Raw genomic sequence first — 389,516 nt, 5'->3', positions numbered from 1 at the left:
CAGCCGGTAGAGGTCGAAGTCCGCTCCGGAGTTCCCAGCCATCTGCTTGTCCCCTTGCGATAGTTACCGCTCAGTAATGCGTGCGGGCCCATCCTAGGCTCGGCGGGTTCGTCAGTCGACGTTGTCGCCGAGGGTGTCGGTGCTGGTGCGGTGCTGGGCGAGGTACTCGTCCATCCGGTCGCCGCGCATCGCGTCCCAGAGCAGGCCGGCCGCGCCGCCGTCCATCAGCACGACGGACTGGCCGTCGATGGAGTCGAAGCCGCCGAAGGGGGCGTTCATGAAGTGGACGCCGTCGGGGCGGACGCCGCGCAGGCTCCAGGCGAGGTCGTAGAGGTCGGTGTTGCTGAGCCGGTCGTCGACGGAGACCACGTCGCCGACGGTGCCGAGCAGGCCGGTGAGCTTGGCGGGGCTGGAGAGGGTGCCGGAGTTCATGGTGCGGAGCATCAGCGCGCGCAGGAAGTTCTGCTGGCGCTTGGTGCGGTCGAGGTCGCCGTTGGGCAGGCCGTGGCGTTCGCGGACGTAGAGCAGGGCCTCGGCGCCGTCCATGTGGTGGGTGCCGGCCAGCCATTCGCGGGCGTCGCCCTTGGCCTCGATGGTGCGGGGGATGGTGATGTCGACGCCGCCGACGGCGTCGGTGAGGGCGCGGAAGCCGTTCCAGTCGATCACCGCGACGTGGTCGATCCGGATGTGCGTGAGGTCCTGGACGGTCTGCACCATCAGCGCGGGCCCGCCCCAGGAGTACGCCGCGTTGATCTTCGCGCTGCCGTGCCCGGGGACGGGCACCCAGGTGTCGCGCGGGATGGACACCACGGAGACGGACTTCCGGTCGGCGGAGATGTGCATCAGCATCATGGTGTCGCTGCGCTGCGCGCCGAGCTGCCAGGCCGGGGCCTTCGCGGCCTGCCCGGTGGTGGGCCGGTCGGCGCGGGCGTCCAGGCCGACCAGCAGGAAGGTCTGGCCGGTGTGCGGGACGGCGGTGGGCTGGGCGGCGCCGCCGGTCGGGAAGGCGTTCGGGATCCGGGCCACCGAGGACGCGTAGTGGTCGGCGGTCCACACCAGGGCGCCGAAGCCGCCGCCGAACAGCACCAGCAGCACGGCGAGGGTCCAGAACAGCAGCCGGCGGCCCCGGCGGCGGCGCGGTGCGGGGTCGGGGTCCTCGGCCGAGGAGTCGTCGTCGCGGTCGAAGATGCTGAGTGGTGCCCGGTCCTCGTCGGCCTCGTCGGGCCGGTCCTCGGCAGTCATGCGCGCATTGTGAACCTTCCGTACAGACTTTCGGGGGGAAACCGTGAAATCTGCCGATCCCGCAGGTGATAGCGGTACCGATACCATCTGTGCGTGCGGCCGTCGCACTGCCTGTACGGCCCGAACGGAAGGGAATGCCAGTGGCTCCGCGGATCACCGTGATCGGTACCGGCTACTTGGGCGCCACCCATGCCGCGTGCATGGCCGAGCTCGGGTTCGAGGTCCTCGGGCTGGACATCGACCGGGACAAGCTGGCGGCGCTGGCCGCCGGCCGGGTGCCGATGTTCGAGCCGGGGTTGTCGGAGCTGCTGCTCAAGCACGTGGAGGGCCACGAGGGCTCGACCGGGCGGCTGCGGTTCACCGACTCCTGGGAGGAGGTCGCGGCCTTCGGCGACGTGCACTTCATCTGCGTGAACACCCCGCAGCGCAAGGGCGAGTTCGCGGCCGACATGAGCTACGTGGACGCCGCGGTCGACTCGCTCGCCCCGCACCTGGACCGCCCGGTGCTGGTGGTCGGCAAGTCCACCGTGCCGGTGGGCTCGGCGAACCGGCTGGCCGCCAAGCTGGCGGCGCTGGCCCCGGCCGGCGAGCAGGTCGAGCTGGCCTGGAACCCGGAGTTCCTGCGCGAGGGCTACGCGGTCGGCGACACCCTGCACCCGGACCGCCTGGTGGTCGGCGTGCGCGGCGAGCGCGCCGAGCCGGTGCTGCGCGAGGTGTACGCGGGCCCGATCGCGGACGGCGTGCCGTTCGTGGTGACGGACTTCGCGACCGCGGAGCTGGTGAAGGCCGCCGCGAACTCCTTCCTGGCCACCAAGATCTCGTTCATCAACGCGATGGCCGAGGTCTGCGAGAGCGCCGGCGCGGACGTCGTGCAGCTGTCGAAGGCGCTGTCCTACGACGAGCGGATCGGCGGCAAGTTCCTGAACGCCGGCCTGGGCTTCGGCGGCGGCTGCCTGCCCAAGGACATCCGGGCGTTCATGGCCCGGGCCGGGGAGCTGGGCGCCGACCAGGCGCTGACCTTCCTGCGCGAGGTCGACTCGATCAACATGCGGCGCCGCTCCCGGATGGTGGAGCTGGCCCGCGAGCAGTGCGGCGGCGGCTTCCTGGGCCGCCGGGTCGCGGTGCTGGGCGCGGCCTTCAAGCCGAACTCGGACGACATCCGGGACTCCCCCGCGCTGAACGTGGCCGGGCAGATCCAGCTGCAGGGCGCGCAGGTCACGGTGTACGACCCGAAGGCGATGGACAACGCCCGCAAGATGTTCCCCAGCCTGTCCTACGCGTCCTCCGCCCTGGAGGCCGTGCAGGGTGCGCACGTGGTGCTGCACCTGACGGAGTGGCAGGAGTTCCGCGAGCTGGACCCGGCGGAGGTCGGCGCGCTGGTCGCCGAGCGCCGCCTGCTGGACGGCCGCAACGTACTGAACGGCGAGGCCTGGCGGGCCGCCGGCTGGACGTACCGGGCAATGGGCCGACCGTTCGCGGAATGACCGCGCGGGCCGGCTCGTTCTCACCGGCATGAGCTACGGAGACGACGCCACCGTCCGGAAGATCCTCACCTCCTCCGGCGACACCTGGGCCGTGGTCGGCCTGTCCACCAACACCGCGCGCGCCGCGTACGGGGTGGCCCGGGTGCTGCAGCGGGCCGGCAAGCGGATCGTGCCGGTGCACCCGAAGGCCGAGACGGTGCTCGGCGAGCAGGGCTACGCCTCGCTCGCCGAGATCCCGTTCCCGGTCGACGTGGTGGACGTGTTCGTCAACTCCGAGCTGGCCGGCGAGGTCGCCGACCAGGCGGTCGCCAAGGGCGCGAAGGCCGTCTGGTTCCAGCTCGGAGTGGTCGACGAGGCCGCCTTCGACCGCACCCGGGCCGCCGGGCCGGACATGGTGATGGACCGCTGCCCGGCGATCGAGCTGCCCCTGCTGTAGGGCGTCAGGCCCCGACGGGGAAGGCGATGTCGCAGACCTCGTCGGCGGGGGCGGCGCTCGCCCAGTCGGCGAAGTACACCTCGCGGCCCGGGCCGGTACGCCGGGTGCCCGCCTGCTCCATCCAGGCGCAGACCGCGTCGTAGGCGGACAGGATCTGCGGGTACTCCACCTGCGCCTTGGTGATGGTGGTGTACGCCTCCCGGTGGGCGGGCTCGGTCCGGTGCGCGGCGGTCAGGCCCTCCGCGCGGGCCGGGTCGATCGGCACGCAGACCTCGACCGGGCCGTCGTTGTCCTCATTGACCTCGCCGTGGTAGATCACGAACGGTGCGGCCGCGACCCCGCCGTGCCCGGCGGCGATCGCCTCCAGCCGGGCGGTGGCGGCCGGGATCCACTCGTCCAGGTCCTGGGGCTTGGCCCGGCGCTGCTCGGTGAGCACCAGCTGCTCGGGGACCTCGCGCTGTTCGATGCGGTACATCTCGTCGATTCCTTCCAGTCCGCTGAGTTGGACGCGGAGGTGTTCGGCCAGCGCCCGCTGCGAGACGGTGCGCCGTTCCACGGCCGCCCAGTACGCGGCGACCCGCTCGGCCGCCGCGGGGCCCGGCAGGGCGAGCACCTCGGCGACCGTGGCGAGCGGCATGTCCAGGCCGCGCAGCCGGGCGATCAGCCGCGCGGTGGCCAGCCGGCCCGCCCGGTAGTACCGGTAGCCGGTGGCCGGGTCGACCAGGTCCGGCGGCAGCAGGCCCTGCCGGTCGTACAACCGCAGCGCCTTCGGCGACAGCAGGCCCCGGCGGGCGAACTCGCCGGTGGTGAGCAGCCGTTCTTCCTCCACGCCGGTCAGCGTGGGGCCTGCCCCAGGGGCAGGGTCAACCAGGTCGTTCACGCGCCGTCCAGCTGCTCCCGGGTGGCGATCGACGGCCCGCGTTCGGCCTGCAGCCGGCGGGCCGCCGTCTCGGCGTCGCGCAGCACCCGGACGGCGTTGTGCCAGGTCAGCTTGGAGAGGTCGGTCTCGGACCAGCCGCGGCCGAGGAGTTCGGCGATCAGCGCCGGGTAGCCGGACACGTCGTCCAGGCCGGCCGGGGTGAACGGGGTGCCGTCGAAGTCGCCGCCGATGCCGAGGTGGTCGATGCCGGCGACCTCGCGCATGTGGTCGAGGTGGTCGGCGACGTCGGAGACGGTGGGGACCGGGCGCGGGCGGGCCTCCGCGAAGGCGCGCTGCACGGCCTGCCCCTCCGGGGAGGTGTCGAACGGGCTGAAGCCGTGCGCGGTCATGTTGGCGTCGGCGGCGTACGTCCACTCGATGGCGTCGGCCCGCACGAACATCGGCACGAAGGTGACCATCGCGACGCCGCCGTTGCCGGGCAGCGCGGCCAGCACGTCGTCGGGGATGTTGCGCGGGTGGTCGCAGACGGCGCGCGAGGAGGAGTGCGAGAACAGCACGGGCGCCTCGGCGACCCGCAGCGCGTCGCGCATGGTGTCGGCGGAGACGTGCGAGAGGTCGACCAGCATGCCGAGCCGGTTCATCTCCCGGACCACCTCCTCGCCGAACGCGGTGAGGCCGTTGTGCACGGGCTTGTCGGTGGCCGCATCGGCCCACGGCACATTGGAGTTGTGGGTGAGCGTCAGGTACCGCACGCCGAGCGCGTACAGCGCCCGCAGGGTGGCCAACGAGGAGTTGACGGAGTGCCCGCCCTCGGCGCCCATCAGCGAGGCGATCCGGCCCTCGGCGCGGGCGCTCTCCACGTCGTCGGCGGTCAGCGCGAGCCGCAGGTGCTCGGGGTGGCGCTCGGTCATCGCCCGGACGAAGTCGATCTGCTCCAGGGTGGCGCTGACCGCGCTGTCGCCGGACAGGTCGGCCGGCACGAACACCGACCAGAACTGCGCACCGACCCCGCCCGCCCGCAGGCGGTCGAAGTCGGTGTGCAGCCGGTGGCTCTGATCGGCCGCCAGGTCGACGGCGTCCAGGTCGTACCCGGCGATGGCGCGCATCGCCCACGGCAGGTCGTTGTGGCCGTCCACCACGGGGGCGGTGCGGAGGACGGCCCTGGCACGCTCGATCAGTTCGGGAGTCATCCTCCCGTTCTACTACGTGCGCCTACTTCCCGAAGCCGAACGATTCGCTTCCCGCCACCTTGGCCCGCAGCTTGCGGCCCTTCTCGGTCGCCTGGTTGTTCAGCTCGGCCTGGAACTCGACCATCTTCTCGGCGAGTTCGGCGTCGAACGCGGCCAGCATCCGCACCGCGAGCAGCCCCGCGTTGCGCGCCCCGGCCACCGAGACGGTCGCCACCGGCACCCCGGCCGGCATCTGCACGATCGACAGCAGGCTGTCCATCCCGTCCAGGTACCGCAGCGGCACCGGCACCCCGATCACCGGCAGCGGCGTCACCGACGCCAGCATCCCGGGCAGGTGCGCCGCCCCGCCGGCCCCGGCGATGATCGCCTTCAACCCGCGCCCGTGCGCCTGCTCCCCGTACGCGACCATTTCCCGGGGCATCCGGTGCGCGGACACCACATCGACCTCGTACGGAATCTCGAACTCGTCGAGCGCCTGCGCGGCGGCCTCCATCACGGGCCAGTCGGAGTCCGAGCCCATCACGATGCCGACAAGAGGGGACTGCGTCATTCGGTGATCGTTCCTCGCAGGTAGGCGGCCGCGTGGCGGGCGCGCTCGCGGACGTCTTCGAGGTCGTCCCCGAAGACGTTGACGTGGCCGACCTTGCGGCCGGGCTTCACGTCCTTTCCGTACATGTGGATCTTGAGGCCGGGGTCACGGGCCATGCAGTGCAGGAAGGCGTGGTACATGTCGGGGTAGTCGCCGCCGAGGACGTTGACCATGACGGTCCACTTGGCGCGGGGTCGGGGGTCGCCGAGGGGGAGGTCGAGGACGGCCCGGAGGTGGTTCTCGAACTGGGAGGTGACCGCGCCGTCCTGGGTCCAGTGGCCGGAGTTGTGCGGGCGCATGGCGAGTTCGTTGACCAGGATGCGGCCGTCGCGGGTCTGGAAGAGCTCCACGGCGAGGTGGCCGGTGATGTCGAGGTCGCCGGCGATGCGCAGGGCGAGCTGCTGGGCCTCGTCGGAGAGGGCCGGGTCGAGGTCGGGCGCGGGGGCGGTGACCTCGGCGCAGATGCCGTTCTCCTGGACGGATTCCACGACCGGGTAGGCGACGGCCTGGCCGCTGGGCGAACGGACCACGTTGGCGGCCAGCTCGCGGACGAAGTCGACCTTCTCCTCGGCGAGGACGTCCACGCCGGCGAGGAAGGGGGCGGCGGCCTCGGCCTCGTCCTTGACGACCCAGACGCCCTTGCCGTCGTAGCCGCCGCGCACGGTCTTCAGGACGACGGGGTAGCCGTCGCCTTCGCGCGCGAAGGCCGTGACGTCGGCCGGGTCGGCGACGATCCGGTGCCGGGGGCAGGGGACGCCGATGGAGTCGAGCTTGGCCCGCATGACGCCCTTGTCCTGGGCGTTGACGAGCGCCTCGGGGCCGGGCCGGACGGCGACGCCCTCGGCCTGGAGGGCGCGCAGGTGCTCGGTGGGCACGTGCTCGTGGTCGAAGGTGATGACGTCGCAGTCGGCGGCGAAGGCCCGCAGCACGTCGAGGTCGCGGTAGTCGCCGTACTCGGTGGTGCCGACCACCTGCGCGGCCGACTCCTGGGGAGTGTCGGCGAGGAGTTTGAAGCGGATGCCCAGCGGAATGCCCGCCTGGTGCATCATGCGGGCGAGCTGCCCACCGCCGATGACTCCGACCACTGGAAAGTTCGCATTGCCCGCTACAGTCACGCGCTCCAGGATATCGGGGCCGGTCAAAGGCCCGACACCGGCGTGCGCGGGGGGCGTACGCACCGGGCGTGGCACGGAGCACACAGAATGTGCGGGTAGCCTGGTGCGCCGGATCGCACGACACCACCTAATCCGATCATGTGAAGCATACGGAGCAGCCCGCATGACGAGCACCACAGAATCGCGCCCCTCGTTGACCCGGCGACTGCGCGGCCTGTCCATGGAAGCCGTCGGCTTCGCCGTGATCGGCGCCTCCGGTGTGGTCGTCAATTTCGCCCTGTTCTGGATCCTCACCAACGGCTTCGGCCTGGCCTCGCTGCGCTCCAACATCGCAGCCACCCTGGTCGCCATCGCCACCAACTACCTGGGCTACCGGTACTGGCTGTACAAGGACCGCGACGCCGCCTCCCGCAAGCGCGAGATCACGCTGTTCCTGCTGTTCAGCGGCATCGGCATGCTGATCGAGACCGGCACCCTGGGCTTCACCCAGTACGTGCTGGGCCTGGACACCCCGTTCGAGAAGCTGGGCGGCAAGTTCCTCGGCCTGGCGATCGCCACCGTGTTCCGCTTCATCTCCTACCGCACCTGGGTGTTCAAGGCGATGCCGGAGCTGGAGGACCCCGAGGTGGTGCAGGAGGCCGAGCTGCTGCTGGCCGCCGAGGACAGCCGCTCGGTGAGCAACTGACCTTTCCCGTACGTCAGTCGCCCGCGTGGGCGAGGAACAGTGCGAACACCGGCGGCCGCAGCGACAGCAGTTCGAGGCGGCCGCCGTCGGCTTCCGCGAGGTCGCGGGCGACGGCGAGGCCGATGCCGGTGGAGTTGCGGCCGCTGACGGCCCGCTCGAAGACCCGGTTGCCGAGTTCCCGGGGGACGCCCGGCCCCTCGTCCTGGACCTCGGCGACCACCGAGCTGCCGGAGCGGCGGGCCCGCAGGGTGATGGTGCCGGCGCCGTGCATCAGCGAGTTCTCGATCAGCGTGGCCAGCACCTGGGAGACGGTGCCGGGGGTGCCGATCACCCGGACGTCGCGCAGGCCCTCGACGACCAGTTGGCGCCGGCTGTCGCGGAGCGTCGGGGCCCACTCCTCGACCTGCTGCTTGAGGACGTCGTCCAGGCAGAAGCTGACCGCGGTGGGGCTGTTGGGGTCGCGCTGGTTGGTGAGCAGCCGCTGCACCACGTCGGTGAGCCGTTCGACCTGCTGGAGGCCGATGGTGGCCTCCTCGCGGACGGTGTTGGGGTCCTCGGCGAGCGCGGTGATCTCCTCCAGCCGCATGGAGAGCGCGGTGAGCGGGGTGCGCAGCTGGTGCGAGGCGTCGGCGGCGAGCCGGCGTTCGGCGGTGAGCATCCGCGCGATGCGTTCCGCGCTGGTGTCCAGCACCTCGGCGATCCGGTCGAGTTCGGGCACGCCGTAGCGGCGTCCCTGCGGGCGGGGGTCGCCGGAGCCGAGCCGTTCGGCGGTCTCGGCGAGGTCGGTGAGCGGGCGGGCCAGCCGCTTGGCCTGCCAGACGGCGAGCGCCACGGCGGCCTGCACGGCCAGCAGTGCGACCACGCCGAGCAGCAGCAGCATGTTGCCGATCTCGTGGTCGAGCGCGGTACGGGACTGGGCCACGGTCACGGTCTCGCCGCTGGCCCCGGATTCGGTGGCGGTCAGCGCGGGCCCGTCGACCGGGCGGCCGAGGACGATCTGCGGCTGCCCGGGGATGTCGACGGTGACGTAGAAGTTCTCCGTCACCACGGCGGCGAACTTCTCGCCGCTGACCGGCTCGCCCGCGGCGAGCCGGCTCTCCACCAGTCCGAGCACCCGGACCGCCACCGCGTCCACCCGGTCGTTGGCCGCGTTCGTGATGGACTGCTTCTCGATCAGGGCCAGCGGCACGCAGAACACCGCGACCACCACCAGGACGACGCCCAGCAGTGAGTTGATCATCCTGCGCTTCACGCCGGGTGGACCTTCAGCTCTTCTCGAAGCGGAAGCCCACGCCGCGCACGGTGGCGATGTAGCGCGGGTTGGCGGCGTCGTCGCCGAGCTTCTTCCGCAGCCAGGAGATGTGCATGTCCAGGGTCTTGGTGGAGGTCCACCAGGTGGTGTCCCAGACCTGGCGCATGATCTCCTCGCGGGTGACCACCCGGCCGGCGTCCCGGACCAGCACCCGCAGCAGCTCGAACTCCTTGGCGGAGAGGGTGAGTTCCTCCTCGCCGAGCCAGGCGCGGTGCGACTCGATGTCGATCTTCACGCCGTGCGCGCCGGTGGTCAGCTGGTCGACGTTGCCGCGACGCAGCAGGGCGCGGACCCGGGCGAGCAGCTCGGCCAGCCGGAACGGCTTGGTGACGTAGTCGTCGGCGCCGGCGTCCAGGCCGACGACGGTGTCCACCTCGTCGGCGCGGGCGGTGAGCACCAGGACCGGGAAGCTCTTGCCGTCGGCGCGCAGCCGCCGGCACACCTCCAGGCCGTCCATCTCGGGGAGCCCGAGGTCCAGCACGATCAGGTCGACGTCCTCGCTGAGGCCGGCGCCCAGGGCGGCCGGTCCGTCCTCGCGGACGAGTACCTCGTAGCCCTCGCGGCGCAGGGCGCGGGCCAGCGGTTCGGAGATTGCCGGGTCGTCCTCGGCCAGCAGCACACAGGTCATAGGGGCGATGGTAGACCGCTCGGGGACGCCCGATCAGGGGGTAATCACAGCTTTCGCCGCGCCCGGGCCGGGCACTGTGAACACTGTCACAGGCCGTGATCGAGTTGCATTCCCGGGCATCTTTGGTAGCAACTGCGCTTACATGGACATTCTTCGCACGAGCCTTGCCATCGCAGGCAATTCTCTCGCTCAGGCATCGAAAGGCACAGTGCAGCGGCACCCAGCTTTACCTTCCGAATACCATTCACGCTCCGCAGTCGGCCGAACTCGCGACTTACAGTGGTGGAGAACCCGAGCAAGACAGGCAAGGAATCAGCATGGCTTCGAGCACCCTGGAGTCCGAGGTAGGGTCCTCCCCCTCCACCGGTCGGACCTTCTTCGGCCATCCCCGCGGCCTCGCGACCCTCTTCATGACGGAGACCTGGGAGCGCTTCAGCTTCTACGGCATGAAGGCCCTGCTGTTCGTCTACATGACCGCCAAGGCGGCCGACGGCGGCCTGGAGCTGAACATCGCCACGGCGGCCGCGGTGGTCTCGGTCTACACCGCGATGGTCTACCTGCTGGCGCTGCCCGGCGGCTGGCTCGCCGACCGCGTCCTCGGCGCCCGGCGCACCGTCCTGCTCGGCGGCCTGACCGTCATCCTCGGGCACTTCATGCTCGCGGTGCCCGGCAAGCCCATGTTCTTCCTCGGACTGGTGCCGATCGCGATCGGCTCCGGACTGATCAAGTCCAACATCTCGACCATGGTCGGCCACCTCTACGACGGGCCCAACGACCCGCGCCGGGACGGCGGCTTCACGATCTTCTACATGGGCATCAACCTCGGCTCGTTCTTCGCGCCGCTGGTGATCGGCACCGTGGGCCAGAAGGTCAACTGGCACCTGGGCTTCGCGCTGGCCGGCGTCGGCATGGCCCTCGGCCTGATCCAGTACATGCTGGGCAGCCGGCACCTCAGCCCGCGCTCGAGCGTGGTCTGCGCCCCGCTCGGCGCCGCCGAGCGCCGCACGCTGCTGCGCCGGGCCGGGATCTGGCTGGCCGCCGCCGCGCTCTTCTACGGCACCCTGGTGGGCACCGGGCACTTCTCCTCCGGCTGGCTGATCTGGCCGCTGTCGCTGGCCGGCATCGCCATCCCCGTCGTGGTGTTCGCCCGGATCCGCCGGGACAAGGAGCTGACCGGCGCGGAGCGCTCCCGGATCAACGGCTACGTGTGGTTCTTCGTCGCCGCCGCGATCTTCTGGATGATCTACGACCAGTCCGCTTCGACGCTCACCCTGTTCGCCGAGCAGCACACCGACAAGAACCTGTTCGGCTTCTCGTTCCCGTCCAGCTGGTTCCAGTCGCTGAACCCGCTGTACATCATGGCGCTGGCCCCGGTCTTCGCCTGGCTGTGGAACGTCGCCGCCCGCCGCAACCGCAACCCCTCCACCACCGCCAAGTTCGCCTTCGGCCTGCTGATGATCGGCGCGTCGTTCCTGGTGATGATGCTGGCGATGGCCGCCGCGAGCGGCGACACCAGTGTCACCCCGATGTGGCTGGCCGTGGTCTACCTGATCCAGACCGTCGGCGAGCTGACCCTCTCCCCGGTCGGCCTGTCCGTCACCACCAAGCTGGCGCCGGCCAAGTACGCCAGCCAGATGATGGGCATCTGGTTCCTCGCCGTCACCGCGGGCGACTGCGTGGCCGCGATCGCCCAGCTGCTCCTGGGCGACCAGGTGGTCGGCTCCACCTGGTACTTCGCCGTCCAGGGCCTCCTCGCCGTCGCCGCCGGCTTCGGCCTGTTCTCCGTCCGCGGCCGGGTCGGCAGGCTGATGGGCGACGTGCACTAGCCAGGGGCTGCCCTCGAACCCCTAGACCGTCCGGACCCCGCCCTTCCGCGCCCCGCCCTGCCAGACGGCGGCGGTCAGCGGGACGCCCGGGCGGTAGGCCAGGTGGACGTGCGAGGGCGCGTCCAGCAGCTGGAGGTCCGCCCGGGCCCCCGGGGTGATCCGTCCGACGTCGGTGCGGCGCAGCGCCTGCGCCCCGCCCGCAGTGGCGGCGTGCACGGCCTCGTCGGGGGTCATGCCCATCTCGCGCACCGCGACGGCGATGCAGAACGGCATCGAGCTGGTGAAGCTGGAGCCGGGGTTGCAGTCCGTGGACAGCGCGACCCGCGCCCCGGCGTCCACCAGTCGCCGGGCGTCCGGGTAGGGCGCCCGGGTGGAGAACTCGGCGCCGGGCAGCAGGGTGGCCACCGTGTCGCCGTCGGCCAGCGCCGCCACGTCCTGGTCGGTCAGGTGCGTGCAGTGGTCGGCGGACGCGGCGCCGAGTTCCACGGCGAGTTGCACGCCCGGGCCGAAGCTCAGCTGGTTGGCGTGCACCCGGGGCGCCAGGCCCTTCGCCATTCCGGCGGTCAGCACCGCCCGCGCCTGGTCGCCGTCGAACGCCCCGCGCTCGCAGAACACGTCCACCCACTTCGCGAACGGGGCGCACGCCTCCAGCATCTCCCCGGTGACCAGGTCCACGTAGCCCGCCGGGTCCTCCGCGAACTCGGGGCCGACCACGTGCGCCCCGAGGTAGGTGGTCTCCTCGGTGTGCCCGGCCGCGATCCGCAGCGACCGCGCCTCGTCGGCGGTGCTCAGCCCGTACCCGGACTTCACCTCGACCGTCGTGGTCCCCTGCCGCAGCATCTCCGCCAGGTACCGGGTGAGGTTCGCGTTCAGCTCGGCGTCGGAGGCCGCCCGGGTCGCCGCCACGGTGGTCCGGATGCCGCCGGCCGAGTACGCCCGTCCCGACATCCGTGCGTTGAACTCGGCGGTGCGGTCGCCGGCGAACACCAGGTGCGAGTGGCTGTCCACGAACCCGGGCAGCAACGCCCGGCCGGCGGCGTCGACGGTCTCGTCGGCGGCGGGGGCGTCCCCGGCCCGGCCCACCCACGCCACCCGGTCGCCCTCGACGACCACGGCGGCGTCGGACAGCAGCCCGAGCGGGCCTTCCCCGAGCGCGGGGTCGTTGGTGACCAGCGATCCAACATTGCTGATGAGCAGGCTCATGAACGTCTCTGTCCTTGACCGGTCGTAGTCCACTGAACCCCCGCGCCCCGGCCGGGGCGCGGGGAACGCCTTACCGCAGTGCGCCCACCGCATCGGCCGTCGCCCGCGCGACGTCCGGCACGAGCTGGTGCACCCCGTCCTTGACGACGTGCCGCCCGCCCACCACGACGTGCCGCACGTCCGCCGCGCTCGCCGCGAACACCGCGATCTCCGCTCCCAGCTCCGGCGGCGGCCCGGCGGTCCGCACGCTGTCGAGCGCGATCACGCAGAAGTCGGCCAGGAACCCGGCCTCGATGCGTCCCGCCTCGTCCCAGCCCAGCGACGCGTGCCCGTCCTCGGTGCCCGCCCGGAGCAGCGCGTTCGCCGTCCAGTGCCCCCGGGTGCGGGTCCGCAGCCGCTCGTCGAGTTCCAGCGCCCGGGCTTCCTCGAACGGGTCGATCACGGCGTGGCTGTCGCTGCCGAGGGTGATCGGGCAGCCCGCGGCGGCCAGCCGCCTGGCGGGTCCGATGCCGTCGGCGAGGTCCCGTTCGGTCGTCGGGCACATGCAGACCGCGGTCGTGCTGTCGGACAGCAGCCGTACGTCCTCGTCGGTGAGGTGCGTCGCGTGGACGACCGAGGTGCGCGGCCCGAGCACGCCGTGGTCGGCGAGGAGGCGGGTCGGGGTGACGCCGTGCGCGGTGAGGCAGGCGTCGTTCTCGGCGGTCTGTTCGGAGAGGTGGACGTGCAGCGGGGCCTTCCGCATCGCGGCCCAGTGCGCGACGGTGCCCAACTGCTCGGCGGGGACGGCCCGCACGGAGTGCACCGCGGCGCCGATCCGGGCGTGCTCGGCCTCCGGCAGCGCGGAGGCCCGCTCGGCCCAGGCCTCGGCGTCCCCGTCGGAGAAGCGCAGCTGTTCCCGGGTGGGCTCCGCGCCGAACCCGGAGGACAGGTAGCAGGTGTCCAGCAGCGTGATCCGGATTCCGGCCCGGGACGCCGCCTCGATCAGTGCCTCGCCCATCACGTTCGGGTTGGCGTACCGGACGCCGCCGGGCGCGTGGTGCAGGTAGTGGAACTCGCCGACGGCGGTGATGCCGGCCAGCGCCATCTCGGCGTACACGGCGGTGGCGAGCGCCAGGTAGCTGTCGGGGTCGAGGGCGGAGGCGACCTTGTACATGGTGTCGCGCCAGGTCCAGAACGTCCCGGAGCCGACCTGGACGGTGCCGCGCAGCGCCCGGTGGAAGGCGTGCGAGTGCGCGTTGGCCTGCCCGGGCAGGGCCAGCCCGGCGAGCCGGACGGCCCCGGCGGGGCAGGGCCCGCTGTCGGGGGTGACCTTGGCGATCAGGCCGCCGGGGCCGACGGCGATCAGGACGTCGCGCCGGACGGCGGGGCCGTCGGCGCCCGGCAGCCAGGCGTGTTCGGCCCAGTACGTCACGACGGGCGACATGCGAGGTCCTCCAGTACGTCGGCGAGGGCGGTGACTCCGGCGTGGCAGTCGGCCTGCTCGGCATACTCGGCCGGGGAGTGCGAGACGCCGCTGGGGTTCCGCACGAACAGCATGGCGGTCGGGACGGCGGACGCCAGGATTCCGGCGTCGTGTCCCGCGCCGGTGGGCAGGACGGGTGCGCCGAGCAGTCCCGCGAGGCGGTCGCGCAGCGGGCCGTCGAAGTCGACCACCGGCGTGTACGACTCGCGGACCAGCTCCACCCGCACGCCGTCGCGCTCGCCCCGTTCGACCGCCGACTGCTCGATGGCGTCGACCAGTTCGCGCAGCGTCCGTTCGTCGGCGGCCCGCGAGTCGAGCCAGCCGCGGACCAGCGAGGCGATCGCGTTGGTGCCGTTGGGTTCGACGGCGACCTTGCCGAAGGTGGCGAGCGCCCCGGCGAGGCGGGCCTTCTTGCGGGCGGCGAGCACCGTGGTGGCGTAGGTGAGCATCGGGTCGCGGCGGTCGACGAGCCGGGTGGTGCCGGCGTGGTTGGCCTCGCCGTGGAAGTCGAACCGCCAACGGCCGTGCGGCCAGATCGCGCCGGCCACGCCGACCGGCTGCCCCTCCTCGAGGTGACGCCCCTGCTCGACGTGGAGTTCGACGAACGCGCCGATCCGGCCGAGGAGTTCGGGGTCGGCCCCGATCAGCCCCGGGTCGTGCCCGGCGCGTTCCATGGCGTCGGGCAGCCGTACGCCGTCGGCGTCGCGCAGCGCGTACGCGGCGTCCCGGTCGAGCACGCCGGTGGCCAGCCGGGAGCCGACGCAGGCGACGCCGAACCGGGCGCCCTCCTCGTCCCCGAAGTTGACGATCGCCAGCGGACGGGTGAACTCAACTCCGCGCGACCGGAGTTCGTCGAGGGCGGCGAAGGAGGAGACCACGCCGAGCGGGCCGTCGTAGGCGCCGCCGTCGGGCACCGAGTCCAGGTGCGAGCCGGTGACGACCGCGTCGCCGGCGGCCGGGTCGCCGAGCCAGGCCCACTGGTTGCCGTTGCGGTCGGTCTCGAAGGCCAGCCCGCGGGCCCGGGCCTGCTCCTCGAACCAGGCCCGGCACTCGGCGTCGGCGGAGTTCCAGGCGTGCCGCCGGTAGCCGCCGGTGGAGGCGGAGCGGCCCACGGGGAGCAGCTCCGCCCACATCGCGTCGAAGCCCTCGGTCACAGCTCGGCCATGGGGCTGTGCTCATTCATGGGAACGCGGACGCCCCGCTCGTCGGCGACCTCGGAGGCCCGGTCGTAGCCGGCGTCCACGTGCCGGATGACGCCCATGCCGGGGTCGTTGGTGAGGACCCGGCGGATCTTCTCACCGGCCAGCGGGGTGCCGTCGGCGACGGTGACCTGCCCGGCGTGGATGGAGCGGCCGATGCCGACGCCGCCGCCGTGGTGGATGGACACCCAGGACGCGCCGGAGGCGACGTTGACCATGGCGTTGAGCAGCGGCCAGTCGGCGATCGCGTCGGAGCCGTCGAGCATCGCCTCGGTCTCCCGGTAGGGGGAGGCGACGGAGCCGCAGTCCAGGTGGTCGCGGCCGATCACGATCGGCGCGGACAGCTCGCCGGACGCCACCATGTCGTTGAACCGCTCGCCGGCCTTGTCGCGCTCGCCGTAGCCGAGCCAGCAGATCCGGGCGGGCAGGCCCTGGAAGTGCACCTTCTCCTGGGCCATCCTGATCCAGCGGTGCAGCGACTCGTTCTCCGGGAACAGGTCGAGGACGGCCTTGTCGGTCTTGTGGATGTCCTTCGGGTCGCCGGACAGCGCCGCCCAGCGGAACGGACCCCGGCCTTCGCAGAACAGCGGCCGGATGTACGCGGGAACGAAGCCGGGGAAGGCGAATGCCCGGTCGTATCCGGCGAGTTGGGCTTCGCCGCGGATCGAGTTGCCGTAGTCGAAGACCTCCGCGCCGCGGTCCTGGAAGCCGACCATGGCCTCCACGTGGCGGGCCATCGACTCGCGGGCGCGCTGGGTGAACTCGGCGGGCTTCTCGGCCGCGTAGGTCGCCATGTCGTCGAAGGCGACGCCGGTCGGCAGGTAGGCCAGCGGGTCGTGGGCGCTGGTCTGGTCGGTGACGATGTCGATCGGGGCGTCCATCGCGAGCAGCTGCGGGAGCAGGTCGGCGGCGTTGCCGAGCAGGCCGATGGAGAGCGGCTGCCGCTTGTCGCGGGCCTCGGTGGCGAGTTGCAGCGCGTGGTCGAGGCTCGTGGCTTCGACGTCGAGGTAGCGGTGCTCGATCCGGCGGGCGATCCGGGACGGGTCGCAGTCGATGCAGATCGCCACGCCGCCGTTCATGGTGACGGCCAGCGGCTGGGCGCCGCCCATGCCGCCGAGGCCGGCGGTGAGGGTGATGGTGCCTTCCAGCGTCCCGTTGAAGCGCTTGTCGGCGACGGCCGCGAAGGTCTCGTAGGTGCCCTGGAGGATGCCCTGGGTGCCGATGTAGATCCACGAACCGGCGGTCATCTGGCCGTACATGGTGAGGCCGAGCGACTCCAGGCGGCGGAACTCCTCCCAGTTCGCCCAGTCGCCGACCAGGTTGGAGTTGGCGATCAGCACGCGGGGCGCCCACTCGTGGGTCTGCATCACGCCGACCGGCCGGCCCGACTGCACGAGCATGGTCTCGTCCTGCTTGAGGCCCTGGAGGGTCCTCACCATGGCGTCGAAGGAACGCCAGTCGCGGGCGGCCTTGCCGGTGCCGCCGTAGACCACCAGCTTGGACGGGTGCTCGGCGACCTCCGGGTCGAGGTTGTTCATCAGCATCCGCAGGGCGGCCTCCTGCTGCCAGCCCTGCGTGCTCAGCCCGGTGCCCCGTGCCGCGCGCACCTCACGCGGGCCGCTCGCCTGCTCTGCCATGGACCAGCCTCCTTGCGGATGGATTCATTCACGATCAAGCAGAGTGAATATATCCAAACAGCATCGGGCTGACCAGAGTTTCGGGCACCCGCGTCGGCGCCCCTTCGTCAGCTCTTCCCCGGATCCCCCGGCCCACTCGATCCACTCGATCCACTCGACCCACCCGGCGGACTGCCGCCGCCGTGCTCGCCGCGCAACGCCGCCAGCCGGTGCCGGTACTCGTCGACGTCGATCTCGCCCCGGGCCAGCCGCTCGGCCAACAGCCGCTCCGCCTCCGGGGCACGGCCCTGCGGCGGGTTCCCCCACCGCGGCCCGCCCGCCGACGTCCCGCCCCTCCGCTCGGCCGAGAACATCCGCCAGAGCGCGGCCAGCACGACGATCACCAGCAGCACGAACAGCATGAACGTGATTCCGGGCAGCACCCACGACCAGCCGCCGTGGTACCCGTGATGCCAATACATCCCGATCACCCGCCACCGCGCACCCGTACGGTGCGCCGCTTCCAGTCTGCTCCTCGCCCTGCGACGGCGGTGCTCGGCGGGCTCGGAGCGCGGCGGTGGCGACCGGTACGGGCGCGCCGCCGGACAGGTCGAAGGTCCGGGTGTCGATCACGCGTCCCCCCGTTCCGGCGCACACCGCAGCGCTCGCGGCCGGCCGTCAGGCGGCCGCGTCGCCGTCCCAGTCGATGCCGATCTCGGCGAGCCAGCGGCGGTCCTCCGCGTCGGGCTGCGGGGTCGGTTCTCCGGGCCGGGCGGGCGGGCGCGGGATGTGTTGGACGGGGCCGACGCCGTAGCGGGCGGCGGCCTCCTCGGCGGCGGGGTCACCGGGTTCCAGGACGCCGATGTGCACGGCGTTCTCGTCGCCCGGGTCGAGCACGATCAGTTCGGGGTGCGGCGGGCGGCGCAGCGCGATGCGGCGGCCGCAGAGCGGGCAGGACCATTCGTCGGCGCCGGAGCCGAGCCGGCCGGTGAGGCGCATCTGATGGATCGGTGGTGGCATTGGACTTCCCCCGTCCAAGGCTGTCGTCGTCCCTACCCAGGAAGATGCCCGCCCACGGCCGGTCGTCAACCCGGCGGAGAGGTGTCATTGGGGGAACAACGGGTGTCAGTCCAGGAAAAGTTGACGTGCCGTCGCGGACTGCTCGATGGCTTCCAGGCGGGCTTCGGCGTCGGGGATCTCGTCGCACATCGCCTGCAGCAGCACCCGGCCGAGGACCATCGGGGCGCAGGCGGTGTCGAAGACCAGGCCGGTGCCGACGGCGGCGGGGAGCATCACGTCGGAGAGCTTGGCGACCGGGGCGAAGGTGGAGTCGGCGACGGTGAGGACGGTCAGTCCGCAGTCGCGGGCGACGGTGAGGGCGTCCATGAGTTCGCGCGGGTAGCGGGGCAGCGCGAAGCAGAGCAGGGCGGTGGCGCCGGCGGCGACGGCCTGTTCGAGGCGGTCGGCGAGCATCGAGCCGCCCTCGTCGAGCAGCCGAATGTCGGGGTGGACCTTGGCGGCGAAGTAGGAGAAGCCGCGGGCCTGGGCGGACGCGGCGCGCAGGCCGAGCACGGGCAGCGGGCGGGACGCGGCGAGGATCCGGGCCGCGCGGACGATCGGCGCGGGGTCGGCGAGCAGTTCGGCGAGGTGCCGCAGGTGTTCGATCTCGGCGAGGACGGCCTGCTGGTGCTGGTTGCGGACCACGTCGTGGTGGCTCTCGGGCGCGGTGGCCTCGCCGACGCCGAGTTCCCGCAGCTGCTTGCGCAGCGCCGGGTAGCCGTCGTAGCCGAGGGCGACGGCGAAGCGGGTGACGGACGGCTGGCTGACGCCGGCGAGTTCGGCGACCTCGACGCTGGAGAGGAACGGCGCCTCGGTGGCGTGCCGGACCAGCGAGTGGGCGATCCGCCGCTGGGTGGGCGTCAGCCGGTGGCCCTCGAAGAGCTGGAGCAGCCGGGCGGAGGGTCCGGCGGTCGTTCCGGTCTCGTCCAGGGCGGTCATCTCGGGTACCTCCACGCTCGGTTGGGCGGTCGCCGGTGGCTTCGGCGGTGGGACGACTGTGGCGCAGTCCCGACTGGTGGGCAACGGCATTCCGCCAGCCGGGACGGGCGCGTTCGGACAGTAGTCCGGCGCGCCCGTCCTGCGACACATCGTCACATCGTCAGGCCAGCGGGCCGGTGACCTGCTGAACCGCCTCGACCAGGGCGCCGGAGGCGACCAGCGCGGCGGCGGCCTCCAGGTCCGGGGAGAGGTAGCGGTCGCGGCCGGGCCCGCCGACCCCGGCGGCCCGGGCGGCGGCGACGGCGGCGGCGGTCGCCGGAGCGAGCACGCCGGTCTCCTCGGCGGCCTGCTCCCGGATCTCCAACGCCCGTGCGGAGGCGACGAGTTCGACGGCCAGCACGCGGCCGAGGTTGGCCACCGACTGGCGCAGCTTGCGGGCCGCGGACCAGCCCATCGAGACGTGGTCCTCCTGCATCGCCGAGGACGGGATGGAGTCCACCGAGGCGGGCACCGCGAGCCGCTTGTTCTCGCTGACCAGCGCGGCCTGGGTGTACTGGGCGATCATCAGACCGGAGTCGACGCCCGGGTCGTCCGCGAGGAACGCGGGCAGGCCGTGCGAGCGGGCCTTGTCGAGCAGCCGGTCGGTGCGGCGCTCGGAGATCGAGGCCAGGTCGGCGGCGGCGATCGCCAGGAAGTCCAGCACGTAGGCGACGGGCGCGCCGTGGAAGTTGCCGTTGGACTCGACCCGGCCGTCGGGCAGCACCACCGGGTTGTCCACGGACGCGGCCAGCTCCCGGTCGGCGACCAGGGCGGCGTGCGCCAGGGTGTCGCGGCCGGCGCCGGCCACCTGCGGGGCGCAGCGGATCGAGTAGGCGTCCTGGACCCGCGGCGCGTCGTCCTGGTGGTGGCCGGTGAGGCCGGAACCGCGCAGGACGGCCAGCATGTTGGCGGCGGCGGCGGCCTGCCCGGGGTGCGGGCGGATCGGGGCGTGCAGCTCGGGGGCGAGCACCTTGTCGGTGCCGAGCAGCGCCTCCAGCGTCATCGCGGCGGTGATGTCGGCGGTGGTGTAGAGCCGGCGCAGGTCGGCGAGGGCCATCACCAGCATGCCGAGCATGCCGTCGGTGCCGTTGATGAGGGCCAGGCCCTCCTTCTCCAGCAGTTCGACGGGCGCGATGCCGGCGGCGGCGAGCAGCTCGGCGGCGTCCTTCTCGACGCCGTCGGGGCCGAACGCGGTGCCCTCGCCCATCAGCACGAGTGCGCAGTGCGACAGCGGGGCGAGGTCGCCGGAGCAGCCGAGCGAGCCGAACTCCCGCACCACGGGGGTGATTCCGGCGTTCAGCAGGGCGGCCATGGTCTCGGCGACCAGCGGGCGGACGCCGGTGCGGCCGGAGGCGAGTGTCTTCATCCGCAGGAAGACCAGCGCCCGGACCACCTCGGTCTCCACCACCGGGCCCATGCCGGCGGCGTGCGAACGTACCAGCGAACGCTGGAGCTGGGCCCGCAGTTCGGGGCTGATGTGGCGCACCGCCAGCGCGCCGAAGCCGGTGGAGACCCCGTACACGGGCCGGGGCTCGGCGGCGAGGGCGTCGATCCGGGCCCGGGCGGCAGCCATCTCGGCGAGCGCGTCCGGCCCGATCTCCACCCTGGCCCCGCCCCGGGCGACGGCGAGGACATCCTCGGCGCTGACGTCGGCCTTGCCGACCTGGACGACGACACTGTGCATATCCATATGCACATTCTCACCAGGTGAATGAAGATCTGACAAGCATTGTCGGCCGACCGGTCCGGCAGCCCGGGCGCCGTGCCCGGGCTGCGCGCCGCCGAGCTCTGGTTGACTGGCCCGCGGAGGTGCGACACGGATGGCGCGGGCAACGGTACGGCGGCGGGTGGTGCGGCTGCGGGGGGCGGAGCGGGGGGCTCGGCCGGACAGTCTGGCGGCGGAGGAGCCGTTGGAGATCCGGATCGGCGGCGAGGCGCTGACCGTCACCATGCGCACCCCGGGGCACGACTTCGACCTGGTGGCGGGCTTCCTGGTCGGCGAGGGCCTGGTCGGCGCCACCGAGGAGCTCGCCGCGCTGCGCTACTGCGCGGGCGCCGACGAGGACGGCGCCAACAGCTACAACGTGGTCGACGCGACCGTCCGCGGCGCCCGCCCCGCGCTGTCCGCGCACCGCAACCTGCTCACCACCAGCGCCTGCGGCCTGTGCGGACGCGACACCGTGGACGCGGTGCGCACCCGCAGCCGCTGGGACGTCTCCGCCGACCCGCTGACGCTCGACCCGGAGGTGCTGTACGCCCTGCCGGAGCGGCTGCGCGCCGCCCAGCGCACCTTCGAGAGCACCGGCGGCCTGCACGCGGCCGCGCTGTTCACCGCCGACGGCGCCCTGCTGTGCGCCCGCGAGGACGTCGGCCGGCACAACGCGGTCGACAAGGTGGTCGGCTGGGCGCTGCGCGAGGGCCTGCTGCCGCTGCGCGGGCACGTCCTGCTGGTCTCCGGCCGGGCGTCCTTCGAGCTCACCCAGAAGGCCGCACTGGCCGGCCTGCCGCTGCTGGCGGCGGTCTCCGCGCCGTCCTCGCTCGCCGTCGACCTGGCCGAGGAGCTCGGCCTGACCCTGGTCGGCTTCCTGCGCGAACGCACCGCGAACGTCTACACCCGTGCGGACCGGATCGTCGCCGACCCGCACGGGTGAAATCCTCAGCGCGGCCAGAGGCTGGTGCGCCAGGCGTGCGGCCCGGGCGCGGGGACGGGACGGGGAGTGCGGCTGGTCCACGCGGTGGCCGGGCCGCTCGCGGAGGCCTGCCGGGCCCCGGCGGCGGCCCGGGCTTGGACCACCGCCAGGACGGTGGCCAGCTCCTCGGGGGTCGGCTGCCCGTGCAGCACCTGAATCGGAGTCATGCGGGGTGAACCCTTCTGCTACAGCGGGATGTTGCCGTGCTTCTTCGGCGGCAGCGCCTCCCGCTTGCCGCGCAGCGCCCGCAGCCCGCGGACGATGTGCCGGCGGGTCTCGCTGGGCGCGATGACCGCGTCGACGTAGCCGCGCTCGGCGGCCAGGTACGGGTTGAGCAGGGTTTCCTCGTACGAGGCGAGCAGCTCGGCCCGGCGCTCCTCGCCGCGGCCCTCGGCCTCGGCGGCGGCGATCTCCCGGCGGTGCAGGATGTTGACCGCGCCCTGCGCGCCCATCACCGCGATCTGCGCGGTCGGCCAGGCCAGGTTGATGTCCGCGCCCAGGTGCTTGGAGCCCATCACGTCGTACGCGCCGCCGAACGCCTTGCGGGTGATCACGGTGATCAGCGGGACGGTGGCCTCCGCGTAGGCGAAGATCAGCTTCGCGCCGCGGCGGATGATGCCGTCCCACTCCTGGCCGGTGCCGGGCAGGAAGCCGGGCACGTCGACGAAGGTCAGCACCGGGATGTTGAACGCGTCGCAGGTGCGCACGAAGCGGGCGGCCTTCTCGCTGGCCGCGATGTCCAGGCAGCCCGCCAGGTCCATCGGCTGGTTGCCGACCACGCCCACCGGGTGGCCCTCGACCCGGCCGAAGCCGACCACGATGTTGCCCGCGTACAGCGGCTGGACCTCCAGGAAGTCCCCGTCGTCCAGCACGTGCTCGACCACCCGGCGGATGTCGTACGGCTGGTTCGCCGAGTCCGGCACGATGCCGTCGAGTTCGAGGTCCTCGTCGGTGATCGACAGGTCCGCCTGCTCGGGGTAGACCGGCGGGTCGGAGAGGTTGTTCGACGGCAGGTACGACAGCAGGCTCTTGACGTACTCGATGGCCTCCTTCTCGTCGGCGGCCAGGTAGTGCGCGTTGCCGGACTTCGTGTTGTGGGTGCGGGCGCCGCCCAGCTCCTCCATGTCCACGGTCTCGCCGGTGACGGTCTTGATCACGTCGGGGCCGGTGATGAACATGTGCGAGGTCTTGTCGGCCATCACCACGAAGTCGGTGACCGCCGGCGAGTACACCGCGCCGCCCGCGCACGGGCCCATGATCAGCGAGATCTGCGGGATCACGCCCGAGGCGTGCACGTTGCGGCGGAAGATCTCGCCGTACAGGCCGAGCGAGACCACGCCCTCCTGGATCCGCGCGCCGCCGGAGTCGTTGATGCCGATCATCGGGCAGCCGGTCTTCAGCGCGAAGTCCATCACCTTGACGATCTTCTCGCCGAACACCTCGCCCAGCGAACCGCCGAACACCGTGAAGTCCTGCGCGAACACCGCGATCTGGCGGCCGTCCACGGTGCCGTAGCCGGTGATCACGCCGTCGCCGTAGGGCCGGTTCTTCTCCTGGCCGAAGTTGGTCGAGCGGTGCCGGGCGAACTCGTCGAACTCCACGAACGAGTCCTCGTCCAGCAGTTCCAGGATCCGCTCACGGGCGGTCAGCTTGCCCTTGGCGTGCTGCTTCTCGACCGCGGCGGCGGAACCGGAGTGCACCGCCTCGTCGATCCGCCGGCGCAGGTCGGCGAGCTTTCCGGCGGTGGTGTGCGGGTCGTGCGGTGCCTCGGCCATTGCGGTGGCTCTCCCTGCGTCCTCGGCCGCCGGCCCGGGGCGTTGGAGGGTTGCGGGCAGGGCGGCGCTGCGGTCTACCGTTGCGTAGCGTAGCCAGCGCGGAGGCGTCCGCGGCTATGGCCATCGACACATCGTGCCACTGCCCGGTTTGCGGGACGATGATGCGGCGTGCGGCTGTTGCCCTCGCCATAGGGTGGGCCGGGTGAGCACACCCGAGAGCCCCCGCCCCCGCCGCTCCGGACTGCGCGGCTTCGGCCACGACGGCCCGTCCCCCTGGACCGACCTGGACCGGCCGCCGCTCGACGAGGCGGCCCTGCGGCTCGACCTGCTGCGCCCCGGCGCCCTGTGGACCTCACTCGATGTGGTGAGCGAGACCGGCTCCACCAACTCCGACCTGGCCGCCCGCGCCAAGGACGGCGCACCCGAGGGCGCCGTCCTGGTCGCCGAGTCGCAGAACGCCGCCCGCGGCCGGCTCGACCGCCGCTGGAACGCGCCGCCCCGCTCCGGGCTCTTCCTGTCCGTGCTGCTGCGCCCGCAGGGCGTGCCGATGGAACGCTACGGCTGGCTGCCGATCCTGATCGGCACCGCCGTCTCCGCCACCCTCGACCGGATCGCCGGCGTCCGCACCGGCCTGAAGTGGCCCAACGACCTCCAGGCCGAGGTCGACGGCCAGGAACGCAAGCTCGGCGGCATCCTCACCGAACTCTCCGGCGGCGCCGTGATCGCCGGCCTCGGCCTCAACGTCTCCCTCCGGCAGGCCGAACTGCCCGTCCCCACCGCCACCTCGCTCGCCCTGGCCGGCGCCGAGACCACCGACCGGGCCACCCTGCTGCGCGCCCTGCTGCGCGAGTTCGCCGAACTGTACGGCGAGTGGACGGCCGCCGCCGGCGACCCGCACGCCAGCGGCCTGCTGCCCGCGTACACCGCCCGATGCACCACCCTGAACCGGCCCGTCAAGGTCCAACTCCCGGGCGACCGCGAACTGCGGGGCGAAGCGGTGGCCGTCGACGGCGACGGCCGGCTGGTGGTCCGCACCCCCGACGGCACCCGGCACGCCGTCGCCGCCGGCGACGTGGTGCACGTCCGCCCGCAGAACTGACGGGCCGGTCTCACCCACCGGAACCCTCGGACCGGCTGTCGGGCGGATGCCCCGGATTACGCGATTCCGTGCGAACATTCCACCTGGCAGCGGTGTGAGGCTCGCCACTACCCCCTGCGGTGGTCGCGTACCCGAACCCCGAGGACGGCAAGACACAAGTGCTCGAACGCACGGGGACGGACCGGTGACAGACAACGGCGGCGCCACGACGGGCTCCGGCAACGACGGCACTCCCGCCGACGCGCTCGAAGCGACGGACGAGACCACCGTCGCCACCGACCTTGAGCGGCTCATCCTCGACGCGCCGCGCAAGTACACCCCGTACCAGGCCGCGCGCGCCGCCGAGGTCCCGATGGACCTCGCCACCCGCTTCTGGCGCGCCATGGGCTTCCCCGACATCGGCCAGTCCCGGGCCCTCAACGACAACGACGTGATCGCGCTGCGCCGCCTGGCCGGCCTGATCGAGTCCGGGCTGCTCAGCGAACCCATGGCGATCCAGGTCGCCCGCTCCACCGGCCAGACCACCGCGCGACTCGCCGGCTGGCAGATGGACACCTTCCTCGACAACCTCACCCAGGCCGTCGAACCCGGCCTGACCCGCTCCGACGTCGCCTACCCGCTGGTCGAACTGCTCCTCCCCGAGCTCGAACAGTTCCTCGTCTACGTCTGGCGCCGCCAACTCGCCGCCGTCACCGGCCGCGTGGTCCAGGCCGCCGAGGACCACGAGACCACCTCCGGCCGCCTCGCCGTCGCCTTCGCCGACCTGGTCGGCTTCACCCGGCTCTCCCGCCGCCTGGAGGAAGAGGAACTCGGCGAACTCGTCGAAGGCTTCGAGAACACCTGCTCCGACCTGATCGCCGGCCAGGGCGGACGCGTCGTCAAGACGCTCGGCGACGAGATCCTCTTCGTCTCCGAGGACCCGGCCACCGTCGCCGAGATCGCCCTCTCCCTGGTCGAGACGCTCGCCAAGGAGGACAACATGCCCGCCCTCCGCGTCGGCATGGCCTTCGGCACCGTCACCTCCCGCATGGGCGACGTCTTCGGCACCACCGTCAACCTCGCCTCCCGCCTCACCTCCATCGCCCCGAAGGACGCCGTCCTGGTCGACGGCGAACTCGCCACGGCCCTCGAACACAACGGCACCGCGACTCTTCCCGAGGGGCCCCCTGCACCCGGCCACCGCTTCCACCTCCAGCCCATGTGGCGCCGCCCGGTCCGCGGCCTCGGCCTGGTCGAACCGTGGCTCCTCACCCGCACCCCCACCGCCACCGGCTGAGCACCACCAGGGGCGCGTGGGGGTTCTCCCCCAGCCCTAGCGGGCTGGGAGGTACCCCCACGCGCCCCTGGTGGTGCCACCACAAATCACCCAAACCGACCTAGGCTGGATGAAACGGCCCGCGGGAGGGAATGTGGCGACGATGACTGACCAGGCGGCGGCGCCGGACTCGCGGTTGCAGGCGGTGGTGGAGCTCGCGCAGGCGATGGCCGGGGCGCCGACCCCGCTGGAAGCAGTTCGCGCGGCGGCCTCGCGGGCGACGTCCGCACTGGGGGCGACGATGGCGGCGGTCTCGGTGTGGGACCGCGAGTCGGGCCGCCTGCGGGTGCTGGTGAACCACGGAGACCTCGCGCCGGGCGAGGAGGAGCTTCCGGAGGACGAGTCGTACCCGGTCGCGGACTTCCCGGAGATCGTGACGTACCTGGAGGAGCACTGGACCACCGGCCGTCTCCCCCGGGCGTGGGTGCAGACGGCGGAGGATCTCGGCCCGCACGCCGGTCATCCGCTCCCGGCCTCCGGCGCGTTCTGCCGCTCGCGCGCCGCAGGCCTGCGGCGGCGCGGCCGCGGCTGCTGCCTGGTCGCCCCGATCGTGCTGCACGGCCAGGCGTGGGGCGAGCTGTATCTGGCGCGCGGCATCGGCATGCCGGTGTTCACGGACGCCGACGCCGAGTACGCGACGCTGCTGGCGGCGCAGATCTCGGCCGGCCTCGCCCAGACCGAACGGGTCGCCGACCTGCGCAGGCTGGCGTTCACCGACGCGCTGACCGGCCTGGCGAACCGTCGCGCGGTGGACGCCCGGCTGGAGGAGGCGTTGAAGGCGCACACCCGGGACGGCGTGGTGGTCTCGCTGGTGGTGTGCGACGTGAACGGGTTGAAGCGGGTCAACGACCAGCTGGGCCACGAGATGGGCGACCGGCTGCTGGAGCGGTTCGCGCACCAGTTGTCGCTGGCCGCGGCGAAGCTGCCGGACAGCCTCGCGGCGCGGCTCGGCGGCGACGAGTTCTGTCTGCTCGCGGAGGGCCGGTCCGCGGACGAGGTGGTCGCGGTGGCGGAGGAACTGTGCACCCGCGCACTGGAGTTGACGGACGGCGAGGGCGTCGCCTGCGGAATCGCGTCGACCGGGGACTCGATCGGCCCGGTGACCACGGCGGACCGGCTGTTCCGGCTGGCGGACGCCGCGCAGTACCGGGCGAAGGCGGCCCGGGCGGCGCACCCGGTGGTGGCGGGGCGGGGCCACGGTCCGGGGTTCGCGCCGGATCCGGTGGTGCAGCTCGCGGACAGCCGGCGGTCGCCGGGCGGCCGGCCGAACGGCGACCGGCGGCGGTTCCGGGGTTCGGCGCACAGCGCCGATCCGGGCCAGTTGCTGGCGGCGGTGCTGGCGGCGCTGGACCAGGGCGGGGTGCAGGGCGTGGTGACGCACCCGGCGGACACCCTGGGACGGCTGTCGGTGGTCGCGGAGACCGCGTCGCGGCTGCTGAACGCGGTGGGCTGGTGGGTGTCGTACGTGCCGCCGGGTTCGCCGCTGATGCGCACCTCGCGGCACGCGGTGTACCGGATGACGGGCGGCCCGGCGTCGGCGCGGGCGCAGACCCAGCGGGCGCAGATCGAGGCCCCGGACGCGGTGTTCGACCTGCGGCACTATCCGTTGACCGGCCGGGCGGTGACCGGCGGGGCGTTCGCGCTGCGGGCCGGCGCGGCGGGCAACGACGCCGCGGAGGAGGCGGTGATGGTGGTGTCCGGGTACCGGGCGATGGTCGCGGCGGGCGGCGCCAACCCGGCGGGCGGCTGGCTGGTGGAGCTGTTCGCCGACGATTCCACGCTGCCGCTCGGCCAGGTCACGTCGGCGCTGCGGGCACTGGTGGCGGTGGCCCTGTCGGGGCCGTGCTCCCCGCCGCCGTCCTGACGCCGGGCAAGCGGGCGGGTGCGCCCCTGTCCTCGCACCCGCCTGCGTGTCGCGCCTGCCCGCTCAGCGGGCGAGGCGGCTGCCGAGTGCAAAGCTGCCGGGGCCCACGGCGGCGATGAGCAGGAACGCCCAGCAGAACAGCACGGCGGGCTCGCCGCCGTTCTGCAGCGGGAACAGCGCGGTCTGCTGGTGGACGCTGAAGTAGGCGTAGGCCATCGAGCCGGAGGCGGCCAGCGCGGCGGTCCGGGTGCCGATGCCGAACAGGACGAGCAGGCCGCAGACGAGCTGGATGACGGCGGCGTACCAGCCGGGCCAGCTGCCGGCCGGGACGGTGCCGCCGCCGTGCGCCCCGCCGAGGACGCCGAACAGCGAGGCGGCGCCGTGGCAGGCGAAGAGCAGGCCGGTGATGACCCGGTAGAGCGCGACGAGGTGCGGGCGGGCCGCGTCGGTGGCGGCCCTTGCGGTGGTGACGAGGTCGGACATGGATCTCCTCAGCCGGAACCAGTGGGGTGGTCTGCCGTACGTGCCCTGACCGTTGACGTGTCGTCGGTTCGCGGGGGAGATCGGCGCCCCGCACGGCACCGATCATGAACCGGACAAGTCAGTGGGTCCATTGGAGGGGCACGGGGGCACGGCGTCAAGCAGGCACCGGAACTATCGCCCGTGCCGGGACTGAGTACGGATACTCAGGCGCCGCACCCGGTCCGCGTTGCAGGCTGATCGAATGCTCTGGTCAGACCCCCGTGACGAGCCGTCGCCCGAGGCCCGCGAGGTGCAGCGCAGGCTGCATCGCACAGCGGTGGTGATGGCGGTGCTGGCCATGATCGCGACGGCGCTGGTGCTGGCGTAGCGCGGCCAGTGCCGCGGCAGGCGGCCTTTGCGCGACGGGGCGGAGGCTGCCTGCCGCGGCACTAGGCTGAGGGCATGACCGCTCGCCGCCCGCTCGTTCTCGCGTCCGCCTCCCCCGCCCGGCTGGGCCTGCTGCGGCAGGCGGGCCTGGACCCGCTGGTCCGGGTGAGCGGGGTCGACGAGGACGCGCTGTCCGCGCCGACGCCCGGCGAACTGGCGCTGGTGCTGGCCGTGGCGAAGGCCGAGAAGATCGCCGCCGAACTGTCCGGCGAGCCCGGCGAGCCGCCGCTGGTGATCGGCTGCGACTCGGTGCTGGAGCTGGACGGCGAGGCGCTCGGCAAGCCCGCCGACGCCGACGAGGCGGTGCGGCGCTGGCAGTCGATGCGCGGCCGTGCGGGCGTGCTGCGCACCGGCCACTGCGTGATCGACACCGCCACCGGCCGGCAGGCGAAGGCCACCGCCTCCACCACCGTCCGGTTCGGCACCCCGGACGACGCCGAGGTCGCCGCCTACGTCGCCTCCGGCGAACCGCTGCACGTGGCCGGGGCGTTCACCCTGGACGGCCGCTCCGCACCGTTCGTGGAGGGGATCGACGGCGACCCCGGCAACGTCATCGGCCTGTCCCTGCCGCTGCTGCGCCGCCTGCTCGCCGAGCTCGACGTCCGCATCACCGACCTCTGGGCCTGATCCCCGGGTCAGCCCGCCGCGGGGGCGTGCTTGGCCAGGTAGGCCTTGACGTCGGGCAGCGCGCCGTCCTTGAGCAGCAGGGAGCCGTGGTTGACGCCGGGGTAGATCTTCAGCTGCTTGTCCTCGGCCGCCGAGGCCTCGTACAGCGCCTTGGCGTTGGCGTTGAACGGCGCGTCCTTCTCCTCCGCGGCGAAGTAGGTCGGGATCTTCACCGACTTGACCGCTACCGCCGCGTTGTACAGCGGGAACACGTCGGGCGCGCTGAGCGAGACCACGGCCTTGACCGGCAGCGGGTTCTGCTGGTTGGCGGCGACCAGCGAGGCGGTGCCGCCCTTGGAGGCGCCGATCAGCGCGAGCCCGGTGACGCCCTTCTCCTTGAGCTTTCCGGCGGCGGCCTTGATGCCCTCGGTGACGTCGTTCTCGGAGGTGAAGGCCAGCACCGCGTACCCGGACTTGGTGAAGTCGGCGAAGTACGGCGCCCATTCGCACAGCGATCCGCTCAGCTGGTGCGAGAAGATCACCGCCGTCTTCGCCCCGCCGGCGTCCGAGTCGCGGTAGTAGGCCTTCAGGCTGCTGCCGCCGGCCGTGCCCGCGTCGAGGGTGAACGCGCCCTTGGACTGCTCTTGGGTGAGGCACCCGTAGATCGTGGCGCTGGGCGTCGGCGCGGGCGTCGACGCGGGCGCCGCTTTGGTCGAACTCCCGCTGCTGGAGCAGGCGGTGAGCACCAGGGCGATGGCGGCGAGCGCGCCGGGCAGCATGGATCGCTTCACGATTCCCCCGTGAATTCTGCGGATTGTGGTGGTGGCTGCGACGCTATGGACGGCCGCGATCCGGGTCAATGGTCTGAACCATTCTGTTATGTCGGCCCCCGAAAAGGGTGACGCGATTCCGGTTCGCAAGGTGCGGAATCGGACAGAACAGGGGCCGCACATCTGTCGCACAGTTCCACCTCCCGGGCCGGTGGCCGCCATTAGGCTGGCGAGCCGGACCGGAAAGGGGCGACGGGAAGCGGAAGATGACCGATGGTGTGCTGAACGTCGTGCTGGGCCTGGTCGCTTCGGCGATCAGCGCCGGGCTGGGCTGGCTGGCGCAGACGCTGCGCCGGCGGCGGCGCCTGGAGCGGGAGCGGGCGTTCTTCGGACTGCCGGCCGACGGCGAGGCGCTGCTGGTCGCCAACCGGCACGCGGGCACGACCGATCCGAAGAGCGTGGCCCGTGACGACGTGTACGCGCTGATGGAACTGGCCGCGCTGGTCCGCGAGTGCGGCGCCCGGGCGGTGCTGACCTCGCACGACGAGGTGCGCCAAGGCCTCGGCGACAAGACCGAGTTCTGCGTCGGAGGCCCGGACAGCAACGAGCGGACGGCCGCCCACCTGGCGTCCTGGCTGCCCGGCGCGGCGTTCGTCGCCCCGCCGGACACCGCCGGGCACCCGGTGCGCACGCTGCTGGTCGGGGACCGCGAGTTCGCGTTCCGGACGTCCGCCGAGCAACCGGGCGGGACGGCGTACGCGCTGCTGGCCCGGGTGCACCTGCGGCCGGGCAGCCGGCCGGTGTTCCTGATCGCCGGCCAGACGGCGGTCTCCAACCACGCGGCGGTGCGGTACCTGGCCGCCCATCACCGGTCACTGGCCCGCCGGCACGGCCCGGAAGGGGCGTTCGCGGTGGTGCTGCGGGTGGTCAACGCCCGGGCGTACGGCCCGGACGTCGTCGAGTTCGAGGCGGACGTGACCGCCGAGGCGACCACCCGGCCGCAGCCGGCGGACGCTTGACCCGATGCCCCGGTGTGGCGAAGGCCACCCCGCCCGCCCGGCTCACCGGGCACCCCCACGCGGCTCGCCGCGCGCCCGCGGCCTGCGGCGCGTCGCCAACCGCCGCCACCCGTACGGAAGTCGGAACACCGAGCGTGTGAGCACGCTCACCACCAGGGACTACTCGCCGGTAGCACCCTCCAATCCATAGACTCGACGAGGTTCGAGAAGGGAGCCACAGTGCGCAAGGTGCTCATCGCCAATCGCGGCGAAATCGCTGTCCGCGTTGCCCGGGCGTGCCGGGATGCCGGTATCGCGAGTGTCGCCGTGTACGCCGAGCCGGACCGGGACGCGCTGCACGTGCGAGCCGCCGACGAGGCGTACGCGCTGGGCGGCGACACCCCCGCGAGCAGCTACCTGGACATCGCGAAGGTCCTGAAGGCGGCCGCCGACTCGGGAGCGGACGCGATCCACCCCGGCTACGGCTTCCTGTCCGAGAACGCCGACTTCGCGCAGGCCGTGCTCGACGCCGGCCTGACCTGGATCGGCCCGCCGCCGCAGGCGATCCGCGACCTGGGCGACAAGGTCACCGCCCGGCACGTGGCGCAGCGCGCGGGCGCCCCGCTGGTCGCGGGCACCGCCGACCCGGTGTCCGGGGCCGACGAGGTGGTCGCGTTCGCGTCCGAGCACGGCCTGCCGGTCGCCATCAAGGCGGCGTTCGGCGGCGGCGGCCGCGGTCTGAAGGTCGCCCGCACGCTGGAGGAGATCCCGGAGCTGTACGAGTCCGCGGTGCGCGAGGCGGTGGCCGCGTTCGGCCGCGGCGAGTGCTTCGTCGAGCAGTACCTGGACAAGCCGCGGCACGTGGAGACCCAGTGCCTGGCCGACCGGCACGGCAACGTGGTGGTCGTCTCCACCCGTGACTGCTCGCTGCAGCGCCGCCACCAGAAGCTGGTCGAGGAGGCCCCCGCGCCGTTCCTGACCGCCGAGCAGAACGCCGAGCTGTACCGGGCGTCCAAGGCGATCCTGCGCGAGGCGGGCTACGTCGGCGCCGGCACCTGCGAGTTCCTGGTCTCCCAGGACGGCCTGATCTCCTTCCTGGAGGTCAACACCCGCCTGCAGGTCGAGCACCCGGTCTCCGAGGAGGTCACCGGCCTCGACCTGGTCCGCGAGATGTTCCGGATCGCCGACGGCGAGGAGCTCGGCTACGACGACCCGGAGATCCGCGGTCACTCGTTCGAGTTCCGGATCAACGGCGAGGACCCGGGCCGCAACTTCCTGCCCGCGCCCGGCACCGTGACGCTGTTCGCCCCGCCGTCCGGCCCGGGTGTCCGGCTGGACGCCGGCGTGGAGTCCGGCTCGGTGATCGGCCCCGCCTGGGACTCGCTGCTCGCCAAGCTGATCGTCACCGGCACCGACCGCAAGCAGGCCCTGCAGCGCGCCAAGCGCGCCCTGGAGGAGTTCAAGGTGGAGGGCATGGCCACCGCCATCCCGTTCCACCAGGCCGTGGTCACCGACCCGGCGTTCGCCCCCGAGGTGCACGGCTCCGAGGGCCCGTTCCAGATCTTCACCCGCTGGATCGAGACCGAGTTCGACAACACCATCCCGGCGTTCGTCGGTGCGGGCGGCGACGGCGACGAGCCCGAGGGCCGCGAGACCGTGGTGGTCGAGGTCGGCGGCAAGCGCATCGAGGTGTCGCTGCCGTCCTCGCTGGGCGTCGCCCCGGCCCCGGCCGCGGGCGCGTCGGCGGGCAAGGCGAAGCGCCGGGTGGGCGCCAAGAAGGCCGCGTCCGCGGTCTCCGGCGACACCCTGGCCTCGCCGATGCAGGGCACCATCGTCAAGGTCGCCGTCGAGGAGGGCCAGGTCGTCGCCGAGGGCGAGCTGATCGTGGTCCTGGAGGCGATGAAGATGGAGCAGCCGCTGAACGCCCACAAGGCGGGCACCGTCGTCGGCCTGAAGGCCGAGGTCGGCCAGTCGGTCTCCAGCGGCGCCGCGCTCTGCGAGATCAAGGACGTCTGAGTCCTCGCCAGTACCGCTACGGGCGGCGGGAGTCCATGGACTCCCGCCGCCCGTCGGCGTCCACGGAGGCCTCGGCGGCTTCGGGGGCTTCGGAGGCTTCGGAGGCTTCGGGGGCTTCGGCGGCTTCCAGCACCAACTGCTCGACGCCGCACAGGAACCGGGCCATCCGCGCCCGGTCCAGCAGCGCGCCGTCGGCGACCATCAGCAGCTCGATCGCGCCCGGGACGGCCACCACGTCCACCGCGACGGACACCCCGAGCCGGGCCGGGAAGGTGTCGGGGAAGCTCAACTCCCGTTCCACCGCCGGGGCTTCGCCGGTGCCGTCGGGCATCGAAGCGGCCAGCGGGTCCCGGGTGTCGTTCCAGATCACCGAGTGGTCGGCCAACTCCGCGCCGCCGGCCCGCAGCGCCGCCAGCTCGGCGTCCAACCGCGGCTTGTGGTAGCCGGAGTGGCGGTAGGCGGCCAGCGCCGGGCCCTGGCAGCGGCGGACGGTCTCGGCGAACTCCTCGGCCAGCTCGGGGAGATGGAACAGCCCTTCCTGGGCGAGCGTGGTGACGGCCTCCGCGGCCTGCCCGGTGAACCGGTTGCCCACCACCACCTGGAACAGCAGCTCGCGCTGCCCGCCGAGCCGCCCCAGCTCGGTGGCGGCGGCGGCCAGCAGCACCGTGGCGTCGCCGGTCCGCAGCCGGGCCGCGGCCGCCGGCAGCGCGGCGGCCAGCTCCGGCGAGCGCAGCACCGCGAGCGGGAAGCGCCGCTCCGGGTCCGGTTCGCCGTCCGGGCGCGGCAGTTGGACGCGCGGGCCGGAGCCCAGCTTGTCCCGCCAGTGCCGGCGGGCGGCGGCGTCCCGGCGGCGGCCGCGCGGCGAGTCCTGCTCGGCGGCCTCCTCCAGCGGCTGTGCGAAGGCCCGTTCGGCGCGCAGGTCGTCGGCGCTCCGCCCGGCGGCCAGCAGCGTCAGGTCGCGGGCCGCGCGGCGCATCCCCCAGCCGTCCGAGGCGGTGTGCGACAGCACCAGCACCACCTGCCGGACCAGGCCGTCCACCAGCACCAGGCCCAGCCGCACCGGCCACTCGCCCGGCAGGTCGAACGGGCGGGCGGCGAACCGGGCGAGCAGCTCCGCCGCGGCCCCGGCGGCGAGTTCGGCGCTCGCGCGGTGCAGCACGGCGACCGGCAGCACCCCGTCCGCGTCCACCTCCTGGACCAGGTCGCCGTCCTCCTCGACCAGCCGGGTGCGCAACGCGTCGTGCAGGTGCAGCAGTTCGGCGAACGCGCGGAGCGCCGTCTGCGGCGGCAGGCCCGGCTCGACGGGCGCCGCCGTCCGCAGGTTGTACCGGGGCGCGTCGGGGCCCAGCGCGACCAGCGCGGCGTGGACGGCCCGCTGCCCCCAGGTCGCGGGGCCGCGCCCGCCGCGCGCCGCACGCACCGTCAATTCCGTTGTGCCGTCCGGCTGTTCGCTCGATGCGTTCATGGGGCCAGACGGTACAAGCGGGCCGAGCGGGGCGGCCAGAGGGCGGCGGCCGCCCGGCCGGAAGCGGTCAGCGGATCCGTTCGGGGAGCCGCGGGACGACCGGCAGCGCACCGTGCGGGGCGGGCCGCCGCTGGCCGGGCAGCGGGGCGCCGGGGGCCGCTCCGGCGGGCGGGACAGGGCGGCGCGGCGCGGCCGCGGACGGCTGCGGGTGCGCCGCCGGGGCCTCGACGGGCAGGCCGAGCGGGGCGACGGAGACCTGCACCCCGCCGTCGGCGAGCGCGTCGAGCTCGTGCGCCGTCGGCTCCTCGGCCGCGGCGTGCTCGTCGGTGACCAGCCGGGTGATCGCGTCGGTGGCGACGGTCTGGAACATGCTGTCCGCGCCGAGCTTGGTGTGGTCGGCGAGGACGATCACCTCGTTGGCGGACTGCACCAGCGCCCGGTCGACGCTGGCGGACAGCATGTTGGCGGTGGACAGGCCGCGCGCGGCGGTCAGCCCGCTGCCGGAGATGAAGGCCTTGGTGACCCGCAGCCCGGCCAGCGACTGCTCGGCGCCGCTGCCGACCAGCCCGTAGTTGGAGCCGCGCAGGGTGCCGCCCGTCATCACCACCTCGACCCGGTTGGCGTGCGCCAGCGCCTGGGCCACCAGCAGCGAGTTGGTGACCACCGTCAGCCCGGGCACCCGGGCGAGCCGGCGGGCCAGCTCCTGGGTGGTCGTCCCGGCGCCGACCACGATGGCGTCGCCCTCCTCGACCATGCTCGCGGCGAGATCGGCGATGGCGCTCTTCTCGGCGGCGGCGAGGTGGGTCTTCTGCGGATAGCCGGGCTCCCGGCTGAAGCCGCCGGGGAGCACCGCGCCGCCGTGCCGGCGGTCGAGCAGCCCTTCGGCCTCCAGGGCCCGCACGTCCCGGCGGACGGTGACTTCGGAGGTCTGGACGACGCGGGCCAGCTCTCGGAGCGACACGGCTCCGTTGGCGCGCACCATCTCGAGAATCAACTGGCGACGTTCTGCAGCAAACACAGAACCGACGGTAACCCGAGTGACCGTCTGCTTTCAGGCGTTTGCACCTGGTAACTGGATTTGCTCACCCAAGAGCGGCGCACGACCGTACAATGCGCGCTCCGCCGGGCGGGTGAGCCGGACGGCGTGCGCCCGGCTCACCCCCGGCGATCAGGAACCCGCGCCCTCGCGCTTGCGAATGTGCAGCTGGCGGGCGGCCTCGGCGGTGGAACCGGACAGCGACGGGTAGACGGTGAAGGTGTTGGCCACCTGTTCGACCGTCAGGTTGTTGTCCACCGCGAGCGAGAGGGCGTGGATCAGTTCCGAGGCGCGCGGCGCGACCACCACGCCGCCGACCACGATGCCGGTGCCGGGGCGGGCGAACAGCTTCACGAAGCCGTCCCGGATGCCCTGCATCTTGGCCCGCGGGTTGCCGCGCAGCGGGAGCTTGATCTCGACCGCGTCCATCTTTCCGCAGGACACGTCGGCGTGGGTGTAGCCGACGGTGGCGATCTCCGGGTCGGTGAACACGTTGGACGCCACGGTCTTCAGGTTCAGCGGCTGCACCGCGTCGCCGAGCGCGTGGTACATCGCGATCCGGCCCTGCATGGCGGCCACCGAGGCCAGCATGAACACGCCGGTGCAGTCGCCGGCCGCGTACACGCCGGGGGCGGAGGTGCGGGAGACCCGGTCCACCTTGATCTGGCCCCAGTCGTTGACCGCGACGCCGGCCTCCTCCAGGCCCAGGTCCGTGGTGTTGGGGATGGAGCCGACCGCCATCAGACAGTGCGTGCCGGTGATCACCTTGCCGTCGGCCAGCGCCACCTCGACCCGGTCGCCGACACCTCCCTCCTTGCCCGCCTTCGGCGAGGAGGGTCCCTCTGCCACCTCTGTCCGTGCCGAAATCCTCTTCACCGTTACGGCGCGGCTGCGGCTCATCACGTTCATGCCGCGGCGGCGGAACACGTCCTCCAGCACCTCGGCGGCGTCCGGGTCCTCGCCGGGCAGCACCCGGTCGCGCGAGGAGACCAGCGTGACGTTCGAGCCGAGCGCCTGGTACGCGCCGGCGAACTCGGCGCCGGTGACGCCGGAGCCGACCACGATCAGCTCGCGCGGCAGCTCCTCCAGGTCGTACACCTGCGTCCAGGTCAGGATCCGCTCGCCGTCCGGCTGGGCGTCGGGGAGTTCGCGCGGGCGCACGCCGGTGGAGATCAGCACCGCGTCGGCCCGCAGCGACTCCACCCGGCCGTCGGTGTGGTCGACCAGCACCTCGCGGGAGCCGTCCAGGCCCTGGCCGCCCGCGCCGAGCCGGCCGCGGCCGCGCAGCACCGTCACGCCCGCCCGGGTGACGGCCTGGGTGATGTCGTGCGACTGGGCGATCGCCAGCCGCTTCACCCGTCGGTTCACCTTGCCGAGGTCCACCCCGACCACCCGGGCCGGGTCGGCGGCGTCCGGCGTGCCGTCCGCGACCAGGATGCCGAGTTCCTCGTACGAGCTGTCGAAGGTAGTCATCACCTCGGCGGTGGCGATCAGCGTCTTGGACGGCACGCAGTCCGTCAGCACCGCCGATCCGCCCAGACCGTCGCGATCGACGACGGTCACCTCCGCGCCGAGCTGGGCGGCCACGAGGGCCGCCTCGTATCCGCCTGGTCCGCCACCGATGATCACGATCCGAGTCACGTGCTCCATTGTCCCGCATGCCGGAACGGATTCCACGCCGGGGGCGTTGTTACCGACCCTTGTCCCCTGCCCGCGCGCACGCGTAGGGCCGGGGGGCCTCGGGCCGGGCTCGGACCGGGGCCTCGGGCAGGGGCCTCCGTCGGGCCGCTCCCGTAGGCTGACGGTCATGTCGCTCTATGCCGCCTACGCCACCAACCTCGACGCCCGGCAGATGAGCCGCCGCGCCCCGCACTCCCCGCTGCGCGGCTCCGGCTGGCTGCCCGGCTGGCGGCTCACCTTCGGCGGCGAGCAGCTGGGCTGGGAGGGCTCGCTGGCCACCGTGGTGGAGGACGAGAAGGACCAGGTCTTCGTCTCGCTCTACGACGTCGCCCCGATGGACGAGGACGGCCTCGACCGCTGGGAGGGCGTGCAGCTCGGCATCTACCGCAAGGTCAAGCTGCGCGCGCAGACCCTGGACGGTGAAGTCCCGGTGTGGACGTACGTGCTGAACGACTACGAGGGCGGTCTGCCCGCCGCCCGCTACCTCGGCCTGATCGCCGACGCCGCGGAGAGCGCCGGCGCCCCCGACGACTACGTCCTGGACCTGCGCCACCGCCCCTGCTGACCGGACCTCCGCCCTTGCGCCGGACGGGAGTTCGGCCGTCGCCCGACCGGCCCGCCGGGGACGAACCCTGACGATTGCCGTCGTTCCCTCACATTCCGGGTAACGATCCGGCATGGCTCGGCCCAGTTGTCTACGCGCGTAGGCATATTTGACCTATCCTCGACCATGTGAACGCATCTCCTCAGACGGTCGTCTCCGCCGACCCCTACGCCGCCGCCCGGGAAGCCGCCGCCCGGCTGCGCGAACTCACCGGCGCCGAGCGCCACGACGTCGCCCTGGTGATGGGCTCCGGCTGGGTGCCGGCCGCCGATGCACTCGGCGAGACGCTCTCCGAGTTCCCGGTCACCGAACTGCCCGGCTTCCCCGCCCCCGCGGTGGCCGGCCACGCGGGCACCATCCGCTCGATCCGGATGCCCGGCGACGACGAGCGCCGGGCGCTGGTCTTCCTCGGCCGCAACCACTACTACGAGGGCCACGGCGTGGCCACCGTGGTGCACGGCGTGCGCACCGCCGCCGCCGCGGGCTGCCGCACCATCGTGCTCACCAACGGCTGCGGCGGCCTCCGCCAGGGCTGGGTCCCCGGCCAGCCGGTGCTGATCAGCGACCACATCAACCTGACCGCGGACTCCCCGATCGTCGGCGCCAACTTCGTCGACCTCACCGACCTGTACTCCAAGCGCCTGCGCGCGCTCTGCCGCGAGGTCGACCCGTCGCTGGACGAGGCCGTGTACGTGCAGTTCCGCGGCCCGCACTACGAGACCCCGGCCGAGGTCAACATGGCCCGGGTGATCGGCGGCGAGCTGGTCGGCATGTCCACCAGCCTGGAGGCCATCGCGGCCCGCGAGGCCGGCGCCGAGGTGCTCGGCATCTCGCTGGTCACCAACCTGGCCGCGGGCATGACCGGCGAGCCGCTCAACCACGCCGAGGTGCTGGAGGCCGGCAAGGCCTCCGCCGAGCGGATGGGCGCGCTGCTGGCGAAGGTGCTGGAGAAGATCTGACACCCCGTTCGGGAGGCGACTCCCGGGCAGCGCAGTAGCTCTGACAGAGAATCGGCGCAGGACGGCGGCCATCGGCGGGTTCGGTGGCCGCCGTCGCTCCGTTCGCCGCACTCACCTCCTTCAACCCACGCACAGGGAGCGGGACGCATGCCGAAGGCACCCACCACCGACCTCCTCGACCGGGCCCGCGCCTGGCTGGCCGAGGACCCCGACCCGCAGACCCACGATGAGCTGGCCGCCCTGCTGGCCGCCGCCGAGGGCCCGGAGGCCGAGTCCGAGGAGCGGATCGCCTGGTCGCGGCTGGCCGAACGGTTCGACGGGCGGCTCCAGTTCGGCACCGCCGGCCTGCGCGGCGAACTCGGCGCCGGCCCGATGCGGATGAACCGCGCCGTGGTGATCCGCGCCGCCGCCGGCCTCGCCGCGTACGTCCGCGACAACCCCTCGCTCGGCGACCTCGTCGTGATCGGCTACGACGCCCGCCACAAGTCGCACGACTTCGCCCTGGACACCGCCGCCGTCGTGGTCGGCGCCGGCCTGCGCGCCGCGATCCTGCCCCGGCCGATGCCCACGCCCGTCCTCGCCTACGCCATCCGCCACCTGGGCGCGGCCGCCGGCGTGGTCGTGACGGCCAGTCACAACCCGCCGCAGGACAACGGCTACAAGGTCTACCTCGGCGACGGCTCGCAGATCGTCCCGCCCGCCGACGCCGACATCGCCGCCGAGATCGACGCGCTGGGCGCGCTCGCCGACATCCCGCGCGCCGCCGAAGGTTGGACCGTCCTCGGCGAGGACGTCCTGGACGCCTACCTGACCCGCGCCGCCTCCGTCCTGGACGCCTCCGGACCGCGCGAGCTCACCACCGTCTACACCCCGCTGCACGGCGTCGGCCGCGACGTCCTGCTCGCCGCGTTCGAACGGGCCGGCTTCCCCGCGCCCACCGTGGTCGCCGAACAGGCCGACCCCGACCCGGACTTCCCCACCGTCGCCTTCCCCAACCCGGAAGAGCCCGGCGCGATGGACCTCGCCTTCGCCGCCGCCCGCGCGGCCCGCCCCGACCTGGTCATCGCCAACGACCCGGACGCCGACCGCTGCGCCGTCGCCGTCCCCACCCACGACGGCGACTGGCGGATGCTCCGCGGCGACGAGGTCGGCGTCCTGCTCGGCGCGGCCCTCGCCGCCAAGGGCGCGACCGGCGTCTTCGCCACCACGATCGTCTCCTCCACCCTGCTCGGCAAGATCGCCGCCGACGCCGGCCTCGGCTACGCGGAGACCCTCACCGGCTTCAAGTGGATCTCCCGCGCCGACGGCATCCGCTACGGCTACGAGGAGGCCCTCGGCTACTGCGTCGACCCGGACGGCGTCCGCGACAAGGACGGCATCACCGCCGCCCTGCAGATCGCCGAACTCGCCGCCGACCTCAAGCGCCACGGCCGCACCCTCACCGACCTCCTCGACGACCTCGCGCTCACCCACGGCCTGCACGCCACCGACCAGCTCTCGGTCCGCGTCGACGACCTCGCCGTCATCACCGACGCCATGGCCGCGCTCCGCGACAAGCCCCCCGTCGAGCTCGCCGGCCTCACCGTCACCCACACCGACGACCTCACCGCCGGCACCCCCGACCTCCCCCCCACCGACGGCCTCCGGTACTACCTCACCGGCCCCACCGTCACCTCCGCCCGCATCGTCGTCCGCCCCTCCGGCACCGAGCCCAAGCTCAAGTGCTACATCGAGGCGGTCCTCCCGGTGGCCGCCCACGCCGCCCTCCCCGCCACCCACGAACAGGCCCACGCCCTCCTCACCACCCTCAAGCACGACCTGGCAGCAGCCGCCGGCCTCGCCTGACCGTCCGCCGACGCAAAAAGGGCCCCGGGGTGTCCCCGGGGCCCTTCGGACGCGGCGGCTCAGGTCGCGGCGACGACCGAGATCAGGGCGACCAGGCCCGCCAGCGTCGGGGCGATGACCCACCAGCACCAGGTGGCCCGGATCGCGCCGGCCGCGTCGGGGTCGGTGCGGTGACGGTCGGCCTGGTCCTGGAGGGCGGTGACGACGGCGTCGGACCAGGCGCGGGTGGGGTCGAGCTGGTCGTGGCGCGGCTGCTGCTTGCTGCGGGACGGCGGCAGGTGCGGGTCACCGGCGGCAGCGGCCTTGCCGGCGCGCCGGGTGGCCTTCTTGCGCTGGCGCAGCGAGACGGGGATCGCCCAGACCTGGAACTTGCGTCCGCCGGCGTGGAGTTCGACCGAGTACCCGGCCTTGAGCCCCTCCACGGTCGCCCACGGCGCGACGACGGTGCGCAGCGGGTTGCGGACCAGCAGCCGCTGGTCGTTGGACTTCACCACGGGCCGCAGCGTGTACGCGGCCACCGGGAAGCCGAAGACGGGCGCGGCGGCGGCCGCGACCCACGGGGTGGCGCCGGTGCCGGAGATGATCGCGTCGATGATCAGCCAGCCGGCGACTCCGAGCAGCATGACGCCCGCGATGACGCCGGGAACGGAGCGGTAGACGCGGTCGGCGTACTTGGGCCCGTTGGCGGCGGACCCCTGGTCGGGTGTCCGGTCGGATTCGGTCATGGCGTCGATTCTGCCCCAGGGGCACGGCCGTCCCCAATGGCGGCGGGGCCACGGGTCGGTCACGAATGATCCGTCCCGTGACCTGGGGCGTTCCCGCCGTACGGCCGCACGGGTCGAACACGTGAGCTGCGTCACGCACGTCAACCGGAGTGCCCCGCCGTTCGTAGCGACAGGTAAGGAATCGAAAATCTGCGAGGAGCCGACGATGACCGAGGAGGAGTTCACCGAGTTCTACAGCCACTCGGTCCGCCGGCTCACCGGCCAGCTGTACGTCGTCACCGGCGATCTGCACGAGGCGCAGGACGTGGTCCAGGAGGCTTTCGTCCGCGCCTGGGGCCACCGCCGGTCGCTGGACCGCGACCACGCGCCCGAGGCGTGGGTGCGGACGGTGGCGGGCCGGCTGGCGATCAGCCGTTGGCGGCGGGCCCGGACGGCCGCCCGGGCGTGGCGGCGGCACGGCGAGCCCGGCGACGTGGACGGGCCGGACCCGGCGTCCGTGGACCTGGCCGCGGCACTGCGCCGGCTGTCGGAGCGCCAGCGGCTGTGCGCGGCGCTGTTCTACGTCTGCGACCTGCCGCTGGACCGGATCGCCGCCGAGACCGGCATGGCCCCGGGCACCGTCAAGGCCCACCTGTCCCGGGCCCGGGCCGCCCTCGCACTCCACCTCGACACACCCTCCGAGGCCGAGGAGAACCACCCATGAGCTCCCTTGACACGCGGCTGTCCGGCGCGCTGCGCACGGCCGCCGACGCCGCCTCCGCCCGCGCCGCGGCCCCACCGGCCCGGCAGGTCGTCGCCCGCGGGCGCCGGCGCCGCCGGGTCCGGGTCGGCGCGACGGTGACGGTGACCGCCTGCCTGGCGATCGCGGTGGGCGTCGCGTTCGACCCCGGTCGCCGGCCGCGTCCGGTCGGCCCGGCCGACGCGCCGACGCTCACCGGGACGACCCGGCAGTCCGCCGCGCCCGGTCCGGGCGCTTCGGCCACCCCGGGTCCGGCCGCCTCGCGGACGCCGCCCACGACGGCCACCATCACCGATCCGCCCGTGCCCAGCAACACTCCCGCTCGGCCCTGAGCCCCGACCGACCAGGACCTCCGATGCCCAGTACCCCGCTGACCGACCACCCGCCGACCGGCCACTCCCCGGCCACCGACCTGCCGGCCCCGCGCACCCCGGCCGACGACGACTCCGCCCGCCCGGATCTGCCGTCCCGGCTGTGGCACGCCGCCGGCCCGGCCGTCGCGGTGTACGCCGGTGCGCTGGTGCTGCACCTGGTACTGCTGTCCGCGATGATCACCCGGCCCGGCACCACGCTGACCGACCGGCTGACCTCCTGGGACGGGCGGCACTTCCTGGAGATAGCCTCCGGCGGCTATCCGGACAGCTACACCTACACCCCGCAGGGCGAGCTGACCGGCAACAACCTGGCCTTCTTCCCGCTGTTCCCGTGGCTGGTCCGTCTGGTGCACGCGGTGACCGGCCTGAGCTGGTCGGTGGCCGGCATCGTCGCGGCCCAGCTGGCGCTGCTGGCGGCCCTGGTGCTGATCCACCAACTGGTCGCCCGCCTCTACTCCCGGCGGACGGCGACGATCGTGCTGGTGCTGCTGGCCGCCGCGCAGCCGATGTCGCTGGTGTTCTTCATGTCGTACAGCGAGTCGCTGCTGCTGGCCACCGCCGCCGCGACGCTGCTCGCCGCGCACCGCCGCGCCTGGATCACGGCCGGCGTGTTCGCCTTCCTGGCCGGCCTGACCCGCCCGGCGGGCATCGCGGTGATCGCCGCGCTGGGCGTCGCCGCCCTGATCGAGATGGTCCGCGAGCGCCGCGTGTCGGCCCGCCCGCTGGTCGCCACCGCGCTGGCCTGCACCAGCACGCCCCTGTACCTGTGGTGGGTCGCCGACCGGCTGGGCTCGATGGACGCCTGGTTCACCGTGCAGCGGGCCGGCTGGGACACCCACTGGGACTGGGGCGCCTCGCTCTGGGACTTCCTGGTCCACACCCTGCAGACCGGCGAGGGCTGGGTCCCGGTCTCCATCGCCGTCCTGGTGATCGCCCACCTGCTCGGCACCGCCCTGACCGTCCGCCGCACCACCTGGCCGCCGCTGCTGGTCTACGGCGGGACGGTGATCGTGCTGACGCTCGCGCAGAGCAACTACTACCACTGCAAGCCCCGCCTGCTGGCCCCCGCGCTGATCTTCCTGCTCCCCGTCGCGGGCGCCCTCGCCCGGGCCCGCCGCTCCACGCAGATCGCCGTCCTGGCGGGCGCGGCCCTGTTCGGCTGCTGGTACGGCGCCTACATGGTCACCGCCTGGCCCTACGCGATCTGATCCCGTGTCAGGCGGTCCCGTCCCGGGGCTTGACAGCCCGCCGATAAGCGGTACGGCGGCACCGGGCCGGTTCGGTACGATTGCGGCGGCCGGGCGGCTGCCCACAGGGCGTCGCGGACCGGCCCTGACACCCGCCCGCGGGCACCGACAGGTGCCCGCCGGAGAGCATCGGAGTTCCCCAGGATGACTCGGCAGTTGATCACCAGCGCGCTTCCCTACATCAACGGGATCAAGCACCTGGGCAACATGGTCGGGTCGATGCTCCCGGCGGACGTGTACTCCCGCTACCTGCGCCAGCGCGGCCACGAGGTGCTGTACATCTGCGCCACCGACGAGCACGGCACCCCGGCCGAGCTGGCCGCCCAGGAGGCCGGGCTGCCGGTCGCCGAGTTCTGCGCCCGCGCGCACGACCAGCAGAAGGCCATCTACGACGGCTTCCAGCTGTCCTTCGACTGGTTCGGCCGCTCGTCCTCGCCGCAGAACCGGGAGATCACCCAGGAGATCGCCCGCGAGCTGCACGCCAACGGCTTCATCGAGGAGCGGGCGATCCGCCAGGTCTACTCGGTCGCGGACGGCCGCTTCCTGCCCGACCGCTACATCGTCGGCACCTGCCCGCACTGCGGCTACGACAAGGCCCGCGGCGACCAGTGCGAGAACTGCACCCGCGTCCTCGACCCGACCGACCTGCTGAACCCGCGCTCGGCGATCAGCGGCAGCTCCGAGCTGGAGGTCCGGGAGACCAAGCACCTGTTCCTGCTGCAGTCCAAGCTGACCGACGAGGTCGAGGCCTGGATCGCCGAGAACGGCGACAACTGGCCGGTGCTGGCCTCCTCGATCGCCCGCAAGTGGCTCACCGAGGGCCTCCAGGACCGCGCCATCACCCGTGACCTGGAGTGGGGCGTCCCCGTCCCCGCCGACACCTGGCCGGAGCTGGCCGCCGCGGGCAAGGTCTTCTACGTCTGGTTCGACGCCCCGATCGAGTACATCGGCGCCACCAAGGAGTGGGCCGACGCGACCGGCGGCGACTGGCGCTCCTGGTGGTACGAGGCCGACGACTCCGTCCGCTACACCGAGTTCATGGCCAAGGACAACGTCCCGTTCCACACGGTGATGTTCCCCGCCACCATCCTCGGCTCGCGCCAGCCCTGGAAGAAGGTCGACTACGTCAAGGCCTTCAACTGGCTGACGTACTACGGCGGCAAGTTCTCCACCAGCCAGAAGCTCGGCATCTTCACCGACGTCGCGCTCGAACTGCTCCCCGCCGACTACTGGCGCTACTACCTGATGGCGAACGCCCCCGAGTCCGACGACTCCAGCTTCACCTGGGACCTGTTCGCGTCCACCGTCAACAAGGACCTCGCCGACACCCTCGGCAACTTCGTCAACCGCGTGCTGTCCTTCAGCCGCAAGCGCTTCGGCGACGAGGTCCCGGCCGGCGCCGAGAACGGCGAGACCGAGATCGCGCTGGGCGCGCAGATCGCCGACCTGCTCGCCGAGTACGAGGCGCAGCTCGACGCGCTCAACTTCCGCAAGGCCGCGCAGGCGCTGCGCGCGCTCTGGTCGGCGGGCAACGCGTACCTCGACGTCACCGCGCCCTGGACGCAGATCAAGACCGACCCGGAGGCCGCGGCCCGCACCCTGCGCACCGCGATCAACCTGATCCACCTGTACTCGGTGGTCTCCGAGCCGTTCATCCCGACCGCGGCCCGCACCATCCGCGAGTCCTTCACCCTGGCCGACGACACCCGCACCTGGATCACCCCGGACGAGGCCCGCGCCCTCGCCCAGGTCCCGGCCGGCACCGCGTTCACCGTCCCGCCGGTCCTCTTCGCCAAGATCACCGACGAGGACCTCGCCACCTGGACCGAGCGCTTCGGCGGCGGCGCACAGTAAGGGCGCCGACAGCGGCCCGGGGTTTCGGCGATGCCTATCCCCGGGCCGCGCTGTTTTCTTCCCCCCTGCCTATCCAACCGACTACGCGCGTAGATATGCTGCTCTGGTGACTATGTCCACTCTTGCAGCCAACGCCCCCGGCGCCACGGGCGGCGGCCTCGCGGACGTCGCGGCGTCCGAGGCCACCTTGCGCCGTTTCCTGCACGGCCTGCCCGGGGTCGACCAGGTGGGCCTGGAGTCGCGGGCAGCGACTCTCGGCACCCGGTCGATCAAGACCACCGCGAAGGCCTTCGCCATCGATCTCGCCATCTCGATGATCGACCTGACCACGCTGGAGGGCGCGGACACGGTCGGCAAGGTCCGCTCGCTGTGCGCGAAGGGCCTGAGCCCCGACCCGACCGACCGCACCGCCCCGCACGTCGCGGCGATCTGCGTGTACCCGGACATGGTCGCCACCGCCAAGGACGCACTGCGCGGCAGTGACATCCAGGTGGCGTCCGTCGCCACCGCGTTCCCGTCCGGTCGCGCCGGGATGCCGGTGAAGCTGGCGGACACCGCCGAGGCGGTCGCCGCGGGCGCCGACGAGATCGACATGGTGATCGACCGGGGCGCGTTCCTCTCCGGCCGCTACCTGGAGGTCTTCGAGGAGATCCGCGCCGTCAAGGAGGCGTGCAGGCGCGCCGACGGCAGCTCCGCCCACCTGAAGGTGATCTTCGAGACCGGCGAGCTGCAGACGTACGACAACGTCCGCCGCGCGTCCTGGCTCGCGATGATCGCGGGCGCGGACTTCATCAAGACGTCCACCGGCAAGGTCGCGGTGAACGCCACTCCCCCGGTGACGCTGCTGATGCTGGAGGCGGTGCGGGACTTCCGCGCGGCCACCGGCACCCAGGTCGGCGTGAAGCCGGCCGGCGGCATCCGCACCACCAAGGACGCGATGAAGTACCTGGTGATGGTGAACGAGACGCTGGGCGACGACTGGCTGAGCCCGCACTGGTTCCGCTTCGGCGCGTCCAGCCTGCTGAACGACCTGCTGATGCAGCGCCAGAAGCTCCGCACCGGCCGGTACTCCGGTCCCGACTATGTGACGGTGGACTGACCACGATGGCGAAGACCGACAAGAAGACCGCACAGCCCGTACAGCCCGCGAAGGCCTCCGGCCTGTTCGAGTACGCCCCCGCGCCGGAGTCCCCGGCCGCCGCGGGCGAGATCGCGACGTCCTACGGCCACTTCATCGGCGGCCGGTTCGTCGACTCCTCCGGCTCGGAGGCGCTGAAGACCGTCAACCCGGCGACCGAGCAGGTGCTCGCGGAGTTCGCGCAGGGCACCGAGGAGGACGTAGACCGTGCGGTGAAGGCCGCCCGGAAGGCGTTCGCCGACTGGTCGTCGCTGCCGGGCAGCGAGCGCGCCAAGTACCTGTTCCGGATCGCCCGGATCGTCCAGGAGCGCAGCCGTGAGCTGGCCGTCCTGGAGTCGATCGACAACGGCAAGCCGATCCGGGAGACCCGCGACGTCGACCTCCCGCTGGTCGCCGCGCACTTCTTCTACTACGCGGGCTGGGCCGACAAGCTGGACTTCGCCGGCTTCGGGCCGAACCCGCGTCCGCTGGGCGTCGCCGCGCAGGTGATCCCGTGGAACTTCCCGCTGCTGATGCTGGCGTGGAAGGTCGCCCCGGCGCTGGCCACCGGCAACACGGTGGTGCTGAAGCCCGCCGAGACCACCCCGCTGACGGCTCTGCGGTTCGCCGACATCTGCCGCCAGGCGGGCCTGCCGGACGGCGTGGTGAACATCGTCACCGGCGACGGCCGCACCGGCGCCGCGCTGACCGCGCACCCGGACGTCAACAAGGTGGCGTTCACCGGCTCGACCCCGGTCGGCCGGGCGATCGCCAAGCAGATCGCCGGCACCCGCAAGAAGCTCTCGCTGGAGCTCGGCGGCAAGGCCGCGAACATCGTCTTCGACGACGCGCCGCTCGACCAGGCCGTCGAGGGCATCGTCAACGGCATCTTCTTCAACCAGGGCCACGTGTGCTGCGCGGGCAGCCGCCTGCTGGTGCAGGAGTCGATCCAGGACGAGCTGCTGGACGCGCTGAAGCGCCGGATGGGCACGCTGCGGGTCGGCGACCCGCTGGACAAGAACACCGACATCGGCGCGATCAACTCGGCCGCGCAGCTGGCCCGGATCACCGAGCTGGCCGCCGCGGGCGAGCAGGAGGGCGCCGAGCGCTGGGCGCCGGAGTGCGAACTGCCGGGCGCGGGCTACTGGTTCCGTCCGACGCTGTTCACCGGCGTCTCGCAGGCGCACCGGATCGCCCGCGAGGAGATCTTCGGGCCGGTGCTGTCGGTGCTGACCTTCCGCACCCCCGCCGAGGCGGTGGAGAAGGCCAACAACACCCCGTTCGGCCTGTCCGCGGGCATCTGGACGGAGAAGGGCTCGCGCATCCTGTGGACGGCGAACCGCCTCCGTGCAGGCGTGGTGTGGGCGAACACCTTCAACAAGTTCGACCCGACCTCGCCGTTCGGCGGGTACAAGGAGTCCGGTTACGGCCGCGAGGGCGGTCGCCACGGTCTGGAGCCCTACCTGAATGTCGAGGCCCTCGATGTCTGAGACTGCCATGCGGATCGAGGTCTTCAAGACCTACAAGCTGTACGTCGGCGGGAAGTTCCCGCGCTCGGAGAGCGGGCGGGTGTACGAGGTGACTGACGCGAAGGGCCAGTGGCTGGCCAACGCCCCGCTGGGCACCCGCAAGGACGCCCGGGACGCCGTGGTCGCGGCCCGCGCGGCCGTGAAGGGCTGGTCGGGCACCACCGCGTACAACCGCGGCCAGGTGCTGTACCGGGTGGCGGAGATGTTGCAGGGCCGCCGCGAGCAGTTCACCGCCGAGGTGGCGGCCGCCGAGGGCCTGGGCGCCAAGAAGGCGGCGGCGCTGGTGGACGCGGCGATCGACCGCTGGGTCTGGTACGCGGGCTGGACCGACAAGGTCGCGCAGATCGCGGGCGGCGCCAACCCGGTGGCCGGTCCGTTCTTCAACCTGTCCACCCCGGAGCCGACCGGCGTGGTCGGCGTGGTCGCGCCGCGGGCGGGGCACGGCTTCTCGCTGCTCGGCCTGGTGTCGGTGATCGCCCCGGCGATCGCCACCGGCAACACCGTGGTGGTGGCGGCCGCCGAGCAGGCTCCGCTGCCGGCCCTGTCGCTGGGCGAGGTGCTCGCCACCTCCGACGTGCCGGGCGGTGTGGTCAACCTGATCTCCGGCCGGACCGCGGACATCGCCCCCACGCTGGCCTCCCACCAGGACGTCAACGCCCTCGACCTGGCGGGCGCGATCGACCCGGAGGGCCCCGGCGCGGCGGCCGCCCTGGAGGCGGCGGCGGCGGATACATTGAAGCGAGTGGTCCGACCGGCCGCCGACCCGTCCGCCGCGGACTGGACGGCCTCCCCCGGCACCGGGCGACTGCTCTCCTTCCTGGAGACCAAGACGGTCTGGCACCCGATGGGCATCTAGCCCGGCCCGACCGGCCAACTCCACACAGACCGGCCGCCCTCAGCGCCCCTACCCCCCCCGGGGGCCCGGGCGGCCGCGACGGGCCCGCACTTCTCCCCCCCTGGTGCGGGCCCGTCCTCATGCCCTCCCGCCCGAATCCGGGCCGACCGGCGGGTTACGACCAGCCCGCCGGATGCGTCAGACTGGTATCTCGTGAGTGACTCCCCGCTGAACCGCCGACCGATATCCCGCGTCATCCTGCTGTCGGGCCCCTCGGGGTCGGGGAAGTCCTCGCTGGCCGAGCGCAGCGGCCTGCCGGTGCTGCAACTCGACGACTTCTACAAGGACGGCGACGACCCGACGCTGCCCCAACTCCCGGACGACGGCGGCCCGGACTGGGACTCCCCGGACGCCTGGCACGGCGAGCAGGCCCTCGCGGCGATCCGGGAGCTGGCCTTCGACGGGGAGGCCGAGGTCCCGGTGTACTCGATCCCCGCCAACGGCCGCTCCGGCAGCCACACCCTCGTCCTGGACGGCGCGGCGGCCTTCGTCGCCGAGGGCATCTTCGCCGCCGAACTCGTCCGCCGCTGCCAGTCCGAGGGCCTGCTCGGCGACGCCCTCTGCCTGCGCAACAAGCCCTCCACCACGGCCTGGCGGCGCTTCCGCCGCGACGTCCGCGAGGGCCGCAAGTCCATCCCCTACCTGCTCCGCCGCGGCTGGCGCCTGATGCGCTCCGAACGCGGCATCGTCGCCCGCCAGGTCGAACTCGGCTCCTACGCCTGCTCGGGCGTGGAAGCCGGCCGCCGGATCGCCGCGGTGGCCCGCCAACTGCCTGCCGAACTGGTCTGAGGGACGACGGGGATTCGACCGTGGACGAGCGCTGGCTGGTGGCGGGGCTGGGCAATCCGACCCGCCGGTACGCGGGGACGCGGCACAACGCGGGCTTCCTGGTGGCGGACCGGCTGGCCGAGCGCCACGGCGCCCGCTGGCGCGGGCTGACCACCCGCACCGCCTCGTTCGAACTGGACGGCCGCACCGTGCTGCTGGCCGAGCCGCAGTGGTCGATCAACCTGTCGGGCCGCCCGGTCGCGGCCCTGCTGCGCCGCCGGCAGGTGCCGCTGGAACGGCTGTTGGTGGTCCAGGACGACCTGGACTTCCGGTTCGGCACGGCCCGGATGAAGCGCGGCGGCGGCCCGGGCGGCCACAACGGCGCCCGCTCGGTGCACAAGGCGCTGGGCACCGCCGACTACGCGCGGCTGCGGGTGGGCGTGGGCCGGCCGCCGAAGGGCACCCGGGTCGATCAGTGGGTGGTGGACCGCTTCTCGTCCGACGAGCAGGAACTGATGCCCGAACTGCTGGACCGCTGCGCGGACGCCGTGGAGGCGTTCGTCCTGCGCGGCCTGAACCGCGCCCAGGACGTGCTGCACACCGCCGACCCGCACTGACCGCGCCGGTCAGTCCTGGTCCGGGAGGCGGCGGCGGACGGCCCAGGGGAGGACGAACCAGAGGCCGGTGAAGAGCAGCGCGATCACGGCGGCGATCGGCACCGCGGCGGGGAACCCGAGGACCACGGAGAGGACCAGCAGGACGGCGCCGGTGAGGGCCATCGCCAGCAGGATCAGGCCGAGTTGGGCGATCCGGCGGGAGACCTTCACGATCCGGGCCCGGTCGGGGTGGTGGTAGAGGCCGCGGTGCAGGGCGACGGGGGTGGCGAACACGCCGGCGGCGACCACCGACAGCAGCAGCACCACGACGTACAGGTCCTGCCGCACGTGGTCGAGGGTGGTGAAGCGCGGGGTGAAGGCGACGCCGAGCAGGAACGCGAAGACGATCTGCACGCCGGTCTGCAGCACCCGCAGTTCCTGGAGCATCTCCACCAGCCGCCGGTCGGCGCGGGCCTGCGAGGATTCCTCGTGAGGGTCGTTCATCCGGTCATTGTCACGGGCGGCGGGGTGGGAAACGGCGGAGGCGGGGCCCGGTGCCGTGTCTCCCCCGCACCGGGGTCCCGCCTTCGTCTGCGGTGCCGGACGGCCCCCGGCGGGCGCTCCCCCTGAGCGGTCCGCCGACGTCCGGCACCTTTTCCCCACCACCCGTCCCCCCCGACGGGATTCCAGTGGCTCAGGCGACCAGCTCGCCGAAGGCGTGCACGGTGTCGCCGGAGCGGTTGAGCTGCTCGTCGTCGCGCATCCGGCGCAGCGCGCGCCAGATGGAGCTCTTCACGGTGCCGACCGAGATGCCGAGGATGTCGGCGATCTCCGGGTCGGTGCGGCCCTCGTAGTAGCGCAGGACCAGCATGGTGCGCTGGTTCTCGGGCAGCTTGGCCAGCGCCTGCCAGAGGACGGTGCGCAGTTCGGTGCCGCCCATGGCGTCGGTGTCGCCGGCGTGCTCGGGGAGTTCCTCGGTCGGGTACTCGTTGACCTTGCGGCGGCGCCAGGCGGAGATGTGCAGGTTGGTCATGGTGCGGCGGAGGTAGCCGCCGACCGCGGCCTTGTCGGTGATCCGGCCCCACGCACGGTAGGTGGAGAACAGTGCGGACTGCAGCAGGTCCTCGGCCTCGTAGCGGTCGCCGGTCAGGTGGTAGGCGGTGGCGTACAGGGAGGCGCGGCGCTCGCGCACGTACGCGGTGAACTCGGCGATGTCGCGTGCCTCGTCCTTCTCGGCGGCCGGGTGCTCCCCCTGCGCGCTTCCCTGGTCGGCCTGTTCCCCCCGGAACGTCTGCGGCGCGAGCCGCAGCATCCGCCCCCCGGCCGGGCCGGTGGCCCGGCCGCGGGTGGTGTCGCCGCCCCTGGTCCCCACAACCGGGCGGCGGGTTCCGGCGCTGTGTGCGCACCCCCGTACGAGTACGGCGCCGGCGTTCTCCTCCTCGTGGCGCGGCCGGTTGGTGCCCAGCACGGCTGCACGCGGCCCGGCGTTTCGGGTCGTCAGCGTTGCGGTCATCGGGCACCCCCATGGTCGGTACGAGCGGTTCCTTGCTTGTCGCCGCACCCGGGCCTGGGCCCGGGTCTTCCTCGCGGCGACATGGAAAATCCTGCCGGTCGCTCGTCATGGGGGTGTCCGGCGACTGTCACAGGGCTGTCACAAGCGGGCCCGTTCGGAAGCAGTCGTCGGCTCCGAGATGGCTGACGCCGGAGCGGCCCGGTCCGGTTCCCCCGTGCACGAGGATCACCCGGGTGGGTGCTTCCCGCGTCGGGGTGGGACACAATGACCTCCGTGTCTTACCTGCTTCTGATCGAGGACGACGACGCCATCCGCACCGGCCTCGAACTCGCCCTCACCCGCCAGGGTCACCGGGTCGCCTCCGCCGCGTCCGGCGAGGACGGTCTGCGCCTGTTCAAGGAGCAGCGTCCGGATCTGATCGTGCTCGACGTGATGCTGCCCGGTATCGACGGTTTCGAGGTGTGCCGGCGGATCCGGCGCACCGACCAGCTGCCGATCATCCTGTTGACGGCGCGCTCGGACGACATCGACGTCGTGGTCGGCCTGGAGTCCGGGGCCGACGACTACGTGGTGAAGCCGGTGCAGCCGCGGGTGCTGGACGCCCGGATCCGGGCCGTGCTGCGGCGCGGTGAGCGGGAGAGTTCGGACTCGGCGGCGTACGGCGGTCTGGTGATCGACCGTTCGGCGATGACCGTGACCAAGGACGGCCAGGACCTCCAGCTGACCCCGACCGAGTTGCGGCTGCTGCTGGAGCTGAGCCGCCGCCCGGGGCAGGCGCTGTCCCGCCAGCAGCTGCTGCGGCTGGTGTGGGAGCACGACTACCTGGGCGACTCCCGTCTGGTGGACGCGTGCGTGCAGCGGCTGCGGGCGAAGGTCGAGGACGTGCCGTCCGCGCCGACCCTGATCCGTACCGTCCGCGGCGTCGGCTACCGTCTGGACCCGCCCGCGTGACGTCCTCCTTCTGTCTGGTGAGCCTTTTTTGACCGAGCATCAGTCCGTGCCGCGCCGTGCCCGTTCGGTGTCCTGGCGTCGGCTCAGTTCGTTGCGGGTCCGGCTGATCGCGGTGTTCGCCGCGGTCGCGCTGGTCACCGCCGTGTCCGCGTCCGGGATCGCCTACTGGCTGAACCGGGACGCGGTGCTGAAGCGCGCCCAGAACGCCTCGCTGAACGACTTCCGGGGTGCGCTGACCCGCACCGTGTCGCAGTTGCCCCTGCATCCGACCTGCCAGGACCTGTCGGCGCTGGCGGTGCAGGTGGCGAGTTCCGGTCTGGCGTACGACGTGGTGGTGGTCGACGAGTCGCTGCCGGACTGCGTCGCGTCCTCCGACCCGATCGCGTTCACCGTCAAGCAGGTGCCCCCGGCGCTGGTCGCGGCGGTCAACAAGCCGCGCGAGACCGGCCCGGGCAACCCGTACGCGTACCACCTGTACTGGCAGCGGGTGAACCTGGCCGGGCCGTACGTGGTCGGCGGGACGAAGGTGGCGCCGGACGGGCCGACGGCGTACATGTTCAAGTCGCTGCAGAACGAGCGCGCCGACCTGAACACCCTCGGCTGGTCGCTGGCGATCGCGACGCTGCTGGCACTGGTCGGCTCGGCGCTGCTCGCGCAGGGCGCCTCGGCGACGGTGCTGAAGCCGGTGCGCCGGCTCGGCGACGCCGCGCGGCGGCTCGGCGAGGGCAAGCTCGACACCCGGCTGGACGTCGAGGGCAATGACGAACTCGCCGATCTGGCACGGACGTTCAACCGCACTGCGGAGTCGCTGTCGGAGCAGGTCGCGGAGTTGAGCGCGCGCGAGGCGCAGTCCCGGCGGTTCGTCGCCGACATGTCGCACGAGCTGCGCACCCCGCTGACCGCGATGACCGCCGTGACCGACATCCTGGAGGACGAGGCCGACTCGCTCGACCCGATGATCGAGCCGGCGGTGCGGATCGTGGTCTCGGAGACCCGGCGGCTGTCCGACCTGGTGGAGAACCTGATGGAGGTGACCCGGTTCGACGCGGGCACCGCCAAGCTGGTCGCCGACGAGGTCGACATGGCCGACCTGATCATGTCCTGCATCGACGGCCGGGCCTGGTACGACGCGGTCGAACTGGACGCCCCGCGCGGCATCCTGGCCGTCGTCGACCCGCGCCGGCTGGACGTGGTGTTCGCCAACCTGATCGGCAACGCGCTGAAGCACGGCGGCTCCCCGGTGAAGGTCAAGGTCCGCCAGGACGACGACGCCGGCACCGTGGTGGTGCAGGTCTCCGACGGCGGCCCGGGCATCCCGGAGGACGTGCTGCCGCACGTCTTCGACCGCTTCTACAAGGCCGACAAGGGCCGGGCCCGGTCCGAGGGCAGCGGCCTGGGCCTGTCCATCGCCGAGGCCAACGCCCTGATCCACGGCGGCGCCATCACCGCCGCCAACCACCCGGAGGGCGGTGCCGTGTTCACCCTCACCCTGCCGCTCGTCCAACCGCCCGCCCCCGGCCCGGAAGAAGCACGATGACCTCCCGCCGCCGCCTCCGCGCCGTCGCCCTGCTGGCCGGCTCGACGGCCCTGCTCACCGGCTGCGGCATCCGCCCCACCGCGGTGCCGGTCGACGCCGGCGCGCCCGCCAGCCGTACCGCCTGCCCGACGTCGGTGCTGATGCCGGTGGCCCCGGCCACCGCGTCGGTCGCCCCCACTCCGCCGGCCGCGCCGACGGCGTCCGGGAAGGCCAAGGTCCCGGCCTCGCCGAGTCCGTCGCCGTCGGCCGCGCCGTCCGAGGCGGCCTCGGCGCCCGGGGTGTTCGGCGCGCCGTCGGCGAGCCACTGCCCCTGATCTCACCTGCCCGGCGGAACCGCCCCCGGTACGGCGCGCGTCCCTCGGAATGTGCACATCACTGCGCGAACCGACGACCCGACGGCGCCGTACCGGCAACGGACGACAGCCCGGGTGCTGCTGACCCTCCACCTGCTGGCCCTCGGCTGGCTGGCGCTCCGCCCGGTCAGCGCCCCCTGGACCGGGCCGCCCAACCTCACCCCGTTCGCCACCGTGCACCAGGACCTGGCCGTCGGCGGTCTCACCGCCGCCCGCCGGCTCGCCGCGGGCCTGCTCCCGCTGGCCCCCGTCGGCATCCTGCTCCCGCTCGCCGTCGGCACTCCGCGCCGGGCGTGGTGGCTGTCCTTCCTGCGCACCACCGGCGCGGTCGCACTGCTCGCCACCGCCCTGGAGTTCCTGGAGGGCTGGGCCCCGGGCAACGTCCTCAATGTGGACGACATCCTGCTCGGCACCGTCGGCGCGACCGCCACCCACCTGCTGCTGATGCCCCCGCTGCGCGCCCTCGCGACCCGCCGGCCGGCCGGGGCGCCGCGTGCCGCGACGCCGCCGCGCCAGGAGAACCCCAAGGAGCGGACCCAGGCGCCCGCGCGGCCGGCTCCGGCGCCCATCCTGGGCAGCGGCCGGGTCCAGCCCTTCCGGTAGGCACTGTCGTCGGCCGCCCGGGAGTCGGGCGGCGCGGTCGCCGTCCCGCGCGTCCGGCGGCGCGGGTCACCTGCCCCCGCACCGCCGCCGTTCTGCTGCCGCGCGCCGTTACTCCGGGGTCAGTGGAGGATCGGGGAGCCGTCGATGACCCCCGACGTCGGCGGCACCGGCTCCACCGGGCGGTCGAAGTCGCTGTAGGTCATGTCGACCTTGGTCGGCGTGCTGCTCGTGGTCGACAGCAGGTAGGCCGGGCCCTCGGAGGCGACGACGAACTCGGTGCCGTCGGCCGCCTTGAACGCCTGGCCCTTCACGCCCTTGACATCCTTGGCGCCGCCCGGGGTGGCGGTCACCTCCGCACCGGCGTTGGACAGGCCGCCGGTGGCCAGGATCTGGAGACCGGTCTCGCAGAAGCCGGTGAGCTGCTTGGCCGTCGTGTTGTCGGCCGCGATCTTCATCGTCTTGCCGCCGAGCTTCTGCACGCTCTTGCCGAACTCGCCGTCCGGCGTCAGCCAGGTCGTGCCGCCCTTGCGGACGAACTCGATCCTGTCCTCGTCGCCGGGGTGTATCCACCCGATGCAGTTGCCGTCCCGGTCCTCGAACGCCTCGCCGGTCATCGGCTTGCCGTCGACGTCCACCGTGAAGGCGACCCGGACCGACTTGACCTTGGTCGCGGCCTCCCGGGACTGCTTCAGCAGCTCCTTCGGCTCCGGCGTCGGCGACGAAGAGGTGGAGGCCGAGGCGGGGGCAGCGGGGGCGGACCCGGCCGCCTTGTCCTTCGCGTCGTCCTTCGGCCCGCAGGCCACCATGCCGGAGCCCAGCAGCACCGACAGTGCGGCCGCAGCGGCCGCCCGCCGTCCGTTGTTCATCAAGTCCCTGTACCTATCCATGTGCTCACCGCCGGTCGCGCGAATGCGCGGCCTGCGGAGAATTTATTCGAAATGACCATGTCATTATCGGGGCGTCAGCTTCGGGCACGACCCTCGGTCGTCGTCGCGCTGCGGCACGGCCCCCCTCCCCCGAGAGCCGCCGGTGCGCGGGTACGAGAAATCCCCCTGCTCCCCCGAACAATCAATCGCTTGATTGTTTCATTTTACCAACCCTGACGACCAGTCAATTCCATGAGCACGCGTCACCTTCGCCCCTGTCACCGCCCCTTCATCAGCGGCTTGGGTCCTCCGAACAGCGGGCCGCCGTCGACGACTTCGGAGGGCGGCGGCACCACGACCTGGAACGGGCGGTCGAAGTCGCCGAACTTCACCTCGACGCGGGCCGGCCTGGTGGCCGACATCGCCAGCAGGTACGGCCGGCCCTCGGCGGCGACGAGATGTTCGGCGTCCGTGGTGACGCCGACGGACTTGAAGGCCACGGCCTTCACTCCGTCGACCTCCCGGCCGCCCTCCGGGCTGCCGAGGATCTCGGCGCCCAGGTCGGACAGGCCGGCGGAGGCCAGGCTGTTCCAGGCCTCGTCGCAGAAGCCGGTCAGGTCCCGGGCCGTCTCGTTGTCGGCCGAGAGCTTCATCGTCCGTCCGCCGAGCCGGTCCATCCGGTCCGCCAAGGACTCGTCCGGCGTCAGCCACACCGTGCCGCCCCGGCGGACGAAGTCCATCCGGGCGCCGCCCTCCCTGGTCCAGCCGACGCAGTTGCCGGCCCGGTCCGTGGAGGCCTCGCCGGTCAGCTCGCCGCCGTCGGCCCGGTCCATCCGGAACGTGGCCCGGACCGAGCGGACCTCGGCCGCCGCTGCCCGGGACTCCCGCAGCAGGTCCGAACCCCGGGCGCTCGCGGACACCACGGGTGCCACGGACGCCACCGCCCGTTCGTCCGCGCCGTGGACCTGGCCGCAGCCCGCCGGCGCGGCGCTCAGCAGCACCGACAGTGCGACCGCGGCGGCCGCCCGATTCCTGCGAATCGACAAATCCCTACAACCATCTATTCGCTTACGATCGACTGCCCCGGTGCGCGGCCGCCGAATTCCGCTCCGGAGCCGCGCACGCCACCGACCAGGGGTCAGCCCTCGAAGTCGCCGCCCGCGTCCTCGCTGTCGGCCGGATCGTCGCCGAGGTCCTGGACCTGGTCGGCGGGCGGCGGGGTGACCGTCACCGGGGCGCCGTAGTCACGGAAGAGAATGGTGGCCTTGTCGCCGCGGACGGTCAGTTCCGCGCGCAGCAGGTACGGCTCGCCCTCGGTGGCGACGGCGATCCGCATCGCCGAGCCGGTGTCGGCCTCGGGGACCAGGGCGAGTTCGTCGGCGGGGTCACCGGCGACGAAGCGCAGGATCACCGCCGGGACGCCGTTGATCCGGGTGCTGCCCTCGCTGATCCACTCGCCGGTCCGGTTGGCGCCCGCCATGTCGCCGAGCGTCTGCGGCATCGTGAGGGCCAGCTCGCAGTAGCTGTTCATCTGGTCCGCCGACCTGCCCCGGCCGGTCATCCACTTGTCGGCCGCCCCGCCGGTGCTGCGGGAGCTCTCCATCTTCATCCAGGACTGCTCGCCCTTGCGCACGATGTGGATCTGCTGGAGCTGGCCGCTCGCGCCCTCCTCGACCGGGTCGCCCCCGGCGATCTCCGTGGCGCAGTCGCCGCTCCGGGCGACGGAGGCGGTGATGAGGTCGGTGCTCCCGCCCTGCTCCATCCGGAAGGTCATCCGCACGGAGGGCGCCTTGTCCCCAGCCGCCTTGGTCTTGGCAAGGATCTCCTGGCCGGAGAGCCCGGCCAGGCCGTTCTGCGCGTTCGAGCCCGAGTGGTCGTCCGACCCGCAGGCGGTCATTCCCGCCATGGCGAGGACGGTCAGGGCTATGGCGGCCGGGAGCCGGTTCGCACGCATAGGAACTCCCCCATGTTCAGCGGAAGAAAATCAAATCGCGTGAGTGTGTCATTGCTTCGACCCCGACCACCAGTCAGTTCTGCCCCTTCACCACGCCTTTGCCCGCGTTTGCCCGGAAGAAGAAGGGTGTGACGGTGCCCGGCGTCCGCTCAGCGCGGCGGGTCGAGGACGATCCGGCGGCCGCTCGCGTCGGCGGACGCGTCGGCGGGCGGCGGGGCGACGTCCACCGGCTCGCCGAAGGCGTCGAAGCGCATCGCGACGGCGCTGTCGCCGGTCTCGTCCACCGACAGCAGGTGCGGCGGCCCGTCGGCGGCGATCGCCACCGTCCCGAACCGGGCGTGCTCGCCCCCGCCGCCGGACCGGAAGGCGAGGAACACCGCCGGGGCCCCGCTCACCGGCCGGACGCCCGTCGTGGTCCACTCGGTGGCCTCGTCGGCCGGCTTGAGCGGTCCGCCGGCGGTCGCCGTCCCGAACACCAGGTCGCAGTAGCCGCCGTAGCGCCGGCCGAGCTCGCCGGTACCGGCCAGCCACTTGTCGGCGAGGTCGGGCCCGGCGTCCGGCAGCAGCTGCGGGAGCATCGCGGCGGACGGCTTCACCCACACCGTGCCGCCCTGGCGCAGCACCTCCGCCTCGACGCCGCCCTCGGACACCGTCCCGGTGCAGTCGCCGTTCCGGGCGACGGAGAGCGAGTACTCCAGGGTTCCGGACTCCTGCTTCGTCCGGACGGTGCCGCGTAGCGAGGCCACGTCGGCGCCCGCCCCGCGGGCCTTGTCCAGGATCTCTTCGGCCGTCAGTGCCTCCAGCCCGTTGTCCGTCGCGGCCGCCGGGTCGTTCTCGCCGGCCCGGTCCGGTTCGCAGGACGCCACCGAGACCACCCCGGCCATCCCCAGCACGACCAGCCCCGCCAGCACGGCCCTGGCCGGCCACTGTCGCCTCGTCCGCATCGCTCTCGCCCCTCGCTCGTTCCCCCGTGAACCCGGTGGCGCGAGTGTCCCAGCCGATCGCGCGGCGACTCGAAACGGGTCGCTACCCGGCTTTCCGGCAGCCAACCTCGGGGTCCGCCCCGGAGTCGACCCCGAGATCCGGATCCGCCCGGACGGGGAGCGCCTCCGGGTCCGAATCCGCATCGCGACGGACGGAAAACCGCTGGTCCCGGCGCGAGGATGGAGTCAGCCCGGTCGGACCGCCCGACCCGGGAGCACTCCCTCGGAGGAGAAGATGAGCGCCCTTGCCCGTCCCCGTCACAACCGCGTCATCGGCGGCGTCTGCGCCGGTATCGCCCAGCGCTTCGGCCTGACCCCGTGGACGGTCCGGGCCATCTTCCTGGCCTCCTGCCTGCTGCCCGGCCCGCAGTTCCTGATCTACCTGGCGCTCTGGGTGCTGCTCCCCCAGGAGCCGTGACCGGCCCGCGTCGCCCCCGACGCCCGCCGCCGCCCATGACGAAGGGGCCGCCCCGCAGTGCGGGACGGCCCCTCGGCCGTGTGCGGGCCGCGTCAGCCGACGGGCAGGGCCGGCAGGCCCGGGGCCGCTCCGCTGGTCGGGGAGAGGCTGGTCAGCGTGCTGAGCACGCCGCCGACCGGGGTCTTGGCCAGGCCCGCGCCGCCGGGAACGGCGTCCAGCCCGCCGATCCGGTGGGCGGCCTCGGGAGCGACGCCCTGCGCGTCGACACCGGCCGGGCCGACCTGCTCGGCGACCGGGCCGGCCTGCTCCGTGCCCCGGGCCGGGGCAGCGGCCTGCGCCGGGGTGCCGGCGGCCGGGTTGAGCGCGCCGGTCACGGTGCCGAGCTGGTCGGCGCCGGGCAGCTTGCTCACGGCGCCGGTGGCGGCACCCGTCACGCCCGGGTTGGTGAGCGCGCCGGTCGGCAGCCCGAGGCCGCCGGGGGCGACCGGCGCGGCCGAGGCGGTGCCTGCGGCGACGACGGCGGCGACGACGCCGAGCACGGCGGTGCCGGCGGCCTTCAGAGTGGCCTGCTTCATGTGTGCGTCCTCAGTCCTGGTCGGGCCGGTGCGGGGTCGGACGCCAGGGGGATTCAGGGCGCGGCCGTCACACCGAGTCAGCAGTGACCGGCCCACCGTAGTGAGAACGAGGCGCACGGTTCAAAACTGGGCCACTCCCCCGAGTGATAAGTCCGACCATCTCCACGGACATTGACGGCGTGTCGTCGTGCCAGCGCGTGCCGACATGTGTCAGTCGCGCGGGCCGAACAGCCACTCGGCCTTGAGCTCCGCGTACCCGGGCTTGATCACGTCGCTGATCATCGCCAGCCGCTCGTCGAACGGCAGGAACGCCGACTTCATGGCGTTGACGGTGAACCACTCCAGGTCGCCCAGCGTGTAGCCGAACGCCTCCACCAGGTGCCCGAACTCGCGGCTCATGCTGGTGCCGCTCATCAGCCGGTTGTCGGTGTTGACGGTGACCCGGAACTTCAGCTCCGCCAGCAGCCCGATCGGGTGCTCGGCGTACGACGCCGCCGCGCCGGTCTGCAGGTTCGAGGTCGGGCACATCTCCAGCGGCACCCGCTTGTCGCGCACGTACGCGGCCAGCCGACCCAGCTCCACCCGGCCGTCCTCGCGGACCGTGATGTCGTCCACGATCCGCACGCCGTGACCGAGCCGGTCGGCGCCGCAGCACTGCACCGCCTCCCAGATCGACGGCAGACCGAAGGCCTCGCCGGCGTGGATGGTGAAGTGGTTGTTCTCGCCCTTCAGGTAGTCGAACGCCGCCTGGTGCCGGGTGGGCGGGTAGCCCGCCTCCGCACCCGCGATGTCGAACCCGACGACCCCGGCGTCCCGGTGACGGTTCGCCAGCTCGGCGATCTCCAGCGAGCGGGCCGCGTGCCGCATCGCGGTCAGCAGCGTCCCCACCCGGATCCGGTGGCCGCGCGCCCGGGCGTTCGCCTCGCCCAGCCGGAAGCCCTCGTTGACGGCCTCCACCACCTCGTCCAGCGTCAGCCCCGCCTCCAGGTGCTGCTCCGGCGCGTACCGCACCTCGGCGTACACCACGCCGTCCGCCGCCAGGTCCTCCGCACAGTCCGCGGCCACCCGGACCAGCGCGTCCCGGGTCTGCATCACCGCGCACGTGTGCGCGAACGTCTCCAGGTACCGCACCAGCGACCCGGAGTCCGCCGCCTCCCGGAACCACACCCCGAGCTGCTTCGGGTCCGTGGTCGGCAGGCCCTCGTACCCGCAGTCGGCGGCCAGTTCGACGATGGTCTCCGGCCGCAACCCACCGTCCAGGTGGTCGTGCAGCAGGACCTTGGGGGCGCGGGCGATCTGCTCCGCCGTGGGAATGCGCGGGGCCGTGGTGCCCGCGAGAGTGATCTGCTTCTCCATTGCCGGAGCATAGCGCCTACGCGCGTAGATCGCCTACCGCCACACGCTGCGCCAACCCGAACGAGCAACTCGCCCACCGCACCCGACCGGTGGCCCGCCCAACCCCACCGGCCCGGGCACCCGCACGCGGACAGAACAGCGCCACCAAGGCCCGCCGGGCCGGGCCGAAGGCCCGCCAACCGCGAAGCGAAACCCCCGCAGCCGAACGCCCACCCCGACACGTGGGCGAGGCTGCCGCCCGGCGCGACAGCGCAAACGACGGCAACAAGGACGCGCCGCCCGATGGCGAGCTCCCCCGCCCTCCGCGGCGAAGCAGAACCCAGCCGGCCGAACGCTCAACTCCGCCGGCCCCCAATTCGAAGCGGGAACCTCCGCCCAGCCGTGGGCGAGCATGCCGCCCCGGCGCGACAGGCGACAGCAAAGACGCGCCGCGCACCAGCGCAGCCCCGATGACCCACTCCCCCACCCTCTGCCGCGAAGCGGAACCCACGCGACCGAAGGCCCACCCCGGCACCCCTGTGCCGCGAAGCCGACCCCGCCCAGCCGCGGGCCAGGATGCCGCCCCGGCGCAAACGGCGACAGCAAGGACGCGCCGGGCGAAGCCCGATGGCGTGTTCCCCCGCTCTCCGCCGCGAAGCGGACCTCCGCTCAGTCGTGGGCCAGGATGCTGCCCCGGCGCGACAGCACGAAGTCACGGAAGGCGGCGGACGGCGGTGTCAGAGGACGTGTCGCGTGCCAGGCGAGGCCGATGGCGCGGCGGGTGCGGGGGGCGGTGACTTCGAGTTCGACGACGCCCGGGCGGGGGACGAGGGCGGGTGGGAGGAGGGCGACGCCGAGGCCGGCGGCGACCAGGCCGCGGAGGGTTTCGACCTCCTCGCCCTCGAAGGCGATCCGCGGGGTGAAGCCGGCCTCCGCGCAGAAGCCCTCCATGATGTGGCGCAGTCCGTAGCCTTCCTCGACGGTCACCCAGGGTTCGTCGGCGACCTCGGCGAGCCGGATGCGGCGGCGGGCGGCCAGCCGGTGATCGGCGGGGACGGTCAGGTAGAGGCGCTGTTCGTCGAGCGGACGGGCCGTCAGGTCCGGTGCGTCGGGCAGCGGGGAGACCAGGCAGAGGTCCAACTCCCCGGCGCGCAGCCGTTCCAGCATCGCCGCGACGTAGTCCTGCACCAGTTGGAAGCGGACCTGTGGGTGCCCGGCCCGGAACCCCCGGAGCAGGGCGGGCACCGCGTCCGTCCCCATGGTGTGGAGGAAGCCGAAGGCGACCCGCCCCGCCGCCGGGTCGGCCTCCGCCCGCGCCGCCTCCGCGCCGCGTTCGACCTCGGTGAGCGCGCGTTCGACGGCGTCCAGCAGCAGCCGTCCGGCCCGGGTGAGGCGGACGGTGCGGCCCTGGCGGGCGAGCAGGTCGACGCCGAGCTGTGCCTCCAGGCGGGCGACGGCGCGGGAGAGGGTGGGTTGCGGCATGCCGAGGAGCTGTGCGGCCCGGGTGACGTGTTCGAGTCGGGCGACCGCCGCGAACTCCGCCAACTGCGGTGCGAGGCGCGTCACATCGGTGTCCGGACCGAGTTCGGCGAGGCGGACCGGCGCGGAGCTGCTCTCATGCGTCACGGCATGGATCATCCCGCATTCATGCATTGGACGCATCAGACCGCGCCGCCCTAGCGTCATTGCCATGCAGCCTGCCAGTACCGAGGCGTCCGCGCCCGCCCCTGCCCCCGAAGCCGTTTCCGACCTGCGCCTGCGCCCCGGAAGCCGGGACTTCCGCCGCGCCAACCTCGCCCTGTTCGCGGCGGGTGTCGCCACCTTCGTCCTGCTGTACTCCACGCAGGGCCTGCTGCCGGTGCTCTCCGCCGACCTCGACCTGACGCCCGGTCGGGCCAGCTGGACGGCCTCCGCGTCCACGCTGGGTCTGGCGCTCGCCCTGCTGCCCGCCAGCGCCCTCTCCGACCGGTACGGGCGCACTGCCGTGATGACGGCGTCCACGCTGGCCGCCGCGCTGCTCGCCCTCGCGCTGCCGTTCGCCCCGGACCTCACCACGCTGGTGGTCCTGCGGGCCGTCCAGGGCGCGGCGCTGGCGGGGCTCCCGGCCACCGCGATGGCGTATCTCGCGGAGGAGGTGCACCCGGCGGCGCTGGCCTCCGCGATGGGCCTGTACGTGGCCGGCAACTCGATCGGCGGGATGGGCGGACGCCTGGTCTCGGGCTGGGCCGCGGCCGCGTGGGGCTGGCGCGCGGGGCTGGCCGTCTCGGCGGTCCTCGCACTGCTGGCGGTGCTCGCGTTCCGGCTGCTGATCCCCCGGGCCAAGCACTTCCGGCGGACGCCGGTGAACGCCCGGGAGCTGGCGGCGACCGTCGCCGGGCACCTGCGCAACCCGCTGCTGGTGCGGCTGTACGCGCTCGGCATGCTGTTCATGGCGGTCTTCGGCGCGGTCTACAACACCGTCGGGTACCGGCTGGTCTCGGCGCCGTTCCACCTGCCGGAGTCGGTCGCGGCGTCGATCTTCGTGGTCTACCTGGTCGGCACGGCGTCCTCCGCCTCGGCCGGCCGGCTGACCGCCCGCTGGGGCCGGCGCGGCACCCTCTACCTGGCGATCTCCACCACCACGGCAGGTCTGCTGTTCTCCCTCGCGAACTCGCTGTTCTGCGCGATCCTCGGCCTGGTCCTGATCACCGCGGGCTTCTTCGCCGGCCACGCGACGGCGTCCTCCTCGGTCGGCCGCACCGCCACCACCGGCCGCGCCCAGGCCTCCGCGCTCTACCTGATCGCCTACTACCTCGGCAACAGCCTGGGCGGCACGATCGGCGCCGACGCCTACCACTCCACCGGCTGGTCGGGCACCGCCACCGTCGCCCTCACCGCCATGGCCTGCGCGGCCGGCGTGACGCTGTACGCCACCCACCGCGCCACGGCCGCCCGGCGGGCGGTGGCCGTCGATACGCTCCGGGCATGAGCGTCGACCCTGCCGTGTTCGCCAGGCTCCGCGAGATCGCCGACCAGCTTCCGCAGGTGCCGGGCACAGGAAAGATCGAGATCGCGGACGGCCAGATCGTCGTGACGATGTCGCCGGTGAGCCGCCACGAGCTCGCCGTCATCCGCATCGCCCGCCAGCTCAACGACCAGCTTCCGCAAACCCACCCCGGCCACCTCGCCCACGGCGGCGCGGACCTGGTGGATCCCGTCCGAGGCCGACTCCGCAACCCCGACATCATGGTCTTCCCCGAGGAGGCCCTGAACGACGAGGAAGCCGCGCTGCTCCCTCATCAGGTCCTCCTGGTCGTGGAGATCGTCTCGGCGTCCAACCCGGAGAACGACTACCTGATCAAGGTCCGCGACTACTCGGCCATGGGTATCCCGACCTATCTGCTCGTCGACCCCCGAAAGGGCACCGGCATCGTCCATGACGAGCCCGAGTACGCCGGCCGCGAGCACTTCGTGTTCGGCGACACCATCACCGTCGGCCCCTGGACCCTCGACACCGGCGTCCTGCGCACCTACTCCTGACAGAGCGGGCACGCAGGACGCCACGGCGAAACCGTCAGGCGATCCGGTCGAGGACGATCGGGGCCGGGGTGAAGGCGGTGCCGGTGGGGGCGACGGTGAGGGCGTCGGTGAGGGCTTCCAGGGCGTAGGGGAAGCGCTCGGGGGTGTCGGTGTGGAGGGTGAGGAGGGGCTGGCCGGCGGTGACGGTGTCGCCGGGCTTGGCGTGGAGTTCGACGCCGGCGCCGGCCTGGACGGGGTCCTCCTTGCGGGCGCGGCCGGCGCCGAGGCGCCAGGCGGCGACGCCGACGGCGTAGGCGTCGAGGGTGGTGAGGACGCCGGTGGCGGGGGCGGGGACGACGTGGGTCTCGCGGGCGACCGGGAGGGGGGCGTCGACGTCGCCGCCCTGGGCGGTGATCATGCGGCGCCAGTGGTCCATCGCGGAGCCGTCGCGCAGCGCGTCGGCCGGGTCCTTGCCGTGGACGCCCGCGGCGGCGAGCATCTCGCGGGCGAGGGCGAGGGTGAGTTCGACGACGTCGGCGGGGCCGCCGCCGGCCAGCACCTCCAGCGACTCGCGGACTTCGAGCGCGTTGCCGGCGGTGAGGCCGAGCGGGGTGGACATGTCGGTCAGCAGGGCGACCGTGGCGACGCCGGCGGAGCGGCCCAACCCGACCATGGTGCGGGCGAGTTCGCGGGCGTCGTCGAGGTTCTTCATGAACGCGCCGGAGCCGACCTTGACGTCCAGGACGAGGGCGCCGGTGCCTTCGGCGATCTTCTTGGACATGATCGAGGAGGCGATCAGCGGGATGGCCTCGACGGTGCCGGTGACATCGCGCAGGGCATAGAGCTTCTTGTCGGCGGGGGCGAGGCCGTCGCCGGCGGCGCAGATCACGGCGCCGCAGCCGTGCAGCACGGAGAGCATCTCGTCGTTGGAGAGCAGGGCGCGCCAGCCGGGGATGGATTCGAGCTTGTCGAGGGTGCCGCCGGTGTGGCCGAGGCCGCGGCCGGAGAGCTGCGGGACGGCGGCGCCGCAGGCGGCGACCAGGGGCGCGAGCGGGAGGGTGATCTTGTCGCCGACGCCGCCGGTGGAGTGCTTGTCGGCGGTGGGGACGCCGAGCGAGGAGAAGTCCATGCGCTCGCCGGAGCGGATCATGGCGTCGGTCCAGCGGCTGATCTCCCGGGCCGTCATGCCGTTGAGCAGGATGGCCATGGCCAGGGCGGACATCTGCTCGTCGGCGACCTCGCCGCGGGTGTAGGCGTCGATGACCCAGTCGATCTGGGGGTCGGTCAGCTCGCCCCGGTCGCGCTTGGCCCGGATGACGGAGATGGCGTCCATGCAGGTGCTCCAGAGAGGTGTGAAATGCGAAGAGTGCCGCGGGATGTCCTCCCGCGACACTCTACGCGCGTAACAATGTGATCAGCCAGCAGAAACTACAGCTTGTCCGGGCCGAACGCGTCCGGCAGGACCTCGCTCATCGGCCGTACCCCGGAAGGCAGTTCGACCAGCAGGTCCGGTCCGCCGTGCTCGAAGAGCAGCTGGCGGCAGCGCCCGCACGGCATCAGCAGCTCGCCGGCCCCGTCCACGCAGGTGAAGGCGACCAGTCGGCCGCCGCCGGTGGCGTGCAGCGCGGAGACCAGGCCGCACTCGGCGCACAGACCGAGGCCGTAGGAGGCGTTCTCCACGTTGCAGCCGGTGACGGTGCGGCCGTCGTCGACCAGCGCGGCCGCGCCGACCGGGTACTTGCTGTAGGGGGCGTACGCGTGGCGCATCGCCTCGCGGGCCGCGACGCGCAGCGCCTCCCAGTCCACGGTCGTCACTTGGCCTGTCCCTTGCGGTAGATCTGGCCGTCGGCCTTGGGCATCCGCAGCCGCTGGGCGGCCAGCGCGAGCACCACCAGGGTGATCACGTACGGGGTGGCGACGATCAGCGGGCGCTGGACGGCGTCGGTGGTGGCGTACCAGAGGGCGACGCCGCCGGCCACCACGATGCTGATCGCGCCGGCGGTGAACTTGCGGCGGTAGAACTGCCAGAGCGCGAGCAGCGCCATCGCGATGGCGACCACCAGCAGCAGCACGTGCACCGAGTCGGCGTCGCGCAGCTGGAGGCTGTCGGTGAAGCCGAACAGGCCCGCGCCGGCGGCCAGGCCGCCCGGCATCCAGTTGCCGAAGATCATCGCGGCGAGGCCGATGAAGCCGCGGCCCTGGGTCTGGCCGTCCCGGTAGAAGTGCGCGGCGACCAGCGAGAGGTACGCGCCGCCGAGGCCCGCGAAGGCGCCGGAGGAGATCACCGCGAGGTACTTGTACTTGTAGACGTTGACGCCCAGCGACTCGGCGGCGGTCGGGTTCTCGCCGCAGGAGCGCAGCCGCAGGCCGAACACGGTGCGCCAGAGCACGAAGTAGCTGGCGACCAGGAACGCGCCCGCGATCAGGGTGACCACGGAGAGCTCGGTGGTCAGGCCGCGGAGGATGCCGGCCACGTCGGAGACCAGGAACCAGTGGTGCTGCTCGATGTCGCCCAGCCAGCCCGACAGGCCGGGGACGGTGAAGGTGGGCAGCGAATCGGCGGGCGGCGACTGGTTCGCACCGGCGCCGTCGGCCACGTAGTCCTTGTAGTAGATCCGGTTGACGTACGCGCAGATTCCGGGCACCAGCAGGTTGATGCCGACGCCGGAGACGATGTGGTCGACGCCGAAGGTGACGGTGATCAGCGCGTGCAGCAGGCCCCCGAGCGCGCCGCCCGCCATGCCGGCCAGCAGGCCGACCCACGGGTTGACCAGGAAGCCGGCCCAGGCGCCGCAGAAGGTGCCGGCCACCATCATGCCTTCGAGGCCGATGTTGACCACGCCCGCGCGCTCGGCCCACAGGCCGCCGAGGCCGGCCATCGCGATCGGGACGGCGGAGGACAGCGCGGCGCCGATCTGGCCCGAGGAGGTCAGTCCGTGGTTGCCGGTGATCGCGCCGACGGCCGCGAACAGCACCAGGGCGCCCGCGATCAGCAGCAGCACCACCGGCCAGGTCAGCTTGGACTTCTTCTTGGCCGGCGCGGCGGGCGACTTCGGCTTCGGCTTCGCGACAGCGGTGGTCATGCCGCCACCTCCTTCTGGTCCTTCGGAGCGGCGGCCGCGGCAGCCTGCGCGGCGAGCTCGGCGCCGACCTTCTGCTGCTGGCGCTTGAGGCCGAAGCGGCGCACCAGTTCGTAGGCCACGACGACGCAGATGACGATGGTGCCCTGGATCACCGGGATGATCTCGGCCGGGAAGTCGCCCCGGGTGGGCAGCTGGGCGCCGGAGGCGTCCAGGAAGGCGAACAGCAGCGCGGAGAACGCGATGCCGATCGGGGAGTTGCGGCCGAGCAGCGCCACCGAGATGCCGATGAAGCCGAGGCCGGTCTGCACGTTCTGCCCGAAGTACGGGGTGTTCTGCATCAGTTCGGGCAGGCCGACCAGGCCGGCCAGCGCGCCGGACACCACGATCGAGGTGATCACCATGCGCTTGACGTTGACGCCGGACGCCTTGGCGGCGCTCTCCGAGCGACCGGTGGCGCGCAGGTCGAAGCCGAACCGGGTGCGGTTCAGGGTGAAGTGGAAGACCACGCCGACCAGCGCCGCGATCACGATGAAGCCCCACAGGGTGCCGCCCTGGGTCTCGATCGCGAAGAAGTGGCTGGACTCGGAGATCTTCGCGGTCTGGATCGAGTTGGTGACGCCGCTGGTCTTCGGCGCGAGGATGCCGGGCACCAGCAGCACGCCGATCACGGCGGTGGCGATGGCGTTCAGCATGATGGTCGAGATGACCTCGCTGACGCCCCGGTAGACCTTCAGCAGACCGGCGATCGACGCCCACAGGCCGCCGACGAACATCGCGACGATCAGCATCAGCGGGATCTGCAGGAAGGCCGGCAGGTCGATCTGGGTGCCGACGAACGCCGCGAACATCATGGCCAGCTTGTACTGGCCCTCGATGCCGATGTTGAAGAGGTTCATCCGGAACCCGAACGCGGCGGCGGCCGCGGCCAGGTAGTACACGGTCGCCTTGTTCAGGACGGCGACCTGGCCGTCCGACGCGGTGCCGTAGTCCCACATGATCTTGAAGGCGCTGAACGGGTCACGGCCGGAGGTCGCCAGCAGCGTGCCGGCGATGATCACCGACAGCAGCACGGCCAGCACGGGGGCGGCCAGGCCGAGGCCGATCCGCTCCAGGTCGAACCGCTGCGAACGCGGCCGGCCGGCCGTTCCCGCAGCCGGGGGGTTGGGACTGGTCATGTGGCTACTCCCCCGCCTGGACGTGGTCGGCGGTGTCGGTGGACGGAACCCGGTCGGAGACGATGTTGCCGGTCGTGGCACCCGTCATCGCGGTGCCGAGGTCCTCGGCGGTGACGGTGGCCGGGTCGGCGTCGGCGACCAGCGCGCCGCGGTAGATCACCCGGATGGTGTCGGACAGGCCGATCAGCTCGTCCAGGTCGGCGGAGATCAGCAGCACCGCCAGGCCCTCGCGCTGCGCGGAGCGGATCTGCGCCCAGATCTGCGCCTGCGCGCCGACGTCCACACCGCGGGTCGGGTGGGCGGCGATCAGCAGCTTCGGCCGGTGGCTCATCTCGCGGCCGATGATCAGCTTCTGCTGGTTGCCGCCGGACAGCGACGCCGCGGTGACCTCGATGCCGGGGGTGCGGACGTCGTACTCCTCGACGATCCGCTGGGTGTCGGCGCGGGCGCCGGCCGGGTCGAGCAGCGCGCCCTTGGAGTTGGGACGCTCGGTGACGTGGCCGAGGATCCGGTTCTCCCAGAGCGGGGCCTCCAGCAGCAGGCCGTGCCGGTGCCGGTCCTCCGGGATGTAGCCGATGCCGGCCTCCCGGCGGGCCCGGGTCCGGGCGCCGGTCAGGTCGACGCCGTCCAGCGTGACGGCGCCGCCGTCCGGCGACAGCATGCCCATGATGGCCTCGACCAGTTCGGCCTGGCCGTTGCCCTCGACACCGGCGATGCCGAGGATCTCGCCCTTGTGGATGCGCAGCGAGATGTCGTCCAGCACCACGCGCTCGACGCCCTCGGCGTCCGGCTTGGCGATCCGCAGGCCCTCGACGCGGAGCATCTCCACGTCGGTGACGGTGGAGTCGCGGCTCTCCGGGGAGGGCAGTTCGGCGCCGACCATCAGCTCGGCCAGCTGGCGGGCGGTGACGGCCTTCGGGTCGGCGTCGCCGACCGTGGTGCCGCGGCGGATCACGCTGATCGCGTCGGCCACCGACAGCACCTCGTGCAGCTTGTGCGAGATGAAGATGACGGTGACGCCCTCGGCCTTGAGCTCGCGCAGGTTGTCGAACAGCGCGTCGACCTCCTGCGGGACCAGGACCGCGGTCGGCTCGTCCAGGATCAGGATCCGGGCGCCGCGGTACAGCACCTTGAGGATCTCCACACGCTGCCGGTCGGCCACGCCGAGGTCCTCGACCAGCGCGTCCGGCTTCACGCCGAGGCCGTACTGGTCGGAGATCTCGCGGATCTTCGCCTTCGCCTTCGCGCCGATGCCGTACAGCTTCTCGCTGCCCAGGACGATGTTCTCCCAGACGGTGAGGTTGTCGGCCAGCATGAAGTGCTGGTGCACCATGCCGATGCCGCGGGCGATCGCGTCACCCGGGGTGGCGAAGGACACCTGCTCGCCGTTGATGGCGATGGTGCCCTCGTCCGGCTTCTGCATCCCGTAGAGGATCTTCATCAGGGTGGACTTGCCGGCGCCGTTCTCGCCCATCAGGGCGTGCACGGTGCCGCGTCGCACGGTGATGTCGATGTCGTGGTTGGCCACCACGCCGGGGAAGCGCTTGGTGATGCCGCGCAGTTCGACGGCCGGTGTCGCCGTCCCCGCGCTGGGGGTGCCGCCGGGAGAGGCGGAGTCGGAGGGGGTGATGGCGATCTCCTGCTGATCGTCGGGCGCTTCGTTGCGCTGGAGGCTCAGGGGGCCGGCTGGAGGTTCTGGGGGCCGGGCGTGGTGCGACCGCCGGACGGACACCGGGGTGCGGCATGGGCAGGGGCCCGGGGGATGCGCCTGGCGCAGCCCGTCCGAGCCCCTTCCGTGAGATGTGTCAGACCGCTGCGCCGCCCGACTGGCGGGCGGCGCGGGTGGCAGGGGGTCAGCCCTGCGGCGGGGTGGTCGGAACCTTGGTGGCGCCGCCGGTGATCTGCTGGGTGGCGGCGTCCAGCTTGGCCTTGATGTCGTCGATGAAGCCACCGGTGACGGCCAGCGACACGCCGCCGTCCTTCAGGTCGAAGTTCTTCACGCCGCCCTGGTCGGTGCCGTCCTTGGTGGACTTGACGTAGCTGAACACGGCGGTGTTCACGTTCTTCACCATCGAGGTGAGGATGTGGTCCTTGTACTTCGACAGGGCCGGCAGGTTGGCCTGGTCGGAGTCGACGCCGATGGCCCACTTGTTGCCCGGGGCGGTGGCGACGGCCTCGATGGCGCCGGAGCCGGAGGAGCCGGCGGCGGAGTAGATGACGTCCGCGCCCTTGTCGAGCTGGCCCTGAGCGGCCTGCTTGCCCTTGCCCGGGTCGGCGAAGCCGGTGTTGTCCGGCGGGGTGGAGAGGTAGGTGACCTCGACCGCGATGTTCGAGTCGACGGACTTGGCGCCCGCGACGTAGCCGGCCTCGAACTTCTTGATCAGCTCGGACTGGACGCCGCCGATGAAGCCGACGTGCTTGGTCTTCGACTTGTTGGCCGCGGCCACGCCCGCCAGGTAGGAGCCCTGCTCCTCGGAGAAGGTCAGCGAGGTGACGTTCTTCGGCTGCTCCGGCGAGAAGGAGTCGATGATCGCGAACTTGACGTTCGGGTTGTCCTTCGCGACCTTGTTGACCGCGTCCTGGTAGATGAAGCCGACCGCGATGACCGGGTTGAAGCCACCGGTGACCAGCGACTTCAGGCGCTGCTCCTTGTCGCCCTCGGACTCACCGGACTTGGCCTCGGCCTCGTTGATGGTGGCGCCCAGCTCGGACTTGGCCTGGTCCAGACCACGCGCGGCCGAGTCGTTGAAGGACTGGTCGCCACGGCCGCCGATGTCGTAGGCCATGCCGACCTTGAGACCGGAGCCGCCACCGGCGCCGGCGGAGGTGGTGTTGTCGGTGCTCTTTGCGCCGCAGGCGGCGAGCGAGGCGATGCCCAGGGAACCCGAGAGCACGGCCGCGGCGAGCTTGAGTGAACGGCGCAAGGGAGTTTCTCCTTCTCACACACCCGTATGGCGTGGTCGAGCGCCACCGTAACGCGCGTAGAACACGGTTGTGTTACGGCCTGCACGGCCCTCGGGGTTGTTATCAAAATGTGGTCGTACGCCCGGGCAAATCCGGACATAGCCGCACACTTGTTCAACTCCCGTTCCGCTACTGGCTGGTAGCGCGCCACCACGGTACGCCTCCGGGCCGGAGCCCGGAAGGTGCCGCGCCGCACCCCGGCAAGGGGGCCCGAAGCCCCCCTTCGCGATCAGATCCGGGCGTGCTCCAGCGCCAGTGAGGCGAACAGTTCGACGCCGATGGCGATCGCCCGCTCGTCCGCGTCGAAGTCGCCCTGGTGGAGGTCCCGGACGCCCTTCTCGTCGGGGCCGCGCACGCCGAGGCGGGCCAGTGCGCCCGGCGCGTGCTCCAGGTACCAGGAGAAGTCCTCGCCGCCCAGGCTCTGCTCGGTCGGCTCCACCACCGGGCCGCGGCCCTCGGCGAACCGGTCGGTCATCGCACGCTCCAACTGCTCGATCGAGTCGGCCTCGTTGACCACCGGCGGGACGCCCCGGTGGTAGTCCAGCGTCCACTTGGCGCGGTACGTCTCGGCGAGGTGCGCCACCAGGTCCTCCAGCACCTCGGGAGCCTGCCGCCAGCCCGCCAGCTCCAAGCAGCGGACGGTGCCCTCCAACTCGGCGTGCTGCGGGATGACGTTCGGCGCGGAGCCGGCCGCGATCCGCCCCCACACCAGCGAGACGCCCCAGCGCGGGTCCATCCGGCGGGCCAGCCCGGACGGCGTCTCGGCGGCCAGCTTGGCGACCGCGGTGACCAGGTCGGTGGTCAGGTGCGGACGGGCGGTGTGCCCGCCCGGGCCGTCCACGCTGATCATCACCTTGTCGCAGGCCGAGGTGATCGCCCCGACCTTCAGCCCGATCCGGCCGACCTGCACCTTGGGGTCGCAGTGCACCGCGAAGATCCGCCCGACGCCCTCCATGCCGCCGGCCGCGATGACGTCCAGCGCGCCGCCGGGCATCATCTCCTCGGCCGGCTGGAAGATCAGCCGCACCGGCCGGGACAGCTGCCCGGCCTCCATCGCCTCGGCCAGCACCAGCCCGGTGCCCAGCACCACCGCGGTGTGCACGTCGTGCCCGCAGGCGTGCGCCCGGCCGGGCAGCGTGGAGCGGTACGGGACGTCCGTCTTGGCGTCGTCGATCGGCAGCGCGTCGATGTCGGCGCGGAACGCCAGCAGCGGGGTGCCCGGCACCGTGCCCGGCGGGACGAGGTCCACCAGCAGACCGGTGCCGCCCGGGAGCACGCGCGGCTCCAGCCCGGCGGCGACCAGTCGTTCACGCAGCAGCCGGGTGGTGCGGAACTCCTGCCGACCGAGCTCCGGGTGCCGGTGGAGGTCACGGCGCAGGTCGATCAACTCGGCCTGGTGGGCCGCTACTCGGGCGCGGAGGCCGGCGAGCGGGCGGACGGCGGTGACGGTGGCCGCGGCTGCGGGCTGAGGATCGTTCACCAGGCCAAGAGTAGGCCGGTAAGAGGCTTTTGGCCCCTCTTCCGCGAAAGTTTTCACCGTTTGGATGCATACCTCAAAACCCTGGTGGGTATGGCTCCCTGATTCGGCTCGCCCCTGTGCACGGCTCCCTTCGTATGCAACGACCCGCACCGGCCGCCGGACACGCCGCAGGCCCGCCGCCGGGCCCCCGGCCAACCCTTCCCCCCGATCGGGTCATGGCCCAGTAAAGCTTTCGGACGCGCTCTTGAGCGGCCCACATCAGTCCGAATAGACAGCTTTCGCACAGTCAACTCCGGTGCCGCAGTGGGGTGGGACCGTCCGCCTGCGGCGCGCCTCGTCACGCCCTCACGAAGGGCCGTTGACGCTCCATCGAACCGAGAAGGGGGGACCGACGTGCCCATCGCGCGCAATCGGCTCGCCAAGAGCATCGCGCCCGCCACCGTCGCGGCCGCACTGATCCTCACCACCCTCGGCGCGGCCGTTCCGGCCATCGCCGCCACCCCCGTGGGCGACACCGCCCGCACCCTGCCGGGCACCCACCCGGAGTGGGCCACCCCGCAGGCCGACGCGGGCGCGGCCGACGCCGCCGCCCCGGCGACCGTCCGGATCTACCTGGCCGGCCGCGACGCGAGCGGCCTCGCCGCCCTCGCCCAGGCCGTCTCCGACCCCAACTCGGCCTCCTACGGCCAGTTCCTGTCGTCCGCGCAGGCCCAGGCGAAGTTCGGCGCCACCCCCGAGCAGGTCAAGGCCGTCACCGACTGGGTGTCCGGCGCGGGCCTCACGGTCTCCGCAAGCAACGCCCACTACGTGCAGGTCGCCGGCTCCACCGCCGCGATGGCCAAGGCCTTCGGCATCGGCTTCCACAACTACCGCACCGCGGACGGCACCCACCGGGCGCCGACCAGCGACGCCAAGCTTCCGGCCTCCGTCTCGGGCGCCGTCCTCGCGGTCTCCGGCCTGGCCGACGCGATCCACAAGAACAGCTCCTCCGCCACCTCCGTCCGCGAGGCCGAGAAGAGCGCCAACGCCAAGCTGGCCGGCCCCGACAAGAAGGACCCGGCGACCCTGCCGACCGTCCCGACCTGCTCCGAGGACGGCTACGGCTCGAAGATCGCCAAGGGCGCGCCCGAGGGCTACGAGAAGAACGATCCGTTCGCCCCCTGCTCCTACATCCCGTCCCAGCTCCGCAAGGCCTACGGCGTCACCGACGCCAAGGTCGGCGGCAAGGGCGCCCGCGTCGCCATCATCGACGCGTACGGCCTGTCCACCATGGAGCAGGACGCCAACCACTTCTCCGCCCTGCACGGCGACCAGCCGTTCAAGACCGGCCAGTACACCGAGTACGTCACCCCGGACAAGTGGACCCACCAGGACGAGTGCGGCGGCCCCGCCGGCTGGGCCGGCGAGGAAGCCCTCGACGTCGAGATGGTGCACGGCCTCGCGCCGGACGCCAACGTCGTCTACGTCGGCGGCAACTCCTGCTACGACGAGGACCTCTACGACGCCATGGCCAAGGTCGTGGACGGGCACCTCGCCGACATCGTCTCCAACTCGTGGGGCGAGATCATGCACGGCAAGTCCGGCGACATCGACCCCGCCGTGGTGGCCGCCGACAACCAGATCTTCCAGCTGGGCGCCCTCACCGGCATCGGCTTCACCTTCTCCTCCGGCGACTGCGGCGACGATTCCCCGGGTGCGGCCGCCACCGGCGTCAACTGCGAGGCCGACACCAACCAGGCCCAGGCCCAGTGGCCGTCCTCCTCCCCGTGGGTCACCTCGGTCGGCGGCACCGCCCTCGAACTCGGCGACAAGTCCGGCAAGTACGGCCACGAGGTCTCCATGGGCGACCTGCGCTCGGTGCTCTCCGCCGACCAGAAGTCCTGGAGCCCGATGCCGGGCGGCTTCTACTTCGGCGGCGGCGGCGGTGTCTCCAAGGACTTCGCGCAGCCGTGGTACCAGCAGGGCGTCGTCCCGGACAGCATCAGCAAGACCGCTGCCGACGGCACCAAGTCCAAGACCCCGCTGCGCGCCACCCCGGACATCGCGATGAGCGGTGACCTGGTCGCCGCCACCCTGGTCGGCTTCACCGCCGCCGGCGGCTACAGCGAGGGCGGCTACGGCGGCACCTCGGTCTCCGCCCCGGAGACCGCGGCCATGTTCGCCAACGCCATCGAGACCCGCGGCGGCCGCGCCCTCGGCTTCGCCAACCCGGCCCTGTACGACCGCGCCGACACCAACGCCTTCCACGACGTGGACGACAACGCCGTCAACACCAAGCGCGGCAACGTCGTCGACCTCGGCGTCGTCTCCGGCTCCCTCCGCGTCCGCCTCTACAAGATAGGCGCCGACTACGGCCTCTCGGCCTCCAGCGGCTACGACACGGCGACCGGCCTGGGCTCCCCGGGCAAGGGCTTCTTCAAGTCCTTCGCCATCAAGAAGAAGTAACCGGCCCACAGCAGTTGAGGGGCTGTCGGGAGTTCTCCCCGGCAGCCCCTCTCGCTGTTCTCGCAGTTCCCCGCGCCCCGTCAGGGGCGCGGGGCTGCACTCAGAAGCGGTCCACCGGCGTGTAGGTGCCCCACACGCCGCGCAGCGCGTCGCACACCTCGCCCACGGTGGCCCGGGCGGCCAGCGCCTCCTTCATCGGGTACAGCACGTTGTCCGTCCCCTCCGCCGACTTGCGCAGCGAGGTGAGCGCACGGTCGACGGCGGACGAGTCCCGGTCGGAGCGCAGGCGCTTGAGCCGTTCCGCCTGCTGCGCCTCGATCGCCGGGTCGACCCGGAGCGGCTCGTACGGCTCCTCCTCGGCGAGTTGGAAGCGGTTGACGCCGACCACGGTCCGGGTGCCGGAGTCCTGCTCCTGCTGGATGCGGTACGCGGTGCGCTCGATCTCGCTCTTCTGGTAGCCCTGCTCGATCGCCGCGACCGCGCCGCCCATGTCCTCGATCTTGGCCATCAACTCCAGAGCGGCGTCCTCCAGTTCGTCCGTCATCGCCTCGACCACGTAGGAGCCCGCGAACGGGTCGACGGTCGCGGTGATGTCGGTCTCGAAGGCCAGCACCTGCTGGGTGCGCAGCGCGAGCCGCGCGGACTTCTCGGTCGGGAGTGCGATCGCCTCGTCGAAGGAGTTGGTGTGCAGCGACTGCGTCCCGCCGAAGACGGCGGCCAGCGCCTGCACCGAGACCCGGACCAGGTTGACCTCGGGCTGCTGGGCGGTGAGCTGGACGCCCGCGGTCTGGGTGTGGAAGCGCAGCATCTGCGACTTCGGGTTCTTCGCGCCGAACTCCTCCTTCATCACCCGGGCCCAGATCCGGCGCGCGGCACGGAACTTGGCGACCTCCTCCAGCAGCGTGGTCCGGGAGACGAAGAAGAACGAGAGCCGCGGCGCGAAGTCGTCGACGTCCATGCCGGCAGCGACCGCGGTGCGCACGTACTCGATGCCGTTGGCGAGGGTGAAGGCGATCTCCTGCGCGGGGTTCGCCCCGGCCTCGGCCATGTGGTAGCCGGAGATGGAGATGGTGTTCCACTTGGGGATCTCGGCCCGGCAGTACTGGAAGACGTCGGCGATCAGCCGCAGCGAGGGCTTGGGCGGGAAGATGTAGGTGCCGCGGGCGATGTACTCCTTGAGCACGTCGTTCTGGATGGTGCCGGTGAGCTTGTTCGACGGCACGCCCTGGGCCTCGCCGACCAACTGGTAGAGCAGCAGCAGCAGCGAGCCGGGCGCGTTGATGGTCATCGAGGTGGAGACCTCGCCGAGCGGGATGCCGCCGAACAGGACGCTCATGTCCTCGACGCTGTCGACGGCGACGCCGACCTTGCCGACCTCGCCGGAGGAGATCGCGGCGTCGGAGTCGTATCCCATCTGGGTGGGCAGGTCGAACGCGACGGACAGGCCCATGGTGCCGTTGGCGATGAGCTGCTTGTAGCGGGCGTTGGACTCGGCGGCGGTGCCGAAGCCGGCGTACTGGCGCATCGTCCACGGCTTGCCGGTGTACATGGTCGGATAGACGCCGCGGGTGAAGGGGTACTGGCCGGGGGTGCCGAGTCGGCTCGCGGCGTCGAAGCCGGCCAGGGTCTCGGGGCCGTACACCGGCTCGATCGGCAGGCCCGACTCGGTGCGGCGGGGCTCGGCTGCCATGGATGTCCTCCGCGGAAGGTGGTGAGGGGTCGACGCCGGCTGACGGCACGGCTGGATACGCAATGTAGCCGCGCCCCTCACGGGCAGACAGATGCCACGGCTGGGAGCTTGCTCACAACACCCGCGAACCGTTCCTTGGGATGATCCGGGATGATCCCCCTGCACCGAACACCAGGCCGAGACAAGAGGAGTGGGACATGAGCGAGCAGAAGGTGGCGGTGGTCACCGGCGCCAGCAGCGGCATCGGGGCGGCCACCGCCCGCCGGCTGGCGGCGGACGGCTTCCAGGTGGTGCTGACGGCCCGCCGCACCGAGCGGATCGAGGAGCTGGCGAAGGAGCTCGGCGGCCGCGCCTACACCCTGGACGTCACCGACCGGGCCGCGGTGGACGCGTTCGCCGCCGAGGTCGGCCGGGTGGACGTGCTGGTGAACAACGCGGGCGGCGCGCTCGGCGCGGAGAGCGTCGAGGCCGGCGACCCCGAGGACTGGCGCACCATGTTCGAGGTCAACGTGCTGGGCGTGCTGCACCTGACCCAGGCGCTGCTGCCGGCGCTGCGCGCCACCGGCGACGGCACCGTGCTGATCATGTCCTCGACGGCGGCGCTGGCCGCGTACGAGGGCGGCGGCGGGTACGTGGCGGCCAAGCACGCCGTCCACTCGGTGGCGCAGACCCTCCGCCTCGAACTCGTGGGCGAGCCGATCCGGGTGATCGAGATCGCCCCCGGCATGGTGAAGTCCGAGGGCTTCGCGCTGACCCGTTTCCGCGGCGACCGGGCGAAGGCGGACGCGGTGTACGCGGGCGTCGACGAGCCGCTCACCTCCGAGGACATCGCCGACACGGTGTCCTGGGCGGTGACCCGTCCGGCGCACGTCAACATCGATCTGCTGGTCGTCCGGCCGCGGGCGCAGGCCGCCAACCACAAGGTGCACCGCACCAACTGACCGGTTCCGCGTGAACGGGGACGGCGGCGGGTCACAACTTGATAGCTCGATCGGATGAAATCGGCTCGCCGCCTCCCCAACTGATGAACCCTCAACTACCGTGGAGGCGCTGCCCCGCCGAGCCGTACCGGCTCCGCGCGGGGGCGCCGCCACACCCTCTCTGTCTCTGCAGCATCCCCCCTTCCCGCCCTCACGAGGAGGATCCGCTGGCCAGCGACATCCCGCCGCAGCGTCTGGACGTGCGGACGGATCCGTCCCTCCTGGGACTCCACCGGTTCAACGAGGCCGACTCCGGCGCGGTCGAGGAGGCGCTGCTCGCCTGCTGCGGCAGCCACCGCTGGGCCCTGCGCCTGACCGCCCACCGCCCCTACCCCGACATCGGCTCGCTGCTGGCGGCCGCCAGCGAGGCCAGCTACGACCTGCGCCCGGCGGACCTCGCGGAGGCGCTGGCCGACGAGAGCTGGATGCCGCAGCCGCTGGTCGGCATGCGCGCGCCCGGCAGCCAGGCCGCGCACACCGCACTGCGGGCCGCGCACGCCGCGTACGAGGCGCGTTTCGGCCATGTCTTCGTGGTCTGCCTGGAAGGCGTGGACCACGAGGAGATGCTGGACGCGGTGCTGACCTCGATCCGCACCCGGCTGGCCAACGACCCGGACGAGGAACGCCTCATCTCCGCCGAGGAGTTGCGTCGCATCGCACTGACCCGCCTGGAACACCTGGTGGCCGTTCGGAGCTGAGCTCCGGGCGGCCGCCCCGCAGTGTGATCGGATGTTCGCGAAGCACGGGAGTTCCCGTTCCGATTAGCCCGTGCGTGCCTGATTGATCACAGCAGGGCCCCCGGAGGACGGAGGGGCCCGGCGCGTCGATAGGATGCTCGCGGCCGGTGGACCGTATCCGGCCGGGCTGACCGACACGAAGCCGGCCGAGCCCCCGATCCGCTTCCGGAGGGTTTTCCGTGCCGGCTGGAACGCTGTACCGCGGCCGGGAAGGCATGTGGAGCTGGGTGGCTCACCGAGTCACCGGCGTCCTGATCTTCTTCTTCCTGTTCGCACATGTCCTGGACACCGCCCTGGTGCGGGTGTCGCCCGAGGCGTACGACTCGGTGATCGCCACCTACAAGTTCTGGCTGGTGAACCTGATGGAGTACGGCCTCGTGGCCGCCATCCTGTTCCACGCCCTGAACGGCCTGCGCGTCGTGGCGGTGGACTTCTGGGCCAAGGGCCCGAAGTACCAGAAGCAGATGCTGTGGACTGTCGTCGGCATCTGGGTCGTCCTGATGGGCGGCGCCTTCTACCCCGTTCTGCAGCACACCCTTCGCACCTGGTTCGGGGGCTGATCCGGCATGTCCACTGAGATCAAGGACCTGGTGGTCCCCTCGCTGCAGGCCCACACGGGCCAGGGCCTGGGCACCGGCAACCCCGCCGACGCCTTCGTCGTGGAGCCCGCCCGGGCCCGCACGAAGAAGACCCCGCGCCGCACCCGCACCAACTTCGAGATGCTCGCCTGGCTGTTCATGCGCCTGTCGGGTGTCGTCCTGGTGGTGCTGGTCCTCGGCCACCTGCTGATCAACCTGATGCTGGACGGCGGCGTCTCGAAGATCAGCTTCGCCTTCGTGGCGGGCCGCTGGGCCTCCCCGTTCTGGCAGATGTGGGACCTGCTGATGCTGTGGCTGGCGATGCTGCACGGCTCGAACGGCATGCGCACCGTCATCAACGACTACGCGGAGAAGGACGCCACTCGCATGTGGCTGAAGGGTCTCCTGGCTGTCGCGACCATCTTCACGGTGGTCCTCGGCACCCTGGTGATCTTCACCTTCGACCCGAACATCTGACGAGCCACCAGAGGCGACTGACCCCATGCAGATTCACCAGTACGACACCGTCATCGTCGGCGCCGGCGGCGCCGGCATGCGCGCGGCCATCGAGTCGACGCAGCGCAGCCGCACCGCGGTTCTGACCAAGCTCTACCCGACCCGGTCGCACACCGGCGCGGCGCAGGGCGGCATGTGTGCCGCGCTCGCCAACGTCGAGGAGGACAACTGGGAGTGGCACACCTTCGACACGGTCAAGGGTGGTGACTACCTGGTCGACCAGGACGCCGCCGAGATCATGTGCAAGGAGGCCATCGACGCGGTCCTCGACCTGGAGAAGATGGGCCTCCCCTTCTCCCGCACCGACCAGGGCCGGATCGACCAGCGCCGCTTCGGCGGCCACTCCCGCAACCACGGCGAGGCGCCGGTCCGCCGGTCCTGCTACGCCGCGGACCGCACCGGCCACATGATCCTGCAGACGCTGTTCCAGAACTGCGTCAAGCACGGTGTCGAGTTCTTCAACGAGTTCTACGTCCTCGACCTGCTGATCAACGACGGCAAGACCGCCGGCGTGGTGGCGTACGAGCTCGCCACCGGCGAGATCCACGTCTTCCAGGCCAAGGCCGTGGTGTTCGCCTCCGGCGGCACCGGCAAGATGTTCAAGGTCACCTCGAACGCGCACACCCTGACCGGTGACGGCCAGGCCGTGGCGCTGCGCCGCGGCCTGCCGCTGGAGGACATGGAGTTCTTCCAGTTCCACCCGACGGGCATCTGGCGGATGGGCATCCTGCTCACCGAGGGCGCCCGCGGCGAGGGCGGCATCCTGCGCAACAAGGACGGCGAGCGCTTCATGGAGCGCTACGCCCCCGTCATGAAGGACCTCGCGTCCCGTGACGTCTGCTCCCGCGCGATCTACTCGGAGATCCGGGCCGGCCGCGGCTGCGGCCCCGAGGGCGACCACGTCTACCTGGACCTGACGCACCTCCCGCCGGAGCAGCTGGACGCCAAGCTGCCGGACATCACCGAGTTCGCGCGCACCTACCTCGGCATCGAGCCCTACACGGACCCGATCCCGATCCAGCCCACCGCGCACTACGCGATGGGCGGCATCCCGACCAACGTCGAGGGTGAGGTCCTGAGCAACAACACCGACATCGTCCCGGGCCTGTACGCCGCGGGCGAGGTCGCGTGCGTGTCGGTGCACGGCGCCAACCGTCTGGGCACCAACTCGCTGCTGGACATCAACGTGTTCGGCCGCCGCGCGGGCATCGCCGCCGCCGCGTACGCCGACAAGCACGACTTCGTCGAGCTGCCGGAGAACCCGGGCGCGCTGGTCGAGGCGCTGGTCGAGGGTCTGCGGGAGTCCACCGGCACCGAGTCGGTCGCGGCGATCCGCAGGGAGCTGCAGGAATCGATGGACACCAACGTGTCCGTCTACCGCACCGGCAAGACCCTGCAGCAGGCCGTCGAGGACGTCCAGGCGCTCAAGGAGCGCTTCAAGAACGTCTCGATCCAGGACAAGGGCTCGCGCTACAACACCGACCTGCTGGAGGCCGTCGAGCTGGGCAACCTGCTCGACCTGGCCGAGGTGCTGGTCGTCTCCGCGCTGGCCCGCGAGGAGTCCCGCGGCGGTCACTACCGCGAGGACTTCCCGACCCGCGACGACGTGAAGTTCATGCAGCACACGATGGCGTACCGCGAGGTGGCCGAGGACGGCTCCACCTCCATCCGCCTCGACTACAAGCCGGTCGTGCAGACCCGCTACCAGCCGATGGAGCGTAAGTACTGATGTCCACTCCGACCGTCGAGACGCACTCGGCCGCGCTGGACGCGGTCGAGGCTGGCAGCACCAAGCTGATCAACGTCACCTTCCGGATCCGCCGGTTCAACCCGGAGGAGCACCCGGACCCGGTGTGGGTGGACTACCAGCTCGAAATGGACCCGAAGGAGCGCATCCTGGACGCGCTCAACAAGATCAAGTGGGAGCAGGACGGCACCCTCACGTACCGTCGCTCCTGCGCGCACGGCATCTGCGGTTCGGACGCCATGCGGATCAACGGGCGCAACCGGCTGGCGTGCAAGACCCTGGTCAAGGACGTCGACCCGGCGAAGCCGATCACGATCGAGGCCATCAAGGGCCTCGCGGTCCTCAAGGACCTGATCGTGGACATGGACCCGTTCTTCCAGGCGTACAAGGACGTCATGCCGTTCCTGATCACCTCGGGGAACGAGCCGACCCGCGAGCGTCTGCAGTCGCAGGCCGACCGCGAGCGCTTCGACGACACCACCAAGTGCATCCTGTGCGCCGCGTGCACCTCCTCGTGCCCGGTGTTCTGGAACGACGGCCAGTACTTCGGCCCGGCGGCGATCGTCAACGCGCACCGCTTCATCTTCGACTCCCGCGACGAGGGCGCCGAGCAGCGCCTGGAGGTCCTCAACGACCGTGAGGGCGTGTGGCGTTGCCGCACCACCTTCAACTGCTCGGAGGCCTGCCCGCGTGGCATCGAGGTCACCAAGGCGATCCAGGAGGTGAAGCGCGCGCTCGTCACGCGTCGCTTCTAGTCCTGAGCCCCGAAGGGCCCGTCCGGAGTTCGCTCCGGGCGGGCCCTTCGGCTTCTGCTCAGGGGGCGGGTGCGCGTCTGACGGTGGCCAGGGTGAGCAGCAGCGGGCCGAGGAACAGCGCCACCGCCATGGTCCGGTAGTCCTGGCCGGCGGCGGACGCGGTCAGCGCCAGCTGGGTGCCGAGGACGGCCGCGCCGGCCACCGGGACGAGCGCGGGCAGCCGGTGCCGCCAGGCGTACAGCAGGGCCGCCGCGAGGCCGAGGTACGCCCACAGGGCGCCGCGCCACAGCAGCCAGTCCAGCTGCGGGGCGCGCAGCAGGGTGCGGCTCCAGGCGGCGGCGGAGTGCAGGGGCCGCAGCAGGCCGTGCGAGGCCGCGGACGGCTCCGGTACCTCGGTGGCGGCGTGCGGGCCGCCGGTGCCCGCCCACACCGCCCAGGCGAGGCGGCTCCGGCAGAGCCGGGCGTCCAGCACCCGGTCCGGGTGGTCGCGCAGCAACTGCCGCCACGCGGCGGCGAGTTCGTCCTGTGCGCGGCGGGCGGCGGCGGCGTCCCAGCGCTCGGTGAGGGCGGCGGTCGCCGAGCAGTCCGTGCCGGCCGCGTCCCATTCGGCGGCCGGGGCGAGGACCGTCAGCGCCGGGTCCGGGCGGGTCGGGTCGCGGTGCTGGGCGAGCGCCAGGTCGGCGGCGCGCAGAGTGTGCAGGTCGCCGGTGCGGGCCGCGGGGTGGCCGAGCACGGCGAGGGCGATCGGCACGGCCAGCGCGAGGGCGGTGAGCAGCGCGAGTCGGCCCCGCACCCGAGGCAGGGCGGGCAGCAGCACCAGGGCCGCGATCAGCGCGGTGCCCGCGCCTCGGGGGCCGGTCAGCGCGAGCAGCGCGATGGCCGAGAACAGTACGGCCAGATCCAGCCGTTGCGCGGGCCCGCCCCGGTGCAGCGTCCCGTCGACGCGCCGGGCGAGCAGCCGCAGGCCCGCCGCGGTGAGCAGCAACGCGCCTACGGTGGAGGGCACTTCGGGGCTGAGTGAGACCACCAGGCTGCCGGTCGGCGGCAGCGCGGCCAGCGCGACGGCCACCGGCCCCGACCACCGCCCGCGCACCCCGAACCGGGCCAGCGCCGCCACCAGGTGCCCGAGCGCGAACGCCACCAGCACGCTCTGCGCCAGCGTCGCCCCCGCCGGGTGCAGGATCCGCACGGCGGCGTCGTACAGCGGCGCACCGCTCCGCGCGCTGCCGGTGAACGCCGGGTACCCGGCCGCCCACCACAGCAGCAGCACGGCCTGGCAGGCCGCGGCCACCGCGAACGGCAGCCGCAGCCTGGACTTGGCGCGCCGGTGCCGCCGCTCCCGTTCGTGGCGCTGCGCCCACTCGGGGCGGGCGTCGCCGAGGGTGGTGCTGGTGCTCATCGCGGAGCCTCCCCCATCCCCTGCTCCCCGGCCCGGCGCCGGTCCCTCGCCGCCGGCCGCCCGGGAGTCGTGCCGGGCAGGCTAGCAGCAGGATTCAGCCACCTCCAGAGGTCCGACCACGGACATTCCTGATGCCGGATCAGGCCAGCGGGCCGAGGTCCTTCGGGTGCGCGACGCCCTTGAAGGTGATCAGGTGCCGGCCCGCGGTGACGGCGTACAGGTCGGCCTGCCCGTCCCCGTCGAGGTCGCCGGAGCTGCCCAGGGTCGGGTAGTCGGCGACCGGGAAGCTGCCGATCACGGTGCCGTCCGCCGGGTCGGCGAGCGCGGAGAAGTCGAAGCTGCCGTTGGCGAGCTTGGGCACGGCGTAGGAGCGCAGAACACCGGTGGCCTGCTCACGGGCCCACAGCGCGAGGTTGCCGCCGGCGTCGGGGCCGGGGGCGATCAGGTCGTAGCCGTTCCACAGGCCGGTGGAGGTCAGCTGGGTGGACTTGGTGAAACGCGACGGGTCGCGCTGGAGCCACAGGTTGCCCTGCTCGACGTCCAACAGGTTGAGACCGTACGGGTTGATCGCGTCCACCGAGCCGAACGCCACCAGTTGCTGAACGCCGGCGTAGCTCGTGCTGTGGTCGGCCGGGCAGGCCACCGGGGACTTGACCAGGTTGGTGCAGGAGGTGGCGTGGCGCACGTACGGCGGGATGGTCGAGTCGATCGAGAACTCGCCGCGGTTCAGGTACTGGTACAGGTACTCGCCGTCGGGCTCGTGGACGTAGACGGTGTCGGCGGCCACGGACGAGGCCGCGCCCCAGCCCCTGTGCACCACCTGCAGGCCACTCCAGCCGGTGCCGGTGGGCGACCACTGGGCGGGCACCACGGCACTCGGGGTGGTGCTGCCGGCATCGCCGCTGATCACCAGCAGGTTGCCCTGCGAGTCAGGCAGCAGGATGTCCGGGACGCCGTCGTTGTCGACGTCGCCGAGGACCTTCGTCGGGTTCGACGGGGCGTAGAACGAGTAGGACAGCGGCTGGGAGGCGTTGCCCGCCCCGTCGATCGCCTGCACGTACAGGTTGTGGGTGCCCCAGGTGGCCGGCTTGAGGGTGACGCTCACCGTGCCGTCCGCCCCGGGCAGGACGACGCCCGGCGCAGGCTCGCATCCTCCGACGCTCGGCGTGTCGTCCAGCACGTACCGGAAGCACACCAGGCCGGAGCCGCCGTCGGCGCCGGAGAAGGTGAAGACGCCCGGCTGCCCGGCGTACTTGGAGGGGCCGGCGGTGCCGGACGGCGGAAAGTCGACGGAGTTCACGCCGACGGTCGGCTGGGTGCGGTCGATGCCGAACCGGCAGGTGGCGGAGGGCGCGCCGGAGCCCGACGGGTACTCGGGCCGGACCTGCCAGGTGTATCCGGGGCCCTCGGCCAGATCGCCGATGAACGCCCGGACGTTGCCGAGGCCATCGGCCGCAGCGGTGGTGTCGAGGATCTTCGTGCCGGTCGCGTCCCACAACTCGAAGGTGGCGGCGGTCGCGGTGGTCCTCGCGTACAGCTCCGGGCCCGGGAAGCTGTTGGTGACCCAGCCGGGCATGCCAGTGGCGTTGCAGCCGTCGGTGCGCTCGCCGTCCAGCGAGGTGCCCGGCAGAACGGTCGGGCCGGTGATCCAGGGGTCGGACACCGCCTGCGCGGCGGGGGCGGCGAACAGGCCGGCCGCGAGGGCGGTGGTGGCGCAGGCGGCGAGCAGCCGCGCGGAGGTGGTGCGGGACATCGGGATTCCCCCCAGGAAACGATGCGCGGACGATCGATCGACCGCCCAGCCGCGCATCCTGGCAGCCCCGGAATCCGGCCGCAAGGGTGCGCCGGGGCTACTCCGCGACGGCCGCCCGGCGCAAGGCTCGCAGGCCGCGGACGCCGATCCAGCCGATGGCGAGGCCGAGCAGCAGGGAGGTGACGGCGAGCAGCAGGTGGACCCAGAAGAAGGCGGTGGGCTGCCCGTGGTCGCCGTTGACGAACGCCTGGCCGCCGGAGTCCTTCCAGAGGTTCTTCGCGAACGTCGTCCAGATGAAGATCGACCAGACGCCGAAGGCGGTGAGGAACCAGGAGACCGGGCGGCTGAGCTTCATGGCGGGGTCCTTCGGGGCAGACGGGTGGCCCGTCCAGTATGCGCGGCCCGCCGTTCGGAGCAGCGGGCGGTACTCGTTCGTGCGGCGGGCGGCGGCTCGGGCCGTGCGGGCGGCGGGGGCGGGTTAGCTTCCCTGAATGCAGACTGTCCGCCGGATCGTCCACGGTTCGTCCGCTGCCGCGCTGGTGCTGTTCCCGGTCGGCCTGCCGGTCGCCGTCGCGGCGGTGCCCGGTGATGCGCCGCCGCCCGCCGTGGTGGGCGGGGAACGGCTGGGTGCGCCGGGTGTGCAGGTCGCGCCGGGGCCGGGGGCGCCGCCGTTGCCGTCGAACCTGACCGGGAAGTCCTGGGTGGTGGCGGACGCGGGCAGCGGCGAGGTGCTGGCGGCGTTCAACGCGCATGCGCAGCTGCCGCCCGCGTCCACGTTGAAGATGCTGTTCGCGGACACCGTGCTGCCGCGTTTCCCGGCCGACGAGGTGCACAGGGTGGGCTGGTCGGAGCTGCAGGGGATGGGGGCGGGCAGCAGTCTGGTCGGCATCAAGGAGGACCTGGACTACAAGGTCGAGGACCTGTGGCGCGGGGTGTTCCTGTCGTCCGGCAACGACGCGGTGCACGTGCTGGCGACCATGAACGGCGGGGTGGCGAAGACCGTCGCCGACATGCAGGCCCGGGCGGACCAGTTGCAGGCCCGGGACACCCACGTGGTCAGCCCGGACGGGTACGACATGGACGGGCAGGTCACCTCGGCGTACGACCTGACGCTGTTCGCCCGGGCGGGGCTGCGCAACGAGGAGTTCCGCGGGTACTGCGGGACGCGGTGGGCGCAGTTCCCGGGCGCGGTCGACAAGAACGGGCAGCGGGGCAGTTTCGGCATCGCCAACACCGACCGGCTGCTCGGCAAGTACCCGGGCCTGATCGGCGTGAAGAACGGTTACACCACCAACGCGGGGGCGACGTACACGGGTGCGGCGGTGCGCGGCGGCCGGACCCTGCTGGTGACGGTGATGCACCCGGCGAGCAGTCCGAAGGTGTACGACGAGGCGGCGGCGCTGCTGGACTGGGGCTTCGCCGCGACGGGGAAGGTCACCCCGGTGGGGGCGCTGGCCGAGGACAAGGCGCCCCCGGCCGAACCCACCGCGGGCCCGGCCGAGCCGGTCGCCGAGACGCCGTCGGCCGCGCAGCCCGCCGCGCCGTCCGCCGGCGCCTCGCCGACGAAGCGGCCGACGGTCGCGGCGGACCCGGTGCGGGCCGCGCACGCGGTGGCGGACGGCCCGGGCACGGCGACCTGGTCGGCGGTCGGGCTGTGCGCGGCGGTGGCGGCGGTCGGGATGCTGCGGCTGCGCGCGCTGCGCCGCCGGGCCGCCCTGCGGGAGGCCCGGGCGGGCAGACCGGACAAGTCCTAGGAACTCAGGAGGACTTGCGGGCACGCCCGGCGTTGAGCGCGCGACGGACCGCGCGGGTGGCGACCGGGGGCATCACGTCGATGGCGACCCGGCGGGCCAGCGAGCGCTGCTGGTGGGGGCGTGCGGCCCCGGCGGAGCCGCCGGACTGGGCGCGGACCGCGGCCTCGGGGAGGCCGGTGGGCTCGTCCCAGGCGAGGCGGTGGCAGGTCTGCCCGGCGAGGTGTTCCTCGTCGAGGCGGAAGCCCTCGGCGCGCCAGTCCCGGGCGAGCAGGTCGGCGCGGACCGCCTCGGCGTCGCCCCAGGTGCCGTAGAACTTCTCGGGGGTGAGCAGCACCGGCTTCAGGCCGAGGGTGAAGACGGCCTCCCAGACGGCGGCGTGCACGCCGGGGGTGTGCGGGGCGCGGTAGTCGTCGAGGGAGACGACGCCGTTGCCGGCCAGCGCGTCGCGGGCCACCAGGATGTCTCCCGCGACGTGCTCGTACAGGTGGGAGGCGTCGATGTGGATGAAGCGGCAGCTGTCGGCGGCGATCCGGCCGTCGGCGAGGACCGAGGTCGGGGCCTGGATGATCGTCGGCAGTTCGGCGTGGAACGCCTGGTAGTTGGTCTCGAAGGCGCGCCGGGTGAGGGTGGAGCGGTAGGACATCGTCATCTCGGCGGAGTTGTCGTCGTCCGGGGCGTCCATGTCGAACAGGTCGCAGACGGTGAAGGCCTCGCCGGGCCGCAGGTGGTCGCCGAGCAGGATCGCGGAGCGGCCCAGGTAGGCGCCCATCTCCAGCAGGTCGCCGGTGACGCCGGCGGCGCTCTGGCGGTCGAGCAGCCATGCGAAGACCTCGCGGTCGACGCGGAAGAACCATCCCGGGACGTCGTCGGGGGTGGCTGGTACGGGCGGCGCGGCGGTGGTGTCGGTGACGGACACGCGGCCTCCAGAGATGCTGGCCGGCGCTGGGGGCGCCGGCGAGACGGTCGGCCGAGGGACAGCCGAGCAATGAGTTGTGACCGGGATCATAGTCAGTCGTCCGAATGCCGGACAGGGGGTGGCTGCGCGGATTCGACGGCGGTCGCGAGCGCGGCCTCGGCCTGCCGGACGGCCCTCCGGCGGGCCGCCTCGGGGTCGGCGAGGGCCGTCCAGGCCGCGCTGTACATGAGCAGTCTGGCCACGAAGTTGATCCACAGCAGCAGCGCGACGGGCACCCCGAAGGCCCCGTAGACGCTGCGTCCGGCGACCGAACCCAGGTACGAGGAGAGTGCGATCTTCAACACTTCGAAGCCGACCGCGCCGATCAACGCGCCCTGCAGCAGGGCGCGTCGGTGCTGACCGCGGATCCGCGGGAACGGGCCGAGCAGGTACCAGAACAGCAGCAGGTCGGCGCAGACCGCGATCAGGAAGCCGAGGCCGGACAGCAGCCAGCGGGCGCCACCGCCGTCCAGGCCGAGCCGGTCGGCCAGCCGGTGCGCGAGCGTGGTGGCCAGCGCGGACGCGGCCAGCGAGGCGAGGCAGACCAGGCCGAGCCCGAACAGCACCGCGCAGTCCCGGAGTTTCACCTGAACGGGGTTGCCGGCGTCGTCGGGCAGCCGCCAGACCGTGCGCACCGCGCCGCGCATGGTGTCCACCCAGCCGAGGCCGGAGACCAGCAGCAGGGCGCCGGAGACCAGGCCGACGGTACCGGCGTTGGCGACCATCGCGTTCAGGTCGAGCGAGTCGGCGAGGCCGGGCAGCTGCTCGGCGATCTGCTCCTGGAGGTGGTGCACCCGGGAGTCGGAGAGCGTGGCCAGGGCGATCGCCAGGGCCACGGTGAGCAGCGGGAACAGCGCCAGGAACCCGAAGAAGGTGACCGCCCCGGCCAGCCGGTTGCCCTGGACCTCGGCGAAGAGCCGGTACACCAGGTAGGGGCGGCTGCGCAGCACCCGGGCCAGCAGCGGTCCGATCAGCGGCAGCCGGGCGAGGAAGTCCATCCGCCCCTGTATACCGGGCGGGCGGTGCTGCGTCCGGGTGACGCGCCGCCCGCCCGAATGCTCAGCGGCGGACGGCGCGGCGGGCCCTGGCGAGCACCCGCAGGCTCTGGAAGCCGAGGTAGCTGCCGCGGCCGAGCAGTTCGCCGCGGACGCCCTCGGGGCCGGCCGGCGGCCGGTAGCCGTCGGGGCGGTGCCGGGTGCAGTGTTCGGCGGCGCGGCGGAAGAACTCGCGGCGGTCGGCGGCGGGGACGCGTCCGGGCTTGGTGACCACGGTGGCGAGGTGGCCGAGCATCATCCGGTAGATCACCGGCCGCCAGCGGTCCAGGTCGGGGCGGGCGTCGAGGAACGCGAACACCCGGTCGTACTGCTCGAAGACGTCGAAGTGCTTGCGGGAGGCGGTGGCGAGGATGTTGCCGCCCTCGCGGCGCTGCCGGTAGTGCACGCCGACCTGGTCGAGCAGGGTGATCGACTCGGCGGCGAGCAGCGCCGGGTACGTCCAGGGGGTGTCCTCGTAGTAGCCGGGCGGGAAGGTCAGGCCCTGCTGCTCGACGAACGCGCGCCGGTAGGCCTTGTTCCACACCACCTGGAGCAGGTCGAGCAGGTCGCGGCGCTCGTCCAGGGTGAAGGTGTCGGCGCCGGGCTTGGCGAACACGGGGGCGGAGGCGGAGCGCACCACGCGGCCGTCCCAGTAGCTGCGGGCGTAGTCGTACACCAGCAGGTCGGGGTCGCCGGTGGCGCGCAGCCGGGCGTCGGTGGCGGCGAGCAGGTCGGGGGTGAGGGTGTCGTCGCTGTCCAGGAAGATCAGGTAGTCGCCGGTGGCGAGTTCCAGTCCGGCGTTGCGGGCGAGGCCCAGGCCGACGTTCTCCTCGAGGTGACGGACCGTCACCCGGCTGTCCCTGGCGGCCACTTCGTCGAGGATCGCGCCGCAGTTGTCGGGCGAGCGGTCGTCGACGGCGATCAGCTCGAAGTCGGTGAAGGTCTGTTCCAGGACGGAGCCCAGACAGGCGGGGAGGTACTCCTCCACGGCGTGGACGGGCACGATCACGCTGAACCGCGGCATCTCTTCACTCTCCTGACCTGGCCTGGCCAGGCGCAGACTAGCAAGCCCGGAGAGGTAGGATCGCGGCCGGTGCCGGTCCGGGTTCGACACATCTGCCGGGCCCACCCGGCCGCACTCCCTGAGGAAAGGCTCTGCGCTCCCGATGGCCCCCCGTCTGTCCGTCGTCGTCCCGATCTACAACGTCGAGCGCTATCTCGAGGAGTGCCTCGACTCGATCGCCGCCCAGACCTTCGACGACTTCGAATGCGTCATGGTCGACGACGGCTCCAAGGACTCCAGCGCCGACATCGCCAAGGCCTACGCCGCGAAGGACTCTCGCTTCCGGCTGGTCCAGCAGGTGAACAAGGGCCTCGGCGCGGCGCGAAACACCGGCTACCGCCACATCTCCGAGGGCACCGAGTTCCTCGCGTTCGTCGACAGCGACGACACCATGCCGCCGTCCGCGTACGAGCTGATGATCGGCACTCTGGACGAGACCGGCTCGGACTTCTGCACCGGCAACGTGCTGCGATTCCGCGCCGTCGGCCACTACCAGTCGGGCGGTCACCGCAAGCCGTTCGCGGCGACCCGGCTGCGCACCCACATCACCGAGGTCCCGGCGCTGGTCACCGACCGCACCGCGTGGAACAAGGTGTACCGCCGCTCGTTCTTCGACCAGGCGGGCGTGCTCTACCCCGAGGGCATCCTGTACGAGGACGCCCCGGTCAGCGTGCCGCACCACTACCTGGCCCGCCGGGTCGACGTGCTCGCCGAGCCGATCTACCACTGGCGCGAGCGGGAGGTCGGCGAGATGTCGATCACCCAGATGAAGACCAACCCGAAGGGCGTCATCGACCGGGTCAAGTCGATGGAGCTGGTCCGCGACTGGCTGGGCAAGCAGAGCGACCCGAAGTTCCGCAAGTACCTGCACGCCTACGACGAGAACAACCTCGTCGAGGAGATCCCGATGTTCTTCGGCTCGGTGCTGGAGGGCGACCCGGAGTACAACGCGGCCTACCTGGAGTCGGCCGGCCGCCTGCTGCGCGCGATCGGCCCGGAGCAGGTCCGCAAGCTGCGCGCCCCGCTGCGCCTGAAGTACCACCTGACCCTGCAGGGCCGGCTCGACGAGCTGATCGAGCAGCTGCGCTTCGAGAAGGAGAGCAACGGCGCCGCCCCGGCCCGCGGTCTGCTCCGCCCGTACGCGGACTACCCGTTCCTGCGCGGCGGCCGCAAGAGCGTCCCCGCGGACGTGCTGCGGCTGAACAACGCCCTGGTGATGCGCTCCCGGGTGTACGAGGCCCGCTGGGCCGGCGACAAGCTGCAGCTGACCGGGCACGCCTTCCCGGAGCACCTGGGCGCCGAGAACAAGCACGACATGGTCAAGGCGCTGGTCCTGCGCGAGGCCAAGGGCCGTCGCGTGGTGGCCGTGCAGACCAAGGCCGAGTTCAGCCCGGAGGCCACCGCCAGCTCCCCGCACGACCTGTACAGCTGCGACTGGGCGGGTTTCTCCGCCACCATCGACCCGGCGCGGCTCAAGCACCGCGGCGAGTGGAAGGACGGCTCCTGGCGGGTGCTGGTGGCCGGCGCCGGCAAGGGCGGCGTCTTCAAGGGCCGGGTGTCGGTCGGCTGGCACGACCGCGCCGAGTACGCGCCCGTGCACTGGGTCGAGGACGACGTCCGGGTCGTGCCGTGGTCGCGTGACGGCCACCTGCTGCTGCGGGTGGAGCGGGTGCGTGCCCGGGCCCTCGCGGTGAGCGCCGAGAACGGCACCGTCGAGCTGCGCGGCCTGGTCCGTTCCGGCGCCGACCTGGCCGGTGCGGAGCTGCGGCTGAAGCACGTCGAGTCCGAGCGCGACGTGTTCGTGCCGCTGGAGCTGGGCGTCCCGTCCGGCCGCGACCTGCCGTTCACCGCGCGGCTCCGGGTCTCCGAGCTGACCGCCGTCCGGGAGGCGTGGAACGCCCTCGACCCGACGGCCGAGAAGCGCACCCGCGACCGCTGGGACCTCGAACTCAAGCTCGCCGACGGCACCGCGCTGGCCCTCGTCCTGGACGACCGCCGCGCGCCCGTCGAGCTGCACCTGCCGCTCGACGACGGCGCCCGCACGCTGTACGCCAAGCCCTCCCCCAGCGGCTACCTGCAGCTGTGCGACCAGGTCGTGCAGCCGGTCGTCGAGGAGGTCGCCCGGGCCAAGGACGGCGAGGGCTTCGTGCTCAGCGGCTCGTTCCCGCTGCCCGGCGCCCACCGCTACGAACTGGTGATCCAGCACGGCAAGCGCCGCGAGGAGCACGCCTACCCGGTGGAGATCGCCGACGGCCGCTTCCGGGCCGCGCTGCCCGCGCTGCCGACCGCGTCCTTCGCCGGCCTGGTCCCGCTGCACAAGGGCACCTGGACGGTGCTGTTCCGCCCGCTCGGCGCCCCCGTCGACAGCGAGTGGCCGTCCGCGGCGCTCGCCGCGTCCACGTTCGACGCGCTGCCGATGGAGGTGACGGCCCGCGGCAAGCGGGTCGTGCTGGAGCGCCGCGCCTTCGACAGCCTGTCGCTGGAGGCCCACGACCCGCTGTCGCCGGCCGAGCGCAGCGGCTACCGGCAGCGCCTGCTGCGGGACGCCTACAAGAAGGGCCAGTACGGTCCGCTCACCGACGCCGTGCTGTACCACACCGTCCGCGAGGACTGGTGGGCCGCCGACGGCGGCCTGTACGCGGACTCGCCGCGCGCCGTGCACGAGGAGCTGGTCCGCCGCGGCCTGCCGCTGCGCCACCTGTGGACCTCCGTCGACCTGCAGGCCGAGCTGCCGCAGACCGCCGAGTGCATCCGGCACCGCTCCCCCGAGTGGTTCGAGGCGCTGGCCACCGCCAAGTACATCGTCACCTCCACCCACCTGCCGACGTACTTCCGCCGCCGCCCCGGCCAGGTCGTCCTGCAGACCTGGCAGGGCAGCCCGCTGAAGCGGATCGGCACCGACTTCGAGAAGGTCTGGTTCACCGACTCGGGCTACCTGGAGCACCTCAAGGAGGAGGTGCCGCAGTGGAGCCTGATGGTGGCGGGCAGCCGCTGGGCCGCGCCCGTGCTGCGCCGTGCCTTCGACTTCAAGGGCCAGGTGCTGGAGAGCGGCTACCCGCGCAACGACCTGCTGTTCGCCGCCGACCGGGAGAAGACCGCCGAGCGGGTCCGCGAGCAGCTGGGCCTGCCCGAGGGCAAGCAGGTGGTGCTCTACGCGCCGACCTTCCGCGAGGACCGTCGACTGCCCGACGGCGGCTACCAGCTGAACCTGCAGCTCGACCTGGAGGCGGCCCGCGCCGCCCTCGGCGACGACCAGGTGCTGCTGGTGCGCGCCCACGAGGTGGTCCGCGGCCGACTCCCCGAGGCCGGCAACGGCTACGTCTGGGACGTCAGCACCTACCCCGACATGGCGGAGCTGCTGCTGATCGCGGACGTTCTGGTCACCGACTACTCGTCCTCGGTGTTCGATTTCATGAACACCGGCCGCCCGGTGCTGTTCTTCACCTACGACCTGGAGCACTACCGCGACAACCTGCGCGGTTTCAGCCTCGATCTGGAGAACCGGGCCCCCGGCCCGCTGCTGTCCACCTCCGCCGAGGTGGTCGCCGCGCTCGGCGACCTGTCGCAGGTCACCGCCGAGTACGCCGACAAGTACGCGGCATTCCGCGAGGCGTACTGCGACCTCGACGACGGCGGTGCGGCCGGTCGGGTGACGGACGCACTGCTGGCAGAAGGCAAATGAGCGAGCGGCACAGCCCCAATAAAAGCGAATATAATATGTGAATAAATCAATTCCCCCCCTTTTTTGACAAAGGGGGGGAATTGACTTTCCCCCCCTTTGTGCACTGGGATATCGGGAATGTCCCCCCTTGTACGGCGCCTCGCCGTCGCCCGGCCTGCACGTCCCACCGAACCGGCTGCCGCCGCAATGCTGCGCCGCGCCGACTGGGAGAGCGGCGAACTCGTCCTGACCGGCGAGGGCAGGCTCCTCGACGCACCCGGCGAACGCCCCGGACAGACCCGCATCGTCCTGGAACTGCATGCCACCGACGGCAACCACCGCCCGCTGCGGCTGCGCACCGTCCCGCGCTACCTTCCGGAGGCCACCGACGAGAGCGCGCAGACCCGGCACAACCTCGACTGGACCGGCTTCACCGCCCACCTCGACCCGGCGCTGCTGGACACCCCCGCGATGCGCGAGGTCACCGGTTGGCGGGTGGAGGCGGCGGTCAGCTGCGGCCCGCACCGGGCCCGCGCCCCGCTGGCCGCGTACTGGTGCGGCAGCGGCGAGTACCCGCCCACCGGATGGATCGGCCGCGGGCTCCAACTGGTGCCGGTCGTCGAGGGTGGCTCACTGCACCTGACAGTGCGTCCGGCCCGCGCTGTGGTCGACTCCTGCCGTGCCCACCCCGACGGCTTCGAGCTGCGTGGCACCGCCACCGCCACGGGTGGCGCCCTGGTGCTGCGGCACCGCGACACCGGCGCCGTCGTACAGAGCCTGGTGCACTGGCAGGGCCACGGGTTCACTGCCGTGGCCGGCACCGTTCCGCGTCTCGCCGAGGGCCACTGGGAACCCTCGCTGACGCTGCCCGACGGCGACGCTCCGCTCGTCCTGCGCAACCCGCCCACCGGTGCCTGTCAGCTGCCGGAGCCCGCAGGCAGGGTGCTGTACGCCAAACAACTCGCCGACGACCGACTGCAGTTCTGCGTCCAGTCGGCCGAGCCGCTGATCGACCTGATCACTCCCGCCGACAGCGGCTTCGACCTCGCCGGCGAATTCGCCGGGTCCTTGGACACCCCGCTGGAGCTGGTGCTGCGGCACTGCGGCGACGGCCGCGAACGGCGCACTCCGGTCCACCTGTCCGGGGACGGCCGGTTCACCGCCCGGCTGCCGCTCGCCCCCGACGGGCCCGACGGCGCACCCCGCCCGCTCGGCAAGGGCATCTGGGCAGCCGCGCTGTGTCCCACCGGCCAGGACGGGCACCCGGGCCACCCGCTGCGGCTGCACCCGGCGACCCTGCCGCTGCTCCCGGCCCGCGCCCGAGTCGGCACCAAGTCCTTCCTGCTACAACGCCGTTGGCACGACACCCTGATCGTGGACAGCCTCCCGGTACTTGCCGCCCTGGAGCGCAGCGCCCTGCGCCAGCACCGGCTGCGTACCGAGAGCTACCCGTCCGCCCGCCGCCGCCCGCTGCGCGACGCGGTGCTGTACGACGTCTTCGGGGGCCGCGGCTACTCCTGCAACCCGCGCGCCGTGCATGCCGAACTCGCCCGCCGGCAGCTTCCGTTGGAGCACCTGTGGGTGATCGAGGATGGCCAGGAGCAACCGCCCGGGCCGGTCCGGGCGGTCCGCCAGTGGAGCCCCGAGTGGTACGAAGCACTCGCCACCTGCCGCTACTTGGTCGGCAACACGCACTTCCCGGACTTCCTGCGGCGCCGCGACGGCCAGGTGGTGGTGCAGCTGTGGCACGGGACCCCGCTGAAGCGGATCGGCCATCGGATGCCTCAGGGCTGCGCCACCGCCGACGGCTACCTGGAGCGGTTGGACCGGGAGGTACCGCAGTGGAGCCTGTTGCTGTCGCCCAGCCCGTTCGCCACCCCGGAGTTGATCGCCGCATTCGGCCACCGCGGCGAGGTACTGGAGGGCGGCTACCCGCGCAACGACCGGCTGGTCCGGCCCGACCCGGACGAGGTGGCCGCTGTCCGCCGCCGCCTGCGCGTGCCGCCCGGCCACCGGGTGGTGCTGTACGCGCCGACCTGGCGGGACGACCGGCGCGGCGCCGGCGACCGATTCGAGGTCGACCTGCACCTCGACCTGACCGCCGCCCGGGCCGCCCTCGGCCACGACCATGTGCTGCTGCTGCGCCCGCATGTGCACTGCGGCGGCGCGCTGCCGGACGACGACTTCGTCCGCGACGTCGCCGACTACCCGGACGTCCAGGACCTACTGCTGATCGCCGACGTGCTGGTCACCGACTACTCCTCGGTGATGTTCGACTTCGCGGTGACCGGCCGCCCGATGCTGTTCTTCACCTACGACCTGGAGCACTACCGCGACCGCCTGCGCGGCTTCACCTTCGACTTCGAGAAGCACGCCCCGGGCCCGCTGCTGGCCGGTTCCGAGCAGGTGGTGGCCGCGCTGCGCGACCTCGACCCGGCGCGGTACGGGGAGCGCTACCGCGCGTTCCGCGACCGGTTCTGCCCGCTCGACGACGGCGGGGCCGCTGCCCGACTGGTCGACCGGATGCTTGCTCTCGGCACGACCGGCTGAACGAGCCGCCCGGCGCTCGTACGGGCCGGGCACCGGGAAATACGCGGCCAGGAAGCCGGCCATCGCCAGGTCCTGTTCCTCCGCCGGGCTTCCGTCGCCTGTCCCGTCGGCCAGGCAGAACGCCTGCAGGTTGCGCTCGTCGAGCAACCGGGTCATCCGGGCCCGGCCCTCGGCGCAGTCCACTGCCAGGTATCCGTGGGAGAGCGTGCCGTCGACCGCGGCGCCGCGCAGGTGCGCGTGGTAGAGCGCGAGGGTGACCGGGGCAACGTCGGTGGAGGAGCGGAACTCCGAGCGGCCGGTCGCCTCCAGCTCGGGCCGCCAGTGCCCTTCGGCGTCCTCCAGCAGGCTGCGCCGCAGCGGGTGCGGGACGTGCGCGAGGACCCGGGTGAAGGACCGGCCGTGCTCGCCTTCCAGCAGCCGCCGGGTGGTCTGCTGGGCAACGGTGTAGACGTCGGCGGAGCCGGCCGCGGCGGACGGCGGGACAATCCGGGTGTCGCGGAAGACCTTCGGCTGTCCGCTGCCGAGGAAGAAGTCCTCGGGGCGGACCGGGGCGCCGAGGAGTACGTCGTCGTTGAAGTACAGGAAGTGCTCGGCCAGGCCCGGAATCCGGTGCAGCCCGGTCTCGATCGCGTGCGAGTTGAACACCGCTCCGCGGTCCAGCAGTTCGCGGTGCGAGACCAGGGTCAGCCCGGGTACGGAGGTGTCCAGCCACGGCGGCGTCTGGTCGTCGGTGATCAGGAAGATCCGCCGGATCCAGGGGGCGTACATGGCCATCGAGCGCAGGCAGTGGCGCAGTTCGTCACGGCTGCGGTAGCGGTGGTCGCCGTCGTCACGGTCCGTGTCGTCGGCGGCCGGCGCGGCATCGCCGAACAACCGGGTGCGGGCGGCGTCGCGGCGTTCGCGCCAGTCGGGGTCCTGGTCGTCGACCCAGGTGATCACGGCGTCCACCGGGAAGCGGACGTCCTCGGGCAGGACACGAAGGAACGGCTCGGCGACGGGGTAGTCACGCTCGCCGACCCGGACGGTGCCGGCCGCCTCGAGCGAGGGCAGCCACCAGCCGAACGGGGTCTGGTCGATCGAGGCGACGGCGCCGCGCGCGGATCCGTCGCTGTCCCAGAACTCCAGGTCGCAGCCGTGGTCCTCGCCGTAGTAGAGAGTGCGGGTGCCGGTCACCACCGGGCGGTACAGGCGTATGCCCTTGACCGGTTCGGGCAACTCCACAGGCTCCTCCGGCTCCGCGGAGTCCTCGGCCGGCTCGGACCTGCCCTCCGCCGGCTCGATCTCGGCCTCCACCGCATCGGCGGCGGCCTCCACCAGCGGCAGCTCGTGCTCCGCGACGGCCTGCGGAAGCTCCTCGGCGAGCACGGTGCGGTGCACACTGCCGTGGCCGAGCAGCTCGGCGTACACCGGCGCACCGCGGAAGGCGTCGGCGACGACCTCCAGCACCCGGTCCCGGCCGCCGGGGGGAATCGCCAGCCGGTGGCGGGCACCGCGGTCGGGGATCAGCAGGTAGCGCACGCCGGCGGCATCCAGCGCCTCGGCAGCGGCGGTCAGGTTGGCCTGCCGGGCCTCCGGGGCGAGCAGGTCGTCGCGGAGCTCGGCCAGCCGGTCGTGGTGCCGCACCAGGCGGGGTTCGGCAGCCGCCAGTTCGTCCTCGCGGACCCGCTGCGGGTCCGGTGCCGGAGGAGCCTGGGGCGCGGGACGAACAGGGGTGGGCAGGATGCCCAGCCGACGGAGCACCCGGCCCGCGAATCGCCGCGCCAGTTTCGGTACCGACCGCCCACCAGACATGCTTCTCCCGCTCCACGCCGACCCCTTTCGACCGTAACAACGGCGAAAGCCGAAGCGAAGGAAAGGCAAAGGACTCCCAGACAACTCCAGGAATCCGCAGGCAGAACGCTCAGGCTCGCCCGAACGCGTAACCGCGCCACGGCCGCCACACCCCGTCGCCACCGAACGTCGACAGCACGAATTCGGTGACGTCGAACACCGCGCGGAAACTCCGGGCCTGTTCGTACGCCTCGTCCAGGACGGCGTCCGGCAGGCCGTGGGCGACGGTGACGTGCGGGTGGTAGGGGAAGGCGAGTTCGCGGGCGAGCGGGCCGGAGCGCACCTCGGCCTCCAGCTCGCGGCACTCCTGGGCGCCCTCCTCGACCCGGACGAAGACCACCGGGGAGACCGGGCGGAAGGTGCCGCTGCCCTGGAGCAGCATCCGGAACGGGCGCTGCGCCGAGGCCACCGCCCGCAGGTGCTGCTCGATTCCGGGCAGGTGCTCGGCCCGGGTCTCGGTGGGCGGCAGCAGCGTGACGTGGGTGGGTATCGCCCGGGCCTGCGGGTCGCCGTGGCCGGCCCGGGCGTCCTGCACCTGGCTGCCGTACGGCTCCGGGACGTGTATGGACACCCCGATGGTGACGGTCTCTGGGAGACCGTCACCATCGGGGGCGGCAGCCGTCGGCATCAGCGCTTCGGCGCCAGGAAGCCGACCCGGTCGTACACCTCGGCGAGCGTCTCGGACGCCACCGCGCGGGCCTTCTCGGCGCCGAGCGCCAGCACCCGGTCGAGCTCGGCCGGGTCGTCCAGGTAGCTCTGGACGCGGGTCTGGAACGGGGTCACCCAGTCGGTGAACAGCTCGGCCAGCTCGGTCTTCAGGGCGCCGTACATCTTGCCGTCGAAGTGCGCGACCAGTTGCTCGATGCTCATCCCGCTGAGCGCGGAGTGGATCCGCAGCAGGTTGGAGACGCCGGGCTTGTTCGCCTCGTCGTAGGTGACCACGGTGTCGGTGTCGGTGACGGCGCTCTTGAACTTCTTGGCGCTGGTCTTCGGCGGGTCGAGCAGGCTGATCAGGCCCTTGTCGCTGGCCGCGGACTTGCTCATCTTCGCCGCCGGGTCCTGCAGGTCCTGGATCTTGGCGGTGGCCTTCAGGATGTACGGCTCGGGGACGGTGAAGGTCTTGCCGTAGCGGGTGTTGAACCGCTCCGCGAGGTCGCGGGTGAGCTCCAGGTGCTGGCGCTGGTCCTCGCCGACCGGGACGGTCTGGGTCTGGTAGAGCAGGACGTCGGCGACCATCAGCACGGGGTAGGTGAACAGGCCGACGGTGGTGCGGTCGGCGCCCTGCTTCTGCGACTTGTCCTTGAACTGCGTCATCCGGGAGGCCTCGCCGAAGCCGGTGAAGCAGTTCATCACCCAGGCCAGCTGCGCGTGCTCGGGCACCTGGGACTGCACGAACAGGGTGCAGCGCTCCGGGTCCAGGCCGGCGCCGAGCAGCTGCGCGACGGAGACCCGGGTGTTCTGCCGCAGCGTCGCCGGGTCCTGCTCGACGGTGATCGCGTGCAGGTCGACGACCATGTAGAAGGCGTCGTTCGCCTCCTGCATGTCGACCCACTGGCGCACCGCGCCGAGATAGTTGCCCAGGTGGAAGGAGCCTGAGGTGGGCTGGATGCCGGAGAGCACCCGGGGACGGTCCTTCACCGGACCGGTGACCGCTGCGTTGACCATGCGCCCATTCTTCCAGTTCCCCCGACCGCTCAGGAAACGTCCTGCGCACCCGGGTTCGGCAGTGTGACGGCACTCACCCGCAGCCGCTCGATCCGCCGCCCGTCCAGGCGGGCCACGGTGAGCCGGGCCCCGGACTCGGTGAGCACCTGGTCGCCCTTCTCCGGCAGCCGGCCGAGCTCGCGCACCACGAACCCGGCGACCGTCTCGTACGGGCCCTCGGGCAGTGTGAAGCCGGTCTCCTCGGCGAAGTCGGCGAGGTTGAGCAGGCCGTCGAGTTCGACGCCGCCGCCGGCCAGCCGCCGGGTCGCGGTGGTGTCCTGGGCGTCGTACTCGTCGCGGATCTCGCCGATCACCTCCTCGACCAGGTCCTCCAGGGTGACGATGCCCGCGGTGCCGCCGTACTCGTCGACCACGATGGCCAGGTGGTGGCCCTCGCGGCGCATCTCGCTCATCGCCTCCAGCACCCGCTTGGTGGCGGGCAGCAGCTTGACGGGCCGGGCCAGGTCGCGGACCCGGGCGGCCTGCTCGCCGCGCACCCCGTACAGGTCGCGGACGTGCACGAAACCGGTGACGGCGTCGTAGGAGCCCTCCACCACCGGGTAGCGGGAGTGCGGCGAGGAGTCCGTCTCGGCGCGGACCTCGCGCACCAGCCGGTCGCCGTCCAGGAAGGTCACCTCGGTGCGCGGCACCATCACCTCGCGCAGCTGGCGCTCCCCCGCCGCGAACACCTCGTTGATCAACTCGCGTTCGTCCGAACCGAGTTCGGTGTTGGACGCGACCAGGCCGCGGAGCTCCTCCGGGCTCATCGCGCCCCGCCCGGCGGTCGGGTCGCCGCCCAGCAGCCGCACCATCAGGTCGGTCGAGTGCCCGAGCAGCCAGATCGCCGGGCGCAGCACCACCGACATCACGTCCACCACCGGCGCGGCCAGCAGGGCGATCGAGTCGGCCCGCTGCAGGCCGATCCGCTTGGGCGTCAACTCGCCCAGCACCAGCGACGCGTAGGAGATCACCAGGGTCAGGCCGACCAGCGCGACCGCGTCCGCGACGCCGTCCGAGAGCCCGGCCTTCACGAACACCGGCGCGAGCTTGCCGGCCAGCGTGTCGGCGCCGAACGCCGCCGACAGGAAGCCCATGCACGTCACCCCGACCTGCACGGCGGCCAGGAACCGGTTCGGGTCGGCCGCCAGATGCGCCGCCCGGGCGGCGCGGCGGGAGCCCGCCGACTCCAGGGCGCGGATCTGTCCCTCGCGCAGCGAGATCAGCGCGATCTCCGCGACGTTGAACAACCCGCCCAGCATGATGAACACCAGGACGAGCGCGGCGTCCTGCAGGGTTTCGCTCACGGCCCGAGTGTAGGAGAACGGCCGGGCGCCCCGTGGGCACCCGGCCGTTCACACGCGGCGGAGCGGCACTCAGATGAGGCCGAGCTCCTGCACCGCGTCGCGCTCCTCGGCGAGCTCCTTGACGGAGGCGTCGATCCGCTTGCGGTCGAACTCGGAGAGGTCCAGGCCCTGGACGATCTCGAACTTGCCGTCCTTGGTGGTGACCGGGAACGAGGAGATCAGGCCCTCCGGCACGCCGTACGAGCCGTCGGAGACGATGCCCATCGAGGTCCAGTCGCCGGCCGGGGTGCCGTTGACCCAGGTGTGGACGTGGTCGATGGCGGCGTTCGCGGCCGAGGCGGCCGAGGACGCGCCGCGGACCTCGATGATCTCGGCGCCGCGCTTGGCGACCTTCGGGATGAAGAAGTTCTCGACCCACTCCTGGTCGGCGCCGACGGCGTCGAACGCGGACTTGCCGGAGATCTCCGCGTGGAACAGGTCGGGGTACTGGGAGGCGGAGTGGTTGCCCCAGATGGTGACCTTCTTGACGTCCTCGACCGTCACGCCGGCCTTCTTCGCCAGCTGGGCGACGGCACGGTTGTGGTCCAGACGGGTCATCGCGGTGAAGCGCTCGGCCGGAACGTCCGGGGCGTTGCGCTGCGCGATCAGGGCGTTGGTGTTGGCCGGGTTGCCGACCACCAGGACCTTGATGTCGTCCGCGGCGTGGGCGTTGATCGCCTTGCCCTGCGGACCGAAGATGCCGCCGTTGGCGGCCAGCAGGTCGCCGCGCTCCATGCCGGCGGTGCGCGGACGCGCGCCGACCAGCAGCGCGACGTTGGCGCCGTCGAACGCCACGTTCGCCTGGTCGGTGATGGTGATGTCACGCAGCAGCGGGAACGCGCAGTCGTCCAGCTCCATCGCGACACCCTCGGCGGCCTTCACGCCCTGCGGGATCTCCAGCAGACGCAGGTTCACCGGCACGTCGGCACCCAGCAGGTGACCGGAGGCGATGCGGAAGAGCAGCGCGTAGCCGATCTGGCCGGCCGCTCCGGTAACGGTGACGTTGACGGGGGTGCGAGTCATATCTACCTTCTCCAGCTGTCGCCAGGCGCCCCAGGCACATCGGCGCGCTGGAGCCGAGATGATCTCTCGATGTCGAGAGACCCGAGACAGGCTATCGCAGCAGCACGGAGGGGCGCGAAGGCAGGTGGGCGCGCAGACAGGGGCGCGGCAGACTGCGCGAAGCGGAAGGCCCGTCCGCAGGATCGCGACGCAGGACAATGACCTGCACGTGATCGCGACCTTGCGGACGGGCCTTGCGCTTGTCGCGCGGTTCTTCTCAGTGCACCGGGTGCCCGATGAGGCGTCCGATGTTGTCGAGCATGGGGATGTTCAGCCACGGGTTGGGCTGCGCCACCAGGGTGAGCAGCACGATCACCCCGCCGAGGACGAACATCAGGGTGACGTCCGTGAACCGGCTGCGGACGGCGAGCAGGCCGACGTCCGGGAGGCCGAGTCGGAGGAGCGCGCCGAGCAGGGGGGCGACTCCGACGGCGAGCAGGCCGAGGCGGAAGTTCCCGGCCCAGGTGATCAGCAGGCCGAGGGTGGCGACGGCGAGCACCAGGGTGATCGGCCACTGCCGCAGCGGAAGGGTGTGGCCGCGGCCGAGTGCCGCCCGCGAGCCTTCCGGCGGCAGGGTGCCTTCGGTGGTGACGGGGCGGCGGCGGGCGCGCTTCATGACGCCGGGCACCGGTCTCAGACGCCGGCGCGGCGCTCGGCCGCCTCGACGATGTTGTTGAGCAGCATCGCGCGGGTCATCGGGCCGACGCCGCCGGGGTTGGGGGAGATCCACGCGGCGACCTCGGCGACGCCGGGGTGCACGTCGCCGACGATCTTGCCCTCGCTGCGGGAGACGCCGACGTCGAGCACGGCCGCGCCGAGCTTGACGTCCTCGGGCTTGACCAGGTGCGGGACGCCCGCGGCGGCGACCACGATGTCGGCCTTGCGCAGGTGGGAGGCGAGGTCGCGGGTGCCGGTGTGGCACAGGGTGACGGTGGCGTTCTCGCTGCGGCGGGTGAGCAGCAGGCCGATGGAGCGGCCGACGGTGATGCCGCGGCCGACGACCACGACCTCGGCGCCGTCGATGGCGACGTCGTGGCGGCGCAGCAGTTCGACGATGCCGAGCGGGGTGCAGGGCAGCGGGCCGTCGATGCCGAGGACGAGGCGGCCGAGCGAGGTCGGGTGCAGGCCGTCGGCGTCCTTGTCGGGGTCCATCAGTTCGAGGACGCGGTTCTGGTCCAGGCCCTTGGGGAGCGGCAGCTGGACGATGTAGCCGGTGCAGGACGGGTCGGCGTTGAGCTCGCGGACGACGTTCTCGACGTCCTCCTGGGTGGCGGTGGCAGGCAGTTCGCGCTGGATGGAGGAGATGCCGATCTCCGCGCAGTCGCGGTGCTTGCCGTTGACGTACCACCGGCTGCCCGGGTCGTCGCCGACCAGGACGGTGCCGAGGCCGGGGACGATGCCCCGTTCCTTGAGGGCCGCCACGCGGACGGCGAGTTCGGACTTGATCGCGGCCGCGGTGGCCTTGCCATCGAGAATCTGGGCAGTCATGTCTCCATTCTTCCGGATGCGGGGCGGGTGTCGGTGCCGGGGCGGGTGTCGACGCCGGGACGGTCCTGCACGGAGCGTCCCGGCGGCGGCCACGGAGCGTGCCGGGGGATTGCAGTTGTGCCACGTTCGTGCGTGTGGCCTGCATGTGGCTGGACATCGCGCCGCGCCAAAGCTCACGATGACGGGGCAAGTGCCGCCGCCCGTGTCCCGGTGACGGATCGTCCGGCGGCGGGGGACGAAAAAGTCGGGGGAATCGACACGTGAGCAATCCGTACCAGCCGGACCCGTACGGCGGTTACGGCCAGGCCGGCGGCCAGCCCGGGCCGCCGCCGCCGCAGCCGTACGGCTATCCCCAGGCGCCGCCGGCGCAGCCGCAGCCTCCTTACGGCTACGGCTATCCGCAGCAGCCGCCGCACACCTCTCACCCGTACCCGCCCGGTGTGCCGATGGCGGTGAACAATTCGCTGGCCACGGCCTCGGTGGTGGTCGGTTTCCTGGCGATCCTGCTGTCCTGCTGGTTCGTCGGCCTGGCGGGCGTGGTGGGTGTGGGCCTCGGCGTCTCGGGGTTGAAGAGGTCCGCGCAGCTGGGCGGGACGGGGCGTACCGCCGCGATCGGCGGCATCGCGCTGAACTCGCTGGCGCTGCTGATCAGCATCGCGATCGTGGTCCTCTACTTCGCCGTTCCGGACGCATGAGCCCGGCGACGCCCGCGCCGCCCGCCCCGGTGACGGACCGTCCGCTGCCGGTGTCCGGCGCTGCGGCGACGGGCCGTTGGCGGCGGTGGGCCGACACGGTGCTGCGGCTGGCCGCGGTGGCCGGTGCGGCGCTGGCGGTGGCGGCGGTGCACGACGCCCACGACCCGGGCGTGCTCTGCCCGTTGCGGTTGGCGACCGGTGTGCCGTGCCCGTTGTGCGGCAGCACCACGGTGTTCATCGAGGCCGGCCACGCGCACTGGGGGGCCGCGTTGGCGGCGAACCCGGTGACGGTGGCGGCGGTGGCGGCGCTGGTGTTCGCGCCGCTGGGCCCGGCCCGTTGGTGGGGCGCGTTGTCGTACAGCCGGCGGAACCTGCTGCTGGGCGTGGCCGCGATCGTGGCCTGGGCCTGGGAGTTGGTCCGCCTCGGTGTTCTCACGCTCTGAACGGAGGTCCGGCTGATGGCTGTTGATCCCCTCACCGTCGGACTCGTCCGCTACTCTCCGACCCGGTCGGCGTTTCCCCTGCCCGTCCGTCCCCAGGTTTTCACTGTTCCGTCCACGCTCCTTCCTGCCCGGAGGCATCGATGAGCTACCCGCCCGACCCCAACAACCCCTACGGCCAGCAGCCGCCGCCGCAGCAGCAGCCGGGTTACGGCTACCCGCAGCAGCCGCCGCAGCAGCCCGGCTACGGCTACCCGCAGGGCCAGGTGCCGCCGCAGCCCGGCTACGGCTACGGCTACCCGCAGGCGCCCGGCACGATCCAGGCCAACAACGGCTACATCAACATCGCCAACCTCGGCATGGTGCGGGTCGCCACCATGGGCCAGCGTTTCCTGGCCCGTCTGCTGGACGGTCTGATCAGCGGCGTGGTGGTCGGCATCGCGTTTGCGCTGGGCCTGGCCGGCATGGTCGGTCTGTCGAACGACCTCAAGGACTGCTCGGGCTACGACTACGGCACCGTGTCGTACAGCAACTGCGTGAACGAGCAGGCCTCGGCGTCCGGCGGCACCATCGCCGCGTTCTTCGGCATGATCGCCGTGATCGGCGTCTTCAACCTGCTCTACGAGTGGCTGATGGTCGGCCTGGTGGGCGCCACCCTGGGCAAGATGGCCCTGGGCCTGCGCGTGGTCAAGGAGGCCGACGGCCAGAACCCGGGCGTGGGCGGCGGTTTCATCCGCTTCATCATCCCGCAGGTCGGCGCGTTCGTGTGCGGTCTCGGTCAGATCTTGGTCTGGCTGTCGCCGTTCTTCGACAACTCCGGCAAGCTGCAGGGCTGGCACGACCGTGCCGCCGGCACCGTCGTGATCAAGCGATAGCGCCGTAGACGCCCGAGGGCCCCGCACTCCGGACGGAGTGCGGGGCCCTCGGCGTTCCGGGGCGCGGCGTCAGTGGAAGAAGTGCCGGGTCCCGGAGAAGTACATGGTCACGCCGGCCTTCTCGGCGGCGGCGACGACCTCTTCGTCGCGGATCGAACCGCCGGGCTGGACCACGGCCTTGACGCCCGCGGCGAGCAGGATCTCCAGGCCGTCGGCGAACGGGAAGAACGCGTCGGAGGCGGCGTAGGCGCCGACCGACCGCTCGCCGGCCCGGGTGACGGCCAGCTTGCAGGAGTCGACCCGGTTGACCTGGCCCATGCCGACGCCGACCGAGGCGCCGTCCTTGGCGAGCAGGATCGCGTTGGACTTGACGGCCCGGCAGGCCCGCCAGGCGAAGGCGAGTTCGGCGAGCTCGTCGGCGGACAGCGCCTCGCCGGTGGCCAGCGTCCAGGTGGCCGGGTCGTCGCCCGCGGCGTCGACGCGGTCGACCTGCTGGAGCAGCACGCCGCCGGAGATCCGGCGGGACTCCAGCTTGTCGGCGGGGGCCTCGGGGGCGAGCAGCACCCGCAGGTTCTTCTTCTTGGTCAGCACCTCGAGGGCGCCGTCCTCGTAGCCGGGGGCGACGACGACCTCGGTGAAGATCGGGGCGATCTGCTCGGCCAGTTCGACGGTGACCGGGCGGTTGACGGCGATCACGCCGCCGTACGCGGAGACCGGGTCGCAGGCGTGGGCCTTGCGGTGGGCCTCGGCGACGTCCGCGCCGGTGGCGATGCCGCACGGGTTGGCGTGCTTGATGATCGCGACGGCGGGGCCGGCGTGGTCGTAGGCGGCGCGGCGGGCGGCGTCGGTGTCCACGTAGTTGTTGTAGGACATCTCCTTGCCGTGCAGCTGCCGGGCGCCCGCGAGGCCGCCCGTGCCGTCGGTGTAGAGCGCGGCCTGCTGGTGCGGGTTCTCGCCGTAGCGCAGGACGTTGCCGAGCTCCCAGGTGTCGCCCAGGAAGGACGGGAACGCCGCGTCCGACTCGGTGTAGCCGGACTGCTCGAACCAGGAGGCGACGGCGACGTCGTACGCGGCGGTGTGCGCGAACGCGGCGGCGGCCAGCCGCTTGCGGGTCAGCAGGTCGAAGCCGCCGCCCCGGACGGCGGTCAGCACGTCCGCGTAGCGGGCCGGGTCGACCACGACGGCCACCGAGGGGTGGTTCTTGGCGGCGGCGCGGACCATCGACGGGCCGCCGATGTCGATCTGCTCGACGCACTCGTCGGGGGTGGCGCCGGAGGCGACGGTGGCGGTGAACGGGTACAGGTTCACCACGACCAGGTCGAACGGCTCGACGCCGAGCTCCGCGAGCTGCGCGCGGTGCGACTCCAGGCGCAGGTCGGCGAGGACGCCGGCGTGCACCCGCGGGTGCAGGGTCTTGACCCGGCCGTCCAGGCACTCGGGGAAGCCGGTCAGCTCGGAGACCTCGGTGACCGGGACGCCGGCGGCGGCGATCCGGCCGGCGGTGGAGCCGGTGGAGACGATGGCGACCCCGGCGGCGTGCAGCCCCTGGGCCAACTCCTCCAGACCGGTCTTGTCGTACACGCTGATCAGCGCGCGCCGGATCGGGCGTACGTTCTCGGAGACGGGGGTGTTGGCGGAGGAAGCGGCGCTCATGCCGGAATCCATACCTTTCGGTCTTCGATGCGGTGTCCTTCGCGGGCCAGCCGGCCCACGACCTCGACGAGCAGCTTGCGCTCGACAGTCTTGATGCGCTCGTGCAGCGCGTCGCCGTCGTCGGCGTGGTCGGCGTCCTCGACCTCCACCACGCCCTGGGCGATGATCGGCCCGGTGTCCACGCCCGCGTCCACCAGGTGCACGGTGCAGCCGGTGACCTTCACGCCGTATGCCAGGGCGTCGGTGACGCCGTGCGCCCCGGGGAACGCGGGCAGCAGCGCGGGGTGGGTGTTGACGGTGCGTCCGGCGAAGGCGCCGAGGAACGCGGGGCCGAGGATCTTCATGAAGCCGGCGCTGATCACCAGGTCGGGCCGGTGGGCGGCGACGGCGGCGGTCAGCGCGGCGTCCCAGGAGGCGCGGTCGGCGTGGTCCTTGACCCGCTCGACGAACACCGGGATGCCGACCCGCTGCGCCCGGTCGATGCCGGCGATGTGGTCGCGGTCCGCGCCCACCGCGACGATCTCCACGCCGTATGCGGGGTCGGCGGCGGCGTCGATCAGCGCCTGGAGGTTGGTGCCGGAGCCGGAGACGAGCACCACCAGGCGGGCCGGTCCGGGGGTACGGGGCGGGAACACCTGGGCGTCAGCGGCAGCCACGGCAGCGATTCTCCGTAGGTCGTGTCGCCCGCTGGTACGTCCACCGTCGGTGGGGCCATTACGGGCGGCGGCAGGTCGGGAACCGTCGACGGGCACGGACGGCCGCGGCGCTGCGGGGCCCTGGGAACCGTCGGGAGCTGCCGACCGTCACCACGATAACGGCTGGTGGGAGGCCACCCGTAACCACCCGGCAACGCTACGCGCGTAGTTGAGACGGGGATCTCCCGGCCGTCCGACCCCGGACGTACGGGGTACCGTACAGCCGCGATGCGCGTGAGGGATCATTGACCGACCGCCCACTCCCCCACCGCCGGGCGGACCGACGACGAGCAGAAACGGCCGACACCATGAGCAGCGGCGAGGACAGCGGCGAGCGCAACCCCTTCGCGCCCCCTCCGCCCGGCGCCCCGGACCAGCCCTGGCGTCCCCGCGTCCCGCAGTCGCCCTCCGGTGAGCGGCCGGACGGATCGCCGGAGGGCGACGGCCCGCAGCCGCCGCAGTGGGGCCCGCGCCCCGAGCCCGGCCCGCAGGGCCCCCGCCTCGACCTGGCCGACCCGACCCACCGCACCGCCCGCAACGCCCTGCTGTCGGGCTTCGGCGCGCTGCTGACCACGCTGTTCGGCCTGTTCTGGATCGGCTTCCCGCTGTCCCTGCTGGCCGTCTGGTACGCCGTCGCCGTGCTGCGCGTACCCGCCGAGCCGGTCACCGACCCGTTCGCGTCGCGCCCGGTCCGCCCGCAGGTCCCGGCGGCGCTCTCCGCGCTGCTCACCGGCGGCCTGGCGCTGGCGATGTCGCTGGCGACCTTCGCCCTGCAGTTCACCTACCACGACTACCTGGACTGCGTGAACTCCGCGATCACCAAGGAGGGCGTGCAGAGCTGCGGCACCGACGTCCCCAAGTGGGTGACCACCATCTACGAGGGCCCCGCGGAGTGACCTGCGGCCGGGCCGCCCCGGCGGTCAGGCCTCCTCGGCGGACGGGGTGACGAAGCCCGACTCGTAGGCGGCGATCACCGCCTGGGTGCGGTCGCGCGCGCCGAGTTTGCCGAGCAGGCTGCTGACGTGCGTCTTGACGGTCTGCACGCCCAGGTGCAGCCGGTCGCCGATCTCCGCGTTGGACAGTCCGCGCGCCATCAGCCGCAGCACCTGCCCCTCGCGTTCGGTCAGGCCGGCCCGGGCCACCGCCCCGCCGTCCGCGGCCCGTTCGGCGCGGGCCGCGGCGAGCCGGCGGATCGACGCCGGGAACAGCAGCGACTCGCCGGCCGCGACCAGCCGCACCGCCTGGACGATCTCCGCCGGGCGGGAGCGCTTGAGCAGGAAGCCGTCCGCGCCGGCCCGCAGCGCCTCGTACACGTAGTCGTCGGCCTCGAAGGTGGTGACGACCAGGATCTTCGGCGGCTCGTCGGCGGCGCGCAGGATCGCCCGGGTCGCGGCCAGCCCGTCGACGCCGGGCATCCGGACGTCCATCAGCACCACGTCGGGGCGCAGCGAGCGGACCAGGCCGAGGGCCTGGGCGCCGTCCTCGGCCTCGCCGACCACGCCGATGCCGTCCTGGGCGTCCAGGACGGCGCGCAGGCCGGCCCGGATCAGCTCCTCGTCGTCGACCAGCAGCACCTTGATCATCGTCATCGGCCCAACCGTAGTGGCAGCCGGACCCGCAGCAGCCAGTCCGTTCCGTCCGGGCCGGCCTCGCACTCGCCGCCGAGCAGCACGGCGCGTTCGCGGATGCCGCGCAGGCCCTTGCCGCCGCCCTTGCGGCTGCCGGCGCCGCCGCCGGTGCGCGGGGTGCGGCAGTCCAGGGCGAGGACGCCGTCGGCGACGGCGCCGCGGATGCCGATGGGTGCGCCGGGGGCGTGCCGCAGCGCGTTGGTGACGCCCTCCTGGACGATCCGGTACGCCTCGCGGGACAGCACGCCCGGCAACTCGCCGACGCGGACGTCCAGTCGGACGTCGACGGGGCTGCCGGCGGCGCGGGCGGCGGCGAACAGTTCCTCGGCGCGGTCCAGGCCGGGCTGTTCGGTGGCGGCGGTCTCGGGGGCCTCGCGGAGCAGGACGAGCATCCGTTCCAGGTCGTCCAGGGCGCGCCGGCCGGTGGTCTCGATCGCCTCCAGCGCCCGGTCGCGGAACGCCGGGTCGGCGACCTCGCGGGCCGCGCCGGCCTGGAGGACGGTCACGGTCAGGGCGTGGCCGATCGAGTCGTGCAGTTCGCGGGCCAGCCGGTTGCGTTCCAGCAGGCGCTCCGCGCGCAGTTCCGCGGCGGCCAGCCGCTCGGCCGCCGAAGGCCCCAACAGCCTTACGGCCAGGGCGAGTTGAAGCCTTCCGGCGAGCACCACCAGCCACAGCAGGGCGAACAGCACGAGCGGGGCGAGCAGCACCTGCGGGCCGAACGGCGGCCCGGCCGCACGGGCGGCCGCGCCGAGCGCCCCGACGGTCAGCGCGCCCGCCGCGGTACCGAGCGCCACCCGGGCGACCAGCCAGAGCGCCGTCCGCCCGCGATCGGCCCAACTCGCCGACGGCGCGACGCCGATGGACTCCTCGCGCTCCGGCGCCAGCAGCAGCCGAGCCTGCACGCCCTCGGCCCGCCGCACCGCCGGCACCAGCGCGACCAGGCACAGCAGCGGCACGTCGACCGCGCTGCCGACCAGCAGCGCCCGCCCGGTGGAGACGCCCTCCGTCCCCGGGTAGACCAGCAGCACGATCCCGGCGAACACCAGGCCGATCAGCAGGTGCAGCCAGCGGGCGTAGGTGACGGGGCGCAGCAGCGGAGCGATCAGCGGTGCGGGCATCGCGCCATCCTCCCGCACCGGCCCCCCGCCGCATCCTCCCTCCCGAGAGGGAGACGGACCACTCCCCGGCGGGATCTCCCGTGCGCGGCACGCCGGTTGACTTGCTGTCACAGGCCGAAGGGCACCGACGGAGGGAGCCGGCGTGATCGAGATTCGTGACCTGACCAAGGCGTACGGGGAGCGCCGGGTCGTCGACGGCCTCACCTTCCGGGTGGCGGCGGGCCGGGTGACCGGCTTCCTCGGGCCGAACGGCGCGGGCAAGTCCACCACCCTGCGGATGGCGCTCGGCCTGGACCGGCCGACCTCCGGCACGGCCCTGGTCGACGGCCTGCCCTACGCCCGGCTGACCGAGCCGCTGCGCCGGGTCGGCGCCCTGCTGGACGCACAGGCCGTGCACGGCGGCCGCACCGCCGCCGGCCACCTGAGCTGGATCGCCGCCTCGCACCGGCTTCCCGCCCGCCGGGTGGACGAGGTGCTGGCCCTGGTCGGCCTCTCGGACGCCGCCGGCCGCCGGATCCGCACCTTCTCGCTCGGCATGCGCCAGCGCCTGGGCATCGCCGCCGCCCTGCTCGGCGACCCGGCCGCGCTGCTGCTGGACGAGCCGGTCAACGGCCTGGACGCGGAGGGCATCCGGTGGATCCGGACGCTGCTGCGCCGGCTCGCCGACGAGGGCCGCGCGGTGCTGGTCTCCTCGCACCTGATGGCGGAGATGGCCCGGACCGCCGACCACCTGGTGGTGATCGGCCGGGGCCGGCTGCTGGCCGACACCTCCACCGCCGACTTCCTGGCGGAGAACGGCCGCCGCCGGGTCCGCGTCCGGGCCGTCGACCCGGCCGGGCTGGCCGCGCTGCTCGCCGAGGCCCACCCGGAGGCGGTGCCGCTCGGCGACGGCGCGTGGGACGTCCCCGACGCCGACCCGGGCGAGCTGGGCGCGCTGGCCGCGTCCCGCCGGGTGGTGCTGATCGAACTGTCCGTCACCCACGATTCCCTGGAGGAAGCATTCATGCGGATGACCGCGGACGCCGTCGAGTACCGGGCGGTGACGGCATGAGCGCCACCACGTTCCCGCTGCGCGCCGAGTGGGCCAAGTTCACCACGCTGCGTTCGCTGTGGACGACGCCGCTGCTGGCGGTCGCGCTGAGCGCGGGCATCACCGCCGTCGTGCAGTTCTCCTACGGGAAGACCGACACCTCGCTCACCGAGGACCCGATGGAGGGCGTGTTCTACGGTCTGAACTTCGGCCAGGTCGCGGTGGTCTGCCTGGGCATCCTGCTGGTCGGCCAGGAGTACGCCTCCGGCACCCTGGCCACCTCGCTGGCGGCCGTCCCCGACCGGGTGCGGTTCTTCCGCGGCAAGCTGCTGCTCGGCGCGGGCCTGGGCCTGGCCGTCGGGGTGCTCTCGGTGGCGGGCCAGCTCGCCGCCACCGAGGCCTCGGTGGGCCTCGACCTGTCCGCCCCGGGCACCGCGCGGGCGCTGGCTGCGGGCATGCTCTACCACCCGCTGCTGCTGGTGCTGTGCCTGTCGCTGACCACCGTGCTGCGCAACCAGACCGCCGCACTGGGCCTGCTCTCCCCGATGGTCTTCCTCGGCACCACCGCACTGTCCGCGATCCCCGGAGTCCGTGACGTCGCCCAGTTCCTCCCGGACCGGGCCGGCCTGTACGCGATGCGCCTGCACGACGCCCCGGACGTCCACTACGGCCACACCACCGGCCTGCTGCTGGCAGCCGCGTGGACGGCCCTCGCAGTGGCGGCAGGCCTGCGCACCCTGCGCCGCCGCGACGCGTGACGCGCTCTCAGGCGGCCAGTCGGCACACCGGCCGGTAGACGCCGGCCCGGACCCGCACCACCGGGCCGGGCCCGCCGCGGGTGCGCCACCAGCGCGCCGGCACCGCCGCAGCCCGCAGCCCGCAGCCCGGCACTCTGCACCAAGCCGAACTGTCAAGGCGGCGGCCTGCTGCTGACGGCCATGTGGACTGCCCTCGCCGTCACGACGGACCCACACCCTTCACCACCGTGCCGCCTCTGACGCCTCTGACGCGTGTCGCTCTCAGGCGGCCAGTCGGCACACCAGCCGGTAGGCGCCGGCCCGGACCCGCACCACCGGGCCGGGCCCGCCGCGGGTGTGCCACCAGCGGGCCAGCACCGCGCCCGGAACCGCCACGGCCAGCAGCCAGGCGCTCTGCGCCAGGCCGAACTGCCATGGCACCGGCCCGAGTTCGGACATCCGCCGGACCCCGAGCGCACCCCCGCAGGACCAGCCGGCCAGCATCCCGAGCGGGGCGGCGGCCAGCGCGGTGACGGCCGCGACCACGGCGGTCTGCGAGATGCTCCAGCGGGTCGCGGCGCGGCCCAGCAGCAGCGCGGCGACGACCGCGGCGGCGGCGGGCGCCACGCCGACCAGCAGGTGCCAGTCCGCGCCGCGCCGTTCGGGCAGCACCGCCAGCAGCGGGAAGTCCGGGACGGCGCCCAGCCGGGTGCCGAGCGGCCCGGCGTGGCTGCCCGCGCCGACCGTGAAGCCCGGGCCGAGCGCGTAGCCCGCCGACCACAGCAGCGCGTTGGGCACCAGCGTCAGGCAGGCCAGCAGCATCCCGAGCCATCCGGCGGTGTCGCCGCCGAGCCGCTGCGCGCTCTGCCCTGCCGAGCCGAGCAGCACCGCCGCCAGGAACACCGCCCCGCCGCCGGCCAGCAGCGCGGCCCCCCACCCGGCCAGCGCCCGCAGCGCCACCGGCTCCGCGCCGTCCGACGGCCACAGCGCCTCGGGCAGCGGCAGCCGCGGCAGCTGCCCGGGCCGGCCGAGCCCGACCCACAGCCCGTAGCCGAGCGTCCCGGCGGTCAGCGCCGCGACCGCCAGCAGGTCCGGCACCGCCCGCGAGCACAGCGCGGCCTCCGGGTCGGCGCACTGCGCGACGGCGGCAGCCGCGACCAGCTGGTACCCGGCGTACATCGCCAGCGGGGAGCGCCAGCGGACGAACCCGCGCCCCCGGGCGCGCCGGGCCAGCCGGCGACCGGCCCGGACCAGCAGCACCGAGATGACGACCGTGAGCAGCAGCGGAGTGATCGTCACCGGCGCGGCCTCGGGCCCTCGGGCGAGCGGCGCGCCGTGGCCGAGCAGCCAGAGCCCGAACGCCGTCCCGGCCGCTCCCTGCGCCGAGTCGTCGCCGTACGGGGCCAGCACCCACAGGCCGAACACCGGGACGGCGACCACGGACAGGGTGAGCAGCGCGGTACGGACCCCGGCGAGCAGATCGGCGAGGGGGGAACGACTGTCGAGTTCGCTCGGCAGGCCGAGAATCGGACGGCCCATCAGCTGCGTCATGGGCCACATGCTGCCAAGGCCGCGCGTTACGGGGTGTCAACGCGCAAACCTTCGCCGTGTCCCGGATTATCAGTACATGTGCCTATCGCCGGGACGGATTCACAGCGGAGGATTGCGGTGACTTCACCTTCTACCGCCGAACCCGAGCGCACCACCGGAGACTCGCCCTCCGACAACGCCCAACGCCTGCTGCGCCGCCTCACCCCGCGCGAGGCCCAGGCACTGGCCAGGCTCGCCGCCGGCGACGACCTGCGCACCCTGGCCCGCCGGCTCGGCATCGCCCCCGGCGCCGCCCGCGCCCACCTCAACCGCGCCATGCGCAAACTCGGGGCCGCCAGCCACGAGGAGGCCGCCGCCCTCGCCGCCGCCCTGGCCCGGCCACCCGGGCCGCCGGCCGCCGCCCGCCCGAAGAAGCGCCGGAAGGCTTCACCCGATCCGGCGACGGACGACACGCCGTCCACCGCCCCCGCCCCGCCCCGGCCGCCGGTGCCCGAGACCGCGCCCGAGACCGTCGAGGCCGCACCTCCTGACGCACCGTCCGACCCGTCGGCCCCCGAGCCCGCAGCCGAAGCCGAGGCCGAAGCCGAGTCGGAGGCCGAGTCGGAGGCCGAGCCGGAGGCCGTCCCGGTCGACTTCGCCGAGTTCGCCGCGCTGGTGCACACCCGGCTGGTGCAGCAGACCTTCCTGCTGACCGGCCACCGGCACCGCGCCCTGCACTGCGTGCACCTGGCGCTGGGCGCGGCGGGCCGCCGGTGGGAGGAGGTGTCGGCGACGGCGGACCCGGAGGGCCGGGTGCGGTCGGCGGCGTTCGACCTGGCGCTGTCGCCGTGGCACCGGGGCGGCCCGCGTCGGGCGCGGGTGCTGCGGGCGCGCCGCCGGATCAAGGTCGCCGAGCCGGTCGTCCCGGAGCCGCCGACCCGGCTGACGCCTCGGGACCGGGCGCTGCTGAAGGCGTTGCAGCGGTTGTCCCGGCCGCGCCGCCGGGCGCTGGTGCTGCACGACACGCTGGGGCTGTCGGTGGAGCAGTTGGCGCTGGACGGGGAGTCCAGCACGGCCGCGGCGGAGGCCCGGGTGCGTTCGGCGCGCGCCTCGCTGGCCCGGGAGGTCCCGGCGCTGGTCGGCGCGGACCCGGACGACCCGGAGTTCGCGGAGCGCCTCGCCGAGTTGCTGCACCGGGCGGCGGTGCACGGCTGCCCGGGCCCGCGGCTGCCCTCGCCGGCCCTGCTGGTCGCGGACAGCCGCCTGCACACCGGCCTGCTGACGGGCGCGGCCGCCGCGCTGACGGTGGTGGTCGGCACGGCCGTGGCGACCACCCTGCTGGGCGTGGGCCCGGCCGACCTGCTGCGACCGGTCCTGCCGGCGGCGACGGCCTGCACGGCGGCGGGCTCGGGCAGCGCGGGGCCGGCGGCGGCGGAGGGCGCGCCGGGCCTGCGGACGCCCTGGTGCGGCGCGTCGCCGGGGTCTCCGACCCGGCTGATCGGCCCGCCGGCCCGGGTGCTGCCCTCGGTGCAGCCGTCCGACGACGCCGACGAGGACGCGGACAGTGCGGATGCCCTGCCGGTGCCCTCGGCGTTCGGGGTGCACCGCTCGCTGCCGGTCCCGCTGCCGGGCCGCCGCCCGCTGCCGCCGCCGCTGGCGAACGCGTGCGTCCCGTTGGCGCACTGCCGCACGCCCGGCGTCTGAGCACGCCCCCGCGGAACGCCGAAGGCGCCGCCCACCGGAAGGTGGGCGGCGCCTTCGTGCCGAAGCGGTGTCGCCTTACTTGGCGGCGGCGATCAGCTCGCGGGCCAGGCGGGCGGTCTCGGACGGCGTCTTGCCGACCTTGACGCCGGCGGCCTCAAGGGCCTCCTTCTTCGCCTGGGCGGTGCCGGAGGAGCCGGAGACGATGGCGCCGGCGTGGCCCATGGTCTTGCCCTCGGGCGCGGTGAAGCCCGCGACGTAGCCGACGACCGGCTTGGTGACGTGCTCGGCGATGTAGGCCGCGGCACGCTCCTCGGCGTCGCCGCCGATCTCGCCGATCATGACGATCAGCTCGGTCTCCGGGTCCTCCTGGAACGCCTTGAGGGCGTCGATGTGGGTGGTGCCGATGACCGGGTCACCGCCGATGCCCACCGCGGAGGAGAAGCCGAGGTCGCGCAGCTCGTACATGAGCTGGTAGGTCAGGGTGCCGGACTTCGACACCAGACCGATCTTGCCCGGGCCGGTGATGTTGGCCGGGATGATGCCCGCGTTGGACTGTCCGGGGCTGATCAGGCCGGGGCAGTTCGGGCCGATGATGCGGGTCTTGTTGCCCTTGGCGCCGGCGTGGGCCCAGAACGCGGCGGTGTCGTGCACCGGCACGCCCTCGGTGATGACGACGGCCAGGCCGATCTCGGCGTCGATGGCCTCGACGACGGCGGACTTGGTGAACGCCGGCGGGACGAAGATGACGGTGACGTCGGCACCGGTCTTCTCGATCGCCTCGACGACGGTGCCGAACACCGGAACCTCGGTGCCGTCCACGTCCACGGTGGTGCCGGCCTTGCGCGGGTTCACGCCGCCGACGATCTGGGTGCCGGAGGCGAGCATGCGGCGGGTGTGCTTCATGCCCTCGGAGCCGGTCATGCCCTGGACGATGACCTTGCTGTCCTTGGTAAGGAAGATAGCCATGGTGTTAAGTCCCCTTCCTTACTTGTTGGCCAGCTCGGCGGCGCGGTCAGCAGCGCCGTCCATGGTGTCCACCTGCTGCACCAGCGGGTGGTTGGCGTCGGTCAGGATCTGACGACCCAGCTCGGCGTTGTTGCCGTCCAGGCGGACGACCAGCGGCTTGGTGACGGCCTCGCCCTTGCTCTCCAGGAGCGCGAGGGCCTGCACGATGCCGTTGGCGACCGCGTCGCACGCGGTGATGCCGCCGAAGACGTTGACGAAGACCGACTTGACGTCGGTGTCGCCCAGGATGATCTCCAGGCCGTTCGCCATCACCTCGGCGGACGCGCCGCCACCGATGTCGAGGAAGTTGGCCGGCTTCACGCCGCCGTGGTTCTCACCGGCGTACGCGACGACGTCCAGGGTGCTCATGACGAGGCCCGCGCCGTTGCCGATGATGCCGACCTGGCCGTCGAGCTTGACGTAGTTCAGGCCCTTCGCCTTGGCCGCGGCCTCCAGCGGGTTGGCGGCGGCCTTGTCCTCGAGCGCCTCGTGCTCCGGCTGGCGGAACTCGGCGTTCTCGTCGAGGGAGACCTTGCCGTCCAGGGCGATGATCTTGCCGTCGCCGGACTTGATCAGCGGGTTGACCTCGACCAGGAGGGCGTCCTCCTTGATGAAGACGACCCAGAGCTTCTGCAGGACGTCGGCGACCTGGTCGGCGATCTCGGCCGGGAACTTCGCCGCGGCGACGATCTCGGCGGCCTTCTCCGCGGTCACGCCCTCGTTGGCGTCCACCGGGATCTTGGCGAGCGCGTCGGGGTTCTCCTCGGCGACGACCTCGATCTCCACGCCGCCCTCGACGCTGGCCATCGCCAGGAAGGTGCGGTTGGTGCGGTCGAGCAGGAAGGAGACGTAGTACTCCTCCTTGATGTCCGCGGTCTGCGCCAGCATCACCTTGTGGACGGTGTGGCCCTTGATGTCCATGCCGAGGATGGCCTCGGCCTTGGCCACGGCGTCCTGGGGGTCGGACGCGAGCTTCACGCCACCGGCCTTGCCTCGGCCACCCACCTTCACCTGAGCCTTGACGACGGCTCGGCCGCCGAAGCGCTCCGCGATGGCGGCAGCGTCTGCGGCGGTCTCGATGACATCGCCGTCAAGCACGGGTACACCGTGCTTGGCGAAGAGGTCCCTCGCCTGGTACTCGAACAGGTCCACGTGTTTGTCCTTGTTCGTGGTCGCGGAATGTGTCTCTACGAGCGTGCCACGGCAGGATCTTCGCTGCGGGTCGTCGGCGCTGAGCGGGTACGCAGATGTACGGCCTTGCGGCCCACCAAGTTGCCGGGCGCATCGTCAATCAACACGCGCGTCACGTCCGCATGGCAGGTTATCCCCGGACGGCGGGCAGGTTTCGCCCGGGACCGGCTCGACCTTCGTGAGAACCGTCACAGCGGCCCCGGCCAGGCGTGTCGCCGGGCCCCTCACCAGCCCGGGGCGCGCGACGGGCGACCGCACCACAGGACCACCCGCACGGGTGGCGGCGGCCGCCATTGACCCGTCACTGGCGGTCCGGCACCGGCAGCGGACGCTTCTCGATCGCGGCCGCCATGATGTCCGGGAACGCGTCCGGGGTGCAGGCGAACGCCGGAGCCCCCAGCGCCGCCAGCGCCTGCGCATGCGCGTGGTCGTAGGCCGGCGCGCCCTCGTCCGACAGCGCCAGCAGCGCGATGAACTGCACCCCCGACGCCTTCATCGACGCCACCCGCTTCAGCATCTCGTCCCGGATGCCGCCCTCGTACAGGTCGCTGATCAGCACCACGATGGTCTCCGACGGCCGGGTGATCTTCGACTGGCAGTACGCCAGCGCCCGGTTGATGTCGGTGCCGCCGCCCAGCTGCGTCGCGAACAGCACGTCCACCGGGTCGCTCAACTGTTCGGTCAGGTCCACCACCGAGGTGTCGAACACCACCAGCCGGGTGTCCAGGCTGTGCATCGACGCCAGCACCGCGCCGAACACCGCCGAGTGCACCACCGAGGGCGCCATCGACCCGGACTGGTCGATGCAGAGGATCACGTCCTTCTTCACCGCCCGCTGCGCCCGGGCGTAGCCGACCAGCCGCTCCGGCACCACCGTCCGGTACTCCGGCAGGTACTTCGACAGGTTGGCCCGGATCGTGCGGTCCCAGTCGATGTCCCGGTGCTTGGGCCGGTTCACCTTCGCGCTGCGGTCCAACGCCCCGCCCAGTGTGGACCGGGTCCTGTCGGCCAGCCGGCGCTCCAGCTCCGCGACCACCTTGCCGACCACCGCCCGCGCCGTCTCCCGGGTGGTCTCCGGCAGCGCGTGCTTCAACGACAGCAGGGTTCCCACCAGGTGGACGTCCGGCTCGACCGCCGCCAGCATCTCCGGCTCCAGCAGCAGCCGGTCCAGCCCCAGCCGCGAGATCGCGTCCTGCTGCATCAGCTGCACCACGCTGGTCGGGAAGTACTCCCGGATGTCGCCCAGCCACCGGGCCACCTGCGGAGCCGACCCCCCGAGCCCCGCCGACCGCTTCCCGTCCTCCCGGTAGAGCGCCCCCAACGCCCCGTCCATCCCCGCGTCCCGCCGCGACAGCCGCACCCCGGTCCCGTCCCCCTCGGCCCCGAGCACCAGCCGCCACCGCCGCATCCGCTCATCATCCTGACGGACAGTCACTTGAATCACTCCTTAACCCCCGTGCCCCGTCGGGGGCGCGGGGAACTGCGCGAAGCGGAACGAAGAAAGGGAGAGATCGGGGCAACGCGGCAGGTGCGTCCCGAGGACCGCCCACGCGATCGGGACAGCACCGATCCTGCCGCCCGGCTACGGCACGTCAGCCCGCACGGCGGTCCGACTGACGCGGAATGACCGGCCGCCGCACACCGAGGAGCAGCGCCAGCACCGGCGTCGTCGCGTCCGCCCGCTCGGCGTCCAACTCGGCGTCAGGGCCCTTCTCCAGCACGGACGTGTTCAGCGGACCCGCCGCCACCCGGGAGCCGATGGTGTGGCGGACGCCCGTCTCCAGCGAGGAGAAGGTGCGGCGCAGGATCGGCAGCAGGTCGGTGAAGGTCTCGGCGGGGACGCCGCACAGCCAGGTGTCGAGCAGGCCGAGCAGCGCCGGGTCGTGCAGCAGCATCGCGCCGCCGCCGGAGACCAGGCCCTCGACCCAGCCGGCGGCGTCCAGCGGCCCGGAGGCGATCGAGAGGACCAGGCCGAGCCGCCGGCCGGCCTCCGCGGTGTCGATCCGGCCGTCGTCGAGCAGCAGTCGGACGGCCCGGCCGCGGAGCAGACCGGGGACGCCGGTGGCCGGACCGCCGTGCGGTTCGCGGGCGGCGAGCGCGGCCAGGGTGCCGGCCCACCGTTCGCCGATGGCGGTGTCGGCGAGCAGCGCGATCGCCTGGTGGACGGCGTCGATCTCGGTGCGGCGGGCACTCGCCCCGTCCGCGTCCAGCCCCGTGCAGGCCGCCGGCAGCGCGACGCAGAGCCGCTCGGCGAGGCCGACCGCGACGGCCGTGAGAGCGCTGGTGTCGGTGGCCCGGACGTCGCCGTAGCGCAGGGTGCGGACCAGCGCGGGCAGCGCGGTGGCGAGGTGCCCGGCGTCGGTGTCGAGCGCGGCCCGGTCGGCGAGCCGCCGCATCACCTCGGGCAGCGCGTCGGGCAGCGCCGCCAGCAGGCAGTGCTCCGCGAGTTCGGTGAGCGCGGTGAGTTCGGCCGTCGCCGCGTCGGAGACCGCCTTCCCGGTCGCCGCGCCCAGCACGGTGGTGCCCCACTGTCCGGCCTCGACCAGGCGGACGGAGTACTCGGGCTCCCACTCCAGCCGCCAGGTCTCCCGGAAGGTGCCGGTGGACTGCACGCTGTCGCGGACCGGCCGCCCCCAGTGCAGGCCGAGCAGCCGCAGCCGGTGGAGCAGGCGGGAGCGTTCGGCGTCGAGGTCCTTGCGCAGGTCGAGGACGAGTTCCCGGCTCGTCGCCTCGGGCTTGAGCCGCAGCGCCCGCTGAAGGCGCGTCAGGTCGCGCTGCAACGGCACCGCGGGCGCGCCGTCGGGGACTTCGCCGAGCGCGTCGCCGACCACCAGCCGCTCGTGGACCAGCGCGAGCGCGATGTCCGAGCCGTCGCACATGACGGCGCGCACCGCGTCCAGGGTCTCGGTGAGGCCGGGCAGCGGGCGGCCGCGCATGACGGCGAGGGCGTCGGCGAGCCGGATCGCTTCGATGACGTGCGCGGAGGAGACCGGGTGGTCCTCGGCGCGCAGCAGTTCGGCGACCTTGGTCATCCAGCGGGCGATCGGCTGCTCGGGCGTGGTGTACAGGTGGTGGTACCAGCCCGGCGAGTCGATGCCGGCGCCGTAGCCGGTGTGCTGGGACAGCCGGCGGTGGGTCCACGGCACCCAGGTGAGTTCGGTCCTGAGCTTCTTGGGGAGTTCGGCGAGCAGCGCCCGGTCGTGGGCGACGGTCGGCATCACGGCCAGCGCGGGGACGTGCCAGGCGCCGCAGACCACGGCGATGGTGCGGTGTCCGGCGCGGCGGGCGGCGCGGATCTGCTGCCGCATGGCGGCCTCACGGATCTCGTCGCGCCGCTCGACCGGGTGGTGCTCGCGCAGTACGGCCATCGCCTCGGCGAGGGCGGCGAACGGGGCGAGCGGGTCGTCGCCGGGGGCGCGGTGCTCGATCACGTCCTCCCACCACGCCTCCGGGTCGGGATGCCCGGCGGCGGCGGCGAGTTCGGCGATCGGGTCGACCGGGGCGGGGGCGGGCCCGGAAGTGCCCCCCGGCACTCCCGACCCCTCCTCCTGCTCTTCTGACGCTCCGTCGGCCCCGAACGTCGCACCCGAATCCGAACCAGTTTCCGAACCCGGGTCCGACTCCGCGTCCGACTCCGCGTCCGACTCCGCGTCCGGATCGGCGTCCGACTCCGCCCCGCGCCGCCCGAGCGCGAGGCTCTGCCCCGCCGGCAGGTCGATGAAGCGGACCGGCACCCCGGCTGCCGCGGCGTGCCGCAGCGCCACCCACTCGGGCGAGAACTCGGCGAACGGCCAGAACGCGGCCCGCGCCGGGTCGTCGCTGACGTGGGCGAGCAGGGCGACCGGCGGGACCATGTCCTTCTCGGCGGCCAGCGCGGTCAGTTCGTCGGCCTCCGGCGGGCCCTCGACCAGCACGACGTCGGGTTGCAGGGCGGCCAGCGCGGCGGCGACCGCGCGGGCCGAGCCGGGGCCGTGGTGGCGCACCCCGAGCAGCGTCACCTGGGCGGCAGTCACGCGGAGACCTCCCGGGCGGCCCGGTAGAAGTCCTTCCAGCCGTCGCGGTCGCGGACCACGCCCTCCACGTACTCGCGCCACACCTGCCGGTCGGCGACCGGGTCGCGGACGACCGCGCCGACGATGCCGTCCGCGACGTCGCCGGCCCGCAGCACGCCGTCGCCGAAGTGGGTGGCGAGGGCGAGGCCGTTGGTGACGACCGAGATCGCCTCGGCGGTGGACAGCGTGCCGCTGGGCGTCTTGACCTTGGTCCGGCCGTCGGCGGTCAGACCGGCCCGCAGCTCGCGGAAGACGGTGACCACGCGACGGATCTCCTCGGCGCCGCCCGGCAGTTCGGGCAGGTCGAGGGAGCGGCCGAGCTGGCCGACCCGGCGGGTGACGATCTCGACCTCCTCTTCGAGGGTGGCGGGCAGCGGCAGCACCACGGTGTTGAAGCGGCGGCGCAGCGCGGAGGAGAGTTCGTTGACGCCGCGGTCGCGGTCGTTGGCGGTGGCGATCACGTTGAAGCCGCGCACCGCCTGGACCTCGCTGCCGAGTTCGGGCACCGGCAGGGTCTTCTCGGACAGGATGGTGATCAGGCTGTCCTGCACGTCGGCGGGGATGCGGGTGAGCTCCTCGACGCGGGCGATCTGCCCGTCCCGCATGGCGCGCATCAGCGGGGACGGCACCAGGGCGTCCTCGCTGGGCCCGTGGGCGAGCAGTTGGGCGTAGTTCCAGCCGTAGCGGACGGCCTCCTCGGGCGTACCGGCGGTGCCCTGGACGAGCAGCGTCGAGTCGCCGGAGATGGCGGCGGCGAGGTGTTCGGACACCCAGGTCTTGGCGGTGCCGGGCACGCCGAGCAGCAGCAGCGCCCGGTCGGTGGCGAGCGTCGTGACGGCGACCTCGATCACCCGGCGCGGGCCGATGTACTTGGGCGTGATGACGGTGCCGTCGGCGAGTTCGCCGCCCAGCAGATAGGTGGCGACCGCCCACGGCGAGAGCCGCCAGCGCTCCGGCCGGACCCGGTCGTCGTGCCGGGCGAGGGCGGCCAGCTCCTCGGCGAACGCGTCCTCGGCGTGCTGCCGCAGGACCTCGCTGGTCGTCTCGGTGGTCATCGACTGCTCCGATCTCACGGGACGTCAGAACACTGCGCGGAAAAGGGCGCGAAGAGCGAAAGACACGACGCTGACCTGGGAAGACCTACTCCCGTTCGGGCCGTGTGACACCTACTCTGCACCCCGCCACCGACAATTCCGCCGGCCCTCGACCGCCGTCCGGCCGACGCGCCACGGCCACAGTTGGGCCGCGCCGAAGGCCACCTCGACGGCCAGGAAGCCCCACAGCAGTCCGGTCGCGCCGTGCGCCAGCGCCCAGGCCTGCCAGCAGGCGAACAGCGCCCTGGCCGCGCCGTCGTACAGGCCGTGCACGGGCAGCGGGCGGAGCAGCCGCAGCAGCGCCCACACCACCACCAGCGAGCCCATCAGGTTGGCGAACAGTGTCAACGTCGGTTCCGGCGGCGGGAGTTCGCCCACGCCGAGGGCCCGTCCGGCGGCGGACAGCGCGCGGTGCGCGAGGGCGAACGTCCAGGGGGTGGCGAACGGGGCGGTGACCAGCAGGTCGTACCAGGCGCTGGCGCGGATCGTGCGGAGGGACGTCATCGGGCGGGCTCCTTCGGCCTCGGCGGCGGGACCGGTCCAGGCTCGACCCTGGAGTACTGTCCAAGGTCAAGTCGCGGACGGAGGCAGGGACATGAGGATCGGGGAGCTCGCCGGGCTGACCGGGCTGAGTCGCGACACCGTCCGGTTCTACGAGCGCACGGGCCTGCTGACGGCCCGCCGGCTGTCGAACGGCTACCGCGACTTCCCGCCGGAGGCGGTGCCCTGGCTGCGGTACGTCCGCACCGCGCAGGCGCTCGGCTTCTCGCTCGCGGAGATCGCCCGCACCGGCGCGGAGCTGGACGGCGCCCCGGACGCCGCCGAGCAGCTGTCCGCGCTGCTGCGGGAGAAGATCGCCCTGATCGACGCCCGCACCGCCGAACTCGCCGAGCTCCGCGCCGACCTGGTCGAACGGGTCGGCTCCGGCTGCCCGCTGGCCCCGGCTCCCTGACCCCTCGGACCTGGGACTCGCTCCACCGGGGCCTTGAGGCGCGCCGGCCGACGTCGGGTCCGAACCTCCTCCGCCGGCGCCTGCCGCAGGCCGCCGGCTGACCCCGGCTCAACTGTCAGTGGTGCCGCCTAATGTGGTGGTCATGGAGGAACGCTGGAGCACCGAACACGTCCTTTCCCTGGCCCCCGACCCGGCGTCCCAGAAAGCCGCGGGCAAGCTGTCCGGGCCCGCCCCGTGGAGCTCCGCCGGCACCGGTCGGGGCGCGCTGTGGGGCCTGTGCAAGGGCAGCGGCAGCACGCCGTACCGGACGGCGGTGGAGCTCGGCACCCCCGCCTACAAGTGCAGTTGTCCGAGCCGCAAGTTCCCGTGCAAGCACGCCGTGGGCCTGTTGCTGCTGTGGGCGTCCGGTCCGGAGGCGGTCGCCCCGGCCGCCGAGCCGCCGGACTGGGTCTCGGAGTGGCTGAACGGCCGCAGCCAGGCCGCCGCCGACAAGGCCGTGAAGCAGCAGGCGAAGGCCGCCGACGCGGATCCGGAGGCGTCCCGGAAGCGGGCCGCGAAGCGTTCCGCGCGGGTCGCCGCCGGTGCGCTGGACCTGCGGCTGCGGCTGGCCGACGGCGTCCGCCGGGGCCTTGCCGACCCGCTGCCGGCAGGCGCGTGGGACGAGGTGGCGGCCCGCATGGTCGACGCCCAGGCCCCGGGCCTGGCCGCCCGCGTCCGGGCGCTGGCCGACACCCCGCAGGACGCGCTGTTGGAGGAGTTCGCGATGCTGCACCTGCTGGCCGGCGCGTACGGCCGGATCGACACGCTGCCGGAGGAGCTCGCCGCGACGGTCCGCACCCGGGTCGGTTTCACCACCGACGCGGCCGAACTGCTCGCCGGGCCGACCGTCCGGGACCGCTGGCAGGTCCTGGGCAGCCGGGACACCGCCGACGAGCGGCTGACCACCCGCCGGGTGTGGCTGCGCGGCGCGAAGACCGGCCGTGACGCGCTGCTGCTGGCGTTCGGCCGTCCCGGCCAGGCCCCGGACCTCGCGCTGCCGACCGGCCGTCTGCTGGAGGCCGACCTGGCCTTCCACCCGGGCGCCCGCCCGCTGCGTGCCGTCCTCGGCACCCGCTACGGCAGCCCGGAGCCGGCCCCGGTGGCGGTGCCCGCCGGCCTGTCGCCCGCCGAGGCGCTGGCCGGGTACGGCACCGCCGTCGCCGAGGACCCGTGGCTGGACAGCTGGCCGGCCGTCCTCGCCGACGTCGTCCCCGTCCTCACGCCGGACGGCTGGCAGCTCACCGACGGCCGCGGCACCCTGCCGGTGCGCCGCGGGGCGCTGGCCGACGCCGCGCTGTGGCGGCTGGCCTCGGTCTCCGCCGGGCATCCCGTCACGCTGTTCGGCGAGTGCGGCCACGCCGGTTTCACGCCGGTCACCGCCTGGGACGCCGAGCACCGCCCCGTCGGCCTCGGCTGACCCGGAACCCTCACCCCGCGCAACACCCTCACCCCGCGCACCGCCCTGACGCCACGTCACGGCTCCGGCCTGCCCGGAAACGCCCGAAAGCGCCACGGAAACGCCCGAGAAGCGCCGACCGCGCCCCGCACGTGCGCGGAGACCCGCACCAAGAGCCCCACCACACCCGACCGACCGGCCCGGGCGCTCCCCGGCGCATCCCGACGGCCCGTCAACCGGAGGAACCACATGTCCTGCATCCGCACCCGCCAGCGCGCCGCCGTCCGACGCATCTGCCTGCACCACGCCGCCCGCCGCGCCGCCACCGCCAGCGGTTGGGGCCGCCGCCACCGCACCACCGCCCGTCCGATCGGAGGCCGCGCATGACCCCCGTCACCGGCGACCAGTGGGCCGACCTGCAGGGCGCGGCCCTGCTCGGCACCGACCGCCGCCCGCTGCCCGAGCCCGGTTCGCCGCTCGCCGCGTCCGTGGACCGCACCGAGCCGGCCACCGCGCTGCTCGACCTGGCCGCCCTCGCGGCGGTCCGCCGCCGGGCGGGCGCGCTGCCCGCGCCCGCCGTGGACACCCCCGCGCCCGCCCCGGACGACACCCGCCCGGCGCTGCCCGAACTCGCCGCCCGCCGGCTCGCCGTACTGCTCGGCACCCGCGGCGGCCACGGCTCCACCGCCAACCTGGCCGAACTGCTCCCGCAGTGGCTGGCGGTGGCCCGCGCGCACGGCTACCGGCTGCCGCCGGCGCTCGTCCCGGCGCTGCTGGACGCCGCCCGGGCCCGCTCCGAACTGCGCGCCGACGCCGTCGCGCTGGCCGGCCCGCTCGGCCGCTGGCTGGCCCCGCAGAACCCCGACTGGCGGTACGTCACCCGGACCGCCACCGACCCGGACGGCCTCGACCGCCCCGGTGAACTCCTCTGGCAGGAGGGCCTGTTCGCGGAGCGCGTCACCCACCTGACCGGGTTGCGCCGGACCGACCCGGCGGCCGGCCTGGCGCTGCTCGCCTCCACCTGGGCGACCGAGCGGGCCGAGGACCGGGTGCTGTTCCTGGACGCGCTGCAGGACGGACTCTCCGGCGCCGACGAGGAGTTCCTGGAGGCCGCGCTCGGCGACCGCTCCAAGAACGTCCGCGCGACCGCCGCCGAACTGCTGTCCACGCTGCCGGGTTCGGCGCTCGCCGCCCGGATGGCCGACCGCGCCCGCGCGGTCGTCCGCCACGACGGCGGCCGGCTGCACATCACCCCGCCGACCGCCTGCGACGCCGCGATGCAGCGCGACGGCATACCCGTCAAGTCGCCCACCGGGCGCGGCGAACGGGCCTGGTGGTTCGGCGAGGTCGCGGCCGCCGCACCGCTCACGGTGTGGACCGCCGACACCGGCCTGACGCCCGAGCAGCTGCTCGCCGTGCCCACCGTGGACGCGGACGGGGACGGCGGCGGCGCGGAGTGGGCCGAGGACCTGCGCGAGGCGTGGGCCCGCGCCGCCGTCCGCCAGCAGAACGCCGACTGGGCGCGGGCGCTGCTCGGCGCCCCGCCCCGCCCGGGCCGCGAGAGCCGCACCCCGGGCGCGCCCGCGAAGCTGCTGGCCGTCCTGTCGCCCGCCGAACGCGCCTCCTGGACGGCCGCGTTCGTGCAGACCCACGGCCTCGGTGACGCCTTCCAGCTGCTCGGCGCGTGCGCGACGCCGTGGACGCCGCCGCTGTCCACGGCGGTGGTCGCCGCGCTCAAGCGGGCCGCGGAGCTCGGCTCGTACCCGTGGTCCCACAGCGGTGTCCTCGGCATGACCGAGCGGGCCCTCGCCCCGGAGACCGCCCCGGCGGTCGAGGCGCTGGCCGCCGACACGTCGCCGGACACCGCCTGGGCCGACACCTTCACCCGGCTCGCCGGCACCCTGCGCTTCCGGCAGGCGATGCTCGGCGAACTCACCGCCGGGTAGCGGACACACGGCGGCCCCGGGCGAGTTGTCGCCCGGGGCCGCCGCGGCACGGGTTCAGCCGGCCGCGCGCAGGTTCGCCTCGACCCAGCTCACCACGGCCTGGGTGGAGGTGCCGGGGGTGAAGATGTCGGCGACGCCGAGCGCCTTCAGCTCGGTGATGTCGGCGTCCGGGATGATCCCGCCGCAGAACACCTTGATGTCGGCCGCGTCGCGCTCCTTGAGCAGCTCGATGACCTTGGCGCAGAGCGTCATGTGCGCGCCGGACAGGATGGACAGGCCGATGCCGTCCGCGTCCTCCTGGATCGCCGTGTCGACGATCTGCTCGGGGGTCTGGTGGAGGCCGGTGTAGATGACCTCCATGCCGGCGTCGCGCAGCGCCCGCGCGATGACCTTGGCGCCCCGGTCGTGCCCGTCGAGACCGGGCTTGGCGACCACCACTCGAATCGGCCCTGACACAACCATCACTGCCTCCTGGACCACGTCGTCCACCACCCGGCCGACCTCGTCGCGGGGGCGTGTTAACCACTTTTAACAGATCTGAGGGGAGGGTAGCGGCCCGGCGGGGCCGCCGTCCTTTCCCGCCGGTCAAGAGGAGGGGAAAATCACAGCCCACCCGCCCTGTCGGCCCCGACCGGCGGGCGCGCCACGCCCGCTGAAATGCGCTCTTTGTCCGCTCTGTCACGACACCGCTACAGTCTCGACGGTTCTTCCCGTACGTCCCCGAGCCGCCGCGAGGTGACAGCCGTGGTCCCCAGCAGCCGTGCCGCTGCCCGTGCCCATCGCCGGGCGCGGGCCCGCCGTGCCACCAGGACGGCGGTGCTCGCGGTCGCCCTGCCCTCGGTGGCGGCGCTGGGCGTGTTCGCGGCCGCCGCGGTCGCCGTGCAGCCCGCGCACCGCCCGGCCGGCGCGACCCACCGCCCCGCCGAACCGGACCGGCAGACCGTCGCCCGCCCCACCCCGGAGCACGCCGACCGGGCGGACCGCCCGACCTCGAACGAGATCGCCGAACTGGCCGCCCGCCAGGCCGAGGAACGCGAACAGGCCGAGCAGGAAGCCGAGTTGGCGCGACACTTCGCGCTGCCGGTGGCGCTGCGCGGCCTGAGCGCGGTGTTCGGCGAGCCCGGCACGCACTGGGCTGCCCGGCACACCGGCATCGACTTCCCGGTGCCCACCGGCACGCCGGTGCTGGCGGTCACCGACGGCACGGTCAGCACCCACTGGCACCCGGCGTACGGCCGGATGGCGACCGTCACCGCCCCCGACGGCACCCGCACCCTGTACGGGCACCTGCGCTCGTTCCGGATCACCCGCGGCCAGGTCCGGGCCGGCGAGGTGATCGGCTGGTCCGGCAGCACCGGCAACAGCACCGGGCCGCACCTCCACTTCGAGGTACGGCCCGACGGCGAGACGCCCGTGGATCCGGTGCCGTGGCTGCTCGCCCACCACCTGGACCCGCGCTGAGCCCATAGGGTCTGTCCGGCCGATCTTGCCGGACAGACCCTGGCTAGAGCTTCTCCACCGGCGCGTAGCGCAGCAGCAGTTCCTTGCGCCCGGCGGTGCCGAAGTCGACGGTGGCCCGGGCCTTGTCGCCGATGCCCTGGGTGGCGACCACGGTGCCCAGCCCGAAGCTGTCGTGGCTGACCCGGTCGCCGACGGTGAGCGCCACCACGTCCCGGTCCACCACGGTGCGCGCCGACTTGCCCCAGCCGGCCTTCGGCGAGGCGCCCGCCGAGAAGCCGCCGCGGGACGAACCGGACGAGCCCGAGGAGCCCGAGGACGAGGAGAACCGGGAGGCGGGCACGGCCGCCGCGCCGGTGCGCTTCCACTCGATCAGGTTGTCCGGGATCTCCTCCAGGAACCGGGACGCCGGGTTGTACGACGGCTGCCCCCAGGCGCTGCGCAGCACCGACCTGGTCAGGTAGAGCCGCTGCCGGGCCCGGGTGAGGCCGACGTAGGCGAGCCGCCGCTCCTCCTCCAGCTCCTTGACCTGGTTCAGCGCCCGCATGTGCGGGAAGATCCCGTCCTCCATGCCGGTGAGGAACACCACCGGGAACTCCAGGCCCTTGGCGGTGTGCAGGGTCATCATCGTGATGACGCCCGCGCCGTCCTCGTCGTCGGGGATCTGGTCGGAGTCCGCGACCAGCGCGACCCGCTCCAGGAAGTCGGCGAGCGAGCCGACCGGCGGGCCCTCGTCGCCCTCCGGCCGCTCCCCCGGGTCCTTCTCGTACTCGAGGGCGACCGAGGCGAGCTCCTGGAGGTTCTCCACCCGGGTCTCGTCCTGCGGGTCGGTGGAGGACTGGAGTTCGGCCAGGTACCCGGTCTCCTCCAGCACGGCCTCCAGCACGGCGGCCGGGCCGGCCCCGGACTCGACGACCTGTCGCAGCCCGGACATCAGCTCGTTGAACTTCTTCACGGCGTTGGCGGAGCGCGCCGCCATGCCGTACGCCTCGTCGACCCGGCGCAGCGCGGCGGCGAAGGAGATCCGCTCGCGGGAGGAGAGCGCGTCGATCATCGCCTCGGCGCGTTCGCCGATGCCGCGCTTGGGCACGTTGAGGATCCGGCGCAGCGGCACAGTGTCCTCCGGGTTGGACAGCACCCGCAGGTACGCGAGGACGTCCTTGACCTCCTTGCGCTCGTAGAAGCGCACGCCGCCGACCACCTTGTACGGCAGGCCGACCCGGATGAACACCTCCTCGAACACCCGGGACTGCGCGTTGGTGCGGTAGAAGATCGCCACGTCGCCGGGGCGGGCGTGGCCGGCGTCGGTGAGCCGGTCGATCTCGTCGGCGATGAACTGGGCCTCGCCGTGCTCGTCGTCGGCGACGTAGCCGACCACCTGCTCGCCCTGGTCGCCGGCCGTCCACAGGTTCTTCTTGCGGCGGTTGGTGTTGCGTTCGATGACCGAGTTCGCGGCGGTCAGGATGGTCTGCGTGGAGCGGTAGTTCTGCTCCAGCAGGATCGTCGTCGCGTTCGGGTAGTCCTCCTCGAACTGGAGGATGTTGCGGATCGTCGCGCCGCGGAAGGCGTAGATCGACTGGTCGGCGTCGCCGACCACACACAGTTCGGCGGGCGCGATCTGCGCGAGGCGGGCCTCGGCCGGGTCGACGAAGTCGCCGTCCACGGTCTTGCGCGGGGCGTGCGCGGCGGAGCCGCCGGACAGCTCCCGCACCAGGGTGTACTGGGCGTGGTTGGTGTCCTGGTACTCGTCGACCAGGATGTGCCGGAACCTGCGCCGGTAGTGCTCGGCGACGTCGGGGAACGCCTGCAGCAGGTTGACGGTGGCCATGATGATGTCGTCGAAGTCCAGCGCGTTGGCCTCGCGCAGGCGGCGCTGGTAGAGGAAGTACGCCTCGGCGAGCTTCTTCTCCATCGGGTTGGCCGCCTGGTCGGCGTACGTCTCCTCGTCGATCAGCTCGTTCTTGAGGTTGCTGACCTTCGCGGTGAACGACTTCGGCGGGAACTGCTTCGGGTCGAGGTCCAGGTCGCGGCAGACCAGGGCCATCAGGCGCTGCGAGTCCGCCGAGTCGTAGATGGAGAAGCTGGAGCTCATGTTCAGCAGCTTCGCCTCGCGGCGCAGGATGCGGACGCACGCGCTGTGGAACGTCGACACCCACATCGCCTTGGCGCGCGGGCCGACCAGCGCCTCGACGCGTTCGCGCATCTCGCCGGCGGCCTTGTTGGTGAAGGTGATCGCCAGGATCTCGCCGGGCTGCACGCCGCGCGCGGCCAGCAGGTACGCGATCCGGTGGGTCAGCACCCGGGTCTTGCCGGAGCCCGCGCCGGCCACGATCAGCAGCGGCGAGCCGTGGTGCAGCACGGCCTCGCGCTGCGGGTCGTTCATGCCCTCCAGCAGCTGGGCCGGGTCGACGACGGTGCGGGCCGCGCCGTTGCGGTGCCAGGCGTCGCGCGCGCTCTCGGCGGCGTGGTCGGTGGCGAACAGCCCGTCCGGGATGTTCTCCTCCGCGCCGTACCCGGGGTCGTACGGCGGCTCGTCGTACGGCTCGTCCGCGGGCGGCGCCTCCTCGTCCGACCACAGCGTCAGGGGCGGTTGCTGCGCCGCCTCGGGGCGGCGGCTCGACCCGACGGCAGGACGCTCGAAGCCGGGGAGCGGGAGGTCATCGAAGAGGCTAGTCATGGCCCTTCGAGTCTATGGCCCCCCGCCGACAACCCCGGCGGGGCCGAAGAAACCAGGGCCTGTCCTATGGGGCGTCCGGATAGATGTAGACCAGGAACCCGCCGTACGCGGCCGAGCCGAGCGCCGCGCCGGCGATCAGCAGCACCAGCGTCGCCTTGGTGCGCACCCGGGCCAGCGCGGCGGCGGCCGGCATCAGCAGGCCGATCGCGGGCAGCAGGAACCGGGCCCGGGAGGTGAAGTAGGACGCGTCGCCCAGCGCCAGCACCAGCGTGAACGCGCTGAACAGCACCAGGACGAGCGGCTGCCGCTGGATCACCGAGATCCCGAACAGCAGCACCGCGCAGCCCAGCACCACCGCCACCACGACCTGCGGCAGCCACACGGTGTCGCTCCGGCCGAGCAGCCGGATGAACGACTTCATGGTGCTGTGGCCGAAGTCGAACTTCGACTGCCACGCCTCCTGGACCTTGAAGTAGCCGTCCCAGCTGCCCTTCACGTACCCGACCCAGGAGATGTAGCCGACGAACCCGAGCGGGGCGATGAGCCCGCCGAGCACCGGCCGCCACCAGGCGGGGGCGTCCGGGCCCCGGCGGGTGATCAGCTCCCACAGGGCGGCGCAGCCGATCGCGGCCGCCACCGCGACGCCGGTGGGGCGGCACAGGCCTGCCAGCAGCGACAGCGTTCCGGCGACGACCCAGCTTCGGGTCATCGCCGCGTACACCGCCCAGACGGCGAAGGCGGTGAACATCAGCTCGGAGTAGGCCATGCTCTCGACCACGGCGACCGGCAGCACGCCCCACAGCACGGCCGCCAGCACGCCGACCCTGCGGCCGTAGAGCCGGTCGGCGATCGCGAAGATCCCCCAGGCGGCGACGACCGACGAGAGCCAGGCGATCGCCAGCCCGGCCTGGCTGTGCGTCAGCGGGGTCAGCCAGGAGACGGCGCGGATCGTCGCCGGGTAGCCGGGGAAGAACGCGTAGGCCTCGTAGGGGCCGTGCGGGCCGGGCACCGGGGCGACGCCGTCGTACCAGTGCTCGGCGATCTGCTGGTAGAACAGCGCGTCCCAGAGTTCACTCAGTCGGCCCAGTGCGTCCACCCCGCGGCGCGCCCCCCAGGCGACCAGTACGAGGACGCCGACGGCCCGTACCGCGATGTAGGCGAGCAGCGCGGGCGCCGCGCGCCGCAGCCCGGCCCGCCACCGTGCCCCCTGTCCGCGCCGCCCCCGCAGCGGTGTCCGCTTCCCTGCCGCGCGGGATAGGTCTGTACTCACCGAAGGATCCCCCCGGGACCGGTCAGAGGTAGGCCGAGGAAACAAGCCACATGGGCCGATCCTCCCCGCTCCCGGGGCGATTCAACAAACCCGCCGATGGCGGGCCCGCGGCGTCAGTGCGCGGCGCCCGAACGGGCCAGCAGCGTCACCGTCAGGCCCTGCACGTGCTTCGTCTGCTGCACCTTGTAGTCGGACTTCAACACCTTCGCCTCGGCCTCGGACAGGCCCTTGAAGGGGTCCTCGGGGGTGCTGTAGGTGACCACCCAGATCCGCTGGACGTCCGCGGCGCAGGCCGCCGGTTCGGGGCAGTCGACCGCGTACAGGTCGTCGTTCTGCAGCGGGGTCTTCGCCGCGAACACGTCCTTCGGCTGCACCCGGTCGGGCAGGTAGTAGCCGAGCGCGAAGTCGAGCATCATGTACGCCTCTTCGCCGCGCACCGGGACCATGCCGTCGCCGGGCTGGTAGCCGTCCGCGACGATCTTCGCGGCGCCCTTCTCGTCGGCCCACTCGTGCGAGGTGCGGTTGCGCAGCGCCTGCTGGTCCTGGATGCCGAGCAGCGCGGCGGCGATCAGGCCGACGGCGACCATCGCCCGCGGCCGCAGCGCGGTCAGGCCGGCGGCGGCCAGCACCGCCCAGGCGGGGACGGTGAACAGCAGGTAGCGGTCTATGAAGTACGCGGTCTGCCCCTGCGAGACGATCCAGACCGCGGCCAGCGGCAGCGCCGCCACCAGGCCGATCTCGAACGCCGGACGGCGCCCGGCCGACCAGGCCGCGGGGAGCGCCGCCATCGCCAGCACGCACAGGCTGACCAGCGACGACTGGAACAGGCCGTGCCACACGGTGGCGACGTCCTGCAGCGTGGGCGAGTGCAGCCAGGAGATCTGCCGGCCGACCTGGCGGCGGCCGAGTATCACCAGCGGCGCCACAGGAGCCAGCGCGACCAGCACCGCCACCGGGAACCCGATCAGCAGGCCGCGGCTGCGCCCGCGCCACCAGCGCATGGCCACCAGCACGGCGTGCGGGGCGAGCACGCACAGCGCGACCATGTGGAACAGTCCGGCGAGGGCGACGCTCACCGCGTACGGCAGCCAGCGCAGCACGGTGGGCCGCTCCAGGGCCCGCAGCAGCAGCCAGGTCGCCGCGGCGACGGCGAGCACCGCGAACGCGTAGGAGCGGGCCTCCTGGGAGAACCGCGACACGCTGGGCAGGACGGCGAACAGCAGGCCGGCGACCAGACCGGTCGCCGTGCCGAACTGCTTGCGGCCGGTCAGCGCGACGAAGACCGCCGCGCCGGCCATGGCCAGCGCCGACGGCAGCCGGAACACGGTCGGGGAGTCGCCGAACGCCGACACCCAGAAGTGCATCAGCAGGTAGTACATGCCGGAGACCGCGTCGACGTGGTTCAGCAGGTCGAGCAGGTCGCCGGTGCTGCGGGTGGCGGCGCTCCAGGTGGCGAGTTCGTCGCGCCACAGTTCCGGCCGCCAGCTGCCGCGGACGCCCAGCCCGAGGGTGAGCAGCGCCGGCCAGAGCCAGAATGTGCGGGCGAGCAGCACCGCCCCGATGCCATCACGCCGGCGGGACGACCCTTGGCGCGCCCCCCCGGACACCGCCGGGGCACCTTGTGCCACCGCGCTACTCCCCATGTGTCTGTCCTCGGATCCCGCCGGAAGTGCACCTCCGGCAAACGGCCACGCCAGCCACACACCCTAGTTCACGGGCCGACGCGCACCGCAGCCCCGGTGGGCTCCGCCGACTCCTCCGGCGCGGGGCTCCGGGCGCCGGTCCGGGCGCGTTCCTTCACCGGCGGGTCGGCCTTCGGCAGCGACAGCGAGGGCGCGTCGATCAGCCGCCGGAGCAGCTTGGACAGCGGCCGCTCGCAGTACCGGTGCACCACCCAGGCCAGGCAGAGCATGAAGGCCAGGCAGATCCCGAGCATCGGCACGGGGGCAATGCCGTTCTGGCGTCCGAGCGAGATCGCCGCCCAGCCGATCTCCTGGTGCAGCAGGTACAGCGGGTAGGTGAGGGCGCCGGCGACGGTCAGCCACTTCCACCGCACCCAGTTGAAGGCGCCCATGGAGACCGCGAGCATGATCAGGAACAGTGCGCCCGAGACCTCGGCCATGATCGGCCAGGAGAGCTTGTGGTGGACCTCGTACTCGTAGGCGCCGACGATGACGCGGAGCCGGTTCTGCGCGATCAGCCACTCGAACACCACGATGCCGAGCAGCAGTGGCGAGGCCCCGAACCGGTAGATCAGGTACATCGCGATGCCGGCGATGAAGAACGGCGCGTCCTCGGGCTGGACGATGTACGTCAGCAGGTCCGAGTTCACGGCCGGGGCGATCACCGCGACGGTGGCCCAGATCATGCAGAACGCCAGCACCCGGCGGTACGTCAGGCCGATCACGGCCATGATCGCGAAGAGCAGGTAGAAGCGGAGCTCGATCCAGAGCGTCCAGTAGACGCCGTCCGCCTCCTGCGCGCCGAGCGGCCGCTGCAGCATGGTGAAGTTGGCCATCACGTCGCTGAAGCTCATGTTCCTGCGGTCGGCCCGGGAGAACGGGACGTAGTTCACCACGATGGTGGTGAGCACGATGCCGACCCAGTACGCCGGGTAGAGCCGCACCACCCGCGAGGTGAAGTACTCGCGGGGCGTCTTCCCCCAGCAGGACATGCAGATGACGAAGCCGCTGATCAGGAAGAACAGCTGGACTCCGAGCCACCCGTAGGCGCCCCAGGCGTGCCAGCCGGGCATCAGCAGCTCGGGGCTCGCACCCCAGACGCTCTTGTGGATGTCGACGCCCGTCCAGTGGAAGGCCACCACGCCGAGCGAGGCGATCAGCCGCAACCCGTCCAGGACGTAGAGGCGGGGTCTGGCAGCGGGCTGCTTGGCCGGGGGGGGTCCGGCTCCGGTCGAGGGAGCCTCGGCCGGCTTGGTCAGCGGTGGAGCAGAAGTCATCGAAGACCCTCGACGCGGGGGGACGTGTACGGGTGTCGGAACGGCGGACGGCCGGACGGACTCAAAGACCTTAGCGTGCGTTTTGTCGCTTCTAAGCAAGGGGCGAGTAAAGACAATTGGGTCGTACAGGGCCGAATCAGTGCCCGACCCTCGTCTTGACCTGCACATATCCACGTTCTGGCAGGTCAGCGCCAAATCCGGTCGGCCGGACACCGCCGGGGCCTCCGGCGACCGGACGCGCCACCCGGCGGAGCAGCAGCGCCGCGACGGTGAGGTTGACCGCGGCGACCGAGTACGCCCAGTGCTCCACCGCGTCGACCCACAGCAGCTCGAAGCCGGCCATCCGCGGAATCAGCGCGATCCACAGCCACGGCGAGCGGGCCACCGAGCCGGCCCGGACCACCGAGGCGGCCAGCACCGGCAGCAGCACCAGCAGGTAGTGGTCGAACGCGGGCCGCCCGGCGAGGCAGGCCGCCGCCATCAGCATCGCGGCGGTCTCGGCGAGCCGCAGGCCCTCGTCGCCGCCGGCCCGCCAACGCCGCCACGCCCCGACCAGCAGGGCCAGCGCCAGCAGCCCGGCCACCGCGAGCGCGAGCCGTTCCGGCACGCCGACGCGCGGCAGCAGGGTGGTGAGCGAGGCGTCGTAGGGCTTGGCGAACGAGTCCTGGCCGCGCAGCAGGAACGGCAGCGTCCGGGTGACGAACAGGCCGGGCTCGGGCATCAGCGCGGCCGCCGCGCCGGCGGTCGCCAGCGGGACGGCGGCCGCCGCCAGGAAGGCCTTCGGGCGGCGGGCGAACAGGAACAGCAGGGTCAGCGGCAGCAGCATCGGCTTCACGGCCAGCGCCACGCCGACCACCAGGCCCGCCCGCACCCACCGGCCCCGGGAGGCCGGCACCAGGGCCGCGGGCAGCGCCGCCACCGAGCAGGCCGTCCAGTTGCCCAGCTGCACGAGGTTCCGGAACGGCCCGAAGAAGCAGAGGAACAGCACCCCGAGCACGCCCAGCCGGCTCAGGCACGGCACCCGGAACAGCCGCAGGGCGAGGAACCAGCCCGCCACCACCAGGGCCGCGGTGCCCGCCGGCACCAGCCAGAACCGCGCCTCCTCGGAGAGCAGGGTCGGCGGGACGGCGAACAGCACGGAGCTCGGCAGGTACAGGAAGCGTCGGTCGGCGTACGGGGACCCGCCGTCCAGGAAGGTCTGCGCGGCCTTCACCACGAAGGCGTTGTCCATCGTGTTGATGCCGCTGCGGTGCGCGTCGAAGACGACGACACCGAGCATGACCGCAGCCGCCGCCACCGCCGGGGCCGAGGCCCGGGCCCGCAGCCACGGGCCCGGGTCCGGTACGGAAGCCCGCCTGATGCTCACCCTGCTCCCCGGTTCCCATGCCTCCCGACATAACCGGACAACTATCACATGGCGGGCACCCGGGCGGGCGGAGGCCGGGGGCCGACCGGACGACCGGCCCCCGGGCGGCGACTCAGACCAGGCGGCGGGCGGTGGCCCAGCGGGTCAGCTCGTGCCGGTTGGACAGCTGGAGCTTGCGCAGCACCGCGGAGACGTGGCTCTCCACCGTCTTCACCGAGATGAACAGCTGCTTGGCGATCTCCTTGTAGGCGTAGCCGCGGGCGATCAGCCGCAGCACCTCGCGCTCGCGCTGGGTGAGCCGGTCGAGGTCCTCGTCGACCGGCGGGGTGTCGGTGGCGGCGAACGCGTCGAGCACGAAGCCGGCCAGCCGCGGCGAGAACACCGCGTCGCCGTCGGAGATCCGGAAGATCGCATTGACCAGGTCGGTGCCGGTGATGGTCTTGGTGACGTAGCCGCGGGCGCCGCCGCGGATCACGCCGATGACGTCGTCGGCGGCGTCGGAGACCGACAGCGCGAGGAAGCGCACCCCCTCCACGCCCACCGAGCGGCGCAGCACCTCGACGCCGCCGCCGCCGGGCAGGTGGACGTCCAGCAGCACCACGTCGGGCCGGGTCTCGGCGACCACCCGGACCGCGGACTCCACGTCGTCGGCCTCGCCGACCACGTCGATGCCGGTCTCCTCGGTGCGCCCGATCTCGGCGCGCACACCGGTGCGGAACATCCGGTGGTCGTCCACCAGAACCACCCGGGCACGCCTCTCGGGTGCCGCTGCGTCAGTCATCTGCCGCCCTCTCCATCTCCAGCTCGACCTCGGTCCCGCCGTCCGGCGCGGGCCGCACCCGCGCGGTGCCCCCGTTGCGCCGCATCCGGCCGATGATCGATTCGCGTACGCCCATGCGGTCCTCGGGGAGGTCGTCGGGGTCGAAGCCGGGGCCGTGGTCGCGGACGAACACCGACACCGTCCTCCCCTCCACCTCCGCGAAGACCTGGACCGGTCCCCCGCCACCGTACTTGGCGGCGTTCACCATGGCTTCCCTGGCCGCCTGCATCTGCGAGGCGATCTTCTCGTCCATCGGGCAGTCGCCGACGCAGACCAGCTCGATGGGCACGCCGTGCCGGTCCTCGACCTCGGCGACGATCTCCCGCAGGTGCTCGGCGAGGGTGTCGGGCGCGGCCTCGGCGGCGGCCTCGGGGCGGTACAGCCACAGGCGCAGTTCGCGTTCCTGGGCGCGGGCCAGGCGCAGCACCTCCTTGGGGTCCTCGGCGCGGCGCTGGATCAGGGTCAGGGTGTGCAGCACCGAGTCGTGGATGTGCGCGGCGATCTCGGCGCGCTCCTGGGCGCGGATGCGGGCGGTGCGCTCGGCGCCGAGGTCCTGCCACATCCGCAGCATGGACGGGCCGCCGAGCACCAGCACGCCGGCCACCACGGCCAGCGAGGACTCGATGACCAGGGCGATCGGCGAGGCGACGCCCTGCATCAGGAAGTAGCCGATGATGCCGGCCACCACCAGCAGCACGCCGGCGGCGACCCGCAGGTAGGCGCCCTTGCGGCTGCCGGGCTCCAGGCCGAACCAGTTCTGCCAGCGCGAGTCGTCGGCCTGCCGCCACACCAGGGCGACGCCGACGCCGACCGCGAGCAGCGGCCACACGTACGGCTTGGCGGTCTGGATGCCGAGCGCGGACAGCAGCGCCATGACGCCGATGACCAGGCCGATCAGCGCGAACAGCTGGCCGAGGCTGCCGCCGCGCTGCCCGGCCCCGGCGGCGGGGCCGGTCTGCGGGCGGGCCTCCGGGTCGGCGGCGAAGGCACCGGGGGCGCCCGGGGCGCCGTCCTCGCCGTGGAAGGTGCGTTCCAGCAGTTCGCGCAGCCGCCCGAAGCGGCCGCCGACCTGCGCGGCGCCGGGGGCCCGGCCGGGGGCGGCCTCGCCGATGCCGAGCGGGACCACCACCCAGAACGCCGCGTAGAGCAGGGTGCCGATGCCCTGCGAGAAGAACAGCACGATGAACGCCAGCCGCACCCAGGTGACGGGCACGCCGAGGTGTACCGACAGGCCTTGGCAGACGCCGCCGAGGATCCGGCCGTGCGGGCTGCGGTAGAGCCGCCGGTAGGGCGGCGCCCCGGCCGGTGTGTCGGTCGGGGCGGTCTCGGTGCTTCGGGTCTCGGGAACGGCCACGGCACCGATGGTCGCAGGTGGCCGGTCGGCGGCGCATCAGGGTTCGGCCCGGAGCCCGCCTCAGGGACAGTTCAGGGTCGGTCCGGGGCCCGGGACGGTTGGGCGGGGCCCTGCGGCCCGGAAGGATGGATGCCATGACGGACGACCAGATCCCGGGAGACGCACCGGACGCCCCCGCCGAACCGCGACCGGCGCTGACCCGCTCCTCCCGGCACCGGGTGGTGGCGGGCGTGTGCGGCGGGCTCGGCCGCTACCTGGACATCGACCCGGTGGTGTTCCGGGTGGTGATCGCGGTGCTCGGCCTGACCGGCGGGCTCGGGTTGTTCCTGTACGGCCTGGCCTGGCTGGTGGTGCCGCGCGAGGCCGCCGACGGCGAGGGCGGCCGCACCGAGCTCCAGCGCGTGCTGACCGGCCGGGTGGACGGCCAGTCGGTCGGCGCGGTGCTGCTGACGGTGATCGGCACCGGGGTGTTCTTCTCCTCGATGAACGACGGCGACCAGCTCTTCCCGCTGCTGCTGCTGGCCGCGCTGGTGTTCCTGGCGCTGCGCTACGACCCGGAGCGCCGGCGCCGCTTCGCCGGCGCCGAGCCGGGCCCGAAGAGCGCCGGCGGCCCCTACGACCGCCTCGACGCGTCCGGCGCGTTCGCGGACTGGAAGACGTGGGGCGAGGCGATGGGCCGGGACCTGCGCGGCGAGTGGCAGGCCCGCACCACCGACCTGCAGGAGCGGATCGCCGCCCGGCACGAGGAGCGGCCCGCGGACACGCCCCCGACCGGCCAGTCCGGCTACCTGTGGGACCCGCGGCACCCGGAGCGCAACCCGTACGGCGCGACGCCGCCGCCCGGCGCGCCCGCCCAGCCGTGGTGGCAGCGCACCGACCTGCCGGACGGCGACCCGCTGCGCAAGGAGACCGCCGACCCGAACAGCCACCAGGAGCGGATGGCGCAGTACCGGGAGCGCGCCGACGAGCGCCGCCGGGCGCACCGGGAGGCGATGGAGCAGCACCGGGAGAGCATGCAGCGCCACCGCGAGTGGAAGGCCGAGCGGCGGCGGCAGCGCGGACGTTCGGGGCTGGGCGCGTGGGCGGTGCTGGTGTCGGTCGGCGCGGCCTGGGCGGTCGCTGCGACCGACCACGGCGACCACCGCTGGTCGACGGTGCTGGCGGTGGCGCTGCTGCCGCTGGGCCTGGCGATGATGCTGAGCGCCCGCTGGGGCCGCACCCGCGGGCTGACCTTCCTGGCGCTGCTGGTGACGGCGGGCCTGGTGGCCGCGTCGTCCACCTCGGCGACGGTCGCGGACTCGATCGGCGACCGCCACTGGACGGCCGCCCCGGACAACCTGCACTCGCAGTACACGGCGGGCATCGGCGACGCCCGGCTCGACCTGTCGGCGCTGGACCCGAAGGGCGGCACCCTCGGCACCGAGCTGCGGGTGGGCATCGGCACCGCGGTGGTGCAGGTGCCGACCGGCGTGGAGCTGCGGCTGAAGCTGCGCGACGGGGTGGGCTCGGTGAGCCTGCCGGACGGCCAGGAGTACGGCGGCCCGGTCGTCAACGAGGACGTGGTGATCGAGGTCCCGGCGGGGCAGCCGTCCAAGGGCGTGCTGGACCTGACGGTGACGATGGGCATCGGTGACATCAGGGTGGAGCGGTGATGAGGAAGCATCAGTTCGATCTGTACGCGCTGGTCGCGGGCGGCCTGTTCACGGTCCTGGCCCTGCTGTACCTGGTGGCGTCGCTGAACGACCGGTCGGTGAACAGCCGTTTCGTGCTCCCGCTGGCGCTGATCGTGCTCGGCGCGGGCGGCCTCGGCGGCGCGCTGGTGGCGGTCTCCAGGCGCGGCCGGGGCGGGGCCCGCGACGACGATCACACGCTGGACGGCTAGGCCTGGGCCTGCTGCGGTCCGAGTTCGAGCTGCTCGCCGTTCTTGGTGACGGCGTAGCCGGGCAGCGGTTTGACGGCCGGGCCGGTGATCACGGCGCCGGTGGCGGCGTCGAACGTGGAGCCGTGGCAGGGGCAGTACAGCCGGCCGTCCTTGGGCGGGTTGACCGCGCACCCGGAGTGGGTGCAGACCGAGGACAGGCCGGCGTACTTCCCGGCGGACGGCTGGACGATGTACACGGCGTCCCCGCTGGCGGGGTCCTTGACGGTGGCGGAGCCGCCGACCGGGACCTGCGCGGCGGGGACGCTCGGCGCGTTGCCGGCCGGCCGGGGGGCGGCGGGGCCGGGCGCGGCGGCGGCGGGCGGGAGGTCCTCGCGGCCGAAGGCGGCGGTGAGCGAGCCGGACAGCAGGCCGGCGCCGCCGAGCGCGACGGCCGCGATGCCGCCGTCCAGCAGGGCGCGGCGGCGCACCGCGTCCTCGGCGAGGCCGCGGGCGCGGTCCCGGGCGGCCCGGGCGGCGAGGTAGCCGTCCACCGACAGGTAGGGGGTGCCGGCCAGCAGCAGCGGCGTCCAGGCCAGCAGGTAGGCGAGGTCGTTGCCCAGGTAGTACGGGGTGGTGTGGAAGCTGACGGTCAGCCAGAGGGTGGCGCTGAGCAGTGCGCCGCCGAGGGCGGCGACCCGGCCCCACAGGCCGAACAGGGTGCCGAGGCCGACGGCGAGCTCGCCGAAGGCGATCAGCAGGCCGAAGAAGGTGGGGGCGTGCAGCGCCGGGGCGAGCGCCCGGCCGACCGGGCTGCCGGCCTCGGCGGCCTGCGTCTGCGCGTAGAAGGACGCGGCGTCGCCGGCGCCGGCCAGGTAGTGCGGGTCGGAGAGCTTGTCGAAGGCGGCGTAGACGAAGGTCGCCCCGAGGAACAGCCGCAGCGGCAGCAGGGCGAGCCGCGAGGCCGTCGCCTTCCACCGCCCGATCCGGGCTGCCGTGCCGCGGCGGTCCTCCTGCGGGCTCGTCGCCGTCCCTGTCGCCATGTTGCCGCCCCTTCTGTCTCGCGCCGCCTGCCGACCGCCGACAGGACCGGGTCCGATTGTGCCGGGTGCCGCCCGCACATGACGGCGCCGCCACTCCCCTGCTGTCGGGGAGCGGCGGCGTGGTCACACGGTTGCCGGTGGGACTACTCCCACTCGATGGTGCCCGGCGGCTTGGAGGTGCAGTCCAGCACGACGCGGTTGACGTCCTTGACCTCGTTGGTGATCCGGGTGGAGATCTTCGCCAGCACCTCGTAGGGCAGGCGCGACCAGTCGGCGGTCATGGCGTCCTCGGACGAGACCGGGCGCAGCACGATCGGGTGACCGTAGGTGCGGCCGTCGCCCTGCACGCCGACCGAGCGGACGTCGGCCAGCAGCACCACGGGGCACTGCCAGATCTCGCGGTCCAGGCCGGCCGCGGTCAGCTCCTCGCGGGCGATGGCGTCGGCCTCGCGGAGCAGGTCCAGGCGCTCCTTGGTGACCTCGCCGACGATGCGGATGCCCAGGCCGGGGCCGGGGAACGGCTGACGCTGGACGATCTCGGCGGGCAGCCCGAGCTCCTGGCCGACCATCCGGACCTCGTCCTTGAACAGCTTGCGCAGCGGCTCGACGAGCTGGAACTCCAGGTCTTCGGGGAGGCCGCCCACGTTGTGGTGCGACTTGATGTTGGCGGTGCCGGTGCCGCCGCCGGACTCCACCACGTCCGGGTACAGGGTGCCCTGGACCAGGAACTCCACGGCGGGGCCCTCGTCGGCGATGATGTCGGCCTGGGCCTGCTCGAAGACGCGGATGAACTCGCGACCGATGATCTTGCGCTTCTGCTCGGGGTCGGAGACGCCCTTCAGCGCGTCCAGGAAGCGCTCCTCGGCGTCGACCACGACCAGCTTGACGCCGGTGGCCGCGACGAAGTCCTTCTCGACCTGCGCGGTCTCGTCCTTGCGCATCAGACCGTGGTCGACGTAGACGCAGGTCAGCCGGTCGCCGATGGCGCGCTGCACCAGGGCGGCGGCGACGGCGGAGTCCACGCCGCCGGACAGGCCGCAGATGGCGCGCTTGTCGCCGACCTGCTCGCGGATCAGCGCGACCTGCTCCTCGACCACGTTGGTGGTGGTCCAGTTCGGTTCGATGCCCGCGCCGCGGTACAGGAAGTGCTCCAGCACCTGCTGGCCGTGCTCGGAGTGCAGGACCTCGGGGTGGTACTGCACGCCGTACAGCTTGCGCTCGTCGTTCTCGAACGCGGCGACCGGCACGACGTCGGTGGAGGCGGTGACGGTGAAGCCCTCGGGCGCGGCCGAGCAGGCGTCGCCGTGCGACATCCACACCGAGTGCTTGTCCGGGACGCCCTCGAACAGCGTCGAGCCGGAGCGCGAGACGGCCAGCTGGGTGCGGCCGTACTCACGGGCGCCGCTGTTGTCGACGGTGCCGCCGAGGACGGTGGCCATCAGCTGGAAGCCGTAGCACATGCCGAACACCGGAACCCCGGCCTCGAAGATCGCACGGTCGAGCTGCGGAGCGCCCTCCTCGTACACCGACGACGGACCGCCGGAGAGGATGATCGCCCTGGGGTTCTTGGCGAGCATCTCGGCGACCGGCATGGAGCTCGGCACGATCTCGCTGTAGACCCGCGCCTCACGCACCCGACGGGCGATGAGCTGGGCGTACTGGGCGCCGAAGTCGACGACCAGGACGGTGTCGTTCTCCGGCGGGGACTGGGGGTGTACAGAGGACACGGACGGCCTTCCGGCGGCGGTACAAAAGGGGTGTCGACACCGAGTCTACCGGGAGCGTTTCACCCGACTGCCCGCCGCGCTGCCCGTGACCGTGCCGGGAGGCGAATCGTTGCACCGGGAGCCGCACGAGACGCCGGCACCCTCCAGGTGCGGGCGGCGCGGGCGGCGGACCACGCGTGGATCTTCTCCGGTCCATCGGGTGCGCGTGGCGGGCACGGGCCCGCCGTGGGACCGCGCCCCGGTGCTGCGGTCGGGTCAGCAGGGGACAGCGACCCCGTCCGCGACCGGGCGGACCCGAAGTGTGGCGGCCGGTACCGGTGCCGGCCGCCACACATCGGCTGCCGTCCGCTCCGGCGTACGCCCCGGTACGCCCCGCAAGCCACTATGACGGACAGTGACCACTCCGGCCGGTCGGATCCGGCGCTCCCCCGCGCCGTGTCCGGTTCCGGCCTCACCCGAATTTGCGTCGAATCGGTTGCACGGCACGGCCCTCGTCCAGGACGATGACTGCGAGACGGGGGGCACCACACGCTCCCTCCCCGCGCTCGGGCCGTTTGCGCGAACGGCCCGTCTCTCACGCTCCGTGATGCCCATCGGCCTCCGGGGTGCTCCGAGCCATTTTCCCGACGGCGCCCATCCCCCCGGCGTCGTCACTCAGCACCGGCGCGGCCCTGACGCCGAGTGCTGACCGACAAAGGGCCCCGTTCCCCCGCGGGGCCCTTTGCCCTGTCCGGGCTCAGCCGGCGTCGGGCCGCCGGTAGGCGGCGTGCGAGTCCAGCAGGTCGACGTGTCCGACCGCCGACCGCTCCTCCTCGACCGGTTCGACCAGGCCGATCGGTCCCGCCGCGGCGTCCGGCCCGTCCGTCGGCTGCGCGGGCAGCGGCGCGGACACCGGCACGGGGGTGCGGCGGACGGCGTCGAGCACGGCCGGCACCACCAGCGCGCCGAACACCGCCCAGGCCGCGGCGGCGAGCAGCACCGTGGGCAGCGACCAGCCGAGCAGGTCGATCCGGGTGTCCCGGACCTCGCCCTTCATGATGGTGTGGTCGTTCCCCCAGATCGAGGTGCCGAGCACCAGCGCCGAGGTCAGCGCCGCGTACAGCACGGCCAGCCGGGCCCGGTCCAGCTGCGGCAGCCGCCCGCGGTGCGCGGACCAGCCGAGCGCCAGCGCCGCCAGCAGCACCGGCACCACCGCCAGCCACCACTGGCCGCCGTGCTCGCCGAGGTCGTACAGCGCGAACGAGTCGGCCGCGCCGCCGCGCACGCCGCGCGCCACGACCCGGGCGCCGCTGCCGACACCGAACAGGTAGCCGCCGCCGTTGACCGTCAGCGCCCGGAACGCGGACTGCGGGAACGGCCGGTCGACCAGCACCTGCATCACCACCGACACCACGGTGAGCAGCACCAGCAGCCCGCCGACCACCCGCGCCGCGTGCTGCCACGCCAGCAGCCAGCCGCCCAGCCACCGGCGCCGCGCGGCCTCGGCGCGCAGCACGCCCTGTCCGTCCACGGCGAGCACCACGACGGCGGCGGCCAGGAACGCGGACACCCCGAGCGGCGCCATCGCCGGGCCGGCGGTGATGTGCATGTCGAGGCTGAGCGTCTCCTTGTGCGTGCTGCCGGTGGAGATCCACCCCAGCACGAGCGCCGCAGTCGCGGACAGCGCGCCGGTGCGGAGCGCCTGTGCGCCGGCCGCGCCCGCGGTCGGCGCGTCGGCGCGGGCCCGGGTCGCGATCCGCTGGCCGCACCAGAGCAGCGCCAGCCAGCCGAGGGCCACCAGGTACGGCAGGACGTGAATGCCGACGACGATGGTGCCGTAGCTGCTGGTGTTGCTGTTGCGCATGGGCGTGCCGAACGCCGTCAGCGTCAGCTGCAGCCACATCTGGAAGGTCTGGGTGGTCCAGCGCACCCCGGGGTCGTCGTCCACCCCGGCCACGTCGCGGCCGCCGACGGTGCTGCCGAGCGCGGCCAGCAGCACCAGCAGCACGGTCGGGGCGAGCAGCACCCGGCCGGCGGTGAGCCAGCCCCGGGACGGCGTCGGCCACTGCCGGTCCTGGTGGATCCGCCCGGCGCCCCACGGCGACGCGGTGCCGTCCACCACCACTTCACCGATCGCGGGCGGGGGCGCCGCGAGGGCCTTTCCGCAGTTCGCGCAGGTCGCCACGGCGCCGGCGACGGCCGCGCCGCAGGACTGGCAGATGGGCATGACGGTCCCCCCAGGGATGTCCGGTGATCGGGTGCCCGTTTATCCCATCGGCCGTCAGAGAATGTCAATCGGCTTCAGTCGGCCTTCCGCGGCACCTTCGGCACGGCCAGCAGCGGCAGTCGCAGCGCCCCGAACGCCCCTTCCGGCACCGCCGGCCGACGGGGCGTCACCGCCCGGACGGCCCGGTAGGCGTCGCCCTGCGCGGGCCGCGGGTCGGCCTCGCCGCGGTTGGGCCACATCGACATGGCACGCTCGGCCTGCGCGGTGATCGTCAGCGACGGGTTGACGCCGAGGTTGGCGGAGATCGCGGAGCCGTCGACCACGCTGATCCCCGGGTAGCCGTACAGCCGGTGGTACGGGTCGACGACGCCGGTGTCGGCGCTGTCGCCGATCGGGCAGCCGCCGAGGAAGTGCGCGGTCAGCGGGATGTCGAAGATCTCGCCGACGGTCGAGCCGGGGAAGCCGTTGATGGACGCGGCCAGCGCCCGGGCCCCCTCCTCCGCCGCCGGGATGAAGTTCGGGTTGGGTGCGCCGTGGCCCTGGCGGGAGGTCAGCTTCCCGTTCTTCAGGGAGACCGTCAGCGAGTTGTCCAGCGACTGCATGACCAGTCCGATGATGGTCTTCTCCGACCAACGGTGCTGGTTCATCGACTGCGCGAAGATCCACGGGTGGCGGGCGGCCGTCCCGAGGTAGCGCAGCCAGCGCGGCCCGCGCCCGGCCCCGCCGACCTGCTGGATCGACAGCGCGCCCATCGCGTTCGAGCCGCGGCCGTAGCGGACCGGCTCGATGTGGGTGTTCTCGTCGGGGTGCACGGACGAGGTGATGGCCACGCCGCGGGTGAAGTCGACCCGCTCCCCGTAGCGCCGGTCGGAGGTCTGCGCGCCCACCAGCGCCTCGGAGTTGGTGCGGGTCAGGTGGCCGAGCCTGCCGGAGATCCGGGGCAGCAGCCCGCCCTCGCGCATCCGGTGCAGCAGCGTCTGGGTGCCGTAGGTGCCGGCCGCGACCACCACCCGCTCGGCGGCGATCGTGCGGGCGCCGGCCTTCTTCGCCCGCCGGGTGCGGGCGTCGGTGGGCAGCACGTCCACCGCGTAGCCGTCGCCGTACGGGCGCAGCCGCTTCACGGTGGTCAGCGGCAGGATCTCGGCGCCGGCCCGCTCCGCCAGGTACAGGTAGTTCTCGGTGAGCATGTTCTTCGCGCCGTGCCGGCAGCCCGTCATGCACTCGCCGCACTCGGTGCACGCCCTGCGCTTCGGGCCGGCCCCGCCGAAGTACGGGTCGTCGACCTCGGCGCCGGGCGCGGCCTTGGCGTCGCCCGTGCCGTCCCGGCCGTCGCCGAAGAACACCCCGACGGGGGCCAGGTGGAAGGTGTCGCCGCAGCCCATCGCCTCGGCGGCGGCCTTCAGGTGCACGTCGGAGGGCGTCATGGTCGGGTTGAGCCGGACGCCGAGCATCCGCTGCGCCTGGTCGTAGAACGGGGCGAGTTCGGACTGCCAGTCGGTGATGTGCTTCCACTGCCGGTCCTCGAAGAACGGCTTCGGCGGCACGTACAGCGTGTTGGCGTAGTTCAGCGAGCCGCCGCCGACGCCCGCCCCGGCCAGGATCAGCACGTTGCGCAGCAGGTGGATGCGCTGGATGCCGTACAGGCCGACGGCCGGGGCCCACAGGTAGTCGCGGGTGTCCCAGGACGTGCTGGGCAGCTCGTCCCGGCCGAACCTGCGCCCGGCCTCCAGGACGGCGACCCGGTAGCCCTTCTCGGTCAGCCGGAGCGCGGCGACGGAACCGCCGAAGCCCGAACCGATCACCACGACGTCGTAGTCGAACGACACTGCCCCTCCTTGAGCAACTGCCCTGCTACTTCAGGCGGAACGCCTTCATGACCTTGAGACCGGTGGTGAAGAACTCGGCGAACTTCCGGTCGTCCAGACCCATCGACGGCCCGATCGGCAGCAGCCGCTGCACGGCGATGGTCTGCGCCTCGGTGTAGCGCAGGATGCCCTCCGCGCCGTGCCGCCGGCCCAGCCCGGAGTCGCCCATGCCGCCCATCGGCGACGCCACCGACCCGTACGCGGCGGCGTACGCCTCGTTCACGTTGACGGTGCCGGTGCGCAGCCGCGCCGCGACCTTGCGGCCCCGGCCGGTGTCCCTCGTCCACACGCTGGAGTTCAGGCCGTACGGGGTGGCGTTGGCGGCGGCGACCGCCTCGTCCTCGGTGTCGAACCGGTAGATCGACACCACCGGTCCGAAGGTCTCCTCCGCGCACACCGCCATGTCGGGGGTGACGCCGTCCAGGATGGTCGGCTCGAAGAACAGCGGCCCGAGCTCCGGCCGGGCCTGCCCGCCGGCCACCACCGTCGCCCCGGCCTTCACCGCCTCCTCGACGTGCCGGGTCACCGTCTCCAGCTGACGGCCCGACACCAGCGAGCCCATGTCCGCGCCGTAGGCGAGACCGCCGCCGAGGCGCAGCGCGGACGTCTTCTCGGCGAACTTCGCCAGGAACGCGTCCGCCACCGACCGGTGCACGTACAGCCGCTCGATCGAGATGCACAGCTGCCCGGCGGAGGAGAAGCAGGCCCGCACCGCGCCCGCCGCCGCCTTGTCGAGGTCGGCGTCGGAGAGCACCAGCATCGCGTTCTTGCCGCCCAGCTCCAGCGAGGCGCCGACCAGCCGCTCGGCGGCCCGCCGGGCCACGTCCCGGCCGGTGCGGGTCGAGCCGGTGAACGCCACGTAGTCGGCGCGCTCCACCACCTCCGGGCCCACCACCGGGCCCTCGCCCAGCACGATCTGCCACACCTGCGGCGGCAGCCCCGCCTCGACGAACAACTCCCGCGCCCACAGCGCCGTCAGCGCCGTCTGGGTGTCCGGCTTGTTCACCACCGCGTTGCCCGCGACCAGCGCCGGCAGCGCGTCGCCGACCGACAGCTCCAGCGGGTAGTTCCACGGCGAGATCTGCCCGACCACGCCCTTCGGCCGCCGCGCCTCCACCGCACTGGTCAGCCCGGGCACCGCACCGCCACGCCGTCGGTCCTTCAGGTACGAGGACGCCGTGCGGCCGTAGTGCCGGGCGGCCGACGCGACCGCCATGACCTCCTCGAACGCGTGCAGCCGGGCCTTCCCGGTCTCCGCCTGGATGAGGTCCAGCACCTCGTCCTGCCGCCGCAGCAGCAGATCGTGGAACCGCAGCAGCACCCCCGCCCGGTGCCGCACCGACAACGCCGCCCACGTCGGCTGCGCCTTCCGCGCCGCCGCGAACGCCCGCTCCACGTCGGCCGTCCCGGACACCGGCAGCGTCGCCAGCACCTCGCCGGTCAGCGGCGCGAAAGTCTTCACGACCTCCTCCCCGGACGCCGTGACCCCCTTCGCCAACCGCGCCACCACCGCCGCCGGCACCGCCGCGGCAACCGTACGCGCCGCACCCTTGGCCGCAGGATTGCGCCGAACCTGGCTCGTGCTCTCCGTCATGCGGGCAGCCTAGGCGCTCCACGCCCGCTTGTGTACCCGCCGGTAACACCCTTTCGCGGACGCGGCCGGGCCCCGGCGCCGGATCACCTCGTCGGCACGAAGTTGTTGAGCACCGTGGTGAAGCGCCGCAGGCTCTGCGTCCAGTCCTTCTCCGGCCCCGACACGTACACCGCGTACGAGGTCCCGTCACTGCGCCGGAACTCGACCTCCTTCGCGTGCCGCCGCCCGCCCGTCGTCCCGGTGAAGCTGAACTCCCAGACCGCGCCCTCCTGGTCGTTGATCTTCGCGGCGGCCAGCGAGCTGGTCCTGAAGTCCTTGAGGCTCCTGCTGAGCGAGGCCTCCATCTGCAGCAGGTGCTCCTGCGGCGCGAGCGGCTGCCCGACCGTCACCGCGAACTGCAGGTAGTGGTCGCGGTCGTCGGGCGAGTAGTAGATCTGCGCGTTGGTCTCGCTGCGCACCCAGGCGCCGTCGGTGGGCAGCAGGAAGCGGAACCCGGCCGGGTCGTCCTGCCAGGTGTAGCCGTCGGGCGCGGGCCCCTGCCCGGGATCGGGGTCGACGGCGATCGCGTTGCTCTGGTGCCGGTGGCTCACGTAGTACCCGGCCCCGCCCGCCGCGATCAGCACCAGCACGGCGGTCAGCACCATCAGCACCCGCCGCTTGCCCCCGCGCCGGACCGGCGCCGCCGGCGTCGTGTCCTCCGACGCCTCGCGCGGCTCGGGCGCCTGAGCCGGCGTCACCGCCTCCGCCTCGTCGCCCTCCGGAGTCTCGACCCGGTCGACCACCGGCACCACCTGGGTGGGCAGCCGTGCCTCCCCGGCCTGTTGCGGGACGCGGATGCTGACGGTGTGTCCGTCGGCGACCTCGCGGAGCATCCGCGCGGCCTCGTCGGCGCCGGGCCGCTCCGCCGGGTCCTTGGCCATCAGGGCGGCCAGTATCGGCCCGAGCCCGGCCGCCCGGCGGGACTCCGGCAGCGGCTCGTCGACGACGGCGGCGAGGGTGCCCAGCGGGCTGTCGCGGCGGAACGGCGACTGGCCCTCGACGGCGTGGAACAGCGTCGCGCCGAGCGCCCACAGGTCGGAGGCGGGCCCGGGCCGCTGGCCCTGGGCCCGCTCGGGGGCCAGGTAGTCGGGCGAGCCGACGAGGTCGCCGGGGCGGGTGATGTCCATCGCGCCCTCGAACTTGGCGATGCCGAAGTCGAGCAGCACGACCCGCCCGGTGCCGTGTTCGAGCAGCACGTTGGCGGGCTTGACGTCCCGGTGCAGCACGCCGAGCTGGTGGCCGCGGTGCAGGGCGGCGAGCACCTGGAGGCCGACGTCGGCAGCCTCACGGGGCGTCAGGGTGCCGTCCTGGCTGATCACGTCGGACAGCGCGCGGCCGTCGACGAGTTCCATCACGATCCACGGCCGGCCGTCCTGTTCGAGCACGTCGTGGATGGTGATGACACCCGGGTGCTTGATCCGGGCGGCGGCCCGGGCCTCGCGCTTCATCCGGGACTGGAGTATCTCCAGGTCCTCCTCCGAGAGGTGACTGACCGTCAATTCCTTGACGGCGACCTCCCGGTCCAGCATTTCGTCCCTGGCCCGCCAGACGGTCCCCATCCCGCCGCGGCCCAGGCGCTCGCCGAGCGCGTACCGCCCGGCCAGCAGACGGCCTGTCGACTGGTCCTGTGCGCCCATGACCGTCCCCCCCTTCAGTGACCCCCCACCGCCGGTCGGACGAGGTCGTGGCACACCGCGTGCCTGCTCGCACCGGCGGTTCGAAGGCAAGCCTAGGCTGCGCGGAGCCGCGCGGGAATCACACCCCGGACAGCGAATCGCACCGTGACCGGCCGCTTTCAGCCTGCGACGAGAACGATCCCGGCAACCGCGGCGACCATCAGCACCAGGACCGCCACCAGCACCAGCGGGCCGAACATCCGCGGCGGAATCCGGGGCTGCCGCCCGGCGGGCGCGGCACCCTGACGGGCCGTCGGCGGCCGCTTCCGCGGGCGGGCGCCGCGCGGCCGCACCGCCGGCGGTGCGGCCTCGGTCCGGGGCTCGGGCAGCGGCCGTTCGGGCCTCCCGTCCGGGTACGGCTCGGGCGCGAACACCAGCAGCTCGTGCAACTCCCGCTGGACGGCGGCCGCGTCGGGCCGGGCCGCGGCGTCCGGGCTCAGCAGCCGCTCGACCAGGGGCCGCAGCGGACCGCACCGGTCGGCGGGGTGGTGGCGGCCGTCGCGGACCGCGGCCAGCAGCGTCGGCAGGTCGTGCTCGGGGTACGGGCCGTAGCCGGAGAGCAGACGGTAGAGCAGCACCCCGAGGGACCAGGTGTCGGCGGGGGCACCCGGGTCGATCGCCCAGCGCTCGGCGAGCGGTCCGAGCATGAGGGCGCGCGTCTCGTACACCCGGCGCGGCACTTCACCGCCGAGCGCGGCGCAGAGTTCCTCCTCGGCGGCGCCGAGCAGCAGGCCGCCGAGCATCGCCGCGCCGTCCTCGCAGACCAGCACGGTGCGGGCGGTGACGTTGCCGTGGGTGAGCCCGGTGTCGTGCACGGCCCGCAGCGCCCCGGCCAGGTCGGCGCCGATCTCCGCGACCCGGTACGGCGACAGCGGCCCGCCGGCCATCAGCCCTTCCAGCGCGACGCCGCTCACCGACTCCTCGGCGACCCACAGCAGGTCGCCCTCGGGACCGGCGGCGAGTCCGCGCAGCAGCCGCGGGTGGGCGGACGCGGCGGCCGCGACCTGCGCGACCCGGGCGGTCAGCCGCTGGCCGTACCCGGGCGCGGTCCCGTCCGAGTCGAAGCCGGGCGCCACCGGTTCGGGCAGCTCCAGGGCGAACAGCCGCACCCGGGCACCGCTGTGCCCGTCCACCGCAGGCACGCCGACGTCGTCGTCCGGACGGTCCGTCACCCGGTACCGCCCGGCCACCACCTGTCCCGGGGCCGTTCGCATGCCTGTTCCTCACGCCGTAGTGCCGCCAGCCTACGGCCCAGGGCCGCCCCCGCGACCTCCCGGTGCGGCCTTTCAACTCCGTTGCCCCGCCCGGCCGAACGCGCCGGTGTGCCGGGGCGGGCCCTAGGGAGCGGGCTGGAAGCTCTCGAAGGAGATCCGGCGGGCCAGCGAGCCGTCCGGCGCGGACCACACCGACTCCGGCATCGTCCAGTAGATCGCGTAGCCGTACTTGCCGTTGCCGGTGACGAAGCCCCGGTTCAGCGAGTGCAGGACGGTGCCGCTCTTGCCGGAGTACGTCCACTCCCAGTCGGCGGCATTGCTCCAGTCCCGGTAGGCCACCGTCTCGACGCGGATCCGGCGGTAGTTGGACATCTTCGCGGAGCGGTCGGCCGCCTGCCAGTCCTTGAGCGCGCTGTCCCCGGCGGGCGACTGCCAGTCGACCACCAGCCGCAGGCCGTTGCCCTCGAAGCGCCGGCTGGTGGAGCGGTAGTCCGGGCCCTGGTCGGACATCCACTCGGGCAGCGTGATGCTGAACCCGGACGGGTCCTTGTACACCCGGTACCCGTCGGGCGCCTGACCGGGCGTCAGCGAGGGCCCGGGCGACTCGGACGGCGCCGTCGACGCACTGGCGCTCTGGCTCGCACTCGGGCTGCCGCTCCCGGGCGGCGAGGCGCTGGTCGTCGGCTCCCCTGCCGTCGCGATCCGGTCGCCGGCGTTCGCCACGCCGTTGCCCTTCTCGGCGGGCCACAGCACCACCAGCGCGGCGACCAGCGCCAGCACCGCGACCACCGCGGCCAGCATCAGCAGCCTGCGCTTCCGGGCCAGCCCGGCCCGCTGGATCACGGCGGTGTCCGCGCGGGCGGCGGGGTCGGCGGGCAGCGCCCGGGTCGCGGTCTCGGCGGCGACCGGCTCGACCGGCTTCGCGGCGACGGCCGGCTCCGGTACGGGCAGCGCCTTCCCGTCGACGATCAGCTGCAGCATCTCGCGGGCCGCTTCGGCGTCCATCCGCTTGGCGGGGTCCTTCTCCAGCAGCCCCTGGATGACCGGCAGCAGCGGCCCGGCGTGGGCGGCCGGCGGCAGTTCCTCGGTCATCACGGCGGTCAGCGTGGCCAGCGCGGAGCCCCGGTCGTACGGCGGGACGCCCTCGACCATCGCGTACAGGGTGCCGCCGAGCGACCACAGGTCGGACGGCGGGCCGGGCCGCTGCCCGCGGGCCCGCTCGGGCGCGATGTACGAGGGCGCGCCGACCAGCATGCCGGTGGAGGTGATCGAGGTGTCGCCCTCGACGCTGGCGATGCCGAAGTCGGTGAGCACGGTCCGCCCGTCCTCGCCGATCAGCACGTTGGACGGCTTCACGTCGCGGTGCAGCACGCCCTGGTTGTGCGCGGCGCCGAGCACCCCGAGCAGGTCCAGCCCGATCGCGGCGGCCCGCTCGGGCGTCAGCGGGCCGTCCTCACGGACCACGTCGGCCAGCGAGCGGCCGTCGACGAGTTCCATGACGATCCACGGGCGCTCGTCCTCCTCGACCACGTCGAAGACGGTGACGGCGGCGGTGTGCCGGATCCGGGCGGTGGCCTTGGCCTCGCGCAGGGTGCGGACGATCAGCCGGTGCTTCTCGGCCTCGTCGACGGCCCCGGTCATCCGGAGCTCCTTCACCGCGACGACCCGGCCGAGCATCTCGTCCTCGGCCCGCCACACGGTGCCCATCCCGCCACGGCCGAGCACCTCGCCCAGCCGGTAGCGGTCCGCCAGCAGTCGGCCGGTCGGTTCCTGCGGCTGCGTCATCGGTGCGCTCTCCCCATGGTGTTGCGGCCTCGCCGGGCGCCCGGCCGGGACCTGACAGCGTGTCGGACCACCGCGGGCGGCGGTCGCACGCCGGGGCACCATCATCCCCTGCCGCGCCCCCGCCCGGCCACCCGCCCCCACCCGGCCCGCGCCCCGTGCGCCCCTCGTGTCCCGTCCGCACCACCCCCGCGTCCGAAAACGACCGCTCCGGACCGGCGCGCCGCGTGCGAAAACCTTCTGTCGCACTGTCCCTGTGCGCTGCTAGCCTCTGGGCGCTCTTCACATCATCACCACGGGGGAAGCCCACATGACCACGCCCGAACCAGCCGACCCGTTCACCCCGCCGCCCGGTCCCCCGAGCGCCCCGGCCTCGCCGCTGGCCCCCGGCGTCCCGCTGGCCGGCGCCGGCGCCGGCCCCAAGAACCTGCCGGGCGCGGTGCTGGCCGGTCTCGGCGTCGCACTGGTCTCCGGCCTGCTGTACGGCTTCATCGCCAAGGCCACCGACTACGAGATCACCTGGATGGCGATCGGCATCGCCGCCGCCGTCGGCGTCACCGTCGGCCGGATCGGCGGCAAGCACCCGGTCCTGCCGCCGGTCGGTGCGCTGCTCTCCGTGCTCGGCCTGTTCTTCGGCCAGCTGTTCGGCATCGCGCTGTATGTCCAGGAGGCCGCCGGCATCTCGGTGCCGACCATGTTCACCGAGCACTCCTCCATCCTGCTCGACGGCTGGAAGGAAGCCTTCAGTTTCTACTGGGCCCTGTTCATCGTGGTCGGCGCGGTCGCGGGCTTCAACATCACCCGGAAGTTCGGCGAGTCCTGACGACCCGTCGGAAAAGGGCCCCTGCCGCGTGCGGCAGGGGCCCTCTCCGTCGGACCGGCGGAACCGGGATCAGTGGCCGGAGTTGACCGTGACCTCGACCCGCTGGAACTCCTTCAGCTCGGTGTAGCCGGTGGTGGCCATCGCCCGCCGCAGCGCACCGAACATGTTCATGGTGCCGTCGGGGGTGTGCGACGGACCGGTCAGGATCTGCTCGGTCGAGCCGACGGTGCCCAGGTGCACCCGCTTGCCGCGCGGCAGCTCCTCGTGGACGGCCTCCATGCCCCAGTGGTAGCCCTGGCCGGGCGCGTCGGTGGCACGGGCCAGCGCGGCGCCGATCATCACCGCGTCCGCGCCGCAGGCGACGGCCTTCGGGATGTCGCCGCTGTAGCCGACGCCGCCGTCCGCGATCACGTGCACGTAGCGGCCGCCGGACTCGTCCATGTAGTCCCGGCGGGCCGCCGCGACGTCCGCCACCGCGGTCGCCATCGGCACCTGGATGCCCAGCACGTTGCGGGTGGTGTGCGCGGCGCCGCCGCCGAAGCCGACCAGCACGCCGGCCGCGCCGGTGCGCATCAGGTGCAGCGCGGCGGTGTAGGTGGCGCAGCCGCCGACGATCACCGGGACGTCCAGCTCGTAGATGAACTGCTTCAGGTTCAGCGGCTCGGCCGCGCCCGACACGTGCTCGGCGGAGACCGTGGTGCCGCGGATCACGAACACGTCGACGCCGGCGTCCACGACGGCCTTGGAGAACTCGGCGGTGCGCTGCGGCGAGAGCGCCGCGGCGGTGACCACACCCGAGTCACGGACCTCCTTGATCCGCTCCTTGATCAGCTCGGCCTTGATCGGCGCGGAGTACACCTCCTGCAGGCGACGCGTCGCGTCCGCCTCGTCGGTGAGCGACGCGATCTCCTCCAGCAGCGGCTGCGGGTCCTCGTACCGCGTCCACAGGCCTTCCAGGTTCAGCACGCCGAGGCCGCCCAGCTGCCCGATCGCGATCGCCTGCTGCGGCGAGACCACGCTGTCCATCGGAGCCGCCAGGAACGGCAGTTCGAACCGGTAGGCGTCGATCTGCCAAGCGATCGAGACCTCCTTCGGGTCACGCGTACGGCGGCTGGGGACGACGGCGATGTCGTCGAAGGAATACGCCCGACGGCCGCGCTTGCCTCGCCCGATCTCGATCTCAGTCACTTCGAGCCCTTCTGCTGCTTTCCATCTGCCGACCGGGTCACCCCGGCCGCACCCAAGTATCTCGTACGACCCCTTTGCGCCCCGACAGGGGCGCACCGAACAGCAGGAACCGCCCGGGTCCCGCAGTCACCTGCGGTCCGGGCGGCTCCTGTGGAAAAGCGTCAGCGCGCGTTGTAGTTCGGCGCCTCGACCGTCATCTGGATGTCGTGCGGGTGGCTCTCCTTGAGGCCCGCCGAGGTGATCCGGACGAACCGGCCCTTGGTCTGCATCTCCTCGACCGCCGCCGCACCGACGTAGCCCATGGTCTGGCGCAGGCCGCCGACCAGCTGGAACAGCACCGCGGACAGCGGGCCGCGGTACGGCACCTGGCCCTCGATGCCCTCGGCGATCAGCTTCTCGTCCGAGGAGACCTCGGCCTGGAAGTAGCGGTCCTTGGAGAAGGACTTCGCCTGGCCGCGGGTCTGCATCGCACCCAGCGAGCCCATGCCGCGGTAGGACTTGAACTGCTTGCCGTTGATGAACAGCAGCTCGCCCGGCGACTCCTCGCAGCCGGCCAGCAGCGAGCCCAGCATCACGGTGTCGGCGCCGGCGCACAGCGCCTTGCCGATGTCGCCGGAGTACTGCAGGCCGCCGTCGCCGATGATCGGGACGCCCGCGTTCTGGCAGGCCTGCGCGGCCTCGTAGATCGCGGTGACCTGCGGGACGCCGACGCCGGCGACCACGCGGGTGGTGCAGATCGAGCCGGGGCCGACGCCGACCTTCACGCCGTCGACGCCCGCGTCGATCAGCGCCTGCGCGCCGTCCCGGGTGGCGACGTTGCCGCCGACCACGTCGACCGACACCGCGGACTTGATCTTCGAGATCCAGGACAGCGCGTTGTGCGAGTGACCGTGCGAGGTGTCCACCACGAGGAAGTCCACGCCCGCGCCGACCAGCGCCTGGGCCCGGTCGAACGCCTCCGCGGAGGCGCCGACCGCGGCGCCGACCAGCAGCCGACCCTCGGCGTCCTTCGCGGCGTTCGGGTACTTCTCCGCCTTGACGAAGTCCTTGACGGTGATCAGGCCCTTGATCCGGCCCTCGTCGTCGACCAGCGGCAGCTTCTCGATCTTGTGGCGGCGCAGCAGCGCGATCGCGTCCTCGCCGGAGATGCCGACCTTGCCGGTGATCAGCGGCATCGGCGTCATGATCTCGGCGACCTTGCGGCTGCGGTCGGTCTCGAAGGCCATGTCACGGTTGGTGACGATGCCCAGCAGCTTGCCGTCCGGGCTCGCCACCGGCACGCCGGAGATCCGGAACCGGGCGCACAGCGCGTCGGCCTCGGCCAGGGTGGCCTCCGGGCCGACGGTGATCGGGTCGGTCACCATGCCGGACTCGGAGCGCTTCACCAGGTCGACCTGGTTGACCTGGTCCTCGATCGACAGGTTGCGGTGCAGGACGCCGACGCCGCCCTGCCGGGCCATCGCGATCGCCATGCGCGACTCGGTGACCTTGTCCATCGCCGCGGACAGCAGCGGGATGTTGACCCGCACGTTCCGGGAGATCCGCGAGGAGGTGTCGACCTGGTTGGGCAGCACCTCGGAAGCCCCGGGCAGCAGCAGGACGTCGTCGTACGTGAGTCCGAGCATCGCGAACTTCTCGGGTACGCCGGCGGCGTTGTAAGACATGGGGAACCTTCCGTGGCGGGCCGTCGTTCTGCGCACGGGCGCCCGGGGTCTCTATCGGCCGCCAAGGACGCCCGGCGTCCGGACGATCCTCCAACCGAGGACCGCGCACACCGGAGAAGCTTTGGCGACCCGACCAGGCGCCGATACCCCATGGTACTGGTGACGCGGGGTATGTCGTCGCGCCCTCTTGACAACGCGCACGCCCCCCGGCTTCTTCCACCCGCCGGAGGTCCGGCTAGCCGGACTCCTCCGCCAGCGCCCGCAGCCGCGACAGCGCCCGGTGCTGGGCCACCCGCACCGCGCCCGGCGACATGCCGAGCACCTCGCCGGTCTCCTCCGCCGACAGCCCGTCCGCCACCCGCAGCAGCACCAGCTCGCGCTGCCGGGCCGGCAGGTTGGACAGCAGCTCCTTGATCCACGCGGCGTCGCTGGACAGCAGCGCCCGCTCCTCGGGGCCGAGCGAGTCGTCCGGCGTCTCCGGCAGGTCGTCCGGCGGGATCACCGTCGAACCGGGCCCGCGCATCGCGGCCCGCTGCAGATCGGCGATCTTGTGCGCGGCGATCCCGTACACGAAGGCCTCGAACGGACGGCCGGTGTCCCGGTACCGGGGCAGCGCGCACAGCACGGCGACGCACACCTCCTGCGCCACGTCGTCCACATGGTGCCGGGCCCCACCGGGCAGCCGGAGCAACCGGCCCCGGCAGTACCGCAGCGCCAGCGGCAGCACGTAGCCGAGCAGCGCCTCGATCGCCGGGCCGTCCCCGCGCACCGCGGCCGCGACCAGCGCCGCCTCCTCGGGCGACGTCACGCCCGGGCCCTGCGGACGGCCGCCCGCATCCGACGCACCGTCGGATTCCGCCGATCCACCCTCCGGCGCCGACGACGAATCGGCAGCCGCGCCCCCGTGGGCGGGCTGCGCCGGATCGGTCCCGGCCGCCTCCTCGTCGTCACGCATCGGTCCATGGTGCCTGGTCGGACCGGAAAACGCGGCACCGCGTCCGGACTTGTGCATCGGAACGTTATGCGTCGCCGGGTGCACCGTGCCGCCTCCCCTGCCTGTCCGCTGGTCCCCGAGGTGCTCCACTACTCCATGGTGCAGCCTCGGGACCACAACGTCACACGTCCGAGCGAGCGCAGTTGTCGCCGCACCCGCTCAGCGGACCAGACCCCAACGGAAGCCCAGCGCCACCGCGTGCGCGCGGTCCGAGGCGCCGAGCTTCTTGAACAGCCGCCTGGCGTGCGTCTTCACGGTGTCCTCGGACAGGAACAGCTCGCGGCCGATCTCCGCGTTGCTGCGGCCGTGGCTCATCCCCTCCAGCACCTGGATCTCACGGGCCGTCAACGTCGGTGCGGCGCCCATGTCCGGGCTGCGCAGCCGGCGCGGCGCCAGGCGCCAGGTCGGGTCGGCCAGCGCCTGGGTGACGGTGGCCCGCAGCTCGGCGCGCGAGGCGTCCTTGTGCAGGTAGCCGCGGGCCCCGGCGGCGACCGCGAGGGCCACGCCGTCCAGGTCCTCGGCCACGGTGAGCATGATGATCCGGGCGCCCGGGTCGGCCGAGAGCAGTCGGCGGACCGTCTCCACCCCGCCCAGTCCGGGCATCCGGACGTCCATCAGAACGAGATCGGAACGGTCGGCCACCCAGCGGCGGAGGACCTCCTCACCGTTCGTCGCAGTGGTCACCCGGTCCACGCCGGGTACGGTCGCCACCGCACGCCGCAGCGCCTCCCGGGCGAGCGGGGAATCGTCGCAGACGAGTACGGATGTCATGACCGTCGTCCTCCGCAGCTGATCCGCGTCACGTTGAGCCTCCTGGCTGGTACGAACCTCTCCGACACGGCCGCTCGGGACGGACCCCGTTCCGATCGCCTCGCTCCGCGACCGATCCCGATGCCCTGCGCCCGCCGACCGCCTCCGTACATCCAACGACCGTCACTCGAATGAGTTACGGCTTCAGGTCCATCTCCACCACTGTACGTGGCCAACCCATCACACAAGAGCTACCTCGCGGTGCACACGCCGCACTTTTGTGCAGCTCGCGCGCGGTGCCCGCGCCGCGCACGCCTTTCGACCGCGGCCCGCGCCCCACCGGACACCCGATCGGACAGCGGCACGACTCAAAACCTATTGCACCGTTTGTCCGTTTTTATAGCTTCCGTCAGGTCATTGACTGTTGTGTCGGTGTGTGGGTGACTTGTCCGTGTAGTTGGGTGTAAGTCATATTTCCAGGTGTCCGTATCGGTCCCGCGCAGCCTCGCCGGAGCAATACCGTCCGGGCCGCCGGGTCCCGCACCCTCGAAGGGAATGAGCCATGGCAGATTTCTCCCGCCTCCCCGGCCCCAACGCAGACCTCTGGGACTGGCAGCTCTCCGCCGCCTGCCGCGGTGTCGACAGCTCGCTGTTCTTCCACCCCGAAGGCGAACGCGGCGCGGCCCGGACCTCCCGCGAGGCGAGCGCCAAGGAGGTCTGCATGCGCTGCCCGGTACGCGCCCAGTGCGCGGCCCACGCCCTGGCCGTCCGCGAGCCCTACGGGGTCTGGGGCGGTATGACGGAGGACGAGCGCGAGGAGCTCCTCGGCCGCTCCCGCAACCGGCTGGTCCAGGTCCCGCTGGCCATGCCGCAGACCGTCCGCCCCTGAGCCCCCGATGACGCCGCAGGTGTTCTCGGACGCGGCGTAGGTGTTCACCTGGCTGGAAAAACGTTTCTCCGCCTGCGCTGCGCCGTCCGTCCCCGGGTCGGCGCGGACGCCTCAGCGGGCGGCGGCCGCCGCCGCGAGCTGCTCCAGCATCAGCTCCACCGCCGGAACCCCCGCCAGGTCCGGCAGGGTCAGCGCCACCACCTCGCGCCGCGCAGGCTCCCCCGACGCCACCCGCACCGGCACCGCCGCCACCCCCGGGTGCCGCACCGACTCCAGTGCCAGCCCCGGCAGCACCGCCACCCCCAGGCCCGCGCCCACCAGGCCCACCACCGCCGGATAGTCGTCGGTGGCGAACTCGATCGCCGGCGCGAAGCCCGCGTCCGTGCACAGCTCCACCAGGTGCCCCCGGCACTGCGGGCAGCCGGCGATCCACTGCTCCTGCGCCAGCTCCACCAGATCCACCGGCTCGCCCTCGCCCCGGCCCGCCAGCGGATGCCCGGCCGGCACCAGCCCCACCAGCGGATCGTCCAGCAGCGGCCGCACCACCAGCTCCGACCAGTCGTTCGCCGCGGCCGTCGCCGCCGCCTCCAACGTCGCCTCCGCCCGCGCCTCGCGCAGCGTCGCGTGCGGCGACGGCAGGCTCAGCCCGCCCTGCGAGTCCGGGTACCGGAACGCCAGCGCCACCTCGCACTCCCCGCCGCGCAGCATCGCCAGCGCCTGCGGGGGCTCCGCCTCCACCAACGACACCCGCACGCCCGGGTGCACCGCCCGCACCTGCGCCACCGACCGCGGCACCAGCGTCGAGCTCGCCGTCGGGAACGACACCAGCCGCACCCGCCCCGCCCGCAGCCCCGCGATCGCCGCGACCTCCTCCTCCGCGGCCGACAGCCCCGCGAGGATCCCGTTCGCGTGCTTCAACAGCACCCGCCCGGCCTCGCTCAGCTGCATCTCCCGCCCCGACCGCACCACCAGCGGGGTGTCCACCGCCTTCTCCAGCGCCTTCATCTGCTGGCTCACCGCAGGCTGCGTACACCCCAGCTCCCGCGCCGCAGCAGAGAAGGACCCGGTCCGGGCGACGGCATGCAGAACACGGAGATGGCGGGCTTCAATCACGCCATCAACCTTAGGGGAGGCGCGAAACCAAGCAGAGCACCCACCCGCCCACGCGAAAGGGCGCGAGGCCCTGCACGCTCCGGCCTCGCACTACGGGAGTGCATGGCCGGTCGCGCAGTTCCTCGCGCCCCTTCAGTGGCTAGTGCCTAGCGGCCGGCGCTTCAGTGGCTGTGGCCGTGCCCGCCGTGCGAGTGGCCGTGGCCCGCGCCCTCTTCCTCTTCCTTCTTCTCGACCACCAGGGTCTCGGTGGTGAGGAGCAGCGAGGCGATGGAGGCGGCGTTCTCCAGGGCGGAGCGGGTGACCTTGACCGGGTCGATGACGCCGGCCTTGACCAGGTCGCCGTACTCGCCGGTGGCGGCGTTGTAGCCCTGGCCGGCCTCCAGCTCGGAGACCTTGGAGGTGATGACGTAGCCCTCGAGGCCGGCGTTCTGGGCGATCCAGCGCAGCGGCTCGACCAGCGCGCGGCGGACCACGGCGACACCGGTGGCCTCGTCGCCGGACAGGCCGAGGCCGTCCTCCAGGACCTTCGCGGCGTGGACCAGCGAGGCGCCACCACCGGCGACGATGCCCTCCTCGACCGCGGCGCGGGTCGCGGAGATGGCGTCCTCCAGGCGGTGCTTGCGCTCCTTGAGCTCGACCTCGGTGGCCGCGCCGACCTTGATCACGCAGACGCCGCCGGCCAGCTTGGCGAGGCGCTCCTGGAGCTTCTCGCGGTCCCAGTCGGAGTCGGTGTTGGCGATCTCGGCCTTGATCTGGGCGACCCGGCCGGCGACCTCGGAGGAGTCACCGGCGCCGTCGACGACGATGGTCTCGTCCTTGGTGACGGTGATGCGGCGGGCGGAGCCCAGCACGTCCAGGCCGACCTGGTCGAGCTTGAGGCCGACCTCCTCGGAGATGACCTGGCCGCCGGTCAGGGTGGCGATGTCGCCGAGGATGGCCTTGCGGCGGTCGCCGAAGCCGGGGGCCTTGACGGCGACCGCGTTGAAGGTGCCGCGGATCTTGTTGACCACCAGGGTGGACAGCGCCTCGCCGTCGACGTCCTCGGCGATGATCAGCAGCGGGCGGGAGCCGCCGGCCTGCAGGACCTTCTCCAGCAGCGGCAGGAGCTCCTGGATGCTGGAGATCTTGCCCTGGTTGATCAGGACGTACGGGTCCTCCAGGACGGCTTCCTGGCGCTCCGCGTCGGTGACGAAGTACGGCGACAGGTAGCCCTTGTCGAACTGCATGCCCTCGGTGAACTCGAGCTCGACGCCGAAGGTGTTCGACTCCTCGACGGTGATGACACCGTCCTTGCCGACCTTGTCGATCGCCTCGGCGATCAGCTCGCCGACCTGGGTGTCCTGGGCGGACAGCGACGCGACGGCGGCGATGTCGTCCTTGCCCTCGATCTCGCGGGCGACCGACAGCAGGTGCTCGGAGACGGCGGCGACGGCCTTGTCGATGCCCTTCTTCAGGGCGGCCGGGCCGGCGCCGGCGGCGACGTTGCGCAGGCCCTCGTTGACCAGGGCCTGGGCCAGCACGGTGGCGGTGGTGGTGCCGTCACCCGCGACGTCGTTGGTCTTGGTGGCGACCTCCTTGACCAGCTGCGCGCCGAGGTTCTCGTACGGGTCGTCGAGCTCGACCTCGCGGGCGATGGTCACACCGTCGTTGGTGATGGTGGGGGCGCCGAACTTCTTGTCGATGACGACGTTGCGGCCCTTGGGGCCGATGGTCACCTTGACGGTGTCGGCCAGCTTGTTGACGCCGCGCTCAAGCGAACGGCGGGCATCCTCGTTGAACTGCAGGGTCTTCGCCATGATCCCGTTTCCTCAGGGTGTGGTCTGCGTACGTGGAGCAACAACCGCGCCCCGGGCCCCTGTCAGTGCTGACACGGATCCGGGGCGGGGCTGGGACGTCTTACTTCTCGATGATGGCGAGAACGTCGCGAGCCGAGAGGACGAGGTACTCCTCGCCCTGGTACTTCACCTCGGTGCCGCCGTACTTCGAGTACAGGACGATGTCACCCACGGCGACGTCGAGCGGCAGACGCTGGCCGTCCTCGAAGCGACCCGGGCCGACCGCCAGGACGACGCCCTCCTGGGGCTTTTCCTTGGCAGTGTCCGGGATCACCAGGCCGGAGGCGGTGGTGGTCTCGGCGTCGAGCGGCTGGACCACAATGCGGTCCTCGAGCGGCTTGATGGCAACCTTGCTGCTGGTGGTCACGTCCGAGCTCCCCTTCGGAGATTACGGGGTTGTCTAACAGGTAGGTGGCGATGGTGCGCAACTGCCGTCGCGGGGGTCAGACACGCATCTTCGCGTTAGCACTCCCCCTGGGGGGAGTGCCAGGAACGACCTTAGGACGCCGTTAGCACTCAGTCAACCAGAGTGCCAACGACGTCGTGTCGGATTTGGGTACGGCAACCCCGGTATTGAGGGCCGGTACTCAGGCATCGGCGCCAACTCCCGCGCCAGGATAGGCACATGACGAAGACCAGGCCCTCGGGCCGGCGGGATGTGTTTCATGCGCTCCGGTTGACGGCGCCGGAGGCTCCGCTGCTGTGCGCCGCGCCGTACGCGTTCGCGCTGCCGGCGGCGGTCCTGTCCTCGGCGCTCGGTGGGTGACGTCGCGGGCAGGCCGAGTACGGATACTCAGGCGCACCCGGGCGGCCGGGGCCGAGACTGGCAGGCATGTCGCGCCGCCGCCTGCTGATCATCGACGTTCTGGCCATGCTCGCGCTGCTGTGCGCGACCGCGGCCGTCGGCACCTGGCTGTTCCTGTACGTGGGACTCTCCGCCTGGGCTTCGGGCGGCAGGGAGACGGTCGACGGGCTGACCGTGCTGTTCTGCTTCGCCGCGCTGCCGGCGGCGGTCGCGGCGCTGGCCGGGTGGCGGCGGTACTGGGTGACCGCCGTGGTGCACGCGCTGCTGGCGCTCGCGGTGCTGGTGCCGGCCGTCGCCGGGTACGCCTACGACCACCGGCACGACGGGGACTACCGGCCGGAGCCGCTGCCGAGCGACTACCGGCCCTGCTTCAGCGGGTCGGACTGCTCGGCGACCGGCGGGTGAGCGGGCAGCGAGAATGAGGGGGTGGAGATCGAATCGTTCCGGGCGCTGCTGACCGAGCAGGGGCAGGCGCTGCTGGCCGAGTTGCGGGAGTTCACCGCGGAGCAGGAGCTGGCGCTGGCGACCCGGCTGCGGCGGGAGTACCCGTCCGAGCTGGTGCGGGCGGCGTTCGAGCAGGCGCGGTTGCGGCAGCGGGCGGAGGCGAAGTTTGGGGCGGACGCCCGGTCGATGTACTTCACCCAGAACGGGGTGGAGCAGGCGACGCGGCGCAGCGTCGCCGAGTGGCGGGCGGGCCGGTTCGCGGCGCTCGGGGTGAAGCGGCTGGCGGACCTGTGCTGCGGGATCGGCGGGGACGCGATCGCGCTGGCCCGGGCCGGGATCGCGGTGCTGGCGGTGGACCGGGACGAGCTGACCTGCGAGGTGGCGCGGGCGAACGCGGCGGCGCTGGGCGTGGCGGAGCTGGTGGAGGTGCGCTGCGCGGACGTCGCGGACGTCGACACGGACGGTTTCGACGCGGTGTTCACCGACCCGGCACGGCGCACCTCGCGCGGCCGGGTGTTCGACCCGGAGGCGTATTCGCCGCCGCTGTCCTGGGCGGTGGAGGCGGCCCGGCGCACCCCGTTCGGGGCGTTGAAGGTGGCGCCGGGGATCCCGCACGAGCTGGTGCCGGAGGGCGCCGAGGCGGAGTGGGTGTCGGACCGGGGCGAGGTGAAGGAGGCGGTGCTGTGGTTCGGCACCGGCGCTGCCGAGCCGTACCGGGCGACGCTCCTGCCGGGCCCGCACTCGCTGGCCGGCGGTGCGCTGCCGGACCCGCCGGTGGGCCCGGTGGGCCGGTATCTGTACGAGCCGGACGGCGCGGTGATCCGGGGCCGGATGGTCGCCGAGGTCGTCGGGGCGACGAACGGCCGGCTGCTCGACCCGATGATCGCGTACGTCACTTCGGACGAGCTGCACCCGACGCCGTACGCGCACGCCTACGAGCTGACCGACGTACTGCCGTACAACGTGAAGAAGTTGAAGGCGCTGGTGAAGGAGCGCCGGATCGGCACCGTGGTGATCAAGAAGCGCGGGGCGTCGGTGGTGCCGGAGGAGTTGCGGCGGCAGCTGAAGCCGTCCGGGCCGAACGCGGTGACGGTGATCGTCGCGCGTACTGCGGCCGGCCCAGTGATGATGCTGGGTCAGCCGGTGGGCTTGGCGATGTAGTCGTCGAGGCGGGCGACCGCGAAGCCCTGCTCCTGGATGCGGGCGAGCATCTCGCCGAACATCGAGGTCATGCTCTCGCCCTTGAGCTCGGACGGGCCGCGGAAGTGGGCGAGGATGATGTCGCCGTTCTTCAGCTTCTTGTCGGCGGACTGGTACTGCATGTCGTGGATCTGCATGGATTCCCGCCACAGCACGATGGCGCGCGGCCCGCACTCCTGCACCGAGGTGTTCAGGGTGGGGGTGTTGGCTCCGTCGCCGAAGGGCGGGCGGAACAGGTACGGGGCGGTGCCGTACTGCTCGGTGAGGGCGGTCTGGTCGTCGCAGATCTCGGACTTCTGCTTGGCGGCCGGGATCTTGCTCATCACCGGGTGGTCGACGGTGTGGTTCTGGATGGTGTTGCCGAGCGCCTGCAGCGGCTTGAAGTAGGCGTAGTCGTTCTTGACGATGTCCTTGGTCAGGAACATCGTGATGGGCACCTTCAGGTCGGTGAGCATCTGGACGAACTTGGGGTCCTTCTCGGCCCCGTCGTCGATGGTGATGAAGACGACCTTGTCCTGGGTGGGGACTTCGCTGAACACCGGCACGGTGCCGGACTTGGTCAGCTTGATCGGCTTGTCGGCGGGCGGCGGGGGCGTCTTGGCCAGCGGCTTGAGGCCCCACTTCGCCCATGCGGCGTCACCGGCCGCGTCCTGGGCGGGGGTCGACGCCGCGCCGGACGGCGCACCGGTGCCGGAGGAGGAGGCGGCGGCGGGCTGCGCGGGGGCGGCCGACTTCGTGGCGGGCGCGGAGCTGCCGCACCCGCTCGCGGCCAGCAGCACGGCGAGTGCGCCCATCCCGTATCCGATCCGGGCCCTGTTCATCACCGGTGTCCCCCACTCTCCAAGCTCTACAGGCGTGTCGATGTACTGGACGAACGCTACCGGCTCCGCGGTTGCCTACCCGGCATCCGTACGGGTGAAGGTCCAGTGGTGCACCGGGCGCGCCAGCAGCTCCGCCGGGGGCTGCGGCACCGGCTGCGGCTCGCCCGCCCAGAGCGCGATCATCAGCACCCGCTCGCCGGGCGCGGTGAACAGCTCGACCCGCTCCAGCCCGGCCGCCCCGCGCACCGCCGGAAGCGCGAACTCCCGCGCCCAGGCGTGCAGTTCACTCCCTCGGCCGTCCGTCGCCCGGGCCTCCCACATCGCCGCCAGGGTCACTTCAGCGCCTCGTGGGCGTGCGCGTGGAAGTCTCCGTGCCGCGCCGGGACGTGCGTCTCGGTGACGGGCAGCGAGGAGTCCGCCGACAGGTCGAAGGAGGACGCGGCGCGGTTGCGCCAGACCATCTCGGCGCCGAGCGCCGCCACCATCGCACCGTTGTCGGTGCACAGGCCCGGGCGCGGCACCCGCAGCACGATGCCCGCCTTGTCGCAGCGCTGCTGCGCCATCTCGCGCAGCCGGGAGTTCGCGGCGACGCCGCCGCCGATCATCAGGTGGTCGACGTCGTTGTCCTTGCACGCGCGCACGGCCTTGCGGGTGAGCACGTCGGTGACGGCCTCCTGGAAGGACGCGGCGACGTCGGCGACCGGCACGGTCTCGCCGGCCCGCCGCTTGGCCTCGACCCAGCGCGCCACGGCGGTCTTCAGTCCGGAGAACGAGAAGTCGTACGCCGGGTCGCTCGCGCTGCTCAGGCCGCGCGGGAAGGCGATCGCCCTGCCGTCGCCCTCGCGGGCCATCCGGTCCACCACCGGGCCGCCGGGGAAGCCCAGGCCGAGCACCCGCGCGACCTTGTCGAACGCCTCGCCGGCCGCGTCGTCGATGGTCGCGCCGAGCGGCCGCACGTCGCTGGTGATGTCGCCGGAGAGCAGCAGCGAGGAGTGCCCGCCGGAGACCAGCAGCGCCATGGTCGGCTCGGGCAGCCGGCCGTGCTCCAACTGGTCGACGCAGATGTGCGAGGCCAGGTGGTTGACGCCGTACAGCGGCTTGTCCAGCGCCCAGGCGTACGCCTTGGCGGCGCTCACGCCGACCAGCAGCGCACCGGCCAGGCCGGGCCCGGCGGTGACGGCGATGCCGTCCAGGTCGCTCGCCTTGACGCCGGCGGTGTCCAGCGCGCGCTGGATGGTGGGGACCATCGCCTCCAGGTGCGCCCGGCTGGCGATCTCCGGGACGACGCCGCCGAACCGGGCGTGGTCGTTCACCGAGGAGGCGACCGCGTCGGCGAGCAGCGTGGTGCCGCGGACGATGCCGACGCCGGTCTCGTCGCAGGAGGTCTCGATACCGAGGACGAGCGGTTCGTCAGCCATTGTGATGATCCTTCAGATCGCTTGCATCGCTTGCCAGGTGGTCCAGACGCATCACCAGTGCGTCCACGTTGGCGGGCTGGTAGTAGCCCCGCCGGATGCCGACCGGCTCGAACCCGAACCGCTCGTACAGCCGCTGCGCACGCAGGTTGTCCACCCGCACCTCCAGCAGCAGCTCGGCGCAGCCGCGCCGGACCGACTCCTCGACCAGTTCGGTCAGCAGCATCGCCCCGAGGCCGGCCCCCTGGTGCCCGGCCTCCACCGCGATGGTCTGCACGTCGCCGTCCACCCCGACGGACATCAGCCCGGCGTAGCCGACCACCGCGTCGGCCCGGTCCACCGCCACCACGTAGTGCCGGCTGCCGCCCGGGTACGCCTCGGCCAGCTCGGACCAGTACATCCCGCGCGACCAGGCGTCCTCGGGGAACAGCAGGTGCTCCAGCGCCATCACGGGCTCGATGTCCCACCAGCGCATGGGGCGCAGGGAGTACTCAGCCACGGCCGGCGAGTCCCGTCCGCGTCACGCCGGAAGCACCGCCTTGTAGCCCGCGGGCACCTGTGCGTCCGGGCGCCGCAGGTACAGCGGCACGTTCGGCAGCAGCTCGCGGCCGGCGGCCAGCTCATGGACCGCGAAGTCGGCGAGCGCGCCCGCCGACACGTGCTCGGGGCCGCTCGCCGCCGGCAGGCCGTACAGCACCGCGCCCGCGCCGACCGTCCGCTCGCCGGGCTCGATCTCGGCCGGACGGTCCACCGAGGGGCCGGAGATCCGGGTGCCGGACGCGTCGTAGGAGGCCCAGTAGACCTCCTTGCGGCGGGCGTCGGTGGCGACCGTGAACGCGCCGTCCAGGCCCTCGGTGCGGGCCTGGTGGGCGATCGCGTCGAGGGTGCAGACGCCGTGCACGGGCAGGCCGAGCGCGTCGCCGAGCGCGGCGGCGGTCACCAGGCCGACCCGCAGGCCGGTGTACGGGCCGGGGCCGACGCCGACCGCGAGGTCGGTGAGCTGTCGCTTGTCCACGCCCGCGGTGCGCAGCACGGCGTCGATGGTGGGCAGCAGCAGTTCGCCGTGCCGGCGGGCGTCGACCTCGTAGGACTCGGCGAGCACGCGTTCGCCGTCGTGGACGGCGGCCGTGACGGCGGGGGTGGCGGTGTCGAAGGCGAGGAGGAGCACGCGTTCAAGGTTAGAGGGTCCGGCGCGAGTGCCCGCACCGGCCGGGAACACACGATCGGAAGAGGCCGAAGCGGCGGCGCGGACCTGGCACGATGGGCCTCGAACAGGACACCCGGAGCGTTGAGGAGCGGACGTGGCGAAGCTGGGCCCTGGTGTGGTGGTCGGCGGACTGACCCTGGGCGCCATGGCGGTGATCGGGCTGCTGGCGTTCCAGGCGAACGGCGCCGCGTCCCGCGCGGTGGCGGCCACCCCGGCCTCGGCGAGCGCCCCGGCCGCGGCGGTCTCGCCGTCGGCGAGCGAGAAGCCGACCGCTCCCCCGCTGCCGGCGGACTCCGGGGCGGGCCTGCGGGTGGTGTTCTCGCTCAAGGACCGGCAGGTGTGGCTGGTCGACCCGAAGAAGCCCGAGCAGGTGGTCGGCTCGTTCAAGGTGACCCCGGGCAACGCGCTGCCGAACCCGGGCGCCTACACGGTGTACAGCCGCACCGCGGCGGGCACCGGCACGGACGGCCGGCAGATCGAGCACGTGGTGCGCTTCGCCCAGCAGCAGGGCGCGGTGTTCGGTTTCAGCGCGCTGGTGGACGAGAACGCGCCCGCGCCGTCGCTGGACCCGAAGACGAAGACCGGCGGCATCCGGGCGTCCCGTCCGGACGGCCAGTCGCTGTGGGACTTCGCGCCGAACGGCACCCGGGTGGTCGTGGTCGCCTGACCAGCCCGCCGCGGCTACGCGGCGTGGCGCTCCGGCGGGGTGGAGACCGCCTTCGCGGCCCGGCAGGACGCCAGCAGCGCCCGCATCGGCACGGGGTTCTCCGCCGCGTCGGTGCGCGGCCGCTCGGCGTCGGCCCGCGCCGCGTCGACGGCGGCGTCGGCCGGTTCGGGACGGGCGTCGGTCCGGGGGGTGGTGCTCGCCATGGGGCGCCTCCCTAGTTAGGCACACCTAACCTGCTGACACCATCCCATCACGCCCACCGGCCGGGCCGCAACAGTTTCCCGACACGCTGTCGGAAACCGGGTTCAGCAGTCACCCAATACGGTGAGGTCGACGTCGTCCCAGCGACCGCCCAGCCCGGTCACCGTGACCCGCCGCCCGTCCGCCTCGTCCACGACGTCCGCCTCCGCACCGCCGAGCGTCCGCTCGATCCGGACCTCCAGCCGGTCCTCGGAGAGCTGCTCGACCTTGCCCTCGCCCCACTCCACGACGATCACCGACTCCGGCAGCGACACGTCCAGGTCGAGGTCCTCCATCTCGTCCAGCCCGCCGCCCAGCCGGTACGCGTCCACGTGCACCAGCGCGGGGCCGCCGGTCAGCGACGGGTGCACCCGGGCGATCACGAACGTCGGCGAGGTCACCGCGCCGCGCACCCCCAGGCCCTCCCCCAGACCGCGGGTCAGCGTGGTCTTGCCCGCGCCCAGCTCCCCCGACAGCAGCACCAGGTCACCGGGGCGCAGCAGGGCGGCGAGCCGCCGGCCCAGGCCGGTCATCCGCTCCGCGGTGGCGACGGTCAGAGTGGTCTGCGAACCCATGGCGTCCTTCTTCGTTCGTTGCGGCCACCCCTACGGTGCCACACCGCGCGCGGACGCCCGCTCAGCCCTCCTGCTGCTCCCCGCCCCACGCCCGCAGCGCGGGAGGCAGCGGGCCGGTGCCGGCCCGCTCGGCGGCCCGCTCCAGCAGGGCGACCAGCTCCCGGTCGACCAGGTCGGCGCGTTCCAGCATCACCAGGTGCCCGGCGTCCTCCACCAGCACCAGCCGGGATCCGGGCAGCGCCGCGGCGATCGCCTCCGAGTACTCGGGCGGGGTCAGCAGGTCCTTGGTGCCGGCCAGCACCAGGCTGGGCACGCCGCCCAGCGCGGCCAGCGCCGCCTGCTTGTCGTACAGCGAGAACGCCGGGTAGAACTCGGCGACCACGTCGATCGGGGTGGCGTCCAACAGCTGCTCGGCGAACCGGACCACCGCCGGGTCCACGTCCTTCCCGCCGAACGAGAACCGCCGGTAGAACACCGCCGCCAGGTCCGACCCCCAGCGCCGGGTCGCCTCCACCAGCTCCACCTGCCGGCCCAGCAGCCGCACCACGCCGGGCGCGACCCGCTTCACCATCTTCGCCCCGGCCGCGGGCAGCCCCAGCGTCACCGAGTCCCAGCCGCCGGCGAGCGTCCCGATCAGCGCCACCCCGGCCACCCGGCCGTCCGGCCCGAACAGCTCGGGATGCTGGGCGGCCAGCGCCAGCACCGTCATCCCGCCCATCGAATGCCCGACCAGCACGATCGGGCCCTCCGGCACCACCGCGTCCAGCACCGCCCGCAGGTCCCCGCCGAGCTGGTCGATCGACGCCGGTTCCCCCTTCAGGTACGAGCGGGACCGCTCGGAGCGGCCGTGGCTGCGCTGGTCCCAGAACACCTCGCGCAGCGCGCCGCGCAGCGCCGCCCGCTGGAAGTGCCAGCTGTCCTGGTTCAGGCAGTACCCGTGACAGAACACCACCGTCGGCCCGGGCCCCTCGGCGGCGTCCACCTCCACGTACAGCTCGGTCCCGTCGTCCGCCCGTACCCGCTGCGGCACCCCCCGCAACGACCCGAACGGCGCCGCCGCGTCCAGCTCGTCCCGCGCCCGCCGCCGCATCGCCCGCCCCACCGTCAGCCGCTCCACCGCGACCCCGGCGGCGGCCCCGGCAGCCAGCACCCCGAGCGATATCCCGATCAGCCCGGCCCTGGAGACCCCCGACGACTCAGCCATTACTGGCGAACCCACGGGCGCGGAGGGGTGCGAGAACAGGGGCGCGGGGAACTGCGCGAAGCGTAAGGATCACGTCAGCCGGATCGCGGAACCGACAGCCGGTTGAACGTGAGCGCGCCCCAGCGTCAACAGCCACTACTGCACCCCTCCCACATACCGCCGAGGCACCCGCCCCCCGATCCGAGTGATGATCTCGTACGCGATCGTCCCGCACGCCCGCGCCCAGTCCTCCGCCGTCGGCTCCCCCCGCTCGCCGGAGCCGAACAGCATGGCTTCTTCGCCGACCTCGGGCACGTCCCCACCGAGGTCGACCACGAACTGGTCCATCGCGACCCGGCCGGCCACCCGGTAGCGGCCGGAGCCGATCTGCACCGGCCCGGTGTTGCTCGCGTGGCGCGGAATGCCGTCCGCGTAGCCGAGCGGGATCAGGCCGAGGGTGGTGGGCCCGGGCGTGACGTAGTGGTGCCCGTAGGAGACGCCGTGGCCGCCGGGGACGCGCTTGACCAGGGCGAGCCTGGCGGTCAGCGACATGACCGGCCGCAGGCCGAACTCGGCGGGCGTGCCGAAGTCCGGCACCGGCGACAGGCCGTACATGGCGAGGCCGGGCCGGACCAGGTCGTAGTGGGACTGCGGGAGCAGCAGGGTGGCCGGCGAGTTCGCCAGGTGCCGCACCTCGGGGTCGAGTCCGGACCGTTCGGCGAACGCCAGGGCCTGCGCGAACGAGTCCAGCTGCACCTGGATGGACGGGTGCCCGGGCTCGTCGGCGGCGGCGAAGTGCGACCACACGCCGACCACCCGCAGCATGCCGTCGGCCTGCGCCTTCGCGGCGTTGTCGACCAGGTCGGGCCAGTCGTGCGGCTGGCAGCCGTTGCGGCCGAGGCCGGTGTCGGCCTTGAGGTGGACCCGGGCCGGGATGCCGGTGGCGCGGACGGCGGCGAGGAGTTCGTCCAGCGCCCACTGGCCGCCGATCGAGATGTCGACGGACTCCCGCAGCGCCTGTTCCCAGGGGCCGCCGGGCGTCCACAGCCAGCACAGGATCCGGGCCTGCTCGGGGCCGATGCCGGCCGCACGCAGCGCGAGCGCCTCCTGCGGCGTGGCGGTGCCGAGCCAGCCGGCCCCGGCGGCGATCGCCTCCCGGGCGCACTGCAGTGCGCCGTGGCCGTAGGCGTCGGCCTTGACCACGGCCATCAACTCGGGGCCGTTGGTGCGGGCGCGCAGGGCGGCCAGGTTCTCGCGCAGGGCGGCCAGGTCGACGGTCGCCTCGGCGCGGACCCCCTCCGTCAGTGCGGGTGTCCCGGTGGTGTTCGCAGTCGTCATCGCGTATCAGTCTCCCAGACCCCCGCCGGTCCCCCCATCAGGGGCGCGGCCGACCGGCGGTGCCGTGTCACCCGTCCACCTGTACGCCTGCCCCTTCCGCTGTCTCCACGCGGTGGACGGCGTTCCGGTTCCGCCGGCGGCTCGTCACTCCGCCAGCGACTGCCATACGGGATGCAGTGCGTCCGCGATGTCCAGTGCGGTGATCGGGGCGCCCGGGCCGGCGGCGTGACGGCCGGCGAGGCCGTGGAGGTAGGCGGCGGCGGAGGCGGCGTCGAGGGGGGTGAGGCCGGTGGCGAGGAGAGAGCCGGTGAGGCCGGAGAGGACGTCGCCGCTGCCGGCGGTGCCGAGCCAGCCGGTGCCGGTGGGGTTGACGCGGGCGGTGCCGTCAGGGTCGGCGACGACGGTGGTGGAGCCCTTGAGCAGGACCGTCGCGCCGTAGCGGGCGGCGATCAGGCGGGCGGACCGGAGGCGGCGGGCGGCGACGGTGTCGGCGTCGGTGTGCTCGTCGACGCCGGCCAGCAGGCGGGCGGCCTCACCGGCGTGCGGGGTGAGCAGGGTGGGGGCGGGCCGGCCGGCCAGCAGGTCGGGGCCGAGTCGGGCGAGTTCGGTGAGCGCGTCGGCGTCGGCGAGCACCGGCACGTCGGTGTCGAGGGCCTCCCGCAGGGAGCGTTCCGCGCCGTCGCCGCCGCCCGGCCCGACCACCCACGCCTGGACCCGTCCCGCGCGGGCCGGGCCGGCGTCGGTGACCAGCGTCTCCGGGTGGCGGCGCACCACCTCCTCGGCGGCGTGCCCGGTGTAGCGCACCGCGCCCGCACCGCCGCGCAGCGCCCCGGCGACGGCGAGCAGCGCCGCGCCCGGGTAGCGGGCGGAGCCGGCGGCGATGCCGACCACGCCGCGCCGGTACTTGTCGCTCTCCACGCCGGGGACGGGCAGCAGCGCGGTCACGTCGGCGTGCTGGAGGGCCTGGACGGGAGCGGGCGGCAGGTCGAGTCCGATCTCCACCAGGTGGACCACGCCCGCGTACTCCGCGCCGGGGTCGATCAGCAGGCCGGGCTTGTGGGTGCCGAAGCAGACCGTGACGTCGGCACGCAGCGCGGGGCCCGTCACCTCGCCGGTGTCGGGGTCGACGCCGGACGGCACGTCGACGGCGACCACCGGCCCGCGACGTTCCATGGTCGCGAAGGGAGCGGCGGCGGGGCGCAGCGGACCGCGACCGCCGATGCCGACGATGCCGTCCAGCACGAGGTCGGCGCGGCCGAACGCGGTCGGGTCGTCGGTGACCCGGCCCCCGGCGGCCAGCAGCGCGGCGAGACCCTCGGCGTGCGCCTTGGCCGGGTCGAGCAGCAGGGCTTCGGCGCGGGCCCCGCGACGGGCGAGACGCGCGGCGGCGTACAGCGCGTCACCGCCGTTGTCGCCGGAGCCTGCCAGCACCAGGACGCGACTGCCGTAGACCCGGGGCAGCAGCCCGGCGCAGGTCGCGGCGAGACCGGCTGCGGCGCGCTGCATCAGCGTGCCTTCGGGGAGGGCTGCCATCAACGTGGCTTCGGCGGCGCGGACTTGCTCTACGCGATGGGCGTGGCGCATGTGGCTTCTCCTTCGGGGCGCGAGCACATGCACGTCATTGTCCGCAGCGCGCTCTCACGGACGGGTGACTTCCGCCTCGCGCCACCGTTTTCGCCCCCTCGCTCTCACCCTTCGGCGATCACGACCGCCGAGGCGACGCCCGCGTCGTGGCTGAGCGAGACGTGCCAGCCCGTCACTCCCAGCACTGCGGCGCGGGCCTCGACGGTGCCGGTGACGTGGAGGACGGGGCGGCCGGAGGGTTCGACGCGGACTTCGGCGTCCTCCCAGCGGAGGCCGGGGGGTGCGCCGAGGGCCTTGGCGAGAGCCTCTTTCGCGGCGAACCGGGCGGCGAGCGAGGCGGTGCCCCGGCGTTGTCCGGACGGGAGGGTCAACTCGCTTGCGGTGAAGAGGCGTTCGGCGAGGCCGGGGGTACGTTCCAGGGACTCCCCGAACCGTCCGATGTCCGCCACGTCGATGCCGACCCCGATGATCACGCCCGTCTCCCTCGTCCATGCCTGCGCAGCTCCGCGCACGCAGGCATGGACGATACGCGGGCTACTCGACGGTGACGGACTTGGCGAGGTTGCGCGGCTGGTCGACCTCGTGGCCCTTGGCGGTGGCCAGTTCGCAGGCGAAGACCTGGAGCGGGACGGTGGAGACCAGGGGCTGGAGCAGGGTCGGGGTGGCGGGGATGCGGATCAGGTGGTCGGCGTAGGGGACGACGGCTTCGTCGCCCTCCTCGGCGATCACGATGGTCCTGGCGCCGCGGGCCCGGATCTCCTGGATGTTGGAGACGATCTTGTCGTGCAGGACGGAGCGGCCGCGCGGCGAGGGCACCACCACGACGACCGGCAGGCCCTCCTCGATGAGCGCGATCGGGCCGTGCTTGAGCTCGCCGGCGGCGAAGCCCTCGGCGTGCATGTAGGCGAGCTCCTTGAGCTTGAGCGCGCCTTCGAGGGCCACCGGGTGGCCGACGTGGCGGCCGAGGAAGAGCACCGCGGGGGCGTCGGCCAGCGAACGGGCGAGCGCGCGGACGGGCTCCATGGTGCCGAGCACCTGCTCGACCTGCCGGGGGGCGTCGCCGAGTTCGCGGATGACGGAGGAGATCTCGTCGCCCCACTTGGTGCCGCGCACCTGGCCGAGGTAGAGCGCGACCAGGTAGCAGGCGACCAGCTGGGTGAGGAAGGCCTTGGTGGAGGCGACGGCGACCTCGGGGCCGGCGTGGGTGTAGAGCACGGCGTCGGACTCGCGCGGAATGGTCGAGCCGTTGGTGTTGCAGATCGCCAGGACCTTGGCACCCTGCTCGCGGGCGTGCCGCAGCGCCATCAGGGTGTCCATGGTCTCGCCGGACTGCGAGATGGCGATGACCAGGGTGCGGTCGTCCATGATCGGGTCGCGGTAGCGGAACTCGCTGGCGACCTCGACCTCGCAGGGGATGCGGGTCCAGTGCTCGATCGCGTACTTGGCGATCATGCCGGCGTGGAAGGCGGTGCCGCAGGCGACGATGACGACCTTGTCGACCTCGCGCAACACCTGGTCGGGGATGCGCAGTTCGTCGAGGGTGAGCCGGCCGTCGGCGCCGATCCGGCCGAGCAGGGTGTCGGCGACGGCCTTGGGCTGCTCGGCGATCTCCTTGAGCATGAAGTAGTCGTAGCCGCCCTTCTCGGCGGCGGAGGCGTCCCAGTCGACGTGGTACTCGCGGACCTCGGCGGGCGTGCCGTCGAAGTTGGTCACGGTGACGCCGTCGCGGCGGAGTTCGACGACCTGGTCCTGGCCGAGCTCGATCGCCTCGCGGGTGTGCGCGATGAATGCGGCGACGTCGGAGGCGAGGAAGTTCTCGCCGTCGCCGACGCCGACCACCAGCGGCGAGTTGCGGCGGGCGCCGACCACCACGTCGGGCGCGTCGGCGTGCACCGCGACCAGGGTGAACGCGCCGTCCAGCTGGCGGCAGACGGTGCGCATGGCCTCGGCGAGGTCGCCGTCGTAGGCCTCGGAGAGCAGGTGGGCGACGACCTCGGTGTCGGTCTCGGAGCGCAGCGTGTGGCCGCGGTCGGCGAGTTCGGCGCGCAGCACGGCGAAGTTCTCGATGATGCCGTTGTGGACGACCGCGACCTTGCGGTGGTCGTCCAGGTGGGGGTGGGCGTTGGCGTCGTTGGGCGCGCCGTGGGTGGCCCAACGGGTGTGGCCGATGCCCGTGGTGCCGGCCGGCAGAGGGGTTTCGGCCAGCGACTTCTCCAGGTTGACGAGCTTTCCGGCCCGCTTGTCGGTTGCCAGGAGCCGCTGCCCGTCGGCTCCTTCGGTCTGCACCGCGACACCGGCCGAGTCGTAGCCCCGGTATTCCAGCCGCCGCAGACCGGCGATCACTACGTCGAGGGCCGCTTGCGGGCCCGTATATCCAACAATTCCGCACATATGCGCCAGCATAGGTGTCGCTGTTCGAGGCCCGTCGGGTCGGATGACCACACCGGGTGACCGACACCACAGCACCCGACGGCCCGGACACGGCCCACAATGGATGCTGTGCTGACCGAACTCTGTACGAGGGGCGTACCCGCCGCGCCCACCCCCTCCCCGTACGTGGATCTGGACCGCGCCGAGTGGAGCGCGCTGCGCGAACGCACCCCGTTGCCGCTCACCGCCGACGAGGTCGAACGGCTGCGCGGCCTCGGTACCGCGCTGGACCTGGACGAGGTCCGCGACGTCTACCTGCCGCTGTCGCGCCTGCTGAACCTGTACATCCACGCCACGCACGAGCTGCGCGGCGCGCTGGGCACCTTCCTCGACACGCCCGACACCGAACGGGTGCGGACCCCGTTCATCATCGGCGTGGCCGGGTCGGTGGCGGTCGGCAAGTCCACCACGGCCCGGCTGCTGAAGGCGCTGCTCGCCCGCTGGCCGGAGCACCCGCGGGTGGAGCTGGTCACCACCGACGGCTTCCTGCTGCCCAACGCGGAGCTGCGCCGGCGCGGCCTGATGGCCCGCAAGGGCTTCCCGGAGTCGTACGACCGGCGGGCGCTGATGCGTTTCGTCGCGGACGTGAAGGCCGGCAAGGAGCGGGTCACCGCGCCGGTCTACTCGCACCTGGTGTACGACATCGTGCCGGACGAGCAGTTGGTGGTGGAGCGCCCCGACATCCTGATCGTGGAGGGCCTGAACGTGCTTCAGCCGGCCCTGCCCGGCACGGACGGGCGGACCAGGATGGCGGTCGCCGACTACTTCGACTTCTCGATCTACGTCGACGCCCGCACCGACGACATCGAGGCCTGGTACCTGGACCGGTTCCGCAAGCTGCGCGAGACCGCCTTCCAGGACCCGAACTCCTACTTCCGGCGCTTCACCGAGGTGCCCGAGGAGGAGGCGATGGACTACGGCCGTCAGGTCTGGCGGACCATCAATCGGCCCAATCTGCTGGAGAATGTGCTGCCCACCCGAGGCCGGGCCACGCTCATCCTCCAGAAGGGCGCGGACCACAAGGTACGACGGGCTCTGCTCCGTAAGCTCTGACACCCGTTCGGCGTCACGAACCGGTTGCGATTGGAGTGACGCCGGTCTCAGACGCGACCGGTGTGCCCTTTTTCGTCGTGAATAACACCTTGCCGGGCCGTCTATCATCAGGACGGCCTGGTTCAAGTGTGCTCACTTGGCTACGTCCGCACGCACGCGACACGAGACGGTTTCGGGGGCCATGCTCGCTTTCCTGCTCCAGCTCCGCCAATGGTGGACTGTCGGCGCCGTCTACCCGTTCGCCGTCTTCATGAGCGGCGTGTGGATCCTCTGGTTCGTCCGACTCGCCCTGGCCCGCCGCTACCGGCCGTGGAAGCGCCCGTACTCCGGCACCACCTCCGTGATCATCCCGGTGGTGGACGAGCCGGCGGACCTCTTCCACTCGGTGCTCGACCGGATCATCGACCAGCAGCCCACCGAGATGGTGGTGGTCATCAACGGCAAGCGCAACGAGACGCTGGAGCAGGTCTGCGACCAGCTCGGCGTCTACTGGCTGTGGACCGAGACCCCGGGCAAGCGCAACGCCCTGAAGGTCGGTCTGGAGGCCTGCACCGGCGACATCACGGTGCTGGTCGACTCCGACACCGTGTGGACGCCCTCCACACTGTCCGAGCTGGTCAAGCCGTTCCGCGACGAGACGGTCGGCGGTGTGACGACCCGCCAGCGCATCCTGGAGCCCGGCCGGTCGGTGCTCACCCGCTGGGCGGACTGGCTGGAGAGCGTCCGCTGCCAGTACTCGCTGCCCGCGATGAGCGTCCTCGGCACGGTCGGCTGCCTGCCCGGCCGGACCATCGCGTTCCGCCGGAAGATCCTGCTGGAGTGCATGGAGGACTTCCTGTCGGAGAAGTTCCTCGGGGTCTTCCTGGAGGTCAGCGACGACCGCACGCTGACCAACTACACGCTCAAGCAGGGCTATCGGACGGTCTACCAGTCCACGTCGCTGGTCTACACGGACGCCCCGCTGAAGCTGGGCAAGCTGACCAAGCAGCAGTACCGCTGGGCCCGCGGCTCGCAGTACAACACGCTGCGGATGCTGCCGTGGATGCTGCGCCGGGCGAAGATGCTCGCGCTGTTCTACCTGGTGGACATCCTGGTGCCGTTCGTCCTGCTGGGCTCCTTCGCCTCCTGGGGCAGGGCGCTGTGGCGGCACACCGGCCCCAGCCTGTACATGGAGCTGCCGCTGCCGGCCGTCCACTGGAAGGCCATCAGCACGATCCTGGTGCTCGCCGCGGTGATGTCGGTACTGTCGCTGGCAGTCCGGTTCGGGCGTCACTTCGCCTACCGGGCGCAGGACTTGGTGTTCCTTCCGGTGTTCATGGTCATCAACACGTTCATCCTGCTGCCGGTCCGGCTGCTGGGGTTCTTCCGGATGGGCCACAACGCCTCCTGGGGCACCCGCAAGGACAGTTTCGCGGGCGAGAAGGTCCGCAGTGCCAAGGTGGTCATTCCCTATCTGCTGGGCAGCGCCATGTTGATCGGGTCGGTGATGATGAGTGTCTGAGACGGCGTCCGAGACGAGATCCAAGGCGGTCCCCAAGCAGGCCGGGCCGCCCGAGGCCGAGCCGAAGGCCGCCCGCCGCCGCAAGAAGATGCACTGGTGGTCGCGCGGCAGCGGCATCCGGCTGCGGGTCTGGATGACCGTCAACGTGCTGCTGCTGGGCGTCCTCTGCTGGGGTGTCATGGCGGCGCTCAACCTGGACAGCAAGGGCCCCCGGTACGCGGGCCTGGGGCATCCGGTCGGCGCGCCCGGGATCAAGCAGCTGATCAACCCCGCGCCGCCGGCCGTGCCGGACAAGTCGATCTTCGACACCCCGAACGGCAAGTACTTCGGCGTGGCGACGCCCGAGGCGCCGTGGTCCTCCGGCGAGCTCGACTCGATCGCCGACAAGACCGGTGTCCGGCCCACCATGACCGAGTACTTCGTGCGCTGGACCTCCGAGTTCGACCCCAAGGCGGTCTCCCGCGCGTACGCGCACGGCACCCTGCCGGTGCTGTCCTGGGAGCCCTGGGACGGCGAGGACGCCGGGCACACCGACCAGCCGACCTTCGCGCTGTCGACCATCATCTCGGGCGCCCACGACGACTACATCCGGCGTTTCGCCCACGGCGTGGCCGCCCAGAAGTGGCCGGTGGCGATCCGCTTCGCGCACGAGATGAACGGCGTCTGGTACCCCTGGTCGGAGGGCGTGAACGGCAACCAGAAGGGCGAGTACGTCCAGGCCTGGAAGCACATCCACGACCTCTTCAAGGAGGCCGGGGCGGACAATGCGATCTGGATATGGAGCGCCAACATCGTCCGCCCGGTGCCAAAGGTCGAGCTGCCGCCGCTCTACCCCGGTGACGACTACGTGGACTGGGTCGGCCTGACCGGCTACGGCACCAAGAACGAGGCCACGGCCGCCGACACCTTCGGGCCGACCCTCGACATCGTCCGCCGGATGACCAAGAAGCCGATACTCATCACCGAGACCGGCCGCGAGCCCAACTCGACGCTCAAGGTGAAGTGGACCACCGACTTCTTCGACTGGCTCAACCAGCAGTCGGACCTGCTCGGCTTCATCTGGTTCGAACGCGACACCGACCACGGCGCCCAGACGGACTGGCGGTTCGAGGAGACCCCGGAGTCGCTGCAGGCGTTCTCCAAGGGCATCGCCACCGTCAAACTCGCCGACGGACTGCCGCACTGACGCAGCAACGCCGAACGGGCCCGGAGGACATCGCCTCCGGGCCCGTTCGCGTACCGCCGCCTGCTACTTCCAGGTGAGCCTGTTGCGCTCGAACTCCCGCTTCAGCTGGTCCTGGAGGGCCGGGACCAGGGTCTTCACGTAGGTCGCGGTGATGTGCGAGCCGTCGCGGTAGACCAGGGCCGAGCCGATCACCGCCGGGCACTTGCCGCCCGGGCAGATCATCGGGTTGAGGTCGATGACGCCCAGGTTGAGCTTCTTGGCCAGTTCGGTCTGCAGGTCCGCGGTCTCGTAGTTCGAGTCGAACGCGCACTTGGAGAGCTTCGACCTGTTCTTGGCCACGCACTCGTAGACCGGCGAGGGCACGCCGTTGACGTTGTTCAGCACCACCGTCACCGGGATGCCGGCCTTCTGCAGCGTGGTCCAGTGGCGCTCCAGGCCGTCCCGCATCGGCGGGATCTCGCCCTCGCCGGCGCCCGCCGGGTCGGACAGCGCGCGGGCCGAGTTCTGCGAGGTCAGCACCATCGCCGGGTGCAGCTCCAGAATCTTGGCCATCGCGTTCTTGTTCCAGTCCGCGCAGCTCTTGTACGCGCGGTCGTTCAGCACCGTGACGCTGTCGGAGAACGCGCAGCTGGACTTGGTCACGGTGACGATGTGGATGCCGTGTTCCTTGCCGATGGCGTCGAGGGCCGGCTCCCACTGCAGCATCTTCGAGTCGCCGGCCATCACGACCACCGTCGGGGCCGAGGTGTCGCCGAAGTCGCAGCTCGCCACGTTGGGGGTGTCCTGGTTGGCCTGGCACTTCTTCGGATAGGCCTCCGGGATGTCCGCGAGCGCCTTCAGCGGGTCGGGCCGGACGGTCGGGTACCGGTTGGTCTTCCACAGGTCGCCCTGCTGCTGGGAGTTCATCCCGTTCAGCATCGCGGCGCCGGCCACCGGGCCGCCCTTGTCGTCGGAGCCCGCGCCGATGAAGGCCAGCAGCACGCCGCAGGCGACGGCGACCGCGGTGAACGGCAGACCGACCGCCCAGGCCGCCTTGAACGGCCGGGCGAACGCCGTGGAGAACCGGATCGGGTTCTCGACCAGCTTGTGCGACAGCCACGCCGGGAGGACGGACACCGCCACCGCGGCGACGCCGACCTTCGTCCCGGTGCCCCACTCGGCCTGCGCGGCGACCAGCAGCGGCCAGTGCCACAGGTACAGCGAGTAGCTGATCCCGCCGACCCACACCAGCGGCTTGAGGGCCAGCAGCCGCCCGGCGCCGGCCGGACCGCCGACCCCGCCGGCCAGCACGGCGGCCGCGCCCAGCGTCGGCAGCAGCGCCCAGTACCCGGGCCAGGCGAAGGTGCCGTCGATGAAGTACCCGCCGCCCAGGATCATCAGCACGCCGAGCGTGCTGATCACCGCGCGGGTGCCGCCCAGGAACACGTCCAGGTGCGGCAGGGCCAGCGCGACGATCGCGCCGACGGCCAGCTCCCAGAAGCGGGTCGGGGTGACGAAGAACGCCGCCTCCGGCGAGTTCGCGGTGTGGACCACCGAGTAGAACAGCGAGACCGCCGCCACCAGCGAGATCACGACGGCCAGCAGCCGGGGCAGCGCGACCCGGATCTTCGGGGCGATCCACAGCGCCAGCACGATCAGCACCGGCCAGACCAGGTAGAACTGCTCCTCCACCGCCAGCGACCAGAAGTGCTGGACGGGCGAGGGCATGACGTCCGCGGCCAGATAGTCGACCGAACGGTCCGCCAGCCGCCAGTTCACGAAGTACAGCGCCGCGGCCAGGATGTCGCCGCCGAAGACGGAGCGCTGCGTGATCGGCAGGAAGACGTAGGTGAGCCCCGCCGCCGCCAGCAGGGTGAGGCAGGCGGCGGGCAGCAGCCGCTTCGCCCGGCGGGCGTAGAACCCGGCCAGCGAGAGGCGCCCGTTCTTGTTTATCTCGTGCACCAGCAGCGAGGTGATGAGGAATCCGGAGATGACGAAGAAAACGTCGACTCCGACAAAACCGCCCGGCAGCAGCTTCGGCGCCGCGTGGAAAGCCAGCACCAGGAGAACCGCAATGGCCCGCAGACCCTCGATGTCCGGGCGGAACGCGCTGCTCCCGCGTTCCTTGCGCCTGGACGCTCTTCGCCCCCCGCCCGGGGCCGGTGCCTCCCGTGTCGCCGTCGCGAGGTCCCCACGGCCGGGCTGGTGGTGACTGCTCATGAACCCTCTTTCTTTCCCCCGGTTCTCGAACGAAGCACTTCGCCGAGCCGCCGAAAGCACTCCACTGACGACCGATTGGGTCCAGATCATATGGGTGCGCCGTGCACGATGCGTATCCCGGCCCCAGCACGACCCGTCAGCGCATCGGCCCCGGAACCAGTTGGAGCGAGGACAGGCCCTGGCGGAAGGCCTGCTGCGCGTCCGCCGAGGTGGTGAACCGCCAGTCGTAGCGGGAGCCGTCGGTGTCGGAGAACTGGAACCAGACGAACCCGATGACCCGCGGGTGCGCCGACACCCAGGAGAAGAAGTCCTTGATCAGCGTCGCCTTGACGCCCGACGGCCGCACCCCGGCCTCGCCGATGAACAGCGGCTTGTCCGACAGCGCCGTCAACTCCCGGTAGGTGGGGCCCAGCAGCTGTTCGGCGGTGGTCTCGCCGCCCGTGCTGTACGCCTCCGTCCCGATCCAGTCGACGTAGTCGTCACCCGGGAAGTAGCGCGACAGCGGGGACTTGTCGGGGCTCTGCAGGTCCGGGCACCAGAACCAGATCACATTGGTGACCTCCTGCCACTCGAACACGTCGTGGACGTGCCGCCAGGCCGCGATGTAGTCGCCCCGCCGATTGCCGTTGCGGTCCTCCGACCAGGTGTACCAGGGCTCGTTCATCTCGTGCGCGAAGCGAAGCACCACCGGGCGGCCGGTCTTCTTCACGGCCTTGGCGAAGCGCTTGATGTAGTCGTCGAGCTCCCCCGAGGCGATCTTCCGCAACGCGAACTGCGGCTGGTCGACCGCCTTGTCACCGCCGGCCCACGGCTCCCAGGTGAGCAGCGGCACCCCGCCGAGCCGGTACGCCTCGTCGAACGCGGCCTGGTCGAACTCCTGGTTCCACTTCAGGAAGTACTCCTGGACGGTCGGCCGCACCCCCACCGTCTGCGCCAGGTCCGCGGCCTCTTCGGCATCCGGCGCGCTCGGCGTGGCTATCCCGAACAACTTCCCCTGCGGGCTGAGCAGTTGATCCCGCCGAGCCCGGGTGCCGGGCTGCTCCGACGGCACGTCGGAGGACTCCTGGGACGGCGTGCCCGCGCTGCCCGGGCCGGTCGGGTCGGCGGACGCGGTGGTCGACGCGGACGCCCCGCCCGGCGAGCCGTTGTTCAGCAGCAGCGCGGTGCAGCCCAGCACCAGGACGACCGCCAGGGCCACCCGGCCCAGCGGCGGGAAGTTCCGCCACAGCCGGGCTATCAGAAACGCATGCAGCCGCGCCGGCCACGGCCGGTGCGGCAGCATGCGGTCACTCCCCGGACGGCTACCCGGCATTCGTCAGGGCGGCCTGGCCACGGGCCTTCAGGTCGTCCAACGCCTGCTTCGACACACCCGCCGCGGCCGACTTGGTCGCGGGAGTGCCGTCGGTCACCGGGGTCATGTCGGCGTTGCCCGCCGTGGTGAAGACCATGTACCGGCCGAAGGCCTTGTTCGAGAACGAGCACTGGCTCAGGTCCGGGCAGAACCGCGGACCCTTGTCGGACCGCAGCGGCTTGATGTTGCCGACCACCTTGGCCTGCGCCGTGTCGGCCGCGTTCTTCGAGTCGAACACCACGACGCCGACCGTCACCGCCGCCTTGTCGGACTGGTAGGTCGCCAGGTAGATGTCCTTGCAGTTCTGCGCTTCCAGCACCTTGCCCAGGCCGTTGACGGTGCCGGACGCGCACTGGTCGCCGTGCTCGGTCGCGACCTTGGTCAGCACCTGGCCGTCGACGGTCAGGGTGTTGTTCGGGAACAGCGAGTCCAGCGAGATCGGCGCCTTGTCGGTGGAGCCCTTGCTGAGCGCGCCCTCGGCCGTCGTCGGCTTCCCGCCGTTGGCCGAGGAGGAGCTCGACGCCGACGGCGACGCCGACCCCGAGGTGCTCGCGGACGGGCCGGCCACGATCGGGTCGGCCGGCTTGTCCTGCGAAGTGAGCAGCACCGCGCCGGCGACGATGCCGCCGACCACCAGCAGGCCGCCCACCGCGCTGAGCACCACCATGTTGCGCTTGCGCTTGCGCCGCTCGTCATCGTGCTGGCTGGCCATCGCCGACCAGTCCGGCGCCTCCGCGTCACCCTGGAACGTCGAGGCGCCGTAGCGGCCTTCGTACGGCTGCTGGCCGGGCATCTGGTGGCCCTGGCCGTACGCCTGCGGCGACGGCGGCGGGTAGGCGTACCCGCCGCCCTGCGGCGGCGGGTAGCCCGGCCCCGGCTGCTGCGGGTAACCCGGCGGCGGCGCCTGCTGCGGGTAACCCGGCGGCGGCGCCTGCTGCGGCTGCGGGTAACCGGGCGGCGGCGCCTGCTGCGGGTAGCCGTACGCGGGCTGCGGCGCGCCCTGCGCTCCCGGCATGCCCTGCTGCGGCGGGACCCCCGGCCCCGATGCCGGCGGCTGCGGCTGCTGCTGGTCCTCGGACATCAACGCCCCCTCCACGCTTCGATCACAGTCCCGCATGCTATCGGTAGTGCTCCGTGCCTCGACAGCCTGTCCGGGGCACGGGTAAAGCGTTGTTGATCCGACATCAAAGCCGGAGCCGACGAACCGTCAGCCCAGGTGCAGGCGAACCGATTCGGCAAGGCGCTCGCAGACCTCCTGGGCCTGCTCGTGGCCGACCGCCTCGACCATCACCCTGACCAGCGGCTCGGTGCCCGACTTGCGCAGCAGCACCCGCCCGGTGGTGCCGAGTTCGGCCTCCGCCCCGGCGACCGCGGCCTGCAGTTCGGCGCAGGACTCGACCCGGTCCTTGTCGACGCCCTTGACGTTGATCAGCACCTGCGGCAGCCGGGTCATCACGGTGGCGAGGTCTGCCAGCGGCTGCTTGGTGGCGGCCAGCCGGGCGCCGAGCATCAGACCGGTCAGGGTGCCGTCGCCGGTGGTGGCGTGGTCGAGCAGGATCACGTGGCCGGACTGCTCGCCGCCGAGCGCGAAGCCGTGCTGCTTCATCTCCTCCAGCACGTACCGGTCGCCGACCGCGGTCTGCACCAGCTCGATGCCCTCGCGCTCCATCGCCAGCTTGAAGCCCAGGTTCGACATCACGGTCGCCACCGCGGTGTTGCGGCGCAGCGTGCCCGCTTCCTTCATGGCCACCGCGAGGATCGCCAGGATCTGGTCGCCGTCGACCTCGTTGCCCTCGGCGTCGGCGGCCAGGCAGCGGTCCGCGTCGCCGTCCAGGGCGATGCCCAGGTCGGCCTTGTGCTCCTGCATCGCGACGCGCAGCTTGTCCAGGTGGGTGGAGCCGACGCCGTCGTTGATGTTCAGGCCGGTCGGCTCGGTGCCCAGGGTGTACACCACCTCGGCGCCGGCCCGGGCGAACGCCTCCGGGGCGACCCGGGCGGCCGCGCCGTGCGCGCCGTCGATGACGACCTTCACGCCGTCCAGCCGGTTCGGCAGCACCGCGACCAGGTGCGCCACGTACCGGTCGAAGCCCTCGTTGTAGCTGCGGACCCGGCCCACCGCGGCGCCGGTCGGCCGCGCCCAGGTCTCGTCGCCGACGCCGTAGCGGCGGTAGTGCGCCTCGATCGCGTCCTCGATCGCGTCGTCCAGCTTGTGGCCGCCGCGGGCGAGGAACTTGATGCCGTTGTCCGGCATCGCGTTGTGGCTGGCGGACAGCATCACGCCGAAGTCCGCGCCGAGCGCGCCGGTCAGGTACGCCACCGCCGGGGTGGGCAGCACGCCGACCCGCAGCACGTCCACGCCGGCGCTGGCCAGGCCGGCGATCACCGCGGCCTCCAGGAACTCTCCGGACGCGCGGGGGTCACGGCCGACCACGGCGACCGGCCGGTGCCCCTCGAACGCGTTCGCGTCCCCGAGCACATGGGCGGCGGCCACTGACAGGCCGAGCGCCAGTTCCGCAGTGAGGCCCACATTGGCCACCCCGCGCACCCCGTCCGTACCGAAGAGTCGTGCCATGTTCGCGTTCGTCCCGTCCTGTCAGCGCCTGTCGGCTCGGTTGGTACCAGCCCCCGCGGACCCCGCACGAGTCCGGGAGGCACAACGCCCCGGAGCACGAAGTGTGCTCCGGGGCGAGGATCGCATGCAGGGTGCGATTAGCGCTTGCTGTACTGCGGCGCCTTGCGGGCCTTCTTCAGACCGGCCTTCTTGCGCTCGACGGCGCGGGCGTCACGGGTCAGGAAGCCGGCCTTCTTCAGCGGGCCGCGGTTGTTGTCCACGTCCGCCTCGTTCAGCGCACGGGCAACGCCGAGGCGCAGCGCGTAGGCCTGACCGGAGACGCCGCCACCCGAGATGCGGGCGATGACGTCGTAACGGCCGTCCAGCTCCAGGAGCTTGAAGGGCTCGTTCACGGTCTGCTGGTGCACCTTGTTGGGGAAGTAGTTCTCCAGGGTGCGACCGTTGATCTTCCACACGCCGGTGCCGGGGACGATGCGCACGCGGGCGATCGCCTCCTTGCGGCGGCCGAGGCCGGCGCCGGGGACGGCTTCGCCGAAGCGGCCGGCCAGCGACTCGGTGGTGTACTCGGACTCGGAGGTGTACTCGTCGACGTTCTCGTCGTCGAATTCGACCTCGAGGGTGCTCTCGATGGCAGTCTCGGCCACGGTGTTCCTCAGCTCTTCTACGTCAGTTGGGGTGTGGGTGGCCGGAATTACTGCGCGACCTGGGAGATCTCGAACGGCACCGGCTGCTGCGCAGCGTGCGGGTGCTGGTCGCCCGAGTAGACCTTCAGCTTCGAGAGCATCTGGCGGCCGAGGGTGTTCTTCGGGACCATGCCCTTGATGGCCTTCTCGACGGCCTTCTCCGGGTTGTTCGCCAGCAGGTCGTCGTAACGGACCGAGCGGAGACCGCCCGGGAAGCCGCTGTGACGGTAGGCGAGCTTCTGGGTCTTCTTGTTGCCCGAGAGGTGCACCTTGTCGGCGTTGATGATGATGACGAAGTCACCAGTGTCAACGTGCGGCGCGTAGATCGCCTTGTGCTTGCCCCGCAGGAGGTTGGCGGCCTGGGAGGCCAGGCGGCCGAGCACGACGTCGGTCGCGTCGATGACGTGCCACTGACGCTGGACGTCGCCGGGCTTGGGGCTGTACGTACGCACGGTCGTAGCCTTCGCTTTTCAGTGAGTGGGTCCTGACAGGAGCACACAGACCTGGGGCCTCCAGCCGACCGTCCCGGACGCAATTCGGGCGTTGGCCGCTGGAGTTCGGCCTGTGGTGTCTCCGGCGTACCGACCTCTCACGTGAGATAGAGCGAGCCAATACGCACAACAGCAGCCAACAATACCGGGCCGGGGGCGCTGACTCCAAACCGGCCCGGCGAGCTCAGCGGTCGCGGGCCACCCGGGCCTCGTCCCAGACCGGCTCCGGCGACTCGTACACCCGGCCGTCCGAGCCGAACACCAGGAAGCGGTCGAAGGTCCGCGCGAACCAGCGGTCGTGCGTCACGCACAGCACCGTGCCGTCGAACGCCTCCAGGCCCTGCTGCAGCGCCTCCGCGCTCTCCAGGTCCAGGTTGTCGGTCGGCTCGTCCAGCAGCAGCGCCGTCACACCGGACAGCTCCAGCTTGAGGATCATCAGCCGGGCCTGCTGCCCGCCGGACAGCGACTCGAACTTCTGCTCCTCCTGCCGGTCCAGCTCGTACCGGCGCAGCGCCGACATCGCGGCGCCCCGGGACAGCGCGTGCTCCTCCTCGACGATCGACCGCACCGTCCGGCCCAGCAGCTCCGGATGGGCGTGGGTCTGCCGGAAGTGCCCCGGCACCACCCGGGCGCCGAGCTTCCACGTGCCGCCGTGCTGCACCGACTCGTCGCCGGCCAGCAGCCGCAGGAAGTGCGACTTGCCGGAGCCGTTCGAGCCCAGCACCCCGACCCGCTCGCCGTAGAAGACCTCCAGGTCGAACGGCTTCATCAGGCCCTTGAGCTCCAGGCCCTGCATGGTGAACGCCCGCACGCCGGTACGCCCGCCCTTCAGCCGCATGCTGATCGACTGCTCGCGCGGCGGGGCCTCCGGCGGGCCGGCGTCCTCGAACTTCTTCAGCCTGGTCTGCGCGGCCGCGTACCGGGACGCCATCTCGTGGCTGACCGCCGCCGCCTGCCGCAGCGTGAGCACCAGCTTCTTCAGCTTGGCGTGCTCCTCGTCCCAGCGACGGCGCAGCTCCTCGAAGCGCTCGAAGCGGGCCTTGCGCGCCTCGTGGAAGGTGTCGAAGCCGCCACCGTGCACCCAGACGCTGGAGCCGGCCGCGCCGGACTCCACCGCGATGATCTTCTCGGCGGTACGGGAGAGCAGCTCACGGTCGTGCGAGATGTACAGCACCGTCTTGCCGGTGGCCCGGATGGCCTCCTCCAGCCAGCGCTTGCCCGGCACGTCCAGGTAGTTGTCCGGCTCGTCCAGCAGCAGCACCTCGTCCGGACCGCGCAGCAGCGCCTCCAGCACCAGCCGCTTCTGCTCGCCGCCGGACAGCGTGTTCAGGCCCCGCCACTGCGCCCGCTCGAACGGCATGCCGAGCGCCGCCGTCGTGCAGACGTCCCAGTCGGCCTCGTACTCGTAGCCGCCGGCGTCCGCCCAGTCGGAGAGCGCCTGCGCGTACGCCATCTGCGACTTCTCGTCGTCCTGCGCGATCATCGCCAGCTCGGCGGCGTCCACCGTGCGCGCGGCGTCGGCGATCCGCTTCGGCGCGACGGAGACCAGCAGGTCCCGTACCGAGGCGTCGGCGGCCAGCGCGCCCGGGGTGCCCTTCGCGTCCTCCCGGCCCGTGGTGCCGACGAACTGGCGCATCACGCCCAGCCCGCCGCTCACCGTCACCGAACCGCCGTGCGGCTGCACGTCCCCCGCGATCATGCGCAGCAGCGTGGTCTTCCCCGCGCCGTTCGCGCCGACCAGCGCGACGGCCGCGCCCTCACCGACGCGGAAGGACGCGTCGTCGAACAGCACCCGCCCGTCCGGCAGGTAGTACTCCAGGTGCGAGATCTCGACATGTCCCATGCTTCTGGATTGTGCCAAGGGCTCGCCGACCGACAAAACGGATTACCCTCCGCCCCCGCCCACCCGCCCGAGCACCCCCGGCGAACCGGCGGGAGGCCCCCTCAGTCGGATCCGCCCGGCGCAGAGCCGGCGGCCCCCTCGGCGGCACCGTCCCCCAACGTCCGCAGCCGCCGCGAGACCCGGTTCCGCTCCGCGAGCAGCGCGTCCTCCGGGTAGCCGACCTCTTCCAGCGTCAGCCCGTGCGGCCGGATCACGTTGACCGCCGAGTTCCGCACGCCGCCGGCCAGCACCTCGCCCGGGAACTCCACCGGCCGGTGCCCGTCGCCGACCAGCAGCATCGCGCCGACCAGCGACCGCACCATGTTGTGGCAGAACGCGTCCGCCCGCACCGTCGCCACCGCCAGCGAGCCCTCCTGGGCCGCGTACGGGTCGATCGGCACCCGGTCCCAGTGCACCTCCAGCAGGGTGCGGATGGTGGTCGCGCCCTCGCGCTTCTTGCAGTACGCGGCGAAGTCGTGCTCCCCCACCAGCAGCTTCGCGGCGGCGTTCATCCTCTCCAGGTCGAGCGGCCGGTCGTGCCACAGCACGTGCCCGCGCAACATCGGGTCGACGCCGCCCTGGTGGTCGGCGACCCGGTACGCGTAGCGCCGCCAGATCGCCGCGAACCGCGCGTCGAACCCGTGCGGCGCCTCGGCCACCCGGTACACCCGGACGTCCGCGGGCAGTCGTCCGGCCAGCCGGCGCAGCAGCTTCTCGCCGTGCTGCGCCCACAGTTCGTCCGGCAGGTCGACGTGCGCGACCTGCCCGCGCGCGTGCACGCCGGCGTCGGTGCGGCCGGCCACCGTCAGCGGGAAGTTCTCCTCGCTCCGGGTCACGATCCGCAGCGCGTCCTCCAGCTCGCCCTGCACGGTGCGCCGCCCACGCTGCCGGGCCCACCCGGAGAACTCCGCGCCGTGGTACGCCAGATCCAGCCTGATCCGGGTGTGCCCGTCGGCCGGGCCGTCCTTCACCGGCGGCCGCTCCGCGCAGTCGTTCACCACTCCAACTCCCCTGTCTCCCAGCTGAGATGCGAACGGGCCCGCTCTCCCGAGGGACGGGAGGGCGGGCCCGGTCACGGACCTACGAGGCTCAGGCCTCGGTGGTCTCGGCCTCGTCGGCCTTGGTCTCGGCGGCCTGCTCGGCCTCCTTGACGGCGCGCTTGGCAGCGGCCTCGGCCTCGGCGACGGTCGCCTTGGTGGCGATCTCGCCCTCGACCAGCTCGATCACGGCCATCGGGGCGTTGTCGCCACGGCGGCCGCCGATCTTGGTGATGCGGGTGTAACCGCCGGGGCGGTTCTCGAACCGCGGGGCGATCTCGGTGAAGAGGGTGTGCAGCACCGACACGTCGGTGATGGTCTTGCGCACCAGGCGACGGTTGTGGATGTCGCCCTTCTTCGCCTTGGTGATCAGCTTCTCCGCCAGCGGGCGCAGGCGACGAGCCTTGGCCTCGGTGGTGGTGATGCGGCCGTACTGGAACAGCTCGCGGGCCAGACCGGCCAGCAGCAGCGGCTCGTGGGACGGACCGCCGCCGAGGCGGGCACCCTTGGTGGGACGGGGCATGGTTACTCCTCGAATCTCCGACTACGGCCGTACCAGGTACCGCAGCGGGCGTACGGACACAGTGTCCGTACGACTTTCATGGTGCCGGGGGCGGTCCGCTCGGGACCGCCCCCGGTGCCAAAACTCAGTACTGCTCGGTCTCCGCGTAGCCCTGGTCGTCCAGGTCGTCGGCGCCGAAGGCGTCGGCGGCAGCGGTCGGGTCGAATCCGGGCGGGCTGTCCTTGAGGGCCAGGCCCATGCCGGCCAGCTTCGCCTTGACCTCGTCGATCGACTTCGCACCGAAGTTGCGGATGTCGAGCAGGTCGGCCTCGGAGCGGGCAACGAGCTCACCCACGGTGTGGATGCCCTCGCGCTTGAGGCAGTTGTAGGAGCGGACGGTGAGCTCCAGCTCCTCGATCGGCAGCGCCAGATCGGCGGCCAGCGCGGCGTCCGTCGGGGACGGGCCCATGTCGATGCCCTCGGCGTCGACGTTGAGCTCGCGCGCCAGGCCGAACAGCTCGACCAGGGTCTTGCCGGCCGAGGCCATCGCGTCACGGGGACGCATGGCGGGCTTGGTCTCGACGTCGACGATCAGCTTGTCGAAGTCGGTCCGCTGCTCGACACGGGTGGCCTCGACCTTGTAGGTGACCTTCAGCACGGGGCTGTAGATCGAGTCGACCGGGATGCGGCCGATCTCCTGGCCGGAAGCCTTGTTCTGCACGGCGGAGACGTAGCCGCGACCGCGCTCGACGGTCAGCTCCATCTCCAGCTTGCCCTTGCCGTTCAGGGTGGCGAGGACCAGCTCGGGGTTGTGCACCTCGACACCGGCCGGCGGCGCGATGTCGGCGGCGGTGACCACACCCGGGCCCTGCTTGCGCAGGTACATCACGACCGGCTCGTCGTGCTCCGAGGAGACGACCAGCTGCTTGATGTTCAGGATGAGGTCGGTGACGTCCTCCTTGACGCCCGGCACGGTGGTGAACTCGTGCAGGACACCGTCGACGCGGATGCTGGTGACAGCGGCACCCGGGATCGAGGAGAGGAGCGTACGGCGGAGCGAGTTGCCGAGGGTGTAGCCGAAGCCCGGCTCCAGCGGCTCGATCACGAACCGCGAGCGGAACTCGTCGACGACCTCTTCGGTCAGCGACGGACGCTGAGCGATAAGCATGGGGGAAATCCTCCAGTTGTCTTCGGCACCCACTATTTGATGCCGACAGGACCAAGCGTACGGGCTCCCGCGCAAAACGAGAGCCCGTACGAGGTTTAAAGCGGGTGGTTACCGCGAGCCCGAAGGCGCCACATCAAACGCGGCGGCGCTTCGGCGGACGGCAGCCGTTGTGCGGGGTGGGGGTGACGTCCTGGATCGAGCCGACCTCCAGGCCGGTGGCCTGGAGCGAACGGATCGCGGTCTCGCGGCCGGAGCCCGGACCCTTGACGAAGACGTCGACCTTGCGCATGCCGTGCTCCTGCGCGCGACGGGCAGCGGCCTCGGCGGCCATCTGCGCGGCGAACGGGGTGGACTTGCGCGAGCCCTTGAAACCGACGTGGCCGGCGGAGGCCCAGGAGATCACGTTGCCCGCGGGGTCGGTGATCGAAACGATGGTGTTGTTGAACGTGCTCTTGATGTGGGCGTGCCCGTGAGCGACGTTCTTCTTCTCCTTGCGGCGGATCTTCTTCGCGCCGGCAGCCTGACGACCCTTGGGGGGCATAAGTCTGTTCTCCTACTGAGGTGGTCGGTCCGCTATCCCGCGGGCCGGAGGGATGTCCGGTTGACGGGACGGACTACTTCTTGCCCGGCTTCTTCTTACCGGCGATCGCGCGACGCGGGCCCTTGCGGGTACGCGCGTTGGTGTGGGTGCGCTGACCGCGGACCGGCAGGCCACGGCGGTGACGCAGGCCCTCGTAGCAGCCGATCTCGACCTTGCGGCGGATGTCGGCGGCGACGGCGCGGCGGAGGTCACCCTCGACCTCGAAGTTCACGTCGATGAACTTCTGCAGCTTGACCAGGTCGTCCTCGGTGATGTCGCGGACGCGAACGTCCGGGCTCACACCGGTCTCGGCCAGGGTCAGCTGGGCGCGGGTACGGCCGATGCCGTAGACGTACGTGAGGGCGATCTCGATCCGCTTTTCGCGGGGGAGATCAACGCCGGCGAGGCGTGCCATTCATGGCTCCTGTGGTTCTTCAGAGGTCTGACGTGCCGCCTACTCGCTGTCTCTCGACAGGGAGCCCCGGCCTCTGACCGGGGGTGGCAGTCCGTCCAGCTGGACGGATCGGGCGGCCCGCGTATGACGTTGATGCGCGTCGCGCGAAGGTACTACGAGAAATGCTGGGGGGTGACTCAGCCCTGGCGCTGCTTGTGGCGCAGGTTGTCGCAGATCACCATGACCCGGCCGTGACGGCGGATCACCTTGCACTTGTCGCAGATCTTCTTGACGCTCGGCTTGACCTTCATGACTCAGGTTCTCCGGGGTCTAGATCTGACGTTTGTTACTTGTAGCGGTAGACGATCCGGCCGCGGGTCAGGTCGTAGGGGCTCAGCTCCACCACGACCCGGTCATCCGGAAGGATGCGGATGTAGTGCATGCGCATCTTGCCGCTGATGTGTGCGAGGACCTTGTGACCGTTCTGCAGCTCGACCTTGAACATCGCGTTCGGAAGAGACTCGATCACGGTGCCCTCGATCTCAATGGCGCCTTGCTTCTTAGCCATGAACTGCGAGATCCACCCTTCGGGTCCGGCTACCGTATGCGGAACGCTCGTGCGAACCAGGCTTCACCTCGGCCCGGGAGTACTCCCCTGGGCTGAGGGCGTGCCGAAACACGCTACGAGAGAGCCGACGCACCATCGTAAACCAAGCACCACGCCGGAGCGAAATCTCAGCCCTTGGCCATCACCTGGATGGGGAGCACGGGCTCCACCACCGCGGTGCAGGCGGAGCAGCGGCGGGCCGCCTCGGGGATGTCGGTCAGGCACTCGGGGCAGGGCCGCTTGGGGGTGGCGGGCTTCTTCGGCAGGTAGCGGGCGGTGGCCTTGGAGACCGGGAGCACCACGCAGAAGTACAGCACCGCGGCGGTCAGGAAGAACGCGATCAGCACGTTCAGGAACTGGCCGTACGGGAAGGTCACGCCGGCGACGTCGAACTTGTAGGCGCCGAAGTCGCCGGCCGCGCCGACCACCACGCCGAGCACCGGGGTGAGGAACGCGGTCACGAAGCCGGTCACGACTCCGGTGAAGGCGGCACCGATGACCACACCGACGGCCATGTCGATGACGTTGCCGCGCATCATGAAGTCGCGGAAGCCCTTGAACACTGTCTCTCCTGGAGGGGGGGTCGAAGCTGCGGGTGTCAGCTGACGAAAATAGGACAGAAGGCCTGGAGGTCAAAACCCCCCAGGCCCTCATCTGCCGCTTTGAGACATGTCCCTCAGATCATCGGCCGTCCCGCGCGCCGCCCCTGCGGGGTCAGGCCAGCGGGTCCGGCGCCGCGGTGACGCCCAGCTTCGCCAGCTCCGCCTTGCCGCCGTCGAAGGCGGTCAGCACCAGCGGGCCCTGCTCGGTGACGGCCACCGAGTGCTCCCAGTGCGAGGCCCAGGTGCCGTCGGTGGTGACGACCGTCCAGTCGTCGTCCAGGATCGCGGTGTGCGGGGTGCCGAGCGAGACCATCGGCTCGATCGCCAGCACGGTGCCGGGCACCAGCTTCGGGCCCTTGCCGCGGCCGGCCACGTAGTTCAGCACGTGCGGCTCCATGTGCATGGCGGTGCCGATGCCGTGGCCGCCGTAGCCCTCGGTGATGCCCCACTTGCCCTTCGGGGGCAGCGGCTGGCGGCGGATGAAGCCCTCGATCGCCCGGGAGACGTCGACCAGGCGGTTGCCCTTCTTCATCTGGGCGATGCCGGCCCACATCGAGCCCTCGGTGACCTTCGACAGCATCACGTTCTCGTCGGCGGTCCCGCCGACCGCGACGGTGATGGCCGCGTCGCCGTGCCAGCCGTCCAGGATCGCGCCGCAGTCGATCGAGATCAGGTCGCCGGCCTTCAGCACCTTGTCGCCGGGGATGCCGTGCACGACCTCCTCGTTCACCGAGGCGCAGATCACGCCCGGGAACCAGAGGCCGCCGTGGTCGGCGCGGAAGTTGGACGTGGCGCCGTGCTTGGTGATGACCTGGTCGGCGATCTCGTTCAGCTCACCGGTGGTCACCCCCGGGGCGACCGCCTCGCGGCACGCCTTCAGGGCCTCGGCGACGACCAGCCCGGCCGCCCGCATCTTGGCGATCTGCTCGGGGGTCTTGATCTCCATCTGGTCCACGCCTTCCACGTTCTGTTCTCGGACTGCCTTCCACCGTACGACGCCGAGACGGCCGGGCCGCCCGCTTCGGGGCGACCCGGCCGTCTCACTGCCGCATGGGTCAGGCGTTCTTGTTCTGCTCCAGGGCGGCGACTGCGCGCTCGGTCACTTCGTCCACCTTGCCGAGGGCGGAGATGGTGACCAGCAGGCCCTGCTCCTGGTAGTAGCCGATGATCGGCTCGGTCTTGGAGTGGTACTCCTCCAACCGGACCCGGACGGCTTCCTCGGTGTCGTCCGAGCGCTGGTACAGCTCGCCGCCGCACTCGTCGCAGACGCCCTCGGTGGTCGGCCGGTTGTACACCACGTGGAAGACGTGGGCGCCGTTCTTGCGGCACAGCCGACGACCGGCGATCCGCTTGACGACCTCGTCCTCGGAGACCTCCAGGTCCAGCACGCCGTCCAGCGCGATGCCCTGCTCGGTCAGGAAGGCGTCCAGCGCCTCGGCCTGGCCCAGGTTGCGCGGGAAACCGTCCAGCAGGAAGCCGTTGGCGGCGTCCTCCTGGAGCATGCGGTCCTTGGCCATCCCGATGGTGACCTCGTCGGGCACAAGGCGCCCGGCGTCCATGTAAGCCTTCGCCTCGACACCCAGCGGGGTGCCCTGGCTGATGTTGGCACGGAACAGGTCGCCGGTGGAGATGTGGGGAATGGACAGGGTCTTGGCCAGAACGTGCGCCTGAGTACCCTTCCCGGCCCCCGGGGGTCCGACGAGGACGATACGCATCAGCGGAGGAACCCTTCGTAATTGCGCTGCTGGAGCTGGCTCTCGATCTGCTTCACAGTTTCGAGTCCGACGCCGACGACGATGAGCACGGAGGTGCCGCCGAACGGGAAGTTGGTCTGCTGCCCGAATGCGACGAGGGCGACCATCGGGATCAACGCGATCAGGCCCAGGTACAGCGAACCCGGCCACGTGATGCGGGTGAGCACGTAGTTCAGGTACTCGGCCGTCGGTCGGCCGGCCCGGATGCCCGGGATGAACCCACCATACTTCTTCATATTGTCGGCAACTTCTTCGGGGTTGAAGGAGATGGCGACGTAGAAGAACGCGAAGAACACGATCAGCACGAAGTAGGTGGCCATGTAGACCGGGTGGTCACCCTTGATGAAGTGGTTCTTGATCCAAATCGCCCACCCCGCCTGCGAGTTGGTCAACTGCACCACCAGCGCCGGGATGTACAGCAGCGAGGAGGCGAAGATGACCGGGATCACACCGGCCTGGTTGACCTTCAGCGGGATGTAGGTCGAGGTGCCGCCGAACGCACGGCGGCCGATCATCCGCTTCGCGTACTGCACCGGGATCCGGCGCTGGGCCTGCTCGACGAAGATGACCAGGCAGACCACGATGATGCCGACCAGGATGACGGCGGAGAACTCGCCCCAGCCGCCCAGCAGCGTGCCGGAGCCCTTGATGGCCCACATCGAGCCGGGGAAGCCGGCCGCGATGGAGGTGAAGATCAGGATCGACATGCCGTTGCCGATGCCGCGGTCGGTGATCAGCTCACCCAGCCACATGATCACGGTGGTGCCGGCGGTCATGATGATGACCATGGTGGCGATCCGGAAGATCGACGTGTCCGGCACGATGTTCTGACCCTGCGGGCAGCTGGAGAACAGCGCGCCGCTGGACGCGGTCGCGAGGATGCCGGTGCCCTGCAGCACCGCGAGCGCGATGGTCAGGTAACGGGTGTACTGGGTGATCTTCGTCTGGCCGGACTGCCCTTCCTTCTTCAGGGCCTCCAGCCGCGGAATGACCACGGTGAGCAACTGCAGGATGATGCTGGCCGTGATGTACGGCATGATGCCGAGCGCGAAGATGGTCAGCTGTAGCAGCGCGTTGCCGCTGAACAGGTTGACCAGCCCGAACAGGCCCTCCTTCTGACCGCTCACGCACGCATGCACGGCCTCGAAGTTGATCCCGGGCATCGGAATGTGGGCGCCCAGCCGGAACAGCACCATGATGCCCAGCGTGAACAGCAGCTTCTTGCGCAGGTCGGGCGTCTGGAACGCCCGCGCGAACGCACTGAGCACGGTGCCTCCTGCGCCTCCCGCGCGTCGTCGGCGGAAGGGTCGGTCCTGATGTGGGGAAAGGGAACTTCACGGACTCTAACAGTGCCCGGCCGCTCGACAGAAGCGCACACAGCCGCTCCCCCACGCATGGGGTACGGCTTGCCCGGGTTTGACACACAAATCCTGCACGCCTGTTCAAGTCGGAAACGCAGCCGGGCCCCGCGCTCTCTTTCTCAAGAGAGGCGCGGGGCCCGGTTTCTGTCCGTGCGTCAGATCAGCGACGTCACAGCAGCTCGGTGACCGAGCCGCCCGCGGCGGTGATCTTCTCGGCGGCGGAGCCGGAGACGGCGTCGACCGTCACCTGCAGCGCAACCGCGATGTCGCCCTGGCCGAGAACCTTGACGAGCTCGTTCTTGCGAACGGCGCCCTTCGCGATCAGGTCGGCAACGGTGACCTCGCCACCGTTCGGGTAGAGCTCGGCCAGGCGGTCCAGGTTCACGACCTGGAACTGCTTGTGGGCCGGGTTCTTGAAGCCCTTCAGCTTCGGCAGGCGCATGTGGAGGGGCATCTGGCCACCCTCGAAGCGCTGCGGAACCTGGTAGCGGGCCTTGGTGCCCTTGGTACCACGACCTGCGGTCTTACCCTTGGAGCCCTCACCACGACCGACGCGGATCTTGTCGGTCTTGGCGCCGGGCGCCGGACGCAGGTTGTGGATCTTGATGGGGGAGTTGTCCGCCATTTCAGTCCACCTCCTCGACCGTGACGAGGTGGCGAACGGTGTGGACCATGCCGCGGATCTCCGGGCGGTCCTCCTTCACCACGGTGTCGTTCAGCCGCTTCAGGCCGAGCGAACGCAGGGTGTCACGGTGGTTCTGCTTGCTACCGATGTACGACTTGGTCTGGGTGACCTTCAGGCGAGCCATCAGGCACTCACCCCAGCCGCACGGGCCCGGAGCAGCGCGGCCGGGGCCACGTCCTCCAGGGGCAGGCCACGACGGGCGGCGATCTCCTCGGGGCGCACGAGGCCCTTCAGAGCAGCCACGGTGGCGTGCACGATGTTGATCGCGTTGTCGGAGCCGAGCGACTTCGACAGGATGTCGTGAACGCCGGCGCACTCCAGGACGGCACGCACCGGGCCACCGGCGATAACGCCGGTACCGGGGGACGCCGGCTTCAGCAGCACGACGCCGGCGGCCTTCTCACCCTGGATGGGGTGCGGGATGGTGCCCTGGATACGGGGGACCTTGAAGAAGTTCTTCTTGGCCTCCTCAACGCCCTTGGCGATGGCGGCCGGAACCTCCTTCGCCTTGCCGTAACCGACACCCACGGTGCCGTCACCGTCGCCCACCACGACCAGCGCGGTGAAGCTGAAGCGACGACCACCCTTGACAACCTTGGCGACACGGTTGATCGCGACGACGCGCTCGACGTAAGCAGTCTTCTCGGCGACCGGGGCGCCGCCCCGCTCGTCACGCTTACGGTCGCGCCGCTCGCCACCCGTGCCGCGACCGGCGCCGCCTTCGCGGCGCTGGGGTCCAGCCATTGGAATTACCTCTCTCGTTTACGTCCGCCGACGGAGTCGACGAGCGGCTTAGAAGTCGAGCCCGGCCTCGCGAGCCGCGTCCGCCAGGGCGGCGATGCGGCCGGCGTACCGGTTGCCCGCGCGGTCGAAGACGACCGACTCGACGCCGGCGGCCTTGGCGCGCTCGGCGACCAGGCTTCCGACCTTCTTGGCCAGCTCGGTCTTGTCGCCCTCGGCGCCCTTGATGGACACGTCGAGGGTGGACGCCGACGCCAGGGTGTGACCCTTGGCGTCGTCGATGACCTGGGCGACCATGTGGCGGTTCGAACGCGTCACGACGAGGCGCGGACGCACCTCGGTGCCGACGACGCGCTTACGAACGCGAATGGCGCGGCGCTTGCGGGCGGCGTTCTTGTAGGCGTTGCCCTTGCCGATCTTGACAGAGACGCTCATCGCTTACTTACCACTCTTTCCGACCTTGCGGCGGATGACCTCGCCCGCGTACTTGACGCCCTTGGCCTTGTACGGGTCGGGCTTGCGCAGCTTGCGGATCTTCGCGGCGACCTCGCCGACCTTCTGCTTGTCGGTGCCGTCCACGTGGAACTTGGTGGGCGACTCGACGACGAAGGAGATGCCCTCCGGCGCCTCGACCAGAATCGGGTGGCTGTAGCCCAGCGCGAACTCCATGTTGGAGCCCTTCGCCGTGACTCGGTAACCGACACCGCTGATCTCCAGCGACTTGCGGTAGCCCGCGGTCACGCCGGTGATCATGTTCGCCACCAGCGTGCGCGACAGGCCGTGCAGGGCCTTCGACTGACGCTCGTCGTTCGGGCGGGAGACGACCAGAGTGCCGTCCTCGCCCTTGCCGATCTCGATCGGCGCGGCGACGACGTGGGTGAGCGAACCCTTGGGGCCCTTCACCGAGACCGTCTGGCCGTCGATGGTGACGTCCACACCAGCGGGAACCTGGATGGGCAGCCGTCCAATGCGCGACATTGCTGTACCTCCGTTTCCCGAATTACCAGACGTAGGCGAGAACTTCTCCGCCTACGCCCTTCTTGGCGGCCTGCTTGTCGGTCAGGAGGCCGGAGGACGTGGAGATGATCGCCACGCCCAGGCCGCCGAGAACCTTCGGCAGGTTGGTGGACTTTGCGTAAACACGCAGACCCGGCTTGCTGATGCGCTTGATGCCGGCGATGGAGCGCTCACGGTTCGGACCGAACTTGAGCTCGATGGTCAGCTTCTTGCCAACCTCGTTCTCGGTGGGGTCCTCAACCTTGTAGGAGGAGATGTAACCCTCCTGCTGCAGGATCTCGGCGACGTGCGCCTTGATCTTGCTCGACGGCATCACGACGGAGTCGTGGTACGCCGAGTTGGCGTTACGCAGACGAGTGAGCATGTCTGCGATCGGGTCGGTCATGGTCATGGTGGCCTCAGGCCTCTCTCGCCGTGGTTTCTCCGCACCAGGTCCCCCTCCGCGCACTCGCGAAAGAGTGCGAAAGGGGCACAAGCGCAGGGGACCTACGTCGTAGTAAGACTGGGTTGCGCGAGCCCTCATTCAGAGAGCCACGGAACGTCCGGAAAAGACGCCGCGGCAGGGGCCCGACCCCACTACCTTACGGGATCCCTCTCGGGACTCCAAAAGCCGGGGGTCGGGCACACTGCTTCGCTGTTCAGAACAGCTGGTAAGGGACTACCAGGAGCTCTTGGTCACGCCCGGCAGCTCGCCGCGGTGGGCCATCTCACGGAGGCACACACGGCACAGGCCGAACTTGCGGTACACCGAGTGCGGACGGCCGCAGCGCTGGCACCGGGTGTACGCCCGGACGCCGAACTTCGGCTTGCGCTCGGACTTAGCGATCAGGGCCTTCTTCGCCATGGCTCACGCCTCCTTGAACGGGAAGCCCAGAGCGCGCAGGAGCGCCCGGCCCTCATCGTCGGTCTGAGCGGTGGTCACGACGGTGATGTCCATACCGCGCTGACGGTCGACCTTGTCCTGGTCGATCTCGTGGAACATGACCTGCTCGGTCAGACCGAAGGTGTAGTTGCCACGGCCGTCGAACTGCTTCGGAGAGAGGCCGCGGAAGTCACGGATACGCGGCAGAGCCAGCGACACCAGACGGTCCACGAACTCCCACATGCGGTCACCACGGAGGGTGACGTGGGCGCCGATCGGCTGACCCTCGCGCAGCTTGAACTGCGCGATGGACTTGCGGGCCTTGGTAACGGCCGGCTTCTGACCGGTGATCGCGGTCAGGTCCTTGATGGCACCCTCGATCAGCTTGCTGTCACGGGCAGCCTCGCCGACACCCATGTTGACCACGACCTTGACCAGGCCGGGGATCAGCATGACGTTCTCGTACGAGAACTCCTCGTGCAGCTGGCCCTTGACCTCGGAGAGGTACTTCTCCTTGAGGCGGGGGGCCACCTTCTCAACAGTCGTCTCAGACATCAGATGTCCTCACCCGTCCGCTTGGCAACGCGGATCTTGTTGCCCTGGTCGTCGAAGCGGTAGCCGACGCGGGTAACGACCTTCTTGCCGTCCTTCTCCACGACCAGCTGGACGTTGGAGACGTGCACCGGGGCCTCGACGGTCACGATGCCACCCTGGGTACCGGGACCCGGCTTGGTGTGCTTCTTGACCCGGTTGACACCCTCGACGAGGACCTTGTTGTCAGCGGGCATGGCCTGAATGACCTTGCCCTGCTTGCCCTTGTCCTTGCCGGTGATGACCTGGACCAGGTCACCCTTCTTGATCTTCATGCTGTTCGCCATGGGTTAGAGCACCTCCGGCGCCAGCGAGATGATCTTCATGAACTTCTTGTCGCGCAGCTCGCGGCCCACCGGGCCGAAGATGCGGGTACCGCGGGGGTCGCCATCGGTGTTCTTGAGAACGACAGCGGCGTTCTCGTCGAAACGGATGTACGAGCCGTCCGGACGGCGGCGCTCCTTGACGGTGCGAACGACGACGCACTTCACGACGTCGCCCTTCTTCACCGAACCGCCGGGGATCGCGTCCTTGACGGTGGCGACGATGACGTCGCCGATACCGGCGTAGCGGCGACCGGAGCCACCGAGAACGCGGATGCAGAGAATTTCCTTCGCACCCGTGTTGTCGGCGACGCGCAGTCGCGACTCCTGCTGGATCACAGCTTTCTCCTGATCGTCAACAAGTGTTGACGGGCCGGCCGCTGCTCACACCTGCACCCTTGCGGGCCTGATGCACATACGGCCGTACCGCGAACAACCTTGTTACTTGGCCTTCTCGAGGATCTCGACGACGCGCCAGCGCTTCGTCGCGGACAGCGGCCGGGTCTCCATCAGGAGGACACGGTCGCCGACACCGCACGCGTTCTGCTCGTCGTGCGCCTTCAGCTTGTTGGTACGGCGGATGACCTTGCCGTACAGCGCGTGCTTGACGCGGTCCTCGACGGCGACGACGACGGTCTTGTCCATCTTGTCGCTGACGACGAGACCCTCACGGGTCTTGCGGAAGCCGCGCGTCTCGTTGGTGTTCTCAGTCATCAGGCGTTCTCCACCGTCTCGATGCCCAGCTCGCGCTCGCGCATCAGGGTGTAGATCCGCGCGATGTCCTTACGGACCAGCCGGAGCCGTCCGTGGTTGTCGAGCTGCCCGGTCGCCGCCTGGAAGCGGAGGTTGAACAGCTCCTCCTTGGCCTCACGGAGCTTGGCAACGAGGCCCTCGTTGTCCAGCTCGCGAAGCTCAGCAGCCTTGGTAGCGGCCGACATCAGCTCTCACCGTCCTCGCGCCGAACGATCCGGCACTTCATCGGAAGCTTGTGCGCGGCGCGCGTCAGCGCCTCGCGGGCAATCTTCTCGTTCGGGTACGACAGTTCGAACATGACCCGACCCGGGTGCACGTTCGCGATCCACCACTCCGGCGAACCCTTACCGGAACCCATGCGGGTTTCGGCCGGCTTCTTGGTGAGCGGACGGTCCGGGTAGATGTTGATCCAGACCTTGCCGCCACGACGGATGTGACGGGTGATCGCGATACGAGCGGACTCGATCTGACGGTTCGTCACGTAGGCCGGGGTCACGGCCTGGATGCCGAACTGGCCGAACGCCAGCTCGGTGCCACCCTTGGCAGCGCCACGGCGCTTCGGGTGGTGCTGCTTACGGTGCTTGACCCGACGGGGGATCAGCATGACGGTCAGGCCTCCGTTCCGGTGTTCTCAGCAGCCGGAGCCTCGACCGCGGCAGCCGGGGCCTGAGCCTCGGCACCAGCGGCGGGACGACGGCCGCGGCCACCGCGCTCGCCACCGCGACGCTCGCCACCGCGGGCGGGACGACCACCCTCGGGACGGGCCGGGCGGTTGCCGGAGCGGGCAGCGGCGTTCTCAGCGCGGACCTCGGCGATGTTCTTGACGTCGCCCTTGTAGATCCAGACCTTCACGCCGATGCGGCCGAAGGTCGTCTTGGCCTCGAAGAAGCCGTAGTCGACGTTCGCGCGCAGGGTGTGCAGCGGCACACGGCCTTCGCGGTAGAACTCCGAACGGCTCATCTCGGCGCCGCCGAGACGACCGGAGCACTGGACCTTGATGCCCTTGGCGCCGGCCTTCATGGTCGACTGCATGCTCTTACGCATGGCGCGACGGAAGGAGACGCGGGAGGACAGCTGCTCCGCAACGCCCTGCGCAACGAGCTGGGCGTCCATCTCGGGGTTCTTGACCTCGAGGATGTTCAGCTGGACCTGCTTGCCGGTCAGCTTCTCCAGCTTGCCGCGGATCTTGTCGGCCTCCGTGCCACGGCGGCCGATCACGATGCCCGGGCGGGCGGTGTGGATGTCCACGCGGACACGGTCACGGGTGCGCTCGATCTCAACCTTCGAGATGCCGGCGCGCTCCATGCCCTGCGTCATGAGACGCCGGATGGCGACGTCTTCCTTGACGTAGTCCTTGTACAGCTTGTCGGCGTACCAGCGGGACTTGAAGTCCGTGCTGATGCCGAGGCGGAACCCGTGCGGGTTAACCTTCTGGCCCATTACCGGGTCCCTTCCTTGCTGCTGACGACCACGGTGATGTGGCTGGTCCGCTTGCGGATCCGGTAGGCACGGCCCTGGGCACGCGGACGGAACCGCTTCAGGGTCGGACCCTCGTCAACGTACGCCTCGGAGATGTAGAGGTCGTCCACGTTGGAGTGGTTGTAGTTGTGCGCGGCGTTGGCAATGGCGCTGTTGAGCACCTTGCCGACCGGCACGGTGGCAGCCTGCGGAGCGAAACGCAGGACCGCCTGGGCCTCCGTGGCCTGCAGGCCACGGATGAGGTCCACCACGCGGCGGGCCTTCATGGGCGTGACGCGGATGTACCGCGCCTGGGCCCTGGCTTCCATGGTTGTCCCCTTAATGGAGTAAGTCACTTTGTCGTTCTGGCGCTACAGCTCGGAAGCGATTAGCGACGCTTCGACTTGCGGTCTTCCTTCACGTGCCCCTTGAAGGTGCGCGTGGGAGCGAACTCGCCGAGCTTGTGGCCGACCATCGACTCGGTGACGAACACCGGGACGTGCTTGCGGCCATCGTGAACCGCGATCGTGTGGCCGAGCATGGCCGGGGAGATCACGGAACGACGGGACCAGGTCTTGATGACGTTCTGCGTGCCCGCCTCGTTCTGCACGTCCACCTTCTTCTGAAGGTGGTCGTCGATGAAGGGGCCCTTCTTGAGACTGCGCGGCATCTGACCTGCTCCTAGCGCTTCTTGTTGGTCTTGCGGCGGCGCACGATGAGCTTGTCCGACGCCTTGTTCGGGCGACGGGTGCGGCCCTCGGGCTTGCCCCACGGCGAGACCGGGTGGCGACCACCGGAGGTCTTACCCTCACCACCACCGTGCGGGTGGTCGATCGGGTTCATGGCCACACCACGCACGGTCGGGCGGACGCCCTTCCAGCGCATACGGCCGGCCTTGCCCCAGTTGATGTTCGACTGCTCGGCGTTGCCGACCTCGCCGACGGTCGCGCGGCAGCGCGCGTCCACCAGGCGGATCTCACCGGAGGGCATGCGCAGGTGCGCCATGCGACCCTCACGGGCGAGCAGCTGAATGCCGGAACCCGCGGAACGGGCCAGCTTGGCGCCACCGCCGGGACGGAGCTCCACCGCGTGGATGGTGGTACCGACCGGGATGTTGCGCAGCGGCAGGTTGTTGCCCGGCTTGATGTCGGCGCCAGCGCCGTTCTCGATCCGGTCACCCTGCGCGACGCCGCGGGGGGCGATGATGTAGCGCTTCTCGCCGTCCGCGTAGTGCAGGAGCGCGATGCGCGCGGTGCGGTTGGGGTCGTACTCGATGTGAGCGACCTTGGCCGGCACGCCGTCCTTGTCGTGACGACGGAAGTCGATCAGACGGTAGGCGCGCTTGTGACCGCCACCCTGGTGGCGAGCGGTGATACGACCGGCGTTGTTACGGCCGCCCTTGCTGTGCAGCGGGCGAACCAGCGACTTCTCCGGCGTGGACCGCGTGATTTCGACGAAGTCGGCCACGCTGGAGCCGCGGCGGCCCGGCGTAGTCGGCTTGTACTTGCGGATACCCATTTCTGTCCTCGTCCTTTACGACGATCCCAGTCCCTGACGAAGCGTCAGGAAACCGGACCACCGAAGATGTCGATGCGGTTGCCCTCGGCCAGCGTCACGATCGCGCGCTTGGTGTCCTTGCGCTTACCGAAACCCGTCTTGGAGCGCTTGCGCTTGCCCTGACGGTTCAGCGTGTTCACGGCCTCGACCTTGACCGAGAAGACCGCCTCGACGGCCTGCTTGATCTGGGTCTTGTTGGCACCGGGCGCCACGACGAACGTGTACTTGTTCTCGTCGAGGAGCGAGTAGCTCTTCTCCGAGATGACCGGCTTGATCAGGACGTCACGGGGGTCCGTGTACGTCTTGGAGGTGATCTCGCTCATCAGGCGGCAGTCCCTTCGAGCTCGCCCTCAGCAGCAACGGCCTTGGCGGACGCGGCCGGACCGGCCACGAAACGCTCGAAGGCGGCCTGGGTGAAGACCACATCGTCGGAGACGAGCACGTCGTAGGTGTTCAGCTGGCCGGCGTCCAGGATGTGCACGTTCGCCAGGTTGCGAGCGGACAGGATGCCCAGCTCGTCCTCGCGCTCGACCACCAGGAGGAGGTTCTTGCGCTCGGAGATCTTGCCGAACAGGACCTTGGCGGCCTTGGTCGACGGAGCCTCGGTCGCGGTCACGCCGGTGACGACGTGGATGCGCTCGTGGCGGGCCCGGTCGGTGAGCGCGCTGCGCAGGGCGGCGGCGATCATCTTCTTCGGGGTCCGCTGCGAGTAGTCACGCGGCACGGGACCGTGCACGACGCCACCACCGGTGAACTGCGGCGCGCGGGTCGAGCCCTGACGGGCGCGGCCGGTGCCCTTCTGGCGGTACGGCTTCCGACCGCCACCACGGACCTCGCCACGACGCTTGGTCTTGTGGGTGCCCTGACGGGCCGCAGCGAGCTGCGCCACGACGACCTGGTGCATCAGCGGGACGCTGACCTTGGCGTCGAAGATCTCGGCGGGCAGCTCCAGGCTGCCGGCCTTGTCGCCGGCCGGCGACAGAATGTCAATGGTGCTCATATCCTTCACAGCCCCTTCGCCGCGGTGCGGACGAGGACGAGGCCGCCGTTCGGACCCGGGATCGCGCCCTTGATGAGCAGCAGACCCTTCTCCGCGTCGACCGCGTGCACGGTCAGGTTCTGGGTGGTCACACGCTCGTGGCCCATCCGACCCGCCATGCGCATGCCCTTGAACACACGGCCCGGGGTGGCGCAGCCACCGATGGAACCGGGCGAGCGGTGCTTGCGCTGGGTGCCGTGACCGGCGCCGAGGCCCTTGAAGTTGTGACGCTTCATGACACCGGCGAAGCCCTTGCCCTTGGAGGTGCCGGTCACGTCGACCTTGACACCCGCCTCGAACAGCTCGGCGGTGATCTCCTGGCCCAGGGTGTACTCGGACGCGTCCGAGGTACGCAGCTCGACCAGGTGGCGGCGGGGGGTGACACCGGCCTTGGCGAAGTGGCCCTGGAGGGGCTTGTTCACCTTGCGGGGGTCGATCTCGCCGAAGCCGATCTGGACGGCGTCGTAGCCGGCCGGGCTGCCGGCGGTGTGGACCTGGGTCACGACATTCGGCCCAGCCTTGACGACGGTCACCGGAACGATCCGGTTGTTCTCGTCCCAGACCTGGGTCATGCCGAGCTTCTCGCCCAGGATGCCCTTAATCTGCTTAGCCATCTTCGGTGCGCCTCTCAGAGCTTGATCTCGATGTCGACGCCAGCCGGCAGGTCGAGACGCATCAGCGAGTCAACCGTCTTCGGCGTGGGGTCGAGGATGTCGATCAGACGCTTGTGAGTGCGCATCTCGAAGTGCTCGCGCGAGTCCTTGTACTTGTGCGGCGAGCGGATGACGCAGTAAACGTTCTTCTCAGTGGGCAGCGGCACCGGGCCCGCGACCTGCGCACCAGTCCTGATCACCGTCTCGACGATCTTCTTCGCCGAGGAGTCGATGACCTCGTGGTCGTAGGCCTTGAGCCGGATGCGGATCTTCTGTCCCGCCATGGCTACTCCGTAGTCCTTTGAGTCGTACGTCGCCACTCGACCCTCCTCCGACCCCCGCGCTCGGGCGTGTCGCACTCGCGCTTGCAAAAAACCGGCGAACAGGTCCGTCGGTCTCGAACTGCTGGGAGAGGTGAGCCGGGTTGATACCCCGCATACGCTTCCCGGAAGATTCCCGTACTTTCGCCCCGCAGCTGCCGTGGTGTCGCTTACACACCACTGCACCCACACACAGCACGTGGGCACATGGACGGCCATTCACGGGAACGACGAGTACATGGGACTCGCTTCCGGTCCTCCCGACGGGAGGCGCGCAGCATCGGTACTCAACCGAGCAACTTGGACATCCTGCCACAGAATGCGGGCGATGCGCCAATCGGGCCCACCCGCAGCAGTGCACGTCACACCGGGTGCGGGCCGCCGGCGTCCGGACATGCCGAGGGCCCGGCCCCCTCCCTCGCGGGACGGGGCCGGGCCCTGCAGTTGACCAGAGGTCAGATCGCCAATTACTTGATGATCTTGGTGACCTGGCCGGCGCCGACGGTGCGGCCACCCTCACGGATGGCGAACTTCAGGCCCTCCTCCATGGCGATCGGCTGGATCAGCGCGACCGTCATGGCGGTGTTGTCGCCCGGCATGACCATCTCGGTGCCCTCGGGGAGGGTCACGACGCCGGTCACGTCCGTGGTACGGAAGTAGAACTGCGGGCGGTAGTTGTTGAAGAACGGGGTGTGACGGCCACCCTCGTCCTTCGACAGGATGTAGGCCTGGGCCTCGAAGTCGGTGTGCGGGGTGACCGAACCCGGCTTGATGATGACCTGGCCGCGCTCGACGTCCTCGCGCTTGATGCCACGGAGCAGCAGACCGACGTTCTCACCGGCCTGGCCCTCGTCGAGCAGCTTGCGGAACATCTCGATACCGGTGACCGTGGTGGTGGTCTTGGTGGTCTTGATGCCGATGATGTCGACGGTCTCGTTGACCTTGAGGATGCCACGCTCGATGCGGCCGGTGACGACGGTGCCACGACCGGTGATCGTGAAGACGTCCTCGATCGGCATCAGGAACGGCTGGTCGGTGAGGCGAGCCGGGGTCGGGATGGCCTCGTCGACCGCGTGCATCAGGCCGAGGAGCTTCTCGCCCCACTCCTTGTCGCCCTCCAGCGCCTTCAGCGCGGAGACGCGGACGACCGGCAGGTCGTCGCCCGGGAACTCGTACTCGGAGAGGAGCTCACGGACCTCGAGCTCGACGAGCTCCAGGATCTCCTCGTCGTCCACCATGTCGGCCTTGTTCAGGGCGACAACGATGTAGGGGACGCCGACCTGGCGGGCCAGGAGGACGTGCTCCTTGGTCTGCGGCATCGGGCCGTCGGTGGCGGCGACGACGAGGATCGCACCGTCCATCTGGGCCGCACCGGTGATCATGTTCTTGATGTAGTCCGCGTGACCCGGGCAGTCGACGTGGGCGTAGTGACGCGCCTCGGTCTGGTACTCGACGTGCGCGATCGAGATGGTGATACCGCGCTGACGCTCCTCCGGCGCCTTGTCGATCTGGTCGAACGGCGTGAAGGGGTTGATGTCCGGGTACGCGTCGTGCAGCACCTTGGTGATGGCCGCGGTCAGCGTGGTCTTACCGTGGTCGATGTGACCAATGGTGCCGATGTTGACGTGGGGCTTCGTCCGCTCGAACTTCGCCTTCGCCACTGCAGTCCTCCTGAGGACAGTTCTGTACGCCGTACGACGTCAGTTGGTCTGGATCGGGTTATTGGAACGGGGCGCTGGTCGCGCCCCATTGCCGTCCCGCGGGTGGGGGTGCCGGAGGGCTCCCGGGCGGAACCCGGACGGGTGAACGCCCGGGTGCCCTCCTTCTAGCCTAAAGGGTCTGATTCATCCCGATTACCGGGACGTCACTCGCCCTTGGCCTTGGCGATGATGTCGTCCGCCACGTTCCGCGGAACCTCGGCGTACGAGTCGAACTGCATCGAGTAGCTTGCGCGACCAGAGGTCTTGCTGCGCAGGTCACCGACGTAGCCGAACATTTCGGAGAGCGGCACCAGCGCCTTGACGACGCGAGCGCCGTGACGCTCCTCCATGGCCCGGATCTGGCCACGGCGGGAGTTGATGTCGCCGATCACGTCGCCCATGTAGTCCTCGGGGGTGGTGACCTCGACGGCCATCATCGGCTCGAGCAGAGCCGGCGACGCCTTCCTGGCACCTTCCTTGAACGCCATGGAACCGGCGATCTTGAACGCGAGCTCGGACGAGTCGACGTCGTGCGACGCACCGTCGAGCAGGCTCACGCGGACGCCCTGGAGCGGGTAGCCGGCGAGAACGCCGAACTCCATGGCTTCCTGGCAACCGGCGTCGACCGACGGGATGTACTCGCGCGGGACGCGGCCACCGGTGACCTTGTTGACGAACTCGTAGCCCTCGCCGGACTCGAGCGGCTCGATCGCGATCTGGATCTTCGCGAACTGGCCGGAGCCACCGGTCTGCTTCTTGTGCGTGTAGTCGATGCGCTCGACGGCCTTGCGGATCGTCTCGCGGTACGCGACCTGCGGCTTGCCGACGTTGGCCTCGACCTTGAACTCACGGCGCATACGGTCGACCAGCACCTCGAGGTGCAGCTCGCCCATACCCGCGATGATGGTCTGGCCGGTCTCTTCGTCCGTGTTGACCTGGAAGGACGGGTCCTCCTCGGCCAGGCGCTGGATGGCGACACCCAGCTTCTCCTGGTCGCCCTTGGACTTGGGCTCGATCGCGACGCGGATGACCGGGGCCGGGAAGTCCATGGACTCCAGGATGACCGGCTGCTTCTCGTCGGACAGCGTCTCACCGGTGGTGGTCTGCTTCAGGCCCATCACGGCGATGATGTCGCCGGCGCCCACCGAGTCGATCTCCTCACGCTTGTTCGCGTGCATGCGGTAGATCTTGCCGATGCGCTCCTTCTTGCCCTTGACGGAGTTCAGCACCGAGGTGCCGGACTCCAGGCGGCCGGAGTACACGCGGACGAAGGTGAGCTTGCCCAGGTGCGGGTCAGACATGATCTTGAACGCGAGGGCGGCGAGCGGCTCGTCGTCAGAGGCCTGACGGACGATCTTCTCCTCGTCGTTGCCCGGCTTCGTACCCTCGATGCCCTCGATGTCGAGCGGCGACGGCAGGTACTTCACGACCGCGTCGAGCAGGGGCTGAACGCCCTTGTTCTTGAACGCGGAGCCGCAGAAGATCGGGGTGAAGGACGAGTCCAGGGTGCCCTTGCGGATCGCGGCGATCAGCAGCTCCTCGGGGATGTCCTCGCCCTCCAGGGCGAGCTCCATCACCTCGTCGCTGATGTTCGACACGGTGTCGAGCAGGGCCTCGCGGTACTCCGCGGCCTGCTCGACCAGGTCGGCCGGGATGTCGACAGTGTCGTACATCTCGCCCTTGGGCGCGTCGGCCGAGTAGACCAGGGCCTTCATCTTCACCAGGTCGACGACACCGGTGAAGTCACCCTCGGCGCCGATCGGCAGCTGCATGACCAGCGGGGTGGCGCCGAGGCGGTCCACGATGGTCTGCACGCAGAAGAAGAAGTTGGCGCCCGTGCGGTCCAGCTTGTTGATGAAGCAGATGCGCGGGACACCGTAGCGGTCAGCCTGCCGCCACACGGTCTCGGACTGGGGCTCGACACCGGCGACGCCGTCGAACACGGTCACGCCACCGTCGAGGACGCGCAGCGAACGCTCCACCTCGACGGTGAAGTCGACGTGGCCCGGGGTGTCGATGATGTTGATCGTGTTCTCGACACCGTCGAGGGTCCAGTGGCAGGTCGTCGCGGCAGACGTGATGGTGATGCCGCGCTCCTGCTCCTGCTCCATCCAGTCCATGGTGGCAGCGCCATCGTGGACCTCACCGATCTTGTACGAGACACCGGTGTAGAACAGGATCCGCTCGGTGGTGGTGGTCTTGCCCGCGTCGATGTGCGCCATGATCCCGATGTTGCGGACCTTGGCGAGGTCAAGGGAGGTTGCAGCCATGGTGGCTCGTTCTCTCTCTGTCTAGTGACGGGGTTGGGACTACCAGCGGTAGTGCGCGAAGGCCTTGTTGGACTCGGCCATCTTGTGGGTGTCCTCGCGACGCTTCACGGAAGCGCCCAGACCGTTGCTGGCGTCGAGGATCTCGTTGAGCAGACGCTCGGTCATGGTCTTCTCGCGACGGGCGCGGGAGTAGCCGACCAGCCAGCGCAGCGCCAGGGTGTTGGCGCGGCCCGGGCGGACCTCGACCGGCACCTGGTAGGTGGCGCCGCCGACGCGGCGGGACTTGACCTCGAGGGTCGGCTTGACGTTCTCCAGCGCGCGCTTCAGCGCGACAACCGGGTCGGCGCCGGTCTTCTCACGGACACCCTCAAGGGCGCCGTAGACGATCCGCTCGGCGGTGGAGCGCTTGCCGTGCAGCAGGATCTTGTTGACCAGCGAGGTCACCAGCGGGGAGCCGTAGACCGGGTCGATGATGACCGGGCGCTTCGGGGCGGGGCCCTTACGAGGCATTCTTACTTCTCCTTCTTGGCGCCGTAGCGGCTGCGAGCCTGCTTGCGGTTCTTGACACCCTGGGTGTCGAGCGAGCCGCGGATGATCTTGTAGCGGACACCAGGAAGGTCCTTCACACGGCCACCGCGGACCAGCACGATGGAGTGCTCCTGCAGGTTGTGGCCCTCGCCCGGAATGTAAGCGGTGACCTCGATCCCGCTGGTGAGGCGCACACGGGCGACCTTGCGGAGAGCCGAGTTCGGCTTCTTCGGGGTGGTCGTGTACACACGCGTGCAGACGCCGCGACGCTGGGGCGAACCCTTCAGTGCGGGCGTCTTGTTCTTCTCGACCTTGTCCTGCCGGCCCTTTCGGACCAGCTGCTGGATCGTAGGCACCGTTTCTCCGTTTTCTGTGTGCCAAGGCTTGGTGGAACTAACCTGCGGTATGGCCCCCACCCACCGACCCACGCGGTCGGGCGTGTTGGCCTTCTTCGGGGGAAGAATCGCGGAATCCCATGAGCTGCGCTGCGGCTACGGCACACACCGAGCGGGTGGAGTCTCCGCTGCGGCGGCCGATCTGCTGGCACGCACAAGGACCCGGGCACACCCCAGGCACAAGGTCAGAGCGTACCTAGCGCACAGGCGGCGGTCAAAACAAATGGGGCGCGCCGGAGCGGTCACCGCCCGTACCACGCCCGACCGGCGGGATCTCCGCTCAGTGCGGACCGCCGCTGCTCGCCACCATGACCAGCAGGAGGAAGAACAACGCCCATCCGGCGACCGACAGCCAGCCGAACACCAGCCCGAGGATCGCCAGACCGTCGCCGTCCTCCTTGGTGCGGCGGATCTGCGAGCGGGCCATGTGGCCGGTGATCACGGCCGGCACGGCGGTGATGCCGCCGGTGACCACGCACAGGCCGCCGAGGATCGCCGAGGCCACCGCCAGGCTGTTGTTGGGGCGCGGGGCGGGCAGCGGGGGCGGCAGCGGCATGAAGGTCGGCGGGACGGGCGCGCCGAACGGGGCGACCATCGGCCCGGACGGCAGGTCGACGACCAGCGCGGACAACTGCCCGTAGGTGGCAGCCTGGTGGGCCGAACTCATCCGCTGCTCGTACTCGGCGGCGGTGAGCCGGCCCTCGGCGTAGGCAGCCTTCAGCACGTCCACGGTGCGCTCGCGGTCGGCATGCGCGGCCCGCATCCCGCCCTGCGGTGTCGCCACCGGCTGCCAGGGCTGCTGCCCGTACGGCGCCGGTGTTCCCCACTGACCGGCCATCGCGGCCACCTCCCGTTCCCCGCACCGACCGTGCGCCTCTCAGCATGCAGGACGAACGGCGGGTCCGGGTAGTTGCCGGATCGCCGGGGGTGACCGGTCGACTGCCGGTCCGCGCAACGGCAATACCGCCACATGGGGGATGGAAAGGTAAAGAAATGATCATAAGGTCGAGTCGTTCCGCCCGGCCCGACCCGACGAGGAGACCACCCGCCATGGAGGCGACCACCCCGCCGCCCGCCGTCTCGATCCGCGACCTGTGGAAGCGCTTCGGTGCGCAGACCGCCGTCGCAGGACTGAACCTCGACCTGCCCGCCGGTTCGTTCATCGGACTGGTCGGCCCGAACGGCGCCGGCAAGACCACCACGCTGTCCATGGTCACCGGCCTGCTGCGGCCCGATCGGGGCATCGTGCTGGTGCACGGCGCCGACGTCTGGCAGGACCCGGTCGCGGTCAAGTCCCGGATCGGCATCCTGCCCGAGGGCCTGCGCATGTTCGAGCGGCTCAGCGGGCGCGAACTGCTCCAGTACAACGGCCGGTTGCGCGGCCTGCCCGGCGCCGAGACCGACCGGCGCGCGGAGGAACTGCTGGCCGTGCTCGACCTGACCGGCTCCGCCGACAAGCTGGTCGCCGACTACTCCACCGGCATGCGCAAGAAGATCGGCCTGGCCGCGGCGCTGCTGCACAACCCCGATGTGCTGTTCCTGGACGAACCGTTCGAGGGCGTCGACCCGGTGTCCGCACAGACCATCCGCGGCGTCCTCACCCGGTACGCCGCCTCCGGCTCCACCGTGGTGTTCTCCAGCCACGTGATGGAGCTCGTCGAGTCGCTGTGCGACTGGGTCGCCGTGGTCAACGCCGGCCAGGTGGTCGCCGCCGGGCCGCTCGACCAGGTGCGCGGCGAGACCTCGCTGCACCAGGCGTTCCTCGGGCTGGTCGGCGTCCGCGAGGACGACGGGCAGGCGCTCGGATGGCTCGGCGGGGGCCACCGGTGAGCGCTGCCGTCACCTCCGCGGACGACCGGGCCGTCGTCCGCACGCTGGTCTCGCTGAAGGTCCGGCTGCTGCGCAACGGGCTGCGGCGCAGCCCCGGTCGGGCCGCCGGCTACCTGGTCGGCACCTGCCTCGGGCTGCTGTTCGGCGTGTCTGCGGCCGCCGGGCTGGTGGTGCTGCACGGGCACGACGGCGCCGCCGACGCCGCCGTGGTGCTCACCGCCGGGCTGGCGGTCTGCTGGACCGCCATGCCGCTGTTCTTCTTCGCCGGTGACGAGAGCGCCGACCCGACCCGGCTCACCATGCTGCCGCTGCGCCCGCAGGCCCTGCTGCGCGGCACCCTGTTCGGCAGCCTGGTCGGCCCGGGCCCGCTGATCGGCCTGCTGATGCTGGCCGGCGCCGCCGTCGCGGCCGGGCGGGGCGCGGCCTCCGCGGTCGTCGCGGTGCTCGCCGTGCCGCTGACCCTGCTGCTGCTGATCGCCCTGACCCGTTCGGTGGCCGCCGCCAACGCCCGGCTGCTGTCCAGCCGGCGCGGCAAGGACTTCGCGATCTTCGGCGGCCTGCTGTTCGCGGTGCTGGTGCAGCTCGGCAACCTGGGCATGCAGAGCGCCGTCCGCAGCCCCGACCAGAGCCTCGATCTGTCGGTGCTGCACCCGTACGCGGCGGTGGTGCGCTGGATACCGCCGGTCTCCGCGATCGACGCGGTGCGCTCGGCCGGGGACGGCGACTACCTGGTCGCGGCGCTGCAACTCGCGCTGGCGGGCGGCCTGTTGGCCGTCCTGCTGCGCTGGTGGCTGCGCAGCCTGCAGAGCCTGATGGTCTCCGGCGACGCCTCCACGCTGGTGGAGACCTCCTCGGTGCACCACGGCCGGGCCGCCCGCGGCTGGCGGCTGCTGCCCGCCGGCCGGGTCGGCACCGTCGCCCAGCGGCACCTGCGGTACGCCTGGCGGGAGCCCCGCGCCAAGGCGGCGATCTTCACCGGCGTCGGCATGACCGGCGTGATCTCGGCGCTGTCGGTGGTGCAGGGCTGGGGCTCGGTGTACGTGATCGGGATCGGCGGGCTGATGCTCGGCCTGCAGGCCGGCAACCTGTTCGGCATGGACGGCTCCGGGTTCTGGATGGTCGCGGCCGGCCTGAGCACCCGTCAGGACGCCCGCGACGAGCTGCGCGGCCGGGTGTTCGCCGTGCTCTCCTACAGCATCGTCGTCCTGCTGGTGGTCGGCCCGGTGCTGGCCGCCGTCACCGGGCGGTGGGCGGAGCTCGCGCCCGCGCTCGGCGTGGCGTTCGCCGCCCTCGGCACCAGCCTCGGCCTGGGCAGCGTGATCAGCGTCTACGCCCCGTTCGCGCTGCCCGCCGACGGCAACCCGATGCGCAGCGCCGCGCCCGGTCAGAACGGCGTGGTGATGCTCAACGCCTTCGGGTCGATGTTCGGCGTCTCGCTGGGCTGCGCGCCGGTCGGCATCCTCCTCGGTGTCCTGCTGATCTCGCACTCGCCGGCCTGGCCGGTGCTGCCGATCGGCGTGCTGTACGGCGCGGCGATGGCCCTGCTGGGCATCCGGGTGGCGTCGGCCGGGCTGATCAAGCGGCTGCCGGAGATCCTCGCCCGGGTGATCGAGCGCTGACCCGCGCCGGGCCCGGGGCGCGCCGCTATCATGCGTGCGCGCCCGGGGCCGACCCCCGCGGGCTCGGGGGGAGAACGCACCATGGGGACCGGCATCGCCGCCGCGGACCACGCGCAGCACTACGGCTGGACGGACAACCCGTTCTGGACGCACACCGTGCTGCCGATGCTCGGGGTGCTGCTGGTGCTGCGGCTGGTCACGGCCTCCTCGCTCGGCCGCAGCCAGCACGGCTACCGGGCCCGGCTGCTGTCCCGGGGCCGGCGCGCGCAGATCCGCACCCTGCTGACCGGGGACGCCTCGCGCCGGCAGGCCGAGCTGCGGGCGCTGCGGTCCGCGTACCCGCCGCGGTGGATCGCCTCCGCGCTGGAGCTGGTGCTGCCGGTGGTGGTGGCGGGCGGGCTCGCGGTGCTGCTGTGGATCGGCATGCACACGCAGTTCACCGACCGGAACGACCTCCTGGACCAGGAGGCGGTGCGGACCAGCCCGCCGTGGCTGGCCTCGCGCGCGCTGCTCGCGCTGTTCGGCGGCGAGGGCGGGTTCGGCGCGGCACTGACCGGCCTGGTGCTGACCGTGCTCTGGCAGCTGCTGTGGGCCCGCACCCGGTTCCTGGTGCTGTGCACCCGGATGCCGTCCGGCACCTGGGAGCACTCCCGGCTGCGCCGCTACCTGGTGCCGGTGCTCGCCGCCCAGTTCGTACTGCTGCCGCTGGCGCTGCCGAACGGCGCGCTGATCGGGTTGGTGCTGTGGCAGCTGTGCTCGCTGTGGACCACCCGCCGCCTGAACCTGCTGCCGACGGCCGCGCCCGCCCCGCCGTTGACGGGTGTCTCCACGGCCGCGGAGGCGCCCGCCGGGGCCGTCCGGGAGACCGTCGACACGCTCGGCGCGGCCGCCTCCGCGCGCCTCCGGTCGATCCGCGAGGCCCGCGCGGCGCAGCACACCCGCCGTGCCCGGGAGGCCGCCGCGCGGGCCGCCGCCGCGCAGAACGAGGCGGAGATCGCCGCCCGGGACGCCGAGATCGCCCGGCAGGTGCGCGCCGAGTCGGAGGCGCTGCGGGCCGCCCGCGAGGCCGAACGGGTCGGGGCGGCGGCCCGGTTCGCGGCCGAGCCCACGGTGGCCGGCCCGCCGGCCGCGGCTCCTCCGGCTCCCGCGGCAACGGTGCTCGACACCGGCGGGCTGCCGAAGGTCGACGCCAAGCCGCTGCCGAACGGCGCGCCGGCCTCGATCGGCGGGTACCGGCTGCTCGGGCTGATCGGCTCGGGCGGCTTCGGGACCGTCTACCTGGCGCGCCGCCAGGGTTCCGCCACCGTCGTCGCGCTGAAGACCCTGCACGCCGACGACGAGCACGACGAGGACCTGCGCCGCCGGTTCGCGAACGAGGCGAAGGTGCTGGCCCAGGCGCCGGCCGCGCACACCGCGCGGGTGCTGGACACCGGCGTCGCCGACGGCACCCCGTTCATCGCCATGGAGCTGCTCGACGGCCGCCCGCTGCAGGCGTTCCTGCGCGAGCGCGGCACGCTCGCCGACCCGGTGGCGCTGCGGTCACTGGCGGTGGCGCTGGCCGTCTCGCTGGACGCCCTGCACCGCGGCGGGCTGGTGCACCGGGACCTGAAGCCGTCCAACATCATGATGACCAGCGACGGCCCCAAGCTGCTGGACTTCGGCATCTCGCTGATGGCCGACCACACCCGGCTGACCCGGACCGGCGGCCTGGTCGGCACCCCGGTCTTCATGGCCCCGGAGCAGCTGGGCGAGGGGCCGGTGGGCCCGGCCGCCGACGTCTGGGCGTGGGCGTGCTGCCTGGTGTGCGCGGCGCACGGCGAGAGCCCGTTCGCGACCGCCAACCAGTTCGTCGTCTACCACCGGGTGCGGAACGAGGAGCCCGACCCGGCGGGGATCGCCGCCGTGCGGGCGCTCGACCCGGAGCTGGCCGGCGTCGTGGAGCGGGCCCTCGCCAAGGACCTCGCGGTCCGTCCGGCCGACGGGGCGGCGCTGCTGGCGCTGCTCACCGCGGACGGGACGCCCGCGGAGCGGCAGATCGCGCGCGGTTGGGACGCCCTGGGCGGCTGACCGGTCCGGCGGGGTGGGGCGCTCCGGCATCATGGGAGGCGTCCCTCCCCCGTCGCCCCAGGAAGCAGGACCACTGTGACCAGCACCGATCAGTCCGTCGACGAGCTGTTGGCGGAGGCGGTGGGCCGGGTGGTGGGCGCGCCGGCCGACGGGGTGGAGTTCGTGGTGGACGGCGCGGCGTCGGTGCTGGCGGCGTCGGCGGACCAATGGCCGGCGGTGAGCCGGGCGCTGCTGGGTTTCGCGGAGCGGTCGGTGGGCCGGTGCTGGGCGGCGGGCTGGCGGCCGGCCGATCTGGTGCGGGTGGTGCGGCGCGAGCTGGCCCCGGTGCAGGTGGCGCTGGCGGTGGACCTGATCGCGGCGGAGGGCCGCCGGCATCCGGCGGCCTCGCTGGACCGGCGTTGGCTGGACCAGCTGCGGGAGTTGGAGGCGGAGCCGTGGTGGCCGTCCGACGAGGCGTACCTCCAGGCGTTCGCGGAGCGGCACCGGCTGGACCGGTTCGCGCTGGCGACGGCGGCGCTGGAGCTGCTGCGGATATGGGCGCTGCTGCCGCCCGTCCAGCCGGTGGGTCCGGTGCCGGGGCAGTCCGCGCCGCGGGCGAGCGGGCCGCGGGCCGGCGAGCCGCGGATGCTGGGGCGGATCCGGGCGCTGCTGGCGAAGGCCGAGTCGACGGGGTTCCCGGACGAGGCCGAGGCGTTGACCGCGAAGGCGCAGGAGTTGATGGCGCGGCACTCGATCGACGAGGCGCTGCTGTCGGCGGGCGGCCCGTCGGCGGACGAGCCGGCGGCGCTGCGGATCGGCGTGGACAACCCGTACGAGGGCCCGAAGACGATGCTGCTGGACGCGGTGGCGGCGGCGAACCGGTGCCGGGTGGTGTGGGCGAAGGAGTTCGGGTTCTGCACGGTGATCGGGTTCGACGCCGACCTGGACGGCGTGGAGCTGCTGTACACCTCGCTGCTGGTGCAGGCGACGGCGGCGATGCATCGGGCGGGCAGCCGCAAGCACAAGGACGGGGCGGCGCGGACGAAGGCGTTCCGGCAGTCGTTCCTGGTGGCGTACGCGGCGCGGATCCGGGAGCGGCTGGCGGACGCCACCGAGCGGGCCACCGAGGACGCGGCGGCCGGTCGCCCGGCCGGGGAGGCGGCGGCCGGTCGCCCGGCCGGGCCCGGCGACCCGGCGGCCGACGGCGACGGGTCGCTGCCGGTGGCGGCGCCGGCCGGCGGGCTGCTGCCGGTGCTGGCCGCGCGGGCGGAGGCGGTGGACGACGCGGTGGGCCGGATGTTCCCGAAGCTGGTGTCGCAGCGGGTGCGGGTGAGCGACGGCGAGGGCTGGGTCGAGGGACGGGCCGCCGCCGACCGGGCTACGCTGCACCGTGGTTCGGGCCGGATCGCGCGCTGACGAAGCGTCGGCCCGACGGACGCGAGGGGGATCGGAGTGGAGTTCTCGGAGCGGGTGCGCGGGTCGCTGCTGGGCGGTGCGCTGGGTGACGCGCTGGGGTGGTCGGTGGAGTTCCTGCACCTGGACAACATCCGGCGGCAGTACGGCAGTTCGGGCCTGACCGAGCTGGCGGACGGCGACCGCGACGGCCACATCACCGACGACACCCAGATGACGCTGTTCACCGCGGAGGGCCTGCTGCGCGGCGGCCGCCGCCGGGACCTGCACGCCGCGTACCGGCGCTGGCTGGAGACGCAGCGGCAGAAGCGTCCGATCCTCCCGGACGGCTGGCTGGCCGCGCAGCCGTTCCTGTACGCCTCCCGGGCGCCGGGCAACGCCTGCATGTCGGGCGTGGTGCTGGACTACCGGGAGGCCGCGCCGTTCGGCCAGGAGGGCCCGGTGAACCCGCAGTCGAAGGGCTGCGGGACGGTGATGCGCTCGGCGCCGTTCGGCCTGGTCGGGCAGGGCCCGGACGAGGCGTTCGGGCGGGCCGCGCTGGCGGCGCAGCTGACGCACGGCCATCCGACGGGCTACCTGGCGGCGGGCGCGTTCGCCGCGCTGATCGCGCGGGTGGCGGCCGGGATGCCGCTGCGGGAGGCGGTGTCGGCGACGCTGGAGCAGCTGGCGGCGTTGCCGTTGCACGCGGAGACGGTGCAGGCGCTGCGCCGGGCGGTGCGGGTGGCCGACGAGGGCCCGGGTTCGCCGGAGTCGGTGGAGCGGGTCGGCCTGGGCTGGATCGCCGAGGAGTGCCTGGCGATCGCGGTGTACGCGGCGCTGGTCACCGCGAACCCCCGGGACGCGCTGGTGCTGTCGGTGAACCACTCGGGCGACAGCGACTCGACGGGCGCGGTCTGCGGCAACCTGGTGGGCGCGATGTACGGCGTCTCCGCGCTGCCCGCCGACTGGTGCGCGCTGGTGGAGGGCCGGGACGTGCTGCTGCAGGTCGCCGACGACCTGGTCGCCCACGTCCGCGGCGACCGCGCGGTGCTGGACGGGCGATACCCGCTGCCGGAGCGGTGATCCGGTGGGCCTGAGTCTGGAGAAGGTGTCGGCTGCCGCGCCCGGCCTGGTCGACCTGTACAAGTCCGCGCGGGTGAGCCTCACCGCGCGCGGGCTGCAGGACGTCCGGGCCGCCGTCTACCTGGTGCTCGACCGTTCCGGCTCGATGCGTCCGCACTACCGGTCCGGCGCCGTCCAGCACTTCGCCGAGCAGGTACTGGCGCTCTCGGTGCACCTGGACGACGACGGGCGGGTGCCGGCGGTGTTCTTCTCCACCGGCGTGGACGGCGTCGCCGAGATCTCGCTCGACGACCACCTGGGCCGGATCGACCGCCTGCACGCCTCGTACGGGCACATGGGCCGCACCGACTACCACCTGGCGATGAAGGCCGTGATCCGGCACTACCAGCTCTGCGGCGCCACCGACCCGGCGCTGGTGGTGTTCCAGACCGACGGCGGGCCGAGCTCGCGGGCGGCGGCCCGGGACATGCTCTGCCTGGCCGCCGAACTGCCGCTCTACTGGCAGTTCGTGGGCTTCGGCGATCCGGCCGACCAGGAGTTCGCGTTCCTGCGCCGGCTGGACGAGCTGCCCGTGCCCGCCGAGCGGCCGGTCGACAACGCGGGCTTCTTCCCGGCCGGCCGCGACCCGCGCGCCCTCACCGACGCCGAGCTGTACGACCGGCTGCTGACCGGCTTCCCGGAGTGGCTCGCGGCCGTCCGGACGGGCTGAGGTCAGTCCCAGAGCGCGCCGAACGCGAGCAGTTCGTCGCGGTGCTCGATCCGCTCGATCCAGTCCTGCGGCCACGCGCCCTCGCCGTGCCGGGCGCCCGCGAACGCGCCGGCCAGGCAGGCCAGCGAGTCGGAGTCGCCGGCGGAGACGGCGGCCCGGCGGACGGCGGCGACCGGGTCGTCGGGGAGCAGCAGGAAGCAGAGCAGCGCGGTGGCGAAGGCTTCCTCGGCGACCCGGCCCTCGCCGGTCCGCTCGCAGGGATCGGCGTCGACCTCACCGGCGGCGAGGGCGGCGTCGAGGCGGTCCAGGGCGCGGAGGCACTCGTCCCAGCCGCGTGCGATGAAGGCCTCGGGCGAGTCGAAGTGGTCCCGGGAGGCGAGGTCGCCGAGCCAGAACTCGTCGTACTGGGTGCGCTGTTGGTGGGCGTGGGCGCGCAGCTTGGCGGGCAGTTCGGCCGGCTCGACGCCCTGGGCGAGCCATCGGACGGTGAACGCGGTGAGCTCGCTGGCGGCCAGCGCCGTGGGGTGGCCGTGGGTGAGCCCGGACTGCAGCTGGGACGCGCCGGAGACCTGCCGGTCCGTCAACGTGAGGACCAGCCCGAGCGGGGCGACCCGCATGTTCGCGCCGCAGCCCTTGGAGCCGACGTCGGACGCGTCCTGCCAGGGCCGGCCGGTGGAGAGCCGGAAGCAGGACCGCAGGCAGGTCATGCCGGGGGCCCGGTTGTTGGCCGGGGAGCGCCACCACTCCACGAACTCCTCGCGCAGCGGCAGTTCGAGGCGCAGCGGGACGAGCGGGCCCTCGGCGAGGCCGGTGCGCAGGGCGCGGGCGAGCGCCAGGGTCATCTGGGTGTCGTCGGTGACCTGGGCCTTCTTCGGGAGCGGGAGCTGCCGCCAGTCGGGGCTGAGCAGGCCGATCTCGTGCAGGTTCAGGAACTCGGTGCGCTTGCCGAGGGCGTCGCCGATCGCCAGCCCCAGCATCGATCCCGTCGCCCGCCCCATGACCCGTGCCCCTCTCAGACCTCGACCAGCAGTTCCTTCAGTCCGCGGATCACGTAGCCGGGGTTCCACTCGGGCTCGCGCACCAGCGTCAGCCCGGGGGCCTTGCGGAGCAACGCGCCGTAGGACTCGGTGAGTTCAAGTCTGGCAAGGGGCGCGCCGAGACAGAAATGAATTCCGGCGCCGAAGGTGATGTGCGGGTTGTCGGCGCGGCCGAGGTCGAGCCGGTCGGGGTCGGTGAAGCGCTCGGGGTCGCGGTTGGCGGAGCCGAACAGCAGGGCGACCTCGGCGCCGCGCGGGATCGTCACGCCGCCGACCTCGATGTCCTCCAGCACCCAGCGTTCGAACATCTGCAGCGGGGTGTCGTAGCGCATCAGCTCTTCGACGGCGGTGGGCAGCAGTTCGTCCACCGCGCCGCGCAGCCGGGCGAGTTCGCCGGGGTTGCGGAGCAACGCCCACCAGCCGTTGCCGGTGGTGTTGACGGTCGCCTCGTGACCGGCGTTCAGCAGCAGCACGCAGGTGGAGATCATCTCCTGCTCGCTGAGCACCTGCCCGTCCTCGGCGGCCTGCGCCAGCGCGCTGATCAGGTCGGTGCCCGGCTCCTCGCGCCGGCGGCGGATCAACTCCCGCAGATAGGCGGAGAATTCGAGGCTGGCGGTGACGGCACGCCGGGCGGTGTCCTCGTCCGGGTTGAGTTCGAACATGCCGGTGATGTCGGCCGACCAGGGCCGCAGCAGGTGCCGATCCGGCTCGGGGACGCCGAGCATCTCGGCGATCACGGCGACCGGCAGCGGCTCGGCGACCTTCGCGATCAGGTCGCCGCCGCCGTCGGCGAGCAGGTCGTCGACCAGTTCGCCGGCCAGCCGCCGCACGGTCGGGCGCAGCGACTCGACCATGCGCGGGGTGAACGCCTTCGCCACCAGCCGCCGGATCCGGGTGTGGTCGGGGCCCTCCAGGTCGAGCAGGCCGTGGTCGTTGAGGGTGTGGAACGGCTCGTGCGCCGGGTTCGGCGCGGGCTGCCCGAACTCCTCGTGGCTGAAGCGGTGGGTGTAGGTGCGCCCCAACCGCCGGTCCCGCAGCAGCGCGTTGACGTCCGCGTACCGGGACACCAGCCACTGGTCGCTCGGCCCGTAGTGGACGACCGGCGACTGCTCGCGCAGCGCGGCGTAGGCCGGGTACGGGTGGGCCACGAACTCGGCCGACCACGGGTCGAAGACGTCGATCGCCACGGTGCGCTCTCCCTGCTCGTCGGACTGCCATCGTATGCCGTCCGACCTGCGGGTTTTCGATCAGCCCTGGGCGAGGTCGCCGCCGACCAGCCGTCGGACCAGCTTCGGCAGCGCCTCCGAGATCGGCTCCCGGACGACCTCTGACGCCGCGTCGTCGTACGGGGTCGGCTCGCCGTTCACCACGATCAGCTTCGCGCCGTGCTCCAGCGCGATCCGCGGCAGCAGCGCCGCCGGCATCACCTGCAGCGAACTGCCCACCGCCAGGAAGACCTGGCAGGCCTTGGCGACCGCGTCCGCCTGCTGCAGCGTCCGCTCGTCCAGCGCCTCGCCGAACATCACGGTGCGCGGCCGCAGCACCGCCCCGCACTCCGCGCACGCCGGGTCGTCCTCGCCCGCCGCGACGCGTTCCAGTGCCGCCGCCATCGGAGAGACCACCCGGCACCGGACGCACTGCACCTCGGCGGCGGTGCCGTGCAGCTCGACCACCTTCCGGGCCGGCAGGCCCGCCGCCCGGTGCAGGCCGTCCACGTTCTGCGTCAGGACCCGCATCGGCACCCCGGCCCGTTCCAGGTCCACCAGCGCCCGGTGGCCCGCGTTCGGCCTCGCGTCCACCGCCCCGGCGTCCCGCCGCATCAGCCAGGACCGCCGCCGCACCTCGGCACTCGCCAGGTACGGCCCGATCGTCACCAGCTCCTGCGCACTCGGATCCCGCTGCCACAGCCCCTGCGGTCCCCGGTAGTCGGGAATCCCCGAATCCGTCGAGATTCCCGCCCCCGTCAACACCGCCACCAGCGGCCGCTTCTCCGTCATGCCCGGGACGGTACGGCCCGCAGCCCGTTCCGGCCACCGGTTATCACCGGCCAGAACGCCGCCAGGTAGCACACCGCGCCGACCGCCAGGAAGTCCAGCGACGCCCCCATCAGCAGCGTGCCCACCAGAACAAGCACCGGGCTCCACCAGCGCACCGCCCTGCGCACCGTCAGACGCACCAGCAGCGCCAGCAGCCCGACGTACAGCAGCATCGGCACCACCGTGTACACCAGCGGCATCACCCCCGGCACCGACTGCACCCGGTCGAACAGCTCCGACCGCGCCGCGTAGTCCGCGGAGACCGCGTTCGCGTACAGATCCACGGCGCTCTGCGCGAGACCCGCCAGCACCCCCGCGAGACCCGCCCCCAGCCAGACCCGGCCCCACACCCCACGCTCGCCGCCCAACCGCCACAGCTCCACCAGCCCGAACCCCAGCAGCGCCAACCCCACGAACAACGCCAGGTGCCCGACCGTCCAGCCGACCCCCACCCCGCGCGACCCCGGCACCAACCGCACCACCCCGTACACCGCGAGCAGCCCCGCCGAGAACCCCAACGCCCGACGCCCCGTGACCATCGCCAACCCCTTTGCGAGAGTGCCTCTTTCGACACCCGCAACCCTCCCGCAACGGCCTGCGGCGCAACTCCCCCGCAACGGTGAACCCCCCACCTCCCCCTCCGGAGGGAGAAGAGCGCGAAGCCAGGAAGAGCACCACCAGGGGCGCGGGGAACTGCGCGAGTCGGAAGGCACCTCACCGCAAGATCGCGACGCAGGACAACGACCTGCACGTGATCGCGACGTCACGGACGTGGCGTGCGCTTGTCGCGCAGTTCCCCGCGCCCCCGGTGGTGCACCCTGTGCTGTCTCGCCCCCTCTCACTCCCCCGCCGTGACCGTCCCCGCCTCGTACGCGAAGACCACCGCGTGCACCCGGTCCCGCAGCCCCAGCTTCTGCAGCAGGTTGCTGACGTGCGTCTTGACGGTGTGCTCGCTCACCACCAGCTCCCCCGCGATCTCCGCATTGGACATCCCCCGGGCGACCAGCCGCAACGTCTCCAGCTCCCGCGCCGTCAGGGATTCCAGCAGCCGCCTCAGCGGCCGCGACACCGCCGGCGCACCGCCGGCCTTCCGCGCCGTGACCTCGCCGATGACCCGCCGTGTGACGGACGGAGCCAGCAGCGCCTCCCCGGAGTTCACGACCCGGACCGCATGCGCGAGGTCGTCCCGTCGGACGTCCTTGAGCAGGAACCCGCTCGCCCCGGCGTACAGCGCGTCGAAGACGTAGTCGTCGACGTCGAAGGTCGTCAGCATGATGACCTTGCAGCGCGGCAGCTCCGCGCACACCCGCCGCGCCGCCTCCAGCCCGTCCATCACCGGCATGCGGACGTCCAGCAGCAGGACGTCGGGGTCGTGGGCGCGTACGGCGTCGATCGCCTGTTGCCCGTCCCCCGCCTCCGCCACGACCTCGATGTCGGGCTGGGCGTCGAGGATCATCCCGAACCCGGCGCGCACCAGTTCCTGGTCGTCCGCGATCACCACTCGTATGGTCAACTCGTCACCCCTTCTCAGATGTTGAGCGGCAGCACGGCCGCCACCAGATATCCGGGCCCGTCAGTCCGCGGCCCGGCCTCGGCACTGCCGCCACAGGCCGCGGCCCGCTCGCGGATCGAGAGCAGGCCGCGCCCGCCCGACCGTCCGTCGACACCCCCGCCGACCAGGACGGCGCCGGCCCCGACCCCGTCGTCCGCGATCTCCACCTCCAGCGAGCCGCCCCGGACCGCGACGCGCACCACGACCCGCCCGGCCCGGGCGTGCTTGACCACGTTGGTGAGCGCTTCCTGGACGATCCGGTACGCCGCGGCCTGTACCTCCGCGGGTCCGCCCTCCTCGATGCGGGCGTCGACGTCGACGCCCGATTCGCGGACGCGGTCGAGCACCCCGGCGAGCTCGGCCAGTCGCGGCTGGGGGGCGAGCGCGGGCGCCGCCCCATCCTCCTTCAATACGCCCAGCACCCGCCGGAGTTGGACCATCGCGTCGCGCCCGGAGTCGGCGATCGCGTCGAACGCGCGGATCGCCCGGTCGGGGTTGTTGCGCACCACGAGCGGCCCGGCCTCGGCCTGGACGACCATCAGCGAGACGGCGTGGGCGAGGATGTCGTGCATCTCGCGGGCGATCCGGGCGCGTTCCTCGGCGACGGCCCGGGCGGCGTCGCTGGCGGCGCGCAGCCCGGCCTGCCGGGCGCGTTCGGCCTCGACGCCGGCGAGGCGGCGCAACTCCCGTACCAGTGAGCCGAAGACGAAGCTGCCGACGGACACCACCAGGCTGAACATCATGCCGCTGATGGAGCGGGTGCCGACCACGTTGCCGACCACGCTGAGGGTGAGCAGCAGCAGGCGCTGCCAGTCCTTGCCGCGGTCGGCGACGGTGTAGATCGCGACGGCCATGCCGACCTGGATCTGCGGCATCGCGAAGTGCGCCAGCGCGGACAGCGCCGTGGTGGGCAGGGTGCAGATCAGCAGCACCAGCCAGGGGTTGCGACGTCGCCACCACAGCGGCACCGATCCGACCAGGGCCAGCGCGTACTCCCACCAGGTGCCGCCGGGGTGCTCCGGGTCGGAGTACACCCCGGACACCGCGACCCCGACGGCGAGTGCGACCAGCGGCGCGTCCACCGCCCACGGCCGGGCCCTCCCCCAGGCCAGCAGGCCTTCCGTCCATCTCCCCATCCGCATCCGCGCATCCTCTCGCATCGTCGTCCGGCCGCCGCCCGCCCCCGGCCCTCGGAAGCCGGCCGGAACGCCCAGGGGCGCCCCCGACCCTCGGAAGCCGACCGGAACGCCGAGGGGCGCCCCCGGCCGGGAGCGCCCCTGACGATGCCTCACCGAGGAGGCGTCACAGCAGCCGCTTGATCTCTCCGCGCGTCCGGTAGAACCCGCCGGACGCGGACTCCCGGACCTCGGCGACCAGGTAGCGCGCGCCGGCGACCCGGACGTCCTTCGGGAACTGCACCCGCCAGGCCGGGTCGAAGCCGGGCGACACGACCCGCACCCGCAGCCGGCTGCCGTCGGCGACGCACTCCACCTCGACGCCGCTGCCGGCGGCCGCGGTGACGCTGACGGTCTCCAGCACCGCCGACGGCACGACCCGCTCGATGGAGCCGCCGGTCACCTCGGCGGTGGCCGGCAGGGTGCCCTGCTCGGCGGCCTGCACGGCGCCGGGCGTGGCGTCCAGGCAGGCCAGCGAGCCGTCGGTGGTGACGACGTACAGGCGGCCGTCGCGGTACTGCATGCTGTACGCCGAGCCGCAGCCGGTGCCGAGCTTCCACAGCCGGGTGCCGTCGGCGGCGAAGCAGTAGACGGACGAGTGGTTGTCGCCCGCGAACACGTACTCGCCGTCCGGGGAGGCCGCGCAGGAGAACACCGGGGCGTCGCACTTGTACGCGGCGGCCTCGACGCCGTCGGCCTTGCGGAGCCGGTGCACCCAGCCCTGCGTGGTGCCGGCGAACACCTCGTCCTTCTCCTGCCAGCCGAACAGCACCGCGCCCTTGGTGCGGGTGTGCCACTGCTGGTCGCCGCCGCGCTTGGCGTACCGGGCGACGCCCGCCGACCAGCCGTGGTAGACGGAGTCGGCGTCGCAGCGCACCATCCAGCCGGAGCTGCCCTGGGCGTTGCACCGCCACTGGAACTCGTCCTCGTGGTCGACGGTGGTCAGCCCGCCGTTCGCGTCGGCGACGCCGAGCACGCCGTCGTGGATGTCCAGCCAGTAGATGTCGACGTCCTGGGCGATCTCGTACGCCACCCGCGGCACCTTGCCGCCGAGGTCGTACACCTTGCCGTCGTCGCAGCCCGCGTAGATCCACCAGTCGTCGGCGACGATGCACTTGACGCCGTCGGGCAGGCCGAACCGGCCGGTGACCCGGCCGTCCATGGTCAGCGTGTAGACGTCGCCGCTCTCGTTGCCGACCCAGGCGTGCTCCTCGCCGACGTACACCCCGAACGCGGGCGAGCCGGAGCGGAAGCGCCACAGCATCGGCGCCTGGCGGGCGGTGGAGCGGGTCGAGGTGATCTGCCGGCGGGTCACGGACCGGCGCTGGCGCGCCCCCTGGACGGCCGGCGCGTAGCCCTTGCGGACCTTCTCGCCGATCTTCTTGGCGGCCGTGGCGGCGGCCTTCTCGGCGCTCGGGCAGACCGTGGTCTTCGTCGTGCCCGGCTCACCGATCCGCCCGTACCGGATCGTCAACTCCGCGCCCTTGACCGTGACTTCGTAGAACTTGTGGGCGCTGCCCTGGTCCTCGGAGAGTTCCAGGTAGGTCACCTGCGGGTCTGCGGAAACGGTGGCGGACATGGCCGACGCCCCTTTCGGGCACAGAGTTCGGGGGGTGTCGGCGGGGCTCTCGCCGCCTGCCGACACACCTCAATCTAGGCCCCGCCACCGACAGCCACGGCGGCCGGATCAGCCGTTGGACACCTGTACGCCGCCGCTCACCGCGCGGGCGATCAGGACGTGCGGCGCCCCGACGACCGAGGGCACCTTGACGTCGGTGCCGCCGCTGTCGGCGTGCGCCTCCACCTGGTACTGCTCCCCCGCCGGCACCTTCACCATCAGGCCACCGGAGTCGGTGGACATCTCCGCCCGGGTCGGCGCCTCGGCGAACCGGGCCTCCACCCCGCCGGAGACCACCGACAGCTTCACGTTCTTCGACTTCAGCCCGAAGGTGTTGATCCCCCCGGAGGTCACCTTGGCGTCCACGTCGCCCGCCACGTCGTGCAGTTGGATGCCGCCGCTGGTCTGGGTGAGCTTCAGCTTGGTGCCGGCCGGGACGCGCACCTCGTAGCCGATCCCGCAGTTGGAGCAGGAGTACGTCAGCTTCAGTACCCCGTCCTTGAGTTCGTGGCTGCCCTGCGGCTCCTGGTCCCGCCAGGCGCGCTTCTCCAGCACCTGCACCGGGCCGTCGCCGACCTTGACGTCGATCCCGCCGCTGGTCCCGTCGACGACCAACTGGTCGACCTGCCCGGGCACTTCGTACGACACCGTCTTGCGCTGCTGCTCCCCCCAGGGCCCGCAGCCCACCGCCCCGACCACCAGCAGTCCCACGACCGCCGCCGCCCCCATGATCCGCTTCACCGCGGCCTCCTTTCGACAGCCCCAAGTCTTCCGTCCGCGGGGCCCGCGCGCCTCCCTCCACGGAGTGGTTCCGCCGCCTCCGTCGCCAGGGGGATCCCCTAGGTGAAACCGAGGGAATCCCCGGGAACGCCGCAGGGCGGCCACCCCGAGTGGGGTGACCGCCCTGCGGTTCGACCGAAGGATCAGCCGGTGTACGGACCGTAGTCGTAGTCGTCCAGCGGGACGGCCTGACCGGAGCCCGCGCCGAACGGCGACAGGTCGTAGTCGTCGTAGCCGACGGCGGAGTACATCGCGGCCTTGGCCTCTTCGGTCGGCTCGACCCGGATGTTGCGGTAGCGGGGCAGACCCGTACCGGCCGGGATGAGCTTACCGAGGATGACGTTCTCCTTGAGGCCCAGCAGCGGGTCCGACTTGGCGTGGATCGCCGCGTCGGTGAGGACCCGGGTCGTCTCCTGGAAGGAGGCGGCCGACAGCCAGGACTCGGTGGCCAGCGAGGCCTTGGTGATACCCATCAGCTGCGGACGGCCGGAGGCGGGGTGGCCGCCCTCGGACACCACGCGACGGTTCTCCTGCTCGAAGCGGCCGCGCTCGACCAGCTCGCCCGGCAGCAGCTCGGCGTCGCCCGACTCGATGATCGTCACGCGGCGGAGCATCTGCCGGATGATGATCTCGATGTGCTTGTCGTGGATCGACACACCCTGCGAGTTGTAGACCTTCTGGACTTCGGCGACCAGGTGGATCTGGACGGCACGCTGGCCCATGATCCGCAGCACGTCGTGCGGGTTGGTGGCGCCGACGGTCAGCTTCTGGCCGACCTCGACCGCCTCGCCCTCGCTGACGAGCAGCTTGACGCGCTTGGAGACCGGGTAGGCGATCTCGTCCGAGCCGTCGTCGGGGGTGACGACGACCTTGCGGGTCTTCTCGGTGTCCTCGATGCGGACCCGGCCCTGCGCCTCCGAGATCGGGGCGACACCCTTCGGGGTACGCGCCTCGAAGAGCTCGACGACACGCGGCAGACCCTGGGTGATGTCGTCACCGGCCACACCACCGGTGTGGAAGGTACGCATGGTCAGCTGGGTACCGGGCTCACCGATGGACTGGGCGGCGATGATGCCGACCGCCTCACCGATGTCGACCAGCTTGCCGGTGGCCAGCGAGCGGCCGTAGCAGAAGGCACAGGTGCCGACCGCCGACTCACAGGTCAGGATCGAGCGGACCTTGACCGAGCTGACGCCGTTCCGGATCAGCTCGTCCATCAGGACGTCGCCGAGGTCGGTGTTGGCGGTCGCGATCAGCTTGCCGTCGACAGTGATGTCCTCGGCGAGCATGCGGGCGTACACGCTGGTCTCGACGTCGTCGGCCTTGCGCAGCACGCCGTCCGCGCCGACCGAGCCGATCGTCAGCTTGAGGCCGCGCTCGGTGCCGCAGTCCTCCTCGCGGATGATCACGTCCTGCGAGACGTCCACCAGACGACGGGTCAGGTAACCCGAGTCGGCGGTACGCAGCGCGGTGTCGGCCAGACCCTTACGGGCACCGTGGGTGGAGATGAAGTACTCCAGCACGGACAGGCCCTCACGGAACGAGGCCTTGATCGGACGGGCGATGGTCTCGTTCTTCGCGTTCGACACCAGACCACGCATACCGGCGATCTGACGCATCTGCATCATGTTTCCGCGCGCGCCCGAGTCGACCATCATGAAGATGGGGTTCGTCTTCGGGAAGTTCGCGGCCATCGCGTCGGCGACCTCGTTGGTCGCACGGGTCCAGATGCCGATGAGCTCGGACTTGCGCTCGTTGTCGGTGATCAGACCGCGCTCGTACTGGCGCTGGACCTTCTCCGCCTGCGCCTCGTAGCCCTCCAGGATGGCGGGCTTGCTCGGCGGGACGATGACGTCCGAGATCGAGACGGTGACACCGGAACGGGTCGACCAGTGGAAGCCGGACGCCTTCAGGTTGTCGAGCGTCGCGGCGACGACGACCTTCGGGTAGCGCTCGGCGAGGTCGTTGACGATCGCCGACAGCTGCTTCTTGCCGACCTCGTAGTCGACGAACGGGTAGTCCTCGGGCAGCAGCTCGTTGAAGAGCGCGCGGCCCAGGGTGGTGGTGATCCGGAACGGCTCGCCGTCGGTCCACGTCGGCTGACCGTCCTCGTCCACCGGCACGGCCCAGCCGCGCGGCGGCACGGTGCCGGCCGGCATCCGCAGGTCGATCGGGGCCTGGACGTCCAGCTCGCGGGCGTCGAAGGCCATGATCGCCTCGGCGGTCGAGGAGAAGGAACGGCCCTTGCCCTTGACCTCCTCGCGGTCCGAGGTGAGGAAGAACAGGCCCAGCACCATGTCCTGGGTCGGCATGGTGACGGGGCGACCGTCGGCCGGCTTCAGGATGTTGTTCGAGGACAGCATCAGGATGCGGGCCTCGGCCTGCGCCTCCGCGGACAGCGGCAGGTGCACGGCCATCTGGTCGCCGTCGAAGTCCGCGTTGAACGCGGTGCAGACGAGCGGGTGGATCTGGATGGCCTTGCCCTCGACCAGCTGCGGCTCGAAGGCCTGGATGCCGAGGCGGTGCAGGGTGGGCGCACGGTTCAGCAGAACCGGGTGCTCGGCGATGACCTCTTCGAGGACGTCCCACACGACCGGGCGGGCGCGCTCGACCATGCGCTTGGCCGACTTGATGTTCTGCGCGTGGTTCAGGTCGACCAGGCGCTTCATCACGAACGGCTTGAAGAGCTCCAGCGCCATGGCCTTCGGCAGACCGCACTGGTGCAGCTTGAGCTGCGGGCCGACGACGATGACCGAACGGGCCGAGTAGTCGACTCGCTTGCCGAGCAGGTTCTGACGGAAACGACCCTGCTTGCCCTTCAGCATGTCGCTGAGGGACTTCAGCGGGCGGTTGCCCGGGCCGGTGACCGGACGGCCGCGACGGCCGTTGTCGAACAGCGCGTCGACCGCTTCCTGCAGCATGCGCTTCTCGTTGTTCACGATGATCTCGGGCGCGCCGAGGTCGAGAAGCCGCTTCAGGCGGTTGTTGCGGTTGATGACGCGGCGGTACAGGTCGTTCAGGTCGGAGGTGGCGAAGCGGCCACCGTCGAGCTGGACCATCGGACGCAGGTCCGGCGGGATCACCGGGACGCAGTCGAGCACCATGCCCTTGGGCTTGTTGCTGGTCTGCAGGAAGGCGGAGACGACCTTGAGGCGCTTGAGCGCACGGGTCTTCTTCTGGCCCTTGCCGGTACGGATGATCTCGCGGAGGCGCTCGGCCTCCTCGCCCAGGTCGAAGGACTCCAGGCGGTCCTTGAGGGCCGCCGCGCCCATCGAGCCGGAGAAGTAGGTGCCGAAGCGGTCGCGCAGCTCGCGGTAGAGCAGCTCGTCGCCCTCGAGGTCCTGGACCTTGAGGTTCTTGAAGCGGGCCCACACCTCGTCCAGGCGGTCGATCTCGCGCTGGGTGCGGTCGCGGAGCTGCTTCATCTCGCGCTCGGCGCCCTCGCGGACCTTGCGGCGGACGTCCGCCTTGGCGCCCTCGGCCTCGAGCTCGGCCAGGTCGGACTCGGCCTTCTTGGCCCGGGCCTCGAGGTCGGAGTCGCGGCGGTTCTCGATCTGCTGGCGCTCGACCGAGACGTGCGCCTCCAGGGAGGGGAGGTCGCGCTGACGGCGCTCGTCGTCCACCCAGGTGATCATGTAGGCGGCGAAGTAGATGACCTTCTCGAGGTCCTTCGGCGCCAGGTCGAGCAGGTAGCCCAGACGCGACGGGACACCCTTGAAGTACCAGATGTGGGTGACCGGGGCGGCGAGCTCGATGTGGCCCATCCGCTCACGGCGCACCTTGGCGCGGGTCACCTCGACGCCGCAGCGCTCACAGATGATGCCCTTGAAGCGGACGCGCTTGTACTTACCGCAGTAGCACTCCCAGTCCCGGGTGGGACCGAAGATCTTCTCGCAGAAAAGGCCATCCTTTTCCGGCTTCAGCGTGCGGTAGTTGATGGTCTCCGGCTTCTTCACCTCGCCGTGCGACCACTGGCGGATGTCGTCGGCGGTGGCCAGTCCGATGCGGAGCTCGTCGAAGAAGTTGACGTCAAGCACTGGTCGTCAAGCCCTCTTTCGTGATTCGAGAGTCTGTCTGTTGGTCTGAGGGGGGCCTGGGGGCGGACCGACCGGGCTGCGCTTGTTCAGGCAGCCCGGCCGGCCCGACCTCCGTCAGACCTCTTCGACGCTGCTCGGCTCGCGCCGGGACAGGTCAATGCCGAGCTCCTCGGCGGCGCGGAACACGTCCTCGTCGCTGTCGCGCATCTCGATGGACTGGCCGTCCGAGGACAGCACCTCCACGTTGAGGCAGAGCGACTGCATTTCCTTGATGAGGACCTTGAAGGACTCGGGAATGCCGGGCTCGGGGATGTTCTCGCCCTTGACGATGGCCTCGTAGACCTTCACACGGCCGAGGACGTCGTCGGACTTGATGGTGAGCAGCTCCTGCAGCGCGTACGCGGCGCCGTATGCCTCAAGGGCCCACACCTCCATCTCACCGAAGCGCTGACCACCGAACTGCGCCTTACCACCGAGCGGCTGCTGGGTGATCATCGAGTACGGGCCGGTCGAACGGGCGTGCAGCTTGTCGTCGACCAGGTGGTGCAGCTTGAGGATGTACATGTAGCCGACCGAGACCGGCATCGGGAACGGCTCGCCGGAGCGGCCGTCGAACAGCCGGGCCTTGCCGGTGGAGTTCACCAGGCGCTCACCGTCACGGGTGAGGGTGGTGTTGTCCAGCAGGCCGGTGATCTCGTCCTCGCGGGCGCCGTCGAACACCGGGGTGGCGAGGTTGGTGCCGCCCTCGACGGTGTCCGCGCCGATCACCTGCAGGCGCTTGGCCCACTCGTCGGCGAGGCCGGAGACGTCCCAGCCCTGCTTGGCGAGCCAGCCCAGGTGAATCTCCAGGACCTGTCCCGGGTTCATTCGGGACGGGACACCCAGCGGGTTCAGGATGATGTCGACCGGGGTGCCGTCCTCCAGGAACGGCATGTCCTCGACCGGCAGGATCTTGGAGATGACACCCTTGTTGCCGTGACGGCCGGCCAGCTTGTCACCGTTGGTGATCTTGCGCTTCTGGGCGACGTAGACGCGGACCAGCTGGTTCACGCCCGGGGGAAGCTCGTCCCCCTCCTCGCGGTCGAAGACGCGGACGCCGATGACCTTGCCGGACTCGCCGTGCGGCACCTTCAGCGAGGTGTCGCGGACCTCACGAGCCTTCTCACCGAAGATCGCGCGGAGCAGGCGCTCCTCCGGGGTCAGCTCGGTCTCACCCTTCGGGGTGACCTTGCCGACCAGGATGTCGCCGGTGACGACGTCGGCGCCGATCCGGATGATGCCGCGCTCGTCGAGGTCGGCGAGGACCTCCTCGGAGACGTTCGGGATGTCCCGGGTGATCTCCTCGGGGCCCAGCTTGGTGTCACGGGCGTCGACCTCGTGCTCCTCGATGTGGATCGAGGAGAGGACGTCGTCCTGCACGAGGCGCTGCGACAGGATGATCGCGTCCTCGTAGTTGTGACCCTCCCAGGACATGAACGCGACCAGGAGGTTCTTGCCGAGGGCCATCTCGCCCTCGTCGGTGCACGGGCCGTCGGCCAGCACCTGGTTGACCTCGACCCGGGCGCCCTCGTCCACGAGCACCTTCTGGTTGAAGGAGGTGCCCTGGTTGGAGCGGGTGAACTTGGCGGCACGGTACGTGTTGTAGGTGCCGTCGTCGTTCGCCACGGTGACGTAGTCGGCGGAGACCTCCTGGACCACGCCGGCCTTCTCGGCGGTGATCACGTCGGCGGCGTCGACCGCACAGCGGTACTCCATGCCGGTGCCGACCAGCGGGGCCTCGCTCTTCAGCAGCGGCACCGCCTGGCGCATCATGTTCGAGCCCATGAGCGCGCGGTTGGCGTCGTCGTGCTCGAGGAACGGGATCATGGCGGTCGCGACCGACACCATCTGGCGCGGCGAGACGTCCATGTAGTCGATCTCGGTGCCGGGGATGTAGTCGATCTCGCCGCCACGGCGGCGGACCAGGACACGCGGCTCGGCGAAGGTCAGCTCCGCGGTCAGCGGGGCGTTGGCCTGCGCGATGACGTAGCGGTCCTCCTCGTCGGCGGTCAGGTAGTCCACGGCCTCGGTGACGACACCGTCGACGACCTTGCGGTACGGGGTCTCGATGAAACCGAACGCGTTGACCCGGCCGTACGAGGCCAGCGAGCCGATCAGACCGATGTTCGGGCCTTCAGGAGTCTCGATCGGACACATGCGGCCGTAGTGCGAGGGGTGCACGTCTCGGACCTCGAAGCCGGCCCGCTCACGGGACAGACCACCGGGGCCGAGCGCGGACAGACGACGCTTGTGGGTCAGGCCCGACAGCGGGTTCGTCTGGTCCATGAACTGCGACAGCTGGCTGGTGCCGAAGAACTCCTTGATGGAGGCGACGACCGGCCGGATGTTGATCAGGGTCTGCGGCGTGATCGCCTCGACGTCCTGGGTGGTCATGCGCTCGCGGACCACTCGCTCCATGCGGGCGAGGCCGGTGCGGACCTGGTTCTGGATCAGCTCGCCGACGTTGCGGAGGCGACGGTTGCCGAAGTGGTCGATGTCGTCGACCTCGATGACAATGTCGCGGCCTTCGCCGTCACGCCACTCGGTCTCGCCGGCGTGCAGCTTCACCAGGTACTTGATCGTCCCGATGATGTCCGGCTCGGTGAGCACACCGGAGTCGAGCGACTCGGCGTTGCCCAGCTTGCGGTTCACCTTGTAGCGGCCGACCTTCGCCAGGTCGTAGCGCTTCGGGTTGAAGTACAGGTTCTCCAGCAGCGTCTGCGCGGCCTCACGCGTGGGCGGTTCGCCCGGGCGCAGCTTGCGGTAGATGTCCAGGAGCGCGTCGTCCTGGCCCTGGGTGTGGTCCTTCTCCAGGGTGGCGCGCATCGACTCGTACTCGCCGAACTCCTCGAGAATCATCTCGTTGGTCCAGCCGAGAGCCTTCAGCAGCACGGTGACCGACTGCTTGCGCTTGCGGTCGATGCGGACACCGACCATGTCGCGCTTGTCGATCTCCATCTCCAGCCAGGCACCGCGGGAGGGGATGATCTTGGCGGAGAAGATGTCCTTGTCGGAGACCTTGTCCAGGGTGGAGTCGAAGTAGACACCGGGGGAACGCACCAGCTGGGACACGACGACACGCTCGGTGCCGTTGATGATGAACGTGCCCTTGTTGGTCATGAGCGGGAAATCGCCCATGAACACGGTCTGGGACTTGATCTCACCGGTCTCGTTGTTGGTGAACTCCGCGGTGACGAAGAGCGGGGCCGCGAAGGTGAAGTCGCGGTCCTTGCACTCATCGATGGAGTTCTTCGGCGGCTCGAAACGGTGGTCCCGGAAGGTCAGGGACATCGACCCGCTGAAGTCCTCGATCGGGGAGATCTCCTCGAAGATCTCCTCCAGACCGGACTTCGTGGGGACGTCCTGACCACTCTCCAGGGCAGCCTCGACCCGGGACTTCCAGGCCGCATTGCCGAGCAGCCAGTCAAAGCTCTCGGTCTGCAGGGCCAGGAGGTTCGGGACCTCGAGGGGCTCCTTGATCTTCGCGAACGAGACGCGGAGCGGGGCGGTGGATGCGGAATTGTTCGAGGCGTTGCGCGGCGCGGCCAAGAGGGGGGTCCTTCCGAGGGCTCGGAGCTCACTACGCGCGTACCGTCCGGGCCTTGGCCGAGGCGGAAAACCCCAGGTCAGGACAGGGGCCACTCCGGGCGACGAGTCACGGAGCAGCTAATAGGCAGCGCAAAGGGACAGTGTAGCCAATGGCGACACTGCTAGCAAGCCCTGATTCGGAGACCGAATCGGACGCTCCTCCCGTACAACCGACAACCCGGGCAGTGATCCCTCACCGGCCGGGCCGTCTCACCCACTCCTGCGTCACCGGGGAACCTTCCCAGTGCCGCCGCCGAATATGCATCGGAGGCGGTTCCGCTTGGACACGCGCCTTGAGAATCGCGCGCCGCGTGCTGTTCGTCAAGGCCCCCACCAGGGTGTGGACCTCGTACTGCTCATCGTCCCAACCACTCACGGCGTTACACACGGCCTGTGACGGGGTCGCGACGACAGCGATCACCCTACCTCCGGACACCGACAGGATCCGAGTCCGCTGCGGGCCGAACGAAGGCAGAAAAAAGCAGGCCGGGCCGGCCACCCCGAAGGGTGGCCGGCCCGGCCGGAAGAGCACCTCTCAGAGAGAGGGGAAAGTCACTTGACGGTGACCTTGGCGCCAGCGCCCTCGAGCTGAGCCTTCGCCTTCTCGGCGACGTCCTTGGCAACCTTCTCCAGGACCTTGGCACCAGCGGTGTCAACGAGGTCCTTGGCCTCCTTCAGGCCGAGGGAGGTCAGGGCGCGCACCTCCTTGATGACCTGGATCTTCTTGTCGCCGGCACCCTCGAGGATGACGTCGAACTCGTCCTGCTCCTCAACGGCCTCGGCGGCGGCAGCGCCACCGGCGGCGGCTGCAATGGCGACCGGGGCGGCGGCGGTGACGTCGAACTTGTCCTCGAACGCCTTGACGAACTCGGAGAGCTCGATCAGGGTCATGCCCTCGAACTCGGCAAGCAGTTCGTCGGTGCTGAGCTTCGCCATGATTGGCGTCCTTCCACTAATTCGGCAGGTGCCGGATGTACGGGTTGGCGGGCGTACTGACGGGCCCGCTGGGACGGGGAGTGGTTACTCCGCGTCCTCGGCGGGAGCCGGAGTACCGGCACCGCCCTGCTCGACCTTCTCGCGCAGCGCTTCCACGGTGCGAACGAGCTTGGACGGGAGCGCCTGGAAGACCGCAGCAGCCTGGGACGGCTTGGCCTTCATCGCACCCGCCAGCTTGGCGAGCAGCACCTCGCGGGACTCGAGGTCCGCGAGCTTCTTGATCTCATCGGCGGACAGCGCCTTACCGTCAAGGACACCGCCCTTGATGATGAGAGCAGGGTTCTCCTTGGCGAAGTCACGCAGAGCCTTCGCCGACTCCACCGGGTCACCGGTGACGAAGGCGACAGCCGTCGGGCCGGCGAACAGGTCGTCCAGCTCGGAGATCCCGGCCTCGTTGGCCGCGATCTTGGTCAGCGTGTTCTTCACCACGGCGTAATCGGCGTTGCCGGTGAGCGAGCGACGCAGCGTCTTGAGCTGCTTCACCGTGAGACCGCGGTACTCGGTCAGAACGGCGGCGCTGGAAGCACGGAACTTGTCCGTGATCTCGGCGACGTCGGCAGCCTTGTCGGGCCTGGCCATAGGCTTACGCCTCCTTCCGTGATGTCGAAGTCGGGCCGACCTTCGAAAAGTCGACCATTCAACGCCGCGGACCCCCGGAAGCTGAAAAAAGCCCCGGCGCGCAGGCGCACGGGGCTTGCATGACCTCGACGAACCGGAAACGGCTCGGAGATCCTGTCTGCTCCACAACCTGCGCGGGCGACCCGCACGAGGCGGATCCTTCGGCACCACCCACCCTCTCGGGCACATGGCGACAACCAGCGGTCTTTGGCTCGGCCAGCCTATCGGTCCGTGCCGATTTCCCCAAATCGGCTCCGGGCAAACGCTACGGGAAGGGCGGCGCGGTGGCACCGGACTCCGGCACGGTGTCCGCCTCGGCGGGGGCCTGCACCGAGATCGCGGAGCTGCCGAACTCGCTGTAGCCGATGGTGTCCACCTCGGCGGCGGCCCGCCGCAGCTGGACCAGCTGGTCGCGGTCGTTGAGCCACAGATCGAGCACCACGTCGCCGGGACCGAGCGCGGCCTCCAGGGCCTGCCGCCGCCCCTGGTCGAGCTGGGTCTGCGCGGCGGCGTACCGGTCGGCGGTCAGGGTGACCCGGTAGTGCTGGACGGTGACGTCCAGCAGCTTCTCCTCGCCGACCAGCACCGGGTCGTCGGCGGCGGCCGCGGCCGCGGTGGCGATCACCGGGCTGATCCGGTCGATCAGCGCCGAGTAGGGGCTGCGGCTCCCGGTGTACTTCTCCCAGTGCAGGCCGCCGAGCCGGGCGGCCGTCCCCGGGTCGCCGCCCACATAGGCGGAGGTGTCCATCACCATCAGCCGCCGGGTGTCGGCGTCGCCCCGGTACTGCAGCACCGTCTTGGGCGCCCAGAACAGCGCGCCCTTGGCCCGATCCTCCCCCAGGGTGGCCCGGAACTCGGACCGCCTGGCCTCGTGCAGCGCCAGCTGGGCGGAGAGCAGCACCCCGTGCGGGGAGCGGTCGGTGGGCGTGGCCTGCACGCCGGACGGAGACGGGGTGGCCGGCCGGGCGCTGTCGCCGTCCGCCCCGGAGCCGGTGCAGCCGCTCGCCGCAGCCAGCAGCAGGGTGGCCGCCAGCAGGGCCGCCGCCGTACGTACGCGTGCCGCCATCGGTCCCTCCTTCCGGCCGTCCGTTCCGCTCCCCCACCTTGTCACGCGTCCCGTCCGGCCCGGCAGCTGCCCCGGGCCGGACGGGACCGGGATCACTGCTTCAGCAGATCGGCCAGCGAGAAGACCTCGGAGTCGGCCGGGGCCTTGGTCGGCTGGACGGAGCCGAGGGAGCCGTAGAGGATCTTGGCGGCGCCGGTCGACAGGCCGGTGCTGGACTGCTGGACGACCTCGCCCTTGGCGTTGATCCAGAACTCGGTGGTGACGGTCGAGCCCTTCTTCTTCAGCTCGGCCAGCACCTGGGTCTTCAGCTCCGCGGCCAGCTGCATCTTCTCGACCAGCGCGTCCACCGGGACGTCGCTGCGGTAGTGCGTGGTGCTCTGGCCCGCCACCGACTCGGTGCCGGCCTCGGTCGCGGTCGGCGCGGCGACGGCCAGCTGCACGGCAGGGTCCATCAGCTCCATGGTGGTCGCGAAGCCGCCCGCGTCGCTGCCGCCCGGGGCGCCCTGGGCGGCGGCCTTCGGGTCGATCTTCATCCAGGTCTTGCCGCCAGCCGCCTCGGCCATGTCGGCGCCGACGCCGACGTACATCACGTCGCCGACGAAGAGGACCTTGGCGTCCTCGCCGTCGGACTTGGTGTTGAGCAGGAAGGACTTCGGGGCCTTCCAGACGAACTCGCCGGTGCCCTCGGTACCGCCGCTGACGGTGAGCTTGGCGCTGCCGGCCTTCTCCATCACGGCGGCCGAGGCGAGCAGCGCCTCCTTGGCGCCGAGCTTGGCACCGCCCTTGCTGCCCGAGCCGTCCGTACTGGCCGCGCCGGACGCGGCGGCGGAGGCGCCGGTGCTCGGCTTGCCGTCCGCGGTGGTGCTGCTCGATCCGGAGCTGCTGCAGGCGGTCAACAGGCCGGCCGCCAGGCAGGCCACGGCAACGGTACGCAGTGCACGCACGAGAGTCCCCCTCTTATCCGATTCTCATGTCGAAAGGCCATCGGACTCTATCCGATGGCCTTTCGGCACGCGCCGGACAAAAGGCACCGGGCCCGCACCCCAAGAGGGGTGCGGGCCCGGCGAGTTGACCGCGTGGGGAACTGACCTGGGGTCAGACCGCCGCCGGGTCCTCCTCGACGAGGAGGTTGCGGGTGCGGTTCGGGTCCACCTGGATGCCGGGGCCCATGGTGGTGGAGAAGGCGATCTTCTTCAGGTAACGGCCCTTGGCGGCGGCCGGCTTGGCCCGCAGGATCTCGTCCAGCGCCGCGGCGTAGTTCTCGACCAGCTGCTCGTCCGAGAACGAGGCCTTGCCGATGATCAGGTGCAGGTTCGAGTGCTTGTCGACGCGGAACTCGATCTTGCCGCCCTTGATCTCGTTGACGGCCTTGGCGACGTCCGGGGTCACGGTGCCGGTCTTCGGGTTCGGCATCAGGCCACGGGGACCGAGCACGCGGCCCAGGCGGCCGACCTTGCCCATGAGGTCCGGGGTGGCGACGACGGCGTCGAAGTCCAGGCGACCCTTGGCGACCTCGTCGATCAGCTCGTCCGAGCCGACGATGTCGGCACCCGCAGCACGCGCGGCCTCGGCACGCTCACCGTTCGCGAAGACCAGGACCCGGGCGGTCTTACCGGTGCCGTGCGGGAGGATGACGGTGCTGCGGACCATCTGGTCGGCCTTGCGCGGGTCGACGCCCAGACGCATGGCGACCTCGACGGTGCCGTCGAACTTGGTGACGGAGGTCGCCTTGGCGAGGCGGACGGCCTCGAGGGGGGCGTAGATCCGGGCGCGGTCGACCTGGGCGTCCGCGGCCTTGAGGGCCTTGCTGCGCTTCACTGCTGCTCCTAGTAACTAATGGAGTTCGTGGTATTCACGGGCCGCGCTGGCCCTACCACGGTGGACGTACGGGCTGGTCAGCCCTCGACGGTGATGCCCATCGACCGGGCGGTGCCGGCGATGATCTTCTCCGCGGCGTCCAGGTCGTTGGCGTTCAGGTCGGGCATCTTGGTGGTGGCGATGTCGCGCACCTGGGCCGAGGTCAGCTTGGCGACCTTGGTCTTGTGCGGCTCGCTGGAGCCCTTGTCGATGCCCGCGGCCTTCAGGATGAGGCGCGCAGCCGGCGGGGTCTTCGTGACGAAGGTGAAGGAACGGTCGTCGTAGACCGTGATCTCCACCGGCACGATCATGCCGCGCTGCGACTCGGTGGCCGCGTTGTACGCCTTGCAGAATTCCATGATGTTGACGCCGTGCTGGCCGAGCGCGGGGCCGACCGGCGGGGCCGGGTTGGCCGCACCGGCGTTGATCTGGAGCTTGATAAGCCCCGTGACCTTCTTCTTCTTGGGAGGCATGTCTCTCCGGGTCCTTCCGAGAGGTGGTTACTGAGCTACCCGGCGCCGGGGCGAAACCCGACTGCCAGGACAGACATCGGACCAGGCTAACCGCTGATGCGGTGCTGGACCAAAACGGTGCCGGGGCGAAGGCTCTCGCCCCGCCCCGGCACCGGAGACCTGTGGGTCAGTTCTTCTGGATCTGGTCGAAGGAGAGCTCGACCGGGGTCTCCCGGCCGAAGATCTCCACCAGGCCCTTGACCTTCTTCGAGTCGGGGTTGATCTCGTTGATGGTCGCCTGCAGGGTGGCGAACGGACCGTCGGTGACGGTGACGGAGTCGCCGACCTCGAAGTCCAGCACCTGCACCTCGACCGGGCGCACCGGCGAGGCCTTGCCGGCCTCCTTGGCGGCAGCGCGCTCGACGTCGGGGGCGAGCATCTTGACGACCTCGTCCAGGGTCAGCGGGTACGGGTCGTAGGCGTTGCCGACGAAGCCGGTGACACCGGGGGTGTTGCGCACGACGCCCCAGGACTCCGGGGTGAGGTCCATGCGGACCAGCACGTAGCCGGGGAGCTTGTTCTGCCGGATGGTCTTGCGGTCGCCGTTCTTGATCTGGACGACCTCCTCCTGCGGAACCTGGGACTCGAAGATGTAGTCCTCGACGTTCAGCGAGACGGAGCGCTGCTCCAGGTTCTGCTTCACGCGGTTCTCGTAGCCGGCGTAGGTGTGGATGACGTACCACTCGCCGGGGGCGCGACGGAGCTGCTCGCGGAACTCGGCGACGGGGTCGGACTCGACCTCCTCGACCTCGGCGGCCTCTTCGGCGACCTCGACGGTCTCGTCGGCGGTCTCTTCGGCGGTCTCGTCGTCCACCTCGTGCACGGCCTCGACCTCGGCCGACTCGCCCGCCTCGACCTCGTCGGCGACCTCGACCTCGTCCTCGTCGCTGTCCGCGCCGGTGACGATCTCCTCGGCGGACTCGGCTTCGGCAGCCTCGGCCGCGTCCAGCTCGGCGGCGACATCCGCCTCGCGGACGGTCTCGTCGGCGTCGTACAGGGGGGACTCAGACACGGTCGCTGCTTCTTTCCTGGTTGTGGAACGGATACCTCAACAGTACCGACTCAACGGTAGTCGCCCACGGCCGTTCGCGCCGACAGCTCGACCCGGGCCGAGGAGTTCGGCCCGGGTCGGGGTGGAGTATCGGTGCGGGTTCCGCGGGGATCCCGGTTTCGGTCGGACTGATCGGGCGTCAGCCGAAGAGCCAGAAGGCTCCCTTGGCGAAGACCCAGTCGAGACCGGCGACCAGCAGCATCAGCACGATCACGAAGACCACCACGACGGTGGTGTACTGGATCAGCTGACTGCGGGTGGGCCAGACGACCTTGCGCAGTTCGGCGATGATCTGGCGGTAGAAGATGCCCATGCGGGCGAACGGGCCCTTCTTGGCCCGCTTGCCGGACTTCTTGCCACCCTCGTCGCCGGACGCCTTGTTGGCACGCCGACGCTCACGCCGGGACAGCTTGCCGTCCGCGGTGGTCTCGTCCGCCGCGTCGGCCCCCTCGGGGTTGCCGCTCTCAGGCGTTGCGGTGGAGCCCGTGGTCTCCGTCACTCGTCCTCACCTGAATCCGGGTCCTGCGGAGCTACCGTGCCTGGTGCACGGGCGATCCGGCGAAAGCAGTGCTGGGCGGGGCCCTCTCCGCATCAAGCCCGCTCGCTCTTCGGAGCGAACGGGCTTGGAACGAATCGAGCTGCAGGGCACGAGGGACTCGAACCCCCAACCGCCGGTTTTGGAGACCGGTGCTCTACCAATTGAGCTAGTGCCCTTCGGAACCTTGCGGCTCCGTCGTTGGCCCCAACCTACCGTATCCACCCGGCCGTGTGGTGTACCCGGCCGAAGGATCCGCACTTGGGAGCCATCGAGCAGTGAGTGTACGGGTTCTTCGCCGATTGGTCGAACCTCATTCACCGCGATCCGCCCGACGGGCTCACCCGGCCGGCGGCGGGAGCTCACCCGTTCGGCCGCGGCGTACGGATGATGGAACGCGCCGGTACGCATGGTGGAACCGCGATGCCCGCCGCCTGTGCGGTCTGGGACCATGCAAGACATGAGCGCACCCACCCCCGAGAACGTCTCCCCCGCGAACCGCCGGGTCTCCGCCCGGGTCGGCGCCATCGCCGAGTCGGCCACCCTCGCGGTCGACGCCAAGGCCAAGGCCCTCAAGGCGGCCGGCCGTCCGGTGATCGGCTTCGGCGCCGGCGAGCCCGACTTCCCGACCCCCGGCTACATCGTCGACGCGGCCGTCGCCGCCTGCCAGGACCCGGCGAACCACCGCTACACCCCGGCCGGCGGCCTGCCGGAGCTGAAGGCCGCGATCGCCGCCAAGACGCTGCGCGACTCCGGCTACCAGGTGGACGCCTCGCAGGTGCTGGTGACCAACGGCGGCAAGCAGGCGATCTACAACGCCTTCGCCGCGATCCTCGACCCGAACGACGAGGTGATCATCCCGGCCCCGTACTGGACCACCTACCCGGAGGCCGTGAAGCTCGCCGGCGGCACCCCGGTCGAGGTCGTCGCGGACGAGACCAGCGGCTACAAGGTCTCGGTGGAGCAGCTGGAGGCCGCGCGCACCGAGAACACCAAGGTGGTGCTGTTCGTCTCGCCGTCCAACCCGACCGGCGCGGTGTACACCGAGGCCGAGGCCGAGGCGATCGGCCGCTGGGCGCTGGAGCACAACCTGTGGGTGCTCACCGACGAGATCTATGAGCACCTGGTCTACGGCGACACGACCTTCACCTCGCTGCCGGCCCTGCTGCCCGAGCTGGCCGACAAGTGCATCGTGGTCAACGGCGTGGCGAAGACCTACGCCATGACCGGCTGGCGGGTGGGCTGGATGATCGGCCCGAAGGACGTGGTGGCCGCCGCCGCCAACCTGCAGTCGCACGCCACCTCGAACGTCTCCAACGTGGCGCAGCGCGCCGCGCTGGCGGCGGTGGCCGGCGACCTGTCCGCGGTGGACGAGATGAAGACCGCGTTCGACCGTCGCCGCCGCACCGTCGTGGCGATGCTGAACGAGATCGAGGGCGTGTACTGTCCCGAGCCGCAGGGCGCGTTCTACGCCTACCCGTCCGTCAAGTCGCTGCTGGGCAAGGAGATCCGCGGCAAGCGCCCGCAGACCTCCGCCGAGCTGGCCGCGCTGATCCTGGACGAGGCCGAGGTCGCGGTCGTCCCCGGCGAGGCCTTCGGCACCCCGGGCTACCTGCGGCTGTCGTACGCGCTGGGCGACGCCGATCTGGTCGAGGGCGTCAGCCGGATGCAGAAGCTGCTGGGCGAGGCCCGCGCCTGACCTTCCGGGCTCCTGCCGCCCCTCGCACCTCACCCGTTCGGGCGAGGTACGGGGGGCGGTTCCGGTTTCGGGCGGTTATGCGGCAGGATCGGTGAATGGATCGCCTGCGTGATGTCCGGAGCCTCCCGAAGGCCCACCTCCACCTGCACTTCACCGGTTCGATGCGCCCCGCGACGCTGCTCGAACTCGCCGACAAGAACGGCATCCGGCTGCCGGAGGCGCTGAGCTCGGGCCATCCGCCGAAACTGCGGGCGACCGACGAACGCGGCTGGTTCCGGTTCCAGCGGCTGTACGACACCGCGCGGTCCTGCCTGCGCGACGAGTCCGACATCCGCCGGCTGGTCCTGGAGACCGCCGAGGACGAGCGCGCCGACGGCTCCCGCTGGCTGGAGATCCAGGTCGACCCGACCTCGTACGCGCCGCTGCTGGGCGGGCTGACCCCCACCCTGGAACTGATCCTGGACGCCGTCCGGGAGGCCTCCGAGGCCACCGGGGTGGGCATCCGGGTGCTGGTCGCCGCGAACCGGATGAGGTCGCCGATGGATGCCCGCACGCTGGCCCGGCTGGCCGTCCGCTACACCGATCAGGGCGTCATCGGCTTCGGCCTGTCGAACGACGAACGGCGGGGCCTGGCACGGGACTTCGACCGGGCGTTCGCGATCGCGCGGGCCGGCGGACTGCTGGCCGCGCCGCACGGCGGGGAGCTGGCCGGGCCGGGTTCGGTGCGCGACTGCCTGGACGACCTGGGCGCCGGGCGGATCGGCCACGGCGTGCGGGCCGCCGAGGACCCGCGACTGCTGCAGCGGCTCGCCGACCGGCAGGTGACCTGCGAGGTCTGCCCGGCCTCGAACGTCGCACTCGGTGTCTACGAGCGGCCCGAGGACGTCCCGCTGCGCGCCCTGTTCGAGGCCGGGGTGCCGCTGGCGCTGGGCGCCGACGACCCGCTGCTGTTCGGCTCCCGGCTGGCCGACCAGTACGCGCTGGCCCGCGAGTCGCACGCCTTCACCGACGCCGAACTGGCCGAGCTGGCACGGCAGTCGGTGCGCTCCTCGCGGGCGCCGGAGCACGTCGTCAAGGACCTGCTGGCGGACATCGACGCCTGGCTGGTGAACGAGCCCGCACCGGCGCTTTCGGGCCGGCGCGAGGCGGTTTCGCTCTAGAGACTGACGCCGACCATCACCGGCTCGTTGACGAGGTCCACCCCGAAGGCCGCCCGTACGCCGTCCCGCACCTCGCGGGCCAGTGCGAGCAGGTCCTCGGTGGTGGCGGAGCCGCGGTTGGTGAGGGCCAGGGTGTGCTTGGTGGAGAGCGTGGCGGGGCCGGCGCCGTGGCCCTTGCGGAAGCCCGCGTTGTCGATCAGCCAGGCCGCGGAGGTCTTGGTGCGACCCTCGCCGGCCGGGTAGCCGGGGGCCTTGAGTTCGCCCAACGTGGCGGTGAAGTCGGCGAATTGAGCGTCCGTCAGGACAGGGTTGGTGAAGAACGAGCCCGCCGACCAGGTGTCGTGGTCGGCCGGGTCGAGCACCATGCCCTTGCCGGCCCGCAGCCGCAGCACCTCGGCGTGCGCCTCGGCGAGCTTCACCCGCTGCTCGGCCTCGACGCCGAGCGAGCGGGCCACCTCGGCGTACTTCACCGGGGAGGACAGGCCGCCCTCGTCGGCGAGCCGGAAGCGGACCCGCAGCACCACGTAGCGGTCCGGGTCGGCCTTGAAGCGGCTGTGCCGGTAGGAGAAGGCGCAGTCGGCGCCCGCCAGCGTCACCGTCTCGTCGAGCAGGCGGTCGAAGGCGACGACCTCGGTGATGGTCTCGGCGACCTCCTGGCCGTACGCGCCGACGTTCTGTACGGGCGTCGCGCCGGCCGAGCCCGGGATGCCGGCCAGGAACTCGATGCCCGCGAGGCCCGCGTCTACGGTGCGGGCCACCGCGTCCGACCAGACCTCGCCGGCGGCGAGCTCCAGCAGGGTGCCGTCCAGGGTGAAGCCGGTGGTGGCGATCCGCAGGACGGTGCCGGGGAAGCCGGCGTCGGAGATCACCAGGTTGGAGCCGCCGCCGATCACCAGCAGCGGCTCGCCGGCCCGGTCGGCGGCGCGGATGGCGGCGACCACCTCGGCGTCCGTCTCGGCCGTCACCAGTCGGCGGGCGGGGCCGCCGAGGCGCAGCGTCGTCAACGGGGCCAGCGGTGCGTCCATCTGCTCAATCACCGCCCCAGCGTAACCGCCCGCCGGAACCCGGCGGGCGGTCGCTGCGGCGGGCCGGTTCAGGAGCGGGCGACCTCGGCGGCGGCCGGGACGGGGTGGTCGGCGACCTTCACCGGGACCCGCATGCCGTGCCGGCTCGGGACGAGCGCCGCGACTACGGATCCGGCCGCGACCACGGCGGCGCCGACCACCAGCGCGGGGACGATGCCGTCGGTGAAGGCGGTGGCACTGTCGTAGCCGCCCTGTGCGGAGAAGACGGCGGACAGCACGGCCACCCCGAGCGCCCCGCCGACCTCGCGCATCGCATTGTTGGCGCCGGAGGCGATGCCCTGCTCCGCGGGCCGGACGCTGGCCAGCACCAGGTTGGCGGTGGGCGCGAAGTACAGCGACATGCCGATGCCGCAGACCATCAGGATCGGCACCTGCTGCCCGTACCCGGCGGAGTGGTCGATCAGCAGGGCGTATCCGGCGAGCCCGAGGGCCTGCAGGGCGAGGCCGGCGACGACCAGGGGCCGACCGCCGATCCGGTCGGCGAGCAGTCCGGCGAGCGGGGCGACCAGCAGCGGCATGCCCGTCCACGGGAGCATCCGCAGGCCTGCCTGTTCGGGGCTGTAGCCGCCGACGCCCTGGAACCACTGGCTGATCAGGAAGGTCGAGCCGAACATGCCGAGGTACATCAGCAGGCTGGCCGAGTTGACGGCGCTGAACGCCCGGTTGCGGAACAGTCGCATCGGCAGCATCGGCCGCTGCGCCCAGCGCAGCTCGTACCCGACGAAGGCAAGCAGCAGCAGGACGCCGCCGATCAGCGAGGTGAGCACGAGCGGGTCGGTCCAGCCGTCGGGGTTGCCGCGGATCAGGCCGAGGACGATGCCGAACAGGCCGACGCTGACCAGCAGGGTGCCGGGGACGTCCAGCCGGGGGTTCTCGCCGCGGCTCTCGGCCAGCTTGGCGCGGGCGATCGGCAGCAGGGCCAGGCCGACGGGGACGTTCACCCAGAAGATCCACTGCCAGGAGAAGTGCTCGGTGAGGCTGCCGCCGATCAGCGGCCCGACCGAGACCGCAAGTCCGCCGACGGCGGACCAGATGCCGATCGCGGCACCGCGCCTGGCGGCGGGCACGGCGGCGGCCAGCAGGGTCAGGGTGAGCGGCATGGTGATCGCCGCGCCGGCACCCTGGACGGCGCGGGCGGCGATCAGCGCGCCGATGTTCGGGGCGAGCGCGGCGGCGGCCGAGCCGGAGGTGAAGACGGTCAGGCCGATCAGGAACATCCGGCGGCGGCCGAACCGGTCGCCGAGGGCCGCGCCGAGCATCAGCAGGACCGCGAAGGTCAGGGTGTAGGCGCTCACCGTCCACTCCAGGTCGGCGAGGCCGCCGCCCAGGTCGGCGCGGATCGCGGGCAGTGCGGTGGTGACCACCAGGTTGTCCAGCCCCGCCATGAAGCTGGCCGTGCTGACGACCACCAGGGTCCAGACGGCTTGCCTGTTCACGATGGATTTCCCCCTAGGTTGTGATTGATCAATAACTTTCGTGGGCCGAAAAAAGGGCGCGCCGCCACCCGGGCGGAGCGCCTCAGCAGCCCCCGGCCTGCTTGCCGTACCCCTCGAACTCGGCCCAGATCCGATGATCCTTCGGGTACCCCAGTCCTACCAGGGTGTTGATCAGCATGCCGTAGGCCATGAACTGGGTGGCCTCCTTGCGGCTGCCACCGATCCGCTCCTCGATCCGCTCGAACAGCCGCAGCCAGGCCGCCCGGGCCGTCTCGCCGACCTGGACGTCGCCGGTCGACTCCGCCGCGAACACCGACACGTACATCTGCATCTGCATCATGACCTGCTCGCGGTCCTCGATCAGATCCACGTACGCGCGCGACATCGCGTCCTGCGCCGCCTCCCCCGTCAGCCCCTCCGACGCGCGGTCGAAGACCCGCCAGGTCTCCTCGATGCAGTACTCGCAGGCCGCCTCGAAGATCGCCTGCTTGTTCGGGAAGAGCCGGAACAGGTACGGCTGCGAGACACCCACCCGACGGGCGATCGCCTCGGTGGAGGTGCCCCGGTACCCGCCCCGGGCGAACTCCACCATGGCCGCGCGGACGACGCTCTCGCGCCGCTCCTCGGCGGACATCCGGATACTGTTCCTGGCCATGCGGAAGAGATTAGTGATTGGCCAATAACTTTGGCAAGCGGCCGGAACCCCGGGCGCCCGGCAGGGCCCCGGGGGTACGTGCTCTCAGCCCAGCTGCACGACGGCCCGGGACATGCCCAGGACCTTCTGGCCGGCGCTGGTCGCCACCAGGTCCACCCGCACCCGGTTGTCGTCGAGCAGCGCGGCGACCTTGCCGGTGACCTCGATCACCGCGCCGACGCCGTCGTTCGGGACGACCACGGGCTTGGTGAAGCGGACGCCGTACTCGACCACCGCGGCCGGGTCGCCGACCCAGTCGGTGACCACCCGGGCGGCCTCGGCCATGGTGAACATGCCGTGCGCGATCACGTCCGGCAGGCCGACCTCAAGGGCGAACTTCTCGTTCCAGTGGATCGGGTTGAAGTCCCCCGACGCTCCCGCGTACTGGACCAGCGCGGCCCGGGTCACCGGGAACGACTGGGCCGGCAGCTCGGTGCCGACCTGGACCTCGTCAAAGCGGACCGCCACGGTCACTCCTCCCCGGCTTCGTCGGCGGCGCGCGCCACCAGCGTCATGATCGACGTCACCACGTGCTCGCCGCTGGTGTCGTGCACCTCGCCACGGACCGTCAGCACGTCGTTGCCGGCCAGCGACTTGATCGCGTCGATCGAGATCGTCACCGAGAGCCGGTCACCGGCCCGCGCCGGGCGGGAGTAGACGAACTTCTGGTCGCCGTGCACCACCCGGCTGTAGTCCAGCCCCAGCTCCGGGTCGTTCACCACCTGCGCCGCCGCCTGGAAGGACAGCATGAACGGGAAGGTCGGCGGGGCGATCACGTCCGGGTGGCCGAGCGACTTGGCCGCCTCGGCATCGGTGTACGCCGGGTTCGCGTCACCGATCGCGGCCGCGAACTCGCGGATCTTCTCCCGGCCGACCTCGTACGGCGCGGTGGGCGGGTAGGTCCGCCCGATGAACGAAGGGTCGAGCGGCATGGGCAACTCCTCCGGTGGTTCGACCTCGGCCGGTCCGGTCCGTCCGGCCCGTCCGGTCCGTCATGCAGAAATGACTCCAGGCCGCGCCCCGAGGTGGGGTGCGGCCTGGAGTCGAGGCAAAGTCAGCGGGTCTCGCGGTGCGCCGTGTGAGAGTTGCAACGCGGGCAGTGCTTCTTCATCTCAAGACGGTCCGGGTCGTTACGCCGGTTCTTCTTGGTGATGTAGTTCCGCTCCTTGCACTCCACGCAGGCCAGCGTGATCTTCGGGCGGACGTCGGTGGCAGCCACGGGAGTGCCTTCCTGGGACAACGAATAAGAACACAGACAAGAGTAGCCGATCGGGAGTTGCATCCCCCGATCGACTACGCGGAGTAGCGGTGACCGGACTTGAACCGGTGACACAGCGATTATGAGCCGCTTGCTCTACCAACTGAGCTACACCGCTTTGATGAGCGGAACCCCACCGAGGCGAGGAACCTTTCACCAGAGCCCCCATGCGGAATCGAACCGCAGACCTTCTCCTTACCATGGAGACGCTCTACCGACTGAGCTATAGGGGCGAACGAGGAAGAGATTACACGGTTCCGGGCCAGAGGTGAAATCCGTATCCGCGGCCGATCTCCGCAGGTCGGCGGGGCCGCACTGACGGCCCGTCGCCCGACACCCGTTCGAGCCTCGCCGCAACCGCAACGCCCTCCGCGAAGCCCCCTCGGGCCACGGACTCCACCGACACCGGGCGACGGCCCGGGGGCCGAGCGTCCCGGCCGGGCTCCCCCTCGGGCCTGTCCGGCCGATCTTGCCGGGCGCGCGAAGCCGGATCGTCCGCTCCCGGCCCTGGCGGGCCGGGAGGTGCCCCCCACGGGCGCGCCGCCGAACGTCCAAGTACACCCAGTACGAGGACGGTTCGCCGGCACGCCCAGCCGGGCGCCCGCCGCCGCGCGCTGATCCGACAGGATCGGCCGGACAGGCCCTAGGCTCGACCGTCACTGACCTCTCGCGGATGCGCCGCAGACCGGCCTCCGCAACCCGGCCCCAGGGCCGCCGGGCGGTCAACGGGACTGGAGGAAAACGGGCCGATGAGCGAACGCAGCGAGGGCGACCGCCCGCCGGCCCCCAACCCCCTCGGGCACGGGCCGGTCCTGCTGCTCACCGGAGCCCGGCTGGTCGACGGCCAGGTCGTGGACGTCCGGATCAGCGGCGACCGGATCCAGGCCGTCGGCACCGTCGGCAGCCTCGGCCCGCTGCCCGCGATGCCCGGCCAGCCCACCGTCACCACCGGCGCCCGCATCGACCTCTCCGGCTACCTGCTGCTGCCCGCCCCCGCCGAGCCGCACGCGCACTACGACAACGCGTTCTCCGCCGCCCTGCCCGGCCCTTCCCCGGACGGGCCCGCCGACCTGGTCCGCCGGGTCACCGAGGCCGCGCTCACCTCGCTCGGCTACGGGGCCACCGCCCAGCGCACCCACGTCCGGATCGGCGACGTGCACGGACTCGGGCGGCTGGAGGCCGTCCTCACGGCCCGTCAGTCGCTGCGCGGGCTCGCCGAACTCCAGACCGTCGCGATGCCCCGACTGCTCACCGGCCTGGCCGGCGCGGACGGCCGGGCCCAACTGCGCGACGCGCTCAAACTCGGCGCGGACGCGGCCGGCGGCTGCCCCGACCTCGACCCCGACCCGGTCGGCTACGTCCAGGTCCTGCTGTCCGCCGCCGCCGACGCCGACTGCCCCGTCGACCTGCACACCGACGCCGCCGACCCGACCCAGCTCGCCCGTCTGGTCGCCGCACTCGCCCCGCACCGGCCGCGGGTCACCCTCGGACCGTGCAGCGCGCTGCCGCCCGGCGGATCCACCGTCCTCGCCAACTCCGGGGTGCGGGTGGCCTGCCTCCCGCAGAACGGCGGCTGCACCGGCCTCGAAGGCCCGCCCATCGGGCTGCGCCCGTCCCTGGTCCGCGAGTTGGCGCACGCCCGGGTCGCCCTCACGGCCGGCGCGGGCAGCCTCCGCGACGCCGCCAATCCGGTCGGCCGGGCCGACCCCCTCGACACCGCCCGGCTGCTCGCCGCCGGCGGCGCGCTCTCCCCCGAAGCCGCCTACGACGCCGTCTCCACCCAGGCCCGCGCCGCCCTCGGCCTGCCCCCCGTCCGCGTCGACGCCGGCTTCCCCGCCGAACTCCTCGCCGTCCGCGGCGACAGCCTCGTCGGCGCCTTCGCCGGCGGCCACTCCCGCCTGGTCGTCCACTGCGGCCGCATCGTCTCCCGCACCAGCGCCGTCCGCGAGTTCGCCGACACCGTCGCCCTCGCCCTCCCCCGCCAGAACCACCCGGGCTGATCCCTCCGGACCGGCACACGAAACAGCCCCCGGTCTGCGTTTCCGCAGCTCGGGGGCTGTTTCACTATCCAGTGGCTGGTGCAGGGTTCGAACCTGCGTAGCTTGCGCGGCAGATTTACAGTCTGCTCCCTTTGGCCGCTCGGGCAACCAGCCAGGGATGGTGTCTCGCGGGGCACTGCCCCGTTCGACGTCGTAAACGATACCCGATGTTGGGGGGTGGTCCGCCACTCGTTTCATCACGTGATGATCAAGGTCGGGGCGCGAGCTGTTGCGGGCGGGCGTGCGGGGGGCTGGATAGGCTGGGGCGTCGCCCGCCGGAGGCGGGTGGCGCAGACCGTGCAGCCAGTAGTTCAAGGAGACCAACACCCATGGCCGACTCCAGTTTCGACATCGTCTCGAAGGTCGAGTGGCAGGAGGTCGACAACGCGATCAACCAGACCTCCCGCGAGATCGCCACCCGCTTCGACTTCAAGAACGTGGGCGCCGAGATCAAGCGGACCGGCGAGAAGATCGAGATGAAGGCCAACGGCGAGGAGCGCGTCCGGGCGATCCTGGACGTGCTGCAGACCAAGTTCGTGAAGCGCGGGCTGTCGCTGAAGGCGCTGGACGCGGCGGAGCCGCACCTGTCCGGCAAGGAGTACAAGATCTTCGCCGACATCAAGGAGGGCATCACCACCGAGGATGCCAAGAAGGTGGCGAAGATCATCCGCGACGAGGGCCCCAAGGGCGTCAAGGCCCAGGTCCAGGGCGACGAGCTGCGGGTCACCTCGAAGTCCCGCGACGACCTCCAGGCGGTCCAGAACCTGCTGAAGGGCAAGGACCTGGAGTTCGCCCTGCAGTACGTCAACTACCGCTGACGCAACGGCAGTAGCACCACCGGCCGGGCCGGCACGGGAGGGCGCACCGGAGAACCGGTGCGCCCTCCCGGCGTTCGCGGGCCCATCTGCCGTGCCAGGGTGGGGAGATGACACACGGCCTGCCCCTTCCCGACGGATGGCTCGCGCCGGCCGCTCTGGCGCCGCTCGACGGGAGCGAGGTCTTCCGGGGCGGCGACGCCGGTTCGGTGCTGGACTTCTGGCGGTACGCGATGCCCGACCTGCGGACCAACACCACCCGCGGGCTGCTCGCGGAGTTCCTGGTGCACCGGGCGGTCGGCGCGACCACCCGCAACCAGGAGTGGGAGAGCTTCGACGTGCCGGCCCCGGGCGGGCTCCGGATCGAGGTCAAGACCAGCGCCTATCTGCAGGTCTGGGGCCAGCGGGCGCTGTCGCGGATCCAGTTCTCCCGGCTGCGTGGACGCGTCTGGACTCCCGAGGAGGGCACTGCGGCGGAGCCCTCGTACAACGCCGACGTCTACGTGTTCGCCCTGCACACCGCTCTCAGCCACGCCGACTACGACCCGCTGGACGTCGCACAGTGGAGCTTCTACGTGACCTCCCGCGCGGACGTCGCGAACGGGCGGGACAGCGCCGGCCTCGCCACCGTGCGGCGGCTGTGCGGCGACCCGGTCGGGTACCGGGAGCTCGCCGGGCGGATCTCCGCGGTCTGATCCGGCGCGGCTCTCCGCAGTCCGACCCGGCCGGGCACCCTGCCAGCGGAATGCCAGCGGTCCGGCAGCGGGGTGCGGAAACGTCCGGGGTGCCGGGCGGGACGCTGCGACCGAGGGGCGCGGGCGACCGGCCGGCCGTTGGAGGGAGGGCGTTTCGGATGGCTCGTCGTGGGCGTGTTGCGTGGCGGTTGGGGGCGGGGGTCGCCGTGGCCGCGCTGCTGGGGGCGACGGCTCCGGCCGGGGCGGTGGCACAGACCGTGGCCCGGTTGGCGTGGACGGCGTGCGCGGAGGGCTTCCAGTGCGCGAGCGTCCGGGTGCCGGTGGACTACAGCGAGCCGCGCGGGGCCGGGCTCGATCTGGCGGTCGTCCGGCATCCGGCGGGTGATCCGGCGCACCGGATCGGGTCGCTGTTCTACAACCCGGGCGGTCCGGCCGTGCCGGGGACGGCGGCGCTGCCGCTGATGCTCGACCGGTTCCCGCAGGAGGTCCGGGACCGCTTCGACATCGTGAGCTTCGATCCGCGCGGCACCGGTGGCAGCGCTCCCGTCCAGTGCTTCGACGACCCGGCGGACGAGCAGGCCCTGCTGGCGGGCACCCCGGCCGGCTTCCCGGCGGGCGCGGCGCAGCAGCAGTCCTGGACGGACGCGTACCGCCGGCTGGGCCGGCAGTGCGCGACCCGGCCACTGGTGGCGCACCTGTCCACCGCGAACGTGGCCCGGGACCTGGACCTGCTCCGGCAGGCCGTCGGCGACCGGGACCTCACCTACCTGGGCTCCTCGTACGGCAGCTACCTCGGCGCGACCTACGCCAACCTGTTCCCGGGCCGGGTGCGGGCCATGGTGCTGGACAGCGCCCCGGACCCGGCGGCCTGGTCGACCGGGCGGGACGCAGACGCCGGCCTCGGGCCGCTGCTGCGCAACCGCAGCGACGTCGCCGCCGGGCGGGTGCTGGACGCCTTCCTCGACGCCTGCGGCCAGGCCGGCCCCGCCGGGTGCGCGTTCTCCGCCGGGACGCCCGCAGCCACCCGGGCCCGGTACGACGAGCTGCTGTCCCAACTGCGGGACCGGCCGGTGGTGCTCGGCGGCACCGCGTTCACGGAGGGCGCGACGGTGGAGGCGACGATCGTCTCGCTCTACGCCGCGGCTCCCGTCCCCGGCGTCCCCGGCACCGGTTGGGCGCAACTCGGCGCGCTGTTGCAGTCCCTGTGGACGGCGGGCGACGCACCCGACGCACCCCTGCCGCCGGTCGCCCACCCGTCGCCGGACCAGGCGCTGGCGGTGGTGTGCTCGGACAGCGCCCCGCCACCGGCCGACGCGCGGGCCGCGTCGGCACTCGCCCGGGCCCGCGCGGGCGCGGTCGGCCCCTGGTTCGCCTGGGCCGACGAGCGCTGCGCCGACTGGCCGGCCCGCGACGGCGACCGGTACGACGGCCCGTGGAACCACCGGACCGCCCGGCCGGTCCTGGTGGTCGCCAACACCGGCGACCCCGCGATGCCGTACGAGGGTTCGCAGGCGATGGCCCGTTCCCTGGGCCGGGCCGGGCTGCTGACGGTTGACGGTTTCGGCCACACCGTCCTGGCCAACCCGAGCGACTGCGCGGCCCGTTACGAGGCCCGCTACCTGCTGAACGGCGCCCTGCCCCGCCCGGGCACGGTCTGCATGCCGAACCAGCGGCCGTTCGACCGGAGCTGACGGCCGGCGGAACGGGCGGGGCTGAGGAACGCGGGACGACATCCCGCGACCGTTCAAGTCGCCGCCCGGAGCCAGGCCCGTGCAGTACGCCCGCCCGCGCGGCGGCCGCGCACTCCGAACGGAGGCCGGCCCCGGAGTCCCCGTCAGTCCGTCAGTCCGTCAGTCCGTCTCCTGCGCGAAGCCCTCCGGATCGGTCAGTGCCAGCCCGGAATCCCACGCGGCCCGGAACGCGGCGTCCCCGAGGGTGGCGGCGCAGGTGTTCAGGGCGGTGCGGAGCTCCGGGTCGCCGGCGTCGTGGCCGCCGCGCAGGGCGTAGGCGGCGGCCAGCGCGGTGGTGGCACGGGCGGGGTCGTCGAGGGCGAGGCGGTGTTCTGCCCAGGCCTCCAGGACGTCGGCGCGGACCGGGCGGTCCTGGCTGGTGGCGGCCAACTGGAGGGCGCTGCGGTGCAGTTCGGCGGCGGTGGCCCGGTCGTCGAGCTGCCGGTGGGTGCGGGCGAGGCCGGTGTGCGTCAGGGCGAGCAGGTGGAGGCGGGTGGGGGCGGTGGGACCGGCCGCGGGGAGTTGTTCGAGGCGGTGCAGGGTGTGCCGATGGGCGGCCAGCGCGGCGGTCGGGTCGCCGCTGCGGCGGGCGAGTTCGGCGAGTGCGTAGTGGGCGGCGGCCTGGAGGTGCGGGTCGTGGGCGCGTTCTGCGGTGGTGCGGGCGCGTTCGAGGTCGGCCCGGGCGGCGGCGAAGTCTCCGTTCCGGGTGTGGAGGCGCCCGGACAGCAGCAGCGCCACGGGTGCTTCGCCGGTGCCGCCCGTCCCGGTGTCGAGGAGGGCGGCTTCGTCGAGCGCGGCGAGCGCCTCCTCGGCCGCGCCGGTGACGGACAGCAGCGCGGCGAGCGTGACCAGGGCGAGGGCCAGCCCCCAGCGGTCGCCCAGGGCACGGAAGCCGTCCACCGCGGTGCGCACGCACGCTTCGGCGGGGGCGACCCGTCCCTCGCTCAACTCGACCCGCCCGAGCACGAGTTGAGCGGCGGAGCGGACCCACGGGTCGGTGTGCGCGCAGTACTGCCGCGCGGTCACGCCCGGCGGTCCGCCGGCGGCCAGCAGCAGGGCGGCGGCGAGGGCGACCGGGTGGTCGGCGTCCCGGGCGGCGGCGAGAGCCGGGCCGAGCGCCTCGGGCGGCAGGGCGGGGCCGGCGTCGCGGAGCGGTGCGGTGAGCAGGTCGAGGATCACGCACCGGGCGTGGTCCTGTTCGAGGCCGGGCGGCGGCGGGGTGGCGCCGTGCGCGGCGAGGGCGGCGGCGGCCTGTTCGCCGGCCTCGTGGGCGCGGCCGCGCATCAGCCAGGGCCAGGTGCGGGCGGCGGCCAGCCGCAGGGCGTGGTCGGGCGGTCCGGCGGTGACGGCGCGGTGGAGTGCGGCGTCGAGGTTGTCCTGTTCGGCGTCGAGGCGGGCGAGTTCGGCGGTCTGCCGGTCGGTCCGCAGCAGGGGTTCGGCGTGTTCGGCGAGGTCGAGGAAGCAGCGCAGGTGGGCGGCGGCGGTGCGGTCGTGCTCGCCGGCCTCGGCGAGCCGTTCGGCGGCGTGCGCGCGGACGGTCTCCAGCAGCCGGTAGCGGACCGGGCCCGCTCCCCAACCGGCCGTCACCAGCAGGGACTTGTCGGCGAGCCCGGACAGCAGGTCCTCGACGGCGGCGGAGTCGGGGGCCGGTCCGGTGGGCCAGTGGGCGGCGCAGACGGTGTGCGCGTCGCCGAGGGTGGCGCCGCCCGCGAAGACGGAGAGCCGGCGCAGCAGGACGCGTTCGTCCCGGTCGAGCAGGTCCCAGCTCCAGTCGATGACGGCGCGCAGCGTGCGGTGCCGGTCGGGTGCGGTGCGCGGGCCCCGGTCGAGCAGGCGGAGGCGGTCGTGCAGGCGGGCGGCGATCCGGTCGGGGGTGAGGGTGCGCAGCCGGGCGGCGGCGAGTTCGAGGGCGAGCGGGAGGCCGTCGAGGGCGCGGCAGATCCGGACGACGGGTTCGGCGGTGTCGTCGTTCAGCGTGAAGTCGGGGCGGGCGGCGGCGGCCCGTTCGACGAAGAGGGCGACGGCGGGGTGCGCGAGGGCCTGCTGCGGGGTGCTGCCGGGTTCGGGGACTGCGAGCGGCCGGACCGGCCAGAGCGTCTCGCCGGGGACGCCGAGCGGTTCGCGGCTGGTGGCGAGCACGGTGAGTCGGGGCGCGGCGGCGAGCAGGCGGTGGGCGAGCCGGGCGGCGTCCGCGATCAGGTGTTCGCAGTTGTCGAGGACGAGCAGGACGTCGCGGCCCTCCAGCGCGCGGACGATTCGCCCGGTGGTGTCGCCGGGCGGTTCGCCGGTGGGCAGGCCGCCGGTGAGCGCCCCGGTGTCGGCGGGGCGGCACAGTGCGCTCAGCACGGCCCGGGCCGGCCCGTCGGGGCCGTCGGCGCCCGCGAGTTCGACGAGTCGGACGTCCGCGGGGGCGGGGGCGGGGTCGGCGGCGGCGGCCAGGGCGAGGCGGGTCTTGCCGACGCCGCCGGGCCCGGTGAGCGTCACCAGCCGGGAGCGGCGCAGGCGGTCCCGGACGGCCGTCAGGTCGGCGTCCCGGCCGATCAGCCCGGAGAGCTGGGCGGGCAGCCCGGAGAACGGCACGGGCAGCGCGGCGCTCTCGACCGGGGCGGAGACCGGCGCGGCGAGCAACACGGCGAGCGGCGCGGCGAGCGGCGCAGCGGCCGGGGCGGACGTGCCGCCCAGGACGTGCAGGTGGGCGTCGCGCAGTTCGGCGGAGGGGTCCGCGCCGAGCTGCTCGGCCAGCGTCTGCCGGGTGCGGTCGAACACCTCCAGCGCGGCGGCGCTCTGGCCGTTGGCGTGCAGGGCGCGGATCAGGCGGGCGGCGGTCCGTTCGCGCAGGGGGTGGTCGACGCGGAGTCCGGTGAGCTCGGCGACCAGGCGGGGCGGCGCGTCCGGGTGGCCGAGCGCGAGCAGCGCGTCGGCGCGGTCCTCGACGGCGGCGAGGCGCAGTTCGGCGAGTCGGGCGGCGGGGGCGGCGGCGAATTCGGCGGCTGCGGCGTCGGCGAACGGTGCTCCGCGCCAGAGGTTCAGGGCCGCGTCCAACTCGGCTGCGGCGCGGGCGTGTTCGCCGGCCGCGAGGGCGGCCCGTCCGGTGGCGGCGCGCTGTTCGAACTCCCAGGCGTCGACGTGCCGGCGGGGCAGGTCGAGCAGGTAGCCGGCGGGGTGCGAGCCGATCGCGGTGCGGTCCTCGCCGAGTGTGCGGCGCAGCCGGGACACCAGCGACTGCACGGCGCCGACGGGTTCGTCGGGCGGGGTGTCGCCCCAGAGGTCGTCGATCAGCCGTTCGCGGGTGACCACCCGTCCCGGGTCGAGGGCGAGCCGGATCAGCAGCAGCCGCAGCCGGGCGCCGCCGGGCCCGTCGGCCGGCCCGTGGTCGTGCACCAGTTGCAGCGGCCCCAGAACGTTGATCCGCACCGTGTCCGCCCCCGTTCGCCCGCCCGACGGTGATCATTCTCGCGCGTCCGGCGGGGGCATCCACGGCCGGTCCCGGTCAGTCCTCCGGCGGGGCGGTGCGGTGGGCGTCCAGCGCGGCGGTGACGTCGGGCAGGGCCGTGGCGGGGATGTCGAGGGCGTGCAGGATCCGGGCGAGCGGCGCGCCGTCGGCGGGGGTGAGCGGGCCGAGGGTGATGTGGCCGTCGTACCAGAGGGCGGCGCGCCGACCGGTGGGGTGTTCGGCGTCGATCTCGGCGAAGGCGATCGGTGCGGCCTTGGACCAGCCGGCGATCCGCCGGGCGAATCCGGAGGGAAATCGTTTGAAGTCGTAGTCGGGCGCGTTGGACGGCTGTTGCAGCGCGTCGTGGAGTGCGTCCGTCATTGGGACCATTGCCAGCCCGTGGGGCAGGCGGGTGATCCGCGCGATCGGAAGTTCGGCCGCCACGACGGTGATCAGCTCATCGGTGGCGATCAGGGCGTTCAGTTCGTATGGCACCACCCCATTCTCCGTCCCAAAAGTCATCAGGTCTGGAAAACAATCGAACTGGCTATCCATCCGATATACCGGGCATGAACGTATCAAGTACGCGCGCCCGCCGACGCGGTGCGGCAGAGTGGTCCGGGTGACCCGCACTCCCCGGCCCCGCCCGACCCCCGAACAGCTCGCCGCCGCCCAGGACACCACCATCCCGGACGTGTCCGGGCCGGGCCTCACGGTGCTGTTCTGCGGCATCAACCCCGGCCTGTGGTCGGGCGCCACCGGCCACCACTTCGCCCGCCCGGGCAACCGCTTCTGGCCGGCCCTGCACCGATCCGGCTTCACGCCACGGCAGTTGGGGCCCGAGGAGCAGGACGAGCTGCTCGCGCTGGGGCTGGGCATCACCAACGTGGTCGCCCGGACCACCGCGAAGGCCGCCGAACTGACCGCCGAGGAGTACCGGGCCGGCGGCGAGGCACTGGCCGCCCGGGTGCGGCGGCTGCGGCCGCGCGCCCTCGCGGTGCTCGGCATCGGCGCGTACCGGGCCGCGTTCGGCCGTCCGAAGGCGGCGGTCGGCCGGCAGCCGGAGGGCATCGGCGACACCGAGGTCTGGCTGCTGCCGAACCCGAGCGGGCTGAACGCGCACTACACGCTGGACGGGATCGCCGCCGAGTTCCGCACCCTGCGCGAGCACCTGGCGGCGTCAGCCGTCGAGTAGCGCCCGCTCGAAGCGGTCGCGCTCGCGCAGCACGTACGCGGCGTCGGACAGGTACATCAGGTGGTGCCCGTCGGCCAGGTGCGAGGCGAACGCGGCGCTGCCGGCGGCGGCTTCGGCCCGCATGTGGTCGACCAGCGCGTGCAGCCGGGCCGCGATCGCGTCCACCAGCCCGGCCCGCCCGGCCGCGTCGAGCCCGTACGCGTCGCAGAACTCCCGTGCGCGGGCGGCCTGTTCGTCCGGGGTGCCGAAGCCGTCGGCGTTCCCGGGGGCGGTGGTGGGCGTCCAGCGGTAGACCGCGTACGCGACGTCCCACAGCCGGGGGCCGGGGTGGACGGTGTCGAAGTCGATGACGCCGACCACCTGTTCGCCGTCCAGCACGCAGTTGTGCGGGGCGTAGTCGCCGTGGCAGACCACCTCGACGGGTTCGCGGACGGGCAGCATCCAGCCCTCGGCCGTGTATCCGGCGGTGGCGTCGTGCAGGGCCCGCAGCACCCGGGCCGCGCTCAGCAACGCGGTGCGGGAGGCGGCGGCGGGGGTGGCCGGGTAGTCGGAGACCTCGCCGGGCAGGAAGTCGAGGATCTCCCGCCCGTCCGCGGTCAGGCCGTGGAACGCCGGCGCGGCGGTGAACCCGTTCGCCCGCAGGTGCCCGAGCAGCCCGTGCACGGCCGGAGACCAGGGCCCGGTCGGCCGCAGCACGCGATCACCGACCCGCTCCACCCGGTTGACGCCGCCGACCAGGATCTCGCGCTCCGCCATGCACCCGCTCCTCCGCCGCCACAGCCTTCCCGGACCGGACGGTTCTACCCCGGCCCCGAGCGGCTGCCAACCGCTTTTCCGATCAGCGGGCGCCGAAGCCCTCGTCGGAGCTGACCACCTCGCGGCCGAGCGGGGTGAGCGAGATCGGCACCATCTTCAGGTTCGCCCAGCCGAACGGGATGCCGATGATCGACAGGAACAGCGGGATGGACGTGACGATGTGACCGATCGCCAGCCACCACCCGGCGAACACCAGCCAGATCACGTTCCCCACGCAGGACGGCGCCCCGGCGTCCGCCCGCACCACGGTGGTCCGGCCGAACGGCCACAGCATGAACCCGGCCAGCCGGAACGACGCGATGCCGAACGGGATCGTCACGATCAGCACGAAGCAGATGATCCCGGCGAGGGCGTACCCGATCGCCATCCACAGGCCGCAGAACAGCAGCCAGATGACGTTGAGCAGGAAGTTGATCAGCTTCATGCCTCCAGCGTCCCACGGTCGGCCCGCACCGGTCGACCCCTCGCGACGCCGCATCACGCAGTTGATTCGATCAGGCTCTGATAACAAGTGTTCAAATATTGCCGCGATTCACTCCATCAGGGAATGGCGCGCCCCGATTCCGACAGTGAATGATTTCGTCTCGCCCGAGCCGCGCAATTTCGCGCGGGATTGCGCAGGGCCACCCACCGGAGCCCCTCCGGACACTCGGAGGGGCTCCGTCGGCGCGGCCCCCATCAACAGGAGGTGCCTGGTATGAGCGAGTACACCAACGGCATGGCGGCGGACCTGATCGAGGCGAAGACGCCCTGGGTGAAGGCCCGGCGCAGCTCGAACGTCGGCCAGTGCGTGGAGATGCGCAAGATGGACGACGGCCGGGTCGCCGTCCGGCACAGCCTGGACCCGTCGGGGCCGGCGCTGATCTTCAGCATCCAGGAGATCGCCGCATACCTCGACGGAGCACGTAACGGCGAATTCGATCACATGGCCATCTAATCGCACTAGCTGACGACTTTCCATTTCATGGGCTTGTCGCCACGTCCCCCTTGGATCAGCTATTCTCTCCTTCCCAAAAAGGTTGGAATAATTGGCTCAGGGGGGATTTCATGTCCGCAACCGGACGTGATGGGGACAGCGGGAACATCGTTCCGTTCCGGCGACCGCAGCCCGAAGTGACCGAGGGCGATTCCTGGCCGCTGCCGGCCCTGCTGCTCGGCGCACGGCTGAAGACGCTCCGCGGCCGCCGACCGCAGAACTCGCTGGCCAAGAAGACCGGCTACTCCCCCACGCTCTACTCCCGGATCGAGGCGGGCGCGGTCCGGATCGACAAGCCCGAGGCGATCGCGCTGATCCTCAAGGAGCTGGGGGTGCCGGCCGGGCCGGAGTTCGACCAGCTGATGAGCCTGGCGCGGGACGCCTCCGTCCCCGGCTGGGCGTCCTCGTTCCGCACCGCCTACCGGGACGCGGTGCCCGAGTCGATGGTGCGGCTGAGCGAGCTGGAGAGCCGGGCCACCAGCCTCTACTCGGTGGAGACCGCTTTCGTCCCGGGCCTGCTGCAGAGCGACGCCTACCGCACGGCGGTCACCGAATGGACCCTGCTGCCCAGCCAGCGACGCCTGGCGGAGCGGGTGGTCGAACTCCGCACCGAGCGGACCCGCCGGTTCTTGGCCGCGAAGCCGCCGAGCTCGGTGTTCTTCCTCCGGGAGAGCGTGCTGCGCCAGGTGATCGGCTCGCGCGAGCTGATGGTGGAGCAACTGGAGCTGCTGCTCACCTACGCCGAGACGTCCCGGATCGGCGTGCGCATCATCCCGATGGATCTGCCGCTCGCCCTGCAGGTGTCCTCGGTGACGCGGCTGGACTTCGAGGACCAGCTCTTCGCGGTGCCGTCGGTGATCTACAACGAGTGGGCCGGGCGCGGCGACTACTACCGGGGCCCGCTCGACGGCGAAACCTCCTCCGACGAGTTCCGGGACTTCCGGTTTGTGATCGACACGGCCGCGCGCCTGGCACCGGGCCGCGAGGACAGCCGCCGCCTCATCACCGAGGCTCTGAAGGCCCACCGCTCACACCTGTAGCCCGCCCGCTCACTCCACGGTGGCCAGCCCGCCGAACTCGACCCAGTCATCGTCGACCCGGCGGATCTGCGGCACGTCCTCGGGCATCCACCGCGCGACGTCCAGCAGCCCCGGCTCCTGGACGGTCAGCCGGTCGACGTCGAAGAAGCGCCGGACCTCCTCCTCCGTCCGCACCCGCCCCCACCGTCCCCCGGTCCGCTCGGCCATCAGGCCGGTCACCTGCCGGCGGATCCGGGCGCTCCCACTGACCAGCTGGCAGGCCACCACCACGCTGCCCGCCGCCAGTTGACGCACCGTGCGCTCGATGACCGCGCGCGGGTCCTTGCTGTCCGGGAGGCAGTGCAGGACGGAGACGAACAGCGCGGCGACCGGCAGCGAGAAGTCGATCCGGCCCTGCACGCCCGCCCGGATGTCCTCGGTCTCCACCAGGTCGGCGGGCAGGATCGTCACGTTCGGGTTCTCGTCCAGCAGGGCGCGCCCGTAGGACAGCACCATCGGGTCGTTGTCGATGTAGACGACCTTGCAATCCCTGTGCACGGCCTGGGCGACCTGGTGCACGTTCTGCCGGGTCGGCAGGCCCGAGCCGTGGTCGAGGAACTGCCGGATGCCGTACCGGGTGGCGATGTGCCCGACTGCCCGGACCAGGAACGCCCGGTTGCTCCGGGCCAGTTCGCGGGCGCTCGGCGCGATCCGCAGCAGTTCCTCGCCGGCCAACCGGTCGGAGTCGTAGTTGTTCCGGCCGCCGAGCAGCCAGTCGTGCATCCGCGCCGTACTGGGCCGGTCCGGGTCGAACTGCGGAAACGCTCCTGCGCTCTCGGTCACGCCACTGACCCCCATGCTCGAACTCCGCTCCGCCGCAGCAATTCTGATGGAACGTCACATCTTTGACGGCACGCGGCATGCGAAAGTACTCGCAAGGGTGAAACAACCCTTGCGAGTATGGCGAAGCATGGCGAATGCAGCCCCGTCATGCGCTACGGAGCCGCGCGCCATGCGCCCGGTTCAGGCCTCGGCACCCTCCGTCCCGCCATCGGCCAGCAGCCTCCTCGCCGCCATCAACTGGACGTGCAGCTGCGGCTCGTGGAGCCCCATCAGCCCGGCCGCCTCGCGCGGCGCCATACCGAGCCGCTGGTGCAGCAGCGCGGCGTCGGCGACCCGGTCGGGCAGCGCCCGGTGCAGCCGGTCCAGCCGGAGGTCGCCGGTCTGCCGGCCGGCGAGCGTGACGCTGTCGCACAGCACCCGCCAGGTGAACGCGGCCGGGTCGTCGTGCAGCGCCTGCGTCCAGCTCAACTCGGCGCGGCGCAGCACCTGTTCGACCACCCGACAGGCCAGCACGCCGTCGCCGAGCCGGGCCCGGGCGTACGCCTGGTAGCTGTGGCGGTGGAGTTGGACGAACGCGGCGTAGCCGGAGTCGGCTGTCGCCGGTGTGCGCGAACGGGACACCCGGGGCTCCTTCGACATCGGCCCAGTTCGGGCGCGGGCGCGGCGGGGTGGGGTGGGGTGGATCAAGCCGTGGCTCAAGCTGTGGCTCAAGCGGCGGATCGAGCAGTGGGTCAAGCAGTGGGTCAAGCAGTGGATCGAGCGGGTGGCGCACGCCGGGACGTGCGCCACCGGGTCAGCGCAGGTCGACCCAGGACCACTCGACGTAGGCGTCCCGGCAGAGCCGCAGCAGGCCGAGCACCAGCGCGGCGCGCTCCCACTCGATCGGGCCTGCGGCGGAGACCGCCCAGACCAGCACCGGGACCACCAACAGGGCCCGCAACCGGGCCGCACCACGGACGGCGCGAAGTCTGCGCAATCCCACGCCCGGGCCGTCGGCCCTGCTAGCGTGGGCAACTTCGGGAAGCGTCGAGCATTCCCGGGAGGGTCGGTCATTCACAGGTGTGCTACCTCCTCTGATCGGCCCGCACCGCCTCGTCCGGTGTGCCAGCACCGGGCGGGGCAGCCCCGCTCCCGGGGGTGGCCTTGCAGCAGAATCTACCGGCCGCGAGCGGCCGATCTGCCGTCAATTGAGCTGCGCAATCCCCCCGGTTGAGCGTTCGACGATCACCGCCCCGAAACGGTCGAACTGTGCTCGAATTCGGCCGATCCGCCCCTCTGCCGGGCAGGCCGAAAGGCCCGCCCCGGCCGGGGCGGGCCGCTCGAACGCGCTCAGGTGAGGAGCTTGTCCTTGGCGCGCCGGTACTCCTCGTCGGTGAGCGCGCCGCTGTTGCGGAGCTCGGCCAGCCTGGCGAGGTCGTCCACGTGCCCGGTGGCGGCCGGCGGCTTGTCGCCGCCCTCGGCGGGCGCGGTGCCGGCGGCCTTGCGGATGTAGGCCTGGAAGGCGGCGTCGGCCTGTCTGGCCTGGTCGACGTCGCGTTCGTGCATGGAGCCGCCGCGGACGATCAGATAGACCAGGACGCCGATGAAGGGCAGCAGGATCACCAGGATCGTCCAGCCCGCCTTGGCGCCGCCGCCCATGTCCTGGCTCCGGAAGATGTCCGTGATGATCTTGAACAGCAGGAAGAACCAGAGGATCCAGAGGAACAGCTCCAGCATCGTCCAGAAAATGTTGAGCAACGGATAGTCCATGACGCTCCGATCCCGCGCACAGTCAGCCGGAACGCCCCTGCGCCTCGTGCGGCACAGGGACGAAACGATTCGTATCACCGTGAAACGGGCATCGCATGTCGGGCGTCAGGGGACCCGGTCCGGGTTGTTCTGCAGCCGGTCGAACTCGGCGAAGTCGGGGTGGTGCAGGTCGAACGCCGGGGATTCGGAGCGCACCCGCGGCAGGGTGACGAAGTTGTGGCGGGGCGGCGGGCAGGAGGTCGCCCACTCCAGCGAGCGGCCGTAGCCCCACGGGTCGTCGACGGTCACCCGCGGCGCGTGGCCGGCGGTCTTCCACACGTTGTAGAGGAACGGCAGGGTGGACAGGCCCAGCACGAACGAGCCGACGGTGGAGACGGTGTTCAGCGTGGTGAACCCGTCCGAGGCCAGGTAGTCGGCGTACCGGCGCGGCATGCCCTCGGCGCCGAGCCAGTGCTGGACCAGGAAGGTGGTGTGGAAGCCGACGAACAGCGTCCAGAAGTGGATCTTCCCGAGCCGTTCGTCCAGCATCCGGCCGGTCATCTTCGGCCACCAGAAGTAGAAGCCCGCGAACATCGCGAACACCACCGTGCCGAACACCACGTAGTGGAAGTGCGCCACCACGAAGTAGCTGTCGGAGACGTGGAAGTCGATCGGCGGGGACGCCAGCAGCACACCCGTCAGGCCGCCGAACAGGAAGGTCACCAGGAAGCCGACCGACCAGAGCATCGGCGTCTCGAAGGACAGCGAGCCGCGCCACATGGTGCCGATCCAGTTGAAGAACTTCACCCCGGTCGGAACGGCGATCAGCAGCGTCATGAAGGAGAAGAACGGCAGCAGCACCTGCCCGGTCACGAACATGTGGTGCGCCCAGACGGTGATCGACAGGCCGGCGATGGCGATGGTGGCGGCGATCAGGCCGGAGTAGCCGAACATCGGCTTGCGGCTGAACACCGGAATGATCTCCGAGACGATGCCGAAGAACGGCAGCGCGATGATGTACACCTCGGGGTGGCCGAAGAACCAGAACAGGTGCTGCCAGAGGATCGCCCCGCCGTTCATCGGGTCGAAGACGTGCGCGCCGAACTTGCGGTCGGCCTCCAGGCAGAGCAGCGCGGCGGCCAGCACCGGGAAGGCCATCAGCACCAGCACGGCGGTCAGCAGCACGTTCCACACCAGGATCGGCATCCGGAACATGGTCATTCCCGGGGCCCGCAGGCAGATGATCGTGGCGACGAAGTTGACCGAGCCGAGGATGGTGCCGAAGCCGGAGAACGCCAGACCCATGATCCACATGTCGGCGCCGACGCCCGGCGAGTGCACGGCGTCGTTCAGCGGCGCGTAGGCGAACCACCCGAAGTCCGCCGCCCCCTGCGGGGTGACGAACCCGGCGACCACGATCAGCGAGCCGAACAGGTAGAGCCAGTACGCGAAGGCGTTCAGCCGGGGGAAGGCCACGTCGGGCGCGCCGATCTGCAGCGGCATGAACCAGTTCGCGAAGCCCGCGAACAGCGGGGTGGCGAACATCAGCAGCATGATCGTGCCGTGGATGGTGAACAGCTGGTTGAACTGCTCGTTGGAGAGGAACTGCGTCCCCGGGCGGGCCAGTTCGGCCCGCATCAGCAGCGCCATCACCCCGCCGACCAGGAAGAACGCGAACGAGGTGACCAGGTACAGGGTGCCGATCTGCTTGTGGTCGGTGGTGGTCAGCCACGTCACCAGCACACGGCCCCGGCGGGGGCGGTTGGCGCGGCCGAAGCGGCGTCGCGGCGCCGGGGGGACGGTTGGACCGGTCAGGCCCAGTTCGGCATCGCTCGGCAGTATCGTCACCGCACCGCACCTCCGGCCTCGGGTCTGGCAGTGCGTCCAGCACTACCAGCGGGACCCGAGGCCCGGGCGGACGCTCGCCGGGCCCTCCCCCGAAGGGCTCATCGGCCGGCCGGAGGGCTCAGCGGCCCGCCATCCGCTCCAGGCGGTCGATCCGCTCGCGCATCGGCGGGTGGGTGGAGAACAGCTTCGCGCCGACCTCGCCGGGCCGGAACGGGTTGGCGATCATCATGTGGCTGGCGGTCTGCAGCTGCGGCTCGGGCGGCAGCGGGAGGCGCTGGGTGCCGGCGTCCAGCTTGCGCAGGGCGCTGGCCAGGGCCAGCGGGTCGCCGGTGATCCGGGCCCCGTCGGCGTCCGCCTGGTACTCGCGGGAGCGGCTGACGGCCAGTTGGATCAGGCTCGCCGCGATCGGCCCCAGGATCATGATCAGCAGCATGCCGAACAGGCCCGGGCCCTCGTCGTCGTCGGAGCGGCCGAACGGGATCAGCCAGGCGAAGTTCACCAGGAACATCACCACCGAGGCCAGCGCGCCGGCCACCGAGGAGATCAGGATGTCCCGGTTGTAGACGTGGCTGAGCTCGTGGCCGAGCACCCCGCGCAGCTCCCGCTCGTCCAGCAGCTGCAGGATGCCGTCGGTGCAGCAGACCGCGGCGTTGCGCGGGTTGCGGCCGGTGGCGAAAGCATTCGGCGCGGGGGTGGGCGAGATGTACAGCCGGGGCATCGGCTGTCGGGCGGCGGTGGAGAGCTCGCGGACGATGCGGTACAGCTGCGGTGCCTCGATCTCGCTGACCGGGCGGGCCCGCATCGCGCGCAGCGCCAACTTGTCGCTGTTCCAGTACGCGTAGGCGTTGGTGCCGAGCGCGATCAGCAGCGCCACCAGCAGACCGGTACGGCCGAAGAAGCTGCCGATCACCAGGATCAGCGCGGACAGACCGCCGAGCAGAACGGCCGTCCGCAATCCGTTGTGGTGGCGGTGCACTGCGGGCCCTCCTGTGGTGCCGGGGAGGCCGGTGGAGCAGCCTCCTTCTGCCGGGATCAACGCGCCGAGCTGGCCCGATCGTTCCCTCCGGCATTCGACCACAGGTCAGAACAGGCTGCCCGACACCACCTGCAGCACCAGTTGCGGAGCCACCGACAGCACCACCGCGCCGCTCGCCGCGAGGCCGAGCGCGGCGGTCAGCGAGGCCGGAACGCGCGGCACGGCGACGTCTGCGGAGGTGGACGGCGCGAACAGCAGGGCGGTCCACTTCAGGTAGTAGGCGAGCGCGATCACCACGTTCACCGCCATCACCACGGCCAGCCAGCCCAGGCCGGCGTCGACGGCCGCCCGGAACACCACGACCTTGCCGAACAGCCCGACCACGCCCGGCGGCAGGCCGGCCAGGCAGAGCAGGAAGAACGCCAGCGCGAACGCCGCCCAGCGGTTGCGCGAGGCCAGCCCGCGGAACGACTCCAGCCGGCCGGTGCCGCCGACCAGCGCGACCACGCCGAACGCGCCCAGGTTCACCAGGCCGTAGATCAGCGCGTACGCCACCGTCGCGCCCAGCGGGTCGGCGGAGTCGGCGTACCCGGCGGCGGCCAGCGGCACCAGCAGGTAGCCGGCCTGGCCGACCGAGGACCAGGCGAGCAGCCGCACCGCGCCGTACGGGGTGTCGGCGCGCTGGCGCAGCGCCGCCGCGTTGCCGACCGTCATGGTCAGCGCGGCCAGCACCGCCAGCACCAGGCCCCAGGTGTGGCCGTACGGGCGGAAGGCGACGGTGGTGACCAGCGCCAGGCCGGACAGGCCCGCGGCCTTGCCGACCACCGACAGGTAGCCCGCCACCGGCAGCGGCGCGCCGACGTAGGTGTCGGGCACCCAGAAGTGGAAGGGGACGGCGGCGGTCTTGAACGCGAAGCCGACCAGGGTGAGCACCGCGCCGGCCTCGGCCAGCGGCTTCAGCTGCCCGGGGGCGTGCGCGAGGCCGTCGGCGATGCCCTGAAGCTGGATCGTTCCGGCGGCGGCGTAGACGAAGCTGACGCCGAGCAGCATCACGGCGGTCGCGGTGACGGAGGAGAGGAAGAACTTCAGCGCGCTCTCCGCGCCCCGGCCGTCCCGGCGCAGCGCGACCAGGGCGAACGCGGGCAGGGTGGCGACTTCCAGGGCGATCACCAGGGTGGCGAGGTCGCGCGCGGCGGGCAGCAGGGCGGCGCCGCAGGCGGAGGAGAGCAGCAGGAACCAGTACTCGCCGCCCGGCAACTTCTCGTCCTCGACGGTGTGCAGGGAGAGCAGCACGGTCAGCAGCGCGCCGCCGAGGGCGAGCAGCTGGAAGGCGAGCGCGAAGTGGTCGGCGGTGTAGGAGCAGCCGCCGCTCTTGAAGCAGAACGTGGAACGGGTGTCGCCGAGCACCAACGGCAGCAGCATGGCCAGCGCGGCGAGCAGGCCCGCGGCGCTCAGCCACCCGAGCAGGCGCTTGCGGGCCTCGGGCAGGAACAGGTCGGCGACCAGCACGGCGAGGGCGGCGAGCGCGGCGATCAGCGGCGGGGCGATGGCCACCCAGTCGACGGACTGGATCAGGCCGCCCGGGTCGGCGACGGCGAGCGGAGTCATGAGGGGCTGCCCCAGGTCGTGAGTGGTGGTCATCAGCCGCTCCCGAGGAGGTGCTTGACGGCCGGGTCGGAGAGGCCGAGCAGCAGCGCCGGCCACAGGCCGGCCACCAGGGTGAGCGCGGCGAGCGGCGTCCAGCTGGCGGCCTCGTAGCCCTGCAGGTCGGCCACGTCGGCGACCGGGGCGGGCTGCTTCGGGTCGCCCATGCAGACCCGCCGGACGACGACCAGCAGGTAGGCGGCGGTCAGCAGGGTGCCGAGACCGGCCAGCACCATGTAGGTGACGAACGCGGGCCGGGACAGGCCGTCGGCCGGGTCGAACGCGCCGTACATGGCGAGCAGCTCGCCCCAGAAGCCGGCCAGGCCGGGCAGGCCGAGGCTGGCGACGGCGGCGAACGCGAGCAGCGCGCCGATCCGCGGGGCGCGGCCGTACAGCGCGGCGCCGGTGGCCCCGGCGAGGGTGTCCAGGTCGGCGGTGCCGTAGCGGTCCTTGACGGCGCCGACCACGAAGAACAGCAGGCCGGTGATCAGGCCGTGCGCGATGTTGGCGAACAGCGCGCCGTTCAGGCCGGTCGGGGTGAGCGAGGCGATGCCGAGCAGCACGAAGCCCATGTGGCCGACCGAGGAGTACGCGATCAGCCGCTTCAGGTCGCCCTTGGCGCCGGTCCGGGCGAGGGCGAGGCAGGCCAGCGAGCCGTAGACGATGCCGACGGCGGCGAACGCGCCCAGGTAGGGCGCGTAGGTGGCGGTGCCGTCGGGGACGATCGGCAGCAGCACCCGGACCAGGCCGTAGGTGCCCATCTTGAGCATCACGCCGGCCAGCAGCACCGATCCGACGGTCGGCGCGGCGGTGTGCGCGTCGGGCAGCCAGGAGTGCAGCGGCCAGGCGGGGGCCTTGACGGCCAGGCCGACCAGGATGGCCAGCGCGGCGATCAGCTGGGTGGTGTGCGAGAGCCCGGAGCCGTGCGCGTCGGCGAGCTTCACCATGTCGAAGGTGCCGGCCTTGACGCCGATCAGCAGGAAGCCGAGCAGCATCACGGCGGAGCCGAGCAGGGTGTACAGGATGAACCGGTTGGCCGCGGCGACCTTCTGCCCGCTGCCCCAGCGGGAGATCAGGAAGTACATCGGGATCAGCACGATCTCGAAGGCCAGGAAGAACAGCACCAGGTCGAGCACCGCGAAGGTGGCCAGCATGCCGGTCTCCAGCAGGAGCAGCAGGCCGGTGAAGGCGCGGCCGCCGGGGCCCGCCGGAAGCTTCTTCAACGAGTACACGGCGCACAGGAAGGTGAGCAGCGCGGTGAGCACCAGCAGCGGCAGCGAGATGCCGTCCACGCCGAGGTGCAGGCGCACGTCCAGCGCGGGGATCCAGGACACGTCGGTGACGGCCTGCATCCGGCTCGGCGCGCCGTGGTCGAACCCGGCGGCGAGGGCGATCGCCAGCAGCAGGGTGCCGCCGGTGACGGTGGTGCCCAGGCGCAGCGCCCGCCGGTCGCCGATCGGGGCGAGCATCAGGGCGGCGCCGAGCAGCGGCAGGGCCAGGAGGGCGATGAGGACCGCGTTCATCGGTGGCTCCTAGGAAATGCCGGAACGGGGAACTGGGGGTGCGTCACGATCCCACCGCCACCAGGACGACGAGCAGGACGGCTCCGGCGAGCAGCGCGTTCAGGTAGCCCTGGGCGTTGCCGGTCTGCGCGAAGCGGACGGCGCGGCCGAGCCAGCCGGGTGCCGCGCCGGCGCCGCGGACGTAGGTCTCCACGACGGCGCGGTCCAGGAACCGGACCAGCCCGGCGGCGGCCTCGGTGGGCCGGACGAACAGCGTGCTGTACAGCCGGTCGACGCCGAAGCCGTGCTGGGCGGGCCGGTACAGCGGGCCGAGCAGCAGCCGGGCCGGGTCGGCGGCGGGCCGTCCGGCGGCGGCCCGGGCGTTGACGGTGCGCCAGGCGGCGTACCCGATCAGCAGGCCGGCGACGGCGACGCCGGTGCCGATCACGCCGGTGGCGACGGACACCCGCAGCGACTCGCCGTCGAGCAGTGCGGGCAGCCAGTCGGTGCGCAGTCCGGCCACGCCGAAGGCCAGCGCGGGGACGGCCAGCACCCACAGGATCAGGCGCATCGCGGCCGGTTCGGCGTGCGCCGGGTCGGCCTCGTCGAGCTCCGGGGAGTACGGGGCGCCGGGCTGCGGGGCGAGGTCCTCGCCGTTGCGGGACCGGCCGTAGAAGACGGACAGCCACAGCCGGGCGGCGTAGGCGGCGGTGAGCAGCGCGGTGAGCAGGCCGGCCACCAGCACCGTCCAGCCGACGGCCTGCGGCACGGCGGAGGCCGGGCCGAGGGCGCCGGTCAGGGCCTCGCCGTGGGCGGCGTGCTCGGCGGCGCCGAGCACGGACTCCTTGGAGAAGAAGCCGGAGAACGGGAAGACGCCGGCCAGCGCGAGCAGGCCGATGGTCATCGTCCACCAGGCGTCGGGGATGCGGTGGCGCAGGCCGTCCATCCGGGCCATCGCGCTGATCGAGTTGGTGTGCGCGGCGTGGATGACGACACCGGCGCCGAGGAACAGCAGGGCCTTGAACGCACCGTGCGAGACCAGGTGGAACACCGCGGCCTGCCGGTCGCCGGCGGCCAGCGCGCCGGCCATGTAGCCGAGCTGGCCGACCGTCGAGTAGGCGAGGACGCGTTTCAGGTCGTCCTGGGCGAGCGCGCACAGCGCGGAGCCGATCATGGTGACGGCGGCCATCACGGCCAGCACCACCAGCGCGGCGGAGGACTGCAGGAACACCGGCAGCAGCCGGGCGACCAGGTAGATGCCGGCCGCGACCATGGTGGCGGCGTGGATCAGCGCGGACACCGGCGTCGGGCCGGCCATCGCGTCCGGCAGCCAGGTGTGCAGCGGGAACTGGGCGCTCTTGCCGGCCACACCGGCGAGCAGCAGCAGGGCGATCAGCGTGGGGTGGTGGAGGTCGCCCGCGGCGGCGACCCGCAGCACCTCGCCGATCCGGAACGTCCCGGCGTCCGCGCCGAGCAGGAACAGGCCGAACAGGAACGGCACGTCGCCGAGCTTGGTGACCAGGAACGCCTTCAGCGAGGCGGCCCGGGCGTCGGCGGTCTCCCAGTGGTGGCCGATCAGGAAGTACGAGCAGATGCCCATCACTTCCCAGCCGACCAGCAGCACGATCAGGTCGCCGGAGTAGACGACCAGGAACATCGCGGCGGTGAACAGCGAGACCAGCGCCGCGTACGACGGGTAGCGCGGGTCGTCCTTCAGGTACGCGGTGGAGTAGATCTGCACGCAGGTGGCGACCAGGCCGACCAGCACCGAGATCAGCGAGGTGAAGCCGTCCAGGTGCAGGGCGAGCGAGATCTCCGGGCCGCCGGTGGGGGCGAGCCGGGTGGCGGCGTCCAGGGTGGTGCCGGTGCCCAGCTGGAGGGCCGTCACCAGGGCGAGGACGGCGGACACCGCGACCGGCAGCACCGCGAGCGGGCGGGCCAGCGCGGGGTACCGGCGTCCGGTGGCCAGCCCGGCGGCGGCGCCGAGCGCGGGCAGGACGGGGACGAGGATCGGCAGCGCGAGGTTCATGCGGCGGCCTGCTCCTTCTCCTCGGCCGCATCGGCCGGGTCGTCCGCCTCGTGCCGGTCGCCGAGCGCGGTGACCCGGTCGACGGCGGCGGTGCGGCGGGTGCGGTACACCAGCAGCACGATGGCCAGGCCGAGGCCGATCTCGGCGGCGGCGACGGTGATGGTGAACAGGGTGAGCGCCTGGCCGGCGTGCAGGGTGTCGCGCAGCCAGACGTCGAAGGCGACCAGGTTGAGGTTGACGGCGTTGAGCATCAGCTCGACCGACATCAGCACCAGGATCACGTTGCGCCGGGCGAGCACGCCGTACACGCCGACGCTGAACAGCAGCACGGCGAGGACCGCGGGGTAGGCGAGGTGCACGCTCAGCGCTCCTTCGTCTTCGTCAGGACGGTGCGCAGGTTCCCGGGCCGCGGCTTCGTCCCGTCGCCCTTGGCACGGGACAGCACGATCGCGCCGACCAGCGCGGCCAGCAGCAGCACCGACAGCGCCTCGAACGGCAGCACCCAGTGCGAGAACAGGAACTCGCCGGTCAGCCGGGTGGTGCCGGCCGGGCCGGACAGGTCGATCCAGGACGAGCGGAACGCGTCCACCACCAGCGTCACCAGGGTCGCGGCGGAGGCCGCGCCGACGGCCAGCGCCGCCGGGCGGTTGCCGGAGTCGGCGTCCGGGGAGCGGCCGATCGGGGCGCGGGTCAGCATCAGGCCGAACAGCACCAGCACGACCACCGAGCCCAGGTACACCAGCACCTGCACCCAGGCCACGAACTCGGCAGTCAGCAGCAGGAACTCGACCGCCAGCCCGCCCAGCGCAACCACCAGCCACAGCGCGGCGTGCACCAGCTGCCGGGTGGTCACCGAGACGACGGCCGCGCCAAGCACCAGCACACCGACCAGCAGGAAGACGATCTCCTGCCCGGTCGGCGAGAGGTACGAGCGCGCGGCGGGCTCCAGCGAGCCCGCCGCGGCCAGCAGGGTGCTCAACTCTGCTCACCCTCCTCGGCGGCGGCAGCGGCCGCGGCGGCGGCGGCGGCGGCCAGCTTGTCGGCGGCCTTGCGGGCCATGGCGATCTCCTTGGGCTCCTCCGCCGCGGCGTCGTGCGCGGGCGGCGGCGGGACGGTCCACATCCACTCGCGCAACCGGTCGCGCTCGTGGGTGAGCTCGCGGATGTCGGTCTCCGCGTACTCGAACTCCGGCGACCAGAACAGCGCGTCGAACGGACACACCTCGATGCAGATCCCGCAGTACATGCAGAGCGAGAAGTCGATGGCGAAGCGGTCCAGCACATTGCGGGTGCGGGCGCGGGCGTTCGGGTCGGCGGCGGGCAGCGTCTCCTTGTGGGAGTCGATGTAGATGCACCAGTCCGGGCACTCGCGGGCGCACAGCATGCAGACCGTGCAGTTCTCCTCCAGCAGCGCGATGACGCCGCGCGAACGCGGCGGCAGGTCGGGCTGCACGTCCGGGTACTGCGCGGTGACGGTCTTCCGCGTCATCGTCCGCATGGTGACGGCCAGGCCCTTGGCCAGGCCGGATCCGGGGAACTTCATCAGGAGATCGCCACCTTGACGATGCCGGTGAGGGCGAGCTGGGCCAGGGCGAGCGGGATCAGCACCGTCCACGCGAAACGCATCAGCTGGTCCTCGCGCAGCCGTGGGAAGGTGACCCGCAGCCAGAGCACCACGAACGCCAGCGCGAACGTCTTCACCAGCGTCCACAGCCAGCCCAGGCTGTCGGAGAACGGGCCGTGCCAGCCGCCCAGGAACAGCACCGTGGTCAGGCCGCAGAGCACCACGATGCCCGCGTACTCGGCCAGCAGGAACAGCGCGAACCGCAGACCGGTGTACTCGGTGTACGCGCCGAAGATGATCTCCGAGTCGGCGATCGGCATGTCGAACGGCGGCCGCTGGAGCTCCGCCAGACCCGCCGTGAAGAAGACGAACCCGCCGATCAGCTGCCACGGCACCCACCACCAGTGGAACGCGTCCACCACCCCCGGCAGCGAGACGGTGCCCGCGGCCATCGCCACCGACGCCGCCGCGAGCAACATCGGCAGCTCGTACGACATCAGCTGCGCGGCCGTGCGCAGCCCGCCCAGCAACGAGAACTTGTTCGCCGACGCCCAACCGGCCATCAGCGAGCCCAGCACGCCGATGCCCATCACCGCCAGCACGAAGAAGATGCCCGCGTCCACCGCCTGCCCGACCAGCCCGTTCGGACCGACCGGGATCACCAGCAGCACCAACAGGTACGGCAGCAGCGCGACCGCCGGCGCCAACCGGAAGATCCGCCGGTCCGCCCCCGCCGGGACGATGTCCTCCTTCTGCGCGAACTTCACCCCGTCGGCGACCAACTGCGCCCACCCGTGGAACCCACCCGCGTACATCGGGCCGAGCCGCCCCTGCATGTGCGCCATCACCTTGTGCTCGGCCTGACCGACCACCAACGGCAACACCAGGAACACCGCCAGCGTGCCGACACAACGCAACAGCGTGTCGAGAAGGTTCACGCGCTGTCTCCGTTCTGCTCGGCCTGCTGATCGCTGTCGGACTCTCCACGCCGCACAGCCCCACCCTCACCGGGCTCACCCTGCACGACCCCAGGTTTCACAACCCCGGGTTTCCCACCGCCCCCGGCCCCGGCCCCGGCCTCCGCAGCCTCGGGCTTCACGGGCTCGGGCTTCACGGCCCCGGCCTCCGCAGGCTCGGGCTCCGCACGCTCGGCCTCCACAGGCTCGGGCTTTACGGGCTCGGGCTTTACGGGCTCGGGCTTTACGGGCTCGGGCTTTACGGGCTCGGGCTTTACGGGCTCGGGCTTTACGGGCTCGACCTCCGCAGACTCGGGCTTCACAGGCTCGGGCTTCACGGGCTCGGGCTTCACGGCCCCGGCCTCCGCAGCCTCGGGCTCCGCACGCTCGGGCTTTACGGCCCCGGCCTCCGCAGCCTCGGGCTTCACAGGCTCGGGCTTCACGGCCCCGGCCTTCACGGCCTCGGCCTCCGCAGACTCGGGCTTCACAGGCTCAGGCTTTACGGGCTCGGCCTCCGCAGGCTCGGGCTTCACAGGCTCAGGCTTCGCGGCCGCAGGCTCGCGCCGCTCGGCCTCGACCGGCCCATCGGCAGGCTTCGCCACCCCGACCCGCGTGCCCTCCGACTCTCCCGCCTCGGGCACCGCAGGCTCGGACGGCACAACCGCAGGCTTCGCGGCCGCAGGCTCGCGCCGCCCGTCGGCAGGCTTCGCCACCCCGGCCCGCGTGCCCTCGGACGTTTCCGCCTCGGGCACCGCAGGCTCGGACGGCACGGGCTCGCCCTGCGCGCCGGCAGGCTCCGCCGCCATAGGCACCGCAGGTTCGGACTGAACCCCCGCGAGCGCGGGCCCTGCTGCCTCGGGCTCCGCAGGTTCAGGCTGCGCGCCCCCGGCCTGCGTACCCTCGGACTTCTCCGCCCCAGGCACCGCAGGCTTCGCCACCTCGGGCTCCACAACCGCAGGCCTCGCAGGCTCCGGCTGCACGGCCTCCGGCTGCACGGCGTCCGCCGCCGCAGGCGCGTCCTTCGCCGGCCCACCGGTCGAGGCCGCCGACTCAGCAGCCCCGGACTCTTCTGCCCCGGGCCCCACAGGCTCGGGCTGCGCGGCCTTCGACTCCACGGCGTCAGCCGCCGCAGGCCCGGACTTCTCTGCCTCGGGCTGCGTCTCCGCGGACTTCTCGTGGGCCGGGACGGGGGCGTGCCACGGGGCGTCGGACGACTGGGTCCGGGCGGTACGGCGCGGGGGTTCCGGTGTTTCGGGGGCGGCCTGGCTGACGGAGCCCTCGCCGACGCTGCGACTGCGGCGCGGGCGGTCGGCACGGACCGGCGGCGCATCGGCGGCGGTGCCGGCGGCGGGGGCCGGGGGGGTCTGGCTCGCAGAGCCCTCGCCGACGCTGCGGGCGCGGCGCGGGCGGTCGACGCCGGCCGCCGCTCCGGCGCGGGCCGCGCGGGCGGGGCGTTCGGCGACCGGGGGGAGGGTGCCCTTGAGGGGGCCCCACTCGTTCGGGTCGGGGACGCCGGGGGGCAGCATCTTGCGTCGGGCCGGGCCGCCGCCGTGGTCGGACTCGCCGGGCTCCTTGGCGCCGGGCCAGTCCTTGGCGACTCGCGCGGCGAGCACGAAGTCCTTGCGCAGCGGGTGGCCCTCGAAGCCGTCCGGCAGCAGCAGGGTGGCCGGGAAGGGGTGGCCGGGGAATTCGATGCCGAACATCTCGCGGGTCTCCCGCTCGTGCCAGGCGGCGCCGGCGTACACCCCGACGGCGGTCGGCAGCACGGCCTTGTCGCGCGGCACCCGGGTGCGCAGCAGCAGTCGGCGCACCCGGCCGGGCTCGCCGACGGCGGCCAGGTGGGCGCAGACCGCGAAGCCTTCGGCGAGTTCGTCGACGGCGCTGAGCCAGTCGAGGAACGCGAGGCCGAGGCCGTCGCGGGCGGCGGTGAGCGCCTCGATCCAGTGCTCGGCGGGAACGGTGACGGTGAGCAGGTCGTACGCCTCGACGGCGGTCGCCCACGGCCCGATCGCGGCGGCGGCCCGCTCGGCGGCAGACGGAACAGCGGCGGACGGAACGTCAGGGGTCTCGGTCACCGTTCGCCCTCCTCGGCAGCGGGGGCGGGGGCGGGCGCGGCCTGCAGCGGCCGGCGCAGCGCGGCGGCGGGTGCGGCGTAGCGCTGCGGCACGTCCTCGGCGGCGATCTTCTCCTGGAGCTTGAGGATGCCCTGGAGCAGTGCCTCGGGCCGGGGCGGGCAGCCGGGCACGTAGACGTCGACCGGGATGATCTGGTCGACGCCCTTGGTGACGGAGTAGGAGTCCCAGTAGGGGCCGCCGGAGTTGGCGCAGGCGCCGAAGGAGATGACGTACTTCGGTTCGGGCATCTGCTCGTACAGGCGCTTGACGGCGGGGGCCATCTTGTCGGTGACGGTGCCCGAGACGATCATCAGGTCGGCCTGGCGGGGGCCGGGCGCGAACGGGATGACACCCATCCGAATGAAGTCGTGCTTGGCCATGGACGCGGCGATGAACTCGATCGCGCAGCAGGCGAGTCCGAAGTTGAAGCACCAGAGGCTGTAGCGGCGGCCCCAGTTGAGCACCACCTTGACCGGGTCCGGGGCGAGCCGGGCCAGCGGGCCGAGGCGGCGCTGCTCGACGGCGGCGCCGGGGTTGGCCGGGTCGGGGATGCCGAGCGGGACCGGGCCCTGACCGGGCGTCCCGTGGGAGTGCGTCACGTCCATTCCAGAACGCCCTTCTTCCAGGCGTAGAGCAGTCCGACCGCGAGGAAGCCGATGAAGACGAACATCTCCACCAGCGTGGCCGCCCCGAAGCCGGCGGCGGCGAACACCGTGGCCCACGGGAACAGGTAGATCGCGTCGACCGCGAAGATCACGTAGAGGAAGGCGTAGACGTAGTAGCGGATCTGGGTGTGCGCCCAGCCCTCGCCGACCGGATCGACGCCGCACTCGTAGGCGAGCAGTTTCTCCGGGGTGTTGACCACCGGTCGCAGCAGGCGGTTGGCGGTGAAAGCCACCGTGACGAAGAGGACACCGATGACCGCCAGCAGACCGATCGCCGCGTAGGCGTCGAAGTAGCCGCTGCCGGCGGCGGGGTCGGCAGCGAGCGGCTGCCACTCCATGGGTTACGCCCTTCTTCTTTGCCCGTCCATAACCATCGCTATCGCGGGAGTCTATGTGCACCGCTCGTCTACTCCCCCATCTGCCCGTTCTGCAAGACGTCCGGTGGACACCCGTCGGAATGGCCTTCGTCGGCCCGCCGGGAGCGGGGTTCAGCACGGGGGGTGGGGATAACCCCCGGACGAAGACGGAGTGCAGCACCATGGCGGCGCGCTGTCCGTAACCGGGATGCTGGTGATCGTCAAAGAACCGGCGAACACCAGGAGAGGGCGCCGACATGGAGGACAAGGCGAAGCGCCCGTCGTTGTACGGGCCGCAGTTGTGGCAACAGGTCCAGCACGAGCTGCTGAACCTCCCGATCGGCATTGCCGCCTTCACGGTGATGGTGACGCTGCTGTCGACCGGCCTCGGCATGGCGGTGACGGTGGTCGGCCTGCCGCTGCTGGCCTTCGGGTTGACGTGCTGCCGCCTGTTCGGCCGGCTGGGCCGGGTCCGGGCCCGGGCCTCGCTGGGCAGCCGGATCGCCGAGCCGGAGCCGCTGGCGGCGACGCGTCCGGGCGTGGCGGGCCGGGTCGTCGCCTCGCTGTCGGACGGGCTGAGCTGGCGTTCCGCGCTGTACTGCCTGCTGATGCTGCCCTGGGGCATCGTCAGTTTCACGTTGACGGTGGTGCTGCTGACCGTCGGCTGGCCGGTGCTGCCGTGGGCGATGCGGGCGCTGGCGGCGGTGTCCCGGCTGCTGGTGGAGGGTCTGCTGTCGCCGGGCGCGCTGCAGGAGCGGGTCCGCGAGCTGGAGGACGACCGGGGCACGGTGGTCGACCACGCCGCCGCCGATCTGCGCCGCATCGAGCGGGATCTGCACGACGGCGCGCAGGCCCGGCTGGTGGCGCTGGCGATGGATCTCGGTCTGGCCAAGGAGAAGCTGACGGAGGATCCGGTGGCCGCCCAGAAGATGGTCGACGCGGCGCACGGCGAGGTGAAGCTCGCCCTGCAGGAGCTGCGCGATCTCGCCCGGGGCATTCACCCGGCGGTGCTCACGGACCGCGGTCTGGATGCCGCGCTGTCCTCGGTGGCGGCCCGCTGCACGCTGCCCGGCGGCGTCAAGGTGCACGTCGAGATGGGCGAGGGCCGCCCGGATTCGGCGGTCGAGGGCATCGCCTACTTCACCGTCAGCGAGCTTCTGACCAACGCCTCCAAGCACTCCGGTGCCCGCTCCGCCTCGGTGGACGTCTGGCGGCAGGACGACCGGCTGATGCTCACGGTGCAGGACGACGGCCGCGGCGGCGCCGAGATACGCCCGGGCGGCGGGCTGGCCGGGCTGGCCGAGCGCGCCGAGTCGGTGGACGGCGTGTTCGTGGTGGACAGCCCGGCCGGCGGCCCGACCTCGGTGGCGGTCGAGCTCCCCTGGCACACCCGGGCGGGCCGGGGCTGACGGCGGGCATGGACGAGCCCGGGGTGCCGCCCCTTGCGCGGTACGGCACTCCGGGCCCGAGTGGGCGGGGCTACAGCGTCCCGAGCGTGACGTCGGCGCTCTGGTTCTGGCCGTCGCGCTGGTAGCCGACGGTCACCTTGTCGCCCGGGGAGAACGAGGCGAGCGCGCTGGTCAGTGCGGAGGGGCTGGTGATCGCGGTGTCGTTGATCTTGGTGATCACGTCGCCCGCCTGCAGCCCTGCGGAGGCCGCCGGTCCGCCGGAGGCCACCGAGACGATCGCCGCTCCGGCGGGCTGGAAGTTGGTGTCGAAGTAGGGGCGGACGGTCACCCCGAGCGCGGCCCGCCCGGAGTTGGTGACCTGGCCGCTGGAGATCAGCTGGTTGGCGATGCTGGTCACGGTGGCGGCGGGGATGGCGAAGCCGATGCCGGGCGCGGCCGAGTTGCCGAGCTCCGGGTCGACGGCGGTCAGGGTGTTGATCCCGATCACCTGGCTGGAGAGGTTGACCAGCGCGCCGCCGCTGTTGCCGGGGTTGATCGCGGCCGAGGTCTGCACCATGTTGCCGATGGTGGCGCCGGGCGAGCCGGAGGTCTGCGGTTCGCTGACGGTCCGCCCGACCGCCGAGACGATGCCCTCGGTGACGCTGCTGGACAGGCCCAGCGGGCTGCCCATGGCCAGCGTGATCTGGCCGACCGCGACCTTCGAGCTGTCCGCGAAGGTCGCGGGCTTGAGGCCGCTCGGCGGGCTGCTCAGCTTGATCACCGCGAGGTCGGACTGCGGGTAACTGCCCACCAGGGTGGCGTCCAGCGGCTTGGTGCTGTTGGCCAGCGTCACGGTGAAGGTCTGCGCGGTGCCGACCACGTGCGCGTTGGTGACGATGTCGCCCTTGTCGTCGAAGACGATCCCGGAGCCGAGGCTGTCACCGGCAGTGATCTGCACCACCGAGGGCAGCACCTGGGAGATCACCTGCTGGTAGTTCTGCTCCAGCTGGTCGCTGGTGGAGGGCGCCGGCGCGGTGGTGGCGGCACCGGCCGCGGTACTGGAACCGGCCCCCTTGTCGGTGCTGGAGCAGCCGGTGACCAGCAGCGCGGCCGCGGCGAGCACCGCCGCCGGACCGAGCCACAGCTTGGGCCCGGTGGGCCGGGGGCCGGCCGGCAGCGGGCGGGTCGGTTCCTTCTTCGGGCGCACGGCGGCCCCCTCCGGTCGCAGGACAGAACTTTGTCAGCATTTCAGCGAAATGTCCGATTGCCTGCGCAGACACACCCGCCGCCGCCAGAAAGCAGCCGTCTAGGATCGGCCCATGACCTGGTTGATCACGGGCGGGGCCGGCTACATCGGCGGTCATGTCGTCCGGGAGTTGGTCGCAGCCGGCGAGTCCGTGGTCGTCCTGGACGACCTGAGCTCCGGCGCGGCCTCCCACCTGCCCCCTGGCGTCCCCCTGGTGACGGGCTCCACGCTGGACCGCCCACTGCTGGACCGCGTCCTCGCCGAGCACGGCGTCACCGGCGTCCTGCACCTGGCCGCCCGCAAGCAGGTCGGCGAGTCGGTCGCCCAGCCGCTGCACTACTACCACGAGAACGTGGAGGGCCTGCGGGTCGTGCTGGCCGCCGCGGTGGACGCGGGGGTGCGCCGGGCGGTGCTGTCCTCCTCCGCCGCCGTCTACGGCATGCCGGACGTCGACCTGGTCACCGAGGCCACGCCGTGTATACCGATGAACCCGTACGGCGAGACCAAGCTGGCCGGCGAGTGGCTGCTGAACGCCTGCGCCGACGCCTACGGGCTGTCCGCGGTGTCGCTGCGCTACTTCAACGTGGCGGGCGCGGCCTCCCCCGAGCTGTCCGACCCGGGCGCGGCCAACCTGGTGCCGCTGGCCTTCCAGCGCCTCACCGCCGGGCTGCCTCCGCTGATCTTCGGCGACGACTACCCGACGCCGGACGGCACCTGCGTCCGCGACTACATCCACGTCTCGGACGTCGCCTCCGCGCACGTCGCCGCGGTCCGCCGGCTGAGCGCGGCCGCGCCCGACGAACCGGTCCGGCTGACCCTCAACATCGGCACCGGGCACGGCGTCTCCGTCCGCGAGATGCTCGCCGAGATCGCCGAGGTCACCGGCCTCGACATCGCCCCCGAGGTGTCCGCCCGCCGCCCCGGCGACCCGGCCCGGGTGGTGGCCTCCGCCGACCTGATCCACCGCGAACTCGACTGGACCGCCCGCCACGGCGTCCGCGCCATGGTCTCCTCCGCCTGGGCCGGCTGGCAGCACCGCCACCCGTAGGCCCCGGACTCGATCCGGGGCCCACGGGCTCCGGATCAGTTCGCCGGGTGGATCGGCGAGGTGGCCAGCGCGGTCAGCGTGGTGCCGTCGAAGCGGTAGCCGGTGGCGTTGCCCTGCGCGTCGACCGCCCACAGGTCGGCGAGGCCGTCGCCGTCCAGGTCGGTGGCCCGCAGGACCGGCTTGCTCGCCGCGTCCCAGCCGCCGGCGGCGACCAGCACCGGGGTACCGATCGGGTCGCCGAGGAACGGCCCGGTCAGCGTCGAGGCGGCGTAGTAGTAGAGCGAGCCGTCCGCGTCGTTGCGGGCGAACAGGCCGGGCAGGCGCTCCGCGCCGAGCACCGCGGTGGTGATGGACCAGCCGTGCCAGTCACCGGTGCCGGCCGGGTTGACGTCGCTCAGCTCGACGGCCGACTCCAGCGACTGGAAGGCGCCGGGGAAGCTGGCGCTGCCCACGACGATCAGCTTGCCGCCGGCCAGCACCAGCAGGCCGTCCGTGGTGCGGAAACCGGTCGGGTAACCGTTCCCGGCCGAGTACAGCTCACCGGCGTCGGCGATCCGCTCGACCCGCTTGGTGCCGTCGTCGAAGACGTGCTGCCCGATGTTGACCGACTTGGACGGGTCGAACCCGCCGGCCGCGTAGGGCAGCGCGGTACCGACACCCACGCTCGGCACGTAGGCGAGCACGCTGTCCGCCGTGCTGCCGTTGAACCGGCCGCCCACCGCCAGCACGCCGTTCCAGTCGGCGGCGCCGCCCGGCGCGTTCCGCCCGGTGCCGGCCGCACCGACCTGGACGGCGGGGGCGAGCACGCCGCCGCCCTGGCCCTTGGCGAGCCACAGACCATCGCCGAGGCCGAACTGTCCACCGACCAGCAGCAGGTCGGGCCGCCCGTCGCCGTCGATGTCGCCGGCGACCCGCGGCGGCTGCGCCGCGTTCAGCCCGGCGGTGGCCTGCGGTCCGCGGTTCCCGCCCGGGGACAGCGGGACGACGGTCAGATTGCTGTACGCGCTGACGGGAGTGACGGTCAGGACGGCGTTGCCGGAAGCGTCGGCGGTGGCGGTCTTCGGGGCCTCTCCGCCGACCTGGTACGCGTAGGCGGCGGGCGGCTCCCCCGGCCCGGCGGTCACCGTGATCTGCGCGGGCGTACCGATCACCAGCCCGCTGGGAACGGACACCGTCGGAGCGGCGGTGGGCACGGTCGGGTCGTAGCGGAAGTGGCAGGTGGTGGACCAGTCGCCGGGTACCTGGCCGCCCTGGGCGCGGGCCTTCCAGTCGAAGTCGGTGATCGTCCCGCCGGCTGCGGCCGTCAGGACGTCACGGGACAGCTGGTGGACCGCGGCGGTGCCGGGAGTGGCGGACAGGGTGACGTCGTCGACGGGCGCCCCGGTGCCGGAGCGCAGCAGCTGGAACTCCACCTTCCCGGAGTCGGAGGCGTTGGCGAACAGCGTGACGTCGCCGAGGCCGAGTACGGTGCCGCCGGCGCAGTCGGTGCCGGGCATGGTGCGCAGGCCGGTCGGCGGGGCCGGCAGGTCGGTGGCGCCGGCCGTGGGCGCGACGGCCCCGGTGGCGGCGAGCACCACGCCGAGGGCGGCCGCGGCGACGGCCGAGCGGCGCCGGGCGAAAGCGATGGACATGTGGGTTCCCTCCCTCGAACGACCATCAATGTGATGATCATTTCGAGGGAGGGTATGCCCCGTCCGGCGCCCCGGTCACCGACCTGGACAAAAAAAGTTCTTACCCGAATGTCAGTGCGGGACGGCCGTGCCGTAGAAGGAGTCCAGCGCGTACACGCAGCGGTCCTTGGAGCCCACGAAGACCCGGCCGTCGACGGCGACCGGGGAGCCGGTCAGTTCGCCCTTGGTGCCGAGCTCCCAGCGCAGGCGGCCGGTGGCGAGTTCCAGGGTGTGCAGCGAGTGGTCGCGGCTGCCGAGGTGCACCAGGCCGTCGGCGACCGCCGGGGAGCCGACCAGGTCGGCGCGGGCGGCGTAGCGCCAGCGTTCCAGCCCGGTGGCGCTGTCGAAGGCGAACAGGGTGTCGCCGGAGCCCAGCAGCACCGTCCCGTCGACGACCACGGCGGGCTCGGCGCCCTGCCGGTTGGCGGTGGAGGCCCGCCACAGGCCGTGCCCGGTGGCGGCGTCCAGCGCGTACAGGGTGCCGAGGTAGTCGGCGACGTACACCGCCCGGTCGTCGACCGCGGGCGGGGTGAACAGCACGACGGGCGCGTCGAAGCGCCAGCGCTCGGCGCCGGTGGCGGCGTCCAGCGCGTGCACCCGCTGGCCGGAGGTCAGGTAGAGCACGCCGCCGCGTGCGACCGGCCGGGCCGGGACCTTGCCGGCCACCGGGAACGCCCAGCGCACCCCGCTGCCGCGCGGGTCCACGCAGTGCAGTCGACCGGAGCCCTGGTAGTAGGCGGAGCCGGCGATCAGCGTGGGGCCGGACTGCGGGTTCTCGTACTCCTGCTGGGCGTCGTCGGCGCGCCACAGTTCGGCGCCGCTGGCGGCCGAGCGCAGCTGCACCCCGCCGCCGCGGATGCCGCAGCAGAGCACGCCGTCGGCGGCGTCCAGCGAGTACACCCAGCCGTCCAGCGAGGTGCGCCAGCGCTCGGTGCCGTCGGCGGAGTCGACGGTGTACAGGTGCGGCCCGTCGGCGGCGTGCACCCGGCCGCCGTCCACGGCCAGCGCCCAGGCGACGTCCCGGGTCTTCCAGCGGCGCTCCCCGGAGCCGATGTCGAGGGCGTGCACCTCGAAGCTGGAGACGAACAGCGTCCCGTCGGCGACCACCGGGGTGCCCCAGACGTCGTTGGACATCCGGAACCGCCAGGGCCGCCAGCGGGCGGCGGGCGGCCGCGGCGGGGCGGCCGGCGCGGAGGTGCGGCGCACCCAGTCGGTGCCGACCGGGGCGGCGGACGGGGCGACGGGCTCCACCCGGGGGCCGGGGCCTATCGGCACGTGCGCGCCGGCCAGCCGGATCTCGCTGTCGCCGCCGGGCGCGGCGGGCACCTCCCGCCGGTGCGGCCGCACCCGCTCGGTGGCCACCTCGGCCTCGAACGGCGCGCCGAGCGGCGCGGCCTGCGAGATCGGCGGGGCGACCGGCTGCGGCGGCACCACGGGCGCGGGCGGCTGGCTGACCGGGCGGCGGCTGCTGCGCTTGGCCTCGATCAGGTCGAGCGCGGCGGGCGGCAGCCAGTCCCCGGCCTCGCCGGAGGCGTCGGCCCGGGAGAACAGGTGCGGGGCCAGCTCGGCCTGGATCTGGGCGGGCGTCGGCCGGTGCTCGGGCGCGGGCCGCATGCAGGCCCGCACCAGATCGACCAGCTCGGCGGGCAGCCCGGACAGGTCGGGCTGGTCACGGAGCAGCTGGAACACCGTCTCGACCGGGTTGGTGCCCCGGTACGGCGGGTGGCCGGTGGCGCAGAAGACCACCAGCGAGCCGAGCGAGAAGACGTCGCTGGCGCCGGTGACGCTGCGGCTGTCGCGGGCCTGCTCGGGCGACATGTAGGCGGGGGTGCCGACCGCGACGTTGGTCATGGTGAGCCGGGTGCTCGACACGCCGGCCGCGATGCCGAAGTCGATCACCCGCGGGCCGTCCTCGACCACCAGCACGTTGGACGGCTTGAGGTCGCGGTGCACCAGCCCGGCGGCGTGGATGGACTGCAGGGCCTCGGCGATGCCGGCGGTCAGCCAGCGCACCGCGTCGGCGGGCAGCGGCCCGCAGTCGGTGACCAGGTCCTCCAACGAGGGCGCGGGCACGTAGGCGGTGGCCAGCCAGGGCACCGCGGCGTCGGCGTCGGCGTCCACCACGGCGGCCGTGTAGAAACCGCCGACGGTCTTGGCCGCGGCGATCTCCCGGGCGAAACGGACCCGGAACAGGTTGTCCTCGGCCAGTTCGGTGCGGACGGTCTTGACGGCCACCCGGCGGCCCGAGGCCGACCGGGCCAGGTACACGAGGCCCATGCCGCCCGCGCCGAGCCGGGCAAGCACCTCGAAGGGCCCGATCCGCCTCGGATCGTGCGCCGTCAGCTGGTCCACTCCGCAGCCACCTCCCCTTCAGCCAACGCCCCCCGGCGGTGGCGCGCCCCCGATTCTCCAATGCCCGCCGTCCTGGAGCCAATCTCACCCGCCCGTGTCACCCGGCCCGGCCCGGCGGCCGGCGGGCCGCCGAGGGGGCCGACGGGGCCCGCCCAACCCTCTCAGGCTGACTTGTCGTCACGCTGTGGGGTCATCAGTGCACGGGGGGGCAACAACACACGCTGAAAAGTCGTTGATTCTCCGCACGAGCGGACTAATAGTCGCACTACCGAATCGCGCCAAGATCGTGCCACGGTAAGCTGACGGCATGACAGGACAAGTTCGCACCGTCGACGGTCGCGTCGCCGGGCGGCGCGGACAGGAGACGCGGCAGAAGCTGCTCGACTGCCTCCGCGAGATGCTCAGCACGTCGCCGTACCGGGACGTCAAGGTCATCGACGTCGCCCGTATGGCGGGTACCTCCCCCGCGACCTTCTACCAGTACTTCCCGGATGTCGAGGGCGCAGTCCTTGAGATCGCCGAGGAAATGGCCGAGGACAGCGGCGGGCTCAAAGAGCTCGTCGATGGAAAGTCCTGGGCGGGAAAGACCGGCCTTGCCACTTCTGAAGAACTGGTGGACGGATTCCTCGCCTTCTGGCGCAAGAATGACGCCATTCTCCGAGTGGTCACGCTCGGTGCCGCGGAAGGGGACAAGCGGTTCTTCAAGATCCGTATGAAGGTCCTCAACTCGGTGGCCTCTCCGCTCGCCGAGGCGGTTCGCAACACCCAGGGCAAGACCGACAAGACGGTCGACGGTTCGGCCGTCGCCGGCGCCCTGGTGACGTTGCTGGCCGCGTCCGCGGAGCACTCGAAGGCGTTCACCTCGTGGGGCGTGAAGGTCAAGGACCTCAAGCCCAGCCTGGCGCTCCAGGTGTACCTCGGAGTCACCGGAAAGAAGCCGCCGAAGTAACAGACCCAGTCCAGTGGCGCCCGGCCCCGGTTCCTGTCCGGGGTGCGTCGGACGCGGCCGTGTCCTCGGGGGAGGTTCGCCGACGTACCGCGGGGCGTCAACCGCACCAGACAACGAAGCGCAGGGGCGGTCGGGAGAAGTTCTCCCGGCCGCCCCTGCGCCGTGTCCGCAGGCCCCCCGTCAGGGGCAGCGCACCACCTGGCCGGCCCAGGCGAGGCCGCCGCCGAAGCCGAACAGCAGCACCGGGTCGCCGCTGTGCAGCTCGCCGCGCTCGACCAGCTTGGACAGCGCGAGCGGGATGGAGGCGGCGGAGGTGTTGCCGGATTCGATCACGTCGCGGGCGATCACCGCGTCCTCGGCCAGGCCGAGCTTCCCGGCGATCGCGTCGATGATCCGCAGGTTGGCCTGGTGGGCGACGAAGCCGCGCAGCTCGGACGGGTCGAGGCCGGCCTTCTCGCAGGCCTGGCGGGCCAGTGGGGCGACCTGGGTGGTGGCCCAGCGGAAGACGGTCTGGCCCTGCTGGCTGATGATCGGCTGCCAGCCGCTGATCACCACCGCCTCGTTCTTCTCCGGGTCGGAGCCCCACACCACGGGGCCGATGCCGGCCCGGTCGTCGGGGACGGCCTCCAGGACGGCGGCGCCCGCGCCGTCCGCGAAGATCACGCAGGTGGTGCGGTCGGTCCAGTCCACGATGTCGGACATCCGCTCGGCGCCGATCACCAGCGCGCGGGTGGCGGCACCGGCCCGGATCGCGTGGTCGGCGGTGGCCAGCGCGTACGAGAAGCCCGAGCAGACGGTGTTCAGGTCGTAGGCGGCGGGGGTGGGGATGCCGAGCCGGGCGGCGACCGCGGCGGCGGTGTTGGGGCTGCGTTCGAGGGCGGTGCAGGTGGCGACGGCGACCAGGTCGATCTGGTCGGGGGTCACTCCCGCGCGGGCCAAGGCCTTCTGGGCAGCGCTCGTGGCGAGGTCGACCAGGGTCTCGTCCTCGGCGATGTGCCGGGCCCGGATGCCGACCCGGCTGCGGATCCACTGGTCGTCGGTGTCGACCATCGCCGAGAGATCGTCGTTGGTGAGGATCTTCGGCGGCTGGTAGTGGCCCAGCGCCACAATGCGGGAGGCGGTCATACTGCCACTCAACCGGGTTACCGGCGAGTCGGGCGGTAACGCCCTGGTACAGGATCGGGTGCCGGAAGCTGTAGGGCCCTCACAACCGGAAGCGCTCACGCCGCGAGGGATTGGGCGTCTCCCATGACGATCATCGGGTGCAGGGCCGGGTCGAGGGTCTTGATCAGCTCGACCATGTGGTCCTCGGTCAGCGAGATGCAGCCGTGGGTGGGGCCGCCGTGGTCGAGGTGCAGCCAGATGCCGCCGCCCTTGGCCGCGCCCTCCGGGAAGCGGCCGTCAAGCGGGGAGGCGCCGACCACCCGGTTGTAGTTGATCGCGACCACGTAGTCGAAGGAGCCGGCCAGCGGTTCGTTGTTGAAGCCGCGGCCGCCCATCACGAACTTGGCGTTGTGGTCGTACGGCAGCTTGGAGCCGGGGTCGGCGTCGCGGCCGCCGGCGTCGGTGAGCGAGAACATGCCGATCGGGCTGCGCAGGTCGCCGGAGTGGTGGTCGGTGGTCCAGCCCTTGTAGGCGTTGTGGGCGGGCCAGGACTGGCCGGCCTGCCAGCCGCCGTCGTCGCCGCGGGTCCACAGCGTGACGGTGTTGTCCGAGGAGTCCTTGTCCTTGCCGCTGGCGACCAGCACCTGGCGGGTCTCGGCGGGGATCTTCGCCGTCCAGGAGGCGCCGAGCCCCGGTATGGCCGTGATCCGGTCCCGGGCGGAGCGGTCGGCGGCCGGGGCGTCGGTGTGCGAGTCGGCGGCCTTGACGGGGGCGGCCTCGGCCTCGCGGTCCGGGGCGGCGCTGGCGGTCTCGCCCTGGAAGTCCCGGCCCGGGCCGATGGTGAACCAGCCGGCCGTCAGGGCCAGCAGGGTCGCGGTGCCGACGGTGAGCTTGGCGGCGCGGCGCGGCTTCGGCTTGCGACGGCGACGGGACGCGGCTCGGCCCTGGGGCTGCTCGTCCTCGCTCCAGGGGGCCGGCGCGGGGGCCGAGTGGCGGTGCGAGGCGGCGCGATGGGAACCGGACATGCCGTCGATCCTCCCAGACCCGGCGGACGCGGTGGAACCCGGGCCGTGTGATGAGCCTGTGAGCGTACGGGCCCGGAGATGCTACGTCGGTGGTGAGAGGCGCTCCGGGTGGTGCACAGCTACCCCGCACGCCCCCCGGGAAACAGCCGTGCGCCCGGCGGCCGAGAACCGGCCGCCGGGCGCAGAGGGATCGAGCGGGAGTCAGAGGCGCATGGCCTGCGGGGTCTCCCGGCGCTGCAGGTCCGGGCCGTCGTACTCGCGGATGATCTCGTAGCGGGTGTTGCGCTCGACCGGGCGGAAGCCGGCGTCCCGGATCAGGCCGAGCAGGTCGTCGCGGCCCAGCTTGTTCGGGGTGCCGAAGTTGTCCGCGTCGTGGGTGATCTTGTACTCGACCACCGAGCCGTCCATGTCGTCCGCGCCGTGGCTGAGCGCCAGCTGCGCGGTGGTGACGCCGTGCATCACCCAGAACACCTTGACGTGCGGGACGTTGTCGAACAGCAGACGGGACACCGCGAAGGTCTTCAGCGCCTCGGCGCCGGTGGCCATCTCGGTGCGGTCCATCAGACGGTTGCGGACCTTGCCGTCCTTGGAGTCGTGGAAGTCGTGCTGGTAGCGCAGCGGGATGAAGACCTGGAAACCGCCGGTCTCGTCCTGCAGTTCACGCAGCCGCAGCACGTGGTCGACCCGGTGGCGGGGCTCCTCGATGTGGCCGTACAGCATGGTGGCCGGGGTCTTGAGGCCCTTCTCGTGCGCCAGGCGGTGAATGCGCGACCAGTCCTCCCAGTGGGTCTCGTGGTCGACGATGTGCTGGCGGACCTCCCAGTCGAAGATCTCCGCGCCGCCGCCGGTCAGCGACTCCAGGCCGGCCTCGATCAGCTCGTCCAGGATCTCGCTCGCCGTCAGGCCGCTGATCCGCTCGAACCAGTGGATCTCGGTCGCGGTGAACGCCTTCAGCGAGACGTTCGGCAGCGCGGCCTTCAGCTCCTTCAGCGAGCGCGGGTAGTAGCGCCACGGAAGGGTGGGGTGCAGGCCGTTGACGATGTGCAGCTCGGTGAGGGACTCCGACTCCATCGCCTTGGCGAGCCGGACGGCCTCCTCGATGCGCATCGTGTACGCGTCCTTCTCGCCCGGCTTGCGCTGGAACGAGCAGTACGCGCAGGAGGCGCTGCACACGTTGGTCATGTTGAGGTGGCGGTTGACGTTGAAGTGGACGACGTCGCCGTTCTTCTGCGTCCGCACGTGGTGCGCCAGGCCACCCAGCCAGGCCAGGTCGTCGCTCTCGTAGAGCGCGATCCCGTCCTCGCGGGTCAGCCGCTCACCGGCGTAGACCTTCGCCTCCAGCTCGCGCTTGAGCCCTGCGTCCATGCGGCGCTCCGCCTCCTCGGTCCTTCGTTTCGTTGCCAGTCGAGACTACGCCTAGACCGCCAGCAGCTCGGCCAGCAGGGCGGGCTCCACGTTCCCACCGCTGACCACGGCCGCGAAGACCCGGCCGCCGAGCTCCTCGGCACGGTGGAAGTACGCGGCCGCGGCGACCGCGCCGGACGGCTCGGCGACCAGTCGGCCGCGGCGGGCCAGCAGCGCGACGGTGTCCCGGATCTCCTGCTCGGAGACGGTGACGATGTCGTCCACGTACGCGGTGAGGTGCTCGAACGGGAGGACGCCGACCGACGGGGTGCGCAGGCCGTCGGCGATCGTGCGGTAGGTGTCCGCGATCGGCCAGGCGGTGCGGACGCCCTTGCGCAGGCTCTCCTGCGCGTCCGCCGCGAACTCCGGCTCCACGCCGATCACCCGCACGCCCGGGCAGGTCAGCTTGAGCGCGGCGGCCGTCCCGCCGATCAGGCCGCCGCCGGAGACCGGCACCAGCACGGTGTCCAGGTCGTCCGGGGCGTCCTCGGCGATCTCCAGGCCGACCGTGCCCTGGCCCGCCACGATGTACGGGTCGTCGTACGGCGGCACCCACACGTAGCCGTGCTCGGCGACCAGCTGCGGCGGGAGCGTGTCACGCTGCTCGGCCGGGACGACCAGCACCTCGGCGCCGAACGAGCGAGTGTTCTCGATCTTCACGGCGGGCGAGGTGTCGGGCATCACGACGACCGCCTTGATGCCGAGCCGCTGCGCCGCGTACGCCACCGCCTGGGCGTGGTTGCCGCTGGACTGCGCCACCACGCCCCGGGCGCGCTCCTCCTCGGTGAGCGCGGCCAGCCGGTTGAACGCCCCGCGTATCTTGAACGCCCCGGTCGGCTGGAGGTTCTCCGGCTTCAGCCACAGCCGGCGCCCGTCCGGCTGCTCCGCCCACGGGCAGGGCATCAGCGGGGTGCGGACCGCCACGCCGGCGATCCGGCGCTGGGCGGCGCGCAGGTCTTCCAGGTCGACCAGGGACATGCGGGACCATCCTCGGGGTTGACGGTTCGTGAGGTGACGACCCTAGTCCGCTTACTCCGCGAGGTGCAGCGGCAATTCGCTGACCCGGTTCTCCCACTTGGTGGAGAGCACCACCGTGGTCCGGGTGCGGGCCACGCCCTTGGTGCCGGACAGCCGCTTGACCACCGACTCCAGGCCCTCCACATCCGGGACCCGGACCTTCAGCATGTACGAGTCGTCGCCCGCGATGAACCAGCAGTCCTCCACCTCCGGGAGGTCCTTCAGCCGGTGCGAGACGTCGTCGTGGTCGGCGGCGTCGGTCAGTTGAAGACCGATCAGCGCCGTCACGCCGTAGCCGAGGGTCGCCGGGTTGACCGTCGCCCGGTACCCGGTGATCACGCCCGCCTGCTCAAGGCGGTTGATCCGGTCCGTCACGCTCGGCCCGGAGAGGCCCACCAGGCGGCCCAGCTCGGCGTACGAGGCACGGCCGTTCTCACGGAGTGCCTGAATGAGCTGCCTGTCCACAGAGTCCATTGCCTGCCGTGTCCTTCCGAACCTCTCCAGAATCAAGATCATTTTCTGGAATCCAAGGCGCCGAGCGCCGATCGACCGGGGTATCCCAGAGAACATACTCTCCCGTAGCGAGGCCGCTCACTCGCCCCGGCGCGGCCCCGTTTCCGAGGAGCTTCCAGGAGTGCTGCCCGACTCTCCGAGGCTGCCCGACCAACGGCGGTACAGCCGGTGCGCCACGCCCACCGCGTCCAGCACCCGGCCCGCGACGAAGTCCACCAGCTCCTGGGCCGTCGAGCCGCCCGCGTAGAAGCCCGGCGACGCCGGCAGCACCACCGCGCCCTGCGCGTCCAGCGACACCAGGTGCTGCAGGGTGGAGCCGGTCAGCGGGGTCTCGCGCAGGCAGAGCACCAGCGGGCGGCGCTCCTTGAGCGTCACCGCGGCGGTGCGCTGGAGCAGGTCCTTGGACAGGCCCAGCGCGATGCCGGCGGCGGCGCCGGTGGTCGCCGGGACGACCAGCATGCCCTTCGCCGGGTACGAGCCGGAGGACGGGCCCGCCGCGAAGTCCCCTGCGGACCAGTGGCGGACGTCGTCGAGCTCCTTCTCGTCGCGGCCCAGCCACTGCGCGAGATCGGCCTTCCAGTGGGCGTCCCGGAAGGAGATGCCGGTCTCGTCGAGGATGGTCAGGCGGGCGGCCCGGCTCACGATCAGGTCGACGGGCTCGCCGGCGTCGAGCAGCGCGCGGATCACGGACGCGGCGTAGGGGGTGCCACTGGCGCCGGAGACGCCGACGACCCAGGGGCGACGGGTGGTGGTGCTCATGGGGCCATTGTCGCGGGTGCGGGCGCCCCACGTACTCCTGTCGGTCTCCTGCCGGTGCTCCCACTGGGTTCAGAATGTGTGCCATGGCAGCGGAGTTGGTGGATCTGACGCATCCCGTGGTGTCCGGGATGCCGGTGTATCCCGGGGATCCCGGGGTGGAGTTGCGGGCGGCGTTGACGGCGGAGGTGGAGGGGGTGAATGTGCTGGCGGTGCATCTGGGGTCGCAGACGGGGACGCATGTGGATGCGCCGTACCACCTGGATGTGCGGTGGCCGACGTTGGACGGGTTGCCGTTGGAGTTGTTCACGGGGCCCGCGGTGGTGGTGGACCTGCGGGGGCTGCCGGCCCGGAGCGAGGTGACGGCGGGGCATCTGGCGGAGGCGCTCGCGGTGTCGGGGCCGGGGACGGTGCTGCTGTTGGCGACGGGATGGCCCAAGTACTGGGGCACGGACCGGTATTTCGCGCATCCGTACCTGTCGGAGGAGGCGGCGGCGGCCATCGTCGCGGCCGGCGTGCGCACCGTCGGGGTGGATGCGCTGTCGGTGGACCCGACACCGGATCCGGGGCCGTCGGATCCCGAAGTGGCGAGCCTGATCGCCGAGTTGAAGGACGAGCACGATCCGGAGCCGGAGTTGCCGTTGCTGGCGGCGCACCGGGTGCTGCTGGGGCCGGAGGGCGGTGGGGTGATCGCGGAGAACCTGACGGACCTGTCGTTGCTGCTGGAGGCGCAGGCGGCGGGGGTTCCGGTGGAGGTGTCGCTGTTCCCGATGCGGTTGACGGCGGCGGACGGGGCGCCGGTGCGGGCAGTGGCGCGGATCGGCTGAACGGGCCTTCCCTGCCCGGGACTTGGTCTAGACCACCGGGCCGGGGCGGCGCTAGGCTCGCGCCATGCCTCAGATCGTCGGTGTGGTCGAGCGCTTGTGGCGCTACCCCGTGAAGTCCACGGGCGGCGAGTTGCTCGACTCCGTCGAGGTGGACGACCGCGGCCTGGTCGGCGACCGGCTGTACGCGGTGCGCGACGGCGCCGGGAAGTTCGGGTCGGGGAAGCACACCCGCCGGTTCCGCCGGATGGACGGCCTGCTGCGGCTCAGCTCGCGGCTGGGCAGCCGGATCGACGGCCCGGAGCTGTTCGACCCGCTGGGGATGCCGGTGCCGGACCCGGACGCGTTCCTGCGCGCCTACTTGGAGCAGGAGGACGTCGGACTGGCCCGCGAGGACGCGGTGTCGCACTTCGACGAGCTGCCGGTGAGCGTGCTGACCACCGCCACCCTGGACTGGGTGGCCGAGGCGGTGCCGTCCGCGGTGGTGGACGAGCGCCGGTTCCGGCCGAACGTGCTGCTGCGGACCCCGCCCGGGACGCCGCCGTTCACCGAGGACAGCTGGTACGGCCGGGAGGGCCGGGTGAAGGGCGGGGCGCGGCTGGCGTTCGTCCGGGCCAGCGTGCGGTGCGTGATGGTCGGGGCGGCGCAGCCCGGGTTGCCGCACGCGCCGGAGATCCTGAAGACCGTCGCACACGAGCGGGACGGCGAGCTCGGCGCGCTGGCCTCCGTCGCCCGGCCCGGGCGGCTGCGGGTCGGGGACGTGCTGACGCTGGCCTGAGCGGTCAGGCGGCGTGGCGCGGGATCAGGCAGAACGGGTGCCCGGCCGGGTCGACGAACACCGTCCAGCCCTGCTGCCGGTCCTTGACCTCGGCGCCGAGTTCCACCACTCGCTGCTCCACAGCGGCGACGTCCTCGACCTCGATGTCCAGGTGCAGCTGCTGCGGGTGGCCCGGGTCGGGCCAGATCGGCGGGCGGTAGTCCTCGACGCGCTGGAAACCGAGCACCTGGCCGTTCGGCAGGTGGACGGTGGACCACTCCTCGTCGAGCGACCAGCGCGGGTCGGGCCGGTCGACCTCACCGCCGAGCAGAGCGGCGTAGAAGTGCGCCAGGCCCGCCGGGTAGTGGCAGTCCAGCACCACGCACTGCAGTGTGCCGATCATCGCGCTCCCTGTCCGGCTCTCGTCGGGCCCCTCGTTCCAGCATGGCGCATCCCGCTGCCGGGCGGCAGCGACAAGCGCCCACCATGTCCGCGAGGTCGCGATCACGTGCAAGTCATTGACCTGCGTCGCGATCGTGCGGTCAGGTGCTTTCCACTTCGCGCAGTTCTCCCCCGGCCCTGGCGGGCCGGGAGGTGCCCCCACACGCCCCTGTCTTCGTGCCCTTTACACCGTGAGACCCCGGGCGATCAGGTCGATGAGGGCGAAGGCGAAGAGCGAGATCCCCACGAAACCGTTGGTGGAGAAGAACGCCCGGTTCAGGCGCGAGAGATCGTGCGGCTTGACGATGGTGTGCTCGTAGACGAACGCGCCGGCGACGACGGCGAGGCCGCACCAGAAGAAGGCGCCGGCGTGGGTGAGGACGGCGTACCAGACGAGCAGGGCGGTGGTGAGGGCGTGGCAGACGCGGGCGCCGGTGATCGCGGCGGGGATGCCGAACTTCGCCGGGACGGAGCGGACGCCCATGCCGCGGTCGGCGGCGACGTCCTGGCAGGCGTAGATGAGGTCGAAGCCGCCGATCCAGATGCCGACGGCGAGGCCGAGGACGGCGGCCTCCCAGGACCAGGTGCCGGTGACGGCGAGCCAGGCGCCGACGGGGCCGATGGCCTGGGCGAGGCCGAGGATGGCCTGCGGGAAGTCGGTGAACCGCTTGCCGTAGGGGTAGACGACCATCGGGATCACGGCGACGGGGGCCAGCACCAGGCAGAGGGTGTTGAGCAGGGCCGCGGAGCCGAGGAAGACCGCGAGGGCGATGGCGGAGCCGATGTACGCGGTGCGGACCGAGACGGCGCCGGTGACGAGTTCGCGATTGGCGGTGCGCGGATTCCGGGCGTCGATCTCGCGGTCGATGATCCGGTTGGCGGCCATCGCGAAGGTGCGCAGGCCGACCATGCAGACGGTGACCAGCAGCAGCTGGCCCCAGTGCACGGACTTGTCCGCGAGGAACATCGCGGTGAGGGCGGCGATGTAGGCGAACGGCAGGGCGAAGATCGAGTGCTCGATCATGACCAGGCGCAGGAAGGCCCGGGTCCTGCTCTGCGGAGCCTCGAAGGCGGCAGCGGTGGCGGTCACAGCCCGTACTCCTTCCAGCGACGGGTGACCCGGGCGGCGGTCGCCGGGTCGGAGGCGACCATCTCGGGCCAGCCGCCGTCGCGGGTGTAGCCCTCCTCGGGGAGTTTGCGGGTGGCGTCGATGCCGGCCTTGCCGCCCCAGAACTGCTGGTAGGAGGCGTGGTCGAGGTGGTCGACGGGGCCTTCGACGACGGACAGGTCGCGGCTGTAGTCGACGTTGCCGAGGGCCCGCCAGGCGACTTCCTGGTAGTCGTGGACGTCGCAGTCGGCGTCCACCACGATGATCAGCTTGGTCAGCGACATCATGTGGGCGCCCCAGATGGCGTGCATGACCTTCTGGGCGTGCTTGGGGTACTTCTTGTCGATCGAGACGATCACGCAGTTGTGGAAGCCGCCGGCCTCGGGCAGGTCGTAGTCGACGATGTCCGGGATGATCACCTTGAGCAGCGGCAGGAAGAAGCGCTCGGTGAACTTGCCGAGCGGCCCGTCCTCGGTGGGCGGCCGGCCGACCACGATGGACTGCAGCAGCGGGCGGCGGCGCATGGTGACGCAGTCGATGGTGAGCGCCGGGAACGGCTCCTGCGGCGTGTAGAAGCCGGTGTGGTCGCCGAACGGGCCCTCGGGGAGCATCTCGCCGGGCTCCAGCCAGCCTTCGAGGACGACCTCGGCGTCGGCGGGGACCTGCAGCGGGACGGTCTTGCAGTCGACCATGCGGACCCGCTCGCCCGCGACGAAGCCGGCGAACAGGTACTCGTCGATGTCGCCGGGCAGCGGTGCGGTGGCGGCGTAGGTGACGGCGGGCGGGCAGCCGAAGGCGATCGCGACGGGGAGCTTCTCGCCGCGCTTGGCGGCGACCGCGGCGTGGTTGCGGCTGTCCTTGTGGATCTGCCAGTGCATGCCGATGGTGCGCTTGTCGTGCCGCTGCAGCCGGTACAGGCCGAGGTTGCGGATGCCCGAGTCCGGGTCCTTGGTGTGGGTCAGGCCGAGGTTGAAGAAGGAGCCGCCGTCCTGCGGCCAGGTGAAGAGGGCAGGCAGCTGCTCCAGGTCGACGTCCTCGCCGGTGAGCACGACCTCGTGCACCGGGGCGTCGCCGGACTTCACGCTCTTCGGCGGAACGTGCGCCATCGAGGCGAGCTTGCCGAAGGCCTCGCGGAAGCCGGTGAAGCCGTGCGGCAGTTCGGGCTTGAGCAGGCCGCCGATCTTCTCGGCGATGTCGTCGGGGGACTTCAGGCCGAGGGCCTTGGAGAGCCGGCGCTCGGTGCCGAAGACGTTCATGGCCAGCGGCATCGCCGAGCCCTTGACGTTCTCGAAGAGCAGCGCGGGGCCCTTGGCCTTCTGCACCCGGTCGACGATCTCGCCGACCTCCAGATAGGGGTCGACCTCCACCTTGATCCGCTTCAGGTCGCCCTCCCGTTCCAGGGCCCGGAGGAAGGAACGGAGATCGTCGTATGCCATACCTGTCAGTATCCGATACGGGCTAACCTGAGCCCGCCAAGGGTCCTGTTCGAACGTAGTTCGGAGTTCTGCGCTGTGCTTCTGCGAGTCGCCCCCACGGTCGTGCTGCTGGCCCTGTGGGTGTGGGCGTTCATCGACTGCCTGACCACCCCGGAGGACGAGATCCGCCACCTGCCGAAGGTGGTGTGGGTGATCATCGTGCTGCTGTTCCCGCTGGTCGGGTCGATCGCCTGGCTGGTGGCCGGAAAGCGCCGGGCCCGCCGCCGCCAGGTGCCGTGGCCGTCCGGTCCGACGGCCGGATACCCGGAGTACGAGCGGCCGCGGCCGCTCGCGCCGGACGACGACCCGGAGTTCCTGGCCTCGCTGAAGCGCGGCAATCAGCAGCACGAGGACATGCTCAAGCAGTGGGAGGCGGACCTGCGCCGCCGCGAGGAGGATCTGCGCCGGGGCGAGCGCCCGGAGGAGGATCCGAAGAGCTGATCCCGCCTTTTGGCGCATCCCTACCATCCGAACCTTCTCCGGTTCTGTTCCAGTCGGCCGCCGGCCTTCGCGCGCCCCTTCCGGAGGGCCGCGTTCCGGCGGCCTTCGCATGCCCCGAATCTTGCCGCTGACCTGCCAATTCACCTGCTATGACGATCCCGGTGGGGGGTATCCCCGGGTACCCGTCGGAAGCGACCCGGCAGTAGCCCCGCGCGCCCCCTTCTGTGCGCCCTCTACAGCGATCGGGTCCCGACCTTGTACGGAATGGACGCCGAAACGCAGGCGCACTGGCTCGTACTGTCGTAGCAGAAGAGGTGTTCGCTGACTCAGGTGACCTTGGAGAGGTTCGAGATGACGGTCCTGCACGACGCGCCGGTCGGCGGCGAGGCTCCGGCCGATGCCCGTAGCCGGGTCGCCGAACTTCACGAGCTGCGCGAGCAGGTCCGCCGGGGTCCGAGCGAGAAGGCCACCGAGGCCCAGCACGCCAAGGGCAAGCTGACCGCCCGCGAGCGGATCGACCTGCTGCTGGACGAGGGCTCCTTCCGCGAGGTCGAGCCGCTGCGCCGGCACCGCGCCCAGGGCTTCGGCCTGGAGGCGAAGAAGCCCCACACCGACGGCGTGATCGTCGGCTGGGGCACCGTCCACGGCCGCACCGTCTTCACCTACGCCCACGACTTCCGAATCTTCGGCGGCGCGCTGGGCGAGGCCCACGCGCAGAAGATCCACAAGATCATGGACATGGCCATCGCGGCCGGCGCCCCGCTGGTGTCGCTGAACGACGGCGCCGGCGCCCGCATCCAGGAGGGCGTCACCGCGCTGGCCGGCTACGGCGGCATCTTCCAGCGCAACACCCGCGCCTCGGGCGTCATCCCGCAGATCTCCGTGATGCTCGGCCCGTGCGCCGGTGGCGCGGCGTACTCGCCCGCGCTGACCGACTTCGTGTTCATGGTCCGCGAGACCTCGCAGATGTTCATCACCGGCCCCGACGTGGTGCAGGCCGTCACCGGCGAGAAGATCACCCAGAACGGCCTCGGCGGCGCCGACGTCCACTCCTCCGTCTCGGGCGTCTCGCACTTCGTCTACGACGACGAGCAGTCCTGCATCGAGGAGGTCCGCTACCTGCTGTCCCTCCTCCCGCAGAACAACCGCGAGATGCCGCCGGTGGTCGCCAACGACGACCCGGTCGAGCGCCGCAACGACTCGCTGCTCGACCTCGTCCCCGCCGACGGCAACCGCCCGTACGACATGCGCAAGGTCATCGAGGAGATCGTCGACCACGGCGAGTACCTGGAGGTCCACGAGCGCTGGGCCACCAACGTGATCTGCGCGCTGGCTCGGGTGGACGGCCACGTGGTCGGCATCATCGCCAACCAGCCGCAGTCGCTGGCCGGCGTGCTGGACATCAACGCCTCCGAGAAGTCCGCGCGCTTCGTGCAGATGTGCGACGCGTTCAACATCCCGCTGGTCACCATGCTGGACGTGCCGGGCTTCCTGCCCGGCGTGGACCAGGAGCACGACGGCATCATCCGCCACGGCGCGAAGTTGCTGTACGCGTACTGCAACGCCACCGTCCCGCGCATCCAGCTGATCCTGCGCAAGGCGTACGGCGGCGCGTACATCGTGATGGACTCCCGCTCCATCGGCGCGGACCTGTCCTTCGCCTGGCCGACCAACGAGATCGCCGTGATGGGCGCCGAGGGCGCCGCGAACGTGATCTTCCGCCGCGACATCAACGGGGCCGACGACCCCGAGGCGATGCGCGCGCAGAAGATCAAGGAGTACAAGAGCGAGCTGATGCACCCGTACTACGCGGCCGAGCGCGGCCTCGTGGACGACGTCATCGACCCGGCCGAGACCCGCGCCGTGCTGGCCTCCTCGCTGGCCATGCTGCGCACCAAGCACGCCGATCTGCCGAGCCGCAAGCACGGCAACCCGCCGATGTAACCGGTGCGACGCGCCCGCCGCCACCGTTCAGCTGCCAGCCTGGGGGAGAAACAGGAACCATGAACGAACCTCTCGTCCGTATCGTCCGCGGCTCGCTGTCCGCCGAGGAGCTCGCCGCCCTGACCGCCGTGCTCGCCGCCCGCGCCGCGCAGGCGGCGGCGATCGCCACCGCCAACCAGGCGGTCGAGCCGATCGCCACCTGGTCCCGGCTGGAGCGCCGCCCGGCGTACTTCTCCCCGGTCAGCTGGCAGCAGGCCGCGTAACGACGCGAGGGGCTCCGGAGGCGATCGCCTCCGGAGCCCCTGGTGTTTCTTCGCTGCTGCTACGCCGCGACGAGCGCCGCAGGGCGGCCGGCGTGCATGGTGGTGAGGTTGGCCGCCAGTCGCAGCGGGTCCTGGGCCAGCCAGAGCCGCACGGCGGCCCCGAGCATGACGCAGGACGAGCCGAGGCGGACGCCCGTGGAGTGGGCGATCCGCGCGGCGGCGATGGTGAGCAGGTCGGCGAGCTCGGTGGGAAGCCACACCGTGAGCGCGCAGGGCGCCGGGGTGGCGAGCGCGGCGAGCAGCCGGTGGGCGTCCGCCGGGCAGTGCAGCGTGGGCAGAACGTCCAGCAGGCCGTCGGCGACGACCTCGGAGACATCGCTGTGGTGGCCCTGGGCGAGCCGTCGCAGCAGCGCACGTTCCGCTGCGGTGATTCGGACGGTCATGATGACCTCGTCGCACTCCATGGTGCGGCCCTCCTCGCGGCTTGTGGTTCTCGGGGGTGAGTCGGTCGACTCGGGGTTGACTTCGGTGTGGCGGGACGTCAGACGCCGGCGTAGGAGTGCTTGCCGGTGATGAAGATGTTGACGCCGTAGAAGTTGAACAGCCAGCAGGCGAAGGCGAGCAGGGCCAGGTAGGCGGCCTTGCGTCCGCGCCAGCCGGCGGTGGCCCGGGCGTGCAGGTAGGCGGCGTAGGCGACCCAGGTGATGAACGACCAGGTCTCCTTCGGGTCCCACTCCCAGTACTTGCCCCAGGCGGCCTCGGCCCAGATCGCGCCCGCGATGATGGTGAACGTCCACAGCGGGAAGACCAGGGCGTTGATCCGGTAGGACAGCTTGTCCAGCGTGCTGGACGCGGGCAGGCGGTCCATCAGGTTGGACGCGCGGACGGTCAGGCCGGCCGCGATCCGGTGCTCGTAGCGGTCCTTGATCAGGTACGTGCCGGTGGCGACGAACGCCGCGAAGAACGCGCCGCCGCAGATCGTCGCGGTGGAGACGTGAATGCCCAGCCAGTACGAGTGCAGCGCCGGGACGAGCTGCTCGGAGTCGGTGTACAGCATGCTGACGGCGACGCCGAGGATCAGCAGGACGGCGATCACCACGGGCAGGCCGAGCCAGCGCACGTTCTTCTTGGTGGCGAGCAGGACGACGTACGAGCCGACCATCATCAGCGCGAAGGCGACGGAGAACTCGTACATGTTGCCCCACGGCCAGCGCATCACCGACAGGCCGCGGGTGATCACGCTGCCGGCGTGCAGCAGCAGGCCGAGCACGGTCAGCGAGACCGCGATCCGGCCGGCCATGTCGGCCTTCTCGCTGGTGCCGGCCGGGCCGGGGCCGTCGGCCGGGGCACCGTCGTCGTCGCCGCGGCCGCTGGTCACCGTGGTGGCGCCGGCGTCGGCCAGCGCGGTGCGGGTCAGCGTGGTGGTGCCGCCGCTCTGCGAGGCCACCGTGACGCTGACCTTGCGCACGCCCTTGGCCGCGTCCGCGGAGTCGCTGACCGCCTCCGCGAGGGTGGCCTGCTGCCGGGAGCGGACGGCGACGCCGCCCTTGGCACCGAACGTCCACTCGAACATCTGGGCGAACATGGCCAAGGTGTAGACGGTCATCGCCGAATAGATCAGATTGTTGGAGATATCGGCCAACTGGGTGTTGACCTGCGCGAGCAGCACCGTCTACTCCTTGGTTTCCGGGGCGGTGGGGGCGGCTGCGGCCGGGGAGTCGGCGGCTGCCGGTGCGTCTTCGGTATCGGTCTCGGAGGGCTCGTCGACGGCCGGGGCGTCGTCCTGCAGCTCGACGGCGAGCTCGGCGAGCTCCTCGGCGGTGCGGGCGGACTCGCTGCGGCTCAGGCCGGCCACCTCGACCAGGGTGCGGCCGTCGGGACCGGCGACGGCCCGGACCCAGATCCGGCGGCGCTGCACGAACAGCGAGCCGATCAGGCCGAGGATCGCGGCGATCCCGCCGACCAGCGCGATCGAGTTGCCGGGGCGGTGCGAGACGCTGAACGAGGCCCACTGCTGGTAGCCGTCGTAGCTGAGCGTGCCGTAGCCGTCGGGCAGCTCCCAGGTCTGGCCGACCTTGAGACGGGCCTTGGCGATCTTGTCGCCGTCCTTCAGCTGAGTCATCGCCTTGTCGTCCAGCTGGTACACGTTCTGCGGCACTCCGCTGTCGGTGCGCAGGTCGCCGGCGTAGGCGTTGATCACCAGCTGCGGGTCGGCGGGGGCCGGGAACAGCGAGATCGGGCCGGTGCGGTCGAAGTTCTCCGCCGCGGTGGGCAGGAAGTAGCCCTGGAACGCCAGCTGGACCTTGTCGCCGTTGGCGTCGGTACCGTAGTCGTTGACCTTGATCACGCCGCGCGAGGTCATGTTGGCATCGGTCGGCAGGAACGCCGTCGGACCGCGGTAGACGATCTCGCCCTTGGCGTTCTTGACCGTCACCACCGGGGCGTAGCCGTGGCCGATCAGGAAGACCTTGGAACCGTCGATCTCCAGCGGGTGGTTGACCTCGATGGTCGACTTCTTCAGCTTGGTCGCGTCGTCGCCGACCCAGTAGCGGACGTTCGCGGTGAACTGCCGGGCGGTGCCGGTCTGCGGGCCGCTCTCCTGGTACTTGGCGGTGAAGCCGTCCAGCTTGAAGCCGAAGGAGTCCAGGTCGTTGATGCCGTAGAACTGCGAGCCGTAGAAGTCGTCGATCTGGGTGGTGGTGTTGGAGTAGCCCTGGCCCTCCAGCACCAGCTTGTTGGCGGTGCCGGAGGCCAGGCCGGCCCAGGCGACACCGATCAGCAGCGCGAACAGCGAGAAGTGGAAGAGCAGGTTGCCGACCTCGCGCAGGTAGCCCTTCTCGGCGGCGACCGAACCCTTGCCGGCGGCGACCCGGAAGCCGCGCTTCTTCAGCAGCGCGTGGGCGGCGGCGTTCACGGCGTCCGGTTCGACGTCGCTCCGCCAGGCTGCGTAGACCGGCATCCGGGTCAGGTTGCGCGGAGCCGCCGGGGGCTGCGCGCGCAGCACACCGACGAACTGCCAGGTGCGCGGCACGATGCAGCCGGCCAGCGAGATGAACAGCAGGATGTAGATCGCCGAGAACCATGGCGACCTGTAGACATCGAAGAGCTGAAGCTTCTCGAACAGCGGGACGACACCCTTGTGCGCGGCCTTCCACGCCGCGAGCTTCGTCTCCTGGTTCGGGCCCTCCTGCGGGACCAGCGAGCCCGGGATGGCCGCCAGCGACAGCAGGAAGAGCAGCAGCAGGGCGACCCGCATCGAGGTGAGCTGCCGCCAGAACCAGCGCAGCCAGCCGACGAAACCTATGCCGACCGGGACGTCGGCATCCTCGGCGGGCGCGGTGCTGAGCCGCTCGACGTCGGCGGCGTCCGGGTCCGCGGCGTCGGCCGGCTGGGGGCTGGTCTTGGTGTCGCTCACGGGTCAGATTCCGATCGAGAAGTTCTGGGTGAGGTACTGGAGCTGGTTGACCAGTGCGTCCCACGCCCCCGTCACCAGGGCCAGGCCGACGGCGACGAGCATGCCGCCACCGACCCGCATCACCCACTGGTAGTGCCGCTTGACCCAGCCGAAGGCACCCAGCGCCTTGCGGAAGGCCAGCGCGGCCAGGACGAACGGTACGCCGAGGCCGAAGCAGTAGGCCGTCATCAGCAGTGCGCCGCGCCCGGCGCTGGCCTGGTTGAGGGCCAGCGACTGGATCGCCGCCAGGGTCGGGCCGATGCACGGCGTCCAGCCCACGCCGAACACCACGCCGAGCAGCGGGGCGCCGGCCAGGCCGACCGCCGGGCGGCGGTGGCTGCGCAGTTCGCGCATGGTGAAGCCCGGCAGCAGGCCCATGAACGCCAGCCCCATCAGCACGGTGAGCACGCCCATCACGATCGAGATGGGCCGCCGGTACTCCAGCAGGGTCTCCCCGAACGAGCCGAACAGGGCGCCGCCGGAGATGAAGACAGCGGCGAAGCCGAGCACGAACAGCCCGGAGCCGGCCAGCATCCGGCCGCGGCGGCCGCCGCGGGCGTCGGAGAGGTCGGCGGCGGAGAAGCCGGTGACGTAGCTGAGGTAGCCGGGGACCAGCGGCAGCACGCACGGCGAGAAGAAGGAGAGCAGGCCGGCCGCCAGCGCGATCGGCAGGGCGAGCATCAGCGCGCCGCTGCCCACGGTGTCGTTGTAGCCGACCCCGGCAGCTGCCAGGACGGCGCTCACTTGGACTCCGCGAGGATCGGTTCGATCATCTTGTCGAGGTCCTCGGTGGACATCGCGCGCATGGCGCGGGCGGCCAGCTTGCCGTCCTTGTCGATCACGATGGTGGTCGGGATGGACTGCGGGTTGAGGCTGCCCTTGGGGAACTTGAGGATCTGGGTGCCGTCCGGGTCGTAGATGGACGGGTAGGTCACCCCGAAGTTCTTCTCGAACGCGATGGCGTTGGCGGGGTCGGTGTCCCGGGTGTTGATGCCGAGGAACTGCACCTGGTCCGCGTACTTCCGGGAGCTCTCCTGCAGGCCCTTGGCCTCGGCGCGGCAGGGGCTGCACCAGGAGCCCCAGATGTTGAGGACGACCACCTTGCCGCGGTAGTCGGAGAGCTTGATGGCGCCGGAGCCGTCCAGCCCGGTGCCGGTGATGTCCGGGGCGGCCACCCGGTGGCCGGCGGCGGCGGTGTCGATGCCGCCCTTGCCGGTGATGAAGCCCACCGAGCCGTCACCGCTGGAACCGGAGCTGGAGCACCCGGCGAGGGCCAGGGCGGTGGCCGCGCCGAGGGCGGCGGTGAGGCGGGTGCGGCGGGTGGGCGTCCAAGACATGTGAAAAGTTTCGCATGGCTCTTCGGCCCGTTTCCGGGGGGTCCGGCGTTGCCGGCCGGACCCCCCGCGACCTGCGGGAACTCCACTTATGATCGTCTTAATTCGGGCATTCCGCCGCTCGCCGTGTTTACCCCGCGGGGCACCGGTGTGAGCAACGTCCCGAAGCCGTGCGGGTCAGGCCCCGAAGCTCTTCCCGACCGGCTTGTCGCCCTTCTTGCCCTTGCCCACCAGGTGGGCCGGCAGCAGGTCGCGGGCCGGCTCGCGGTAGCCGATCGAGACGATCCGGTCACCCTCGAAGGTGAAGCTGGTCAACGAGGCGAGCGAGCACTGCCGGCGGCGCGGGTCGTGCCACAGCCGGCGGCGCTCGGCGAACGAGCGCAGGATCCAGATCGGCAGCTGGTGACTGACGCACACCGCCTCGTGCCCGCGCGCGGCGTCCCGGGCGCCGGCGATCGCGCCCATCATCCGCACCACCTGGTCGATGTACGGCTCGCCCCAGGACGGCTTGAACGGGTTGGTGAGGTAGCGCCAGTACGCCGGGTTGCGGAGCGAGCCGTCGCCGACGCCGAAGGTCTTGCCCTCGAAGATGTTCTCCGCCTCGATCAGCCGCGGGTCGGCCGCCACCTCCAGGCCGTGCGCCTTGGCGATCGGCTCGGCGGTCTCCTGGGCGCGCTCCAGCGGGGAGGCCACCACGTGCGTGATGTCGCGGTCCTTCAGGTGGTCGGCCACCCGCTCGGCCATCTGCCGCCCCAGCTCGGACAGGTGGTAGCCCGGCAGACGCCCGTACAGCACGCCCTCCGGGTTGTGCACCTCGCCGTGCCGCATCACGTGGACGACCGTGATGTCCTTCTTGTTGTCCGTCACTTGGACTCCTCGGTGGCCTCGGCGGCGGCACGGGCGGCGGCGGGCAGGGCGGCGGCGATCCGCTCGATCGCGCGCGCGTCGTGCGCGGACGAGACGAACCAGGACTCGTACGCCGACGGCGGCAGGTAGACGCCCTGGCTCAGCATCGAGTGGAAGAAGCCGTTGAAGCGGAACGCCTGCTGGCGGCGGGCCTCGTCGTAGTTGGTGACCTGCTCGTCGGTGAAGAAGACCGAGAACATGTTGCCCGCGGTCTGCAGGCGGTGCGCCACGCCCTCCTTCGAGAGCGCCTCGGCAACCAGGCCGGACACCTCGGCGGCGACCCTGTCGACGGTGGCGTACACCTCGTCGGTGCAGTGGCGCAGCTGGGCCAGACCGGCGGCGGTGGCGATCGGGTTACCGGAGAGCGTGCCGGCCTGGTAGACCGGGCCGGCGGGGGCGAGGTGCGCCATCACGTCGGCGCGGCCGCCGAACGCCGCGGCGGGGAAGCCGCCGCCCATCACCTTGCCGAAGGTCAGCAGGTCCGGCGCCCAGCCCTCGTGGGCGGCCTCCAGGCCGTACCAGCCGGCCTTGGAGACGCGGAAGCCGGTCATCACCTCGTCGGAGATGAACAACGCGCCGTTCTCCCGGCACAGTTCGGCCAGGCCACCGTTGAAGCCGGGCAGCGGCGGGACGACGCCCATGTTGCCGGGCGAGGCCTCGGTGATCACGCAGGCGATCTCGCCGGGGTGCGCGGCGAAGGCGGCACGCACCGCGTCCAGGTCGTTGTACGGCAGGACGATGGTGTCGCCGGCCTGCGCGCCGGTGACGCCCGGGGTGTCGGGCAGGCCGAAGGTGGCGACGCCGGAACCGGCGGCGGCCAGCAGCGCGTCCACGTGACCGTGGTAGCAGCCTGCGAACTTGACCACCTTCGCGCGGCCGGTGAAGCCGCGGGCCAGTCGGATCGCCGACATCGTCGCCTCGGTGCCGCTGGAGACGAGGCGGACCTGCTCGACCGGGGCGATCCGGGCGACGATCTCCTCGCCGAGCTCGACCTCGCCCTGGCCGGGCGTGCCGAAGGAGGTGCCGCGGACGACCGCCTGCTGCACCGCCTCGATCACCGCCGGGTGCGCGTGGCCGAGCAGCATCGGGCCCCAGGAACACACCAGGTCCACGTACTCGCGGCCATCGGCGTCGGTCAGGTACGGGCCGCTGCCGGACACCATGAAACGGGGCGTGCCGCCGACCGCGCGGAAGGCCCGCACCGGCGAGTTGACGCCGCCGGGGGTGACCGCCAAGGCGCGCTCGAACAGCGACTGGGACTGGGGTGCTTCGTACGGGTAGCTCATCACTCGCTCATCCGTTGGGTCCGCGGGGTGGCCTGGAGCCTCTCTTACCCGAACATGGTCTCAAATCGTGTCTTTGCGTTCTGCATGTCGGGCCCGATCATCTGGAACGATGATCCGTGTGCTGCTCCCCTCACTGCCTGTGGCGAAGGTAAGGTCGAGTAACGCGCGCTCGTGTAGCGCGCAAGCAGACGGGTAAGGGGCATGTCCGGAGGGAAAGTCGGACATGCGGGGGTCTGTCGATTCCGGCGAGTTCCGGTGAGGATGGTCCGAGTGTCCGAGAGGCAGGACGGTTTCGACGAGGCCGCGGAGCGTACCCGCAGGCCGGCCGGGACCGGCGGGGGCAGGGAAGCGGGCAGGGGAAGGAGGGGCGAGGGCAGAGTGGGGGTCACCTACAAGTACTTCGGGGCACCGGATCGCGCCACCGCCGCCAGAGTCCCCACCGCGCTCGGCCCCGGTGGCCTCGGCCTCGACGCCGGCGAACTGGGCGCGCTCGGCCGGCTCGGCGACCTGATGGAGACCAGCGGCTCCGGCAACGGGCACCTCTCCACCAAGATCAAGCCCGAGACGATGAGCGCGATGGTGCTGACCGGCATTCAGGGCGTGCCGCTGCACCACGTCCCGCCGCTCGAACTGGTGGTCCTGCACCCGGACTACGCGGTGGTCCAACTCCCGCACACCGTCGTCGAACCGCTCCGCAAGGCCGACGAGACCGAACTCGGCGCCGCCGCCTTCATCTGGTCCACCGTCCCCGACCGCCGCGGCCCGCGGGACGCCTTCGTCATCTACCAGATGCTGCACGAGTGGCAGGACTTCGCCAACCGCCTGCACGACGCCGGCCACCAGCTGTACTGCCTGGTCTGGCCCTGAGGCCGTCCCCGTCGAATTGATCGCCCGTCGGTCCGGGCCGGTAGCGTGTGCGCGCTCCCGACCCGGAAGGTTCGACGGTGGATCATCAGCGCCCCTCGACGGAGGAAATCCTGGCGCGCATGCCCGAACTCGCGCCGTACGGCCGCGCGGCCGCCCGGCTGCGGATCGAGCGCGGCGCGCCCGGGGTCGCCGACAGCTCGGTCGGAGGCCCGCCGCTGTGGCCCTCGTCGACTTCCCGTATCGCGAGGAGCTTCCGGCCGAACTCCGGCCCGCCCTGCACCAGTTGATCCTCGACACCGATCCCGGGGGGGCAAGGACGTCATCACCCGGGTGACCGGCTGGAAGCTCGGCGGCCGGTCGGCGGGTGTGGTTGACGGCCCGTGATCAGAGCCGGCGCAGTGCCTCGGTCAGGTCCGGGCCGAGGTGCTCGTGGATGAACAACTCCCCGGTCTCGGCGAGGTGTTCGCCGAGGTACCAGGAGCTGTCGGCGGTCGAGCGGACACAGCAGAGCGGGCCGAGTCCGATGATGTGGCTCGGCGCGATGTCGATGCCGTGGACCGTCCAGTCGAGACCGAGGGCCCGAGCCGTCGGGCTCCCGGTGACCTCGCGGAGGCGGGCGTGCGTCCAGCCGTCGGGGAGCAGGTGGTCGTCGGGGTCGGGGCCGGACGGGAGGCGTTCCAGCACGGAGTGGGCGAGACGCGGGCGGAGGTGGTCGCCGTCGCGTTCGAGGCCGAGCAGGCCGGCCAGGAAGGTCATGTCGCGTTCGCCGTCGGGGCGTCGCCAGCGGAACGGGACGCTGGAGACGTGGGACGGGAAGGCGTTCTGCTCGTAGCCCCTGTCGTGGCGCCAGTCGAAGGACGTCTTGGGTTCCGGCCCGCCCGGGGCCTGGGTGTGGGCGAACAGGGCGGTGATCCAGCCGGAGACCAGGTCGCCGCCGGACTGCGAGTCCCACTTGTAGAACGAGCGCCAGAACTGCTCGTCGACCGGGCCGCCGGCGGCGGTGCGGGCGACCTCCGCGAGGACGGGGCGCAGCGCGTCGAGCCAGGGGCGCAGGCCGTCGAACCAGTCCGCGAGGGCGTCGACGCGTCGGGCGAGCAGTCGCCAGTCCTCGGCGGTGCCTTCGAGGCGGATGCGCGGGATGCCGCACACGCTGGTCCAGGTGAAGCGGTAGTACGGGCCGACCACGGACATCAGTGCGACCAGGGCGGAGGAGAGGTCGTCCGGGGTGGTGGTGCTGAAGTGCGGCAGGAACAGGTCGGTGACCTCCTCGCCGAGGCGCTCGCGGAGCGGGTCGAGCACCAGGCGGATCGACGCGCTCCAGTCCGCGTCCGGGAGGAGCAGGCTGTCGTCGCGGACCTCGATCTTCTGCCGATGGGCGGGCGTGTCGGTGAAGATCCCGGCGTACGTCCCGGAGTTGAGCCGGACGTGCACCGCCACCTCGTGCACCACCGCGTACCAGAGCACGTCCGGGGAGAGGCTGAGCGGGAGGTGGGCGCAGAAGCTCAGATGGGCGGCGCGCAGCAGCAGGCTCCAGGTGGGTTCGGGTTCCGGGGCGCGGTGCTTCGGGGCGGGCGGGGCGATCAGGGTGGTGGCGGAGCGGTGGTGGACGCGTATCGCGCCGGACGAAATCGCTTCCAGGAGAGGCGTGTTGTCGACCGTGCGGAGGGTGGCGGCGAGTTCGGCGGCCCTGTCGTCCGGGGGCAGCGGCAGGTCGACGACGGCTGCGGCGCGGTCCAGGGTGTCGAGGTTCCACTCCGCCGGCAGGGCGCTGTCGCAGACGGCGCAGGTCAGGTCGTCGTCCTTGACCAGGTTGAGCTGCGTGCAGACCGGGCAGCGGCGGAAGACGCACGCCTGGGTGAACGCGTCCGGGCGGGCGAGGCCGGCCCGGTCGAGGGCGGTGGCGGCGGCCTGCCAGCTGTCCAGGTCGGGGCAGTAGCCGGTGGACAGGTTGCTGATCTCGCGGACGGCCCACCGGCCGTCGTCGCGCCGGGCGAAGCGGATCTCGCCCGCCGCCCGGACGTCCGTCCCGCCGGCGCACGCGACGTGTTCACTGCGACGGGGCGCGAGGCGCAGCATGCCCTTCCCGTCGACCACGTAGGTGACCGGCTCCTCGCGCTCTGCGGGCGTCAACTCTGCGAGCCAGAAGTCGAGTTGAATTGCCGTGGGGACGGCGCGCCCGAGGGTGCCGCGGTCGGCGCGGGCGAGCAGGTCGGGCGGGCCGACGTAGGCGAACGTGCGGGGTCTTCCGGTCATTCCGCCACGGTAGGACGCGGCCCGGCGGGCGGTCGCCGGGTTTTCCGGGCGAGCCGGCCGCTGCTGCGGCTGCGCCCGCTCGTCCACAGGCCTGTGGACAACTGAGCCCGCCCGGGCCGGTCGTCCACAGGCGGGGCAGGGCCGCTCAGGCGTCGAAGTCGTATTCGAGGATGTACGCGGACGAGTCGAGCACCATCGCGTTGAACTCGACCACCTGGCCGTCCTCGGCGAACGCGGTGCGGTGCACCAGGAAGACCGGCGTGCCGGGGGCGAGGGCAAGGCGTTCGGCCTCGTCGCCGGCGGGCATCCGGGAGCGGATGTGCTCCTGGAAGTGCACCGGCTTGTGGCCGAGCTCGGCGAGCCTGGCGTAGGTCCCGCCGGGGCCGGTGTCCGGGTCGGTGATCCGGGTGCCGGTCACCAGCGCGGCCGGCAGGTAGGACTCGGAGAGCAGCACCGGCTTGCCGTCCAGCACGAAGCGGCGGCTGCGCACGCAGGCCGACTCACCCGTCTTCAGGCCGAGGACGGCGGCGATCTCCTCGGGAACCTCCCGCTCGGCGACGGTCAGCTGGTCCACCGTCAGGTCACGGGGCCCTATGTCGGTCGACCAGACCGAGAAGCCGCTGCCCCAGTTCCGGCCGGACAGCCGTTGGATGCCGCGACGCCTTATCGGCCGGAACTCCCGGACGAAGACCCCCACCCCCTTGCGGGCCTCCGCTATCCCCTCGGTCTGCAGGACACCGAGCGCCTGGCGGGCCGTCATCCGGGCCACACCGTACGTCACCATCAGGTCGTTCTCGCCCGGCAGCCGATCACCGGGACGGTAGCGACCGGAGTCGATGTCGCGCTTGAGGTCCTCGGCGATGCGCTGGTACTTGGGCTGGGTGGCGCGGGGGCTACTGGTCATGGCGGCGGGCTTCCTTCCCCTCTCTAGACATCCTACGCACGGTACGCCGGTCCGCCCCCCGATGCATTGACATCTCTAGAGATTTCAGCTTGTCTAGAGATGCTGAAATCTGACATACCCTCATATCGGCTGCCGAGTCTCCGTCCCACGAGCGTTCATCGAGCGAATCCGCATGAGGAGCCCGCCATGTCCGTGCACCGTCGATGGTTCTCACTGCCCCGCGAGCCCGCCACCGTCGCCACCGGACGCCGCCGGGTCCGCGCACTCATCACCGTCTGGGGCGGCGCTCCCCTGGACGAGGACACCCAGCTGACGGTCGATCTGGTCACCTCCGAACTGCTCGGCAACGCCGTCCGCCACGCCACCGGCCCGGTCGTCACCGTCGGCGTGCACACCGACCCGCTGCACCATCGGGCCGTCATCGAGGTCTACGACACCTCCCCCTCCGTCCCGGTGGCCGGCCGCCCCGACCGGGACTCCGAGTCCGGCCGCGGCATCCTGCTGATCGCCGAACTCGCCCTCGCCCACGGGGTGATCCGCAAGCGCACCGGGAAGTGGGTGTGGGCGGAGATCGCCCTCCCGACCGCGCGGATCGCTCGCCCCTGGTGGCCGGTCCGGAGCCGCAGCAGGGGCACCGAGGAACGTCCGGGCCGGAGCCCGCAGGACGGTATCCCGCAGAAGGCCCCGGCCGACCGGGTCACGCCCGGGGCCGTCACCTGCCACTGACCGCGCCCCGGGCCGGCCGACCCGCTCAGGCCGTCAGGCGGCGGTGCAGCTCCTCCGTCCCGCGGCCCAAGGTCCGGGCGGCGAGCCAGGCGGCCGCGCCGGCTCCGTTGCCGGCGGTGGAGACGGTCGCGGCCGGCCAGCGGGCGGCCAGTCGCGGGCGCAGCTGCGCGGCCAGCAGCGTCGCGGAGGTGAGCAGGCCGCCGGCCAGCACCAGGGGCAGCGGGGAGTCGGGGTCGCGGACCAGGGCGAGAGTGTCGATCAGGTGGCCGGCGGCGCGGTCGACCAGATCGAGCGCGACGGGGTCGCCCGCCGCCGCGCAGTCGAGCACCACCGGGGCGAACCGAGCCAGCCGGGCCGGCGCCTCGGCATGGGCGGCGGCGATCAGCGCGGCCCGCGGCTCACGCCCCGAACCGCCCGAGCCATCCGAGCCGCCCTGCCCGAGCAGCGCCTCCGCGATCGCACCCGCCAGGCCGGGCAGCCGGAGCGGCGTGCCGTCGAGCGGCAGCGCACGGTCCACGGCGGTGAGCGCGGCGGAGACCGCTTCGCGGCCGAGCCAGCAGCCGGAGCCGCGGTCGCCGAGCAGCCAGCCGTGGCCGTCGGCGGTGCGGTGCAGCTCGTGGTCGCGGATCTCCGCGGCGATCGCGCCCGTGCCGCTGAGCAGCAGGGTGCCGTCGGCGGCGGGGCTCCCTGCGGCGTGGGCGAGTTCGGCGTCGTCGACGAACTGCGGGGCGATGGTCAGTCCGGTGGCCGGCCAGAGCGCCGACAGCTCCGGCGGGGCGAGCGAGTTGCCCGCGAGGCCGATCACCGCGGCCGTCACCCGGGCCGGGTCGAGCCCGGCCAGCGCGGCCCGGACGGCCCCGCCGATCTCCCGGACGGCGACCTCCGTGCCGTGCGCGACCGGGTTGCCCCCGGCGCCGTGCGCGGTGCCGAGGACCCGGCCGTCCAGGGTGGCGACCAGGGCGCGGGTGCTGGTGCCGCCCACGTCGAGGCCGAGGACCAGCGGCTGCCCGGGGGAGGTCATGCGGTGCGGCGGATACGGCCGGCGTACCGCGCTTCGAGCGCGTTGTTGTGCTCGTCGCCGCCGGGGATGTTCGCCGACAGGTAGACGGGCGGGACACCGCCGTTCTCCTCGACCCGGCGGATCACCTCGGCGATGATCTGCTGGCCGAGCAGCGCGGCGGTGATCGAGGAGATGCCGCAGGCCCGTCCGCCGCCCGCCATCGGCAGGACGGCGTCGCCGAACGGCGCGCCGTTGTCCAGCACCACGTCGGCGTAGTCGCGCAGCCGCAGGCCGGACGGGTGCTTGGGCCGGACGCCGGCGGTGTGCTCGGCGGAGGTGACGACGATCAGCGGGTGGCCGTTCTCCTTGGCCAGCCGGGCGAGTTCGACCACGCAGCCGTTGACGCCGGAGTTGGACGCCAGCACGAACACGTCCGCCGGGTGCGGGGCGGTCAACTCCCAGAGCAGCGCGGCGGATTCGGTGCCACGTTCCAGTTCGGAGCCGTCCAGGACCTCCACCGGCCGGCCGCCGAACAGCACCACGTCGCGCAGGGCGATCCGGTTGCTGGGGACCAGTCCGCCGGCCCGTCCGGCGAGCTCCATCGCGAACGCCTCGGAGTGCCCGGTGCCGAACGCCTGCACGATGCCGTCCGCGGCCAGCGCATCGGCGATCAGCTCGGCGGCCCGCGCGACCTGGTCGGCCTGCGAGCCGCTGACCCGGTCGATGGCGGCACGGGCGGCGGCGACGAAGTCGGCCGCGGAGGGGCTGGGCACGGGGAACCTCCAAGCAGCGCACGGTGGGACGGCTCACATGGTCGGGCCGGTCCACCGCCGCTGTCAACGACAGGACTAGACCAGTCGGGGGGTCTCGATCAAGGGTTCGAACCCGGCGCACTCGAACGGGTCGTCGTCCGGGTCCAGCCCCGGCAGCCCGGGCACGTCCAGCCCGCCCCGCAGCCACCCGACGAGCACCTCCACCAGACCACCGGACAGCCGCACCTCCTCGCGGATGTGCCGGGGGCGGATCGCCACCGGCCAGGCGTCCGGGTCCGGCCCTACGGTCAGCCAGCCGATCCGGTCGCTGTCGATGCTCGATCCGATCACCAGGAAGCCGTCCGGCTCCGGCCGGCACGGGCCCGGACGGGACCGGCCGATCAGCTCGGGCAGCCCGGCCAGCCCCCCGGGTGGGGCGAGCCACAACCAATGCGACCAGCAGCCGCCGCCGTAGGCGTCCATCAACTCCCGGTAGTCGGACGGCAGTCGAGTGCCCAGCCGGTCGAACACCCGGTCCCAGTCGCAGCCGACTGCCGGGGGCGGCGGCACCAGCAACCGCAGCGCGGCCGGGCCGGCCGGGCCGTGCAGGGCGAACTCCCTTTCGGCCGCAGTGAGTTCGGGACGCGGCGACGGAATCCCGGCGACCGGCGGATTCCAGTGCGGCGCGACCGTGGCCGGCAGCGGGCCGAGCCGGCCGACCCGGTCGAGGATCACCGTCTCCAGGAAGGCGGTCAGCGTCAGCCCGGAGTCGAGCGGCGGTTCGGACCGGGTGGGGTCGCAGAGCACCACCGTCCAGCTGTCCGGCTCAGGGTCGGCGGTGTTCCACAGCAGGGACGTCCGGCCGTTCACGGTGTGGCCCCAGGGCAGCAGTCCGCCGGGCACGGGGTGCAGCCGAAGCGGTGGGAGGCCGGCCTCGCGCAGATCGGCCCGCAGGCCGCTCTTGGCCCACGGCAGCATCCCGAGGTACTCCCGATCGGCCGCCGACAGCACGATCGCCCCACCGATCACCACCGTGCCGAACCGCGTCAACTCCCAGTATTCAGCCGGAAGTCGCACGCCCAGCCAGGCTTCGACGGCCGCCCGGTCCACCGCGAACGGGGTGAGCGGACGGTCGGGTTCGAGCTGGTCGAGCAGGTCCATGCCGCCGATCCTCCGGCCCTGCCGAGGCCCGGAGCAAGCGGAAATTCGCGCGCGGACGCGGGCCGCCCCGGACAGGATGACCGCATGGACGAGGTGCCGAAGAAACAGATCCGCGCCCACTACGACGACGGGACGGTGACGGTCTACCAGGCGTTCCGCCCCGAGATCGCCGACCCCGCCGTGGCCGACGGACGCTGGCCCGACGCCTTCAGCCACGACCGGATGACGTGGATCAAGCCGTCGTTCCGCTGGCTGATGCACCGCAGCGACTGGGCGCGTCGCGAGGGCCAGGAACGGATCCTGGGCGTAGTGATCACCCGGCAGGGCTTCGACGCCGCACTGGAGGCGGCGGTGCTCAGCAGCTACCGGCCGGGCGTGCACGCCTCGAAGGCGGACTGGCAGCGGGAGTTGCGGCGCAGCGGCGCCCGCGTCCAGTGGGACCCGGAGCGGGACCTGCACCTCCGCCCGCTGCCGCACCGCTCGCTGCAGCTGGGCCTGAGCGGCGAGCCGGTGCGCCGCTACACCGCCGAGTGGCTGGTGCGGATCGAGGATCTGACGCCGCTGGCACGGGAGTTGCACGCCACCAGGGACGCCGCGCTGCTGCCGCCGGAGCGGCCGTACCCGATGCCACCGGGTGCGGCCGCCCGACTGGGCGCGGGCTGACGGAGCGGCAGCCCGCACCCGATCAGCCGTGCAGGTAGACGATGCCGAGCTTGGTCAGCTGCCAGTGCTGCGCGGCGGAGCCGTCGTCGGCGGCCAGCTGGACCAGCGCGTTGCCCTTGGCGTCGGTCTTGGCGGAGGCGGTGGCGAGCTTGGTCGGGTCCTGGGAGTCGGCCAGCTTGTAGCTGCCGTCGCCGACCGGCTGCAGGATCCAGTGCTGGTTGCCGCCGCCGTTGCAGCGCCACTGCTGGAGCTGGGTGCCGGGGGCGGTGGAGGCGCCGGAGGCGTCCAGGCACATGTCCCGGTTGCCGCTGAAGTCGAGCTCGAAGGAGCCGCCGGCCTTGATCTCGAACACGAAGGACTGGTTGAGGCCGCCGGTGGCCGAGTAGGTGATCGCGGCCCGGCCGTTGGTGGAGTCACCGTAGGTGCCGCCGCCGGACAGGTCGAGCACCTTGCCGCTGGCCTGGTTGGCGAGCTGGTACCAGGCGCCGTCCTCGGGGGTGTCCGGGAAGGGCTTGCCGGGGGTGAGCGCGGTGATCGAGGTGGTGTTCTGCTGGTTGAGCGAGCAGAACGCCTGGGGCAGTCCGGACTGCTGGTAGAACTGCCGCAGGCAGGCCGCCTCGGCGGCGTACCCGGCCACCCGCAGGTGGTACGACTGGCGGACGTTGTTCATGCACAGGCCGGGGATGGAAATCGGGGTGTCGCAGCCGTTGCGGGTGCTCTCCGACAGGTCGATCACATCGCCGTTGGTGTACTCGTACGGCGAGCTGGTCCACTCCGCGCAGACCTCGTGGCCGAACGCGACCCGCCGCTGGTCGAGGTAGCGCACGCCGGGCACGCCGGAGGCGGCCTCGCGCAGCGCGTCGCTCAGCGTGGGGACGACCCAGTTGTGGCCCCAGGCGAGGTCCTCGGGGAAGGCCGGGCAGCCGTCCGCGACCTTGCCGACGTAGTCGTTGCGGCGGATGTCGGGCGTGATCGGGTTGAAGTACGACTGGTAGACGAGCTGGTAGGAGTCGTCGGAGTAGCCGGCCTTCCGCATGGTGTTGCGGATGTTGGTGAGCGCGGCCGTCACCTTGGGCTTGACCCCGGCGGCGCGCCGGGTGATCTCGGCGCTGCCGATGGTGTCCCGGCATCCCTGGGACTGCGGGATCGGGAAGTACTGGGCGAGGCAGGACATCATGATGTTGGCGAACTCGAAGTCGTCGTTCGCGCCGATCGTGACGACGACCATCTTCACGTCGTAGTTGGCTGCGGTGGCGGCGAGTTGGACGTCCTGCTTGGCCTCGCCGAAGTCGCCGCTGCCCGGTCCGGTGATCTTCGCCAGCTCGGGGTCGCTGACCAGGTCGCCGGTCTGCGCGCCGGAGCAGGCCAGGTCGACCGGGGTGACGCCGGGGAGCTGGGTGGTGAAGATCTCGGACTTGGTGGAGCGGTGGCAGTAGTTGGTGGGGGTGTCGGTGCCGGGCATGTAGTCGTCGTTGGTGTCGGTGCCGGCGCCTTCGCCGGAGATCGCGCTGTCGCCGAGGGCGACGATCGCGGCGGGCTTGCCCGCGCTGGGCGAGGCGGCCTGGGCGGTGGCCGCGGTGCCGAGGCCGGTGCCGAGACCGAGGGCGGCCAGCAGCGCGGCGGTGGCGAGCAGGGCGGGGGACCTGCGGCGGACCATAGGTGTCCTGGACACTCATGACTCCTTGCGGGGGTGGGGGTACGCCCGGCGGGCGCCGGGCGGCGCGGAGCATGGGGGACCGGGCCGGAACCCGGCGAACATGAGGCAGGCTCACATGCTAGGTACTGACAGGTAACACAACAAGACTCGCGGCGCGATACGACCGACGCCTGCCGCGCACCGTCAGGACCCCGGCGCAGAAACGCAGTTGGGCCGCCGCCCGCACCCCACGAGGAGGTGCGGACGGCGGCCCGGGATCTGCCGGCGGGCTTGGATCAGCCGCCGTTGACGCAGGTGTTGCCGAACGCCGGGTTCAGCAGACCGATGATGTCGATCGAGTTGCCGCACAGGTTGACCGGAACGTGCACCGGGACCTGGATCTGGTTGCCGGAGATGACACCGGGGGAACCGGCGGCGACGCCCTCGGCCTCGCTGCTCGCCATGGCGGAACCCGCACCGGCGGCGACGATGCCCACGACGGCGGCGCCGACCGCGGCAGCCTTCTTGATGCTCATTTGAGTCTCCTCGATAAATCAGATCTTCCAATTGCCGCGCCGGGGGCTACCGGAAGGAAGCACACGGGACGTGCACTGGGCCAACGAAGCCACGCCGGATCAGTTGCGATGCTCTTCCGACAATCACCCGTCCGGCGTAACCGGAGCATTCGGGTGAACGGCTCGAACGATCGCGGAACCCGCCCGTTTCCACCGCCGCACTGGTTCGTTCTTCCTGGCGAAACCCGATCCACCGCAAGAAATGAGACTTCATCATGCGCAAGCTCGCCTACGGCGCCTTCGGTTCCGCGGCCGCTGCGGCCCTGCTGCTCGGCGGGGCCGGCGCGGCCATGGCCAGCAGCGGCGCCGAGGGTGTCGCCGCCAACTCGGCCGGCGTCGTCTCCGGCAACCAGATCCAGGTCCCGGTGCACGTTCCGGTCAACCTGTGCGGCAACACGATCAACATCGTCGGCCTGCTGAACCCGGCCTTCGGCAACACCTGCGTCAACGGCGGCTGACTCCCCGCCCCGCACGCGACCGTTTCCGCCGACCGTGCGGAAGCGGTCGTCGACGTGGGCACTCGCGCGGCCCAAGCCACCGGCGACACGCGGGTCTTGGGCCGCGTGAGTGACATTCACGGCGCATCCCGAAAACAGCGGGCGATGATGCCAATCGCCCGGCACCCGACCATTCGCGGTCGGACCGAACGTGAGGAAGAAGAACCATGCGCAACTTCAAGAAGGCCGCGGTCCTCTCCGTCGCCGCCGCCGGCCTGGTCCTCGGCTCGGCCGGTCTGGCCAACGCCTCCGCCGAGGCCGAGGGCGTCGCCGCCAACTCCCCCGGCGTGCTCTCCGGCAACCAGATCCAGGTCCCGGTCCACGTCCCGATCAACCTGTGCGGCAACTCGATCGACATCATCGGCCTGCTGAACCCGGCCTTCGGCAACACCTGCGTCAACGGCGGCTGACCCGCCCCATGCCGTGCCGCGCCGCGCGCTCGAACCGGGCGGCGCACCAACTCCCCGCTGTGATCTAGGAGATCAACCCTCATGCGCAACTTCAAGAAGGCCGCGGTCCTGACCGTCGCCGCCGCCGGCCTGGTCCTCGGCTCGGCCGGTCTGGCCAACGCCTCCGCCGAGGCCGAGGGCGTCGCCGCCAACTCCCCCGGCGTGCTCTCCGGCAACCAGATCCAGGTCCCGGTCCACGTCCCGATCAACCTGTGCGGCAACTCGATCAACGTCATCGGCGCGCTGAACCCGGCCTTCGGCAACACCTGCGTCAACGCCGACGGGGGTGGCACCCCGCCCACGCCCGTGACCGTGCCGACCGAGCCCGAGCCCCAGCAGCCGCCGGTCGAGGCCGAGCCCCCGCATCACCACCACCACCACGAGCCGGTCGAGGACTGCGACTGACCGGATCGGTCGACGTCAACCCCGTGCAGACTGCCCCTCGGCCCACCGGCCGGGGGGCAGTGCGCGTCCCCCTTGCCCTGAAGTCCCCCTCACCTCAGAAGGAATGGCCGATGTCCCGGAAGACCACCGGCGCGCTGGCCGCGCTCGGCACCGCGCTGCTGCTCGGTGCCGCCACCGCGCAGACCGCACACGCCGCGACCGAACAGCCCGGCGGGCTCCCGCTGCCCGCCACCCACCTGCAGCCCACCGACGCCCAGGGAGCCCTCGGCGGCACCACCGCCGGGCTCGGCTACGCGATCGCCCCGGCGAAGGACCTGCGGCTCGACCCGTGGGCCGGCTCCTCCGCGGACCTGCTCAACAACGGCGTCGCGGTGGTCCCCGACAACGGCGTGGGCCCGGTCGGCACCGGCACGGTCACCAGCCCGCTGTCCGCCGGCGGCGGGGCCAAGAACCTTCCGCTGGCCGGACCGCTGCTGACCGCCCTGCCGATCTGAGCCCCGGCCGGCACACGGGTACGGCCCGGCCTCCGCGAGGAGCTGCCGGGCCGTACGCCGGGACGGGGCGTCACATCTGCGACTGGTCCAGCGCGCCGGTCAGCGTCCCCACCGGGTTGGCCTGGCCGAGCATCTCGCCGGTGGTGGCGGTGGTCGTCTCGGCCAGCCCCTTCACCGACTGGGTGACCGAGATCTGGTCCTGCTCGCCGCCGAGCGAGGCCTTGGCACCCGGCACGGCCTGCACCGGCGCGGTCACCAGGTGCGGGTCCACCTTGTCCAAGGACAGTGCCGCGTCGGTCAGTTGACCGCTCTCCCCGCGCACGAAAGAGACCGGCTCGCCCAGGCCGACCGCCGGGCCGGCCAGGTTCAGCGGGGCGGCCGGCGCGTCCAGGCCCAGCGTGCCGAGCTTCGCCCCCGGGTCCGCCTCCGGCAGCGGCAGGGTGGCCTCCAGCGACGGGCCCAGCTTGCCGCCGTTCACGGCCGGCAGCACGTGCTCCGGGATCGGCCGGGTCGGGCTCTGGCCGGTGTCGGACGGCGGCAGCAGCGGCGAGGTCGGGATGCCGCCGTGGATCTCGCCGCCGTCCGCGAGCAGCGGCAGCGACGACGCGGCCGTGCTGAGCGGGATGCTGAACGGCACCTCCTGGGTCGCCAGTCCGTCCTCTAGCGCGGCCACCTCGGTCGGCGTCTTCGGGGCCGCCTGGGACACGCCCTGCGCCGCCGCCACGCCGGCGCCGACCGCCAGCAGCAGGGCGCCCGCGGCCCGCTTGGAGAGCTTCATGGTGTTCGCCGTTCGTTCGATGTCCATTTGATTCGGCGCGCCGGTCATTCGATAGATCGGTACGCCGTTAATTCAGTACGCCGGTACGTCGGTCATTCCGTATGACTTCTGCGGCCACCGGTCGTACCGGCAGTACTTCGGGCGCGTCGCGCACATCCTGGCGAACGAGCCAGCACCTCCGGGGACAGCACCGGTTAACCGGAACGGCCTAATAATCCGACCGGCACGCTGGGAAACCGGTGATCCTCGACGAATTTTCTCCGCCCCCGTAACTTTCCTGTTCGCCATTCTTTGATCCCGACGACGACGGGGCAGCACCCCTCGAACGGCATTTCAGAGAGGTATCTCCACCATGCTCAAGAAGTCTCTGGCGGCCGCCGGCCTGGCCGCCGCCGCACTCGCCGCGGTGTCGACCCCCGCCGTCGCGATCGGCGACGCGGACGGCTCCGCCGCCACCATCCAGGGCAATGGCGGCACCAACTCCAGCGGCACCTGGGGCAACCACAGCCCGAACTTCCACTTCGCCGACAACCCGAACATCTGCCTGCCGGAGATCCACAACATCGGCTTGGCGGTACTGGGCGTGGCCGTCCCGGTCGAGGTCGACGCGCTCAACAACGAGCCCAAGCAGACCTGCGTGGTCGGCCAGGGCACCGTCGGCAGCGGCGACGGCGGCGTCTCCCACCTGATCGGCTGACGCGCCGTCACTGCCCGGGTGCAGAGCGGCTTCCGCTCCGCGCCCCACTGCCCGCCCGGCCGTTCCCCCGGCCGGGCGGGGCCCCGGCGCGAGCCACGCGCACGGGCGCGCTGCTCCACTCCATCGGATCCGAAAAGGAATGACCCCATGATCAAGAAGGCTCTCGCCGCCGTCGGCGTCGTCGCCGCCGGCTTCGCCATGACCGCCACCCCCGCGATGGCCATCGGCGACGCGGACGGCTCCGCCACCTCCCTCCAGGGCAACGGCGGCACCAACGCGACCGGCACCCAGGGCAACCACAGCCCGAACAACCACGTGCTGGACAACCCGAACATCTGCCTGCCGGAGATCGACAACATCGGCGTCGGCGCCCTGATCGGCATCGTCGTCCCGATCAAGGCCGACGTTCTGGACAACCACCCGACCCAGACCTGCGACGTGGGCCAGAACACCGTGGGCAGCGGCGACGGTGGCGTCTCCCACCTGATCGGCTGATCCTTCCCGGTCACAGCCGACCGCCGGGTCCGGGGCCAGCCCCGGGCCCGGCGGTTCCGTGTCTCCGGCCGTACCCCACCCGTTCGTCCGCGGCGCGATCGGGTGATCGGAGCACCGGCGGGCGCGTGCAGCGCACCGCCAGCCGCACCCCCGTGTTGACGTAGTGACACCACCCGACGCAGAGAGGACCCTCCCATGAAGAGCAAGCTGGGCAAGGCCGTTGTCACCACCCTCGCCGCGCTCGCCCTGACCGGCATCGGCGCCCCGGCGTACGCGCACGTGGTCGCCGGCGGCGGCGGGCAGCTCGTCGCCACCGCCCACGAGCCCTTCCTCGCCGGTGGCGGCGGCGGCTTCGCCGGGACCGACCACATCTTCACCCTGGCCGGCGGCGGCGGCTGGGCCACCTCCACCGCCCTCGGCGGCGGCGGTGGCGGCGTCGCCGCGATCGGCTGACCTCGCGTCAACGCCGAAGGGCGCGGAACCGGTTGACGGTTCCGCGCCCTTCGGCACGTTCAGGAGCGGGCGTCAGCGCACCAGGCGGGCGGCCTCGGTGGCCCAGTAGGTGAGGATCTGCTCGGCGCCGGCGCGGCGGATGGAGGTGAGGGTCTCCAGGATGGTGCGCTCGCGGTCGATCCAGCCGTTGGCGGCGGCGGCCTCGACCATCGAGTACTCGCCGGAGACCTGGTAGGCGGAGACCGGCACCGGGGAGGCGTCGGCGACCTGGCGCAGGATGTCGAGGTAGGCCATGGCGGGCTTGACCATCACCATGTCGGCGCCCTCGGCGAGGTCCTGCTCCAGCTCGCGCAGCGACTCGCGGGCATTGGCCGGGTCCTGCTGGTAGGTCTTGCGGTCGCCCTTCAGCGAGGAGCCGACGGCCTCCCGGAACGGGCCGAAGAACGCGGAGGCGTACTTCGCGGTGTAGGCGAGGATGCCGACGTCCTGGTGCCCGGCGCCGTCCAGCGCGCGGCGGACGACCGCGACCTGGCCGTCCATCATCCCGGACGGGCCGACCAGGTGGACGCCCGCGTCGGCCTGCACCACGGCCATCTCGGCGTAGCGCTCCAGGGTGGCGTCGTTGTCGACCGAGCCGTCCGCGGCGAGCACGCCGCAGTGGCCGTGGTCGGTGTACTCGTCCAGGCACAGGTCGGACATCACGACCAGGGCGTCGCCGACCTCGGAGACCACGTCGCGGATGGCGAGCTGCAGGATGCCCTCGGGGTTGGTGCCCTCGGAGCCGATCGCGTCCTGCACCTCGGGGACGCCGAACAGCATGATGCCGCCGACGCCGGCCTCGGCGGCCTCGGCGGCGGCCCGGCGCAGGGTGTCGCGGGTGTGCTGGACGACGCCCGGCATCGAGGTGATCGGCTTCGGCTCGGCGATGCCCTCGCGGACGAACGCGGGCAGGATCAGCTCGGCCGGGTGGAGCCGGGTCTCGGCGACCAGGCGGCGCATCGCGGGGGTGGAGCGCAGGCGGCGCGGGCGGACGGACGGGAATTCGGCGGACACTTCGAAGGCTCCCTGAGTCACGGAAAAGCGTCGGGGGGAGGCCGGTCGGCCTCCCCCCGACGGAGGGTCAGCGCGCCTTGCGGCGCGATCCGGGGCGGCGTTCGCTCGGCCGGTAGACCGGCTCGCCCGCCGCGGTGGCGGCGTCCCGGCGGTTGGCCCCGAAGTCGGCCAGCGCCTGGGCGAGCGCGGACGCGGACGGGGCCGGGGCCATCACGTCGACCCGCAGGCCGTGCTCCTCCGCCGTCTTGGCGGTGGCCGGGCCGATGCAGGCGATGACGGTCACGTTGTGCGGCTTGCCGGCGATGCCGACCAGGTTCCGGACGGTCGAGGACGAGGTGAACAGCACCGCGTCGAAACCGCCGCCCTTGATCGCCTCGCGGGTCTCGGCCGGCGGCGGCGAGGCGCGCACCGTCCGGTACGCCGTCACGTCGTCGACCTCCCAGCCGAGCTCGACCAGGCCGGCCACCAGGGTCTCGGTGGCGATGTCGGCGCGCGGCAGCAGCACCCGGTCGATCGGGTCGAACACCGGGTCGTACGGCGGCCAGTCCTCCAGCAGGCCGGCCGCGGACTGCTCGCCGGACGGCACCAGGTCGGGCTTCACGCCGAAGTCGACCAGCGCCTGCGCGGTGGTCTCGCCGACCGCCGCGACCTTGATGCCGGCGAACGCGCGGGCGTCCAGGCCGTACTCCTCGAACTTCTCCCGGACGGCCTTGACGGCGTTGACCGAGGTGAAGGCGATCCACTCGTAGCGGCCGGTGACCAGGCCCTTGATCGCGCGTTCCATCTGCTGCGGGGTGCGCGGCGGCTCGACCGCGATGGTCGGCACCTCCTGCGGCACCGCGCCGTACGAACGGAGCTGCTCGGACAGGCCGTGGGCCTGCTCCTTGGTGCGCGGGACGAGGACGTTCCAGCCGAACAGCGGCTTGGTCTCGAACCAGGAGTGCGAGGCCCGGTGGGCGACCTGCTCGCCCACCACGGCTATCACCGAGGTCGCCGGGTCGACCGGGGCGGAGACCGGCGAGGGCAGCACCCGGGCGGCCTTCAGGTCGGCGGCGATCGCGGCCAGCGTGGAGGTGAAGGTCCGCTGCCGGGTGGTGGTGCCGGACAGCGTCGCGGAGAGCGCCGCGTCGGGCTTGCGACCGTGCGCCACCAGGGCGTTGGCGGTCGCGGGCAGCTGGCCCAGGGTGGTGCGCAGCACCAGGGTGGTCTCGGGCACGCCGAGGTCGACCAGCTGGCCGGCCAGCAGCGCCTCGCCGTCGACGAAGCGGACGTCCGCGCCCTGGTCGCCGCGGAGCGGCACGCCCGCGTAGGCGGGCACGCCGACCGACTGGGCGACGCCGGGGACGACCTCGAACGGGACGCCGGCCTTGGCGCAGCGCAGCATCTCCTGGGCGGCGCAGCCGTCCAGGCCGGGGTCGCCGTCGACGGTGCGGACCAGGTGGCGGCCGGCCTTGACGGCGTCGGCGGCCAGGTCGGACAGCTCCCGGCCGGCCTCGGCCGGGTCCATGACCTGGACGCCGCTGGGGCAGTGAGTGCGGACCGCGGCGGCGGTCAGCGGGTCGGCGATCAGCACGTCGGCGGTGCTGAGCACGTCGACGGCGCGCAGGGTGAGCAGCCCGGGGTCGCCGGGGCCGGCGCCGAGGAAGGTGCAGCGCCCTGCGGGCGGGTGGAATCCGGCGGCGGTCATCGGGCGCGCTCCCCCATCAGGTTGGCCGCTCCGGTGTCGAGCAGCCGGGTGGCCAGGGCGCGGCCCAGGGCCGCGGCCTGCTCCTCGGCGGTCTCGTCGGGGACGAGCGGGCCGTTGGCGGACATCTTGAGCAGTTCGGCGCCATCGGTGGTGCCGACCACGCCGTCCAGGCGCAGTTCGGTGCCGGCCCAGGTGGCCAGCGCGGCGACCGGCGCGGAGCAGCCGGCCTCCAGGGTGGCCAGCAGGGCGCGCTCGGCGACCACGGCGGCCCGGGTGGGGGCGTGGTCGAGCCGGGCCAGCACGGCGGCCAGGGTCGGGTCGACGCACTCGACGGCGAGCGCGCCCTGCCCGGGGGCGGGGAGCATCAGCGCGGTGTCGAGGTGGTCGGTGATCTCGGCGTGGCGGCCGAGCCGGTTGAGGCCGGCGGTGGCCAGCACCACGGCGTCGAGTTCGCCGGAGGTGACGAAGTTGATACGGGTGTCGACGTTGCCGCGGATGGCGACGGTCTCCAGGTCCGCGCCGTGGGCCCGGGCCCAGGCGTTGAGCTGGGCCATCCGGCGCGGGGAGCCGGTGCCTATCCGGACGGTGCGGCCGCCGGCCTTGCCGACCAGCTCGGCCAGGGTGAGGCCGTCGCGGGCGACCAGGGCGTCCCGGACGTCCTCGCGCTCGGGGACGGCGGCCAGCAGCAGCCCGGCGGGGGCGGCGGTGGGCAGGTCCTTGAGCGAGTGGACGGCCAGGTCGATGCGGCCCTCCAGCAGGGCGTCGCGCAGGGCGGAGACGAACACTCCGGTGCCGCCGATCTGCGCCAGCGACTCCCGGGAGACGTCCCCGTAGGTGGTGATCTCGACCAGCTCCACCCGGCGGCCGGTGATCTTGGCCACCTCCTCCGCGACCATGCCCGACTGGGCCATGGCGAGGGCGCTGCGGCGGGTACCGAGGCGCAGCGGCGTCACTGTCTCTGGACCATTCATGAGGTGATCGTCCTGGTCGTGCTGGGGGGCTGACGGGGTGTTCATCTGGGTGCTCCGGCGGGCGGGGCGACGGCGGCGGCCTGGGCGGCGGGGATGCCGCCGGCCGGGATCGAGGACCCGGCCCGGTCGCCGATCGGGGTGCCGGAGACAGCGTGCACTGCCGCGGGGTCCAAGTCGAACAGCTCACGCAGGGCTTCCGCGTAGGAGGCCCCGCCGGGTTCGCCGGCGAGCTGCTTGACCTTGACGGTCGGGGCGTGCAGCAGTTTGTCGACCACCCGGCGGACGGACTGCGAGATCTCCGCGGTGGAGCGCTCGTCGAGGTCGGGGAGCCGGGAGGTGAGGCGGGCGAGTTCGCTGCGGACCACCTCGGAGGCCATGGCGCGCAGGGCGACCACGGTGGGGGCGATCCGGGCGGCGCGCTGCGCCTGGCCGAAGGCGGTGACCTCGTCGCCGACGATGGTGGAGACGGCGTCCACGTCGCCCGCGCCGGGGGTGGCGGCGTGCGCGTGGGAGAGGCTCTCCAGGTCGACCAGCAGGGCGCCGTCGAGCCGGTGCACGGCGTGGTCGACGTCGCGGGGCATGGCGAGGTCGAGGAAGGCGAGCGGCTGGTCGGCGGTCCGGGCGGCGACGGCGGCGGCCACCTCGGCGGCGTCGATGACGGTGCCGGCCGCGCCGGTGCAGGAGATCACCAGGTCGACCTCGGCGAGGGCCTGCGGGACGTCGGCGAAGTCCAGGGTGCGGGCGGTGCCGCCGAGGATCTCCACCAGGCGTTCGGCGCGGGCCGGGGTGCGGTTGGCGATCTGCAGGTCGGCGAGGCCGGCCCGGACCAGGGTGGCGGCGGCGAGCGAGCTCATCGAGCCCGCGCCGACCACCAGGGCGCGCTTGCCGGCGATCGGGCCGGCGCCCGCCGCGACCTGCTCCAGGCCGAAGGTGACCAGCGACTGGCCGGCCCGGTCGATGCCGGTCTCGCTGTGCGCGCGCTTGCCGACCCGCAGGGCCTGCTGGAACAGCTCGTTGAGGCCGCGGCCGGCGGTGTGCTCGTCCTGGGCCTTGGCCAGGGCGTCGCGCAGCTGGCCGAGGATCTGGCCCTCGCCGACGACCATCGAGTCCAGGCCGCAGGCCACCGAGAACAGGTGGTGGACGGCGCGGTCCTCGTAGTGCACGTACAGGTGCGGGGTGAGTTCGTCGAGGTCGACGCCGCTGTGCCCGGCGAGCAGCTGGGACAGCTCGGCCACGCCGGCGTGGAACTTGTCCACGTCGGCGTACAGCTCGATCCGGTTGCAGGTGTTGACCAGCGCGGCTTCGGCGACGGTCGCCGAGGCGGCGGCGTCGTGCAGCAGGCGGGTCGGGGTCTCGCCGGTGAGCGCGGCGCGCTCCAGTACGCCGACCGGCGCGGTCCGGTGGCTCAGACCGACTACCAGAAGACTCATGCCCCCACCTCGTCGTGACGGATGTTCGTGCTCACGCCGGCATCACCGCGGAGAGGTCGTCCTCGGGGCCCTTGCCGGTCGGGGCGCTCTTCGCCTGCTCGGCGGCCTTGCCGCCGCCGGCGGCGCGGCGCAGCTTGGCGGCGGCGGCGCGGACCGGCCCGGGGGCGCGGTCGAGCACCGAGTCGCCGGCGGCGGGCTCGTCGCCGGCCTTGCGCTGCTCGTGGAAGGCGAGGATCTGCAGTTCGATCGAGAGGTCGACCTTGCGCACGTCCACGCCGTCCGGGACGGTCAGCACGGTCGGGGCGAAGTTGAGGATGCTGGTCACGCCGGCCTCGACCAGGCGGTCGCAGACCTGCTGGGCGGCGCCGGGCGGGGTGGTGATGACGCCGATGGAGACGTGCTGGGCGGCGACGATGGCCTCCAGCTCGTCCATGTGCCGCACGGGCAGGCCGGCGGCGGCGGTGCCGACCACGTTGGGGTCGGCGTCCAGCAGGGCGGCGACCCGGAAACCGCGGGAGGCGAAGCCGCCGTAGTTGGCGAGCGCGTGGCCGAGGTTGCCGATGCCGACGATGACGACCGGCCAGTCCTGGGTGAGGCCGAGCTCGCGGGAGATCTGGTAGACGAGGTACTCGACGTCGTAGCCGACGCCGCGGGTGCCGTAGGACCCGAGGTAGGAGAAGTCCTTGCGCAGCTTGGCGGAGTTGACGCCGGCCGCGGCGGCCAGCTCCTCGGAGGAGACGGTCGGCACGGAGCGCTCGGACAGCGCGGTCAGCGCCCGCAGGTAGAGCGGAAGGCGAGCCACGGTCGCCTCCGGAATGCCCCGCGCGCGCGAGGTCCGGCGCGCGGCGCCCGGGTCGGGCGTCTGCGAACTGCTGGATGAGGGTCGGCCGATTGCCACGTTGCTCCTGCGGGTGAAGCTGGGCTTGGACCGCCAGGCTATGCGTTTGTGAACGTGTGCACAAAGATGGTGTCCGATTTGTCCCCGAACAGTGACACGCATCACTCGTAACCCGCCGCGCCGACCAGCGGACGCGGCCCTTCCACTCCGGCCGGCCACGGGCCCAGCGGAGCCCACCGGCGCAGCAGTCGGACCGGGCCCCGGGAAGCGGTCGAACGGGCCGGCGCCATCCGCGGCCACGGCACCGCGGCGGCCGCCGGGACGGGCTCCTCCGGCAGCCGGCCGGCCCGCAGGCAGTGCCGCAGCAGCTCCACGGTGGCGTGCGCGTCGCCCAGCGCGGTGTGCGCCGGGAACCAGCCGAGCCCGGCCGCCTCCACGCACGCCGACAGCCCGAAACCGCCCGCCTGCGGCAGCAGCCGGCGCGCCAACCGCATCGTGCACAGCGCCGGCACCGTCGGCAGCGCCACGCCGATCCGCGCGAACTCCCGCTCCAGGAACACCCGGTCGCAGGTCACGTGGTGTCCGACCAGCACCCGGCCGGCCATCAGCTCCAGCAGCCGCGGCGCGATCTGCCGGAACCGCGGCGCGCCGACCACGTCCTCCTGCGCTATCCGGTGCACGTGCGTCGGCCCGACCGGCCCGGCCGGATCGAGCAGCGTGGCGAACTCCCGCTCGGTGCGCAGGGCGGCGTCCAGCTGCACCACGGCGACCTCGACCACCCGGTGCCGCCAGGGGCTACGACCGGTGGCCTCGACGTCGACGACGGCATAGCCGTTCATCGCGCCCTCCTCTGCACGGCCCCCGGCGGACACGGAAAACCGTTCGATGGTAAGCCGGAGAAGGGCCGAACTCCTAGGGCCGAGGACATCGCACGCGCACGAAGGACCTCCGGACGCGGCCGGCGCGAGGAGGGTCGCACCGGCCGGACGGTCAGGCCAGCGCCTTGCGCAGCCGCGTCTCGTCCACCCGCCAGAAGTCGTGCTGGCGGCCGTCGATCAGGGTCACCGGGATCTGCTCGGCGTACTGCTCGTACAGCGCCGCGTCCTGAAGGATGTCCTTCTCCTCGAAGGCCACCCCGAGCTCCTCCACCACCTTGAGGATCACCGCGCGGGCGTCCTCGCACAGGTGGCAGCCGGGTTTGCCGATCAGCGTCACCGTGGTGTCGGCCGGGCTCTTCTTGTCACGTCGCAGCAGGCTCACGGCACACATTGTGCGCCGCCACATATCCCCCGCGTTCACCGGTGCGGCACTCCTCGGTCACGGGGCCGGGCTCCCCGGCTGACTATGCTCGTCGCATGGCAGCGCTGCGAAGGCTCACCCGGTCGAGGCGTTCCCTCGCCGAACGGACCGCCCTGGCGGGCGAGGCCGCGGCCGACGCCGCCCAGGAGCAGCTCGCCCCCGACGCCGACCCCGACGCCGACCCCGAGCCGGACCGCCCCAAGGCCCCCGAGGGCGACCACACCCCGGTGCCCGGCGACGTCCGGGCCGCCGCGTTCTTCGACTGCGACAACACCATCCTGCGCGGCGCCGCGATCTTCTACCTCGGCGTGGGCCTGTACCGGCGGCGCTTCTTCACCCGCCGCGACCTCGCCCGGTTCGCCTGGCAGCAGGCCGCGTTCCGGCTGCGCGGCGCCGAGAACCCCGACCACATCGCCGACGCCCGCGACAGCGCGCTCGGCCTGGTCGCCGGCAAGCGCACCGCCGACCTGGAACGGATCTGCGAGGAGATCTTCGAGCCCGTGCTGGCCGAGAAGGTCTGGCCCGGCACCCGCGCCCTGGTCCAGATGCACCTGGACGCCGGACAGCGGGTCTGGCTGGTCACCGCCGCCCCGCAGGAGGTGGCCCGGCTGATCGCCCGCCGGCTCGGCATGACCGGCGCGCTCGGCACCGTCGCCGAGACCCGCGACGGCGAGTACACCGGCAAGCTGGTCGGCGGCATGCTGCACGGCCCCGCCAAGGCCGCCGCGGTCCAGGCGCTGGCCCGCCGCGAGCACCTCGACCTGGCCCGCTGCGCCGCGTTCAGCGACTCCGCCAACGACATCCCGATGCTCAGCCTGGTCGGCCACCCGTACGTGATCAACCCGGACGCGGCGCTGCGCCGGCACGCCCGGGCGATGGGCTGGCGGGTGCGGGACTTCCGCACCGGCCGCCGGGCCGCCCGGATCGGCATCCCCGCGGCGGCCACGCTGGGCGTCGCCGCCGGGGCGGCCGCCGCCGCGGTGGCGATGCGCCGCCGCCAGCGGGCCTGACCGCACGCCACCCGGATCGGGCGGTACCCGGATCGGACGTCACCCGGGCCGTCCTTGACCAGGCGTCAACCTGCGGCCGTCGACACGCCCCCGCGCGGGTGGTCCCGGCACGCCCCGCGGCACCGCCGGAAGGCCCGCCGCCCTTGTCCCGACGGGTCTGTGCCCCGTGATCGGAACTGATCGTTCGGCAGTCCGGCAAAGTCGTGGATTGAGACCGCCTCCACCGGGGAAACCCCGGCCATCCATCACCGTTCGATCACCCGGTGTGCACAAGCGGTCGCTTTGAGTCGGAGAAATGGCGTCAACTCCGGTCAGAGACAGGTAAATATGCGCAACAAGTGGACCTCATCCGACCACTTCGACCACGCGGTGTAGCTGTCATTGCACAAAGCGTTATTCTCTCCTGGATGCACGCCACCCCGAACGTCCCCGTGACGGGTGGTCAATGCGGCGTGCTCTCCGCACAGGCGGAGGTGATCCGTCCACAGTTCTGCCTCTGGGAGTCCCGTGTACCCACCCGTCCGGAACGACGCGCCAGCCACCTCCCGCCCGTCGACCGCCGGCCTGCGCCGCAGTGTGCGCCTGGAGCGACTGTGGGCCGCGATCCGCGAGTTCGAGCTGCTGGTCCCCCAGCCCGCGGTGGCCGGCCCCACGTTCACCGCGCCCGCACCCGCCGCGTTCGCCGCGCCACTGCTGCGCTCGACCGCCACCGGCAGCCAGGCCGCCCCGCGCGCCCGCACCGTGCCCTCCCCCGGCACCCGCGGCCGCACCCGCAGCGCGCCCGCCGGGCCCGGCTACGACACCGAGCACAATCCGGTCGTCGACCTGGTCGAGCGCGCGCAGAACGGCGAGAGCGAGGCCTTCGGCCGGCTCTACGACCACTACGCCGACACCGTCTACCGGTACATCTACTACCGGGTCGGCAGCCGGGCCACCGCCGAGGACCTCACCTCCGAGACCTTCCTGCGCGCGCTGCGCCGGATCGGCACCTTCACCTGGCAGGGCCGCGACTTCGGGGCCTGGCTGGTCACCATCGCGCGCAACCTGGTGGCCGACCACTTCAAGTCCAGCCGGTTCCGGCTGGAGGTCACCACCGGCGAGATGCTCGACTCCAACGAGTGCGAGCGCAGCCCCGAGGAGTCGGTGCTGGAGTCGCTCTCCAACGCCGCCCTGCTGGACGCGGTGCGCCGGCTCAACCCACAGCAGCAGGAGTGCGTCACGCTCCGTTTCCTGCAAGGGCTTTCGGTCGCCGAGACGGCCCGGATCATGGGCAAGAACGAGGGCGCCATCAAGACGCTGCAGTACCGGGCGGTGCGCACGCTGGCCCGCCTGCTGCCGCCCGACGCCCGGTGACCTGCCGACCGTGGACCCGACCTCCGACAGACCCCCGCCCCACCGCCCCTCACCGGCGCGTCAGTTGGCCGCGCGCCGGGGCGCGGCGCGCCGCCCGTCGCGCCCTCTCGCGCTTGACGCGCCGTCAACCTCGGCCGGGCGCTTGCCCGTCCGGGTGAGGCGGCGGTCATCTGCTCTGCTTAATACGCCAGGGGGGTCGTGCGTAACCGCCTCCCGACACCGCTCGTTGGCCAGCGTGCAACCCGCCACCGGGCCCGCAGTCAAGTGGGATCTCGAACTGTCACCCGATGGTGCGGTTTTGGCCTGCCGGGACAACCAACCGACGGGCCACGGTGTCGAAAACGACGAAGGGAGGTGTGGCCCGTGACGGCAAACATGCTGGAGCACCGGCGGGCGAAGTCCTTCGCCGAGGCGCTGGAGGCCCACCAGAGTGACCACCGGAGCAGCGGCGCGCACCGGGCCGGCTCCGCCGCCATGACCGAGCTGCTCGCCATGGCCGACGCCCTCGGTGCGCTCCCCGCCCCCGAGCTGGCCGCCGAGACGCGGACGGTCCAACGCACCCGGCTGATGGCCGCGTTCGAGCAGCAGTGGGCCGAGGGCGCCCCCACGGCGGTCCTCCCCGTCCAACGCGCCCGGCGCACCCGCCGCAGTCGTTGGGGCCGCCGCCTGGCCATCGGCGGGCTGGTCGCGGGCGTCGCCGTCGGCTCCCTCGGCGGGGCCGCCGCCGCATCCACCGGCGCCCTCCCCGGGGACGCCCTGTACGGCATGAAGCGGGGCCTGGAAGGGCTGCGCCTCAACCTGGCCGACAGCGACGCCGAGCGCGGCGCCCTGCTCCTCCAGCAGGCCACCACCCGGCTCACCGAGGCGCAGTCCCTGGTCGGCCGGACGGACCCGGGCAACGCGCTCAGCCCCGCCACGGTCGACCAGGTGCGCCGCGCCCTCGACGACATGCACGCCGAGGCGCTGCGCGGCCGCGACCTGCTGCGCGCGGTCTACCGTTCCAACGGCTCGCTCGCGCCGATGCGTCAACTCGCCGGTTTCGCCGGGCAGGACGAGCGCTGGTCGGCCCTGCAGTCCCGGCTGCCGTCCGGCCTGGCCGGCCAGGCCGACAAGGTGGACCGCCTGTTCAGCGACATAAGCGAGGACGTCGCGCCCCTGCGGCTGGTGGAGCCCGCCGGCCGGGGCAGCGACGACAGCGCGGCGACCGGAGGTACCGGCGCCGGTACCGGGCAGCAGCCCGGCGGCACGGCGAGCACCGGCGGCACCGGGCACGGTCCGGCCGACGGGTCGTCCGGGCGGGCCACCCCGTCGGCCGAGCCGTCCGCCAAGCCCGGTCTGGGCGACCTGCTGGGCGGCCTCACCGGTGGTGCCACGCCCTCGCCGACCGCCACGCCGGCCCACGGTGGTGCCCCGGCCCCGGCGGCCTCCCCGGCCGCGCCCGCGGACGGCGGACAGGGCCTCAACCTGCCGCCGCTCCTCCCGGGGCTGCTGCCCGGGCTGTCGCTCAGTTGAGCCACCGCCGCCCCGTGCCCGCTGTCGTCGGGGGGCACGGGGCGGCGGGTCGTTCTCGCGGGGAGGGCCGTTCTCGTGGGGCCGTTCTCGTGACAGGGCCCGGCGGTGTGTCAGCCGAAGACCGAGCGGCGCTGCACCAGCAGCTTGTACAGCGTGTGCTGGATGGTCTCCCGCACCTGGTCGGCCAGGTTGAACACCAGCATCGGGTCCTCGGCGGCGTCCTTCGGGTAGCTGTCCGTCGGGATCGGCTCGCCGAACTGGATGGTCCACTTGGTCGGCAGCGGGATCGCGCCGAACGGCCCCAGCCAGGGGAAGGTCGGCGTGATCGGCACGTACGGCAGGCCGAGCAGCCGGGCCAGCGTCCTGAAGTTGCCGATCATCGGGTAGGTCTCCTCCGCCCCGACGATCGAGCACGGCACGATCGGCACCCCGGCCCGCAGCGCGGACGCCACGAAGCCGCCGCGGCCGAACCGCTGGAGCTTGTAGCGGTCCGCGAACGGCTTGCCGATGCCCTTGAAGCCCTCCGGCCAGACCCCGACCACCTCGCCGCGTTCCAGCAGGGTCTGCGCGTCCTCGTTGCAGGCCAGCGTGTGCCCGGCCTTGCGGGCCAGCTCGTTGACCACGGGCAGCACGAACACCAGGTCGGCGGCCAGCATCCGCAGGTGCCGGTCGGCGTGGTCGTGCACCGCGACCTGGGTCATCAGCGCGTCCAGCGGGATGGTGCCGGAGTGGTTGGCGACGATCAGCACGCCGCCGTCGGCCGGGATGTGCTCGGCGCCGCGGACCTCGACCCGGAAGTACTTCTCCGCGAGCGGCCGCAACAGCGCGAGGAACACCTCCTCGGTCAGTTCCCGGTCGAAGCCGAAGTCGTCGACCTCGTAGTCGCCGGTCAGCCGGCGGCGCAGGAAGCCGAGCCCGTCGGCGGCACGCTGCTCCCAGCCCTTGCCGAACAGCCGGGTCGCGGTCGCGCCGAGCTGGCCGGAGAGGGCCGCGCCGACGCCGTCGGCCAGCCGGTCGGCGAGCGCCGGGCGCGGCTCGGGGCCGGACCAGCTCGGCGCGGACTCGATCGGGATGACATTGGCCGCCGGGTCGGCGGGCTCCCGCGCGGCTGTCATCGCGGCCTCAACTCCTCGGGTTCGGTGGGGCGGTGGTCGGTGAGCAGGCCGGTGAGCCGGTCGGTGACGGCGGTCAGCCGGGTCGGCGGCAGCGGGCCGGGCGGCACGTGCGCGGCGAAGTCGGCGAACGCCTCGGGGGTGGTCCAGCGCGGCGTGAAGCCGAACGTGTCGCGCAGCAGCGCGGTGTCCACCACCCGTCCGTGGGTGAGCAGTTGGAGCTGTTCCTGGGAGAAGGCGCGGTCCGCGGGGGCGGTCAGCTGCCGGGCCAGCCGGCCGACCAGGCCGAGTGCGGGCCGCAGCAGTGGCACGGTGGGGCGGCCGAGCCGGCGGGCGCACTGGGAGAGCAGCAGCACGCCGTCGCCCGCGACGTTGTAGGTGCCGGTCGGCGCGTCCAGCGCGGCCAGCCGCAGCACCTCCAGCGCGTCGTCCTCGTGGACGAACTGCAGGCGCGGGTCGTGGCCGAGCGCGGTCGGCAGCAGCGGCAGCCGGAAGTACGCGGTCAGCGGGGTGTCGCCGTGCGGGCCGAGGATGTTGGCGAAGCGCAGCACCGTCACCGCGACGTCGGGGCGGCGGCGGGCGAACCCGCGGACGTAGCCCTCCACCTCGGCGGCGTCCCGGGCGAAGCCGCCGACCGGCAGCGCCTTGGGCTGCATCCGCTCGCCGAACACCGCCGGGTCGCGCGGCGCGGAGCCGTAGACGGCGGTGGTGGACTTCACCACCAGGCGGCGCACCCCGGGGGCCTTCTGGCAGGCGCCGAGCAGCTGCATGGTGCCGATGACGTTGTTCTCCTTCACCAGCGCCCGGCCGCCGTGGCCGAGCGCGGTGACGTGGAGGTGCACCACGGTGTCGACGTCGTGCTCGGCGATCACCCGGGCGATCGCCGGGCGGCGCAGGTCGACCTGCGCGTACTGCACGGCGGACGGCAGCGCGGCCGGCGGCGGGCCGGCGTCCACGCCCACCACCCGGTCCACGCCGGGCTGTTCGGCGATCCGGCCGGCGAAAAGCGCACCGAGCCGGTGCGCCACCCCGGTGACGAGCACGACCTTGCCCACGTTGCCGCGACCTCCCTGGCTGCCGGTGCTGCCTTCCCCCTGGCCTGCACCGTACCGCGCCGTGGACACGGGAACGGAAACGCCACTGCCCGCCACCGGAAATCATCCGGGGACGGGCAGTGGTGGAACCTGGCGGCGCGAGGCGACCGCAGGCGGTGTTACTTCTTGTTGCGACGCTGCACGCGAGTGCGCTTCAGAAGCTTGCGGTGCTTCTTCTTGGCCATACGCTTGCGACGCTTCTTGATGACAGAGCCCACGGAACATTCCTCGCTCACTCGGACCCGCGCCCGTGAGGAACGGGAGTCCATACGACTGACGGAGGCCCTAGCCTACCGTCCACCTCGCGTTTGCCGTAATCGGTGTCCCGTTGGCGGCTGCGGAGCTATGCGCTCTGCAGCCGGACGTAGGACTCCTGGAGGTATTCGTGCACCTTCTGCTCGGGCACCCGGAACGAGCGTCCGACCCTGATGGCCGGAAGTTCGCCGCTGTGCACGAGGCGGTAGACCGTCATCTTCGAGACCCGCATCACCGAGGCGACCTCGGCGACCGTCAGGAAGACCACATCCTGCAGGGGACGCTCGCTCATGACCCTCACCCGACCCTTACCCGTGTGCAAGGCACCGGCTTCCCCTCCGGTGACTCCACCGGCACACGTGTATCCCCAGAGTAGTTATGGGTGGTACGGGTGGGAAGGGGGTGGCCGTCAACTGTTGTACGGTGCGAGATCCGCCCGTTGCAGTACGTAGTCGCTCAGTGCTCTGTAGCAGGACGGGTCCGAACCGTCCTCCAGCGGGACGACCACCTCGACCAGGCCGTCCGCCTCGGCGGCGAACGGGGCGACGTCGTTGCAGTCCGCGATGCCGCCCGCCGGGATGCCGAGGAGGCCGGCGCCGCACAGCCAGCCGTGGTCGCCCAGTACCAGGTCGGGCGGGCGGTGACCGGCCTCGGCGAGGGCGGTCAGGGCGAGCCGGACGGGGAGCGGGGAGTGCGTGTGCGCGAGGTCGCCGGAACGCCCCGGGCGGCCGGGGCGTTCGGGGCGTTCGGGGCCGTCCAGGGCGCGTGTCACCAGCACCCGGTCGACCACGTCGAGGTAACGGGGGCGGTCACCCTCCGGGGTGGGCTCACGGAAGCGTACGGCCCGCGCGGGAGTGCGAACGGCGCACCCGGCGGCTTCGAGCGCCCGCGCGAGCGCCCCGTGGAAGCCCGCCAGTTTGTTGGGATGCCCGGTGCCGGCCAGCACGCTGCCGCGGCGGTCGGCGGTGCGGCGCAGCAGGGCGGCGAGGCGGTCCAGGGCATCGAGGGTGAGCTCGGGGTCGATGGTGTCGGGGCCCTCGGTGTACCGGGGGTCGGGGTCGACGCCGACACGTTCGGCCATCAGGCGCAGCACCGCGGCCTCGTCCCGGCGGTGGTGCGGGTCGAGGCCCATCAGCGCCTTGGGGTCGCCCTGGGCGAACAGCCGGTAGTGGCGCAGGTTGTTCTGCCGGGGCGTGGGCACGTCGGGACCGGCCAGGCGGCGCTTCAGCAGGTGGGCGCGGAGCTCGTCGCGGGTGCGGCCGGGCGCGGTCACGGGAGCAGTCCGTGGTGCGGGAGGACGGCGCGGCGGGTGGCCAGGATGGCCTGGTCGAGGCGGTCGGCGGGGTCGTAGCCGCCGTCGTGGAAGTCTTTCCAGTCCGGGGTGGCGCCGTCGGTCATCCGCAGCGGGGCGGGGCGGCGGGTCAGCCGGTAGACCTCGGCGCGCCACTCCTCGGGGGTCTCGGTGGCCGGGTCGACGGGGTGGCCGGCCGCGGTCGCCACCAGGTGCGTCCAGGTGCGGGGCACCACGTCGACCACCGCGTACCCGCCGCCACCGGTGGCCACCCAGCGGCCGTCGGCGTACTGGTGGGCCAGTTGGTGCACCGACTCGGCGATCAGGCGCTGCGCGTCGACGGTCACCGCGAGGTGCGCGAGCGGGTCCTCGATGTGGGTGTCCGCGCCGTGCTGGCTGACGATCACCTGCGGGCGGAACGCGGCCAGCAGCTCCGGGACGAGGGCGTGGAACGCGCGCAGCCAGCCGGCGTCGCCGGTGCCGGCGGGCAGCGCCAGGTTGGCGGCGGTGCCCTGGGCGTCCGGGCCGCCGGTCTCGGTGGCCCAACCGGTCTGCGGGAAAAGGGTGCTGGGGCTTTCGTGCAGGGAGACGGTGAGCACCCGGGGGTCGTTCCAGAACGTCTGCTGGACGCCGTCGCCGTGGTGCACGTCCACGTCGACGTACGCGACCCGTTCCGCGCCGAGCTCCAGCAGGCGGGCGATGGCGAGGGCGGGGTCGTTGTAGATGCAGAAGCCGGACGCCTGGCCGGGCATCGCGTGGTGCAGGCCGCCCGCGAAGTTCACGGCGTGCGGGGTCTGCCCGCGCCACACCGCCTCGGCGGCGGCCACGGACTGGCCGGCGATCAGTGCCGAGGCGGTGTGCAGGGCGGGGAAGGACCAGTTGTCGTCGGTGCCGAGACCGTGGACGGGGTCGGTGGCGGTGGGGTCGGCGGCGGCCCGCTTGACGGCTTCGAGGTAGTCGGCGGTGTGGACCAGACGGAGCGTGGAGTCGCCGGCGGCGGGGGCGGAGCGGAGCTGGACGTCGGGGTGCTTGGTCAGGCCGAGGGACTCGATCAGACGCATCGTCAGGGCGAGACGGGTCGGGTCCATGGGATGGCCCGGTCCGAAGTCGTAGCCGGTTTCGGCTTCGTCCCAGTAGAGGTGCAGTCCGCAAGTATCTGCCATGGGGCACACGGTATCCGGGAGGGGCGCGGTCAGGTGCGAGTCATTGCCCGTAGCGCGACTTTCCGCTGGTCAGCTTCCGCTTCGCGCAGTTCCTCGCACCCCTGGTTCCGCACTCGGTTGCGCCCCTGTCTCCGGACCCGCCTGTCCGCCCGCCGGGGCGAAGTGTCGGGCGAGCGGGAGGATGGCGAGAATCAGGAGCATCGGGGCGCCGAAGGCCCAGCGGTAGGAGGAGAGTTCGGCGAGGGTGCCGACGAGGGGGGAGCCGATGAGGAAGCCGGCGTAGTTGAAGAGGTTGAGGCGGGCGACGGCGGCGTCGCTCGCGTGCGGGAGGAGGCGGCCGCCGGCGGCGAAGACCTGGGGGATGATCGCGCAGATGCCGAGGCCGAGGACGGTGAAGCCGAGGATGCCGGCCCAGGCGGCGGGGGCGAGGGCGGCGAGCAGGAAGCCTGCGCCGGCGAGGCTCGCGCCGGCGCGGACGACCGGGACGGCGCCGAAGCGTTGAACGGCGCGGTCGCCGACGGTGCGGCCGAGGAGCATGGCGACCATGTAGCCGAGGTAGGAGAGTTTGGCGAGGTCCTCGCGGCTGCCGAGGCCGTCGGTGAGGTACTTGACGCTGTAGTTGGAGACCGAGGCGTCGGCTATGTAGGCGAAGGCCATCGCGGCGCAGAGCGGGAGCAGCGGCCGCCAGGGGATGCGGCGGGCGGCGAGTTCGGCGGCTTCGCGGACGGCGTCGCCGAGTTCGGCGGGTCCGGCGAAGTGGCGGCCGATCAGGAGCGCGGCGGGGACGAGGACGATCGCGGGGCCGCCGAAGACGAGGGGGAGGCCGGCGTCGTAGTGGGCGGCGAGGCCGGCGAGGGCGGCGCCGATGATGCCGCCGAGGCTGAACGCGGCGTGGAAGCCGATCATGATGCTGCGGCCGTAGCGGTGCTGGAGGCCGACGCCGAGCATGTTCATGGACGCGTCGAGGGCGCCGACGAGGATGCCGAACAGGCCGAGGGCGAGGGCGAGTTGCCAGAGTTGGCTGCCGAGGCCGGTGAGCGCGAGGGTGACGCAGATGGCGGGTTGGACGACCCGTAGGACGCCGCGCGCGGTGGTGCGTTTGACCAGGGTCTCGGAGCCGATGGAGCCGAGGCCGGCGAGGATCGGGACGGCGGCGAGGAAGACCGGCAGCAGGGCGTCGCTGAGGCCGTAGCGGTCCTGGATCTCGGGGATGCAGGTGACCAGCAGGGCGAAGGTGGTGCCTTGGAGGAGGAAGGAGAGTGCCAGCGCGGCGCGGGCCTTCCGGAGTCGCGGGGTGGGTTCGGCCGCGGCCGTGACCTGCATGGAAACCTCGCTCACCACCGACGCTACCGGCCGGTACGAAGGATGTTGGCCAGAGCGTAGGCGGTGGGCGGCGGCTGCGGGAGGGGTCGCGCGCGATCAGTTCAGGAGGTCGACGGCCCGTTCCAGGTCGGTGTAGAGGCCGGTGGCTCCGGCGGCGGTGAGCCTGTCGGGGTCGGTGAGCGCGGCGTACCCGTACACGTCCATTCCGGCGGCGCGGGCGGCCAGTACGCCGTTGCCGCTGTCCTCCAGGACGAGGCAGCGGGCCGGGTCGGCGCCCATGGTGCGGGCGGCGTGCAGGAAGAGGTCGGGGGCGGGCTTGCCGATGCCGACGTCCTGGGCGGAGAACAGCAGGTCGTCGGTGAAGTAGCCGGACAGGCCGGTGAGGCGGTGTGCGGTGCGGATCCAGGAGTGGTGGGCGGAGGAGGCGACGCAGTAGCGGACGCCGTTGTCCCGGAGGTGGTTCAGGAAGGTCTCGGCGCCGCGGACGGGCTTGAGTTCACCGGCGAAGGCGGCGAACACCCGGTCGTGGTACAGGTCGTCGAAGCCCTCGGGGAGGGTGGCCCCGTACCGCTGTGCGATCACGTCGTGCACGTGGTGCGCAGCGGTGCCCATGAAGTCGCGGTAGGAGTCCTCGACGGTGGTGGGGTGGCCGAGTTCGGTGAGGTACTCGGCGAGCACCCGGTTCGATATCGGCTCGCTGTCCACCAGCACGCCGTCGTTGTCGAGGATCAGCAGGTCGTAGCTCACGTTGTTCCAGCCTACTTTCCGCCGGTGGCGAGTTCCCGGGAGCGGTCCCGGGCGGCTTCGAGGGCGCCGAGCATGGCCGCCCGGACGCCGTGGTTCTCCAGTTCGCGGATGGCGGCGATGGTGGTGCCGGCCGGGGAGGTGACGGCCTCGCGCAGCTTGACGGGGTGCTCGCCTGAGTCGCGGAGCATCACGGACGCGCCGATCGCGGACTGCACGATCAGCTCGTGCGCGACCTGGCGGGGCAGGCCGAGCAGGATGCCGGCGTCGATCATCGCCTCGACCAGGAAGTAGAAGTAGGCGGGGCCGGAGCCGGAGAGGGCGGTGGCGGCGTCCTGCTGGCTCTCGGGGACGCGCAGGGCCTTGCCGACCGAGCGGAAGATCGCCTCGGTGCGTTCCAGGTGGGCCTCGGTGGCGTGCGGGCCGCCGGAGATGACGCTCATGCCCTCGTCGACCAGCACCGGGGTGTTGGGCATGACGCGGACCACGGGGGTGCCGGGGGCGAGGCGGTCCTCGAACCAGGCGATGGGGATGCCGGCGGCGGCGGAGACGATCAGCTTGTCGGCGGCGACGTGCTCGGCGAGTTCGTCGAGCAGGGTGCCCATGTCCTGCGGCTTGACGGCGAGGATCAGGGTGTCGGCGAGCTTGGCGGCCTCGGCGTTGGTGGCGGTGGCGACGCCGTAGCGGTCGGCGAGTTCGGTGGCGCGCTCGGGGCGGCGGGCGGTGACCAGGACGTCGGCCGGGTCGGTGCCGGCCCGCAGCAGGCCGGAGAGCAGGGCCTCGCCGATCTTTCCGGTGCCGAGGAAGGCGATCTTCTGGCCGGCGGTGGTGGTGTTGCTCATGGCGGGCCCTCCGTGTGCTGCGGTTCCTGGCGGCCATCTTCTCCCGGAACGCGCCGGCCGCGGCGCAGCTGTCCACCCTGCGGGCGGAGGTCGTTCCCGGTCCGCCGCAACCGGTGCCCGGTGCGGCCGGCGGTGCCGGCGGGGTGGCCGACGATCGACGTGACGGTGTGGCCGTAACGCCCCGTAGGGGGAATATCAGGGGTTCCGGTGCTGGATTCCGCAGCGGCCGTGGAGCACCGTGGAGGCATGGGACACGGAGAGTTGTCAGGACGTGAGAACCGTCAGGTCGCCGTCGCCGCAGCGACGCTCGGGCCTTGGCGGACGGCGACGGCGGTGGGCGCGGTGGTCGGCGGCGCCGCCCTCGCGGTGGACGTGGTGACCGGGCACTGGTCGATGGACATCCTGGCGGGGCCGGTCGGCCTCGGGCTGTTCTTCTTCTTCCTGGTCGGCGCGGTCGGCGGGCGGCTGCGCAAGGGCGGGGACCGGCGGCTGCAGCGGTGGACGGAGGAGCACCCGTGGCAGTCGGCGGTCCCGGCGTCCGCGGCGTTGTGGCTGGCGAACACCGTGAACCTGTGGCTGCTGGGCGACTGGGGCCTGTTCGGGGCGCTGTTCACCTCGCTGCTGCCGGCGGGTCTGCTGCTGGGCGTGGCGGGCGTGGTCGGCTCGGTGAAGGCCGCCCGCAAGGGGTAGCTCTACCGCCCCCGGTGTCGGGCGTGTCGGCGGTGGTCGGCATACTTCCGGCCGTGCCGAGATTTGAGGAGCCGGGTCCGAGCGACTCCGGACAGCAGGGGAACCCCTTCAAGAGGATGGACCTGGACGAGGAGCACGTCCGGGGAGCGACGCCCCCCGAGGCGTCGGGCCGGGAGCCGCACCGGCTGCGCAACACGCTGCTGACCCTGCTGATACCCGTGACCGCGCTGGGGGCAACGGTGGCGGTGATGGCCTGGAAGGGCAACCCGAAGGAGAAGCTGCGGGCCCAGTCCTCGGCGCTGCCGTCGGTGGGTGCGGCCACGGCGACGCCCACCAAGGCGCCGCCGAGCGTGTCCCCGGAGACCGCGACGGTGGACCGGCCGTGGGCGGGTTCGCCCGCCGAGGCGTGGCCGGCCGGCCCGGACGGGCTGGCGCTGCCGCAGGCCACCGCGGTCGGGGTGTTCGACCAGGACCGGGTGGCCAAGGACCTGGAACTGGCCAAGGCCTTCCTGGTCGCCACCAACCTGGACCCGAAGGTGGTGGCGGGCGGGTACCCGCAGGCCGCGCTCGACCTGACGAACCAGCAGAACGGCGACGACCTGGCCGCGGACCTGGCCCACCCGAGCAAGGAGAACGACCCGGCGACCTGGGTGAGCCGCTTCGACCCGGAGTGGGCGGTGCCGGTGACCGACCAGGTGAAGGTGCAGGGCCTGATCACCTTCGAGGGCGACGGCGAGCAGGGCCTGCTGGTGCACGTCGACGTCACCTTCGTCTACGCGCTCAAGCCGGGCCCGCAGGTCGGCAAGGCCGCGCCGTCGACCGGGCCGACGACCCCGGGCGGCGGCTCCCGGCCGAGCGGCGGCAGCAGCAGCAGCGGCGCGAAGTCGGTGGCCCTGATCCAGGCCGAGCCGGGCACGGTGGAGGTGGAGCGGGAGATCGTCCGCCGCAAGCTCGACATCCGGTTCGCCGATCCGGCGCGCTTCCAGGTGAAGAAGGACAAGGTGTCGCTCACCAGGTGGAGCACCGAGCGGGCCAACACCCTCTGCGGTTTCCACGACGGCTACCTGCGTCCGTCGTTCCGCGCCGACCGGTCCTCCGGGACGGCCGCGCCGAGCGGCGGCCCGGCTACCGACCCGTACGACTGGAGCCGGCCGCTCGACGAGAGCGGCGAGTGCGGTACCGCCAGCCGTAGCTGACGGCCGTTCAGCGCCGTCGCCGCCGGGCCGCCTTGCGGGCGTCGCGTTCCGCACGGGCGGTCCGGCGGCGCAGCCAGGTGGCGGTCTCCTCGTCGTGGACGGCGCGCTTGAGGCCCTCCCCGGGGGCTTCGGCGAGGCTGCGCAGGAAGTAGGCGGCGAGGGTGCCGGTGAAGCCGACCAGCCAGACGCCGGCCAGTGATCTGTCCTCGGCCATCCAGCCGGTGAGCGAGGCGCGGCCCTCGGTGAGGATCTTCCAGGTGCGCAGGCCCGCGAGGGCGGTGCAGACGCCGATGGCGAGCGTCAGCAGCACGGTGAGCGGGGCGGCGCCGGAGATCCGCACCCCGGAGACGCCCAGGCGCAGCAGCAGCGCCCCGGCGGCGGTGGCCGCCAGGGCGCCGAGTGACACCAGGACGCGGCGCCGCCAGTAGGCGGTGCCGCGGTCGACCCAGGTGGTGCCGAAGAAGCGGATCGGCTCGGGGGCGGGCGCGTCGTCGGCGATCGTCGTCACGGGTCCGATTATCGCCACGCCGTACGGCCCGTCCCCGGGCGGCGCGCGGGGGGACTAGCCGAGCTTGGAGACGTCGCGGACGGCGCCCTTGTCGGCGGAGGTGGCCATCGCGGCGTAGGCCTTGAGGGCGGCCGAGACCTGGCGGTCGCGGCTCTTCGGGCGGTAGCCGTTGCCGTCCTCCAGCTTGAGGCGGCGCTCGTGCAGCTCCTCGAAGGAGACGTCGAGGTTGATGGTGCGGGCCGGGATGTCGATGGTGATCGGGTCGCCGTCCTCGATCAGGGCGATGGCGCCGCCGGAGGCCGCCTCCGGGGAGACGTGGCCGATGGACAGGCCGGAGGTGCCGCCGGAGAACCGGCCGTCGGTGATCAGCGCGCAGGCCTTGCCGAGGCCGCGGCCCTTCAGGAAGGACGTCGGGTAGAGCATCTCCTGCATGCCGGGGCCGCCCTTGGGGCCCTCGTAGCGGATGACCACCACGTCGCCCTCGGCGATCTGCTTGGCGAGGATCTTCTCGACCGCCTCGTCCTGGGACTCGCAGACCACGGCCTTGCCGCGGAAGCGCCAGATCGACTCGTCCACGCCGGCGGTCTTCACCACGCAGCCGTCCTCGGCGATGTTGCCGTACAGCACGGCGAGGCCGCCCTCGACGGAGTAGGCGTGCTCGACGCTGCGGATGCAGCCGCCGGCGGCGTCGGTGTCGAGGGTGTCCCAGCGCTCGGACTGGCTGAACGCCTCGGCGGAGCGGACGCAGCCGGGGGCGGCGTGCCACAGTTCGACGGCCTCGCCGGAGGGCGAACCGCCGCGCACGTCCCAGGTCTTGAGCCACTCGTCGAGGGAGTCGGAGTGCACGGTGTGCACCTCCTCGTTGAGCAGCCCGCCGCGGTACAGCTCGCCGAGGATGGCGGGGACGCCACCGGCCCGGTGCACGTCCTCCATGTAGTACTTGCCGTTGGGGGCGACCTTGGACAGGCAGGGCACCTTGCGGGAGATCGCGTCGATGGCCCGCATGTCGAAGTCGACTTTGGCCTCCTGGGCGGCGGCCAGCAGGTGCAGGATCGTGTTGGTGGAGCCGCCCATCGCGATGTCCAGCGCCATGGCGTTCTCGAACGCGGCGCGGGTGGCGATGTTGCGCGGCAGCACGGAGGCGTCGTCGCCGCCGTAGTAGCGGTTGGTGATGTCGACGACGGTGCGGCCGGCCTGCTCGTACAGGGCGCGGCGGGCGGTGTGGGTGGCCAGCACGGAGCCGTTGCCGGGCAGCGACAGGCCGATGGCCTCGGTCAGGCAGTTCATCGAGTTGGCGGTGAACATGCCGGAGCAGGAGCCGCAGGTCGGGCAGGCGTTCTCCTCGATGATCGAGATGTCCGCGTCGGAGACGTTCTCGTTCACCGCCTGGGAGATGGCGTCCACCAGGTCGAGCTTGCGGACGGTGCCGTCGACCAGGGTGGCCTGGCCGGCCTCCATCGGGCCGCCGGAGACGAACACGGTGGGGATGTTGAGGCGCAGCGCGGCCATCAGCATGCCCGGGGTGATCTTGTCGCAGTTGGAGATGCAGATCAGGGCGTCCGCGCAGTGCGCGTTGACCATGTACTCGACCGAGTCGGCGATCAGGTCGCGCGAGGGCAGCGAGTAGAGCATGCCGTCGTGGCCCATGGCGATGCCGTCGTCGACCGCGATGGTGTTGAACTCGCGGGGGATGCCGCCGGCCTGCTTGATCGCCTCGGAGACGATCCGGCCGACCGGCTGCAGGTGGGTGTGCCCGGGGACGAACTCGGTGAAGGAGTTGGCGACCGCGATGATCGGCTTGCCGAAGTCCTCGCGGGCTACGCCCGCGGCGCGCAGAAGGGCGCGCGCGCCCGCCATGTTGCGACCTTGGGTGACCGTGTTGGACCTCAGCTGGGGCATCGGAGCCGCTCCTTCGGGAACTTTCGGGGTTTGTCGAGCCTACGCCCGCGCCGCCCGGATCCGGACCAGGTGTCCGCGATGCGGTCAATCCGGGCGGCTCGGGGTCAGGGCCTGGGGGCGACGTACAGGGTCAGCCGGTAGGGCTCGATCAGCTGTCCGTCGGGGAATTCGGCGAGCAGCGCGGCCCGTTCGGCGGCCAGGATCGGGGCGCGCCGTTCCGGGTCGAGCACCGCCACGTAGGAGCGGGAGGTCAGGTCGGTGATCAGTTGATCGACCGTCAACGGACGTTCCCAGTGGAGCGTGGTCTCGCGGACCTCCAGGCCGGCCTCGGTCAACTTCTCGGCCCCGGCGATCACTCCGCCGTAGTAGTGGTAGCCGGGCAGGGCGGCCGCCATCCGTTCCTGGTGGGCGGCCAGCCACGACGCCTTGTAGTCCTTGACGTTCCACCAGAGCGCCAGCGACCCGCCCGGGCGGAGCACCCGCAGCGCCTCCGGGATCGAGCGGTCGGGGTCGGTCCAGTGGAATGCCTGGGCGTAGGTGACGAGGTCCACCGAGGCGTCGTGGAAGGGGAGTTCGTCGCCGCCGGCCTTGACCACCGGCAGCCCGGGGCTGACGTCGCGGAGCACGGCGGCCATGCCGTCGCTGGGTTCGACGGCCACCACCCGGGCGCCGCGTTCGGCCAGCAGGCGGGTGGCGATGCCGGTGCCGGCGCCGACGTCCAGCACGTCCGCGCCGTTCAGCGGGCGGCCGGAGAGGCGTTCCAGTGCGTCGAAGAGCTCGGCCGGGTAGGACGGCCGGGCCGCGTTGTACTCGGCGGCGACCGCGCCGAAGGAGTTGGCGTGGGCCTGCAGGTCACTCATCGGTTCGTCCTCTCCTCAGCCCCAGGTGCGGGAGCACAGCACCAGGCCGTACCCGTCGGGGTCCACCACTGTCACGCCGAATTCGTCCCAGTACGGGTTGTGCGCGGGCGCCCGGCGGCCGCCCGCGGCGACCAGGCGCTCGATCAGGGCCTCGTCCACGGGCGCGCCCAGGTACAGCACGAACAGGTCCTCGACGGTCGGGGCCGGTTCGACGGGGTTCTCCGGGTCGACGGCCAGCTCGAAGTGCCAGGCGCCGCCCGGGAGTCCGACCATCAGCAGGTCGTGTTCGCCGGAGACCCGCTCGGTGGTGCGCCACAGCACGGACAGGCCGAGGCCCTGGACGTAGAAGCGTTCGGCCGCGGCGATGTCACGGGTCGGGCGGGCCAGTCGGACGTGGGTGTCGGGGCCGATCGGGCCTGCCCCGCCGTTCGATTCGATCACGGTCCGACTGTAGGCGCGGGCCCGCGGGGCTGTCCGGCGCTTCGCGAACCGACGATCCGTCAGAGCGCCGGCCGGACCGCCGCCAGGTGCAGGCGGGTGAAGGCCAGCGCCTCCGCGAGGTCGGCCTCCCGGTCGGCCGGGGAGCCGGACTTGCGGGTGTTGACCTCCAGCACGACGTGCCCGTCGAAGCCGGTCCGGGCGAGGCGCTCCAGCAGTTCCGCGCAGGGCTGCTTGCCACGCCCGGGGATCAGGTGCTCGTCCTTGCCGGACCCGGAGCCGTCCGCCAGGTGCACGTGCGCCAGCCGGTCCCCCATCCGGTCCACCAGCTCCAGCGCGTCCACCCGCGAGGTCGCCGCGTGCGACAGGTCGACGGTGAAGTTCCGGTACTCCTCCTCGGTGACGTCCCAGCCGGGCGCATAGGCGAGCATCTCGCGGTCCCGGTAGCGCCACGGGTACATGTTCTCCACCGCGAACCGGATCGGGGTCTCCCCCGCCATCCGGTCGATGCCCGCGACGAACTCCTTGGCGTACTGCCGCTGCCAGCGGAACGGCGGGTGCACCACCACGGTGTCCGCGCCGAGCCGCTCGGCGGCCTTCCGGGCGCGCACCAGCTTGGTCCACGGGTCGGTGCTCCACACCCGCTGGGTGATCAGCAGGCAGGGGGCGTGCACGGCGAGGATCGGCACCTCGTAGGTGTCGGAGAGCCGCCGCAGCGCCTCCACGTCCTGGCTGACCGGGTCGTTCCAGACCATCACCTCGACGCCGTCGTAGCCGAGCCGGGAGGCCAGTTCGAACGCGGTCTCGGTGGTCGACGGGTACACGGACGCGGTGGACAGCGCCACCTTGGTGTCCGGCACGTGCAGCGCCGGGTGCGGCGGCAGCACCAGCCGGTCGGTGGTGCGCAGCAGCGGCGGGCGCTCCAGCTTGCGGCGCGCCGCGCGGGCGGCCCGCGCCGCTTTCAACGGCAGGGGGCCGCGCCTCGGCTTTCGCTGGTCCGCTGAATCCACCACGCGAACCAGGTTAAGCGCAAGGCGCGGCCCCGCCGGAGCGCCGATCGGTGTGCGATGCGGCACTCGGGACCCGGCGACTACCCGGCGATCACCTTCAGCGCCTTGGGCAGGTAGCCCGGCGAGGGGACGCCGTCCTTGTGCGGGACGCCATTGATCAGCAGGTCGTAGTTACCGTCGTAGCCCGTGCAGGCTCCGTCCAGGTTGACCCGGACGACCAGTTCGGTGCCCGTTGCGTTCACCCGCAGCGGGCGCCACGCCAGCGCCCCGCACGGGGGGATTCGGCCGGACAGCGAGAACTGCGTGTTGAGGCTGAGCCCGGTGCCGTGGACGGTGATCTCGGCGAGGCCGCCCGCGGGCAGCACGGCCGGGCTGATCGACTCCGGGACGCCGGAGCGTTCGGTGCCGGTGCCCGGCCGGGCCCCCTGCAGCGTGTAGGCCAGCGGGAGGTGCGCCCGGCCCGGGCTGAGCAGCAGCACGGCGTGCCCGGTGGTGGTGCCGTTGTACGTGCACGCGGTGTTGGTGCCCGTGCTCGCGTCGTCCTGGGTGCACTTGTAGGCGGTGTCGCCGGTTGCCCAGTTCTCCCGGCCGGCCACGGTCAGCCGAGGCCGGTTGACGAAGTCGTCGGTGACGGAGGCGACGTCCACCTTCTGGCCGGGCTTCATCTCCAGCACCGCGCAGTACAGCGGGTTGTCGTCGCTCAGCACTCCGCTGCGCTGGTCGAAGCCGTCCGCGGAGACCGGGTGGGCGGCGCACTCGGGCGCCCAGCCGGCGGCGGTGGCCAGCCGCCAGACGTCCAGTCGGCTCGGGGTCTGGCTGGCGTCCACGGTCGGGGAGGCCGCCACCGCGAGGTAGCGGGTCGAGCCGGTGGCCCGGCAGTCGGTGGCCGACCAAAGGCACAGCCGCTTGCCATCGGCGTCCAGCACACTGAACATGCCGTACAGCGAGTTGGTGGCGGCGTGCGCGCTCACCTGGAACAGGTCGGCGCGGTCCGCGTCGAACGCGGTGCAGTGCGCGTCGAGGGTGCTCTCGTAGGTGAGAACGGTGGACGGGGCGCCGACCCGGCCCGAAGAGCGCGGCAGGTCGCAGACGGCGGACGGGGTGGCGTCCCGGCGGACCACCGTGTACTTCCCCAGACCGAGGCCGTTCCTCAGCATCGCGGTGTAGGGCTCGCCGACCGGCGGTCGGCAGGTTTCGAGGTAGGCGATGGCACAGAAATCGTGGCCCGACAGGTCGACCAGGTGCAGCTCGGCGTCGTCGTCCGCCCCCTCCACCTGGTAGCCGACCAGCTCGGTGGCCGGGTGGTCGGCCGGAACGGTGAAGCAGGCCTCCAGCGCGCCGTCGGCCGGCTTCCCGGTCAGGCCGGTGCGCAGGCCGCTGCCGGTGCCGTACTCGGAAGCGCCCCAGGGCGTGCAGCCGGCGGTCTCGCCGACCCGCTGCACCAGAAGACGGTAGTTGAACGGGCCCTGGGCCTCCGCCGTCAGTCGGAACGGCGCGGCGCCGGTCAGTTGGCACACCTGGTAGGTGTCGTACACGGTGAAGCCGTGGCACTGCTCGACGCCGGCGGCGTCCAGCACGCGGTAGCGCGCCGTCTTGCCATTCGGCGTGCCGTTCAGCACGTAGAGGGCCTGGCCGGACGCGGTCGGCAGGGTGCGGCAGATGTCCTTCCCGGCCGACTCGAAGGTCCCGACGGACGCGCCGGAGGCCATCTGGTCGTCCCGGCCGGCGGTGCAGCCGCGGGTCTCGGCGGCCGAGCGGAAGACCATCGCGTACGGGCTCGCGTAGGTGCTCGGCGGGACGGTGAACAGGTAGTCGCCGGCCTTGAGGTCGCAGTCCCCGGACGGGCAGAGCGTGCTGAGGTCGGGCCGGTACAGGGTGCCGCCGGTGTCGCCGCTGTCGCGCGTCCCGCGGAACAGGTGGTGGCCGTCGGCGGGCACCCGCAGGATCCGGCAGCGGGTGGCATCCGTCAGGTCGGGGGCCACCCCGTACGCCTGCGGCTCGACCACCGGGCAGCCCTCCGGCCGCGACAGCCGCGACATGGCCACGGAGTAGGTCTCGTCGTCGCCCCTGACGTGCGTGCCCTGGGCGACCAGCCGGTAGGGGGCGGTGCCGGCCAGCGTGCAGTCCGGCCCGGACACCTTCGGGCTGCCGGGAGCGCAGACGTCCCGGCCGGTGGCGTCGAACAGGCTCTGGCTCACGTCGGTGCTGAGCCTGCGCACCACGTCGCCGGTGGCGAAGTCGGTCACCCAGCAGTCACCCGCCATGCCGACCGGCAGGGTGCCCCGGTAGACGGTGGGGTTGCCCAGCGAGGTGTCGGTGCCCTTCATCGTCACGCATGCGTCGGTGGAGAGCACCGGCAGGTACGACAGCGCGATCGGCAGCGACCGGTCGCCGAAGTTGAACAGCCGCAGCGTGTACGTGCCCGCCCTGGTCGTGGGGCACCGGGCCGGGCCGAAGCTGTAGGTGTCGGCCCTGACGTCGCACTGCACCTGCTGGCCGTCCGGGTCGGACAGTCGCGGCAGCATGCCGGACAGCGAGCTGGTCACCTGGATGATCACCAGGTCCTGGCCCGCCGTCACGTCGAGCTTGAGCAGCGTCGGCTCGTTCGAAGCGGCAGCGCAGCGCATCAGCACGTGGGGCGTCAGCGTGGGCGGGCACGGGTCGTTCGGGCCGGGGGTCCGGGAGGGGTACGAGAGCGGGCGCGGCGGCCGGCTCGGCGTGGGCAGGCCGCCCGAGGTCGGTGCGGCGCCGGGCGTGGCCGCCGAGGCGGCGGCCGGCCCGGACGCGGACGAACCGGAGGCGGACGAACCGGAGCCGGCGGACGGCGCTGCGCCGGACGTCGGTGCCTGGACGGCGGGCAGCGCGGCGGGCGCCGGAGCCGTCCCGGACGCGGCCACCGCCGGCTGCGGGCCGCTGCCCGGCAGCAGCAGGGCCAGCGACGCCAGCAGCGCGACCGCCAGCGGCCTGGCGGTCACGGCAACCCGGCGCCGTCCTCTCCGATGGTCGGTACGAAGCGGCACGGACATTGCAACCCCCCGGCGAGCGTTCCCCTGAAAACCACCGGGATCTTAACCGCTCGCACACGAAATCCCCTAGGGACAAACGGGAGTTGTCGCCGTTCGCCGGGTCACGCTTCGATCGCGACCCGGTTGTTGTCCTGACCGTCCATGGTGTCGAGGCGGCGCAGGATGATGCCCTCGCGCAGCGCCCACGGGCAGATGTCCAGTTCCTCCAGGCCGAACAGGTCCATTGCGGCGTCGGCGACCAGCGCGCCGGCCAGCAGTTGGCGGGCGCGGCCGAGCGAGACGCCGGGGATGCGGGCGCGTTCGGCGGGGGTCATCGCGGCGAGCCGGGGCAGCCAGGCGGAGAGGCCGGCCCGGGTGAGCTTGCGGGGGACGCGGACGCCCGCGCCCTCGGGGGCGGCGCCGGTCATCCGGGCGAGCTGCTTGAAGGTCTTGGAGGTGGCCACCGAGTGGTCCGGCGCGCCGAGCCGGGCGATGTCGCCGACCGCGCCGGCGATCTCGGCGCGGATGTGCCGCCGCAGTTCGCGGATGTCGCCGGGGTCGGCGACGTCGCCGGGCAGCCGGGAGGTGAGGCGGCCGGCGCCGAGCGGCAGGGAGGTGGCGACGTCGGGCTGTTCGTCGAGGCCGCAGGCGATCTCCAGGGAGCCGCCGCCGATGTCGAGGTTGAGCAGCCGGCCGGAGGACCAGCCGAACCAGCGGCGGACGGCGAGGAAGGTCAGCCGGGCCTCGTCCTGGCCGGACAGCACGGTGAGGGCGACGCCGGTCTCCTCCTCGACCCGGCGAAGCACCTCCTCGCCGTTGGTGGCCTCCCGGACGGCGGAGGTGGCGAACGGCAGCAGGTCGACGACGCCCTTGTCCTCGGCGACCCGCAGCGAGGACGCGACCATGGAGACCAGCCGGTCGATGCCGATCGGGCTGATCGCCCCGTCCGCGTCCAGCAGTTCGGCGAGGCGCAGGTCCGCCTTGTGCGAGTACGCGGGCAGGGGGGCCGCGCCGGGGTGGGCGTCCACCACGAGGAAGTGGACGGTGTTGGAGCCTACGTCGAGCACACCGAGTCGCATGACCGTCCAACCTAGCCCAAACCGGTGACCACCCGGGATGCCGACGGGGTCACAACAGCCCGTCCCAGAGCTGCTCGACGATGACCGCCCACCAGTTCTCGGGGTCGCGCAGGGCGGTCCGGTCGAGGGCGGCCAGCGCCCACTGGAACTCGGCGACGGCGGGGCCGGCCTGCTCGGGCGGCAGGTCGCGCAGGCGCGGGTAGCGCTCGGCGAGCAGCGCGAGGCAGCGGGTGAAGGCGGTCAGGTCGGCGTTGCAGTAGCGGGCCTCGCAGGTGTCGGGGTCAACGGCGCGGACCCGGCCCTGCGCGGTGTCGACGCTGAACAGCGCCCAGCCGTCGGTGCCGAGCAGCCGCTGCCCGATCAGCGCGGCCCGGGCGGCGGCGGTGGCGCGGCGGCCGCGGCCGAGCGCGCCGAGGTGCTCGGCGAGGTCGGGCAGGACCGGCGCGGCCGGTTCGGCAATGCCGTCGCTCTCGGGGCGGTGCAGGGTGAAGAACCCGGCGACGGTGCGCGGCAGGCCGGTGCGCTGCAGGGCGCGGGCGGCGAGCTCGGGCACGTCGGCGGCGAGCACCTCGGCCTGCTCGAAGCGGTGCGTGCCGTTCTCGCCGAACAGCGCGGCCAGCCGCTGTGCGAGGCCGTTCTCGTCCTCGGGCTGGGCGGGCGGCACGGCGGGCGGGAACGGCACCCGGTTGTAGGCCCGGCCGGTACGGGCGACCAGGGCCCGGACGGCGGCCGCCCGGTGGTCGTGGCGCGGCCCGTACGGCTGCTCGAACTCGATCCGGACGCCGGGCAGCCGGGCCGCGATGACGTGTTCCCAGTAGCCGCCGGGGAGCATCGACAGCCGCAGGTCGGTGCGGAGCGCGATCAGGTCGTCGAGGGCGACGCCCTGCGCGGACAGCTGCTGCCAGGCGCGCAGCGCGGGGTGCGGGTGGCCGTGCGCGGAGTGCACGGTGAGCGACTGGGTGACGCCCTTGGCGTCCCGGTAGCCGATCACGGCGCGGGTGCCGGGGCCGGTGACGGGCGGCAGCGCGGGGTGGTGGCTGCCGGCGCCGAGGCGGTCGCGGTAGAGCCGCTCCACCTCGGGCACCGGGACGGACGGGAAGACGGTGAGTTCGCCGCTGACCCGGTCGACCACGGCGCAGGCCGCGCCGATCTCCTCCGGGGCGCGGCGCACCCCGGTGAGCGGGTCGGTGAGGATCGGCGCGGGCTCCGGCCAGAGCACCCAGCCGAGGTCGAACTCGTGGCACCTGACAGGCCGTGAACCCTCCTGCGGGAGGTCGCCGTTGACCCAGCGGTGGGCGGCGGCGAGGGCCTGTTCACGGGTGATCATCGGCTGGTGCTCCCGGTGGTGCGGTGGATGGTGAGGCGGGAGCGCGGCGGCGCTGCCGCGGGCGCGGCCTCCGCGGCCGGTTCCTCGGCGGGCGCGCCGACCATGGCCGGCACCGGGGCCGGCACCGGCTCGACGACCGCCCCGGACGGGACGGCGACGGTGACGGGCAGCGGCGCGGACAGGTCGATCGGGCGGTCGGCGGCGTCCACGGCGATCGCCCACAGGCCGTGGTCGGCCGGGTAGAGCGGGGTCGGCGCGGCGTAGCCGGTCTGGTGGTCGAGGTAGCTGAGCACGCCCTTGTGGTTGACGGCGTTCCAGGTGTGCGAGCGGCCGAAGCCGTCGACGGTGAGCAGCACGGCGCGGGTGCCGGTGCCGTGCGCGAGCAGCGCCTGGCCGAGCTTGCCGTGGGCCTCGGCGCCGTCGCCGAGGTCGAGGAAGCGGGTGCCGAGTTCGAGTTCGGCGCGGTCGCGGCCGCCGCGCTCGCCGGCCGGGCCGTCGGGCAGTCGGGGCGCGGCGCAGCTGGGCGCGCCGCCGAGGGTGTCGACGGCCGAGAGCGCGACGTCCAGGCAGTTGTTGGCGCGTCCGCTCTCGGCCGGGCCGCCGCCGTTGAGGACCTCGATCCACTCGCCGACCATCGGGTCCGGGTACGGCGAGGGGGTGCGGCGCACCACCTCGGCCTGGTGCGCCGGGTCGACGGGGCCGAGCCCGCCGGGCAGCCCGTAGGGGCGGCCGTCGGCGAGGGTGCGGACCACCTGCTCGGCGGTGCCGGGCCGGACCGGGCCGCCGCCGCGCCCGCCGGTGATCAGCAGCCAGGCGGCGGACGCCTGGTGCACCTGCGCGCCGGACTCGTCGACGGTGCCGGGCCGCCGGACGTCGGGCAGCGGGTCGTGCCGGACGGGGCCGCCGGGGGCCTGCTGGCCGAGGCCGCCGCCGCCCGTGGGCGGCACGGGGCCGGTGACCGGGCGGGCCGCCACCGGGCGACCGTCCGCCTGGTGCTGGCCGACGCCGACCACGGCGGCCGCCGAACCGGCCTGCCCGCCCGCAACGGGAGCACCGGCCGCGCCGCCCGCCGCCGCACCGGGGGCGCCGGGGGTGCCCGCCGCAGCGCCGGCCGCGGCGCCGGGGGCACCGGCCGCAGTGCCCGGGGTGCCGGGAGCACCGGGGGTGCCGGCCGCGCCGGGCGTGCCGGGCGTGCCGACGGGCGCGCCGCCGACCGGGCCGGGAGCACCGGCCACCGGACCGGCGCCGACCGAACCGCCGACCGGCAGACCACCGCCACCGCCGACCGGACCGCCGCCACCGGCCACCGGGCCGAGCTGGATCGAGCCGCCACCGGACGAACCGCCCGAGCCGCCGCCGAACACCGAACCGGAGTCGCCGCCGCGGTGGATCCCGCCACCGCCGCCGCCACCGCCGGACGACCAGATGTCGCCGCTGCCCACCGACGGGGCAGCCGGCGCGGGCGGCGCGAACACCGAGTCGACGTGCACCGACACCGGCCCGTGCGACGAGGAGGGCGCGGGCGAGTCGCTCGGCGACCAACCGCCACCGCCGTACGAGCCGCCGCCGCCACCGCCGCCACCGCCGCCACCGCCGCCACCGCCGCCACCGCTGTGCGAACTGCCGGACACGGGAGCGGAGTTGTTCTGGTGGCCCGAGTTGTTGTTGCCGCGGTGCCCGTTGCCCGCCGGGGCGGACTGCGACTGGTCGCCGCGGTCGGGTCCCTGCGCGTCGTGGATCACGCTGTCGACCTTGCTCGGCACGCCGCCCAGCGGGCCGCCGCCCTGGCCGTTGGCGCCGGACGCGTTGCCGCCGTGGCCGTTCTGACCGCCGCGGCCGTTCGATCCGCCGTTGAACGGGCCGTTGCCCTGGTCGCCGCCGCGGCCGTGGTGGCCGCCCGGGCCGCCGTTCTGGCCGTCGTTGATCGTGACCGGCTGGCCGTCCTTGCCGATCAGGTCGAGCGGGCGGCCGTCCGCGCCGAACTGGACGATCTGCCCGTTCGGGCCGACCGCCTGCAGGTCCGCGTTGACGGTGACGACCTGGCCGTTGCTGCCCATCAGCAGGTGGCCCTTGGGGTCGGCGACCAGGCCGGAGACCGGGGCGCCGTTGGCGGCCGTCATCATCGGGTGGCCGTCGCCGTCGAGCTTGGGGTGTCCGTCCAGACCGAGGGCGAGCGTGATGCCGGTGCCGACCAGCGCGCCGGTCAGGCCGACCAGCACGGGCTTGCCGTCCTTGCCGAGCAGCGGCTTGCCGTCCTGGCCCATCGCGACGCCGCCGATCGGGGTGCCGTCGGGGCCGACCAGCTGCTGGGTCCCGTCGGTGCCCTGGGCGACCTTCACGCCGTCGACGCCCTTGACCCGCTGGCCGTCGTCGCCGACCAGCACCGGGTTGCCGTGCCGGTCGGTCTTGACGGTGCCGTCGGCCTTCAGTTCGGCGTGCACGCCGGCCACTCCGGCGACCTCCACCGCGCTGCCCACGCCGGACTTCGCCAGCACGCCGGTGACCTGTCCGGAGCGCGCGGCCATCGAGCCCTCGCGCTTCTCGCCGTGCAGGCCGCGTCCGTCGGTCTGGGCGATCCGTTCCAGGGCGATCAGCGCGGGCTCCTTGGCCAGCGCCTTCGCCGCGTCCGCCATGTCCCGCTCCAGCTGCTCCAGCAGCTGGCCGATCTTGCGCTTGGCGTCCGCGACGGCGGCCAGCTCCTCGGCCTCCGCGACGCCCTCCTTCACGGCGGCGACCGCGCCGGACACCAGGCCGCCGACCAGGCCGCCGATGCCGGAGGTGAGCTCCTTGCCGGCCTGCGCGAGGTCCGCCTTGGCCTTCGCCTCGGCCGCGTCCGCCGCCCGGATCTTCTCGGTCAGCTCCTGGAGCACCGCGATGATCTCGGCCTTGCTGTGGTCGACCACGCCGGCCGCCTTGTCCAGCGCGCCCGCCACCAGGCCGGCCGCCGCGGAGGCGTCGTCCAGCTGGCCGCGTCCGCCGCCGCTGAACTGCTGCCAGTGCGCGGTGAACGCCTCCACCGCGGGGCCCTCGTTCTCGCCGGACACCCGCTGCGCGGACGTGTTGCCGCGGCGCACCAGGGCGTCCGCCTCCGAGCCGAACTCCCGCCACAGACCGGCTGCTTGGCGCAGCCCCTCCTCGTCCGCCTGCGGCCACGCGTGGCCGGTCCGTGCCAGCGCGGGGGCGAGTTCCTCCGGCAGGTTCCTGGACACGTGCTCCCCCTTCGGGTGGTGCGGTTCGGCGTGCACAGCCGCCCGCCGCGTGCTCTGACTGCGGTTCAGGCCCGGCCGGTTGCGGTCGGGTGGTTGGAGGACGGCGCGTTGAAGTCCGCGCTGATCTCGCTGTCGGTGCGCTCGATGCTGTCCGCCATGGTGTGCAGGCCCCGACCGATCCGGTCGAGCCGCTCCGCCAGGCCCTGGAGCCCGGCCAGCACACCTTCCCTGGCCTCGCCGTACGCGGCCCCGAACGGCTTCCCCGGGGCGTCACCGCCCCACGGCGCACCGAGCGCCGCCAACCCGCTCTCCAACTGCTTCGCCGCGCTGCCGAACTCCTTCGAGACGGCCTCGAACTCCCGTCCCTCGCCGTGGAGTTCCCACGACCGGATGACGACCTTGTCGCCCATGTGCACTCCCCCGTGCAAGGGCGCTCGCGCGCCCGACCTACCCCCGGCTGGGACATCCTAGGGCCGAGCAGGGCCCCCGCCGCCCGGGCTGCGGCCCTTTTCACAGCCGTTTCACCTACACCCTCCACCGCGACCTCGGGAAATCCCCCCATACCCGGCAAACCCGATGAAAAGCCGCGACGCCGCACCGCGCCCTTCCCCGCCCAGGCCATACCCTTGCCGGGTGGCACCAGCTGAGAGCGCGAAGAACAAGAAGTCCAAGAAGTCCGGCAAGGCTCCCAAGCCCGCCAAGGGCCCGGTCGTCGATCTGGCGATGCCCACCGTCCGCGAAGTCGCCCTCGACTTCCCGCGCGCCTGGGTCGAATTCACCGACCCCGCCGACGACGACCAGGTGTTCCGCTGCGACCTCACCTGGCTCACCTCCCGCTGGGGCTGCATCTTCGGCAAGGGCTGCCACGGCATCCAGCCCGGCCGCGGCGCCTCCGACGGCTGCTGCACCCTCGGCGCGCACTACTCCGACGAGGACGACGAACAGCGCGTCGCCGAACACGCCGCCCGTCTCACCCCCGACATCTGGGAACACCACCCCCAGGGCACCGACGCCAAGGGCCGCATCCGCCGCGACGGCGGCATCACCATGTTCGACGAGGACGGCGACCGCCAGACCCGCCGCGTCAACGGCGCCTGCCTCTTCCTCAACAGCCCCGGCTTCCCCGGCGGCGCCGGCTGCGCCCTGCACGTCCTCGCCCTGCGCGAGGGCCTCGACCCCCACCTGACCAAGCCCGACGTCTGCTGGCAGCTCCCGATCCGCCGCACCTACGACTGGATCGACCGCCCCGACGACACCCGCTACCTCCAGGTCTCCATCGGCGAGTACGACCGCCGCGGCTGGGGCCCGGGCGGCCACGACCTCCACTGGTGGTGCACCAGCTCCCCCGAGGCCCACACCGCCACCGACCCGGTCTACGTCTCCTACCGCCCCGAACTCACCGAACTCATGGGCCCCGAGGCCTACGCCGCCCTCGTCACCCTCTGCGAGTCCCACAACCCCGAGCTCGCCCCGCACCCGGCGGGCAGGTAGGACCCCGCGGCGGGAGCCCCTGGTTGTTCCCCTACTTGTCGATGTCCCCGACCACGAAGAACATCGACCCCAGAATCGCCACCATGTCCGCCACCAGCGTCCCCGGCAGCAGTTCCGTCAGCGCCTGGATGTTGTTGAACGACGCCGACCGCAGCTTCAGCCGCCAAGGCGTCTTCTCGCCGCGCGACACCAGGTAGTACCCGTTCACCCCGAGCGGGTTCTCCGTCCAGGCGTACGTCTCGCCCTCGGGCGCCTTGAGCACCTTGGGCAGCCGCAGGTTGATCGGCCCGGCCGGCATCTCCGCCAGCCGGTCCAGGCACGCGTCCGCCAGGTCGAGCGCGTTCGCGGTCTGTTCCAGCAGGCACTCGAACCGCGCCAGGCAGTCGCCCTCCTCCCGGACGGGCACCCGCAGGACGTCCTGGAGTTCGCCGTACGCGAGGTACGGCTCGTCGCGGCGCAGGTCGAAGTCGACGCCGCTGGCCCGGGCGATCGGCCCGGTGACGCCGTACGCGTGGACGTGTTCGCGGGAGAGCACGCCGATGCCGGCCGTCCGGCCGCGGAAGATCTCGTTGCCGAGCACCAGGTTCTCGAACACCGGCAGCTGCGTGCGCACCACGCCGACGGCCGCCCGGACCCGGCCGAGCCAGCCGGCCGGCAGGTCCTCCTTCAGGCCGCCGACCCGGTTGAACATGTAGTGCATGCGGCCGCCGGAGGCTTCCTCCAGTACGTGCTGGAGTTCTTCGCGGCCGTTGAAGGAGTGGAAGATCGGCGTGATCCCGCCGAGTTCCAGGGGGTACGACCCGAGGAACATCAGGTGGTTGAGCACCCGGTTGAGCTCGGCCAGCAGCGTCCGCAGCCAGACCGCCCGTTCGGGGACCTCCATGCCGAGCATCCGCTCGACGGCGAGGACGACGCCGAGTTCGTTGGCGAAGGCGGACAGCCAGTCGTGCCGGTTGGCCAGCATGATGATCTGCCGGTAGTCACGGGCCTCGAAGAGCTTCTCCGCGCCGCGGTGCATGTAGCCGATGACGGGTTCGGCGGAGTTGATCCGCTCGCCGTCGAGGACCAGCTTCAGGCGCAGCACGCCGTGTGTGGACGGGTGTTGGGGACCGATGTTGAGCACCATGTCGGTGCTGCCGGGCTCCCCGGGGAGCGTCTGCGCGCCCGGGCCGATGCCGACCGTGGTCTCCGTCAGGGCCGTCGAGTCCTTCATGAGGTGAGAGTCTGCCATCCCGGGAGGTCGGCGAGGTCGTCCGGTACCGGCATGCGGACGGCCTGGACCAGCCAGTGGAACGCGCCGAGCCCGGCCGGGTCGGTGAGTTCGGCGGCCTCGCCGGCCCCGCCGAGGGCCCGCAGGTAGCCGACCGGGTCGGTGCTCGCCAGCGCGAGCGGCGGCCGTTCGCCGCTGACGCCGAGCGCGTGCAGGGCGGCGCGCTGGGTGGTCAGCAGCGCCGGGCGGTCCGGAACCGCGGCGGCGTCGAGCGCGACGTGCGCGGTCAGGTCGCAGCCGCCGTCGGGGACGGGCGCGGTCTCCCGGCCGTCGCGGAAGCCGGTGAGGGTGCCGAACGGCGGCCGGGTGTCGCGGGTGTGGGCGTAGTCGACGGCCACCGCGAGGCCGCTCTCCAGCGCGTCGACGGCACCGGCCCAGGCGGCGTCCCGGGGTCCGCCGAGTTCGATCCGTTCGCCGTCGGGCCACCACTGCTCGGCCCAGGCGGCGTCCTGCCGGTCGAGCGGGTCGCCGAGCCGCTCGTAGCCCTCCTCGTCGACCTCGATGTACCGCGGTTCCTCGTCCTCGTCGCGTCCGGCGATGTCGAGCGGGACGTTGTCGAGCCACTCGTTGGCGAACAGCAGGCCGCTGACGCCGGTCGGCAGGTCGGGGCCCCAGGCGATGTCGGGGGGCAGGTCGGCCGGGCGGTCGGCGAGTTCGACGGCGTGGAACGCGACCCGGTCGCGCAGTCCGGCGGGCAGCGCGGCGCGGACGGCGACGGTGAGTTCGCCGCGGCCCGCGCCGACGTCGACGAAAGCGAGCCGGTCGGGCGAGCCGAGTGCGGCGTCGACGCCCGCCAGCAGGCGGGCCACCGCGCCGGCGAACCGGGCGGAGGCGTGCACGGAGGTGCGGAAGTGTCCGGCCGGGCCCTCCGGCCTGCGGTAGAAGCCGCCGTCGGGCCGGTACAGAGCGTGTTCGATCGCGGGCCGCCACCGCATCCATGTCATGGCGGGCGACGTTACCGGGAGGAGGCGATCTCCACCCTGGGGAGTAGCCCCGGATCGCTCCTACGACGGACCTGAACACGCCGTCCGACTCCCTAGGCTGGACACGTGCATCGACTCAACGCCTGGCTCCGCCGACACCCCCTGGTGGTGGACTCCGCCTGGGCGCTGGTGGTGCTGGTCTTCGGCGTACTGGTGGCATCGGAACAGGTCGACGTCAACGGGAACCCGGTCGCCGGGCCGCAGCTGTGGGTGGGCCTGGCGATCGCGGTGGTCCTGCCCGGCCTGATGGTGGTCCGGCGACGATGGCCCGGCGTCACCACCGCGGCGGCCGTCGCCCTCGGCCTCAGCCAGGTCGCCGGCCGGATCGAGCCCGGCGTGTCCGCCGCCGCCTACCTGGTGTTCGCGTACACCGGCGCGGCCTTCGGCCGGACCTGGACGTCCAGACTGGCGCTGATCGCCAGCCTGGCGGCGGGGCCGCTCACGGTGTGGCGGCTGGTCCCGTCGAGCGACAGCGCCAACGACACCCCCACCAAGCGGCTGGTGCTGGCCGCACTGATGACCACCCCGTTCGTGCTGTGCTGGGCGTGGGGCCGGCTGACCCGGGTCCGCCGCGCCTACCTGGTCGAACTGGAGGACCGGGCCGCCCGGTTGGAACGCGAACGGGACGCCCAGGCGCAGGTCGCGGTCGCCGCCGAACGGGCCAGGATCGCCCGCGAGCTGCACGACGTGGTCGCGCACAACGTCTCCGTGATGATCGTCCAGGCCGACGGCGCCGCGTACGTCATGGACTCCTCCCCGCAGCAGACCAAGGAGGCGCTGAACACCATCGCCTCCACCGGCCGCCAGGCCCTCACCGAGATGCGCCGCCTGCTCGGCGTGCTGCGCACCGCCGACACCACCGGCGAGTACGTGCCGCAGCCCGGCGTCGAGGAACTCCCCGACCTGCTCGACCAGGTCCGCGCCGCCGGCCTGCCGGTCGAGTTCACCGCGACCGGCGAGGTCCGCGAACTGCCCCGCGGCCTGGAACTCACCGTCTACCGGATCGTCCAGGAAGCCCTCACCAACGTCCGCAAGCACGGCGGCCCGGGCGCCAGCGCCAAGGTCACCGTCGACTTCCGGGACGGCGACCTGGAGGTCCTGGTCGAGGACGACGGCCGCGGCAGCACCCGCGAACAGCTCGTCGCGGGCGGCGCCGACGGACTCGGTCACGGCCTGATCGGCATGCGTGAACGGGTCGGTATGGTCAGCGGCAGCCTGGACGTCGGGCCCCGGCCCGGCGGCGGTTTCCGGATCCGCGCCGTCCTGCCCCTCAAAGTGTCCAAATGAAGGAGACCCGACCGATGTCCATCCGCGTGATGCTGGTCGACGATCAGGAACTGCTGCGCACCGGCTTCCGGATGGTCCTGCAGTCGCAGGGCGACATCGAGGTCGCCGCCGAGGCGGGCGACGGCCAGCAGGCGCTTGAAGTGCTGCGCACCGCCGAGGTCGACGTGATCCTGATGGACGTCCGGATGCCCCGCCTCGACGGCGTCCAGGCCACCCGCCGGATCTGCCTCGACGACCGCGGCAACCCGATCGAGGGCGCGCCCCGCGTCCTCATCCTCACCACCTTCGACCTGGACGAGTACGCCTTCGCGGCGCTCAAGGCCGGCGCGTCGGGCTTCCTGCTCAAGGACGTGCCGCCGACCGAACTCGTCGCCGCGATCCGCGCCGTCCACGGCGGCGACGCGGTGGTCGCGCCCACCACCACCCGCCGCATGATCGACCGCTTCGCCGAAGTCCTCCCCACCCCCACCGCGACGCCCGGCTCGGCGATCCTCGGCCCGCTCACCGAACGCGAACGCGAGGTCTTCCTGCTGGTCGCCCAGGGCCTCTCCAACGGCGAGATCGCCGCCCGCCTGGTGCTCTCCGAAGCCACCGTCAAGACCCACGTCGGCCGCATCCTCGCCAAGCTCGGCCTCCGCGACCGCGTCCAGGCCGTCGTCCTCGCCTACGAGAACGGCCTCGTCCGCGCCGGCGAAACCCCCTGACCTCCACCCTGCCCTTCCGCCGGCGGGTGCTCGGGTGGGTGGGCGGGCGCAGCGGCCCCGTACCATTGAGCGGTACGTCTGGTACCCGCCGAGGACTGGAACGGAAGAGTGCTGCACGACTTCGGAGACCCCTCCGACCCCGGTAACCGCCCGGCCCGGCTCGCTGTCGGGGTGGTCGGGGCCGGCCGGGTCGGTCCTGCCCTGGGCGCGGCCCTGCAGATGGCCGGGCACCGCGTCGTCGCCGCGTCCGGCGTCTCCGCCGCCTCGCGGCGTCGCGCCGAGGCGCTGCTGCCGGGCGTCCGCCTGGTGACGCCGCCGCAGGTGATGGCCGCGGCCGATCTCGTCCTGCTGACCGTCCCGGACGACGTCCTCCCCGACCTGGTGAGCGGTCTGGCCGCGACCGGCGCGGTCCGCCCGGGTCAGATACTCGTCCACACCTCGGGCGCGCACGGCGTGGCGGTGCTGGAGCCCGCCACCCTGCAGGGCGCGCTGCCGCTCGCGCTGCACCCGGCGATGACGTTCACCGGCACCTCGGTGGACGTGGCCCGACTGGCCGGCTGCCCGTTCGGCGTGACCGCGCCCGAGGAGTACCGTCCGGTCGCCGAGGCGCTGGTGGTGGAGATGGGCGGCGAGCCGTCCTGGATCCCCGAGGACGTCCGGCCGCTGTACCACACGGCCCTCGCGCACGGCGCGAACCACCTGGTCACGCTGGTCGCGCAGGCGATGGAGCTGCTGCGCACGGCGGGTGTCGCCGAGCCCGGCCAGATGCTCGGCCCGCTGCTCGGCGCGGCCCTGGACAACGCCCTGCGCTCCGGCGACCTGGCCCTCACCGGCCCGGTCGCCCGGGGCGACGTGGGGACGGTGCGCAAGCACCTCGACCGACTCGCTACGGTGACCCCGGACATCGGCCAGGCGTACCGGGCGATGGCGAGGGCGACCGCGCAACGGGCGGTCGCCAACGGATCGTTGAAGCCCGAACCGGCGGCGGCGCTGCTGGACGTACTGAACGAGGAGAACCACTGATGGCACGCGACAGGCGCCCGGCGAAGGCCCCGAAGGCGGCGAAGGTCCGCAAGGCGGTGCTGGCCCGCACCGTTGAGGAGTTCGAGGCGGCGTTCTGGCCGGACGAGCAGCCGGTGGACAACGCCGTGGTGATGACCATGGGCGCGCTGCACCAGGGCCACGCGGCGCTGGTCCGGGAGGCCCGCCGCCAGGTCGGCAAGGACGGCCGGGTCGCCGTCACGGTGTTCGTGAACCCGCTGCAGTTCGGCGCCGGCGAGGACCTCGACCGCTACCCGCGCACCCTGGACGCGGACCTCGCGCTCGCCGAGGAGATGGGCGCGGACGTGGTGTTCGCCCCGTCCGTCGACGAGGTCTACCCGAACGGCGAGCCGCTGGTGCGCCTCTCGGCGGGCCCGATGGGCAACGGCTTCGAGGGCGCGTCCCGCCACGGCCACTTCGACGGCGTGCTGACCGTCGTCGCCAAGCTGCTGCACATCACCGACCCGGACTTCGCGGTCTTCGGCGAGAAGGACGCCCAGCAGCTGGCGATCATCCGCCGCATGGTCGCGGACCTGGACTTCGACGTGGAGATCGTCGGCGTCCCGACCGTCCGCGAGGAGGACGGCCTCGCGCTGTCCTCCCGCAACCGCTTCCTCTCCGACGACGAGCGCACCCGGGCGCTCGCCCTCTCCCGCGCCCTGTTCGCCGGCCGCGACGCCGGCGCCCAGGGCGCCAAGGCCGTCCGCGAGGCGGCCGCCGCCGTGCTGGACGACGCGGACGGCATCTCCCTCGACTACCTCGCCCTGATCGATCCGATGTCCTTCACCGAGGCGCCGGACGACTTCCAGGGCGAGGCGGTGCTCGCGCTCGCGGCCGGGGTCGGCTCGACCCGGCTGATCGACAACGTGACCATCATTGTCCGATAAGCACTGAATCGTCCGACAAGTACGGCTGTAGCCCCGGCATGCACTCAGAGAGGCGTGACCACATGCTCCGCACCATGCTCAAGTCCAAGATCCACCGTGCCACCGTCACCCAGGCCGACCTGCACTACGTGGGATCGGTGACGGTCGACGAGGACCTGCTCGACGCCGCGGACCTGCTCCCCGGCGAGCTGGTCCACATCGTCGACATCAACAACGGCGCCCGGCTGGAGACCTACACCATCGCGGGCCCGCGCGGCTCCGGCGTCATCGGCATCAACGGCGCCGCCGCCCGGCTGGTTCACCCCGGCGACCTGGTGATCCTGATCGCCTACGGGCAGATGGAGACCGCCGAGGCCAAGGCGTACCTGCCCAAGGTGGTGTTCGTGGACGAGCACAACCGGGTCAGCGGCCTCGGCGGCGACCCCGCGGACGCCCCGGAGGGCAGCGGTCTGGTGCGCGGTGACGCCGCGTACGGTGGGGCGGACGGCGCGGCCGTCGTCGCGCACTGAAGGAGCAGCTGAAGCCATGACGCATCGTCTGACCGCCCCCGCCCCCGGCTGGACCACGAGCACCGACGTGGTCGTCGTCGGCTCCGGCGTGGCCGGCCTCACCGTCGCGCTCAATGCCCGCAAGGCCGGTCTGCGGGCCATGGTGGTCACCAAGGCGATGCTCGACGACGGCTCCACCCGCTGGGCCCAGGGCGGCGTCGCCGCCGCCCTGGGCGAGGGCGACACCCCGGAGCAGCACCTTCAGGACACCCTGGTCGCCGGGGCCGGGCTGTGCGACGAGGAGGCGGTCCGCACCCTGGTCACCGAGGGCCCGGACGCGGTGCGCCGGCTCATCGAGCTGGGCGCCGAGTTCGACCTCGACGAGGACGGCGAGATCGTCCTCACCCGCGAGGGCGGGCACCACCGCCGCCGGATCGCGCACGCCGGCGGCGACGCCACCGGCGCCGAGATCGAACGCGCCCTGGTCGCCGCCGTCGAGGCCGACCCGGGCCTCGAACTCATCGAGCACGCTCTCGTCCTGGACCTGCTCACCGACGCCGGCGGCCACGCCTCCGGCGTCACCCTGCACGTGATGGGCGAGGGCCAGCGCGACGGCGTCGGCGCGATCCTGGCCCGCGCCGTGGTGCTGGCGTCCGGCGGCATGGGCCAGGTCTTCTCGGCGACCACCAACCCGGCGGTGTCCACCGGCGACGGCGTCGCGCTCGCCCTGCGGGCCGGCGCCGAGGTCACCGACCTGGAGTTCGTCCAGTTCCACCCCACCGTGCTGTTCCTCGGCGTGGACGCGCAGGGCCAGCAGCCGCTGGTCTCCGAGGCCGTCCGCGGCGAGGGCGCGCACCTGGTGGACGCCGACGGCGTGCGCTTCATGGTCGGGCAGCACGAGCTCGCCGAACTCGCCCCGCGCGACATCGTCGCCAAGGCCATCACCCGCCGGATGCTCGCCCAGGGCACCCAGAACATGTACCTGGACGGGCGGCACTTCGGCGCCCGGATGTGGGAGCACCGCTTCCCCACCATCCTGGCGGCCTGCCGCACCCACGGCATCGACCCGGTCACCGAGCCGATCCCGGTCGCCCCGGCCGTGCACTTCGCCTCCGGCGGCATCCGCACCGACCTGCACGGCCGCACCACCGTCCCGGGCCTGTACGCCTGCGGCGAGGTCGCGTGCACCGGCGTGCACGGCGCGAACCGCCTCGCCTCCAACTCGCTGCTCGAAGGCCTGGTCTTCGCCGAGCGGATCGCCGCCGACCTGTCCGCGCTCGCGGAGGCCGGGCAGCTGCCCGCCCGCACGGTGACCACGGACGCCGCGCGGGCCGCCGCGCCCGTTCCGCTGCTCGCGGCGGAGAGCCGCGGCGCGATCCAGCAGCTGATGTCCACCGGCGCGGGCGTGATCCGCTCCGCGGAGTCGCTGGCCGCCACCGCGAAGGGCCTGGCGGCCCTGCCCGACCCGGCCCACCCCGGCTCCCCCTCCGTCGAGACCTGGGAGGCCACCAACCTCCACCAGGTCGCCACCGCCCTCACCGCCGCCGCTGCGCTCCGCGAGGAGACCCGCGGCTGCCACTGGCGCGAAGACTTCCCCGACCGCGACGACGCCGACTGGCAGCGCCACGTGATCCACCCGCTGGGCACGGAATGTTCTTGATGCGACGGCCGGTTGCACCGTCCCGGGGAGCCCGGCCCCGCCCGTACCGGATCTGACTCCTCGTCCCCTCCCGCTTCGTGCAGTTCCTCGCGCCCCTGCGGGGCGCATCTATCCCCTTGGAGCTCCCTTCATGTCCCACGACGAACTCCCCCTCCTGTCCGCCGAGCCCGACGGCTGCGGCGACGGCTGTGCCTGCGGTGACGGCGAGGTGTACGAGACCGGGCTCGACCCCGCGCTGGCCGAGCTGCTGGAGGCGGCCGGCCTGGACCCGGTCGAGGTCGAGGACGTGGCGATGATGGCCCTGTCCGAGGACCTGGCCGGCGGCGAGGACGTCACCTCGGTGGCCACCGTCCCCGCCGAGGCCGTCGCGACGGCGGACTTCACGGCCCGTCAGGCGGGTGTCGTCGCGGGTCTGCGGGTCGCCGAGGCGGTCGTCTCGCTGGTCTGCGAGGAGGAGTTCGAGGTCGAGCGGCACGTCGAGGACGGCGCTTCGGTCGAGGCCGGCCAGGTGCTGCTCTCGGTGCGCAGCCGGACCCGTGACCTGCTGACCGCCGAGCGTTCCGCGCTGAACCTGCTCTGCCACCTGTCGGGCATCGCCACCGCGACCCGCGCCTGGGCGGACGCCCTGGAGGGCACCGGGGCGGTGGTCCGCGACACCCGCAAGACCACCCCGGGCCTGCGCGCGCTGGAGAAGTTCGCGGTCCGCGCGGGCGGCGGTGCCAACCACCGGATGGCGCTCTCGGACGCGGCGCTGGTGAAGGACAACCACGTGGTCGCCGCCGGCGGCGTCGCGGAGGCGTTCACCGCCGTCCGCGAGGCGTTCCCGGAGCTGCCGATCGAGGTCGAGGTGGACACCATCGAGCAGATCGCCCCGGTGCTGGAGGCCGGCGCGGACCTCATCCTGCTGGACAACTTCAGCACCGAGCAGCTGCGCGAGGCGGTCGCCCTGGTCGCGGGCCGGGCGAAGCTGGAGGCTTCCGGTGGTCTGACCCTGGCCACGGCGCGTGAGGTCGCGGAGACTGGTGTCGACTTCCTGGCCGTCGGCGCCCTGACGCACTCCTCGCCGATCCTGGACATCGGCCTGGACCTCCGCAGTTCCTGACCCTTCCAAGCAGAAAGCGCCCCATGCTCCTCACCATCGACGTCGGCAACACCCAGACCACGCTCGGCCTGTTCGACGGCGAGGAGATCGTCGAGCACTGGCGGATCTCCACCGACCCGCGCCGTACCGCCGACGAAATGGCGGTGCTGCTCCAGGGGTTGATGGGCGCCCACCCGATCGTCTCGGCCGACGACCGGGTGGCCGGCCTGGCCATCTGCTCCTCGGTGCCGGCGGTACTGCACGAACTGCGCGAGGTGACCCGCCGGTACTACGGGGACGTGCCGGCGGTGATCGTGGAGCCGGGCGTGAAGACCGGCGTGCACGTGCTGATGGACAACCCGAAGGAGGTCGGCGCGGACCGGATCGTCAACGCGCTGGCCGCCAACCACCTGTACGGCGGGCCGTGCATCGTGGTCGACTTCGGCACCGCCACCACCTTCGACGCGATCAACGCGCGCGGCGACTACGTGGGCGGCGCGATCGCCCCGGGCATCGAGATCTCGGTCGACGCCCTGGGCGGCCGCACCGCGATGCTCCGCAAGATCGAGCTGGCCCGCCCGCGGAACGTGATCGGCAAGAACACCGTCGAAGGCATGCAGTCGGGCATCCTGTACGGCTTCGCCGGACAGGTGGACGGCCTGGTCAACCGGATGGCCAAGGAACTCGCCAAGGACCCGAACGAGGTCCAGGTGATCGCCACCGGCGGCCTGGCCCCGCTGGTCCTCGGCGAGGCCGACTCGATCGACGTGCACGAGCCGTGGCTGACCCTGATCGGCCTGCGCCTGATCTTCGAACGCAACCGCCCGGTCACCGCCTGACGGCACTTGACGACACCTGACGCCCGGTCGGCCGCCGACCGGGCGTCAGATGCACCATCTCATAGGCCAATCGGGACAAACACGTCCTCAATCGCCATAAGTCGGACGTACGCCACGTACTGTCGATCCATGCCAACGCCACACGGATCGCGCGGCGGCATGGCCTTCAGCGCCGACGAAGTCCGGGTGCTGCGCCGTGCCCTCGCCCAAGCCCTCTATCCGGCCGCGCCCGATCGGCTCCCGATGCCCGCCGCCGTCGGCGAGTTGTGGGCCGAGGACGTCCAGGACGCGCTCCGGCTCACCGAGGCCATCGACGAGGCGGTCCAGGAGGGCGGGCGTCTGCGCACCTTCCTGCTGGCCGACCTGAGCCGCTACCGGGCGGCTCTTCCGGGCAGCGCGGGCGGCTACCTGGAACGGCTGGAGGAGGCCGTCACCGACGGCTATCTCCCCACCGCCGAGGACCTCTCCGCCCTGCGCGCGCTGTCCCGCCAGCCCTGCGGGCCGCCCGAGCACGCCCGCCGCTCCCGGCTCGCCGGGCGGTGCCACGCAATCGCCGAGGCGGAGGTCCGGGAGCGGCTCTCCCTCGGCTCCGGGCAGCGGCACCTCGCCGCCGTACCGAACCCCGCGCCCGAACCCCACCCCGCCATCCCAGTTGGAGGACGGTTCCCGATGAGCGACCAGCACCCGCAGCCCCCCGCCGACCTCCCCCGCACCCGCCGGATGCCGACCCCCGCGGAGCTCTTCGGCCGCCGCACCCGCCCCACCCCGCACCCCGAACCCCCCACCGACGCCGAGCGCCCCGAACTCGCCACCGGCACCGACGGCTGACCGTCCGCCACCTGCCGAAGCCCCCTCCCCGGAGGGGGCTTCGGCGTGTCCGGGGCCGAGCGGCGGCGCGGCCGCGGGCGGGCGGTGCGATATCCCGTGGCGGAACAGCCCGTGAGCCTGGCTACCCTGGTGGGGTGAGCGATCAGAGCACTCTCCCCGCGACCGACGACCTTCCCGAGCAGATGCGCGTCCGGCGCGAGAAGCTGGACCGGCTGCGGGCGGCCGGCGTCGACCCGTACCCGGTCGGATTCCCCCGCACCTCGACCATCGCCGAGCTGCGGGACAAGCACCCGGACCTGGCTTCGGACACCGCGACCGGCGAGCGGGCGGGCATCACCGGCCGCGTCGTGCTGGCCCGCACCGGCGGCAAGCTCTGCTTCGCCACCCTGCGCGACGGCTCCGGCGACCTCCAGGTGATGCTGTCCCTGGACAAGCTGGGCGAGGAGCGGCTGGCCGCCTGGAAGGCCGACATCGACCTCGGCGACCAGGTCGGCGTCGAGGGCGAGGTGATCACCTCCCGCCGCGGCGAGCTGAGCGTGATGGTGGACCGCTGGGAGCTCACCGCCAAGTGCCTGCGCCCGCTGCCGGACAAGCACAAGGGCCTGACCGACCCGGAGGCCCGGGTCCGCCAGCGCTACGTGGACCTGATCGTGAACCCCGAGGCGCGCGAGATGCTGCACCTGCGCACCCGGGTGATCCGCTCGATCCGCCGCACCTACGAGGACCGCGGCTACCTCGAGGTCGAGACCCCGATGCTGCAGCCGATCCACGGCGGCGCCAACGCCCGCCCGTTCAAGACGCACATCAACGCGTACGACATCGAGCTGTACCTGCGGATCGCGACCGAGCTGTACCTGAAGCGCCTGGTGGTCGGCGGCGCCGAGAAGGTCTTCGAGATCAACCGGAACTTCCGCAACGAGGGCGCGGACGCCACCCACAACCCGGAGTTCACCGCCCTGGAGTCGTACGAGGCGTACGGCGACTACGACACCCAGGCCGAGCTGATCCGGGCGATCATCGTGAACGCCGCGCAGGACGCGCTGGGCACCACCGTGGTCAAGGGCCTCGGCCCGGACGGCACCGAGCACGAGATCGACCTCGCCGAGCCCTGGCAGGAGGTCTCGGTCTACCCGGGCATCTCCGCCCGCCTGGGCATCGAGGTCACCCCCGCCACCTCGGTGGACGAGCTGCGCAAGCTCGCCGACGAGGCCGGCATCCCGTACGAGAAGGAGTGGGGCCACGGCCAGATCGTCCTGGAGATGGTCGAGCGCCTGCTGGAGCACCACGCGATCAAGCCGACCTTCATCAAGGACTACCCGACCGAGGTCTCCCCGCTGACCCGCCGGCACCGCTCGATCGAGGGCGTCGCGGAGAAGTGGGACCTGGTGATCTTCGGCACCGAGATCGGCACCGCCTACTCCGAGCTGATCGACCCGGTCGAGCAGCGCGCCCGCCTGACCGCGCAGTCCCTGCTGGCGGCCGGCGGCGACGTCGAGGCGATGCAGCTCGACGAGGACTTCCTGCGCGCCCTGGAGTACGCGATGCCGCCCACCGGCGGCCTCGGCCTGGGCGTGGACCGCCTGATCATGCTGCTGACCGGCAAGAACATCCGCGAGACGGTGCTGTTCCCGCTGGTGAAGCCGGAGAAGGCCGGAAAGAGCGACAAGGCGACCACCGCCGAGACCGACGAGGACACCGAGGAGTAGTCCCATGGAGTACGTCAGCGCGATCGTGCCGCCGCTGGTGATGGCGATCGGTTTCGCCTTCCTGGTGCGGGCCATCATCCGCAGCCAGGGCGGCGCACAGAAGGCCAAGGAGGACGCCGCCGCCGAGGCGATGGCGACCCGTTCCCCGGCCGAATAGTCCGACCGCAGACCGGCGCGTCGTTCCCCCTTTCGGGGAGCGGCGCGCCGATCTCTTTGCCATTTGCCGCCCTTTGTCCGATTCGGTCCTATCCTGGGCCGCACTATGGTGCGGCAACTCGGAGAACTCGAGAACGACATCATGACCCGGGTGTGGCAGTGGAACCGCCCGGTCACCGTTCGAGAGGTTCTGCAGGATCTGCGTTCGGAACGTGAAATCGCGTACACGACTGTGATGACGGTGCTCGACAAGCTCTATCGAAAGGGCTGGGTGCGCCGGGAGCGCGCCGGGCGCGCATACCGATATGAGCCGGTCTCCTCGCGCGAGGCTTACACCGCCGCGCTGATGAACGATGCCTGGGCGACGAGCGACAATCCGGCCGCGGCCCTGGTGCACTTCTTCGGGATGATGTCTCCGGAACAGCGCGAGTCGCTGCGCGACGCTCTGCGAGTGGCCGGCGTCGATACCGAGGAGACCCGCCCGTCCGAGGCACGATAACGTTCCCAGGCATGGAGGTCACCATCCGCCGTGCGCGGACCACCGACGTGCGCGCCGTTCGCCGGCTCATCGACACGTACTCCCGCAGCGGCATTCTGCTCGACAAGCCGACCGTCACTCTGTTCGAATCCGTCCAGGAGTTCTGGGTCGCCGAACGCGACGAGGACGGCCGCGTGGTGGCCTGCGGCGCACTGCACGTGATGTGGGAGGACCTCGCCGAGGTCCGCACCCTCGCGGTCGATCCGGTCTGCAAAGGCCTCGGCATCGGCCACCAGCTGCTGGACAAGCTGCTGGAGACGGCCCGCTGGCTCGGCGTCCGTCGGATTTTCTGCCTGACGTTCGAGGTGCCGTTCTTCTCGAAACACGGCTTCGTCGAGATCGGCGAAAACGACGATCGTACGGCAGACCCGGCAGTCGTGGCCACAGAAGTCTATGAAGAACTCCTGCGCTCGTACGACGAAGGCGTCGCCGAGTTCCTCGACCTGGAGCGCGTGAAGCCGAACACACTGGGCAACTCGCGCATGCTGCTGCACCTCTGATCCGGCTCTCCGGGCACGACGGGCGGCACAGGGGTTTGTGTTTTCCGGGAAAAGGCGCTTTCCTTTCACTAGGCAATGGACCGTTATCGCGGAAAGGGAAGCCCGTGGCACAGAGGGTTCAGGTCATTCTGGAAGACGATCTCGATGGCGGCTCCGCAGACGAGACGGTGACGTTCGCTCTTGACGGCGTGGCCTATGAGATCGACCTGAAGAGCGACAACGCGGAGAAGCTTCGCGGCATGCTGGCCCCGTACGTCGAGAAGGGTCGCAAGCAGAGCGGTCGGCTGACCGCCCCGCGTCGCGGCGGCACCCGGGGCGCCGGTCGCTCCGCCTCCTCGACCGGACAGGCCGACACCGCCAAGATCCGCGTCTGGGCGAAGGAGAACGGCTACCCGGTCAACGACCGCGGCCGTGTCCCCGGCAACGTGCGTGAGGCGTACGAGAAGGCCAACGTCTCCTGACCTTCACGGCAGTCGCAGTTCGGGGCCCCGGCCGAGCCGGCCCGACAGGTCGGGCATCCGGCCCGGCGGCCCCGCGACCGGCCCCGCGACCAGCGGCGGACCGGTCAGGACCTGTGCAAGGCTGGAGTGAGCGGCGCGCTCACGGCCGCCACCGGCACGGCGGTACGCCTCGCACGACCGAGTTGACGGTGCGTCACTTCGGGTGCCCGCTCGGCCGACTTCTCGCCAGGCGAACAAGCACCCCCCGGAAACCGCGCGAATCCCGCCGCCCGACCGGGTATGAATGCAGGTGGACGGGGTCTCAGGAGCCCGGCCGGAGCACTGCGCGGGGCCGGTCCACCGGTTCCACCGGACCGTGTTCGCCGTTGGCGTAGCGGTATCCGGTGCATCGGGCCCGCCGCTGGGAACACCGTCTCCCAGCATCAGGTTGGGAAAGGTGTCGGCTGGTCGCGCAGCAGGTTTCTCCCGCTCCGGCGGGAGTTCCGTAGCCGCGCCGCTGAGCGGGACTAGCATGCGGAAGGACAGGGCGGGGACGGCCCCCGAACTGACCGACCGCTCTGAGGAGCGATTAACGATGTTCGAGAGGTTCACCGACCGCGCGCGGCGGGTTGTCGTCCTGGCACAGGAAGAAGCCCGGATGCTCAACCACAACTACATCGGCACCGAGCACATCCTCCTGGGCCTGATCCACGAGGGCGAGGGTGTCGCCGCCAAGGCGCTGGAGAGCCTCGGCATCTCGCTCGAGGCGGTCCGCCAGCAGGTCGAGGAGATCATCGGCCAGGGCCAGCAGGCCCCGTCCGGTCACATCCCCTTCACTCCCCGGGCGAAGAAGGTTCTGGAGCTGTCGCTCCGCGAGGCCCTTCAGCTCGGCCACAACTACATCGGCACCGAGCACATCCTGCTCGGTCTGATCCGCGAGGGCGAGGGCGTCGCCGCCCAGGTCCTGGTGAAGCTGGGCGCCGACCTGAACCGGGTGCGCCAGCAGGTCATCCAGCTGCTGTCCGGCTACCAGACCGGCAGCGGCAAGGAGTCGGCCACCGCCGGCGGCCCCGCCGAGGGCACCCCGTCCACCTCCCTGGTGCTCGACCAGTTCGGCCGCAACCTGACGCAGGCCGCCCGCGAGGCCAAGCTCGACCCGGTGATCGGGCGCGAGAAGGAGATCGAGCGGGTCATGCAGGTGCTGTCCCGACGCACCAAGAACAACCCGGTGCTGATCGGCGAGCCCGGCGTCGGCAAGACCGCGGTCGTCGAGGGCCTGGCCCAGGCGATCATCAAGGGCGAGGTCCCGGAGACGCTGAAGGACAAGCAGCTCTACACGCTGGACCTCGGCGCCCTGGTCGCCGGCTCCCGCTACCGCGGTGACTTCGAGGAGCGCCTGAAGAAGGTCCTCAAGGAGATCCGCACCCGCGGCGACATCATCCTGTTCATCGACGAGTTGCACACCCTGGTCGGCGCGGGCGCCGCCGAGGGCGCGATCGACGCCGCCTCCATCCTGAAGCCGATGCTGGCCCGCGGTGAGCTGCAGACCATCGGCGCCACCACGCTGGACGAGTACCGCAAGCACCTGGAGAAGGACGCCGCGCTGGAGCGCCGCTTCCAGCCGATCCAGGTCGCCGAGCCGTCGCTCCCGCACACCATCGAGATCCTCAAGGGCCTGCGCGACCGGTACGAGGCGCACCACCGTGTGTCGATCACCGACGCCGCCCTGGTCGCCGCCGCCACCCTGGCCGACCGGTACATCTCGGACCGCTTCCTGCCGGACAAGGCGATCGACCTGATCGACGAGGCCGGTTCCCGGATGCGCATCCGCCGGATGACCGCGCCGCCGGACCTGCGCGAGTTCGACGAGAAGATCGCCGAGGTGCGTCGGGAGAAGGAGTCCGCGATCGACGCGCAGGACTTCGAGAAGGCCGCGTCGCTGCGCGACAACGAGAAGCAGCTGCTCCAGGCGAAGGCCAAGCGGGAGAAGGAGTGGAAGGCCGGCGACATGGACGTCGTGGCCGAGGTGGACGAGGAGCTCATCGCCGAGGTTCTGGCCACCGCCACCGGCATCCCGGTCTTCAAGCTGACCGAGGAGGAGTCCTCGCGTCTGCTGCGCATGGAGGACGAGCTGCACAAGCGGGTCATCGGCCAGGAGGACGCCATCAAGGCGCTCTCCCAGGCGATCCGCCGTACCCGGGCCGGTCTGAAGGACCCGAAGCGCCCCGGTGGTTCGTTCATCTTCGCCGGCCCCTCGGGTGTCGGTAAGACCGAGCTGTCCAAGACCCTGGCGGAGTTCCTGTTCGGGGACGAGGACGCGCTGATCGCGCTCGACATGTCCGAGTTCTCGGAGAAGCACACCGTGTCGCGGCTGTTCGGCTCCCCGCCCGGATACGTGGGTTACGAGGAGGGCGGCCAGCTCACCGAGAAGGTCCGCCGCAAGCCGTTCTCGGTGGTGCTGTTCGACGAGGTCGAGAAGGCCCACCCGGACATCTTCAACTCGCTGCTGCAGATCCTGGAGGACGGTCGCCTGACCGACTCCCAGGGCCGGGTCGTGGACTTCAAGAACACGGTCATCATCATGACCACCAACCTCGGCACCCGGGACATCTCCAAGGGCTTCAACCTGGGCTTCGCGGCCACGGGTGACGTCCAGACCGGCTACGACCGGATGAAGGCGAAGGTCGGCGAGGAGCTCAAGCAGCACTTCCGTCCCGAGTTCCTGAACCGTGTCGACGACATCGTGGTGTTCCACCAGCTGTCCGAGGCGAACATCATCGAGATCGTCGACCTGATGATCGCGAAGGTGGACCAGCGCCTGAAGGACCGCGACATGGCCATCGAGCTCAGCGCGGAGGCGAAGAGCCTGCTGGCGAAGCGCGGCTACGACCCGATCCTGGGCGCCCGTCCGCTGCGCCGCACGATCCAGCGGGAGATCGAGGACCACCTGTCCGAGAAGATCCTGTTCGGTGAGCTGCGGTCCGGCCACATCGTGGTGGTCGGCGTGGAGGGTGAGGGCAAGGCAGCCAAGTTCACCTTCCGCGGTGAGGAGAAGTCCCCGGTGGCGGACACTCCGGCGGCGGTCTCGGCGACCGGCCCGGATCTGACGAAGTAATAGCGCCACAAAGCGCGTTCCAGCCGCCGCCCCCGACCTGTTCAGGTCGGGGGCGGCGGCTTTTCGGCACCCGGGTTTTTCAGTTGAAAAACTGTTTAGGTTTCCGTGCGCTGTGAATGCGGGGCGGGGCGGGACCGAACGGGTGGGATCGGGTGCGGTGCGAGTGCGACCGACCCGGTAATCACAGGCACCGTAGGTAGATTGACGGATCGTCAGATGATGTGAGTTGGCGGAGCATAGCGTCGTGGCCATGCCAGGGTCAAGGTCTTTCTTTTTTACCGGACCTTGGGTCAAATGTCGTCCACCTGTCTTGCATTGGTTCACCGGCCCGGCCATCCGCCACGCCGGTAAGGGGAGGACGTCCCACGTTGAAGATGACCAAGAAGGTCGCCGCGGCCTCCGCCGCCATCGCGGTGTCGGCCGCGCTCGGCGTCGGCATGCTGCCGGGTACGGCTACCGCCGCTCCGGTGACGCCGGTCGTGAAGGACCCGGCCGACGCCAACCAGAACGACAGCGTGCCCCGCGAGCTGCAGAGCCCGCTCACCGACAAGGTGCAGGCTGAGCAGAAGGCCGCGATAGAGCAGCTGGTCAACGGCACCGCGAAGGTCGAGAAGCACGGCAACGGCAGCTCGGTCAAGCTGGGCCGCGACAAGTACGTCGAGCTGTCGCGTGAGCGCACCGACCGGATCTTCACCATCCTGGTGGACTTCGGCGACCAGGTCGACAACACCACCAAGACCGCCGACGGCAAGGTGAAGTACGGCGGCACCCCCGGCCCGGCGCACAACCAGATCGCCTCTCCGGACCGCACCAAGAACAACTCCACGGCGTGGCAGGCGGACTACAACCAGGCGCACTACCAGGACCTGTACTTCGCGGCCAACCGGCCGTCGCTGAAGACCTACTACGAGAAGCAGTCCTCGGGCCGCTACTCGGTCGACGGTCTGGTCACCGACTGGGTGCGAGTTCCGTGGAACGAGGCCCGCTACGGCTCGGACTACTGCGGCCAGCACGTCTGCGCCAACGCGCAGGACCTGATCCGCGACGGCATCAACGCCTGGGTCGCCGACCAGAAGGCCAAGGGCCGCACCGACGCGGACATCAAGGCCAACCTGGCGCAGTACGACCAGTGGGACCGTTACGACTACAACGGCAACGGCAACTTCAACGAGCCGGACGGCTACCTGGACCACTTCCAGATCGTCCACGCCGGTGAGGACCAGTCGGCCGGCGGCGGCGTCCAGGGCACCGACGCCCTGTGGGCGCACCGCTCGTACGTGTACGCCAACCAGGCCGGCAAGACCGGTCCGGAGAACAACAAGCTCGGCGGCACCCCGATCGGCGACACCGGCCTGTGGGTCGGCGACTACACCATGCAGCCGGAGAACGGCGGCCTGGGCGTGTTCGCCCACGAGTACGGCCACGACCTGGGCCTGCCGGACCTGTACGACACCAGCGGCCAGGGCATCGACAACTCGGTCGGTTTCTGGTCCCTGATGTCCTCGGGCTCCTGGCTGGGCGAGGGCCGCAACGAGATCGGCGACATGCCGAACGACCTGGACATCTGGTCGAAGCTGAAGCTGGGCTGGCTGGACTACGACACCGCCAAGGCCGGCAAGAACACGGTCAGCCTGCTCGGCCCGGCCGAGTACAACAACAAGCGCAAGCAGGGTCTGATCGTCGACCTGCCGGCGAAGACCGTCACCACCGAGATCAACACCCCGTTCGCGGGTGCCAACGAGTGGTGGAGCGGCAGCGCCGACAACCTGAACGTCACCCTGACCCGTGACGTCGACCTGACCGGGAAGACCTCGGCCTCGCTCACCGCGAAGGCCTGGTACGACCTGGAGGAGGACTACGACTTCGCGTACGCCGAGGTGTCCACCGACGGCGGCAAGAACTGGTCCTCGCTGGCCGGCACCTTCAACGGCAAGGCGCTGACGGAGAACTCCATCACCGGCAACTCGGGCGGCTGGGGAGACCTGTCGTTCTCGCTGGACGCGTACGCCGGCAAGGCGATCAAGATCCGCTTCCACAACACCACCGACCCGGGCGTCCACATGAAGGGCCTGGCCCTGGACGAGATCGCGGTGACCGCGAACGGTGCGACCATCTTCACCGATGGTGCCGAGAACGGTGACAACGGCTGGACCGCGTCGGGCTTCTCCCGGATCTCCGGCAAGTTCAACAAGGACTACGACCAGCACTACCTGGTCGAGAACCGTCAGTACGTGTCCTTCGACACCACGCTGAAGACCGGCCCGTACAACTTCGGTTCCGCCGCCCGTCCGGGCTGGGTCGAGCACTACGCCAACCAGAACGGCATCCTGATCTGGCTGTGGGACTCCTCGCAGTCGGACAACAACGTGGCCAACCACCCCGGCCAGGGCCTGATCCTCCCGATCGACGCCCACCCGGCCCCGCTGAAGTGGAACGACGGCACCCTGATGCGTCCGCGCTTCCAGGCATACGACTCCACCTTCCGCTTCGACCGCACCACCGGCCTGCAGCTGCACAAGGCCGACGCGCTCACCAAGATCCCCAGCGAGCGCGGGGTGACCGTCTTCAACGACAAGAAGAACACCTACTGGGACGCATCGAACCCGTACAGCTCCGTCCAGGTGGCCAAGACCGGCACCCAGATCGAGGTGCTGTGGCAGTCGCACAACGAGCTCGAGGCTCTGATCCAGGTCAAGCACACCAAGTGACGCTTGGCTGAGCACAGCTGAAGCAGAAGGGCCCCGGCGGTTTTCGAACCGTCGGGGCCCTTCGGCGTCTCCGGCTGCTCAGAGCAGGGCGAGGAAGCCGGCCATCGCCTCGGTGATCTCCTTCGGCGTCCATTCCAGGGCGGCGGCGGTCACCGCCACCTCGGTCATCGCCACGCCGGGCTGCGGGCCGGGCTCCCGCCAGCCGCCGAACAGCGACACGCCCTGTTCCTCGGCCTGCCGGAGGCCGGCCTCGGCCAGGCGTTCGGCCGGGTGGGGCAGCCAGAGCTGGAACTGGTGGGTGTGCGGCGGCGCCGGGTTGATCCAGGCGCCCGGGGCCTCGGCGAGCGCGGCGGCGACCACCTTGGCGTGTGCCACGTAGTCGGGCAGCCGGGGCAGCTCGGTGTCCAGGCCGGCCAGCGCGGACAGCACGGCGGGCCACTGCTGCCACAGCTTGCCGCCGTAGCGGTGCCGCCAGAGCTTGATCCGGCGGACGAACTCCTCATCGCCGGCGACCACGGCGCCGCTGTGTCCGCCCAGCGACTTGTAGAAGGAGACGTACACCGATCCGGCGCGGGCGCAGATCTCCGGCAGGCTCCGGCCCAGGTGCGGGGCGGACTCCCAGAGCCGGGCGCCGTCCAGGTGGACCGGCACGCCGCGGTCGGCGGCGAAGTCGTACAGCGCGGTCAGCTCCTCCCAGCTGGGCAGCACGAAGCCGGCGTCGCGCAGCGGGAGTTCCAGCATCAGGACGTCGAACGGCTCGTCCAGGCCGGCGAGCTCCGCGACGGTGGGCTGCCGGGGGGCGGCGGTCTGCGGGACGCTGTGCAGGCCGCTGAGCACCTGGTGGGCGCGGCGTTCGTGGACCTCGGTGTGGGCGAGCGGGTGCATCGCGACGGCCGGCCCGTGGGTGTCGGCCCAGACCTTGAGGGCGGCCTGCTGGCCCATCGTGCCGGTCGGGAACCAGGCGGCGTCGGGCTTGCCGAGCAGGTCGGCGGTGCGGCGTTCCAGGGTGCGGACGATGCGGTTGCCGTACATGTCGGTGGGCTCGTCGAGCGGGTAGGGGCCGTCGGAGAGGGCGGCGAGGGCGGCGAGCGCTTCGCGGACGGTCTGCGGCCGGCCGCCGGACAGCAGGCGGTCGGCCCGGCGGCGGGCGAGGAAGCTGCGGTCCTGTAACGAGATGGCGTTCATTGGCCGATCATCTCCAACCGCCGGGTGGATCGGAAGACCGATCGATCCGAGGGCCGTTTGTACCCGGGGCGGTTCGGACTCAAACCGGCCGCTTCCCGGTGGCGATGGTCACAGGCCTCCGACGACATACGACGCGCGGTAGGAGGTTTGAGCCGGGATGTGCCGGTCTGTCCGATGCCCGGGGGTGCTATTCCGTGAGCTTCGTCCACTACCCGCCGTCGTACGTCACACCTTTGGGCCCGGCCCGGGAAGTCGTTTACACCGGAGTCGTTCCCACCAGTTCGGCGAGCCCCCCGGCTCGGCCCCGCTCTGGCCCCGTCCGTGAGGTACCGACCCCGATGCGTTCTTTCCCCGCCACCGGCCGCCGGATTCTCCAGGCGATCAGCACCCGCCACATCCAGTCCGTCACCGGTTCCGACGCCTCCGCCGTCGCCCCGGCCCGCCGCGGCCCCGCCACGGCACTCGCCACCGGCGCCGCCGTGGTCGCCTTCGGCGCCATGCTGATCCCGGGCGGGCACGCCGCCGCCGCGCAGACCGTTCCGGCCGCCCTGGGCGACTCGCCGTTCACCACGGCGGACGTCCAGCCGGGCGAGCTCCAGCTGTCCGCCCCGGAGGCGCACGCCGAGGACACCACCGGGCCGTTGGCCGTGGTCGCCGCCAACCTGGACCAGCTGACGAACCCGACGGACGCGCACGAGCCCGCCGCCGACGAGCACCCGGCCGAGCAGCCCGCTGCCGAGGAGCACCAGGACCAGCCGCAGCCGGCCGAGCAGCCCGCCGCCGAGCAGCAGCCCGCCGAGCAGCCGGCCCCGGCGCCCGAGCCCGCTCCGGCCCCCGCTCCGGAGCCCGCCCCGGCCCCCGCTCCGGTCAAGCCGGACTGGTCCTCGCCCGCCCCGGGCGCACCGATCAGCAACCCGTACCACAAGACCAACGCCTCGTACGCGGCCGGTTTCCACACCGGCACCGACTTCGCGGTGGCCGTGGGCACCCCGCTGGTGGCGGTCGGCGACTCGACCGTGGTCTCGTCCGGCTGGGCCGGCGCGTACGGCAACCAGATCGTGCTGAAGCTGTCCGACGGCCGCTTCGCCCAGTACGCGCACCTGTCGCAGCTGGAGGTGAAGGCCGGGCAGCACGTGAGCGCGGGCGACCGGATCGGCAAGTCCGGCAACACCGGCAACTCGACCGGGCCGCACCTGCACTTCGAGATCCGCACCGCCAACCAGTACGCGAAGGTGACCGACCCGATCGGCTACCTGAAGGGCCACGGCGCGAACAACTTCTGATCCGCCGCACCCCGACCCGTCCGAGCCGTCCGCGCGTCAGTGCGCGGGCGGCTCGATGTGTGCGGCGACCTCCAGGGCGACCTCCAGGGCCGCCTCCATCGCCTCGTCCGCACTGACCGACGCCGAGTCGGCCGACTCCCGCCCGGGCCCGCACAGGTCGGCCTTGAGCAGGAACATCGCCGAGTGCATGGAGGTCAGCGCGACGGTGGCGCGCAGCTTGTCGCGGAAGGTCGGCTCGGGCCCGTGCAGCAGGGTGATCATCTTGATCATCCGCTCCTTGAACGCCAGCCCGGCCGCGGACTCCCGCAGCGCGGGCTGGTTCTCGTGGAAGAAGCGCAGCAGCGGCGCCCGCTCGCCCATGCCGGCGGCGAACCGGCGGAGCAGTTCGTCGCGGAGTTCCGGCGACCAGTCCTTGCCCTCGCCGAACGCGATGGCGTCGTCCAGCGGGGCGGCCATCTTCTCGACGATGCCGCGGACGATGTCGTCCTTGGTCTTGAAGTGGTAGTACAGGGCGGCCTTGGTGACGCCGAGGCGGTCGGCGATCTCGCGCAGCGAGGTCTTCTCGTAGCCGTGCTCGGCGAACAACTCCAGTGCCACGTCGATGATCCGCGCTCGGGTGTCGCTACGGGGACTCTGGGGGGTGGTCATCGCTGGCGGCCTGCCTCGTTGAAGCGGTGCGGACGGGTGTCAAGGCCCGGTTCTGTTGGCATTCTCCCTGCCCAGAGGGGCTGCTTCGAAACTGGCTTGACGACCGGCTAGGTAACAACTTACCGTGCCGAACGGCAATTAACTAGCCGGTCGTCAAGTAAGTACCGTCGCGGACACCACCGCGGCACCTGCGCCCCGGGAGAGACGCATGACAACCCAACAGTCCGAGGCGGTTCCGGAGGACGGGCCGTCCGTCGATCTCGGCAAGCCCGCCGACGAGTTCGAGCAGCGGCCGCACCGCGAGGTGCGCCTGGTGATGATCGGCCTGGTGATCACCATGCTGCTCGCCATGCTCGACAACCTGATCGTCGGCACCGCGATGCCCACCATCGTCGGCGAGCTGAACGGCGCCGAGCACATGTCCTGGGTGGTCACGGCCTACACCCTGGCCACCGCCGCCTCCACCCCGATCTGGGGCAAGGTCGGCGACCTCTACGGCCGCAAGGGCTCGTTCCTGGTCTCGATCGCGATCTTCCTGCTCGGCTCGGCGCTGTCCGGCATGGCGCAGACCATGACCCAGCTGATCGCCTTCCGCGCCGTCCAGGGCCTGGGCGCCGGCGGTCTGATGGTCGGCGTGATGTCGATCATGGGTGCGCTGGTGCTGCCCCGCGACCGCGGCAAGTACCAGGGCATGTTCGCCGCCGTCATGGCGCTGGCCACCATCGGCGGTCCGCTGATCGGCGGCTTCATCACCGACCACCTGAACTGGCGCTGGACGTTCTACGTCAACCTGCCGCTGGGCGCGATCGCGCTGATCTTCATCGTCGTGGTGCTGAAGCTGCCCAAGGTCCGCTCCAACGCCAAGATCGACTACCTGGGCGCGGCCCTGCTCACCATCGGCATCGTCTCGATGGTCCTGATCACCACCTGGGGCGGCCACGAGTACGCCTGGAGCTCGAAGCAGATCCTCGGCCTGGGCGCGCTGTCCGTCGCCTCGATCATCGGCTTCTGCTACGTCGAGCAGCGGGTCGCCGAGCCGATCCTTCCGCTCAAGCTGTTCCGCAACCGCAACTTCACGATGGTCTCGATCATCGGCTTCATCGTCGGTTTCGCGATGTTCGGCGCGGTCACCTTCCTGCCCACCTACCAGCAGATCGTCCAGGGCGCCTCGGCGACCAATTCCGGCCTGCTGCTGATGCCGATGATGTTCGGCATGCTGGTGATCTCGCTGGTGGTCGGCCAGGCCATCACCAAGACCGGCAAGTACCGGATCTACCCGATCATCGGCACCGTGGTGATGGGCGGCGGCTCGCTGCTGCTGTCGACCCTGTCGGTGGACACCACCAGCTTCGCCTCGTCCTGCTACATGGTGGTGCTCGGCGCCGGCATGGGCTTCCTGATGCAGGTCACCATGCTGGTCGCGCAGAACAGCGTGGAGATGAAGGACATGGGCGTCGCCTCGTCCTCCGCCACGCTGTTCCGCACCATCGGCGGCTCCTTCGGCGTGGCGCTGTTCGGCACCCTGTACATCAACCAGGTCAACAAGAGCGTCGAGAAGCTCCCGCCGGAGGTCCTGCAGCACATGCAGCAGGGCGGTGGCAGCGCCGAGGGCATGTCGGCGATGAACCCGGCCACCCTGAGCAAGCTGCCGGCCGACGTGCTGAGCGCCTACCAGCACGGCATCTCCAACGGCATGCACACCGTCTTCCTGTGGGGCGCGGTGATCAGCCTGGTCGCCGTGGCCGCCTCGCTGTTCCTGCGCGAGGTCAAGCTGCGCGGTGGCGCGGACGCCGCCGAGGCGAAGGCCGAGGCCGCGCTCGAAGGCGCGATGTGACGCCTGTCCAGGCATGACGACGGCCCGGGACCGACTGGTCCCGGGCCGTTTTCCGTCCGCTACTGCGGCAGCCGGTAGGTGCCCGGCCCGACCGGCTCCACCAGGCCGTCGGCGACCAGCCCGTCCAGGGCCCTGGCGCGCTGGATCGCGTCCGGCCAGACCACGTCCAGCCGGCCCTGCTCGACCAGGCCGTGGGCGTCCCGCAGTACCGCCAGCAGCTTGCCGCGGACCTGCCGGTCGGTGCCCTCGTAGGTCTGGCCGCGCCGGGCCGGGCCCTGGTACGGCGGGCAGCCGGCCCGCTGCCAGGCGCACTCGGCGAACAGCGGGCAGGCGCCGCACTCGGGGCCGCGCGCGGTGCACACCAGGGCGCCCAGCTCCATCACGGCGACGGCCCAGGTCGCGGCCCGCTCGTCGGTGGCGGGCAGCAGCTCGTGCGCGGTACGGCGCTCGGCGGCGTTGGTGGCGTTCGCCGGGTACTCGACGCCGGTGACGGCGCGGGCGAACACCCGGCGCACGTTGGTGTCCAGCACCGCGTGGCGCTGCCGGAACGCGAACGAGGCGACCGCGGCCGCCGTGTACTCGCCGACGCCGGGCAGCGCCAGCAGCGCCGCGTGGTCGTCCGGGACGGCGCCGTCGTGCTGCTCGGTGATCGCGGTGGCCGCCGCGTGCAGCCGCAGCGCGCGGCGCGGGTAGCCGAGCCGGCCCCACATCCGCACCGCCTCGCCGGGCGCGTCCGCGGCCAGCGCGGCGGGGGTGGGCCAGCGTTCCAGCCACGCCGCGTACGCGGGCAGCACCCGCTTCACGGGCGTCTGCTGGAGCATGAACTCGCTGACCATCACCGCCCACGGCGAGGCGTCGGGGGTCCGCCACGGCAGGTCGCGGGCGTTGCCCTCGTACCAGCCGATGACGGTGGTGTGCAGCGCCCGGAGGGCGGCGGGGGTGGGAGTCGAAGCAGTGGCAACCATGGCACCCCCGATCCTGCCACGAGGTCCTGCGAGGGCTTAAAGCCCCAGGTCGTCGAGCTCCTTCAGCAGGTCGGCCCGCGAGCCGGCCGTCGTCCCGCCGCTCTTGCCGCTCCTGCCGCTCTTGCCGGGCACGGACGGGGTGATGGCCTGGGCAGGGTCCGCGGTCGCGGCGGGGACGGTGGCGGCGGCCTGCTCCGAGGTGCGGGTGCGGAAGATCCAGGCGCCGACCAGGCCGCCGACCAAGCCGCCCAGGTGACCCAGCCAGGACACCCCGGGGGTGCCCGGGATGGCGGTGGTCAGCAGGTACGCGAAGGACGCGCCCATCACCAGGCCGATCAGCGAGTCGATCAGGTTGCGGTCGAACAGGCCGCGCAGCACCACGTAGCCGAAGTACCCGAAGATCACGCCGCTGGCGCCGACGGTCACCACGTCCCCGCGTTCGAACAGCCAGACCGTCATGCCGCTGGTCACCACCAGCAGCGCCGTCAGGCCGAGGAACTTGCGCACGCCGCGGTAGGCGGCGAGGAAGCCGAAGACGAACAGCGGGCCGGAATTGCCTTCCAGGTGCTGCCAGTTCAGGTGCAGGAACGGCGCGGTCAGCAGGTCGGGCAGGCTGCTCGCCCGGCGCGCGAGGATGCCGTGCTGGAGGGCTATCTGCCCGTCCATCGCCCAGTTCGCCACCTGCACGGCCCAGATCAGGCAGAGGAAGCCGAACATGGTGAAGAACGCCCGGCGCGCCTCGGCGATCAGCTGCGCCGGGTCGAGGGTCGCGGTGCCGGGAGCGGAGTCGTGCGGGGAGGCCATGAGGGCGACTATAGGGCGGCGCACCGTCGTGTCGAGTCCCCCAGGAGGAGCAAATGGCGGATCATGTGAAAGAAGTGCCCCTGCTGCGGTGTTGATGCGTCAGCAGATGCACAAGGTCTCGTAGAGTTTGCCCGTGCCCTCTCTGCGCCAGCCCGTCGGACCGCTGCCCGCCTCGATCTACTGGCGGCGCCGCGCAGTGATCCTCGCTGCCCTCGCCGTCGCCCTGCTGCTGATCGGCTGGCTCGCGTTCGGCACCGGCGGGGACGGCAAGCAGCAGCAGAAGGCCGCTTCCGAGAGCACCGGGCCGCAGCCCGCGCCCGCCCAGTCCATCACCCCCGGCGCTTCCCCCAGCGGCTCCGCCATCACCACCCGCCCCGGCGGCCCCGCCCCGAGCGGCGGCGCGGCCGGCGAGCTGAACGTCACGGGCGGCGGCAGCGGCGGTTCGGGGGGCGGCGGTTCGAACGGCGGCGGCAACGGGTCGACCGGCGGCAGTGGCGGGCGGTCCGCTTCGCCCGGGCCTTCGCCGGCCGTGAACACGCCCGAGGTGATGGCCCTGCCGGTGTGCGCCACCTCGCAGCTCTCGCTGGAGCTGGCGTCGGCGCAGAACTCGTACCCGGCCAAGGACAAGCCGCGACTGGCACTGACCATCCGCAACTCCTCGGGCTCGGGCTGCCGGGTCAACCTCTCGCACGAGAACTCGGCGCTCACCATCACCTCCAGCAGCAACGAGCGGATCTGGTCCTCCGCGGACTGCATCGCGGAGAAGGTCGACGCCTGGGCGCAGATCGCCGGCAACAGCGGCGTCACCGAGACCTTCGGCTGGGACCGCAGCCGCTCCAAGCCGCAGTGCGCCACCGCCGACCCGGCGCCGGCCCAGGCGGGCAACTACCTGGTCCAGGCCGACCTGACCGGCCCGGCCGGCGGCCCGCTGTCGGCGCGCACCTCGATCCGCCTGGAGGGCTGAGAAGGAAGCGCACACCATCCAGGTCGCGATCAAGGGCAGGTCATTGTGCTGCGTCGCGATCTTGCGGTGGGGTGCGTTCCCCGGCCTCGTGCCCCGTCCCCCCTCATGAGGTCGGCCAGCCGGTGCCGCGCAGCGAGCGGCCGAGGGTGAGCGGGAGCAGGCCGGCCGCGAGGAGGGCGGCCAGCAGGAGGAGGACGGTGGTGGCGGGGAGGCGGTCGAGGAGGAGGCCCGCCGTCATGGTGCCGACGGGGAGGCCGGCCATCAGGAGGGTCATGGTGGCGGCCATGGCGCGGCCGCGCATCGCCTCGGGGACCTGCTGAAAGACCAGCACGTCGACCATCACCCGCAGCGCCGGGATGCCGAGCGACATCACCAGGAGCATGCCGAAGACCGCGAACGGGCCTTCGGCGACGGCCAGGACGCCGAGCAGCAGCGGGGCGGACCAGGCGACGGCGAGGAGCAGGGCGCCGGGGGCGAGGGCGCGGTGCAGGCGGGTGACCAGGGGTGCGCCGAGCAGGCCGCCGACGGCTTCGCCGGTGAGGGCGAGGCCGGTGCCGGCCTCGGAGGTGCCGTG

At 72.2% G+C, this 389,516-nt stretch carries 367 protein-coding genes, 4 tRNA genes and 4 pseudogenes (1 of these 375 cut by a window edge); 122 read left to right on the top strand and 253 right to left on the bottom strand.

Annotated elements, in window-relative coordinates:
• Positions 1-111: 111 nt before the first annotated feature.
• Positions 112-1,242, bottom strand: coding sequence for an LCP family protein (locus AMK19_RS04510; protein ID WP_073808174.1), 1,131 nt, complete (start codon positions 1,240-1,242; stop codon positions 112-114).
• A gap of 140 nt (positions 1,243-1,382) precedes the next feature.
• Between AMK19_RS04510 and AMK19_RS04505 the strand changes: the two genes are divergently transcribed.
• Both AMK19_RS04505 and AMK19_RS04500 read left to right on the top strand, forming a co-directional pair.
• Complete coding sequence (locus AMK19_RS04505; RefSeq protein ID WP_073808172.1) at positions 1,383-2,726, top strand: UDP-glucose dehydrogenase family protein; 1,344 nt, start codon at positions 1,383-1,385, stop codon at positions 2,724-2,726.
• Between the two features lie 28 nt (positions 2,727-2,754).
• On the top strand, positions 2,755-3,162 hold the full coding sequence (locus tag AMK19_RS04500) for a CoA-binding protein (RefSeq protein WP_073808171.1): 408 nt from the start codon (positions 2,755-2,757) through the stop codon (positions 3,160-3,162).
• 4 nt (positions 3,163-3,166) lie between these two features.
• On the opposite strand, the gene AMK19_RS04495 is transcribed toward AMK19_RS04500, so the two are convergent.
• From AMK19_RS04495 to AMK19_RS04480, 4 genes are read right to left on the bottom strand one after another with little or no spacing between them, the layout of a single operon-like run.
• The gene (locus AMK19_RS04495; protein WP_073808394.1) at positions 3,167-4,000 is read right to left on the bottom strand and encodes a MerR family transcriptional regulator; all 834 of its coding nucleotides are present in this window, start codon (positions 3,998-4,000) and stop codon (positions 3,167-3,169) included.
• Positions 4,001-4,038: 38 nt separating this feature from the next.
• Positions 4,039-5,232 carry a dipeptidase gene (locus AMK19_RS04490; protein WP_073808169.1) on the bottom strand — a complete coding sequence of 398 codons (1,194 nt, stop codon included), beginning with the start codon at positions 5,230-5,232 and terminating at the stop codon, positions 4,039-4,041.
• 22 nt (positions 5,233-5,254) lie between these two features.
• On the bottom strand, positions 5,255-5,782 hold the full coding sequence (gene purE / locus AMK19_RS04485) for a 5-(carboxyamino)imidazole ribonucleotide mutase (RefSeq protein WP_073808168.1): 528 nt from the start codon (positions 5,780-5,782) through the stop codon (positions 5,255-5,257).
• Positions 5,779-6,936: a 5-(carboxyamino)imidazole ribonucleotide synthase gene (locus AMK19_RS04480; RefSeq protein ID WP_143200040.1), complete on the bottom strand. Its 1,158-nt coding sequence runs from the start codon at positions 6,934-6,936 to the stop codon at positions 5,779-5,781. The genes purE and AMK19_RS04480 overlap by 4 nt, the downstream gene beginning before the upstream one ends.
• Before the next feature lie 163 nt (positions 6,937-7,099).
• Between AMK19_RS04480 and AMK19_RS04475 the strand changes: the two genes are divergently transcribed.
• The gene (locus AMK19_RS04475) at positions 7,100-7,621 is read left to right on the top strand and encodes a GtrA family protein (RefSeq protein ID WP_073808166.1); all 522 of its coding nucleotides are present in this window, start codon (positions 7,100-7,102) and stop codon (positions 7,619-7,621) included.
• 13 nt (positions 7,622-7,634) lie between these two features.
• Here AMK19_RS04475 and AMK19_RS04470 read toward each other — a convergent pair whose 3' ends face one another.
• Entirely contained in the window at positions 7,635-8,873 is a 1,239-nt protein-coding gene (locus AMK19_RS04470; protein WP_073808165.1) for an ATP-binding protein, read from the bottom strand.
• Positions 8,874-8,886: 13 nt separating this feature from the next.
• On the bottom strand, positions 8,887-9,561 hold the full coding sequence (locus tag AMK19_RS04465) for a response regulator transcription factor (protein ID WP_043914270.1): 675 nt from the start codon (positions 9,559-9,561) through the stop codon (positions 8,887-8,889).
• 317 nt (positions 9,562-9,878) lie between these two features.
• Between AMK19_RS04465 and AMK19_RS04460 the strand changes: the two genes are divergently transcribed.
• Entirely contained in the window at positions 9,879-11,387 is a 1,509-nt protein-coding gene (locus AMK19_RS04460) for a peptide MFS transporter (protein ID WP_073808163.1), read from the top strand.
• Positions 11,388-11,408: 21 nt separating this feature from the next.
• Here AMK19_RS04460 and hutI read toward each other — a convergent pair whose 3' ends face one another.
• The 8 genes from hutI to hutH all read right to left on the bottom strand — a co-directional run bounded on the left by hutI (position 11,409) and on the right by hutH (position 20,594).
• On the bottom strand, positions 11,409-12,590 hold the full coding sequence (gene hutI / locus AMK19_RS04455; RefSeq protein ID WP_073808162.1) for an imidazolonepropionase: 1,182 nt from the start codon (positions 12,588-12,590) through the stop codon (positions 11,409-11,411).
• 70 nt (positions 12,591-12,660) lie between these two features.
• Positions 12,661-14,013 (bottom strand): formimidoylglutamate deiminase, encoded by a 1,353-nt coding sequence (locus AMK19_RS04450; RefSeq protein WP_073808160.1) that lies wholly within the window; start codon positions 14,011-14,013, stop codon positions 12,661-12,663.
• A complete protein-coding gene (locus AMK19_RS04445) occupies positions 13,998-15,185 on the bottom strand; it encodes an allantoate amidohydrolase (RefSeq protein WP_143200056.1) in 1,188 nt (395 codons plus the stop codon). Before AMK19_RS04445 ends, AMK19_RS04450 begins: the two co-directional genes overlap by 16 nt.
• A gap of 17 nt (positions 15,186-15,202) precedes the next feature.
• On the bottom strand, positions 15,203-16,888 hold the full coding sequence (gene hutU / locus AMK19_RS04440; RefSeq protein ID WP_073808157.1) for a urocanate hydratase: 1,686 nt from the start codon (positions 16,886-16,888) through the stop codon (positions 15,203-15,205).
• Positions 16,889-16,995: 107 nt separating this feature from the next.
• Positions 16,996-17,349: an SHOCT domain-containing protein gene (locus AMK19_RS04435; RefSeq protein ID WP_073808391.1), complete on the bottom strand. Its 354-nt coding sequence runs from the start codon at positions 17,347-17,349 to the stop codon at positions 16,996-16,998.
• A 196-nt stretch (positions 17,350-17,545) separates the two neighbouring features.
• Positions 17,546-17,887 (bottom strand): hypothetical protein, encoded by a 342-nt coding sequence (locus AMK19_RS04430; protein ID WP_143200039.1) that lies wholly within the window; start codon positions 17,885-17,887, stop codon positions 17,546-17,548.
• Between the two features lie 105 nt (positions 17,888-17,992).
• On the bottom strand, positions 17,993-18,865 hold the full coding sequence (locus AMK19_RS04425) for a MurR/RpiR family transcriptional regulator (protein ID WP_073808154.1): 873 nt from the start codon (positions 18,863-18,865) through the stop codon (positions 17,993-17,995).
• Between the two features lie 160 nt (positions 18,866-19,025).
• Positions 19,026-20,594, bottom strand: coding sequence for a histidine ammonia-lyase (gene hutH, locus AMK19_RS04420; RefSeq protein WP_073808153.1), 1,569 nt, complete (start codon positions 20,592-20,594; stop codon positions 19,026-19,028).
• A gap of 130 nt (positions 20,595-20,724) precedes the next feature.
• Between hutH and fdhD the strand changes: the two genes are divergently transcribed.
• Positions 20,725-21,555 carry a formate dehydrogenase accessory sulfurtransferase FdhD gene (gene fdhD / locus AMK19_RS04415; protein WP_073808152.1) on the top strand — a complete coding sequence of 277 codons (831 nt, stop codon included), beginning with the start codon at positions 20,725-20,727 and terminating at the stop codon, positions 21,553-21,555.
• A 5-nt stretch (positions 21,556-21,560) separates the two neighbouring features.
• On the opposite strand, the gene AMK19_RS04410 is transcribed toward fdhD, so the two are convergent.
• The gene (locus AMK19_RS04410) at positions 21,561-21,761 is read right to left on the bottom strand and encodes an acyl-CoA carboxylase subunit epsilon (protein WP_073808150.1); all 201 of its coding nucleotides are present in this window, start codon (positions 21,759-21,761) and stop codon (positions 21,561-21,563) included.
• Positions 21,762-21,779: 18 nt separating this feature from the next.
• Positions 21,780-23,369, bottom strand: a complete 1,590-nt coding sequence (locus AMK19_RS04405) for an acyl-CoA carboxylase subunit beta (RefSeq protein WP_073808149.1) — start codon at positions 23,367-23,369, stop codon at positions 21,780-21,782.
• Between the two features lie 202 nt (positions 23,370-23,571).
• Here AMK19_RS04405 and AMK19_RS04400 point away from each other — a divergent pair, with 202 nt between their 5' ends.
• The 3 genes and pseudogenes from AMK19_RS04400 to AMK19_RS04390 all read left to right on the top strand — a co-directional run.
• Positions 23,572-24,468, top strand: a complete 897-nt coding sequence (locus AMK19_RS04400) for a biotin--[acetyl-CoA-carboxylase] ligase (RefSeq protein WP_443134984.1) — start codon at positions 23,572-23,574, stop codon at positions 24,466-24,468.
• 184 nt (positions 24,469-24,652) lie between these two features.
• Positions 24,653-25,744: an adenylate/guanylate cyclase domain-containing protein gene (locus AMK19_RS04395; RefSeq protein ID WP_073808147.1), complete on the top strand. Its 1,092-nt coding sequence runs from the start codon at positions 24,653-24,655 to the stop codon at positions 25,742-25,744.
• 142 nt (positions 25,745-25,886) lie between these two features.
• A pseudogene (locus AMK19_RS04390) lies at positions 25,887-27,077 on the top strand (diguanylate cyclase domain-containing protein); the annotation flags it as partial.
• Positions 27,078-27,710: 633 nt separating this feature from the next.
• Here AMK19_RS04390 and AMK19_RS04385 read toward each other — a convergent pair.
• Entirely contained in the window at positions 27,711-28,130 is a 420-nt protein-coding gene (locus AMK19_RS04385) for a DoxX family protein (RefSeq protein ID WP_073808144.1), read from the bottom strand.
• Positions 28,131-28,371: 241 nt separating this feature from the next.
• Here AMK19_RS04385 and mmpB point away from each other — a divergent pair, with 241 nt between their 5' ends.
• On the top strand, positions 28,372-28,497 hold the full coding sequence (gene mmpB / locus AMK19_RS37925) for a morphogenic membrane protein MmpB (RefSeq protein WP_274536948.1): 126 nt from the start codon (positions 28,372-28,374) through the stop codon (positions 28,495-28,497).
• 74 nt (positions 28,498-28,571) lie between these two features.
• Positions 28,572-29,183 carry a Maf family protein gene (locus AMK19_RS04380; protein ID WP_073808143.1) on the top strand — a complete coding sequence of 204 codons (612 nt, stop codon included), beginning with the start codon at positions 28,572-28,574 and terminating at the stop codon, positions 29,181-29,183.
• 8 nt (positions 29,184-29,191) lie between these two features.
• On the opposite strand, the gene AMK19_RS04375 is transcribed toward AMK19_RS04380, so the two are convergent.
• Entirely contained in the window at positions 29,192-29,953 is a 762-nt protein-coding gene (locus tag AMK19_RS04375; RefSeq protein WP_158071866.1) for an alpha/beta hydrolase, read from the bottom strand.
• A 245-nt stretch (positions 29,954-30,198) separates the two neighbouring features.
• Between AMK19_RS04375 and AMK19_RS04370 the strand changes: the two genes are divergently transcribed.
• Both AMK19_RS04370 and AMK19_RS04365 read left to right on the top strand, forming a co-directional pair.
• A complete protein-coding gene (locus AMK19_RS04370; RefSeq protein ID WP_073808140.1) occupies positions 30,199-30,951 on the top strand; it encodes a hypothetical protein in 753 nt (250 codons plus the stop codon).
• 219 nt (positions 30,952-31,170) lie between these two features.
• Entirely contained in the window at positions 31,171-32,946 is a 1,776-nt protein-coding gene (locus tag AMK19_RS04365) for an acetyl/propionyl/methylcrotonyl-CoA carboxylase subunit alpha (RefSeq protein WP_073808138.1), read from the top strand.
• Positions 32,947-32,962: 16 nt separating this feature from the next.
• Here AMK19_RS04365 and AMK19_RS04360 read toward each other — a convergent pair whose 3' ends face one another.
• The 3 genes from AMK19_RS04360 to AMK19_RS04350 form a co-directional block, all read right to left on the bottom strand.
• On the bottom strand, positions 32,963-34,411 hold the full coding sequence (locus AMK19_RS04360; RefSeq protein WP_083646476.1) for a condensation domain-containing protein: 1,449 nt from the start codon (positions 34,409-34,411) through the stop codon (positions 32,963-32,965).
• A gap of 67 nt (positions 34,412-34,478) precedes the next feature.
• The gene (locus AMK19_RS04355) at positions 34,479-35,393 is read right to left on the bottom strand and encodes a DeoR/GlpR family DNA-binding transcription regulator (RefSeq protein ID WP_241844249.1); all 915 of its coding nucleotides are present in this window, start codon (positions 35,391-35,393) and stop codon (positions 34,479-34,481) included.
• Between the two features lie 186 nt (positions 35,394-35,579).
• Entirely contained in the window at positions 35,580-37,097 is a 1,518-nt protein-coding gene (locus AMK19_RS04350) for an NAD(P)H-quinone dehydrogenase (RefSeq protein WP_073808133.1), read from the bottom strand.
• A gap of 157 nt (positions 37,098-37,254) precedes the next feature.
• Here AMK19_RS04350 and AMK19_RS04345 point away from each other — a divergent pair, with 157 nt between their 5' ends.
• From AMK19_RS04345 to AMK19_RS04335, 3 genes are all read left to right on the top strand, one after another.
• The gene (locus AMK19_RS04345) at positions 37,255-37,692 is read left to right on the top strand and encodes a gamma-glutamylcyclotransferase (RefSeq protein ID WP_073808132.1); all 438 of its coding nucleotides are present in this window, start codon (positions 37,255-37,257) and stop codon (positions 37,690-37,692) included.
• Positions 37,693-37,859: 167 nt separating this feature from the next.
• Positions 37,860-38,690 (top strand): purine-nucleoside phosphorylase, encoded by an 831-nt coding sequence (locus AMK19_RS04340; protein WP_073808130.1) that lies wholly within the window; start codon positions 37,860-37,862, stop codon positions 38,688-38,690.
• Between the two features lie 147 nt (positions 38,691-38,837).
• Complete coding sequence (locus AMK19_RS04335) at positions 38,838-40,535, top strand: phospho-sugar mutase (protein ID WP_073808129.1); 1,698 nt, start codon at positions 38,838-38,840, stop codon at positions 40,533-40,535.
• A gap of 59 nt (positions 40,536-40,594) precedes the next feature.
• Here the strand turns inward: AMK19_RS04335 and AMK19_RS04330 are convergent, their stop codons facing one another.
• A complete protein-coding gene (locus AMK19_RS04330) occupies positions 40,595-41,260 on the bottom strand; it encodes a PH domain-containing protein (RefSeq protein ID WP_073808127.1) in 666 nt (221 codons plus the stop codon).
• 205 nt (positions 41,261-41,465) lie between these two features.
• On the opposite strand from AMK19_RS04330, the gene AMK19_RS04325 reads away from it, so the two are divergent.
• The 9 genes from AMK19_RS04325 (at position 41,466) to pth (ending at position 50,400) form a co-directional block, all read left to right on the top strand.
• On the top strand, positions 41,466-41,963 hold the full coding sequence (locus AMK19_RS04325; RefSeq protein WP_073808126.1) for a SigE family RNA polymerase sigma factor: 498 nt from the start codon (positions 41,466-41,468) through the stop codon (positions 41,961-41,963).
• Positions 41,960-42,331: a hypothetical protein gene (locus tag AMK19_RS04320; RefSeq protein ID WP_073808124.1), complete on the top strand. Its 372-nt coding sequence runs from the start codon at positions 41,960-41,962 to the stop codon at positions 42,329-42,331. Before AMK19_RS04325 ends, AMK19_RS04320 begins: the two co-directional genes overlap by 4 nt.
• A 23-nt stretch (positions 42,332-42,354) precedes the next feature.
• On the top strand, positions 42,355-43,581 hold the full coding sequence (locus AMK19_RS04315) for a glycosyltransferase family 39 protein (RefSeq protein WP_083646475.1): 1,227 nt from the start codon (positions 42,355-42,357) through the stop codon (positions 43,579-43,581).
• 183 nt (positions 43,582-43,764) lie between these two features.
• Positions 43,765-45,474: a methionine--tRNA ligase gene (gene metG / locus AMK19_RS04310; RefSeq protein WP_073808123.1), complete on the top strand. Its 1,710-nt coding sequence runs from the start codon at positions 43,765-43,767 to the stop codon at positions 45,472-45,474.
• A 112-nt stretch (positions 45,475-45,586) separates the two neighbouring features.
• Positions 45,587-46,573 (top strand): deoxyribose-phosphate aldolase, encoded by a 987-nt coding sequence (deoC, locus tag AMK19_RS04305; protein ID WP_143200037.1) that lies wholly within the window; start codon positions 45,587-45,589, stop codon positions 46,571-46,573.
• Between the two features lie 5 nt (positions 46,574-46,578).
• On the top strand, positions 46,579-48,081 hold the full coding sequence (locus tag AMK19_RS04300; RefSeq protein ID WP_073808120.1) for an aldehyde dehydrogenase family protein: 1,503 nt from the start codon (positions 46,579-46,581) through the stop codon (positions 48,079-48,081).
• A complete protein-coding gene (locus tag AMK19_RS04295; protein WP_073808118.1) occupies positions 48,074-48,976 on the top strand; it encodes an aldehyde dehydrogenase family protein in 903 nt (300 codons plus the stop codon). The genes AMK19_RS04300 and AMK19_RS04295 overlap by 8 nt, the downstream gene beginning before the upstream one ends.
• 192 nt (positions 48,977-49,168) lie before the next feature.
• Positions 49,169-49,804 (top strand): ATP-binding protein, encoded by a 636-nt coding sequence (locus tag AMK19_RS04290; protein ID WP_073808117.1) that lies wholly within the window; start codon positions 49,169-49,171, stop codon positions 49,802-49,804.
• 20 nt (positions 49,805-49,824) lie between these two features.
• Entirely contained in the window at positions 49,825-50,400 is a 576-nt protein-coding gene (gene pth / locus AMK19_RS04285; RefSeq protein WP_083646474.1) for an aminoacyl-tRNA hydrolase, read from the top strand.
• Between the two features lie 9 nt (positions 50,401-50,409).
• On the opposite strand, the gene AMK19_RS04280 is transcribed toward pth, so the two are convergent.
• Positions 50,410-50,883 (bottom strand): DUF6328 family protein, encoded by a 474-nt coding sequence (locus AMK19_RS04280; RefSeq protein ID WP_073808113.1) that lies wholly within the window; start codon positions 50,881-50,883, stop codon positions 50,410-50,412.
• 190 nt (positions 50,884-51,073) lie between these two features.
• Positions 51,074-51,892 carry a SigE family RNA polymerase sigma factor gene (locus AMK19_RS04275; RefSeq protein WP_143200036.1) on the bottom strand — a complete coding sequence of 273 codons (819 nt, stop codon included), beginning with the start codon at positions 51,890-51,892 and terminating at the stop codon, positions 51,074-51,076.
• A gap of 273 nt (positions 51,893-52,165) precedes the next feature.
• On the opposite strand from AMK19_RS04275, the gene AMK19_RS04270 reads away from it, so the two are divergent.
• From AMK19_RS04270 to AMK19_RS04255, 4 genes are all read left to right on the top strand, one after another.
• Complete coding sequence (locus tag AMK19_RS04270; protein WP_143200035.1) at positions 52,166-52,843, top strand: response regulator transcription factor; 678 nt, start codon at positions 52,166-52,168, stop codon at positions 52,841-52,843.
• Between the two features lie 46 nt (positions 52,844-52,889).
• A complete protein-coding gene (locus tag AMK19_RS04265) occupies positions 52,890-54,380 on the top strand; it encodes a sensor histidine kinase (protein WP_338015769.1) in 1,491 nt (496 codons plus the stop codon).
• Positions 54,377-54,694: a hypothetical protein gene (locus AMK19_RS35840; RefSeq protein WP_073808109.1), complete on the top strand. Its 318-nt coding sequence runs from the start codon at positions 54,377-54,379 to the stop codon at positions 54,692-54,694. Before AMK19_RS04265 ends, AMK19_RS35840 begins: the two co-directional genes overlap by 4 nt.
• 114 nt (positions 54,695-54,808) lie before the next feature.
• The gene (locus AMK19_RS04255; protein WP_073808107.1) at positions 54,809-55,336 is read left to right on the top strand and encodes a VanZ family protein; all 528 of its coding nucleotides are present in this window, start codon (positions 54,809-54,811) and stop codon (positions 55,334-55,336) included.
• A 119-nt stretch (positions 55,337-55,455) separates the two neighbouring features.
• Here AMK19_RS04255 and AMK19_RS04250 read toward each other — a convergent pair whose 3' ends face one another.
• The 4 genes from AMK19_RS04250 to AMK19_RS04235 form a co-directional block, all read right to left on the bottom strand.
• On the bottom strand, positions 55,456-56,202 hold the full coding sequence (locus AMK19_RS04250) for a hypothetical protein (RefSeq protein WP_073808106.1): 747 nt from the start codon (positions 56,200-56,202) through the stop codon (positions 55,456-55,458).
• Between the two features lie 278 nt (positions 56,203-56,480).
• Complete coding sequence (locus tag AMK19_RS04245; RefSeq protein WP_143200034.1) at positions 56,481-57,248, bottom strand: hypothetical protein; 768 nt, start codon at positions 57,246-57,248, stop codon at positions 56,481-56,483.
• Positions 57,249-57,340: 92 nt separating this feature from the next.
• A complete protein-coding gene (locus AMK19_RS04240) occupies positions 57,341-58,156 on the bottom strand; it encodes a hypothetical protein (protein WP_073808103.1) in 816 nt (271 codons plus the stop codon).
• A gap of 149 nt (positions 58,157-58,305) precedes the next feature.
• Complete coding sequence (locus AMK19_RS04235; RefSeq protein WP_143200033.1) at positions 58,306-59,100, bottom strand: hypothetical protein; 795 nt, start codon at positions 59,098-59,100, stop codon at positions 58,306-58,308.
• 274 nt (positions 59,101-59,374) lie between these two features.
• Between AMK19_RS04235 and AMK19_RS04230 the strand changes: the two genes are divergently transcribed.
• Positions 59,375-59,557 carry a PspC domain-containing protein gene (locus AMK19_RS04230; RefSeq protein ID WP_073808100.1) on the top strand — a complete coding sequence of 61 codons (183 nt, stop codon included), beginning with the start codon at positions 59,375-59,377 and terminating at the stop codon, positions 59,555-59,557.
• Between the two features lie 92 nt (positions 59,558-59,649).
• On the opposite strand, the gene AMK19_RS04225 is transcribed toward AMK19_RS04230, so the two are convergent.
• From AMK19_RS04225 to AMK19_RS04215, 3 genes are all read right to left on the bottom strand, one after another.
• Complete coding sequence (locus AMK19_RS04225) at positions 59,650-60,132, bottom strand: hypothetical protein (RefSeq protein WP_073808098.1); 483 nt, start codon at positions 60,130-60,132, stop codon at positions 59,650-59,652.
• 210 nt (positions 60,133-60,342) lie between these two features.
• Positions 60,343-61,488, bottom strand: coding sequence for an adenosine deaminase (locus tag AMK19_RS04220; protein WP_073808097.1), 1,146 nt, complete (start codon positions 61,486-61,488; stop codon positions 60,343-60,345).
• Positions 61,489-62,136: 648 nt separating this feature from the next.
• Complete coding sequence (locus tag AMK19_RS04215) at positions 62,137-63,093, bottom strand: LysR family transcriptional regulator (RefSeq protein ID WP_073808385.1); 957 nt, start codon at positions 63,091-63,093, stop codon at positions 62,137-62,139.
• 64 nt (positions 63,094-63,157) lie between these two features.
• Between AMK19_RS04215 and AMK19_RS04210 the strand changes: the two genes are divergently transcribed.
• Both AMK19_RS04210 and AMK19_RS04205 read left to right on the top strand, forming a co-directional pair.
• The gene (locus tag AMK19_RS04210; RefSeq protein ID WP_073808095.1) at positions 63,158-64,435 is read left to right on the top strand and encodes an MFS transporter; all 1,278 of its coding nucleotides are present in this window, start codon (positions 63,158-63,160) and stop codon (positions 64,433-64,435) included.
• Entirely contained in the window at positions 64,432-64,986 is a 555-nt protein-coding gene (locus tag AMK19_RS04205) for a Uma2 family endonuclease (protein WP_073808094.1), read from the top strand. The genes AMK19_RS04210 and AMK19_RS04205 overlap by 4 nt, the downstream gene beginning before the upstream one ends.
• 34 nt (positions 64,987-65,020) lie before the next feature.
• On the opposite strand, the gene AMK19_RS04200 is transcribed toward AMK19_RS04205, so the two are convergent.
• From AMK19_RS04200 to AMK19_RS04170, 7 genes are all read right to left on the bottom strand, one after another.
• Positions 65,021-66,298, bottom strand: coding sequence for a thymidine phosphorylase (locus tag AMK19_RS04200; RefSeq protein WP_073808092.1), 1,278 nt, complete (start codon positions 66,296-66,298; stop codon positions 65,021-65,023).
• A gap of 95 nt (positions 66,299-66,393) precedes the next feature.
• Positions 66,394-66,780, bottom strand: a complete 387-nt coding sequence (locus AMK19_RS04195; protein WP_073808091.1) for a cytidine deaminase — start codon at positions 66,778-66,780, stop codon at positions 66,394-66,396.
• Complete coding sequence (locus tag AMK19_RS04190; protein ID WP_073808089.1) at positions 66,777-68,048, bottom strand: ABC transporter permease; 1,272 nt, start codon at positions 68,046-68,048, stop codon at positions 66,777-66,779. The genes AMK19_RS04195 and AMK19_RS04190 overlap by 4 nt, the downstream gene beginning before the upstream one ends.
• Positions 68,045-69,223 carry an ABC transporter permease gene (locus tag AMK19_RS04185; RefSeq protein WP_073808088.1) on the bottom strand — a complete coding sequence of 393 codons (1,179 nt, stop codon included), beginning with the start codon at positions 69,221-69,223 and terminating at the stop codon, positions 68,045-68,047. The genes AMK19_RS04190 and AMK19_RS04185 overlap by 4 nt, the downstream gene beginning before the upstream one ends.
• Before the next feature lie 4 nt (positions 69,224-69,227).
• Complete coding sequence (locus AMK19_RS04180; protein ID WP_073808384.1) at positions 69,228-70,853, bottom strand: ABC transporter ATP-binding protein; 1,626 nt, start codon at positions 70,851-70,853, stop codon at positions 69,228-69,230.
• A gap of 223 nt (positions 70,854-71,076) precedes the next feature.
• Positions 71,077-72,147, bottom strand: a complete 1,071-nt coding sequence (locus AMK19_RS04175) for a BMP family lipoprotein (protein WP_073808086.1) — start codon at positions 72,145-72,147, stop codon at positions 71,077-71,079.
• Between the two features lie 269 nt (positions 72,148-72,416).
• Positions 72,417-73,667 carry an amidohydrolase gene (locus tag AMK19_RS04170; protein ID WP_198953163.1) on the bottom strand — a complete coding sequence of 417 codons (1,251 nt, stop codon included), beginning with the start codon at positions 73,665-73,667 and terminating at the stop codon, positions 72,417-72,419.
• 393 nt (positions 73,668-74,060) lie between these two features.
• Here AMK19_RS04170 and AMK19_RS04165 point away from each other — a divergent pair, with 393 nt between their 5' ends.
• The gene (locus AMK19_RS04165; RefSeq protein ID WP_143200032.1) at positions 74,061-76,112 is read left to right on the top strand and encodes a S53 family peptidase; all 2,052 of its coding nucleotides are present in this window, start codon (positions 74,061-74,063) and stop codon (positions 76,110-76,112) included.
• Positions 76,113-76,212: 100 nt separating this feature from the next.
• Here the strand turns inward: AMK19_RS04165 and AMK19_RS04160 are convergent, their stop codons facing one another.
• Positions 76,213-77,802 carry an acyl-CoA mutase large subunit family protein gene (locus AMK19_RS04160; protein ID WP_073808085.1) on the bottom strand — a complete coding sequence of 530 codons (1,590 nt, stop codon included), beginning with the start codon at positions 77,800-77,802 and terminating at the stop codon, positions 76,213-76,215.
• A gap of 197 nt (positions 77,803-77,999) precedes the next feature.
• On the opposite strand from AMK19_RS04160, the gene AMK19_RS04155 reads away from it, so the two are divergent.
• The 6 genes from AMK19_RS04155 to AMK19_RS04130 all read left to right on the top strand — a co-directional run bounded on the left by AMK19_RS04155 (position 78,000) and on the right by AMK19_RS04130 (position 83,115).
• On the top strand, positions 78,000-78,743 hold the full coding sequence (locus tag AMK19_RS04155) for an SDR family oxidoreductase (RefSeq protein WP_073808083.1): 744 nt from the start codon (positions 78,000-78,002) through the stop codon (positions 78,741-78,743).
• Positions 78,744-78,982: 239 nt separating this feature from the next.
• Positions 78,983-79,480 (top strand): 2-oxo-4-hydroxy-4-carboxy-5-ureidoimidazoline decarboxylase, encoded by a 498-nt coding sequence (locus AMK19_RS04150; protein ID WP_083646471.1) that lies wholly within the window; start codon positions 78,983-78,985, stop codon positions 79,478-79,480.
• 218 nt (positions 79,481-79,698) lie between these two features.
• Positions 79,699-80,079: a succinate dehydrogenase, cytochrome b556 subunit gene (sdhC, locus tag AMK19_RS04145; RefSeq protein ID WP_073808082.1), complete on the top strand. Its 381-nt coding sequence runs from the start codon at positions 79,699-79,701 to the stop codon at positions 80,077-80,079.
• Between the two features lie 6 nt (positions 80,080-80,085).
• Complete coding sequence (locus AMK19_RS04140; protein ID WP_073808080.1) at positions 80,086-80,574, top strand: succinate dehydrogenase hydrophobic membrane anchor subunit; 489 nt, start codon at positions 80,086-80,088, stop codon at positions 80,572-80,574.
• 25 nt (positions 80,575-80,599) lie between these two features.
• Complete coding sequence (gene sdhA, locus AMK19_RS04135; RefSeq protein ID WP_073808078.1) at positions 80,600-82,342, top strand: succinate dehydrogenase flavoprotein subunit; 1,743 nt, start codon at positions 80,600-80,602, stop codon at positions 82,340-82,342.
• A complete protein-coding gene (locus AMK19_RS04130) occupies positions 82,342-83,115 on the top strand; it encodes a succinate dehydrogenase iron-sulfur subunit (RefSeq protein WP_073808077.1) in 774 nt (257 codons plus the stop codon). The genes sdhA and AMK19_RS04130 overlap by 1 nt, the downstream gene beginning before the upstream one ends.
• Positions 83,116-83,173: 58 nt before the next feature.
• Here AMK19_RS04130 and AMK19_RS04125 read toward each other — a convergent pair whose 3' ends face one another.
• From AMK19_RS04125 to AMK19_RS04115, 3 genes are all read right to left on the bottom strand, one after another.
• Positions 83,174-84,514 (bottom strand): hypothetical protein, encoded by a 1,341-nt coding sequence (locus tag AMK19_RS04125; protein WP_073808075.1) that lies wholly within the window; start codon positions 84,512-84,514, stop codon positions 83,174-83,176.
• Between the two features lie 139 nt (positions 84,515-84,653).
• On the bottom strand, positions 84,654-86,267 hold the full coding sequence (locus tag AMK19_RS04120) for a hypothetical protein (protein WP_073808073.1): 1,614 nt from the start codon (positions 86,265-86,267) through the stop codon (positions 84,654-84,656).
• 97 nt (positions 86,268-86,364) lie between these two features.
• The gene (locus AMK19_RS04115; RefSeq protein WP_073808072.1) at positions 86,365-86,622 is read right to left on the bottom strand and encodes an SCO4848 family membrane protein; all 258 of its coding nucleotides are present in this window, start codon (positions 86,620-86,622) and stop codon (positions 86,365-86,367) included.
• Positions 86,623-86,758: 136 nt separating this feature from the next.
• Between AMK19_RS04115 and AMK19_RS04110 the strand changes: the two genes are divergently transcribed.
• Entirely contained in the window at positions 86,759-88,021 is a 1,263-nt protein-coding gene (locus tag AMK19_RS04110; protein ID WP_083646470.1) for a D-alanyl-D-alanine carboxypeptidase family protein, read from the top strand.
• 4 nt (positions 88,022-88,025) lie between these two features.
• On the opposite strand, the gene AMK19_RS04105 is transcribed toward AMK19_RS04110, so the two are convergent.
• From AMK19_RS04105 to AMK19_RS04095, 3 genes are all read right to left on the bottom strand, one after another.
• Positions 88,026-88,937 carry a class I SAM-dependent methyltransferase gene (locus AMK19_RS04105; RefSeq protein ID WP_073808070.1) on the bottom strand — a complete coding sequence of 304 codons (912 nt, stop codon included), beginning with the start codon at positions 88,935-88,937 and terminating at the stop codon, positions 88,026-88,028.
• Between the two features lie 92 nt (positions 88,938-89,029).
• On the bottom strand, positions 89,030-89,974 hold the full coding sequence (locus AMK19_RS04100; RefSeq protein ID WP_073808068.1) for a YihY/virulence factor BrkB family protein: 945 nt from the start codon (positions 89,972-89,974) through the stop codon (positions 89,030-89,032).
• A 61-nt stretch (positions 89,975-90,035) separates the two neighbouring features.
• Positions 90,036-91,034 carry a glycosyltransferase family 2 protein gene (locus AMK19_RS04095; RefSeq protein ID WP_241844214.1) on the bottom strand — a complete coding sequence of 333 codons (999 nt, stop codon included), beginning with the start codon at positions 91,032-91,034 and terminating at the stop codon, positions 90,036-90,038.
• 142 nt (positions 91,035-91,176) lie between these two features.
• Between AMK19_RS04095 and AMK19_RS04090 the strand changes: the two genes are divergently transcribed.
• Together AMK19_RS04090 and AMK19_RS36870 are read left to right on the top strand one after the other, a co-directional pair.
• Entirely contained in the window at positions 91,177-94,755 is a 3,579-nt protein-coding gene (locus AMK19_RS04090; RefSeq protein ID WP_073808067.1) for a bifunctional glycosyltransferase/CDP-glycerol:glycerophosphate glycerophosphotransferase, read from the top strand.
• 117 nt (positions 94,756-94,872) lie between these two features.
• On the top strand, positions 94,873-97,284 hold the full coding sequence (locus AMK19_RS36870) for a CDP-glycerol glycerophosphotransferase family protein (RefSeq protein WP_143200031.1): 2,412 nt from the start codon (positions 94,873-94,875) through the stop codon (positions 97,282-97,284).
• 54 nt (positions 97,285-97,338) lie between these two features.
• On the opposite strand, the pseudogene AMK19_RS04080 reads toward AMK19_RS36870, so the two are convergent.
• The 7 genes and pseudogenes from AMK19_RS04080 to AMK19_RS04050 all read right to left on the bottom strand — a co-directional run.
• Positions 97,339-99,075 (bottom strand): annotated as a pseudogene (locus AMK19_RS04080) (stealth conserved region 3 domain-containing protein); the annotation flags it as partial.
• A gap of 109 nt (positions 99,076-99,184) precedes the next feature.
• Positions 99,185-99,742 carry a 2'-5' RNA ligase family protein gene (locus AMK19_RS04075; RefSeq protein WP_073808063.1) on the bottom strand — a complete coding sequence of 186 codons (558 nt, stop codon included), beginning with the start codon at positions 99,740-99,742 and terminating at the stop codon, positions 99,185-99,187.
• Complete coding sequence (gene trpS, locus AMK19_RS04070; RefSeq protein WP_073808061.1) at positions 99,742-100,779, bottom strand: tryptophan--tRNA ligase; 1,038 nt, start codon at positions 100,777-100,779, stop codon at positions 99,742-99,744. The genes AMK19_RS04075 and trpS overlap by 1 nt, the downstream gene beginning before the upstream one ends.
• A 29-nt stretch (positions 100,780-100,808) precedes the next feature.
• Positions 100,809-102,122: a hemolysin family protein gene (locus AMK19_RS04065; protein ID WP_073808060.1), complete on the bottom strand. Its 1,314-nt coding sequence runs from the start codon at positions 102,120-102,122 to the stop codon at positions 100,809-100,811.
• A 69-nt stretch (positions 102,123-102,191) separates the two neighbouring features.
• Positions 102,192-103,184 carry a malate dehydrogenase gene (locus AMK19_RS04060; RefSeq protein WP_073808058.1) on the bottom strand — a complete coding sequence of 331 codons (993 nt, stop codon included), beginning with the start codon at positions 103,182-103,184 and terminating at the stop codon, positions 102,192-102,194.
• A 256-nt stretch (positions 103,185-103,440) separates the two neighbouring features.
• Positions 103,441-103,839 carry a DUF3017 domain-containing protein gene (locus AMK19_RS04055; RefSeq protein ID WP_073808057.1) on the bottom strand — a complete coding sequence of 133 codons (399 nt, stop codon included), beginning with the start codon at positions 103,837-103,839 and terminating at the stop codon, positions 103,441-103,443.
• Positions 103,840-103,856: 17 nt separating this feature from the next.
• The gene (locus AMK19_RS04050; protein WP_073808055.1) at positions 103,857-104,711 is read right to left on the bottom strand and encodes a bifunctional methylenetetrahydrofolate dehydrogenase/methenyltetrahydrofolate cyclohydrolase; all 855 of its coding nucleotides are present in this window, start codon (positions 104,709-104,711) and stop codon (positions 103,857-103,859) included.
• A 260-nt stretch (positions 104,712-104,971) separates the two neighbouring features.
• Between AMK19_RS04050 and AMK19_RS04045 the strand changes: the two genes are divergently transcribed.
• The 3 genes from AMK19_RS04045 (at position 104,972) to AMK19_RS04035 (ending at position 106,721) form a co-directional block, all read left to right on the top strand.
• On the top strand, positions 104,972-105,406 hold the full coding sequence (locus AMK19_RS04045; RefSeq protein WP_073808054.1) for a hypothetical protein: 435 nt from the start codon (positions 104,972-104,974) through the stop codon (positions 105,404-105,406).
• Positions 105,403-105,849 carry a DUF2752 domain-containing protein gene (locus tag AMK19_RS04040; protein WP_083646468.1) on the top strand — a complete coding sequence of 149 codons (447 nt, stop codon included), beginning with the start codon at positions 105,403-105,405 and terminating at the stop codon, positions 105,847-105,849. The genes AMK19_RS04045 and AMK19_RS04040 overlap by 4 nt, the downstream gene beginning before the upstream one ends.
• A 140-nt stretch (positions 105,850-105,989) precedes the next feature.
• Positions 105,990-106,721, top strand: a complete 732-nt coding sequence (locus tag AMK19_RS04035) for an RDD family protein (protein WP_073808052.1) — start codon at positions 105,990-105,992, stop codon at positions 106,719-106,721.
• Between the two features lie 69 nt (positions 106,722-106,790).
• On the opposite strand, the gene purH is transcribed toward AMK19_RS04035, so the two are convergent.
• Entirely contained in the window at positions 106,791-108,374 is a 1,584-nt protein-coding gene (gene purH / locus AMK19_RS04030; protein WP_073808051.1) for a bifunctional phosphoribosylaminoimidazolecarboxamide formyltransferase/IMP cyclohydrolase, read from the bottom strand.
• Positions 108,371-109,030: a phosphoribosylglycinamide formyltransferase gene (purN, locus tag AMK19_RS04025; protein WP_241844213.1), complete on the bottom strand. Its 660-nt coding sequence runs from the start codon at positions 109,028-109,030 to the stop codon at positions 108,371-108,373. The genes purH and purN overlap by 4 nt, the downstream gene beginning before the upstream one ends.
• 347 nt (positions 109,031-109,377) lie before the next feature.
• On the opposite strand from purN, the gene AMK19_RS04020 reads away from it, so the two are divergent.
• Complete coding sequence (locus AMK19_RS04020; RefSeq protein ID WP_073808049.1) at positions 109,378-109,965, top strand: hypothetical protein; 588 nt, start codon at positions 109,378-109,380, stop codon at positions 109,963-109,965.
• Between the two features lie 24 nt (positions 109,966-109,989).
• Here AMK19_RS04020 and AMK19_RS04015 read toward each other — a convergent pair whose 3' ends face one another.
• Together AMK19_RS04015 and AMK19_RS04010 are read right to left on the bottom strand one after the other, a co-directional pair.
• Positions 109,990-110,658 (bottom strand): response regulator transcription factor, encoded by a 669-nt coding sequence (locus tag AMK19_RS04015; RefSeq protein ID WP_083646467.1) that lies wholly within the window; start codon positions 110,656-110,658, stop codon positions 109,990-109,992.
• Positions 110,655-111,815, bottom strand: coding sequence for a sensor histidine kinase (locus AMK19_RS04010; protein ID WP_073808048.1), 1,161 nt, complete (start codon positions 111,813-111,815; stop codon positions 110,655-110,657). Before AMK19_RS04010 ends, AMK19_RS04015 begins: the two co-directional genes overlap by 4 nt.
• 142 nt (positions 111,816-111,957) lie before the next feature.
• On the opposite strand from AMK19_RS04010, the gene AMK19_RS04005 reads away from it, so the two are divergent.
• Together AMK19_RS04005 and AMK19_RS04000 are read left to right on the top strand one after the other, a co-directional pair.
• Positions 111,958-112,866 carry an ABC transporter ATP-binding protein gene (locus AMK19_RS04005; RefSeq protein WP_073808046.1) on the top strand — a complete coding sequence of 303 codons (909 nt, stop codon included), beginning with the start codon at positions 111,958-111,960 and terminating at the stop codon, positions 112,864-112,866.
• Positions 112,863-113,603: a hypothetical protein gene (locus AMK19_RS04000; RefSeq protein ID WP_073808045.1), complete on the top strand. Its 741-nt coding sequence runs from the start codon at positions 112,863-112,865 to the stop codon at positions 113,601-113,603. Before AMK19_RS04005 ends, AMK19_RS04000 begins: the two co-directional genes overlap by 4 nt.
• Before the next feature lie 261 nt (positions 113,604-113,864).
• Here the strand turns inward: AMK19_RS04000 and AMK19_RS34960 are convergent, their stop codons facing one another.
• Entirely contained in the window at positions 113,865-115,133 is a 1,269-nt protein-coding gene (locus AMK19_RS34960) for a cell division protein PerM (RefSeq protein ID WP_073808043.1), read from the bottom strand.
• 117 nt (positions 115,134-115,250) lie between these two features.
• Here AMK19_RS34960 and AMK19_RS34115 point away from each other — a divergent pair, with 117 nt between their 5' ends.
• Entirely contained in the window at positions 115,251-116,816 is a 1,566-nt protein-coding gene (locus AMK19_RS34115; protein WP_073808042.1) for a LuxR C-terminal-related transcriptional regulator, read from the top strand.
• Between the two features lie 75 nt (positions 116,817-116,891).
• Here the strand turns inward: AMK19_RS34115 and sucD are convergent, their stop codons facing one another.
• From sucD to AMK19_RS03960, 6 genes are all read right to left on the bottom strand, one after another.
• Positions 116,892-117,782, bottom strand: a complete 891-nt coding sequence (gene sucD, locus AMK19_RS03985) for a succinate--CoA ligase subunit alpha (protein WP_073808040.1) — start codon at positions 117,780-117,782, stop codon at positions 116,892-116,894.
• 18 nt (positions 117,783-117,800) lie between these two features.
• The gene (gene sucC, locus AMK19_RS03980) at positions 117,801-118,973 is read right to left on the bottom strand and encodes an ADP-forming succinate--CoA ligase subunit beta (protein ID WP_073808039.1); all 1,173 of its coding nucleotides are present in this window, start codon (positions 118,971-118,973) and stop codon (positions 117,801-117,803) included.
• A 340-nt stretch (positions 118,974-119,313) separates the two neighbouring features.
• A complete protein-coding gene (locus tag AMK19_RS03975; protein ID WP_073808037.1) occupies positions 119,314-120,420 on the bottom strand; it encodes a VWA domain-containing protein in 1,107 nt (368 codons plus the stop codon).
• A gap of 184 nt (positions 120,421-120,604) precedes the next feature.
• Positions 120,605-123,025 (bottom strand): DUF5682 family protein, encoded by a 2,421-nt coding sequence (locus AMK19_RS03970; protein ID WP_073808036.1) that lies wholly within the window; start codon positions 123,023-123,025, stop codon positions 120,605-120,607.
• Complete coding sequence (locus AMK19_RS03965) at positions 123,022-124,119, bottom strand: ATP-binding protein (protein WP_073808034.1); 1,098 nt, start codon at positions 124,117-124,119, stop codon at positions 123,022-123,024. The genes AMK19_RS03970 and AMK19_RS03965 overlap by 4 nt, the downstream gene beginning before the upstream one ends.
• Positions 124,120-124,230: 111 nt before the next feature.
• Complete coding sequence (locus AMK19_RS03960) at positions 124,231-124,662, bottom strand: hypothetical protein (protein WP_073808032.1); 432 nt, start codon at positions 124,660-124,662, stop codon at positions 124,231-124,233.
• 91 nt (positions 124,663-124,753) lie between these two features.
• Here AMK19_RS03960 and AMK19_RS03955 point away from each other — a divergent pair, with 91 nt between their 5' ends.
• The 4 genes from AMK19_RS03955 to AMK19_RS03945 all read left to right on the top strand — a co-directional run bounded on the left by AMK19_RS03955 (position 124,754) and on the right by AMK19_RS03945 (position 128,491).
• On the top strand, positions 124,754-125,110 hold the full coding sequence (locus tag AMK19_RS03955; protein ID WP_073808030.1) for a MerR family transcriptional regulator: 357 nt from the start codon (positions 124,754-124,756) through the stop codon (positions 125,108-125,110).
• Between the two features lie 142 nt (positions 125,111-125,252).
• Positions 125,253-126,566, top strand: coding sequence for an SWIM zinc finger family protein (locus AMK19_RS03950; protein ID WP_073808370.1), 1,314 nt, complete (start codon positions 125,253-125,255; stop codon positions 126,564-126,566).
• 228 nt (positions 126,567-126,794) lie between these two features.
• Complete coding sequence (locus AMK19_RS35835) at positions 126,795-126,932, top strand: hypothetical protein (RefSeq protein ID WP_158071864.1); 138 nt, start codon at positions 126,795-126,797, stop codon at positions 126,930-126,932.
• Complete coding sequence (locus tag AMK19_RS03945) at positions 126,929-128,491, top strand: DUF5691 domain-containing protein (protein ID WP_073808028.1); 1,563 nt, start codon at positions 126,929-126,931, stop codon at positions 128,489-128,491. The genes AMK19_RS35835 and AMK19_RS03945 overlap by 4 nt, the downstream gene beginning before the upstream one ends.
• Before the next feature lie 54 nt (positions 128,492-128,545).
• Here AMK19_RS03945 and AMK19_RS03940 read toward each other — a convergent pair whose 3' ends face one another.
• Positions 128,546-128,953 (bottom strand): cobalamin B12-binding domain-containing protein, encoded by a 408-nt coding sequence (locus AMK19_RS03940; RefSeq protein WP_073808369.1) that lies wholly within the window; start codon positions 128,951-128,953, stop codon positions 128,546-128,548.
• Positions 128,954-129,235: 282 nt separating this feature from the next.
• On the opposite strand from AMK19_RS03940, the gene AMK19_RS03935 reads away from it, so the two are divergent.
• Positions 129,236-129,952 (top strand): M23 family metallopeptidase, encoded by a 717-nt coding sequence (locus tag AMK19_RS03935; protein ID WP_158071863.1) that lies wholly within the window; start codon positions 129,236-129,238, stop codon positions 129,950-129,952.
• Between the two features lie 43 nt (positions 129,953-129,995).
• Here AMK19_RS03935 and pcrA read toward each other — a convergent pair whose 3' ends face one another.
• The 7 genes from pcrA to AMK19_RS03900 form a co-directional block, all read right to left on the bottom strand.
• A complete protein-coding gene (gene pcrA / locus AMK19_RS03930; RefSeq protein WP_143200026.1) occupies positions 129,996-132,626 on the bottom strand; it encodes a DNA helicase PcrA in 2,631 nt (876 codons plus the stop codon).
• Between the two features lie 64 nt (positions 132,627-132,690).
• Positions 132,691-133,896 (bottom strand): glycosyltransferase family 39 protein, encoded by a 1,206-nt coding sequence (locus AMK19_RS03925; protein WP_158071862.1) that lies wholly within the window; start codon positions 133,894-133,896, stop codon positions 132,691-132,693.
• A gap of 113 nt (positions 133,897-134,009) precedes the next feature.
• Positions 134,010-135,449 (bottom strand): glycosyltransferase family 39 protein, encoded by a 1,440-nt coding sequence (locus AMK19_RS03920; protein WP_158071861.1) that lies wholly within the window; start codon positions 135,447-135,449, stop codon positions 134,010-134,012.
• A gap of 158 nt (positions 135,450-135,607) precedes the next feature.
• Entirely contained in the window at positions 135,608-136,855 is a 1,248-nt protein-coding gene (locus tag AMK19_RS03915) for an acyltransferase family protein (RefSeq protein ID WP_073808024.1), read from the bottom strand.
• A 136-nt stretch (positions 136,856-136,991) separates the two neighbouring features.
• The gene (locus AMK19_RS03910) at positions 136,992-138,221 is read right to left on the bottom strand and encodes a glycosyltransferase family 87 protein (RefSeq protein WP_241844212.1); all 1,230 of its coding nucleotides are present in this window, start codon (positions 138,219-138,221) and stop codon (positions 136,992-136,994) included.
• Positions 138,222-138,333: 112 nt separating this feature from the next.
• Positions 138,334-139,002 (bottom strand): LuxR C-terminal-related transcriptional regulator, encoded by a 669-nt coding sequence (locus tag AMK19_RS03905; RefSeq protein ID WP_073808020.1) that lies wholly within the window; start codon positions 139,000-139,002, stop codon positions 138,334-138,336.
• Entirely contained in the window at positions 138,995-140,395 is a 1,401-nt protein-coding gene (locus AMK19_RS03900; RefSeq protein ID WP_073808018.1) for an ATP-binding protein, read from the bottom strand. The genes AMK19_RS03905 and AMK19_RS03900 overlap by 8 nt, the downstream gene beginning before the upstream one ends.
• Positions 140,396-140,529: 134 nt before the next feature.
• Here AMK19_RS03900 and AMK19_RS03895 point away from each other — a divergent pair, with 134 nt between their 5' ends.
• A complete protein-coding gene (locus AMK19_RS03895) occupies positions 140,530-142,047 on the top strand; it encodes a PspC domain-containing protein (RefSeq protein WP_073808016.1) in 1,518 nt (505 codons plus the stop codon).
• Positions 142,047-142,277 carry a hypothetical protein gene (locus AMK19_RS03890; RefSeq protein ID WP_073808014.1) on the top strand — a complete coding sequence of 77 codons (231 nt, stop codon included), beginning with the start codon at positions 142,047-142,049 and terminating at the stop codon, positions 142,275-142,277. Before AMK19_RS03895 ends, AMK19_RS03890 begins: the two co-directional genes overlap by 1 nt.
• Here AMK19_RS03890 and AMK19_RS38545 read toward each other — a convergent pair.
• The 9 genes and pseudogenes from AMK19_RS38545 to AMK19_RS03850 all read right to left on the bottom strand — a co-directional run bounded on the left by AMK19_RS38545 (position 142,274) and on the right by AMK19_RS03850 (position 155,402).
• Positions 142,274-142,744 (bottom strand): QcrA and Rieske domain-containing protein, encoded by a 471-nt coding sequence (locus AMK19_RS38545; RefSeq protein WP_274536951.1) that lies wholly within the window; start codon positions 142,742-142,744, stop codon positions 142,274-142,276. The genes AMK19_RS03890 and AMK19_RS38545 overlap by 4 nt on opposite strands.
• Before the next feature lie 30 nt (positions 142,745-142,774).
• Positions 142,775-143,296 (bottom strand): annotated as a pseudogene (locus tag AMK19_RS38540) (DoxX family membrane protein); the annotation flags it as partial.
• Positions 143,297-143,439: 143 nt separating this feature from the next.
• The gene (guaA, locus tag AMK19_RS03880) at positions 143,440-145,023 is read right to left on the bottom strand and encodes a glutamine-hydrolyzing GMP synthase (protein ID WP_073808010.1); all 1,584 of its coding nucleotides are present in this window, start codon (positions 145,021-145,023) and stop codon (positions 143,440-143,442) included.
• Between the two features lie 736 nt (positions 145,024-145,759).
• A complete protein-coding gene (locus AMK19_RS03875) occupies positions 145,760-147,229 on the bottom strand; it encodes a hypothetical protein (protein WP_073808009.1) in 1,470 nt (489 codons plus the stop codon).
• 74 nt (positions 147,230-147,303) lie between these two features.
• Complete coding sequence (locus tag AMK19_RS03870; RefSeq protein WP_073808007.1) at positions 147,304-149,055, bottom strand: GMC oxidoreductase; 1,752 nt, start codon at positions 149,053-149,055, stop codon at positions 147,304-147,306.
• A 25-nt stretch (positions 149,056-149,080) separates the two neighbouring features.
• Positions 149,081-150,688 (bottom strand): succinic semialdehyde dehydrogenase, encoded by a 1,608-nt coding sequence (locus AMK19_RS03865; RefSeq protein ID WP_073808006.1) that lies wholly within the window; start codon positions 150,686-150,688, stop codon positions 149,081-149,083.
• 83 nt (positions 150,689-150,771) lie between these two features.
• Positions 150,772-152,364 (bottom strand): protein kinase domain-containing protein, encoded by a 1,593-nt coding sequence (locus AMK19_RS36855; RefSeq protein WP_073807999.1) that lies wholly within the window; start codon positions 152,362-152,364, stop codon positions 150,772-150,774.
• Between the two features lie 158 nt (positions 152,365-152,522).
• Positions 152,523-153,617 carry a protein kinase gene (locus tag AMK19_RS34950; protein ID WP_073807997.1) on the bottom strand — a complete coding sequence of 365 codons (1,095 nt, stop codon included), beginning with the start codon at positions 153,615-153,617 and terminating at the stop codon, positions 152,523-152,525.
• Between the two features lie 123 nt (positions 153,618-153,740).
• Positions 153,741-155,402: a serine/threonine-protein kinase gene (locus AMK19_RS03850; protein ID WP_073807995.1), complete on the bottom strand. Its 1,662-nt coding sequence runs from the start codon at positions 155,400-155,402 to the stop codon at positions 153,741-153,743.
• A gap of 307 nt (positions 155,403-155,709) precedes the next feature.
• Between AMK19_RS03850 and AMK19_RS03845 the strand changes: the two genes are divergently transcribed.
• The gene (locus AMK19_RS03845; RefSeq protein ID WP_073807994.1) at positions 155,710-156,222 is read left to right on the top strand and encodes a hypothetical protein; all 513 of its coding nucleotides are present in this window, start codon (positions 155,710-155,712) and stop codon (positions 156,220-156,222) included.
• A gap of 69 nt (positions 156,223-156,291) precedes the next feature.
• Here AMK19_RS03845 and AMK19_RS03840 read toward each other — a convergent pair whose 3' ends face one another.
• From AMK19_RS03840 to AMK19_RS03825, 4 genes are all read right to left on the bottom strand, one after another.
• Positions 156,292-157,410 carry a GuaB3 family IMP dehydrogenase-related protein gene (locus AMK19_RS03840; RefSeq protein WP_073807992.1) on the bottom strand — a complete coding sequence of 373 codons (1,119 nt, stop codon included), beginning with the start codon at positions 157,408-157,410 and terminating at the stop codon, positions 156,292-156,294.
• A 161-nt stretch (positions 157,411-157,571) separates the two neighbouring features.
• Positions 157,572-159,074, bottom strand: coding sequence for an IMP dehydrogenase (guaB, locus tag AMK19_RS03835; protein ID WP_073807991.1), 1,503 nt, complete (start codon positions 159,072-159,074; stop codon positions 157,572-157,574).
• A gap of 235 nt (positions 159,075-159,309) precedes the next feature.
• Complete coding sequence (gene shbA, locus AMK19_RS03830) at positions 159,310-160,029, bottom strand: RNA polymerase sigma factor ShbA (RefSeq protein WP_073807989.1); 720 nt, start codon at positions 160,027-160,029, stop codon at positions 159,310-159,312.
• A gap of 198 nt (positions 160,030-160,227) precedes the next feature.
• Entirely contained in the window at positions 160,228-160,839 is a 612-nt protein-coding gene (locus tag AMK19_RS03825; RefSeq protein ID WP_014136228.1) for a response regulator transcription factor, read from the bottom strand.
• Between the two features lie 541 nt (positions 160,840-161,380).
• Here AMK19_RS03825 and AMK19_RS03820 point away from each other — a divergent pair.
• Positions 161,381-161,707 carry a WhiB family transcriptional regulator gene (locus tag AMK19_RS03820; protein WP_073807988.1) on the top strand — a complete coding sequence of 109 codons (327 nt, stop codon included), beginning with the start codon at positions 161,381-161,383 and terminating at the stop codon, positions 161,705-161,707.
• 111 nt (positions 161,708-161,818) lie between these two features.
• Here AMK19_RS03820 and AMK19_RS03815 read toward each other — a convergent pair whose 3' ends face one another.
• The 3 genes from AMK19_RS03815 to groES form a co-directional block, all read right to left on the bottom strand.
• Positions 161,819-162,820 carry a LysR family transcriptional regulator gene (locus tag AMK19_RS03815; protein WP_073807986.1) on the bottom strand — a complete coding sequence of 334 codons (1,002 nt, stop codon included), beginning with the start codon at positions 162,818-162,820 and terminating at the stop codon, positions 161,819-161,821.
• Positions 162,821-162,981: 161 nt separating this feature from the next.
• The gene (groL, locus tag AMK19_RS03810; RefSeq protein WP_073807985.1) at positions 162,982-164,616 is read right to left on the bottom strand and encodes a chaperonin GroEL; all 1,635 of its coding nucleotides are present in this window, start codon (positions 164,614-164,616) and stop codon (positions 162,982-162,984) included.
• A 100-nt stretch (positions 164,617-164,716) separates the two neighbouring features.
• On the bottom strand, positions 164,717-165,022 hold the full coding sequence (gene groES, locus AMK19_RS03805; RefSeq protein ID WP_014136232.1) for a co-chaperone GroES: 306 nt from the start codon (positions 165,020-165,022) through the stop codon (positions 164,717-164,719).
• A 258-nt stretch (positions 165,023-165,280) separates the two neighbouring features.
• Here groES and AMK19_RS35825 point away from each other — a divergent pair, with 258 nt between their 5' ends.
• From AMK19_RS35825 to AMK19_RS03795, 3 genes are all read left to right on the top strand, one after another.
• Complete coding sequence (locus AMK19_RS35825) at positions 165,281-165,421, top strand: hypothetical protein (RefSeq protein WP_158071860.1); 141 nt, start codon at positions 165,281-165,283, stop codon at positions 165,419-165,421.
• Between the two features lie 66 nt (positions 165,422-165,487).
• Positions 165,488-165,865: a DUF6234 family protein gene (locus AMK19_RS03800; protein WP_073807983.1), complete on the top strand. Its 378-nt coding sequence runs from the start codon at positions 165,488-165,490 to the stop codon at positions 165,863-165,865.
• A gap of 21 nt (positions 165,866-165,886) precedes the next feature.
• Positions 165,887-167,065: a class I SAM-dependent methyltransferase gene (locus AMK19_RS03795; protein ID WP_073807981.1), complete on the top strand. Its 1,179-nt coding sequence runs from the start codon at positions 165,887-165,889 to the stop codon at positions 167,063-167,065.
• On the opposite strand, the gene AMK19_RS03790 is transcribed toward AMK19_RS03795, so the two are convergent.
• The 5 genes from AMK19_RS03790 to tsaB all read right to left on the bottom strand — a co-directional run bounded on the left by AMK19_RS03790 (position 167,041) and on the right by tsaB (position 170,508).
• Complete coding sequence (locus tag AMK19_RS03790) at positions 167,041-167,925, bottom strand: polysaccharide deacetylase family protein (protein WP_073807980.1); 885 nt, start codon at positions 167,923-167,925, stop codon at positions 167,041-167,043. The two genes, AMK19_RS03795 and AMK19_RS03790, sit on opposite strands and share 25 nt — an antisense overlap.
• A gap of 75 nt (positions 167,926-168,000) precedes the next feature.
• Positions 168,001-168,261, bottom strand: coding sequence for a hypothetical protein (locus tag AMK19_RS03785; protein WP_073807978.1), 261 nt, complete (start codon positions 168,259-168,261; stop codon positions 168,001-168,003).
• On the bottom strand, positions 168,258-169,343 hold the full coding sequence (gene tsaD, locus AMK19_RS03780; protein WP_073807976.1) for a tRNA (adenosine(37)-N6)-threonylcarbamoyltransferase complex transferase subunit TsaD: 1,086 nt from the start codon (positions 169,341-169,343) through the stop codon (positions 168,258-168,260). The genes AMK19_RS03785 and tsaD overlap by 4 nt, the downstream gene beginning before the upstream one ends.
• Positions 169,336-169,815: a ribosomal protein S18-alanine N-acetyltransferase gene (rimI, locus tag AMK19_RS03775; protein WP_073807974.1), complete on the bottom strand. Its 480-nt coding sequence runs from the start codon at positions 169,813-169,815 to the stop codon at positions 169,336-169,338. Before rimI ends, tsaD begins: the two co-directional genes overlap by 8 nt.
• Before the next feature lie 45 nt (positions 169,816-169,860).
• Positions 169,861-170,508 (bottom strand): tRNA (adenosine(37)-N6)-threonylcarbamoyltransferase complex dimerization subunit type 1 TsaB, encoded by a 648-nt coding sequence (gene tsaB, locus AMK19_RS03770; RefSeq protein WP_073807973.1) that lies wholly within the window; start codon positions 170,506-170,508, stop codon positions 169,861-169,863.
• Positions 170,509-170,641: 133 nt separating this feature from the next.
• Here tsaB and AMK19_RS03765 point away from each other — a divergent pair, with 133 nt between their 5' ends.
• Positions 170,642-171,214, top strand: a complete 573-nt coding sequence (locus AMK19_RS03765; RefSeq protein WP_143200023.1) for a L,D-transpeptidase — start codon at positions 170,642-170,644, stop codon at positions 171,212-171,214.
• Positions 171,215-171,228: 14 nt separating this feature from the next.
• Here the strand turns inward: AMK19_RS03765 and AMK19_RS03760 are convergent, their stop codons facing one another.
• The 7 genes from AMK19_RS03760 to glmS form a co-directional block, all read right to left on the bottom strand.
• Positions 171,229-171,417, bottom strand: coding sequence for a hypothetical protein (locus tag AMK19_RS03760; RefSeq protein WP_073807971.1), 189 nt, complete (start codon positions 171,415-171,417; stop codon positions 171,229-171,231).
• A 102-nt stretch (positions 171,418-171,519) separates the two neighbouring features.
• The gene (tsaE, locus tag AMK19_RS03755; protein ID WP_073807970.1) at positions 171,520-172,029 is read right to left on the bottom strand and encodes a tRNA (adenosine(37)-N6)-threonylcarbamoyltransferase complex ATPase subunit type 1 TsaE; all 510 of its coding nucleotides are present in this window, start codon (positions 172,027-172,029) and stop codon (positions 171,520-171,522) included.
• Positions 172,030-172,090: 61 nt separating this feature from the next.
• Positions 172,091-173,233, bottom strand: a complete 1,143-nt coding sequence (locus tag AMK19_RS03750) for an alpha/beta fold hydrolase (RefSeq protein ID WP_073807968.1) — start codon at positions 173,231-173,233, stop codon at positions 172,091-172,093.
• Between the two features lie 135 nt (positions 173,234-173,368).
• Positions 173,369-174,550, bottom strand: a complete 1,182-nt coding sequence (gene alr / locus AMK19_RS03745; protein ID WP_073807967.1) for an alanine racemase — start codon at positions 174,548-174,550, stop codon at positions 173,369-173,371.
• Between the two features lie 144 nt (positions 174,551-174,694).
• A complete protein-coding gene (locus AMK19_RS03740) occupies positions 174,695-176,134 on the bottom strand; it encodes a bifunctional ADP-dependent NAD(P)H-hydrate dehydratase/NAD(P)H-hydrate epimerase (RefSeq protein WP_073807966.1) in 1,440 nt (479 codons plus the stop codon).
• A gap of 104 nt (positions 176,135-176,238) precedes the next feature.
• Entirely contained in the window at positions 176,239-176,607 is a 369-nt protein-coding gene (locus tag AMK19_RS03735; RefSeq protein ID WP_073807965.1) for a holo-ACP synthase, read from the bottom strand.
• 61 nt (positions 176,608-176,668) lie between these two features.
• Positions 176,669-178,525 (bottom strand): glutamine--fructose-6-phosphate transaminase (isomerizing), encoded by a 1,857-nt coding sequence (glmS, locus tag AMK19_RS03730; protein ID WP_073807963.1) that lies wholly within the window; start codon positions 178,523-178,525, stop codon positions 176,669-176,671.
• A 99-nt stretch (positions 178,526-178,624) separates the two neighbouring features.
• On the opposite strand from glmS, the gene coaA reads away from it, so the two are divergent.
• From coaA to AMK19_RS03715, 3 genes are all read left to right on the top strand, one after another.
• Entirely contained in the window at positions 178,625-179,617 is a 993-nt protein-coding gene (gene coaA, locus AMK19_RS03725) for a type I pantothenate kinase (protein WP_073807962.1), read from the top strand.
• 181 nt (positions 179,618-179,798) lie between these two features.
• A complete protein-coding gene (locus tag AMK19_RS03720) occupies positions 179,799-181,118 on the top strand; it encodes a glycosyltransferase family 2 protein (RefSeq protein ID WP_073807961.1) in 1,320 nt (439 codons plus the stop codon).
• Complete coding sequence (locus AMK19_RS03715) at positions 181,111-182,304, top strand: glycoside hydrolase family 26 protein (protein ID WP_073807959.1); 1,194 nt, start codon at positions 181,111-181,113, stop codon at positions 182,302-182,304. The genes AMK19_RS03720 and AMK19_RS03715 overlap by 8 nt, the downstream gene beginning before the upstream one ends.
• A 63-nt stretch (positions 182,305-182,367) precedes the next feature.
• On the opposite strand, the gene AMK19_RS03710 is transcribed toward AMK19_RS03715, so the two are convergent.
• The 44 genes from AMK19_RS03710 to AMK19_RS03495 form a co-directional block, all read right to left on the bottom strand.
• Positions 182,368-184,503: an acyltransferase family protein gene (locus AMK19_RS03710; RefSeq protein ID WP_274536947.1), complete on the bottom strand. Its 2,136-nt coding sequence runs from the start codon at positions 184,501-184,503 to the stop codon at positions 182,368-182,370.
• A 136-nt stretch (positions 184,504-184,639) separates the two neighbouring features.
• A complete protein-coding gene (locus AMK19_RS03705) occupies positions 184,640-185,785 on the bottom strand; it encodes a glycoside hydrolase family 26 protein (protein ID WP_073807958.1) in 1,146 nt (381 codons plus the stop codon).
• A 19-nt stretch (positions 185,786-185,804) separates the two neighbouring features.
• Complete coding sequence (locus AMK19_RS03700) at positions 185,805-186,935, bottom strand: hypothetical protein (protein ID WP_073807956.1); 1,131 nt, start codon at positions 186,933-186,935, stop codon at positions 185,805-185,807.
• A 126-nt stretch (positions 186,936-187,061) separates the two neighbouring features.
• Positions 187,062-188,426, bottom strand: coding sequence for a phosphoglucosamine mutase (gene glmM / locus AMK19_RS03695; RefSeq protein ID WP_073807955.1), 1,365 nt, complete (start codon positions 188,424-188,426; stop codon positions 187,062-187,064).
• Positions 188,427-188,563: 137 nt separating this feature from the next.
• Complete coding sequence (gene rpsI, locus AMK19_RS03690) at positions 188,564-189,070, bottom strand: 30S ribosomal protein S9 (protein WP_073807953.1); 507 nt, start codon at positions 189,068-189,070, stop codon at positions 188,564-188,566.
• A gap of 47 nt (positions 189,071-189,117) precedes the next feature.
• Positions 189,118-189,561, bottom strand: a complete 444-nt coding sequence (gene rplM, locus AMK19_RS03685) for a 50S ribosomal protein L13 (RefSeq protein ID WP_073807951.1) — start codon at positions 189,559-189,561, stop codon at positions 189,118-189,120.
• A gap of 223 nt (positions 189,562-189,784) precedes the next feature.
• Positions 189,785-191,443, bottom strand: coding sequence for an ABC-F family ATP-binding cassette domain-containing protein (locus AMK19_RS03680; RefSeq protein WP_073807950.1), 1,659 nt, complete (start codon positions 191,441-191,443; stop codon positions 189,785-189,787).
• Positions 191,444-191,544: 101 nt separating this feature from the next.
• Positions 191,545-192,480: a tRNA pseudouridine(38-40) synthase TruA gene (truA, locus tag AMK19_RS03675; protein ID WP_073808359.1), complete on the bottom strand. Its 936-nt coding sequence runs from the start codon at positions 192,478-192,480 to the stop codon at positions 191,545-191,547.
• 91 nt (positions 192,481-192,571) lie between these two features.
• On the bottom strand, positions 192,572-193,042 hold the full coding sequence (gene rplQ / locus AMK19_RS03670; protein WP_073807948.1) for a 50S ribosomal protein L17: 471 nt from the start codon (positions 193,040-193,042) through the stop codon (positions 192,572-192,574).
• 124 nt (positions 193,043-193,166) lie between these two features.
• Positions 193,167-194,189, bottom strand: a complete 1,023-nt coding sequence (locus tag AMK19_RS03665; RefSeq protein ID WP_014136256.1) for a DNA-directed RNA polymerase subunit alpha — start codon at positions 194,187-194,189, stop codon at positions 193,167-193,169.
• Positions 194,190-194,322: 133 nt separating this feature from the next.
• On the bottom strand, positions 194,323-194,730 hold the full coding sequence (rpsK, locus tag AMK19_RS03660; RefSeq protein WP_030232513.1) for a 30S ribosomal protein S11: 408 nt from the start codon (positions 194,728-194,730) through the stop codon (positions 194,323-194,325).
• 73 nt (positions 194,731-194,803) lie between these two features.
• Positions 194,804-195,184 carry a 30S ribosomal protein S13 gene (rpsM, locus tag AMK19_RS03655; protein WP_073807947.1) on the bottom strand — a complete coding sequence of 127 codons (381 nt, stop codon included), beginning with the start codon at positions 195,182-195,184 and terminating at the stop codon, positions 194,804-194,806.
• A gap of 176 nt (positions 195,185-195,360) precedes the next feature.
• Positions 195,361-195,474 carry a 50S ribosomal protein L36 gene (rpmJ, locus tag AMK19_RS03650; RefSeq protein ID WP_003956441.1) on the bottom strand — a complete coding sequence of 38 codons (114 nt, stop codon included), beginning with the start codon at positions 195,472-195,474 and terminating at the stop codon, positions 195,361-195,363.
• A 35-nt stretch (positions 195,475-195,509) separates the two neighbouring features.
• Positions 195,510-195,731, bottom strand: coding sequence for a translation initiation factor IF-1 (gene infA, locus AMK19_RS03645; RefSeq protein WP_003956442.1), 222 nt, complete (start codon positions 195,729-195,731; stop codon positions 195,510-195,512).
• A 167-nt stretch (positions 195,732-195,898) separates the two neighbouring features.
• Complete coding sequence (gene mscL, locus AMK19_RS03640) at positions 195,899-196,333, bottom strand: large conductance mechanosensitive channel protein MscL (protein WP_073807945.1); 435 nt, start codon at positions 196,331-196,333, stop codon at positions 195,899-195,901.
• Positions 196,334-196,484: 151 nt separating this feature from the next.
• The gene (gene map, locus AMK19_RS03635) at positions 196,485-197,318 is read right to left on the bottom strand and encodes a type I methionyl aminopeptidase (RefSeq protein ID WP_073808358.1); all 834 of its coding nucleotides are present in this window, start codon (positions 197,316-197,318) and stop codon (positions 196,485-196,487) included.
• Between the two features lie 109 nt (positions 197,319-197,427).
• On the bottom strand, positions 197,428-198,087 hold the full coding sequence (locus AMK19_RS03630; RefSeq protein ID WP_073807943.1) for an adenylate kinase: 660 nt from the start codon (positions 198,085-198,087) through the stop codon (positions 197,428-197,430).
• Entirely contained in the window at positions 198,087-199,394 is a 1,308-nt protein-coding gene (gene secY, locus AMK19_RS03625) for a preprotein translocase subunit SecY (protein ID WP_073807942.1), read from the bottom strand. Before secY ends, AMK19_RS03630 begins: the two co-directional genes overlap by 1 nt.
• 262 nt (positions 199,395-199,656) lie before the next feature.
• Entirely contained in the window at positions 199,657-200,112 is a 456-nt protein-coding gene (gene rplO, locus AMK19_RS03620) for a 50S ribosomal protein L15 (protein ID WP_073807940.1), read from the bottom strand.
• Between the two features lies 1 nt (position 200,113).
• Positions 200,114-200,296: a 50S ribosomal protein L30 gene (gene rpmD, locus AMK19_RS03615; protein WP_014136270.1), complete on the bottom strand. Its 183-nt coding sequence runs from the start codon at positions 200,294-200,296 to the stop codon at positions 200,114-200,116.
• Positions 200,296-200,916: a 30S ribosomal protein S5 gene (gene rpsE / locus AMK19_RS03610; protein ID WP_043914567.1), complete on the bottom strand. Its 621-nt coding sequence runs from the start codon at positions 200,914-200,916 to the stop codon at positions 200,296-200,298. Before rpsE ends, rpmD begins: the two co-directional genes overlap by 1 nt.
• 48 nt (positions 200,917-200,964) lie before the next feature.
• Positions 200,965-201,348, bottom strand: coding sequence for a 50S ribosomal protein L18 (gene rplR, locus AMK19_RS03605; RefSeq protein ID WP_073807939.1), 384 nt, complete (start codon positions 201,346-201,348; stop codon positions 200,965-200,967).
• Between the two features lie 3 nt (positions 201,349-201,351).
• The gene (rplF, locus tag AMK19_RS03600; RefSeq protein WP_073807937.1) at positions 201,352-201,891 is read right to left on the bottom strand and encodes a 50S ribosomal protein L6; all 540 of its coding nucleotides are present in this window, start codon (positions 201,889-201,891) and stop codon (positions 201,352-201,354) included.
• A 22-nt stretch (positions 201,892-201,913) separates the two neighbouring features.
• A complete protein-coding gene (gene rpsH / locus AMK19_RS03595) occupies positions 201,914-202,321 on the bottom strand; it encodes a 30S ribosomal protein S8 (protein WP_043914570.1) in 408 nt (135 codons plus the stop codon).
• Positions 202,322-202,588: 267 nt separating this feature from the next.
• Positions 202,589-202,774: a type Z 30S ribosomal protein S14 gene (locus AMK19_RS03590; RefSeq protein WP_008747480.1), complete on the bottom strand. Its 186-nt coding sequence runs from the start codon at positions 202,772-202,774 to the stop codon at positions 202,589-202,591.
• A gap of 3 nt (positions 202,775-202,777) precedes the next feature.
• Positions 202,778-203,347: a 50S ribosomal protein L5 gene (gene rplE, locus AMK19_RS03585; protein WP_073807936.1), complete on the bottom strand. Its 570-nt coding sequence runs from the start codon at positions 203,345-203,347 to the stop codon at positions 202,778-202,780.
• Positions 203,347-203,658, bottom strand: a complete 312-nt coding sequence (rplX, locus tag AMK19_RS03580) for a 50S ribosomal protein L24 (protein WP_035872243.1) — start codon at positions 203,656-203,658, stop codon at positions 203,347-203,349. The genes rplE and rplX overlap by 1 nt, the downstream gene beginning before the upstream one ends.
• 15 nt (positions 203,659-203,673) lie before the next feature.
• Entirely contained in the window at positions 203,674-204,045 is a 372-nt protein-coding gene (gene rplN / locus AMK19_RS03575) for a 50S ribosomal protein L14 (RefSeq protein ID WP_030300391.1), read from the bottom strand.
• 102 nt (positions 204,046-204,147) lie between these two features.
• Positions 204,148-204,420 carry a 30S ribosomal protein S17 gene (gene rpsQ / locus AMK19_RS03570; protein WP_014136278.1) on the bottom strand — a complete coding sequence of 91 codons (273 nt, stop codon included), beginning with the start codon at positions 204,418-204,420 and terminating at the stop codon, positions 204,148-204,150.
• A complete protein-coding gene (rpmC, locus tag AMK19_RS03565) occupies positions 204,420-204,644 on the bottom strand; it encodes a 50S ribosomal protein L29 (RefSeq protein ID WP_014136279.1) in 225 nt (74 codons plus the stop codon). Before rpmC ends, rpsQ begins: the two co-directional genes overlap by 1 nt.
• Positions 204,644-205,063: a 50S ribosomal protein L16 gene (gene rplP, locus AMK19_RS03560; RefSeq protein WP_030457415.1), complete on the bottom strand. Its 420-nt coding sequence runs from the start codon at positions 205,061-205,063 to the stop codon at positions 204,644-204,646. The genes rpmC and rplP overlap by 1 nt, the downstream gene beginning before the upstream one ends.
• Positions 205,064-205,068: 5 nt before the next feature.
• Positions 205,069-205,899, bottom strand: coding sequence for a 30S ribosomal protein S3 (gene rpsC / locus AMK19_RS03555; protein ID WP_073807934.1), 831 nt, complete (start codon positions 205,897-205,899; stop codon positions 205,069-205,071).
• Positions 205,899-206,246 (bottom strand): 50S ribosomal protein L22, encoded by a 348-nt coding sequence (gene rplV, locus AMK19_RS03550; RefSeq protein ID WP_030457417.1) that lies wholly within the window; start codon positions 206,244-206,246, stop codon positions 205,899-205,901. The genes rpsC and rplV overlap by 1 nt, the downstream gene beginning before the upstream one ends.
• 59 nt (positions 206,247-206,305) lie before the next feature.
• Entirely contained in the window at positions 206,306-206,587 is a 282-nt protein-coding gene (rpsS, locus tag AMK19_RS03545; RefSeq protein WP_014136283.1) for a 30S ribosomal protein S19, read from the bottom strand.
• Between the two features lie 11 nt (positions 206,588-206,598).
• A complete protein-coding gene (rplB, locus tag AMK19_RS03540; RefSeq protein WP_073807932.1) occupies positions 206,599-207,435 on the bottom strand; it encodes a 50S ribosomal protein L2 in 837 nt (278 codons plus the stop codon).
• A 44-nt stretch (positions 207,436-207,479) separates the two neighbouring features.
• Entirely contained in the window at positions 207,480-207,797 is a 318-nt protein-coding gene (gene rplW / locus AMK19_RS03535) for a 50S ribosomal protein L23 (RefSeq protein WP_073807931.1), read from the bottom strand.
• The gene (gene rplD, locus AMK19_RS03530; RefSeq protein WP_073807929.1) at positions 207,797-208,474 is read right to left on the bottom strand and encodes a 50S ribosomal protein L4; all 678 of its coding nucleotides are present in this window, start codon (positions 208,472-208,474) and stop codon (positions 207,797-207,799) included. The genes rplW and rplD overlap by 1 nt, the downstream gene beginning before the upstream one ends.
• Positions 208,475-208,479: 5 nt before the next feature.
• A complete protein-coding gene (gene rplC / locus AMK19_RS03525; RefSeq protein ID WP_073807928.1) occupies positions 208,480-209,127 on the bottom strand; it encodes a 50S ribosomal protein L3 in 648 nt (215 codons plus the stop codon).
• Between the two features lie 14 nt (positions 209,128-209,141).
• Positions 209,142-209,450, bottom strand: a complete 309-nt coding sequence (rpsJ, locus tag AMK19_RS03520) for a 30S ribosomal protein S10 (RefSeq protein ID WP_012785157.1) — start codon at positions 209,448-209,450, stop codon at positions 209,142-209,144.
• A gap of 503 nt (positions 209,451-209,953) precedes the next feature.
• The gene (gene tuf, locus AMK19_RS03515) at positions 209,954-211,147 is read right to left on the bottom strand and encodes an elongation factor Tu (protein ID WP_073807926.1); all 1,194 of its coding nucleotides are present in this window, start codon (positions 211,145-211,147) and stop codon (positions 209,954-209,956) included.
• A gap of 203 nt (positions 211,148-211,350) precedes the next feature.
• The gene (fusA, locus tag AMK19_RS03510; protein WP_073807924.1) at positions 211,351-213,456 is read right to left on the bottom strand and encodes an elongation factor G; all 2,106 of its coding nucleotides are present in this window, start codon (positions 213,454-213,456) and stop codon (positions 211,351-211,353) included.
• Between the two features lie 39 nt (positions 213,457-213,495).
• The gene (gene rpsG / locus AMK19_RS03505; protein WP_030457432.1) at positions 213,496-213,966 is read right to left on the bottom strand and encodes a 30S ribosomal protein S7; all 471 of its coding nucleotides are present in this window, start codon (positions 213,964-213,966) and stop codon (positions 213,496-213,498) included.
• Between the two features lie 2 nt (positions 213,967-213,968).
• The gene (gene rpsL / locus AMK19_RS03500) at positions 213,969-214,340 is read right to left on the bottom strand and encodes a 30S ribosomal protein S12 (protein ID WP_014144289.1); all 372 of its coding nucleotides are present in this window, start codon (positions 214,338-214,340) and stop codon (positions 213,969-213,971) included.
• Positions 214,341-214,659: 319 nt separating this feature from the next.
• A complete protein-coding gene (locus tag AMK19_RS03495; protein ID WP_338015768.1) occupies positions 214,660-215,217 on the bottom strand; it encodes a DUF1707 and DUF4190 domain-containing protein in 558 nt (185 codons plus the stop codon).
• Between the two features lie 212 nt (positions 215,218-215,429).
• On the opposite strand from AMK19_RS03495, the gene AMK19_RS03490 reads away from it, so the two are divergent.
• From AMK19_RS03490 to AMK19_RS03465, 6 genes are all read left to right on the top strand, one after another.
• Positions 215,430-216,209 (top strand): ABC transporter ATP-binding protein, encoded by a 780-nt coding sequence (locus tag AMK19_RS03490; RefSeq protein WP_073807921.1) that lies wholly within the window; start codon positions 215,430-215,432, stop codon positions 216,207-216,209.
• Entirely contained in the window at positions 216,206-217,828 is a 1,623-nt protein-coding gene (locus AMK19_RS35820) for a hypothetical protein (protein ID WP_083646459.1), read from the top strand. Before AMK19_RS03490 ends, AMK19_RS35820 begins: the two co-directional genes overlap by 4 nt.
• A gap of 81 nt (positions 217,829-217,909) precedes the next feature.
• Positions 217,910-219,895, top strand: coding sequence for a serine/threonine-protein kinase (locus AMK19_RS03480; protein WP_073807918.1), 1,986 nt, complete (start codon positions 217,910-217,912; stop codon positions 219,893-219,895).
• Positions 219,896-219,970: 75 nt separating this feature from the next.
• Positions 219,971-221,290: a DUF2786 domain-containing protein gene (locus tag AMK19_RS03475; RefSeq protein ID WP_083646458.1), complete on the top strand. Its 1,320-nt coding sequence runs from the start codon at positions 219,971-219,973 to the stop codon at positions 221,288-221,290.
• 36 nt (positions 221,291-221,326) lie between these two features.
• Positions 221,327-222,349 carry an ADP-ribosylglycohydrolase family protein gene (locus tag AMK19_RS03470; protein WP_241844210.1) on the top strand — a complete coding sequence of 341 codons (1,023 nt, stop codon included), beginning with the start codon at positions 221,327-221,329 and terminating at the stop codon, positions 222,347-222,349.
• A gap of 4 nt (positions 222,350-222,353) precedes the next feature.
• Positions 222,354-223,058, top strand: a complete 705-nt coding sequence (locus tag AMK19_RS03465; protein WP_073807915.1) for a VWA domain-containing protein — start codon at positions 222,354-222,356, stop codon at positions 223,056-223,058.
• 2 nt (positions 223,059-223,060) lie between these two features.
• On the opposite strand, the gene AMK19_RS03460 is transcribed toward AMK19_RS03465, so the two are convergent.
• The 19 genes from AMK19_RS03460 to AMK19_RS03370 form a co-directional block, all read right to left on the bottom strand.
• Positions 223,061-224,056 carry an ADP-ribosylglycohydrolase family protein gene (locus AMK19_RS03460; RefSeq protein WP_073807913.1) on the bottom strand — a complete coding sequence of 332 codons (996 nt, stop codon included), beginning with the start codon at positions 224,054-224,056 and terminating at the stop codon, positions 223,061-223,063.
• 14 nt (positions 224,057-224,070) lie between these two features.
• A complete protein-coding gene (locus AMK19_RS03455; RefSeq protein WP_443134983.1) occupies positions 224,071-225,282 on the bottom strand; it encodes a cytochrome P450 in 1,212 nt (403 codons plus the stop codon).
• A gap of 60 nt (positions 225,283-225,342) precedes the next feature.
• The gene (locus tag AMK19_RS03450; protein ID WP_073807912.1) at positions 225,343-226,092 is read right to left on the bottom strand and encodes an SIR2 family NAD-dependent protein deacylase; all 750 of its coding nucleotides are present in this window, start codon (positions 226,090-226,092) and stop codon (positions 225,343-225,345) included.
• A complete protein-coding gene (locus tag AMK19_RS03445) occupies positions 226,089-226,670 on the bottom strand; it encodes a hypothetical protein (RefSeq protein WP_073807910.1) in 582 nt (193 codons plus the stop codon). The genes AMK19_RS03450 and AMK19_RS03445 overlap by 4 nt, the downstream gene beginning before the upstream one ends.
• 299 nt (positions 226,671-226,969) lie before the next feature.
• A complete protein-coding gene (locus AMK19_RS03440) occupies positions 226,970-227,644 on the bottom strand; it encodes a response regulator (RefSeq protein ID WP_073807909.1) in 675 nt (224 codons plus the stop codon).
• 14 nt (positions 227,645-227,658) lie between these two features.
• Entirely contained in the window at positions 227,659-228,825 is a 1,167-nt protein-coding gene (locus AMK19_RS03435) for a sensor histidine kinase (RefSeq protein ID WP_073807907.1), read from the bottom strand.
• Positions 228,826-228,985: 160 nt separating this feature from the next.
• Positions 228,986-230,437: a WGR domain-containing protein gene (locus tag AMK19_RS03430; protein WP_073807905.1), complete on the bottom strand. Its 1,452-nt coding sequence runs from the start codon at positions 230,435-230,437 to the stop codon at positions 228,986-228,988.
• A 108-nt stretch (positions 230,438-230,545) separates the two neighbouring features.
• On the bottom strand, positions 230,546-231,217 hold the full coding sequence (locus AMK19_RS03425) for a DUF4097 family beta strand repeat-containing protein (protein ID WP_073807903.1): 672 nt from the start codon (positions 231,215-231,217) through the stop codon (positions 230,546-230,548).
• A 182-nt stretch (positions 231,218-231,399) separates the two neighbouring features.
• On the bottom strand, positions 231,400-235,293 hold the full coding sequence (locus AMK19_RS03420) for a DNA-directed RNA polymerase subunit beta' (protein WP_073807901.1): 3,894 nt from the start codon (positions 235,291-235,293) through the stop codon (positions 231,400-231,402).
• A 114-nt stretch (positions 235,294-235,407) separates the two neighbouring features.
• Positions 235,408-238,881 carry a DNA-directed RNA polymerase subunit beta gene (gene rpoB, locus AMK19_RS03415; RefSeq protein ID WP_073807899.1) on the bottom strand — a complete coding sequence of 1,158 codons (3,474 nt, stop codon included), beginning with the start codon at positions 238,879-238,881 and terminating at the stop codon, positions 235,408-235,410.
• A gap of 591 nt (positions 238,882-239,472) precedes the next feature.
• The gene (gene rplL, locus AMK19_RS03410; protein ID WP_073807897.1) at positions 239,473-239,856 is read right to left on the bottom strand and encodes a 50S ribosomal protein L7/L12; all 384 of its coding nucleotides are present in this window, start codon (positions 239,854-239,856) and stop codon (positions 239,473-239,475) included.
• Between the two features lie 84 nt (positions 239,857-239,940).
• Positions 239,941-240,495, bottom strand: a complete 555-nt coding sequence (gene rplJ / locus AMK19_RS03405; RefSeq protein WP_073807895.1) for a 50S ribosomal protein L10 — start codon at positions 240,493-240,495, stop codon at positions 239,941-239,943.
• Between the two features lie 304 nt (positions 240,496-240,799).
• Positions 240,800-241,600: a hypothetical protein gene (locus AMK19_RS03400; protein ID WP_073807893.1), complete on the bottom strand. Its 801-nt coding sequence runs from the start codon at positions 241,598-241,600 to the stop codon at positions 240,800-240,802.
• A gap of 92 nt (positions 241,601-241,692) precedes the next feature.
• Positions 241,693-242,544 carry a hypothetical protein gene (locus AMK19_RS03395; protein WP_143200022.1) on the bottom strand — a complete coding sequence of 284 codons (852 nt, stop codon included), beginning with the start codon at positions 242,542-242,544 and terminating at the stop codon, positions 241,693-241,695.
• Positions 242,545-242,695: 151 nt separating this feature from the next.
• Positions 242,696-243,418, bottom strand: coding sequence for a 50S ribosomal protein L1 (gene rplA / locus AMK19_RS03390; protein WP_073807889.1), 723 nt, complete (start codon positions 243,416-243,418; stop codon positions 242,696-242,698).
• A 77-nt stretch (positions 243,419-243,495) separates the two neighbouring features.
• On the bottom strand, positions 243,496-243,930 hold the full coding sequence (rplK, locus tag AMK19_RS03385; RefSeq protein WP_073807887.1) for a 50S ribosomal protein L11: 435 nt from the start codon (positions 243,928-243,930) through the stop codon (positions 243,496-243,498).
• Between the two features lie 166 nt (positions 243,931-244,096).
• Positions 244,097-244,981, bottom strand: coding sequence for a transcription termination/antitermination protein NusG (gene nusG / locus AMK19_RS03380; protein ID WP_073807886.1), 885 nt, complete (start codon positions 244,979-244,981; stop codon positions 244,097-244,099).
• 178 nt (positions 244,982-245,159) lie between these two features.
• Positions 245,160-245,519, bottom strand: a complete 360-nt coding sequence (secE, locus tag AMK19_RS03375) for a preprotein translocase subunit SecE (RefSeq protein WP_073807884.1) — start codon at positions 245,517-245,519, stop codon at positions 245,160-245,162.
• A gap of 142 nt (positions 245,520-245,661) precedes the next feature.
• A tRNA-Trp gene (locus AMK19_RS03370) sits at positions 245,662-245,734 on the bottom strand.
• 281 nt (positions 245,735-246,015) lie between these two features.
• Here AMK19_RS03370 and AMK19_RS03365 point away from each other — a divergent pair.
• Together AMK19_RS03365 and AMK19_RS03360 are read left to right on the top strand one after the other, a co-directional pair.
• Positions 246,016-247,254: a pyridoxal phosphate-dependent aminotransferase gene (locus AMK19_RS03365; protein ID WP_073807882.1), complete on the top strand. Its 1,239-nt coding sequence runs from the start codon at positions 246,016-246,018 to the stop codon at positions 247,252-247,254.
• Between the two features lie 95 nt (positions 247,255-247,349).
• The gene (locus AMK19_RS03360; RefSeq protein WP_073807880.1) at positions 247,350-248,414 is read left to right on the top strand and encodes an adenosine deaminase; all 1,065 of its coding nucleotides are present in this window, start codon (positions 247,350-247,352) and stop codon (positions 248,412-248,414) included.
• Here the strand turns inward: AMK19_RS03360 and AMK19_RS03355 are convergent.
• From AMK19_RS03355 to AMK19_RS03320, 8 genes are all read right to left on the bottom strand, one after another.
• Positions 248,411-249,451, bottom strand: coding sequence for a UDP-N-acetylmuramate dehydrogenase (locus AMK19_RS03355; RefSeq protein ID WP_073807878.1), 1,041 nt, complete (start codon positions 249,449-249,451; stop codon positions 248,411-248,413). The genes AMK19_RS03360 and AMK19_RS03355 overlap by 4 nt on opposite strands.
• A 56-nt stretch (positions 249,452-249,507) precedes the next feature.
• Positions 249,508-250,884: an MFS transporter gene (locus tag AMK19_RS03350; protein ID WP_241844242.1), complete on the bottom strand. Its 1,377-nt coding sequence runs from the start codon at positions 250,882-250,884 to the stop codon at positions 249,508-249,510.
• Between the two features lie 133 nt (positions 250,885-251,017).
• Positions 251,018-251,590: a TetR/AcrR family transcriptional regulator gene (locus tag AMK19_RS03345; RefSeq protein ID WP_241844209.1), complete on the bottom strand. Its 573-nt coding sequence runs from the start codon at positions 251,588-251,590 to the stop codon at positions 251,018-251,020.
• Positions 251,591-251,674: 84 nt separating this feature from the next.
• Positions 251,675-252,103, bottom strand: coding sequence for a MaoC family dehydratase (locus AMK19_RS03340; protein WP_073807874.1), 429 nt, complete (start codon positions 252,101-252,103; stop codon positions 251,675-251,677).
• On the bottom strand, positions 252,100-252,561 hold the full coding sequence (locus AMK19_RS03335; RefSeq protein WP_073807873.1) for a MaoC family dehydratase N-terminal domain-containing protein: 462 nt from the start codon (positions 252,559-252,561) through the stop codon (positions 252,100-252,102). Before AMK19_RS03335 ends, AMK19_RS03340 begins: the two co-directional genes overlap by 4 nt.
• A gap of 122 nt (positions 252,562-252,683) precedes the next feature.
• Positions 252,684-252,848 (bottom strand): 50S ribosomal protein L33, encoded by a 165-nt coding sequence (gene rpmG, locus AMK19_RS03330; RefSeq protein ID WP_006604855.1) that lies wholly within the window; start codon positions 252,846-252,848, stop codon positions 252,684-252,686.
• An 84-nt stretch (positions 252,849-252,932) separates the two neighbouring features.
• Positions 252,933-253,005, bottom strand: a tRNA-Met gene (locus AMK19_RS03325).
• Positions 253,006-253,047: 42 nt separating this feature from the next.
• Positions 253,048-253,120: transfer RNA gene (locus AMK19_RS03320), tRNA-Thr, on the bottom strand.
• 516 nt (positions 253,121-253,636) lie between these two features.
• Between AMK19_RS03320 and AMK19_RS03315 the strand changes: the two genes are divergently transcribed.
• Positions 253,637-254,887: a hydrolase gene (locus AMK19_RS03315; protein WP_073807871.1), complete on the top strand. Its 1,251-nt coding sequence runs from the start codon at positions 253,637-253,639 to the stop codon at positions 254,885-254,887.
• 72 nt (positions 254,888-254,959) lie between these two features.
• Here AMK19_RS03315 and AMK19_RS03310 read toward each other — a convergent pair.
• Positions 254,960-255,040: transfer RNA gene (locus AMK19_RS03310), tRNA-Tyr, on the bottom strand.
• Between the two features lie 215 nt (positions 255,041-255,255).
• Here AMK19_RS03310 and AMK19_RS03305 point away from each other — a divergent pair.
• The 3 genes from AMK19_RS03305 to AMK19_RS03295 all read left to right on the top strand — a co-directional run bounded on the left by AMK19_RS03305 (position 255,256) and on the right by AMK19_RS03295 (position 258,127).
• Positions 255,256-255,744 carry a YajQ family cyclic di-GMP-binding protein gene (locus AMK19_RS03305; protein ID WP_073807870.1) on the top strand — a complete coding sequence of 163 codons (489 nt, stop codon included), beginning with the start codon at positions 255,256-255,258 and terminating at the stop codon, positions 255,742-255,744.
• Between the two features lie 107 nt (positions 255,745-255,851).
• Complete coding sequence (locus tag AMK19_RS35815) at positions 255,852-256,436, top strand: hypothetical protein (RefSeq protein WP_073807868.1); 585 nt, start codon at positions 255,852-255,854, stop codon at positions 256,434-256,436.
• Between the two features lie 158 nt (positions 256,437-256,594).
• Complete coding sequence (locus AMK19_RS03295; RefSeq protein WP_073807867.1) at positions 256,595-258,127, top strand: alpha/beta hydrolase; 1,533 nt, start codon at positions 256,595-256,597, stop codon at positions 258,125-258,127.
• 159 nt (positions 258,128-258,286) lie between these two features.
• On the opposite strand, the gene AMK19_RS37915 is transcribed toward AMK19_RS03295, so the two are convergent.
• Both AMK19_RS37915 and AMK19_RS03285 read right to left on the bottom strand, forming a co-directional pair.
• Positions 258,287-261,580, bottom strand: a complete 3,294-nt coding sequence (locus AMK19_RS37915; protein WP_073807865.1) for an AfsR/SARP family transcriptional regulator — start codon at positions 261,578-261,580, stop codon at positions 258,287-258,289.
• A 76-nt stretch (positions 261,581-261,656) separates the two neighbouring features.
• Positions 261,657-262,094: a hypothetical protein gene (locus AMK19_RS03285; RefSeq protein WP_143200020.1), complete on the bottom strand. Its 438-nt coding sequence runs from the start codon at positions 262,092-262,094 to the stop codon at positions 261,657-261,659.
• Positions 262,095-262,221: 127 nt separating this feature from the next.
• Here AMK19_RS03285 and mug point away from each other — a divergent pair, with 127 nt between their 5' ends.
• Positions 262,222-262,794: a G/U mismatch-specific DNA glycosylase gene (gene mug, locus AMK19_RS03280; RefSeq protein WP_073808353.1), complete on the top strand. Its 573-nt coding sequence runs from the start codon at positions 262,222-262,224 to the stop codon at positions 262,792-262,794.
• On the opposite strand, the gene AMK19_RS03275 is transcribed toward mug, so the two are convergent.
• The gene (locus tag AMK19_RS03275) at positions 262,780-263,550 is read right to left on the bottom strand and encodes a phosphotransferase enzyme family protein (protein WP_073807862.1); all 771 of its coding nucleotides are present in this window, start codon (positions 263,548-263,550) and stop codon (positions 262,780-262,782) included. The two genes, mug and AMK19_RS03275, sit on opposite strands and share 15 nt — an antisense overlap.
• An 82-nt stretch (positions 263,551-263,632) precedes the next feature.
• Entirely contained in the window at positions 263,633-264,034 is a 402-nt protein-coding gene (locus AMK19_RS03270; RefSeq protein ID WP_073807860.1) for a YccF domain-containing protein, read from the bottom strand.
• 273 nt (positions 264,035-264,307) lie between these two features.
• On the opposite strand from AMK19_RS03270, the gene AMK19_RS03265 reads away from it, so the two are divergent.
• Both AMK19_RS03265 and AMK19_RS03260 read left to right on the top strand, forming a co-directional pair.
• The gene (locus AMK19_RS03265) at positions 264,308-264,547 is read left to right on the top strand and encodes a DUF397 domain-containing protein (RefSeq protein ID WP_073807859.1); all 240 of its coding nucleotides are present in this window, start codon (positions 264,308-264,310) and stop codon (positions 264,545-264,547) included.
• A 176-nt stretch (positions 264,548-264,723) separates the two neighbouring features.
• On the top strand, positions 264,724-265,626 hold the full coding sequence (locus tag AMK19_RS03260; RefSeq protein WP_073807857.1) for a helix-turn-helix domain-containing protein: 903 nt from the start codon (positions 264,724-264,726) through the stop codon (positions 265,624-265,626).
• Between the two features lie 9 nt (positions 265,627-265,635).
• On the opposite strand, the gene AMK19_RS03255 is transcribed toward AMK19_RS03260, so the two are convergent.
• From AMK19_RS03255 to AMK19_RS03185, 16 genes are all read right to left on the bottom strand, one after another.
• Positions 265,636-266,448 (bottom strand): SAM-dependent methyltransferase, encoded by an 813-nt coding sequence (locus tag AMK19_RS03255; protein ID WP_274536946.1) that lies wholly within the window; start codon positions 266,446-266,448, stop codon positions 265,636-265,638.
• A 180-nt stretch (positions 266,449-266,628) separates the two neighbouring features.
• Complete coding sequence (locus AMK19_RS03250) at positions 266,629-267,069, bottom strand: hypothetical protein (RefSeq protein WP_073807854.1); 441 nt, start codon at positions 267,067-267,069, stop codon at positions 266,629-266,631.
• 172 nt (positions 267,070-267,241) lie between these two features.
• Entirely contained in the window at positions 267,242-267,388 is a 147-nt protein-coding gene (locus AMK19_RS35810; RefSeq protein ID WP_158071858.1) for a hypothetical protein, read from the bottom strand.
• A gap of 389 nt (positions 267,389-267,777) precedes the next feature.
• Complete coding sequence (locus AMK19_RS03245; protein ID WP_073807852.1) at positions 267,778-268,197, bottom strand: SHOCT domain-containing protein; 420 nt, start codon at positions 268,195-268,197, stop codon at positions 267,778-267,780.
• Between the two features lie 105 nt (positions 268,198-268,302).
• Entirely contained in the window at positions 268,303-269,919 is a 1,617-nt protein-coding gene (gene ctaD / locus AMK19_RS03240) for an aa3-type cytochrome oxidase subunit I (protein WP_241844240.1), read from the bottom strand.
• 223 nt (positions 269,920-270,142) lie between these two features.
• Positions 270,143-271,000 carry a zinc metalloprotease HtpX gene (htpX, locus tag AMK19_RS03235; RefSeq protein ID WP_073807850.1) on the bottom strand — a complete coding sequence of 286 codons (858 nt, stop codon included), beginning with the start codon at positions 270,998-271,000 and terminating at the stop codon, positions 270,143-270,145.
• A gap of 105 nt (positions 271,001-271,105) precedes the next feature.
• Complete coding sequence (locus AMK19_RS03230) at positions 271,106-272,608, bottom strand: NADH-quinone oxidoreductase subunit N (RefSeq protein ID WP_073808350.1); 1,503 nt, start codon at positions 272,606-272,608, stop codon at positions 271,106-271,108.
• Between the two features lie 32 nt (positions 272,609-272,640).
• Positions 272,641-274,167: a complex I subunit 4 family protein gene (locus AMK19_RS03225; protein WP_073807848.1), complete on the bottom strand. Its 1,527-nt coding sequence runs from the start codon at positions 274,165-274,167 to the stop codon at positions 272,641-272,643.
• A gap of 43 nt (positions 274,168-274,210) precedes the next feature.
• The gene (locus AMK19_RS03220) at positions 274,211-276,175 is read right to left on the bottom strand and encodes an NADH-quinone oxidoreductase subunit 5 family protein (RefSeq protein WP_073807847.1); all 1,965 of its coding nucleotides are present in this window, start codon (positions 276,173-276,175) and stop codon (positions 274,211-274,213) included.
• On the bottom strand, positions 276,172-276,534 hold the full coding sequence (nuoK, locus tag AMK19_RS03215) for an NADH-quinone oxidoreductase subunit NuoK (RefSeq protein WP_073807845.1): 363 nt from the start codon (positions 276,532-276,534) through the stop codon (positions 276,172-276,174). The genes AMK19_RS03220 and nuoK overlap by 4 nt, the downstream gene beginning before the upstream one ends.
• A 2-nt stretch (positions 276,535-276,536) precedes the next feature.
• Complete coding sequence (locus tag AMK19_RS03210) at positions 276,537-277,154, bottom strand: NADH-quinone oxidoreductase subunit J family protein (protein WP_073807843.1); 618 nt, start codon at positions 277,152-277,154, stop codon at positions 276,537-276,539.
• Positions 277,151-277,720, bottom strand: a complete 570-nt coding sequence (locus tag AMK19_RS03205; RefSeq protein ID WP_143200051.1) for a NuoI/complex I 23 kDa subunit family protein — start codon at positions 277,718-277,720, stop codon at positions 277,151-277,153. Before AMK19_RS03205 ends, AMK19_RS03210 begins: the two co-directional genes overlap by 4 nt.
• Complete coding sequence (locus AMK19_RS03200; protein ID WP_073807840.1) at positions 277,717-278,676, bottom strand: complex I subunit 1/NuoH family protein; 960 nt, start codon at positions 278,674-278,676, stop codon at positions 277,717-277,719. Before AMK19_RS03200 ends, AMK19_RS03205 begins: the two co-directional genes overlap by 4 nt.
• Positions 278,673-280,769, bottom strand: coding sequence for an NADH-quinone oxidoreductase subunit C (locus tag AMK19_RS36405; RefSeq protein ID WP_073807839.1), 2,097 nt, complete (start codon positions 280,767-280,769; stop codon positions 278,673-278,675). The genes AMK19_RS03200 and AMK19_RS36405 overlap by 4 nt, the downstream gene beginning before the upstream one ends.
• Complete coding sequence (locus AMK19_RS03190; protein ID WP_073807837.1) at positions 280,766-281,413, bottom strand: NADH-quinone oxidoreductase subunit B; 648 nt, start codon at positions 281,411-281,413, stop codon at positions 280,766-280,768. The genes AMK19_RS36405 and AMK19_RS03190 overlap by 4 nt, the downstream gene beginning before the upstream one ends.
• Entirely contained in the window at positions 281,404-281,811 is a 408-nt protein-coding gene (locus AMK19_RS03185) for an NADH-quinone oxidoreductase subunit A (RefSeq protein ID WP_043914675.1), read from the bottom strand. Before AMK19_RS03185 ends, AMK19_RS03190 begins: the two co-directional genes overlap by 10 nt.
• Positions 281,812-282,086: 275 nt before the next feature.
• Here AMK19_RS03185 and AMK19_RS03180 point away from each other — a divergent pair, with 275 nt between their 5' ends.
• A complete protein-coding gene (locus AMK19_RS03180) occupies positions 282,087-283,238 on the top strand; it encodes a sensor histidine kinase (RefSeq protein WP_073807836.1) in 1,152 nt (383 codons plus the stop codon).
• A 70-nt stretch (positions 283,239-283,308) separates the two neighbouring features.
• Here AMK19_RS03180 and AMK19_RS03175 read toward each other — a convergent pair whose 3' ends face one another.
• Complete coding sequence (locus AMK19_RS03175) at positions 283,309-284,394, bottom strand: S1C family serine protease (protein ID WP_073808348.1); 1,086 nt, start codon at positions 284,392-284,394, stop codon at positions 283,309-283,311.
• Between the two features lie 142 nt (positions 284,395-284,536).
• Here AMK19_RS03175 and galE point away from each other — a divergent pair, with 142 nt between their 5' ends.
• Complete coding sequence (galE, locus tag AMK19_RS03170) at positions 284,537-285,511, top strand: UDP-glucose 4-epimerase GalE (protein ID WP_073807834.1); 975 nt, start codon at positions 284,537-284,539, stop codon at positions 285,509-285,511.
• Between the two features lie 35 nt (positions 285,512-285,546).
• Here the strand turns inward: galE and AMK19_RS03165 are convergent, their stop codons facing one another.
• Complete coding sequence (locus AMK19_RS03165; RefSeq protein WP_073807833.1) at positions 285,547-287,142, bottom strand: FG-GAP repeat domain-containing protein; 1,596 nt, start codon at positions 287,140-287,142, stop codon at positions 285,547-285,549.
• Positions 287,143-287,253: 111 nt separating this feature from the next.
• The gene (locus AMK19_RS03160) at positions 287,254-289,533 is read right to left on the bottom strand and encodes a serine/threonine-protein kinase (RefSeq protein WP_073807831.1); all 2,280 of its coding nucleotides are present in this window, start codon (positions 289,531-289,533) and stop codon (positions 287,254-287,256) included.
• A gap of 307 nt (positions 289,534-289,840) precedes the next feature.
• On the opposite strand from AMK19_RS03160, the gene AMK19_RS03155 reads away from it, so the two are divergent.
• The gene (locus AMK19_RS03155) at positions 289,841-290,482 is read left to right on the top strand and encodes a TetR family transcriptional regulator (protein ID WP_073807830.1); all 642 of its coding nucleotides are present in this window, start codon (positions 289,841-289,843) and stop codon (positions 290,480-290,482) included.
• A gap of 180 nt (positions 290,483-290,662) precedes the next feature.
• Here the strand turns inward: AMK19_RS03155 and AMK19_RS03150 are convergent, their stop codons facing one another.
• From AMK19_RS03150 to AMK19_RS03125, 6 genes are all read right to left on the bottom strand, one after another.
• Positions 290,663-291,607 carry a beta-ketoacyl-ACP synthase III gene (locus AMK19_RS03150; protein ID WP_073807828.1) on the bottom strand — a complete coding sequence of 315 codons (945 nt, stop codon included), beginning with the start codon at positions 291,605-291,607 and terminating at the stop codon, positions 290,663-290,665.
• Positions 291,608-291,702: 95 nt separating this feature from the next.
• Positions 291,703-292,611 carry a L,D-transpeptidase family protein gene (locus tag AMK19_RS03145; protein WP_073807827.1) on the bottom strand — a complete coding sequence of 303 codons (909 nt, stop codon included), beginning with the start codon at positions 292,609-292,611 and terminating at the stop codon, positions 291,703-291,705.
• A 201-nt stretch (positions 292,612-292,812) separates the two neighbouring features.
• On the bottom strand, positions 292,813-293,976 hold the full coding sequence (gene mqnE / locus AMK19_RS03140; RefSeq protein ID WP_073807825.1) for an aminofutalosine synthase MqnE: 1,164 nt from the start codon (positions 293,974-293,976) through the stop codon (positions 292,813-292,815).
• 51 nt (positions 293,977-294,027) lie between these two features.
• Entirely contained in the window at positions 294,028-294,993 is a 966-nt protein-coding gene (locus AMK19_RS03135) for a threonine ammonia-lyase (protein ID WP_073807824.1), read from the bottom strand.
• 51 nt (positions 294,994-295,044) lie between these two features.
• The gene (locus AMK19_RS03130) at positions 295,045-295,506 is read right to left on the bottom strand and encodes an Lrp/AsnC family transcriptional regulator (RefSeq protein WP_030462120.1); all 462 of its coding nucleotides are present in this window, start codon (positions 295,504-295,506) and stop codon (positions 295,045-295,047) included.
• A gap of 117 nt (positions 295,507-295,623) precedes the next feature.
• On the bottom strand, positions 295,624-296,304 hold the full coding sequence (locus tag AMK19_RS03125) for a UbiX family flavin prenyltransferase (RefSeq protein WP_073807822.1): 681 nt from the start codon (positions 296,302-296,304) through the stop codon (positions 295,624-295,626).
• Between the two features lie 83 nt (positions 296,305-296,387).
• Between AMK19_RS03125 and AMK19_RS03120 the strand changes: the two genes are divergently transcribed.
• Positions 296,388-297,128, top strand: coding sequence for a cyclase family protein (locus AMK19_RS03120; protein WP_073807821.1), 741 nt, complete (start codon positions 296,388-296,390; stop codon positions 297,126-297,128).
• Between the two features lie 64 nt (positions 297,129-297,192).
• Positions 297,193-297,903, top strand: a complete 711-nt coding sequence (locus AMK19_RS03115; protein ID WP_073807819.1) for an MOSC domain-containing protein — start codon at positions 297,193-297,195, stop codon at positions 297,901-297,903.
• Between the two features lie 4 nt (positions 297,904-297,907).
• Here the strand turns inward: AMK19_RS03115 and AMK19_RS03110 are convergent, their stop codons facing one another.
• From AMK19_RS03110 to AMK19_RS03100, 3 genes are all read right to left on the bottom strand, one after another.
• Positions 297,908-298,285 (bottom strand): VOC family protein, encoded by a 378-nt coding sequence (locus AMK19_RS03110; RefSeq protein WP_073807818.1) that lies wholly within the window; start codon positions 298,283-298,285, stop codon positions 297,908-297,910.
• A gap of 222 nt (positions 298,286-298,507) precedes the next feature.
• Positions 298,508-299,413, bottom strand: coding sequence for a menaquinone biosynthesis prenyltransferase MqnP (gene mqnP, locus AMK19_RS03105; RefSeq protein ID WP_073807816.1), 906 nt, complete (start codon positions 299,411-299,413; stop codon positions 298,508-298,510).
• Positions 299,410-300,867: a menaquinone biosynthesis decarboxylase gene (locus AMK19_RS03100; protein WP_073807815.1), complete on the bottom strand. Its 1,458-nt coding sequence runs from the start codon at positions 300,865-300,867 to the stop codon at positions 299,410-299,412. Before AMK19_RS03100 ends, mqnP begins: the two co-directional genes overlap by 4 nt.
• 75 nt (positions 300,868-300,942) lie before the next feature.
• Here AMK19_RS03100 and AMK19_RS03095 point away from each other — a divergent pair, with 75 nt between their 5' ends.
• The 3 genes from AMK19_RS03095 (at position 300,943) to AMK19_RS03085 (ending at position 303,554) form a co-directional block, all read left to right on the top strand.
• Positions 300,943-301,347 (top strand): PLD nuclease N-terminal domain-containing protein, encoded by a 405-nt coding sequence (locus AMK19_RS03095; protein WP_073807813.1) that lies wholly within the window; start codon positions 300,943-300,945, stop codon positions 301,345-301,347.
• A 351-nt stretch (positions 301,348-301,698) separates the two neighbouring features.
• Positions 301,699-303,291 (top strand): acyl-CoA carboxylase subunit beta, encoded by a 1,593-nt coding sequence (locus AMK19_RS03090; RefSeq protein ID WP_073807811.1) that lies wholly within the window; start codon positions 301,699-301,701, stop codon positions 303,289-303,291.
• 59 nt (positions 303,292-303,350) lie between these two features.
• Entirely contained in the window at positions 303,351-303,554 is a 204-nt protein-coding gene (locus tag AMK19_RS03085; RefSeq protein ID WP_073807810.1) for an acyl-CoA carboxylase epsilon subunit, read from the top strand.
• Between the two features lie 59 nt (positions 303,555-303,613).
• Here the strand turns inward: AMK19_RS03085 and AMK19_RS03080 are convergent, their stop codons facing one another.
• The 7 genes from AMK19_RS03080 to hemL all read right to left on the bottom strand — a co-directional run bounded on the left by AMK19_RS03080 (position 303,614) and on the right by hemL (position 310,534).
• Positions 303,614-304,018, bottom strand: coding sequence for a hypothetical protein (locus AMK19_RS03080; protein WP_073807808.1), 405 nt, complete (start codon positions 304,016-304,018; stop codon positions 303,614-303,616).
• Between the two features lie 77 nt (positions 304,019-304,095).
• On the bottom strand, positions 304,096-305,223 hold the full coding sequence (ccsB, locus tag AMK19_RS03075; RefSeq protein WP_073807806.1) for a c-type cytochrome biogenesis protein CcsB: 1,128 nt from the start codon (positions 305,221-305,223) through the stop codon (positions 304,096-304,098).
• Positions 305,224-305,226: 3 nt separating this feature from the next.
• Entirely contained in the window at positions 305,227-306,969 is a 1,743-nt protein-coding gene (gene resB, locus AMK19_RS03070) for a cytochrome c biogenesis protein ResB (protein WP_073807804.1), read from the bottom strand.
• Between the two features lie 3 nt (positions 306,970-306,972).
• Positions 306,973-307,752: a cytochrome c biogenesis CcdA family protein gene (locus AMK19_RS03065; protein WP_073807802.1), complete on the bottom strand. Its 780-nt coding sequence runs from the start codon at positions 307,750-307,752 to the stop codon at positions 306,973-306,975.
• Positions 307,749-308,345: a TlpA family protein disulfide reductase gene (locus AMK19_RS03060; RefSeq protein ID WP_073807800.1), complete on the bottom strand. Its 597-nt coding sequence runs from the start codon at positions 308,343-308,345 to the stop codon at positions 307,749-307,751. The genes AMK19_RS03065 and AMK19_RS03060 overlap by 4 nt, the downstream gene beginning before the upstream one ends.
• Positions 308,346-308,519: 174 nt before the next feature.
• Positions 308,520-309,170, bottom strand: a complete 651-nt coding sequence (locus AMK19_RS03055; RefSeq protein ID WP_073808347.1) for a histidine phosphatase family protein — start codon at positions 309,168-309,170, stop codon at positions 308,520-308,522.
• Between the two features lie 35 nt (positions 309,171-309,205).
• Positions 309,206-310,534 carry a glutamate-1-semialdehyde 2,1-aminomutase gene (hemL, locus tag AMK19_RS03050; protein ID WP_073807798.1) on the bottom strand — a complete coding sequence of 443 codons (1,329 nt, stop codon included), beginning with the start codon at positions 310,532-310,534 and terminating at the stop codon, positions 309,206-309,208.
• A 378-nt stretch (positions 310,535-310,912) separates the two neighbouring features.
• On the opposite strand from hemL, the gene AMK19_RS03045 reads away from it, so the two are divergent.
• On the top strand, positions 310,913-311,401 hold the full coding sequence (locus AMK19_RS03045) for a hypothetical protein (RefSeq protein ID WP_035863661.1): 489 nt from the start codon (positions 310,913-310,915) through the stop codon (positions 311,399-311,401).
• 85 nt (positions 311,402-311,486) lie between these two features.
• On the opposite strand, the gene AMK19_RS03040 is transcribed toward AMK19_RS03045, so the two are convergent.
• From AMK19_RS03040 to AMK19_RS03030, 3 genes are all read right to left on the bottom strand, one after another.
• Complete coding sequence (locus tag AMK19_RS03040) at positions 311,487-311,681, bottom strand: hypothetical protein (protein WP_073807796.1); 195 nt, start codon at positions 311,679-311,681, stop codon at positions 311,487-311,489.
• Positions 311,682-311,785: 104 nt separating this feature from the next.
• Entirely contained in the window at positions 311,786-313,654 is a 1,869-nt protein-coding gene (locus AMK19_RS38410) for a DUF4419 domain-containing protein (protein ID WP_083646455.1), read from the bottom strand.
• A gap of 145 nt (positions 313,655-313,799) precedes the next feature.
• Entirely contained in the window at positions 313,800-314,558 is a 759-nt protein-coding gene (locus AMK19_RS03030) for a GntR family transcriptional regulator (RefSeq protein ID WP_073807794.1), read from the bottom strand.
• Positions 314,559-314,744: 186 nt separating this feature from the next.
• Here AMK19_RS03030 and AMK19_RS03025 point away from each other — a divergent pair, with 186 nt between their 5' ends.
• Complete coding sequence (locus AMK19_RS03025) at positions 314,745-315,284, top strand: ATP-binding protein (RefSeq protein WP_073807792.1); 540 nt, start codon at positions 314,745-314,747, stop codon at positions 315,282-315,284.
• Between the two features lie 25 nt (positions 315,285-315,309).
• Here the strand turns inward: AMK19_RS03025 and AMK19_RS03020 are convergent, their stop codons facing one another.
• From AMK19_RS03020 to AMK19_RS03010, 3 genes are all read right to left on the bottom strand, one after another.
• On the bottom strand, positions 315,310-316,305 hold the full coding sequence (locus AMK19_RS03020) for an N-acetylglucosamine kinase (RefSeq protein ID WP_073807790.1): 996 nt from the start codon (positions 316,303-316,305) through the stop codon (positions 315,310-315,312).
• The gene (locus AMK19_RS03015; protein ID WP_073807788.1) at positions 316,302-317,057 is read right to left on the bottom strand and encodes a sugar isomerase domain-containing protein; all 756 of its coding nucleotides are present in this window, start codon (positions 317,055-317,057) and stop codon (positions 316,302-316,304) included. Before AMK19_RS03015 ends, AMK19_RS03020 begins: the two co-directional genes overlap by 4 nt.
• Before the next feature lie 75 nt (positions 317,058-317,132).
• Positions 317,133-318,197, bottom strand: a complete 1,065-nt coding sequence (locus AMK19_RS03010) for an SMI1/KNR4 family protein (protein WP_073807787.1) — start codon at positions 318,195-318,197, stop codon at positions 317,133-317,135.
• An 84-nt stretch (positions 318,198-318,281) separates the two neighbouring features.
• Here AMK19_RS03010 and AMK19_RS03005 point away from each other — a divergent pair, with 84 nt between their 5' ends.
• Complete coding sequence (locus tag AMK19_RS03005) at positions 318,282-318,860, top strand: DUF4291 domain-containing protein (protein ID WP_073807785.1); 579 nt, start codon at positions 318,282-318,284, stop codon at positions 318,858-318,860.
• Positions 318,861-318,882: 22 nt separating this feature from the next.
• On the opposite strand, the gene AMK19_RS03000 is transcribed toward AMK19_RS03005, so the two are convergent.
• Both AMK19_RS03000 and AMK19_RS02995 read right to left on the bottom strand, forming a co-directional pair.
• The gene (locus AMK19_RS03000) at positions 318,883-320,532 is read right to left on the bottom strand and encodes an RICIN domain-containing protein (protein WP_241844208.1); all 1,650 of its coding nucleotides are present in this window, start codon (positions 320,530-320,532) and stop codon (positions 318,883-318,885) included.
• A 260-nt stretch (positions 320,533-320,792) separates the two neighbouring features.
• On the bottom strand, positions 320,793-321,032 hold the full coding sequence (locus AMK19_RS02995; protein ID WP_073807783.1) for a chaplin: 240 nt from the start codon (positions 321,030-321,032) through the stop codon (positions 320,793-320,795).
• Between the two features lie 254 nt (positions 321,033-321,286).
• Here AMK19_RS02995 and AMK19_RS02990 point away from each other — a divergent pair, with 254 nt between their 5' ends.
• The 4 genes from AMK19_RS02990 to AMK19_RS02975 all read left to right on the top strand — a co-directional run bounded on the left by AMK19_RS02990 (position 321,287) and on the right by AMK19_RS02975 (position 322,916).
• On the top strand, positions 321,287-321,529 hold the full coding sequence (locus tag AMK19_RS02990) for a chaplin (RefSeq protein ID WP_073807781.1): 243 nt from the start codon (positions 321,287-321,289) through the stop codon (positions 321,527-321,529).
• Between the two features lie 206 nt (positions 321,530-321,735).
• Positions 321,736-321,978 (top strand): chaplin, encoded by a 243-nt coding sequence (locus AMK19_RS02985; RefSeq protein ID WP_073807779.1) that lies wholly within the window; start codon positions 321,736-321,738, stop codon positions 321,976-321,978.
• 81 nt (positions 321,979-322,059) lie between these two features.
• Positions 322,060-322,422 carry a chaplin gene (locus tag AMK19_RS02980; RefSeq protein WP_083646452.1) on the top strand — a complete coding sequence of 121 codons (363 nt, stop codon included), beginning with the start codon at positions 322,060-322,062 and terminating at the stop codon, positions 322,420-322,422.
• A 110-nt stretch (positions 322,423-322,532) separates the two neighbouring features.
• Positions 322,533-322,916, top strand: a complete 384-nt coding sequence (locus tag AMK19_RS02975) for a hypothetical protein (protein ID WP_073807777.1) — start codon at positions 322,533-322,535, stop codon at positions 322,914-322,916.
• Positions 322,917-322,986: 70 nt separating this feature from the next.
• Here AMK19_RS02975 and AMK19_RS02970 read toward each other — a convergent pair whose 3' ends face one another.
• Positions 322,987-323,721 carry a hypothetical protein gene (locus AMK19_RS02970; RefSeq protein ID WP_073807775.1) on the bottom strand — a complete coding sequence of 245 codons (735 nt, stop codon included), beginning with the start codon at positions 323,719-323,721 and terminating at the stop codon, positions 322,987-322,989.
• A 325-nt stretch (positions 323,722-324,046) separates the two neighbouring features.
• On the opposite strand from AMK19_RS02970, the gene AMK19_RS02965 reads away from it, so the two are divergent.
• The 3 genes from AMK19_RS02965 (at position 324,047) to AMK19_RS02955 (ending at position 325,339) form a co-directional block, all read left to right on the top strand.
• Positions 324,047-324,391 (top strand): rodlet layer protein, encoded by a 345-nt coding sequence (locus AMK19_RS02965; protein ID WP_073807773.1) that lies wholly within the window; start codon positions 324,047-324,049, stop codon positions 324,389-324,391.
• Positions 324,392-324,538: 147 nt separating this feature from the next.
• Positions 324,539-324,886: a rodlet layer protein gene (locus tag AMK19_RS02960; RefSeq protein ID WP_073807771.1), complete on the top strand. Its 348-nt coding sequence runs from the start codon at positions 324,539-324,541 to the stop codon at positions 324,884-324,886.
• A gap of 195 nt (positions 324,887-325,081) precedes the next feature.
• A complete protein-coding gene (locus AMK19_RS02955) occupies positions 325,082-325,339 on the top strand; it encodes a hypothetical protein (protein ID WP_073807769.1) in 258 nt (85 codons plus the stop codon).
• Between the two features lie 72 nt (positions 325,340-325,411).
• On the opposite strand, the gene hemB is transcribed toward AMK19_RS02955, so the two are convergent.
• The 7 genes from hemB to AMK19_RS02920 form a co-directional block, all read right to left on the bottom strand.
• Positions 325,412-326,392 carry a porphobilinogen synthase gene (gene hemB / locus AMK19_RS02950; protein ID WP_073807767.1) on the bottom strand — a complete coding sequence of 327 codons (981 nt, stop codon included), beginning with the start codon at positions 326,390-326,392 and terminating at the stop codon, positions 325,412-325,414.
• A gap of 67 nt (positions 326,393-326,459) precedes the next feature.
• Complete coding sequence (locus AMK19_RS02945; RefSeq protein WP_073807766.1) at positions 326,460-328,079, bottom strand: uroporphyrinogen-III synthase; 1,620 nt, start codon at positions 328,077-328,079, stop codon at positions 326,460-326,462.
• Entirely contained in the window at positions 328,076-329,050 is a 975-nt protein-coding gene (hemC, locus tag AMK19_RS02940; RefSeq protein WP_073808344.1) for a hydroxymethylbilane synthase, read from the bottom strand. The genes AMK19_RS02945 and hemC overlap by 4 nt, the downstream gene beginning before the upstream one ends.
• 41 nt (positions 329,051-329,091) lie before the next feature.
• Entirely contained in the window at positions 329,092-330,480 is a 1,389-nt protein-coding gene (locus AMK19_RS02935; RefSeq protein ID WP_073807765.1) for a glutamyl-tRNA reductase, read from the bottom strand.
• 31 nt (positions 330,481-330,511) lie between these two features.
• Positions 330,512-331,372, bottom strand: a complete 861-nt coding sequence (locus AMK19_RS02930) for a redox-sensing transcriptional repressor Rex (protein ID WP_073808343.1) — start codon at positions 331,370-331,372, stop codon at positions 330,512-330,514.
• A gap of 107 nt (positions 331,373-331,479) precedes the next feature.
• Positions 331,480-332,157: a 3'-5' exonuclease gene (locus AMK19_RS02925; RefSeq protein WP_073807764.1), complete on the bottom strand. Its 678-nt coding sequence runs from the start codon at positions 332,155-332,157 to the stop codon at positions 331,480-331,482.
• Positions 332,158-332,308: 151 nt separating this feature from the next.
• On the bottom strand, positions 332,309-332,578 hold the full coding sequence (locus AMK19_RS02920) for a glutaredoxin family protein (RefSeq protein ID WP_443134982.1): 270 nt from the start codon (positions 332,576-332,578) through the stop codon (positions 332,309-332,311).
• A gap of 95 nt (positions 332,579-332,673) precedes the next feature.
• Here AMK19_RS02920 and AMK19_RS02915 point away from each other — a divergent pair, with 95 nt between their 5' ends.
• The 3 genes from AMK19_RS02915 to AMK19_RS37910 all read left to right on the top strand — a co-directional run bounded on the left by AMK19_RS02915 (position 332,674) and on the right by AMK19_RS37910 (position 336,492).
• Positions 332,674-333,627 (top strand): HAD family hydrolase, encoded by a 954-nt coding sequence (locus AMK19_RS02915; protein ID WP_073807761.1) that lies wholly within the window; start codon positions 332,674-332,676, stop codon positions 333,625-333,627.
• Positions 333,628-334,134: 507 nt separating this feature from the next.
• Positions 334,135-334,980, top strand: coding sequence for an ECF subfamily RNA polymerase sigma factor, BldN family (locus tag AMK19_RS02910; RefSeq protein WP_443134981.1), 846 nt, complete (start codon positions 334,135-334,137; stop codon positions 334,978-334,980).
• 363 nt (positions 334,981-335,343) lie between these two features.
• Positions 335,344-336,492 carry a DUF5667 domain-containing protein gene (locus AMK19_RS37910; RefSeq protein ID WP_073807759.1) on the top strand — a complete coding sequence of 383 codons (1,149 nt, stop codon included), beginning with the start codon at positions 335,344-335,346 and terminating at the stop codon, positions 336,490-336,492.
• Between the two features lie 110 nt (positions 336,493-336,602).
• Here AMK19_RS37910 and AMK19_RS02900 read toward each other — a convergent pair whose 3' ends face one another.
• The 9 genes from AMK19_RS02900 to proC all read right to left on the bottom strand — a co-directional run bounded on the left by AMK19_RS02900 (position 336,603) and on the right by proC (position 344,316).
• Complete coding sequence (locus AMK19_RS02900) at positions 336,603-337,607, bottom strand: lysophospholipid acyltransferase family protein (protein WP_073807757.1); 1,005 nt, start codon at positions 337,605-337,607, stop codon at positions 336,603-336,605.
• Positions 337,604-338,659 carry an NAD-dependent epimerase/dehydratase family protein gene (locus tag AMK19_RS02895; RefSeq protein ID WP_073807755.1) on the bottom strand — a complete coding sequence of 352 codons (1,056 nt, stop codon included), beginning with the start codon at positions 338,657-338,659 and terminating at the stop codon, positions 337,604-337,606. Before AMK19_RS02895 ends, AMK19_RS02900 begins: the two co-directional genes overlap by 4 nt.
• Positions 338,660-338,817: 158 nt before the next feature.
• Positions 338,818-338,967, bottom strand: a complete 150-nt coding sequence (locus tag AMK19_RS02890; protein ID WP_425268772.1) for a 30S ribosomal protein bS22 — start codon at positions 338,965-338,967, stop codon at positions 338,818-338,820.
• 74 nt (positions 338,968-339,041) lie between these two features.
• On the bottom strand, positions 339,042-339,245 hold the full coding sequence (locus AMK19_RS02885) for a helix-turn-helix domain-containing protein (RefSeq protein ID WP_035863710.1): 204 nt from the start codon (positions 339,243-339,245) through the stop codon (positions 339,042-339,044).
• A gap of 117 nt (positions 339,246-339,362) precedes the next feature.
• The gene (locus AMK19_RS02880) at positions 339,363-340,226 is read right to left on the bottom strand and encodes a phosphatase (protein WP_073807754.1); all 864 of its coding nucleotides are present in this window, start codon (positions 340,224-340,226) and stop codon (positions 339,363-339,365) included.
• Complete coding sequence (locus tag AMK19_RS02875; RefSeq protein ID WP_073807752.1) at positions 340,223-341,407, bottom strand: acetoin utilization protein AcuC; 1,185 nt, start codon at positions 341,405-341,407, stop codon at positions 340,223-340,225. Before AMK19_RS02875 ends, AMK19_RS02880 begins: the two co-directional genes overlap by 4 nt.
• Before the next feature lie 69 nt (positions 341,408-341,476).
• Positions 341,477-342,730, bottom strand: coding sequence for an MFS transporter (locus AMK19_RS02870; protein ID WP_073807751.1), 1,254 nt, complete (start codon positions 342,728-342,730; stop codon positions 341,477-341,479).
• Positions 342,731-342,826: 96 nt separating this feature from the next.
• The gene (locus AMK19_RS02865; protein WP_073807749.1) at positions 342,827-343,477 is read right to left on the bottom strand and encodes an HAD family hydrolase; all 651 of its coding nucleotides are present in this window, start codon (positions 343,475-343,477) and stop codon (positions 342,827-342,829) included.
• An 11-nt stretch (positions 343,478-343,488) separates the two neighbouring features.
• Positions 343,489-344,316: a pyrroline-5-carboxylate reductase gene (proC, locus tag AMK19_RS02860; protein WP_073807748.1), complete on the bottom strand. Its 828-nt coding sequence runs from the start codon at positions 344,314-344,316 to the stop codon at positions 343,489-343,491.
• A 246-nt stretch (positions 344,317-344,562) separates the two neighbouring features.
• On the opposite strand from proC, the gene AMK19_RS02855 reads away from it, so the two are divergent.
• Positions 344,563-345,006 carry a hypothetical protein gene (locus tag AMK19_RS02855; RefSeq protein WP_073807746.1) on the top strand — a complete coding sequence of 148 codons (444 nt, stop codon included), beginning with the start codon at positions 344,563-344,565 and terminating at the stop codon, positions 345,004-345,006.
• A gap of 53 nt (positions 345,007-345,059) precedes the next feature.
• The gene (locus AMK19_RS02850) at positions 345,060-346,202 is read left to right on the top strand and encodes a hypothetical protein (protein ID WP_143200019.1); all 1,143 of its coding nucleotides are present in this window, start codon (positions 345,060-345,062) and stop codon (positions 346,200-346,202) included.
• A gap of 7 nt (positions 346,203-346,209) precedes the next feature.
• On the opposite strand, the gene AMK19_RS02845 is transcribed toward AMK19_RS02850, so the two are convergent.
• The 10 genes from AMK19_RS02845 to AMK19_RS02800 all read right to left on the bottom strand — a co-directional run bounded on the left by AMK19_RS02845 (position 346,210) and on the right by AMK19_RS02800 (position 359,947).
• Complete coding sequence (locus AMK19_RS02845) at positions 346,210-346,710, bottom strand: hypothetical protein (protein WP_083646449.1); 501 nt, start codon at positions 346,708-346,710, stop codon at positions 346,210-346,212.
• A gap of 54 nt (positions 346,711-346,764) precedes the next feature.
• Entirely contained in the window at positions 346,765-348,609 is a 1,845-nt protein-coding gene (ilvD, locus tag AMK19_RS02840) for a dihydroxy-acid dehydratase (protein ID WP_073807741.1), read from the bottom strand.
• Between the two features lie 104 nt (positions 348,610-348,713).
• Positions 348,714-349,469 (bottom strand): class I SAM-dependent methyltransferase, encoded by a 756-nt coding sequence (locus AMK19_RS02835; protein WP_073807740.1) that lies wholly within the window; start codon positions 349,467-349,469, stop codon positions 348,714-348,716.
• 15 nt (positions 349,470-349,484) lie between these two features.
• Entirely contained in the window at positions 349,485-349,910 is a 426-nt protein-coding gene (locus AMK19_RS02830; RefSeq protein ID WP_241844206.1) for a VOC family protein, read from the bottom strand.
• Positions 349,911-349,969: 59 nt separating this feature from the next.
• Complete coding sequence (locus AMK19_RS02825) at positions 349,970-350,773, bottom strand: sugar phosphate isomerase/epimerase family protein (protein ID WP_073808340.1); 804 nt, start codon at positions 350,771-350,773, stop codon at positions 349,970-349,972.
• A gap of 224 nt (positions 350,774-350,997) precedes the next feature.
• Positions 350,998-353,892: a hypothetical protein gene (locus AMK19_RS02820; RefSeq protein WP_073807738.1), complete on the bottom strand. Its 2,895-nt coding sequence runs from the start codon at positions 353,890-353,892 to the stop codon at positions 350,998-351,000.
• 152 nt (positions 353,893-354,044) lie between these two features.
• Positions 354,045-355,001, bottom strand: a complete 957-nt coding sequence (locus tag AMK19_RS02815) for a Ppx/GppA phosphatase family protein (protein WP_073807737.1) — start codon at positions 354,999-355,001, stop codon at positions 354,045-354,047.
• Between the two features lie 49 nt (positions 355,002-355,050).
• Positions 355,051-356,328 carry an SUKH-4 family immunity protein gene (locus AMK19_RS02810; protein WP_073807735.1) on the bottom strand — a complete coding sequence of 426 codons (1,278 nt, stop codon included), beginning with the start codon at positions 356,326-356,328 and terminating at the stop codon, positions 355,051-355,053.
• Entirely contained in the window at positions 356,325-359,537 is a 3,213-nt protein-coding gene (locus tag AMK19_RS37905) for a toxin glutamine deamidase domain-containing protein (protein ID WP_158071857.1), read from the bottom strand. The genes AMK19_RS02810 and AMK19_RS37905 overlap by 4 nt, the downstream gene beginning before the upstream one ends.
• A 65-nt stretch (positions 359,538-359,602) precedes the next feature.
• Positions 359,603-359,947 (bottom strand): WXG100 family type VII secretion target, encoded by a 345-nt coding sequence (locus tag AMK19_RS02800; RefSeq protein WP_073807732.1) that lies wholly within the window; start codon positions 359,945-359,947, stop codon positions 359,603-359,605.
• Positions 359,948-360,170: 223 nt separating this feature from the next.
• On the opposite strand from AMK19_RS02800, the gene AMK19_RS02795 reads away from it, so the two are divergent.
• Positions 360,171-361,028 carry a hypothetical protein gene (locus AMK19_RS02795; protein ID WP_073807730.1) on the top strand — a complete coding sequence of 286 codons (858 nt, stop codon included), beginning with the start codon at positions 360,171-360,173 and terminating at the stop codon, positions 361,026-361,028.
• 31 nt (positions 361,029-361,059) lie between these two features.
• Here the strand turns inward: AMK19_RS02795 and AMK19_RS02790 are convergent, their stop codons facing one another.
• The gene (locus tag AMK19_RS02790; RefSeq protein ID WP_073808339.1) at positions 361,060-362,223 is read right to left on the bottom strand and encodes an NADH-quinone oxidoreductase subunit D; all 1,164 of its coding nucleotides are present in this window, start codon (positions 362,221-362,223) and stop codon (positions 361,060-361,062) included.
• Between the two features lie 14 nt (positions 362,224-362,237).
• Complete coding sequence (locus AMK19_RS02785) at positions 362,238-363,242, bottom strand: SAM-dependent methyltransferase (RefSeq protein ID WP_073807728.1); 1,005 nt, start codon at positions 363,240-363,242, stop codon at positions 362,238-362,240.
• 105 nt (positions 363,243-363,347) lie between these two features.
• Here AMK19_RS02785 and AMK19_RS02780 point away from each other — a divergent pair, with 105 nt between their 5' ends.
• From AMK19_RS02780 to AMK19_RS02710, 16 genes and pseudogenes are all read left to right on the top strand, one after another.
• Positions 363,348-364,568: a sensor histidine kinase gene (locus AMK19_RS02780; RefSeq protein ID WP_073807726.1), complete on the top strand. Its 1,221-nt coding sequence runs from the start codon at positions 363,348-363,350 to the stop codon at positions 364,566-364,568.
• 14 nt (positions 364,569-364,582) lie between these two features.
• On the top strand, positions 364,583-365,272 hold the full coding sequence (locus AMK19_RS02775) for a response regulator (protein ID WP_073807724.1): 690 nt from the start codon (positions 364,583-364,585) through the stop codon (positions 365,270-365,272).
• 108 nt (positions 365,273-365,380) lie between these two features.
• On the top strand, positions 365,381-366,295 hold the full coding sequence (locus AMK19_RS02770) for a Rossmann-like and DUF2520 domain-containing protein (RefSeq protein WP_143200018.1): 915 nt from the start codon (positions 365,381-365,383) through the stop codon (positions 366,293-366,295).
• Complete coding sequence (panC, locus tag AMK19_RS02765; RefSeq protein ID WP_073807722.1) at positions 366,295-367,200, top strand: pantoate--beta-alanine ligase; 906 nt, start codon at positions 366,295-366,297, stop codon at positions 367,198-367,200. The genes AMK19_RS02770 and panC overlap by 1 nt, the downstream gene beginning before the upstream one ends.
• 62 nt (positions 367,201-367,262) lie before the next feature.
• The gene (panD, locus tag AMK19_RS02760) at positions 367,263-367,709 is read left to right on the top strand and encodes an aspartate 1-decarboxylase (protein WP_073807720.1); all 447 of its coding nucleotides are present in this window, start codon (positions 367,263-367,265) and stop codon (positions 367,707-367,709) included.
• Between the two features lie 16 nt (positions 367,710-367,725).
• Positions 367,726-369,348 carry an L-aspartate oxidase gene (locus AMK19_RS02755; RefSeq protein WP_073807718.1) on the top strand — a complete coding sequence of 541 codons (1,623 nt, stop codon included), beginning with the start codon at positions 367,726-367,728 and terminating at the stop codon, positions 369,346-369,348.
• 130 nt (positions 369,349-369,478) lie between these two features.
• Positions 369,479-370,450 (top strand): carboxylating nicotinate-nucleotide diphosphorylase, encoded by a 972-nt coding sequence (gene nadC, locus AMK19_RS02750; protein WP_073807716.1) that lies wholly within the window; start codon positions 369,479-369,481, stop codon positions 370,448-370,450.
• Positions 370,451-370,473: 23 nt separating this feature from the next.
• Positions 370,474-371,268, top strand: coding sequence for a type III pantothenate kinase (locus tag AMK19_RS02745; RefSeq protein ID WP_073807714.1), 795 nt, complete (start codon positions 370,474-370,476; stop codon positions 371,266-371,268).
• Between the two features lie 129 nt (positions 371,269-371,397).
• Entirely contained in the window at positions 371,398-372,096 is a 699-nt protein-coding gene (locus AMK19_RS02740; RefSeq protein ID WP_073807712.1) for a hypothetical protein, read from the top strand.
• A 143-nt stretch (positions 372,097-372,239) separates the two neighbouring features.
• Positions 372,240-373,802: pseudogene (lysX, locus tag AMK19_RS02735) on the top strand (bifunctional lysylphosphatidylglycerol synthetase/lysine--tRNA ligase LysX); the annotation flags it as partial.
• Positions 373,803-373,806: 4 nt separating this feature from the next.
• Positions 373,807-373,959, top strand: coding sequence for a hypothetical protein (locus AMK19_RS36400; protein ID WP_180290497.1), 153 nt, complete (start codon positions 373,807-373,809; stop codon positions 373,957-373,959).
• Between the two features lie 105 nt (positions 373,960-374,064).
• Positions 374,065-374,457 (top strand): BlaI/MecI/CopY family transcriptional regulator, encoded by a 393-nt coding sequence (locus tag AMK19_RS02730; RefSeq protein WP_073807708.1) that lies wholly within the window; start codon positions 374,065-374,067, stop codon positions 374,455-374,457.
• Between the two features lie 11 nt (positions 374,458-374,468).
• A complete protein-coding gene (locus AMK19_RS02725) occupies positions 374,469-374,996 on the top strand; it encodes an amino-acid N-acetyltransferase (RefSeq protein WP_073807706.1) in 528 nt (175 codons plus the stop codon).
• Positions 374,997-375,100: 104 nt separating this feature from the next.
• Positions 375,101-375,457 (top strand): histone-like nucleoid-structuring protein Lsr2, encoded by a 357-nt coding sequence (locus AMK19_RS02720; protein ID WP_073807705.1) that lies wholly within the window; start codon positions 375,101-375,103, stop codon positions 375,455-375,457.
• A gap of 574 nt (positions 375,458-376,031) precedes the next feature.
• On the top strand, positions 376,032-378,551 hold the full coding sequence (locus tag AMK19_RS02715; protein ID WP_073807703.1) for an ATP-dependent Clp protease ATP-binding subunit: 2,520 nt from the start codon (positions 376,032-376,034) through the stop codon (positions 378,549-378,551).
• A gap of 374 nt (positions 378,552-378,925) precedes the next feature.
• Positions 378,926-381,259, top strand: a complete 2,334-nt coding sequence (locus AMK19_RS02710) for an immune inhibitor A domain-containing protein (RefSeq protein ID WP_073807701.1) — start codon at positions 378,926-378,928, stop codon at positions 381,257-381,259.
• Between the two features lie 78 nt (positions 381,260-381,337).
• On the opposite strand, the gene AMK19_RS02705 is transcribed toward AMK19_RS02710, so the two are convergent.
• On the bottom strand, positions 381,338-382,444 hold the full coding sequence (locus AMK19_RS02705; RefSeq protein ID WP_073807700.1) for a threonine aldolase family protein: 1,107 nt from the start codon (positions 382,442-382,444) through the stop codon (positions 381,338-381,340).
• Positions 382,445-382,782: 338 nt separating this feature from the next.
• Between AMK19_RS02705 and AMK19_RS02700 the strand changes: the two genes are divergently transcribed.
• Positions 382,783-383,727 (top strand): M23 family metallopeptidase, encoded by a 945-nt coding sequence (locus tag AMK19_RS02700; RefSeq protein ID WP_073807699.1) that lies wholly within the window; start codon positions 382,783-382,785, stop codon positions 383,725-383,727.
• 36 nt (positions 383,728-383,763) lie between these two features.
• On the opposite strand, the gene AMK19_RS37900 is transcribed toward AMK19_RS02700, so the two are convergent.
• Positions 383,764-384,375, bottom strand: a complete 612-nt coding sequence (locus AMK19_RS37900; protein WP_073807698.1) for a TetR/AcrR family transcriptional regulator — start codon at positions 384,373-384,375, stop codon at positions 383,764-383,766.
• A gap of 208 nt (positions 384,376-384,583) precedes the next feature.
• On the opposite strand from AMK19_RS37900, the gene AMK19_RS02690 reads away from it, so the two are divergent.
• Entirely contained in the window at positions 384,584-386,209 is a 1,626-nt protein-coding gene (locus AMK19_RS02690; RefSeq protein WP_073807697.1) for an MDR family MFS transporter, read from the top strand.
• A 59-nt stretch (positions 386,210-386,268) separates the two neighbouring features.
• On the opposite strand, the gene AMK19_RS02685 is transcribed toward AMK19_RS02690, so the two are convergent.
• Together AMK19_RS02685 and AMK19_RS02680 are read right to left on the bottom strand one after the other, a co-directional pair.
• Positions 386,269-387,174, bottom strand: a complete 906-nt coding sequence (locus AMK19_RS02685) for an A/G-specific adenine glycosylase (protein ID WP_073807695.1) — start codon at positions 387,172-387,174, stop codon at positions 386,269-386,271.
• A 36-nt stretch (positions 387,175-387,210) separates the two neighbouring features.
• The gene (locus AMK19_RS02680) at positions 387,211-387,978 is read right to left on the bottom strand and encodes a rhomboid family intramembrane serine protease (RefSeq protein WP_073807693.1); all 768 of its coding nucleotides are present in this window, start codon (positions 387,976-387,978) and stop codon (positions 387,211-387,213) included.
• Positions 387,979-388,111: 133 nt separating this feature from the next.
• Between AMK19_RS02680 and AMK19_RS02675 the strand changes: the two genes are divergently transcribed.
• On the top strand, positions 388,112-388,942 hold the full coding sequence (locus AMK19_RS02675) for a hypothetical protein (RefSeq protein ID WP_073807692.1): 831 nt from the start codon (positions 388,112-388,114) through the stop codon (positions 388,940-388,942).
• Positions 388,943-389,045: 103 nt separating this feature from the next.
• Here AMK19_RS02675 and AMK19_RS02670 read toward each other — a convergent pair whose 3' ends face one another.
• Positions 389,046-389,516: the final stretch of an MFS transporter gene (locus AMK19_RS02670; protein WP_241844205.1), read on the bottom strand. The gene runs 780 nt beyond the window's last position; the window shows 471 of its 1,251 coding nt (coding positions 781-1,251); its start codon lies beyond the right edge, outside the window — the gene reads right to left on this strand; it ends in the stop codon at positions 389,046-389,048.

The sequence above is a fragment of the Kitasatospora sp. CB01950 genome, from assembly GCF_001905465.1.
Classification (GTDB): Bacteria; Actinomycetota; Actinomycetes; order Streptomycetales; family Streptomycetaceae; genus Kitasatospora.
This window is presented reverse-complemented; position numbering and strand designations above follow the sequence as displayed.

Excerpts from the sequence above, each read along its gene's own strand:
- ilvD (WP_073807741.1), bottom strand. The coding sequence starts at position 348,609 with ATGCCCCAGCTGAGGTCCAACACGGTCACCCAAGGTCGCAACATGGCG.
- AMK19_RS02980 (WP_083646452.1), top strand. The coding sequence starts at position 322,060 with ATGCGCAACTTCAAGAAGGCCGCGGTCCTGACCGTCGCCGCCGCCGGC.
- galE (WP_073807834.1), top strand. The coding sequence starts at position 284,537 with ATGACCTGGTTGATCACGGGCGGGGCCGGCTACATCGGCGGTCATGTC.
- AMK19_RS02715 (WP_073807703.1), top strand. The coding sequence starts at position 376,032 with ATGTTCGAGAGGTTCACCGACCGCGCGCGGCGGGTTGTCGTCCTGGCA.
- AMK19_RS03895 (WP_073808016.1), top strand. The coding sequence starts at position 140,530 with ATGACGGACGACCAGATCCCGGGAGACGCACCGGACGCCCCCGCCGAA.
- AMK19_RS03480 (WP_073807918.1), top strand. The coding sequence starts at position 217,910 with ATGGGGACCGGCATCGCCGCCGCGGACCACGCGCAGCACTACGGCTGG.
- AMK19_RS03945 (WP_073808028.1), top strand. The coding sequence starts at position 126,929 with ATGACCCCCGTCACCGGCGACCAGTGGGCCGACCTGCAGGGCGCGGCC.
- rimI (WP_073807974.1), bottom strand. The coding sequence starts at position 169,815 with ATGCGCTGGTGGGACATCGAGCCCGTGATGGCGCTGGAGCACCTGCTG.
- rplB (WP_073807932.1), bottom strand. The coding sequence starts at position 207,435 with ATGGGTATCCGCAAGTACAAGCCGACTACGCCGGGCCGCCGCGGCTCC.
- AMK19_RS35840 (WP_073808109.1), top strand. The coding sequence starts at position 54,377 with ATGACCTCCCGCCGCCGCCTCCGCGCCGTCGCCCTGCTGGCCGGCTCG.
- AMK19_RS02955 (WP_073807769.1), top strand. The coding sequence starts at position 325,082 with ATGAAGAGCAAGCTGGGCAAGGCCGTTGTCACCACCCTCGCCGCGCTC.
- mmpB (WP_274536948.1), top strand. The coding sequence starts at position 28,372 with ATGCTCTGGTCAGACCCCCGTGACGAGCCGTCGCCCGAGGCCCGCGAG.
- AMK19_RS03820 (WP_073807988.1), top strand. The coding sequence starts at position 161,381 with ATGGCAGATTTCTCCCGCCTCCCCGGCCCCAACGCAGACCTCTGGGAC.
- tsaE (WP_073807970.1), bottom strand. The coding sequence starts at position 172,029 with ATGGGTTCGCAGACCACTCTGACCGTCGCCACCGCGGAGCGGATGACC.
- AMK19_RS03110 (WP_073807818.1), bottom strand. The coding sequence starts at position 298,285 with ATGATCGGCACACTGCAGTGCGTGGTGCTGGACTGCCACTACCCGGCG.
- AMK19_RS03270 (WP_073807860.1), bottom strand. The coding sequence starts at position 264,034 with ATGAAGCTGATCAACTTCCTGCTCAACGTCATCTGGCTGCTGTTCTGC.
- AMK19_RS04355 (WP_241844249.1), bottom strand. The coding sequence starts at position 35,393 with ATGGTGCGCGCCAACGGAGCCGTGTCGCTCCGAGAGCTGGCCCGCGTC.
- AMK19_RS04250 (WP_073808106.1), bottom strand. The coding sequence starts at position 56,202 with ATGAACAACGGACGGCGGGCGGCCGCTGCGGCCGCACTGTCGGTGCTG.
- AMK19_RS04035 (WP_073808052.1), top strand. The coding sequence starts at position 105,990 with ATGAGCTACCCGCCCGACCCCAACAACCCCTACGGCCAGCAGCCGCCG.
- guaB (WP_073807991.1), bottom strand. The coding sequence starts at position 159,074 with ATGTCTTACAACGCCGCCGGCGTACCCGAGAAGTTCGCGATGCTCGGA.
- AMK19_RS04020 (WP_073808049.1), top strand. The coding sequence starts at position 109,378 with ATGAGCAGCGGCGAGGACAGCGGCGAGCGCAACCCCTTCGCGCCCCCT.
- AMK19_RS04350 (WP_073808133.1), bottom strand. The coding sequence starts at position 37,097 with ATGGAGCACGTGACTCGGATCGTGATCATCGGTGGCGGACCAGGCGGA.
- AMK19_RS03435 (WP_073807907.1), bottom strand. The coding sequence starts at position 228,825 with ATGCGGATGGGGAGATGGACGGAAGGCCTGCTGGCCTGGGGGAGGGCC.
- AMK19_RS03630 (WP_073807943.1), bottom strand. The coding sequence starts at position 198,087 with ATGCGTATCGTCCTCGTCGGACCCCCGGGGGCCGGGAAGGGTACTCAG.
- AMK19_RS03150 (WP_073807828.1), bottom strand. The coding sequence starts at position 291,607 with ATGACCGCCTCCCGCATTGTGGCGCTGGGCCACTACCAGCCGCCGAAG.
- pcrA (WP_143200026.1), bottom strand. The coding sequence starts at position 132,626 with ATGACTAGCCTCTTCGATGACCTCCCGCTCCCCGGCTTCGAGCGTCCT.
- AMK19_RS02960 (WP_073807771.1), top strand. The coding sequence starts at position 324,539 with ATGATCAAGAAGGCTCTCGCCGCCGTCGGCGTCGTCGCCGCCGGCTTC.
- AMK19_RS04435 (WP_073808391.1), bottom strand. The coding sequence starts at position 17,349 with ATGTATTGGCATCACGGGTACCACGGCGGCTGGTCGTGGGTGCTGCCC.
- AMK19_RS04345 (WP_073808132.1), top strand. The coding sequence starts at position 37,255 with ATGTCGCTCTATGCCGCCTACGCCACCAACCTCGACGCCCGGCAGATG.
- metG (WP_073808123.1), top strand. The coding sequence starts at position 43,765 with ATGACTCGGCAGTTGATCACCAGCGCGCTTCCCTACATCAACGGGATC.
- rpmD (WP_014136270.1), bottom strand. The coding sequence starts at position 200,296 with ATGGCTCGCCTGAAGGTCACCCAGACCAAGTCGTACATCGGTAGCAAG.
- AMK19_RS04185 (WP_073808088.1), bottom strand. The coding sequence starts at position 69,223 with ATGACCAGTCCCAACCCCCCGGCTGCGGGAACGGCCGGCCGGCCGCGT.
- AMK19_RS03005 (WP_073807785.1), top strand. The coding sequence starts at position 318,282 with ATGGACGAGGTGCCGAAGAAACAGATCCGCGCCCACTACGACGACGGG.
- AMK19_RS04405 (WP_073808149.1), bottom strand. The coding sequence starts at position 23,369 with ATGGCCGAGGCACCGCACGACCCGCACACCACCGCCGGAAAGCTCGCC.
- AMK19_RS02900 (WP_073807757.1), bottom strand. The coding sequence starts at position 337,607 with ATGACAGCCGCGCGGGAGCCCGCCGACCCGGCGGCCAATGTCATCCCG.
- AMK19_RS04075 (WP_073808063.1), bottom strand. The coding sequence starts at position 99,742 with ATGCCGACGGCTGCCGCCCCCGATGGTGACGGTCTCCCAGAGACCGTC.
- AMK19_RS03760 (WP_073807971.1), bottom strand. The coding sequence starts at position 171,417 with ATGGCGAGCACCACCCCCCGGACCGACGCCCGTCCCGAACCGGCCGAC.
- hutH (WP_073808153.1), bottom strand. The coding sequence starts at position 20,594 with ATGGATATGCACAGTGTCGTCGTCCAGGTCGGCAAGGCCGACGTCAGC.
- proC (WP_073807748.1), bottom strand. The coding sequence starts at position 344,316 with ATGAGCAACACCACCACCGCCGGCCAGAAGATCGCCTTCCTCGGCACC.
- rplE (WP_073807936.1), bottom strand. The coding sequence starts at position 203,347 with ATGTCTGAGACGACTGTTGAGAAGGTGGCCCCCCGCCTCAAGGAGAAG.
- AMK19_RS03905 (WP_073808020.1), bottom strand. The coding sequence starts at position 139,002 with ATGACTGACGCAGCGGCACCCGAGAGGCGTGCCCGGGTGGTTCTGGTG.
- AMK19_RS35815 (WP_073807868.1), top strand. The coding sequence starts at position 255,852 with ATGACACACGGCCTGCCCCTTCCCGACGGATGGCTCGCGCCGGCCGCT.
- rplX (WP_035872243.1), bottom strand. The coding sequence starts at position 203,658 with ATGAAGATCAAGAAGGGTGACCTGGTCCAGGTCATCACCGGCAAGGAC.
- AMK19_RS02985 (WP_073807779.1), top strand. The coding sequence starts at position 321,736 with ATGCGCAACTTCAAGAAGGCCGCGGTCCTCTCCGTCGCCGCCGCCGGC.
- AMK19_RS03305 (WP_073807870.1), top strand. The coding sequence starts at position 255,256 with ATGGCCGACTCCAGTTTCGACATCGTCTCGAAGGTCGAGTGGCAGGAG.
- AMK19_RS36855 (WP_073807999.1), bottom strand. The coding sequence starts at position 152,364 with ATGGGCGCACAGGACCAGTCGACAGGCCGTCTGCTGGCCGGGCGGTAC.
- AMK19_RS04380 (WP_073808143.1), top strand. The coding sequence starts at position 28,572 with ATGACCGCTCGCCGCCCGCTCGTTCTCGCGTCCGCCTCCCCCGCCCGG.
- AMK19_RS04010 (WP_073808048.1), bottom strand. The coding sequence starts at position 111,815 with ATGCCCGCACCGCTGATCGCTCCGCTGCTGCGCCCCGTCACCTACGCC.
- AMK19_RS03120 (WP_073807821.1), top strand. The coding sequence starts at position 296,388 with ATGGCAGCGGAGTTGGTGGATCTGACGCATCCCGTGGTGTCCGGGATG.
- AMK19_RS03705 (WP_073807958.1), bottom strand. The coding sequence starts at position 185,785 with ATGCTGCCGCACCGGCCGTGGCCGGCGCGGCTGCATGCGTTTCTGATA.
- AMK19_RS04100 (WP_073808068.1), bottom strand. The coding sequence starts at position 89,974 with ATGGACTTCCTCGCCCGGCTGCCGCTGATCGGACCGCTGCTGGCCCGG.
- AMK19_RS04210 (WP_073808095.1), top strand. The coding sequence starts at position 63,158 with ATGCAGCCTGCCAGTACCGAGGCGTCCGCGCCCGCCCCTGCCCCCGAA.
- AMK19_RS03445 (WP_073807910.1), bottom strand. The coding sequence starts at position 226,670 with ATGGTCACGGGGCGTCGGGCGTTGGGGTTCTCGGCGGGGCTGCTCGCG.
- AMK19_RS03915 (WP_073808024.1), bottom strand. The coding sequence starts at position 136,855 with ATGACTTCTGCTCCACCGCTGACCAAGCCGGCCGAGGCTCCCTCGACC.
- AMK19_RS02785 (WP_073807728.1), bottom strand. The coding sequence starts at position 363,242 with ATGACATGGATGCGGTGGCGGCCCGCGATCGAACACGCTCTGTACCGG.
- AMK19_RS04445 (WP_143200056.1), bottom strand. The coding sequence starts at position 15,185 with ATGTGGGCGGAGCTGCTCCCCGTGGGCCGCTCCGCCTCCACCGGCGGC.
- rpmJ (WP_003956441.1), bottom strand. The coding sequence starts at position 195,474 with ATGAAGGTCAAGCCGAGCGTCAAGAAGATCTGCGACAAGTGCAAGGTG.
- AMK19_RS04330 (WP_073808127.1), bottom strand. The coding sequence starts at position 41,260 with ATGACCGAATCCGACCGGACACCCGACCAGGGGTCCGCCGCCAACGGG.
- AMK19_RS04095 (WP_241844214.1), bottom strand. The coding sequence starts at position 91,034 with ATGCCGCGGTTCAGCGTGATCGTGCCCGTCCACGCCGTGGAGGAGTAC.
- rpsK (WP_030232513.1), bottom strand. The coding sequence starts at position 194,730 with ATGCCCCCCAAGGGTCGTCAGGCTGCCGGCGCGAAGAAGATCCGCCGC.
- AMK19_RS04315 (WP_083646475.1), top strand. The coding sequence starts at position 42,355 with ATGCCCAGTACCCCGCTGACCGACCACCCGCCGACCGGCCACTCCCCG.
- AMK19_RS02945 (WP_073807766.1), bottom strand. The coding sequence starts at position 328,079 with ATGACCGCCGCCGGATTCCACCCGCCCGCAGGGCGCTGCACCTTCCTC.
- AMK19_RS03190 (WP_073807837.1), bottom strand. The coding sequence starts at position 281,413 with ATGGACGTGACGCACTCCCACGGGACGCCCGGTCAGGGCCCGGTCCCG.
- purE (WP_073808168.1), bottom strand. The coding sequence starts at position 5,782 with ATGACGCAGTCCCCTCTTGTCGGCATCGTGATGGGCTCGGACTCCGAC.
- glmM (WP_073807955.1), bottom strand. The coding sequence starts at position 188,426 with ATGGCACGACTCTTCGGTACGGACGGGGTGCGCGGGGTGGCCAATGTG.
- AMK19_RS04300 (WP_073808120.1), top strand. The coding sequence starts at position 46,579 with ATGGCGAAGACCGACAAGAAGACCGCACAGCCCGTACAGCCCGCGAAG.
- AMK19_RS04325 (WP_073808126.1), top strand. The coding sequence starts at position 41,466 with ATGACCGAGGAGGAGTTCACCGAGTTCTACAGCCACTCGGTCCGCCGG.
- mqnE (WP_073807825.1), bottom strand. The coding sequence starts at position 293,976 with ATGGACGCAGGGCTCAAGCGCGAGCTGGAGGCGAAGGTCTACGCCGGT.
- AMK19_RS04190 (WP_073808089.1), bottom strand. The coding sequence starts at position 68,048 with ATGACCACCGCTGTCGCGAAGCCGAAGCCGAAGTCGCCCGCCGCGCCG.
- rpsC (WP_073807934.1), bottom strand. The coding sequence starts at position 205,899 with ATGGGCCAGAAGGTTAACCCGCACGGGTTCCGCCTCGGCATCAGCACG.
- AMK19_RS04335 (WP_073808129.1), top strand. The coding sequence starts at position 38,838 with ATGCCGAAGGCACCCACCACCGACCTCCTCGACCGGGCCCGCGCCTGG.
- hemC (WP_073808344.1), bottom strand. The coding sequence starts at position 329,050 with ATGAATGGTCCAGAGACAGTGACGCCGCTGCGCCTCGGTACCCGCCGC.
- AMK19_RS37900 (WP_073807698.1), bottom strand. The coding sequence starts at position 384,375 with ATGACCACCCCCCAGAGTCCCCGTAGCGACACCCGAGCGCGGATCATC.
- AMK19_RS02745 (WP_073807714.1), top strand. The coding sequence starts at position 370,474 with ATGCTCCTCACCATCGACGTCGGCAACACCCAGACCACGCTCGGCCTG.
- AMK19_RS03955 (WP_073808030.1), top strand. The coding sequence starts at position 124,754 with ATGAGGATCGGGGAGCTCGCCGGGCTGACCGGGCTGAGTCGCGACACC.
- panD (WP_073807720.1), top strand. The coding sequence starts at position 367,263 with ATGCTCCGCACCATGCTCAAGTCCAAGATCCACCGTGCCACCGTCACC.
- sucD (WP_073808040.1), bottom strand. The coding sequence starts at position 117,782 with ATGGCTATCTTCCTTACCAAGGACAGCAAGGTCATCGTCCAGGGCATG.
- AMK19_RS03145 (WP_073807827.1), bottom strand. The coding sequence starts at position 292,611 with ATGTCCGGTTCCCATCGCGCCGCCTCGCACCGCCACTCGGCCCCCGCG.
- AMK19_RS03230 (WP_073808350.1), bottom strand. The coding sequence starts at position 272,608 with ATGACTCCGCTCGCCGTCGCCGACCCGGGCGGCCTGATCCAGTCCGTC.
- AMK19_RS04475 (WP_073808166.1), top strand. The coding sequence starts at position 7,100 with ATGACGAGCACCACAGAATCGCGCCCCTCGTTGACCCGGCGACTGCGC.
- AMK19_RS03450 (WP_073807912.1), bottom strand. The coding sequence starts at position 226,092 with ATGACGGAGAAGCGGCCGCTGGTGGCGGTGTTGACGGGGGCGGGAATC.
- AMK19_RS03265 (WP_073807859.1), top strand. The coding sequence starts at position 264,308 with ATGAGCGAGTACACCAACGGCATGGCGGCGGACCTGATCGAGGCGAAG.
- AMK19_RS03020 (WP_073807790.1), bottom strand. The coding sequence starts at position 316,305 with ATGACCTCCCCCGGGCAGCCGCTGGTCCTCGGCCTCGACGTGGGCGGC.
- AMK19_RS02885 (WP_035863710.1), bottom strand. The coding sequence starts at position 339,245 with ATGAGCGAGCGTCCCCTGCAGGATGTGGTCTTCCTGACGGTCGCCGAG.
- fusA (WP_073807924.1), bottom strand. The coding sequence starts at position 213,456 with ATGGCTGCAACCTCCCTTGACCTCGCCAAGGTCCGCAACATCGGGATC.
- AMK19_RS02800 (WP_073807732.1), bottom strand. The coding sequence starts at position 359,947 with ATGGGCGACAAGGTCGTCATCCGGTCGTGGGAACTCCACGGCGAGGGA.
- AMK19_RS03700 (WP_073807956.1), bottom strand. The coding sequence starts at position 186,935 with ATGTCCGAGGACCAGCAGCAGCCGCAGCCGCCGGCATCGGGGCCGGGG.
- rpsM (WP_073807947.1), bottom strand. The coding sequence starts at position 195,184 with ATGGCACGCCTCGCCGGCGTTGATCTCCCCCGCGAAAAGCGGATCGAG.
- AMK19_RS04425 (WP_073808154.1), bottom strand. The coding sequence starts at position 18,865 with ATGACCGCCCTGGACGAGACCGGAACGACCGCCGGACCCTCCGCCCGG.
- AMK19_RS04115 (WP_073808072.1), bottom strand. The coding sequence starts at position 86,622 with ATGAAGCTCAGCCGCCCGGTCTCCTGGTTCCTCACCGCCTTCGGCGTC.
- AMK19_RS02925 (WP_073807764.1), bottom strand. The coding sequence starts at position 332,157 with ATGAACGGCTATGCCGTCGTCGACGTCGAGGCCACCGGTCGTAGCCCC.
- rpsE (WP_043914567.1), bottom strand. The coding sequence starts at position 200,916 with ATGGCTGGACCCCAGCGCCGCGAAGGCGGCGCCGGTCGCGGCACGGGT.
- AMK19_RS02755 (WP_073807718.1), top strand. The coding sequence starts at position 367,726 with ATGACGCATCGTCTGACCGCCCCCGCCCCCGGCTGGACCACGAGCACC.
- rplP (WP_030457415.1), bottom strand. The coding sequence starts at position 205,063 with ATGCTGATCCCCCGTCGGGTCAAGCACCGTAAGCAGCACCACCCGAAG.
- AMK19_RS03295 (WP_073807867.1), top strand. The coding sequence starts at position 256,595 with ATGGCTCGTCGTGGGCGTGTTGCGTGGCGGTTGGGGGCGGGGGTCGCC.
- AMK19_RS03135 (WP_073807824.1), bottom strand. The coding sequence starts at position 294,993 with ATGTCCCTGGTCGACCTGGAAGACCTGCGCGCCGCCCAGCGCCGGATC.
- AMK19_RS02810 (WP_073807735.1), bottom strand. The coding sequence starts at position 356,328 with ATGATCACCCGTGAACAGGCCCTCGCCGCCGCCCACCGCTGGGTCAAC.
- AMK19_RS04090 (WP_073808067.1), top strand. The coding sequence starts at position 91,177 with ATGGCCCCCCGTCTGTCCGTCGTCGTCCCGATCTACAACGTCGAGCGC.
- rplL (WP_073807897.1), bottom strand. The coding sequence starts at position 239,856 with ATGGCGAAGCTCAGCACCGACGAACTGCTTGCCGAGTTCGAGGGCATG.
- AMK19_RS02730 (WP_073807708.1), top strand. The coding sequence starts at position 374,065 with ATGGTGCGGCAACTCGGAGAACTCGAGAACGACATCATGACCCGGGTG.
- tsaD (WP_073807976.1), bottom strand. The coding sequence starts at position 169,343 with ATGGCTGACGAACCGCTCGTCCTCGGTATCGAGACCTCCTGCGACGAG.
- AMK19_RS03365 (WP_073807882.1), top strand. The coding sequence starts at position 246,016 with ATGAGCGCACCCACCCCCGAGAACGTCTCCCCCGCGAACCGCCGGGTC.
- AMK19_RS04510 (WP_073808174.1), bottom strand. The coding sequence starts at position 1,242 with ATGACTGCCGAGGACCGGCCCGACGAGGCCGACGAGGACCGGGCACCA.
- AMK19_RS04235 (WP_143200033.1), bottom strand. The coding sequence starts at position 59,100 with ATGCGGACGAGGCGACAGTGGCCGGCCAGGGCCGTGCTGGCGGGGCTG.
- AMK19_RS02690 (WP_073807697.1), top strand. The coding sequence starts at position 384,584 with ATGACAACCCAACAGTCCGAGGCGGTTCCGGAGGACGGGCCGTCCGTC.
- AMK19_RS03495 (WP_338015768.1), bottom strand. The coding sequence starts at position 215,217 with ATGGCCGGTCAGTGGGGAACACCGGCGCCGTACGGGCAGCAGCCCTGG.
- AMK19_RS04040 (WP_083646468.1), top strand. The coding sequence starts at position 105,403 with ATGAGCCCGGCGACGCCCGCGCCGCCCGCCCCGGTGACGGACCGTCCG.
- AMK19_RS02835 (WP_073807740.1), bottom strand. The coding sequence starts at position 349,469 with ATGAGTGACCTGCAGGCCCACGCCAACTCCTTCGGCGCGGTCGCCGCC.
- AMK19_RS02915 (WP_073807761.1), top strand. The coding sequence starts at position 332,674 with ATGGCAGCGCTGCGAAGGCTCACCCGGTCGAGGCGTTCCCTCGCCGAA.
- AMK19_RS03025 (WP_073807792.1), top strand. The coding sequence starts at position 314,745 with ATGTCCGTGCACCGTCGATGGTTCTCACTGCCCCGCGAGCCCGCCACC.
- AMK19_RS02970 (WP_073807775.1), bottom strand. The coding sequence starts at position 323,721 with ATGGACATCGAACGAACGGCGAACACCATGAAGCTCTCCAAGCGGGCC.
- rpmC (WP_014136279.1), bottom strand. The coding sequence starts at position 204,644 with ATGTCGGCCGCTACCAAGGCTGCTGAGCTTCGCGAGCTGGACAACGAG.
- AMK19_RS04220 (WP_073808097.1), bottom strand. The coding sequence starts at position 61,488 with ATGGAGAAGCAGATCACTCTCGCGGGCACCACGGCCCCGCGCATTCCC.
- AMK19_RS02700 (WP_073807699.1), top strand. The coding sequence starts at position 382,783 with ATGCGTTCTTTCCCCGCCACCGGCCGCCGGATTCTCCAGGCGATCAGC.
- AMK19_RS38410 (WP_083646455.1), bottom strand. The coding sequence starts at position 313,654 with ATGACCGGAAGACCCCGCACGTTCGCCTACGTCGGCCCGCCCGACCTG.
- AMK19_RS04155 (WP_073808083.1), top strand. The coding sequence starts at position 78,000 with ATGAGCGAGCAGAAGGTGGCGGTGGTCACCGGCGCCAGCAGCGGCATC.
- AMK19_RS04490 (WP_073808169.1), bottom strand. The coding sequence starts at position 5,232 with ATGACTCCCGAACTGATCGAGCGTGCCAGGGCCGTCCTCCGCACCGCC.
- AMK19_RS03185 (WP_043914675.1), bottom strand. The coding sequence starts at position 281,811 with ATGGAGTGGCAGCCGCTCGCTGCCGACCCCGCCGCCGGCAGCGGCTAC.
- AMK19_RS02740 (WP_073807712.1), top strand. The coding sequence starts at position 371,398 with ATGCCAACGCCACACGGATCGCGCGGCGGCATGGCCTTCAGCGCCGAC.
- coaA (WP_073807962.1), top strand. The coding sequence starts at position 178,625 with ATGGATGCTGTGCTGACCGAACTCTGTACGAGGGGCGTACCCGCCGCG.
- AMK19_RS03825 (WP_014136228.1), bottom strand. The coding sequence starts at position 160,839 with ATGACATCCGTACTCGTCTGCGACGATTCCCCGCTCGCCCGGGAGGCG.
- AMK19_RS03850 (WP_073807995.1), bottom strand. The coding sequence starts at position 155,402 with ATGACGCAGCCGCAGGAACCGACCGGCCGACTGCTGGCGGACCGCTAC.
- AMK19_RS04110 (WP_083646470.1), top strand. The coding sequence starts at position 86,759 with ATGCAGACTGTCCGCCGGATCGTCCACGGTTCGTCCGCTGCCGCGCTG.
- AMK19_RS03950 (WP_073808370.1), top strand. The coding sequence starts at position 125,253 with ATGGAGGAACGCTGGAGCACCGAACACGTCCTTTCCCTGGCCCCCGAC.
- AMK19_RS02855 (WP_073807746.1), top strand. The coding sequence starts at position 344,563 with ATGGGACACGGAGAGTTGTCAGGACGTGAGAACCGTCAGGTCGCCGTC.
- AMK19_RS03100 (WP_073807815.1), bottom strand. The coding sequence starts at position 300,867 with ATGGCATACGACGATCTCCGTTCCTTCCTCCGGGCCCTGGAACGGGAG.
- AMK19_RS04125 (WP_073808075.1), bottom strand. The coding sequence starts at position 84,514 with ATGAGCACCAGCACCACCCTCGGCGACGCCCGCCCCGAGTGGGCGCAG.
- AMK19_RS02685 (WP_073807695.1), bottom strand. The coding sequence starts at position 387,174 with ATGGTTGCCACTGCTTCGACTCCCACCCCCGCCGCCCTCCGGGCGCTG.
- AMK19_RS02995 (WP_073807783.1), bottom strand. The coding sequence starts at position 321,032 with ATGAGCATCAAGAAGGCTGCCGCGGTCGGCGCCGCCGTCGTGGGCATC.
- AMK19_RS03890 (WP_073808014.1), top strand. The coding sequence starts at position 142,047 with ATGAGGAAGCATCAGTTCGATCTGTACGCGCTGGTCGCGGGCGGCCTG.
- AMK19_RS35835 (WP_158071864.1), top strand. The coding sequence starts at position 126,795 with ATGTCCTGCATCCGCACCCGCCAGCGCGCCGCCGTCCGACGCATCTGC.
- rplF (WP_073807937.1), bottom strand. The coding sequence starts at position 201,891 with ATGTCGCGCATTGGACGGCTGCCCATCCAGGTTCCCGCTGGTGTGGAC.
- groL (WP_073807985.1), bottom strand. The coding sequence starts at position 164,616 with ATGGCGAAGACCCTGCAGTTCAACGAGGATGCCCGCCGTTCGCTTGAG.
- AMK19_RS03960 (WP_073808032.1), bottom strand. The coding sequence starts at position 124,662 with ATGACGTCCCTCCGCACGATCCGCGCCAGCGCCTGGTACGACCTGCTG.
- sdhA (WP_073808078.1), top strand. The coding sequence starts at position 80,600 with ATGCAGATTCACCAGTACGACACCGTCATCGTCGGCGCCGGCGGCGCC.
- AMK19_RS04200 (WP_073808092.1), bottom strand. The coding sequence starts at position 66,298 with ATGGACGCCATCTCCGTCATCCGGGCCAAGCGCGACCGGGGCGAGCTG.
- AMK19_RS03225 (WP_073807848.1), bottom strand. The coding sequence starts at position 274,167 with ATGAACGCGGTCCTCATCGCCCTCCTGGCCCTGCCGCTGCTCGGCGCC.
- deoC (WP_143200037.1), top strand. The coding sequence starts at position 45,587 with ATGTCCACTCTTGCAGCCAACGCCCCCGGCGCCACGGGCGGCGGCCTC.
- AMK19_RS04130 (WP_073808077.1), top strand. The coding sequence starts at position 82,342 with ATGTCCACTCCGACCGTCGAGACGCACTCGGCCGCGCTGGACGCGGTC.
- glmS (WP_073807963.1), bottom strand. The coding sequence starts at position 178,525 with ATGTGCGGAATTGTTGGATATACGGGCCCGCAAGCGGCCCTCGACGTA.
- AMK19_RS03490 (WP_073807921.1), top strand. The coding sequence starts at position 215,430 with ATGGAGGCGACCACCCCGCCGCCCGCCGTCTCGATCCGCGACCTGTGG.
- AMK19_RS03680 (WP_073807950.1), bottom strand. The coding sequence starts at position 191,443 with ATGGGACATGTCGAGATCTCGCACCTGGAGTACTACCTGCCGGACGGG.
- rpsJ (WP_012785157.1), bottom strand. The coding sequence starts at position 209,450 with ATGGCGGGACAGAAGATCCGCATCCGGCTCAAGGCCTACGACCACGAG.
- AMK19_RS03080 (WP_073807808.1), bottom strand. The coding sequence starts at position 304,018 with ATGGAGTGCGACGAGGTCATCATGACCGTCCGAATCACCGCAGCGGAA.
- AMK19_RS04015 (WP_083646467.1), bottom strand. The coding sequence starts at position 110,658 with ATGACGATGATCAAGGTGCTGCTGGTCGACGACGAGGAGCTGATCCGG.
- hutI (WP_073808162.1), bottom strand. The coding sequence starts at position 12,590 with ATGAGCCTGCTCATCAGCAATGTTGGATCGCTGGTCACCAACGACCCC.
- rplQ (WP_073807948.1), bottom strand. The coding sequence starts at position 193,042 with ATGCCCCGTCCCACCAAGGGTGCCCGCCTCGGCGGCGGTCCGTCCCAC.
- AMK19_RS03940 (WP_073808369.1), bottom strand. The coding sequence starts at position 128,953 with ATGGTTGTGTCAGGGCCGATTCGAGTGGTGGTCGCCAAGCCCGGTCTC.
- AMK19_RS03800 (WP_073807983.1), top strand. The coding sequence starts at position 165,488 with ATGTCGCGCCGCCGCCTGCTGATCATCGACGTTCTGGCCATGCTCGCG.
- AMK19_RS02705 (WP_073807700.1), bottom strand. The coding sequence starts at position 382,444 with ATGAACGCCATCTCGTTACAGGACCGCAGCTTCCTCGCCCGCCGCCGG.
- AMK19_RS36400 (WP_180290497.1), top strand. The coding sequence starts at position 373,807 with ATGGAGTACGTCAGCGCGATCGTGCCGCCGCTGGTGATGGCGATCGGT.
- AMK19_RS04205 (WP_073808094.1), top strand. The coding sequence starts at position 64,432 with ATGAGCGTCGACCCTGCCGTGTTCGCCAGGCTCCGCGAGATCGCCGAC.
- AMK19_RS03010 (WP_073807787.1), bottom strand. The coding sequence starts at position 318,197 with ATGGACCTGCTCGACCAGCTCGAACCCGACCGTCCGCTCACCCCGTTC.
- rplR (WP_073807939.1), bottom strand. The coding sequence starts at position 201,348 with ATGAGCGTCTCTGTCAAGATCGGCAAGGGCAACGCCTACAAGAACGCC.
- AMK19_RS03875 (WP_073808009.1), bottom strand. The coding sequence starts at position 147,229 with ATGCCCATCTGCCAGTCCTGCGGCGCGGCCGTCGCCGGCGCCGTGGCG.
- AMK19_RS04450 (WP_073808160.1), bottom strand. The coding sequence starts at position 14,013 with ATGTCGCCCGTCGTGACGTACTGGGCCGAACACGCCTGGCTGCCGGGC.
- AMK19_RS03750 (WP_073807968.1), bottom strand. The coding sequence starts at position 173,233 with ATGGCTGAGTCGTCGGGGGTCTCCAGGGCCGGGCTGATCGGGATATCG.
- AMK19_RS02775 (WP_073807724.1), top strand. The coding sequence starts at position 364,583 with ATGTCCATCCGCGTGATGCTGGTCGACGATCAGGAACTGCTGCGCACC.
- AMK19_RS03790 (WP_073807980.1), bottom strand. The coding sequence starts at position 167,925 with ATGAACAGGGCCCGGATCGGATACGGGATGGGCGCACTCGCCGTGCTG.
- AMK19_RS34950 (WP_073807997.1), bottom strand. The coding sequence starts at position 153,617 with ATGCGAACGGCCCCGGGACAGGTGGTGGCCGGGCGGTACCGGGTGACG.
- AMK19_RS02935 (WP_073807765.1), bottom strand. The coding sequence starts at position 330,480 with ATGAGTCTTCTGGTAGTCGGTCTGAGCCACCGGACCGCGCCGGTCGGC.
- AMK19_RS04280 (WP_073808113.1), bottom strand. The coding sequence starts at position 50,883 with ATGAACGACCCTCACGAGGAATCCTCGCAGGCCCGCGCCGACCGGCGG.
- AMK19_RS03125 (WP_073807822.1), bottom strand. The coding sequence starts at position 296,304 with ATGAGCACCACCACCCGTCGCCCCTGGGTCGTCGGCGTCTCCGGCGCC.
- AMK19_RS03085 (WP_073807810.1), top strand. The coding sequence starts at position 303,351 with ATGAACGAACCTCTCGTCCGTATCGTCCGCGGCTCGCTGTCCGCCGAG.
- AMK19_RS02815 (WP_073807737.1), bottom strand. The coding sequence starts at position 355,001 with ATGCGACTCGGTGTGCTCGACGTAGGCTCCAACACCGTCCACTTCCTC.
- AMK19_RS04430 (WP_143200039.1), bottom strand. The coding sequence starts at position 17,887 with ATGCCACCACCGATCCATCAGATGCGCCTCACCGGCCGGCTCGGCTCC.
- infA (WP_003956442.1), bottom strand. The coding sequence starts at position 195,731 with ATGGCTAAGAAGCAAGGCGCCATTGAGATCGAGGGCACCGTGATCGAG.
- AMK19_RS03115 (WP_073807819.1), top strand. The coding sequence starts at position 297,193 with ATGCCTCAGATCGTCGGTGTGGTCGAGCGCTTGTGGCGCTACCCCGTG.
- AMK19_RS03155 (WP_073807830.1), top strand. The coding sequence starts at position 289,841 with ATGACAGGACAAGTTCGCACCGTCGACGGTCGCGTCGCCGGGCGGCGC.
- rpsH (WP_043914570.1), bottom strand. The coding sequence starts at position 202,321 with ATGACCATGACCGACCCGATCGCAGACATGCTCACTCGTCTGCGTAAC.
- AMK19_RS02965 (WP_073807773.1), top strand. The coding sequence starts at position 324,047 with ATGCTCAAGAAGTCTCTGGCGGCCGCCGGCCTGGCCGCCGCCGCACTC.
- rplW (WP_073807931.1), bottom strand. The coding sequence starts at position 207,797 with ATGAGCGAGATCACCTCCAAGACGTACACGGACCCCCGTGACGTCCTG.
- AMK19_RS04370 (WP_073808140.1), top strand. The coding sequence starts at position 30,199 with ATGACCGATGGTGTGCTGAACGTCGTGCTGGGCCTGGTCGCTTCGGCG.
- AMK19_RS02680 (WP_073807693.1), bottom strand. The coding sequence starts at position 387,978 with ATGGCCTCCCCGCACGACTCCGCTCCCGGCACCGCGACCCTCGACCCG.
- AMK19_RS03060 (WP_073807800.1), bottom strand. The coding sequence starts at position 308,345 with ATGTCTTGGACGCCCACCCGCCGCACCCGCCTCACCGCCGCCCTCGGC.
- AMK19_RS03965 (WP_073808034.1), bottom strand. The coding sequence starts at position 124,119 with ATGACCACCGAGACGACCAGCGAGGTCCTGCGGCAGCACGCCGAGGAC.
- AMK19_RS04385 (WP_073808144.1), bottom strand. The coding sequence starts at position 28,130 with ATGTCCGACCTCGTCACCACCGCAAGGGCCGCCACCGACGCGGCCCGC.
- AMK19_RS03975 (WP_073808037.1), bottom strand. The coding sequence starts at position 120,420 with ATGCGGCGGTGGCGGCTGGTGCTCGGGGCCGAGGGGGACGGGACCGGG.
- AMK19_RS04320 (WP_073808124.1), top strand. The coding sequence starts at position 41,960 with ATGAGCTCCCTTGACACGCGGCTGTCCGGCGCGCTGCGCACGGCCGCC.
- AMK19_RS03710 (WP_274536947.1), bottom strand. The coding sequence starts at position 184,503 with ATGAGCAGTCACCACCAGCCCGGCCGTGGGGACCTCGCGACGGCGACA.
- AMK19_RS04140 (WP_073808080.1), top strand. The coding sequence starts at position 80,086 with ATGTCCACTGAGATCAAGGACCTGGTGGTCCCCTCGCTGCAGGCCCAC.
- AMK19_RS04050 (WP_073808055.1), bottom strand. The coding sequence starts at position 104,711 with ATGACTGCCCAGATTCTCGATGGCAAGGCCACCGCGGCCGCGATCAAG.
- AMK19_RS02725 (WP_073807706.1), top strand. The coding sequence starts at position 374,469 with ATGGAGGTCACCATCCGCCGTGCGCGGACCACCGACGTGCGCGCCGTT.
- rplC (WP_073807928.1), bottom strand. The coding sequence starts at position 209,127 with ATGGCTAAGCAGATTAAGGGCATCCTGGGCGAGAAGCTCGGCATGACC.
- AMK19_RS03865 (WP_073808006.1), bottom strand. The coding sequence starts at position 150,688 with ATGACGGAGAGCACGAGCCAGGTTCGGCGCAATCCTGCGGCCAAGGGT.
- fdhD (WP_073808152.1), top strand. The coding sequence starts at position 20,725 with ATGGCGCGGGCAACGGTACGGCGGCGGGTGGTGCGGCTGCGGGGGGCG.
- AMK19_RS03245 (WP_073807852.1), bottom strand. The coding sequence starts at position 268,197 with ATGGACTATCCGTTGCTCAACATTTTCTGGACGATGCTGGAGCTGTTC.
- AMK19_RS04295 (WP_073808118.1), top strand. The coding sequence starts at position 48,074 with ATGTCTGAGACTGCCATGCGGATCGAGGTCTTCAAGACCTACAAGCTG.
- alr (WP_073807967.1), bottom strand. The coding sequence starts at position 174,550 with ATGACGACTGCGAACACCACCGGGACACCCGCACTGACGGAGGGGGTC.
- AMK19_RS36870 (WP_143200031.1), top strand. The coding sequence starts at position 94,873 with ATGTCCCCCCTTGTACGGCGCCTCGCCGTCGCCCGGCCTGCACGTCCC.
- AMK19_RS02890 (WP_425268772.1), bottom strand. The coding sequence starts at position 338,967 with ATGGACTCCCGTTCCTCACGGGCGCGGGTCCGAGTGAGCGAGGAATGT.
- AMK19_RS04240 (WP_073808103.1), bottom strand. The coding sequence starts at position 58,156 with ATGCGTGCGAACCGGCTCCCGGCCGCCATAGCCCTGACCGTCCTCGCC.
- AMK19_RS03090 (WP_073807811.1), top strand. The coding sequence starts at position 301,699 with ATGACGGTCCTGCACGACGCGCCGGTCGGCGGCGAGGCTCCGGCCGAT.
- AMK19_RS34960 (WP_073808043.1), bottom strand. The coding sequence starts at position 115,133 with ATGACGCAGCTGATGGGCCGTCCGATTCTCGGCCTGCCGAGCGAACTC.
- AMK19_RS02870 (WP_073807751.1), bottom strand. The coding sequence starts at position 342,730 with ATGCAGGTCACGGCCGCGGCCGAACCCACCCCGCGACTCCGGAAGGCC.
- shbA (WP_073807989.1), bottom strand. The coding sequence starts at position 160,029 with ATGCGTGACGACGAGGAGGCGGCCGGGACCGATCCGGCGCAGCCCGCC.
- AMK19_RS03460 (WP_073807913.1), bottom strand. The coding sequence starts at position 224,056 with ATGGGGCGGGCGACGGGATCGATGCTGGGGCTGGCGATCGGCGACGCC.
- AMK19_RS03055 (WP_073808347.1), bottom strand. The coding sequence starts at position 309,170 with ATGCGGCACGGCGAGGTGCACAACCCGGAGGGCGTGCTGTACGGGCGT.
- rplJ (WP_073807895.1), bottom strand. The coding sequence starts at position 240,495 with ATGGCCAGGCCCGACAAGGCTGCCGACGTCGCCGAGATCACGGACAAG.
- AMK19_RS04410 (WP_073808150.1), bottom strand. The coding sequence starts at position 21,761 with ATGACTCCGATTCAGGTGCTGCACGGGCAGCCGACCCCCGAGGAGCTG.
- AMK19_RS03345 (WP_241844209.1), bottom strand. The coding sequence starts at position 251,590 with ATGGCCAGGAACAGTATCCGGATGTCCGCCGAGGAGCGGCGCGAGAGC.
- AMK19_RS03400 (WP_073807893.1), bottom strand. The coding sequence starts at position 241,600 with ATGGCGGCACGCGTACGTACGGCGGCGGCCCTGCTGGCGGCCACCCTG.
- AMK19_RS04275 (WP_143200036.1), bottom strand. The coding sequence starts at position 51,892 with ATGACCGCAACGCTGACGACCCGAAACGCCGGGCCGCGTGCAGCCGTG.
- AMK19_RS04055 (WP_073808057.1), bottom strand. The coding sequence starts at position 103,839 with ATGAAGCGCGCCCGCCGCCGCCCCGTCACCACCGAAGGCACCCTGCCG.
- map (WP_073808358.1), bottom strand. The coding sequence starts at position 197,318 with ATGGAGATCAAGACCCCCGAGCAGATCGCCAAGATGCGGGCGGCCGGG.
- AMK19_RS03335 (WP_073807873.1), bottom strand. The coding sequence starts at position 252,561 with ATGCCGCTCGACCCTTCGTTCATCGGGCGGACCTACCCGCCCACCGCG.
- AMK19_RS02990 (WP_073807781.1), top strand. The coding sequence starts at position 321,287 with ATGCGCAAGCTCGCCTACGGCGCCTTCGGTTCCGCGGCCGCTGCGGCC.
- hutU (WP_073808157.1), bottom strand. The coding sequence starts at position 16,888 with ATGGCAGAGCAGGCGAGCGGCCCGCGTGAGGTGCGCGCGGCACGGGGC.
- AMK19_RS04465 (WP_043914270.1), bottom strand. The coding sequence starts at position 9,561 with ATGACCTGTGTGCTGCTGGCCGAGGACGACCCGGCAATCTCCGAACCG.
- AMK19_RS35825 (WP_158071860.1), top strand. The coding sequence starts at position 165,281 with ATGACGAAGACCAGGCCCTCGGGCCGGCGGGATGTGTTTCATGCGCTC.
- AMK19_RS03590 (WP_008747480.1), bottom strand. The coding sequence starts at position 202,774 with ATGGCGAAGAAGGCCCTGATCGCTAAGTCCGAGCGCAAGCCGAAGTTC.
- AMK19_RS03720 (WP_073807961.1), top strand. The coding sequence starts at position 179,799 with ATGCTCGCTTTCCTGCTCCAGCTCCGCCAATGGTGGACTGTCGGCGCC.
- panC (WP_073807722.1), top strand. The coding sequence starts at position 366,295 with ATGGCACGCGACAGGCGCCCGGCGAAGGCCCCGAAGGCGGCGAAGGTC.
- AMK19_RS03030 (WP_073807794.1), bottom strand. The coding sequence starts at position 314,558 with ATGACCAGTAGCCCCCGCGCCACCCAGCCCAAGTACCAGCGCATCGCC.
- AMK19_RS04230 (WP_073808100.1), top strand. The coding sequence starts at position 59,375 with ATGAGCGCCCTTGCCCGTCCCCGTCACAACCGCGTCATCGGCGGCGTC.
- AMK19_RS03275 (WP_073807862.1), bottom strand. The coding sequence starts at position 263,550 with ATGGCGGAGCGCGAGATCCTGGTCGGCGGCGTCAACCGGGTGGAGCGG.
- rpsS (WP_014136283.1), bottom strand. The coding sequence starts at position 206,587 with ATGCCGCGCAGTCTCAAGAAGGGCCCCTTCATCGACGACCACCTTCAG.
- AMK19_RS04060 (WP_073808058.1), bottom strand. The coding sequence starts at position 103,184 with ATGACTCGCACCCCCGTCAACGTCACCGTTACCGGAGCGGCCGGCCAG.
- AMK19_RS03130 (WP_030462120.1), bottom strand. The coding sequence starts at position 295,506 with ATGGACTCTGTGGACAGGCAGCTCATTCAGGCACTCCGTGAGAACGGC.
- rplK (WP_073807887.1), bottom strand. The coding sequence starts at position 243,930 with ATGCCTCCCAAGAAGAAGAAGGTCACGGGGCTTATCAAGCTCCAGATC.
- AMK19_RS02975 (WP_073807777.1), top strand. The coding sequence starts at position 322,533 with ATGTCCCGGAAGACCACCGGCGCGCTGGCCGCGCTCGGCACCGCGCTG.
- AMK19_RS04360 (WP_083646476.1), bottom strand. The coding sequence starts at position 34,411 with ATGAACGCATCGAGCGAACAGCCGGACGGCACAACGGAATTGACGGTG.
- AMK19_RS03360 (WP_073807880.1), top strand. The coding sequence starts at position 247,350 with ATGGATCGCCTGCGTGATGTCCGGAGCCTCCCGAAGGCCCACCTCCAC.
- AMK19_RS03315 (WP_073807871.1), top strand. The coding sequence starts at position 253,637 with ATGAGCGAACGCAGCGAGGGCGACCGCCCGCCGGCCCCCAACCCCCTC.
- AMK19_RS03220 (WP_073807847.1), bottom strand. The coding sequence starts at position 276,175 with ATGAACCTCGCGCTGCCGATCCTCGTCCCCGTCCTGCCCGCGCTCGGC.
- AMK19_RS03165 (WP_073807833.1), bottom strand. The coding sequence starts at position 287,142 with ATGTCCATCGCTTTCGCCCGGCGCCGCTCGGCCGTCGCCGCGGCCGCC.
- AMK19_RS04460 (WP_073808163.1), top strand. The coding sequence starts at position 9,879 with ATGGCTTCGAGCACCCTGGAGTCCGAGGTAGGGTCCTCCCCCTCCACC.
- AMK19_RS02875 (WP_073807752.1), bottom strand. The coding sequence starts at position 341,407 with ATGGCAGATACTTGCGGACTGCACCTCTACTGGGACGAAGCCGAAACC.
- hemL (WP_073807798.1), bottom strand. The coding sequence starts at position 310,534 with ATGAGCTACCCGTACGAAGCACCCCAGTCCCAGTCGCTGTTCGAGCGC.
- AMK19_RS03845 (WP_073807994.1), top strand. The coding sequence starts at position 155,710 with ATGACCACGCCCGAACCAGCCGACCCGTTCACCCCGCCGCCCGGTCCC.
- rplV (WP_030457417.1), bottom strand. The coding sequence starts at position 206,246 with ATGGAAGCCAGGGCCCAGGCGCGGTACATCCGCGTCACGCCCATGAAG.
- AMK19_RS03430 (WP_073807905.1), bottom strand. The coding sequence starts at position 230,437 with ATGTCCGCCACCGTTTCCGCAGACCCGCAGGTGACCTACCTGGAACTC.
- AMK19_RS04160 (WP_073808085.1), bottom strand. The coding sequence starts at position 77,802 with ATGGCAGCCGAGCCCCGCCGCACCGAGTCGGGCCTGCCGATCGAGCCG.
- rplO (WP_073807940.1), bottom strand. The coding sequence starts at position 200,112 with ATGGCGGACAACTCCCCCATCAAGATCCACAACCTGCGTCCGGCGCCC.
- rpsG (WP_030457432.1), bottom strand. The coding sequence starts at position 213,966 with ATGCCTCGTAAGGGCCCCGCCCCGAAGCGCCCGGTCATCATCGACCCG.
- trpS (WP_073808061.1), bottom strand. The coding sequence starts at position 100,779 with ATGGTCAACGCAGCGGTCACCGGTCCGGTGAAGGACCGTCCCCGGGTG.
- AMK19_RS04500 (WP_073808171.1), top strand. The coding sequence starts at position 2,755 with ATGAGCTACGGAGACGACGCCACCGTCCGGAAGATCCTCACCTCCTCC.
- AMK19_RS03665 (WP_014136256.1), bottom strand. The coding sequence starts at position 194,189 with ATGCTTATCGCTCAGCGTCCGTCGCTGACCGAAGAGGTCGTCGACGAG.
- rpsQ (WP_014136278.1), bottom strand. The coding sequence starts at position 204,420 with ATGACTGAGAACACCAACGAGACGCGCGGCTTCCGCAAGACCCGTGAG.
- nadC (WP_073807716.1), top strand. The coding sequence starts at position 369,479 with ATGTCCCACGACGAACTCCCCCTCCTGTCCGCCGAGCCCGACGGCTGC.
- purH (WP_073808051.1), bottom strand. The coding sequence starts at position 108,374 with ATGAGCGCCGCTTCCTCCGCCAACACCCCCGTCTCCGAGAACGTACGC.
- AMK19_RS02710 (WP_073807701.1), top strand. The coding sequence starts at position 378,926 with ATGACCAAGAAGGTCGCCGCGGCCTCCGCCGCCATCGCGGTGTCGGCC.
- AMK19_RS03740 (WP_073807966.1), bottom strand. The coding sequence starts at position 176,134 with ATGCGCCACGCCCATCGCGTAGAGCAAGTCCGCGCCGCCGAAGCCACG.
- AMK19_RS04225 (WP_073808098.1), bottom strand. The coding sequence starts at position 60,132 with ATGAAGCAGGCCACTCTGAAGGCCGCCGGCACCGCCGTGCTCGGCGTC.
- AMK19_RS03180 (WP_073807836.1), top strand. The coding sequence starts at position 282,087 with ATGGAGGACAAGGCGAAGCGCCCGTCGTTGTACGGGCCGCAGTTGTGG.
- rplD (WP_073807929.1), bottom strand. The coding sequence starts at position 208,474 with ATGAGCACCATTGACATTCTGTCGCCGGCCGGCGACAAGGCCGGCAGC.
- AMK19_RS04120 (WP_073808073.1), bottom strand. The coding sequence starts at position 86,267 with ATGTCCCGCACCACCTCCGCGCGGCTGCTCGCCGCCTGCGCCACCACC.
- AMK19_RS04000 (WP_073808045.1), top strand. The coding sequence starts at position 112,863 with ATGAGCGCCACCACGTTCCCGCTGCGCGCCGAGTGGGCCAAGTTCACC.
- AMK19_RS03350 (WP_241844242.1), bottom strand. The coding sequence starts at position 250,884 with ATGGCGGGGCTGGACAACCTGGTGGTCACCACCGCACTGCCCGCGATC.